422 protein-coding genes, 7 tRNA genes, 1 other RNA gene, 5 pseudogenes and 1 riboswitch (1 of these 436 running past the window's edge) are annotated in these 447,019 nt (G+C 69.2%); of the genes and pseudogenes, 153 read left to right on the top strand and 282 right to left on the bottom strand.

What is annotated here, in order from left to right:
• Position 1: 1 nt before the first annotated feature.
• Positions 2–397: a hypothetical protein gene (locus tag TSH58p_RS05355; protein WP_109070209.1), complete on the bottom strand. Its 396-nt coding sequence runs from the start codon at positions 395–397 to the stop codon at positions 2–4.
• A 233-nt stretch (positions 398–630) separates the two neighbouring features.
• On the opposite strand from TSH58p_RS05355, the gene TSH58p_RS05360 reads away from it, so the two are divergent.
• A complete protein-coding gene (locus tag TSH58p_RS05360; RefSeq protein ID WP_109070210.1) occupies positions 631–2,430 on the top strand; it encodes an alpha/beta hydrolase in 1,800 nt (599 codons plus the stop codon).
• Positions 2,431–2,592: 162 nt separating this feature from the next.
• On the opposite strand, the gene TSH58p_RS05365 is transcribed toward TSH58p_RS05360, so the two are convergent.
• The 6 genes from TSH58p_RS05365 to TSH58p_RS05390 form a co-directional block, all read right to left on the bottom strand.
• Positions 2,593–3,180, bottom strand: coding sequence for an OmpA family protein (locus TSH58p_RS05365; protein WP_014240251.1), 588 nt, complete (start codon positions 3,178–3,180; stop codon positions 2,593–2,595).
• 213 nt (positions 3,181–3,393) lie between these two features.
• Positions 3,394–3,912, bottom strand: coding sequence for a gamma carbonic anhydrase family protein (locus TSH58p_RS05370; RefSeq protein ID WP_094306453.1), 519 nt, complete (start codon positions 3,910–3,912; stop codon positions 3,394–3,396).
• Positions 3,913–3,932: 20 nt separating this feature from the next.
• Entirely contained in the window at positions 3,933–4,985 is a 1,053-nt protein-coding gene (gene argC / locus TSH58p_RS05375; RefSeq protein ID WP_109070211.1) for an N-acetyl-gamma-glutamyl-phosphate reductase, read from the bottom strand.
• A 135-nt stretch (positions 4,986–5,120) separates the two neighbouring features.
• Positions 5,121–5,603 (bottom strand): 30S ribosomal protein S9, encoded by a 483-nt coding sequence (gene rpsI / locus TSH58p_RS05380; protein WP_014240248.1) that lies wholly within the window; start codon positions 5,601–5,603, stop codon positions 5,121–5,123.
• A 4-nt stretch (positions 5,604–5,607) separates the two neighbouring features.
• Positions 5,608–6,072 (bottom strand): 50S ribosomal protein L13, encoded by a 465-nt coding sequence (gene rplM, locus TSH58p_RS05385; RefSeq protein WP_014240247.1) that lies wholly within the window; start codon positions 6,070–6,072, stop codon positions 5,608–5,610.
• 196 nt (positions 6,073–6,268) lie between these two features.
• A complete protein-coding gene (locus tag TSH58p_RS05390) occupies positions 6,269–6,739 on the bottom strand; it encodes a PaaI family thioesterase (RefSeq protein ID WP_109070212.1) in 471 nt (156 codons plus the stop codon).
• A 259-nt stretch (positions 6,740–6,998) separates the two neighbouring features.
• Here TSH58p_RS05390 and TSH58p_RS05395 point away from each other — a divergent pair, with 259 nt between their 5' ends.
• From TSH58p_RS05395 to TSH58p_RS05410, 4 genes are all read left to right on the top strand, one after another.
• The gene (locus TSH58p_RS05395) at positions 6,999–7,817 is read left to right on the top strand and encodes an enoyl-CoA hydratase (protein WP_109070213.1); all 819 of its coding nucleotides are present in this window, start codon (positions 6,999–7,001) and stop codon (positions 7,815–7,817) included.
• Complete coding sequence (locus TSH58p_RS05400; RefSeq protein ID WP_109070214.1) at positions 7,814–8,332, top strand: CoA-binding protein; 519 nt, start codon at positions 7,814–7,816, stop codon at positions 8,330–8,332. The genes TSH58p_RS05395 and TSH58p_RS05400 overlap by 4 nt, the downstream gene beginning before the upstream one ends.
• Positions 8,333–8,350: 18 nt before the next feature.
• Positions 8,351–9,640 carry an O-acetylhomoserine aminocarboxypropyltransferase gene (locus TSH58p_RS05405; protein ID WP_109070215.1) on the top strand — a complete coding sequence of 430 codons (1,290 nt, stop codon included), beginning with the start codon at positions 8,351–8,353 and terminating at the stop codon, positions 9,638–9,640.
• A 172-nt stretch (positions 9,641–9,812) separates the two neighbouring features.
• Positions 9,813–10,475 carry an SPOR domain-containing protein gene (locus tag TSH58p_RS05410; RefSeq protein ID WP_146205871.1) on the top strand — a complete coding sequence of 221 codons (663 nt, stop codon included), beginning with the start codon at positions 9,813–9,815 and terminating at the stop codon, positions 10,473–10,475.
• Between the two features lie 4 nt (positions 10,476–10,479).
• Here TSH58p_RS05410 and TSH58p_RS05415 read toward each other — a convergent pair whose 3' ends face one another.
• Both TSH58p_RS05415 and cutA read right to left on the bottom strand, forming a co-directional pair.
• A complete protein-coding gene (locus tag TSH58p_RS05415) occupies positions 10,480–11,691 on the bottom strand; it encodes an MFS transporter (protein ID WP_109070217.1) in 1,212 nt (403 codons plus the stop codon).
• A gap of 136 nt (positions 11,692–11,827) precedes the next feature.
• Positions 11,828–12,142, bottom strand: coding sequence for a divalent-cation tolerance protein CutA (cutA, locus tag TSH58p_RS05420; protein WP_109070218.1), 315 nt, complete (start codon positions 12,140–12,142; stop codon positions 11,828–11,830).
• 91 nt (positions 12,143–12,233) lie between these two features.
• Between cutA and TSH58p_RS05425 the strand changes: the two genes are divergently transcribed.
• Together TSH58p_RS05425 and TSH58p_RS05430 are read left to right on the top strand one after the other, a co-directional pair.
• Positions 12,234–12,518 (top strand): hypothetical protein, encoded by a 285-nt coding sequence (locus TSH58p_RS05425; RefSeq protein WP_109070219.1) that lies wholly within the window; start codon positions 12,234–12,236, stop codon positions 12,516–12,518.
• Between the two features lie 120 nt (positions 12,519–12,638).
• Positions 12,639–13,166, top strand: a complete 528-nt coding sequence (locus TSH58p_RS05430) for an isopentenyl transferase family protein (protein WP_109070220.1) — start codon at positions 12,639–12,641, stop codon at positions 13,164–13,166.
• 15 nt (positions 13,167–13,181) lie between these two features.
• Here TSH58p_RS05430 and TSH58p_RS05435 read toward each other — a convergent pair whose 3' ends face one another.
• Positions 13,182–16,547, bottom strand: a complete 3,366-nt coding sequence (locus tag TSH58p_RS05435) for a PAS domain-containing protein (protein WP_109070221.1) — start codon at positions 16,545–16,547, stop codon at positions 13,182–13,184.
• 58 nt (positions 16,548–16,605) lie between these two features.
• A complete protein-coding gene (locus TSH58p_RS05440) occupies positions 16,606–16,893 on the bottom strand; it encodes a hypothetical protein (protein ID WP_109070222.1) in 288 nt (95 codons plus the stop codon).
• A gap of 219 nt (positions 16,894–17,112) precedes the next feature.
• On the opposite strand from TSH58p_RS05440, the gene TSH58p_RS05445 reads away from it, so the two are divergent.
• Positions 17,113–18,594 (top strand): FAD/NAD(P)-binding protein, encoded by a 1,482-nt coding sequence (locus TSH58p_RS05445; protein WP_109070223.1) that lies wholly within the window; start codon positions 17,113–17,115, stop codon positions 18,592–18,594.
• Between the two features lie 22 nt (positions 18,595–18,616).
• On the opposite strand, the gene TSH58p_RS05450 is transcribed toward TSH58p_RS05445, so the two are convergent.
• Positions 18,617–19,129: a cupin domain-containing protein gene (locus tag TSH58p_RS05450; protein ID WP_109070224.1), complete on the bottom strand. Its 513-nt coding sequence runs from the start codon at positions 19,127–19,129 to the stop codon at positions 18,617–18,619.
• A gap of 155 nt (positions 19,130–19,284) precedes the next feature.
• Between TSH58p_RS05450 and TSH58p_RS05455 the strand changes: the two genes are divergently transcribed.
• Complete coding sequence (locus tag TSH58p_RS05455) at positions 19,285–19,929, top strand: dienelactone hydrolase family protein (RefSeq protein WP_109070225.1); 645 nt, start codon at positions 19,285–19,287, stop codon at positions 19,927–19,929.
• 77 nt (positions 19,930–20,006) lie between these two features.
• The gene (locus TSH58p_RS05460) at positions 20,007–20,879 is read left to right on the top strand and encodes an alpha/beta hydrolase (protein ID WP_109070226.1); all 873 of its coding nucleotides are present in this window, start codon (positions 20,007–20,009) and stop codon (positions 20,877–20,879) included.
• A gap of 28 nt (positions 20,880–20,907) precedes the next feature.
• On the opposite strand, the gene TSH58p_RS05465 is transcribed toward TSH58p_RS05460, so the two are convergent.
• The 10 genes from TSH58p_RS05465 to TSH58p_RS05510 all read right to left on the bottom strand — a co-directional run bounded on the left by TSH58p_RS05465 (position 20,908) and on the right by TSH58p_RS05510 (position 35,792).
• Entirely contained in the window at positions 20,908–22,593 is a 1,686-nt protein-coding gene (locus tag TSH58p_RS05465) for a methyl-accepting chemotaxis protein (RefSeq protein WP_109070227.1), read from the bottom strand.
• Positions 22,594–22,824: 231 nt separating this feature from the next.
• The gene (locus TSH58p_RS05470) at positions 22,825–24,714 is read right to left on the bottom strand and encodes a response regulator (RefSeq protein WP_109070228.1); all 1,890 of its coding nucleotides are present in this window, start codon (positions 24,712–24,714) and stop codon (positions 22,825–22,827) included.
• A 14-nt stretch (positions 24,715–24,728) separates the two neighbouring features.
• The gene (locus tag TSH58p_RS05475; RefSeq protein ID WP_247874049.1) at positions 24,729–27,353 is read right to left on the bottom strand and encodes a response regulator; all 2,625 of its coding nucleotides are present in this window, start codon (positions 27,351–27,353) and stop codon (positions 24,729–24,731) included.
• Positions 27,354–27,498: 145 nt separating this feature from the next.
• Positions 27,499–29,451 carry a response regulator gene (locus tag TSH58p_RS05480; protein WP_109070229.1) on the bottom strand — a complete coding sequence of 651 codons (1,953 nt, stop codon included), beginning with the start codon at positions 29,449–29,451 and terminating at the stop codon, positions 27,499–27,501.
• 13 nt (positions 29,452–29,464) lie between these two features.
• The gene (locus tag TSH58p_RS05485) at positions 29,465–31,555 is read right to left on the bottom strand and encodes an ATP-binding protein (RefSeq protein ID WP_158282608.1); all 2,091 of its coding nucleotides are present in this window, start codon (positions 31,553–31,555) and stop codon (positions 29,465–29,467) included.
• A gap of 50 nt (positions 31,556–31,605) precedes the next feature.
• Entirely contained in the window at positions 31,606–32,037 is a 432-nt protein-coding gene (locus tag TSH58p_RS05490; RefSeq protein ID WP_109070231.1) for an ArsC/Spx/MgsR family protein, read from the bottom strand.
• Positions 32,038–32,158: 121 nt separating this feature from the next.
• Complete coding sequence (locus TSH58p_RS05495; RefSeq protein WP_109070232.1) at positions 32,159–33,178, bottom strand: ABC transporter substrate-binding protein; 1,020 nt, start codon at positions 33,176–33,178, stop codon at positions 32,159–32,161.
• Between the two features lie 51 nt (positions 33,179–33,229).
• Entirely contained in the window at positions 33,230–34,039 is an 810-nt protein-coding gene (locus tag TSH58p_RS05500; RefSeq protein ID WP_109070233.1) for an ABC transporter permease, read from the bottom strand.
• Between the two features lie 7 nt (positions 34,040–34,046).
• Positions 34,047–34,901, bottom strand: a complete 855-nt coding sequence (locus TSH58p_RS05505) for an ABC transporter ATP-binding protein (RefSeq protein WP_109070234.1) — start codon at positions 34,899–34,901, stop codon at positions 34,047–34,049.
• A gap of 102 nt (positions 34,902–35,003) precedes the next feature.
• On the bottom strand, positions 35,004–35,792 hold the full coding sequence (locus TSH58p_RS05510; protein WP_146205873.1) for a PHB depolymerase family esterase: 789 nt from the start codon (positions 35,790–35,792) through the stop codon (positions 35,004–35,006).
• Positions 35,793–36,010: 218 nt separating this feature from the next.
• On the opposite strand from TSH58p_RS05510, the gene TSH58p_RS05515 reads away from it, so the two are divergent.
• Complete coding sequence (locus TSH58p_RS05515; RefSeq protein WP_109070236.1) at positions 36,011–36,676, top strand: ATP-dependent Clp protease proteolytic subunit; 666 nt, start codon at positions 36,011–36,013, stop codon at positions 36,674–36,676.
• A gap of 27 nt (positions 36,677–36,703) precedes the next feature.
• Here TSH58p_RS05515 and TSH58p_RS05520 read toward each other — a convergent pair whose 3' ends face one another.
• Both TSH58p_RS05520 and TSH58p_RS05525 read right to left on the bottom strand, forming a co-directional pair.
• Complete coding sequence (locus TSH58p_RS05520) at positions 36,704–37,885, bottom strand: aminotransferase (RefSeq protein ID WP_109070237.1); 1,182 nt, start codon at positions 37,883–37,885, stop codon at positions 36,704–36,706.
• Positions 37,886–38,011: 126 nt separating this feature from the next.
• Positions 38,012–39,244: a diaminopropionate ammonia-lyase gene (locus TSH58p_RS05525; RefSeq protein WP_109070238.1), complete on the bottom strand. Its 1,233-nt coding sequence runs from the start codon at positions 39,242–39,244 to the stop codon at positions 38,012–38,014.
• A 186-nt stretch (positions 39,245–39,430) separates the two neighbouring features.
• Between TSH58p_RS05525 and TSH58p_RS05530 the strand changes: the two genes are divergently transcribed.
• The gene (locus TSH58p_RS05530) at positions 39,431–39,712 is read left to right on the top strand and encodes a DUF2312 domain-containing protein (RefSeq protein WP_014240219.1); all 282 of its coding nucleotides are present in this window, start codon (positions 39,431–39,433) and stop codon (positions 39,710–39,712) included.
• A 120-nt stretch (positions 39,713–39,832) separates the two neighbouring features.
• Here the strand turns inward: TSH58p_RS05530 and fliN are convergent, their stop codons facing one another.
• A complete protein-coding gene (gene fliN, locus TSH58p_RS05535) occupies positions 39,833–40,135 on the bottom strand; it encodes a flagellar motor switch protein FliN (RefSeq protein WP_014240218.1) in 303 nt (100 codons plus the stop codon).
• A gap of 221 nt (positions 40,136–40,356) precedes the next feature.
• Between fliN and TSH58p_RS05540 the strand changes: the two genes are divergently transcribed.
• The gene (locus TSH58p_RS05540) at positions 40,357–41,199 is read left to right on the top strand and encodes a sulfurtransferase (RefSeq protein ID WP_109070239.1); all 843 of its coding nucleotides are present in this window, start codon (positions 40,357–40,359) and stop codon (positions 41,197–41,199) included.
• Between the two features lie 50 nt (positions 41,200–41,249).
• Positions 41,250–42,058: pseudogene (locus TSH58p_RS05545) on the top strand (IS5 family transposase).
• 16 nt (positions 42,059–42,074) lie between these two features.
• Here TSH58p_RS05545 and murJ read toward each other — a convergent pair.
• Positions 42,075–43,658, bottom strand: a complete 1,584-nt coding sequence (murJ, locus tag TSH58p_RS05550) for a murein biosynthesis integral membrane protein MurJ (RefSeq protein WP_247895517.1) — start codon at positions 43,656–43,658, stop codon at positions 42,075–42,077.
• Between the two features lie 139 nt (positions 43,659–43,797).
• Here murJ and TSH58p_RS05555 point away from each other — a divergent pair, with 139 nt between their 5' ends.
• Positions 43,798–44,577 carry an alpha/beta fold hydrolase gene (locus TSH58p_RS05555; protein WP_109070891.1) on the top strand — a complete coding sequence of 260 codons (780 nt, stop codon included), beginning with the start codon at positions 43,798–43,800 and terminating at the stop codon, positions 44,575–44,577.
• Between the two features lie 125 nt (positions 44,578–44,702).
• On the opposite strand, the gene TSH58p_RS05560 is transcribed toward TSH58p_RS05555, so the two are convergent.
• The gene (locus TSH58p_RS05560) at positions 44,703–46,088 is read right to left on the bottom strand and encodes a hypothetical protein (protein ID WP_247874114.1); all 1,386 of its coding nucleotides are present in this window, start codon (positions 46,086–46,088) and stop codon (positions 44,703–44,705) included.
• Positions 46,089–46,366: 278 nt separating this feature from the next.
• Between TSH58p_RS05560 and TSH58p_RS05565 the strand changes: the two genes are divergently transcribed.
• Both TSH58p_RS05565 and TSH58p_RS05570 read left to right on the top strand, forming a co-directional pair.
• Entirely contained in the window at positions 46,367–47,113 is a 747-nt protein-coding gene (locus tag TSH58p_RS05565; protein WP_371732439.1) for a hypothetical protein, read from the top strand.
• A gap of 172 nt (positions 47,114–47,285) precedes the next feature.
• Positions 47,286–47,792, top strand: coding sequence for a response regulator (locus TSH58p_RS05570; protein ID WP_109072568.1), 507 nt, complete (start codon positions 47,286–47,288; stop codon positions 47,790–47,792).
• A 103-nt stretch (positions 47,793–47,895) separates the two neighbouring features.
• Here the strand turns inward: TSH58p_RS05570 and TSH58p_RS05575 are convergent, their stop codons facing one another.
• Both TSH58p_RS05575 and TSH58p_RS05580 read right to left on the bottom strand, forming a co-directional pair.
• Entirely contained in the window at positions 47,896–49,257 is a 1,362-nt protein-coding gene (locus tag TSH58p_RS05575; RefSeq protein ID WP_109072565.1) for an HlyD family type I secretion periplasmic adaptor subunit, read from the bottom strand.
• Positions 49,258–49,325: 68 nt separating this feature from the next.
• A complete protein-coding gene (locus TSH58p_RS05580) occupies positions 49,326–51,062 on the bottom strand; it encodes a type I secretion system permease/ATPase (protein WP_371732431.1) in 1,737 nt (578 codons plus the stop codon).
• 198 nt (positions 51,063–51,260) lie between these two features.
• On the opposite strand from TSH58p_RS05580, the gene hutH reads away from it, so the two are divergent.
• A complete protein-coding gene (hutH, locus tag TSH58p_RS05585; protein ID WP_109072563.1) occupies positions 51,261–52,787 on the top strand; it encodes a histidine ammonia-lyase in 1,527 nt (508 codons plus the stop codon).
• Positions 52,788–52,908: 121 nt separating this feature from the next.
• Complete coding sequence (locus tag TSH58p_RS05590) at positions 52,909–53,439, top strand: peroxiredoxin (protein ID WP_109072562.1); 531 nt, start codon at positions 52,909–52,911, stop codon at positions 53,437–53,439.
• A 156-nt stretch (positions 53,440–53,595) separates the two neighbouring features.
• Here TSH58p_RS05590 and TSH58p_RS05595 read toward each other — a convergent pair whose 3' ends face one another.
• From TSH58p_RS05595 to eno, 6 genes are all read right to left on the bottom strand, one after another.
• Positions 53,596–53,820, bottom strand: a complete 225-nt coding sequence (locus TSH58p_RS05595) for a DUF2061 domain-containing protein (protein ID WP_109072561.1) — start codon at positions 53,818–53,820, stop codon at positions 53,596–53,598.
• A 107-nt stretch (positions 53,821–53,927) separates the two neighbouring features.
• The gene (locus TSH58p_RS05600) at positions 53,928–54,719 is read right to left on the bottom strand and encodes a rhomboid family intramembrane serine protease (protein ID WP_247874288.1); all 792 of its coding nucleotides are present in this window, start codon (positions 54,717–54,719) and stop codon (positions 53,928–53,930) included.
• A 186-nt stretch (positions 54,720–54,905) separates the two neighbouring features.
• On the bottom strand, positions 54,906–56,843 hold the full coding sequence (ftsH, locus tag TSH58p_RS05605; RefSeq protein ID WP_014240204.1) for an ATP-dependent zinc metalloprotease FtsH: 1,938 nt from the start codon (positions 56,841–56,843) through the stop codon (positions 54,906–54,908).
• Between the two features lie 84 nt (positions 56,844–56,927).
• Positions 56,928–58,220, bottom strand: a complete 1,293-nt coding sequence (gene tilS, locus TSH58p_RS34525; RefSeq protein WP_109072560.1) for a tRNA lysidine(34) synthetase TilS — start codon at positions 58,218–58,220, stop codon at positions 56,928–56,930.
• A 62-nt stretch (positions 58,221–58,282) separates the two neighbouring features.
• Positions 58,283–59,188: a tol-pal system protein YbgF gene (ybgF, locus tag TSH58p_RS05615; RefSeq protein WP_109072559.1), complete on the bottom strand. Its 906-nt coding sequence runs from the start codon at positions 59,186–59,188 to the stop codon at positions 58,283–58,285.
• Positions 59,189–59,412: 224 nt separating this feature from the next.
• A complete protein-coding gene (gene eno, locus TSH58p_RS05620) occupies positions 59,413–60,690 on the bottom strand; it encodes a phosphopyruvate hydratase (RefSeq protein ID WP_109469159.1) in 1,278 nt (425 codons plus the stop codon).
• Between the two features lie 324 nt (positions 60,691–61,014).
• On the opposite strand from eno, the gene pqqA reads away from it, so the two are divergent.
• The 5 genes from pqqA (at position 61,015) to pqqE (ending at position 64,268) form a co-directional block, all read left to right on the top strand.
• Positions 61,015–61,095, top strand: a complete 81-nt coding sequence (gene pqqA / locus TSH58p_RS05625) for a pyrroloquinoline quinone precursor peptide PqqA (protein ID WP_014240199.1) — start codon at positions 61,015–61,017, stop codon at positions 61,093–61,095.
• Positions 61,096–61,163: 68 nt separating this feature from the next.
• Positions 61,164–62,093, top strand: a complete 930-nt coding sequence (gene pqqB / locus TSH58p_RS05630) for a pyrroloquinoline quinone biosynthesis protein PqqB (protein WP_109071891.1) — start codon at positions 61,164–61,166, stop codon at positions 62,091–62,093.
• Complete coding sequence (pqqC, locus tag TSH58p_RS05635) at positions 62,090–62,866, top strand: pyrroloquinoline-quinone synthase PqqC (RefSeq protein WP_109071892.1); 777 nt, start codon at positions 62,090–62,092, stop codon at positions 62,864–62,866. The genes pqqB and pqqC overlap by 4 nt, the downstream gene beginning before the upstream one ends.
• Complete coding sequence (locus tag TSH58p_RS05640) at positions 62,863–63,165, top strand: PqqD family peptide modification chaperone (RefSeq protein WP_109071893.1); 303 nt, start codon at positions 62,863–62,865, stop codon at positions 63,163–63,165. The genes pqqC and TSH58p_RS05640 overlap by 4 nt, the downstream gene beginning before the upstream one ends.
• On the top strand, positions 63,162–64,268 hold the full coding sequence (pqqE, locus tag TSH58p_RS05645) for a pyrroloquinoline quinone biosynthesis protein PqqE (protein WP_109071894.1): 1,107 nt from the start codon (positions 63,162–63,164) through the stop codon (positions 64,266–64,268). Before TSH58p_RS05640 ends, pqqE begins: the two co-directional genes overlap by 4 nt.
• 45 nt (positions 64,269–64,313) lie before the next feature.
• On the opposite strand, the gene TSH58p_RS05650 is transcribed toward pqqE, so the two are convergent.
• On the bottom strand, positions 64,314–64,760 hold the full coding sequence (locus TSH58p_RS05650) for a helix-hairpin-helix domain-containing protein (RefSeq protein WP_109071895.1): 447 nt from the start codon (positions 64,758–64,760) through the stop codon (positions 64,314–64,316).
• 193 nt (positions 64,761–64,953) lie between these two features.
• On the opposite strand from TSH58p_RS05650, the gene TSH58p_RS05655 reads away from it, so the two are divergent.
• Positions 64,954–65,601 (top strand): DUF1194 domain-containing protein, encoded by a 648-nt coding sequence (locus TSH58p_RS05655; protein WP_247874238.1) that lies wholly within the window; start codon positions 64,954–64,956, stop codon positions 65,599–65,601.
• A gap of 6 nt (positions 65,602–65,607) precedes the next feature.
• Here TSH58p_RS05655 and kdsA read toward each other — a convergent pair whose 3' ends face one another.
• The 5 genes from kdsA to tpiA form a co-directional block, all read right to left on the bottom strand.
• Complete coding sequence (kdsA, locus tag TSH58p_RS05660; protein WP_109071897.1) at positions 65,608–66,438, bottom strand: 3-deoxy-8-phosphooctulonate synthase; 831 nt, start codon at positions 66,436–66,438, stop codon at positions 65,608–65,610.
• A gap of 103 nt (positions 66,439–66,541) precedes the next feature.
• Positions 66,542–67,240: a dienelactone hydrolase family protein gene (locus TSH58p_RS05665; protein WP_109071898.1), complete on the bottom strand. Its 699-nt coding sequence runs from the start codon at positions 67,238–67,240 to the stop codon at positions 66,542–66,544.
• Between the two features lie 141 nt (positions 67,241–67,381).
• Entirely contained in the window at positions 67,382–69,010 is a 1,629-nt protein-coding gene (locus TSH58p_RS05670; RefSeq protein ID WP_109071899.1) for a CTP synthase, read from the bottom strand.
• Between the two features lie 160 nt (positions 69,011–69,170).
• Positions 69,171–69,503: a preprotein translocase subunit SecG gene (gene secG, locus TSH58p_RS05675; RefSeq protein WP_038528272.1), complete on the bottom strand. Its 333-nt coding sequence runs from the start codon at positions 69,501–69,503 to the stop codon at positions 69,171–69,173.
• Positions 69,504–69,631: 128 nt separating this feature from the next.
• Positions 69,632–70,387, bottom strand: a complete 756-nt coding sequence (gene tpiA, locus TSH58p_RS05680; RefSeq protein ID WP_109071900.1) for a triose-phosphate isomerase — start codon at positions 70,385–70,387, stop codon at positions 69,632–69,634.
• A gap of 216 nt (positions 70,388–70,603) precedes the next feature.
• On the opposite strand from tpiA, the gene TSH58p_RS05685 reads away from it, so the two are divergent.
• The 3 genes from TSH58p_RS05685 to TSH58p_RS05695 are packed head-to-tail and all read left to right on the top strand — an operon-like array spanning position 70,604 to position 74,837.
• Entirely contained in the window at positions 70,604–72,490 is a 1,887-nt protein-coding gene (locus TSH58p_RS05685) for a SurA N-terminal domain-containing protein (protein ID WP_109071901.1), read from the top strand.
• A gap of 24 nt (positions 72,491–72,514) precedes the next feature.
• Positions 72,515–74,026, top strand: a complete 1,512-nt coding sequence (gene trpE / locus TSH58p_RS05690; protein WP_109071902.1) for an anthranilate synthase component I — start codon at positions 72,515–72,517, stop codon at positions 74,024–74,026.
• Between the two features lie 7 nt (positions 74,027–74,033).
• On the top strand, positions 74,034–74,837 hold the full coding sequence (locus TSH58p_RS05695; protein ID WP_109071903.1) for a hypothetical protein: 804 nt from the start codon (positions 74,034–74,036) through the stop codon (positions 74,835–74,837).
• A 7-nt stretch (positions 74,838–74,844) separates the two neighbouring features.
• Here the strand turns inward: TSH58p_RS05695 and TSH58p_RS05700 are convergent, their stop codons facing one another.
• Both TSH58p_RS05700 and TSH58p_RS05705 read right to left on the bottom strand, forming a co-directional pair.
• Positions 74,845–75,048 carry a heavy-metal-associated domain-containing protein gene (locus tag TSH58p_RS05700; protein ID WP_109071904.1) on the bottom strand — a complete coding sequence of 68 codons (204 nt, stop codon included), beginning with the start codon at positions 75,046–75,048 and terminating at the stop codon, positions 74,845–74,847.
• 27 nt (positions 75,049–75,075) lie between these two features.
• Positions 75,076–76,230, bottom strand: coding sequence for a divergent polysaccharide deacetylase family protein (locus tag TSH58p_RS05705; protein WP_109071905.1), 1,155 nt, complete (start codon positions 76,228–76,230; stop codon positions 75,076–75,078).
• Between the two features lie 179 nt (positions 76,231–76,409).
• On the opposite strand from TSH58p_RS05705, the gene TSH58p_RS05710 reads away from it, so the two are divergent.
• The 8 genes from TSH58p_RS05710 to lexA all read left to right on the top strand — a co-directional run bounded on the left by TSH58p_RS05710 (position 76,410) and on the right by lexA (position 82,541).
• Positions 76,410–76,868 (top strand): STY0301 family protein, encoded by a 459-nt coding sequence (locus TSH58p_RS05710; RefSeq protein ID WP_109071906.1) that lies wholly within the window; start codon positions 76,410–76,412, stop codon positions 76,866–76,868.
• 182 nt (positions 76,869–77,050) lie between these two features.
• Positions 77,051–77,641, top strand: coding sequence for an aminodeoxychorismate/anthranilate synthase component II (locus TSH58p_RS05715; RefSeq protein WP_035673146.1), 591 nt, complete (start codon positions 77,051–77,053; stop codon positions 77,639–77,641).
• Positions 77,638–78,696, top strand: a complete 1,059-nt coding sequence (gene trpD, locus TSH58p_RS05720) for an anthranilate phosphoribosyltransferase (RefSeq protein WP_109071907.1) — start codon at positions 77,638–77,640, stop codon at positions 78,694–78,696. Before TSH58p_RS05715 ends, trpD begins: the two co-directional genes overlap by 4 nt.
• The gene (trpC, locus tag TSH58p_RS05725) at positions 78,693–79,481 is read left to right on the top strand and encodes an indole-3-glycerol phosphate synthase TrpC (protein ID WP_109071908.1); all 789 of its coding nucleotides are present in this window, start codon (positions 78,693–78,695) and stop codon (positions 79,479–79,481) included. Before trpD ends, trpC begins: the two co-directional genes overlap by 4 nt.
• A gap of 35 nt (positions 79,482–79,516) precedes the next feature.
• Entirely contained in the window at positions 79,517–79,978 is a 462-nt protein-coding gene (locus TSH58p_RS05730) for a GNAT family N-acetyltransferase (RefSeq protein WP_109071909.1), read from the top strand.
• Positions 79,975–80,469, top strand: a complete 495-nt coding sequence (gene moaC, locus TSH58p_RS05735) for a cyclic pyranopterin monophosphate synthase MoaC (protein WP_109071910.1) — start codon at positions 79,975–79,977, stop codon at positions 80,467–80,469. Before TSH58p_RS05730 ends, moaC begins: the two co-directional genes overlap by 4 nt.
• Positions 80,469–81,686 carry a gephyrin-like molybdotransferase Glp gene (glp, locus tag TSH58p_RS05740; protein ID WP_109071952.1) on the top strand — a complete coding sequence of 406 codons (1,218 nt, stop codon included), beginning with the start codon at positions 80,469–80,471 and terminating at the stop codon, positions 81,684–81,686. The genes moaC and glp overlap by 1 nt, the downstream gene beginning before the upstream one ends.
• Positions 81,687–81,842: 156 nt before the next feature.
• Positions 81,843–82,541: a transcriptional repressor LexA gene (gene lexA / locus TSH58p_RS05745; RefSeq protein ID WP_014240174.1), complete on the top strand. Its 699-nt coding sequence runs from the start codon at positions 81,843–81,845 to the stop codon at positions 82,539–82,541.
• A 25-nt stretch (positions 82,542–82,566) separates the two neighbouring features.
• Here lexA and TSH58p_RS05750 read toward each other — a convergent pair whose 3' ends face one another.
• On the bottom strand, positions 82,567–84,747 hold the full coding sequence (locus TSH58p_RS05750; protein WP_109071911.1) for a ComEC/Rec2 family competence protein: 2,181 nt from the start codon (positions 84,745–84,747) through the stop codon (positions 82,567–82,569).
• A gap of 164 nt (positions 84,748–84,911) precedes the next feature.
• On the opposite strand from TSH58p_RS05750, the gene gltX reads away from it, so the two are divergent.
• The 3 genes from gltX (at position 84,912) to TSH58p_RS05765 (ending at position 87,931) form a co-directional block, all read left to right on the top strand.
• Positions 84,912–86,324: a glutamate--tRNA ligase gene (gene gltX / locus TSH58p_RS05755; protein WP_109071912.1), complete on the top strand. Its 1,413-nt coding sequence runs from the start codon at positions 84,912–84,914 to the stop codon at positions 86,322–86,324.
• Between the two features lie 94 nt (positions 86,325–86,418).
• Complete coding sequence (gltA, locus tag TSH58p_RS05760) at positions 86,419–87,732, top strand: citrate synthase (protein WP_038528311.1); 1,314 nt, start codon at positions 86,419–86,421, stop codon at positions 87,730–87,732.
• On the top strand, positions 87,725–87,931 hold the full coding sequence (locus TSH58p_RS05765) for a hypothetical protein (RefSeq protein WP_014240168.1): 207 nt from the start codon (positions 87,725–87,727) through the stop codon (positions 87,929–87,931). Before gltA ends, TSH58p_RS05765 begins: the two co-directional genes overlap by 8 nt.
• A gap of 3 nt (positions 87,932–87,934) precedes the next feature.
• On the opposite strand, the gene TSH58p_RS05770 is transcribed toward TSH58p_RS05765, so the two are convergent.
• Positions 87,935–88,543 carry a glutathione S-transferase family protein gene (locus TSH58p_RS05770; RefSeq protein WP_109071913.1) on the bottom strand — a complete coding sequence of 203 codons (609 nt, stop codon included), beginning with the start codon at positions 88,541–88,543 and terminating at the stop codon, positions 87,935–87,937.
• A 56-nt stretch (positions 88,544–88,599) separates the two neighbouring features.
• Positions 88,600–89,520: a LysR substrate-binding domain-containing protein gene (locus TSH58p_RS05775; protein WP_109071914.1), complete on the bottom strand. Its 921-nt coding sequence runs from the start codon at positions 89,518–89,520 to the stop codon at positions 88,600–88,602.
• A 122-nt stretch (positions 89,521–89,642) separates the two neighbouring features.
• Between TSH58p_RS05775 and TSH58p_RS05780 the strand changes: the two genes are divergently transcribed.
• Positions 89,643–90,170, top strand: coding sequence for a GNAT family N-acetyltransferase (locus TSH58p_RS05780; protein WP_109071915.1), 528 nt, complete (start codon positions 89,643–89,645; stop codon positions 90,168–90,170).
• Positions 90,171–90,176: 6 nt separating this feature from the next.
• On the opposite strand, the gene gloA is transcribed toward TSH58p_RS05780, so the two are convergent.
• The 16 genes from gloA to dnaE form a co-directional block, all read right to left on the bottom strand.
• On the bottom strand, positions 90,177–90,572 hold the full coding sequence (gene gloA, locus TSH58p_RS05785) for a lactoylglutathione lyase (protein WP_109071916.1): 396 nt from the start codon (positions 90,570–90,572) through the stop codon (positions 90,177–90,179).
• Between the two features lie 38 nt (positions 90,573–90,610).
• Entirely contained in the window at positions 90,611–91,804 is a 1,194-nt protein-coding gene (gene lpxB / locus TSH58p_RS05790) for a lipid-A-disaccharide synthase (RefSeq protein ID WP_109071917.1), read from the bottom strand.
• Positions 91,801–92,643 (bottom strand): LpxI family protein, encoded by an 843-nt coding sequence (locus TSH58p_RS05795; protein ID WP_109071918.1) that lies wholly within the window; start codon positions 92,641–92,643, stop codon positions 91,801–91,803. The genes lpxB and TSH58p_RS05795 overlap by 4 nt, the downstream gene beginning before the upstream one ends.
• Positions 92,644–92,700: 57 nt before the next feature.
• The gene (gene lpxA / locus TSH58p_RS05800; RefSeq protein ID WP_109071919.1) at positions 92,701–93,489 is read right to left on the bottom strand and encodes an acyl-ACP--UDP-N-acetylglucosamine O-acyltransferase; all 789 of its coding nucleotides are present in this window, start codon (positions 93,487–93,489) and stop codon (positions 92,701–92,703) included.
• The gene (gene fabZ, locus TSH58p_RS05805) at positions 93,486–93,956 is read right to left on the bottom strand and encodes a 3-hydroxyacyl-ACP dehydratase FabZ (protein ID WP_014240160.1); all 471 of its coding nucleotides are present in this window, start codon (positions 93,954–93,956) and stop codon (positions 93,486–93,488) included. Before fabZ ends, lpxA begins: the two co-directional genes overlap by 4 nt.
• A 220-nt stretch (positions 93,957–94,176) precedes the next feature.
• Positions 94,177–94,755 (bottom strand): OmpH family outer membrane protein, encoded by a 579-nt coding sequence (locus TSH58p_RS05810; RefSeq protein ID WP_109071920.1) that lies wholly within the window; start codon positions 94,753–94,755, stop codon positions 94,177–94,179.
• Position 94,756: 1 nt separating this feature from the next.
• A complete protein-coding gene (bamA, locus tag TSH58p_RS05815) occupies positions 94,757–97,123 on the bottom strand; it encodes an outer membrane protein assembly factor BamA (protein ID WP_109071921.1) in 2,367 nt (788 codons plus the stop codon).
• Positions 97,124–97,152: 29 nt separating this feature from the next.
• Positions 97,153–98,286 carry an RIP metalloprotease RseP gene (gene rseP, locus TSH58p_RS05820; RefSeq protein WP_014240157.1) on the bottom strand — a complete coding sequence of 378 codons (1,134 nt, stop codon included), beginning with the start codon at positions 98,284–98,286 and terminating at the stop codon, positions 97,153–97,155.
• 54 nt (positions 98,287–98,340) lie between these two features.
• Complete coding sequence (locus TSH58p_RS05825; RefSeq protein WP_109071922.1) at positions 98,341–99,531, bottom strand: 1-deoxy-D-xylulose-5-phosphate reductoisomerase; 1,191 nt, start codon at positions 99,529–99,531, stop codon at positions 98,341–98,343.
• A gap of 7 nt (positions 99,532–99,538) precedes the next feature.
• Positions 99,539–100,387, bottom strand: a complete 849-nt coding sequence (locus TSH58p_RS05830; RefSeq protein ID WP_109071923.1) for a phosphatidate cytidylyltransferase — start codon at positions 100,385–100,387, stop codon at positions 99,539–99,541.
• Entirely contained in the window at positions 100,332–101,069 is a 738-nt protein-coding gene (locus TSH58p_RS05835; protein WP_109071924.1) for an isoprenyl transferase, read from the bottom strand. Before TSH58p_RS05835 ends, TSH58p_RS05830 begins: the two co-directional genes overlap by 56 nt.
• 4 nt (positions 101,070–101,073) lie before the next feature.
• Positions 101,074–101,631: a ribosome recycling factor gene (gene frr, locus TSH58p_RS05840; protein ID WP_094306000.1), complete on the bottom strand. Its 558-nt coding sequence runs from the start codon at positions 101,629–101,631 to the stop codon at positions 101,074–101,076.
• Between the two features lie 4 nt (positions 101,632–101,635).
• Entirely contained in the window at positions 101,636–102,391 is a 756-nt protein-coding gene (pyrH, locus tag TSH58p_RS05845; protein WP_109071925.1) for a UMP kinase, read from the bottom strand.
• A gap of 54 nt (positions 102,392–102,445) precedes the next feature.
• Positions 102,446–103,375, bottom strand: a complete 930-nt coding sequence (gene tsf, locus TSH58p_RS05850) for a translation elongation factor Ts (protein WP_038528340.1) — start codon at positions 103,373–103,375, stop codon at positions 102,446–102,448.
• 115 nt (positions 103,376–103,490) lie between these two features.
• The gene (gene rpsB, locus TSH58p_RS05855; RefSeq protein WP_035673095.1) at positions 103,491–104,285 is read right to left on the bottom strand and encodes a 30S ribosomal protein S2; all 795 of its coding nucleotides are present in this window, start codon (positions 104,283–104,285) and stop codon (positions 103,491–103,493) included.
• Between the two features lie 222 nt (positions 104,286–104,507).
• A complete protein-coding gene (gene dnaE / locus TSH58p_RS05860; RefSeq protein ID WP_109071926.1) occupies positions 104,508–107,990 on the bottom strand; it encodes a DNA polymerase III subunit alpha in 3,483 nt (1,160 codons plus the stop codon).
• A gap of 189 nt (positions 107,991–108,179) precedes the next feature.
• On the opposite strand from dnaE, the gene TSH58p_RS05865 reads away from it, so the two are divergent.
• Together TSH58p_RS05865 and TSH58p_RS05870 are read left to right on the top strand one after the other, a co-directional pair.
• Positions 108,180–108,782 (top strand): hypothetical protein, encoded by a 603-nt coding sequence (locus tag TSH58p_RS05865; RefSeq protein ID WP_109071927.1) that lies wholly within the window; start codon positions 108,180–108,182, stop codon positions 108,780–108,782.
• An 84-nt stretch (positions 108,783–108,866) separates the two neighbouring features.
• Positions 108,867–109,754, top strand: a complete 888-nt coding sequence (locus tag TSH58p_RS05870) for an EamA family transporter (RefSeq protein WP_109071928.1) — start codon at positions 108,867–108,869, stop codon at positions 109,752–109,754.
• Positions 109,755–109,769: 15 nt separating this feature from the next.
• Here the strand turns inward: TSH58p_RS05870 and TSH58p_RS05875 are convergent, their stop codons facing one another.
• The 38 genes from TSH58p_RS05875 to TSH58p_RS06060 all read right to left on the bottom strand — a co-directional run bounded on the left by TSH58p_RS05875 (position 109,770) and on the right by TSH58p_RS06060 (position 146,544).
• A complete protein-coding gene (locus TSH58p_RS05875) occupies positions 109,770–110,627 on the bottom strand; it encodes a dienelactone hydrolase family protein (protein WP_109071929.1) in 858 nt (285 codons plus the stop codon).
• 127 nt (positions 110,628–110,754) lie between these two features.
• Positions 110,755–111,444 carry an ABC transporter ATP-binding protein gene (locus TSH58p_RS05880; protein WP_172428642.1) on the bottom strand — a complete coding sequence of 230 codons (690 nt, stop codon included), beginning with the start codon at positions 111,442–111,444 and terminating at the stop codon, positions 110,755–110,757.
• Positions 111,437–112,684 carry a lipoprotein-releasing ABC transporter permease subunit gene (locus tag TSH58p_RS05885; protein ID WP_109071930.1) on the bottom strand — a complete coding sequence of 416 codons (1,248 nt, stop codon included), beginning with the start codon at positions 112,682–112,684 and terminating at the stop codon, positions 111,437–111,439. Before TSH58p_RS05885 ends, TSH58p_RS05880 begins: the two co-directional genes overlap by 8 nt.
• 322 nt (positions 112,685–113,006) lie before the next feature.
• Positions 113,007–114,320 carry a proline--tRNA ligase gene (gene proS / locus TSH58p_RS05890; RefSeq protein WP_109071931.1) on the bottom strand — a complete coding sequence of 438 codons (1,314 nt, stop codon included), beginning with the start codon at positions 114,318–114,320 and terminating at the stop codon, positions 113,007–113,009.
• Positions 114,321–114,444: 124 nt separating this feature from the next.
• Positions 114,445–114,843, bottom strand: a complete 399-nt coding sequence (locus TSH58p_RS05895) for a hypothetical protein (protein ID WP_109071932.1) — start codon at positions 114,841–114,843, stop codon at positions 114,445–114,447.
• A 9-nt stretch (positions 114,844–114,852) separates the two neighbouring features.
• Positions 114,853–115,737 (bottom strand): hypothetical protein, encoded by an 885-nt coding sequence (locus tag TSH58p_RS05900; protein WP_109071953.1) that lies wholly within the window; start codon positions 115,735–115,737, stop codon positions 114,853–114,855.
• 415 nt (positions 115,738–116,152) lie between these two features.
• The gene (locus TSH58p_RS05905; protein ID WP_109071933.1) at positions 116,153–116,752 is read right to left on the bottom strand and encodes a DNA-3-methyladenine glycosylase I; all 600 of its coding nucleotides are present in this window, start codon (positions 116,750–116,752) and stop codon (positions 116,153–116,155) included.
• 25 nt (positions 116,753–116,777) lie between these two features.
• Entirely contained in the window at positions 116,778–117,026 is a 249-nt protein-coding gene (locus TSH58p_RS05910) for a DUF1467 family protein (protein WP_109071934.1), read from the bottom strand.
• 30 nt (positions 117,027–117,056) lie between these two features.
• Positions 117,057–117,461, bottom strand: coding sequence for a methylmalonyl-CoA epimerase (mce, locus tag TSH58p_RS05915; protein ID WP_109071935.1), 405 nt, complete (start codon positions 117,459–117,461; stop codon positions 117,057–117,059).
• Between the two features lie 33 nt (positions 117,462–117,494).
• On the bottom strand, positions 117,495–119,213 hold the full coding sequence (locus TSH58p_RS05920; RefSeq protein ID WP_199230215.1) for a ribonuclease J: 1,719 nt from the start codon (positions 119,211–119,213) through the stop codon (positions 117,495–117,497).
• Positions 119,210–119,983 carry a type III pantothenate kinase gene (locus tag TSH58p_RS05925; RefSeq protein WP_109071936.1) on the bottom strand — a complete coding sequence of 258 codons (774 nt, stop codon included), beginning with the start codon at positions 119,981–119,983 and terminating at the stop codon, positions 119,210–119,212. Before TSH58p_RS05925 ends, TSH58p_RS05920 begins: the two co-directional genes overlap by 4 nt.
• 3 nt (positions 119,984–119,986) lie before the next feature.
• Positions 119,987–120,781, bottom strand: coding sequence for a biotin--[acetyl-CoA-carboxylase] ligase (locus tag TSH58p_RS05930; RefSeq protein ID WP_109071937.1), 795 nt, complete (start codon positions 120,779–120,781; stop codon positions 119,987–119,989).
• Positions 120,778–122,226 (bottom strand): NADH-quinone oxidoreductase subunit NuoN, encoded by a 1,449-nt coding sequence (nuoN, locus tag TSH58p_RS05935; protein ID WP_109071938.1) that lies wholly within the window; start codon positions 122,224–122,226, stop codon positions 120,778–120,780. The genes TSH58p_RS05930 and nuoN overlap by 4 nt, the downstream gene beginning before the upstream one ends.
• Before the next feature lie 10 nt (positions 122,227–122,236).
• Entirely contained in the window at positions 122,237–123,763 is a 1,527-nt protein-coding gene (locus tag TSH58p_RS05940; protein WP_014240132.1) for an NADH-quinone oxidoreductase subunit M, read from the bottom strand.
• Positions 123,764–123,787: 24 nt separating this feature from the next.
• Positions 123,788–125,890: an NADH-quinone oxidoreductase subunit L gene (gene nuoL, locus TSH58p_RS05945; protein ID WP_109071939.1), complete on the bottom strand. Its 2,103-nt coding sequence runs from the start codon at positions 125,888–125,890 to the stop codon at positions 123,788–123,790.
• Between the two features lie 9 nt (positions 125,891–125,899).
• A complete protein-coding gene (gene nuoK / locus TSH58p_RS05950; protein ID WP_014240130.1) occupies positions 125,900–126,208 on the bottom strand; it encodes an NADH-quinone oxidoreductase subunit NuoK in 309 nt (102 codons plus the stop codon).
• Positions 126,209–126,210: 2 nt separating this feature from the next.
• Complete coding sequence (locus TSH58p_RS05955; RefSeq protein ID WP_094306020.1) at positions 126,211–126,825, bottom strand: NADH-quinone oxidoreductase subunit J; 615 nt, start codon at positions 126,823–126,825, stop codon at positions 126,211–126,213.
• 36 nt (positions 126,826–126,861) lie between these two features.
• Positions 126,862–127,350, bottom strand: a complete 489-nt coding sequence (gene nuoI, locus TSH58p_RS05960) for an NADH-quinone oxidoreductase subunit NuoI (protein WP_014240128.1) — start codon at positions 127,348–127,350, stop codon at positions 126,862–126,864.
• 94 nt (positions 127,351–127,444) lie between these two features.
• A complete protein-coding gene (gene nuoH, locus TSH58p_RS05965) occupies positions 127,445–128,455 on the bottom strand; it encodes an NADH-quinone oxidoreductase subunit NuoH (protein WP_109071940.1) in 1,011 nt (336 codons plus the stop codon).
• Entirely contained in the window at positions 128,448–130,520 is a 2,073-nt protein-coding gene (gene nuoG / locus TSH58p_RS05970; protein WP_109071941.1) for an NADH-quinone oxidoreductase subunit NuoG, read from the bottom strand. Before nuoG ends, nuoH begins: the two co-directional genes overlap by 8 nt.
• A gap of 15 nt (positions 130,521–130,535) precedes the next feature.
• Complete coding sequence (nuoF, locus tag TSH58p_RS05975) at positions 130,536–131,828, bottom strand: NADH-quinone oxidoreductase subunit NuoF (protein ID WP_014240125.1); 1,293 nt, start codon at positions 131,826–131,828, stop codon at positions 130,536–130,538.
• Between the two features lie 10 nt (positions 131,829–131,838).
• Positions 131,839–132,456, bottom strand: coding sequence for an NADH-quinone oxidoreductase subunit NuoE (nuoE, locus tag TSH58p_RS05980; protein ID WP_109071942.1), 618 nt, complete (start codon positions 132,454–132,456; stop codon positions 131,839–131,841).
• On the bottom strand, positions 132,453–133,601 hold the full coding sequence (locus TSH58p_RS05985; protein ID WP_247874240.1) for an NADH-quinone oxidoreductase subunit D: 1,149 nt from the start codon (positions 133,599–133,601) through the stop codon (positions 132,453–132,455). The genes nuoE and TSH58p_RS05985 overlap by 4 nt, the downstream gene beginning before the upstream one ends.
• 68 nt (positions 133,602–133,669) lie before the next feature.
• Complete coding sequence (locus tag TSH58p_RS05990; protein WP_109071944.1) at positions 133,670–134,299, bottom strand: NADH-quinone oxidoreductase subunit C; 630 nt, start codon at positions 134,297–134,299, stop codon at positions 133,670–133,672.
• A gap of 24 nt (positions 134,300–134,323) precedes the next feature.
• Positions 134,324–134,866 (bottom strand): NADH-quinone oxidoreductase subunit B family protein, encoded by a 543-nt coding sequence (locus TSH58p_RS05995; RefSeq protein WP_014240121.1) that lies wholly within the window; start codon positions 134,864–134,866, stop codon positions 134,324–134,326.
• Positions 134,857–135,225: an NADH-quinone oxidoreductase subunit A gene (locus tag TSH58p_RS06000; protein WP_014240120.1), complete on the bottom strand. Its 369-nt coding sequence runs from the start codon at positions 135,223–135,225 to the stop codon at positions 134,857–134,859. Before TSH58p_RS06000 ends, TSH58p_RS05995 begins: the two co-directional genes overlap by 10 nt.
• 346 nt (positions 135,226–135,571) lie before the next feature.
• A tRNA-Asp gene (locus tag TSH58p_RS06005) sits at positions 135,572–135,648 on the bottom strand.
• A gap of 165 nt (positions 135,649–135,813) precedes the next feature.
• Positions 135,814–135,888: transfer RNA gene (locus TSH58p_RS06010), tRNA-Val, on the bottom strand.
• Positions 135,889–136,010: 122 nt separating this feature from the next.
• Complete coding sequence (locus TSH58p_RS06015) at positions 136,011–136,283, bottom strand: HU family DNA-binding protein (RefSeq protein ID WP_109071945.1); 273 nt, start codon at positions 136,281–136,283, stop codon at positions 136,011–136,013.
• Between the two features lie 164 nt (positions 136,284–136,447).
• On the bottom strand, positions 136,448–138,862 hold the full coding sequence (lon, locus tag TSH58p_RS06020) for an endopeptidase La (RefSeq protein WP_109071946.1): 2,415 nt from the start codon (positions 138,860–138,862) through the stop codon (positions 136,448–136,450).
• 284 nt (positions 138,863–139,146) lie between these two features.
• A complete protein-coding gene (gene clpX / locus TSH58p_RS06025) occupies positions 139,147–140,415 on the bottom strand; it encodes an ATP-dependent Clp protease ATP-binding subunit ClpX (protein ID WP_109071947.1) in 1,269 nt (422 codons plus the stop codon).
• Between the two features lie 216 nt (positions 140,416–140,631).
• The gene (clpP, locus tag TSH58p_RS06030; RefSeq protein WP_109071948.1) at positions 140,632–141,267 is read right to left on the bottom strand and encodes an ATP-dependent Clp endopeptidase proteolytic subunit ClpP; all 636 of its coding nucleotides are present in this window, start codon (positions 141,265–141,267) and stop codon (positions 140,632–140,634) included.
• A gap of 101 nt (positions 141,268–141,368) precedes the next feature.
• A complete protein-coding gene (gene tig / locus TSH58p_RS06035; protein ID WP_109071949.1) occupies positions 141,369–142,703 on the bottom strand; it encodes a trigger factor in 1,335 nt (444 codons plus the stop codon).
• Positions 142,704–142,794: 91 nt separating this feature from the next.
• Positions 142,795–142,879 (bottom strand) — tRNA-Leu (locus TSH58p_RS06040).
• Positions 142,880–143,040: 161 nt separating this feature from the next.
• A complete protein-coding gene (locus tag TSH58p_RS06045) occupies positions 143,041–144,585 on the bottom strand; it encodes a malonyl-CoA decarboxylase (protein WP_109071950.1) in 1,545 nt (514 codons plus the stop codon).
• A gap of 105 nt (positions 144,586–144,690) precedes the next feature.
• A complete protein-coding gene (locus TSH58p_RS06050; protein ID WP_109071951.1) occupies positions 144,691–146,154 on the bottom strand; it encodes an NAD(P)H-hydrate dehydratase in 1,464 nt (487 codons plus the stop codon).
• A 129-nt stretch (positions 146,155–146,283) separates the two neighbouring features.
• A tRNA-His gene (locus TSH58p_RS06055) sits at positions 146,284–146,359 on the bottom strand.
• A 109-nt stretch (positions 146,360–146,468) separates the two neighbouring features.
• Positions 146,469–146,544 (bottom strand) — tRNA-His (locus TSH58p_RS06060).
• A gap of 326 nt (positions 146,545–146,870) precedes the next feature.
• Here TSH58p_RS06060 and TSH58p_RS06065 point away from each other — a divergent pair.
• Together TSH58p_RS06065 and glnA are read left to right on the top strand one after the other, a co-directional pair.
• On the top strand, positions 146,871–147,209 hold the full coding sequence (locus tag TSH58p_RS06065; protein ID WP_014240107.1) for a P-II family nitrogen regulator: 339 nt from the start codon (positions 146,871–146,873) through the stop codon (positions 147,207–147,209).
• Between the two features lie 272 nt (positions 147,210–147,481).
• Positions 147,482–148,891, top strand: coding sequence for a type I glutamate--ammonia ligase (gene glnA, locus TSH58p_RS06070; protein ID WP_014240105.1), 1,410 nt, complete (start codon positions 147,482–147,484; stop codon positions 148,889–148,891).
• Positions 148,892–149,045: 154 nt separating this feature from the next.
• Here glnA and TSH58p_RS06075 read toward each other — a convergent pair whose 3' ends face one another.
• The 6 genes from TSH58p_RS06075 to TSH58p_RS06100 all read right to left on the bottom strand — a co-directional run bounded on the left by TSH58p_RS06075 (position 149,046) and on the right by TSH58p_RS06100 (position 153,383).
• Positions 149,046–150,329, bottom strand: a complete 1,284-nt coding sequence (locus TSH58p_RS06075) for an Hsp70 family protein (RefSeq protein ID WP_109469161.1) — start codon at positions 150,327–150,329, stop codon at positions 149,046–149,048.
• A gap of 92 nt (positions 150,330–150,421) precedes the next feature.
• The gene (locus TSH58p_RS06080; RefSeq protein WP_109469162.1) at positions 150,422–150,877 is read right to left on the bottom strand and encodes a MaoC/PaaZ C-terminal domain-containing protein; all 456 of its coding nucleotides are present in this window, start codon (positions 150,875–150,877) and stop codon (positions 150,422–150,424) included.
• A 42-nt stretch (positions 150,878–150,919) separates the two neighbouring features.
• Complete coding sequence (locus TSH58p_RS06085) at positions 150,920–151,714, bottom strand: PhzF family phenazine biosynthesis protein (protein ID WP_109469163.1); 795 nt, start codon at positions 151,712–151,714, stop codon at positions 150,920–150,922.
• Positions 151,715–151,723: 9 nt separating this feature from the next.
• On the bottom strand, positions 151,724–152,140 hold the full coding sequence (locus TSH58p_RS06090; protein ID WP_109469164.1) for a GNAT family N-acetyltransferase: 417 nt from the start codon (positions 152,138–152,140) through the stop codon (positions 151,724–151,726).
• Between the two features lie 4 nt (positions 152,141–152,144).
• On the bottom strand, positions 152,145–152,393 hold the full coding sequence (locus tag TSH58p_RS06095; RefSeq protein WP_109469165.1) for a DUF1127 domain-containing protein: 249 nt from the start codon (positions 152,391–152,393) through the stop codon (positions 152,145–152,147).
• Between the two features lie 264 nt (positions 152,394–152,657).
• Positions 152,658–153,383 carry a Bax inhibitor-1/YccA family protein gene (locus TSH58p_RS06100; protein WP_109469166.1) on the bottom strand — a complete coding sequence of 242 codons (726 nt, stop codon included), beginning with the start codon at positions 153,381–153,383 and terminating at the stop codon, positions 152,658–152,660.
• Between the two features lie 424 nt (positions 153,384–153,807).
• Between TSH58p_RS06100 and TSH58p_RS06105 the strand changes: the two genes are divergently transcribed.
• A complete protein-coding gene (locus TSH58p_RS06105) occupies positions 153,808–154,137 on the top strand; it encodes a hypothetical protein (RefSeq protein ID WP_247874367.1) in 330 nt (109 codons plus the stop codon).
• Positions 154,138–154,164: 27 nt separating this feature from the next.
• Here the strand turns inward: TSH58p_RS06105 and TSH58p_RS06110 are convergent, their stop codons facing one another.
• The gene (locus tag TSH58p_RS06110; RefSeq protein WP_109469168.1) at positions 154,165–154,491 is read right to left on the bottom strand and encodes a DUF2892 domain-containing protein; all 327 of its coding nucleotides are present in this window, start codon (positions 154,489–154,491) and stop codon (positions 154,165–154,167) included.
• 180 nt (positions 154,492–154,671) lie between these two features.
• On the opposite strand from TSH58p_RS06110, the gene TSH58p_RS06115 reads away from it, so the two are divergent.
• Positions 154,672–156,066, top strand: a complete 1,395-nt coding sequence (locus tag TSH58p_RS06115; RefSeq protein ID WP_109469169.1) for a PLP-dependent aminotransferase family protein — start codon at positions 154,672–154,674, stop codon at positions 156,064–156,066.
• A gap of 27 nt (positions 156,067–156,093) precedes the next feature.
• On the opposite strand, the gene thiD is transcribed toward TSH58p_RS06115, so the two are convergent.
• From thiD to TSH58p_RS06165, 10 genes are all read right to left on the bottom strand, one after another.
• On the bottom strand, positions 156,094–156,909 hold the full coding sequence (gene thiD, locus TSH58p_RS06120; protein ID WP_174436453.1) for a bifunctional hydroxymethylpyrimidine kinase/phosphomethylpyrimidine kinase: 816 nt from the start codon (positions 156,907–156,909) through the stop codon (positions 156,094–156,096).
• 40 nt (positions 156,910–156,949) lie between these two features.
• Complete coding sequence (gene glmM, locus TSH58p_RS06125) at positions 156,950–158,317, bottom strand: phosphoglucosamine mutase (protein ID WP_109469170.1); 1,368 nt, start codon at positions 158,315–158,317, stop codon at positions 156,950–156,952.
• 130 nt (positions 158,318–158,447) lie between these two features.
• Positions 158,448–159,608: a dihydropteroate synthase gene (gene folP, locus TSH58p_RS06130; protein ID WP_109469171.1), complete on the bottom strand. Its 1,161-nt coding sequence runs from the start codon at positions 159,606–159,608 to the stop codon at positions 158,448–158,450.
• Positions 159,609–159,728: 120 nt separating this feature from the next.
• Entirely contained in the window at positions 159,729–160,187 is a 459-nt protein-coding gene (locus TSH58p_RS06135) for a hemerythrin domain-containing protein (protein ID WP_014240091.1), read from the bottom strand.
• A 79-nt stretch (positions 160,188–160,266) separates the two neighbouring features.
• Entirely contained in the window at positions 160,267–161,241 is a 975-nt protein-coding gene (gene egtD, locus TSH58p_RS06140; RefSeq protein ID WP_109469172.1) for an L-histidine N(alpha)-methyltransferase, read from the bottom strand.
• Complete coding sequence (egtB, locus tag TSH58p_RS06145; RefSeq protein WP_109469173.1) at positions 161,241–162,524, bottom strand: ergothioneine biosynthesis protein EgtB; 1,284 nt, start codon at positions 162,522–162,524, stop codon at positions 161,241–161,243. Before egtB ends, egtD begins: the two co-directional genes overlap by 1 nt.
• A 272-nt stretch (positions 162,525–162,796) precedes the next feature.
• Complete coding sequence (locus tag TSH58p_RS06150; protein ID WP_109469296.1) at positions 162,797–165,535, bottom strand: EAL domain-containing protein; 2,739 nt, start codon at positions 165,533–165,535, stop codon at positions 162,797–162,799.
• A 220-nt stretch (positions 165,536–165,755) separates the two neighbouring features.
• On the bottom strand, positions 165,756–166,262 hold the full coding sequence (locus TSH58p_RS06155) for a hypothetical protein (protein WP_109469174.1): 507 nt from the start codon (positions 166,260–166,262) through the stop codon (positions 165,756–165,758).
• Between the two features lie 72 nt (positions 166,263–166,334).
• Positions 166,335–167,930 (bottom strand): MBL fold metallo-hydrolase, encoded by a 1,596-nt coding sequence (locus TSH58p_RS06160; protein ID WP_109469175.1) that lies wholly within the window; start codon positions 167,928–167,930, stop codon positions 166,335–166,337.
• A gap of 77 nt (positions 167,931–168,007) precedes the next feature.
• Positions 168,008–168,901 carry a ribose-phosphate diphosphokinase gene (locus TSH58p_RS06165; RefSeq protein ID WP_109469176.1) on the bottom strand — a complete coding sequence of 298 codons (894 nt, stop codon included), beginning with the start codon at positions 168,899–168,901 and terminating at the stop codon, positions 168,008–168,010.
• Positions 168,902–169,105: 204 nt separating this feature from the next.
• On the opposite strand from TSH58p_RS06165, the gene TSH58p_RS06170 reads away from it, so the two are divergent.
• From TSH58p_RS06170 to TSH58p_RS06180, 3 genes and pseudogenes are all read left to right on the top strand, one after another.
• On the top strand, positions 169,106–169,990 hold the full coding sequence (locus TSH58p_RS06170) for a diguanylate cyclase (protein WP_162600029.1): 885 nt from the start codon (positions 169,106–169,108) through the stop codon (positions 169,988–169,990).
• Positions 169,991–170,040: 50 nt separating this feature from the next.
• Positions 170,041–170,849: pseudogene (locus tag TSH58p_RS06175) on the top strand (IS5 family transposase).
• Between the two features lie 80 nt (positions 170,850–170,929).
• Positions 170,930–171,481: an NUDIX domain-containing protein gene (locus TSH58p_RS06180; RefSeq protein WP_109072735.1), complete on the top strand. Its 552-nt coding sequence runs from the start codon at positions 170,930–170,932 to the stop codon at positions 171,479–171,481.
• 16 nt (positions 171,482–171,497) lie between these two features.
• On the opposite strand, the gene TSH58p_RS06185 is transcribed toward TSH58p_RS06180, so the two are convergent.
• Positions 171,498–172,094, bottom strand: coding sequence for a hypothetical protein (locus TSH58p_RS06185; protein WP_109072736.1), 597 nt, complete (start codon positions 172,092–172,094; stop codon positions 171,498–171,500).
• 69 nt (positions 172,095–172,163) lie between these two features.
• The gene (locus tag TSH58p_RS06190; protein WP_109072737.1) at positions 172,164–172,643 is read right to left on the bottom strand and encodes a hypothetical protein; all 480 of its coding nucleotides are present in this window, start codon (positions 172,641–172,643) and stop codon (positions 172,164–172,166) included.
• Positions 172,644–172,922: 279 nt separating this feature from the next.
• Here TSH58p_RS06190 and TSH58p_RS06195 point away from each other — a divergent pair, with 279 nt between their 5' ends.
• Positions 172,923–173,333, top strand: a complete 411-nt coding sequence (locus TSH58p_RS06195; RefSeq protein ID WP_109072738.1) for a hypothetical protein — start codon at positions 172,923–172,925, stop codon at positions 173,331–173,333.
• 93 nt (positions 173,334–173,426) lie between these two features.
• On the opposite strand, the gene TSH58p_RS06200 is transcribed toward TSH58p_RS06195, so the two are convergent.
• From TSH58p_RS06200 to TSH58p_RS06215, 4 genes are all read right to left on the bottom strand, one after another.
• Positions 173,427–174,503 (bottom strand): BMP family ABC transporter substrate-binding protein, encoded by a 1,077-nt coding sequence (locus tag TSH58p_RS06200; protein ID WP_014240078.1) that lies wholly within the window; start codon positions 174,501–174,503, stop codon positions 173,427–173,429.
• Positions 174,504–174,597: 94 nt separating this feature from the next.
• Positions 174,598–175,530: an ABC transporter permease gene (locus TSH58p_RS06205; protein ID WP_109072739.1), complete on the bottom strand. Its 933-nt coding sequence runs from the start codon at positions 175,528–175,530 to the stop codon at positions 174,598–174,600.
• Positions 175,527–176,618, bottom strand: coding sequence for an ABC transporter permease (locus TSH58p_RS06210; protein ID WP_109072740.1), 1,092 nt, complete (start codon positions 176,616–176,618; stop codon positions 175,527–175,529). Before TSH58p_RS06210 ends, TSH58p_RS06205 begins: the two co-directional genes overlap by 4 nt.
• A 148-nt stretch (positions 176,619–176,766) precedes the next feature.
• Positions 176,767–178,302, bottom strand: coding sequence for an ABC transporter ATP-binding protein (locus TSH58p_RS06215; protein WP_109072741.1), 1,536 nt, complete (start codon positions 178,300–178,302; stop codon positions 176,767–176,769).
• 317 nt (positions 178,303–178,619) lie between these two features.
• Here TSH58p_RS06215 and TSH58p_RS06220 point away from each other — a divergent pair, with 317 nt between their 5' ends.
• From TSH58p_RS06220 to TSH58p_RS06230, 3 genes are all read left to right on the top strand, one after another.
• On the top strand, positions 178,620–179,039 hold the full coding sequence (locus tag TSH58p_RS06220) for a GreA/GreB family elongation factor (RefSeq protein WP_109072742.1): 420 nt from the start codon (positions 178,620–178,622) through the stop codon (positions 179,037–179,039).
• Between the two features lie 169 nt (positions 179,040–179,208).
• A complete protein-coding gene (locus tag TSH58p_RS06225; RefSeq protein ID WP_109072743.1) occupies positions 179,209–180,114 on the top strand; it encodes a folate-binding protein YgfZ in 906 nt (301 codons plus the stop codon).
• Between the two features lie 160 nt (positions 180,115–180,274).
• Positions 180,275–180,886, top strand: coding sequence for a PRC-barrel domain-containing protein (locus tag TSH58p_RS06230; protein ID WP_109072744.1), 612 nt, complete (start codon positions 180,275–180,277; stop codon positions 180,884–180,886).
• 98 nt (positions 180,887–180,984) lie between these two features.
• Here the strand turns inward: TSH58p_RS06230 and TSH58p_RS06235 are convergent, their stop codons facing one another.
• From TSH58p_RS06235 to TSH58p_RS06250, 4 genes are all read right to left on the bottom strand, one after another.
• Positions 180,985–181,398: a hypothetical protein gene (locus TSH58p_RS06235; protein WP_199230251.1), complete on the bottom strand. Its 414-nt coding sequence runs from the start codon at positions 181,396–181,398 to the stop codon at positions 180,985–180,987.
• Positions 181,399–181,499: 101 nt separating this feature from the next.
• The gene (locus tag TSH58p_RS06240; protein ID WP_109072745.1) at positions 181,500–182,198 is read right to left on the bottom strand and encodes an ATP12 family chaperone protein; all 699 of its coding nucleotides are present in this window, start codon (positions 182,196–182,198) and stop codon (positions 181,500–181,502) included.
• A gap of 21 nt (positions 182,199–182,219) precedes the next feature.
• Positions 182,220–182,909, bottom strand: a complete 690-nt coding sequence (locus TSH58p_RS06245; protein WP_247874310.1) for an HAD-IA family hydrolase — start codon at positions 182,907–182,909, stop codon at positions 182,220–182,222.
• Between the two features lie 63 nt (positions 182,910–182,972).
• Positions 182,973–184,220, bottom strand: coding sequence for a benzoate/H(+) symporter BenE family transporter (locus tag TSH58p_RS06250; RefSeq protein ID WP_109469178.1), 1,248 nt, complete (start codon positions 184,218–184,220; stop codon positions 182,973–182,975).
• 83 nt (positions 184,221–184,303) lie between these two features.
• On the opposite strand from TSH58p_RS06250, the gene TSH58p_RS06255 reads away from it, so the two are divergent.
• Positions 184,304–184,993, top strand: a complete 690-nt coding sequence (locus tag TSH58p_RS06255) for a GntR family transcriptional regulator (RefSeq protein WP_109071703.1) — start codon at positions 184,304–184,306, stop codon at positions 184,991–184,993.
• Between the two features lie 7 nt (positions 184,994–185,000).
• Here TSH58p_RS06255 and TSH58p_RS06260 read toward each other — a convergent pair whose 3' ends face one another.
• From TSH58p_RS06260 to TSH58p_RS06270, 3 genes are all read right to left on the bottom strand, one after another.
• Complete coding sequence (locus TSH58p_RS06260) at positions 185,001–186,020, bottom strand: RluA family pseudouridine synthase (RefSeq protein WP_109071704.1); 1,020 nt, start codon at positions 186,018–186,020, stop codon at positions 185,001–185,003.
• Positions 186,020–186,421, bottom strand: a complete 402-nt coding sequence (gene crcB / locus TSH58p_RS06265) for a fluoride efflux transporter CrcB (RefSeq protein ID WP_103040720.1) — start codon at positions 186,419–186,421, stop codon at positions 186,020–186,022. The genes TSH58p_RS06260 and crcB overlap by 1 nt, the downstream gene beginning before the upstream one ends.
• Positions 186,422–186,488: 67 nt before the next feature.
• Positions 186,489–187,400 (bottom strand): hypothetical protein, encoded by a 912-nt coding sequence (locus tag TSH58p_RS06270; RefSeq protein ID WP_109071705.1) that lies wholly within the window; start codon positions 187,398–187,400, stop codon positions 186,489–186,491.
• Positions 187,401–187,682: 282 nt separating this feature from the next.
• On the opposite strand from TSH58p_RS06270, the gene TSH58p_RS06275 reads away from it, so the two are divergent.
• On the top strand, positions 187,683–187,961 hold the full coding sequence (locus tag TSH58p_RS06275) for a hypothetical protein (protein WP_146205926.1): 279 nt from the start codon (positions 187,683–187,685) through the stop codon (positions 187,959–187,961).
• A 7-nt stretch (positions 187,962–187,968) separates the two neighbouring features.
• On the opposite strand, the gene TSH58p_RS06280 is transcribed toward TSH58p_RS06275, so the two are convergent.
• Together TSH58p_RS06280 and TSH58p_RS06285 are read right to left on the bottom strand one after the other, a co-directional pair.
• Positions 187,969–189,318 carry a replication-associated recombination protein A gene (locus tag TSH58p_RS06280; RefSeq protein ID WP_109071707.1) on the bottom strand — a complete coding sequence of 450 codons (1,350 nt, stop codon included), beginning with the start codon at positions 189,316–189,318 and terminating at the stop codon, positions 187,969–187,971.
• Positions 189,319–189,346: 28 nt separating this feature from the next.
• On the bottom strand, positions 189,347–189,751 hold the full coding sequence (locus tag TSH58p_RS06285) for a hypothetical protein (RefSeq protein WP_109469179.1): 405 nt from the start codon (positions 189,749–189,751) through the stop codon (positions 189,347–189,349).
• 124 nt (positions 189,752–189,875) lie between these two features.
• Between TSH58p_RS06285 and TSH58p_RS06290 the strand changes: the two genes are divergently transcribed.
• A complete protein-coding gene (locus TSH58p_RS06290) occupies positions 189,876–190,139 on the top strand; it encodes a hypothetical protein (RefSeq protein WP_109071709.1) in 264 nt (87 codons plus the stop codon).
• Between the two features lie 60 nt (positions 190,140–190,199).
• Here TSH58p_RS06290 and TSH58p_RS06295 read toward each other — a convergent pair whose 3' ends face one another.
• The 5 genes from TSH58p_RS06295 to rpsM form a co-directional block, all read right to left on the bottom strand.
• A complete protein-coding gene (locus TSH58p_RS06295) occupies positions 190,200–190,778 on the bottom strand; it encodes a YqaA family protein (RefSeq protein ID WP_109071710.1) in 579 nt (192 codons plus the stop codon).
• Between the two features lie 161 nt (positions 190,779–190,939).
• Complete coding sequence (gene rplQ, locus TSH58p_RS06300) at positions 190,940–191,362, bottom strand: 50S ribosomal protein L17 (RefSeq protein WP_094304321.1); 423 nt, start codon at positions 191,360–191,362, stop codon at positions 190,940–190,942.
• 222 nt (positions 191,363–191,584) lie between these two features.
• The gene (locus tag TSH58p_RS06305; RefSeq protein ID WP_109071711.1) at positions 191,585–192,604 is read right to left on the bottom strand and encodes a DNA-directed RNA polymerase subunit alpha; all 1,020 of its coding nucleotides are present in this window, start codon (positions 192,602–192,604) and stop codon (positions 191,585–191,587) included.
• A gap of 131 nt (positions 192,605–192,735) precedes the next feature.
• Positions 192,736–193,134 (bottom strand): 30S ribosomal protein S11, encoded by a 399-nt coding sequence (rpsK, locus tag TSH58p_RS06310; protein WP_012974490.1) that lies wholly within the window; start codon positions 193,132–193,134, stop codon positions 192,736–192,738.
• 15 nt (positions 193,135–193,149) lie between these two features.
• Positions 193,150–193,518: a 30S ribosomal protein S13 gene (gene rpsM / locus TSH58p_RS06315; protein ID WP_014240054.1), complete on the bottom strand. Its 369-nt coding sequence runs from the start codon at positions 193,516–193,518 to the stop codon at positions 193,150–193,152.
• A gap of 334 nt (positions 193,519–193,852) precedes the next feature.
• On the opposite strand from rpsM, the gene pyk reads away from it, so the two are divergent.
• Positions 193,853–195,295, top strand: coding sequence for a pyruvate kinase (gene pyk, locus TSH58p_RS06320; RefSeq protein WP_109071712.1), 1,443 nt, complete (start codon positions 193,853–193,855; stop codon positions 195,293–195,295).
• A gap of 10 nt (positions 195,296–195,305) precedes the next feature.
• On the opposite strand, the gene TSH58p_RS06325 is transcribed toward pyk, so the two are convergent.
• A complete protein-coding gene (locus TSH58p_RS06325) occupies positions 195,306–197,651 on the bottom strand; it encodes a PAS domain S-box protein (protein WP_247895518.1) in 2,346 nt (781 codons plus the stop codon).
• 202 nt (positions 197,652–197,853) lie between these two features.
• On the opposite strand from TSH58p_RS06325, the gene TSH58p_RS06330 reads away from it, so the two are divergent.
• The 6 genes from TSH58p_RS06330 (at position 197,854) to TSH58p_RS06355 (ending at position 203,026) form a co-directional block, all read left to right on the top strand.
• The gene (locus TSH58p_RS06330) at positions 197,854–198,279 is read left to right on the top strand and encodes a YqaA family protein (RefSeq protein WP_109072121.1); all 426 of its coding nucleotides are present in this window, start codon (positions 197,854–197,856) and stop codon (positions 198,277–198,279) included.
• Between the two features lie 18 nt (positions 198,280–198,297).
• Positions 198,298–198,789, top strand: a complete 492-nt coding sequence (locus tag TSH58p_RS06335) for a YbaN family protein (RefSeq protein WP_109072122.1) — start codon at positions 198,298–198,300, stop codon at positions 198,787–198,789.
• Between the two features lie 184 nt (positions 198,790–198,973).
• Positions 198,974–200,437: a cytochrome c oxidase accessory protein CcoG gene (gene ccoG / locus TSH58p_RS06340; RefSeq protein WP_109072123.1), complete on the top strand. Its 1,464-nt coding sequence runs from the start codon at positions 198,974–198,976 to the stop codon at positions 200,435–200,437.
• Positions 200,438–200,469: 32 nt separating this feature from the next.
• Positions 200,470–201,009 carry a molybdopterin adenylyltransferase gene (gene mog / locus TSH58p_RS06345; RefSeq protein ID WP_109072124.1) on the top strand — a complete coding sequence of 180 codons (540 nt, stop codon included), beginning with the start codon at positions 200,470–200,472 and terminating at the stop codon, positions 201,007–201,009.
• A 129-nt stretch (positions 201,010–201,138) separates the two neighbouring features.
• Positions 201,139–201,705: a hypothetical protein gene (locus tag TSH58p_RS06350; protein ID WP_109072125.1), complete on the top strand. Its 567-nt coding sequence runs from the start codon at positions 201,139–201,141 to the stop codon at positions 201,703–201,705.
• Positions 201,706–201,817: 112 nt separating this feature from the next.
• Complete coding sequence (locus TSH58p_RS06355) at positions 201,818–203,026, top strand: NnrS family protein (RefSeq protein WP_109072126.1); 1,209 nt, start codon at positions 201,818–201,820, stop codon at positions 203,024–203,026.
• On the opposite strand, the gene TSH58p_RS06360 is transcribed toward TSH58p_RS06355, so the two are convergent.
• Positions 202,978–203,736 (bottom strand): HAD family hydrolase, encoded by a 759-nt coding sequence (locus tag TSH58p_RS06360; protein WP_109072127.1) that lies wholly within the window; start codon positions 203,734–203,736, stop codon positions 202,978–202,980. The genes TSH58p_RS06355 and TSH58p_RS06360 overlap by 49 nt on opposite strands.
• Positions 203,737–203,918: 182 nt before the next feature.
• Here TSH58p_RS06360 and TSH58p_RS33025 point away from each other — a divergent pair, with 182 nt between their 5' ends.
• Together TSH58p_RS33025 and TSH58p_RS06365 are read left to right on the top strand one after the other, a co-directional pair.
• Positions 203,919–204,059, top strand: a complete 141-nt coding sequence (locus TSH58p_RS33025) for a hypothetical protein (RefSeq protein WP_158282648.1) — start codon at positions 203,919–203,921, stop codon at positions 204,057–204,059.
• A gap of 167 nt (positions 204,060–204,226) precedes the next feature.
• Positions 204,227–205,105 carry a class I SAM-dependent methyltransferase gene (locus TSH58p_RS06365; protein WP_109072128.1) on the top strand — a complete coding sequence of 293 codons (879 nt, stop codon included), beginning with the start codon at positions 204,227–204,229 and terminating at the stop codon, positions 205,103–205,105.
• On the opposite strand, the gene TSH58p_RS06370 is transcribed toward TSH58p_RS06365, so the two are convergent.
• The 6 genes from TSH58p_RS06370 to TSH58p_RS06395 form a co-directional block, all read right to left on the bottom strand.
• On the bottom strand, positions 205,080–206,072 hold the full coding sequence (locus TSH58p_RS06370) for a threonine/serine dehydratase (RefSeq protein WP_109072129.1): 993 nt from the start codon (positions 206,070–206,072) through the stop codon (positions 205,080–205,082). The genes TSH58p_RS06365 and TSH58p_RS06370 overlap by 26 nt on opposite strands.
• 3 nt (positions 206,073–206,075) lie before the next feature.
• Positions 206,076–206,831 (bottom strand): SDR family oxidoreductase, encoded by a 756-nt coding sequence (locus TSH58p_RS06375; RefSeq protein WP_109072130.1) that lies wholly within the window; start codon positions 206,829–206,831, stop codon positions 206,076–206,078.
• A gap of 6 nt (positions 206,832–206,837) precedes the next feature.
• Positions 206,838–207,704 (bottom strand): NAD(P)-dependent oxidoreductase, encoded by an 867-nt coding sequence (locus tag TSH58p_RS06380; RefSeq protein ID WP_109072131.1) that lies wholly within the window; start codon positions 207,702–207,704, stop codon positions 206,838–206,840.
• Positions 207,705–207,855: 151 nt separating this feature from the next.
• The gene (locus TSH58p_RS06385) at positions 207,856–208,776 is read right to left on the bottom strand and encodes a hypothetical protein (protein ID WP_109072132.1); all 921 of its coding nucleotides are present in this window, start codon (positions 208,774–208,776) and stop codon (positions 207,856–207,858) included.
• 93 nt (positions 208,777–208,869) lie between these two features.
• Positions 208,870–209,988 carry an NnrS family protein gene (locus tag TSH58p_RS06390; protein ID WP_109072133.1) on the bottom strand — a complete coding sequence of 373 codons (1,119 nt, stop codon included), beginning with the start codon at positions 209,986–209,988 and terminating at the stop codon, positions 208,870–208,872.
• Complete coding sequence (locus tag TSH58p_RS06395; RefSeq protein ID WP_109072134.1) at positions 209,985–210,365, bottom strand: helix-turn-helix domain-containing protein; 381 nt, start codon at positions 210,363–210,365, stop codon at positions 209,985–209,987. The genes TSH58p_RS06390 and TSH58p_RS06395 overlap by 4 nt, the downstream gene beginning before the upstream one ends.
• A gap of 132 nt (positions 210,366–210,497) precedes the next feature.
• Between TSH58p_RS06395 and TSH58p_RS06400 the strand changes: the two genes are divergently transcribed.
• The 4 genes from TSH58p_RS06400 (at position 210,498) to TSH58p_RS06415 (ending at position 213,277) form a co-directional block, all read left to right on the top strand.
• Entirely contained in the window at positions 210,498–211,511 is a 1,014-nt protein-coding gene (locus TSH58p_RS06400; protein ID WP_109072135.1) for a zinc-binding alcohol dehydrogenase family protein, read from the top strand.
• Between the two features lie 93 nt (positions 211,512–211,604).
• A complete protein-coding gene (locus TSH58p_RS06405; protein WP_247874254.1) occupies positions 211,605–212,063 on the top strand; it encodes a winged helix-turn-helix domain-containing protein in 459 nt (152 codons plus the stop codon).
• A 155-nt stretch (positions 212,064–212,218) separates the two neighbouring features.
• Complete coding sequence (gene rpe / locus TSH58p_RS06410) at positions 212,219–212,875, top strand: ribulose-phosphate 3-epimerase (RefSeq protein ID WP_109072136.1); 657 nt, start codon at positions 212,219–212,221, stop codon at positions 212,873–212,875.
• Positions 212,876–213,019: 144 nt separating this feature from the next.
• Positions 213,020–213,277, top strand: coding sequence for a GlsB/YeaQ/YmgE family stress response membrane protein (locus TSH58p_RS06415; RefSeq protein WP_109072137.1), 258 nt, complete (start codon positions 213,020–213,022; stop codon positions 213,275–213,277).
• Positions 213,278–213,383: 106 nt separating this feature from the next.
• Here TSH58p_RS06415 and TSH58p_RS06420 read toward each other — a convergent pair whose 3' ends face one another.
• The 3 genes from TSH58p_RS06420 to TSH58p_RS06430 form a co-directional block, all read right to left on the bottom strand.
• Complete coding sequence (locus TSH58p_RS06420) at positions 213,384–214,163, bottom strand: response regulator (RefSeq protein WP_109072138.1); 780 nt, start codon at positions 214,161–214,163, stop codon at positions 213,384–213,386.
• A 194-nt stretch (positions 214,164–214,357) separates the two neighbouring features.
• Complete coding sequence (locus tag TSH58p_RS06425; RefSeq protein ID WP_014240031.1) at positions 214,358–214,759, bottom strand: thermonuclease family protein; 402 nt, start codon at positions 214,757–214,759, stop codon at positions 214,358–214,360.
• Positions 214,760–214,886: 127 nt separating this feature from the next.
• Positions 214,887–215,600 (bottom strand): SOS response-associated peptidase, encoded by a 714-nt coding sequence (locus tag TSH58p_RS06430; RefSeq protein WP_109072140.1) that lies wholly within the window; start codon positions 215,598–215,600, stop codon positions 214,887–214,889.
• A 154-nt stretch (positions 215,601–215,754) separates the two neighbouring features.
• Here TSH58p_RS06430 and TSH58p_RS06435 point away from each other — a divergent pair, with 154 nt between their 5' ends.
• Positions 215,755–218,073, top strand: coding sequence for a xanthine dehydrogenase family protein molybdopterin-binding subunit (locus tag TSH58p_RS06435; protein ID WP_109072141.1), 2,319 nt, complete (start codon positions 215,755–215,757; stop codon positions 218,071–218,073).
• 145 nt (positions 218,074–218,218) lie between these two features.
• Complete coding sequence (locus TSH58p_RS06440) at positions 218,219–219,001, top strand: EAL domain-containing protein (protein WP_109072142.1); 783 nt, start codon at positions 218,219–218,221, stop codon at positions 218,999–219,001.
• Between the two features lie 5 nt (positions 219,002–219,006).
• Here TSH58p_RS06440 and TSH58p_RS06445 read toward each other — a convergent pair whose 3' ends face one another.
• On the bottom strand, positions 219,007–219,303 hold the full coding sequence (locus tag TSH58p_RS06445; protein WP_109072143.1) for a hypothetical protein: 297 nt from the start codon (positions 219,301–219,303) through the stop codon (positions 219,007–219,009).
• A 201-nt stretch (positions 219,304–219,504) separates the two neighbouring features.
• Positions 219,505–222,852 carry a maltotransferase domain-containing protein gene (locus TSH58p_RS06450; RefSeq protein WP_109072144.1) on the bottom strand — a complete coding sequence of 1,116 codons (3,348 nt, stop codon included), beginning with the start codon at positions 222,850–222,852 and terminating at the stop codon, positions 219,505–219,507.
• 244 nt (positions 222,853–223,096) lie between these two features.
• Between TSH58p_RS06450 and TSH58p_RS06455 the strand changes: the two genes are divergently transcribed.
• Both TSH58p_RS06455 and ppk2 read left to right on the top strand, forming a co-directional pair.
• Positions 223,097–223,924: a polyphosphate kinase 2 family protein gene (locus TSH58p_RS06455; RefSeq protein WP_109072145.1), complete on the top strand. Its 828-nt coding sequence runs from the start codon at positions 223,097–223,099 to the stop codon at positions 223,922–223,924.
• Between the two features lie 126 nt (positions 223,925–224,050).
• On the top strand, positions 224,051–225,013 hold the full coding sequence (gene ppk2 / locus TSH58p_RS06460) for a polyphosphate kinase 2 (protein ID WP_199230220.1): 963 nt from the start codon (positions 224,051–224,053) through the stop codon (positions 225,011–225,013).
• Between the two features lie 21 nt (positions 225,014–225,034).
• Here ppk2 and TSH58p_RS06465 read toward each other — a convergent pair whose 3' ends face one another.
• The 6 genes from TSH58p_RS06465 to TSH58p_RS06490 form a co-directional block, all read right to left on the bottom strand.
• Positions 225,035–226,783, bottom strand: a complete 1,749-nt coding sequence (locus TSH58p_RS06465; RefSeq protein WP_247874255.1) for a chloride channel protein — start codon at positions 226,781–226,783, stop codon at positions 225,035–225,037.
• Positions 226,784–226,934: 151 nt separating this feature from the next.
• Positions 226,935–228,185 (bottom strand): hypothetical protein, encoded by a 1,251-nt coding sequence (locus TSH58p_RS06470; RefSeq protein WP_109072146.1) that lies wholly within the window; start codon positions 228,183–228,185, stop codon positions 226,935–226,937.
• Positions 228,186–228,333: 148 nt separating this feature from the next.
• The gene (locus TSH58p_RS06475; RefSeq protein ID WP_109072147.1) at positions 228,334–229,041 is read right to left on the bottom strand and encodes an ABC transporter ATP-binding protein; all 708 of its coding nucleotides are present in this window, start codon (positions 229,039–229,041) and stop codon (positions 228,334–228,336) included.
• On the bottom strand, positions 229,041–230,780 hold the full coding sequence (locus TSH58p_RS06480; RefSeq protein ID WP_247895519.1) for an ATP-binding cassette domain-containing protein: 1,740 nt from the start codon (positions 230,778–230,780) through the stop codon (positions 229,041–229,043). Before TSH58p_RS06480 ends, TSH58p_RS06475 begins: the two co-directional genes overlap by 1 nt.
• Entirely contained in the window at positions 230,773–231,657 is an 885-nt protein-coding gene (locus TSH58p_RS06485) for a branched-chain amino acid ABC transporter permease (protein ID WP_109071758.1), read from the bottom strand. The genes TSH58p_RS06480 and TSH58p_RS06485 overlap by 8 nt, the downstream gene beginning before the upstream one ends.
• A gap of 7 nt (positions 231,658–231,664) precedes the next feature.
• Entirely contained in the window at positions 231,665–232,807 is a 1,143-nt protein-coding gene (locus tag TSH58p_RS06490; RefSeq protein WP_109071759.1) for an ABC transporter substrate-binding protein, read from the bottom strand.
• Positions 232,808–232,876: 69 nt separating this feature from the next.
• Positions 232,877–232,974, bottom strand: a riboswitch (TPP riboswitch).
• 161 nt (positions 232,975–233,135) lie between these two features.
• Between TSH58p_RS06490 and TSH58p_RS06495 the strand changes: the two genes are divergently transcribed.
• Positions 233,136–233,513, top strand: coding sequence for an STAS domain-containing protein (locus tag TSH58p_RS06495; protein WP_109071760.1), 378 nt, complete (start codon positions 233,136–233,138; stop codon positions 233,511–233,513).
• Between the two features lie 7 nt (positions 233,514–233,520).
• Here TSH58p_RS06495 and TSH58p_RS06500 read toward each other — a convergent pair whose 3' ends face one another.
• The gene (locus TSH58p_RS06500) at positions 233,521–234,426 is read right to left on the bottom strand and encodes a DMT family transporter (protein ID WP_109071761.1); all 906 of its coding nucleotides are present in this window, start codon (positions 234,424–234,426) and stop codon (positions 233,521–233,523) included.
• A gap of 217 nt (positions 234,427–234,643) precedes the next feature.
• On the opposite strand from TSH58p_RS06500, the gene TSH58p_RS06505 reads away from it, so the two are divergent.
• On the top strand, positions 234,644–236,698 hold the full coding sequence (locus TSH58p_RS06505; RefSeq protein ID WP_109071762.1) for an NAD(P)/FAD-dependent oxidoreductase: 2,055 nt from the start codon (positions 234,644–234,646) through the stop codon (positions 236,696–236,698).
• A 12-nt stretch (positions 236,699–236,710) separates the two neighbouring features.
• On the opposite strand, the gene deoA is transcribed toward TSH58p_RS06505, so the two are convergent.
• The 8 genes from deoA to TSH58p_RS06545 all read right to left on the bottom strand — a co-directional run bounded on the left by deoA (position 236,711) and on the right by TSH58p_RS06545 (position 245,153).
• A complete protein-coding gene (gene deoA, locus TSH58p_RS06510) occupies positions 236,711–238,033 on the bottom strand; it encodes a thymidine phosphorylase (RefSeq protein WP_109071763.1) in 1,323 nt (440 codons plus the stop codon).
• A 36-nt stretch (positions 238,034–238,069) separates the two neighbouring features.
• Complete coding sequence (gene deoC / locus TSH58p_RS06515; RefSeq protein ID WP_109071764.1) at positions 238,070–238,963, bottom strand: deoxyribose-phosphate aldolase; 894 nt, start codon at positions 238,961–238,963, stop codon at positions 238,070–238,072.
• Complete coding sequence (locus tag TSH58p_RS06520; RefSeq protein WP_109071765.1) at positions 238,960–239,793, bottom strand: purine-nucleoside phosphorylase; 834 nt, start codon at positions 239,791–239,793, stop codon at positions 238,960–238,962. Before TSH58p_RS06520 ends, deoC begins: the two co-directional genes overlap by 4 nt.
• A 15-nt stretch (positions 239,794–239,808) precedes the next feature.
• The gene (gene cdd / locus TSH58p_RS06525; protein ID WP_256380058.1) at positions 239,809–240,225 is read right to left on the bottom strand and encodes a cytidine deaminase; all 417 of its coding nucleotides are present in this window, start codon (positions 240,223–240,225) and stop codon (positions 239,809–239,811) included.
• Between the two features lie 5 nt (positions 240,226–240,230).
• Positions 240,231–241,205, bottom strand: a complete 975-nt coding sequence (locus TSH58p_RS06530) for an ABC transporter permease (protein WP_109071767.1) — start codon at positions 241,203–241,205, stop codon at positions 240,231–240,233.
• Complete coding sequence (locus tag TSH58p_RS06535; RefSeq protein WP_109071768.1) at positions 241,198–242,346, bottom strand: ABC transporter permease; 1,149 nt, start codon at positions 242,344–242,346, stop codon at positions 241,198–241,200. The genes TSH58p_RS06530 and TSH58p_RS06535 overlap by 8 nt, the downstream gene beginning before the upstream one ends.
• A 115-nt stretch (positions 242,347–242,461) precedes the next feature.
• The gene (locus TSH58p_RS06540) at positions 242,462–243,997 is read right to left on the bottom strand and encodes an ABC transporter ATP-binding protein (protein WP_109071769.1); all 1,536 of its coding nucleotides are present in this window, start codon (positions 243,995–243,997) and stop codon (positions 242,462–242,464) included.
• A gap of 157 nt (positions 243,998–244,154) precedes the next feature.
• On the bottom strand, positions 244,155–245,153 hold the full coding sequence (locus TSH58p_RS06545; RefSeq protein ID WP_109071770.1) for a BMP family protein: 999 nt from the start codon (positions 245,151–245,153) through the stop codon (positions 244,155–244,157).
• A 229-nt stretch (positions 245,154–245,382) separates the two neighbouring features.
• On the opposite strand from TSH58p_RS06545, the gene TSH58p_RS06550 reads away from it, so the two are divergent.
• Entirely contained in the window at positions 245,383–246,045 is a 663-nt protein-coding gene (locus TSH58p_RS06550; protein ID WP_247874234.1) for a LysE family translocator, read from the top strand.
• Between the two features lie 4 nt (positions 246,046–246,049).
• Here the strand turns inward: TSH58p_RS06550 and TSH58p_RS06555 are convergent, their stop codons facing one another.
• Positions 246,050–246,718 (bottom strand): DedA family protein, encoded by a 669-nt coding sequence (locus TSH58p_RS06555; protein WP_109071772.1) that lies wholly within the window; start codon positions 246,716–246,718, stop codon positions 246,050–246,052.
• A 218-nt stretch (positions 246,719–246,936) separates the two neighbouring features.
• Here TSH58p_RS06555 and TSH58p_RS06560 point away from each other — a divergent pair, with 218 nt between their 5' ends.
• Positions 246,937–248,634: a methyl-accepting chemotaxis protein gene (locus tag TSH58p_RS06560; protein WP_158282642.1), complete on the top strand. Its 1,698-nt coding sequence runs from the start codon at positions 246,937–246,939 to the stop codon at positions 248,632–248,634.
• Between the two features lie 24 nt (positions 248,635–248,658).
• On the opposite strand, the gene mrdA is transcribed toward TSH58p_RS06560, so the two are convergent.
• The 5 genes from mrdA to TSH58p_RS06585 form a co-directional block, all read right to left on the bottom strand.
• Positions 248,659–250,536: a penicillin-binding protein 2 gene (gene mrdA / locus TSH58p_RS06565; RefSeq protein WP_109071774.1), complete on the bottom strand. Its 1,878-nt coding sequence runs from the start codon at positions 250,534–250,536 to the stop codon at positions 248,659–248,661.
• 56 nt (positions 250,537–250,592) lie between these two features.
• The gene (gene mreD, locus TSH58p_RS06570) at positions 250,593–251,105 is read right to left on the bottom strand and encodes a rod shape-determining protein MreD (protein ID WP_109071775.1); all 513 of its coding nucleotides are present in this window, start codon (positions 251,103–251,105) and stop codon (positions 250,593–250,595) included.
• Positions 251,102–251,971, bottom strand: coding sequence for a rod shape-determining protein MreC (mreC, locus tag TSH58p_RS06575; RefSeq protein ID WP_038528588.1), 870 nt, complete (start codon positions 251,969–251,971; stop codon positions 251,102–251,104). The genes mreD and mreC overlap by 4 nt, the downstream gene beginning before the upstream one ends.
• Positions 251,972–252,061: 90 nt before the next feature.
• Positions 252,062–253,102, bottom strand: a complete 1,041-nt coding sequence (locus TSH58p_RS06580; RefSeq protein WP_014240000.1) for a rod shape-determining protein — start codon at positions 253,100–253,102, stop codon at positions 252,062–252,064.
• Positions 253,103–253,565: 463 nt separating this feature from the next.
• Positions 253,566–254,105 (bottom strand): TIGR00645 family protein, encoded by a 540-nt coding sequence (locus TSH58p_RS06585; RefSeq protein ID WP_348981754.1) that lies wholly within the window; start codon positions 254,103–254,105, stop codon positions 253,566–253,568.
• A gap of 198 nt (positions 254,106–254,303) precedes the next feature.
• On the opposite strand from TSH58p_RS06585, the gene phoU reads away from it, so the two are divergent.
• Entirely contained in the window at positions 254,304–255,008 is a 705-nt protein-coding gene (gene phoU / locus TSH58p_RS06590) for a phosphate signaling complex protein PhoU (RefSeq protein ID WP_035672701.1), read from the top strand.
• A 200-nt stretch (positions 255,009–255,208) separates the two neighbouring features.
• On the opposite strand, the gene ilvC is transcribed toward phoU, so the two are convergent.
• The 6 genes from ilvC to TSH58p_RS06620 all read right to left on the bottom strand — a co-directional run bounded on the left by ilvC (position 255,209) and on the right by TSH58p_RS06620 (position 261,836).
• Positions 255,209–256,228, bottom strand: coding sequence for a ketol-acid reductoisomerase (gene ilvC, locus TSH58p_RS06595; RefSeq protein ID WP_109071777.1), 1,020 nt, complete (start codon positions 256,226–256,228; stop codon positions 255,209–255,211).
• A 163-nt stretch (positions 256,229–256,391) separates the two neighbouring features.
• Entirely contained in the window at positions 256,392–256,898 is a 507-nt protein-coding gene (ilvN, locus tag TSH58p_RS06600) for an acetolactate synthase small subunit (protein ID WP_014239995.1), read from the bottom strand.
• A 50-nt stretch (positions 256,899–256,948) separates the two neighbouring features.
• Positions 256,949–258,712 carry an acetolactate synthase 3 large subunit gene (locus tag TSH58p_RS06605; protein ID WP_014239994.1) on the bottom strand — a complete coding sequence of 588 codons (1,764 nt, stop codon included), beginning with the start codon at positions 258,710–258,712 and terminating at the stop codon, positions 256,949–256,951.
• 305 nt (positions 258,713–259,017) lie between these two features.
• Complete coding sequence (locus tag TSH58p_RS06610) at positions 259,018–260,244, bottom strand: PLP-dependent aminotransferase family protein (RefSeq protein ID WP_109071778.1); 1,227 nt, start codon at positions 260,242–260,244, stop codon at positions 259,018–259,020.
• An 18-nt stretch (positions 260,245–260,262) separates the two neighbouring features.
• A complete protein-coding gene (gene miaA / locus TSH58p_RS06615) occupies positions 260,263–261,255 on the bottom strand; it encodes a tRNA (adenosine(37)-N6)-dimethylallyltransferase MiaA (RefSeq protein WP_109071779.1) in 993 nt (330 codons plus the stop codon).
• 80 nt (positions 261,256–261,335) lie between these two features.
• Positions 261,336–261,836 carry a cupredoxin domain-containing protein gene (locus tag TSH58p_RS06620; RefSeq protein ID WP_109071780.1) on the bottom strand — a complete coding sequence of 167 codons (501 nt, stop codon included), beginning with the start codon at positions 261,834–261,836 and terminating at the stop codon, positions 261,336–261,338.
• A 161-nt stretch (positions 261,837–261,997) separates the two neighbouring features.
• On the opposite strand from TSH58p_RS06620, the gene serB reads away from it, so the two are divergent.
• Entirely contained in the window at positions 261,998–262,894 is an 897-nt protein-coding gene (gene serB / locus TSH58p_RS06625) for a phosphoserine phosphatase SerB (protein ID WP_109071781.1), read from the top strand.
• 93 nt (positions 262,895–262,987) lie between these two features.
• On the opposite strand, the gene TSH58p_RS06630 is transcribed toward serB, so the two are convergent.
• The 4 genes from TSH58p_RS06630 to hflK all read right to left on the bottom strand — a co-directional run bounded on the left by TSH58p_RS06630 (position 262,988) and on the right by hflK (position 267,267).
• Positions 262,988–264,544 carry a DegQ family serine endoprotease gene (locus TSH58p_RS06630; RefSeq protein ID WP_109071782.1) on the bottom strand — a complete coding sequence of 519 codons (1,557 nt, stop codon included), beginning with the start codon at positions 264,542–264,544 and terminating at the stop codon, positions 262,988–262,990.
• A 256-nt stretch (positions 264,545–264,800) separates the two neighbouring features.
• The gene (locus TSH58p_RS06635) at positions 264,801–264,989 is read right to left on the bottom strand and encodes a DUF2065 domain-containing protein (RefSeq protein WP_109071783.1); all 189 of its coding nucleotides are present in this window, start codon (positions 264,987–264,989) and stop codon (positions 264,801–264,803) included.
• Positions 264,990–265,117: 128 nt separating this feature from the next.
• A complete protein-coding gene (gene hflC / locus TSH58p_RS06640) occupies positions 265,118–266,065 on the bottom strand; it encodes a protease modulator HflC (RefSeq protein ID WP_109071784.1) in 948 nt (315 codons plus the stop codon).
• An 11-nt stretch (positions 266,066–266,076) separates the two neighbouring features.
• Positions 266,077–267,267, bottom strand: coding sequence for an FtsH protease activity modulator HflK (hflK, locus tag TSH58p_RS06645; protein WP_109071785.1), 1,191 nt, complete (start codon positions 267,265–267,267; stop codon positions 266,077–266,079).
• Between the two features lie 184 nt (positions 267,268–267,451).
• On the opposite strand from hflK, the gene apbC reads away from it, so the two are divergent.
• On the top strand, positions 267,452–268,606 hold the full coding sequence (gene apbC, locus TSH58p_RS06650) for an iron-sulfur cluster carrier protein ApbC (protein WP_109071786.1): 1,155 nt from the start codon (positions 267,452–267,454) through the stop codon (positions 268,604–268,606).
• Between the two features lie 155 nt (positions 268,607–268,761).
• Positions 268,762–270,570 (top strand): monovalent cation:proton antiporter-2 (CPA2) family protein, encoded by a 1,809-nt coding sequence (locus tag TSH58p_RS06655; RefSeq protein ID WP_109071787.1) that lies wholly within the window; start codon positions 268,762–268,764, stop codon positions 270,568–270,570.
• Between the two features lie 16 nt (positions 270,571–270,586).
• Here the strand turns inward: TSH58p_RS06655 and TSH58p_RS06660 are convergent, their stop codons facing one another.
• The 3 genes from TSH58p_RS06660 to TSH58p_RS06670 all read right to left on the bottom strand — a co-directional run bounded on the left by TSH58p_RS06660 (position 270,587) and on the right by TSH58p_RS06670 (position 273,392).
• Positions 270,587–271,384: an ABC transporter ATP-binding protein gene (locus TSH58p_RS06660; RefSeq protein WP_109071788.1), complete on the bottom strand. Its 798-nt coding sequence runs from the start codon at positions 271,382–271,384 to the stop codon at positions 270,587–270,589.
• Positions 271,381–272,280 carry an ABC transporter permease gene (locus tag TSH58p_RS06665; RefSeq protein ID WP_109071789.1) on the bottom strand — a complete coding sequence of 300 codons (900 nt, stop codon included), beginning with the start codon at positions 272,278–272,280 and terminating at the stop codon, positions 271,381–271,383. The genes TSH58p_RS06660 and TSH58p_RS06665 overlap by 4 nt, the downstream gene beginning before the upstream one ends.
• Before the next feature lie 143 nt (positions 272,281–272,423).
• The gene (locus TSH58p_RS06670; protein WP_109071790.1) at positions 272,424–273,392 is read right to left on the bottom strand and encodes an ABC transporter substrate-binding protein; all 969 of its coding nucleotides are present in this window, start codon (positions 273,390–273,392) and stop codon (positions 272,424–272,426) included.
• A gap of 80 nt (positions 273,393–273,472) precedes the next feature.
• On the opposite strand from TSH58p_RS06670, the gene TSH58p_RS06675 reads away from it, so the two are divergent.
• Complete coding sequence (locus TSH58p_RS06675; protein ID WP_109071791.1) at positions 273,473–273,676, top strand: hypothetical protein; 204 nt, start codon at positions 273,473–273,475, stop codon at positions 273,674–273,676.
• Between the two features lie 60 nt (positions 273,677–273,736).
• Entirely contained in the window at positions 273,737–274,141 is a 405-nt protein-coding gene (locus TSH58p_RS06680; RefSeq protein WP_109071792.1) for a DUF983 domain-containing protein, read from the top strand.
• 21 nt (positions 274,142–274,162) lie between these two features.
• Here the strand turns inward: TSH58p_RS06680 and TSH58p_RS06685 are convergent, their stop codons facing one another.
• A complete protein-coding gene (locus TSH58p_RS06685; protein WP_109071793.1) occupies positions 274,163–276,073 on the bottom strand; it encodes a glycosyltransferase family 41 protein in 1,911 nt (636 codons plus the stop codon).
• A 32-nt stretch (positions 276,074–276,105) separates the two neighbouring features.
• Positions 276,106–277,044: an FAD-dependent thymidylate synthase gene (gene thyX / locus TSH58p_RS06690; protein WP_109071794.1), complete on the bottom strand. Its 939-nt coding sequence runs from the start codon at positions 277,042–277,044 to the stop codon at positions 276,106–276,108.
• A 95-nt stretch (positions 277,045–277,139) separates the two neighbouring features.
• Between thyX and ssrA the strand changes: the two genes are divergently transcribed.
• The 3 genes from ssrA to TSH58p_RS06705 all read left to right on the top strand — a co-directional run bounded on the left by ssrA (position 277,140) and on the right by TSH58p_RS06705 (position 278,487).
• Positions 277,140–277,516, top strand: a transfer-messenger RNA (tmRNA) gene (gene ssrA, locus TSH58p_RS06695).
• A 31-nt stretch (positions 277,517–277,547) separates the two neighbouring features.
• A complete protein-coding gene (locus TSH58p_RS06700; protein WP_109071795.1) occupies positions 277,548–278,117 on the top strand; it encodes an SspB family protein in 570 nt (189 codons plus the stop codon).
• A gap of 7 nt (positions 278,118–278,124) precedes the next feature.
• The gene (locus tag TSH58p_RS06705; protein ID WP_247874232.1) at positions 278,125–278,487 is read left to right on the top strand and encodes a TfoX/Sxy family protein; all 363 of its coding nucleotides are present in this window, start codon (positions 278,125–278,127) and stop codon (positions 278,485–278,487) included.
• A gap of 4 nt (positions 278,488–278,491) precedes the next feature.
• On the opposite strand, the gene TSH58p_RS06710 is transcribed toward TSH58p_RS06705, so the two are convergent.
• Positions 278,492–279,199 carry a COQ9 family protein gene (locus TSH58p_RS06710; protein WP_109071797.1) on the bottom strand — a complete coding sequence of 236 codons (708 nt, stop codon included), beginning with the start codon at positions 279,197–279,199 and terminating at the stop codon, positions 278,492–278,494.
• Between the two features lies 1 nt (position 279,200).
• Positions 279,201–279,743, bottom strand: coding sequence for a peptide deformylase (gene def, locus TSH58p_RS06715; RefSeq protein WP_109071798.1), 543 nt, complete (start codon positions 279,741–279,743; stop codon positions 279,201–279,203).
• A 216-nt stretch (positions 279,744–279,959) separates the two neighbouring features.
• Between def and rpsU the strand changes: the two genes are divergently transcribed.
• Together rpsU and panB are read left to right on the top strand one after the other, a co-directional pair.
• The gene (gene rpsU / locus TSH58p_RS06720) at positions 279,960–280,163 is read left to right on the top strand and encodes a 30S ribosomal protein S21 (RefSeq protein ID WP_012974546.1); all 204 of its coding nucleotides are present in this window, start codon (positions 279,960–279,962) and stop codon (positions 280,161–280,163) included.
• A 196-nt stretch (positions 280,164–280,359) separates the two neighbouring features.
• Positions 280,360–281,184 carry a 3-methyl-2-oxobutanoate hydroxymethyltransferase gene (gene panB / locus TSH58p_RS06725; RefSeq protein WP_109071799.1) on the top strand — a complete coding sequence of 275 codons (825 nt, stop codon included), beginning with the start codon at positions 280,360–280,362 and terminating at the stop codon, positions 281,182–281,184.
• A gap of 69 nt (positions 281,185–281,253) precedes the next feature.
• Here the strand turns inward: panB and TSH58p_RS06730 are convergent, their stop codons facing one another.
• The 4 genes from TSH58p_RS06730 to TSH58p_RS06745 all read right to left on the bottom strand — a co-directional run bounded on the left by TSH58p_RS06730 (position 281,254) and on the right by TSH58p_RS06745 (position 284,643).
• Positions 281,254–281,541, bottom strand: coding sequence for a DUF1330 domain-containing protein (locus tag TSH58p_RS06730; RefSeq protein ID WP_109071800.1), 288 nt, complete (start codon positions 281,539–281,541; stop codon positions 281,254–281,256).
• A 97-nt stretch (positions 281,542–281,638) separates the two neighbouring features.
• Positions 281,639–283,033, bottom strand: coding sequence for an NAD(P)(+) transhydrogenase (Re/Si-specific) subunit beta (locus tag TSH58p_RS06735; RefSeq protein ID WP_109469181.1), 1,395 nt, complete (start codon positions 283,031–283,033; stop codon positions 281,639–281,641).
• A gap of 2 nt (positions 283,034–283,035) precedes the next feature.
• A complete protein-coding gene (locus TSH58p_RS06740) occupies positions 283,036–283,458 on the bottom strand; it encodes an NAD(P) transhydrogenase subunit alpha (RefSeq protein ID WP_109469182.1) in 423 nt (140 codons plus the stop codon).
• 27 nt (positions 283,459–283,485) lie between these two features.
• The gene (locus tag TSH58p_RS06745) at positions 283,486–284,643 is read right to left on the bottom strand and encodes a Re/Si-specific NAD(P)(+) transhydrogenase subunit alpha (RefSeq protein WP_109469183.1); all 1,158 of its coding nucleotides are present in this window, start codon (positions 284,641–284,643) and stop codon (positions 283,486–283,488) included.
• A gap of 423 nt (positions 284,644–285,066) precedes the next feature.
• Between TSH58p_RS06745 and TSH58p_RS34660 the strand changes: the two genes are divergently transcribed.
• Positions 285,067–285,315 (top strand): DUF2312 domain-containing protein, encoded by a 249-nt coding sequence (locus tag TSH58p_RS34660; RefSeq protein WP_012973951.1) that lies wholly within the window; start codon positions 285,067–285,069, stop codon positions 285,313–285,315.
• A 23-nt stretch (positions 285,316–285,338) separates the two neighbouring features.
• Here the strand turns inward: TSH58p_RS34660 and TSH58p_RS06755 are convergent, their stop codons facing one another.
• From TSH58p_RS06755 to TSH58p_RS06765, 3 genes are all read right to left on the bottom strand, one after another.
• A complete protein-coding gene (locus TSH58p_RS06755; RefSeq protein ID WP_109068007.1) occupies positions 285,339–287,567 on the bottom strand; it encodes an anthranilate synthase in 2,229 nt (742 codons plus the stop codon).
• A gap of 237 nt (positions 287,568–287,804) precedes the next feature.
• Positions 287,805–288,386, bottom strand: coding sequence for a cation transporter (locus tag TSH58p_RS06760; RefSeq protein WP_109068008.1), 582 nt, complete (start codon positions 288,384–288,386; stop codon positions 287,805–287,807).
• 180 nt (positions 288,387–288,566) lie between these two features.
• Positions 288,567–289,493, bottom strand: coding sequence for a cation diffusion facilitator family transporter (locus tag TSH58p_RS06765; protein ID WP_109068009.1), 927 nt, complete (start codon positions 289,491–289,493; stop codon positions 288,567–288,569).
• A gap of 185 nt (positions 289,494–289,678) precedes the next feature.
• Here TSH58p_RS06765 and TSH58p_RS06770 point away from each other — a divergent pair, with 185 nt between their 5' ends.
• The 3 genes and pseudogenes from TSH58p_RS06770 to TSH58p_RS06785 all read left to right on the top strand — a co-directional run.
• A complete protein-coding gene (locus TSH58p_RS06770) occupies positions 289,679–290,116 on the top strand; it encodes a CBS domain-containing protein (RefSeq protein ID WP_109068010.1) in 438 nt (145 codons plus the stop codon).
• 181 nt (positions 290,117–290,297) lie between these two features.
• Positions 290,298–291,317: a response regulator gene (locus tag TSH58p_RS06775; RefSeq protein WP_109068011.1), complete on the top strand. Its 1,020-nt coding sequence runs from the start codon at positions 290,298–290,300 to the stop codon at positions 291,315–291,317.
• A gap of 362 nt (positions 291,318–291,679) precedes the next feature.
• A pseudogene (locus TSH58p_RS06785) lies at positions 291,680–295,198 on the top strand (indolepyruvate ferredoxin oxidoreductase family protein); the annotation flags it as partial.
• Between the two features lie 72 nt (positions 295,199–295,270).
• Here the strand turns inward: TSH58p_RS06785 and TSH58p_RS06790 are convergent.
• From TSH58p_RS06790 to TSH58p_RS06810, 5 genes are all read right to left on the bottom strand, one after another.
• Positions 295,271–296,197, bottom strand: coding sequence for a hypothetical protein (locus tag TSH58p_RS06790; RefSeq protein ID WP_109068013.1), 927 nt, complete (start codon positions 296,195–296,197; stop codon positions 295,271–295,273).
• Complete coding sequence (locus TSH58p_RS06795) at positions 296,194–297,864, bottom strand: tetratricopeptide repeat protein (RefSeq protein ID WP_109068014.1); 1,671 nt, start codon at positions 297,862–297,864, stop codon at positions 296,194–296,196. Before TSH58p_RS06795 ends, TSH58p_RS06790 begins: the two co-directional genes overlap by 4 nt.
• Positions 297,861–298,526: an SGNH/GDSL hydrolase family protein gene (locus TSH58p_RS06800; protein ID WP_109068015.1), complete on the bottom strand. Its 666-nt coding sequence runs from the start codon at positions 298,524–298,526 to the stop codon at positions 297,861–297,863. The genes TSH58p_RS06795 and TSH58p_RS06800 overlap by 4 nt, the downstream gene beginning before the upstream one ends.
• Before the next feature lie 174 nt (positions 298,527–298,700).
• Positions 298,701–299,648, bottom strand: a complete 948-nt coding sequence (locus TSH58p_RS06805) for an anti-sigma factor (protein ID WP_109068016.1) — start codon at positions 299,646–299,648, stop codon at positions 298,701–298,703.
• Positions 299,648–300,157 (bottom strand): sigma-70 family RNA polymerase sigma factor, encoded by a 510-nt coding sequence (locus TSH58p_RS06810; RefSeq protein WP_014239953.1) that lies wholly within the window; start codon positions 300,155–300,157, stop codon positions 299,648–299,650. The genes TSH58p_RS06805 and TSH58p_RS06810 overlap by 1 nt, the downstream gene beginning before the upstream one ends.
• A 321-nt stretch (positions 300,158–300,478) precedes the next feature.
• Here TSH58p_RS06810 and TSH58p_RS06815 point away from each other — a divergent pair, with 321 nt between their 5' ends.
• The gene (locus tag TSH58p_RS06815; protein ID WP_158282549.1) at positions 300,479–300,775 is read left to right on the top strand and encodes a DNA-binding protein; all 297 of its coding nucleotides are present in this window, start codon (positions 300,479–300,481) and stop codon (positions 300,773–300,775) included.
• Between the two features lie 61 nt (positions 300,776–300,836).
• On the opposite strand, the gene TSH58p_RS06820 is transcribed toward TSH58p_RS06815, so the two are convergent.
• Together TSH58p_RS06820 and TSH58p_RS06825 are read right to left on the bottom strand one after the other, a co-directional pair.
• Entirely contained in the window at positions 300,837–302,759 is a 1,923-nt protein-coding gene (locus TSH58p_RS06820; RefSeq protein WP_109068018.1) for a propionyl-CoA synthetase, read from the bottom strand.
• A gap of 183 nt (positions 302,760–302,942) precedes the next feature.
• A complete protein-coding gene (locus TSH58p_RS06825) occupies positions 302,943–304,064 on the bottom strand; it encodes a PHB depolymerase family esterase (RefSeq protein ID WP_109068019.1) in 1,122 nt (373 codons plus the stop codon).
• A gap of 245 nt (positions 304,065–304,309) precedes the next feature.
• Here TSH58p_RS06825 and TSH58p_RS06830 point away from each other — a divergent pair, with 245 nt between their 5' ends.
• The 4 genes from TSH58p_RS06830 (at position 304,310) to TSH58p_RS06845 (ending at position 308,741) form a co-directional block, all read left to right on the top strand.
• Positions 304,310–304,666 carry a hypothetical protein gene (locus TSH58p_RS06830; RefSeq protein ID WP_109068020.1) on the top strand — a complete coding sequence of 119 codons (357 nt, stop codon included), beginning with the start codon at positions 304,310–304,312 and terminating at the stop codon, positions 304,664–304,666.
• A gap of 170 nt (positions 304,667–304,836) precedes the next feature.
• Positions 304,837–306,642: a M3 family oligoendopeptidase gene (locus TSH58p_RS06835; protein WP_109068078.1), complete on the top strand. Its 1,806-nt coding sequence runs from the start codon at positions 304,837–304,839 to the stop codon at positions 306,640–306,642.
• 94 nt (positions 306,643–306,736) lie between these two features.
• A complete protein-coding gene (locus tag TSH58p_RS06840; protein ID WP_158282550.1) occupies positions 306,737–307,138 on the top strand; it encodes a bacteriohemerythrin in 402 nt (133 codons plus the stop codon).
• A gap of 178 nt (positions 307,139–307,316) precedes the next feature.
• The gene (locus tag TSH58p_RS06845; RefSeq protein WP_109068022.1) at positions 307,317–308,741 is read left to right on the top strand and encodes an FAD-binding oxidoreductase; all 1,425 of its coding nucleotides are present in this window, start codon (positions 307,317–307,319) and stop codon (positions 308,739–308,741) included.
• 42 nt (positions 308,742–308,783) lie between these two features.
• Here TSH58p_RS06845 and TSH58p_RS06850 read toward each other — a convergent pair whose 3' ends face one another.
• Positions 308,784–310,466, bottom strand: a complete 1,683-nt coding sequence (locus TSH58p_RS06850) for a methyl-accepting chemotaxis protein (RefSeq protein WP_109068023.1) — start codon at positions 310,464–310,466, stop codon at positions 308,784–308,786.
• Positions 310,467–310,797: 331 nt separating this feature from the next.
• On the opposite strand from TSH58p_RS06850, the gene TSH58p_RS06855 reads away from it, so the two are divergent.
• From TSH58p_RS06855 to queG, 5 genes are all read left to right on the top strand, one after another.
• A complete protein-coding gene (locus TSH58p_RS06855; RefSeq protein WP_109068024.1) occupies positions 310,798–312,144 on the top strand; it encodes an AarF/ABC1/UbiB kinase family protein in 1,347 nt (448 codons plus the stop codon).
• Positions 312,145–312,201: 57 nt separating this feature from the next.
• A complete protein-coding gene (gene queA, locus TSH58p_RS06860; protein WP_109068025.1) occupies positions 312,202–313,221 on the top strand; it encodes a tRNA preQ1(34) S-adenosylmethionine ribosyltransferase-isomerase QueA in 1,020 nt (339 codons plus the stop codon).
• A complete protein-coding gene (gene tgt, locus TSH58p_RS06865) occupies positions 313,221–314,441 on the top strand; it encodes a tRNA guanosine(34) transglycosylase Tgt (RefSeq protein WP_109068026.1) in 1,221 nt (406 codons plus the stop codon). The genes queA and tgt overlap by 1 nt, the downstream gene beginning before the upstream one ends.
• Positions 314,434–314,898 (top strand): preQ(1) synthase, encoded by a 465-nt coding sequence (queF, locus tag TSH58p_RS06870; RefSeq protein ID WP_109068027.1) that lies wholly within the window; start codon positions 314,434–314,436, stop codon positions 314,896–314,898. The genes tgt and queF overlap by 8 nt, the downstream gene beginning before the upstream one ends.
• 83 nt (positions 314,899–314,981) lie before the next feature.
• Positions 314,982–316,052: a tRNA epoxyqueuosine(34) reductase QueG gene (gene queG / locus TSH58p_RS06875; RefSeq protein ID WP_109068028.1), complete on the top strand. Its 1,071-nt coding sequence runs from the start codon at positions 314,982–314,984 to the stop codon at positions 316,050–316,052.
• Here the strand turns inward: queG and TSH58p_RS06880 are convergent.
• The 11 genes from TSH58p_RS06880 to TSH58p_RS06930 all read right to left on the bottom strand — a co-directional run bounded on the left by TSH58p_RS06880 (position 316,015) and on the right by TSH58p_RS06930 (position 330,876).
• Entirely contained in the window at positions 316,015–317,019 is a 1,005-nt protein-coding gene (locus TSH58p_RS06880; RefSeq protein WP_109068029.1) for a lysylphosphatidylglycerol synthase transmembrane domain-containing protein, read from the bottom strand. The genes queG and TSH58p_RS06880 overlap by 38 nt on opposite strands.
• A gap of 27 nt (positions 317,020–317,046) precedes the next feature.
• Positions 317,047–318,003 (bottom strand): glycosyltransferase family 9 protein, encoded by a 957-nt coding sequence (locus TSH58p_RS06885; protein WP_109068030.1) that lies wholly within the window; start codon positions 318,001–318,003, stop codon positions 317,047–317,049.
• Entirely contained in the window at positions 318,000–319,235 is a 1,236-nt protein-coding gene (locus TSH58p_RS06890; protein WP_109068031.1) for an O-antigen ligase family protein, read from the bottom strand. Before TSH58p_RS06890 ends, TSH58p_RS06885 begins: the two co-directional genes overlap by 4 nt.
• A gap of 111 nt (positions 319,236–319,346) precedes the next feature.
• Positions 319,347–321,749, bottom strand: coding sequence for a methyl-accepting chemotaxis protein (locus tag TSH58p_RS06895; RefSeq protein WP_109068032.1), 2,403 nt, complete (start codon positions 321,747–321,749; stop codon positions 319,347–319,349).
• 121 nt (positions 321,750–321,870) lie between these two features.
• A complete protein-coding gene (gene eis / locus TSH58p_RS06900) occupies positions 321,871–323,091 on the bottom strand; it encodes an enhanced intracellular survival protein Eis (protein ID WP_247873822.1) in 1,221 nt (406 codons plus the stop codon).
• Positions 323,088–324,743 carry an acyl-CoA synthetase gene (locus TSH58p_RS06905; protein ID WP_109068033.1) on the bottom strand — a complete coding sequence of 552 codons (1,656 nt, stop codon included), beginning with the start codon at positions 324,741–324,743 and terminating at the stop codon, positions 323,088–323,090. Before TSH58p_RS06905 ends, eis begins: the two co-directional genes overlap by 4 nt.
• Positions 324,744–324,893: 150 nt before the next feature.
• Positions 324,894–325,376, bottom strand: coding sequence for a YbaK/EbsC family protein (locus TSH58p_RS06910; RefSeq protein ID WP_109068034.1), 483 nt, complete (start codon positions 325,374–325,376; stop codon positions 324,894–324,896).
• A gap of 6 nt (positions 325,377–325,382) precedes the next feature.
• Entirely contained in the window at positions 325,383–326,198 is an 816-nt protein-coding gene (gene proC, locus TSH58p_RS06915) for a pyrroline-5-carboxylate reductase (protein ID WP_109068035.1), read from the bottom strand.
• A gap of 5 nt (positions 326,199–326,203) precedes the next feature.
• Positions 326,204–326,707, bottom strand: a complete 504-nt coding sequence (locus TSH58p_RS06920) for a YbjN domain-containing protein (protein WP_109068036.1) — start codon at positions 326,705–326,707, stop codon at positions 326,204–326,206.
• A gap of 200 nt (positions 326,708–326,907) precedes the next feature.
• Positions 326,908–327,243: an accessory factor UbiK family protein gene (locus tag TSH58p_RS06925; RefSeq protein WP_109068037.1), complete on the bottom strand. Its 336-nt coding sequence runs from the start codon at positions 327,241–327,243 to the stop codon at positions 326,908–326,910.
• A gap of 120 nt (positions 327,244–327,363) precedes the next feature.
• On the bottom strand, positions 327,364–330,876 hold the full coding sequence (locus TSH58p_RS06930) for an AsmA family protein (protein WP_109068038.1): 3,513 nt from the start codon (positions 330,874–330,876) through the stop codon (positions 327,364–327,366).
• A gap of 205 nt (positions 330,877–331,081) precedes the next feature.
• Between TSH58p_RS06930 and TSH58p_RS06935 the strand changes: the two genes are divergently transcribed.
• Positions 331,082–331,303, top strand: a complete 222-nt coding sequence (locus tag TSH58p_RS06935; protein ID WP_109068079.1) for a DUF4169 family protein — start codon at positions 331,082–331,084, stop codon at positions 331,301–331,303.
• A gap of 144 nt (positions 331,304–331,447) precedes the next feature.
• Positions 331,448–332,287, top strand: a complete 840-nt coding sequence (locus TSH58p_RS06940) for a DUF2189 domain-containing protein (RefSeq protein ID WP_109068039.1) — start codon at positions 331,448–331,450, stop codon at positions 332,285–332,287.
• Between the two features lie 55 nt (positions 332,288–332,342).
• Here TSH58p_RS06940 and TSH58p_RS06945 read toward each other — a convergent pair whose 3' ends face one another.
• Positions 332,343–332,531 (bottom strand): DUF1192 family protein, encoded by a 189-nt coding sequence (locus tag TSH58p_RS06945; protein ID WP_109068040.1) that lies wholly within the window; start codon positions 332,529–332,531, stop codon positions 332,343–332,345.
• A 211-nt stretch (positions 332,532–332,742) separates the two neighbouring features.
• Between TSH58p_RS06945 and TSH58p_RS06950 the strand changes: the two genes are divergently transcribed.
• The 5 genes from TSH58p_RS06950 to TSH58p_RS06970 all read left to right on the top strand — a co-directional run bounded on the left by TSH58p_RS06950 (position 332,743) and on the right by TSH58p_RS06970 (position 337,780).
• Positions 332,743–333,750, top strand: coding sequence for an NAD(P)H-quinone oxidoreductase (locus TSH58p_RS06950; protein WP_109068041.1), 1,008 nt, complete (start codon positions 332,743–332,745; stop codon positions 333,748–333,750).
• 322 nt (positions 333,751–334,072) lie between these two features.
• Positions 334,073–334,690, top strand: coding sequence for a DUF1013 domain-containing protein (locus TSH58p_RS06955; RefSeq protein ID WP_109068042.1), 618 nt, complete (start codon positions 334,073–334,075; stop codon positions 334,688–334,690).
• Positions 334,691–334,847: 157 nt separating this feature from the next.
• Positions 334,848–335,441 carry a UbiX family flavin prenyltransferase gene (locus TSH58p_RS06960; RefSeq protein ID WP_041810970.1) on the top strand — a complete coding sequence of 198 codons (594 nt, stop codon included), beginning with the start codon at positions 334,848–334,850 and terminating at the stop codon, positions 335,439–335,441.
• Between the two features lie 57 nt (positions 335,442–335,498).
• A complete protein-coding gene (locus tag TSH58p_RS06965; RefSeq protein ID WP_014239916.1) occupies positions 335,499–336,191 on the top strand; it encodes a carbonic anhydrase in 693 nt (230 codons plus the stop codon).
• 218 nt (positions 336,192–336,409) lie between these two features.
• Positions 336,410–337,780, top strand: coding sequence for a flagellar hook protein FlgE (locus TSH58p_RS06970; RefSeq protein ID WP_109068043.1), 1,371 nt, complete (start codon positions 336,410–336,412; stop codon positions 337,778–337,780).
• On the opposite strand, the gene TSH58p_RS06975 is transcribed toward TSH58p_RS06970, so the two are convergent.
• Positions 337,770–339,536, bottom strand: coding sequence for a tetratricopeptide repeat protein (locus tag TSH58p_RS06975; protein WP_109068044.1), 1,767 nt, complete (start codon positions 339,534–339,536; stop codon positions 337,770–337,772). The two genes, TSH58p_RS06970 and TSH58p_RS06975, sit on opposite strands and share 11 nt — an antisense overlap.
• A gap of 215 nt (positions 339,537–339,751) precedes the next feature.
• On the opposite strand from TSH58p_RS06975, the gene TSH58p_RS06980 reads away from it, so the two are divergent.
• A complete protein-coding gene (locus tag TSH58p_RS06980) occupies positions 339,752–340,147 on the top strand; it encodes a hypothetical protein (RefSeq protein ID WP_109068045.1) in 396 nt (131 codons plus the stop codon).
• Here the strand turns inward: TSH58p_RS06980 and TSH58p_RS06985 are convergent.
• Genes TSH58p_RS06985 through TSH58p_RS06995 form a run of 3 tightly spaced genes read right to left on the bottom strand, consistent with a single transcriptional unit; the run spans position 340,131 to position 342,303 of the window.
• A complete protein-coding gene (locus TSH58p_RS06985; RefSeq protein WP_109068046.1) occupies positions 340,131–340,715 on the bottom strand; it encodes a GNAT family N-acetyltransferase in 585 nt (194 codons plus the stop codon). The genes TSH58p_RS06980 and TSH58p_RS06985 overlap by 17 nt on opposite strands.
• A gap of 13 nt (positions 340,716–340,728) precedes the next feature.
• Positions 340,729–341,187, bottom strand: a complete 459-nt coding sequence (locus tag TSH58p_RS06990; RefSeq protein ID WP_109068047.1) for a TIGR02444 family protein — start codon at positions 341,185–341,187, stop codon at positions 340,729–340,731.
• A 30-nt stretch (positions 341,188–341,217) separates the two neighbouring features.
• Complete coding sequence (locus tag TSH58p_RS06995) at positions 341,218–342,303, bottom strand: ATP-dependent 6-phosphofructokinase (RefSeq protein WP_109068048.1); 1,086 nt, start codon at positions 342,301–342,303, stop codon at positions 341,218–341,220.
• Positions 342,304–342,505: 202 nt separating this feature from the next.
• Here TSH58p_RS06995 and TSH58p_RS07000 point away from each other — a divergent pair, with 202 nt between their 5' ends.
• The 4 genes from TSH58p_RS07000 to TSH58p_RS07015 all read left to right on the top strand — a co-directional run bounded on the left by TSH58p_RS07000 (position 342,506) and on the right by TSH58p_RS07015 (position 346,432).
• The gene (locus tag TSH58p_RS07000) at positions 342,506–342,706 is read left to right on the top strand and encodes a YdcH family protein (protein WP_109068049.1); all 201 of its coding nucleotides are present in this window, start codon (positions 342,506–342,508) and stop codon (positions 342,704–342,706) included.
• Between the two features lie 182 nt (positions 342,707–342,888).
• Complete coding sequence (purE, locus tag TSH58p_RS07005; protein ID WP_109068080.1) at positions 342,889–343,356, top strand: 5-(carboxyamino)imidazole ribonucleotide mutase; 468 nt, start codon at positions 342,889–342,891, stop codon at positions 343,354–343,356.
• Between the two features lie 3 nt (positions 343,357–343,359).
• On the top strand, positions 343,360–344,442 hold the full coding sequence (locus TSH58p_RS07010) for a 5-(carboxyamino)imidazole ribonucleotide synthase (RefSeq protein WP_109068050.1): 1,083 nt from the start codon (positions 343,360–343,362) through the stop codon (positions 344,440–344,442).
• 274 nt (positions 344,443–344,716) lie between these two features.
• Positions 344,717–346,432, top strand: a complete 1,716-nt coding sequence (locus TSH58p_RS07015) for an EAL domain-containing protein (protein WP_247873823.1) — start codon at positions 344,717–344,719, stop codon at positions 346,430–346,432.
• Positions 346,433–346,476: 44 nt separating this feature from the next.
• Here TSH58p_RS07015 and TSH58p_RS33030 read toward each other — a convergent pair whose 3' ends face one another.
• From TSH58p_RS33030 to fumC, 4 genes are all read right to left on the bottom strand, one after another.
• Positions 346,477–346,653, bottom strand: coding sequence for a hypothetical protein (locus TSH58p_RS33030; RefSeq protein ID WP_155903422.1), 177 nt, complete (start codon positions 346,651–346,653; stop codon positions 346,477–346,479).
• 159 nt (positions 346,654–346,812) lie between these two features.
• On the bottom strand, positions 346,813–347,526 hold the full coding sequence (locus tag TSH58p_RS07020; protein WP_109068051.1) for a DUF599 domain-containing protein: 714 nt from the start codon (positions 347,524–347,526) through the stop codon (positions 346,813–346,815).
• Positions 347,527–347,628: 102 nt separating this feature from the next.
• A complete protein-coding gene (locus TSH58p_RS07025; protein WP_109068052.1) occupies positions 347,629–347,832 on the bottom strand; it encodes a ribbon-helix-helix domain-containing protein in 204 nt (67 codons plus the stop codon).
• Between the two features lie 19 nt (positions 347,833–347,851).
• Positions 347,852–349,252 (bottom strand): class II fumarate hydratase, encoded by a 1,401-nt coding sequence (gene fumC, locus TSH58p_RS07030; RefSeq protein WP_109068053.1) that lies wholly within the window; start codon positions 349,250–349,252, stop codon positions 347,852–347,854.
• A gap of 266 nt (positions 349,253–349,518) precedes the next feature.
• Between fumC and TSH58p_RS07035 the strand changes: the two genes are divergently transcribed.
• Complete coding sequence (locus TSH58p_RS07035) at positions 349,519–349,773, top strand: hypothetical protein (RefSeq protein ID WP_109068054.1); 255 nt, start codon at positions 349,519–349,521, stop codon at positions 349,771–349,773.
• Between the two features lie 368 nt (positions 349,774–350,141).
• Positions 350,142–350,357 (top strand): hypothetical protein, encoded by a 216-nt coding sequence (locus TSH58p_RS07040; protein WP_109068055.1) that lies wholly within the window; start codon positions 350,142–350,144, stop codon positions 350,355–350,357.
• Between the two features lie 121 nt (positions 350,358–350,478).
• Here the strand turns inward: TSH58p_RS07040 and TSH58p_RS07045 are convergent, their stop codons facing one another.
• Complete coding sequence (locus tag TSH58p_RS07045) at positions 350,479–350,970, bottom strand: GNAT family N-acetyltransferase (RefSeq protein ID WP_109068056.1); 492 nt, start codon at positions 350,968–350,970, stop codon at positions 350,479–350,481.
• A gap of 98 nt (positions 350,971–351,068) precedes the next feature.
• Here TSH58p_RS07045 and TSH58p_RS33035 point away from each other — a divergent pair, with 98 nt between their 5' ends.
• The gene (locus TSH58p_RS33035; RefSeq protein ID WP_158282551.1) at positions 351,069–352,193 is read left to right on the top strand and encodes a GNAT family N-acetyltransferase; all 1,125 of its coding nucleotides are present in this window, start codon (positions 351,069–351,071) and stop codon (positions 352,191–352,193) included.
• Between the two features lie 10 nt (positions 352,194–352,203).
• On the opposite strand, the gene TSH58p_RS07055 is transcribed toward TSH58p_RS33035, so the two are convergent.
• Positions 352,204–353,286, bottom strand: a complete 1,083-nt coding sequence (locus TSH58p_RS07055; RefSeq protein ID WP_109068057.1) for a glycosyltransferase — start codon at positions 353,284–353,286, stop codon at positions 352,204–352,206.
• 401 nt (positions 353,287–353,687) lie between these two features.
• Positions 353,688–354,764, bottom strand: coding sequence for a glycosyltransferase (locus TSH58p_RS07060; RefSeq protein WP_109068058.1), 1,077 nt, complete (start codon positions 354,762–354,764; stop codon positions 353,688–353,690).
• Between the two features lie 355 nt (positions 354,765–355,119).
• Between TSH58p_RS07060 and TSH58p_RS07065 the strand changes: the two genes are divergently transcribed.
• From TSH58p_RS07065 to TSH58p_RS07075, 3 genes are all read left to right on the top strand, one after another.
• Positions 355,120–355,887 carry a phage tail protein gene (locus TSH58p_RS07065; protein ID WP_109068059.1) on the top strand — a complete coding sequence of 256 codons (768 nt, stop codon included), beginning with the start codon at positions 355,120–355,122 and terminating at the stop codon, positions 355,885–355,887.
• A gap of 48 nt (positions 355,888–355,935) precedes the next feature.
• Positions 355,936–356,703 (top strand): phage tail protein, encoded by a 768-nt coding sequence (locus TSH58p_RS07070; RefSeq protein ID WP_109068060.1) that lies wholly within the window; start codon positions 355,936–355,938, stop codon positions 356,701–356,703.
• Between the two features lie 279 nt (positions 356,704–356,982).
• Positions 356,983–357,747 carry a phage tail protein gene (locus TSH58p_RS07075; RefSeq protein WP_162600030.1) on the top strand — a complete coding sequence of 255 codons (765 nt, stop codon included), beginning with the start codon at positions 356,983–356,985 and terminating at the stop codon, positions 357,745–357,747.
• A gap of 51 nt (positions 357,748–357,798) precedes the next feature.
• On the opposite strand, the gene TSH58p_RS07080 is transcribed toward TSH58p_RS07075, so the two are convergent.
• The 4 genes from TSH58p_RS07080 to TSH58p_RS07095 form a co-directional block, all read right to left on the bottom strand.
• A complete protein-coding gene (locus TSH58p_RS07080) occupies positions 357,799–359,118 on the bottom strand; it encodes a hydroxyacid-oxoacid transhydrogenase (RefSeq protein WP_109068062.1) in 1,320 nt (439 codons plus the stop codon).
• 87 nt (positions 359,119–359,205) lie between these two features.
• A complete protein-coding gene (locus TSH58p_RS07085; protein ID WP_109068063.1) occupies positions 359,206–361,872 on the bottom strand; it encodes a DUF2339 domain-containing protein in 2,667 nt (888 codons plus the stop codon).
• A gap of 44 nt (positions 361,873–361,916) precedes the next feature.
• On the bottom strand, positions 361,917–362,687 hold the full coding sequence (locus TSH58p_RS07090) for a DUF72 domain-containing protein (protein WP_109068064.1): 771 nt from the start codon (positions 362,685–362,687) through the stop codon (positions 361,917–361,919).
• Positions 362,688–362,721: 34 nt separating this feature from the next.
• Positions 362,722–363,084, bottom strand: coding sequence for a hypothetical protein (locus TSH58p_RS07095; protein ID WP_109068065.1), 363 nt, complete (start codon positions 363,082–363,084; stop codon positions 362,722–362,724).
• A gap of 231 nt (positions 363,085–363,315) precedes the next feature.
• Here TSH58p_RS07095 and TSH58p_RS07100 point away from each other — a divergent pair, with 231 nt between their 5' ends.
• Together TSH58p_RS07100 and TSH58p_RS07105 are read left to right on the top strand one after the other, a co-directional pair.
• Entirely contained in the window at positions 363,316–364,641 is a 1,326-nt protein-coding gene (locus tag TSH58p_RS07100) for a lytic murein transglycosylase (protein ID WP_109068066.1), read from the top strand.
• Between the two features lie 9 nt (positions 364,642–364,650).
• Positions 364,651–365,040: a YkvA family protein gene (locus tag TSH58p_RS07105; protein ID WP_109068067.1), complete on the top strand. Its 390-nt coding sequence runs from the start codon at positions 364,651–364,653 to the stop codon at positions 365,038–365,040.
• Between the two features lie 19 nt (positions 365,041–365,059).
• Here TSH58p_RS07105 and TSH58p_RS07110 read toward each other — a convergent pair whose 3' ends face one another.
• The gene (locus tag TSH58p_RS07110) at positions 365,060–365,479 is read right to left on the bottom strand and encodes a secondary thiamine-phosphate synthase enzyme YjbQ (protein ID WP_109068068.1); all 420 of its coding nucleotides are present in this window, start codon (positions 365,477–365,479) and stop codon (positions 365,060–365,062) included.
• A 92-nt stretch (positions 365,480–365,571) separates the two neighbouring features.
• Here TSH58p_RS07110 and TSH58p_RS07115 point away from each other — a divergent pair, with 92 nt between their 5' ends.
• The 3 genes from TSH58p_RS07115 (at position 365,572) to TSH58p_RS07125 (ending at position 367,021) form a co-directional block, all read left to right on the top strand.
• Positions 365,572–366,015: a CoxG family protein gene (locus TSH58p_RS07115; RefSeq protein ID WP_109068069.1), complete on the top strand. Its 444-nt coding sequence runs from the start codon at positions 365,572–365,574 to the stop codon at positions 366,013–366,015.
• Positions 366,016–366,134: 119 nt separating this feature from the next.
• A complete protein-coding gene (locus TSH58p_RS07120; RefSeq protein ID WP_109068070.1) occupies positions 366,135–366,800 on the top strand; it encodes a nitrogen fixation protein NifQ in 666 nt (221 codons plus the stop codon).
• A gap of 135 nt (positions 366,801–366,935) precedes the next feature.
• A tRNA-Tyr gene (locus TSH58p_RS07125) sits at positions 366,936–367,021 on the top strand.
• An 87-nt stretch (positions 367,022–367,108) separates the two neighbouring features.
• On the opposite strand, the gene TSH58p_RS07130 is transcribed toward TSH58p_RS07125, so the two are convergent.
• The 3 genes from TSH58p_RS07130 to TSH58p_RS07140 form a co-directional block, all read right to left on the bottom strand.
• Positions 367,109–367,471 carry a hypothetical protein gene (locus tag TSH58p_RS07130; protein ID WP_109068071.1) on the bottom strand — a complete coding sequence of 121 codons (363 nt, stop codon included), beginning with the start codon at positions 367,469–367,471 and terminating at the stop codon, positions 367,109–367,111.
• An 8-nt stretch (positions 367,472–367,479) separates the two neighbouring features.
• Positions 367,480–367,884 (bottom strand): response regulator transcription factor, encoded by a 405-nt coding sequence (locus TSH58p_RS07135; protein ID WP_109068072.1) that lies wholly within the window; start codon positions 367,882–367,884, stop codon positions 367,480–367,482.
• Positions 367,885–368,119: 235 nt separating this feature from the next.
• Entirely contained in the window at positions 368,120–368,500 is a 381-nt protein-coding gene (locus TSH58p_RS07140) for a hypothetical protein (RefSeq protein WP_146205811.1), read from the bottom strand.
• 542 nt (positions 368,501–369,042) lie between these two features.
• Between TSH58p_RS07140 and TSH58p_RS07145 the strand changes: the two genes are divergently transcribed.
• From TSH58p_RS07145 to TSH58p_RS07170, 6 genes are all read left to right on the top strand, one after another.
• Entirely contained in the window at positions 369,043–370,482 is a 1,440-nt protein-coding gene (locus tag TSH58p_RS07145) for a hybrid sensor histidine kinase/response regulator (RefSeq protein WP_247895521.1), read from the top strand.
• 79 nt (positions 370,483–370,561) lie between these two features.
• On the top strand, positions 370,562–371,977 hold the full coding sequence (locus TSH58p_RS07150; RefSeq protein WP_199230019.1) for a cytochrome c: 1,416 nt from the start codon (positions 370,562–370,564) through the stop codon (positions 371,975–371,977).
• A gap of 63 nt (positions 371,978–372,040) precedes the next feature.
• On the top strand, positions 372,041–372,538 hold the full coding sequence (locus TSH58p_RS07155; protein ID WP_109068075.1) for a (2Fe-2S)-binding protein: 498 nt from the start codon (positions 372,041–372,043) through the stop codon (positions 372,536–372,538).
• Complete coding sequence (locus TSH58p_RS07160; protein WP_109068076.1) at positions 372,538–374,769, top strand: molybdopterin cofactor-binding domain-containing protein; 2,232 nt, start codon at positions 372,538–372,540, stop codon at positions 374,767–374,769. Before TSH58p_RS07155 ends, TSH58p_RS07160 begins: the two co-directional genes overlap by 1 nt.
• A gap of 505 nt (positions 374,770–375,274) precedes the next feature.
• Positions 375,275–383,485 carry an Ig-like domain-containing protein gene (locus tag TSH58p_RS07165; protein ID WP_109469184.1) on the top strand — a complete coding sequence of 2,737 codons (8,211 nt, stop codon included), beginning with the start codon at positions 375,275–375,277 and terminating at the stop codon, positions 383,483–383,485.
• A gap of 307 nt (positions 383,486–383,792) precedes the next feature.
• Positions 383,793–384,539, top strand: coding sequence for a cyclopropane-fatty-acyl-phospholipid synthase family protein (locus TSH58p_RS07170; RefSeq protein ID WP_109469185.1), 747 nt, complete (start codon positions 383,793–383,795; stop codon positions 384,537–384,539).
• Positions 384,540–384,548: 9 nt separating this feature from the next.
• On the opposite strand, the gene TSH58p_RS07175 is transcribed toward TSH58p_RS07170, so the two are convergent.
• Complete coding sequence (locus TSH58p_RS07175) at positions 384,549–385,469, bottom strand: LysR family transcriptional regulator (protein ID WP_109469186.1); 921 nt, start codon at positions 385,467–385,469, stop codon at positions 384,549–384,551.
• 107 nt (positions 385,470–385,576) lie between these two features.
• Between TSH58p_RS07175 and TSH58p_RS07180 the strand changes: the two genes are divergently transcribed.
• The 8 genes and pseudogenes from TSH58p_RS07180 (at position 385,577) to TSH58p_RS07215 (ending at position 394,105) form a co-directional block, all read left to right on the top strand.
• A complete protein-coding gene (locus TSH58p_RS07180) occupies positions 385,577–386,308 on the top strand; it encodes an SDR family oxidoreductase (RefSeq protein ID WP_109469187.1) in 732 nt (243 codons plus the stop codon).
• Positions 386,309–386,333: 25 nt separating this feature from the next.
• Complete coding sequence (locus TSH58p_RS07185) at positions 386,334–386,843, top strand: carboxymuconolactone decarboxylase family protein (RefSeq protein ID WP_109469188.1); 510 nt, start codon at positions 386,334–386,336, stop codon at positions 386,841–386,843.
• Entirely contained in the window at positions 386,840–387,205 is a 366-nt protein-coding gene (locus TSH58p_RS07190; protein WP_109469189.1) for an Atu4866 domain-containing protein, read from the top strand. The genes TSH58p_RS07185 and TSH58p_RS07190 overlap by 4 nt, the downstream gene beginning before the upstream one ends.
• Positions 387,206–387,385: 180 nt before the next feature.
• Complete coding sequence (locus TSH58p_RS07195; RefSeq protein ID WP_199230274.1) at positions 387,386–388,015, top strand: calcium-binding protein; 630 nt, start codon at positions 387,386–387,388, stop codon at positions 388,013–388,015.
• 82 nt (positions 388,016–388,097) lie between these two features.
• Positions 388,098–389,843 (top strand): type I secretion system permease/ATPase, encoded by a 1,746-nt coding sequence (locus TSH58p_RS07200; protein WP_109469191.1) that lies wholly within the window; start codon positions 388,098–388,100, stop codon positions 389,841–389,843.
• A gap of 14 nt (positions 389,844–389,857) precedes the next feature.
• Positions 389,858–391,195, top strand: a complete 1,338-nt coding sequence (locus tag TSH58p_RS07205; protein ID WP_109469192.1) for an HlyD family type I secretion periplasmic adaptor subunit — start codon at positions 389,858–389,860, stop codon at positions 391,193–391,195.
• 271 nt (positions 391,196–391,466) lie between these two features.
• Positions 391,467–392,275 (top strand): annotated as a pseudogene (locus TSH58p_RS07210) (IS5 family transposase).
• A 282-nt stretch (positions 392,276–392,557) separates the two neighbouring features.
• Complete coding sequence (locus TSH58p_RS07215) at positions 392,558–394,105, top strand: ABC transporter ATP-binding protein (protein WP_109068646.1); 1,548 nt, start codon at positions 392,558–392,560, stop codon at positions 394,103–394,105.
• A 344-nt stretch (positions 394,106–394,449) separates the two neighbouring features.
• Here the strand turns inward: TSH58p_RS07215 and TSH58p_RS07220 are convergent, their stop codons facing one another.
• The 9 genes from TSH58p_RS07220 to TSH58p_RS07255 all read right to left on the bottom strand — a co-directional run bounded on the left by TSH58p_RS07220 (position 394,450) and on the right by TSH58p_RS07255 (position 408,743).
• The gene (locus TSH58p_RS07220) at positions 394,450–394,848 is read right to left on the bottom strand and encodes a 3TM-type holin (RefSeq protein WP_109068493.1); all 399 of its coding nucleotides are present in this window, start codon (positions 394,846–394,848) and stop codon (positions 394,450–394,452) included.
• Position 394,849: 1 nt separating this feature from the next.
• Positions 394,850–395,341, bottom strand: a complete 492-nt coding sequence (locus TSH58p_RS07225) for a structural protein (protein WP_199230038.1) — start codon at positions 395,339–395,341, stop codon at positions 394,850–394,852.
• Between the two features lie 29 nt (positions 395,342–395,370).
• A complete protein-coding gene (locus TSH58p_RS33040; protein ID WP_158282561.1) occupies positions 395,371–395,538 on the bottom strand; it encodes a hypothetical protein in 168 nt (55 codons plus the stop codon).
• Between the two features lies 1 nt (position 395,539).
• Positions 395,540–395,845: a hypothetical protein gene (locus tag TSH58p_RS07230; protein ID WP_109068494.1), complete on the bottom strand. Its 306-nt coding sequence runs from the start codon at positions 395,843–395,845 to the stop codon at positions 395,540–395,542.
• An 81-nt stretch (positions 395,846–395,926) separates the two neighbouring features.
• Positions 395,927–396,616 carry a hypothetical protein gene (locus TSH58p_RS07235; protein WP_109068495.1) on the bottom strand — a complete coding sequence of 230 codons (690 nt, stop codon included), beginning with the start codon at positions 396,614–396,616 and terminating at the stop codon, positions 395,927–395,929.
• Positions 396,606–399,203 (bottom strand): hypothetical protein, encoded by a 2,598-nt coding sequence (locus TSH58p_RS07240; RefSeq protein WP_109068496.1) that lies wholly within the window; start codon positions 399,201–399,203, stop codon positions 396,606–396,608. Before TSH58p_RS07240 ends, TSH58p_RS07235 begins: the two co-directional genes overlap by 11 nt.
• Positions 399,200–400,084, bottom strand: a complete 885-nt coding sequence (locus TSH58p_RS07245) for a hypothetical protein (RefSeq protein ID WP_109068497.1) — start codon at positions 400,082–400,084, stop codon at positions 399,200–399,202. Before TSH58p_RS07245 ends, TSH58p_RS07240 begins: the two co-directional genes overlap by 4 nt.
• A 2-nt stretch (positions 400,085–400,086) precedes the next feature.
• A complete protein-coding gene (locus TSH58p_RS07250; protein WP_146205826.1) occupies positions 400,087–401,670 on the bottom strand; it encodes a hypothetical protein in 1,584 nt (527 codons plus the stop codon).
• Positions 401,667–408,743 (bottom strand): tape measure protein, encoded by a 7,077-nt coding sequence (locus TSH58p_RS07255; protein ID WP_109068499.1) that lies wholly within the window; start codon positions 408,741–408,743, stop codon positions 401,667–401,669. The genes TSH58p_RS07250 and TSH58p_RS07255 overlap by 4 nt, the downstream gene beginning before the upstream one ends.
• Positions 408,744–408,867: 124 nt before the next feature.
• Here TSH58p_RS07255 and TSH58p_RS07260 point away from each other — a divergent pair, with 124 nt between their 5' ends.
• Positions 408,868–409,299 (top strand): hypothetical protein, encoded by a 432-nt coding sequence (locus tag TSH58p_RS07260; RefSeq protein WP_109068500.1) that lies wholly within the window; start codon positions 408,868–408,870, stop codon positions 409,297–409,299.
• Between the two features lie 11 nt (positions 409,300–409,310).
• Here TSH58p_RS07260 and TSH58p_RS07265 read toward each other — a convergent pair whose 3' ends face one another.
• The 28 genes from TSH58p_RS07265 to TSH58p_RS34665 form a co-directional block, all read right to left on the bottom strand.
• Positions 409,311–409,565 (bottom strand): hypothetical protein, encoded by a 255-nt coding sequence (locus tag TSH58p_RS07265; protein WP_109068501.1) that lies wholly within the window; start codon positions 409,563–409,565, stop codon positions 409,311–409,313.
• Positions 409,566–409,579: 14 nt separating this feature from the next.
• Complete coding sequence (locus tag TSH58p_RS07270) at positions 409,580–409,984, bottom strand: hypothetical protein (protein WP_109469193.1); 405 nt, start codon at positions 409,982–409,984, stop codon at positions 409,580–409,582.
• Between the two features lie 87 nt (positions 409,985–410,071).
• Positions 410,072–410,560: a hypothetical protein gene (locus TSH58p_RS07275; protein WP_109469194.1), complete on the bottom strand. Its 489-nt coding sequence runs from the start codon at positions 410,558–410,560 to the stop codon at positions 410,072–410,074.
• Between the two features lie 43 nt (positions 410,561–410,603).
• Positions 410,604–411,011, bottom strand: a complete 408-nt coding sequence (locus tag TSH58p_RS07280; RefSeq protein ID WP_109068504.1) for a DUF3168 domain-containing protein — start codon at positions 411,009–411,011, stop codon at positions 410,604–410,606.
• Complete coding sequence (locus TSH58p_RS07285; RefSeq protein WP_109068505.1) at positions 411,008–411,460, bottom strand: HK97-gp10 family putative phage morphogenesis protein; 453 nt, start codon at positions 411,458–411,460, stop codon at positions 411,008–411,010. Before TSH58p_RS07285 ends, TSH58p_RS07280 begins: the two co-directional genes overlap by 4 nt.
• Positions 411,457–411,795, bottom strand: coding sequence for a phage head closure protein (locus TSH58p_RS07290; protein ID WP_109068506.1), 339 nt, complete (start codon positions 411,793–411,795; stop codon positions 411,457–411,459). Before TSH58p_RS07290 ends, TSH58p_RS07285 begins: the two co-directional genes overlap by 4 nt.
• A gap of 3 nt (positions 411,796–411,798) precedes the next feature.
• The gene (locus TSH58p_RS07295) at positions 411,799–412,380 is read right to left on the bottom strand and encodes a head-tail connector protein (protein ID WP_109068507.1); all 582 of its coding nucleotides are present in this window, start codon (positions 412,378–412,380) and stop codon (positions 411,799–411,801) included.
• 46 nt (positions 412,381–412,426) lie between these two features.
• The gene (locus TSH58p_RS07300) at positions 412,427–412,876 is read right to left on the bottom strand and encodes a hypothetical protein (protein ID WP_109068508.1); all 450 of its coding nucleotides are present in this window, start codon (positions 412,874–412,876) and stop codon (positions 412,427–412,429) included.
• Positions 412,877–412,882: 6 nt separating this feature from the next.
• Positions 412,883–414,235: a phage major capsid protein gene (locus tag TSH58p_RS07305; protein ID WP_109068509.1), complete on the bottom strand. Its 1,353-nt coding sequence runs from the start codon at positions 414,233–414,235 to the stop codon at positions 412,883–412,885.
• A gap of 86 nt (positions 414,236–414,321) precedes the next feature.
• Positions 414,322–415,263, bottom strand: a complete 942-nt coding sequence (locus TSH58p_RS07310) for a S49 family peptidase (protein WP_109068510.1) — start codon at positions 415,261–415,263, stop codon at positions 414,322–414,324.
• Between the two features lie 13 nt (positions 415,264–415,276).
• Entirely contained in the window at positions 415,277–416,563 is a 1,287-nt protein-coding gene (locus TSH58p_RS07315; RefSeq protein ID WP_109068511.1) for a phage portal protein, read from the bottom strand.
• Positions 416,560–418,233 carry a terminase large subunit gene (locus TSH58p_RS07320; protein WP_247873869.1) on the bottom strand — a complete coding sequence of 558 codons (1,674 nt, stop codon included), beginning with the start codon at positions 418,231–418,233 and terminating at the stop codon, positions 416,560–416,562. Before TSH58p_RS07320 ends, TSH58p_RS07315 begins: the two co-directional genes overlap by 4 nt.
• A 1-nt stretch (position 418,234) precedes the next feature.
• Positions 418,235–418,804 carry a phage terminase small subunit P27 family gene (locus TSH58p_RS07325; RefSeq protein ID WP_109068512.1) on the bottom strand — a complete coding sequence of 190 codons (570 nt, stop codon included), beginning with the start codon at positions 418,802–418,804 and terminating at the stop codon, positions 418,235–418,237.
• A gap of 93 nt (positions 418,805–418,897) precedes the next feature.
• On the bottom strand, positions 418,898–419,293 hold the full coding sequence (locus TSH58p_RS07330; protein ID WP_109068513.1) for an HNH endonuclease: 396 nt from the start codon (positions 419,291–419,293) through the stop codon (positions 418,898–418,900).
• A gap of 102 nt (positions 419,294–419,395) precedes the next feature.
• On the bottom strand, positions 419,396–419,983 hold the full coding sequence (locus TSH58p_RS07335; protein WP_146205827.1) for a hypothetical protein: 588 nt from the start codon (positions 419,981–419,983) through the stop codon (positions 419,396–419,398).
• Between the two features lie 308 nt (positions 419,984–420,291).
• Positions 420,292–421,893: a phage/plasmid primase, P4 family gene (locus TSH58p_RS07340; RefSeq protein ID WP_109068515.1), complete on the bottom strand. Its 1,602-nt coding sequence runs from the start codon at positions 421,891–421,893 to the stop codon at positions 420,292–420,294.
• Positions 421,894–422,070: 177 nt separating this feature from the next.
• On the bottom strand, positions 422,071–422,271 hold the full coding sequence (locus TSH58p_RS07345) for a hypothetical protein (RefSeq protein WP_109068516.1): 201 nt from the start codon (positions 422,269–422,271) through the stop codon (positions 422,071–422,073).
• Entirely contained in the window at positions 422,268–422,987 is a 720-nt protein-coding gene (locus tag TSH58p_RS07350) for an MT-A70 family methyltransferase (protein WP_199230039.1), read from the bottom strand. Before TSH58p_RS07350 ends, TSH58p_RS07345 begins: the two co-directional genes overlap by 4 nt.
• Positions 422,984–423,253, bottom strand: a complete 270-nt coding sequence (locus TSH58p_RS07355) for a hypothetical protein (RefSeq protein WP_109068518.1) — start codon at positions 423,251–423,253, stop codon at positions 422,984–422,986. Before TSH58p_RS07355 ends, TSH58p_RS07350 begins: the two co-directional genes overlap by 4 nt.
• 17 nt (positions 423,254–423,270) lie before the next feature.
• Complete coding sequence (locus TSH58p_RS07360) at positions 423,271–424,968, bottom strand: bifunctional DNA primase/polymerase (protein ID WP_109068519.1); 1,698 nt, start codon at positions 424,966–424,968, stop codon at positions 423,271–423,273.
• Complete coding sequence (locus tag TSH58p_RS33045; RefSeq protein WP_146205829.1) at positions 424,965–425,552, bottom strand: hypothetical protein; 588 nt, start codon at positions 425,550–425,552, stop codon at positions 424,965–424,967. The genes TSH58p_RS07360 and TSH58p_RS33045 overlap by 4 nt, the downstream gene beginning before the upstream one ends.
• The gene (locus tag TSH58p_RS07370) at positions 425,549–425,992 is read right to left on the bottom strand and encodes a hypothetical protein (protein WP_109068521.1); all 444 of its coding nucleotides are present in this window, start codon (positions 425,990–425,992) and stop codon (positions 425,549–425,551) included. Before TSH58p_RS07370 ends, TSH58p_RS33045 begins: the two co-directional genes overlap by 4 nt.
• 1 nt (position 425,993) lies before the next feature.
• Entirely contained in the window at positions 425,994–426,530 is a 537-nt protein-coding gene (locus TSH58p_RS07375; protein WP_109068522.1) for a GNAT family N-acetyltransferase, read from the bottom strand.
• Entirely contained in the window at positions 426,523–426,852 is a 330-nt protein-coding gene (locus TSH58p_RS07380) for a hypothetical protein (RefSeq protein WP_109068523.1), read from the bottom strand. Before TSH58p_RS07380 ends, TSH58p_RS07375 begins: the two co-directional genes overlap by 8 nt.
• Before the next feature lie 4 nt (positions 426,853–426,856).
• Positions 426,857–427,297: a hypothetical protein gene (locus TSH58p_RS07385; protein ID WP_247873870.1), complete on the bottom strand. Its 441-nt coding sequence runs from the start codon at positions 427,295–427,297 to the stop codon at positions 426,857–426,859.
• Positions 427,294–427,668, bottom strand: a complete 375-nt coding sequence (locus TSH58p_RS07390; protein ID WP_109068524.1) for a hypothetical protein — start codon at positions 427,666–427,668, stop codon at positions 427,294–427,296. Before TSH58p_RS07390 ends, TSH58p_RS07385 begins: the two co-directional genes overlap by 4 nt.
• 2 nt (positions 427,669–427,670) lie before the next feature.
• Positions 427,671–428,159, bottom strand: coding sequence for a phage regulatory CII family protein (locus tag TSH58p_RS07395; protein ID WP_109068525.1), 489 nt, complete (start codon positions 428,157–428,159; stop codon positions 427,671–427,673).
• 114 nt (positions 428,160–428,273) lie between these two features.
• Positions 428,274–428,537 (bottom strand): carph-isopro domain-containing protein, encoded by a 264-nt coding sequence (locus tag TSH58p_RS34665; protein WP_371732433.1) that lies wholly within the window; start codon positions 428,535–428,537, stop codon positions 428,274–428,276.
• A 102-nt stretch (positions 428,538–428,639) separates the two neighbouring features.
• Between TSH58p_RS34665 and TSH58p_RS07400 the strand changes: the two genes are divergently transcribed.
• From TSH58p_RS07400 to TSH58p_RS33855, 9 genes and pseudogenes are all read left to right on the top strand, one after another.
• On the top strand, positions 428,640–429,110 hold the full coding sequence (locus tag TSH58p_RS07400) for a helix-turn-helix transcriptional regulator (protein WP_162600031.1): 471 nt from the start codon (positions 428,640–428,642) through the stop codon (positions 429,108–429,110).
• 744 nt (positions 429,111–429,854) lie between these two features.
• Positions 429,855–430,064 (top strand): hypothetical protein, encoded by a 210-nt coding sequence (locus TSH58p_RS07405; protein ID WP_109068527.1) that lies wholly within the window; start codon positions 429,855–429,857, stop codon positions 430,062–430,064.
• Positions 430,065–430,257: 193 nt separating this feature from the next.
• The gene (locus TSH58p_RS07410; protein ID WP_146205830.1) at positions 430,258–430,686 is read left to right on the top strand and encodes a hypothetical protein; all 429 of its coding nucleotides are present in this window, start codon (positions 430,258–430,260) and stop codon (positions 430,684–430,686) included.
• A 191-nt stretch (positions 430,687–430,877) separates the two neighbouring features.
• The gene (locus TSH58p_RS07415) at positions 430,878–431,063 is read left to right on the top strand and encodes a hypothetical protein (protein WP_146205831.1); all 186 of its coding nucleotides are present in this window, start codon (positions 430,878–430,880) and stop codon (positions 431,061–431,063) included.
• A 6-nt stretch (positions 431,064–431,069) separates the two neighbouring features.
• Positions 431,070–431,252 carry a hypothetical protein gene (locus tag TSH58p_RS07420; RefSeq protein WP_109068530.1) on the top strand — a complete coding sequence of 61 codons (183 nt, stop codon included), beginning with the start codon at positions 431,070–431,072 and terminating at the stop codon, positions 431,250–431,252.
• A 7-nt stretch (positions 431,253–431,259) separates the two neighbouring features.
• Positions 431,260–431,682, top strand: a complete 423-nt coding sequence (locus tag TSH58p_RS07425; RefSeq protein ID WP_109068531.1) for a hypothetical protein — start codon at positions 431,260–431,262, stop codon at positions 431,680–431,682.
• Complete coding sequence (locus tag TSH58p_RS33050; protein WP_158282562.1) at positions 431,679–431,855, top strand: hypothetical protein; 177 nt, start codon at positions 431,679–431,681, stop codon at positions 431,853–431,855. Before TSH58p_RS07425 ends, TSH58p_RS33050 begins: the two co-directional genes overlap by 4 nt.
• On the top strand, positions 431,845–432,747 hold the full coding sequence (locus TSH58p_RS33055; protein WP_158282563.1) for a hypothetical protein: 903 nt from the start codon (positions 431,845–431,847) through the stop codon (positions 432,745–432,747). The genes TSH58p_RS33050 and TSH58p_RS33055 overlap by 11 nt, the downstream gene beginning before the upstream one ends.
• Positions 432,748–432,985: 238 nt before the next feature.
• Positions 432,986–434,050 (top strand): annotated as a pseudogene (locus tag TSH58p_RS33855) (recombinase family protein); the annotation flags it as partial.
• Positions 434,051–434,143: 93 nt separating this feature from the next.
• Here TSH58p_RS33855 and TSH58p_RS33860 read toward each other — a convergent pair.
• The 8 genes from TSH58p_RS33860 to cysE all read right to left on the bottom strand — a co-directional run bounded on the left by TSH58p_RS33860 (position 434,144) and on the right by cysE (position 439,780).
• Positions 434,144–434,422, bottom strand: a complete 279-nt coding sequence (locus TSH58p_RS33860) for a hypothetical protein (RefSeq protein WP_247873871.1) — start codon at positions 434,420–434,422, stop codon at positions 434,144–434,146.
• Positions 434,423–434,588: 166 nt separating this feature from the next.
• Positions 434,589–434,663 (bottom strand) — tRNA-Met (locus TSH58p_RS07445).
• 132 nt (positions 434,664–434,795) lie between these two features.
• A complete protein-coding gene (gene mnmA / locus TSH58p_RS07450; protein WP_109068534.1) occupies positions 434,796–435,929 on the bottom strand; it encodes a tRNA 2-thiouridine(34) synthase MnmA in 1,134 nt (377 codons plus the stop codon).
• A gap of 138 nt (positions 435,930–436,067) precedes the next feature.
• Positions 436,068–436,397, bottom strand: a complete 330-nt coding sequence (locus TSH58p_RS07455; protein WP_035672428.1) for a ferredoxin family 2Fe-2S iron-sulfur cluster binding protein — start codon at positions 436,395–436,397, stop codon at positions 436,068–436,070.
• A 45-nt stretch (positions 436,398–436,442) separates the two neighbouring features.
• Positions 436,443–437,108, bottom strand: a complete 666-nt coding sequence (locus tag TSH58p_RS07460; RefSeq protein WP_109068535.1) for a molecular chaperone DnaJ — start codon at positions 437,106–437,108, stop codon at positions 436,443–436,445.
• A gap of 141 nt (positions 437,109–437,249) precedes the next feature.
• On the bottom strand, positions 437,250–438,362 hold the full coding sequence (locus TSH58p_RS07465) for a cysteine desulfurase family protein (protein WP_109068536.1): 1,113 nt from the start codon (positions 438,360–438,362) through the stop codon (positions 437,250–437,252).
• Positions 438,363–438,389: 27 nt separating this feature from the next.
• Positions 438,390–438,872 (bottom strand): Rrf2 family transcriptional regulator, encoded by a 483-nt coding sequence (locus tag TSH58p_RS07470; RefSeq protein ID WP_014239836.1) that lies wholly within the window; start codon positions 438,870–438,872, stop codon positions 438,390–438,392.
• A gap of 77 nt (positions 438,873–438,949) precedes the next feature.
• The gene (gene cysE / locus TSH58p_RS07475) at positions 438,950–439,780 is read right to left on the bottom strand and encodes a serine O-acetyltransferase (protein WP_109068537.1); all 831 of its coding nucleotides are present in this window, start codon (positions 439,778–439,780) and stop codon (positions 438,950–438,952) included.
• A gap of 208 nt (positions 439,781–439,988) precedes the next feature.
• On the opposite strand from cysE, the gene TSH58p_RS07480 reads away from it, so the two are divergent.
• Together TSH58p_RS07480 and TSH58p_RS33060 are read left to right on the top strand one after the other, a co-directional pair.
• Positions 439,989–440,651: an alpha/beta hydrolase gene (locus TSH58p_RS07480; protein ID WP_109068538.1), complete on the top strand. Its 663-nt coding sequence runs from the start codon at positions 439,989–439,991 to the stop codon at positions 440,649–440,651.
• A gap of 8 nt (positions 440,652–440,659) precedes the next feature.
• The gene (locus tag TSH58p_RS33060) at positions 440,660–440,824 is read left to right on the top strand and encodes a hypothetical protein (protein WP_158282564.1); all 165 of its coding nucleotides are present in this window, start codon (positions 440,660–440,662) and stop codon (positions 440,822–440,824) included.
• A 9-nt stretch (positions 440,825–440,833) separates the two neighbouring features.
• On the opposite strand, the gene TSH58p_RS07485 is transcribed toward TSH58p_RS33060, so the two are convergent.
• Positions 440,834–441,910, bottom strand: a complete 1,077-nt coding sequence (locus TSH58p_RS07485; protein ID WP_109068539.1) for an anhydro-N-acetylmuramic acid kinase — start codon at positions 441,908–441,910, stop codon at positions 440,834–440,836.
• A 106-nt stretch (positions 441,911–442,016) separates the two neighbouring features.
• Here TSH58p_RS07485 and tyrS point away from each other — a divergent pair, with 106 nt between their 5' ends.
• Both tyrS and TSH58p_RS34530 read left to right on the top strand, forming a co-directional pair.
• The gene (gene tyrS / locus TSH58p_RS07490; RefSeq protein ID WP_109068540.1) at positions 442,017–443,285 is read left to right on the top strand and encodes a tyrosine--tRNA ligase; all 1,269 of its coding nucleotides are present in this window, start codon (positions 442,017–442,019) and stop codon (positions 443,283–443,285) included.
• Positions 443,286–443,494: 209 nt separating this feature from the next.
• Positions 443,495–445,096: a Calx-beta domain-containing protein gene (locus TSH58p_RS34530; protein WP_109068541.1), complete on the top strand. Its 1,602-nt coding sequence runs from the start codon at positions 443,495–443,497 to the stop codon at positions 445,094–445,096.
• Positions 445,097–445,165: 69 nt separating this feature from the next.
• Here the strand turns inward: TSH58p_RS34530 and TSH58p_RS07500 are convergent, their stop codons facing one another.
• Positions 445,166–447,019, bottom strand: the 3' portion of a protein-coding gene (locus TSH58p_RS07500) for a DUF3971 domain-containing protein (protein ID WP_109068542.1). Its footprint extends 1,779 nt past the window's final position; the window shows 1,854 of its 3,633 coding nt (coding positions 1,780–3,633); the start codon falls outside the window, past its right edge; the stop codon is at positions 445,166–445,168.

Raw genomic sequence — 447,019 nt, forward strand, 5'->3', positions numbered from 1 at the left:
CTCAATTGGGCTTTCCGGGGGCGGGCTTCCCGGCGCTTGGCTGTCCAGGCGTGATGTCCGGCGGCGGGGGAACGTCCATGGGGGTCGGCAGCATTTTCTTGGCGGCCTCGCGGTCCTGGGCCAGACGGTCCAGGTCCTGCTGGCGCTGCGCGTCCGTCCGCAGGTCGGTGGGGCGCGGCGGAACGGTGCCGAGATTGGGGTATTCCCGGTTCTCGCCGGACATGCCGCGCACCGGCGCCTCCTGGCTGGGCACGTCGCGGCCGATCACGGCGCCGACCAGCCCGGTGTCGAGCACGTGGTTGCTGCAGGCGGACAATCCCAGGACAACCAGGACGGACAACGCCGGCCCCAGCGGACCCGCCTTCGCCACCATGCCGCGTCGGATACCCGTTTCCATTCTGCGAACCCCACATCCGAACCCATCCCGCCGCTTGAACGGTGGTGGGCGAAATGAAATCTTCATACGAGAAGTGTATGACGGACCCTGGCTCGAACGGACATGGCATAAGCTGTCCGGGATGCCAGGACCGGACCGCACTCCGACCGAACAGACTTCCGGCAGGCACTGTATAAACCGCACAACGTCCCTCCTGAAGCCTAAAACTCGCCTAAAGAAGAAGGACCGCACCAATGGCCGAAAACCAGGCCCCTGACGTCAAGCTTCCCGACCCGGTCGAGATGTCGCGGGCGATGACCCGCATCGCCGAGCAGAGCCAGCGGCTGGTCACCGAATTCCTGTCCCGTCAGGCCTCGGACGGCGTCGGCGCGAAGAACCCCGACCCGATGGGCGTCGGCCATGCGTTCCTGGAGATGACCACGCGCATGATGGCCGACCCGGCCAAGCTGATGAAGGCGCAGATGACGCTGTGGCAGGACTACCTGACCCTGTGGCAGCGCACCACCCAGCGCTTCTTCGGCCAGGACGCCCAGCCGGTCATCGCCCCGGCCAAGGACGACCGCCGCTTCAAGGATTCGGCCTGGGACGAGAACACCCTGTTCGACTTCATCAAGCAGTCCTACCTGCTGTCGGCCCGGTGGATGCAGTCGACGGTCAACGAGGTGGACGGGCTGGACGACCACACGGCCAAGAAGGTCGACTTCTACACCCGCCAGTTCGTCGACGCGATGGCGCCCTCCAACTTCGTCATGACGAACCCGGAGGTGCTGCGCACGACCATCGAGACGGGCGGCGAGAACCTTGTGAAGGGCCTGGAGCATCTGCTGAAGGACCTGGAGCGCGGCAAGGGCGAGCTGCGCATCTCCATGACCGATTACGACGCCTTCCAGGTCGGCAAGAACATCGCCGTCACGCCGGGCAAGGTCGTCTTCCAGACCGATCTGATGCAGCTCATCCAGTACACCCCGACCACGCCGGAGGTGAACAAGCGGCCGCTGATGATCGTGCCGCCCTGGATCAACAAGTACTACATCCTGGATCTGCGCGAGAAGAACAGCTTCATCAAGTGGGCGGTGGACCAGGGCCACAGCGTCTTCGTCCTGTCCTGGGTGAACCCGGATGAGAAGCTGGCCCAGAAGGGCTTCGAAGACTACATGGTCGAAGGCGTTCTGGCCGCGCTGGACGCCATCGAGAAGGTGACCGGCGAGAAGGACGTGAACGCCATCGGCTATTGCCTGGGCGGCACGCTGCTGGCCTCCACCCTGTCCTACATGGCCGCCAAGAAGGACGACCGCATCAAGTCGGCCACCTTCTTCACCACGATGCTGGACTTCACGGAAGCCGGCGAGCTGTCGGTCTTCATCGACGAGGAGCAGCTCACCATGATCGAGAGCCAGATGGCCCAGCAGGGCTACCTGGACGGCTCGAAGATGGCGACCACCTTCAACATGCTGCGCGCCAACGACCTGATCTGGTCGTTCGTGGTGAACAACTACCTGCTCGGCAAGGACCCGTTCCCGTTCGACCTGCTCTACTGGAACAGCGATTCGACCCGCATGCCGGCGGCGATGCACAGCTTCTACCTGCGCAACATGTACCAGAAGAACCTTCTGGCGCAGCCGGGCGGGGTGTCGCTGGGCGGCGTGCCGATCGACCTGCGCAACGTGAAGACCCCGTCCTTCTTCCTGTCGGCCCGCGAGGACCACATCGCGCCGTGGAAGTCCACCTACATGGGCGCCCACCTGTTCTCCGGCCCGGTGAAGTTCGTGCTGGCGGCCTCCGGCCACATCGCCGGCGTGGTGAACCCGCCCGCCGCCGGCAAGTACTGCTACTGGACCAACGCCAAGCTGCCGAAGGCGTCCGACGACTGGCTGGCCTCGTCGGAGCAGACCCCCGGCTCCTGGTGGCCGGAGTGGAACAACTGGGTCTCCACCTTCTCCGACGGCAAGGTCCCGGCGCGCGATCCGGCCAAGGGCGGCCTGCCCGTTCTGGAAGACGCCCCCGGCTCCTACGCCAAGGTGCGCATCGTCTGAGGTCCCGAATCTGGAGGGCGGTCCGCCGCCCTCCGGATGCCCGGACAGACAGGGACGGCCAAAAAGAAAAGGCCCCGGACCGAAGTCCGGGGCCTTTTCCTTTGTCGGCGAAAGCCCCGGACCGAGGTCCGGGGCTCCGTGTCCCGAAAGGGAACCAGCGCCTTACGACGACGGGGCGTTCGCACCGCGCGGCAGGATCTGCGCACGACGGTTGGACGGCTCGCGGACGTTCGGGCCGGTCTGCACCAGGAGCTGGCTCTCGCCCTTGCCCTCGGTGGTGATGGCGCCGGCGGCGATGCCCTTGGAAACGAGGGCCTGCTTCACCGCCTCGGCGCGACGCACCGACAGACGCTGGTTGTAGGCCGGCGAACCCGAGGTATCGGTGTGGCCGACGACATGGACGCGGGCGTTGGCGCCCTTGCCGATGGCGGCGGCCGCATCGCCGATCACGCGATCGGCGGCCGGGGTGACGTTGGCCTTATCCCAGTCGAAGAACACGAGGTATTCGGTCTGGGCGCGGGCGGCCGGGGCCGGGGCAACCGCCGGAGCGGCGGCCGGCGGGCACTTGAAGCTGCCCTGGTGGGTGGCGTAGCCGCCATCCGCCGTGCGGACCGGGGTGTCGTTCCAGCCGATGACCGGATTGCACCACTCGGCGGTGTCGGCGCTCTGGGCCTGAGCCCCGGCGGTCAGGCCGAAAGCGACGACGGCGGCCGGCACGACGGCCATGGTAGCGCGGAAGAAGCTGTTCATTTCTCCACTCCCTTAGAGACACTCTCCCTACCGCTTGGCTCGCGGAGGACGAATCGCACAAACGATAGGACATATCGCGTGCATGTAACGTGACAAAACGCGAAACATGTGGGGTTTGTCCACGTACAAACATACCCTCCGGAAGTCCTACACGTTTCGTGCCGGTGTCACTGTTGCTAGTATGCCACAGTGCTGCGACGCACTAAAGAGGTATTAGCCTTCTCTGTAGATTTGAGCAAGCCGCACGTAGTTCCGGACGTTTACCGGGAAGAAAGATGTGTCCTTTTCCGTAAGTGCACGCACGGGTCTTGCGGGACTTCCGGCCCAAAGTTGCCCGGCGGCCACACGCTTCCCCGGGGTCACCAGGGCCCCGGCGGCCACCATGGCCCCCGACTCGACGTAGGCCCCGTCCATCACGCAGGCCTGCATGCCGATGAAGCAGCCGCTCTCCAGCGTGCAGGCGTGCAGCAGGGCCATGTGGCCGATCGACACGTCGTCGCCGATGTAGGTCCCCTGCCCCGCCGAGGCGACGTGAATGACGGTGCCGTCCTGGATGTTGGTCCGGGCACCGATTCGGATCTCGTTGACGTCGCCGCGGATGGTGCAGCCGAACCAGACGCTGCTGCCCGGCCCGATCTCCACGTCGCCGATGACCGAGGCCGTGGGAGCCACATAGACGCTGGGGTCGATCTTCGGGTGCGTGCCCTGGAAGGGCAGGATCAGGCCGGACATGGCGGGCTGCCTCTCGTCGCTCACGGGAACAGCGGGGCCTGCTCCAGGCCGGTCGTCTCGCCCAGGCCGAACATGACGTTCATGTTCTGGATGGCCTGGCCGGAGGCGCCCTTCACCAGATTGTCGATGACCGACACGATGATGGCGCCGCGCGGGGTGCGGTCGGGGAACACGCCGATCAGCGCCTGGTTGGAGGCGCGGACGTGGCGGGTCGCCGGGGCGATGCCCGCCGCCGTGACGTTCACGAAGGGCTCCGATTCGTAGCGCGCGGTCAGGGTGGCGCGCAGGTCGTCGGCGGTGACCCCGTCGGCCATGCGGACGTAGATCGTCGCCATCATGCCGCGGTTCATCGGGACGAGGTGCGGCGTGAAGCTGACGGTCACCGGACGCCCGGCGGCCAGCCGCAGCTCCTGCTCGATCTCCGGCATGTGGCGGTGGTGGCCGACGCCGTAGGCGTTGAAGCCCTCCGACACCTCGGTGAAGAGGTTCTGCTGCTTGGCGTCGCGCCCGGCGCCGGAGACGCCCGACTTGGCGTCGATCACGATCCCGCCCGGCTCGATCATCTCGTCCATCAGCAGCGGCAGCAGGGCCAGCAGCGAGCAGGTGGGGTAGCAGCCGGGGTTGGCGACCACGCGCGCCTTGCGCACGCCCTGCCGGTTGAACTCGGTCAGGCCGTAGGCGACCTCCTTCTGAAGGTCCACGGCGCGGTGCTCATGCCCGTACCAGGTGGCGTATTCGGCGGGGTCGGACAGGCGGAAGTCGGCGGACAGGTCCACCACCTTGATGTGGCGCGGCAGGCCGGCGATGACCTCCTGCGTGGTGCCGTGCGGCAGGGCGCAGAAAACGGCGTCCAGCTTGTCCCAGGCGACCTCCTCGATCTTCACGAGACCGGGCAGGTTGAACTGGCCCAGATGCGGGAACACCTCCGCCATGGGCTTCCCCGCCTGTCGCTCGGCCGTCAGCGCGCAGATCTCCACGCCGGGATGGCGCAGAAGCATGCGCACCAGCTCGGCGCCGGTGTAACCGGACGCACCGAGAATGCCGACGCGGATGGGGGAAGTGCTGTTGGCCATGGACGCTGTTCCTTTTGACGCACGGGGATGGGCACGGAACGGTGAAGACGAGTGAAACAGACCTGAAACAAGAAAGGGGCGCCCCGTCGGGACGCCCCTCGCTTGTACAGCAGTAACGCGGGTCCGCGGTAGGCTTTAGCGCTTCGAGAACTGGAAGCTGCGGCGGGCCTTGGCCTTGCCGTACTTCTTACGCTCGACGACGCGGGCGTCGCGGGTCAGGAAGCCGGCGGCCTTCAGCGGCGGACGGAGCGCCGGCTCGAAGTAGGTCAGCGCCTTGGAGATGCCGTGACGGACCGCACCGGCCTGGCCGGACAGACCACCGCCGGCCACCGTGACCATCACGTCGAACTGGTCGGCGCGGTCGGTGATGCCGAAGGGCTGGGCAATCATCATGCGCAGCACCGGGCGGGCGAAGTAGACTTCCTGGTCGCGGCCGTTGATGACGATCTTGCCGGAGCCCGGCTTGATCCACACGCGGGCGACGGCGTCCTTGCGCTTGCCGGTGGCGTAGGCGCGGCCCTGGGCGTCCAGCTTCGGGGCGACCACTTCGGCGGAGGCGGCGGCCGGAGCGGCAGCGATGTCCTTCAGGCCGGAAAGGGTGGTGGTAACCTGAGCCATTGGATTACGCGCTCCGCTTATTCTTCGGGTTCATGGCCGCAACGTCGAGAGCGACCGGCTGCTGCGCCTCGTGCGGGTGGGCGGCGCCCTTGTAGACCTTCAGGTGGGTCATCACCTTGCGGCCGAGCGGACCGCGCGGAACCATGCGCTCCACGGCCTTCTCGATCACGCGCTCCGGGTACTTGCCGTCCAGGATCTGGCCCTTGGAACGGCCCTTGATGCCGCCCGGATAACCGGTGTGCCAGTAGAAGATGTCGTCCTGGCGCTTGTTGCCGGTCAGCTTGACCTTCTCCGCGTTGATCACGACGACATGGTCGCCGCAATCCATGTGCGGGGTGAAGGTCGGCTTGTTCTTGCCGCGCAGGATGTTCGCCAGGATGCTGGCAAGCCGGCCGAGAACGAGGCCGTCGGCATCGACGACGTACCACTTCTTCTCGATGTCGGTCGGCTTCAGATTGAAGGTCTTCATCGCCACACTCGTTGACTAAACGTGGATCGGCGGGCCACCGAAACTGGACGTTCAATCCCCGGGGCGCCGAAGCGGCCGGTTTTGTACGCAGGGCACGGGGTCCCTGTCAACGGAAAAATATCCGTTTCATATCAACGCCCTACGATCGCGGTATCATTTTACCGCGAAAGCAAAGCTGTTGATATCATTGACGTTTTCAGGCGCTCTCCGGATCATGGTATCCTGATACCGCGAGCGTTACGGGATCGTGCGGCGGAATCGAGTAGGTGCCGGTGGCGTGCGCCACGGGCTCCGGATCGCCCTCGGAGAACAGCAGGACCTCGCCGTAGGCCAGCCGCTTGCCCATCTTCAGGATCCGGCAATCCGCGGTGATGGCGACCGGCGCCGGGCGGCGCAGGAAGTTGATGGTCATGCTGGTGGTCACCGCCAGTTCCACCCGCCCGATCAGGCTGAGCACCGCCGCGTAGAGCGCCACATCGGCCAGCCCGAACATCGCCGGTCCGGTCACCGTGCCGCCGGGACGGACGAAGCTGTCGTTGTAGGGCAGCTTCATGCGCACGGTTCCGGCGCCGAGCTGTTCGATGGTGATCCCGTAATTGCCGACCAGCGGCACGCCCTCGCGAATCAGGGCTTCCAGTTCCTCGGCGGACACGACCGGCGCGCTCATTCCCTCACCCATGGTTTTTCTTATGGACGCCCAATCATGGCGAACATCGCCCGGCCCGCCAAGCGCGTCGCGCCGCCATGAATTTTACACAATCCCGCAAACCTATCGGGCGTTAAATCTACAATATCAATCAACAAACAGGTTGAGTTGTCCGCCGCCGCACCGTTAGATGGGCGGACCACACGCCCGGTTCCGTGGCGGGGGCGGTCGGGGTACTGTTCCCGCCAACGATCAAAACATCCGGGAGGATTGGACAGCGATGAACGACACCCCACCCGCCGCCGGGCCCCTCGCCAGCGACCACGCGCCGCTGGTTCTCCGCCAGGACCGCGACGGAGTCGCGACCCTGACGCTGAACCGCCCGCAGGCGCGCAACGCCCTGTCCGTCGGGCTGATGGGCGCGCTGCAAGCGGAGCTGGACGCCATCCACCAGGACTCCACGGTCCGCGTCGTCGTGCTGGCCGGGGCCGGACCGGCCTTCTGCGCCGGGCACGACCTGAAGGAGATGCGCGCCAACCCGGACCGCGCGGCCTATGAATCGCTGTTCGTCCAGTGCTCCAGGCTGATGCTGACGGTCAGCCGCATCCGCCAGCCGGTGATCGCCAAGGTGCACGGGATCGCCACGGCGGCGGGTTGCCAGCTCGTCGCCACCTGCGACCTTGCCTATTGCGCCGACACGGCGCGATTCGCCACGCCGGGCGTGAACATCGGCCTGTTCTGCTCCACCCCCATGGTGGCGCTGAGCCGCGCCGTCGGGCGCAAGGCGGCCATGGAAATGCTGCTGCTCGGCGATTTGATCGGCGCCGAGGAGGCGGAGCGCATCGGCCTCGTCAACCACGCGGTGCCGGCCGACCGGCTCGACGCCGTGGTGGCCGAGGCCGCCGGCAAGATCGCCGCGAAGTCGCCGCTGACCCTCGCCATCGGCAAGGAGGCCTTTTACCGCCAGATCGAGCTGGACGTGGAGGAGGCCTACGCCTACGCCGCCCGCGTGATGACCGAGAACATGCTGGCCCGCGACGCCGAGGAGGGCATCGACGCCTTCCTGCAGAAGCGCGCCCCGGTGTGGTGCGGCCAATGAGCGGCCCCGCCCCCTCGCACGACGGCTACAGCGACGACTTCATCCGCCAGCTCCTGGACCGGGTGAAGACCATCGCCCTGGTCGGCGCGTCGAACGACCCGGTGAAGGCCAGCTTCATCGTTCTGAAGTACCTGCGCGACAAGGGCTACCGGGTCATCCCCGTCAACCCGAAGCTGGCCGGCCAGACCATCCTCGGCGAGCGCGTCCACGCCAGCCTGTCGGAGCTGCCGGAGCCGCCGGACATGGTGGACGTCTTCCGCAACGCCGCCGCCGCCGCCGGCGTGACGGACGAGGCCATCGCCATCGGCGCCAAGGTGGTGTGGATGCAGCTCGGCGTGCGCAACGACGAGGCGGCGGCGCGGGCCGAGGCGGCCGGGCTGACCGTGGTCATGAACCGCTGCCCCAAGATCGAACTTCAGCGCCTGTTCCACGAGATCGGGCGCATCGGCGTCAACTCCAACATCCTGACGTCCAAGAAGGCCGCACCGGCCAAATCCTTCAAAAAACTGATGTGAAAAGCAGAGGAAGCCATCATGAGCGAGCAGAAGTCCTTCGGTTTCGAAACCCGCGCCATCCACGCGGGCGCCGCCCCCGACCCCGCCACCGGGGCGCGCCAGACGCCGATCTACCAGACCACCAGCTTCGTCTTCGACGACGTGGACGACGCCGCCTCGCTGTTCAACCTTCAGAAGGTCGGCTTCATCTACTCCCGCCTGACCAACCCGACCGTGTCGGTGCTGGAGGAGCGGCTCGCCAATCTGGAGGGCGGCGCCGGGGCCACGGCCACCTCGTCCGGCCACGCCGCGCAGCTGCTCGCCCTGTTCCCGCTGATGGAGCCGGGCGACGAGATCGTCGCCTCGCGCAAGCTCTACGGCGGCACGCTCAACCAGCTCGGCACCAGCTTCCCGCGCGCCTTCGGCTGGAAGTCCGTCTTCGTGGACACCGACCAGCCGGAGAACGTCCGCGCCGCCATCACCGCGAAGACCAAGGCGATCTTCGTGGAAAGCCTCGCCAACCCCGGCGGCGTGGTCACCGATCTGGAGGCCATCGCCAAGATCGCCGACGAGGCCGGCATTCCGCTGATCGTCGACAACACGCTGGCGACGCCGTACCTGATCAACCCGATCCAGTGGGGCGCCACGCTGGTCGTGCATTCGACCACGAAGTTCCTGTCGGGCAACGGCACCTCGGTCGGCGGCGTGGTCATCGACAGCGGCACCTTCGACTGGGGCAAGTCCGGCAAGTTCCCCGCCCTGTCGGAGCCGGACGCCGGCTATCACGGGCTGAAGTTCCAGGAGACCTTCGGTCATCTGGCCTTCACCATCCACGGCCACGCCGTCGGCCTGCGCGACCTCGGGCCGAGCCAGGCGCCGCTGAACGCCTTCCTGACGCTGAACGGCATCGAGACGCTGCCGCTGCGCATGCAGCGCCACAGCGACAGCGCCCTGAAGGTCGCGCAGTACCTGGAGAGCCATCCGGCGGTGGGCTGGGTCAGCTACGCCGGGCTGGAATCGTCCAAGTACAACACCCTGGCCAAGAAGTACCTGCCCAAGGGGGCCGGCGCCGTGCTGACCTTCGGCGTCAAGGGCGGCTTCGACGCCGGCGTGAAGGTGGTGGAGAACGTCCAGCTCCTCAGCCACCTCGCCAACATCGGCGACAGCCGGTCGCTGATCATCCACCCCTCCTCGACCACGCACCGCCAGCTGTCGCCGGAGGCCCAGGCCCAGGCGGGCGCCGGTCCGGACGTGCTGCGCCTGTCCATCGGGCTGGAGAGCGTCGAGGACATCATCGCCGACCTCGACCGCGCCCTATCGGCCGCCTGATTGGCCGCCGCCTGATGCCGGTTCCCCTCCGTCCGCCGCGGCGTCCGGCCCGGCGGGCGGGGGATACCCCGCAAGAGGTAGGCGTGACGCGAAGGGCTGAGCGCTGGCCGTTCCATTGACCTCCGCAGGTCATAGCACCGACCCTGAGGCGAACAGGGCGGGGAAGCGAGGCATGAGCGGACGGCTCAGGCGGGGAGTGACGGCGGTCGCGTTGCTGGGGCTGGGCGGCTGCGCGGGCGCGCCGGTGGCGATGACCGCCGCCTCCTTCGCCGTGGACGGGCTTCTCTATGTCGGAACCAGCAAGAGCAGCACCGACCATATGCTGTCGGCGATGCTGCAGCAGGATTGCGCGACCCTCCGCGTCCTGAGCCAAGGCTATGTCTGCAAGCCGGTGATCGTGCCGGTGGTCCGCAGCGCGGAGAGCGTGCCGGTCCCCCTTCCGGAGCCGGAACCGTCGCCGTCCCCCGCTCCGCCACCGCCCGCGCCGCTTCCCGTGACCGCGGAGGTGGAGATCGCCGCGCTGCCGCCGATGCCGCGTCCCGTCGAACGGCGCTTCCTCGTGGTGGCGGGCAGCTTTTCCAAGCGTGGACAGGCGGAAGCCCAGCGCGCGCGGCTGGGCCATCCGGAGGCCGACATCGTGACGGCCGACGTGCAGGGCCGGCGCATCCACCGGCTCGTCCTGCCGCCAGAGGACCGCCCGACCGCCTTGCGCCGCTTGGCGGAGATCCGCGCCGCCGGGGTCGGCGACGCGTGGCTCCTGACCTGGAAGGGGAGGACGGTGGTGGCCGACCTGCCCGGCGATGCGCCCTACCCGAGCCTTCCGGACCAAATGTAAGCCGTTACTCCGCCGCCATCGGGGCCGCCGCGGGCTTGGCCGGAGCGTCGCGGTCGCGCGGCAGCAGCAGCGCCGCCGCGAAGGCGACCAGCGCCAGCACCGACAGCGTGGCGTAGAGCATCACGAACTCGCCCGTCCGCTCATAGACCAGGGCGACGAGCTGCACCGCCAGCGGACCGGCGCCGAAGGACAGGATGAACTTGGCGCCGTAGGCCAGCCCGCGGTGCTTCTCCGGCGTGTAGCGGGCGAGCAGCAGGTTCTCCGCCGGGATCTGCACCTGGGAGGCGACGACGACCAGCGCCGCAGCGCCGACCAGCGGCAGGTCGGCGAGGACCGCCACCGCCGCCATCATCGGCACCTGGACCAGCAGGCACAGGGTGTAGATGCGCTTCAGCGGGTACTTGTCCGCCAGATGCCCGCCGATGAGCTGCGGCAGGGCGGCGAACAGATAGACCGCCGTCACCACGCCGCCGACGCCCAGCGTGCTGCCGCCCAGCAGGTCGCTCAGCCGCGCCTCGAACAGCTTGGGCAGCACCACCTGCATGGCGTTGAACATCAGCCCGGCGCAGACCATCGTCACCGACAGCACGAAGAAGGCGCGGATCACGTCGCCGCGCGACGCCTTGGGAATCGGCTTCACGTCGCCCTGGCGATCCTCCACCTTGCCCATGGCGATCAGCAGGGCCAGCACCACGCCCAGCCCCAGGCAGACCGCCCCCGGAATCAGGAAGGCCGAGCGCCAGCCCAGCCACTCGGTCAGGCCGCCGGCCACCACCGCCGCCGAGGCGATGCCGATGGTGCCGAAAATGCCCTGATAGCCCAGCGCCTTGCCGCGGTTGGTGGCGTTCTTGACCATCCAGGCCATGCCCACCGGGTGGTAGATGGAGGAGCCGAGCCCGAGCACCGCCAGCGCCCACAGCAGCGCCTCCGGACCGTCGGTCAGGCCGCAGGCGATGGTCCCCGCCCCGGTCAGCAGGAAGAAGACCGCCATCATCCGGCATTCGCTCCAGCGGTCGCCCAGCCAGCCGGCCAGCGGCGCGCCGACGCCGATCATCAGGGCGCCGAGCGTCCACAGCCGGATCAGCTCGTCGTAGGGCAGCTTCCATTCCCGTTCCAGCGCCAGGACGACCGTCAGGAACAGGGCCGACACGATGTGCATCAGCGCGTGGCCGATCCAGGAAAAGCCGATCGACAGCCGCGCCGATGTGTCGGTCATGGAAATTCTCCGCATCCGGATGATTTGCGCTTGAAAGCAACCCTTGCGAAACTGGCACGCGGGTCGGAGGCGGTCCAATGCGCCGCCGTCATGGCCGGCATGCGGTGGTTCGCCATGCGATGATCCGCATTGGGGGTCAGGCGGTCCCGTCGCGCAGCCAGTCCAGATAGGCCGGGTTGCCGCGCCCCACCGTCAGCTCGACCACGCAGGGCACCTCATAGCTGTGCAGCTCCCTCACCCGCGCGGCGAGCCGGTCGAACAGCTCCGCCCGCGTCTTGGCGATCAGCACGGTCTCGTCGGCCTCCTCGATGGCGTCCTGCCAACGATAGATGGAGGTCATGCCGTCGAAAATGTTGGCGCAGGCGGCCAGCCGTTCCTCGACCAGCGCGCGGCCGATGCGACGGGCCTCGTCCCGCGATCCGGCGGTGATGTAGGCGAAGACGAATTCCATGACCGGAGCCTTTCGATGTAGAGTGCCCGAATCTTGCCACAGGCCGCCAAGCCCCAACAGCCAGGCCGCAACATCTTCGAGGCGACGAACCATGGCCGCACCCCGACGCACCACGTCCCGACGCCGCCCCACCGAGGCGCAGGCGGCGTGGCTGCGCAACGGCCTGGACCAGCCCGGCGGCAAGCTGCCCCTGTTCGACGGCGACGGCCAGCGCGTCAAACGCCAGACCATCGAAAGCTGCCTGAAGTCCGGCTGGGCGGAACGCTGGTTCGACAACCCGCTGAAGCCCGACTGGCTGGTCTGCCGCCTGACCGACACCGGCCGCGCCGCCCTCGCCCCCCGCCCCGCCGCGAAGGAACTCGCCCAGGCGGACTGACCGCCGGACAACACCGACGGCGTACCGCATGGGTGGGGTGTCGCGGCGTGCCGATGCCCGCTAGGATCGCCGCGCTTTTCGCGGCCCAACCGGGCTTTGTTTCGTAACGGTATCAATCTCATGCAGCTTTCCGACCTCGGCCAACGCATTTGCATCCTCGGGCCGTCCAACAGCGGGAAATCCACGCTTGCCGAAGCGATCGCGCGGCAGCACGGTTTTCCAATCGTCCACCTCGACCGGCTGTATCACGCCCCAAACACGGATTGGCAGCCACGGCCGACCGAGGAGTTCATCGCCTTGCACGACGCGGCCATCGCCGGCGAGCGCTGGGTCATGGAGGGAAACTACTCGCGGTGCATTCCGCAGCGTTTCCAGCGGGCGACGGGGCTGATCTACCTGGATGTGCCCATGCCGCTCAGCCTGCTGCGCTATTTCCGCCGGACGCTGTTCGAGCGGGAGCGACGGGGCGCGCTGGAAGGCCGCCGTGACAGCATCAAATGGGACATGATCCGCCACATCGCCGTCGCCACCCCGAGAAACCGGGCGCGGAACCTGCGCACCTTCGATCAGGCCGACCTGCCGAAGATACGGATCAACTCCGCGCGGGACCTGAACGCGTGGTACCGGCGCTGGGGCCTCACGCGATAAGGCCGCAGCGCCGGTTCACGCCGGCACGGCCTTCAGCTGCTGGTCCACCGCCGCCGCCAGTTCACGGGGGGTGACCGGCTTGTGGATCACGGTCAGCCCGTGGGCGGTGGCGTCGAGCAGGCAGTCCGGCCCCGTCTCCCCGGTCAGGATCACCCCCGGCACCCCGGCGCCGTAGCGCTCGCGCACGCGCAGGATCACCTCGGTCCCGATCCGGCCCTCGCGCAGCCGGTAATCGGCGATCACGATGTCGGGGACGCGGGTCTGGGCGGACAGCCGCTCCATGGCCTGGTCCGCGCTGCCCGCCGCCAGCACGGCGTAGCCCCATTCCGTCAGGATCAGCTGAAGCCCCATCAGCACGATGGCGTCATCGTCCACCAGAACGGCGAGGCGGCCCTGCCCCATCCCCGGCGCCGCACTCCCCGCCCCCGCGGCGGCGGCGACCACCGACTCGCCCAGCGGCACCAGCACCCGGAAGGCCGAGCCCTTGCCCACCGCGGAACGCACCTCCACCGGATGGTTGAGCAGCCGCGACAGGCGCCGCACGATGGCGAGGCCGAGGCCGAGGCCCTGGTTGCGGTCCCGCTCCGGGTTGCCGACCTGATGGAACTCCTCGAAGATCCGCTCCAGATGATCGTCGGGAATGCCCATGCCGGTGTCCTGGATGACGATGGAAAGGAAGCGCCCGTCCGTCCGGCACTGCACCCGCACCAGCCCGCTTTCGGTGTAGCGGATGGCGTTCTCCACCAGATTGCGCACCAGCCGGCCCAGCAGCGTGCGGTCGCTGCGCACCCGCCCGGCGCCGACCTCCACCTGCCAGCCGATGCCCTTGCCCGCGGCGACCGGCGCGTAGGCGGCGCGGATCGGGTCCAGCACCTCCGCCACGTCGAAATCCTCGAACACCGGCGTCACCACCCCGGCGTCGAGGCGGGACACGTCGAGAAGGCTGTCCAGCAGCCCCTTCAGCGCGTCCAGTCCCTGCTCCAGATGGGTCAGGATCTTGGTGCCCGCGGCGGACCCGACATGGGCCGACAGGGCGGCGGTGAAGAAGAACAGCGACTGGAGCGGCTGGCGCAGATCGTGGCTGGCCGCGGCCAGGAACTTCGACTTGGCGAGGTTGGCGCGCTCCGCCTCGTCGCGGGCAGAACGCAGTTCGGCCTCCATCGCCTTGCGCTCGGTGATGTCCTCGGCGACGGTGATGCGGTAGGCCGGCTCCGTGCCGGTGATCCGGGCAAGCGAGGAGGTCACCCGCACCCACACCGCCCCGCCGTCCTTGCGGCGGTAGCGCTTCTCCAGGGCGTAACTGGCCAGTTCGCCGGACAGCAGCCGCTCGATCAGCCGTTCCTCCGTTGGCAGATCGGCCGGATCGGTGATGTCGCGGTAGGTCCGCTTCAGCAGCTCCTCGCGCGGGTAGCCGACGATGTCGCAGATCTTGGCGTTGACGTCGAGAATGCGGCCGTCCAACCCCACCCGCTCGATGCCCACCGCCGCCAGTTCGAAGACCGATCGGAAGCGTTCGTCGCTCTGGCGGCGCGCCGTCTCGGCCCGGCGCAGGTCGGAGACCTCCATCACGACGGCGCCGACCGCCGCGACCTCCATCCCCTCGTGGACGGGGAACAGGGCGATCAGCCAATGGCGCGTCACGCCCGGCTCCCTGGGCGTCTCGCCCATCACCTCCCGGTAGGGGATCGGCTCGCCGGTGTCGAACACCCGGTCGATCAGCGGCTCGACGCTGGCGCCGACGACGGGCATCAGGTCCGCCAGCTTGCGGCCCATATGAGCCTCGGCCAGGATGCCGTTGCACTCGGCCAACTGTTCGTTGATGCGGATGTAGCGGCGCTCGCGGTCGAAGAAGGCGAAGCCGACCGGCGCGCTCTGCAGCAGACTGTTCAGCTGCGCCAGCAGAGCGTTCTTTTCCCGGTTGGCGGAATTCAGCGCCGCTTCCCCCCACTTGCGGGCGGTGGTGTCCTGGAAGAAGACGGCCAGCCCGTCCGGCGACGGGAAGGCGCGCACGGCGAACCAGGATTCGAAGGCCGTGCAATAGTCCTCGAACTCGACGGGCGTCTGGTCCCGCATGGCGCGGCGGTAGTTCTCGCCGAAGGCGCTGGCGGCGGTCTCGGGGAAGACCTCCCACAGATCCTGGCCGATCAGGTCGCGCCCGCCGGCGATCAGCGTCCGGGCGCGCTCGTTCATGAAGGTGATGCGCCAGTGGCGGTCCACCTCGAACACGCCGTCGGTGATGCTGCCCAGAACGGCGGCCGTCTTGTGGGCCAGCGCGTTGGCCTGCTCCCGGACCTGCTGCTGGCGGGCCAGCTCCTCGGCCATGCCGTCGAAGGCGCGGGCCAGAGTGCCGAGTTCGGACGACTGGTCGGCCACGCCGCTGCGCGCCGTCAGGTCGCCGCCCTTCCAGCGCTCCGCCGTCGCGACCAGCGCCGCCACGGGCCGCCGCAGGAACCGGCTGGCGCCCCACCAGACGGCGAGCAGGGTCAGCAGCAGAACGGTGGCGATGCCCGTCATCGCCTGGATCATCGTGCCGCGGATCGGCCCCAGCGCCTCGCCCTTGTCCAGGCAGACGACGACCCCGATGCCGTCCACGCTTTGGCCGGTCGGCTGATAGGCGACGATGCGCGGCCGTCCGTCCAGCCCGGTCACCTCGGCGACGCCGGGCGCGTCGCGGGACAACAGCGCGATGACGGACGGGGACAGGGCGCCGCCACCGCCGGTCTGGTTCGGCGCCGTCTGGTTCGGCGCCGTCTGATTCGGCAGGGGCGGCACCTGGGCAACCACCCGGTCGCGGCGGTCCACCAGAGTGATCCGCGCATTGTCGGGCAGCGGCCGCTTCGAGAGGAAATCGGCGATCCAGGAGATGTCGGTCATCGCCGTCACCACGCCGGCCGCCCGGCCCTCGCCGTCCTGGAAGGCCAGCGCCACGGGCATGGCGGAACGCCCGTCGGTCCGCCGGAAGACATGCTCGCCCAGCGTCATCCGACCGCTGTCCAGCGCGTCGCGGAAATAGTCGCGGTCGGCGATGGACATCCCCAGCGCGACGCGGTCGGTCGCGCAACGCACCACCCCGTCCAGCCCGGCGATCACAATGCCGAGATGGCCGGGATACGACGCGCGCAGGTCGTCCATCAGCGCCTGGCAGGCGGGGGAGCCGGGGGCACGCGCCGGATCGGCCTTCACCAGCGTGTTCAGCACCTGCCGCAGCCCGTCGATCATGCGATGCTGCTCCGCCTCGAACAGGGCGGCGACATGCAGGGCGTCCCGCCCCACCTCCGCCTCCCGCGCGGCGCGCAGGGCCAGCTCGTTCTTCACCTCGATGACGGCCGCCGGAATCATCGCCACGAGGACGAGCAGCAACAGGCGGTGAAGAAGGCTCATGCAAGGCGGCTTTCGGAAAATGGTGCCGTGTGACGGTGCGCGAAGCCCGACCTTCCCGTCAACGGGTGCGCGTCGCCTTCCAGGCACCGGAGCGTTCGGCACCGGCGGCGATGCGGCGGTCGGCGATCTCCGATTCGTCCACCTCGGCGATCCCGGCGTGCTTCAGGGCGCGCAGGAGCACGCTGCGGACGGTCGTTCCCTCCTCCTCGGCGCGGCGGCGGACGGCGCGCTTGACGCTCTGCGGCACCATGGCGGCCAGCTGCACGTCGGGTTCGCGTCGGTCCGACGGAGCCGGATTGGCATTGGACGGGATGGTGTGGACGGGTCGGAGGGGGTGGTCGCGCATCGGTCCTGCCGTACATGGTTCGAACGTACGAAACCATCCCCGCTTATAGTTAATTTCTTGTTAACCATAAATCCCGCGGCGGTGCCAGGGGTTTATCCTACGCCGGAATAGCGGTTGACCTGCACAATCCTGCACCGAACAGTGGCCGGCCGGGCCTTCCGGCGCCAGGGCACCGGATCACCGCCCCTTTCGAACGGCCAGAGCAGAGGAGCGACGACGTTGTCAGCACGCCCTTCGAAACGCCGCATCGCCATCATCGGGGCCGGCTTCACCGGCAGCGTCCTCGCCGCGCACCTGATGCGCTGCGCCGATGAGCCGACCAGCCTGCACCTGATCGAACGCACGCCCAGCGTCGGCGCCGGGCTCGCCTACTCCACGCCCAACGCCGCGCATCTGCTGAACGTGCGCGCCTACAACATGAGCGCCTATCCCGACGACCCGCGGCACTTCCTGCGCTGGCTGTGGGCCCGGGACGACGGGGCACAAGAGGATGGGGCGCAAGACGGCGGGGCCGGAGCGGTGCCGCCCAGCGGCCACGCCTTCGTCTCCCGCGCCCGCTACGGCGCCTACATCCAGGACGTCCTGCGGGAGGCCGTGGCCGCCGCCCCGCCCCACGTCTCGCTCACCGTGTCGCAGGCGGAGGCGGTGGACATCGCGTCGGACGCGCGGGGCACCCGGCTGCGGCTGGGCACCGGGACCAGCCTGTCGGTGGACACCGCGGTTCTGTGCGTCGGCAACTTCGCCCCCTCGCCGCCGCCGGTCCCGGCGCCGGAGGTCTACGCCTCCAGCCGCTATGTGGCCTCGCCCTGGGATTGGCCGGCGCTGGCCACCATCGCCCCCGACGCCCCGGTGCTGATCCTGGGGACCGGGCTGACCATGGTCGACACCGTCCTGTCGCTGGAGGACCAGGGGCACCGCGGCCCCATCCTCGCTTTGTCGCGCCGCGGCCTGCTGCCCCAGACGCACCAGGAGGTGCGGCCCTTCAAGAGCTTCATCCACCCGCAGGTGATGCCGCGCACCGTGCTGGACGTGATGATCGCCCTGAAGGCCGATGTCCGCCGCGCGCGGGAGACGGGGTTCGACTGGCGGTCGGCCTTCGACGCGCTGCGCCCCTACCATCACCTGATCTGGAGCCACCTGCCGCTGGAGGAGCGGCGGCGCTTCCTGCGCCACGTCCGCCCCTATTGGGAGGTCCATCGCCACCGCATCGCGCCGGAGGTGGCGGCCCGCATCGCCGCCCTCTGCGCGAACGGCCGCCTGACCATCCGCGCCGGCCGCCTGCAGACGCTGACTCCCGTCCCGAACGGGGTGGAGGCGACGGTCCGCGCCCGCGGGGCGGAGGGAACCGTCTGGACCCGGACGGTGGGGGCCATCGTCAACGCCACCGGCACCGAATGCGATTTCAGCCGGATCGGCCATCCGCTGGTGAAGGCGCTGCTGACGCGCGGCCTGGCGCGGCCCGACCCGCTGCGGCTGGGGCTGGACGTCACGGTGGACGGCGCCCTGATCGGCGAGGACGGTCAGGCGTCGGACCGGCTGTTCGCGCTCGGCCCAATCAGCCGGCCGCCCTTCTGGGAGATGACCGCGGTGCCCGAACTGCGCAGCCAATGCGCCCAGGCCGCCCGGCACATCGCCCAGCTGCGGCGGCCCGCCTACCCTCTGGCGGAGCTGTCGCTGCTGCGCGCGCGGGCGGTGCCATGACCGGATGGGGCTCCCACCCCGCTCACCAGGGTGTGCCGTCGCGGTGCGTGAAGAGATCGGTGACGCTGTCGTAGCGCAGGTCCTCGTCCGGGTAGTGCGCCTCGTCCCCGGCGGTGCGGTCGCCGACCTCCAGATAGGTCGCCGGCTCGTCGGAGCGGTTGACGAGCTGGTGACCGTCCGGCCGTCCGGCCGGGAAGCCGGCGCACATGCCGGGACGCAGCACCGTCTCGCCGGCGTCGGTGACCAGGGTCAGCTCGCCGTCCAGCACATAGACGAACTCGTCCTGGCGGGTGTGCCAGTGCCGCAGGGCGGAGGCGGCGCCCGGCTCCAGCCGCGTCAGGTTGACGCCGAAGCTGGTGATTCCCAGCGGGTTGCCCAGCCGCTTGCGCAGGCGCCCGGCGACCGCCGCGCGGAACGGCTCCGGATAGTCGGTGGCGCCGAGCTTCGCCCCGATGGCGGCGGGGTCGAGCACCGGGGCCTCCGGCGGGACGGCGGATTCGGCGGGCGGAGCGCCGGCGGGGGCCTTGTCTGACAAAGGTGGGTCTCCCTTCACCGTGGATCGATACCGATCTCTGGAATCGGTCCGGAGCCGTCACTGTAGGCCATCGGGCACGGACCGGCCATCCGGCCTGTTAAGCCACCGGCCGGGGACCTCATCGAGGCAAGGCCCAACGAAAGGGGGAAAGGCGCATGGAGACGACGCTCTACATTCCACCGCTCGGCCTTGCGGGGCAATTCGGGGCTCCCGACGGTTTCGAGGCCGTGGTGATCTTCGCCCACGGCACCTCCAGCGGCCGGACGAGCCCGCGCAACGTCCGCGTCGCCGCGCGACTGCGCGAGGCGGGATTCGCCACGCTGCTGATGGACCTGATGACCGAGGGGGAGAAGGCCGACCCGGCCAACCAGTTCGACGTCCACCGCCAGTCCGAGCGCCTGCTGCTGGCCGTCCGCCACCTGCGCGCCACCACCGCGGTGGAGCGCAAGCCCATCGGCTTCTTCGGCGCCGGGTCCGGGGCGGCGTCGGCGCTGATCGCGGCGGGGCGCGCCGCGGAGCATGATGGCATCGGCGCCGTGGTCTGCCGCGGCGGGCGCCCCGATCTGGCGGAGGAGTGGCTGAACGCCGTCGCCGCCCCCACCCTGCTGGTGGTTGGCGGCAAGGACGCCCCGGCGCTGGACCTCAACACCGACGCCTTCGCCCGGCTGCACTGCACCAAGGCGCTGGAGGTGGTGCCGGGGGCCGGCCGCCTGTTCGAGGAGACGGGGAAACTGGATCAGGTGGCCGACTCCGCGCGCTCCTGGTTCACCACCCATCTGCTCAAGGCTGCCAACGGCTGAGCGCGGGTCGACAGCGGGAGCGATGCGGGCTACCTCTGGTTTCCCCACCGCATCGCAGCATCCGGATCGGACCGCCCATGCCCCAGCTCGAAATCCTCAGCCGCCTCCCCGCTGGACCGGCCAAGCCCGTGCCCCTGCTGTTCGTCCACGGCGCCTTCTGCGGCGGCTGGATCTGGGACGAGCATTTCCTGCCCTGGTTCGCCGAGCAGGGGTGGGAGGCCCACGCCGTGTCCCTGCGCGGCCATGGCGCCAGCGAGGGGCGGGAGCGGTTGAACAGCTTCGGCATCGTCGATTACATCGAGGATGTCCTGACCGCCGTGGACGCCTGTTCGGCCCCGCCGGTGCTGATCGGCCATTCCATGGGCGGCATGGTGGTCCAGCGGACGTTGATCCGCCGCCGCTTCCCCGGAGCGGTCCTGATGGCCTCCGCCCCGCCGCACGGCCTGCTGGAATCGACGTTGCGGCTGGCCTGGAGCGACCCCTATGTGTTCCAGCAGATGGGCATGCTGATGACCTTCGCCAACGGCATCGAACCGGAGGCGGTGCGCCGCGCCATGTTCTCCGACCAAGTGCCGCTGGAGCTGGCCAAGCGCTACGAACCGCTGATGCAGGAGGAATCGCAGCGCGTGCTTCTGGACATCGGCGGCTGGATCCCCTTCCCGCTGCTGCCGGCCCGCGGCGTTCCCGTGGCCGTGCTGGGCGCCGAGGAGGACCGGCTGATCCCCAGGGACCAGGTCGCGGCCACCGCCCGCGCCTTCCGGACGGAGCCGGTCTTCTACCCCGCGATGGGGCACTGCATGATGCTCGAACCCGGCTGGGAAGCGGTCGCCCGCCACATCGCGGACTGGGTGGAGACGACCGTGCCGAAGACGGCGGCGCCGAAGAGAACAGCGCCGGCAGCGGTCCCGGACACGGTGCCGGAGACCGGCACGCGCGCCGCCGCCGACTGACCGGCAGGGCGCGCGCCCGTCCCGCCGCTCACTGCGTGCGCAGGGTCCGCAGGAAGCCGCCGATCTCGCCGTTCAGGGCCTCCGACTGCTGGGCCAGTTGCCGGGACGCCTCCAGCACGGCGTAGGCCATCGTGCCGCACTGCCCGGCGGCGGCGGTGACGCCGGAAATGTCGCGCGCCACCTCGCGGGTGACCTCGGCGGCCTGCTGCACGTTGCGGCTGATCGCCTGGGTCGCCGCCCCCTGCTCCTCCACCGCCGACGCGATGATCGTGGCGATGCCGTTCACCTGCTCGATCACCCGCGCCACGCCGCCGATCTCGGCCACCGCCTCGCCGGTCGCGGACTGGACGCCGGCGACCTGGGCGGCGATCTCCTCGGTGGCGCGGGCGGTTTGGCTGGCGAGGCTCTTCACCTCGCCCGCGACCACCGCGAAGCCCTTGCCGGCCTCGCCCGCGCGCGCCGCCTCGATGGTGGCGTTGAGCGCCAGCAGGTTGGTCTGCGCCGCGATGTCGTTGATCAGGCTGACCACGGTGCCGATCCGTCCGACCGCCTCGGCCAGCCCGGTCACCTTGCCGGTCGCCCGCTCCGACGCGGTGGCGGCGTCCCGCGCGATGCGCGAGGCGTCGGCGACGCGGCGGCTGATCTCCCCCACCGAGCCGGACAGCTGCTCCGTCGCCACGGCGACCGTCTGCACGTTGACCGAGGTCTGCTCCGTCGCCGCCGCCACCGTGCCGGCCAGCCGGTCGGTCTGCCCGGCGGCCCGGGTCATCTCCTGGGCCTCGTGCTCCATCGCCTCGGTTTCGTGCGACACCGCCTTCATCACCTCGCCGACGCTCCGCTCGAACCGTTCGGCAAGGCCGGCGAGGGTGCGGCGCTTGTCCTCTTCCGAGCGGCGGAGCGCGGCGGCCTGATCGGCCTCCAGACGCTTCTTCTCCTCGGCGTTGCTCAGGAACACGCGGGCGGCGCTGGCCATCGCGCCGATCTCGTCGCGGCGGCTCGCCTCGGGAAAGGCGACGGAGTGGTCGCCGTCCGCCAAAGCGTGCATGCGGGTGCTGAGGCTGCGGATCGTGGCGCTGAGCCGCACCCCGACCAGCGCGATCAGGCAGACCGCCGGCACGGCCAGAAGACCCGCCACCGCCAGAACCGTCCACAGCGTGCCCAGGAAGGCGCTGCGGATGTCGTCGATGAAGACGCCCGTCCCGATGTAGATTCCCCAGGGCTGGAAAATCTTGATGTAGGACAGCTTCGCCGCCGTCTCGTCGCTGTTCGGGGCGACGTTCCAGAAGTAACCGTAGGTTCCCTCCCCCGTCGTCTTGGCGATCCGCGCCATGTCCATCAGGATCGGCGCGCCCTTGGTGTCCTTCACGCCGGACACGTCCTGCCCCATCAGCTTCGGGCTGGGGTGGGCGAAACCGAAGCCGTCCAGGGTGATCGCGAACAGATACTCCTGCCCGCCGTAGCGCATGCCGAGGAGCGAGCGTTTGAAGCGGGCCTGCGCCTCCTCCCGCGTGATCTGCCCGGCGGCGGCCTCCGCCTCGTAGGCGGCGGCCATGCTGTGGGCGGCCTCGACCATGAAGCGCAGGGACTGGATGCGGTCCGCGTGCATGCGCTGGTAGTTCAGCCAGAGGCCGGCGCCGACAATGGCGGCCGACGCGACGCTCGCCAGAGCCACCAACCCCCAAAGCTTCGAGCGGATGGACAAATTATCGAACATGACAACCCTTCCGACAAATCAGCGCCGATGAGCGGTGGCACGCGGGCCTTCCTCTGCCGGAATGCTATCGAAGCAATCGTGACTTATTTATTAATAGTTTTATTTAGATATTTATAAACAAGATCGAGTATCATTGCATCCACTGCCGAGGTTCTTTTGCCTTCTGCGACGAAAAATTGATGACCCGCAAGGGTTATAAAATAATTCGGGCGCCGGATTTTGATGTCCCGCTCAGGCGCCGGGCGCCGATTTCTGCGTCAGGACGAGGAAGACCTTCTCTTCGAGCTGCTCCGGGGTGAAGGGCTTGGCGATGTAGGCGCTGACATTGTGGGCCAGCGCCCGCTCCACCGCCTTCAGCGTGGCGAGCGCCGTCACCATCAGGAAAGGCAGATCGCGCCGCACCTCGCGCACGCGGCGCAGCACGTCGAGACCGCTGGCCTTCGGCATCATCCAGTCGCAGACGATCAGGTCGTAGGCCCCGTCCCCGGCCAGCCGGAGCAGCGCCTCCTGCCCGTCCGCCGCCGTGTCGATGTGGCCGATGCCGAGGTCGCGCAGCACCGATTCGACGAAGCGCCGCGGCCCCTCCTCGTCGTCGACGACCAGCACGCGGATGGCGCCGAGGTCGATGAAGGGCACGCCGATCACCCCCAGCGCCCCGCGCATCCAGGAGGCGCGGGCCGAACGTTCCTTGCCACCCGTGGCCCCCAGCAGGAAGGAGCGCACGAAGCGTGGCCGGTGCACCTGCCGGTACAGCGCCTTGGCGACCGCCGCCCGGCTCTTGCCGCGGCAGAAGGCGCCGTCGCCGGCCATCCGCACCATCTCCAGCACCGTGTCGGGGTTCGGCTCGTCCTTGCCCTGGAGGGGACTCAGCAGGCGCTGGGTGCGGATGAAGGCGTTCTGGATCTCGTCGATCTGCCCGGCCATGTGCTCGCGGGCGTCCTCGGCGAAGGCGCTGTCGAGCACGAGCTTCTGGACCTCCGCCAGCCCCTTCAGCTTCTCGGTCTTCTCCTTCCAGCAGTCGAGCAGGCGCCCGGCGAAATCCCGCCCGTCGAAGAACTGGGTCAGATAGCCGTTCACCGCCCGCTCGGCGCTGGGCGACAGCGGCATCCTCTGCAGGACGAACAGGATGCGGAGCTTCTGCATCAGCGTCCGCCCCTTGGTGATCTCGGGCAGCGTGTCCTCGTTGACGAGGAGCGCGCTGCGCCGCTGGAGCGCCGCCTCCGTCCGGGCGCCGCCGAAATAGCCCTCCCCCGTGCGCAGCCGCTGGGACACCTGGCTCAGCGCCATGATCTCCCGCTGCACCGCCTCCACCCCGAACAGGTCGCCGGCGCTGGTGATGGTGAAGCGGTCGGGCTTCGACAATTCACGGCGCAGCGCGAAGATCAGGCTGTCGCTCAGCACCGGCATGGCCGTGCGGCGCACCAGCGTCTCCAGACCCCGGAAGACGGGCGGCGCCTCGTCGGGCAGCGGCTTGTCCCCGGCGATCAGCGACACGATCATGTCCACCCGGTCCACGAAGGGCGCGTCCAGGGAACAGGACGCGGTGCCGGTGTCGCTGCGCAGGATCTCGCCGAGCAGCCGGTCGAGCGGCGCCAGCGCGTCGGCGTCCTCCAGACCGTCCGCCAGCTCCAGCAGGAGCCGCGCCTTTTCGGCGAAGCTGCGGCCCTGGTACAGATGCGTGGTCAGCGCCGCGTCGACCAGGAAGCGCCCGGTGAAGGCGTCGCGGGAGGCGATCAGCCGCTCCGCCGTGGCGGCGTAGGTGGCCGGCGTCAGGTCCGGCGGCTGGGCGTCCTTCAGCCGCTCGCGGGTCAGCCGGGCGACCTCGTTGACCAGGGCGGTCAGCGCGCCCTTGCGGTCCATCGCCCGTTCCGCCTGCTGGAGAATGGCGACGAAGGTCGGGATGTTGGACAGGCTCTGCTGGTGGCGGGGGGAGTGCAGAAGTTCGGTCGGGGTCAGCGCGTTCTCGTCGAAATAGCGCTGGCAATGCCGGCCGATGCTGTCGCGGCCCTGCGGGGTGTAGAAGTCCTCCGGGGTCCGGCAGACGGCGGTGTCGCCTCCGCCGTCCGTGTCCAGATCACGACCGCTATCCCGGCCGTCCGCGATGCTCTGGTCCGATGCCATGCCCTAACCCCGTCTCATTCGGCCAGCAGCCCGCGCACCGCCTCGATCAGGCGGTCCGGGGCCACGGGCTTCATGACGATCCGGCGGCCCGGCTGTGCCGTCATGTCCGCCGCCGTTTCATGGGACGCGTAGCCGGTCAGGAAGAGAATGCGCAGGTCGGGATTGCGCTCCGCCAGGGCGCGGGCCAGTTCCAACCCGTTCATGCGGGGCATGGACATGTCGGACACCACGGCGTCGAACAGCCCGCCGCACTCGTCCCAGCGCTCCAGCGCGTCCAGCCCGTCCACCGCCTCCGTCACCGTGCAACCGGCCTCCTCCAGCGCCAGACGGACATAGGTGCGCACGGATTCCTCGTCGTCCACCAGCAGGATGGCCGCCCCCTCGTCCTCGCCCAGCCCCAGCCCGTCGGCCAGAGAACCGGCCTTCACCGGCGCGGGCACCGTGGGCAGATGGATGGAGAAGACGCTGCCGCGCCCGTCCGGTCCGGCCTCCATCTCCACGGCGCCGCCGGCCTGCCGGGCGGTCCCGTAGACCATCCACAGGCCGAGGCCGGTGCCCTTGCCCGGCTCCTTGGTGGTGAAGAAGGGTTCCCAGATTCGGTCGCGCACCGCCTCCGGCACGCCGCAGCCCTCGTCGATGACGCGGATCACGGCGTAGCGCCCGTGCGCCAGCGCGCCGTGGCGCCCGAAGAACGCGCCGTCCGGCAGGGCGCTGTCCAACGCGATGGTCAGCCGTCCGCCGTCCGGCATCGCATCGCGCGCGTTGAGGGCGAGGTTCAGGATGGCCTGGTTCAGCATCACCGGGTTGGCGACGGCGTGGGCGTCCTCGTCGCCGATGCGGATGTCCAGATCGATGCCGGCGCTCATCAGCGGCTTCAGGAAAATCTTCAGGTCGCGCACCAGCGGCGCCAGCGCCACCACCTCCGTCTCGTCGGACGGACGGCGGCGCGAGAAGTCGAGAAGCTGCGCGGTCAGCGCGGCGGCCCGGTCGGACGCCTTGGCGATCTCCCGCACGCAGGTGGTGACGCGCGCCGGATCGTCCGGCGCCCGTTCGGCCAGCCGGGCGAATCCGCCGATGGCGGTCAGCATGTTGTTGAACTCGTGGGCGATGCCGCCGGCCATGCGGCCCACCGCCTCCATCTTCTGCGACTTCTGAAGCTCCGCCTCGGCGCGGCGGCGCTCGGTCACGTCGTTCAGCACCAGGAGAACCGCCGCCTCCCGCTGGTAGACCGCGGGAAAGGCGCCGATCTCCACATGGCGCTGCTCGCCGGACGGGCGGGCGATCGCGCACTCCACCCGTTGCTGCTCGCCCTCCGCGCCCAGCCCGAGCCGCGTGGTCACCGTTTCCGCCTCGACGATGAAGCGGTTGAGGTCCAGCCCCTCCAGCCCGCCGCTGCCGTCCACCCCCAGGATCGACGCCGCCGCGGCGTTGCCGAAGCGGATGGCCCGGCGGTCCCAGAGGACGATGCCGTAAGGCGCCAGCTCGACCAGCTGCCGATAGCGCTTCTCGCTCTCGCTGAGCGCGCTGACGGTGGCCTCCAGCCGCTCCGTCTGACCGGCCAGCTGCTCCTCGCGCCGCTTCAGCTCGGTGATGTCCATCAGGATCTTCACGATGCCGCCGGAGCCGGTGGCGTGCTCGCTGATGCGGTACCAGCGACCGTCGGACAGACGCCCGTCCACCGGATCGGTGTGCAGCAGATGGCGCTTCATCCGCTCGGCGATCCAGTTCGCCATCTCGCGGTCGTCGCCCTCGTAACCACCGCGTTCGGCGGCGGCGCGCAGGATGTCCTCGAAGGCGGTGCCGGGCACCAGCACGTCGGCAAGGTTCGGGTAGGCGCTGCGGTAGCGCTCGTTGCAGAAGATCAGCCGGTCGTCCGGGCTGAACAGAACGAAGCCTTCGGAGATGCTGGACAGCGCGTCGTGCACCACCGACTGCATGAAGCGCGCCTCGACCAGCGCCAGCGTCTCGGCGGTCGTCTCGATGCCGGTGCCCCGGTAGCCGGCGAACCGGCCGTCCGCGTCGGTGAAGGGCTGGGCGCTGATGCGGAAGACGCGGGTGTCGCCCGCCCCGTCGCGCAGCGTGACCTCCAGGTCGCGGAAGGCCCGCCCGGCCTCGATGTCGGCCAGATGGTCCAGCCAGGTGTCGGTGTCCTCGACCAGGGCGCCGAGGTCGAGCAGCGAATCGCCGAACACCGGCGCCGGATCGCCGCCGAGGATCTCCGGCAGGCGTTCGGACACGTAGGTGTAGCGGTGGTCGGGGGCGCTTTCCCAGAACCAGTCGGACGCGGCCTCGGCGAAGTCGCGGAAGCGCTGGCGGCTGGCGGCCAGTTCCTCGTTGGCGGCGCGCAGCAGGCGGGCGGAGCGGTCCAGGGCCGCCGCCGCCGCGCGGGCGCGGCGCACCGACAGCACGGCCAGCGCCGCCATCGCCAGCGTCATCACGCCGAGCGGCAGCATCAGCCGGTCGCGTCCCTCCTCCGGCATCATCACGGCCAGCAGGCCGGCGGCGCCGAGCATCAGGAACAGCAGGTCGGTCAACCCGCCCAGCCCGCGGCGCGGCGCCGCATCCCCGGCCGGCCGGGCGGCACGGACGTCAAGGTCGGTGTCGGTGGGGGGCAGCCCGCCCCGGCCGGAAAGATCCACGGAGCTCCGCTCCATCGTCATGGGTGTACCGCCGCGCAAGGCGCGCTGTGCATAGACCCGTAATAGGAGGGGAGCCGTTAACAGCGGGTTTCGCTGTTCGCCTTCGTACGATCGGATTCTACCGTGAGCATACGATTTCCACCGCTCAGCGCCGGTTCACCAGAACCAGGATCTTCTCTTCGAGCTGTTCTGGAGAAAAAGGCTTGGCGATGTAGGCTGTGACGTCGTGGGCCATGGCCTCCTCCACCGCGATGATGGTGGCGAGCGCGGTGACCATCAGGAAGGGCATGTCGGGCCGCACCGCGCGGACCAGCTTCAGGAACTCCAGCCCCGACAGGCGCGGCATCTTCCAGTCGCAGACGATGAGGTCGAAGGCGCCCTGCCCCTCCTCGAATCGGGTCAGCGCCTCGCGCCCGTCCTGGGCGATGGTCAGCTCGGTGATGCCGAGGTCGCGCAGGATCATCTCGACATAGCCGCGCGCGGCCGGCTCGTCGTCGGCCAGCAGGACGCGCAGCGTGTTCATGGCGCGCATCGGCAGGCCGGCGCCGGCCAGCGTGGCGAAGAAATGGGCGAAGCGCTCGGCCCGCTGCTCCGTCGCGTCCTTGCAGCGGGCGAGGTAGCCGCGCAGGAAGGCGGTGGAGCGGACATGATGCCCGACCAGCTCGCGCGCCGCCGCCACGCATTTCCCCTCGGTGAAGGCGCCCTCGGCGAGCAGGCTGGCGAACTCCATGACCTCGTCGACGTGGGGCGGACGGTCCTTGGCGATGCGGGCGAAGACCTTGTTGGTGCGCAGGAAGGTGTTTTGGATCTCGTCGAGCATGCGGACGTAGCGCTCGCGCAGGCCGTCCGGCAGGGTGGAGCGCTGCACCCGCCGTTGCAGGTCGGCCAGCGCCTTGATGCGGGCGCGCGGCGTGCGCGCCGTCTCGAACAGGCGCTGGGTGAAGTCGCGGGCCTCCAGATGGCGGCGCAGATGGGCGACGATCATGCGCCGGCTGCGCTCCCCCGACACCGCTCCTTCGAAGGCCAGAAGATCGACGATGCGGGCATAGTGGCTCTTGGCGTGCAGCACCGCCTCCAGCCGCGCGCCGGACAGCAGAAGCGCCACCCGCCGGTCGATCAGCCGGGTCGTGCGCTCCCCGCCGATCACCCCGCCCTTCACCGTCAGGCGGGCGGCGAGGAGGCTGATCGCCGACAGCTCGTCCAGCACCGCCGCCACGCTGTTCGGCTCCGCCTTGGTGCCGGACAGCGGCGCGTCGCCGAGCAGGGCGTGGTGAACCCCCGCCTCCAGCCCCAGCCGGGCGGCGCGCGCCTGATGGCGGGCGACGAAGGCGGACAGGCGGTGCAGGACCGCCGGGGCGTCGGGGTGGGACGGCGCCTCGCCCCGCCAGACCATCGCCATGGCGTCGAGCACGCCGCGCAGCCCGTCCGCCCAGCCGAACAGCGCCTCGACCACCAGCCCGTTGGCCAGCATCTCCCCGACGATCTGGTCGAGGATGGCGATGCCCTCGCCGGACAGCCCGTCACCGTCGAGCGACAGGATGCGCACCAGCCGAAGCTCGTGGTTGCGCCCTTCGCCCAACCAGGCGGACAGCCAGCAATCGATGGCGTGGCGCCCGGCGAAGCCCGGCGTCCGCGTCATGCTCTGCGCCACCGTGGCGGCGAACTGCTTGGCGTCGATGGACAGGGCCGCGCCGCTGTGGGCGCGCCGGGCGGTGAAGGCCAGCACCTCCTGCTCCAGCCGCTTCAGCTCCTCCAGCCGCATGGCGGGCGAGCGGCGTCCGGGACGGGCCTGCCGCTGCGCCACCCGCTCCAGCACCTGGGCGCGGCGCGGCCAGTCGAGGAAGGAACGCTGCGGCTCGACCTTGTGCAGGAATTCGGTGGGGGTGATGCCGCGCGCCTCCAGGAACTCCGCCAGTTCCTCCGCGATCAGGAATCGCGCGGCGGGGGCGAAGATCTCCTCGACCCGAACGCAGACGGCGGACTCCGGCGACTCCTCCGGCGCGTCGCCGCTCAGCTCGCCGAGGAGCGCGTCGACGTCGTAGACGCCGATGGGAATGCCGTCGGTCGGGAGCGGGGAAGGCGGCGGTGCGGCGTTCATCGATGCCCCGCCATCAGATCAGCAGCGCGTGGATCGTGTCGGCCAGCTCGTCCGGGTTGATCGGCTTGCGCAGGAAGACGATGCGGCGCCTGTCCGCAATTGGGTCCGCCGGCGGGTCGGCCAGCAGGTCGTCCAGGCTTTCCGTCTCCGGCGGGTAGCCGGACATCAGGACGGTCGGCAGGTCCGGATTCTCCCGGCGCAGCGCGCGCGCCACCGACGCCCCGCCGAGCTGCGGCATCACGAGGTCGGTCACCAGCAGGTCAAAGGCCCCGCCATGGTCGGCGTAGGCGCGCAGGGCCTCGGTGCCATCGGCGGCGCAGACCACCCGCATGCCCATGTCCTCCAGCGTCAGGCGGATGAAGTCGCGCACCTGCGCCTCGTCCTCGACCAGAAGGACGGTGGCGGCCATCGACAGCCCTTCCAATTCCCCGTCCTCCGCGTCGAGGAAGACGGCGTCATCCAAGCCGGGGGCGTCCGCGTCCTGCGGCTCCGCGGCGTCCTCCACCGGAAAGCGGAGCGTGAAGACGGTGCCGCGCCCCAGTTCCGTGTCCACCTCCACGCCTCCGCCGGCCCGCGCGACCGTGGAGTAGACCAGCGCCAGCCCCAGCCCGGTTCCCGCCCCCGGCTCCTTGGTGGTGAAGAAGGGCTCGAAGATGCGGTCGATCACCGCCGGATCGATGCCGCAACCGGTGTCGGCGACGGTGATGGTCACGCCGACATCGTCCGGCCGCTCCACCGCGATGGTGATCGGTCCGCCCTCCGGCATGGCGTCGCGGGCGTTGAGCACGAGGTTGAGCAGCGACTGGTGCAGCAGGGCCGGGTCGATGGTCACCACCGCCCCGCCGCCCGCACCGTCGATCCGCAGCGGGTGGCGTTCGCCCAGCGTGGGGCCGAGGAAGCGGCGCAGATCGTCGATCACCGCGCCGACGCGCACGGGGCGCGCCGCGTCGGTCTGGCCGGGCCGCCCGAAGCTGAGAAGCTGGGCGGTCAGGCCGGAGGCGCGGTCGGTCGCCTTGACGATCTCGGTCAGGCATTGCTCGACCCGCGGCCGGTCCTGCGGGGCGCGGCGGGCCATCTGGGCGAAGCCGCCGATGGCCGTCAGCATGTTGTTGAACTCGTGGGCGATGCCGCCGGCCAACTGGCCGATGGCCTGCATCTTCTGCGCCTGCTGGATCGCCCGCTCCGCCTGCTTGCGGCCGGTGATGTCGGTGAGGACGAGGAACCACGCCGCCTCCCCTTCCACCGCGAACGGGTGGATGCCGACCTCCAGCTCGCGAAGAGCGCCCTGCGCGGTGACGAAACGGGCCTCCACCGGTGGCGGGGCCTCCAGTCCGCCGTCGGGCGGGGGCAGCCAGTCGAACAGGCGCTGCATCCCGTCGAACTCGGTCGCCTCGACCAGGGGGATGCGCAGCATGGCCTCGGGATCGTCGCTGCCCAGGATCAGCGCGGCGGAGCGGTTGGCGAAGCGCACCCGCTGCCCGTCCCAGATCAGGATGCCGTAGGGCGCCATCTCCACGAGCCGGCGGTAGCGCGCCTCGCTGTCGGCCAGTGCCTTCTCGTGGCGCTTCAACTCGGTGATGTCGGTGAGGATCTTGACCACGCCGCCGAAGCGCGTGGCGTGCTCGCTGATGCGGTACCAGCGCCCGTCGCCGAGCCGGTGGTCGGTCGGCGGCCCGCTGCGGGTGTGGCGGTTCAGCCGCTCGGCGATCCAGTCGGACGGATCGCCCAGATCGTCGCCGGCCGCCCCCCGCTCCACCGCGACCCGCAGCAGGTCGGCGAAGCGGACGCCGGGGACCAGATGATCGGACAGCAACGGGTAGGCGGCGCGGTAGCGGTCGTTGCACAGCACCAGCCGCCCGTCGGCGCCGAACAGCACGAAGCCCTCGGACACGCAGCCGATGGCGTCGGACAGCAGGGCACGGAAATGCGCCTCGCCGCCGCCCATCGGCCGGTTTGGCTTCGGGTCGTCCAGGACGGCGTCCAGCCGGTCGCGCAGCGCCCGCAACGGCTCCCGCAGAGGGGCCAGCGCGCCGGGCGGCGCGGCGGACAGCCGCGCGCCCAGGGTGTCGAGGAGTTCCGCAAGCTCTTGGTCGGGCCGGTCCATAACCCGGCATTCAACCATTCCCCCCGGCCCCCCGCCAGTTGATTCCGCGCTCAGCCCTGCTTCGGGAAATGGTGATGGCCGTGGTCGCAGACGCCACGCGAATGCTTGTCGTCGCAGCTTTCGCCGGACGCGGTCAAGCCGATCCAGGCGTGCAGCGCGTTGGGGTCGAACCCGGCCTTGCGGTCCGCCCCGACCTGGAGCAGCGGGCGGCGGATCAGGTCGCGGTCGGCCAGAAGGGCGGCCAGCGCCGACTCCTCGTCCAGCTCGTCCGGCTTCACCGCGCCGGTCTTCACGGCGGCGGCGCGGCGGTTGAACCAGTCCTCGACCGGACGGTCCCCGAAGAAGGGGCGCAGGGTCTCGGCGGTGAGGGGCTCGGCGGCCAGATCGCGTTCCACCAGCGTGTGGCCGGCGGCCTGGAGCTGAAGCTTCTGCTTGGCGTTCGCCGTGCAGCCGGACAGACCGTAAAAGATCACTTCCGTCATGGGGTTGGTGCTCCGCATCGAAACAGGACGAATTAGGTCCAGTCTACCGGCGCAGAGACCGGGGGCGCCGGTGACGGAATGTCGCACCCCCGGATTGTCGAGCGGATCGGCTGTTCGCCAATCACTTGATGCGCTTGAGCGAGTCCTCGACGTAGGCGTTGGTGTAGGTCTTGGACAGGTCGATGTCCGTCGCGGCCACGGCCTTGTCGAAGGCCTTCAGCACCTTGTAGGCGGCCTCCGCCCCCTCCTGGGAGAAGCGGCCGTCGGGCGAGTAGGTCGGCTTCGAATGCTCGAACGCCTGGGCGTAGAGCGTCTGGTTGCCGAGGAAGTATTCCGGCGGCAGGACCTTCAGGACGTCCTCGGTCTTGGCCTGGTCCAGCCACTTCAGCGTCCGCACGAAGACGTCGACCAGCGCCTGGGTGGTCTTCGGATTCTCCTTGATGAAGTCGGGCGTGGTGTAGAGCACCGCCGCCGGGTACGGCCCGCCGTAGGTGTCCAGCGTCCCCTTCTCCGTCCGGGTGTCGGCGATGGTGGTGACGTCGCCGTCGGCCTCCAGCTGGCTGATGACCGGGTCGAGGTTGGCGATGGCGTCGATCTCGCCGCGCTTCACCGCGGCCACCGCGCTGGGGCCGCCGCCGACGCCGATGAAGGACACGTCCTCCGGCGTCATGCCGTGCTGGGTCAGCAGGTAGTTGACCATGAAGTTGGTCGAGGAGCCGGGGGCGGTCACGCCGATCTTCTTGCCCTTCAGCTCCTTGATCGACTTGATCGTGCCGGCCTTGTTGACCGCGGCAAGCACGATGCCCGGATAGCGGCCCAGCAGGGCGACGGCGGTGATCGGCTGGCCCTTGGCCTGCATCTGCACCGTGTGGTCGAAGGCGCCGGTCACGATGTCCGCCGAGCCGCCGACCAGCGCCTGGAGGCTCTTGGCCCCACCGCCGAAGTCGTTGATCTCGACGGTCAGCCCGGCCTCCTTGAAGTAGCCGAGCCGCTCCGCCACCGTCAGCGGCAGGTAATAGAGCAGCGGCTTGCCGCCGACCGCCAGCTTCAGGTCCTTCTTCTCGACCTGCTGGGCGTTCGCCCCGCCGATCCCGAAGGCCAGGACCACCGCCGCGGCGGCGATCACGCTTTTCATACGCATGGCTTCCCTCCCAAGTTTCTTTCCGTCCCAAATTTCTATGCTATGGCGCGGTCATCCCTGCGCGTTGGTCGTCTGCGCCTCCTGCGGGCGCCAGTGCAGAAGGCGTCTCTCGATGACGGTCACCACGGCGTCGATCACCACGACGAAGATCGTCAGAACCAGCATGCCGGAGAAGACGCCGACCGTGTCGAACACCCCTTCCGCCTGATGGATGCGGTAGCCGAGACCGGCGGCGGAGCCGAGATACTCGCCCACTACCGCGCCGACCATGGCGAAGCCGACCGCGGTGTGCAGACTTGAGAACACCCAGGACAGGGCGGACGGCAGATAGACGTGCCGGAACAGGTGCCGGTTGCTCGCCCCCAGCATCTTCGCGTTGGCCAGCACCACCGGGCTGACCTCCTTCACGCCCTGGTAGACGTTGAAGAAGACGATGAAGAAGACCAGCGTCACCCCCAGCGCCACCTTCGACCAGATGCCGAGGCCCAGCCACAGCGCGAAGATCGGCGCCAGCACCACGCGGGGCAGCGCGTTGACCGCCTTGATGTAGGGGTCGAAGACGATGGAGACCAAGGGCGCGCGGGCGAACCAGAAGCCGAAGGCGATGCCCGCGATGGTGCCGATGGCGAAGGCCAGCGCGGTCTCCAGCAGCGTGATCCCGAGATGGTACCAGATCACCCCGGACGCGAAGTCGCTCCAGGTGCGCTCCAGCACCGCCAGCGGCGTGCCGAAGAAGAAGGGGCTCAGGATCTTCGTCGCGGTCAGGACGTGCCAGAGCAGGAAGAATCCGACCAGCACGGCGACCTGCAGCAGCAGGATCACCGGGCGGCTCGGCAGGCGTTTCACACGGGCCACGGCCATGGCGTCCTCACGTCAGCTTGGTTTGGGCGTAGCCCTTCAGCACTTCCTCGCGGAGCTGCCCCCAGATCTCCCGGTGCAGGTCGAGGAAGCGAGGGGTCATGCGGATTTCCGCCACGTCGCGCGGGCGTTCCAAGTCCACCCGGTACTCGCCGATCAGCCGCGCGCCGGGGCCGGCCGACAGCACCAGCACCCGGTCGGACATGGAGATGGCCTCCTCCAGGTCGTGGGTGATGAAGACCACCGATTTGCGGTCCGCCGACCACAGGTCGAGCAGCTCGTTCTCCATCAGCTGACGCGTCTGGATGTCGAGCGCCGAGAAGGGCTCGTCCATCAGCACGATCTTCGGATCGACGATCAGCGTCTGGGCCAGCGCCACCCGCTTGCGCATGCCGCCGGAGAGCTGGTGGGGGTAGCGGTCGCCGAAGCGGTCGAGCCCGACGCGGGCCAGCCAGGGGCGCGCCCGCTCCTCCGCCTCGCGCCGCGGCACGCCGCGGAACTCCAGCCCGGCGGCCACATTCTCCAGCGCCGACTTCCAGGGCATCAGCGCGTCGGCCTGGAACATGTAGCCGGCGTGCGGATTGATGCCGTCAACCGGCTGACCGAAGGCCAGGGCGCGCCCGGCGCTGGGGGCGAGCAGGCCCGCCGCGACGTTCAGGATGGTGGATTTGCCGCTGCCGGTCGGCCCGACGATGGACACGAACTCCCCCGCGGCGACCGACAGGGTCACGCCCTGGACCGCCGTGTAGGTCTGCCCGCGTCCGTCGGGCGATGGAAAGGTGCAGGTCACGCCGTCCAGGCGGAGCGCGGCCTTGTCCGCCCCCTCCGTCCGCAGGGCGGCCGCCACGGCGGCGCTGTCTGACATCGATGCGTTCCATCCCTGATGTTCGTTTTCACGGCATCTTGGCGGAATGAGACGGTGGCGGCAATGGGCGTCGCCAACAATCGTTGTTGCGGACGATGATCCTCAATCCAGCCGCGCGAAGAAGTCCATGATCGCCGGCCCGACCCCTTGCGGCCATTGGTGCGGGTAAAAGCGGCCATTGCGCGTCCGGTCGTCGGCCAGCGGACACCACAGCACCGGATTCTCCTCGCCCTCGGGGCCGTAGCGGCGGCAGTTGAAGCGGTGCGGCTCGTCCGGCTCGCTGCCCGTCGGCAACCCGTCCTGTGCCAGCAGCGCGCGGCGCAGGCGCAGGGCTTCGGACAGCGGCACCTGCTCGTCGCGCGGGTTGTGCAGGACCATGGCGGCGACCGGCCCGCCGCAGTCCTTGGGCCGCGCGGAGCCGCCGCCAAGGCTGGCCAGCCCGCGGATCACCCCGCCCCGCGCACAGGCGAGGCTGTTGGCGAAGGAGCCGCCCAGCGAATGGCCGACCACGAAGACCCGGCCCATGTCCAGGCAGTAGGTCGCCGCCATGCTCTCCAGAACGGCGTCGAACAGCCGGAAATCGCGCAGCCGGTCCGGCGGGTCGCCGGGATCGGACCAGACGTTCAAGCCGCGCGCGTCCTTGAGGCTGGCGGGATAGACGACGATCGCCGGCTCCTCCGCATGCCCCTCCAGGCCGAAGTAGCGCCGCACCTCGGCGTTGCTGTTGGTCCGCCCATGGAAGGCGACGACGAGGCTGTGCGGACGGTCGGGGCGGTAGTCCGCGGGCACGGCCACGATCAGTCCGCGCGCCGCCCCATCCAGGGTCACATGGTCGGGCACCGATGCCGGGGCCGGCGCTCCGCAGCCGCGCGACTTTTGCTGCGGCGCCACATTATTAACCAATTCTGCCGATAAGCCCTGACAGGACCACAGAATCAGCATGGCCGCGGCGCAAAATGCGCAAAATTGTTTCACCATTCACAGCCCGATCGACCGACTCCCTCCATAAACAGCCTGTGGCAAAGGACGTTGCACGTTCGGACAGGCTCCGCGTTAACCATCACGCAAGCATTTCCCGGCACCCTCCTTCGCAGAGCAAGGAGGTTTCGATGCCGGTTCGCGCGACTGCACGCATGATGGTTCTGGGGCTTCTGCTGGCCGTCGGCTCGTCCGGGGCCGCGACCGCCGACAGCCTGTCGGTGAACCGTCCGAACCCGGCGCCGCCGCCCGTCGCCTCGGACTTCCCCGACGCCACGCTGGTCCGCGTCGATCAGCTGGACTCCACCACGCTGCGGCTGGACGGCATCATCACGCCGGGCGTGGAGCAGCGCTTCACCGACGCGCTGCGCAGCGTGCCGGCGGGTCAGCCGGTGGTGGTCGAGCTGTCCAGCCCCGGCGGCTTCACGACCGCGGGCTACCGCATGATCGACCTGATGCTGGCGGAACGGCAGGCCGGCCGCCAAGTCGCCACCCGGGTGGCCGGCGGGCAGTCCTGCGAGAGCATGTGCGTCGGCCTCTATCTGGCCGGCTACCCGCGCTACGCCGCGCCGACCGCGGAATTCATGGTGCACGCCCCGCGCCTGGCCGAGAACGGCCGCATGACGCTGCGCTCCACCGACCAGATGGTGAAGCGTCTGGTCGCGCTCGGCGCCGCCCCCGCCTGGATCGAGCGGGTGCGGGCCGCCGGCGGCTTCTCCGGCAGCCTCGACTACCGCGACAACGCCGATCATCTGGCGGCGGTGGGTGCCAACATCGTCACCCACCTGATCCGCTGACGGTCCTTACGCTTCGCTGTCCACGCTTTACGCTTCGCTTTCCTTGAGGCGCCGCGCGATCTCCGGCATGACCGCCGCGTCCACGTTGGCGAAGGCGAAGCGCAGGTAATCGTCCTGGCCCGGACCGAACATGGAACCGGGCAGGCACAGGATGTTGTGATCGCGCGCCAGCCCCTCGGCCACCTCGTGGGCGCGCCGGCCGGCGAAGGGATGCCGGACATAGGCGAAATAGGCCCCGATGCTGGCGATGCGGTAGCCGGTGCCGCTGGCCTCCATCGCCGACTGGAAGGCATGGACGCGGGCCAGGATGTCGCCGCGCTTCTCCGCCACCCAGCCGTCCAGATTCTCCAGCCCGAACAGCGCCGCCTTCTGCCCGACATGCGGGGCGCAGATGGCGAGGCAATCCATCACCTTGCGCGCCTGGGACAGCAGGCCGGCGTCGGCGATCACCGCGCCGACCCGGTAGCCGGCGAGGCTGTAGACCTTCGAGAAGCTGTAGAGCTGGACCAGCGTGCGCTGCCAGCCGGGCCGCTGGAACAGCCCGTGCGGCGCCCGCCCCTGCCAGTCCGGGAAGTCGCGGTAGGTCTCGTCGAGCAGCAGCTTGACGCCGCGCCGCTCGCACAGCTCGTACAGCGCCGCGATGGCGTCGGGCGAGGCGATGGCGCCGGTCGGGTTGTTGGGGGAAATCAGCACCAGCGCGCGGGTGCCGGCGTCGATCAGCCGTTCCGCCTCCGCCGGGTCGGGGATCAGCCCGTTCTCCTCGCTCAAGCCCAGCGGCCGGGCCTCGATGCCCAGCATGTCCAGCGTCATCTTGTGATTGAAGTACCAGGGGGCGGGCAGGATCACATTGTCGCCGGCCCGCGCCAGCCCCATCACCGCGACGGCGAAGGCCTGGTTGCAGCCGGCGGTGATCAGCACCTCGTTGGCCGCGACGTCCGAACCGTAAAGCGAGCCGGTGCGCCGGGCCAGCGCGGCGGTCAGCGGCGGGATGCCGTCGATGGGGGTGTAGCGCGCGGTGTCCGGCGCCCGCACCTGCTCGGCCAGATGGGCGGTCAGCGCGTCGGCGGGCGGATAGCCGGGCACCGCCTGACAGAGGTCGATCAGCGGCTTGTCCGCGGGAAAGCTGCGGCCTTCCACCCAGCGCCACGCCTCGGCGATGGGCGGGGCCTCCGTGGCGGCGACGAGCGGGTTGACGTCTCTGCGGTCCATTCCCTGATGTCCAGTCTGCGGGGTCCGATTTTTATGGGGCGCCATGGTGGACCGCCCCGCCGGGCTCGCGCAAGGGACCAGAACAGGGGAACGCGCATGGCAGGCCCCGCGGGAGGTCGTCGGGGGTCAGGCGCCGCCCAGCACCGCGTCCGGCTTGCGGCCCACCAGCGACTCATAGACCTCGGGGTCGGTCGCCCCTTCCGATCCGAAGACCAGCACGCGGGCGTCCGGGGCGAGGCCCAGGCTGGCGCGGGTCGCCGGGTCCGCCGCGGCGCAGAGCAGACCGGCCAGACCGGCCACGCCGGACTCCCCGCCCACGATGGGCCTTCCGCCATGCCGTCCCTCGGCCAGCAGGCGCATGGTCGCCACCGCCGCGTCGTCGGGGATGGTCAGGAAATCGTCGGCGCCGCGCTCCAGGATGGCCCAGGCCAGCAGGGACACCTCCCCGCAGGCGAGCCCGGCCATCAGCGTCTCCAGATCGCCCTTGGACGGCGTCGGGCGGCCGTTGACGGCGCTCTGGTAGAGGCAGTCGGCGGCGTGCGGCTCCACCACCACGAAGCGCGGGCGCTGGCGGCCCCAGCTTTCCCACAGATGGCCGCAGACGGCGGCGGGCAAGGCCCCCACCCCGCCCTGCACGAAGACGTGGGTCGGCCGCTCGCTGGCCGGAAGCTGGCCGATCGCCTCCTCCACCATCACGGTGTAGCCCTGCATCACGTCGCGGGGGATGTCCATGTAGCCGGTGTAGGAGGTGTCGGAGACGACGTGCCGGCCATGCTCCCGCGCGTCCACCGCGGCCTGACGCACCGCGTCGTCGTAGTTGCCGGCGACGCGGACGACGCGGGCGTCGAAGGACTCGATCGCCTGCTGCCGCCCCTGCGAGCAGTTTCCGGGAATGTAGATGACGCAGCCGCAGCCGAACACCTGCGCGCCCCAGGCGACGGAGCGGCCATGGTTGCCGTCGGTCGCCGTGGTCACCGTGATGCCGCGGGTCACCTTGGCGTAGCGACCGACCACCAGATCCAGCGCGGTCACCGGCACGCCGGGCACGCGGGCCTGCACCTCGCGCACCAGAAGGCGCAGCACGGCGTAGGCGCCGCCCAGCGCCTTGAAGCTGTGCAGGTTGAAGCGGCTGCTTTCGTCCTTGTACCAGATGCGGTCGATGCCGGCGGCGCGGGCCAGCCCGCCCAGCGAGCGCAGCGGAGTCGGCGCGTAGCCCGGCCAGGCGCCGATCTCGCTCATCGCGTCCTGGAAGGCGGCGCGGCTCAGGATCGCCCGTTCCGCGGACCCGTAGGGCTGGTCCGTGTCGGCGCGCGGATTCGAGAAGAGACGCGGGGTGCCAAGCGGCGGCAGGTCGGACATCGTGTTCGCTCTCCAGACCGCAAGGACGGCCGCAGCCACGAAAGCATTGCCGGCCACGCCGCGTCAAGCCACGCGCGTTGTCCCCGGACAAAGCGCCGCGAGCTGTGCTAACAGCGCCTCCCCCCGCGGTCCGGCCGGAGCGCCGAAGGCGGCGGGGTCCCCGTTCCTGAAGGAGATGGTTCCGTCGTGACGACCGGTTTCAACACCACCGCCGCCGACCAATTGAAGCAGTTCGCCGACCGCATGGAGCGGTTGATGGACGAGATCGACGGCCTGAAGGCCGACCTGAAGGACCTGCGCAGCGAGGTCAAATCCGCCGGCTTCAACATCAAGGCGCTCGACAAGCTGGTCGCCATCCGCCGCAAGGACGCCGGCGAGCAGGAGGCCGAGCTGCTGAACGACCTGATGCTCTACGCCCACGCCACCGGCACGCCGCTGGACATCGTGGTCCCCGAACCGGCGGAGTGACGCCGTAGAATCGTTACGAAGCCGCATCATGAATGTTCCGGGAGCGCAACGTGATGTTTCGCTTCCGGAACATCTCATTGCGCAAGCGGAACGCTTTCGTTGCGAAACCGCACCGAAGCTTTACCGCTTCCACTCGCGGCTGGATTTCACGAAGTCGGTCAGGGTGACGCCGATCTTGTCGTCCACGATGACCACCTCGCCGCGGGCGACGAGCACGCCCTCGACATAGACGTCGGTCGGGTCCTTCAGGTGCCGGTCCAGCTCGACGACGGCGCCGCGGCCCAGCTTCAGCAGATCGCGGACGCGCAGCATGGCGGTTCCGATGACCACCTTGATCTCGACCGGTGCGTCGCCGATGGCGAAGGCGTCGCTGCTCATGTCGTCGGACGAGCCGGCGCCCAGCAGATCGTCGATGTTGGCCATGCCGCACTCCTTCACCCCGGGTCACCGGACCCTTCAACCGACTAGAGTTACCCCACCAGGGGCGCCGGGGCAACGGCGTCCGTCGCGAGGGCCTGCGACAAGGATGGGAAACAACAGCGCAGATTTGGTTTTCCTGCGCCGCCTTGTGTTGATACCCTGCCAGCCCGACGTGAAAACCCGACTTGAAACCCCGACTTGAAACCAGCCGCGAAGGCAGAGCCATGACGACCGATTCACAACGCCCGCTGGTCGACAGCGCTTGGCTGAAAGGCGCCCTCGACCACCCCGACCTCGTGGTTCTGGATGTGCGCACGCCGCCGTCTGGCGGCTTCATCCCCGGTTCGATCCATTCCGACTACGCCAAGGCCGGCTGGCGGGCGACGGTGGACGGCGTTCCGGGGCTGCTGCCCGACGCCGCCTTTCTGGAAAAGTTGATCGGCGGGCTGGGCATCGGCAACGGGGACCACGTCGTGCTGGTCGCCAGCGGCCTGAGCGCCGCCGACATGGGGAACGCGACGCGCGTCTATTGGACCTTCAAGACGCTGGGCCACGACCGCGTGTCGGTGCTGGACGGCGGCTTCGCCGCCTGGAGCGAGGGCGGCAACCCCGTCGCCACGACGGCCGCCACCCGCCCCGCCACCACCTTCACCGCGGCGCCCCGCGAGGACTTGCGCGCGCCCCTGCCTGTGGTCGCGGCGGCGGTGACCGACGGCTCGGTCCCGTTGCTGGACTCCCGCTCCGCCGAGCAGTTCGAGGGCAAGGCCAAGAGCCCGCAGGCCCGCGTTCCGGGCACGCTGCCGGGGGCGGTGCTGATTGAGAATGGCGCCTTCTACTCCGCCGCCGGGAAGCGCTTCCTCTCCGCCGACGCGGTGAAGGCTCTGGCGGATCGGGCCGGGACCGGCGACGCGACGATCGCCTTCTGCAACACCGGCCACCTCGCCTCCGTGGCTTGGTTCGCGCTGAGCGAACTGGCGGGGATCGACGGGGTCCGCCTCTATGACGGGTCGATGTCGGAATGGACCGCCGACCCGGCCCGCCCGGTCAAGAACGGGCCGGCGGCCTAGGTTCTGTTCTCAAAGGCTGTGAGGGTTTGGCTGTGCCCTGTTGAAGGGGGATGGCACGATCTGAACTGAGCGATGAGCAGCTTCAGCATTTGCTGGAGTTGCTTCCGCCGGAACGCCCGTGGACGGGCCGGCCGGCGCGGGACCTGGAGCGCACCGTGCGGGCGATCCTGTGGGTGAACCGCACCGGCTCGCCCTGGCGCGATCTTCCGGCCGAGTACGGTCCCTGGCAGACGGCGGCCAACCGCTTCTACCGCTGGCGCAAGGCCGGGGTATGGGAGCGCGTGTTGGAACTGGTTCAGGCCGAGGCGGATGAGGCCGGCAAGTTGGACTGGAGCCTGCACCAAGTCGACAGCACAGTGGTCCGCGCCCACCAGCACGCCGCCGGCGCAAAAGGGGGCAGTTGAACCAAGCGCTTGGCCGCTCGCGCGGCGGCTTCTCAGCCAAGATCCACCTGCGCGCCGACCGCCACGGCCAACCGCTCGCTTTCGTGCTGAGCCCCGGTCAAGCCGCCGACCAGAGCGCGTTGACGGTGCTGATGGAGGCGGTCGCAGTGCGCCGAGTGGCAGGTGGACGACCGCGGGAAAGACCCGAGCGCGTGGTCGCTGACCGCGCCTACTCCAGCCAAGCCATCCGCCGCTACCTGCGTCGGCGCGGGATCGGGGCGGTGATCCCACAGCCCTCCAGCCAGAAGCCCTGTGCTCTGGTGGATTGGGCCGCCTATCGCTCCCGCAACGCCATCGAGCGCCTGATCAACCGCCTCAAACAGTTCCGTCGCATCGCCACCCGATACGAGAAACTCGCCGCCAACTACCTCGCCATGGTCCACATCGGGGCTATCCGACTATGGCTCAGGGTTTGAGAACAGGACCTAGTCTTCACACGCTCTTGCGGCGCCGGCGGAACCGCCCGAGGTCCGACCGGCGCAGCAAGCCCAGCGCGACCGCCAGAACCGCGTAGACCAGCAAACCGGCAAGGCCCAGCAGCACCAGCCCGCCCAGCCGCTCGAACAGGCCATGGGCGGTCAGCCAGGGCGAGAGCTGGGTCTGCACCAGCCACAGCGTGCCGCCCATGGCGAGCGCCGCGATGGCCATGCGCGGCAGATTGCGCAGCAGCCGGGCGTCGGCCTTGAACAGCCCGCGCCGGGTCAGCAGCCACGCCAGCAGACCGGCGTTGACCCAGGCGGCGACGGAGGTCGCCACCGCCAGCCCGACCTGGGCCAGCGGCCCCATCAGCGCCAGCTTCAGCGCCACGTTGACCGCCGTCGCGGCCAGCGCCACCCGCACCGGGGTCGCCGTGTCGTGGCGGGCGTAGAAGCCGTTGACGAGGCTGCGGATCACCACGAAGGCCGGCAGGCCCAGCGCGTAGGCCTGCAGGGTGGCGGCGGACTGCGCCGCGTCGGTCGGGCCGAAGGCGCCGTGCTGGAACAGCACCGACACGATGGGCAGGCCGGCGACCAGGAAGGCGGCGGCCGCCGGCAGGGTCAGCACCAGCGACAGCTCCACCGCCCGGTTCTGGCTCTCCACCGCGCCCGGCTCGTCCCCGCCCTTGATGCGCCGGGCCATTTCCGGAAGCAGAACGGTCCCCACCGCGATCCCGATGACGCCCAGCGGCAGCTGGTTCAGCCGGTCCGCGTAGTAGAGGTAGGACACCGCCCCGGTCGGCAGCAGCGAGGCGATCAGCGTGTCGACGAACAGGTTGATCTGCGTCAGGCCGGACCCCAGGGCCGCCGGCCCCAGCACGGTCAGGAACCGCTTCACGTCGGGCGTCAGGCGCGGCAGGGCCAGCCGCAACCCCATCCCGGCGCGGCTGGCCTCCCAGTACAGATAGAGGAACTGCGCCAACCCGGCGGCGAAGACGCCCCAGGACAGGGCGTGGCCGACCGTCGGCATCAGCGGGGCGGCCAGCACCATCGCCGCGATCAGGCACAAGTTCAGCAGGATCGGCGCCGCCGCCGCCGCCCCGAACCGCCCCATGCTGTTGAGCACGCCGGCCAGCAGCGATTCCAAGGAGATGAACAGCAGGTAGGGGAAGGTGATGCTGGTGAACAGGACGGCCAGCCGGAACTTCTCCGGCTCGTCGGAGAAGCCCGGCGCGAAGACCGTCATGAACTGCGGCATGATCGCCAGGATGCCGGCCAGGAACAGCAGCTGCACCGCCAGCAGCAGGCTCATCACCTCCTCGGCGAAGCGCTTGGCGGCGGCCTGCCCGTCCTGCACCAGCTTGGCGGAGAACAGCGGCACGAAGGCGGAGTTGAAGGCCCCCTCGGCGAACAGGGCGCGGAAATGGTTGGGCAGCCGGAACGCCACGAAGAAGGCGTCGGCCACCGGCCCGGCGCCGAGCAGCGCGGCGGTCAGAACGTCGCGCAGGAAGCCAAGGACGCGGCTGACCAGCGTCAGCCCGCCGACGGACAGGATGTTGCGGAGCACGGTGCGTACGGGTCCTCTGATGGGCGGCGCCATCCTAGCGTTTTCCCCGCCCGCGTCACGCCTTTCGGCATGCCAGCCCGTGTGGAATTTGAAGGCGGGCGGCGGAAACGGTCTGCTAGGATCGCCGCCCACCCATTGTCCCATCCCTCCACTTCAGACAATCGGAACGTCCATGGCCCAGGGTCTTCCCCTCACCTATCTGGAAGCCGGCGAAGCGAACGGCGGCACCCCCCTGCTGGTCCTGCACGGCCTGTTCGGGTCGGCGCGCAACTGGCAGACCCTGGCGAAGCGCTTCGCGGAGCGGCACCGGGTCTACGCACTGGACCTGCGCAACCACGGCGGCGCCCCCTGGTCGGACGAGATGACCTATCCGGCGATGGCCGCCGACGTGCTGCGCTTCCTCGACGACCGCGGCTTCGCGCGGGCCTCCGTGGTCGGCCATTCCATGGGCGGCAAGGTGGCGATGACTCTGGCGCTGAACCATCCCGACCGGGTGGAGCGTCTGGCCGTGGCCGACATCGCGCCGGTCGCCTACACCCACACCCACGCCCCCTTCGTGGCGGCGATGAAGCAGGCAAAACTGGAAGGCTGCACCCGCCGGTCGGAGGTCGAGGCGCAGCTGGTGGACGCGGTGCCGGAAGCCCCCCTGCGCTCCTTCCTGCTGCAGAATCTCGTTCTGGAACAGGGGACGTTCCACTGGCGGATCAATCTCGACGCCATCGGCGCCCGCATGGGTGACCTGATCGGCTTCCCGGATCTGGGCGACGCCCGGTACGACGGCCCCACCCTGTTCATCGGCGGCACCCGGTCCGACTATATCGTGCCGGAAAACCACGCCGCCATCCGCCGCCACTTCCCCAAGGCCGCCATCGAGATGATCGAGGGCGCCGGCCACTGGCTGCACGCCGAACGCCCGCAGGAGTTCGCCGCGCTGGTCGAAGACTTCGCGTAACTCCGTAAGGACAAAAAGAAACGGGGGCCGCGAAGGCCCCCGTTCCCGCATGCTGGCGATGAATCATCCGCTCAGAGCGCGTCCTGGCGGTGATTCTTTCAGAGCGCGCCCTGGCGGCGATTCTTTCAGAGCGCGCCCTGGCGGGCGCCGGTCTTGGCGGCCGGACCGGCGGACTGGTTGAAGGCGTCGCGCAGGTAGGGCGACAGCGCCTGACGCATCGTGCGCAGCCACTCGTGGATGATGATCAGCGAGCGGGACGCGACCGGCGGGGTCATGCCCAGCTTCACCAGATCCTCGCGGGTCATCTGGGCCACCTCGTCGATGCGATGGCCGGTCAGGCGCGCCCAGGCCGGGGCCGTGCAGGGGGCCATGGAGATGACCTCGACACCCTCGCGCTCCACCATCTCCGCCTTGCGGCGGGCGTATTGGCTGTCGTCGAGCTGCGAGAAGGGGCCGGAGAAGCCGTTCTCGACCAGGACGCGCTTGGCCTTCGGGGCGATGGTGGCAATGCGCTCCAGCGTGTTCATGCCGGTGGACAGCGATGCGAGATCGACGGTGACCGGCACCATGAAGGTCAGCCGCTCGCCCTCGCCGACGTAGTAGTCGAAGCCCGACACCTCGGCCCAGTTGAAGAACCACTGGGAGATGTTGCCGCCGAAGTCGAAGAGGCGGCCGCCGCGCTGCAGCTCCGGACCGATCTGGTCCCAGAATTCGTAGAAGCCGTCACCCGAGCCCATCATGTTCATGAAGTCCTGGGTGATGCGGCGGTGCTCGACCACCTCCGGGCCGAACAGGCGGTTCAGGCGCTCGTTGACCTCATACTCGACGACCTTGAGCTGAAGGCCTTCAAGCATGGCGGTCGCCATCAGGTGATGGGACAGCAGCGTCTTGCCGACGCCACCGCGGTCGTTGAGAACGAAGATGGTGCCCAGCATGCGATCGCCTTTCCAGGGTCTGTTCGTTGTCGAATCTTGAGGTGTTGAAACGTGAGGGGCCGGCGCCCGGAAGTTCTCTGCCTGGGGAGCCGGAGCCTGAATGGAAGGAGTTTCCGGAACCGGAACCGGCTCGACCGCTGGACCGCCGGGTTCGGTGGCCGCTGGGGCCGGTTCCGGAACGGGATCCGGCTCTGGAGCCGAAGGGAGTTCCGGTTCCGGCACGGCGGATTCCCGCGGGCCGTCGGTCGCGCCTTCCACCATGTCCGGTTCGGCCGGTTCCGGCGCAGGCGCCGCATCCTCGTCGTCGGCCGGCTGTCCGGCGGCGAGAGCGGCACGGTGCACCGCGTCCAGCGTTTCGCGCGGGGTCGTGCCGCCGGGATCCTCCCCGTCCACGCCGCCGTCGCGCCCTTCGTTCCCCACGAGGAAGAAGGCGGAGCGCAGGGTGACCGGCGAGATCGGCTGGTTGTCGCGGGCGGTGACGCCCAGCTTCGCCAGCACGTCGGAGATTTCCGCCCAGGACAGGCCGCGCTCGCGCATCAGGCCGATGTCGGCGTAGCTTTCGCGGACGGCCTGCATGGCCGAGCGGTTTCCAGTCGGACGATCGGCAAGGAGCCGTTCCAGTTCCGCGCGATCAATCGACACCGTGTGTACCCGGCTTTGCGTGGTTCTGGGGAGGGGGTGGGTAGGATTTGTGATACCGCAGGATTCCGTTCCCCCCGATGCGGAAAAAATAGTACAAGCGATTGGGGTGCGCAAACGGTTTCCAACCATGTTCAACCGCATTAAACCTGTGACACGGCAACCTTCCTTGGTCTCCGTCAGGATTGCAGGATAGGGCCCGGCGTTTGGCGAAGATGCCCTATGATTTCCGATCGCAGGATCAGCGGACCGCCGACTCCGGGCGGACGCCGGGGACGCCCATCGGCTTCCACGAGCTTCGCCAGGCCTGCGAGATTTCCGCTCTTCGAGAGGACCTGGAACGCGTCCTCCAGGACACCGGCGCCCTGCGCGACAGCATCGAGGACGCGGTGGAGCAGGTGCGCCAGCGCTTCGCCGCCCTGACGGCGGAGGAGCTGGCGAATTCCGAGACGATGGCGCCGCTGCTCCAGTTCGCGGTGTCGACCCTGCTGTCCATCCGCGACGAGGCGCGGCGCATCAACACCCGGACCGGCCCGGTCGACGATGACGACCGCCCCACGCGGACCGTCGCCGACCCGCGCCCCCAACCGGCTCCAGCGACACCGCAGAGCGCGCCGCAAGCGGCCCCGCCCCCCGCCCCCCAGACCGCTCCCCAGACCGCCCCCCAGACCTACGCGCCGCCGCCGTCCGACGAGCCGGCCCCTTCCTTCGCCGCCGAACCGTCGCACGACGATCCGCCCCAGCCGTCTTCGCCCCCGTCCCCGGCGCCGGTTCTGTCGCCCTTCGTCCCACGCTCGCCGGCCCCGGCGCCGCAGCGGCCGGCGGCTCCGGACCCTGCTCCCGACGCGCCTCCGGCTCCCTCCTGGCTTTCGCCCCTGTCCGGGCGCAAGGGCGGCCCAGGGGCCAACGGCACCGCCCCCCGCAGCGGCAATGTGGACTGGCTGAGCCGGCCCAAGCGCTGACCCGTTCCCCCCCTGATCTCGTCGAGCCACATTGTTGCGGGAAGGTCGCACCTCATCCGAACGCACCCACGTCACACCGATTTTCCTTGAACTCCGAAATGGGTGTGGCTACCACTTTATTTGGTAAATGAATCTTTACCAATAACACCTGCGGCGACGCATGGGGGTGGTCATGGCACGGGATGATGTGGACACGCTGGCACGACCGGCGTCCCGCCTGGAATGGCGGCACCGCTGCGGCCCGGCCGCCCAGGCCGACCGGAAAGATTCCACCCGGGGCGACGCTCCGGCGACGGTTCGTCCCCTGCGGTTGCTGATCGTGGAAGACGAATCCTTGGCCGCCGAGGCGGTGGGGATGGCCGCCATGGACCTCGGCCACATCGTCTGCGGCACCGCCCGCACCGAGGAGGAGGCGGTGGCGATCGCCGGTCGCGAGCGCCCCGACGTGGCGCTGATGGACGTCCGGCTGGCCGGCGGCGACGGGATCGAGGCGGCGCGGCGCCTGCGCGCCAACTACGGCATCCGCTCGATCTTCCTCTCCGGCTACGCCAACCACGCGATCATGGCGCGCATCACCGAGACCTATCCCCTGGGCGTGGTCAACAAACCCTATTCGCTCGCCCAATTGAAGCTGGCGCTGGACCTCGCCGCGCGGCGCCTGCACGGCCCGCGCGGCTGACACCCCGCGTCACCGAACAAGGAAAGGGCGGCCTCCCCCATGGGAAGCCGCCCTTTCCTTGTTCGGACGATCGCGGAGCGCGAAGCCCCTTAGGCTTGGCCACTCACTCCTGAATGAACGCCTTCACGTAGGAGTGCGACAGCGGCTGCACCAGATAGTCGAGCGGGGTGCGGGCGGACAGCAGGATGCGCGCCTCCACCGGCATGCCCGGCTTGATCGTCAGGTTGTGGACCTGATGGGAGTCGCTGTCCTTCAGCTTGATCCGCGCGATGTAGGATTCCTGCCGGGTGATCGGGTCCATCACGCGGTCGGCCGAGACGTAGGTCACGGTGCCGTCCAGCGAGCCGACGACGCGGCTGTCATAGGCGGTCAGCTGCACCTTCACCGGCAGATCGACGGTCAGCGACTTGATGTCCTTCGGCTGGACCTTCACCTCGGCCAGCAGGGCGCGGTCGTCCGGGATGATGTCCAGGATCGGCTCGTTGGCGGTGATCGTGCCGCCGGCGGCCCAATGGCTGTGCATCACGACGGTCCCGGCGTCCGGCGCCTTTATGGCGCGGGTCTCCAGCCGGTTGGCGGCGTCGCGGATCTGCTCGGCGAGGCGGATGACGTCGCCGCGGGACTTCTCCAGATCGACCAGAACCTTTTCGCGGAAGTCGTTGCGGCGGCGCAGAAGCTCGCCCTCGGCGTCCACGGCGGCCTGGTTGGCCTGGGCGATGCGGGCCTCAAGCTCGCGGTCGCGGCCCTTGAGCTGCGCCTCCTCCTTCTGCTGCTCGACCAGCTTGGTGCGGGTGGCGTTGCCGCGGGACAGCAGACCCTGGGTGATGCGCAGATCGTCCTCGATGAGCTGGATCTCGCGGGCCAGGAACTTGCGCTGCTCCTGAAGGCTCTTGCCCTCCTCGCGCAGCGTGGCAACGCGCTCCTTGGTCAGCTTGGCCTCGGTGTCGAGCTGGTTGCGGCGGACCTGGAACAGGGTTTCCTGGTTGCCCATCAGCTTCTCCACCGTGCGGTCGCTGCCGCGGCGCCGGATCAGCTCCTCCGGCCACTCGATGGCGGGCTGCTCGAACAGCTCGGCGGTCAGGCGCGCTTCGAGAGCCAGGGTTTCCAGCCAGGAGGTGCTCAGCACCTGGAGCCGGGTCGCCGCCTCCGTGCTGTCCAGGCGCATCAGAACCTGACCGGCCTTCACCTTGTCGCCCTCCTTGACGAGGATCTCCCCGATCTGGGCGGTCTCGGTGTGCTTCACGATCTTGCGGCCGGTCTCCGGGGCCAGCGCGCCGGAGGCCATGACGGCGCTGTGAAGCGGGGCGAGCGCGGCCCAGGCGGTCATCCCGCCGAAGCCCACCGCCAGCACCATGAAGCCGCCGGCCAGAAGCCCGCTGACCCGGGTGTCGGGAACCAGCGCGCGCAGCGCGCCGATCGACGTCATGGTCTTCGTCTTGTAGGTGTTCATGGTGGTGTCGGTCATAACAATCGGTCCTTGATCGCCGGAGGTGCCCCGGAATTGGGCTGGGGTCTGGTCTGGAGGTTCCGGCGTCAGCCGGCGGCGCTCTGCACCGGCGCCGGGCCGATGTTGCGCAGGCGGCTCCAGTTCGGGCCCTGCTGCTCCTGCTGGCGTTGCGGCAGTTCGACCGCCATGCCGTTCTTCAGTACGAAGGTCTTGTCGGAAATGTCGACGAAGGCCGGGGAATGGGTCAGCACGATGGTGGTGACGCCGCGGTTCTTCGCCTCGACGATGAACTCGCGCACCGCCTTGTGGCCGATCTCGTCCATGCCGGCGGACGGCTCGTCGAGAACCATCAGCGACGGGCGGCCGTAGCCGGCGCGGGCCAGGGCGATCAGGCGGGCCGAGGCGCCGGTGATCGGGAACAGCGGGTCGGTCACCTCGGTCTCATAGCCGCCGGGCAGGCTCTCGACCCAGGAGTGGATGCCGGCGCGCTTGGCCGCGTCCTCGACCTTCTCCCGCGTCGTCTCGGTGAAGCGGGCGATGTTCTCGGCGATGGTGCCGGGCAGCAGATCGGCGCCCTGCGCCATGTAGCCGATGCCCTGCTCCGGGGTTTCCGGGTTCAGCGAGGCGACGGCCAGACCGCCAAGCCGCACGGTGCCCGCCGACGGCATCGCCACACCGGCGAGCAGACGGGCCAGGACCGACTTGCCGGAGCGGTTGGGACCGGCGATGCACACCGTCTGGCCCGGCTCCACCGCCAGCGTGACGCTGCGCAGGATCGGCTTCTGGTCGCGGGGGGAGACGAACAGCAGGTTCTCGACGGTCAGGCGCTCGCGCTCCACCGGGATCGTCGGACGCTCCGGCTCCAGGGACAGGCGCTTCAGCAGCGGCAACAGACGGCGGAAAGCCTGGTAGGACTTCTGGATCTGGCCCCAGGCGCCGGCGCTCTGCTCCACCGGGGCGAGGGCGCGGCCGACCAGCATGGAGGTGGCGATCATGCCGCCGAAGGACAGGTGCTGCTCGATCACCAGCAAGGCGCCGACGCCGGTCACCGCGATCTGGATGACCATGCGGACCCACTTGGTGAAGGCACCGATGGCGGCGGCGCGCTCGGTCGAGCGGCCCTGCAGGGCGGAGGTGGTCATGGCGTCGCGGGCCACCGTGTCCAGCGCGCTCGGCCCCATGCGCAGGCCGCGCACCGTCTCCGACCGCGACAGCAGGGAGTCGAACAGGCGCTGCGAGCGGCTGGCCGGGGCCTTGCTGTCCTCGGCGAAGTGGCGCACCGCCCAGTTGCTCAGATAGCCCAGCGCCGTCATGATGACCATCGCGGCGACCAGGATCACGGCGAGCAGCGGGTGGATCAGGTAGATGCCGATGACGTACAGGGGCACCCAGGGCAGGTCCATCAGGGCCGGCAGCGAGGGGCGGCTCATCGCGCCCTTGACCTCCATGAGGTCGCTGACCGGGGCGGTGTCCGGGCGGCCTCGGCCTGAGGCGTCCAGCACGTCGGCGGTCAGCCGGCGGCGCCAGGCGACCTCCAGGGCGTTGCCGGCGCGGGCCAGGATGCGCGCCCGCACCGTTTCCATGGCGGCGCTCAGCGTCAGGGCCATCACGACGATGACCGTCAGCATGACCAGCGTATCGATGTTGCCGGACGGAATAGCGCGGCTAAAGACCTGAAGCGAATAAAGTGGCATCGCCAACATCAGAAGATTGATGGTGGCGCTGAAGACAAATGCACCAACGAGTACCCGGGTGAAATAACGTCCCCCGTGAGCCATTTCTTTTTTGGCCTTTTCAGACCCGCGAGAAAACAGGCGAGGCATTTACAGCCCTCCAATTGTCACCGTTTGAAGCAGTGCCCACTGGATGCAGGCGAGGTCAGTTGGCGCGTTTTTGGTAAATGAAATCTGAAGATTGAGGGACATCACAGGAATGCCACCGAAAACCACCCCCTTTGCGCAGACGACAACGGCTCCTCATGTGAAGGACTGCCGCACGTGCTCCGCCGTAAGGAACGCCGCATGACCGACACGCTGACCATCGACCCCGGCCATCTCGCCCTGCCCGACCTGCGCCGCATCCTGCGCGACCCGCCCGTTCTGGCCCTGGCGCCCGGCTGCCGCGCCGCCATCGACGCTTCGGCCCGCACGGTGGCCGAGGCGGCGGGCGGGGAGCGCGCGGTCTATGGCGTGAACACCGGCTTCGGCCTGCTGGCGAAGAAGCGCATTCCCCCGGAGCAGGTGCGGGAGCTGCAACGGCGGCTGGTGCTGTCGCACAGCGCCGGCACCGGGCCGGACCTGCCGCCGGGCGTGGTTCGGCTGATCCTGGCGCTGAAGGTCAACGCTCTGGCCCGCGGCCATTCCGGCGTGCGCATGGCGGTGATCGAGGCGCTGCTGGCGCTCTACAACCGCGGCGTCCTGCCGGTGGTGCCGGCCAAGGGGTCGGTCGGGGCGTCCGGCGATCTGGCGCCGCTGGCCCATCTGACCGGCGTGCTGATCGGCGAGGGTGAGGCCGATGTGGACGGCCAGCGGCTGCCCGCCGCCGAGGCGCTGGCCCGCGCCGGGCTGGCGCCGCTGGCGCTGGAGGCCAAGGAGGGGCTGGCCCTGCTGAACGGCACGCAGGTGTCCACCGCGCTGGGCCTCGCCGGGCTGGTCGCTGCCGAGGACGGCTTCGCCGCCGCCCTGGTCGCCGGCGCGCTCAGCGTCGATGCCGCGCTGGGCAGCGACGGCCCCTTCGACGCGCGCATCCACGATCTGCGCGGCCAGCCGGGCCAGCGCGACGTCGCCGCGGTCTACCGCTCGCTGCTCCAGGGCAGCGGCATCCGCGATTCCCACCGCGAGGGACACGAGACGGTTCAGGACCCCTACAGCCTGCGCTGCCAGCCGCAGGTGATGGGCGCGGTGCTCGACCATCTGCGCTTCGCCGCGGGCGTCCTGGAGCGCGAGGCCAACGCCGTCTCCGACAACCCGCTGGTCTTCCCGGACAGCGGCGACATCCTGTCGGGCGGCAACTTCCACGCCGAACCGGTGGCGATGGCCGCCGACGTGCTGGCCCTGTCCATCGCCGAGACGGGAGCCCTGTCGGAACGGCGGATCGCGCTGCTGATGGACACCCACCTGTCGGGCCTGCCGCCCTTCCTGGTGGCCGACGGCGGGCTGAACAGCGGCTTCATGATCGCCCAGGTCACCGCGGCGGCGCTGGCCAGCGAGAACAAGCAGATGGCCCACCCGGCCAGCGTGGACAGCCTGCCCACCTCCGCCAACCAGGAGGACCATGTGAGCATGGCGACCCACGCCGCCCGCCGCCTGTCGGACATGGCCGACAATCTGGCGGGGATCGTCGCCGTGGAGCTGCTGAGCGCCGCCCAGGGGATCGACCTGCGGGCGCCGCTGACCTCCTCCCCCGCGCTGGAGCGCGCCCGGGGGCTGCTGCGCGCCCGCGTGGCGGTGTGGACGGAGGACCGCGCGATGGCTCCGGACATCGCGGCGGCGAAACGGCTGGTGAGGGAGGGGGCCTTCCGTCCCTTCGCCGAGGCGCTTCTGCCCTGATCCGCGAGACCGGCTGAGACAAGACCGCGCAGGCGGCTCCGGCCGGTTTTCGTCAATCCGTTGAGGGGCTAAGCTTCAGGCCATCCCACACCAACCGCTTCACTTCGATCCGGAGACCATCATGGAAGGACGCAAAGTCCCCTCGGTCGTGTTCAAGACCCGCGTGCGCGACGAAAGCGTCGGCGGCCCCAACCCGTTCCGCTGGCAGGACGTCAGCAGCGACGCGCTGTTCGCCGGCAAGCGTGTGGTCGTCTTCTCGCTGCCCGGCGCCTTCACCCCGACCTGCTCCAACCAGCAGGTGCCGACCTACGACGCGCTCTATCCGGAGTTCCGCGACCTGGGCGTCGACGAGGTCTATTGCCTCAGCGTCAACGACGCCTTCGTGATGTTCCAGTGGGGCAAGCATCTCGGCGTGAAGAACGTCAAGCTGATCCCCGACGGCTCGGGCCACTTCACCCGCCGCATGGGCATGCTGATCAACAAGGACCATGTCGGCTTCGGCATGCGGAGCTGGCGCTACGCCATGGTGGTGACCGACGGCGTGATCGAGAAGCTGTTCGAGGAGCCGGGCATCAACGACGCCGGCGAGGGCGGCGATCCCTACGGCGAGTCCGCTCCGGAAGCGGTGCTGGCCTATCTGCGGTCGCGCTGAGCCGGTTTCCCGGTTCTTTAGCCCTCTCCCCTCTGGGGAGAGGGTGGCCCCGAGGGCCGGTGAGGGGGTTGCGCATAGCGGTACGTCCGGCACAAGCGCATCCCCCTCACCCTAACCCTCTCCCCAGGGGAAGAGGGGATATAACCACCGAACTCCTCAAGCCGGAACGGCGGTCCCTTCCGCCGGCTCCGCCTCGACGGCCTGCGCCTTGCGGCGCTCATGGGCCGCCCAGGCCCGCTCGTGCAGGTGATAGGCCACCGTGTTGCACAGCGGCTCCACCAGCGCCAGCGCGCCGCCCACCGCGATGCTGCCGGTCATCAGATAGCCGACCGTGAAGGCCACCGTGAAGTGGATGCAGGCAAAGCTGAAGGTCTTGGTCATCGCGGAACTCCCGAACGCCGCCGTTTCTGTTCAGCTTCAGCATGCCCGCCGGGCGGCGACAGGTCCAATCGAACGATTCAAACAGACCGATAGGCGCCCCCTATCGTTCAACGGAAAGGACGGCGGCGGTCGCCCGCCTCCGGCACGCTGCCGCGGCGCAGTCGGGTTCCCGGTGGAACAACCTCGAAGGGCCGGCTGTGCGGTGGCTCCAGCAGCCGCACCTCGGGCCGCTTGAAGAAGGGGATCAACGCCGCTCCCATGACGAACCCGCCGACATGCGCCCAGAAGGCCACCCCGCCGCTGTCGTCGGAGGTCGGGGTGGTGACCCCGCTCAGGATCTGTCCGAGGAACCAGAAGCCCAGCACCAGCACCGCCGGGACGCTGATGACGCGCACGATGATGATGAACCAGAAGAAGACGCCGACATTCGCCCGCGGGTGCAGCACCAGATAGGCGCCGAGCACCCCGCCGATCGCCCCGCTCGCCCCCACCATCGGGACCTCGGAGGTCGGGGCCGCGAAGCTCTGGGCCAGCGCCGCCGCCGTCCCGCACAGCAGGTAGAAGACCACGAAGCGGCCCCGCCCCATGCTGTCCTCGACGTTGTTGCCGAAGATCCAGAGGTACAGCATGTTGCCGGCGATGTGCAGGAAGCCGCCATGCATGAACATGGAGGTGACGACCGACATCCAGGGCGGGACGACCCGCAGCGGCTCCGGCAGTTCGGCGTGGCCGAACAGCACCGCCGGAACGAGGCCGAAGGAATAGACGGCGAGGTTCCCGGCGCGCGCCCCCAGCGAGAGCTGCCACAGGAACACCATCACGCACAGCGCGATCAGCGCCATGGTGACGACCGGCGTCCGCCGCGTCGGATTGTCGTCGTAGATGGGGAGGAACAGCATCGGCGGCGCTTTCGGTTGAGGCGACCCTGGTCTACACGATGGTCCCGCCCTCCGGTTCCGCCAAGACGTACGGGACACACGTACAGCCGGGAGTCGGCAAAGAAAAACCGGCGCCCCTTGCGGAGCGCCGGTTTCTCTGAACAAAGCGGCGATGCGGATCAGGTGCCGGCCATCAGGTGCGGACCATCAGGTACCCTGGGGCTCCGGGTCCATCCCGCCGCTTTCCTTGGTGGTCGGCACCGACGGGCGGCGGCCCGAGGTCGGGGTGGGCTGCTTCGGCGGGGCCGGGGAGAAGCCCTCCCGCTCGTCGTTGCGGATCAGCGGCTCGCCGCGCAGCAGGCGGGCGATGTCCTCACCGCTCAGGGTCTCGTACTCCAGCAGGCCCTTGGCGATGGTGTGGAGCTGGTCGATGTTCTCCGTGAGGATGCGGCGGGCCTCGCCGTACGCCTCGTCCACGATCCGGCGGATTTCCTCGTCCACCGTGCGGGCCGTGGCGTCGGACATGTTCTTGTGCTGGGTGACGGAGTGGCCGAGGAAGACCTCCTGCGTCGGCTCGCCGTAGAGCAGCGGGCCCAGCTTGTCGCTCATGCCCCATTCGGTGACCATGCGGCGCGACATGTCGGTCGCCATCTTGATGTCGCCCGACGCGCCCGTGGTCACGCGGTCCTTGCCGAAGATCAGCTCTTCCGCGATGCGGCCACCCATGGCGACGCGCAGGTCGGCGTGCAGCTTGGCCTGGGACAACGAGATGCGGTCGCCTTCCGGCAGGCGCATCACCATGCCCAGGGCGCGGCCGCGCGGGATGATGGTGGCCTTGTGCACCGGATCGCTGTCCGGCTGGTGGATGGCGACGATGGCGTGACCGGCCTCGTGATAGGCGGTCAGCTTCTTCTCGTCCTCGGTCATGACCATGGAGCGGCGTTCCGCGCCCATCATGACCTTGTCCTTGGCGGCCTCGAACTCGGCCATGCCGACGACGCGCTTGCCGATGCGGGCGGCGAGCAGCGCGGCCTCGTTGACGAGGTTGGCGAGATCGGCGCCCGAGAAGCCCGGCGTGCCGCGCGCGATGACCTTGGCATCGACGTCCGGGGACAGCGGCACCTTGCGCATGTGGACCTTGAGGATCTTCTCGCGGCCCAGCACGTCCGGGTTCGGCACGACGACCTGACGGTCGAAGCGGCCCGGACGCAGCAGTGCGGGGTCGAGCACGTCCGGACGGTTGGTCGCGGCGATGAGGATGACGCCCTCGTTCGCCTCGAAGCCGTCCATCTCGACCAGCAGCTGGTTCAGGGTCTGCTCGCGCTCGTCGTTGCCGCCGCCCAGGCCGGCGCCACGATGGCGGCCCACGGCGTCGATTTCGTCGATGAAGATGATGCAGGGGGCGTTCTTCTTGCCCTGCTCGAACATGTCGCGGACGCGGCTGGCGCCGACACCCACGAACATCTCGACGAAGTCGGAGCCCGAAATGGTGAAGAAGGGCACGTTGGCTTCACCCGCCACGGCGCGCGCGGTCAGGGTCTTGCCGGTGCCCGGCGGGCCGACGAGCAGCACGCCCTTCGGGATCTTGCCGCCCAGACGCTGGAACTTCTGCGGGTCCTTCAGGAACTCGACGATTTCCGCCAGCTCCTGCTTGGCCTCGTCGATGCCGGCGACGTCGTCGAAGGTGACCCGGCCGACCTTCTCCGTCAGCAGGCGCGCGCGGGACTTGCCAAAGCCCATGGCCTTGCCGCCGCCCGACTGCATCTGCCGCATGAAGAAGATCCAGACGCCGATCAGCAGCAGCATCGGGAACCAGGACAGCAGGACGGAGAACAGCGACGGCACGTTGCTGTCGTCCGGAACGGCGCTGATGCGCACGTTCTTCTGCGTCAGCCGCTCGACCAGCCCGGCTTCGGGCGGGACGTAGGTGCTGAAGGACCGGCCGTCGGTGAAGTGGCCGGAGACCTGGTTTCCTTTGATGGTGACGTCGGCCACTTGGCCGCGGTCCACTTCGGCGAGAAGCTCGCTGAACGGAACCGTCGTCTGCGGGCTGCGCGTGGAAGAGCTCTGGAACAGGTTGAACAGGGCCACCAGCAGCAGCCCTATGATGATCCAGAGCGCGAGATTCTTGCCGAAATTGTTCACGTCGAAAGCCTTTCTGCGAACCCTGCGCGGAAAGGTAGGCTGATGCGGGGCCACCCCTCCCGGGCTTACGGGCACGTTCCCAGATTAAATAATGCCGACACGGTCCGAAACAACCGGAAAAGCTGGGCCGGCCAACACCACCCCGGGCGCGTGCAAAGCGACCGCCGACAGGGGGAATCCGGGCCGGGAAAAGCCCAGATGCGGCACCGCCGCCAGCCCGTTTCCGTCCCACAGCGCCGGCAGCGTCTCGCGGACCGGCTCGGGCAGGCCGATGCGGCCCGAATCCGGGCCTGCGGACCCCGCCATTTGCCACCCCTCCCGCCCCAATTTTGCCACGGTGACCGGACCGATCTGCCCCGCGCCCAGCCGAACGGCGAATCGGCGATCCCACCAGACCTCTCCGCCCGGGGTAAGACTCAGCCGTTCGGTGACCCCGACCGGCTCCCGCGCGATCACCAAATGCCCCCGCCTCGGCAGGATGCGGCAGCCGCCCAGCGTCCGTCCCCGGAAGCCGCCACTCGCGATCTCGGCGAACAGACGCTCCGCCGCCTCGTCCTTCGGCGGGTAGGCAGCGCCTCCCGTCGCAGCGATGCAGCGGACCAGCGCGCGCAGGCCAAGCTCCTCCGGCGCCTCCAGCAGAGGCGTCGGGTCCAGCCGCAGCCAGCCCTCCGGATGAACCTCCACGGCCTTGGCCAGCAGAGCGGCGGTTCCCGCCTCCAGGGCGTTGCGGGCGCGGGCGGCCCGTCGGGCGAGGTCGGCCAGACGCGGCGGGTCCAGCCCCTCGGCGGCCAGCGCCTCCCCCGCCGCGCGCAGGCGGGCGCGGGCGAAGCGTGGGTTGCGGTTGGACGGGTCCTCGACCCACTCCTGGCCGAAGGCGCGGCAGGTCGCCACCAGCCGCTCGTGAGGCAGGTCGAGCAGCGGCCGGATCACCCGGACCGCCCCCGCCGCACGCACCGGCGCCATGCCGGCCAGCCCGTCGATGCCGGAGCCGCGGGCGAAGCGCAGAAGCACCGTCTCGGCCTGATCGTCGCGGTGATGGGCGAGCGCCAGATGAAGGATGCCCTCCTCCCGGCAGCGCTCGGCCAGCAGGCGATGGCGCGCCGCGCGGGCCGCCTCCTGGATGCCGGTTGCCGGTTTCTCGCCGTCCCAGCGCAGAACGGCGTGGGCAATGCCGCGGGCCTGGAGCCAACCGCCCACCCGGGCGGCCTCCGCCGCCGACTCCCCGCGCAGGCCATGGTCGACGATCAGCGCGAGGACATCCCCGGCCCGCTCCGCCGCCCAGCGCTGGACGAGCAAGGCCAGCCCGAGGCTGTCCGCCCCGCCGGACACACCGACAGCCACGCGCGGTTTCGCCTCGAAGCCGCCCAGCCGGTCCATGCGGGCCGCGAACTCACCCGCGGAAATTGGCCCAGCCGGGTCGGACGCGTTCACCGCGCCCGTCAGGCGCAGTTCAGGCGGCGGCGCTCGGTGTCGGCGCGGCGCTTCACGCTGGCCGAGGCTTCGGGGAACTTGGTGATCAGCTGGTTGAAGGCCGTGCAGGCGTCCTTCTTCTGGTTCAGCTGCTGCAGCGACATGCCGAGCTTCAGCAGGTTGTCCGCCGCCTTGTTGTTCTTCGGATACTTCTGCACGCCCTCGGCGAAGGCCACGGCGGCGTCCTGGAACTTGTTGCGGACATAATAAGTCTCACCCAGCCAGTACTGGGCGTTGCCGGCGAGCTGGTGGCCCTTGTTCTTCGCCAGGAAGTCGCTGAAGGCCTTTTCCGCCTTGTCGTAGTCGGACTGGCGCAGCAGTTCGAAGGCGTGCTCGTACTGCTTTTCCGGGGTCGAGTTGGCGGGCAGCGGCGCCAGGGCGGCGGTCTGCTTCTCAGCCGGCTTGTCGGCCGCCTTCTCGGGCGCCTTGGCGGCGCTGGGGGCCGCGGCCGGAGCCGCCGCGCTGGGCTTGGCCGGACCACCGAACGGATCGCTGGCCGCCCCGCCGCCCTTGCTCTCCAGCTCCTTCAGGCGGAAGTCGATGTCGCTGTTGACCCGCTCCAGCCGGTCCTTCATCTGCGAGATCTGATAGGTCGCCTCTTCATAGCGCCCGGTCAGCTCCGAGAGGGCGCGCTCCAGCTTCTGCAGCCGCACCTCGAAATCCGCGGCCAGCGAGGGCTGGATCTCGGCGGTCTGCCCCCGCGTGTAGGAATTGCCCGGATAGGCCTGCGCCACCTCGACGCGCCCGCCCAGCGCCTCCACCCCCGACTCCAGCCGGTCCAGACGGTCCTGCAGCGAAACCGTCTGCGCGAGGACGGAACCGCTGCACAGCAGGCCGCCAAGCAGCAGGGCGGCGAAAGAAGTGGTCTTGGTCATGCGTCGAGGGTCCTGTCCGGGCGGGAAAAGCCGTCGTTAAGAGGGTGCCGGTCCAAGCGGGCGAAACTATGGCGGCTGTTTACCAGAAGCGCGCGCCCCTTGCACGGTGGTGATTTGGAAATCTCCCGCGCACCGGGCGCAACCCCAAAAGAGAACACAGAAAAAAAGCCCCTTCCCGGTATCCCGGAAAGGGGCCTTTCCCAAAGGAGAACCCTAAGAGCGCCTTAGGCCTTGAGGATGCCGCGGCCGGCGAAGCGGGCGGCGGTGCCGAGCATCTCCTCGATGCGGATCAGCTGGTTGTACTTGGCCAGACGGTCGGAGCGCGACAGCGAGCCCGTCTTGATCTGGCCGCAGTTGGTGGCGACCGCCAGATCGGCGATGGTGCTGTCCTCGGTCTCGCCCGAACGGTGCGACAGGACCGCCGTGTAGCCGGCCTTGTGCGCCATGTCGACGGCTTCCAGCGTCTCCGACAGCGTGCCGATCTGGTTGACCTTGATCAGGATCGAGTTGCCGACGCCCTTCCTGATGCCGTCCGCCAGACGCGCCGGGTTGGTCACGAACAGGTCGTCGCCGACCAGCTGCACCTTGCCGCCGATGGCGTCGGTCAGCGCCTTCCAGCCCTCCCAGTCGTCCTCGGCCATGCCGTCCTCGATCGAGATGATCGGGTAGCGGCCGACCAGATCGGCCCAGTAGGAGACCATCTGCTCCGGCGCCAGCGACTTGCCCTCGCCGGCCAGCTCGTACTTGCCGTTCTTGAAGAACTCGGTCGAGGCGGCGTCGATGGCCAGCATGACGTCGTCGCCCGGCTTGTAGCCGGCGGCCTCGATCGCCTTCATCACGAAGCCCAGCGCGTCCTCGGTGGAGGCGAGGTTGGGGGCGAAGCCGCCCTCGTCGCCGACGTTGGTGTTGTGGCCGGCGTCCTTGAGCTTCTTCTTGAGCGCCTGGAAGATCTCCGCGCCCATGCGGATGGCCTCGGCGCCGTTCTCGGCGCCGACCGGCATGACCATGAACTCCTGGATGTCGATCGGGTTGTCGGCGTGGGCGCCGCCGTTGATGATGTTCATCATCGGCACCGGCAGCAGGTTGGCAAACGCGCCGCCGACGTAGCGGAACAGCGGCAGCGCCGCCTCTTCCGCCGAGGCCTTGGCGACGGCGAGCGAGACGCCGAGGATGGCGTTGGCGCCGAGCCGGCCCTTGTTGGGGGTGCCGTCCAGCTCGATCATGGCGAGGTCGAGGGCGCGCTGGTTGGAGCCGTCGAGGCCGGCGATGGCGTCGAAGATCTCGCCGTTGACCGACTCCACGGCCTTCAGCACGCCCTTGCCGCCGTAGCGGGACTTGTCGCCGTCGCGCAGCTCCACCGCCTCGTGCGCGCCGGTCGAGGCGCCCGACGGGACGGCGGCGCGGCCGAAGGCGCCGGATTCGAGCAGGACGTCCACCTCGACGGTCGGGTTCCCACGGCTGTCGAGGATCTCGCGGGCGTGGATTTCGGTAATGGCGCTCATGTTTGTCCTTCCTCCGCGTTGCGCGCGTCCACTGGATGATCTTTCCAGGCGGATGATCTTTCCAGGCGAAAAAGAAGCGCGCGGGCTTGATAGCCTTGCGTGCGGGGGGATGCAAGGCCGCTGGGACGCAAAGGCTCGCGGAAGAACGCCCGGACGGCGCAGCACCCTATCCGGTTGTGCAGCGCACCTGCTTCCAAAGTCGCATAGACCACCTTGTCCCGCACCCGTAGCGTTCTAACGTTCGCTAGCGGGGCCCGCCCGCGGCGGGCGGCAACAGCCCCTGGGAATCATCCCAAGGCCAATCCAAGCGCGGAGGACCCAACCATGAAGACCTGGCGCAAGCCCCAGATCGTCGAAATCGCCGTCGGAACCGAAATCAACGCCTACGCCTGCGCCCGTCTCTGAGCGCCGGACCGTTTCCATGCGTGACGACCGCCGCCTGATTCGGGCCGCCTGATTCGGAAGAGCATCCCATGCTGACGATCCTCGTCCTTGGCTCCGCCGCGGGCGGCGGTTTTCCCCAGTGGAACTGCAACTGCGCGGGCTGCCGCCGCGCCCGCTCCGGCGACCCGGCGGCCCGCCCACGCACCCAGTCCTCGCTCGCCGTCAGCGGCGGCGACGGGCGCTGGCTGCTGCTGAACGCCTCTCCGGACATCGGCCAGCAGATCCGCGCCAACCCGGCGCTGCACCCGCGGACCGGCCTGCGCCACAGCCCCATCGCGGCGGCGGTGCTGACCAACGCCGACATCGACCATGTGGCGGGCCTGCTGACTCTGCGCGAATCCCAGCCGCTGGCCGTCTACGCCACCGACCGGGTGCACGGCGTGCTGGAGGCGAACGCCGTCTTCCGCGTGGTCAATCCGGAGCTGGCCCCGCGCCGCGCCATGGCGCTGGACCGGCCCTGGGTTCCCGCCGACGCCGCCGGCATCCCCTTCCCCTTCGAGATCGAGGCCTTCGCCGTGCCCGGCAAGGTCGCGCTCTATCTGGAGGACCCGACCGCCGCCGGCTTCGGCTCGGTGGCGGAGGACACGGTGGCGCTGCGCGTCCGCGACCGAAACGGCGACGGGGAGTTCTTCTACATCCCCGGCTGCTCGTCCATGCCGGACTGGCTGGCCGACCGGCTGCGCGGGGCGCCGCTGGTGCTGTTCGACGGCACCACCTGGACCGACGACGAGATGATCCGCGCCGGCACCGGCAGCAAGACCGGCCAGCGCATGGGCCACATGGCGATGTCCGGCCCGGAGGGCTCCATCGCCGCCTTCGCGGGGCTGGGCGTGCGGCGCAAGGTCTTCGTCCACATCAACAACACCAACCCGGCCCTGCTGGACGACTCGCCCGAACGGGCCGCCGCCACCGCCGAAGGTTGGGAGATCGCCCACGACGGGATGGAGTTCACCCTATGACGTCACTGCTGTCGCGCGAAGGTCTTGAACGTGAGCTGCGCGCCATCGGCGAGCGCCAGTACCACGACCTCCACCCCTTCCACAAACTGCTGCATGGCGGAAAGCTGAAGCGCGGTCAGGTCCAGGCCTGGGCGCTGAACCGCTTCTACTATCAGGTCTGCATCCCCAAGAAGGATCTGGCCCTGATGGCGCGGATGGACGATCCGGCGCTGCGCCGCATCTGGATCCAGCGCGTGCTCGACCATGACGGCTTCGGCGAGAGCCGGCAGCGCGAGGAGGGCAAGGTCGGCGGGATCGAGCGCTGGCTTCGCCTGACCGACGGGCTGGGGCTGGACCGCGACTATGTGACCTCGCTGAGGGGCATCCTGCCGGCGACCCGCTACGCCGTCGATTCCTACGTCAATTTCGTGTCGGGCAAGTCGACGCTGGAGGCCGTCGCCTCCTCGCTGACCGAGCTGTTCGCCCCGGCCATCCACCGCGAGCGCATCGCCGGGTTCGAGGCCTATTACGCCTTCGCCAACGACGCGACCCTCTCCTACTTCCGCAAGCGGCTGGACGAGGCGCCGCGCGACGTCGAGTTCGGGCTCGAATACGTGCTCGACAACGCCCGCACGCCGGAGCAGCAGCAGCAGGTGATCGCCGCCCTGCGCCACAAGGCGGAACTGCTGTGGGCGCAGTTGGACGCGCTGCACCACGCCTATGTGTCCCCCGGCCTGATCCCGCCCGGCGCCTTCGTGCCGGACGACATGGAACCGACGGTCTACCAGCGATGACGGACGGCGTGACCGAGGAGGACCGGGTTCGGCTGGCCCCCGGCGTCATGCTCCGCCAGGACCGGGTGCGCGGCCACTGGCAGCTTCTGGGGCCGGAGCGCGTGCTGATCCTGGACGAGGTGGCGCTGGAGGTGGTGCGGGCCGTCACCACACCATCTCAGGCGGGCCAGCCTCCGGTGACGGTGGGTGCGGCCATCGCGACGCTGGCCGCACAATTCGACGCCCCGCGGGAGGAGATCGCCGCGGATGTGTTGGAAGTGTTGGGCGACATGATCACGAAGGGGTTCCTGACCCGATGACCTTCTGTGGCGCCACGACCGGACTCGAACCGCCGCTGGCCCTGCTGGCGGAACTGACGCACCGCTGCCCGCTGCGCTGCGCCTACTGCTCCAACCCGCTGGCGCTCGACCCGGCCAGCCGGGAGCTGGACACCGCCGCCTGGTGCCGCGTCCTCGACGAGGCGGCGGACCTCGGCATCATCCAAGTGCATTTCTCCGGCGGCGAGCCGACGGCGCGCAAGGACCTGGAGGCGCTGATCGCCCATGCCACCGCGGCCGGGCTCTACGCCAACCTCATCACCTCGGCGGTTCTGCTCGACCGGACACGGCTGGAGCGGCTGCGCGACGCCGGGCTGCAGCATGTGCAGATCGGCTTCCAGGATACGGTGCCGGCCAAGGCCGAGCTGATCAGCGGCTTTCCCGGCGGCCAGCCGAAGAAGCTGGAGGTGGCGCGGGCGGTGACCGACGCCGGCATGGCGCTGACCGTCAACGCCATCGTGCAGCGCCACAACATCGACCGGGTGGACGATTTCATCGACATGGCGCTGGAGCTGAAGGCCGGCCGGATCGAGATCGCCAACGTCCAGTATTACGGCTGGGCGCTGAAGAACCGCGCCGCCCTGATGCCGACCCGCGACCAGCTGATCCGCATGGACGAGCGGGTGCGCGCCCGCCTGCCGGAGCTGAAGGGCCGGCTGGTCGTCGATTACGTGGTGCCCGACTATTATGCCAAGCGCCCCAAGGCCTGCATGGGCGGCTGGGGCCGCAAGTTCCTCAACGTCACGCCCAGCGGCTCGGTCCTGCCCTGCCACGCCGCCGAGACGATCCCCGGCATGACCTTCGACCGGGTGACGGAGCGCCCGCTGGCCGACATCTGGGCCAACTCCGCGGCCTTCCAGCGCTACCGCGGCACCGACTGGATGCCGCAGCCCTGCCGGAGCTGCGATCAGAAGGAGATCGACTGGGGCGGCTGCCGCTGTCAGGCGCTTGCGCTGACGGGAAGCGCCGACAACACCGACCCGGTGTGCGACCTGTCGGAGCATCACGGCCTGTTGGGAGACATCGCCGCGACGGACGGCGGCACGGCCGAGGCCCCGATCATCTACCGCAGCTTCAGCCTGTAAGGGCGGCCCCCATTCCACAGTTTAGGAACGAGGGCCGCTTCCATCTCACTTCTTCGGGGCGGTGGTCGCCGACGCGCTGGTCTTGGAGCCGCCGACCGCGGCGATGCGGCCCTTGATGTCGTCGTAGACGCTCTGCGGGACGATCTTCTTGCTGACCAGCTCGTCCTTCGAGCGGTAGGGGCGGTTCTTCACGATGGCGTCGGACCGCGCCTCGCCGATTCCCGGCAGGGTCTGAAGCTCGTCCTTGCCGGCGGTGTTGAGGTCGATGACCTTGGCCTTCGCCGCCGACGATCCGCTGCTCATGGGCGGGGCCGTGGTGGAACCGCTGGTCCCCGGCGGCATGGCCGGCTTGGCCTGCGGAACAGGGGTGCCCATCGGGGCGGACTGGGTCTTGTTGGGTGTGGAGGGACTGGTCGTCGTCGATTGCGCCAACGCAGGGACTGCGATCAGCGCACCAATGGCGGCGATGGCGCACAGGCGGGGCAGCTTCATGGCTTTCCTCCATCTCTCAGCACGCGGACGCTCCAACCGTCGGCGCGGCGTCCACGATGCGATGGCAACGTCTCCGCCCGCCGGGCGTTCCCGTTCCATGGGCACGCGCATGCGCTGGGCGATTCTTGTCACCACCCTTTTCTGCGCGGGGAGCGCCCTGGCGCAGCACCCGCCTGGGTCGGAACGGGTGGACATGCAACTCGTGCTGGCCATCGACGGCTCCACGAGCATCGACGGTGGTCTGTTCGAATTCCAACTGCAAGGCCACGCCGCGGCCTTCCGCGACCTGAAGCTGGTGGAAGCCATCACGGCGGGCAGCGGTGGCATCGCGGTGACGGTCGCGCTGTGGTCCGACCCGGCGACCTTTCGGATTCTCGTGCCCTGGACGGTGGTGTCCGACCGGTCTTCCGCCACGGGCCTCGCGGCCGCCATCGACGCGGTGCCACGCCGGCCTTTGCAAGGCAGCACCGGAATCGGCGCGGCGCTGCTCAACGCCGCCGACCTCTTCCAGCGCGGCGGCAATGCGGCGCCGCACCGGGTCATCGACATCGTCAGCAACGGCTACAACAACATCGGCATCGCTCCCCAGGCGGCGCGCGAACGCGTGGTCGCCCAGGGGATCACGATCAACGGTCTCGTCATCCTGGACGAGGTGCCCTGGCTCGCGGAGTATTTCGCGACGCAGGTCATCGGCGGGCCGTCCGCCTTCGTCACGGTGGCCGACACGCCGGACGCCTTCCGCCGCGCCATCCTGGACAAGCTGGTCCAGGAGATCACCGACAATGGCAACGCGGGGAACCGCCCCGCGTCCGTCCGAACCGCGGAGGGCGTCCAGCGGTGAGCCGGCTCAGAGCCCCTTGGCCAGACGGTCGAACGCCTGGAGCCGCGCCAGCAGGGCCGGCATCTCCTTCAGCGGGACCATGTTCGGGCCGTCGCTGGGCGCGCAGTCCGGATTCTCGTGGGTTTCCATGAAGACGGCGGCAACCCCTACGGCGATGGCGGCGCGGGCCAGCACCGGAACGAACTCGCGCTGCCCGCCGGAGGTCGTGCCCTGCCCGCCCGGCTGCTGCACGGAATGGGTGGCGTCGAAGACCACCGGGAAGCCCGTCTCCGCCATGATCGGCAGAGCTCGCATGTCCGACACCAGCGTGTTGTAGCCGAAGCTGGCGCCGCGCTCGCACAGCAGGACCTTGTCGTTGCCCGAGGCCACCAGCTTCGCCGCGACGTTCTTCATGTCCCAGGGGGCGAGGAACTGGCCCTTCTTGACGTTGACCGCCCGGCCCGTCCTGGCGGCGGCGATCAGCAGGTCGGTCTGGCGGCACAGAAAGGCGGGGATCTGGAGGACGTCCATCACCTCGGCCACCGGGGCGCACTGGTCGGCCTCGTGCACGTCGGTGATCACCGGGCAGCCGAACCGCTCCTTGATCTCGGCGAAGATCGGCAGCGCCTTGTCCATGCCGAGGCCGCGCGCCGTGCTGATGGAGGTGCGGTTGGCCTTGTCGAAGGAGGATTTGTAGATCAGCCCGATGCCCAGCGCGCCGGTCATCTCCACCAGCGCCGCCGCCGTCTCCAGCGCGTGGTCGCGGCTTTCCATCTGGCACGGCCCGGCGATCAGGGTGAAGGGCCGGTCGTTGGCGATGGTCAGGTTGCCGATCTGGACGGTCTTGGCGGTGGTCATCCCGTGCTCTCCAAAAAGCAATGCGAGGGGACGCATGCCGAAGGCCCCCTCGCGCTGCCCATTCCTTCCCAGATATCGGCGATCCCGGTCAACCGGAATGGCGTCAACCCAGATGCTGCTTGAAGAAGGCTGCCGTGCGTCCGTTGGCAAGCTCCGCCGCCTCGGCGTCGAAATGGGCGCCGCCCGCGCGGGCGAAGGCGTGGTCCATGCCGGGGTAGACGTGGGCGGTGACGTTCGGGTTGCCCTTCACCGCGGCCAGCACCTTTTCCCGCGCCTCCGCCGGGACGAACTGGTCCTTCTCGGCGATGTGCATCAGCAGCGGCTTGGTGATGCTCGCCGCCTCGCCGACCAGACCGTCCAGACCGACGCCGTAATAGCTGACGTTGGCGTCGGAATCGGAGCGCGCCGCCATCATGAAGGCGAGCCGCCCGCCCAGGCAGTAGCCGACCGACCCGGCCTTCCCCGTGCAATCCGGATTCTGGCGCAGCCACGCCAGGGTGGCCTTGAGGTCGTCCACCGCCTTGTCCTGATCCATGCCGTTCATCAGGGCGAAGGCGCGGTTCCACTCCTCCTGGGTCTTGTCGGTGATCTGCACGCCCGGCTCCTGCCGCCAGAACAGGTCCGGGCAGACGGCCAGCCAGCCCTGGGCGGCGAAGCCGTCGCACAGGTCGCGCATGACCTGATTGACCCCGAATATCTCCTGGATGACGACGAGTCCCGGCGCCGGCCCGCCGCCCGCCGGCTTGGCCACATAGGCGGAAAAGCTGCCGCCGTCGCTGGCGGGGATGCTGATATCGGTCATGGTGTCTCCAGCCTCTTGGTTTTTTCCTGGCCCGTAACGCAAAAGCGGCGGCCGTTGGCTCGGCCGCCGCTTTCACTATACCCACGGGAAACCCGGAACCGGAACGCGCGGGGGAGGAAGCGCCTCCCCCGATCGGTCACATCAGACCAGCCGGCTCTGCTCGATCGCCGCCTTGATGAAGGAGGTGAAGAGCGGGTGCGGGTCGAAGGGCTTGGACTTCAGTTCCGGGTGGAACTGCACGCCGATGAACCAGGGATGGTCCGGGATCTCGACAATCTCAGGCAGCTCGCCGTCCGGCGACAGGCCGGAGAACAGCAGGCCGACCTTCTCCAGGCGGTCCTTGTAATAGACGTTCACCTCGTAGCGGTGGCGGTGCCGCTCGGTGATGTCAGTGGCGCCGTAGATCTCCGCGACCTTGCTGCCGGGGACCAGCTTCGCCGGGTAGGTGCCGAGCCGCATGGTGCCGCCGAGGTCGGTGCCCTCCGTGCGCTTCTCCAGGCTGTTGCCGCGCATCCACTCGGTCATCAGGCCGACGACCGGGTTGCCGGGCTTGCCCAGCTCGGTCGAGCCGGCATCGACGATGCCGGCCATGTTGCGGGCCGACTCGATCACCGCCATCTGCATGCCGAAGCAGATGCCGAAGTACGGCACCTTGCGCTCGCGGGCGAACTGGGCGGCGCGGATCTTGCCTTCCGTGCCGCGCGAGCCGAAGCCGCCCGGCACCAGGATGCCGTGGACGTTCTCCAGCCGCTGGACGGCGGTGTCGTCCTCGAAGATCTCCGAGTCGATCCAGTCCAGCTTGACCTTCACGTTGTTGGCGATGCCGCCGTGGGTCAGCGCCTCGGCCAGCGACTTGTAGCTGTCGAGCAGGCTCGTGTACTTGCCGACGACGGCGATGGTCACCTCGCCCTGCGGCTTGCGCACGCGCTCCATGATGCTGGTCCAGCGCGACAGGTCCGGCTTGCCCTCGGTCGGCAGGCCGAAATAGGCCAGCACCTGGGTGTCGAAGCCTTCCTCGTGGTAGCTGACCGGCACCTGATAGATCGAATCGACGTCCAGGGCGGCGATCACGCGCTCCGGCCGGATGTTGCAGAACAGCGCGATCTTGCGGCGCTCGTTGTCCGGGATCGGACGGTCGGCGCGGCAGAGCAGGATGTTGGCCTGGATGCCCATGCCCAGCAGCTCCTTCACGGAATGCTGGGTCGGCTTGGTCTTCAGCTCGCCCGCCGTCGGGATGTAGGGCAGCAGGGTCAGGTGGATGAACAGGGCGTTCTCCGGACCGACCTCATTGCCGAACTGGCGGATGGCCTCCAGGAAGGGGGTCGACTCGATGTCGCCCACCGTGCCGCCGATCTCGCAGAGGATGAAGTCCTCGTCGGTCGTGTCGGCGCGGATGAAGTCCTTGATCTGGTCGGTGACGTGCGGAATCACCTGCACGGTGGCGCCCAGATAGTCGCCGCGGCGCTCCTTGGCGATCACGGTCGAATAGATGCGGCCCGTGGTGATGTTGTCGCCACGGCGCGCGGCCACGCCGGTGAAGCGCTCGTAATGGCCGAGGTCGAGGTCGGTCTCAGCGCCGTCGTCGGTCACATAGACCTCGCCGTGCTGATACGGACTCATCGTGCCGGGGTCCACGTTCAGGTACGGGTCCAGCTTGCGAAGCCGCACCTTGTAGCCGCGCGCCTGGAGAAGCGCCCCAAGCGCCGCCGACGCCAGACCTTTGCCCAGCGAGGAAACGACGCCACCGGTGATGAAGATGTAGCGAGTCATGTCCGTCCGAAGACCTTCAGAGCCTGATCCGTTCCCCGAATTCGGACCGTCCGCCGGGCGCGGCCCGGATCGACGATCCTCAAAAGAAAGAGGCGGCTTCGGGGGAGGCCGCCTCGCGTCGGACGCGGCCGGAGCCGCGTCGCGTTTTGCCGGGCCGCTTTTACTGGGCGACCGGCGGAGCGGGCTGCGCCGGAGCGGCCGGCTGGGCGGGTGCCGCCGGGGCCACGGGCTGGGCCGGCATCGTGTCGATGATCGAGGTCGGCGCCCTGTGCGCGCCCGCCAGGACCGCCAGGACCAGGCTCGTCGCCATGAAGCAGCCCGCCAGGATGCCGGTGGTCCGCGTCAGCAGATTGGCGGTGCCGCGGGTGGACATCATGCCCCCCATATTGCCGCCGCCGATGCCGAGACCGCCGCCTTCCGACCGCTGGATCAGGATGACCCCGACGAGCGCCAGGGCGATCAGCAGGTGAATGACCAGAAGCACCGATTCCATGCAACCCGTTCCCTTGATCCCTTCCCGGAGCGATCCGCAGGGACCGCCCAAACCAACAGCGCGCCACGGACCTTGGCAAGGGCCCGTGGCGCGCGCCCACTGTTTTTAACGCGGTCCTGCGCGATATGCTAGCGGCAACTGGTGGCGATGGCCCAGAAATCGTCCGCCTTCAGCGCGGCCCCGCCGACCAGCGCGCCGTCCACATTCTCCACCGCCATCAGTTCCGCCGCGTTGCCCGGCTTGACCGAGCCGCCGTAGAGGACGCGCACCGCGTCGGGATCGGCGGTCTTGCCGGCCAGCTCCGCCCGGATGTGGGCGTGCATCGCCTTGACGTCGTCGGGCGTGGCGGTCTTGCCGGTGCCGATGGCCCAGACCGGCTCGTAGGCGATGACGGTGTTTGCCGCGGTGGCGCCCTCCGGAATCGAGCCCTTGAGCTGGCTGGCGACGACGGCGTTGGCCTGCCCGGCGTCGCGCTGGGCCTCCGTCTCGCCGACGCAGATGATGGCGATCAGGCCCGCCTTGTGGGCGGCGGCGGCCTTGGCGGCGACCTGCGCGTCGGATTCGGCGTGGTCGGCGCGGCGCTCCGAATGGCCGAGGATGACGTAGCGGCAGCCGGCGTCGGTCAGCATGGCCGGGCTGACGTCGCCGGTGTGCGCGCCGGAGGTCTTGGCGTGGCAGTCCTGCGCGCCCAGCGCCAGCGGGCTGCCGGAGATGGCGTCGCCCACCGGGAACAGCAGCGGGAAGGGCGGGCACACCAGCATGTCGAAGGCGACCGTCCCGGCCCCGGTCAGGCGTCCGGCGAGGTCCGAGGCCAGATCCAGCCCGTCGGCCTTCAGCCCGTTCATCTTCCAGTTCCCGGCAATCAGTTTGCGGCGTGCGGCCATGGCGTTTTCGTCCTCCGGCTCTCGTTTGTTGGTGCGGGTGTTCGTTTTCAAAGTGCGCCCCCTGTCTAGCAAGGAGTGCGGGGCATTTCCACCCGTCCAACGGGTTCTTTCCGATGGGGAATCGCGGGGGAAATGGGGTGTTGCCGGGCTTTCGCGGGGTGCCTATGATGCCGCCCCGGCCGCAGGGCCGCCCTTTGCGCACTCACTTCGGGTCCCATGCTTCAGTTCATCCGCACTTACGCCGGTTCGTGGGTCGTCAAGATCCTGTTCGTGCTCCTCATCGTCAGCTTCGCGGCCTGGGGCATCGGCGACATGATCCGCACAGGCGGGATCTCCAGCACCGTCGCGTCCGTCGGCAAGGTGGACATCGACCGGGCGGAGCTGGACCAGGAGTTCCGCCGCCAGATGGAGCGGCTGCGCCCGATGCTGGGCGGCAACCTGACGACCGAGCAGGCGCGCCAGTTCGGCCTTCTCGACCAGTCGCTGTCGGCGCTGGTGCAGCGCGCCCTCTATGATCAGGCGGCGCGCGACGCCGGGATCTCCGTCGGTCCGGACGTGGTGCGCCAGCGCATCGCCGAGGAGCCGGCCTTCCGCAACGCGCAGAACCAGTTCGACCCGAACCAGTTCCGCAGCGTGCTGCGCAACAACCAGCTCACCGAGGACGGCTACGTCGCCCTGCTGCGCCGCGAGACCGCGCGCGAGCTGGTGGCCGGGGCGGTCGGCGCCGGGGTGACCCCGCCGAAGCCGCTGGTCCAGGACCTCTACCGCTTCCGCGGGGAGCGCCGCGTGGCCGAGGTGGTCACCCTGCCCAACGCCGCCATCGGCGACGTCGGCGTGCCCGACGAGGCGGAGCTGACCCGCTATTACGAGGACCATCAGGTCCGCTTCACCGCGCCGGAATACCGCGCGCTGAGCATCGCCCAGCTCTCCGCCGACGAGATCGCCAAGGACATCCAGATCCCCGACAACGAACTCCGCGCCGCCTACGACGAGCGCGCCGACGAGCTCGGCACCCCGGAGCGCCGCACGGTGGGGATGGTCCTGGCCGACGACGAGGCGAAGGCCAAGCAGATCGCCGAGGCCGCCAAGACCAAGGGCCTGACCGCCGCCGCCAAGGACGCCGGGACCGACGTCATCACGCTCGACAACGTCACCCGCAACGAGCTGCCGGAGATCGGCGACGCCGCCTTCGCGCTGGCCCAGGGTGCGGTCAGCGACGCGGTGCGCAGCGGACTGGGCTGGCACGTCCTGACGGTCACCGCCATCCAGCCGGGCGCCACCAAGAGCTTCGAGGAGGCCCGCGACCAGCTCCTGGCCGAGCTTCGCAAGGAGAAGGCGATGGATTCGCTCTACTCCATCGCCAACCGGGTCGAGGACCAGCTGGCCAGCGGAGCCCCGCTGGAGGAGGTCGCCCAGGCCCAGTCGCTGCCCATCGCCAAGATCGCCGCGGTGGACAGCAGCGGCAAGGCGCCGGACGGCCAGGACGCCGCCCCGGGCCGCGCGAACTTCGCCGCCATGGTGCAGACCGCCTTCCAGCTCGCCTCCGGCGCCACCTCGAACCTGACCGAGGCGCCCAACAACGTCTTCTACGCCGTGCGCGTCGACGGCGTGACGCCCGCCGCCGCCAAGCCGCTGGCCGAGGTGCGCGATCAGGCCGTCGCCGGCTGGCAGGACGACAAGCGCGCCAAGCTGGCCGCCGAGAAGGCCCAGGACATCGCCGCCAAGCTGAAGCAGGGCTCGGAAGCGGCGGCGCAGGACGTCGCCAGCCAGTCCGGCGCCAGCTTCGCCATGACCACGCCCTTCACCCGCGACGCCCGCTCGGTCGAAGGGCTGCCGGGCGAGCTGGTGCGCAAGCTGTTCGAGGTGAAGCCCGGCGAGACGGTGACCGGCGCCACCGCCGACAGCCAGGTCGTCGCCCGCCTGAAGGAGGTCATCCCGGCGGACCCGGCGGCCTCCGACGCCACGCTGGCGACCGTGGAGAGCACCGTCGCCCAGGGGCTGGAAAGCGACATCATGGCCCAGTTCGGCAACGCGCTGCGCAACAGCTACCCGGTCGAGGTGCACCGCAACCGCATCGACCAGTTCTTCGCCAGCGGCAACTAACCACACTCAATCGAGGCCCGTCCCGTGAAGGTTCAGCCGGAATCCGCCGCCTTCCACACCGCTTATGAGGCCGGCAAGCCGCAGGTGGTGTGGACCACCCTGGTCAGCGATCTGGAGACCCCGGTCTCCGCCTACATGAAGCTGGCCGACGGGCGACCCTTCGGCTTCCTCTTCGAATCGGCGGAGCGCGGGGCGGGGTCGCGGCGCGACCGTTATTCGGTGATCGGCTTCAAGCCCGATCTGGTCTGGCGCTGCCGCCGCGACCGGGCGGAGGTGAACCGCAACGCCCTGCACGACCGCGACGCCTACGAGCCCATCGACGCGGCCCCGCTGGAGTCGCTGCGCGCCCTCATCAACGAGAGCCGCATCGACCTGCCGGACGCCCTGCCGCCGATGGCCGCCGGCCTGTTCGGCTACCTGACCTACGACATGGTCCGGCTGATGGAGCGTCTGCCGGACGACAACCCGGACGAGCTGGGCATCCCCGACGCCATCCTGTCGCGGCCGAGCATCGTCGCCATCTTCGACAGCCACACCGATTCGGTGACTCTGGTCACCCCGGTCTGGCCGAAGCCCGGCGTCGACGGCGCCGCCGCCTATGGCGACGCCCGCGAGCGGCTGATGGACGCGGTGGCCGACCTGGAGCGCCCCCTGCCCTACCGGCGGGAGCCGCGGACCAAGGACGGGCTGCCGCTCGCCTGGACCTCCAACACGACGCGCGAGGAGTATCACGCGATCGTGGAGCGGGCGAAGGAGTACATCCGGGCCGGCGACATCTTCCAGGTCGTGCCGTCCCAGCGCATCCGCTTCCCCTTCAAGCCGTCGCCGCTGGCGCTGTACCGCACGCTGCGCCGCCTGAACCCGTCGCCCTTCCTGTTCCACTGCGACTTCGGCGAGCTGTCGGTCGTCGGCTCCAGCCCGGAGATCCTGGTGCGCGTGCGCGACGGCAAGGTGACCGTCCGCCCCATCGCCGGCACCCGCAAGCGCGGCGCCACGGCGGCGGAGGACCAGGCGCTGGCCGAGGACCTGCTGAGCGACCCGAAGGAGCTGGCCGAGCATCTGATGCTGCTCGACCTCGGCCGCAACGACGTGGGCCGCGTGGCGCGCACCGGCACCGTCAAGGTGACGCAGAAGATGATCGTGGAGTTGTACAGCCACGTCATGCACATCGTCTCCAACGTCGAGGGTGACCTCGACCCGAAGCACGACGCGCTGGACGCGCTGATCGCCGGCTTCCCGGCCGGCACCGTGTCGGGGGCGCCGAAGGTCCGCGCCATGCAGATCATCGACGAGCTGGAGAAGGCCCGCCGCGGCGTCTACGCCGGCTGCGTGGGCTATTTCGGCGCGTCGGGCGCCATGGACACCTGCATCGCGCTGCGCACCGCCGTGCTGAAGGACGGCATGATGTATGTCCAGGCCGGCGGCGGCGTGGTCGCGGACAGCGATCCGGAGGCCGAGTATCAGGAGACCGTCAACAAGTCGATGGCCCTGATCCGCGCCGCGGAGGAAACCGTCCGCGAGACCTCCGCCCGGTAAGGACCGAATGCCCCTCGATGCGCTGCTGCTGCCGCTGATCATCAAGATCGCGGCGGCGGCCCTGGTGGTCGTCGCCGCCTCGCTGGCGGCGGAGAAGGCCGGTCCCTTCTACGGCGGCATGATCACCGCCCTGCCCGTCTCCACCGGACCGGCCTTCGTGATGCTCGCGATGGAGCATGGCGACCGCTTCGTCGCCGACGCGGCCCTGTCGGGAATGGTCGGGAACGCGACGATCGTCCTCTATCTGGCCCTTCTCGTGCGGATCGCCCCGCGCTGGGGCATGCCCGCGACCGTTCTCACCAGCTCCGTCTTCTGGATCGTCGTGGCGGCCAGCCTGCGCTCGGCCGTCGCCTGGACGCTGCCGCTGGCGCTGCTGCTGACCCTGGCCTGCTACGGCATCGCCGCCTGGGCGGTGTCCGCCCCGATCCCCCAGGACAGGGCGGTCCGGGTGGCGCGGTCGCGCTGGTACGACATCCCGGCCCGCGCCGGTCTCGTCGGCTTGCTGGTCGCCACGGTGACCACGCTCAGCCACAGCATCGGGCCGGCGGCCACCGGCATCGCCGCCGTGTTCCCCATCGCCCTGACCAGCCTGACGGTGATCCTGCACGGCCGCCTGGGCGGCGGCGTGGTCGCCGCGGCGATGCGCAGCGCGCTGCTGACCAACCCCGGCCTCGCCCTGGCGCTGACCACCGCCCATCTGCTGGCCGAACCCGCCGGACGGTTCGTGGCGCTCGGCGCCGCGCTGGCGGTCTCGCTGTCCTGGGCCGGCGGCCTGCTGGTGTGGCGGCTGCGCCGCCCTCAGCCGGTCTGAGTCGGTTTCAGGCCTGACCGCCGAAGTCGAATCCGGCGCCCTCCACGGCCTTCCTCACCGTTTCCGGGGCGACCCCGCCCTCCACCGCCACGGTGCCGGCGTCGAGGTCCACCGTCACGGCGGCGCCCGGCGCCAGCTTGCCGATGGCGTTGGTGACGGAGCGGGCGCAGCCGCCGCAGGTCATGCCGCCGACCTTGTAGGTGTCAGCCATGGAACTCTCCTCAAGCGGAACCGGCGGTCACCCGCCGGCGTGATGGGCGCGCACGACGGCGCTGACCGGAACCAGGACGAAGCCGCGTTTCTGCACGTCCGGCATCCAGGAGGCCAGTGCGTCGATTGTCGCATCGTGCGGGTGGCCGATGGCGATGGCGTAGCCCTGGCGGCGGGCCACCTGCTCCGTCCTGGCCAGCTGGGCGCGCACCGCCGGCACGGTCATCTCGTTGTCCAGGAAGATGTCGCGCCCGGCGAAGGGCATCTGAAGCTCCCGCGCGATGGTCAGGCCGGCGCTCTTCGCGGTGGTCCGGCTGTCCAGCCACAACAAGCCGCGCCGCGCGATCTCCCCCAGCACGGGCGCCATGGCCGCATGATCGGCGGTGAAGCGGCTGCCCATGTGGTTGTTCACCCCGACATAGCCGTCGAAGCTGTCCAGCGCCGTCTTGGTCCGGCGCAGGATCTCCCCCTTGTCCAGAGACACGCGCAGCGCCTGCGGCCCCGGATCGGCGGAGCCGCTGGGCTCCATGGGGAGATGCAGCATCAGCTCGTGCCCTGCGGCGCGGGCGGCGCGGGCCTGGGCCGGCAGCTCGTGGGCGTAGGGCAGCCACGCCAGCGTCAGCGGCGCCGGCAGCGACACCGCGCGGTTCGAGCGCTTGCGGTCCACGCCCATGTCGTCGATGACGATGGCGATGGCCGGCTTGCCCGGCGGCGCGCGGAAGGGCAGCGCGTTCTTCTTCCACAGCGGCGATCCGGGGGCCACCTTGGGCGGCTCCAGCGGGGCGACGGGGGGCGGCAGCATCGCCACCACCGGCTTCGGCGTCAGGGCCGGCGGCGGGGGCGGCGTGGGAACCGGAACGGGGGCCGGGGCTTCCGTCACCTGCGGAGCCGGAGCCGGCGCGGGCGCGGCGTCGGGCTCGCGCGGGGCCGGCGGCTCCGGCTGGGGCGGAGTCTCCGCGACCTTGGGCGGGGGCGGCTTGACCGGCGCTGCGGCGGGCGGGATGGCCGGGGCGATGACCGGCGCCTCGCGCTCCAGGACGGTCTCCGTCTCCGGCGCGTCGCGCCCGATGATGAAGCGCGCGCCGAGCGCCACCGCGAAGACCGCGATCACCCCGGCCAGCGCCAGCAGGATCGGGGAGACGGCGCGCCCCGGCGCCGCCCGCCCGGATGCGGCGGCCGGCACTTTCGGCGATGGCTTCCGTGCCGCCGCCTTCTGGGGCTTGCGCGGCGATTTTCTGGCCATGGGAAGGAATCTCGAACCCTGGTTTCCGGTTTGCGCGCAAGGTGGCACCCCCGCACCGTCCCTGCAACAGCGGAGCGGGGTGGAGGCGTCCGCCGGCTGGGACTATGCTGTGACCCGCCATGCTCCGCACCCTCATCCTCCTGACGTTTCTCGTCACCGCCGGCCCCGCCCTCGCCAACGAGGTCCGCTGCCCGCCCAGCCTGACCGTGCAGGCCCAGCCGGAGGCGCCCGGCGGCTGGTCGCCCTACCCGGCGAAGGACCAGCACGCCTTCGCGGGCGTCACGCTGGTCGAAGGCGACCGGGCGGCGCGGATGGCCGACCCCGCCCTGGCCGCCGCCCCGGCGGGACTGGAACCGGACCGCAGCCTGCGGCGGGGCCGATCGGAAACCCGGCAATGGGACTTCCCCGCCGCCCGTCGCGACAGCGTCTTCCTGATCTGCCGCTACGGCGGGACGCAGGCCACGCTGGCCATCGACCTGCCGCGCACCGTGCGGCGCTGCCAGATCACCGAGGAGACCGACGCGCGGGGCATCGTCCTGGCCAAGCCCGCGACGCCGCCGCAGTTCCTCTGCCGCTAACCCCTTACCACTGAGTCTCCGCCAGATCGAGGTTCGGACGGGCTGGAAATCCACGGCTCCAGCCGCTAGGGTACCCGCCTTGGAACAAGGCCGGAACGCTGGTCCGGGACGATCGGGCCGTGAACGGCGGGCCGGAAAAGACGGACCGGAAACGACAGGCCGGAAGGATGCCGGGGCGCCCCATGCTGCTGCTCATCGATAATTACGACAGCTTCACCTACAACCTCGTCCATTACCTGGGCGAACTGGGCGCCGAGCTGGACGTCCGCCGCAACGACAGCCTGACGGTGGAGGAGGCCATGGCGCTCCGCCCCGAAGGGATCGTGCTGTCGCCCGGCCCCTGCGACCCGGACAAGGCGGGCATCTGCCTGCCGCTGATCGACGCCGCCGCCAAGGCCGGCGTTCCGCTGATGGGCGTGTGCCTGGGCCATCAGGCCATCGGGCAGGCCTTCGGCGGCACGGTGCTGCGCGCCCCGGTGCCGATGCACGGCAAGGTCGACCGCATGTTCCACCAGGGTCGCGGCGTCCTGAAGGACCTGCCCTCGCCCTTCCGGGCCACCCGCTACCACTCGCTGATCGTCGAGCGCGCCACCCTGCCCGCCTGCCTGGAAGTCACCGGCGAGACGGAGGACGGCCTGATCATGGCGCTGTCCCACCGCGAGCTGCCGATCCACGGCGTGCAGTTCCACCCGGAGAGCATCGAGAGCGAGCACGGGCACAAGATCCTGGAGAATTTCCTGAACACGACCCGCCGGCTGGAGACCGCCGCATGAGCACGCCGTCCGCGCCGCACGGCGACCTGACCGACATGAAGGCCATCCTCGCCAAGGTCGCCGCCGGCAACGCCCTGAGCGAGCCGGAGGCCTCGCTGGCCTTCGACATCATCATGTCGGGCAACGCCACCCCGTCGCAGATGGGCGGCTTCCTGATGGCGCTGCGCGTGCGCGGCGAGACGGTGGACGAGATCACCGGGGCCGCCCGCGTCATGCGCGCCAAGGCCATCCCGGTGGAGGCGCCCGAGGGCACCATCGACACCTGCGGCACCGGCGGCGACGGGTCGGGCACCTACAACATCTCGACGGCGGCGGCGATCGTCATCGCGGCCTGCGGCGTTCCGGTCGCCAAGCACGGCAACCGCGCCATGTCCTCCAAGTCGGGCGCCGCCGACGTGCTGGGCGCGCTGGGCGTCAACCTGGACTGCGACATGGGTCTGGTGCGCAAGGCCCTGTGGGACGCCCGCATCGGCTTCCTGATGGCGCCGCGCCACCACCTCGCCATGCGCAACGTCGGCCCGACCCGCGTCGAGCTGGGCACCCGCACCATCTTCAACCTGCTGGGCCCGCTGTCCAACCCGGCCAGCGCCAAGCGCCAGCTTCTCGGCGTCTACGCGAAGCAGTGGGTGGAGCCGCTGGCCCATGTGCTGAAGCGGCTGGGGTCGGAGGCCGCCTGGATCGTCCATGGCTCCGACGGGCTGGACGAGATCACCACCACCGGCCCGACCACCGTCGCCCAGCTGAAGGACGGCGAGGTCACGGTGTTCGAGATCGAGCCCGAGCAGGCCGGAATCTTCCGCGCCCGGCCGGAGCTTCTGAAGGGCGGCGACTCCCATGTGAACGCCGAGGCCATCCGCGCGCTGTTCGACGGCGCCCAGGGCGCCTACCGCGACATCGTGCTGCTGAACGCCGCCGCCGCGCTGCATGTGGCGGGCAAGGCCGGCGACCTGAAGGAAGGCGTCGAGCAGGCCCGCCACGCCATCGACAGCGGCGCCGCCCGCGCCGTGCTCCAACACCTCGTGTCCATTACCAACGAACCGGTTGCCGCGCCATGAGCGACGTCCTGACCCGCATCTGCGACGACAAGCGCGCGCTGGTCCAAGCCCGCAAGTCCGCCCGCCCGCTGTCCGCGGTGGAGGACGCCGCCAGCAGCGCCGACCCGGCGCGCGGCTTCATCCGCGCCCTGCGCCGCACGGTGGACGGGGGCCGCTACGGCCTGATCGCCGAAATCAAGAAGGCCAGCCCGTCCAAGGGCCTAATCCGCCCGGACTTCGACCCGCCGTCGCTGGCCCGCGCCTACCGCGAGGGCGGCGCCACCTGCCTGTCGGTGCTGACCGACGAGCCCTATTTCCAGGGCTGCGACGACTATCTGCTGGCCGCCCGCGCCGCGGTGGACCTGCCGGTGCTGCGCAAGGACTTCATGGTCGATCCCTACCAGATCGCCGAATCCCGCGCGCTCGGCGCCGACTGCATCCTGATCATCATGGCGGCGCTGAGCGACGCGCAGGCCGCCGAGATCGAGGACGCCGCCATCGCCTGGGGCCTGGACGTGCTGGTCGAGGTGCACAACCGCGAGGAGCTGGACCGCGCGCTGGCGCTGAAGACCCCGCTTCTGGGGGTGAACAACCGGAACCTGAAGACGCTGGCGGTGGACATCGCCACGACGGAGGACCTGGCCGCCCATGTGCCCGCCGACCGGATGCTGGTGGCCGAAAGCGGCCTCTACAGCCCGGCGGACCTGTCGCGCATGGCGGCGGTCGGCGCGCGTTGTTTCCTGGTCGGTGAATCGCTGATGCGGCAGGAGGATGTGACCGCGGCCACCCGCGCCCTGCTCGCCTGACACCAAAGAACAAAGCAATGGGGAGGAGCGACGCCGTGCCGAACGTGACCATTGCCCGTGAAAGCCCGCTCCAGGACGAGGTGGTCCAGCTCATCGAGGAGTTGGACCGCTATCTGGGCGACCTGTACCCGGCCGAGAGCAACCATCTGCTCGACCTGCAGTCGCTGGCGAAGCCCGACATCCGCTTCCTGGTCGCCCGGCGGTCGGGGACCGTGGTCGGCTGCGGCGCCATGCGCATCGACACCGAGGACGGCTATGGCGAGGTCAAGCGGATGTTCGTCCAGCCGACCGCCCGCGGCGGCCAGATCGGGCGCCGCCTTCTGGAGCGCATCGAGGACGAGGCCCGCGCCGCCGGGCTGTCCCTGCTGCGGCTGGAGACCGGCGTCTATCAGGACGAAGCCATCGCGCTTTACCGCAAACAGGGCTTCACCGACCGCGGTCCGTTCGGCCCCTACGGGCCGGACCCGCTGAGCCTGTTCATGGAGAAACCTTTATGACCGACCAGCCCGCAAGCGGCTTCACCCATTTCGACGCCGAAGGCCGCGCGGTGATGGTGGACGTGTCCGGCAAGGCCGACACGGAACGCACGGCGACCGCCCGCGGCTCCGTTCTCATGCAGCCGGAAACGCTGGCCCTCATCCTCCAGGGCGGCGTCAAGAAGGGCGACGTGCTGTCGGTGGCCCGGCTGGCCGGCATCATGGGGGCCAAGCGCACGCCGGACCTGATCCCGCTGTGCCATCCGCTGATGCTGACCTCGGTCAAGGTGGACCTGACCTGCGACCCCGAGCGCAACGCCGTGGACATCACCGCCACCTGCAAGCTGAGGGGCCAGACCGGCGTGGAGATGGAGGCGTTGACCGCCGTGTCGGTGGCGGCGCTGACCGTCTACGACATGTGCAAGGCGGTGGACCGCGGCATGACCATCACCGAGGTGAAGCTGCTCCACAAGGCCGGCGGCAAGAGCGGCGAATGGGGGAGCGCCGCCTGATGCTGCAGGTCGGGGAGGCCCGCGCCCGCATCCTTGCCGCCTTCACCGCCCTGCCGGCGGAGGCGGTGCCGCTGCCCGACGCGCTGGGGCGCGTCCTGGCGGAGCCCGCCGTCGCCCGCCTGACCCAGCCGCCCTTCGCCGCCGCCGCCATGGACGGCTGGGCCGTCCGCGCCGCCGACATCGTCCAGGCGTCGGCGGAGGCGCCCGTCACTCTGCGCCGCATCGGCGAATCCGCCGCCGGCCACGCCTTCGCCGGATCGGTCGGCGCGGGCGAGGCCGTGCGCATCTTCACCGGCGCCCCCGTGCCCGCCGGGGCCGACGCCGTGGTGATGCAGGAGGATTGCGAGGATGCCGGCGACCGCGTGCGCGTCGGACGCGCCGTGCCCTCGGGCCGCTTCATCCGTCCTGCCGGCCTCGATTTCACCGCGGGAGAGGACCTGCTTCCCAAGGGACGCTTGCTGACCGCCCGCGACGTCGCCCTGGCCGCCGCCGCCAACCTGCCCTGGCTGCGCGTCCACCGCCGCCCGCGGGTCGCCGTGCTCGCCACCGGGGACGAGATCGCCCTGCCCGGCGATCCGCTGGGGCCGAGCCAGATCGTCAGCTCCAACGCGCTCGGCCTGTGCGCGCTGGTCGCCAGCCAGGGCGGCGTCGCCCACAATCTCGGCGTGGCGAAGGACGATCCGCAACATCTCGCCGCCATGGCCGCCGGGGCGGCCGGCTGCGACCTGCTGGTGACCACGGGCGGCGCCTCGCAAGGCGAGCACGACCATGTGCGCGACGTGCTGGGCGGGCTGTCGCTGGACTTCTACCGGGTCGCCATGAAGCCCGGTAAGCCGTTGATTTTCGGAACGGCGAACGGCGTGCCGCTGCTCGGCCTGCCCGGCAACCCGGTGTCCACCGGCGTGGCCGCCGTGCTGTTCCTGGTGCCCCTGCTGCGCCGTCTCCAAGGGTTGCCCGCTGAGAACGCGACGCTCACCGTCACGCTCGGCGCGCCGCTGAAGGCCAACGACGACCGCACCGACTTCCTGCGCGCCACCCTGTCCCCCGGACCGGACGGCGGGCCGGTCGCGACCCCCTTCCCGCGCCAGGACAGCGCGATGATGTCCCGGCTGGCCCAGGCCGATGCCCTGATCGTCCGCGAGCCTCACGCCGCCGCCGCCGCCATCGGCGACCGGGTGACGGTGATCCCGTTGAACGGTGGTGCCCTGTCGCTTTAATCCGTTCCGCACCGCGAATCCCTTTGGGAGTCCTGTCCGTCGATTTGCGATTGATTTCATCCGTAGGGCTTGACGGGGGTTAAGAACCAAACTAGAACATGATGGAACGTTTTGCTTTTGTTCCATATCTAGTGCGGAACCGGTCGGGAGGCACAAATGCTCACGCGCAAGCAGCATGAATTGCTGCTTTTCATCAACGAGCGGCTCGGGCAGGGCGGTGTGTCCCCTTCCTTCGACGAAATGAAGGACGCTCTCAACCTGAAGTCCAAGTCGGGCATCCACCGCCTGATCACGGGGCTGGAGGAGCGCGGCTTCATCCGCCGCCTGCCCCACCGCGCCCGCGCGCTTGAGGTGCTGCGCCTGCCGGAGGGGCTGGAGACCGCCCGCACCCGGCCGCCGCGCGCCAAGTTCCAGCCCAACGTCATCAAGGGCGACTTCAGCTTCGCGGGACGGGAGGCGAACCCGGCGTCCGAATCCGTGCAGCTTCCGCTCTACGGCCGGATCGCCGCGGGCACGCCCATCGAGGCGTTGCGCGACGGCTCCGCCTTCGTGGACATTCCCGCCGCCATGCTCGGCATGGGCGACCATTACGCGCTGGAAGTGGCCGGCGATTCCATGGTGGAAGCCGGAATCCTCGACCATGACACGGTGGTCATCCAGCGGTGCGACAGCGCGGAGAACGGCTCCATCGTGGTCGCCCTGGTCGACGACGCCGAGGTCACGCTGAAGCGCCTGCGCCGCAAGGGCAACACCGTGGCGCTTGAACCCGCGAACGCCGCCTACGAGACGCGCATCTTCGGCGCCGACCGGGTTCGGGTGCAGGGCCGCCTCGTCGGTCTGGTGCGGAAATACTGAGCGCAGGACGCACCGGGGCGGCGGTTCAGCGCGCCCCGGTCTTTCCATCGGGAAGCTTTCCGCCCATCGTCCACGGGCGGTCGCCACGCTGGCCGCGCACGCTCTCCACCCGGATCCCCTCGTCCGACAGGTAGAGCGCGTGGGCGCCCTCCCGCCGCAGGCGCCAGCGGTCGATCACCAGCGGCGCCCGGCAGCCGCGCGAGGGGGCAGCGATCACCACCGCATCGGCCAGCGCGCAATCCTCCGGCAATGCGTCCGGCTGGCGCAGCAGCGCCACGGTCTTTCCCTCCACCCGGTAAAGGCATCCCAGGGCGTCGCAGCGCAGCCGCCCGTCCAGGCTCACCCCGGCGAGCGGCCAGACATCCTGACCGGCTTTGCCCTCCGGCTTCTCCATGCCGTCGCGCCGCCTCCAGGTGTCGGCCACCCGCCCGTCGCTGGCGGCTGACAGGCTGAGCAGCCCTTCCGCGCCGCGCACGGCCATCAATTTCCCGTCCTCCGACACCAGAAGGTCGGGCCGCGGCGCGAAGACCGGGACGACCATCCCCCCGACCATCGCGGCCAGCCCCAGCCAGCGCCAGCGCCTTGTCCAGATGGCCAGCCACAGCCCTCCCAGAGTGACCGCCGCGATGGCGGCGTCCGGCATGGCCGGCAGGAACGCGGTGGCGCCGGGCAGCGCCGCGGTCCGCTCCGCCGTTTCGATGACCAGCCGGACGCCCCAGCTCATCGCCGTCACCGCCGGCCCCTCCAGCCCGAAGGGCAGCAGCAGGTAGGAGAGCAGGCTGAAGGGCATGATCCACACCGTCGTGATGGGGATCGCCACCATGTTGGACAGCACGCCGTAGAAGGCGACCTGCTGGAAATGGTAGAGCCCATAGGGAGTCGTCGCGACCGTCGCCACCACACTGGAAAAGGCGATGCCGCCCAGCGCCATCGCTCCCCGGCCGAACCAGCCCATCTCGCGCCGCCGCCGCACCGCCCAGGGCGTGAACCGCTCGAAGGCGGCGATCAGGGCGACGACCGCCGCGAAGGACATCTGGAAGCTCGGCCCCAGCATCCCCTCCGGGTCGTAGAGGACGGTGACGATGCCGGCGAAGGCGACCAGCCGCATGCTGATCGGCGACCGGTCGGCGATGACCGCTCCCATGACCAGCCCGGTCATCAGCACCGACCGCAGCGTCGGCAGGGGCGCTCCCACCAGCAGTGTGTAGAGGATGGCCGACAGGATGCCGGCCAACGCCGCGATCTTCTTGATCGGCCAGCGCAGCGCCACCCAGGGAACCAGCGCCAGCAGCGCCCGCACCACCCAAAAGACGATCCCCGCGGCGATGCCGACATGCAGGCCGGAAATGGACAGGAGATGCGCCAGTCCGCTGTCGCGGAAGGCGTCCATCATCGGCTCGGGAATCGCCGCCGCGTCGCCGTTCAGCAGGGCGGCGGTAACGCTGGCCTCCGCGGAGTCGGGCACGGTGGCGCGCACCCGCTCGGCGATGGCGGCGCGGGCCCGCTCGAAGGCCACGGTCACCCGGCGCCAGCCGCCGGGCGGTGGCGCCTCCTGCGCGACAGGAGCGCCCATGACGAAGCCGACCGCGCCGAATCCTTCGAAATAGGCGCGCCGCTGCAGGTCGAAGGCCCCCGGTTCGGCCGGCGCGGCCGGGGGGTGAAGCATGGCGCGCAGCCGGACCACCGTCCCGGCCTCCGGCGGCGTCACCTTGGCGGGCAGATGCAGGCGCGCCCGTGCCGGTGTCGCTTCGGGGGCCAGCCGCTCCACCGTCAATTCCCCAAGCATCAGCCGCGTGCCGGTGGGCTGCCGCTCGACCGCCAGCACCCGCCCGGTCAGCTGCACCGGCCCGAGTTCCCGGGTCAGCATCGGCGCGGCCACCGCGATGCTGTGGAGCTGCGCCGCGGCGAAGCCCAACGCGACGCTGAGCACCCCCAGCAGCAGGACGAGCGGCGCCAGACGCCGCCGCGCCAGCCACAGCAGAGGCAGACAGCCGGCCGCGGCGCCCGGCCCCAGCCAGAGCGGCGGCTCGGCCGGCAGGCCGAAATACAGCGCCACGCCGGCCCCGGTCCCCACGGGCAGCCACAGCGCCCAGCGCTCCCGCTCCGCGGCGAGACAGTCCACCGCGGCGGCGGAAAGGCGTGCAACGGCACCGCGGCGGACCGGACCGGTGTCGCCGTCCTCCTCGGCCGCCATACCCCCGGCCATGCCCTCTTCAACCCCGTGGGCCATACTGTCGCCTATGCGCGCAAGGCAAATGCCTCCGGCGCCGTTAATGTGTTACACCACCGCACCACCGCAGTCGCACCGCCGCTGCCGCAGCACGGCCGCCGCAGCACTGTAGCAGCGCCGAACCCGGAATTGAGCCACCCATGACCGTCGTCACCCGTTTCGCCCCGTCGCCCACCGGCTTTCTCCACATCGGCGGTGCCCGCACCGCGCTGTTCAACTGGCTGTACGCCCGCCGCAACGGCGGGACGTACCTGTTGCGCATCGAGGACACCGACCGCCAGCGCTCGACGGACGCCGCGGTGGACGCCATCCTCGACGGCCTGTCCTGGCTCGGCCTCGACTGGGACGGCGACGCGGTCAGCCAGTTCGCCCGCAAGGACCGCCACGCCGAAGTGGCGCAGCAGATGCTTGCCGCCGGCCGCGCCTATTACTGCTACGCGAGCCCCGAGGAACTGGAGGAGATGCGCGCCGCCCAGAAGGCCGCGGGCCAGCCGGTGCGCTACGACGGGCGCTGGCGCGACCGCGACCCGTCCGAGGCGCCGGCCGGCGTGAAGCCGGTGATCCGCCTGAAGGCCCCGCAGGAGGGCGAGACGGTCCTGAAGGACCGCGTCCAGGGCGAGGTGACGGTGCAGAACGCCCAGCTCGACGACCTGATCCTGCTGCGCGCCGACGGCACCCCGACCTATCTGCTGGCCGTGGTGGTGGACGACCATGACATGGGCGTCACCCACGTCATCCGCGGCGACGACCATCTGACCAACACCTTCCGCCAGATCCAGATCTACAACGCCATGGGCTGGGACCTGCCGGAATTCGGCCACATCCCGCTGATCCACGGGCCGGACGGCGCCAAGCTGTCGAAGCGCCACGGCGCGCTGGGCGTCGACGCCTACCGCGACATGGGCTACCTGCCCGAGGCGATCCGCAACTATCTGCTGCGGCTCGGCTGGGCGCACGGCGACGACGAGATCATCTCGACCGAACAGGCCGTGGAGTGGTTCAACCTGGAGGGCATCGGGCGCTCCCCCTCGCGCTTCGATTTCGCCAAGCTGGAGAACCTGAACGCCCACTACATGCGGCAGGCCGACGACGCCCGCCTCGTGGGTCTGGCCGCCCCGCGGCTGGAGGCCGAGCTCGGCCGCGCGCTGACCGAGTCGGAACGCGACCTGCTGACCCGCGCCATGAACGGGCTGAAGCAGCGCGCCCGCACCGTGGTCGATCTCGCCCAGAGCGCCCGTTTCTACCTCGCCGCCCGCCCGCTGGCGATGGACGAGAAGGCCGCCGCGCTGTTGGACGAGAAGGGCCGCGGCGTCCTGGCCGACCTCGCCGCCCGCTTCGAGACGGAAGCCGACTTCACCGCCGCCGCGCTGGAGGCCCTGGTGCGCGCCTTCGCCGAGGAGCGGGGCGAGAAGCTGGGCAAGATCGCCCAGCCGCTGCGCGCCGCGCTCACCGGTTCCACCGTGTCGCCGCCGATCTTCGAGGTGGCGGAGCTTCTCGGCCGGGCGGAAACGCTGGCCCGGATGAAGGATGCCGCAACTGCAGCACGGGGATAACTTCCGTGCGTTGATATCCGCCCGGCATAGAACTATGCTGCGCGCATTCGAAAAGGGCGTTAAGCCCCAACCCTAAAGATAAGGACGTGCCGAGATGACCCAAACCGCGGACAAGGCCGATACCTTCACCCTGATCGACAACCGGACTGGCAAGCAGGTCAGCCTGCCCGTGATGAAGGGAAGCACGGGTCCGGACGTGATCGACATCCGCAAGCTCTACGCCGAGACCGGTTGTTTCACCTACGATCCGGGTTTCACTTCGACGGGCAGCTGCGAGTCCAAGATCACCTACATCGACGGTGATGAGGGTGTTCTGCTGCACCGCGGTTATGCCATCGACGACCTTGCCGAGCACGCGACCTTCCCGGAGGTCTGCTTCCTCCTCCTCAACAACCACCTGCCGAACGCCGCCGAGAAGGAAGAGTTCGAGGGCATCCTGCGCGGCCACTCGATGGTCCATGAGCAGCTGACCCGCTTCTACAGCGGCTTCCGCCGCGACGCCCACCCGATGGCGGTTCTCTGCGGCGTCGTCGGCGCGCTGTCGGCCTTCTACCACGACTCGACGGACATCGAGGACCCGGTGCAGCGCAAGATCGCCGCGCACCGCCTGATCGCCAAGATCCCGGCGATCGCCGCGATGGCCTACAAGTACTCGGTCGGCCAGCCGTTCATGTACCCGCGCAACGACCTGTCGTATGCCGAGAACTTCCTCTACATGACCTTCGGCACGCCGTGCGAGCCGTACAAGGTCAATCCGGTCCTGTCCAAGGCCATGGACAAGATCTTCATCCTGCACGCCGACCACGAGCAGAACGCCTCGACCTCGACCGTCCGTCTGGCCGGCTCGTCGGGCGCCAACCCGTTCGCCTGCATCGCCGCCGGCATCGCCTCGCTGTGGGGTCCGGCCCATGGCGGCGCCAACGAGGCCGTGCTGAAGATGCTGGAGGAGATTGGCTCCGTCGATCGCATCCCGGAGATCGTCCGCCGCGCCAAGGACAAGAACGACAACTTCCGCCTGATGGGCTTCGGCCACCGGGTCTACAAGAACTACGACCCGCGCGCCCAGGTCATGCGCAAGACCTGCCATGAGGTTCTGGCCGAGCTGGGCATCAAGGACGAGCCGCTCCTCGACATCGCGATGGAGCTGGAGAAGATCGCCCTCGAGGACCCGTATTTCGTCGAGAAGAAGCTGTACCCGAACGTCGATTTCTACTCGGGCATCATCCTGAAGGCGATGGGCTTCCCGACCAGCATGTTCACCGTGCTGTTCGCCGTGGCGCGCACCGTCGGCTGGATCTCCCAGTGGAAGGAGATGATCGAGGACCCGGTCCAGAAGATCGGCCGTCCGCGTCAGCTCTACACCGGCGCGACCAAGCGGGACTTCATCCCGCTGGCCGAGCGTGGCTAACCGGCCAACAGCGCACATCGGGACGGGCGGCTCCGACGGAGCCGCCCGCAGCCCGGCCGCGTTCATCGTTCCGGCACGGCGGGTCCGTCAGGGCCAGCCGGCCGCGAACGACAACAAGCCGCCGCTCTCGCGGCGGCTTCGCCGCATCGTCTTTTATGCGGTGATTGTGGCGATGATCGCCGCGGTGGTGCTGATCTGACCTTCAGCCCTGGGTGATCGGGATGTGCGGCCCTTCCGCCGCCACGCGCTCCATCCATGCGCGCACCGCCGGATAGCCGGACAGGTCGAACCCGCCCTCCTCCGCGACGTGGCTGTAGGCGTAGAGCGCGATGTCGGCGATGCTGAAACGGTCGCCCACGAAGAACCGCCGCTCCGCCAGATGCCCTTCCATGACGCCCAGCGCGTCGTAGCCGAGCCGGCGCTTGGTCACCAGCCCCAGCTTGCGCTCCTCGGTCATCTCCACATGGTGGGTGATCCAGAAGCGCACGGTCGCGATGTTCGGTTCGTGGCTGTACTGCTCGAAGAACATCCATTGCAGGACGCGCGCGCGTCCCTCGCGGTCGTCGGGCAGATAGGGCGTGCCTTCCGCCAGATACCAGAGGATCGCGTTGGATTCCGGCAGATGCCCGCCGTCCTCCAGCTGCAGGGTCGGGATGCGCCCGTTCGGGTTTCGCGCCAGGAATTCCGGTGTGCGGGTTTCCGCCCGGTCGATGTCCAGCTCGATCCGCTCATAGGGGATGCCGAGCTTGTGCAGCAGCAGCCGGCATTTGTAGCCGTTTCCGGACGAGAGGTTGTCGTAAAGGCGCAGCATGGCGGCGTGTCTCCGCTCCAAATTCATCCGATGACGGATGTAACCACGAAACGGAATCAGCCGCCAGCACGGCCCTTCGGAAGCGGCACACCGAGCCGCTCCAGCCGCGTCCGATCCGCAGCGGCCTCCTCCACCAGCCAGTGCCGGAAGGCGCGAAGCACGCCGCGCCCCCGCCCTTCGGCCGGAGCCGTCAGCACATAACGGTCGCCGCAAGGCACCACGGGTCCGAAGGGGCAAACGAGGCGCCCGGCCTCCAGAGCGTCCAGCACCAGCGATGGGCGCCCCAGCGCGATCCCCTGCCCGGCCATGGCGGCCTGGATCACCATCACCGACTCCGAAAAGCTCAGGTTGCGCGCCCCGCCCAGGTCCACCCCGCTGGCCCCGCGCCACAGGCTCCAGTCCGGGGACGCCTGATAGTGCAGCAGCCTGTGGCGGGACAGGTCGGCCGGGCCGGACAGCCGCCCGGCGAGCGACGGCGCGCAGACCGGGATCAGCGGCTCCTCCGACAGCAGCGTGCCGTCGGGACCGGGATCGCCGCCGCGCACATAGCGGATCACCGCCCAGCCTGCCTCGGCCTCCGACGCGCGGTCGGTGTTGCCCCCCTCGATGTCCAGACGCAGGTCGGGGCGGCCGTCGAGGAAGCGCCCCAGACGCGGCACCAGCCACAGGGCCGCCCAGGTGCGCGGCGCGGCGATGCGCAGCCGGTCCGGTCCGCTGCCGGCGATGCGGTCCCAGCTTTCCTGAAGACGGCCCAGTCCGGCGGTGCAGGCCTGAGCGAGGTCGCGCCCGGCGTCGGTCAGGAGAAGCCCCTGCGGGCTGCGCTCGAACAGGCGGACCTTCAGCCGCTTTTCCAGATCGCCCACCTGACGGCTGATCGCCCCGTGGGTCAGCCCGAGTTCCTCGGCGGCGCGCGTCATGCTGCCGTGCCGGGACGCGGCTTCGAAGGCGGCCAGGGCGGTGAAGGGAAGACGCGGCATCGGCACGGCTGCTGGTTTTCACTGTGAGGATTCCTCACAGCCATGCCGGGGAAAGTCAATTGTGGAGCGCGGAGGCAGCGGGCAGGCTTGAGCGCAGAAACGGACTCAGCGCGGCGCCTTCCATGACGATGACCTTTTCCATCACCGACATTTCCACCCTTGATGACCGTCGTTTGCGAGCGGAACTGGAAGCCCTTCTGGAGGACGCCGTGAACAGCGGCGCCTCGGTCGGCTATCACGCGCCGCTGGCGCCCCACTGGAGGCGGGCCTTCTGGGACGGGGTGGCGGCCCAGCTGTCCGGCGGCGCGCACCGTCTGCTGATCGCGCGGGGACCGGAGGGAGAGTTGCTGGGCAGCGTGCAGTTGGCTCTCTGCACCAAGCCCAACGGCGCGCACCGCGCCGAGGTGCAGAAGCTGCTCGTCTTCACCCGCCATCGCCGGAATGGCGTCGCCCGGCGTCTGATGGCGGCGGTGGAGGACACAGCCCGCGGGCTGGGGCGGTCCCTGCTGGTGCTCGACACGCTGAAGGGGGACAGCGGCGAGCCCTTCTACGCGGCGACGGGCTGGCATCGCGCCGGGGTGATCCCCGGCTACACGGTGGAAGCGGACGGCGCCTACGGCGACACCGTCCTCTTCCACAAGACGCTGTGACGGCTGTTACTTCGTCTCGATCAGCTCGACCTTGTAACCGTCCGGGTCCTCGATGAAGGCGATCACGGTGGTGCCGTGCTTCATCGGACCGGGCGGACGCGGGATCTTGACGCCTTCCTTGGCAAGCTGTTCGCAGGTGGAGTAGATGTCCGGCACGCCCAGCGCGATGTGGCCGTAGGCGGTGCCGATGGCGTAAGGCTCCGCCTGGTCCCAGTTGTGGGTCAGTTCCAGGACGGCGGTGTCCTTCTCGTCGCCGTAGCCGACGAAGGCCAGGGTGAAGCGCCCGCCCTCATAGTCGTTGCGGCGCAGCAGCTTCATGCCGAGCAGCCGCGTGTAGAAGTCCAGCGACTTCTCCAGATCATAGACCCGGAGCATGGTGTGCAGCAGGCGGAATTGGCTCATGGTCTCTTCTCCCAAGCGGGTTCTTGCCAAGCGGATTTTTACGCTCGCGTCTTATCCGGCCTCGTCTTATCCAACCGGCCGGCAGCGACCTCCAACACGACCTGGGCGGCCCGTTCGCTGGGCGGCGTTCCGCCCTGCCCCAGCCAGCGCGCCACCTCCGCCACCCCGTCGATCTGCGTCGCGCGGGCGGCGGGATCGTCGAGCAGGCGGCCCAGCTCGGAGGCCAGCCGGTCGGGCCGGCAGTCCTCCTGAAGCAGTTCCGGCACCAGCATGCGGTCGAGCATCAGATTGACCAGATTGACGTATTTGACGCGGATCAGCCGCCGGTACAAGGCCACCGTCACCGGGTTGAGGCGGTAGGCGATCACCGTCGGCAGGCGGGCCAGCGCCAGCTCGAGCGCCACCGTGCCGGACGCCGCCAGCGCGGCCTCCGCCGCCGCGAAGGCATCGTATTTCGGGGCGTCGCCCTCGACGAGAATGGTGGGCATCGGCCAGCCCGCCACCTCCGCCGCGACGCGGTCGCGCACCGTCGCCACGGTCGGCACCACGGCGACCAGCCCCGGATGGGTCGGCAGCAAGCGCTCCAGCGTGGCGCGGAACTCGGGCAGCAGGCGCGACACCTCGCCCTTCCGGCTGCCCGGCAGGACGGCGACGATCCGCGCCTCCGGCGCCAGCCCGTGGGTGGCGCGGAAGCGCTGCGCGTCGCCATGCGCAGCGCCGCTCTCCACCACCGAGTGGCCGACGAAGGTGCAGGGAAGCCCCTCCTTCTCGAAATAGGGCGGCTCGAAGGGCAGGATGGCCAGCAGATGATCGTAGATCGCCGCGTATTTGGCGGCGCGCTTCGGCTTCCAGGCCCAGACGGTGGGCGCCACGTAATGGATCAGCGGGATGCCCGGCGCCTGCGCCTTGACCCGCTTGGACACCCGCACCGTGAAGCCCGGCGAATCGATGCCGACCACCGCGTCGGGCCGCAGCCGCAGGATCTCGGCGACCGTCTGGTCGATGCGGCGCAGCAGGTTCGGCAGATGGGGGAGCAGCTCGAACACGCCGAACAGCGTCAGCTCGCCCATCGGGAACAGGCTGTCCAGCCCTTCCGCGACCATCTTCTCGCCGCCGATGCCGGCGAAGCGCACCCGTCCGCCGGTCAGCCGCTTGCAGGCGGCCATCAGCCGAGCGCCCAGCGCGTCGCCGGAGGGTTCCCCGGCGATCAGGAAAATCAGCGGATCGCTCACGGCCGAGGCTCCGACGAAACGGTGATGCCGACGACGAACAGGCCCAGCCGGTCGGCGGTTTCCGCGACAGCGGCGCGGTCCACCAGAAGGCTGCCGCCCGCCTCCACCGCGATACCGCGCAGGCCGGCGCGGGCGGCGTTCTCCACGGTCGTCACCCCCATGGTGGGGAGGTCCAGGCGGCGGTCCTGCTGCGGCTTCTTGACCTTGACCAGCACCCCGCCCGGACCGGGCCGCGCGACGGCGGCGCAGCGGGACAGCATGGCGTCGGTGCCCTCGATGGCTTCGACGGCGAGCACGATTCCCTGCTGCACCACGGCGCCCTGCCCGACGTCCAGCGCGCCGAGCGCGCGGGCGACCTCGACGGCGCGGGCAATGTCTCGCTCCGCCTCGGGGTCCGGACGCAGCCGGCCCACCGGCCCCGCCGGCGTCAGAAGCTCGCCGAGGAGCTCGTGCAGCCCGACGACGCGGAACCCCTCCCCTTCGAGTTCCCGCGCGACGGAGCGCAGAAGCCCGTCGTCGCCCAAGGCGCGGGTGCCGACCTTGGCGAGGAACTTCGTGGTGTACCAGTCGGGAAGCAGCTCGGTGAAGGACGGCCGGCGCACCGGCCCGGCGAAGACCAGCTCCCCAACCTTTTCCTTCTTCAGCCGGTCGATGATGCTGCCGGCGGCGCCGAAGCGGCTCCACAGATGGGGAAGGCCCTCGACGGTGGCGGGGTCGGTGTGGCCGTCGAAGGCGACGACGAAGACCTCGCGACCCTGGCCGCGCACCGCGGCGGCGATGCGGGCCGGCAAGCTGCCGCCGCCCGCGAGGATGCCGAGCTTGGGAAGAGGCTGCGACATGGCCGGGACTCTCCCAGAGAACAGAACGGAAAGAAAACGGAGCGCGGCCGCCCCTTCTCAGCCCTCGCGCGGCTGGCAGAGCGACCGGGAGGCCCGCGCGAAGGTCAGCACGTCGGCGACCAGCGTCTGCTGCCCCATGTCGCGCCCGACCTCCTCCATGCGCTCGGCGAAAGTGCCCTCGTTGCCGAACAGCAGGCGGTAGGCGGCGCGCAGGGCGTGGATCTCGTCCTTCTGGAAGCCGCGGCGTTCCAGCCCGACGAGGTTCAGGCCGGCCAGCCGGGCGCGGTCGCCCATGACGAGACCATAGGGAATCACGTCCTTCTCCACGCCGGACATGCCGCCGATCATGGCGTGCGACCCGATGCGGACGAACTGGCGGACCGCCGACAACCCGCCGATGGTGACGAAATCGCCCAGCTCCACATGGCCGGCCAGCGTGGCGTTGTTCGCCAGAACCGCGTTGTTGCCGACCACGCAGTCGTGGGCGACGTGGACGCCGACCATGAACAGGCCGTTGTCACCGATCCGCGTGACCATGCCGCCACCCTCGGTGCCGGGGCTCATGGTGACATGCTCGCGGATCTGGTTGTTGCGTCCGATGATCAGCTCGGACGGCTCGCCCTTGAACTTCAGGTCCTGCGGGCGATGGCCGATGGACGCGAAGGGGTAGATGACCGAGTCCTCGCCGATGCGCGTGCGGCCCTCGACCACCACATGGGAGGTCAGCCGCACGCGGTCACCGAGTTGGACATCCGGCCCGACCACACAGAAGGGACCAATGGAAACGTCTTCGCCCAGCCTGGCGGCCGGATCGACGACCGCCGTCGGGTGAATGGAAACGCTCATTTCTCGTCCAGGATCATGGCGGAATAGACGGCTTCGGCGACCAGGACACCGTTGACCTTGGCCTCGCCCTTGAACTTCCACACGTTGGCGCGCTGGCGCTGCTTGCTCACATGGATGTGGATGGTGTCGCCGGGCGTGACCGGGCGGCGGAACCGCGCCTCGTCCACGGTCATGAAATAGACCAGCTTGCCCTCGGACTCCTTGCCCAGCGTGGCGACCACCAGCACGGCGGAGGTCTGGGCCATCGCCTCGATGATCATCACCCCCGGCATCACCGGGCGCGAGGGGAAGTGACCCTGGAAGAACGGCTCGTTGATGGTGACGTTCTTCACGCCGGTGGCGCTTTCGCCCAGCGTGATGTCGATCACCCGGTCGATCATCAGAATCGGATAGCGATGCGGGATCATTTCCATGATCCGCATGATGTCGAGGTCGGCTATCTTCTTGTTGTCCGCCGTCACATCCATGGTCCCGGCCGCCCGCCTTTCAAAATCCACGAAAACGCCCCGCGCCGCGCCTTCGGCGGCACGGGACGCTGCCCCTTGTGCCCCATTTCCGGGGATTTGGCAATGCCGACGCCGCCGGGTTTCCCGCCCCCCTTTGCGTCCGGCGCATACGAAAAAGCCGCCGCGCTCTCCTGGGAAAGCGTGGCGGCTCATCCGCTGATGCCTTGCGGCCGCTCGCGCCTTACGGCTTGGGAACGGTCAGCGCGACCTGGGGCAGCTTCTTGTTCACCCGCTCCAGCACCACGTCGGTGACGTCGAGCTGGGTGTCGACCAGGACGAACTGCTGGCGGGCGAGGACCAGGTTGGCGCCGCGCTCGCGCGCGACGTCGGCCACGATCTCGACCATGTTCTTGTGGACGACGGCCATCGCCTCGTTCAGCGCGTTCTCCAGGGCGCGCTTGCGGCTCTGCACCGTCTTCTGCACCTCGCCGACCTGCTTCTCGAAGTCGCGGCGCTTGTTGGCCAGGGCGTCGGGAGCCAGCACGGTCTGCTGCTTGCGCAGTTCCTCCTCGGACTTGCGCAGCTTGTCCTCCAGCGAGGCGATTTCCTTCTGGTAGGTCTCGCGCAGCGATTCGAAGGACTTCGACACGCCCTTGGAGGCGTTCGACTCCTGCATGATCTTCTGGACGTCGACCACGGCGATGACCGGCGCCTTGAGGTTGTCGGTCGGCTTGTCCTGGGCGAAGGACGGCGTCGCCATCGCGACGCCCGCCATCACCGCACCGGCGGCGACCAGCGCCCTGAGCTTGCTGAACTGCATGTTAGAACCTGGTTCCAAAGCTGAAGCGGAAGATCTCTTTCTTGTCGTAATCTTCCTTGATAATCGGGACCGCAAAGTCAAGTCGGATCGGCCCGAAGGGCGAGCGCCAGGACAAGCCGGTGCCGACCGACAGGCGGACCGATTCGTCGTCGGGGACGAGCGGGTCGTTGATGTCGACCTTGCCCAGCGTGCCGACGTCGGAGAAGGCGTGGCCCTTCAGCCCGAATTCCTCGGGCAGGCCGACCGGGAAGCTCATCTCCACCGAACCGCGGTAGTAGCGGGTGCCGCCCAGGGCGTCGCCGGTGCGCAGGTCGCGCGGGCCGATGCCGGCGGTGTTGAAGCCGCGCAGCGTGTCGCCACCCAGGAAGAAGCGGTCGGACAGGAAGACGTCCTTGCCGATGCCGACGATGTAGCCGACCTCGCCCGTGGTGCTGAGCACCCAGCTGTCGTCGAACAGCGGCAGGTAATAGCCGGCCCCGAGACGGTTGCGCAGGAAGCGGGCGTTGCCGCCCACGCCGGCGAAGTCGTTCGTCAGGCGGACGTAATAGCCTTCCGTCGGGTTCAGGCGGCTGTTGCGGCGGTCGTAGGTCAGCTCCTGTCCGATCAGCGACGTCGTGCGCGCGCCCTTCTGGTCCTGGATGTACCGGGACGCCGTGCTGGGAACGCTGGTGATGTCGGTGTTCTGGAGCTGGTAGTAGACGCGCTGGCGCAGGTTCTCCGTCAGCGGATAGCCCATGCGCAGGGCCATGCCGGTGCTCTTCTCGTCGAAGGAGCTTTCGTCCTGGTAGTCGCGGGTGATGCGGAACAGGTCGAAGCCGGCGGACAGGTCGCGGTCGAGGAAATAGGGTTCCGTGAAGGAGACGTCGTATTCCTGGCGGCTGCCCGACACGGTGGCGCCGAAGCGCAGGTCCTGGCCGCGGCCCAGCAGGTTGCGCTCGCGGATCGAGAAGTCGGCCAGCGGACCGTCCGAGGTCGAGTAACCGGCACCGATGGAGATTTCACCGGTGGACTGCTCGGTCACCTCGACGTTCATCACCGTGCGGTCGGGCGCCGTGCCTTCCGCGGTGGTGATGTTGACGCGCTCGAAATAGCCCAGATCCTTGATGCGCTGTTCGGAGCGGCGCAGCTTGGTCGTGCTGAACGGATCGCCTTCGGACAGCAGCATCTCGCGCCGGACCACCTTGTCCAGCGTGCGGACGTTGCCCGTCACGTCGATGCGCTCCACGAAGACGCGCGGTCCCTCGACGATGTCGTAGACGATGTCGATGGTCTGGTTCTCGCGGTTGCGCGAGATTCGCGGACGGACGTCCACGAAGGCGTATTGCAGGTCGCCGACCGCGTTGGACAGCTTGGTGATGGTGTTCTCCACCTCCTGCGCGTTGTACCAGTCGCCCTCGCGCGTGCTCAGCACGCTGCGCAGCTGCTCCGGGTCCAACGCCTTCAGCGAGGTGCTGATGTCCATCTTGCCGAACTTGTAGCGCTCGCCCTCGTCCACCGTGAAGGTGATGACGAAGTCCTCGCGGTCCGGCGTCAGTTCCGCCACGGCGGACACGACGCGGAAGTCGGCGTAGCCTTCCTTGAGGTAATAGCGGCGCAGCAGGTCGCGGTCGTAGTTCAGGCGGTCGGGGTCGTAGTTGTCGTCCGACGTCATGAAGCGCCACCAGGCGCTTTCCCGCGTCTGGATCGCCTCGCGCAGCGTCCCGTCGGAGAACTTCTCGTTGCCGATGAAGGTGATGCTGCGCACGCCGGTGCGCACACCCTCGTTGATCTCGAACACCAGATCGACGCGGTTCTGGTCGAGCTGGATGATCTTCGGCTCGACGGTCGCGGCGAAGCGGCCCTGGCGGCGGTAGATGTCCAGGATGCGCTGCACGTCGCTCTGAACGCGGGTGCGGGTGTAGACGACGCGGGGACGGAGCTGGATTTCCTTCTCCAGATTCTCCTTCTCGATGCGCCGGTTCCCCTCGAAGGCGATGCGGTTGATGATCGGGTTTTCCGCCACCTGCACCACCAGCGCATCGCCGTCGCGCTTCAGCACGACGTCGGCGAACAGACCCGTGTTGAACAGGGCCTTCAGCGACTGGTCGATGCGGTCGGGATCGAAGGGATCGCCGGGCGCCACCGCGAGGTAGGAGCGGACCGTCGTCGGCTCGATGCGCTGGACGCCTTCCACCCGGATATCCCGGATGGTGCCGCCCGAGAACATCTGCGCCACCAGCGTCCCGTCACCGAAGGCGGCGGATTTCGCCGCACCCGGTTTGGGCGCGCCCGCCTGGGCCCAGGCTGCGTGGGAAAGGGCAAGAGAAACCGTCGTCATGGCGCAACCGGCCATCAGGCCGAACGCCAGAACCCTGCTCGACACCCGCAAAGCTCGCTCCCTGGCTTTGGGGGCATCTCTCAGGAAATGAGCCCCCTAAAGAAATCCACCACGCGAAGCTGAACGAGATCGTTCCACGTGGCGAAAACCATGAGCGTTAATACCAAAGCAAGCCCGATGCGGAAACCGTATTCTTGCGCTTTAGGTCCGAGAGGACGCCCACGGAGTCCTTCAAGGGCGTAAAACATCAGATGGCCGCCGTCAAGCAGCGGAACCGGAAACAAATTGATCATGCCGAGGTTCACGGACAGGAAGGTCATGAACCAGATCAGCGGGTACCAGCCGGATTGCGCGACCTCGCCGGACATCTGGGCGATGCGCAGCGGCCCGCCCAGCTCCTCGGTGCCGCGCGAGCCCTCGATCATCTGGCCGAGCGCCACGAAGGTGCCGGACACCATGCCGACGACCTCGCGGCCCGCCTGCCACAGGGCGGTCAGCGGGTCGTGGCGCTTGGTCTCCGCCCCGCCGCGCATGATTCCGAGCTGGCCGATGCGGTGGGTGTTGCCGAGTCGGTCGGTGACCTCGCGCACGTCCGGAGTCGCCGTCAGATTGACCGAGCGTCCGTCGCGCTGCACCACCATCTCCAGCGGCGCGCCGGGCTGCATCGAGACGATCTGCCGGATTTCCTCGAATCGCTGGATGCCGCTGCCGTTGATCGAGACGATCAGGTCGCCCGGCTGAAGACCGGCGCGCTCCGCGGCGCTGCCCGGCTGCACGCCGCCGACGTCCGGCGGGGTGAAGGACTGGCCGGCGGTGGCGAAGAGGATGGTCAGGGCGACGATGGCGAACAGGAAATTCGCGATGGGTCCCGCCGCCACGATGGCCGCCCGCTGGCCGAGCCGCTTGTGGTGGAAGGACACCGCCTGCTCCTCGGCGCTCATGCTCTGCGTGTGGGCGCCGGGCGTGCTCGCCGGGTCGGCGTCGCCGAACATCTTCACATAGCCGCCGAGCGGGATGGCGCTGAACTTCCAGCGCGTTCCGGAGCGGTCGGTCCAGCCGAACAGCTCCGGGCCGAAGCCGATGGAGAACACCTCGATGCGCACGCCGTTGCGGCGCGCCACGAGGTAGTGACCGAGTTCGTGCACAAACACGAGCACGGTGAGGACCAGCAGAAAAGACAGAAGCGTGGTCCCGAAGCCGCCCATGACGTCCATCACATCCTTTGTGTCCCGGAGCGGCCCCTTCGTGGTCCGCGCCCGGAAAAAGACTCAGCGTGCCAGAGCCGCAACCCGGTCCGCCGCGGCGCGGCGCGCCTCGGCGTCGGTGTCGCGCACCGCGCCCAGGTCGCGGAGCGGCCGGTACGGCAGCGTGCCCAACACCCCCTCGACGATCCGTTCGATGTCGAGAAAGCCGATCCGGCGGTCGAGAAACGCCTGCACGGCCACCTCGTTGGCAGCACTGAGAATAGTAGGAGCGCCCCCACCGCTTTGCAAGGCGGCCCGGGCCAGCCGCAGGGCCGGGAAACGCTCGGGGTCCGGCGCCTCGAAGGTCAGGGTTGCGGCCTTGACGAGGTCCAGCCGTTCGGCGGGCGTGGAGATGCGCGCCGGCCAGCCGAGCGCGTAGGCGATCGGCGTGCGCATGTCCGGCGTGCCGAGCTGCGCCAGCACCGAACCGTCCACATACTCGACCAGCGAATGCACGACCGATTGCGGGTGGACCAGCACGTCGATCTTCCCTTCGGGGACGCCGAAGAGGAAATGCGCCTCGATGATCTCCAGCCCCTTGTTCATCATGGTGGCGCTGTCGATGGAGATCTTGGCGCCCATGTCCCAGGTCGGGTGGGCGACCGCCTGTTCGCGCGTCGCCGCCGCCATGAAGGCGCGGTCCTTCGTCCGGAAGGGTCCGCCGGAGGCCGTCAGGATCAGGCGCTGGACGCTGTCCAGCCGGTCGAAGTCGAAGACCTGGTAGATCGCCGAATGCTCGCTGTCCACCGGCAGCAGGTTGGCGCCGTGGCGGCGCACCTCCTCCATCATCAGGGCGCCGGCGCAGACCAGCACCTCCTTGTTGGCGAAGGCGACGCAGGCGCCGCGGCGGACGGCGGCCAGCGTGGGCTCCAGCCCGGCGGCGCCGACGATGGCGGCCATCACCCAGTCGGCGGGACGCTCCGCGGCCTCGGCCACGGCCTGCGGACCGGCGGCGGCCTCCACGCCGGTTCCGGCCAGGGCCTCCTTGAGGTCGGCGTAGGCGGCGGGGTCGGCGACCACGGCCAGTTTGGGGCGGAGCTGCCGCGCCTGCTCCGCGAGGAGGGCGACGTTGCGGTTGGCGGTCAGCGCCTCCACCGGGAAGCGCTCCGGATCGCGGGCGACGAGGTCCACCGTCTGCGTGCCGACCGATCCGGTCGAACCGAAGATCGTCACGCGGCGCGGCGCGTCCCCCGCCCCTTCAGCCTTCACAACCATAACCCCGTCACCACCATGCGATTGCCGTGCCGATGGTCGCGTGGAACAGGGCCAGCACCGGGGCAGCGGCGAGCAGCCCGTCGATGCGGTCCAGGATTCCCCCGTGACCAGGAATGAGATGGCCGCTGTCCTTCACGTTGTAACGGCGCTTGACCGCGGATTCGAAGAGGTCGCCCGCTTGCGCCACCACGGCCAGGACGGCGCCCACCGCAAGAGCCAGCAGCGGCCGCTGCGCGCCGGCCGCCAGAGCCACCCCCCACCCCACCAGGGCGGAGGAGGCCATGCCGCCGATCAGGCCGGCCCAGGTCTTCTTGGGGCTGATGCGCGGGGCGAGCTTCGGCCCGCCGATCGTGCGTCCGGCGGCGTAGGCGCCGATATCGGTCGCCCAGACGCCCAGCATGGTGAAGAGGAACAGCGCGAGGCCGGAGTCCGGATCGTCGCGCAGCCACATCAGCCCGGCCAGACCGGCCACGATGTAGAGGATGCCGCCACCGGACAGGCCGCGGTCCGGCCCGCCCGAGGCCACCGCGACGCCGGCCGTGGCCAGGATGGCGACGACGACGGCCGCCCACGGCCCGGCGGCGATCTGCGCGGCCAGCGCCAGCAGGACGCCGCCCACCGATAACGCGATGGCCGCGCCCTTGCGGCGGCAGGGAACGAGGTTGCCCCACTCCACGGCGGAGGCCACGGCGCCGAGCGCGATCAGGACATGGAACACCCATCCGCCCGCCCAGACGGCCGCCAGGACGAGCGGCGCGAGAACGAGCGCCGAAATGGCGCGCGTCTTCAGGTCGCCGGATTTAGCGGGTGCCGGTGGTTGCGCCGAAGCGACGTTCCCGTCGGTGGAACTCTTCAATCGCCGCCTCCAGGTCACGCTTGGAAAAATCGGGCCAGAGCGTGTCCACGAAGACCAGCTCGGCATACGCCGCCTGCCAGAGCAGGAAATTGCTGATGCGCTTCTCGCCGCTGGTGCGGACGATCAGGTCGGGGTCCGGGATGTCGGCGGTGAACAGGCGTTCGGACAGCCGGTCCTCGGTGATGTCCGCGGGGTCGAGCGTCCCCGCCTTCACCTCCTCGGCCAGACGCCGCGCCGCCAGCGTGATCTCCTGGCGGGAGCCGTAGCTCAACGCCACCACGAGGGTCAGCTTGCGGTTGTCGCGCGTGAGGTTCTCGGCGTTCTCGATCAGGCCGACGATGTCCTTGGACAGGCGGGCCCGGTCGCCGATGACGCGCAGGCGCACGCCGTTCCGGTGGAGGTCGGCAATCTCGCTGCGCAGGTAGAAGCGCAGGAGCTGCATGAGGTCGGACACCTCCTCCTCCGGCCGACGCCAGTTCTCGGACGAGAAGCTGAAGATCGTCAGATAGCCGATCCCCAGCTCGCCCGCGGCTTCGACCGTCCGGCGGACGGCGTCCACGCCCTTTTTATGGCCGGCGGTGCGGGGCAGCCCTCTGGACTTCGCCCAGCGCCCGTTGCCGTCCATGATCACGGCCACGTGCGCGGGCGGGCGCAGGGGGCGGCTGTCTTCCGCGTCGCGCATGCCGTCAGACCTGCATGATGTCCTTTTCTTTCGCCGCAAGCGCATCGTCGACCAGCTTGATGTACTGGTCGGTGAGCGCCTGGACCTTCTCGCCGAGCCCCTTGTGCTCGTCCTGCGAGATGTCGCCGGCCTTCTCGGCCTTCTTCAGGCCGTCCATGCCGTCGCGGCGCACGTTGCGCACGGCGACGCGCGCCTGCTCGGCGTATTTGTGGGCGACCTTGGCGAGTTCCTTGCGGCGCTCCTGCGTCAGGTCGGGCAGCGGCACGCGGATCGACTGGCCTTCCGTCTGCGGGTTCAGGCCGAGGCCCGAATCGCGGATGCCCTTCTCGACGGCCTTGACCATGCCGCGGTCCCACACCTGCACGACGATCAGGCGCGGCTCCGGCACGCTGACCGTGCCCACCTCCTTGAGGTGCATGCGGGCGCCGTAGGCCTCGACGGTCACGGGCTCAAGCAGGCTGGCGGAGGCGCGGCCGGTGCGCAGACCGCTCAACTCCTTGCGAAACGCCTCAAGCGCTCCTTCCATGCGGCGCTTGAGATCCGATGCGTCGGGCGCAGCCACGGGCTCACTCCGTTTCTTCGTTGATGATCGTAAACTTGCCCCGGCCCTGCATCACCTCGGCGAAGGCGCCGGGGGTGTGGATCGAGAACACGAGTATGGGGATGTGGCTCTCGCGCGCCAAGGAGATCGCGGAGGCGTCCATCACCTGAAGGTCCTTGGCCAGGACCTCCAGATAGCCGAGGCGCTCGTAACGCTCCGCGTCCTTCACCTTCTTCGGGTCGGCGGTGTAGACGCCGTCCACCTGCGTGCCCTTCAGCAGAGCGTCGCAGCCCATCTCCGATGCGCGCAGCGCGGCGGCGGTGTCGGTGGTGAAGAAGGGATTGCCGGTGCCGGCGGCGAAGATCACCACGCGGCCCTTTTCCATGTGCCGGATGGCGCGGCGCCGGATGTAGGGCTCGCACACCGACGACATGGGAATGGCCGACTGCACGCGGGTCACCACACCCATCCGCTCCAGAGCGCTCTGCATCGACAGGGCGTTCATCACGGTGGCGAGCATCCCGATGTAGTCGGCCGAGGCGCGCTCCATGCCGCTCGCCGCACCCTTCACGCCGCGGAAGATGTTGCCCCCGCCGATGACCAGGCTCACCTGGACGCCCAGCTCGATCACCGCCTTCACCTCGTTGGCGACGCGGTTGACGACGTCCGGGTCGAGGCCGTAGTCGCGCTGACCCATCAACGCCTCGCCCGACACCTTCAGCAGGACTCGTTTGAAGCGGATGCCGTCAGCCGGCTCGGTGGTCCCGGTGGTCTGGGCCATGGGGGGCTTTCTCCCGGTTGGTGTGAAGAGTGCGTGCGGCGGGCTGCCGGTTCCTTACTTCTGGCCGGCGGCGGCGGCGACTTCGGCGGCGAAATCGCTCTCCGCCTTCTCGATGCCCTCGCCCAGCGCGAAGCGGACGAAGCCCGTCACCTTGACCGGGGCGCCGACGTCCTTGGCGGCGTTCTCCACCACCTTGCGGACCTTGGTCTCGCCGTCGATCACGTAGGTCTGCTCCAGCAGCACCACTTCCTCGTAGTACTTGCGGATGCGGCCTTCGAGCATCTTCTCGACGATGTTCTCCGGCTTGCCCGAGGCGCGGGCCTGCTCGGCGAGCACGTTGCGCTCACGCTCCAGGGCGGAGGTGTCGACGTCGGCGATGTCCAGGGCGTCCGGACGGGCGGCGGCGATGTGCATGGCGATCTGCTTGCCCAGATCGTTCAGCTTCGCGGCGTCGCCGGTCGACTCCAGGGCGACCAGAACGCCGATCTTGCCGAGGCCCGGCGCGATGGCCGAGTGGACGTAGGACACGACGACGCCCGCCGGGACCGACAGCTTGGCCGAGCGGCGGATGTTCATGTTTTCGCCGATGGTGGCGATCAGGTTGGTCAGCTCTTCCTGGACCGTGCGGCCGGCGTCCGGATAGGCGGTGCCCTTCAGGCCCTCGACGTCGCCCGAACCCGACAGGGTCAGCTCGGCGGCCTTCAGGGAGAAGGCCTGGAACTTGTCGTTGCGCGCGACGAAGTCGGTCTCGGCGTTCACCTCGACGACGGCGCCCGCGGTGCCGGCGGTGGCGACGGCGACCAGACCCTCGGCGGCGACGCGGCCGGACTTCTTGGCGGCGGCGGCGAGGCCCTTCTTGCGCAGCCAGTCAACGGCGCCCTCGAGGTCGCCCTGGGTCTCGGCCAGCGCCTTCTTGCAGTCCATCATGCCCGCGCCGGTCTTCTCGCGCAGTTCCTTGACGAGCGCGGCGGTAATCTCGGCCATGGTATCGCCCTCTTCCTTCCGAACAGATCCAAGCGGATCGGGTTGATCCAAACAACTCATAAAAAAGGCAGCCGGGCCATAGGTCATAAGGCCCGGCTGCCCCGCATCACCGGGATCAGGCCTGGGCTTGCTCAGCCGGCGCGGCCTCTTCCGCTTCGGCTTCCGGCAGCTGCTCGGCCGGAGCCTCCTCGCTGGAGCCGACGTCGATGCCGGCGGCGCTCATCTCGGCCTGCAGGCCGTCGAGCACGGCGCCGTTCACCAGCTCGCAGTACAGGTCGATGGCGCGCAGCGCGTCGTCGTTGCCCGGGATCGGGAAGGCCACGCCGTCCGGATCGGAGTTGCTGTCGATCACCGCGATGACCGGGATGCCCAGCTTGTTGGCTTCCTTGACCGCGATCGACTCCTTGTTGGTGTCGATGATGAAGAGGACGTCCGGCAGGCCGCCCATCTCCTTGATGCCGCCCAGCGCGCGCTCCAGCTTGTCGCGCTCGCGGGTCAGCTCGAGGATTTCGCGCTTGGTCAGGCCCGAGGTGTCGCCGCCCAGACGCTCTTCCATCTCGCGCAGGCGCTTGATCGACTGGGAGATGGTCTTCCAGTTGGTCAGCATGCCGCCGAGCCAGCGGTGGTTGACGTAGTACTGGCCGCACTTCGACGCGGCCTCGGCCACCTTCTCCTGGGCCTGGCGCTTGGTGCCGACGAACAGGACGCGGCCGCCGCCGGCGACGACGTCACGGACGGCCTGCAGGGCGCGGTGCAGCGCCGGGACCGTCTGCTCCAGGTCGATGATGTGCACGCCGTTGCGCACGCCGAAGATGTACGGACCCATCTTCGGGTTCCAGCGGCGGGTGTGGTGACCGAAGTGGACGCCGGCTTCGAGCAGCTGGCGCATGGTGAAAGACGGAATAGCCATTTGGAAAAGTCCTTTTCCGGTTGCTCCGCCGCGGGCACTGTCCGTTTGACAGGACACCGGATCGGGCCATCGGGGTAAAGCCGAGGGACCGCCAGCCCGCGTGAGGTTTTGACGACGGCGCTTACATAGCCCGCCGCAACCGCTTTGGCAACACCGGTTTGCCAATTGGTTGGGGCCAATTGCGGAGCTGCGCGCCCCGCTTCGTCATGGCAAGCGCGGTCTCTACAGTTCCACCACCTCGACCACCCCCGGCACCGCCTTCAGGGCGGCGCGGCTCTGGTTGGTGATGTTGAAGGAGCCGGGGAGCTGGATCTCCACTTCCTTCAGCGGGTCGATCTCGACCAGCAGGTGGATCTTGCCCTTGCCGCGGGCCAGCCGCTCCAGCATGCCGCGGATGCTCTCCACCGGCGCGTTGTCGCGCACCACCACCTTCAGCCCGTCCGAGACCTGGGCGACGGCGTCCTCCAGCGGCTTCACCTCCTGGCAGGTCAGGCGGATGTCCTCGCCGTTCATCTGGACGTCCACGGTCATCAGCACCGGGCGCCCGGCCTCCAGCAGGTCGCGGTTGGTCGCCAGCACCTCGGAGAAGACCGTCACCTCATAGCCGCCGCTGGAGTCGGACAGTTCCACGAAGGCGAAGCGGTTGCCCGACTTCGCGGTCTTCTCCTTGCGGCTGACCACGATGCCGGCGACGCTGCGCCGGGTCGAGCCGCCGCCGGTCACCGCCGCGGCGAGGTCCGCCGACCGCACCACCCTCATGCGGGCCAGCGGCCCGGCGAAGGCGTCCAGCGGGTGGGCCGACAGGTAGAAGCCGATGGCGCCGAACTCGTGCTTCAGCTTCTCCAGCGGCTCCCACTCCTTCACCTTGGGCAGGTCCGGCTCCTTCAGCCCGCCGCCCGCGCCGCCGAACAGGTTGCCGATGCCGCTGTCGCGCTCCGCCGCCTCGGCCTGGGCGTAGCGGATCAGCGTCTCCAGCGCCGCGTGCACCTGAGCGCGGTTCGGGTTGATGCCGTCGAAGGCGCCGGCGCAGGTCAGGTTTTCGAGCTGGCGCTTGTTGATGGTCTTCAGGTCGAGGCGGCGGGCGAAGTCGAACAGGCTCTTGTAAGGGCCGTTCTTGCGCCGCTCCTCCACCACCGCCTTCATGGCGGGCAGGCCGACGCCCTTCACCGCGGCCAGCGCGTAGCGCACCGCCTTGCCGCCGTCGGGCAGCGCCTCCACCCCGAAGATGCTGTCGGACCTGTTGATGTCCGGAGTCAGCAGCTTGATCTTCAGCCGCACCAGCTCCTGCCGGAAGACGTTCAGCTTGTCGGTGTTGCCGAGGTCGAGCGTCATCGACGCCGCCATGAACTCCACCGGGTGGTTCGCCTTCAGATAGGCGGTGTGGTAGGCGACCAGGGCGTAGGCGGCGGCGTGGCTCTTGTTGAAGCCGTAGCCGGCGAACTTGGCCACCTGATCGAAGATCATGCTGGCCTGATCGGGGTCCACGCCCTTGTCCTTGGCGCCGACGACGAACTTGTCGCGCTCCTTGTCCATCTCCTCCTTGATCTTCTTGCCCATGGCGCGGCGCAGAAGATCGGCGCCGCCCAGCGAATAGCCGGACAGCACCTGGGCGATCTGCATGACCTGCTCCTGGTAGATCATGATCCCGAAGGTCTCCTTCAGGATCGGCTCCAGGGCCGGATTCATGTAGTCGGGCAGTTCCTCCCCGTTCTTCACCTTGATGTATTTGGGGATGTTGTCCATCGGGCCCGGACGGTAGAGCGACACCAGCGCGATGATGTCCTCCAGCCGGTTCGGCTTCAGCCGGCGCAGCACGTCGCGCATGCCCGAGCTTTCCAGCTGGAACACGCCGGTCGATTCGGCGCGCCCCAGAATCTCATAGCTTCGGGGATCGTCCAGCGTGACGGTGGTCAGGTCCGGCTTTTCCGGGATCAGGTCCACCGCCGTCTTCAGCACGGTCAGCGTCTTCAGGCCGAGGAAGTCAAACTTCACCAGCCCGGCCTGCTCGACGAACTTCATGTTGAACTGGGTGACCGGCATGTCCGACCGCGGATCGCGGTACAGCGGCACCAGATCGTGCAGCGGCCGGTCGCCGATCACCACGCCCGCCGCGTGGGTCGAGGCGTGGCGGTACAGCCCCTCCAGCTTCAGCGCGATGTTGACGAGGCGCGCCACCGTCTCGTCGCCGTCGCGGGCCTGGCGCAGCATCTCCTCGCTGTCCAGCGCCTGCTGGAGCGTCACCGGGTTGGCCGGGTTGTTCGGCACCAGCTTGCAGATCTTGTCCACCTGCCCGTAGGGCATCTGGAGCACGCGCCCGACGTCGCGCAGCACGGCGCGGGCCTGCAGCTTACCGAAGGTGATGATCTGGGCGACGCGGTCGTAGCCGTACTTGTCCTGGACGTAGCGGATCACCTCTTCGCGGCGGTCCTGGCAGAAGTCCACGTCGAAGTCGGGCATCGACACGCGTTCGGGATTCAGGAAGCGCTCGAACAGCAGGCCGAAGCGCAGCGGGTCCAGATCGGTGATGGTCAGCGCCCAGGCGACGACCGAGCCGGCGCCCGACCCGCGGCCTGGCCCCACCGGGATGTCGTGCGACTTGGCCCACTTGATGAAGTCCGACACAATCAGGAAGTAGCCGGGGAACTTCATCGACACGATGACGTCCAGCTCGAACTCCAGCCGCTCGAAATAGGTCTTGCGGGTCTCTTCGCGCTGCTCCGGCGTCATGTCCGGGGTGTAGACGACGCTGTTCAGCCGCATCTCCAGCCCCTCGCGGGACTGGGCGCGCAGTTCCTCCCCCTCGTCGCGGCCGCCCTCGCAGGGGAAGGGCGGCAGGATGGGCTTGATCGGCTTCAGCAGGAAGGAGCAGCGCCGGGCGATGGCGACCGTGTTGTCCACCGCCTCCGGCAGGTCCTTGAACAGCTCCCGCATCTCCTCGGCCGACTTGAAGCGGTGGTCGGGGGTGAGGCGGCGGCGCTCGGTCTGGCTGATGTAGGCGCCCTCGGCGATGCAGAGCAGCGCGTCGTGCGCCTCGTACATGTCCTCGGTCGCGAAATAGCAGTCGTTGGTGGCGACCAGCGGCAGGTCGTGAGCGTAGGCGAGGTCGATCAACGCCGGCTCGATGGCGTCCTCGATCACCGCGAAATGGTCGCGGTGGCGCTGAAGCTCGACGTAGAGCCGCCCGGGGAACAGCCGCTTCAGCCGCTCCAGCACGTCGAGCGCCAGATCCTTCTGCCCCTCGCCCAACAGCCGCCCGACCGAGCCGGCGGGACCGCCGGTCAGCGCGATCAGCCCGGCGGAATGGCCCTCCAGCGCGTCCAGCGGGATCTGCGGCCCGGCCATCGGGTCCGATTCCAGGAAGGCCCTGGAGACCAGCTTCATCAGGTTCCGGTAACCCTCGTCGGTCTGGCAGAGCAGCACGAGCTGGTCGGGGACCGACGCCGCCTTGCCCGGCAGGCCCGGCTTGCCGTTGGCCGGACCGACTCGGGTGATGCCCAGAACCGTGCCGATGATCGGCTGCACGCCCGAATCCGCGGCGGCCAGCGCGAACTCCAGCGCGCCGAACAGGTTGCCGGTGTCGGTCACGGCGACCGCCGGCATGTCCTTCTTCTGGCAGAGCTTGACCAGCTCCTTCACCTTGATGGCGCCCTCGGACAGGGAATAGGCGGAGTGGACGCGCAGATGGATGAAGTCGGCGTGAGGCATGGCGGAGACGGGCACCGGTTCCAGCGGAGGGGGACGTTACCCCTAGTCGTCGCGCATCCCGTCCCGCACTGCAAGGGACCAAGCGCGGGCCCGGCCATGCGGCGATGCGCCGGCCCGACCAAGGGTAAGGGAAGATTCCCCGATCGTGGGTGTTCGTGCTATCGAAAGAGGCAGAGCCACGATCCGAGAATGACCCGTTCCATGCGCCGAATCCGCTCCAGCGCCGTCCTGGCGGTGCTGGCGGCCACGCTCCTCACGGCTTGCCAGACCACCGGCGCCCCCGCACCGTCCGCGGAGCAGACCCACCGGCCGCCGCCGCCCGAAACGACGCCCTCCTCTCCCCTGTCCGACGCGCCGGGGCGCGTCGTCGCGCAGAACAAGGGCTGGGTCGTGCGGGCCCATCCGGCGACCAAGACCGGCTCGGCCTATTGCTACGCCACGCGGACCGACGATTCCTCACCCCTCTCCTTCCGGGCGACGGCGAAGGGGGCGGCCATGCTGGTCAACGCCGACCAGCACGCCCAGGCCAAGGGCGCGGAAAGCCGCCTGACCGCCATCTTCCCCGACGGCGAGACCATGGCGCTGGAGGCCAGCCCCCTTCCCGACGGCGGCGTGGTGGTGCCGGTCGAGCTGCCGAAATACGAGGATCTGTTCGAACCCTTCATGCGGTCGCGCGCGGTGACCCTGCAACGGGACGGCGGCGGGACGGACATCGGCGACGTCAATCTGGGCGGCTCCTCCTGGGCTCTGGCCGCCCTGGACGAGTGCCGCATCCTGCACACGGACAAGTAAGCGGATCCGTGGGGGTCTGACCCGCGATGGGCGCATCGGGCACCGCGTTGACCGACGGGGCGTGCGCCTCTAGCCTCCCTTTCCATGCGCACCGCTCACATTGGCCTTGCCGTCGCCGTCGCGGCGATCTGGGGCTTCAACTTCGTCGCCATCAAGGTCGGACTCGCGGATTTTCCGCCGATCCTGTTCTGCGCCCTGCGTTTCGCGCTGGCGGCGCTGCCGCTTGTGGTGCTGGGGGTTCGCGGCGGTCCGCCGGTGCCCTGGCGCTTCATCCTGGGCATCGGGATGGTGCTGGGGGTGGTGAAGTTCTCGCTGCTGTTCGTCGGGATGGACATCGGTATGCCGGCCGGGCTGTCGTCTCTGGTGTTGCAGTCGCAGGCCTTCTTCACCGCCCTGTTCGCCGCGCTGGTGCTGGGGGAGCGGCCCGGGCCGAAGCAGGTGCTGGGCATGGCCGTGGCCTTCGCCGGGATCGGCCTGATCGCGACGGAGATGCCGGCGGGCGCCTCGCTGCTCGGGCTTGCACTGGTCATGGCCGCCGCCGCGGCCTGGGGCGTGTCGAACCTGCTGATGAAGCAGGCCAAGGCGCCGGACCTGTTCCGCATGATGCTGTGGGTCAGCGTGGTGCCGCCGATCCCGCTGCTGCTGCTGTCTCTGGGGATGGAGGGGCCGGACCGGGCGTGGCAGGCCCTGACCCATCTGACTCCGCTGGGCGTCGGGGCGGTGGCCTACATCGCCTTCGGGGCGACGCTGTTCGGCTTCGCCGCCTGGGGCTTCCTGCTGCGGCATTATCCGGCGAGCCTGGTGGCGCCCTTCTCGCTGCTGGTGCCGATCTTCGGCATAAGTTCCAGCGCGCTGTTCCTGGGCGAGAGCTTCACGCCGCTGAAGATGGCCGGCGCGCTTCTCGTCCTCGCCGGGCTGGCGGTGGCCGTGCTGAAGCTGCCCTCCGCACGGCCCGCCACCCGCCGGCTCTGAGTTGGGCCTGAGGGGTCAGGTCAGGTTCTTCTTCAGGAACTCCACGGACCGCCCCCAGGCGAGGTCCGCCGCTTCCTTGTTGTAGCGCTCCGCCGACGTGTCGTTGTGGAAGGCGTGGTTCACGTTCTCATACATGAAGAGTTCGTAGGACTTGCCGCCCTTCTTCAGGGCCTCCTCATAGGCCGGGACCTTGGCGTTCACGTTGTTGTCCAGCCCGGCGTAATGGAGCTGGAGCGGCGCCTTGATCGTGGTGACCAGCGCCGGGTCGGGCGACGGACCGTAGAAGACGACGCCCGCCTTGAGATCCGGCGCCTTGATGGCCAGCCGGTTGATCATGCCGCCGCCCCAGCAGAAGCCGATGGCTCCCACCTTGGCGTTGGAGTAGCGGTAGGCCATGAGGTCGCTCATCGACGCGATCAGGTTGTTCACCGTCTTGTCGGGGTCGAGCTGGCCGATCATCTCGCGGGCACGGTCGGGGTCCTGGGGGGTGCCGCCGAGCGGGGACAGCAGGTCCGGAGCCATGGCGACGAAGCCGGCCACCGCCAGCCGCCGCGTCACGTCCTCAATGTAAGGGTTCAGCCCACGGTTCTCATGGACCACCACCACCGACGGCGCCTGCTCGGCCAGCTTCGGGCGGGCCCGGTAAGCCTGAACGTCGCCGGTCGCGCCCTGGAAGGTGACGCGGTCCGTGGCGATTCGGCTGTCGTCCTCCGGGACCTCGGCGGCCAGGGCGTAGTTCGGCTCGATCTGGGAGAGGATCGCCGGAATGGCCGCCGCGCTGCCCGCCAGCACCGCCAGCCGCTCCAGGAAGACGCGGCGCGGCAGCGGCCGGTGGGTGTACTCGTCGTACAGGTCGATGATCTTCTGATCCATGGACTCCGGTCCCTCCTTGTTGAGTTGCGCGAAGTCTGCCCCAGGACGCACCGATCACCAATCCGCCGAACGGCGATGCCACTCTTACGCGGTTTGGCCGAGCACGCGGCCGCGCCGGGAAATCCGATCAAACCCTCGCGTGTTCCACGAGGACACCGTCGCTCATTTCCAGCACCCGGTCCATGCGGTTGGCAAGCTCCAGGTTGTGGGTGGCGATCAGCGCGCCGACACGCGCCTGCCGGACGATCGAGGTCAGCATGGCGAAGACCCCCTCCGCCGTGTGCGGGTCGAGGTTGCCCGTCGGCTCGTCGGCGATCAGCAGGCCCGGCCCGTTGGCCAGCGCGCGGGCGATGGCGACCCGCTGCTGCTCGCCGCCCGAGAGGCGGGCCGGACGGTGCCCGGCGCGCGGCTCCAGCCCGACCATGCGCAGCAGTTCCAGGGCGCGCTCGCGGGCGGTGCGCTTCGGCACGCCGTTGATCATCTGCGGCAGCACGATGTTCTCCAGGGCGGAGAATTCCGGCAGCAGGTGATGGAACTGGTACACGAAGCCGACCGAGCGGCGGCGCACCTCGGTCCGCTTGCCGTCGTCCAGGGCGGACACGTCGGTCCCGGCGATCCGCACGGTGCCGGCCGTCGGCCGTTCCAGCAGGCCGGCGATGTGCAGCAGGGTCGATTTGCCGGCGCCCGACGGGCCGACCAGCGCGACCAGTTCGCCGGCATGGACGGTCAGCTCCGCCCCGCGCAGCACCTGAAGCTCCGTTCCCGCCTGCTCGAAGGTGCGGACGATACCCGACAGTTCCAGCATCGGCTCACTCATAGCGCAGGGCCTCCACCGGATCGAGACGGGCCGCCCGCCAGGACGGGTAGACGGTGGCGGCGAAGGACAGGCCCAGCGCCATCAGGGTGACCTGGACCACCTCCGACCAGTCGATCTTCGCCGGCAATTGCGACAGGAAGTAAATCTCGGCGTTGAACAGGTTGGTGCCGGTCAGCGCCTGGATGCCCTGCCGGATCGTTTCGATGTTCAGCGCGAAGGACACGCCCAGGGCCACGCCCAGCAGCGTCCCCGCCACGCCCACCGAGGCGCCGGACAGGAAGAAGATGCGCATGATCATGCCGCGGGTCGCGCCCATGGTGCGCAGGATGGCGATGTCCCGCCCCTTGTCCTTCACCAGCATGATCAGGCTGGAGATGATGTTGAAGGCCGCCACCGTGATGATCAGCGACAGGATCAGGAACATCACGTTGCGCTCGACTTGGAGCGCCGTGAAGAAGCTGGCGTTCGACTGCTGCCAGTCGACCACGCGCCCCACCCCGGCCACCGCCGACTGGATGGCGTCGCGCGCCGCGCGGATCTGCGTCGGGTCGCTGACGAAGACCTCCAGCGAGGTCACCGCCTCGCCGGTGCGGAAGAAGGCCTGCGCCTCCGGCAGGGGCAGGAAGATGAAGCTGTTGTCGTATTCGAACATGCCGACGTCGAACACGGCGCCGATGGTGAAGCTGCGCATCCGCGGCACGGTGCCGAAGGCGGTGACGTTGCCCTGCGGCGCGATCAGGGTGAGCTGGTCGCCGACCGCCAGCCCCAGCCGCTGCGCCATGCGGATGCCGATGGCGATGTTGTCGTCGCCGAAGGCCTCCGCGGTGCCGCGCACGATGTTGCGCGACAGCGTCGGGCGCACCCGGAAATCCTCCGGCCGCACGCCGCGCACCACCGCGCCGGAGGCGACGCCGCGCACCGACACCAGCGCCTGCCCTTCGACCGTCGGCGTCACCCCGACCACGCCGGGCACGCCCTGGAGCCGCTGCACCAGCGGGTCGTAGTCGGGCAGCGGCCCGCCGCGGCTGCTGTAGACGTTGAGATGGCCGTTCAGGCCGAGCACGCGGCCCAGAAGCTCCGCCCGGAAGCCATTCATCACCGACATCACGATGATCAGCGTCGCCACGCCGAGCGCGATGCCCAGCAGCGAGAAGCCCGCGATGACCGAAATGAACCCTTCCTGGCGGCGCGCCCGCAGATAGCGCATCGCGACCATGCGTTCGAAGGCGGAGAAGATCATGCGGCTCCCGATGAGCGAAGGGCGGGCGATGGAGGCCCGGCAAAAGCAAAGGCGGCGGACCGAAACCAGTCCGCCGCCCCGCAACATAAGTGCTTAACCGTGGCAGGAAAAGGGCGACCTTCCAAGGCGCCCGCTCCCCTTCCTAAATCCCCTCTCCCCTCCGGGGAGAGGGTTAGGGTGAGGGGGTTGTGCGTGTCGGTACGCTCGGCCAAAGTGCAACCCCCTCACCGGCCCTCCGGGCCACCCTCTCCCCAGAGGGGAGAGGGCTAAATGGCAAGACGCCGAACTTTGATTACAACGCCTACTCCCCCGCCCCACGGTGTTACGCCGAGAGCTTCTCCAGCGCGCTTTCCACCGACAGCTCCTGCTTCTCGCCGGTGGCGCGGCGCTTCAGCTCGACCACGCCGTTCTTCAGGCCGCGCGGCCCGACGACCAGCTGCCACGGCAGGCCGATCAGGTCCATGTCGGCGAACTTCACGCCCGGACGCTCGTCGCGGTCGTCGTACAGGACCTCCATCCCGTTGGCGCGGAGCTTGTAGTACAGCTCCTGGCAGACGCGGTCGGTCTCGGCGTCGCCGACCTTCAGGTTGACGAGGCCGACGTTGAAGGGCGCCACGGCGTCCGGCCAGATGATGCCGTTGTCGTCGTGGCTGGCCTCGATGATCGCGCCCATCAGGCGCGACACGCCGATGCCGTAGGAGCCCATCTCGACCGGGACCGGCTCGCCGCCCGGACCGGCGACGACGGCGTTCATCGGCTTGGAGTACTTGGTGCCGAAGTTGAAGATGTGGCCGACCTCGATGCCGCGGGCCGAGACCAGATCCGACTCCGGAACCGGGCAGTTGCCGGGCTCGTGCTTCTCGTCGGTCGCCGCGTAGATCGAGGTGTAGGTGTCGAAGAAGGGCTGCAGGTCCTCGTCGAAGCCCGGCGCGTTCTGCAGCACGTCCAGGGTCAGCCAGTCCTTGTGGCAGAAGACGCCGCTCTCGCCGGTCTCGGCCAGGATGATGAACTCGTGGCTGAGGTCGCCGCCGATGGGGCCGGTGTCGGCGCGCATCGGGATGGCCTTCAGCCCCATGCGGGCGAAGGTGCGCAGATAGGCCAGGAACATCTTCTGGTAGGAGCGGCGGGCGCTGGCCGCGTCGATGTCGAAGCTGTAGGCGTCCTTCATCAGGAACTCGCGCCCGCGCATCACGCCGAAGCGGGGGCGGATCTCGTCCCGGAACTTCCACTGGATGTGGTAGAGGTTCAGCGGAAGCTGGCGGTAGCTCCTCACGAAGGCGCGGAAGATGTCGGTGATCATCTCCTCGTTCGTCGGGCCGAACAGCATCTCGCGGTCGTGACGGTCGGTGATGCGCAGCATCTCCTTGCCGTAATCGTCGTAGCGGCCGCTTTCCTTCCACAGCTCCGCCGACTGGATGGTCGGCATCAGCAGTTCCTGGGCGCCGGCGGCGTCCTGCTCCTCGCGGACGATCTGCTCGATCTTCTTCAGGACCCGATGGCCCAGCGGCAGCCAGGCGTAGATGCCGGCGCTGGTCTGGCGGATCATCCCGGCCCGCAGCATCAGGCGGTGCGAGACGATCTGCGCCTCGGTCGGGGTCTCCTTGAGGGTCGGCAGGAAGAAGGTGGACAGCCGCATGGCTCTGCTCTCGGTTTCGAGGGGATTCGTCCGGCAATGCGCCGGGCCGCAACAGGGACAGGGACTTTAGGAAGCCACCGCGCGCTTGTCCATCGTCACGGCGCGCATCCGGGGGCGGATCGGCCTATCGGACGGTGCGGCAATAGGCGTAGACCTCGGCCTCGCTCGGCGCGCCGATGGGTTGGCCGTTGAAATAGAGCCGGTTGGCGTACCAGGTCAGGTAGCCGACCTCGACGCCCGGCGCCGCCGCGCCCTGCGGCACGGGGAAGCCCATGCGGCGGGCGAAGTCGACGGTCACCGGAATGTCGAACCGCTCCAGCGGCGGCGCGGCGCCGGCGGAGCCCGGCAGGTCGGCGGGGGCCACCGCCTTGCCGTTCACGTCCACGCCCGGCGTGTACTCCACCCCCGGCGCCGGTCGGTGGGCCGTCAGGAACTGGCAGGCGGACAGGTCGACCGGCTGCGCCGCCGCCCCACCGGACAGCGCCAGCAGAGCGGCGAGGGACAAGACGGAACGGCGGATCATGGCGGACCTTCAGCCTTGGGCGGCGGCGGATTGCTTCATGGATTTCCAGTAGGTGGCGAGATAGGGCATGCCCTTCTCGGCCTCCTCCTGGGTGCGGGCCGACTGCCGGATGTACTTGCCGAGGAAGGGCTTGTTCACGAACTCCATGTCGACGGCCGCCTTCAGCACCAGGAACTCACCGATCCGGTCCGGCAGGTTGTAGTGCCATTTCTGCAGACAGTCCGAGGTCACCCCCGGCTTGGCCTGATCCTGGCCCGACAGGTAGAATTCCTGGTGATGGTACTGGTTGATCTCCTTCCAGGCCTTGAAGATGCGCGCCGGCTTGACGCGGACCAGCCCCTTCAGCACCTTGATGTCGTCATGGAACAGCGGCAGGTAGCCGCGCCGCTCCGCCTGCTCGTTCAGCATGGTGTAGAGGCCGGCCATGACGTCGCCCTCCGCGCCCTGCTCGCTGGTCTTCCGTTCCGGCTTGTCCGCCTTGCGTCCGAACAGCGAGGCGAAGAAGCCCTTCTTCTTGGCCGGCGCCGAGGCACCGCTGTCCGCCCCCACCTTGCGTTCGTCCCACAGCGCGTCCCAGGCATAGTCCCAGGCGGTGAAGACGGCGTTGGAGCGGTCGTCGAGAACGGTCAGCAGATAATCGCGCCCGTCCCGCGGCCAATCGACGTCGCCGACGATGGCCCGCACCGGCCGGCGGCTCAGCAGCACCGGGAAAATGCCGACGCGCACCAGTTCGGCGTAGATTTCCTGAAAGGACGGGGTCAGGGCAAAGGGGAGCTTGGCCGCCGGCTGCTCTTCGGGGGTCAGCAGTTCAAGACTCTTGCGGGTGCGGTCAAGCAGTTCGGTGGTCAGAATGGCCGCGAACTGCTCGAACTTCTCGTTATCACCCGCGGTCATCGGCGCCTCGGCATCGTTCTCCCCGCTGACGGCCGCAAATTCCGGCTGCGAACGCCGCCGCATTTGAATCCAAAGCCGGAACGGACGCTCGCCCGCCTCCTGGACAGTTGGATGAGCTATACCCGTAAAGGGTTAATTCATTCTGTACCGAAGCACAACGTTCCGTCTGCCTACGGACGAAGGAGATCGTGGGCGCCGTGAACCGGACCGGGGCGAAAAAAGGACCGCGCGGCGATCGCGGCGCGGCCCGAGGTTTAGGGAGGAATCGCCACCAGGCGTCGGAAAAGAGGGAAGAACCCCTCTCGTCACACAAAGTACATTGAACCCGACCTTACCCGATGACAAGACGGAATTTGGACTAAACCAAGTCGTCACCGAAGAATTCGCAGTTTTCGCCCAAAACATAGGCGGTTGATTACGTCATAGGCTGCATTATGCCTGAATTATGAGCGTCGTATCCTGCAAACCCCTGCCGAACGGCGACCATCCAGGGCGGATCGAGCGTGGCGATCTGGGACCAGACCGGGCAGCGGGCCTGATGCGCACCCGGCAGATAGCCGAGACTCATCAGGAATTCGCCGGTGATCTCGCCGCCGGTGAAGCGGAAGGTGCGCTTGAACAGCCGGACCCAGTCCGCCTTGCTCAAGGGATGGTGGGCGCGCAACCAACCATCGAAGGACCCGTGGGAGGCGCGCAAGGCCACGATCCGCCGCGCGTTCTCGATGGCCGCGTCGATCTTCAGCCGGTTTCGGATGATCCCCGGATCGGCGAGCAGCCGTTCCCGCTCCGCCTCGCCATAGGCGGCGACGCGGTCGATGTCGAAGCCGTCGAAGGCGGCGCGGAAGGCCTCGCGCTTCTTCAGGATGGTCAGCCAGGACAGGCCCGCCTGGTTGATCTCCAGCACCAGCCTCTCGAACAGCGCCCGGTCATCGGCGGTGGGGAAGCCATACTCGGTGTCGTGGTAGGGGCCGTGATGCGCGTGGCCGGGCGCCGCGCCGCAATAGGTCAGGCTCACGCGAAGGCTCCTTCCGGAAAGGGGATCAGTGCGGCCTGGCCATCTCGCGGAAGGAAATCAGGTCCGACTGCACGATGCCGAAGATGACCAGCCACACCACCGCCGCGACCAGCGTCGTGGCGGCGAATTTCAGGAGGATGCGCGGGCGTTCGGGCGCGCTGCTCGCCATGCCCGGCTCGGGCTGGGCCGGGGTGCGCACGCCCCAGGGCAGCACCGCGAACAGCACCACCCACCAGACGACCACATAGACGCTGATGCCCGTCACCCAGCCCATCGCATGCCTCCGGTTCCAGCCTTTTGCGACTCAGGCCTGCTCCAGCTCGACCAGGGTCCCGCAGAAGTCCTTGGGGTGCAGGAACAGAACCGGCTTGTCATGGGCGCCGATCTTCGGCTCGCCGTCGCCCAGCACGCGGGCGCCCTGCGCCTTCAGCCGGTCGCGGGCGGCCAGGATGTCGTCCACCTCGTAGCAGATGTGGTGGATGCCCCCGGAAGGGTTCTTCTCCAGGAAGCCGGCGATCGGCGACTTCTCGCCGAAGGGATGGAGCAGCTCGATCTTCGTGTTGGGCAGCGTGACGAAGACGACGGTGACGCCGTGCGGCGGCAGGTCCACCGGCTGGGACACCGCGGCGCCCAGCGTGTCGCGGTAGAGCGCGGTCGCCGCCGTCAGATCCGGCACGACAATGGCGACGTGGTTCAGCTTCCCGATCATGGGTCCTCCCGAAAGGCGTAAAGTCGGAAACGCTTATACACGGACGAGATGCACGTCCGTCACCGGCTTCTTGCCGTGCGTCGCGTTGAAGCAGCGGCGGACGGCGATGCGGGCGGCGGCGCGCACCTGTTCGTCGTCGGCACGGGCCGACTTCGGCATCTCGGCGACGGCCTCGCGCACCGCGTCCACCACGTCGAGCAGCATGTCGCGGTCCGCCGAGTCGTCGAGCAGCCCCATCACCGCGATCTGCGGCGCGGTCACCAGCTCGCCCTTCCCGTTCATCACCAGCGTCACCACGGCGGCGCCGTTGTGGACCATCCGATGGCGCGCCCGCATGAGCCCGGTGTCGAGCGGGATCAACCGCTTGCCGTCCAGGGCCATGCGGCCGGAGCGGACCTGGGCCACCACCCGCGGCGGAGCGTCGGGCACCAGCCGGATCAGGTCGCCGTTGCCGGGGACCAGGGCCTCCGGCACCTGACAGGCGCGGGCCAGCTTGGCGTGCTCCAGCTGGTGGCGCTGCTCGCCATGGACCGGAACGGCGATGCGCGGGCGCACCCACTGGTACATGCGGACCAGCTCGTCCTGCGCCGGGTGGCCGGAGACATGGACCGGCGCCTCGTCGGCGGTGACGATGCGGATGCCCTGCCCGACCAGCAGGTTCTGCATGCGGCCGATGGCCCGCTCGTTGCCCGGAATCTCGCGAGAGGAGAAGATCACCACGTCACCGCGCTGCAGTGACACCTGGGGATGGTCGTCCGACGCGATGCGGGCGAGCGCAGAGCGCGGCTCCCCCTGGCTGCCGGTGCAGACCAGAACCAGCTTGTCGCGCGGCACGTAGTTGGCGTCATGCTCGGTCAGGAAGGCCGGCACGTCGGCGAGGTAGCCGTTGGAGCGCGCGGCCTCGTTGATCCGCCACATCGACCGCCCGACCAGCGCGACGTGGCGCCCGTGCGCCGCCGCGGCGTGGGCGATGCTCTCCAGCCGCGCGACGTTGGTGGCGAAGCAGCTCACCGCGACGCGCACGTCGGGAAACTGCCCGATCAGCTCGGTCAGCGTCTTGCGCACGCTCCCTTCCGATCCGGAACTGCCGGGCACCAGGGCGTTCGTGCTGTCGCCGACCAGCGCCAGCACGCCCTCGTCGCCGATGGCGCGCAGACGCTCCTCGTCGGCGGCCTGCCCCACCAGCGGTTCGGGGTCGAGCTTCCAGTCGCCGGTGTGCAGCACGGTGCCGGCGGCGGTGCGGATCGCCAGGGCGTTCGGCTCGGGAATGGAATGGGTGACCGTCACATACTCGACGGAGAAGGGGCCGACCTCGATGGTGCTGCCCAGCGCCACCTCATGCACCGGAACCACCCCGGCCAACCCGCGCTCGTGCAGCTTGGCGCGCAGGACGGCGGCGGTGAAGGGCGTGCAGTAGACGGGCACGCGGAGCTGCGGCCACAGATACTGGATGGCCCCCAGGTGATCCTCGTGCGCGTGCGTCACCACGATGCCCACGAGGTCGTGCCGGCGCTCCGCGATGAAGGCGGGGTCGGGCATGATGACGTCCAGCCCCGGCATCGTGTCGTCCGCGAAGGAGATGCCGAGATCCACCATCAACCACTTGCCGCGATGGCCGTAGAGGTTGAGGTTCATGCCGATCTCGCCCGAACCGCCCAGCGGCAGGAAGTAGAGCGCGTCGTCCTCGGGAGCGAACAGGTCGCCGTCTCCCTCGACCGGGTGGACGGAGGGAGCGGAGTCGGGTTGGGTCATTGGGCCGTGTTGCGCTTGTGGATCAGGAGGAGGCCGCGCAGCGTGAGTTCGCCGTCGGTGTGTTCGATTACATGGGTTGCCTTGGCGAAAAGCACACCCAACCCTCCGGTGGCGACGACCGTCATCGGCTCGCCGTACTCCGCCCGGATGCGGTTGACCAGCCCTTCGATCAGGCCGACATAGCCCCAGAAGACACCGGACTGCATGCACTCGACGGTGTTGGTGCCGATGACGTGGCCCGGCTGCTGGATCTCCACGCGGGGCAGCTTGCTCGCCGCCATCTGAAGCGCCTCCAGCGACAGGTTCAGGCCGGGCGCGATGACGCCGCCGCGGTAGTTGCCGTCGCGGTCGACCACGTCGAAGGTCGTCGCCGTGCCGAAGTCGATGACGATCAACGGCGTCTGGTAGGTGGCCGCCGCCGCCACCGTGTTGACCAGCCGGTCGGCGCCGACCTCGTCCGGCCGGTCCACCAGCGCGCGGGTGCCGAGATCGACCCCCGGCTGGCCGACCACCAGCGGCTCGCAGCCGAAATGGTCCTTGCACAGGCGCTTCAGGTTGAAGGTGGCGCCGGGCACCACGCTGGCGATGATGGTGCTGTCGACGTCCGCCGGGCCCATGCCCTTCAGCGCCATCAGGTGGGTCAGCCACACCATGTATTCGTCGGCGGTGCGCTTCTTGTCGGTCGCCGTGCGCCACAGGCCGCGCTGTTGGTCGCCCTCATAGATCGCGAACACCACGTTGGTGTTTCCGGCGTCGATGGCGAGCAGCATCTCTCAGGTCTCCACCGCGGGTGGGAAAAACACGTCTCCGGCGGCGATGCGCTGGCGCCCCGCCCCGTCATCCCGATCAAGCAACAGAACGCCGTCGCTGTCCAGATCGGCGAAGGTGCCGGTCAGCGTGCGGTCCGGCAGACGGACGACGATGGGCTCGCCCAGCCCCCGCGCCCGCTTCAGCCAGGCGTCGCGCACGGGGCCGAAACCATGCTCCGCCCACACCGTGTACCAGCGGGCCAGCTGCTCCGCGTAGATCTCCAGGAGCGCCGCTGGTTGGAGCGCCGGAGCCCCCTCCGCCGCCAGCGAGGTGGCCGCGTAGTCCGTGCCCTCGGGAAAATGCCGCAGGTTGATGCCGACGCCGAGCACCAGCCAGGAGATTCCTCCCCCGGCGGCGGCCTCCGACTCGAGCAGGATGCCGGACAGCTTGCGGCCATGCACCAGCACGTCGTTCGGCCATTTGCAGCGCACGCCCTCCGGATCGGGAAGAACGGCGGCGGCGGTGTCGGCGATGGCGAGCGCCGCCACGAACGAAATCTGCGCCGCCTCGGCCGGCGGGCGCGAGGGACGCAGAATGGTCGAACTGTAGAGATTGCCTTCCGGCGAGGTCCAGGCCCGGCCGCGGCGGCCGCGGCCCGAGTCCTGCCGCTTCGCCCAGACGATGGTGCCTTCGGCAGCCCCCGAACGCGCGAAGGCCTTCGCCTCGTCGTTCGTGCTGCCGACGGAGTCGAAGGCCATCACCCGGAAGCCCGGAGGCAGGCGCAAACGCGCCGCCTCCGCTTCGTACTCTGCCGTCATCCGGCGAACAGCGAGGCCGCCGCCGCCGCCGCGTAGTTCAGGATCGGCGCCGGAACCACGAAGAACAGCAGGGTGAACAGGCCGGTGGCGATCAGGATGCCGGTCATCCCGTCGTCGCCGATCTTGTCGAACGCCTCCACCGGCTCATCGAAGTACATGATCTTGATGATGCGCAGATAGTAGAAGGCGCCCACGACGCTGGTCAGCACGCCGATCACCGCCAGCGTGTAGAGCTGCGCCTCGATGGCGGCGAGGAAGACGTAGAGCTTGCTGAAGAAGCCGGCCATCGGCGGGATGCCCGCCATGGAGAACATGAACACCGCCATCGCGCCCGCCAGCAGCGGGTTGGTGCGCGACAGGCCGGCGAGGTCCTTGATCTCCTCGACCATGCGGCCCTGCTGCTTCATGCACAGGATGACCGCGAAGGTGCCGATGTTCATGACGATGTAGACCGCCATGTAGATCAGCACGCCGCGCACGCCTTCCTGGGTGCCGGAGGCGAGGCCGACCAGGGCGTAGCCGACGTGACCGATGGAGCTGTAGGCCATCAGCCGCTTGATGTTGCTCTGGGTGATCGCCGCGAAGGCGCCGAGCGACATCGAGAGGATCGAGCTGACGATGATGATCTGCTGCCACTGGTGCGCCAGATGGCCGAACGGCTCGATCAGCAGGCGGGTGAACAGCGCGATGGCGGCGACCTTCGGGGCGGCGGCGAAGAAGGCCGTGACCGGGGTCGGCGCGCCCTCGTAGACGTCCGGCGTCCACATGTGGAACGGAACGGCGGAAATCTTGAAGGCCAGGCCGGCGGTGACGAAGACCAGACCGATGATGACGCCCACCGACGGGTGCGCGCCGCCGGCGAACAGGGCGGCGATCTTGTCGAAGGAGGTCGTGCCGGCGAAGCCGTAGACCATCGAGGCGCCGTACAGCAGCATGCCCGAGGAGAGCGAGCCGAGCACGAAGTACTTCAGGCCCGCTTCCGACGACTTGGCGCTGTCGCGGCGGAAGGCGGCGATGACGTAGAGCGCGAGGCTCTGCGTCTCCAGCCCGACATAGAGCGAGATGAGGTCGTTGGCCGACACCATCATCAGCATGCCGAGCGTGGCGAAGAGCATCAGCACCGGGAACTCGAACCGGGCCATCTTCTCGCGCTCGTTGAAGCCGAGCGCGAGGAGGACCGACAGCGAGGCGGCGACGAGGATCAGCACCTTCATGAAGACGCCGAAGGCGTCCATCACGAAGAGGCCGTTGAAGGTGACGACCCGGCCGGTGCCGTAGCCCATGGTCAGGATGGCGGCCAGCAGCAGCGCGACCATCGTCATGTAGCCGATGGGGCGCGTGAAGCCGTCGCCGCGGAACACGCCGATCAGCAGCAGGGCCATGCCGGCGCAGGCGAGGAAGATTTCCGGCAGGGCCGGCCAGATGTCGGGAAACACAGCGGTCATGTCGGAACCTCTAGCGCGCGGCGACGGAGACGTCGGCCCCGCCCTGAGCGGCGGCCAGCTTGGTCTGGTAGGTCTGGATCAGCTGCCCGACCGACGCCGAGGTGACGTTCAGGAAGCTGTTCGGGTAGACGCCCATCCACAGCACCACGACGATCAGCGGCAGGAAGATGGCGACCTCGCGGGTGTTCAGGTCGAACATCGCGCGGACATCCGCCTTGACCAGCTTGCCGTACACGACGCGGCGGAACAGCCACAGCGCGTAGGCCGGGCCCAGGATCAGGCCGGTGGCGGCCAGGAAGGCGACCCAGGTGTTGTCGCGGAAGGCGCCGAGCAGGACCAGGAACTCGCCGACGAAACCGGAGGTGCCCGGCAGGCCGACCGAGGCCATGGTCATGAACAGGAACACCACCGCGTATTTCGGCATGTTCTTCACCAGACCGCCGTAGCGGGCGATCTCGCGGGTGTGCAGCCGGTCATAGACCACGCCGACGCAGAGGAAGAGCGCGCCCGAGACGATGCCGTGCGACAGCATCGTGAAGATCGAGCCCTCGATGCCCTGCTGGTTCAGCGCGAACATGCCGATGGTGACGAAGCCCATGTGGGCGACGGAGGAGTAGGCGATCAGCTTCTTCATGTCCTCCTGCGCCAGAGCGACGAGGGAGGTGTAGATCACCGCGACGATCGACAGGGCGTAGACCATCGGCGCGAAATACTCGGTCGCCTCGGGCAGCATCGGGATGTTGAAGCGCAGGAAGCCGTAGCCGCCCATCTTCAGCAGGACGCCGGCCAGGATGACCGACCCGGCGGTCGGCGCCTCGACGTGGGCGTCGGGGAGCCAGGTGTGCACCGGCCACATCGGCACCTTCACCGCGAAGGACGCGAAGAAGGCCAGCCACAGCCAGAGCTGCATGTTGCGCGGGAAGTGGGTCGCCGTGATCGTCGGGATGTCCGTCGTGCCGGCCGCGAAGTACATGGCCAGGATGGCCAGCAGCATCAGGACCGAGCCGAGCAGCGTGTAGAGGAAGAACTTGAACGCCGCGTAGACGCGCCGCGCACCGCCCCAGACACCGATGATCAGGAACATCGGGATCAGCACGCCCTCGAAGAACATGTAGAAGAGGACGAAATCCAGCGCGCAGAACATCCCCACCATGAGGGTTTCCAGCACGAGGAAGGCGATCATGTATTCCTTCACCCGGGTCTGCACCGCCTCCCAGGAGGAGAGGATGCAGAGCGGCATCAGGAAGGTGGAGAGGATGACGAACAGCATCGAGATGCCGTCCACACCCATGTGGTAGGAGATCCCGAACTCCGGGATCCACGCCGCCTTCTCCACGAGCTGGTAGCCCGGGTTGCGCGGGTCGAAGTTGAACCAGATGAACAGCGACAGGACGAAGGTGATGACCGTCGTCCAGAGCGCGACGTAACGGACGTTCCGAACCACATCCGGCGTGTTGCCCCTGCAGAACAGCAGGATCAGCGCCACACCGGCCAGCGGCAGGAAGGTCGTGAACGACAGGAGCGGCCAGCTAGCCATTGTTCTTGTTCCCCTTCAAACCGCTCAACCGAACACCGAGAGCCAGGCGACCAGCAGCACCACGCCGATCACCATCGCGAAGGCGTAGTGATAGACATAGCCGGACTGGAGGCGGCTGGCGCGCGCCGCGACGTCGCGGGTGACGGCGGCGATCCCGTCCGGACCGACACCGTCGATCACGGCGCCGTCGCCGGATTTCCAAAGGCCGTAGCCCAGATACTTGGCCGTACGCACGAACAGACGGTCGTACAGCTCGTCGAAGTACCACTTGTTGTACAGGAACTGGTGCACCCCACGGAACGTGGTGGCGACCTTCTCCGGCAGGCCCGGGATCGCCATGTACATGATGTAGGCGAGCGCGATGCCGATCAGGCCGACGACCAGCGGAGCCAGCTTGACCCAGCCCGGGGTGTGGTGGTGCGCCGCCTCGATGCTGTTGTTGTCCGCCAGCACCAGGATGGTCTTGCCCCAGAAATGCTCCATGCTGTGGCCGATGAACAGCTCGTGGAAGCCGAACCCGGCGAACAGGGCGCCCACCGCCAGGACGGCCAGCGGGATCAGCATGACGACCGGCGATTCATGGGCGTGGTCGAAGACCGACTTCTCCATCCGCGGCTTGCCGTGGAAGGTCATGAACAGCAGGCGCCAGGAGTAGAAGGCGGTCAGCAGGGCCGCGGCGATGCCGAGCGCGAAGGCGAACTTGCCGACCGGGCTGGCCGAGGCGAAGGCCGCCTCCAGGATCATGTCCTTGGAGTAGTAGCCGGCGAAGAAGGGCAGACCGGCCAGAGCGAGGTTGCCGATCCACATCACCGCGTAGGTGAAGGGGATCTTGCGCCAGACGCCGCCCATGTTGCGCATGTCCTGCTCATGGTGCAGGGCGTGGATCACCGAACCGGCGCCGAGGAACAGCAGGGCCTTGAAGAAGGCGTGCGTGAACAGGTGGAACATCGCGGCGCCGTAGGCGGAGACGCCGGCGGCGAAGAACATGTAGCCGAGCTGGCTCATGGTCGAATAGGCGATGACGCGCTTGATGTCGAACTGGGTGAAACCGATGGTCGCCGCGACGAAGGCCGTCAGGGCGCCGACCACGGCCACGATCTCCAGCGCCGTCGGGGCGTATTCGAAGACCGGGGAAAGGCGGCAGACCATGAACACGCCGGCGGTCACCATGGTGGCCGCGTGGATGAGCGCCGACACCGGGGTCGGGCCTTCCATGGCGTCCGGCAGCCAGGTGTGCAGGCCGAGCTGCGCCGACTTACCCATGGCGCCGATGAAGAGCAGCAGGCAGGTGACGGTCAGCGCGTCGAAGTTCCAGCTCAGGAAATGCAGCGTCTGGCCGGCCAGCTCCGGCGCCTTGGCGAAGATCGCGTCGAACTGGACGGAGCCCGTCAGCACGAAGATCGCGAAGATGCCGAGCACGAAGCCGAAGTCGCCGACGCGGTTGACCAGGAAGGCCTTGATCGCCGCGTTGTTGGCCGAGGGCTTCTCGTACCAGAAGTTGATGAGCAGGTAGGAGGCGAGACCCACGCCTTCCCAGCCGAAGAAGAGCTGCACGAGGTTGTCGGCCGTCACCAGCATCAGCATGGCGAAGGTGAACAGCGACAGGTAGCCCATGAAGCGCGGCTTCTGCGGGTCCTCGGCCATGTAGCCGATGGAATAGAGGTGGACCATCGACGACACGGTGTTGACCACCACCAGCATGACCGCGGTGAGCTGGTCGACGCGCAGCGCCCAGGACACGTCCAGGCTGCCGCTGCGCATCCAGCTCATCAGCTCGATCGTGCGGGGATGGCCGCCGACGGCGACGTCGAAGAACAGCACCCAGGACAGGATCGCGGAGAGCAGGACGGCACCGGTGGTGACGAACTGCGCGGCGCGGTCGCCCACGGTGGGCGGCCCGGCGACGACGTGATGGTCGTCGTGGCCGTCGTCGTGGTGGGCATCATCGTGATGCTCGTCGTGCGCGTGCGCGTCATGCGCATGGGCGTCGTGGCCATGACCGTGGTCATGGCCATGGTGATCGTGGCCGCCGGCGTGCGCCGGCTCCGCCTTCGGCCCGCCGAACAGGGCGATGGAACCCGCGACGAGGAACGCCAGGAGCGGGAGGAATACGACAAGGACTTCCATGGCGCTGCCTTAGCCCCTCATCAGATTGATGTCTTCGACCCGGATGGAGCCGCGGTTGCGGAAGTACACCACCAGGATGGCGAGACCGATGGCCGCCTCGGCGGCGGCGACGGTCAGGATGATCATGGAGAAGACCTGCCCGACCAGATCGTTCAGGAAGACCGAGAACGACACCAGATTCAGGTTCACGGCGAGCAGCATCATCTCGATCGACATCAGGATGATGATGACGTTCTTCCGGTTGAGGAAGATGCCGAGGACGCCGAGCGTGAAGATGATGGCCGAGACCGTCAGATAATGCCCGAGACCGATTTCCATGATCACACGCCCTCCCCGGTCGGCACCTTGCGGATGGCGACCACGTCCTCGCGCCGACGGGCGAGCTGGGAGCCGATGTTCTGCTTCCGGACACCCTCGCGCTGCCGCAGGGTCAGGACGATGGCGCCGATCATGGCGATCAGCAGCACGAGGCCCGACGCCTGGAACAGATAGACGTAGTGGGTGTAGATCAGCTGGCCGAGCTGCTCGGTGTTGGTCGCACCGCTCATCGCCGCGACCGGCGCCGAGGCGGCCTTCTCCGCCGCCGGCGCGATGATCCAGCCGCCGAGCACGGCGGCCAGCTCGGCCAGCAGGATGAGACCGATCAGCCCGCCGATCGGCAGATACTGCAAGGCGCCCGCCCGCAGCTCGCGGAAGTTGATGTCGAGCATCATCACCACGAACAGGAACAGCACCGCGACCGCGCCCACATAGACGATCACCAGGATCATCGCGATGAACTCGGCCCCGAGCAGCACGCACAGGCCGGCGGCCTGGAAAAAGGCCAGGACCAGATAAAGGACCGAATGAACCGGATTCCGCGCCGAGATGACCATCACACCGGAGGCCACCAGCAGCGCGGCAAAGACGTAGAAGGCGATGCCTTGAACAATCATCGTTATCCCCGTTTCCGCTTACCGCACTGCAACGACTTACCGGTACGGCGCCTCGGCCGCGAGGTTCTGGGCGATCTCCGCTTCCCAGCGGTCGCCGTTCGCCAGCAGCTTCTGCTTGTTGTAGAAAAGCTCTTCACGGTTCTCGGTGGAGAACTCGAAGTTCGGACCCATGACGATGGCGTCCACCGGGCAAGCCTCCTGGCAATAGCCGCAGTAGATACACTTCGTCATGTCGATGTCGTAGCGCGTGGTGCGGCGGCTGCCGTCCTCACGCGGTTCGGCCTCGATGGTGATGGCCAGGGCCGGACACACCGCCTCGCACAGCTTGCAGGCGATGCAGCGCTCCTCGCCGCCGGGATACCGGCGCAGGACGTGCTCGCCGCGGAAGCGGGGGCTGATGGGGCCCTTTTCGAACGGGTAGTTCAGGGTCACCTTGGGCTTGAACATGTAGCGCAGGGTGAGCCCGAGGCCGCCCAACAGTTCGGTCAGGAACAGGCTGCGCGCCGCACGATCGAGGAACGCCATGGCCTCTTCGTCTCCTTCCTAGCGGGCGCCCCGTTCCGGGTGACGCCCGCGCTTTCTCTTTGAAACTCGATCCGATGGTCCGTTCAGGCGCCGATCACTTCGGCAGCCAGCCGAACGTCACCAGCACGCCGGCCGTCAGCACGACCCACAGCAGCGAGAACGGCAGGAACACCTTCCAGCCCAGACGCATCAGCTGGTCGTAGCGGTAGCGCGGCATGGTCGCACGGACCCACACATAGACGAACAGGCAGAAGGCGATCTTCAGGGCGAACCAGATCGGACCGGGCACCCAGGTGAAGGGCGCGAACGGCAGCGGCGGCAGCCAGCCTCCCAGGAACAGGATGCTGGTCATCGCGCTCATCAGGATCATGTTGGCGTATTCGCCAAGGAAGAAGAGCGCGAAGGGGGCCGAGCTGTATTCCACCATGAAGCCGGCCACCAGCTCCGACTCGCCTTCCGGCAGGTCGAAGGGCGAACGGTTGGTTTCCGCCAGCGCCGAGATGAAGAAGATGACGAACATCGGCAGCAGCGGGATGGCGAACCAGATCGTCTCCTGCGCCTCCACGATCTTCGTCAGGTTCAGCGACCCGACGCAGAGCAGGACCGAGATGATGACGAGGCCCATCGAGACCTCGTAGGACACCATCTGCGCCGCCGAGCGCAGCGCGCCGAGGAAGGCGTAGCGCGAGTTCGACGCCCAGCCGGCCATCACGATGCCGTACACGCCCAGCGACGAGATCGCGAACAGGTACAGGATGCCGACGTTGATGTCGGCCAGCACCATGCCGTAGTCGAAGGGAATGACCGCCCAGGCGACCAGCGCCAGGAAGAAGGTCAGCATCGGCGCCAGATAGAAGACGAAGCGGTTCGCGCCGACCGGCAGGATCTGCTCCTTCGCGAACAGCTTCAGGCCGTCCGCGAAAGGCTGCAGAAGCCCGAACGGGCCGACGATGTTCGGACCCTGGCGGAGCTGCATGGCGCCCATGATCTTACGCTCGGCGTAGGTCATGAAGGCCACGGCCACCAGGAGCGGCACGACGATCGCCAGGATCTTGAGGACGATGATGATCAGCGGCAGAAGGAAGCCGCTCCAGAACTCAGCCATGGGTACCGGTCCTCTCCTGGGCGCTCTCGGCGGGCTTCACGAACGTCTCGGCGCAACGAGCCATGGTCACCGAGGCGCGGCTGATCGGGTCGGTCATGTAGTAGTTCGCGACCGTCGAGAAGAACGGCGAGTCATCGACCAGCCCCTCCGCACCGAACGGCGCCCACGGGGCCGGCGTGACGGTGCCGATCGCCGCGAAGACCGGGTTGACCTCCGCCAGACGGCGGCGCAGCTGGGCCAGGCTGTCGTAGGGCAGCTTGTGGCCGAGTTGTTCCGACAGGGCGCGCAGGATCTTCCAGTCCTCCCGAGCCTCGCCGGGCGGGAAGGTGGCGAGACGCGCCTGCTGCGGACGGCCCTCGGTGTTGACGTAGATGGCGTTCTTCTCGGTGTAGGCGGCACCCGGCAGGATGACGTCGGCGCGATGGGCGCCCTTGTCGCCGTGGTGGCCCTGGTAGACCACGAAGGCCTTGCCGAGCGCGGCGGTGTCGATCTCGTCGGCGCCCAGCAGGTACACCACGTCGATCTCGCCCTTCCCCGCCCCCTCCACGATGCCGGCGGTGCCGCGACCGCCCTCGCCCGGCAGGAAGCCGATGTCGAGGCCGCCAACGCGGGACGCCGCCGTGTGCAGCACGTTGAAGCCGTTCCAGCCGTCCTGAACCACGTTGAAGGTCTCGGCCAGCTTGCGCACCGCGGCCTGGACGGCGGCGCCGTCCTTGCGGCGGAAGGCGCCGGCGCCGAGGATGACCATCGGGTTCTTGGCGCCGCGCAGCACGTCCGCGAAGGCGTGCGTGCCGTCGACGAGCTGCTGCAGCGCGCCGGCACCCGTGCCGAGATGGCTGTACGGGTAGGTCAGCTCGCGGGCCTCGCCGACCACCGCCACCTTCAGGCCACCCATCAGGTAGCGCTTGCGGATGCGGGCGTTGACGATGGTGGCTTCCCAGCGCGGGTTGGTGCCGACGAGCAGGATGACGTCCGCCCGCTCGATCCCGGCGATGCCGCTGTTGAACAGGTAGCCCGCGCGGGACGACGTGTCGAACAGGGCACCGTCCTGGCGGCAGTCGATGTTGGCCGAGCCGAGGCCGGCCATCAGCTCCTTGAGCGCCAGCATGGACTCGGTGTCGGCCAGATCGCCCGCGATGGCGGCGATGCGGTTGCCCGGGACACCCTTGACCTTGGCGGCGATGGCCTGGAAGGCCTCTGCCCAGGTCGCCGGCTGGAGCTTGCCGTCCTTGCGGACGTAGGGGCGGTCGAGACGCTGGCGCTTCAGCCCGTCATAGGCGAAGCGGGTCTTGTCGGCGATCCACTCCTCGTTCACGTCCTCGTTGACGCGCGGCAGGACACGCATCACCTCGGGGCCGCGGGTGTCGACGCGGATGTTCGAGCCGACCGCGTCCAGCACGTCGACCGTCTCGGTCTTGCGCAGCTCCCACGGGCGGGCCGTGAAGGCATAGGGCTTGGACAGCAGGGCGCCCACCGGACAGACGTCGGCGAGATTGCCCGACAGCTCCGAGCCGATGGCCTTCTCGACGAAGGTGGTGATCTCCATATGCTCGCCGCGGTTCACCGCGCCGAGGTCGGGAACGCCGGCGATCTCGCTCACGAAGCGGATGCAGCGCGTGCAGTGGATGCAGCGCGTCATCTCGGTCCGGATCAGCGGCCCCATGTACTTGTCCTGGACGGCGCGCTTGTTCTCGCCATAGCGGCCACGGTCGAAGCCGTAGGCCATCGCCTGGTCCTGGAGATCGCACTCGCCGCCCTGGTCGCAGATCGGACAGTCCAGCGGGTGGTTGATCAGCAGGAATTCCATGACGCCCTTGCGGGCCTTGTGCACGAGCTCGGTGTTGGTCTTGACGACCATCCCGTCGCCGCAGGGCATGGCGCAGGCGGCCACCGGCTTCGGCGCGCGCTCCATCTCCACGAGGCACATGCGGCAGTTCGCCGGCACGCTCAGACGCTCGTGGTAGCAGAAGCGCGGGATCTCGATGCCCAGCTGTTCGCAGGCCTGCAGGATCGAAGTGCCCGGCTCGACTTCGATCTCGATCCCGTCGATGGTGAGTTTCGGCATGGGAAACCGGGCTCCTTACTCGGCCGCCAAGGACTTGGCGGCGTTGCGGTAGTCGAGGATGCGGCGCTCGACCTCCGGCCGGAAATGCCGGAACAGGCCCTGGATCGGCCAGGCCGCGGCATCGCCGAGCGCGCAGATGGTGTGCCCCTCGATCTGCTTGGTGACCTCCAGCAGCATGTCGATTTCCTCGACGCGCGCGTTGCCGGTCACCATGCGCTGCATGATGCGGTTCATCCAGCCGGTGCCCTCGCGGCACGGCGTGCACTGGCCGCAGCTCTCATGGGCGTAGAACTGGGAGAGGCGGGCGATGGCCTTCACCACGTCGGTGGACTTGTCCATCACGATGACCGCCGCGGTGCCCAGACCCGACCGCACGTCGCGCAGGCTGTCGAAGTCCATCAGCACCGTGTCGCAGATCGACTTCGGCAGCAGCGGCACCGACGAGCCGCCGGGGATGATCGCCAGCAGGTTGTCCCACCCGCCGCGCACGCCGCCGGCATGCTTCTCGATCAGCTCCTTCAGCGGGATGCCCATCTCCTCTTCCACGTTGCACGGCTTGTTGACGTGCCCGGAGATGCAGAAGAGCTTGGTGCCGGTGTTCTTCGGACGGCCGAGACCGGCGAACCACGCCGCGCCACGGCGCAGGATGGTCGGAACCACCGCGATGGATTCGACGTTGTTCACCGTGGTCGGGCAGGAATACAGACCGGCCTGGGCGGGGAACGGAGGCTTGTTGCGCGGCTGGCCCTTCTTGCCCTCGATGGACTCGATGAGCGCGGTCTCCTCGCCACAGATGTAAGCACCCGCGCCGCGGTGGATGTAGATGTCGTAATCGTAACCGGTGCCGCAGGCGTTCTTGCCGATCAGCCCCGCCTCGTACGCCTCGTCGATGGCGCGCTGGACGTTGGAGCCCTCGTTGTAGAACTCGCCGCGGATGTAGATGTAGCAGGCCGAGGCGCCGATGGCGAAACCGGCGATCAGGCAGCCTTCGATCAGCTTGTGCGGATCGTGGCGCAGGATGTCGCGGTCCTTGCAGGTGCCCGGCTCGCCTTCGTCGGCGTTGATGACGAGGTAGACCGGCTTGTCCGTCACGTTCTTCGGCATGAAGGACCACTTCATGCCCGTGGAGAAGCCGGCGCCGCCGCGCCCGCGCAGGCCGGATTCCTTGACCTGCTCGATGATCCATTCCTTGCCCTGGGCGATCAGGGCCTTGGTGTTGTCCCAGTCACCACGCTTCCGGGCGGCGTCCAGGCCGAAGCTCTGGTAGCCGTACAGGTTGGTGAAAATGCGGTCCTCGTCGCGAAGCATCGCATCCCCCTCAATCGGCCGTGGTGGTGAAGGCCTTCAGAGTCGTCGGGCCGCCCACCGGTTCGGAGGACTGCCGGCCGATCTGCGAGCCGTGCTTGGGGACCTCGCCGCCCTGGAGGGCGTCGATGATCTTTTCCATGTGTTCCGGGCTGACGTCTTCATAGTAGTCGTCGCCGATCTGGACCACCGGCGCGTTGACGCAGGCGCCCGAGCACTCGACCTCGCGCAGCGTGAACTGGCCATCCGCGGTCGTTTCGCCGACGCCGATGCCCAGCTTGCGCTCGCAGGTGTGCACGATGTCGTCGGACCCGCGCAGCCAGCACGGCGTGGTCGTGCAGACCTGGATGACGTGCTTGCCGACCGGGGTCTTGTTGAACATCGTGTAGAAGGTCGCGACCTCGTACACGCGGATGCGCGGCATGCCGAGCAGGTCGGCCACGGCGTCCATGGCGACGCGCGGCAGCCAGCCGTCGTGCTGGCGCTGGGCCAGATCGAGCAGCGGCATGCAGGCGCTGGCCTGCTTGCCCGCCGGGTACTTCGCGATGATGGCCTTCGCCCGTTCCAGATTTTCCGGAGTGAAGGCGAAGGAGGCCGGCTCCTTGGCCGGGTCGTGAGCCGGGGCGCTCATCGGTCAATTTCTCCGAACACGATGTCCATGGACGCGATGTTGGCGACCGCGTCGGCCAGCATGTAGCCCTTCGACATGAAGTCGAGGCCCTGCAGGTGGGCGAAGCCCGGCGCGCGGATCTTGCAGCGGTACGGCTTGTTCGTGCCGTCCGACACCAGATACACGCCGAACTCGCCCTTCGGCGCCTCGATGGCGGTGTAGGTTTCGCCCGCCGGGACGTGGAAGCCCTCGGTGAAGAGCTTGAAATGGTGGATCAGCGCTTCCATCGACCGCTTCATCTCGCCGCGCGGCGGCGGCGACACCTTGCGCTCCTCCGCGCGCACCGCGCCTTCGGGAAGCTCCTTCAGGCACTGGCGGATCATGCGGTTCGACTGGCGCATCTCCTCCATGCGGACGAGGTAGCGGGCCCAACAGTCGCCCGTCAGGCCGACCGGGACGTCGAAGTCCATGCGGTCGTAGACTTCGTAGGGCTGCGACTTGCGCAGGTCCCAGGCAACGCCCGAACCGCGCAGCATCGGGCCGGTGAAGCCCCAGCTGAACGCCTCTTCCTTGGTGACGACGCCGATGTCGACGGTCCGCTGCTTGAAAATGCGATTGTTCGTCAGCAGATTGTCAATGTCGTCAACAAACTTCGGGAAGCGCTCCGTGAACTCCCAGATGTCGTCGGTCAGGCCAGCGGGCAGATCCCAGGCGACGCCGCCGGGACGGAAGTAGTTCGCATGCAGCCGCGCGCCGCACACCCGCTCGTAGAACTCCATGAGGATCTCGCGTTCCTCGAAGCCCCACAGCGCCGGCGTGATCGCGCCGACGTCGAGCGCGCCGGTGGTGATCGACAGGATGTGGTTCAGGATGCGCGTGATCTCGGAGAAGAGGACGCGGATGTACTGGGCGCGCAGCGGCGCCTTGATCTGCAGCAGGTTCTCGATGCCGAGCACATAGGCGTGCTCCATGCACATCGGGCTGACGTAGTCCAGACGGTCGAAGTACGGAACGGCCTGCAGGTAGGTCTTGTACTCGATCAGCTTCTCGGTGCCGCGGTGCAGCAGGCCGATGTGCGGGTCGCAGCGCTCGACGACCTCGCCGTTCAGCTCCATCACAAGACGCAACACGCCGTGGGCCGCAGGGTGCTGCGGCCCGAAGTTCATGGTGTAGGGCTTGATCTGGGTCTTGCCGCCGGACTGGCCGGCGGAGGGGTGTGCGGACGTGGCGGTGGTCACGGCTTGCTCCCGGTGTCAGGGGCCTGGGCCTTCTCGTCGCCGGGCAGCATCACGTTCGTCATGCCTTCCCAGGGCGACAGGAAGTCGAAGCTGCGGAAATCCTGCGTCAGGCGGACGGGTTCGTAGACGACTCGCTTCTGGTCCTCGTCGTAGCGGCACTCGACATAGCCCGTCATCGGGAAGTCTTTGCGCAACGGATGACCTTCGAAACCATAGTCGGTCAGGATGCGGCGGAGGTCAGGATGGTCGGCGAAGAAGATCCCGAACATGTCCCAGGTTTCACGCTCGAACCAGCCGGCCGCGCTGTACACCGGCACCGCGGAGGCCACGGGCGTGTCCTCGTCGGTCGTCACCTTCACGCGAAGGCGCCGATTGTGCTTGTAGCTCAAAAGGATGTAGACGACCTCGAAGCGTTCCTCCCGCTCCGGCCAATCCACAGCGGTGACGTCCAGCAGCTGCTCGAACGAGCAGGTCGGATCGTCGCGCAGGAAGGTGAGCGACTTGATGAGCGAGGGCCGGCGGACGGTCACCATCAGCTCGCCAAGCTTCAGCTCGACCTTCAGGACGTCATCGCCGAGCGTCGCGGCGATATGGTCCCCAAGTTCCTTCAACGCCTGTTCGGACATGGCCAGGACCTGCCTTTTTCTTATTCAGCGAGCGATGCGGTTGCCGCGCCGGATCTTCTTCTGGAGTTGCAGAATGCCGTAGACCAGCGCTTCCGCGGTCGGAGGACAGCCCGGCACGTAAATATCGACCGGAACGATCCGGTCGCAGCCGCGCACCACCGAGTAGGAATAGTGATAGTAGCCGCCGCCGTTGGCGCAGGAGCCCATCGAGATGACCCAGCGCGGTTCCGGCATCTGGTCATAGACCTTGCGCAGCGCGGGGGCCATCTTGTTGGTCAGCGTGCCGGCCACGATCATGCAGTCGGACTGGCGCGGGCTGGGGCGCGGAATGACGCCGAAACGGTCCAGGTCGTACCGGCTCATGTAGGCGTGGATCATCTCCACCGCGCAGCAGGCCAGGCCGAAGGTCATCGGCCACAGCGATCCGGTGCGGGCCCAGGCGAGCACGTCCTCGTACTTCGCCGTGATGAAGCCCTTTTCCTGGATCTCCTCGGTGACCGCGCGGAGATAGGCGTCCTGTTCCGGTCCGGGCGGAATCGGCGCCAGCTTGGCAGCCTCTACTCCCATTCCAGAGCTCCTTTCTTCCACTCATAAATGAAGCCGATGGTCAGGATCCCAAGGAACACGATCATCGACCAGAAGCCGAAGAGGCCGATGTCCCCGAGCGCCACGGCCCACGGGAACAGGAAGGCGACCTCGAGGTCGAAGATGATGAACAGGATGGAGACCAGATAGAACCGCACGTCGAACTTCGTGCGGGCATCCTCGAACGGCTCGAAGCCGCACTCGTAGGGGGAGAGCTTCTCCGAATCCGGATTCTTCGGGCTGATGACGTAAGACGCGCCAACCATCACCACGGCCAGCGCGATACCGATCAACAGGAACACCAGGATCGGAAGGTACTCAATGATCAGCGGGTTGGTCACCGCGGTCCTCCCATAAGCCCACGCCACGATCGCCGGTACGGCCCGTAATCGGCCGACGCGCGGTGTCGTGGCTGGAATGCCTTGGATTAGCCCATCAGACGGGGCGGAATATATGACGAGAGCGTGATCAAGGAAAGCGCTTTGAATCGCTTTCGGCCAAGGAATCCACTCTGCGGAAATGAGCGGATGTCCTTGGTAATACCAAACTTTTTAAATGACCCTGTTCTCTATCCGGCTTATCGGATATGCGGGTCGAGCTTATCGGATATAGGGATCGCGAGCCTGCCGATAAAGCCGCGAACGCTTCGTTTTCATTGGGGAAAAGGAGAATGGGGAAAAAAGAGAATGGCGCGAGTGACGGGACTTGAACCCGCGGCCTCCGGCGTGACAGGCCGGCGCTCTAACCAACTGAGCTACACCCGCGCAACGCGGCGAAGTGAAACGCGCAAGAACAAGCGTCCGTGTCATAGGATCGCAGCGCGGTTTCCGGGGCCACGCCCCGTCGCCGATGGGCGGTTTCTAGCCGCCCGACGCATGACGTGTCAATCACGAATTTGAAAAACGGCGGGCGATAAGGATCGGGCGCGCTGGTGGGCGATGAGGGTTTCGAACCCCCGACCCTCTCGGTGTAAACGAGATGCTCTACCGCTGAGCTAATCGCCCGCGCCGCCTCGTCGCCCGGACATGTCATCCAGACAACGCAAAGCCGGCCGGACCATGCCGACCGACGCGCACTATGCCCGGAATGCCTTATCCGTTCAAGCCGTCATCTTGTCAGGCCGTCATCACTTCAGGCCGTCCTTCAGCGTCTTGCCCGGCTTGAACTTCGGCAGCTTCGATGCGGGGATGGCGATCTTCTCGCCGGTGCGCGGGTTGCGGCCCTCGCTGGCGGCGCGTTCGGACACCGCAAAGGTGCCAAAGCCGACCAGACGAACCTCCTCCCCATTTTTGAGCGAGTCGGCGATGCCGTCGAAAACGGCGTCGACCGCCTTGGTGGCATCGGTTTTGGACAAACCCACGGCGTCGGCGACGTGCGCCACCAGATCGTTCTTGTTCACTTACTTCCCCCCTTCTCAATCCGGCAAAGAAAATGGAAGCAAAGCCGCCCAATGACTTCACGCATTCAAACGATAAACGCGACATCGCCCGCCCGTCAATTGCAGACGGGCGGGCGATGCGAAGCATGGTAGCGCTTTAAGGGCGCTTTAAACGCCGGGCGTGATCAGTGACGCAGCACCTCGCCGCCGCCATCGGGCTGCGGCTTGGCGACCGCCGGCTCGACCGCCTCCGGCTCCTTCCACTCGATCGGCTCGAGCGCCCGAACCAGGGCGTGCTTGAGGACGTCGTCGACCGTGCTGACCGGGATGATCTCCAGGCCGCGCTTCACGTTGTCCGGAATGTCGGCGAGGTCCTTCTCGTTGTCGTTCGGGATCAGCACATGCTTGAGACCGCCGCGCAGGGCGGCCAGCAGCTTCTCCTTCAGACCGCCGATGGGCAGCACCCGGCCGCGCAGGGTGATCTCGCCGGTCATCGCCACGTCCTTGCGGACCGCGATGCCGGTGAGCACCGAGACGATCGAGGTGATCATCGCCACGCCCGCCGACGGGCCGTCCTTCGGGGTGGCGCCTTCGGGCACGTGGACGTGGATGTCCCGCTTCTCGAAGAGCGTCGGCTTGATGCCGAAGGCGGTGGCCCGCGACTTGACGTAGCTCTCCGCCGCCTGGACCGACTCCTTCATGACGTCGCCGAGCTTGCCGGTGGTGGTCACGCGCCCCTTGCCGGGCAGGCTGACCGCCTCGATGGACAGCAGCTCGCCGCCCACTTCCGTCCAGGCCAGACCGGTGGTGACGCCCACCAGATCCTCCAGTTCCGCCTCGCCGAAGTGGAAGCGGCGGACGCCGGCGTACTTGTCCAGGTTCCGGCGGGTGACCGAGACCTTGGCGCCGGGGGAGCCCTTCATCAGGATCTCCTTCACGGCCTTGCGGCAGAGGTTGGCGATCTCGCGCTCCAGGCTGCGGACGCCGGCCTCCCGCGTGTAGTAGCGGATCAGGTCGCGCAGCGCGTCGTCGGAGATGGCGAACTCGCCCTTCTTCAGGCCGTTGGCCTCCACCTGCTTTTCGATCAGGTGGCGCTTGGAGATCTCGACCTTCTCATCCTCGGTGTAGCCGGCGACGCGGATGATCTCCATGCGGTCCAGCAACGGCTGCGGCATGCGCATCGTGTTGGCCGTGCAGACGAACATCACGTCCGACAGGTCGTAGTCGACCTCCAGGTAATGGTCGTTGAAGGTGCCGTTCTGCTCGGGGTCGAGGACCTCCAGCAGAGCCGACGACGGGTCGCCGCGCCAGTCGGCGCCGAGCTTGTCGATCTCGTCCAGCAGGAACAGCGGGTTGGACGACTTCGCCTTCTTCATGCCCTGGATGACCTTGCCGGGCATGGAACCGATGTAGGTGCGGCGGTGGCCGCGGACCTCGGCCTCGTCCCGCACGCCGCCCAGCGACATGCGCACGAAGTTGCGGCCGGTGGACTTGGCGATCGACTTGCCGAGCGAGGTCTTGCCGACGCCGGGCGGGCCGACGAGGCAGAGGATCGGCCCCTTCACCTTGTTCATGCGGTTCTGCACCGCGAGATACTCGAGGATGCGTTCCTTGACCTTCTCCAGGCCGTAATGGTCGGCGTCGAGGATCTTCTGGGCGAGCTTCAGATCCTTCTTCACCTTGGTGCGCTTCTTCCACGGAATGGACAGCATCCAGTCCAGATAGTTGCGCACCACCGTCGCCTCGGCCGACATCGGGCTCATCGAGCGCAGCTTCTTCAGCTCGGCCAGGGCCTTGTCGCGGGCTTCCTTGGAGAAGCGGGTCTTGTTGATCTTCTCTTCCAGCTCGGCCGACTCGTCGCGGCCGTCCTCGGTCTCGCCGAGTTCCTTCTGGATCGCCTTGAGCTGTTCGTTGAGGTAGTACTCGCGCTGGGTCTTCTCCATCTGCCGCTTGACGCGGTTGCGGATGCGCTTTTCCACCTGGAGGACACCGATCTCGCCTTCCATGAAGGCGTAGACCCGTTCAAGCCGCTCCGACACCGTGGCGCATTCCAGGAGTTGCTGCTTCTCCGGAATCTTCAGCGCGAGGTGGGAGGCCACCGTGTCCGCCAGCTTGCCCGGCTCCTCGATCTGGTTGATCGAGACAAGGACCTCCGGCGGGATCTTCTTGTTCAGCTTGATGTACTGTTCGAACTGCGAGACGACGGCCCGGCCCAGCGCCTCAAGCTCCTGGCTTTCCCCGACCTTCTCCTCGACGAGGTCGGCGTGGGCCTGGAAGAAATCCTCGTTCTCGGCGAACTTGGTGATGGACGCGCGCTGGCCGCCCTCCACAAGCACCTTCACCGTTCCGTCGGGCAGCTTCAGCAGCTGCAACACGGTCCCAACGGTGCCGACGCTGTAGATATCGGCCGGCGTCGGATCGTCCTGCGCGGCGTTCTTCTGGGTGACGAGAAGGATCTGCTTGTCGTCCTTCATCACGTCTTCCAGGGCGCGCACGGATTTCTCGCGGCCGACGAAAAGAGGCACGATCATGTGGGGGAAAACCACGATGTCGCGGAGCGGCAGGACCGGATAGAGGGCACCACGAGGGATTTCGAACATTGATTGGGCCTCTTTCATTGGGACGCCGTCAGCCCGGGATGGGCCTGGGAGGAACCCCGCCTCGGGGATGAGCGCAGGGAACGCGAACCGGCACTTTTTCTAACGTGGCACAGCCATAGCCCCCCTTCAAGGGCCAGAACCCCAATTCCGTATGGCGGTGCGGCATGCCCGTCCGGCCGCTCCACAGCCCGGCCGGCGCCCTCGACGCGTGCGGACGCCGAAAACGACGAAGGGCGCCCAAAGGCGCCCTTCCCCGTATCCGATCCTGATCGAACGTGACGAAATCAGGCGCCCGGCGCCTGCTGCTCGCCGCGGCGTTCGGCATGGACATAGAGCGGCTTTGCCCGCCCTTCGACCACTTCCTTGTTGACCAGGATGCTTTCCACACCCGACAGGCCCGGCAGGTCGAACATCGGGTCGAGCAGGATCGACTCCATGATCGAACGCAGGCCGCGCGCGCCGGTCTTCCGCTGGATCGCCTTGTGGGCGATGTTGCGCAGGGCGTCGTCGGAGAACTCCAGACGGACGTCCTCCATCTCGAACAGACGCTGGTACTGCTTGACCAGGGCGTTCTTCGGCTTGGTGAGGATCTCGACCAGAGCCGCCTCGTCGAGGTCGGACAGGGTCGCGACCACCGGCAGACGGCCGATGAACTCCGGAATCAGGCCGAACTTCAGCAGATCCTCGGGCTCGACCTCGCGCAGGATGTCGCCGGTCGAGCGCTCGTCCGGGCCGCGCACGTCGGCGCCGAAGCCGATCGAGGTGCCCTTGCCGCGCTGGGCGATGATCTTGTCCAGCCCGGCGAAGGCGCCGCCGCAGATGAACAGGATGTTGCTGGTGTCGACCTGCAGGAATTCCTGCTGCGGATGCTTGCGGCCACCCTGCGGAGGCACAGAGGCGACGGTGCCCTCCATGATCTTCAGCAGGGCCTGCTGCACGCCCTCGCCCGACACGTCGCGCGTGATCGACGGGTTGTCGGACTTGCGGCTGATCTTGTCGACCTCGTCGATGTAGACGATGCCGCGCTGCGCCCGCTCGACGTTGTAGTCGGCGGCCTGGAGCAGCTTGAGGATGATGTTCTCGACGTCCTCGCCGACATAGCCCGCCTCGGTCAGGGTCGTGGCGTCGGCCATCGTGAAGGGAACGTCGATGATCCGGGCGAGCGTCTGGGCGAGCAGCGTCTTGCCGCAGCCGGTGGGGCCGACCAGCAGGATGTTGGACTTCGCCAGTTCGACGTCGTTGTGCTTCGTGCCGTGCGCCAACCGCTTGTAGTGATTGTGCACCGCAACAGAAAGGACACGTTTCGCGTGATGCTGGCCGATCACGTAATCGTCCAGCACCGCATGGATGTCGCGCGGGGTCGGCACGCCGTCGCGGGACTTCACGAGGGTCGTCTTGTTCTCCTCGCGAATGATGTCCATGCACAGCTCGACGCATTCATCGCAGATGAACACCGTCGGACCGGCAATCAGCTTGCGGACCTCGTGCTGGCTCTTGCCGCAAAAGGAGCAGTAGAGCGTGTTCTTCGAATCGCCGCTGCTGGACTTGCTCATCGGTACTCCGTCATCTCGCGGGGGACTGATCCGTATAACCTGTCAACCGCCTGCGGCGTCCCCCGACGCCGGTCCTTTCAAAGGTTGTCCCGGGGAAGGCCCAAGACAAGGTTAACGCATCCGCTCACTCATCCATCGAACCCGATCCATCGGACCGGTTCCCCATCATTCAACAACAGGGAACCGGCGCAATCAATCATTAGTTCGCGCGCCCCCTCAGGCGGCGCTGCCGTCGCCGATCGAGCCGGGGCGCTTTTCCACGACCTCGTCGATCAGGCCGAAGGCCTTGGCCTCCTCGGGCGACATGAACTTGTCACGCTCCATGGCCGCCTCGATGGTGTCGAGCGACTGGCCGGTGTGCTTGACGTAGATGTCGTTGAGGCGCGAGCGCAGCTTCAGGATCTCCTGGGCCTGGATCTCGATGTCCGAGGCCTGGCCCTGGGCGCCGCCCGACGGCTGGTGGATCATGATCCGGCTGTTGGGCAGCGAGAAGCGCTTGCCCGGCGCGCCGGCGGCGAGCAGGAGCGAGCCCATCGAGGCCGCCTGCCCCATGCACACCGTCGACACCTGCGGACGGATGTACTGCATGGTGTCGTAGATGGCGAGGCCGGCCGAGACGTAGCCGCCCGGCGAATTGATGTAGAGCGCGATGTCCTTGCTCGGGTTTTCCGATTCCAGGAACAGCAGCTGCGAGCAGATCAGGCTGGCGACGGCGTCGTTCACGCCACCGATCAAGAAGATGATCCGTTCCTTCAGCAGGCGCGAGTAAATATCGTACGCTCGTTCGCCCCGGTTGGTCTGCTCGATGACCATCGGGACCAGAGCATTCATCTTCGGTTCGAAGTCGTACATGGTGGTCTTCCCTGCTCCCGCAGCTCGGTTAGTCGTCTGAGCAGTCTACATATAGGAATGGAAAGGGGCGACCGGTAGGCCGCCCCTCAACCTTTCTGACGTCAGGCCGCCTCGGCCTCCTCGTCGGGGTCCTTCATCAGCTCTTCGGCGGACACCGGCTTCTCGCTCACCTTGGCCTGGTCCAGGATGTAGTCGACGACCTTGTCCTCGAAGATCGGGGCGCGGAGGTTTTCCAGCGCTTCCCGGTTCTGCTTGAAGAACTCGAACACCTGACGCTCCTGGCCGGGGAAGCGGCGGGCTTCCGCGATCAGGGCGCGGTTGATCTCGTCCTGGGTCACCTGGATGTCGTTGCGGCGGCCGATCTCCGACAGCAGCAGGCCCAGGCGCACGCGGCGCTCGGCGATGCCGCGGTACTCGGCCTTCAGCTCCTCTTCCGGCTTGCCGGCGTCCTCACCGGCGGTGCCGTTCTTCAGCTCCTGCTGAAGGCGCTGCCAGATGCCCTCGAACTCGACGTCCACCATGCCCGGCGGGACCTCGAAGGAGTGGGCCTCGGCCAGCTTGTCGAGGAGCTGGCGCTTGACGCGCAGGCGCGACACGTTGGCGTACTCGCTCTTGATGCGGTCGCCGACGGCCTCGCGCAGCTTCTCCAGGCTCTCCATGCCGAACTCCTTGGCGAGGTCGTCGTTGACCTCGGCCGGGACGTTCTTGCGGAGTTCCTTGACGTCCACCTCGAACACGGTGTCCGCGCCCTTCAGGCGGTCGTGCGGGTAGTCGGCCGGGAAGGTGACCTTCACCGTGCGGTGCTCGCCGGCCTTGGCGCCGACCAGCTGGTCCTCGAAGCCCGGAACGAACTGGTTGGCGCCCAGCTCCAGCGGGTAATCCTTGCCGTCCATGCCCGGCAGGGCCTCGCCATCGACCGAACCGGCGAAGTCGATCACGGCGATGTCGCCCTTCTCGGCCGCGCGGTCCTCGGTGACCGGGGCCTGCACCGAATGGGCGGAGGCCAGACGGGTCAGCGCCTCGTCGACGGCCGAATCCTCGACCGTGGCGACCGGCTTCTCAAGCTCCAGGCCGCTGAGGTCGCCCGGCTCGATGTCCGGCAGAAGCTCGACGCCCATGGTGTAGGACAGGTCGCCGCCGTCCTCGTACTTCTCGACGTTGATCTTCGGCTGCATGGCGATGCGCAGGCCGCGCTCGTTCAGCGCCTGGCGCGAGCTGTCGGCGATCGCATCCTCCAGAGCCTCGGCCAGCACGCTGCCGCCGTAGCGCTGCTTGATCACGGCAACCGGCACCTTGCCCGGACGGAAGCCGGGGAGCTGCACCGTCCGGCGCAGCTCTTCGAGCCGGCCCTGCACCTTCTGTTCGATATCCTGGGCGGAAATGACGACCTTGTACTCGCGCTTCAGGCCGTCGGCGCTGGTCTCGGTGATGTTCATCGGAACGAAAGCCTATCTCGTTGTCCGGCCCGGCGGCGCCCGTCCGGGCGGCCCGAAACCGTGTGTTCCCATGCGGTCCAAGCTGTTGCCATGGTGCGGGCGAAGGGACTCGAACCCCCACGACCGAAGTCACCGGAACCTAAATCCGGCGCGTCTACCAGTTCCGCCACGCCCGCAATGGCATAGACAGCCCGCGACGGGTGCGGAACACCCGACGGACTGCCGGCGAAGTCCGCTCTATAGCACAGGGTTCGCGCCGCAAACAGGCAAAATGGGCGCCGTTCCGCACGCCAATGGAGGGTGCCCCGGATCGGCCGGCGGGGAAGTGCGGACCGGCTCATGCTGCCCCCTTGCCCAGGGAGCGGATCGCAGAGGAGGCGTTGACCTTGCCCTCCCCCCGGTAAGCCTCGTGGTTGGCGTCGATTTCGCCCAGCTTGTACCGGTAGTTGATCATCATCCCGCAGGACTGGCGCACCCCCTTGGCCGACCGGTCGCCCAGCCAGTTCAGCCGCTCCATGCGGGCGCCGTTGCTGAGGTGGAAGTGCGCGACCGGGTCGAGCGCCCGCGCCGGGGCGGCGCCCGGCCGCTCGCTGCGGCGGTCCGACGCCCGCGCCGTCGTCAGGTAATGCGCGCACAGCCGCATCAGCGGACCGCGAAGCTGCTTCTGAAGCTCGTCCTGCGCGTGCCAGGAGGGCAGAGCCAGGGCGGCGGCCAGCACAGGGCGTTCGTCCGCTTCGCCCTCCCCGTCCGATTCGCCGCCATCCTGCAGGGCGGTCATGGCCTCCGCGATGCGTTCCGCCTCGGGCGGGCTGAGCAGCGAATCACCGCGCTCGGCCAGTTCCCGGTCCAGCCAGCGGCGGAAGCCGGGAATCGGCGACAGGGTGGCGAAGCATTTGATGTTGGGGAACTCCCCGGTCAGCCCGTCCACCACCCGCTTGATGAGGAAGTTGCCGAAGCTGATTCCCGCCAGCCCCACCTGGGCGTTGGAGATGGAGTAGAAGATGGCGCTGTCGGCGCTCTTCGGGTCGCAGACCGGCGCGGAGGGGTCGAGCAGCGCCTGGACATTGTCCGACATGCCCTGGACCAGCGCGACCTCGACGAAGATCAGCGGCTCGTTCGGCATGCGCGGGTGGAAGAAGGCGAAGCAGCGCCGGTCGGAATCGAGGCGGTCCTTGAGGTCCCGCCAGCCGCTGATCTCGTGCACCGCCTCGTACTTGATGAGCTTTTCCAGGAGCGAGGCCGGGCTGTCCCAGGTGATCCGGCGCATCTCCAGGAAGCCCACGTCGAACCAGTTGCGCAGCAGGCTCTTGAGATCGTCCTCCAGCGCCTGGAGCAGCGGTTCGCCGCGCGCCATCTCCATCAGTTCGGCGCGCAGATCGACCAGGAACTTCACCCCTTCGGGCAGGCCGTTGAACTGGGTCAGCAGCCGCAGCCGCGGCGGCTCCAGCGCGCGGCGCAGGGCGCGCTCGGCGTGGCCGCGCGACACCGGGTCGCCCGCCGTCTGGAAGGTCGCCATCGCCTGATCGACGGCGGCGCGGTCAACATCGAAGTCACGCGCCAGCATCATCAGGAAGTTGCGACGCCCCTGCCCGTCCAGCGCCAGATAGGTGCGGCCGAGCTGCGCCGCCCGCGCCCGCGCCGACACTTCGCCGCCGCGGCCTTCCAGACAGGCTTCGATCTGCTCCTTCAGCCGCTCGGCGTCTTCCTTGGGCAGATTGGCGCGCGGCGCCGCGCCGACCACACCGCGGGCGGAGGCGGCGATCTCGCGCCAGCCCGCCCGCAGCGTGTCCAGGGTGCGGTCGAGCAGGCCCGGCGGCGCCCCGGCGGCGGGAGGCTGGGCTGGACCGGATTCGGCGGATTTGGTCTCGGGCGTCTCGCTCATACCCAGAGTCTGGCGTGCGGGCGCGCTCTCGGCAAGCCATAGCTTGAGCCCGGCCTTAAGAGTAAACCCCCTGTCCAGGCGTATGTATGCCCTGGGGAAGCCGGGTCAGCGCCCCTCTGCCTTCAGGCGTTTCAGCACCCCCGGCAGCGCATCCGGCAAATCCTCGGCGATCAGACCCGGCCCGAACGCGTTCGCCGCCTCGCCATGCAGCCAGACCGCGGCGCAGGCGGCGTCGAATGCGTCCATCCCCTGAGCGATCAGCCCGAGCGCGATGCCCGCCAGCACGTCTCCCGACCCGGCGGTCGCCAGATCGGCCGGAGCGTTGGCGTTGACGACGGCCCGTCCATCCGGCGCCGCGACCACCGTGTCGGCGCCCTTCAGAAGGACGACGGCGCCGCAGCGCGCCGCAGCGGCGCGGGCGCGCGTCAGTTTGCCGCCCTCCGCCGCGAGATCCGGAAAGATCCGCGCGAACTCGCCCTCGTGCGGGGTCAGCAGGCAGCGTTCGTTCAACCGGCCGAGCAGGTCGGCGGGCGACTCGGTGAAGCTGGTCAGCGCGTCGGCGTCCAGCACGCAGGCCTTGCCGGCGCCGAGAGCGGCGAGAACGTGATCCCGCGTACCCTTCCCGACACCGGCACCCGGCCCCAGCAGCGCCGCGTTCTTGCGCGGATCCGCCAGCAGGGCCTCGAAGGCGGCAGCGTCCGCCACCTCGGTCACGATCAGGCTGGGCGAGCCGGCGGCGTAGATCGGCACCGAGTCGGGCGGGCAGGCCACCGTCACCAGCCCCGCCCCGGCGCGCAGGGCGCCCCGCGCCGACAGCCGCGCCGCGCCGGTCATCCGCGCCCCGCCCAGCACCACCGCATGCCCCCGCGCGTATTTGTGGGCGTCGAGCCGCGGCCAGGGATAGCGGCGACGCCACAGATCGGGGCCGTTCACCAGGGTCGGCGGCGCGATGGCGTCCAGCACGGTGTCGGGAATGCCGATGTCGGCGACCACCACCTCGCCGCACAGGACGCGCCCCGGCAGGAGCAGATGGCCGGGCTTGCGGCGGAAGAACGTGACGGTCAGCGCCGCCTGCGGGGCCACGCCCATCACCTGTCCGCTGTCGCCGTGCAGGCCGCTCGGCACGTCCACGGCGACGACGGTGCGCCCCGCCATCGCCTCGACCACCTCCTTGGCCATGCCGTCGAGCGGGCGGGCCAGCCCGGCTCCGAACAGCGCGTCGATGACCAGGGGGTTGCCTTCCAGCAGCCAGGGATCGGCGGCTTCAATCGGTCCGGTCCAGCGCCCGGCCGCCACCGCCGCGTCGCCGCGCAGGGCGGAGCGCGAGCCCAGCAGGGCCAGCCGCACCGGCCAGCCCGCTTCGAGAAGAAGACGCGCGATGACGAAGCCGTCGCCGCCGTTGTTGCCCGGTCCGCACAGGACGACGGTCGGGTGCGGCGCCCAGCGCTCGCAGACCGCGCGCACCACCGCGGCCCCCGCCGCTTCCATCAGCACCGGGCCCGGCACGCCGCCCGCCATGGTCAGCGCGTCGGCGCGATACATCTCCGCCACGGAAAGCAGTTCGTCCATCGCCTCCACCCGCCGCAATCCCGCATCACCGTCATCCGGCACAATAAGCGCCGTTGCGGCCGCAGCAAAGCCGGGCACAGGAGGAATGAGAGAAACGGCCCGTCTGGCACGGGAATTGGAAAGAAGGACTGGGGCGATGGATGGGACTCGAACCCACGACCGCTCGGACCACAACCGAGAGCTCTACCAACTGAGCTACCACCGCCACCAAAGAACGGAATGACCCGTCCGTCAAAACCCCGCCCGCCATGTCCGCCGATGCAATGTCAGCGAGAAACACCGACGAGACAAGCGCATCCGCCATCAAGGAGGACTGGGGCGATGGATGGGACTCGAACCCACGACCGCTCGGACCACAACCGAGAGCTCTACCAACTGAGCTACCACCGCCACCGGGGCCGCCTATTTGCCCCAAGGGAGGGGTCGGGTCAAGCTCTATTTTTCACCGCATTCATCAACGTGAAAAGCCGGCCCCACCCCCTCCGAACGGGCGAGGCTGCGCGGATTGCTTGCAGCTTGTGCACAAATATTGTTCACTTCGCCTCATCCGTTGGCAGCCACGTGCCGCCCCCGGTGGCATCGGTGCGCTGCGGCCCGGCATCCCACGCTGCCGAACCGCAACCGCTCCGATTGGCACGCAACGTGCTTTACATCGGACCGTCGGCAGAGCCGTGGACGGTGCCTGCCGGCGTTGGCACCTCGTACACGAGAGACCCATGAAGAAGATCGAAGCCATCATTAAGCCGTTCAAACTCGATGAAGTGAAGGAAGCCCTTCACGAAGTCGGCATCAAGGGCATCACCGTCACCGAGGCCAAGGGCTTCGGCCGTCAGAAAGGGCACACCGAGCTGTACCGCGGCGCGGAGTATGTGGTCGACTTCCTGCCGAAGGTGAAGATCGAGGTGGTGATGGAGGACTCCCTGGTGGAGCGGGCGATCGAGGCGATCCAGCAGGCCGCCCACACCGGCCGCATCGGCGACGGCAAGATCTTCGTCACCCCCGTGGAAGAAGTTGTCCGCATCCGGACCGGCGAGAAGGGAGGCGACGCGATCTGATCGCGTCCCGAGAACCCGACCACCGGCCAACATGAACCAGCCCCGCCCACAATCGACGCAGAGCCGGCCGACGCAGTGCCGGCCGACGCAGACCGTCGCAACCGCAAGCGGAACGATCCGTGCGCGGACGCCCCTCCGGGCGCGACTTTTTGTGCTGTCACGTTGTGTGCTTGGGAAAGGCATGACATAACGTCCGCCGCGAGCGCCGTCACCCGCCCCTCGGTCGGTTTGACGCAGCGGGACCCAAACCTCTTAAGCGTGGAAAAAGAGATATGTCCGACATCAGCAAGGTCTTCGACCTGATCAAGGAACACGACGTCAAGTACGTGGACCTCCGCTTCACCGACCCGCGCGGCAAGCTGCACCACACCGCCCAGCACGTCTCGACCATCGACGAGGACGTGTTCGAAGACGGCATCATGTTCGACGGTTCCTCGATCGCCGGCTGGAAGGCGATCAACGAGTCGGACATGATCCTCCAGCTCGACCCGACCACCGCCGTGATGGACCCGTTCTCGGCCCAGCCGACGCTGAACATCCTCTGCGACGTGTACGAGCCGTCGACCGGCCAGCCCTACGCGCGCTGCCCGCGCGGCATCGCGAAGGCCGCCGAGAAGTACATGGCGTCGGCCGGCATCGGCGATACCGCCTACTTCGGCCCGGAAGCCGAGTTCTTCGTCTTCGACGACGTCAAGTTCAAGGTCGAGATGAACAAGGTCTCCTACGAGTTCGACTCGGAGGAAGGCCCGTACACCTCGGACAAGGACTACGAGGACGGCAACCTGGGCCACCGCCCGGGCGTGAAGGGCGGCTACTTCCCGGTCGCTCCGGTCGACAGCGGCTCGGACCTGCGCGCCGAGATGCTGAGCGTGCTCGCCGAGATGGGCGTGCCGGTCGAGAAGCACCACCACGAGGTGGCCGCCTCGCAGCATGAGCTGGGCATCAAGTTCGACACGCTGGTCCGCACCGGCGACAACATGCAGTACTACAAGTACGTCGTGCACAACGTCGCCCACGCCTACGGCAAGACCGCGACCTTCATGCCGAAGCCCGTCTTCGGCGACAACGGCTCGGGCATGCACATGCACCAGTCGATCTGGAAGGAAGGCCAGCCGCTGTTCGCCGGCAACCAGTACGCCGACCTGTCGGAGCTGGCGCTGTACTACATCGGCGGCATCATCAAGCACGCCAAGGCGCTGAACGCCTTCACCAACCCGACGACCAACTCCTACAAGCGTCTGGTCCCGGGCTACGAGGCTCCGGTTCTGCTGGCCTACTCGGCCCGCAACCGCTCGGCGTCCTGCCGCATCCCGTACGTCGCCTCGCCGAAGGGCAAGCGCGTCGAGGTCCGCTTCCCGGATCCGTCGGCCAACCCGTACCTGGCCTTCGCCGCCCTGCTGATGGCCGGTCTGGACGGCATCCAGAACAAGATCCATCCGGGCGAGGCGATGGACAAGAACCTGTACGACCTGCCGGCCGAAGAGCTGGCCAAGGTTCCGACGGTTTGCGGCTCGCTGCGCGAAGCCCTGGATAGCCTGAAGGCCGACAGCGCCTTCCTGCAGAAGGGCGACGTGTTCACCAAGGACATGATCGAGTCCTACATCGACCTGCGCACCGAGGAGCTGCTGGCCTTCGAGACCATGCCGCACCCGATCGAGTACAAGATGTACTACTCGGTCTGATCCAACGGTCCCCGGTCCACCGGTTCACGGTGCCCGCCCCGCCCTCGCGGCGCGGTGGGCACCACCGGAGGGCCGGACCGCGGAGCAGAGTAAGAAAAAGCCCACCGACGGCAACGTCGGTGGGCTTTTTCTTGTGCGGAACGAGAGGGACGCCTCAGGCGGTGCCGCCGAAGCGCCGCGCCGCCTCGATGGTCAGTCCGGTGCCGACCGAGCCGAAAATGTTGCCTTCCACCACGCGGGCGCCGGGCAGTTCGGCCAGGATGGCCGCCCGCACCTGCGGCAGCAGCGTCGAGCCGCCGGTCAGGAACACCGCGTCGATCTCCGCCGGCAGCGTGCCGGCCTCGGCCAGACAGGCGCGCACCCGCCCGCCGATGCGGCCGGCCAGGATCGCCGTCGCCTGGTTCAGCTCGTCCACCGACACCGGGCGCGTCATGCCGCCACCGCCCCAGTCCAGCAGGAGGCCGGCCTCCGGCCCATCGGACAGGGCGATCTTGGCGCGCTCCACCGCCATGGCCAGCGCGTGGCCCAGCCGGTGCTCGACCACGCCGATCAGCCGCTCGATGCGGTCCGGGGTCGCGGAATCGCGCTGCAGGCGCTCCAGGTCGGCCATCGCCTTGGCGGTGTAAAGGAAGTTGATCTTCGACCAGGTCGCCAGATCGAAGAACAGATGCTTGGGCGCCAGCAGGCCGGGCCGCTTCATGGCGCTGCCATGGCCGAGCAGCGGCATCGCCGTCGCCAGCGACAGGTCGCGGTCGAAGTCGGTGCCGCCGACGCGGATGCCGTCGTTGGCCAGGATGTCGGCGCTGCGGTCGGCCCGCCCGCGCCGATCCGGCCCGATGCGGACGATGGAGAAGTCCGAGGTGCCGCCGCCGATGTCGGCGATCAGGGCCAGCTCCTCCCGGTCCACCTGCTGCTCGTAGTCGAGCGCGGCGGCGATGGGCTCATATTGAAAGGAGATGCCGCGGAAACCGACGGAGCGGGCGATCTCGCCCAGCACCTCCTCCGCCGCCGCGTCGCCCGCCGGGTCGCCGTCGACGAAATGCACCGGGCGCCCCAACACCACATCGGTCAGTTCGCCGCCCAGCGCGCTCTCCGCCCGCTCCTTCACCGCGGCCAGGAAGGTGGCGATGACCGCGCGGAAGGTGATGCGGCCCTTGCGCAGCGCGGTGTCGGCGTCGATCAGGTCGGTGCCCAGCATCGACTTGATGGAGCGCATCAGGCGCCCCTCGACGCCCGACGCATAGGCGTCGACGGCCGCTTGCCCGACCGTCACCGCGTCGGCTTCGAAATCGAAAAAGACGGCGCTGGGCAGGGTCGTCCGCGCGCCGTCCAGGGGAAGCAGGCCGTAACCGCCCTCCCCTCCGCCGGCACCCGCCGCCGCCATCCGCACGCCGAGAGTCGTGTTGGACGTGCCGAAATCGAGGCCGCAAGCCGTCATGGGAACCCCCGCCGTGATGGAAGGGGCGAGGCTATACAGGGGCCGGGCCCGCGGATCAAGACGCGCGACGGGACAGGCCGCGCTTGTCTTTCTTATTCGGCCGGAACGCTGCGGGTCGCCACGATGTGGTTCAGGGTGATGGTCATCACCGCCTCGCCATGCTGGTTCAGCGTGGTGTAGGCCAGCCGAACGGTGCCGCGGTCGCCGCGGCGGGACGGGACGGTCTCCACCACCTCCACCCGGACGCGCAGCGTGTCGCCGGGGCGCACCGGGCGCAGCCAGCGCAGTTCGTCGCCGCCCGAACCGCCCAGGCTGGTGCCGGTGATGGCTCCGGTGTCGCGGAACAGCCGGAAGGTCAGGGACAGGGTGTGGAAGCCGCTGGCGATCAGCCCGCCGAACGGCCCCTCCGCCGCGGCCACGGCGTCCATGTGGAAGGGCTGCGGGTCGAAGCGCTGGGCGAAATCCATGATCTGGCTGTCGGTGACCGTCGCCCCTTCGGTCTCGATCACGTCGCCGACGCGGAAATCCTCGAAATAGCGCCCCGCCATGCCCGCTGCCCTCCCGTTCCGTTGGTCCTCGTCCGGACGGTGCTAAATGTAGATGGCGCCGTCCATATAGAGAACCGCTTTCCCGGCGATCCTCACGCGGTCGCCGGCCAGTTCGCAGGACAGCGCGCCGCCCCGCGCCGAGACCTGCCGGGCCTTCAGCCGCTCCTTGCCCAGACGCCGCGCCCAATAGGGGATCAGCGTGCAATGGGCGGAGCCGGTCACCGGGTCCTCGGGAATCCCCTTGGCCGGCGCGAAGAAGCGCGACACGAAATCCACGCCGCCGCTGCCCGGCGCCGTCACGATGACCGCGTAATAGTCCTCAAGCCGGGCCAGGGCGCCCATGTCCGGCGTCAGCGCGCGCACTGTCGCCTCGTCGTCGTAGACGACGACGACGTCGCGGGCTTTCAGCACCGCCAGCGGCGACGGCCCGCCCAGCGCGTCGATCAGGCCGGCCGGCGGCCCGGCGAGCGGTTCCGGCGGACGGCTGGGGAAGTCCAGCGTGTAGAGGTCACCGTTGCGGGTGACGCTGAGGGTTCCGGCCTTGCGGGTGGTGAAGTCGATCCGCGGGCAGCCCCACTCCAGCATCGTCGCGATGACGAAGGCCGAGGCCAGCGTGGCGTGACCGCACAGGTCCACCTCGACCGCCGGTGTGAACCAGCGGATCTCGTAGCCATCGCCGCGTCGGACGATGAAGGCGGTCTCCGACAGGTTGTTTTCCGCCGCGATGGCCTGGAGCGTCGCGTCGGGAAGCCAGTCCTCCAGCGGCACGACCGCCGCCGGGTTGCCCGCGAACACCGCGTCCGCGAAGGCATCGACCTGATACAGGGGAAGGCGCAAGGTGCCTCCTTAGGGTTTCTCGGTGAACAGGAACGCCTGGGCGTGCCGCTCCATCCCCGCCGCCTCGTAGAAGGTGACGGCCTTGGGCGCCGACAGGAGAAGGCAGGTGACGCCCTCCCCCACCGCGGCGCGGGTGCGGCGCATCAACTCCTTGCCGATGCCGCGTCCCTGACAGGCGCGGTCGACGGCGAGGTCGGACAGGTAGCAGCAGAAGGCGAAATCGGTGACGGAGCGGGCGACGCCGATCAACGCCCCGTCCGCGTCGCGGGCGGTGACGATCAGGCCGGCGTTGCGCAGCATCGCCTCCACCCGCGGGCGGTCCGCCACGGGCCGGCGTTCGGCCAGCCCGGAGCGGTGGAGCACGTCGATGAAGGCGTCGGCGGTCAGGTCGGGCTCGACGGCGTAGAGGATCGCATCGGCGCTCATCGGGTCAACCCCGCCAGAAGGGCTTGTTGACCTCGCTGTCCACGTCGGCGCGGGACACGCCGATGTCCTTCAGCAGATGATCGTCCAGCCGCATCAGCGCCTGCCGCTGCCGCCACCGCTCATAGCCGTTGAGGCCGGCCTCCATCACGAACCAGACGGGGCGGATGCCGACGGTGAGGGCGCGCGCGATGACCTTGAAGACGGTCGTGAACGAGGACGATCCGGACGACCGGGTCGCTTCTGTGGTGCGCATGATGAGCCTCCTTCGTCAAAACATTCAGCCCCGAACAATCGAGACAATGGCGATTATGTCGACACAATCGCTTCGGTCAATGTCGTTATTGTCACCATTACATTTCCGATATCGGATGTATCCCGGTTGCCACACCCATCGGTTGGACAGTCCTTTGGACGAGCGCGGTCCCCGGCAACCTCACCATCCGGACATGAAAAAAGGCCGGCCGCGGAAAGCGGCCGGCCCGGCAGAGCGCCTTGGGTGGCGCCGGACGCGGTCCTGTTACTCGCGGTTGCCCATGAGCTGGAGGAGCATCTGGAAGAGGTTGATGAAGTTGAGGTAGAGCGAGAGGGCGCCCATGACGGCGAGCTTGGTGTTGGCCTCGTGCCCGTAGCCCTCGGCGTACTCCTCCTTGATGCGCTGGGTGTCGTAGGCGGTCAGGCCGGTGAAGATCACCACGCCGATCACCGAGACGGCGAACTGCAGCGCGCTGGAGCCGATGAAGATGTTGACCAGGCTGGCGATGACGATGCCGATCAGGCCCATCATCAGGAACGAGCCCATCTTCGACAGGTCGGCCTTGGTGGTGTAGCCCCACAGGCTCATCGCCGCGAACATCGCCGCGGTGATGAAGAACACCCGCGCCACGCTGGCCCCGGTGAAGACCAGGAAGATCGACGCCATCGACACGCCCATCACCGCGCAGAAGGCCCAGAACAGCCCCTGCAGCGCGCTCGCCGACATCGCGTGGAAGCGGAAGGACAGCACCATGATGAAGGCCAGCGGCGCCAGCATCACCACCCACTTCAGCGGGGTCGTGAAGATCGGAACGTACAGCGCCGGCGTGCTCGCCACGAACAGCGCCACAAGCCCCGTCACGCCCAGGCCGAGCATCATGAAGTTGTAGACCCGCAGCATGTGCTTGCGCAGGCCCTCGTCGAACGCCGCACGGTCCACGCCCGCGGCGCCGGCGCCCCAACGACTCTGGTTGGGATACTGGTCGAACATTGCGAAAACTCCCTCGTTCAAGCCTCTGACCGGCAAGCCTCTGACCGGCGGCGGGCGCATGGCGGCGGGTCGGCCGCGCAACAGCGGCGGAATGGGATGGCTGCGCCGTCCATCATGAAACCCTCCAGATGCGGTCACGCCCGTCGGCGCAAAAGCAGATGAAGAGATCCGACATCGCAGCCCCCGACCTCGTAACCAACGACTCGGCTGCCAGAGGGGCCCGGACCCTGGTTGTCCTAATAGTTGGCCGTGTGGCCGGCGCCTTTCAAGATACCCGTCCCCTCACAGGTTCCGCGCGAACGGGAGCTTGGAACGCGCCCGGCTGTTCCCATATGGCGGCTTGGGAGCGGCCGGCCCGGCAAGCCGGGCGCCGCTTCACCCGTCAACAACTCAGAGCCGGATCAACAAGATGGAGAGTGCCGCGTTGAGCGACCAGCACCACAGACGCCTCGAACGGCGGGTGGATCGCATCCAGGAGAAGCTTCCCGACTCCATGGCGCGGACGCTGGCTTGGCTCCGCGAGCCGCGTGCGACCTGGGTGCGTGTCCCCGCCGGGTTGCTGCTGATTCTCGGTGGCCTGTTCAGCTTCCTGCCCGTGCTGGGCATCTGGATGCTGCCTCTCGGCCTCGTTCTGCTCGCTTACGACGTGCCGTTCCTCCGCCCGCCGATCAATCGCGCGCTGGTGCGCGGCGAGCGGCGCTGGAAGGAGTGGAAGCGGCGGCGCCGCGCCGCTTCCTCGTCCTCGTCCTCGTGACCGGCATTCCCTGACGGGGCCGTCCCGTCAGGAATAGGACCCGGTGCGGGCCGGCGTCCGCTCCAGCGGCCCCTCTCCGGGGCTGTAGCGCTCGGCCCGCGGACCGGACAGGCGGTCGTGGTCCTCGTCCGCCACCATAGCCTTCAGCGGGCAATGGCCGCTCATGCCGCGGGCCACCAGGGCGGCGCCGGCCAGCCCCATGATGGCGCCCCGCACGTCGGCGCCGCGGCGCACGCCGCCCGCCGCCATGACGAGGCCGAGGCCGGTGGACACGGCGCGTTCCAGCGGCCCGAGATTCCGCGCGCCCCCAAAGAAGCGGTCGTAGGTGTGTCGGATGGCGTTTTCGGCGCTCATGCCTGAATTCTCCCGGCTGTGCCCGGCGCGAAGGGGATGCCGAAGCAGCGCCGGGCGGTCCTGACTGCAACGCCCGCCCGGCCATCCGGGTTCCCGAGGGCACGGCGCAAGCGGGACCGCACAATCGCGACAATGCGGTGACACTTGTCGATTGATCGGTACAATGTCATCATTGTCCCCATGACACATTGGGTTCCTGATCTGGAGGGGCGGCAAGGCCCCCGTTACCGCGCCATCGCCGACGCCCTGTCCGACGACATCGCCAACGGACGGCTCGCCCCCGGCACCCGGCTTCCGACCCACCGCGACCTCGCCTACCGCCTCGGCGTCACCGTCGGCACGATCACCCGCGCCTACACCGAGGCGGAGAAGCGCGGGCTGATCGGCGGCGAGGTCGGGCGCGGCACCTTCGTGCAGGGGCAGCGGCACATGCCCCCCTCCGACCCCTTCAGCTGGACGCCCCGGCCCGAACCCTCCGTCGTCAACATGACCGTCGTGACGCCGGAGCACCCGATGTCGGTGCCGATGATGGGCGCCACCCTGGCCGCCATCGGGGCGTCACCGAACCTCGGGGCGCTGCTGGAATACGCGCCGCACGCCGGCCTTCCCGCCCACCGCGCCGCCGGGGCGCAGTGGCTGACGCGGCAGCACCGCGTGGCCACCTCCGCCGACACGGTCCTGCTGACCACCGGCGCGCAGAACGCCATGGCGGTGGCGCTGGCCGCGGTGGCGCGCCCCGGCGACGTCGTGCTGACCGAGCGTCTGACCAACTACGGCATCAAGACGCTGAGCGCGGTCGAGGGCTATCACCTGGAGGGCATCGCCATCGACGAGCATGGCGTGGTCCCGGACAGTTTCGACAGCGCCTGCCGCCGTCTGGCGCCCAAGGCGCTGTATCTGGTGCCGACCATGCACACCCCCACCGCCTCCGTCATGCCGCAGGCCCGGCGCGTGGAGATCGCCGCCATCGCCCGCCGCTACGGGGTGATGCTGGTGGAGGACGACGTCTTCGGTTTCCTGGTCCATGACGCGAAGCCCATCCAGGCCATCGCCCCGGACGTCACGGTCTATGTGAACAGCCTGTCCAAGAGCGTGTCGGCCGGCCTGCGCGTCGGCTATGTGGTCGCTCCGCCGGCCCTGGTGCCGCGCGTCGAGGCGGTCATCCGCGCCCTGCAATACTCCTCCCCGCCCCTGCCGCCGGAGGTCGCGACGCGCTGGATCACCGATGGCAGCGCCGACCGCATCGCCGAGGCCCAGCGCGGGGAGGCCATGGCGCGCCAGCAGATCGCCCGCTCCATCCTGCCCGCCAGCGCCGTCTGCGGGCACGCGTCGGCGCAGCATCTCTGGCTGGTCCTGCCCGAGCCCTGGCGGCGCGACGACTTCATCGCGGAGGCGTTGCGACGCGGCGTGAAGGTGACGGGCGGCGACGTGTTCGCCGTGGGCCGGGCCAGCGCCCCCCACGCCGTGCGGCTGGGCCTCTGCCACCCGCACAGCCGGGACGAACTGGCGCGCGGCCTGCGCACGCTGGCGGACCTGCTGGAGAATCCACAGACCGCGATGCTGTCGATCGTGTGATTGGGGAACGGCGGACAGGCCGCGCCCTTACGGGAACGGCCGGACCGTGTGCAGGTGGTTCAGCGGGCCGTGACCATGCCCGAAGCCGGGGGCGGAGCGGATGGCCTCGTCCACATAGGCGCGGGCGCGGGCCACCGAATCGCGCACGCCCAGCCCCTGGGCGATGCCGGCGGCGATGGCCGAGGCCAGGGTGCAGCCGGTGCCGTGGGTGTGCGGGGTGTGGATGCGCCGCCCCTCGAACACCTCCTCGCCGTCCTCGGTGAGCAGCAGGTCGCACAGCCGCTCGTCCTCCAGATGGCCGCCCTTCAGCAGGACGGCCTTCGGCCCGAAGGTGCGGATCATCTCGGCGGCGCGGCGCATGTCGTCGAGGTTGCGCACCGGAATGTCGGTCAGCGCCTCCGCCTCCGGCAGGTTGGGGGTGACCAGCTCGGCGTGGGGCAGCAGGCGCTTGCGCAGGGTCTGCACGGCGTCCGGCTCCAGCAGGAAATGGCCGCTCTTCGAGACCATCACCGGATCGACGACCAGCGGAACGTTGATCGCCCGCGCCTCATACTCGCCGGCCACCGCCTCGATGACGGCGGCGTTGGCGAGCATGCCGATCTTGATGCTGTCGGCCCCCAGGTCCTCCAGCACCACCTTCATCTGCAGGGCGACGAAGGCCGGGTCCACGGGCAGCACACCATAGACCCCCGTCGTGTTCTGCGCGGTCAGCGCCGCGATGGCGGTCATGGCGAAGGCGTTCAGCGCGCTGACCGCCTTGATGTCCGCCTGGATGCCGGCACCGCCGCCGGAATCGGACCCGGCGACGATGAGAACACGGCCGTTGATCGGGTGGGCCTGCATCGGGATTGCTTCCGTCTGGTCGTCTGGTTGGAGGATGGGCCTAGGAAGCGGTCTCCAGCCGGGCGGCGTCCGTGATGGCGCCGGCAATGTCGGCCACCACCGCGTTCACCAGCCCTTCGTCGTCGCCTTCCGCCATGACGCGGATCACCGGCTCGGTCCCCGACTTGCGGATCAGGATGCGCCCCGACCCGTTCAGCCGCGCCTCGCCGTCGCGGATCGCCGCCTGGACGGAGGCAATCTCCAGCGGCTTCGACCCGGCGGCGAAGCGGACGTTGGTCAGCTTCTGCGGCACCGGAGCGAAGACCTGGCAGACCTCGCTGGCCGCCCGGCCGCCGGACTGGATCAGCACCGCCAGGACCTGGAGTGCGGCGATCAGCCCGTCGCCGGTCGTGGAATAATCGGACAGCACGACGTGCCCCGACTGCTCCCCACCGACGTTGTAGCCGTGCTCGCGCATATGTTCCACCACATAGCGGTCGCCGACCGGCGTGCGGACGAGCGCGATGCCCAGCCCCTGGAGGTGGCGCTCCATGCCCAGGTTGGACATCACCGTGGCGACCACGCCGCCGCCCTTCAGGGTCTGCGCCTGCGCCCAGGAGGAGGCGATCAGCGCCATGACCTGGTCGCCGTCGACGACGCGCCCGGCCTCGTCGACCATGATCAGGCGGTCGGCGTCGCCGTCCAGCGCGATGCCCAGATGGGCGCCATGGGCCACCACCTGCTCCTGCAGGGTCCGGGTGGCGGTGGCGCCGCAGTCCTTGTTGATGTTCAGGCCGTCCGGGCTGACCCCGACCGGGATCACGTCGGCCCCCAGCTCGTACAGCACCTTCGGGGCGACGCGGTAGGCGGCGCCGTTGGCGCAGTCCACGACGATCTTCAGCCCGTCCAGCCGCAGGCCGCGCGGGAAGGTGTTCTTCACATACTCGATGTAGCGGCCCGTCGAATCCTCCAGGCGGGAAGCGCGGCCGAGATCGGCGGAGCCGGCGAGATCCGGCGCGAAGGGCTGGCCCATGCGCGTCTCGATGGCGATCTCCACCGCGTCCGACAGCTTGTAGCCGTCCGGCCCGAACAGCTTGATCCCGTTGTCCTGATACGGGTTGTGCGAGGCGGAGATCATCACGCCGAGGTCGGCGCGCAGGCTGCGCGTCAGCATGGCGACGGCGGGCGTCGGCAGCGGGCCGAGCAGCACCACGTCCATCCCCATGGAGATGAAGCCCGCGGTCAGCGCCGGCTCCAGAAGATAACCGGACAGCCGGGTGTCCTTGCCGATCACCACGCGGTGCCGGTGGTCGCCCCGGCGGAACTGCAAAGCGGACGCCATCGCGACACGCAGGGCGGTTTCCGCCGTCATCGGGTCGATGTTGGCGGTGCCACGGATGCCGTCGGTGCCGAACAGGTGTCGCGTCATGAAATCCCTCAGGAATAGGCCAGTCACTGTACCGCAACTGCGGATGTGGTGAGAAGGTCATCGCTTGCCGCGGGGGGCAGGGTCAAGAACCCTTCCGCGCAGACGCCAAAGGGTTACGCGCGCACCGCGATCACGGCACCCTTGCGGGATGCAGCCCCTCCCAGACGGCGCGCGCCTGGACCGTTTGGGGCACGTCATGGACACGCAGGATCTGCGCGCCCTGGTTCAGCGTTTCCAGGCCGCCGGCCAGCGATCCGGCCAGCCGTTCCTTCGGCGGCTCGCTGCGCGACAGCTTGCCGATCAGGGTCTTGCGCGACAGACCGATCAGCAGGGCGCAGCCCAGCCCGTGATACAGGGCGGTGTGGCGCAGGATGTCGAGATTGTGCTCCACCGTCTTGCCGAAGCCGATCCCGGGATCGACGGCGATACGTTCCAGAGGCACCCCGGCGGCGAGGCAGGCCTCCACCCGCTCCTCCAGCCAGTCGAAGACGTCGAGCGCCGCGTCCTCATAGACCGGGTTCTGCTGCATGGTGCCGGGCTCGCCCCGCATGTGCATGACCACCACGGGGGCCGCCTTCTCCGCCACCAGCGGCAGCGCGCCGGGATCGCGCAGCCCGGCCACGTCGTTGATCAGCGCCGCGCCGGCGTCGAGCGCGGCGCGCATCACCCGCGCGTGCCGCGTGTCGACCGACACCACGGCGCCCTTGGCCGCGAAGTGGCGGACCACCGGCAGGACGCGGGCGGCCTCATCCTCGGGCGACACGGGGGCGGAACCGGGACGGGTGGATTCGCCGCCGACGTCCAGCAGGTCGGCCCCGGCCTCCAGCATCGCCTCGCCGTGGGCGATGGCCGCCCCGGCGTCGAAGAAATCACCGCCGTCGGAAAAGCTGTCCGGCGTCACGTTGACGATGGCCATGATGCGCGGGCGCCCGAGGTCCAGCCCGCCGAACGGCGCCCGCCCGCGGGTCAGCGCGCCCAGCCGCTTGTCCAGGCTCTGCGCGACGGCGGTCCCGCGCTCCCACCCCCAGGCCATGATCTCGGTCAGCGGCGCGAAGGCCCGCTCGATCCGCGCGCCCTGCCGGACGATCAGTTCGGCGGTTAAAAAGGAGAAACGCCCGCCGGCCAGCGGCACCGCCGCGCCGGCGCTCCAGGCGGCGATGGGCAGCAGCCCGACCGGCCTCAGATAGACGCGGACCCCGCCCTCCCCCGCCCAGGGCGCGAAGGAGGCGAGCGAGCCGGCGGCCGACTTCGGAGCGGGCTTGGCGATCGGGGTTTTGGCGATCGGGGGCATGGCGACGGTTCGTGCAGAGGAACGGAAGACCGCAGCCTGTCACGGCGGGAAGCCCCGACGCAAGAGACTGCGGTCCACCGTTTCACCGGAAGGCTATGCCTGTGGCGTTACGCGCTCTTGCTACGCGCTCTTGGGCAGCGGGGCCAGGGCGGCCAGCATCTGCTTCTTGCGCTCCCCGTAGATGCTGCCGAGTTCCTCGGCGCGCTTGTCGTCGAGCGCCTTCTTGGCCTCCTCGAACAGTTCCTCCTCCTCCTCGTCGAGGTGGTGGCGGGTCACCTCGCCCAGCACCTGGAGCTTGGCCTTCCAGGCGGTGCTGTCGGCGGGCATGGCGTTCAGCTCGTCGAGGAAGCCGTTGATGATGTGATGCTCGTTCAGGCCCTCGGTGGTCTCCTGCTTGGTGTTCTTGGCCTTGGACAGCGACTGGTAGAAAACGGCTTCCTCGATCTTGCCGTGCGCCCACAGCTCGCGCTGCAGGTCCTCGTAGGCGGCGCGCCCGTCGCCGTCCGCCTTCTCGGCCGCGTCGAGCAGGCGGCGGATGGTGTCGTGGTCCTGCTTGATCCGGTCGAAGATGCTGGTCATTGGTCCTGTCCCGTTGTTGCGGTGTCTCGACGGGAATCAACCACGGCCCCGATCCCGGTGTTCCCGGTGCCAAACGGGGTCAGCCATGCCGAACCATCCAGTGCAGGCTGAACAGCCGGTCCTCGTCGGTCCAGCTCCGCTCCGTGCGCCAGCCGGCGCGGGCGGCGAGGCGGCGGAAACCGGGCACCGAGTATTTGTAGGAATTCTCGGTGTGGATCGTCTCGCCGCGGGCGAAGCGGACGGGATGGCCGGCGATGTGGACGGTCTGGTCGTCCAGGCTGCGCAGATGCATCTCGATCCGCCCGCGCGCGGTGTCGTAGCGGGCGACATGGGCGAAGCGGTCCAGCTCGAAGGTGCCGTCCAGCTCGCGGTTGATGCGGGCCAGCAGGTTCAAGTTGAAGGCGGCGGTCACACCGCGCGCGTCGTCGTAGGCGGCCTCCAGCACCGCCGGATCCTTGCGCAGGTCCACCCCGATCAGCAGCCGCGCCCCGGCCCCGAGCCGCCGCCCGAGATTATCCAGGAAGGTCATCGCCTCGGCGGGCCGGAAATTGCCGATGGTGCTGCCGGGGAAGAAGGCCATCGTCCGCTCTGGCGCCACGCCCCGCGGCAGGGCGAAGCCGCGCACATAGTCGGCCGCCACCGGCACCACCGTCACCGCCGGATAGTCGCCGGCCAGCCGGGCGGCGGCGGCGATCAGATGGTCACGGCTGATGTCCACCGGCACATACATGGCCGGCGCGTCCAGCGCGTCGAGCAGGATGCGCACCTTGACGCTCGACCCGCTGCCCAGCTCCACCAGGGTGGCGCCGCGCCCGGCGAGGCCGGCGATCTCCTCGGCGCGGGCGTGCAGCAGGGCGGTCTCGGTCCGCGTCGGGTAATATTCGTCGAGCGTGCAGATGGCGTCGAACAGGGCCGAGCCCTCGGCGTCGTAGAAGTACTTGCAGGGGAGGCTCTTGTCCGGGCGGGACAGGCCCTCCAGCACGTCGGACAGGAACACGTCGTCCGGCACCGGCCCCTGCGCCGGAAGGGCGCGGGCGGCGGAAATTGCGGTCATCAGGCGTCCTCCGCGAGGCGCACGCCGCTGAACATCCAGCGTTGGTGCGGATAGAAGAAATTCCGGTAGGTGGCGCGGGCATGGCCGTCCGGCGTGGCGCAGCATCCGCCGCGCAGCACATACTGGTTGGCCATGAACTTGCCGTTGTATTCGCCGACCGCCCCGACGGCGGGGCGGAATCCCGGGTAGCCGCTGTAGGCGCTGGCCGTCCATTCCCAAACGTCGCCGAACAATTGGACGAGGCCATCGCCCCCCGCGGCGGCGACCGGGCGCAGCAGCCCGCTGCCCAGCGTGTTGCCGGTGGGGGAGAGCCCGCTGCCCAGCATTGTGCCGGCGGCGGTTTCCCACTCGGCCTCCGTCGGCAGGCGCTTGCCGGCCCAGCGGGCGAAGGCGTCGGCCTCGTAGAAGCCGACGTGGCAGACCGGGGCGTCCTCGTCCAACGGGTGCTCGCCGAGCAGGGTGAACTCCCGCCAGCCGCCGTCTTCGCCGCGCCGCCAGTAGGCCGGCGCCTCCCAGCCCTCGGCGTTGACCGTGGCCCAGCCGTCGGACAGCCAGAGCGCCGGGTTGCGGTAGCCGCCGTCCTCGACGAAGGCCCGCCACTCCCCGTTGGTCACCGCGCGGGAGAACAGCCGGAAGGGGCGCAGCAGCACCTCGTGCCGCGGACCCTCGTTGTCGAAGGCGAAGGCCTCGCCGCCGCCCTCACCACCGTGCCCCACGGAGACGATCCCGCCGTCCACCGCGATCCAGCGCCCCTCATGGGCGGGGCCGCGCAAGGCCGGGCGGTAGGGCCGGTAGGCCGGTGCGACCGGGTTGCAGGAGAACAGGTGCAGCAGGTCCATCAGGATCAGCTCCTGATGCTGCTCCTCATGGGCGAGACCGAGCGTCACCAGCGGGACCAGCCGCTCGGCGTCGGCACGCTCCAGCAGGGTCAGCATGGCGGCGTCCACATGGTCGCGGTAGGCCGCCACCCCGGCCACGCCGGGCCGTGTCAACAGGCCGCGCCGGGGCCGCGGATGGCGGGCGCCGACGGCCTCGTAATAGGAGTTGAAGAGATAGCCGAAGGCCGGATCGAAGGGCCGGTAGCCCGGCAGATTCGGGATCAGCAGAAAGGTTTCGAAGAACCACGTCGTGTGGGCCAGATGCCATTTGACCGGGCTGGCGTCCGGCATGGACTGCACCACCTGATCCTCCGGCGACAAACCGCCGGCCAGCTCCGCCGAGGTGGCACGCACCCGGCGAAAACGGTCGGCGATCCCGCCGGCTTTGGCGGCTGTTTTGAGCATGGGCGCTGTGTCCTCCCCCGCCTGACAGGTCCCGGTAAAGCTGTGCCGCTTCGCCGGGCCGCCAACCCTCCTTTCGGAGTGGCCCGGACGGACCAGCCGGCGGCAAGGCTCCGTCGGACTGCCCACTCACAGCGGGAGGCGGACGGGTTTGGACCTCGATGGGTGGGGAAAAATGCGCCCATCCGACGGGTCGCCGAACCGGTCCGGGAGGGGACGCGGGCGGCGGGAAGGCGGCGCAGGACGGGGTGGTGACCTTTTCGCGCCGGGCGCCGTCAAGCCGGCTCCGCCGCCGCCGGCTCCGCCTTCGGAACGTGATGGCGGCCGCGGGGTCCGCGCAGGGCCAGGATCGGTTCCAGCTCCTCCGCCAGGACCGGGCGGCTGAACAGATACCCCTGGAAGCTCTCGCATTTCAGGCTGCGCAGAAGCTGGAGCTGCGCCTCCGTCTCCACCCCCTCGGCGACCACCGACAGGCCCAGGCTGCGCCCCAGCCCGACGATGGCGCGCGGGATGGAATCGCCCGTCCCGTCCTGCTCCAGATCGTGGATGAAGGAGCGGTCGATCTTCAGCTTGTCGATCGGGAAGCGGTGCAGGTAGTTGAGCGACGAGTAGCCGGTGCCGAAATCGTCCAGCGCGATCAGGCACCCACGCTGCTTCAGCGCGCGCAGCGTCGCGATGGCCGACGGGATGTCGTCGATCAGGGTGCCCTCGGTCACCTCGATCTCCAGCTCCCAGCCCTGGAGGCCGTTGCGGTCGAGCGCGGCGGCCACCTTGGCGGGAAGCTGCCCGTCGCGGAACTGCTGGGCGGAGACGTTGACGGCGACCGGCACCGTCAGGCCGATCTGGTCGCGCCAGCGGCGGATCTGGGCGCACACCTCGTCCAGCACCCAATCGCCGATGGCCTGGATCAGGCCGGTTTCCTCGGCCACGGGCAGGAAGCGGTTGGGCATGATGAGGCCGGCTTCCGGATGGCGCCAGCGCAGCAGGGCCTCCACCCCGACCACGAGGTCGTCGGAAATGCGCAGCTGCGGCTGGTAGACCAGGAACAGCTCGCGGTTCTGCAAGGCACGGCGCAGCGCCGCCTCCAGGTCGAGACGCTCGCGGGACCGCGCGCCCATCTCGCGCGTCACGAAGCGGTAGGCGTTCCGCCCGGCGTCCTTGGCGTTGTACATCGCGATGTCGGCGCAGCGGATCAGCCCCTCCGCGTCCTCCGCGTCGTCGGGGAACAGGCTGATGCCGATGCTGGGCGACACCACGAAGTTCCGCCCGCCGATGGTGAAGGGAGCGGCGAGCTGCGCCATCACCTTTTCCGCCACCGCGGCGGCCACGCCCGGCGTCTCGATGTTGGGAACGACGATCAGGAATTCGTCGCCGCCCAGCCGCCCCACCGTGTCCGACGGACGCATCGCGCCGTGCAGCCGCCGCGCCACCGACCGCAGCACCTCGTCACCGAAGGAATGGCCAAGGCTGTCGTTGATGATCTTGAAGCGGTCGAGGTCGATGAACAGGACGGCCGCCCGCGCGCCGTCGCGCCGCGCGTCCCGGGCCGCCTGGGCGATGCGGTCGAACAGCAGGACGCGGTTGGGCAGGCCGGTCAGCGGGTCGTAATGGGCCAGATAGTGGACGTGCTGCTCGGCCCGCCGCTTGTCGCCGATGTCCTCGACGAAGGCCATGACGAAGGGCGGATCGCCGGGGGTGGACACCGGCTGGAGATGAAGGGAGAAGTGGCTGTGCCGCCCACCGGCCAGCAGCAGGCGGTCGACCTCCAGCCGCACGCTCTCCCCGGCGATGGCGGAGTCGATGGCGGCGCTCACCGCCGGGTCCGGCGCGCGCAGCCTGGCGTCGGTTCCGATCAACCCGTCGCGCCCCACCCCGACCGCGCGGGCGAAGGCGGGGTTGCAGTCGGTGATCCTGGCGTCCGGCCCGATGAGGGCGATGCCGAGCGGCGCCTGGTTGAACAGCAGGTCCAGCTCCGTCTCGCGCCGGCGCAGCGACGCGGTGATGCGCCCGGCGATCACCAGCGCCCGGTGGCGGGTCACGGCCAGCGCCCACAGCAGGACGGACAGCAGCAGGCTGAGCGACAGCCCCGTCGCCAGGACCAGCAGCGGCTTCCAGCTGCCCACGCCCTCCTCGAAACCCGGCCGGCTCTCGTACTGGACCGACCAGACGCGGTTGCCCAGGGCGATGTCCCGGCTCGCGGTCAGCAACGGCCGGTCCGACGACTCCGGGCGGCTGCGGTAGAGCGGGAACTCCCGGCGCCCCTCGAACACCGTCGCCGCGACGTCGCCCATCCGGCCGAACACGGCCTCGGCCAGGGGCGCGATCTGGATGGGGGTCATCACCAGACCGGCGAAGGCGGCCCGCCGCTGCTCCTGCGTGGCGGGGCTCTGCCCGTCGCGGTAGACGGCCTGGTAGACCATGACGGCCGGCGGCGAAGGCTCGCCGTCGTCGAGCCTCAGGGCTGCGGCGCGGATGACCGTCGGGTCGCCGCTGTCCCGCGCCTGCTCCGCGGCGGCGCGGCGCACCGGCTCCGCCAGCAGGTCGTAGCCGAGCGTGCGCAGGGTGCGTTCGTTGGCCGGGGCGGCGTACAGGGTGACGAGCCGCATCGGACCGGGCGCTTCCGGCCAGATCCGGAAGCCGCGCAGCCCGTCCATCCGGGCCTGCGTGACCAGCTCCGGGCCGGTCCATTGATCGGCGACCCGCGCGAAGGCGACGGCGGTGATCCCCGGATAGCGCTCGGCGAGGTGCAGCCCGTCCACGAACCGGTTCCATTCCGCACGCTTCACGTCGGGATATGCGGTGAACAGGGCGGCGGCGGAACGCGTCACCTGCACATAGACCTGGATCTGGCTCTCGAAACGGCGGTGCAGCTCCTCCACCCGCAGGGCGAACCGGCCCTCGGCATCCGCGGCGACGCGCTGGCGGGTGTCGTTCCAGACCAGCGCGGTCAGCACAAGCGCGGCCAGCAGGGCCAGGAGAGGGAGGCGCTTGGGGATGGCAACCGAATCGCTCATGGAATCGGCCATCGAATCGGTCGAGGGCTCGCCCGGCGCAAGGTCGATCGGATCGGGGTTGGAAGACCTCTGCATGGGGCCGTACCGAAGCTGACGGTGACGCCGCCCAACCGGATTTCCGCCCGTGGGGGACGACGCGCACCGGTAGACCTTAACCAGATTGGGCCCGTGCGAGAAGCGTATAAATATTTACGGAATCGCCCGTTGCGTGCGGCGGCGCTCAAAATTCCTGCAACACCTTGGGGCTGTTCTGCAAAAGCGTTTCGATCATGCCGAGGATCTGCTCGATCTTGGTGCGGGTGGCGTCCAGCTCGTCGGCGGTCTTGTCGTCGATGCCGGCTTCCATCAGCATCATGTCGAAGGCGTTCAAAGTCTCCGAGAAGGCCTTCTGCTCCGCCTGGAGCACGTCGAAGGCGCCGAGCGAGCTGGTCAGCGCCAAGGGCGGGTCGCTGACGAAGGCGTGGCTGATGTCGGTGAAGTGGGCGATGGCCGTCAGCTTCTGCCGGATCACCCATTGCGGAAAGTTCGGCGGCAGGTCGTTCCCCGTCTCGGGCAGGCGTTCCTGAATGGAGAAGACCAGCCCCTGGATGTCCAGATAGGCGTTCCGGATCTCGCGGAAATGGGGGAAGGTCTTGGGCTTGCCGGCGTTGCGGACACGGCCCAGCCGGGCGTTGTCGTCGGTCAGCTTGCGCGCCATCTGAACCACGATGTTCGCCACCTTCCCCATCGCCCCGTCATCCTTTTGCTTCGCGGCTGTCACGAATCTATAGCACGCACCGCCCGGCCGAGGGCAGGACGTTCACTTCGCCGCCCGGCCCTCCGCCTGCGGCAGGCGGTCGCCCACCCCGCGGAGCAGCGCCTCGCGCGCCGCGTCGTCGGGCGCCGCGTCCAGCGCCCGGTGCAGGTCCAGCAGGAAGGCGGCGTAGCGGTTGTGCCAGTCCCGGCCGGCGGCCACGGCCTCCGGCTCCAGCCGCGGCGGGCCATCCGGTGCCCGCGCCGGGGCGGCGGCGGTCAGGTCGGCCACCTCGTCCAGTTCGGGCAGGCGGATCAGCGCCGGGTCCCAGCCGCGGCGGACCAGGGCGTCGCGCAGGCCGGCGCGGGCTTCCTCCTCGCCATGCACCAGGAACAGGCCGCGCCCCACCCCCTGCCGCGCCGCCACCCAGGCCAGCAGACTGCTGCGGTCGGCGTGGCCGGAATACACGTCCAGCGACCGGACGCGGGCGCGCACCGCGATCTCCTCGCCATGGATGCGCACGCTCGCCGCCCCCTGCTGCAGCAGGTGGCCCAGCGTGCCCGGCGCCTGATAGCCGACCAGCAGGACCGTGGCCTCCGGGCGCCACAGATGGTTCTTCAGGTGATGGCGGATGCGCCCGGCGTCGCACATGCCGCTGGCCGCCATGATGATGGCGCCGCCCTTGATCGCGTTGAGCGTCTGGCTTTCCGCGACGGAGCGCACGCGGTGCAGGTTGGGCCGGGCGAAGGGATCGCCGTCGGTGCCGAGATCGGCCAGATGGCGGCGGAACACCCCGGTGACGGAGTCGGCCAACGGAGAGTCGAGGAACACGTCGACCAGCGGGATCTCGCCACGGTCGAACAGCCGGTTCAGATCGTAGAGAAGCTCCTGCGTGCGCTCCACCGCGAAGGCCGGGATCAGCAGCGGGCCTCCCGCGGCGAGCGCCGCCCGCACCTCGTCGCGCAGCAGGGCCTGCCGCTCAGCCTCGCCCACCTCGACCCGCTCGCGGTTGCCATAGGTGGTCTCCAGCACCATCCAGTCGGGCCGCGGCGGCCCCTCCGCGTCGGCGTGGAAGGCCTTGCCGCCCGGCCCGAGGTCGCCGGAGAACAGGATCGTCTCCGCCGTCCCGCCGCGCGTCACCTCCAATTCCACCGACGCCGAGCCGAGGATGTGCCCGGCCTGCCAGAAGCGGGCGCGGATGCCGGGCAGCACCTTCACCCACTCCCCGTAATCGACCGCGTGCAGATGGCGGATGGCCGCCTGGGCGTCGGCCTGGGTGTAGATCGGCTCCACCGCCGGGCGCCCGCGCTGGCGGTTGCGGCGGTTCAGCCGCTCCACCTCCGTCTCCTGGATGTAGCCGCTGTCGGGCAGCATGTAGGCCAGCAGGTCGGCGGTGCCGGCGGTGGTGTGCACCCGCCCCTTGAAGCCCTGGCGGACCAGCTTCGGCAGCAGGCCGGAATGGTCGATGTGGGCGTGGGTGAGCAGCACCGCCTTCACGGCGGACGGCTTGAAGGGGAAGGGCCGGTAGTTCAGCTCCTTGACCGTCTTGGTGCCCTGGAACAGGCCGCAGTCGATCAACAGGTCGCCGTCGCCGGTCCGGATGCGGAAGCAGGAGCCGGTGACCGTGCCGACGGCGCCGTGGAAGGTGAGGGACAGTGTCATGGCGAAACCCCGCCTTGTTGTGCCCTGTCCCCCTATCCTGCCTGACGAAGGGTTACCGGCCCGTCAACAGGGCGCCATCAACAGGAGGCTGCCAGCGCGTCGGCGATCAGCCGGGCGAGCGGCAGGGCGTTGCTGGGGTGCGGAACCCCGTCGCAGGACAACGGCGTTCCCAACCCTTCGGATTGGAAACGGGCGGCCACGGCGGCGTCGAACAGGGCGTGGACCCCGAACACCCGGACCGACGTTGCCCCCGCGGCCCGCGCCGCCCGCGCGCAGGAGAAGATGGTCTCGCCGGAGCTGATGACGTCGTCGACGATCACCACCGGCCGGCCGGCCAGGGGCGCGCCGTCGGGCAGGGTCACCGTCACGTCGCGGTCGCCGCGCCGCTCCTTGCGCCCGACCAGGGCGGTGAGGCCGAGCGGCCCGGCCACCGCCTCGACCAGCGGGGCGGCCTCCTCGTCCGGGCCGACGATCACGGTGTCGGGCGCGGCCCCGTCCTGGCGCAGCCGCTCGGCGATGGCCCCGGCGCCGCTGAGGCAGACGGAGGGGCGCCCGACGAACACCTCGTCCAGCGTATGGGTGCGGTGGAGGTGCGGCTCGACGCAGATGAAGCGGTCGAACAGCCGGCCCAGCCACTCCCCCACCACCGTCTGGCTCACCGGCTCGCCGGGGCGGAACACCGCGTCCTGGCGCATGTAGGCCATGTAGGGGGCGACGAGGCACAGCTCCGTGGCGCCCTGGCGGCGCAGGACGGAGGCGGCGAGCGTCAGTTCCACCAGCTTGTCGTTCGGACGGTCGAGCGAGCGGTAGACCACCGCCCGCTCCACGGGTTCGGGCAGGCGGACGAGGCTTTCGCCATCCGGAAAGCGGTGCAGTTCGGCGATGTGGCAGGGAACGTTCAGGGCTTCGGCCAGACGCCGCGCGCCGTCGGCCGATTCCGGAAATCCGTAGACGCCCGTATAGCGGGCCATGCTGTCCCCTCTGCGTTGCGCGCCCGGACATGGGCGCCCCGATCGGCCCGTACTATGCCGCAAGGGCCGCGGCGCGGCGACCACGACCTTAGGCGCAACGTTACCGTGAAGGCGATAGGACGGCCGGAACGGTGCGCCTGGAATTGTCCCCGCGGAGTCCGCCACTCATTGACCGCAGACAAAGGGATGAGGCAGTTTCCCGCGATGCGCGTGCTCATTGCCGACGATACGGTCCTGATGCGCACCATGCTCTCGGAGCAGGTGGTGTCCTACGGGCATGACGTGATCCTGGCCAGGGATGGCCGGGAAGCGCTGGATCTTGCCCAGAACGAACCCTTCGACATCGCCATCATCGATTGGGAGATGCCGCGGCTGTCGGGGCTGGAGGTGTGCTGGCTTCTGAAAGCCGATCCGCGCACCGCCTACAGCTACCTCATCCTGATGACGTCCCACGACGAACCCTTCTACGAGATGAAGGCGCTGGACGCCGGAGCGGACGACTTCATCCACAAGCCGGTCAACCGCGCCCACCTGAAGGCGCGGCTGAAGGCGGGCGGCCGCATCACCGAAATGCACCGGCTGCTGGCCGCGCAGGCGCAGACCGACCCGCTGACCGGCGTCGCCAACCGGCGCGCCCTTCTGGAGCGCGCGGACGAGGAGATCCGGCGGGCGCTGCGGTCGCGGCAGCCGCTGTCCCTGCTGATCGCCGACATCGACCATTTCAAGCGCATCAACGACAGCCGCGGCCACGCCGCCGGCGACGCGGCCTTGCAGCGATTCGTCCAGACGCTGGGCGACGCCCTGCGCCCCGGCGACCTGATCGGGCGCTATGGCGGGGAGGAGTTCGTGGTTCTGCTCCCCAACACCACGCTGGCCGATGCGTCGGTCGTGGCGGAGCGGTTGCGCCAGCGCGTCGCCGCGCAGGAGATGGGGCCGAACGGCGATCCGTTCCGCATGACCGCCAGCTTCGGCGTCGCCCCTGTGACGCCGGAGGCGCCCGGCGGCATCGACGACGCGCTCCGGGTGGCCGACGCCGCGCTCTATCGGGCGAAGGCCGAAGGGCGGAACCGCGTGGTCCCCTCGCCCTAGGTTCTGTTCTCAAAGGCTGTGAGGGTTTGGCTGTGCCCTGTTGAAGGGGGATGGCACGATCTGAACTGAGCGATGAGCAGCTTCAGCATTTGCTGGAGTTGCTTCCGCCGGAACGCCCGTGGACGGGCCGGCCGGCGCGGGACCTGGAGCGCACCGTGCGGGCGATCCTGTGGGTGAACCGCACCGGCTCGCCCTGGCGCGATCTTCCGGCCGAGTACGGTCCCTGGCAGACGGCGGCCAACCGCTTCTACCGCTGGCGCAAGGCCGGGGTATGGGAGCGCGTGTTGGAACTGGTTCAGGCCGAGGCGGATGAGGCCGGCAAGTTGGACTGGAGCCTGCACCAAGTCGACAGCACAGTGGTCCGCGCCCACCAGCACGCCGCCGGCGCAAAAGGGGGCAGTTGAACCAAGCGCTTGGCCGCTCGCGCGGCGGCTTCTCAACCAAGATCCACCTGCGCGCCGACCGCCACGGCCAACCGCTCGCTTTCGTGCTGAGCCCCGGTCAAGCCGCCGACCAGAGCGCGTTGACGGTGCTGATGGAGGCGGTCGCAGTGCGCCGAGTGGCAGGTGGACGACCGCGGGAAAGACCCGAGCGCGTGGTCGCTGACCGCGCCTACTCCAGCCAAGCCATCCGCCGCTACCTGCGTCGGCGCGGGATCGGGGCGGTGATCCCACAGCCCTCCAGCCAGAAGCCCTGTGCTCTGGTGGATTGGGCCGCCTATCGCTCCCGCAACGCCATCGAGCGCCTGATCAACCGCCTCAAACAGTTCCGTCGCATCGCCACCCGATACGAGAAACTCGCCGCCAACTACCTCGCCATGGTCCACATCGGGGCTATCCGACTATGGCTCAGGGTTTGAGAACAGGACCTAACCGTTCACGCCCCGCCTCGCCCACCCGTCTCCGGCAGCGATGGCAACCGGATGCGGGGGGAGAGGCGATGCGCCATGTCCATGTGGCGTTTCTGGAGGGAACGAAGGTCCTGATCGTCCGGCGGCGCGAGATCAGCACCTGGTGGGGCCGGGGTCCGGCGGAGCCGCGGATCGTCGATGCCGCGGGCCAGTGGGCGGTTCCCGGCGGCGGCTACGAAAGCGTCACCAGCCCCCTCACGGCGCTCCAGCGCCTGTTCCACGAACAGACCGGCCTCGCCTTCCCCGATTGCCGGGCGGCGGAGCCCTGGCGCCCCACCTCGCGGAGCTTCACGCTGTATTTCGTCCCGGTGACCGGGCTGGAGTCGCTGGCCTCTTCGATCACCCTGCGGGTGGCACCGTCCGCCATCACGCCCGGACGCCCGGCGGGCGGCGCCATCGTGAATTGGGAATTGTCCTCGGCCCATGTCGTGCCGCTCGCCAAGGTGGTCGCCCATCTGGGGGTGCGGCAGCCGGTCTCGCACGAGAACCAGCTTGCCATCACCCGGCAGGCGATGCGCTCGCCCTCCTCCCAGTCGATCGAGCGCTACGCGACCATGGCCGCGATCATCGCCTTGCAGTGAGCCCGTCCCGGTGGCCTCAGCCCTTGCCTTCGCCGGGCGGCGTGCGGACGGCGGTGGCGGCGAGATACTGGGCCGCCGTGCGCAGCAGGAACTCCGCCACGGCCATGTCGCCCAGGTCGCGGTCGGGGCCGCCCAAACGATGGCGGCGGTCGGCGTCGATCAGGCCGGTGGCGATCACCTGGGCGGTCAGCCACGCCCGCTGGTCCTCATCCGGCACGCCGGCCATGCGCTCCAGCATCTCGTTGCAGGCGTGGTCGATCGTCCCCAGGCCGGGCCGGTCGGACGACAGGTAGCTGGACTCGTTGCGCGGCGCCGGTTCCCCGACGTAGGAGCGGGCGAGCAGCGCCGTCTCCAGGGTCAGGCGGAAGGCGGTGCGGCGCGGCCGCCCCTTCCGCCGCAGGCGCAGCGCCATCATGGTGAAGAGCTGGGCCACCGCCTCCACCCGCTCCGCCGGCACCTCGTCGAGGATGTCGACGATCTCGGCGCTGACGGCGTTGCGCGGCGCCTTCTCGCCGGGCCGCACCACCGCGGTGGCGAAGACGGCGATCAGGGTGCGCAGGGCGTCGGCCTGCTCCACGGGAGAGATGCGGCCGATCTGGGCGGGATCGAACATGGGGGGCGCTCCGCTCTGGCTGAGAGGGATGGACAACTCCTCTCAACAATGTTGGGACGCTCGGGCCGGTCAGGAATCCCCCTCCTTCGGGTCGATGGTCTCCGCCCGCCGGCTGATCAGCTGGTAGAGCCCCAGCCCGAGCACCATGAAGACGATGACCATCAGGAGGATGGCCGGATACACCATGTCGCTCATGTCCGAGGTCCGCGCCTCGAACACCAGCACCAGCCCTTCCAGGCTGGCGGCGATGATGATGGTGGTCAGGAACTTGGTCAGGGTGCGCCGCGCCTCGTCGGCGTGCCGCAACTCGCGGTCGTGCTCCAGCTCCTCCTCGTAGAGATACTTGGCGATCTCGAAGACGGCGATGGCCAGCACGATCATGCCCACCCCGTTCAGCAGCCCGTGCGTCGTCGCCTCGATGTCGAGGAGCAGGAGGCTGTGAAACACCGAGTAGGCGGCCACGCCGATGAACACCAGGGCGAACAGCATCAACACGCCGGTCGCCAGGAAATACATGACGCGCGACGCCTTCTGAAATCCGTTCCCCACGATCCGTTTCCCTTTCCGACGCGAGAGCCTGTCCTGCGGCTGACAACGCATCGTCCCGGCTTTCGGACCGCCGCCTTGCGGGTCACCCCGGAAGGGAAGGTGGAACCGGCGGCCCCGTGCGCGTGTTTGGAGTCAGGCAGCACAGGGGATTGTGCCTCCTCGACAGGCTCCGCCGCGCTCCCTGAAGCGGCGGAGCCTTTCTTTTCCAACCCCTTGTCTTGTCCCACCCCTTGCGTTTATGGCTGCGGTGCCGGACCACGCCGACCACGGAACCGCCCCATGCCCGAGACCACGCTCCCCACCGCCGAGTCCCTGCACGCCCTGCTGGACCGCTTTCTGCGCTGCCCGTCGGAGCCGCTGCGCGGCGAATTGAACCAAGCGCTGACCGCCTTCCAGACGGCCTGGATCCATGCCCGCGCCGGACAGGATGCCCCGGCGGCGCCCCCGCCCGCTCCCGCAGCGCCCAACCGTGCACCGGCGAAGCCGAAATTCCCGATCGCCGCCGCCGATCTGGCGGTGCTGGAACGGATGGCCGAAGGCTGGGTCCCCACCGCGGCGGAGATTCCCCGCTGGGTCTGGTTCGAGAACCGGGAACTGGTGACGATGGAGCCCAACCCCGCCGGCAGCGGGCCGGAGGTGATGCGCCTCGCCCCCGCCGGCTGGGCCGCGCTGGGCCGCCAGCCGGGCTGAGAAGCGGCCGGCAAAGAAGCGGCCAACAAAAAAGGGGCCCAAAAAAAGGGGAGGCCGAAGCCTCCCCTTTCCCATTCGGCAACCGGTTCCGGCTTACTTCGGAACCTTGCCCTGCACGCCCTCGACGTACCAGTCCATCTTCAGGATCTGCTCGTCGGTGGCCTGCTTGCCTTCGGCGATCACGACCTTGCCGGACTGGTCCTTCACAGGCCCCTGGAAGGAGTGGCGCTTGCCTTCCATGATGTCGGTGCGGGTCTTCTCCGCCGCCGCGACGACGTCGGCCGGGAGCGCCGGGTTGTAGGGGGCCAGGAACAGCATGTGGTCCTTGAAGCCGCCCCAGGTGTCCTGCGACTTCCAGGAGCCGTCCAGCGCCGCCTTGACGCGGTTCACATAGTACTCGCGCCAATCGTCCACGATGGCGGTCAGATGCGCCTTCGGGCCGAAGCGGGTCATGTCGGACGACTGGCCGAACACCCACAGGCCGCGCTCCTGCGCGACCTGGATGGCCGCCGGGCTGTCGGTGTGCAGCGAGATCACGTCGGCGCCCTGGTCGATCAGCGCCTTGGCGGCCTCGGCTTCCTTGCCGGGGTCGTACCAGCTGTTCACCCAGACGACGCGGACCTCGGCCTTGGGGTTCACCTCGCGCATGGCGATGGTGAAGGCGTTGATGCCGCTGACCACCTCGGGGATCGGGAAGGATCCGATGTAGCCGATGATGTTCGACTTGGTCATCTTACCGGCGATCTGGCCGATGACCGTGCGGGCCTCGTAGAAGCGCGCGGAGTAGGTGGCGACGTTGGCCGAACGCTTGTAGCCGGTGGCGTGCTCGAACTTCACGTCGGGGTGGCGCTGCGCGACCTTCAGCGTCGGGTTCATGAAGCCGAAGGAGGTCGTGAAGATCAGCTTGTGGCCGGAGGAGGCGAGCTGCTCGATCACGCGCTCGGCGTCGGCGCCCTCGGGCACGTTCTCGACGAAGGTGGTGGTGACCTTGTCGCCCAGCTCCTTCTCCACGGCCAGACGGCCCTGGTCGTGCTGGTAGCTGTAGCCGTGGTCGCTGATCGGACCGACATAGACGAAGCCGACCTTCATCTTCTCCTGCGCGTCGGCCGCGCCGACGCCCAGCGCCAGCATGGCGGCGCCGGTGGCCAGACCCATCAGGGCCTTGCCCATGGTCCTTCTGTTCACGTGTTTGCTCCCTGATCCAATTGATTGAGCACGAACATAAGACTTGCAAACATCCCGGCGCCCGTCAGGCGTCGACCCGTCAGGCGTCGGGATGGAAAACCTTCCCGAGGCTGGCCGGCGCGTTCAGCCGGATTCGGGCGACATCGCGTGAAATCACCACCAGGACGATGACGGTAGCCAGATAAGGCAGCATCGACAAGAGTTGTGACGGAATGTCGATTCCCAGCCCCTGGACGTGGAGCTGCGCGATGGTCACCCCGCCGAACAGCCAGGCGCCGAGCAGCACGCGGCCCGGCTTCCAGGTCGCGAAGACCACCAGCGCCAGCGCGATCCAGCCGCGCCCCGAGGAGATGCCCTCCGCCCACATCGGCGTGTAGTCGAGCGACAGAAAGGCCCCGCCCATGCCGCTCATGGCGCCGCCGAACAGCACGGCGAGGAAGCGGATGCGGATGACCTTGTAGCCGAGCGCATGGGCCGCCGCGTGGTTCTCGCCGACGGCGCGCAGGATCAGCCCCTTGCGCGTGGCGTAGAGGAACCAGTGCACGGCCGGCACCGCCGCCAGCGCCAGATAGACCAGCGCGTCCTGCCCGAACAGCGCCTTGCCGATCACCGGCAGGTCGGTCAGGCCGGGGATGTAGAGTTCCGGCACGTCGGCGATGGGAATGCCGACGAAGCCCTGCCCGATCAGCGCCGACAGGCCGACACCGAACAGCGTCAGCGCGAGGCCGGTCGCCACCTGATTGGCGAGCAGGAGCAGGGTCAGCACGCCGAACAGCGCCGCCATGCCCGCCCCCGCCGCGGCCCCCGCGACGAAGCCGAGCGTGGAGCTGCCGGTCTGTACCGCCACGGCGAAGCCGCAGACGGCGCCCACCAGCATCATGCCCTCGACGCCCAGGTTCAGGACACCGGACTTCTCCACCACCAGCTCGCCGAGTGCGGCGAACAGCAGCGGCGTGGCGGCGGCCAGCATGGCCGCCAGGATCGGGCCGAGAAGGGCCAGTTCGGCGCTCATGCCGCGGCCCTCCCCACAACAGCCCGCTTCGCGCCGAAGCGCAGGCGGTATCGGATCAGCACGTCGGTCGCCAGCAGGAAGAACAGCAGCATGCCCTGGAACACGCCGGTGATGGCCTTCGGCAGGCCCAGCGCGATCTGCGCCGCCTCGCCGCCGATGAAGGACAGCGCCATCAAGAAGCCGGCCAGCAGGATGCCCACCGGGTGCAGCCGCCCCAGGAAGGCGACGATGATGGCGGTGTAGCCGTAGCCGGGGGAGATGGTCGGGTTCATCTGCCCGATCGGCCCGGCGACCTCACCCAGCCCGGCCAGACCGGCCAGCGCGCCGGACAGCAGCAGCGTCAGCCAGATGATCTTCTTCTGGTTGAAACCGGCGTAGCCCGCCGCCGTCGGGGTCAGGCCGATGACCTTGATCTGGAAGCCGATGAAGGTCCGCGCCATCAGGAACCAGCCCAACCCCACCGCCAGCAGGGCGAACAGCGAGCCCAGGTGCACGCGCGTCCCGGCGACCAGCAGCGGCAGCACCGCGTCGGCCTCGAACAGGCGGGACTCCGGGAAGGCGAAGCCGTCCGGGTCGCGGTAAGGGCCGTGCATCAGGTAGTTCAGCAGGTGCAGCGCCACGTAGTTCAGCATCAGGCTGGTCAGGATCTCGCTGGCGTTGAAGCGCACCCGCAGGAAGGCGGGGATCGCCGCCCACAGCGCGCCACCGGCCATGCCCGCGACGATCATCAGCGGCAGCAGCCACCAGCCGCCCTCGCCGTAGAAGGCCAGCGCCAGACCGCCGCCGGTGATGGCGCCGAGCGTGAGCTGCCCCTCGGCCCCGATGTTCCACACGTTGGCGCGGAAGCCGATGGCCAGCCCGATGGCGCAGAGCACCAGCGGGGTCGCCTTGACCGCCAGCTCGCCCAGGCCGCGCACCGACATCAGCGGCGCGATGAAGAAGGCGTGCAGCGCCTTCACCGGGTCGAAGCCCATGGCCCAGAACAGCAGGAAGCCGCTGACGAGCGTGAGCGCGACCGCCAGCAGCGGCGTCGCGTAGACCATCGCGCGCGACGCTTCGCCGCGGGGTTCGAGACGGAGGAGGGTCATGCCCGTGCCTTACCGAGGATTGCCCCCTCTCCCCCCTGGGGAGAGGGTTGGGGTGAGGGGGTTGCGCAGGGCGCGGCGTTCGGCAGAAGGGCATCCCCCTCACCCTCCCCTCTCCCCAGGGGGGAGAGGGTATGAAGCGTCGGTCCCATCACTCCTCATCCTCGTCGGGCGGGTGGTTGAACAGGCCGCCCATCAGCAGGCCGATCTCCTCCACGCTGGTGTGGTGGGTGGGGCGGCTTTCCGACAAATGGCCGTGGAACAGCACGGCGATGCGGTCGCTCAGCACGAACAGCTCGTCTAGATCCTGGCTGATGACCAGGACGGCGGCGCCGGAGCGCGCGAGGTCGATCAGCGCCCGGTGGATCGCCGCGGCGGCGCCCGCGTCCACGCCCCAGGTCGGCTGGCCAACCACCAGAAGGCGCGGCTTCTGCAGGATCTCGCGGCCGATGATGAACTTCTGGAGGTTGCCGCCCGACAGCGACCGCGCCTCCGCCCGGTGTCCATGGGTGACCACGTTGAAGGCGCCGATGATCCGCTCGGCGTAGGAGCGCGCGCGCCCGAAATGCACCAGTCCGCTGCGCACCAGCGGCTCGCGGGCGTAGCCGGAGAGCAGCGCGTTCTCCGACAGGCTCAGCTCCGGCACGGCGCCGCGGCCCAGCCGCTCCTCCGGCACGAAGGCGAGGCCGAGCAGGCGCCGTTCGCGCGGGCCGAGATGGCCGGAGGGCCGCCCCTCGATGGCGACCGACGCCGGGTCCGGCACCAGAGCCTCGCCGCTCAGCGCGGCCATCAGCTCCGCCTGCCCGTTGCCGGCCACCCCGGCGATGCCGAGGATCTCGCCGGCCCGCACCTCGAAGGACACGTCCTTCAGGTTGGTGGCGAAGGGGTTGTCGGAGGTGGTGGAGAGATGCCGCACCTGCAGCTTCGCCGCCCCGGCCTCGCCCTGCGGCAGCCGCTCCGGGGTCGACAGCTCGGTGCCGATCATCATCTCGGCGAGGCTGCGCGCGGTTTCCTTGCGCGGGTCGCAGCTCCCCACGACGCGCCCGCCGCGCAGCACCGTGGCGGTGTCGCAAAGCGCGCGGATCTCCTCCAGCTTGTGGCTGATGTAGAGGATCGTGCAGCCCTCCGCCGCCAGACGGCGCAGCGTCTCGAACAGGCGGGTCGCCTCCTGCGGCGTCAGGACCGAGGTCGGCTCGTCCATGATCAGCAGCTTGGGGTCCTGGAGCAGGCAGCGCACGATCTCCACCCGCTGCCGCTCGCCGACCGACAGGTTGTGGACGTGGCGGCGCGGGTCCAGCGACAGGCCGTAGCGCTCCGACACCTCGGCGATGCGCGCCGACAGCGCGTCCATCGGACCGGGCTGGTCGAGGCCGAGCGAGATGTTCTCGGCGACCGTCAGCGTGTCGAACAGGGAGAAATGCTGGAACACCATGCCGATGCCCAGGCGGCGGGCGCCCGCCGGGTCGGGGATGCGGGTGTCCTGCCCGTTCCACAAAATCTGGCCGGCGTCGGCGTGCAGCACGCCGTAGATGATCTTCACCAGCGTCGACTTGCCGGCGCCGTTCTCGCCCAGCAGCGCGTGGATCTCGCCCGGCCGGAGGACGAGATCGACCTGATCGTTCGCCAGGCAGCCCGGAAAGCGCTTGGTGATGCCGCGCAGTTCGAGCCGGTGCGGAGGGGATGACACGGATGGGGAATCCAAGGAGACGGACCGGGTAGGGGTGAAGTCGGCAGGGCATTGCCAAAGCCATGCCACTTTCGGAGAGTCTTGCCCGTCAAGGCTGTTCGCCGTCAACAGGGGAAGCGGTTGCCCAGCCTGCGGTCATTCGCCCCGTTCCGGGCGCCCGGGCAGCCCAACAAAGCGGCAGATGACCCAACAAATCAGCAGTTGCTTCGCACACGGACAGATGCCACGCCGCCGCACGGTTGACAAGAGGCCGCCGTCGTCATCAGCTATGGAAAGGGCCGCCATTTCCGGCGGCCTTTCCTTATGGAGCTTTTGGAATGAACCGCAAGTCGATGCTCGGCGATCCGCCGCCGATCCGAATCACCCCCCATGACCTTGGGCGTCTCGACGTCCTTCTCGCCCATCTCAGCCAGCCCGCCGGCGTCATCGACTTCCTCCAGCGCGAGGTCGACCGTGCCGATGTCGCGGATTCCCCCGACGGCGGCGGCACGCCCTTCGTCCGGCTCGGCAGCCGGGTCACCTTCGCGGACGACCGGGGCACGCGGCACACCGCCACACTCATCACACCGGACGAAGCGGCCCGGCGCCAGGACGGCATCTCGATCCTGACCCCGGTGGGCGCCGCCCTGCTCGGCCTGTCCGAGGGGCAATCCATCGCCTACGGCACGCTCGACGGCCGCACCAAGTCGGTGCAGGTCCTGCGGATCGAACCTCCGGCGGGCCCTCCGGCGGGCTGACGGCCCGCCTGAAGGACCGTCTGACGGTCCATCGACCACGGCTTGCACCGTGGCGCGTCCGCTGAAAAGGCGGACGCGCCATGCAAGGGCCCGCCCCTCGCCACCCTTGCCTCCCCTGCCCCCTTCGCCCAACTATCGGGGACTTGAACGGGACATTCGGAGCACGGGCATGACGGCGGAACAGGCGGGCTACGCGATCCTGGAGGACCGGGGCGTGATCGCGGTCGCAGGCGAGGACCGGGCGGCCTTCCTGCAAGGGCTGGTGTCCAACGACGTGCGCCGCGTCGCAGCGGACCGCGCCGTCTACGCCCTGTTCCTGACCCCGCAGGGCAAGTTCCTGCACGACTTCCGCATCGCCGAATCGGACGGCGCCCTTCTGCTCGACCCCGAGACGGACCGGCGGGAGGAATTCCTGCGCCGCCTGAAGATGTACAAGCTGCGCTCCAAGATCACGCTGGAGGACCGGGCCGGCGCCCTGGTGGCCGTCGCGCTGTTCGGCGGCGACGCCCTCGCCCGGCTGGGCCTGCCCGACGAGGCCGGTGCGGCGGTGCCCTTCGCCGGCGGCGTCGCCTTCACCGACCCCCGCCTGCCGGCGCTGGGCGCCCGCGCCTTCCTGCCGCGCGACGGCGTCACGGCGGCTTTGGAGGCGGCGGGCTTCGCGCCGCGCGGCGCGGAGGACTACGACCGGCTGCGCCTGTCGCTCGGCGTTCCGGAGGGCAGCCGCGACCTCACGCCCGACAAGGCGCTGCCCCTGGAGAACGATCTGGACGACCTCAACGCCATCTCCTGGGACAAGGGCTGCTACATGGGGCAGGAGCTGACCGCCCGCACCAAGTACCGCGCCCTGATCAGGAAGAAGCTGTTTCCGGTCACGCTGGACGGCCCTCTGCCCGCCCCCGGCACGCCGGTGACGCTCGACGGCAAGGAAGTCGGCGAGATTCGCAGCGGTCACGGTTCCTCCGCCCTGGCGTTGTTGCGGCTGGAAGACCTCACCCGTGCGGGGCAAGACGGATTGGTCTTGACAGCGGGAGAGGCCACAGTCACGCCGGCAAAGCCAGTCTGGGCAAGCTTTTGAGTTCTGCGTCAGTTTTATTCCCGAAACTTGCACGGACTAGCCGAAAGATTTTTTCGATTTTCCGCGTGACCATTCCCTCCAAACCCCTGTTGTCGATCTGCCTTACCGAGACAAACCAAGGCACTCAACCGACACGCCGAAACACGGAGAGGAGTGAGTTATGCGGAGGGAAATCATCGCGGCTGCGTCCGTCCTGGCGCTGATGACCGGCACGGCGATGGCGCAGACGACGTCGCCGACCACCGGCAGCCCCGCCACAGGCGCCCCGACCGCGACCGAGATGAACAACAGCGGCAGCACCATGCCGGGCGGCAGCGCCGCGACCGGCAGCGCCTCCGGCCTGACCGGCGGCACGCTGGCCAGCGCCGAGAACATGATGGGCAAGAACGTCTACGGCACCGACAACGAGAAGGTCGGCGAGGTCGAGGACATCATCCTCGACAGCAACGGCCAGGCCCAGCAGCTCGTGATCTCCTCGGGCGGCTTCCTCGGCATCGGCGAGAAGCAGATCGCCGTGGACATCAGCAACGCCAACTGGGACGCCCAGCAGGAGCGCGTTCAGCTCTCGGGGATGACTCGCGATCAGGTGAAGGCCATGCCGGAGTTCGAATACTCCGACACCACCACCTCGCTGAACCGGAACAAGGACAAGGCCGGCGACACGGTGAACGGCGCTGCCAGCCGTGACGCCACCGGCACCAGCGGCACCATGACCGCTCCGGGCGGCGCCACCGGCACCCCGCCGGCCGCCCCGACGGGCACCGGCCAGTAACAGCGGGCCAGTAACAGCCGGCCAATCGCCGACGTTACCGTCACGAAAAGCCCCCGCGGTCCAGCGCCGCGGGGGCTTTTCCCTGTTCAAAACCGCATTTACGGGCGTGCGACGTGCCAGACGTTGTTGACGCCGTCGCCGGTGGTGTCGCCCGGCTTGCCGTCCTTGGCCCAGCCGTAGAGAGGCTTGCCCTTGTAGGCCCACTGCATGGAGCCGTCGTCGCGGGTGACGACCGAATAGTCGCCCATCGCCTTGGCGCCCGCCGGGGCCATCAACGGCGGCCAGTTGGTGGCGCACTGCCCGTTGCAGGCGGACTTGCCGCCCGCATCGCGGTCGAAGACGTAGAGCGTCATCCCCTTGCTGTCGGTCAGCACGGGGCCGCCGGCCGACTGGCCGGTCTTGGCGGGCATGGCGCCCTGCGCGAAGGCGGCCGGCACGAAGATGGACGGCGCCACGAGGCCGAGCGCGGTCGCGGTCGCGGCAACGGCGGTAAAGCGGGTGAAGCGGTGCATGGACGGAACCTCCCTGTCGTGATGGGGCGGGTGATCGAACCCGGCCCTCACTGACAGGACGCCCGCCGCGGCGCTTTATTCCGTCCTCACCCGATCGATGATCAGGCCCGCAGCAGATCGACGAAGCGGCGGCAGGCGGCGATGTCGACGCGCAGGGCGGCGCGGCGCTTGGTTGCCTCCGGGTCCTCGCCCCAGGCCTCGATCTGGAAGGTCTCGTCGAGCTGCGACACCTCGAACGCCTCCTCGGCGTCGATGCGGCCCTCGACCAGCGCCAGCGCGACGATCAGCGAGCCGCAGGAGCCGGTGGCGGTCTGGAGCGCCGACAGCGTCCAATCGTCGTAGGCTTCCACCGCGTTGCGCAGGGCGCGCAGCGCCTCGGGCGGCTGCGGCTTGGGCATCAGCCCGGCGTTGACGTGCAGCGGCGCGTCGTAGCGCAGCGTCGCCCAGTCGAGCAGCGGCTGCCACCGCTGCGCCTGCCGCTCCACCAGCGTCCTGGGATGCTCCGCGCGGTAGCAGAGCAGGTCCGTCTCCGCATAGGCGGCCACGCCGTCCACGATGGCGGCGCGGCCCTTGCCGATCAGGTCCACCGCCGTGCTGGCGAGCTGCATCAGCGGCATGCTGTCCGGGGCGATGTCCTCGGGCTGCGCGTCCCATTCGGCGGCGACGGCCTGGGCCAGCGGCCAGCTCGCGAAGACCAGCGGCGCCTTGGCCGGGCTGCGGATCGGGCGGTTGTCCAGGCGCACCTCGAAGCCGCCGCCGGCGGCCTCGTCGACGGAGGCGGTCTTGTAGAAGCGCTTCATCAGGGTCCTTCGAATGCTCTCTTATCGGTGCAACAGGTCCAGCACGGCGCCGGCCACCGCCCGCCCGCGATGGACGATGCGGTCGGCCCCGGCGGCCTCCAGCTCGGCCACCGCGTGATAGCCCCAGGAGACGCCGACCGACGCGACCCGCGCGTTGCGGGCCATTTGGATGTCGTAGGTGGTGTCGCCGATCACAACCGTCCGCGCCGCCTCCACGCCGGTTTCGGCCAGGGCGCGGTAGACCATGTCGGGGTGCGGCTTGCCGGGGCCGATGTCGCTGGTCTGGAGCGTGACGAAACGCTCCGTCAGCCCGTGGTGGGCCAGCACGGCGTCCAGTCCGCGCCGCGACTTGCCGGTCGCCACGCCCAGCAGCACGCCTTCCGCCTCCAGCGCGTCCAGCGTGTCGCGCAGACCGGGGAACAGCGGCTCGTGCAGGTCGCCGCGGTGGCGCAGCGCGGCGAAGGCGTCCTTGTAGCTTTCCGCGACGGCCACATGGCGCTCGGTGTCCAGGTCCGGCAGCAGTTGCGACACCGCCTGCACCAGCGGCAGGCCGACCATGCGGCGCACCTCCAGCGGGTCCGGCTCGCCCAGACCGTGGGCGGCCCAGGCGGTGGTCATGGCGTCGATGATGGCGAACTGGCTGTCCACCAGCGTGCCGTCGCAATCGAACAGGGCCAGCCGCAGCGGACGGGCATTCTCTGAGCTGCTCACGGGCATCGCCTCCGGGACGCGGGTCGTACCGGTCTTATGCGGGCCGCGCTGCCAAAGCGCAACTCACTTTGCGGATTGCCTCGGCTCCGGGCGCCAGTGGAGCAGATGCACCGCCCCGCCCAGCAGCAGCCCCCAGAAGGCCGAGCCCACCCCGGCGAAGGACAGGCCGGAGGCGGTCACCAGCATCGTGACCAGGGCGGCGGTTCGGTTCGCCTCCACCTGCACGGCGCCCATCAGGGCGGACCCGAAGGCCCCGACCAGGGCCAGCCCGGCCACCGCCTCGATCAGGATCGGCGGGGAGCGGGTGACCATCACCGCCGTTACTCCGGCCAGCCCGGCGAACAGGATGTAGCCGATGCCGCTGACGAAGGCGGCCTGCCAGCGCCGCGCCGGGTTCGGGTCGGCGTCCGGGCTGGCGCAGAGCGCCGCGGTGATCGCCGCGAGGTTGACGGTCGGCGCGCCGCCCAGCGCCGTCAGGGCGGAAGCCGCCCCCGTCGCCAGGAAGATCGGGCGGGTCGGCGGCGTGTAGTTGTAGGTCGCCAGCACGGCAAGGCCGGGGATGTTCTGCGACGCCATGGTGACGACGAACAGCGGCAGCGCGATGCCGACCATCGCCTCCCAGGTGAAGACCGGCTGGACGAAGGTCACGCCCGGCCACAGCGCGCCGGACAGCGCCGCGCCGCCGGACAAACCGCCGGCCAAACCGCCGGCCAAACCACCGGAAGAGTCCAGCGCCATCGCCCCCAGCGCCACCGCCACCGCGGCGGGCACGGCGTAGAGCCGCGCCACCCGCCCCACCACCGCCCAGGTGGCCAGCACCAGGAGCGCCATCCCCGGCGCCTGCGACACCGCCAGGAAGGGGGCGAGGCACAGCTTCAGCAGGATGCCCGCCAGCATGCCGTTGGCCAGCGGCTTCGGGATCGTGGCGATCCAGCGGCCCAGCGGCGACCACAGCCCGGCCAGGACGATCAGCACCCCGGTCACCACGAAGGCGCCCACCGCGGCGGCGAACCCGCCCTCCACCGCCCCGGTGGCGGCGAGCAGGGCCATGCCCGGCGTCGTCCAGGCGATGCTGATCGGCTTGCGCCGGTGCAGGCTCAACCCCATCGCCGTCAGCCCCATGGCGAGACCGACCAGGACGAGGCCCGACACCACCTGCTCCGTGCTGGCGCCCACGGCGGTCAGGCCATGGATGACCACCGCCACCGAACTGGCGTAGCCGACCAGGGCCGCCAGCAGGCCGGCGCCGACCGCGCGCAGGGAGAGCCCCGTGGAAAGGCCCGTCGCCGGGACGGTGTCGGAAGAGGACATGGCGCGGAACCCTCCGTCAGGGATGCAGGACGATGAGAAGGGTGATAGATTGGATCCAATATCCTGACAAGGGGAGATCACGCATGGCGGTCAACGACGGGCTGTCGCGCCTCGTGGCGCGGGCACGGCCGCGCCATCGCACCACCACGGAGTTCGTGGAGGCGACGCTGCGCGAAGCGATCCTGACCGGGGTCATCGCGCCCGGCACGCCGTTGCGGCAGGAGGAACTGGCGGAGACCTTCGGAGTCAGCCGCATGCCGGTGCGCGAGGCGCTGCGCCAGCTGGAGGCGCGGGCGCTGGCCGAGTTCCACCCGCACCGCGGCGCGGTCGTCGCGGAAATCTCGGCGGCGGACGGCGCCGACATCGGGGCGATCCGCATGGCGCTGGAGCCGATGGCGCTGCGCCTGTCGCTGCCCGGCCTGACGGCGGCGGACCTCGATCAGGCGGAGGAGCTGATCGCCGAGATGGATGGGGAGGCCGATCCGGGCCGCATGGGAGAGCTGAACCGGCGCTTCCACATGACGCTCTACGCGCGGGCCGGACGCCCCCGGCTGCTGGCCCTGACGGAGCAGCATCTCTTGGCCGCCGACCGTTATCTGCGATTCCAGTTCGCGGCGCTGGGCTATCGGCCGCGGTCGCAGGACGAGCACCGCGCGCTGCTGGCCGCCTGCCGGGCGGGGGACGCGGACACGGCCTGCCGGCTGGTCACCGAGCATGTCGGGCAGGCGGCGGAGCAGCTCACGGCGTTTCTGGAGGGGCGCGAAGCGGGGTAACCCGCTTCTACTCGACGCCCTCGAACGGATCGCCCTTCAGGCTGGCGCTGAAGCCCAGATACTTCCAGGTCGTCAGCATGTGGTCGGGCAGCGGCGCCGTCACGTCGATCATCCGGCTGCCGCCGCGCGGGTGCGGCAGGATCAGGCGGCGGGCGTGGAGGTGGAGCTTCTTCTGGACCTCGGCGCCCGGAAGATAGGCCCCCTGCCCGGCGTACTTGCCGTCGCCCAGGATCGGCGTGCCGATGGCGTTCATATGGACGCGGAGCTGGTGGGTGCGGCCGGTGCGCGGCCACATGGCGACGAAGGCCGCCTGCTTGCCCAGATTCTCCAGCACCGTGTAGTAGGTGACGGCGCGCTTGCCGTCGTCCTCGTCGCCGGCCACCCGCTCGCCCTGCGGCCCGCCTTCCTTGGCCAGCGCGAGGTCGATCTTGCCCTGGTAGGGCTTCGGAACGCCGACCGTGGCGGCCCAGTAGATCTTGCGCACGTCGCGGCCGCGGAACTGCTCGGTCAGCTTGGACGCCGCGAAGGTGTTGCGCGCCAGCAGCAGGACGCCCGAAGTGTCCTTGTCCAGCCGGTGCACCAGCTTGGGCCGCTCCTTCGCGTCGAAGCGCAGGGCGTCCAGCATGGCGTCGAGATGCTTGGTGGTGTTGGTGCCGCCCTGCACGGCCAGTCCCGCCGGCTTGTTCAGCGCGATGACGTCGCCGTCCTTGAAGAGGACCAGCGCCTGGAGCGCGGCGACCTCCTTGTCCGACATGGCCGGCTTCTTCGGCGCGGGGGCCGGGGCGGCGCCGTCCGGCTTTGCCCAGTCGGCCAGCGGCGGGATGCGGATGGACTGGCCGGCGGCGAGCCGCGTCGAGGTCTCCGCCCGCTTGCCGTCCACGCGGATCTGGCCGGTGCGCAGCAGCTTCTGCAGATAGCCGTGCCCCACGTCGGGGAAATGGCGCTTGAACCAGCGGTCGAGGCGGACGTCGGCCTCGTCGGACGTCACGGTCCGGGTTTCCACGCTGGGGGCTTTGTTCTCACTCATCAAACGGGCACCGAAACAAGAGAACGCACGACCGCGAGGCCGGCAAAGAAACCCGCGATGGTCAGCACCATCGAGGCCAGGATGTAACCCGCCGCCGCCGGCAGGGCGTTCCGCTCCACCAGCAGCCCGACGTCGAGCGTGAAGGAGGAGAAGGTCGTGAATCCCCCCAGCACCCCGACCATCAGCAGCGCGCGCAGCTCCGGCGAGGGCGACCACACCAGCGCGGCCAGCTCCGCCAGCACGCCCATGGTGAAGCAGCCGACGGCGTTCACGATCAGCGTCCCATAGGGAAACTGCGTGCCCAGCCAGTGGCCGACCGCCGTCATCAGCAGATAGCGCGCCATGGAACCGACGGCTCCACCGACGGCGACCGCGGCGAGCGTGGACGGTGATGCGATCACGGAACCTCCGGAACGGACGGGACGACGGGCATCCCGCGCGGATTAGAGCCAGAATTGCGGCGGCTTGTCACGCGCCGGGCGCAGGAAACGCCGCGCTCCGGTCGCCCACGCCGAAAATCCAGCCCTCCTGCCGCCGCGCCCGCGCGTCCATGGCCGGTGGACTCCACACCGCCTCCCGCCCGGCCAGCCAGCGCAGACCCGCCGCCGAGACCAGCGCGTCCGCGTCGTGGTCGGTCAGCGTCCCCGACAAGCCGGCGGGCGGCGCGCCGAGGGCGGCGAGGGCGGCATCGACCGCCGCCCCGTCCCGGATCTTGCGCAGGCCGAAGCCGGCGCGGATCAGGAACAGGCGCGGGTAGATCTCGCAGACGACGGTGCGCCCCGGCCCCGGCGCGTCGAAGGGCCAGACGGCCACCCGGTCCGGCGCCGCTTGCTTCAGCGCGCGCAGCATCCGCATCCCGGCCAGCCCGCCCTTCCCCACCTGCTTGGCGCCGATCAGCTTGTAGGGGCTCTGCGGGCTGCCGTAGCCGTCGGCGCGGCACACCCGCTCGGTCAGCCGGTGCGGGTCGCGGTACCAGTCCGGCTGCGTCCCGGCGCGCCAGAAATCGGCGCCATAGTCGGGGTGTGCCGCGAAGCCGCCCCCGGCGAAGTCCGGCTCCGCCCCGGCCACCGCCTCCACCCGGTCCCACAGGTCGAAGGCCGTCGCGGCGTCGGGGTCGGGGAAGTAACGCCCGGCCACCGCGAAGGGCAGCGAGAAGGCGCAGTCGATCCCGACCAGCGCCGGTCCGCGCTCCAACCCGTCCAGCAGCCAGTCGTGGACGGCGGAGCGCGACCACAGCCGGTCGGCGGGCGCGACGATCCGGGGCGGTCCCTCCGCGCCGCATTCGGCCACCGCGACGCCGGCGTAACGCTTGCCCGCGGCGCCCGACCAGTCGATGGCGACGAAGCGTGAGAAAGCCGGAACCGCGTCACCCGCCGTCATCCCCGCACTGCTCCTCTCATTTCACGAACCCCGACACCATGCGTCGATGGTCTGACACGCAGGAATTGCAGCCGGACGGTCCCAATGCCCATTCGCTCAATCACTGGTCTCTTCGCCGCGCTCATGGTTGTCACCTCCGTCCCGGCCAGGAGTGAACCATGCCTGGACATCCCCAGCGTTCAACGCTCCGCCGATCCCGCCGTCAACAGAGCCAATGGCGGACGCCTCACCCGGCACGTCTTCGGCGCGTTGCCGCCGCCGAACGCCGCGCAGGAGGTCGGCTTGCCCCTGTTCGCCGACCTCTGGTCCTGGCATGCCGCCTGGAGCGCGGTGACCGGCTATCCGGGCGAGCTGCTGTGCGGCGAGGAGCTTGGCGGAACCCAGTTCGGCAAGACGCTGAGCGTGCAGGTCCCCGCGCTGTGGTGCGGGGACACGGACGACCTGGGCCGCTGCACCGATGCCACCCCCTTCACCAGCGCCACCGTGACCTACGTGTTCGAGCAGGCCGGGCCGCCGGAGGCTCCGGTGTGGATTTTGGGGGTCGCCTACCCGAAGCCGTGAAACGCGCCTATTCGTCCTCGTCCGCGGCGCCACCCGCGGCCTTGCGCTCGCGCAGGCGCGCCCAGTAGTCCTGGCGCTTCTTGATCTCGCGCTCGAATCCGCGCTCCACCGGCTGATAGAAGGCCCGCCGCGCCATGCCCTCCGGAAAGTAGTTCTGGCCGGAGAAGCCGTCCGCCGTGTCATGGTCGTAGGCGTAGCCCTTGCCGTAGCCGATCTGTTTCATCAGCTTGGTCGGGGCGTTCAGGATGTGCTTGGGCGGCATCAGGCTGCCGGTTTCCTTGGCGGCGCGCACCGCGCTCTTGTAGGCGGTGTAGCCGGCGTTCGACTTCGGCGCCGTCCCCAGATAGATGACCAATTGGGCGATGGCGAGTTCGCCCTCCGGGCTGCCCAACCGTTCGTAGGCCTCCCAGGCGGCGGTCGCCTGGGCCAGCGCGTTGGGATCGGCCATGCCGATGTCCTCCACGGCGAAGCGGGTCAGCCGGCGGGCGATGTAGCGCGGGTCCTCCCCGCCCTCCAGCATGCGGGCGTACCAGTAGAGCGCCGCGTCGGTGTCCGAGCCGCGCAACGACTTGTGCAGCGCGCTGATGAGGTTGTAGTGCCCCTCCTGCGCCTTGTCGTAGAGCGGGGCGCGGCGCTGGATGGCGGTGGCGAGCGCGTTGTTGTCGAGCAGCGCGCCGTCCTCCGGCACCGGCAGGGCGAACAGCTCCTCGCAGAGGTTCAGGCAGAAGCGCCCGTCGCCGTCGGCCATCGCCTTCAGAGCGGACCGGGCGTCCGGCGTCAGCGGCAGCGGGCGGCCCATCTCCGCCTCCGCCCGCGACAGCAGCTTTTCCAGCGCCGCGTCGTCGAGCCGGTTCAGCACGAAGACCTGGGCGCGCGACAGCAGCGCCGCGTTCAGCTCGAAGGACGGATTCTCGGTCGTGGCGCCGACCAGCGTGACGGTGCCGTCCTCGACATAGGGCAGGAAGCCGTCCTGCTGGGAGCGGTTGAAGCGGTGGATCTCGTCGATGAACAGCAGCGTGCCCTGCCCGGCCGCGCGCCGCGCCCGGGCGGCGTCGAACACCTTGCGCAGGTCGGCCACGCCGGAGAAGACCGCCGACAGCGGTTCGAAATGCAGGTCGGTGGACAGGGCCAGCAGCCGCGCGATGGTCGTCTTGCCGCAGCCGGGCGGCCCCCACAGGATCATGGAGGCCAGCCGGCGCGCGGCGACCATGCGGCCCAGCGGCCCGTCGGGCTTCAGCAGATGCTCCTGCCCGACGACCTCGCCCAGGCTGCGCGGGCGCAGCCGGTCGGCCAGCGGACGGGGGGCGCCCGCCTCGAACAGGCCGCCGGTGGCGCCGGAGTCGCCGCGCTTGCTCATCGGTCAGCCATGAACCTTGCGGAAACGGTCACTGGTTGGTGGGCGCGCCGCAGCGCTGGTAGCACATGCGCAGCGAATGCTGGCAATTGTCGGTCGGCGAGAAGATGCCGCCGCGGTCCGGACGGTCGAGCCCGCTCTGCGCGCGCGCGGCCACCGAGTCCATGCAGGAGTTGTTGCTGCGCTCGCACTGGGCGCGGCAGGAATCGTCGCTGCCGACACCGCCGTCCAGGCGGAGCGACGGGTCCTCGACCCCGCGGGCCGGCCCCTGGGTCGGACGCGGCGTGGACGGGGCTCCCGTGGAGGTCGTGGTGGAGGCCGCCGGAGCACCGCCCACGGCGGCGCCGGATGAACGCCCCGGCGCGTCCGCGCAGGCGGCGAGCGCAACCAGAGCGAGGGCCAGCACCGGCCCCAGAATGAGTTTCGGACGGAACATCTCGGCTTTGACTCCCATTGTTCTTGCGTGACCCCGGACGTTGGCGGATGGTCCCCCGCATGGACCATGCCGCGGGCTCGGCGCCCACTATGCCGGGAACGCAAGCGATAAGGGAATGCCTCAAATGAGTCCCAACAATCCCGGCCCGTCTCCGCGCCGCCGGACATCGACCACCATCTTCGTGGCGCTGCTGATCGGCGGCCTGCTGCTGCTCGTCGTGCGCATGCTCGCCATGCCCACCGTCAGCGCCGGCGAGGTCGTGCTGCCCCTGCTGGCCGGCATCGGCATGGCGCTGGCCATCGGCGTGATGGTCATGCGCGACCGCCGCGAGCGCAACGCCCTGCCCCCGTCGGAACGCAACCGCCAGGACCGCGGCATGCCCGATTGAGTTTTGCCGGATTGATTTGGCCGGAGAAGAGGGTGACGCGCGGGGCATGCCCCGCGCCGCTCACACGAATTTGAAGCTGAGCAATCCGCCGATGATGATGACCAGAAGCACGGTCGTCACCAGCATCAGCCGCTTCTCGATGATGTCGCGCACCTGCGGCCCGTAGAAATGCAGCAGGATCGCGATCATGTAGAATCGCGAGAATCGTGCAACGATCGAGCACAGGATGAACACCGTCAGGTCGAGGTGCGCGAATCCCGCGGTGATCGTCAGCAATTTGTAGGGTATGGGCGTGATGCCCTTGAGAATCAGGAACCAGGGGCCGAATTCGGCGAACATGTCCTGGAAGCGCTGGAACGACTCCTGCGCGTTGTAGAGGTCGATGATCAGCCGTCCGATGCTCTCGAACAGGTAGAACCCGACCGCGTAGCCGAACATCCCGCCGATCAGCGAGGCCAGTGCGCAGATGTTGGTGTAGCGCCAGAGCTTCTTGGGCTCCGCCAGACACATCGGAACCAGCATGATGTCGGGCGGCAGAGGGAAGAAGGAGCTTTCCGCGAAGGAGACGGCGGACATCCACCAGACGGCGTCCTTGCGGGCGGAGAGCTTGAGAATCCGGTTGTAGAGAGGTTTCAGCATACCGCGCGCGCGGCGCCCTCCCGAAGTGACGGAACCCGAAAACCGGAAACCCTCCCTCCGGGGGTGAACCCGAAGGGAGGGCCGGTCGGTCACCTATATCGTCGTCCGCAACCCGACGGGCAACGGCGGCGATAAGATTTCACGAAAGCTCAACCGAAGGCTCAGCCCTCGGCCTCGACCTCGTCCTTGATCTCCACCGGGCCCGAATCCTGGCCCTTGGCGGCGACGTCGCGGTCGACCAGCTCGATCACGCCCATGGCGGCGGCGTCGCCGTAGCGGAAGCCGGCCTTCAGGACGCGGCTGTAGCCACCCTGGCGGTCCTTGTAGCGGTCGGCCAGAACGGTGAACAGCTTGGTCACCATCGCGTCGTCGCGCAGCTGCGCGAAGGCGAGACGGCGGTTGGCGAGGCCACCCTTCTTGCCGAGCGTGATCAGGCGCTCGACGATCGGGCGCAGATCCTTGGCCTTCGGCAGGGTCGTCTTGATCTGCTCGTGCTTGATCAGGGCGTTCGCCATGTTCGAGAACATGGCCTTGCGGTGGCTGGTGGTCTTGCTGAACTTACGTCCGGAAACGCCGTGACGCATGACGGTCCTCCTTCATGGCGTGGCCCCCCTCGGGGAGCCGGTGGTGAACCCGACCGCCCAGTTTTCGGCTGGTACGGCGCGGGGCGGGCCGGTTATTGCCCTGGGAACTCAGGCCCCCACCCCGGCCCTCCCCCGCTCTCGCGGGAGAGGGAGCTTGTCCCCTCCCTCGCCGAAGGCGGGGGAGGGTCAGGGAAGGGGCAAAAACTTTTGTACGCGCGAGACTTAGTACGGCTCTTCCAGACGCTTGGCCAGCTCTTCGATGTTCTCGGGCGGCCAGTTCGGGATTTCCATACCGAGGTGCAGACCCATCTGGGCCAGCACTTCCTTGATCTCGTTCAGCGACTTGCGGCCGAAGTTCGGGGTGCGGAGCATCTCCGCCTCCGTCTTCTGCACCAGATCGCCGATGTAGACGATGTTGTCGTTCTTGAGGCAGTTGGCCGAACGGACCGACAGTTCCAGCTCGTCCACCTTGCGGAGCAGGTTCTTGTTGAACGGAACCTCCTCGTGCTTCTCCTCGGCGACCGCGTGGGTCGGCTCCTCGAAGTTGATGAACAGCTGCAGTTGGTCCTGGAGGATGCGGGCGGCGAGCGCCACCGCGTCGTCCGGCTTCACGGCGCCGTTGGTCTCGACGACCATCGACAGGCGGTCATAGTCGGTGACCTGCCCGACGCGGGCGTTGTCGACCTTGTAGGAGATCTTGCGGACCGGCGAGAACAGCGCGTCGACCGGGATCAGGCCGATCGGGGCGTCCTCCGGACGGTTCTGGCTGGCCGGGACGTAGCCCTTGCCGGTCTCGACCGTCAGTTCCATGTTCAGACGGGCGCCGGAATCCAGCGTGCAGATCACGAGGTCCGGGTCCATCACCTGGATGTCCGCGCCGGTCTCGATCATGCCGGCCTTCACCTCGCCGGGGCCTTCGGCGCGCAGGCGCATGCGCTTCGGGCCGTCACCGCCCATGCGCAGACCCATCGACTTGATGTTGAGGACGATGTCGGTCACATCCTCGCGCACGCCGGGGATCGAGGAGAACTCGTGCAGCACGCCGTCGATGTGGATCGCCGTCACGGCCGCACCCTGCAGCGAGGAGAGCAGCACGCGGCGCAGCGCGTTGCCGAGCGTCAGACCGAAGCCACGCTCCAGCGGCTCGGCCACGACGGTCGCCACGCGGTCGGCGTCGTCACCGGGCTGGATGTCCAGCTTGTTCGGCTTGATCAGTTCCTGCCAGTTCTTCTGAAGAGCCACGGTATTACCTCATGCCATCGGGGTGGACACACGTCCGCGGGGACCAGCCGTTCCCATCCGATGGCGCCGCGATGGCTGCGGCGCCTGTCCCGGAACGGCGGATCCCCGCGGGTGCGGAGTAGCGATGCTTCTTAGACGCGACGCTTCTTCGGCGGACGGACGCCGTTGTGCGGAATCGGCGTGACGTCGCGGATCGAGGTGATCTGGAAGCCGATCGACTGCAGAGCGCGCAGCGCCGACTCACGCCCCGAACCCGGGCCCTTCACCTCGACCTCGAGGGTCTTCATGCCGTGTTCCTGGGCCTTGCGGCCCGCGTCCTCGGCGGCGACCTGGGCGGCGTAGGGGGTCGACTTGCGCGAACCCTTGAAGCCCATCGTGCCCGACGACGACCAGGCGATGGTGTTGCCCTGCGCGTCGGTGATGGTGATCATCGTGTTGTTGAAGGAGGCGTTCACGTGAGCGACGCCGGCGGTGATGTTCTTACGCTCGCGACGACGAAGACGCTGCGAAGCGGCTGAGGGCTTGGCCATGGTCCGTGCGTCCTCTTACTTCTTCTTGCCGGCGATCGGCTTGGCCGGACCCTTGCGGGTGCGGGCGTTCGTGTGGGTGCGCTGGCCGCGGACCGGCAGGCCCTTGCGGTGACGCAGGCCACGGTAGCAGGCCATGTCCATCAGACGCTTGATGTTCATGGCGACCGAACGGCGCAGGTCGCCCTCGACGCGGTAGTCGGCGTCGATGGTCTCGCGGATCTTGAGGATCTCGTCGTCCGTGAGCTGGTTCACACGGCGCTCCGCCGGGATCTCCAGCTTCGTGCAGATTTCCTTGGCCTTGAAGGGGCCGATGCCATGAATGTAGGTCAACGCGATCTCCACGCGCTTCTGCGCGGGGATGTTGACGCCAGCGATACGCGCCACGCCTGCTCTCCTCGATATCTCAACGGCAGCCCTCATGGGCCGCCTACACACCGATTGATCCCCGATCCGGACGCCCAGGCCCGAAGGCCGGAAGGCAAAACACGGATACGGGACGCACAATGTCTCCCGCCGGGCCGGTTGGGCCGCGGGAGGGTGCGACTATAGAAAAAGCCGGAAATCTGTCAAGGCCGTTCTGCGGCGTTACCGTGCTTTTCCCGGTGCCAGCCCATTGTGGGGAGCATGCCCGCGGTTGACAAGCCGGACGGCAGAACTTGAGATGAACGGCCCGCCCCGAACGGAACAATCCGAACGGCACATATCAGAAGGCAGACCCATGACCCGCAAAGTCATCCCCTTCCGGCGCTTCCGCCTGACCAAGATCGTCGCCACGCTGGGGCCGGCCACCGCCACGCCGGAGAAGATCCGCGCGCTGTTCGAGGCGGGCGTGGACGTCTTCCGCCTGAACTTCAGCCACGGCACGCACGAGGACCATGGGCAGCGCCTCGCCACGCTGCGCGCGCTGGAGGCGGAACTCGACCACCCCATCGCGGTGATGGCCGACCTGCAGGGGCCGAAGCTGCGGCTCGGCACCTTCGCCGATGGTCCGGTCACCGTCGGGCCGGGGCACCGCATCCGGCTCGACCTCTCCACCGAGCCGGGCGACGCGACCCGCGTCGGCCTGCCCCATCCGGAGATCTTCGCCGCGCTGGAACCGGAGGCGGAGTTGCTGGTGGACGACGGCAAGGTGCGCCTGCGCGTCGTCGGTTGCAGCCCGGACCACGCCGACTGCGTCGTGCTGTCCGGCAGCCGCCTGTCCGACCGCAAGGGCGTGAACGTGCCGGGCGTCGTCCTGCCGCTGTCGCCGCTGACCCCGAAGGATCACGAGGATCTGGCCTTCGCGCTCGACCAGGGTGTGGACTGGGTGGCCCTGTCCTTCGTGCAGCGGCCGGAGGACGTGGCGGAGGCCCGCAAGCTGGTCGCCGGGCGGGCCGCCCTGCTGTCGAAGATGGAGAAGCCGCAGGCCATCCAGCATCTGGAGCGGATCGTCGAGCTGTCGGACGGCGTCATGGTCGCCCGCGGCGACCTCGGCGTGGAGATGCCGGCGGAGGATGTGCCGAGCATCCAGAAGCGCATCATCCGCGAATCGCGCAAGGCCGGAAAGCCGGTGATCGTCGCCACCCAGATGCTGGAGTCGATGATCGGCGCCCCCGCCCCGACCCGCGCCGAGGCGTCGGACGTGGCGACCGCGGTCTATGACGGGGCGGACGCGGTGATGCTGTCGGCGGAGACCGCGGCGGGCACCTATCCCATCGAGGCGGTGTCGATGATGGACCGCATCGCCCGCCGGGTCGAGCAGGACCCGCTCTACCGCACCATCACCGACGCCCAGCATCCCGACCCGCAGCAGACCTCCACCGACGCCGTCACCGCGGCGGCGCGGCAGGTCGCCCACACCATCCAGGCGGCGGCCATCGTCACCTACACCACCAGCGGCTCCACCACCCTGCGCGCCGCCCGCGAGCGGCCGGAGGTGCCGATCATGTGCCTGACCTCCAGCCTGGAGACGGCGCGGCGGCTCCAGCTCGCCTACGGGGTGCACAGCGTGCATTCCGCCGACGTGGCCGACTTCAACGAGATGGTCCAGAAGGCGGCCCGCTGCGCCTTCGAAGATGGGCTGGCGGTGGAGGGCCAGCGGCTGGTCATCACCGCCGGCGTGCCCTTCGGCACCCCCGGCAACACCAACACCCTGCGCATCGCCTGGGTGGACGCGCAGTAGGGGGAAACCCTCAGGCCGGGGGGCGCTCCTTCGGTGCGACGCGGGGGAAGCGCAGGGTGAAGGCGGTGCCGCGGCCCGGCGCGCTGTCCAGCGCGATGCGGCCCTTCAGCCTGCGGGTGGCGATGTTGTAGACGATGTTCAGTCCCAACCCGCTGCCCCCGGCGCCGCGGCTGGTGGTGAAGAAGGGTTCGAACACCTTGCCGTGCAATTCGGGCGGGATGCCGCGCCCGTCATCGGCGTAGACCAGCTCCACCTCGTCGGCGCCCACCGCACGCACGGCGACGCGCAGCGTCCCGTGCTGCCCCGGCGGGTACCCGTGGATGATCGAGTTCATCACGAGGTTGGTCAGAACCTGGCTGAGCGCCCCCGGATAGCCGTCGATCAGCAGATCCGCCGGGCATTCCACCTCCACGCCGTGGGCTGCCCGCTTGATGCGGACGCCCAGGCTGCGCAGGACCTCGTCGATGTAGTCGCGCAGATCGAAGACGCGGCGCTCCTCGCTCGCCTGGTCCACGGCGATCTGCTTGAAGCTCTGGATGAGCTGGGCGGCGCGGTCGATGTTCAGCAGCATCAGCTGCGCCGCCTCCCCCGCCGTGTCGAGGAAGTCGGCGAAATCGGGCCGGCGCAGCGTTCCCGCCTCGAAATCACGCCGGATGAGGCGGGTGCGCTCCGCCATCAGCGAGGCCCCGGTCAGGGCGATGCCGATGGGGGTGTTGATCTCGTGCGCCACCCCCGCGACCAGCGACCCCAGCGCCGCCATCTTCTCCGACTGGATCAGATGGGCCTGCGCCTCCTTCAGATCGCGCAGGGCCCGCTCGGCCTCCTCCCGCGCGGCGTGGGCGCGCTCCTCCGCATAGACCCGCTCCGACACGTCGGTGTGCGAGCCGACGAGGCGGAACAGCTCGCCGTCCGGCCCCAGCACGCGGATGGCGCGGGTCAGCATATGGACCACCGTCCCGCGCTTGTGGCGGAAGCGCTGGATGAACTGGCACTCGTTCACCGCCCCGTTGATCAGGTCGCGGGCCATCCGCACCGACAGCTCGCGGTCCTCGGGCAGGATCAGTTCGGTCCAGCGGACGGCGGTGTTGACCATCTCGTCCTCGCCGTAGCCGAGCATCCCCCACCAGTAGGGCGACAGCCACAGCTCCCCCGTGCGCAGGTCCCATTGCGAGATGCCCTCGCGCGCCGCCCGGATCGCCAGCTCGAACAGTTCGCGGCTGGCGAAGATCTCCCGCTCGGCGTTCCGCCGCTCGGTCACGTCGGTGTAGGTGACGACGAAGCCGCCGTCGGGCAGGGGCCGGATCAGGCATTCCAACACCTGCCCGTCGGAGCGGGTGCATTCCCATGACCGCTCGTCCGGCGCGGGCCGGGTGGGAAGCGGCGCCCCCAGGGCCGCGGGCTCACCACGGTCGGAGGAGGCGTCGGAGGAGGCGTCGGGACCCACGCTCCCCGACCCGAAGGCCAACCCCTCCCCGACCCGCCGGGCGATGGCTCCGTAGGGGGTATGGTAGCCGAGAAACTCCGGCTCCAGCCCGAGAAGCTCCGCGGCCCGCCCGTTCCAGGCGACGAGGCGGAGCCCGCGGTCGAAGGCCATCACTCCTTGGCCCAGCCCGTTCAGAACGGCCCTGGTCTGGTCCCACTGGGCTTCGAGGGCCTGTTCGGTGCGCTTGCGGGCGGAGATGTCGCTGATGCAGGCGAGCATGGCGTCCTCGCCCCGGAACCGGAACCGCCGGGCGGAGACCATCGCCCAGAGGTCGCTGCCGTCGGGCCGGCACAACCGCGTCTCGAAGCCGTCGACGCCGCCCGCCCCGTCGCGCAGGGCGGCGAGCAGCCGCTCCCGCTCCGCCGGATCGGTGTAGTAGGCCTTGGCGAAGCTGCGTCCGACCACCTCGTCGAGCGGCACCCCGAACAGCAGGCCGGCGGGCTGGTTGACCGCCATCACCAGACCGTCGGACAGCCGCGTCACCACCAGGGGCACGGCGATGGCCTGCATGATCGCCCGCTCCGCCTCGCCGGCCCGGTCGCCCAGCAGATCCTCCAGGCCGATGAAGCCGGTCTCGTCCGGCGGACCCGCCAAGGCGCCGCCCCCGTCGGTGAGTGTCAGCACCAGTTCGCCGCCCTCGCCCTCGGCGGGGATCAGCGTCGGATGCCCGCCACCGGACGGAGTCGCGAGAGCCACCGGCTGTCCGGCGCGCAGCCGGTCCGCCGCCGCAGCACCATCCTCAGGCAACGGAACCGCCGCCAGAAGGGAATCGAGGTGGTCCCCCGGACAACCGCCCAGCGACGCCCGGAACACAGCATTGGCCCAGATCAGGCGCCCGTCGGCATCGAAGCGGGCAAGGCCGGCAGCGGCCATCCGCGAACACTCCCCTTCATTCCCCAAGACGGCGCCCGCCGGACGGGACGGGTCGGGCGTCCCGAATCCATCCGCTGCGAATTCATACAAAATGAATCTACACCAGTTTATCGCAGCTGCACCATGGCGCCTCCCGCATTCCTGTATGCGCACCTATGTTCTAGCCTCCGCCACCGCCCCGCCCGGAAGGACCGACCGCCGCATGCCCGAGTTTGCCGCCTATGGCGGGCTGTTCCTGACCGCGTTCCTGGCCGCGACCATCTTCCCGGCCCAATCGGAAATCCTGCTCGTCGGCATGCACGCCACCGGCAACTACGACCATCTGGCGCTGCTGCTGTTCGCCACGGCGGGCAATGTGCTGGGGTCGGTGGTCAACTGGGCGCTGGGGCGCTACCTGATGCATTTCCAGGACCGCCGCTGGTTCCCGGTCCCCGCTTCCATGGTCGCGCGGGCCACCCGCTGGTACCAGCGCTTCGGGGTGTGGTCGCTGCTGCTGGCCTGGATGCCCGTCATCGGCGATCCGCTGACGCTGGTGGCCGGCATCCTGCGGGTGGACATCCGGCTGTTCCTGCTTCTGGTCACGGCGGGCAAGGCCGCCCGCTACGCGGTGCTGGTCCTGGCCGTGTGAGCGTCCTATCTTCACCCTATGGATGACCCGACCGCCCTTCCCGAGGACGCCGCCGTCTGCGCCTCCCCCCTGCGGCGCCGGCTGTGGCTGGCGCTGGGCTACGCCGCGTTCGGGCTGGGCATCGCGGGCACCGTGCTGCCCCTTCTGCCGACCACCCCCTTCCTGCTGCTGGCCGCCGGGGCCTTCGCCAAGAGCAGCCCGGCGCTCCGCGACCGGCTGTACCGCGACCCGCGCTTCGGCCCGCTGCTGCGCGACTGGCAGGCCGAAGGGGCGATCCCCCGCAAGGCCAAGGCGGCGGCGCTGATCGGCATGAGCGTGAGCTGGGTGATCGTGGCGCTGACCGCCAGCCGCCCGCTGGTTCCCGTCCTGGCCGGGACCTGCATGGCGGCGGTGGCCGTCTACATCGTCACGCGCCCCTCCCCGTCCCGGCCGGGGCCGGAGGACGCGGCTTCCGACGGCGCGGCGGCGGTGGAGGACGGAAACGTTTCCGCATTGCGAAACGAAGCTTGAGCCAATCGGCCGATGGACGTATTACAGCCGCTAATCCCGGCCGGTCACCAGCGCCGCTGAAAAATCCTTATAATCTCTAGGGATTTTTCGAATCCGTTCTCGTCTTGATCCCGATCAAGAGGCGCTCGGGTCCTGTCCGCTATTGTCCGGTCTTGCGTCCCTATCCGGAGCCAAGGCAGACGATATGCCAGACGGAAGCGCTGTCACGCCGGCGAAAATCCAGTTCTTCGAAAGCCAGAAGAAGATCCACCCGAAGGCCGTCTCCGGACGCTACCGGCGCTGGAAGACCATCCTGACCTGGGTGCTTCTGGCGGTCTTCTTCATCGCCCCGTGGATTCGCTGGGAACGCGGCCCCGACGCGCCGGCCCAGGCGGTGCTGTTCGACCTGACGACGCCGCGCTTCTTCATCTTCTGGATCGAGATCTGGCCGCAGGAGATCTATTACCTGACCGGCGTGCTGATCGTGGCGGCGCTGGGGCTGTTCCTGGCCACGGCGCTGGCCGGGCGCGTCTGGTGCGGCTTCACCTGCCCGCAGACGGTCTGGACCGACCTGTTCGTCTGGATCGAGCGCGCCTTCGAGGGCGACCGGGCGGAGCGCATCCGCATGGACAAGGCCCCCTGGTCCGCGAGGAAGCTCCTGCGCAAGACCGGGAAGCACGCCGGCTGGCTGGCCCTGTCCGTCATCACCGGCTTCGGCTTCGTCGCCTTCTTCACCGACGCGCCGCGGCTCGCCGTCGATCTGCTGACCTTCAACGCGACCTACGAGGCGGCGGGCTTCTTCGCGCTGTTCGCGGGCATGACCTACGTGATGGCCGGCTGGACGCGCGAGCAGATGTGCTACTACATGTGCCCGTGGCCGCGCATCCAGACCGCGATGCTGGACGAGCACAGCCTCGTCGTCACCTACGACACGCTGCGCGGCGACACCCGCGGCCCGAAGCGCAAGTCGCAGAGCTGGGACGAGCGCCGCTCCAAGGGCTTCGGCGACTGCATCGACTGCGGCCAGTGCGTGCAGGTCTGCCCGGTGGGCGTGGACATCCGCACCGGCGAGCAGGCGGACTGCATCAATTGCGGCCTGTGCGCCGACGCCTGCGACAGCATCATGGTGTCGCAGGACCTGCCGAAGGGCCTGATCCGCTTCGACAGCCTCGCCGCCCAGGACACCCGCGCCCAGGGCAAGCCCTACCAGTGGCGGCTGATCCGCCCGCGCACCATCGTCTACGGCCTGCTGATGCTGGTGATCACCGGCGCCATGGCCTGGAGCTACGCGCTGCGCCCGCGGCTGGACATCGCCGTGCAGCGCGACCGCGCCCCGCTGTTCGTCACGCTCCAGGACGGCACCATCCGCAACGCATACACCTTCAAGGTCTCCAACAAGACCCGGCAGGACCGCTCCTACACGCTGGCCGCCGCCGGCATCGCCGGCGCCGAGGTGAAGGTGGTGGGCGAGAGCGACGCGGACAGCGGCAGCGCGGTCAGCCACATCTCCGCCTCCCCGGACAGCGTGGCGACCTACCGCGTCTACGTCACGGCGCCGCGCGACTCCGTGCCGGACGCCTCCACCCCGGTCACCTTCCAGCTGATCGACACCAACAACGGCGACCGGGACAGCTACAAGAGCGTGTTCCTGGCGCCGGGCAGCAAGTAAGCCCGCCGGACATTCCATAAGGACCGCCGCCCATGACCTCCGCAAAGCCCGCCCGCATCGGCATCGTCACCGTGTCCGACCGGGCCAGCCAGGGCATCTACGAGGACAAGGGCGGCCCGGCCATCCGGGCGGAGCTGGACCGCTTCGTCGCCTCCCCCTGGGAGCCGGTGGCCCGCGTCATCCCCGACGACCGCGACGGCATCGCCGCCACTCTGATCGAGCTGGCCGACCGCGAGCGGTGCGACCTGATCGTCACCACCGGCGGCACCGGCCCCGCCCCGCGCGACGTGACGCCGGAGGCGACGGAGCAGGTCTGCGAAAAGATGATGCCCGGTTTCGGCGAGCTGATGCGGTCGGTCAGCCTGACCGTGGTGCCGACCGCCATCCTGTCGCGCCAGACCGCGGGAATCCGCGGCGCCAGCCTGATCGTGAATCTTCCGGGCAAGCCTTCGGCCATTCACGACTGCCTGATGGCGGTCTTCCCGGCAATTCCGTACTGCCTCGATCTGATCGGCGCGGCGCGCATCGACACTGACCCATTGGTCTGCAAGGCGTTCCGCCCGAAGTCCTGAGCTTTTGCCTATACCCTTTTTGCGCGTGCGGAGAGGAATACCATACGCATGGCCATGTTGCCTTGCGGGAACCCGTGCTCACCTTTTTCGTTCGAGGGGAGCGGGGTCCCCGATCAAGGTGAGCCAGCCATGCTGTTCGATTTCGAGCCTTCGGGCATCAACGACACCTATCTGCGCCTGACCCGGCGCGGTGTTTCCTGCATCGTCGCTCCGGCCGGGGCGTGGAACGGGTTGCTTCGGGTCAACTACATCGTCGCCGGGTCGCCCGGCGGCGCCGATCCGCACATGATCTACCGATGCCTGGACATCGGGTGGGACGACGGGCGCTTCTGCTGGAAGGGCCGCGCCGCGCCGGTGATGACCACCTCGGCCATGGTCGACATCCTGCTGGAACGCGGGCTCGTCACCAACGGCGAGGCCGAGCGGCTGCTGTTCGGCATCAACAGCCCGGCGTCGGGCGGCTCGTCGGACGAGACGCTGATCGCCCGCGCCATGCTTCTGGGCTGCACCTTCTCGCCGATCTACGAGGACGTCCCGCTGAGCAGCGGCCCGCCGCGCGTGGCCGGTTTCGCCCTGCGCACCCTGGCCGATCCCGGCGCCTTCGTTCTGACCGCCCGCGACGGGCTTCCGGTGCTGGACGCGCCCGCCCGCGACGCTCTGAAACGCCTGATGGCCGAAAACGGCATCACGCTCTGACGGCGGATTTTCTCCAACCGGACCGATTCTGTTTGACCGCGGTCAAAGAAGGGTGACCGCCCCCGGCGCAGTGTGACGGCATGACCGATGCCTCCAACGCGCGGGGAACGCCATGACCAGTTCCGTTGCCGACCAGCCGGACCGCCCTCCGGTCCCCCTGATCTTCGCCTATGGGTTCCGGCCCTTCTTCCTGCTGTCCGGTCTCGCCGCCCCCGTGCTGCTGGCCGCCTGGATCGCCGTTCTGGCGACCGGGTCCTGGCCGGACGGCGCCGTCCCGGCGGCCTCCTGGCACGCGCACGAGATGCTGTTCGCCTTCGTGGTCGCCGCCGTGGCCGGCTTCCTGCTGACCGCGGTGCCGAGCTGGACGGGCACCAGGGCGCTGTCCGGCCTGCCGCTCGCCGGTTTGACCGGGCTGTGGCTGGCCGGGCGGGTGGCGCTGCTGCCGTTCGTGGGCGTGCCGCTGCCGGTCGCGGCCATCCTCGACCTCGCCTTCCTGCCGGCGCTCGGCGTCGCGCTGGCCGGGCCGCTGGTCGCGGCGGGCAAGATCCGCAACACCGCCTTCCTCGTACTGCTGGGCCTGCTGACCGCCGCCAACCTGCTGTTCCACCTGGACTGGCTGGGCGTGCTGGCGGGCGGCACGGCGCTGGGCGAGACGCTGGCCATCGGCGTGGTGCTGATGATGGTGGCGGTGATCGGCGGGCGCATCGTCCCGGCCTTCACCCGCAACGCCCTGCGGCTGCGCGGGCTGGACGGCACCGTCGTCTCCCGTCCCTGGGTGGAGAAGGCGACGCTCGTCTCGACCCTGCTGATGATCCCCGCCGACCTCGCTCTGCCCGGCACCGCCGTCGCCGGCCTGCTGGCGCTCGTCGCGGCGGTCGCCCACGCCCTGCGGCTGGCGGGCTGGCAGCCGGCCAGGACGCTGGACCAGCCGATCCTGTGGGTGCTGCATCTCGGCTACGCCTGGGTGCCGGCGGCGCTGGCGCTGAAGGCCGCGCATCTGCTGGGGGCGGGCGTGGACAGCTCCGCCTGGGTCCATGCCCTGACGGCGGGAGCCTTCGCCACGATGATCGTGGCGGTGATGACGCGGGCCTCGCTCGGCCACACCGGGCGGATGCTGGTGGTGACCCGCCCGACGGTGGCCGCCTACATCCTGCTGACCGCCGCAGCACTGCTGCGGGTGCTGGCGCCCGAGCTGCCGGGCGGCCTCTACTGGACCGCCCTGGAGGGCGCCGGTGCTGCCTGGATCGCGGCCTTCGCCTGCTACCTGTACGTCTACGCGCCCATCCTGCTCGCCCCGCGGGCCGACGGCCGCCCGGGCTGAGGTCCACCGGGCTGAAGAAGGCCCATCGCGCGTGGGCTGCGTTTCCCGATGAGGCTGGTGGCGAAGCGGCGCTGGAGGTCTTCCGGATCACGGAAGATCTCCGCGCAGCCGGCCTTGCGCAGATCCTGCTCGGCGAAGCCGCCGCACAGAACCCCCACCACGGTCAGCCCGGCCCGCCCCGCGGCCTTGGCATCCCAGGGGCTGTCACCGACCACCACCGCCTCCTCCGCCGGCAGGCCCAGCCTCTTCAGCGCCGCCTCGAAGATGTCCGGATGCGGCTTCGACCGCTCGGCGTCGTCGGACGAGGTCTCCACGTCCACCAGATCGCCGATCTCCGCCGCGCGCTTGTAACGCTCCAGCTCGTCCCCCTTGGCGGAGGAGGCGAGCGCGATGCGCAGTCCCTCGGCGTGGAGATGCTGGAACAGGCCGCGCACCCGGCGGAAGCCGCGGACCTTCGGCATGTATTTGCGGGCGAACAGCTCGTGCCGGAAATGGTCCAGCTCGTCCCCGATGCGGGCCAGATCCTTCTCCGGCACGAAGACCGGCATCAGCTGGTCGCCGCCCTTGCCGATCTGGGAGCGCACCGCGTCGAACTCCGCGTGGTAGCCGAAATGCCGGATCGCCTCCACCCAGGCGTGGGCGTGCAGATCCACCGAGTCGACCAACGTGCCGTCCACGTCGAAAATGACGGCCTTCAGAACGCCGCTCATCGCCGCCTCCTCACCAAGGTTTGCCCGTGTCTTTGGGGGTATTCCCTCTCGAACAGGCGCCGCGGCGCGGCGTTCCTCGGCGTGGTGTGCGGTGCGATAGAAATTGTCACATGGACCCGTCATAGCTGTGATCCGTTCACTCCTCACACAGGTTGGCCTCACACAGTTTGGGAAGAACGGACATGCCCAAGACGTTGAAGAGCTATGCCGCCCTCATCGGTCGCGCCCGCCACGCCGTGCAACGCCTCAGCCGCCGCCGCGCACGCCGCGTGCCGATGGAGCATCTCGACCTCGGCCTGTTCCAGAGCGACATCCGGCTGTGACTCCCACTTAAGGGTGGGGGCCTCATCAACCGGTGACGCTCCCTTCACGCCCGGCGACCCCACTCCGCCATAGGACTCCCCCTCCGTCCTAGGCGGGCAAGCTGAATGTTTCCGCCGGAAGCGGCGCGGTATCGTCGCGCGGTTCATCCAGCGGAGCGCCAGCCCCCATGACCGCCAGTTTCGAATCCGCCAGCTTCGAGTCCGCCAGTTTCGAAGACCAGTATTTCTCCGGCGCCGCCCTTTACGGCGACGACTTCGACACGGCCAGGATCGCCCGTTGGTACGGCGTCGAGGCGCGGGACGCGGCGGAGGAGTTCGCGCGCACGGCGCCCGTCCGGCCCGGCTACCGCTACGAATACCATGCGCTGAACCACCGCCACGCCTTCCGCTTCCTGGCCGGACGGCGCTTCCGGCAGGCGCTGGCCTTCGGCTGCGCCGCGGGGGACGACGTGGCGCCGATCGCCGGACAGGTGGACCGCTTCCTGGCCGTGGAACCCATCGAGGCCTTCTGGAAATCCGACATCGCCGGCACGCCCGCCGAGTATCGCCGGCCCACGCTGGGCGGGCGGATCGACTGCGCGGACGGGGCGAACGACCTGACCGTCTGCCTTCACACGCTGCACCACATCCCGAACGCCGGCGCGCTGCTGGCGGAGTTCGCCCGCGTCACCGCTCCCGGCGGGCTGTTCATCCTGCGCGAGCCGATCAGCACCATGGGCGACTGGCGCCAGCCCCGCCGCGGCCTGACCGCCAACGAGCGCGGATTCCCGGTGGAGTGGCTGGAAGAGCGCTTCGCCCGGCTGGGCTTCACGGTGCGGCAGCGCCGCTTCTGCTCCTTCCCGCTGACCGAGCGGCTGGGGCCGCTGCTGGGCGTTCCCCTGCCCTACGGCAACCCGCTGCTGGTGCGGCTGGACGAGGCGGCCTGCGCGCTGACGCGGTGGAACATCGCCTACCACCGCGACTCGCTCCGCAAGAAGTTCGCCCCCGGCGCCGTCTATTACGTGCTGGAGCGCAACGCCACTACGACGACGCCAGCGCGTCCGTGAAGGTCGCCGCGTCGACGTTGCCGCCGCTCAGCACCACGGCGACGGTGCGGCCCGCCGCCGGCAGCTTGCCGGTCAGCACGGCGGCCAGCCCGACGGCCCCGCCCGGCTCGACCACCAGCTTGAGCACGGTGAAGGCGTAGGCCATGGCGGCCTTCACCTCGGCGTCGGTGACGGCGTGGCTGCCGGACAGCAGGTCCTTCATCACCGGGAAGGTCAGGGCCCCCGGCGTCGGGGTCAGCAGCGCGTCGCAGATGGAGCGCTGCCCGGCGGCGTTCTCCACCCGCTCCCCGGCGGCCAGCGAGCGCGCCACGTCGTCGAAGCCCGCCGGCTCCGCCGCCCACAGGCGGGCGTCGGGGAAGGTGTGGCGGACCGCCGTGGCGACCCCGGACATCAGCCCGCCGCCGCTGCACGGCGCGATCACGTCGTCGGGAACCGCGCCGATGGCCTGCGCCTGGGCGGCGATCTCCAGTCCGACCGTGCCCTGCCCGGCCATGATCTGCGGGTGGTCGTAGGGCGGCACGGTGGCGGCCCCCCGCTCCTCGGCGATGCGCCGGGCGATGTCCTCGCGGCTTTCGGTCCAGCGGTCGTAGAGCACCACCTCGGCGCCGTAGCCGCGGGTGTTGGCGATCTTCAGGGCCGGGGCGTCGCTGGGCATGACGATGACCGCCGGCATGCCGAGCAGCGCCGCCGCCGCCGCGACGCCCTGGGCGTGGTTGCCCGACGACCAGGCGACCACCCCGCCCCGGCGCTCCTCCGGCGTCAGTTGCGAGAGGCGGTTGAAGGCGCCGCGGAACTTGAAGGAGCCGCTGCGCTGCAGGACCTCCGGCTTCAGCAGGACGCGCCCGCCGACCCGCTCGTTCAGCAGGGGGTTCTCCAGCAGCGGCGTGCGCACGGCGAAGCCGTCCAGCCGCGCCGCGGCCTCCACGATGTCCTGGTGGCCGATGGCGAAGGAACTCGAAGCGGGCATGGCTCAGCGGCCTCCGGAGACGTTGAGAAGGGCGCCGGTCACGTAGGACGCGGCGTCGGACAGCAGCCACAGCACGGTCTCGGCGACCTCGTCCGCGGTCCCGGCGCGCCCGGCGGGCGGGATCAGGGCGGGGTTGTCGAGCCGGTTGCCGATGCCGGGGATGATCTGGATGTCGGTGTCGATCAGGCCGGGCCGCACGCAGTTCACGCGGATGCCCTCCCTCGCCACCTCGCGGGCGAGACCGATGGTCAGGCTGTCCACCGCGCCCTTGCTGGCCGCGTAGCCCACATACTCGTTGGGCGAGCCCAGCACGGCGGCGATGGAGCCGATGTTGACGATGCCGCCGCCTTTCCCGCCGTGGCGGGTGGACATGCGGCGCACCGCCTCCCGCGCGCCGAGGACGGCGCCGGTCACGTTGATGTCCAGCAGGCGGCGCAGCTCGTCCGGCGCGGCCTCGTCGAGCCGCCCGTAGGGACCGATGATGCCGGCGTTGTTGACCAGCCCGGCGGTGGCGCCGAAGCGGTCCTCCGCCGCGTCGAACAGGGCGCGGATGTCCGCCTCGCGCGCCGCGTCGCCCTGCACCGCCTGGGCCTGCCCCCCGGCGTCGCGGATCGCCGCCAGCGTGGCCTCCGCCGCCGCGGCGTTGCCGATGTAGGAGAAGGTCACGGCGTAGCCGCGCTGCGCGGCCATGCGGGCGACCGCCGCCCCGATGCCCCGGCCGCCACCGGTGACGACCAGCGATTTGAGCGCGATGGACATGATTCCTCAGCCCTCCTGGGGGTTGCCGGCGAGCCGGTCGAAGATCCGGACGAGCGCGCCGTCGCCCTCGCGCCCAAGCCCGACCGCAGCGGCCATGGTGAAAAGTTGCAGGGCGGAGGCGGCCAGCGGCGTCGGCACGGTCAGCCGCCGCGCGGCGTCCATCACACTGCCCAGGTCCGTCCCGACGATGCCCAGCGGCCGTTGCGACGGGATGTGGAAGGGACCGGCGGCAAGGATCTCGGCCAGCCGCTGCGGGTCGACTCCGGCGCGGACGCCGAAGGCCGTGGCCTCCGCCACCGCGGCGGCGTGGATGCCGGTCAGCATCTGCTCCACCGCCTTCACGGCGGAGCCCTGGCCGTGCTCCGTGCCGACGCGGTGCAGCGTGCCCGACGCGGCGGCGATCAGGTCCTCCGCCCGCGCGAAAGCGTCCTCGGGGCCGGAGGCCATGACCACCATGCGCCCCTCCGCCGCCCGCACCGGGCCGCCGCCGACCGGCGCGTCGAGCATCAGCAGGTCCCGCTCGGCGAGACGGCGCCCGACGGCGGCGGCCATGTCCGGCGGGACGCTGGTCGACAGGACGACCACGCCGCCCTTCGCCAGCGTGCCGGCCACGCCCTCGGCGCCGAACAGCACCTCCTCCGCCTGCTCCGCCGTGGCGACCAGGACGATGACGCGGTCCACCCGGCGGCCGACGTCGGCGGGCGACCCCGCGGCCTCCCCGCCATGGGTGACGAGGCTCATGCATTTGGCGGCGTCGAGGTCGCAGCCGACGACCCGGAAGCCGGCGCGGAGCAGCGACAGCGCCACCCCCATGCCCATGGAGCCGAGCCCGACGACGCCCGCGCTGCGGACCGGTCCCAATGCGTCGCTCATGATCCCCCCTGCGGACGCGCCCGCGTCTCTCCGTGGCCCATTGCCGAGGCCATTGCGTCGGAGTGTCGGGGGAGAGAGGAGGACCGTCAAGCCGTTGCGGAAGGGCCGCCTGGATCGGCGCGCGTCGGGCCGTGGCCGGAGCCGGCCGCGGTCAGCCGACCTGGGCGTGGGGAGCCGCCAGATGGGCGATGCCCTCCAGGTAGCGCCCCCCGTCGTAGAGCAGCCCCAGCGGGCGGTAGCGTTCCAGCTTGTCCGTGCCGGTCAGGTGCAGCAGATCGATCGGCGTGTGGGGATAGACGGGCGAGCGCCACAGCCCGTCCGCCCCGCGCACGGGCACGGCCATGCTGCACATCCAGTTGGCCGTCGCCGGCAGAAGCAGCGTGTCCTTCACCTGGAACATCACGATGTTGAGGACGATCTGCTCGCACAGGAAGTGGAAGGTGGTCCGCGTCGCGTCGCGCAGGCTGTCACGGAACAGGTCCCAATGGGGCGCGTCGTGGCGAAGCCCGTAGAAGCCCAGATTGTAATAGGGCAGCGAACCGGCCAGCGCGGCGACCTCCTCCCCGAAGAAGCGCGTGATGAGCTTGGCGCGCTCCGCCACGGCATGGGCGTTGGCGGTGTGCGACGCCAGGAAGGGATAGGCCGCGTCGGCCTCCGGGACGATCACGGCGCGCCCGCCGCGCACGCCCGCGACGGCGGCGTCCAAGGCGGCGGCGTTCTGAACCCAGATGTCGGCGTCCAGGTGCAGGTAGCACTGGAAACCGGGAAAATAATCGCGCAGGAACGGGCGGCAGAGCATCGCCTTCCAGAAAGGAATTTGCCGGTCCAGCTGCGCCACGAGCTGCGGGTGCGGCCACACCACCAGATCGTCCCGCACCGGCGCGATGCGGTCGCAGAGCGGCGCCACATGCTCGCGCTGCGCGGCGGTCAGCCCGACATCGATCAGGCAGACCCGGTAGCGGCGGCGGTCCAGCGGGCGCAACGACAGCAGAAGCCCGACCAGAAGCTCGAACACCCCGCGATCGGCGCAGACGACGACGGCGGTTTCAACCTCGAACGGCAAAGTCTCCATGGAACGCGCCGACCTCCGTTGCCTTCGGCGCACCATAGCGGCCGCGATGCGCGAAGACCAGAATCGGAGCACCAAAAAATCAGAGCGCGGACGTCACGCCCGAATACGCTTCGGCACGCGCAGCAGCACCCACAACACCAGCAGATGCGCTGCCATCCAGGCCAGCGCCGCCGCGGGCATCAGCAGGTCCGGCGCCGTGCTCGCCGCGGCGACGCGCAGCGCGGCGGCCAGCCCGACCAGAGCGATGGCGGCGGTGGCGGGCCGGGAGAAGTCCGGCGGCAGCGCCTCCCGCTGCAAGGTCGCGCGCACCATCATCGAGGCGGCCAGCGTGCCCAGCGCGCCCGCCCCGATCACGTGCCACCCCGCCCCGCCGGTCAGCGGGGCCAGCCGCTCGACCCCAAGGAACAGCCAGCCGAGTCCGAGCCAGCCATAGCCCAGATGCAGGCTCCACAGGTCCGGACGCTTCAGCACCGCACCCGTCCGCCAGCGCGCCAGACGCGCCCAGGCGGTCACCCCGGCCAGCGCGGCGCCCGCCGCCCCGATCCAGGCGAGCGAGCCGGTCGTCACCCCGGCGGCCACGGTCAGGGCGGCCAGCACCGCCCCGGCGACGCCCGCCCACTCCAAGCGCGGCTGCACCCGCTCCACCAGCGCCCCGCCCTGCTTGCGCAGCTCGCCCGCCGTGGCCGACGGGATGATTCGCCCGCCCATCACCAGCATCAGGATGCCGACGAGATGCAGCGCGAACAGCGCGCCCATCCGGCCGCCGTCGCCGCCCCACCAGACCAGCGCCTCGGCCAGCGCGAAGGCGCCGATCACCGGGCCGAACAGGATGTTGTGGCCGCTCTTGGCGGCGCGCAGGAAGGGCACGCCGGCGATCACGAACAGCGCCACCGGATAGGCCAGCGCCAGCGGCGCCGCGATCTCCGGCGGAAGGCCGCCCAGCACCGCCAGCCGTCCGGCCAGCCACGCGGCGAAGGCGACGGTCAGCGCCAGCCCGGACGGGCGCGTCAGCAGGAAGCCGCCGACCACCGCCAGCGCGTAGCCCATCAGCATCTCGTGCGCGTGCAGCGCCGGGGTCCAGCCGATGCCCAGCCAGCCGAAATAGCCGGCCACCCACAGCGGCACGCTGAGCGCCCCGTAGAGCGCGGCGGCGGGAAAGAACAGGCGGTGCCCCCAGGGACGCTGCGGCGGGGGCGGCACGAAGGCGCTCATGCGGCGGCGGCGGCAGCTGGAGAGGAGGCGGGAGAGGAGGCGGCGGGACGCAGATGCTCCTCGCCCCAGGCCTTCAGCGCCAGGATGATCGGCTCCAGGCTGCGCCCGCGCGGCGAGAGGCTGTACTCCACGCGCGGCGGCACCTCCGCATAGACGGTGCGGACCAGCAGCCCGTCCGCCTCCAGCTCGCGGAGCTGGGTGGTCAGCATGCGCTGGGTGACGTTCGGCACGCGGCGGCGGATCTCGTTGAAGCGCAGCGTGCCGGCCAGCAGATGGTAGAGGATCAGCCCCTTCCACTTGCCGCCGATGATGGCGAGGACGCCCTCCACCGGGCAGCCCGGCGAGCAGTCCAGGTTGGCGTGGGGGACGCGGGCCATGACGGTATCCTTTTCGACACTATGTGCGTTTCATGTGCATTCTTGCGCGTCCGTGCTGCAAGGCGCAAGTCTGTCGGCAGAGCACAACACGCCGCAACAAGCACGCAACAACAAGCACAAGGACTTGAAGCCATGCGCGCCGTCGCCTTCACCCAATCCCTGCCCATCGACGCCCCCGACGCCCTGATCGACGTGGAGCGTCCCCGCCCCGAGCCCCAGGGCCGCGACCTGCTGGTCGAGATCAAGGCCGTCTCGGTCAACCCCGTGGACACCAAGGTCCGCCGCAACATGCCCCCCGCTCCGGGCGCCATGAAGGTGCTGGGCTGGGACGCCGCCGGCACCGTGGTCGCCGCCGGGCCGCAGGCCACGCTGTTCAAGCCGGGCGACGCCGTCTTCTACGCCGGGGCCATCGACCGCGACGGCACCAACGCCGAGTTCCATCTGGTGGACGAGCGCATCGTCGGGCCGAAGCCGGCCAGCCTCGACTTCGCCCAGGCCGCCGCCCTGCCGCTGACCAGCATCACCGCGTGGGAGGCGATGTTCGACCGGCTGGACGTGCGGCGCCCGGTGCCGGGGGCGGCGAACGCCATCCTGATTGTCGGCGGGGCCGGCGGCGTCGGTTCCATCGCCATCCAGCTCGCCCGGCAGCTGACCGACCTGACGGTCATCGCCACCGCGTCCCGCGAGGAGACGCAGGCCTGGTGCCGCGATCTGGGCGCCCATCACGTCATCGACCACCGCAAGCCGCTGGCCGCGCAGGTGGAAGCGCTGGGCATCGGCGCCCCGGCCTTCGTCTTCTCGACCAACGACACCGGCGCCCATCTGCCGGAGATCGCCGCCCTGATCGCCCCGCAGGGCCGCGTCGCGCTGATCGACGATCCGGCCGGGCTGGACGTCATGGTGCTGAAGCGCAAGAGCGTGTCGCTGCACTGGGAGTTCATGTTCACCCGGCCCGTGTTCGGCACCGCCGACATCACCGCCCAGCATGACCTGCTGAGCGAGCTGTCGCGCCTCGTCGACGCCGGCACGGTCCGCACGACGCTGGCCGAGACGTTCGGCACCATCAACGCCGCCAACCTGACGCGCGCCCACGCCCTGCTCGAAAGCGGGCGGGCCAAGGGCAAGATCGTGCTGGCCGGCTTCTGAACCGCGCCTTGCCTTTTCGGCGGGGGACGGTCAGTCTCCCGCCCCGAAGGCGCGGAGCGGAGGAACGGGGATGGCCGGGGTGAAGGAGCGCGGATGCCGGGCGCGGGCCGGCGCAGCAGCAGTGTCCTGGGCGGCGCCATGACCCGCCTGCGCATCCGCATCGACTTCGACACCGGCGGCTCCGTCGGGCCGGGTAAGATCATGCTGCTGGAGCGGATCCGCGAGACCGGCTCCATCTCCGCCGCGGCGCGGACGCTGGACATGTCCTACCGCCGCGCCTGGCTGCTGGTGGACGACCTGAACCGCATCTTCGCCGAACCGGTGGTCTCCGCCGCGGTGGGCGGCAAGCATGGCGGCGGAACCGCGCTGACCGCCTTCGGCGAACGGGTGATCGAGCACTACCGCGCCGTCGAGCGCGACGCCTTCGCCGCCACCACCCCCCGGCTGGAAGCGCTGGAAGGGATGCTCAACGCCGAGTACGGCGCGGGAAGCGACCCGGCGGACGACGGCAGCTTTTCCGGCGATCCGGTGCTGAAACCCGGCTGCAAATAATATCCCCTCTCCCCGGAGGGGAGAGGGCTATGCTGCCATGAGCGATCGCCTTGTTGCGGATGGCGAGAGGGGTTGGGGCGGCGAAGGAGGCGTGTTATGGGAAGGCGGATTTTCCACCGCCCTTCCCCGCATCGCTCACGCCAAGGATTTCCGCCATGCGCCCGGTCAAGATCGCCCCGTCCATCCTCTCCGCCGATTTCGCCCGGCTGGGCGAGGAAGTGCGCGCCGTCGATGCGGCGGGCGCCGACTACATCCACATCGACGTGATGGACGGCCATTTCGTCCCCAACATCACCATCGGCCCGGCGGTGGTGAAGGCGCTGCGCCCGCACACGGCGAAGCCCTTCGACGTGCATCTGATGATCTCCCCGGTGGACCCCTACATCGCCGCCTTCGCCGACGCCGGGGCCGACATCATCACCGTCCACCCGGAGGCCGGCGCGCACGTCCACCGCACCATCCAGCTCATCAAGTCGCTGGGCAAGAAGGCCGGCCTGTCGCTCAACCCGGCCACCCCGCTGGAGGCCGTGGACTATCTGCTGGAGGACCTCGACCTGGTTCTGGTCATGACGGTCAACCCCGGCTTCGGCGGGCAGAGCTTCATCGCCAGCCAGCTTCCCAAGATCCATGAGCTGCGCCGCCGCATCGACGCGCTGGGCAAGCCCATCGACCTCCAGGTGGACGGCGGCATCAACGGCGAGACCGCCCGCATCGCCATCGAGGCGGGGGCCGACGTGCTGGTCGCCGGAACCGCCACCTTCACCGGCGGGCCGGACCGCTACGCCGCCAACATCCGCGCCCTGCGGAGCTGAGTTCCGGCCCTAACCCTCTCCCTCCCGGCCATGCTCCAGGTGGGTTTATCCGCAAGGGGGTCCTCCTTCGGGCAGAACCAAACGCCGTTTTGGGCGTTATGGCTGCGTGGGATCGAGGACATCGATACTGGAGGGAGAGAGGTTATGGGTATTCTGTGGACGATCATCATCGGCTTTCTGGCCGGCATCGTCGCCAAGTTCCTGATGCCGGGCCGCGATCCGGGCGGCTTCATCATCACCACGCTGCTCGGCATCGCGGGCGCCTTCGTCGCCACCTATCTGGGCGAGGCCGTTGGCTGGTACCGGGCGGGTGAAGGGGCCGGCTTCATCGGCGCCATCGTCGGCGCCATCGTCATCCTGGCCATCTACCGCATGATCGCCGGGCGCCGCACCACCGTCTGAGGCGGCTGCACACCACAGCGCACACGCAAAGGGCGGCCCGACGGGGCCGCCCTTTCGCTTTTGCATCCGGACCGCAACTGCCGGACCGCAGCTGCCGGACTGCGGCTTACGCCAGAGCCACCGGGCTCGGCATGAAGACCGCGCGGGAGATCGCGGCCTGGATCGCCTCGTTGGTGAAGGGCTTGCGGACGATCTGACCGAGATGGCGGGCGTCCGCCTCCTCCAGATCGCCGTCGAAGGCCGTGACAAAAATGGTCCGCATGGCCCGCTTCTGGCGCAGCCGGCGGGCGACCTCCACCCCGCTGCCGCCATCGGCCAGCCGGACGTCCAGCAGAGCCAGCGTCGGCTTCTCGGCTTCCAGCAGTTCCAGTGCCTCCTGCTCGTTGTTGGCGGTGCCGCAGACGACGTGGCCCATGTCGGTGACCAGCGAGCCGATCTCCATCGCCAGGATCGGGTTGTCCTCCACCACCAGCACCCGCTGGGTCAGGGCGTTGCGCACCTTGTCGCGGGCAATGGTCAGCCGCTCCTGGGCCTCGGGCGCGGGGACCTGAAGCACCTGGGCGGCCTCGGGAACCGTCAGCCCCTCCAGCGTGATCAGCAGATACATGCGCCGCTCGCCCTCCGGCAGGGAGGCCAGCGCCCGTTCGATGGGGTGCGGCGACGGCGAGGGCCGCCCGTCACCGTCCTCGTCGAACAGCAGATTCAACAGGGCGTAGAGCGGCACCCGCGCGCCCGCTTCCAGCCCGAAGCGGGAGGGGGCCATCACGGCGACCTCGACGCAGCGCGTCACAAGGTCGTCACCGCGTTCGGTCGCTCCGGTCAGCGCGCGCGCGTAGCGGCGCAGGTAGGGGAGATGATCGTAAAGCTGGCGTGCGTAGACTCGCATGACCCGTTCTTCCGCGCCGGTGGGTGGGTCCGTCCGGCCTTCGGCACCGAGGGGCGCTGGCCGGTCGGCTTGTTTAATAACTTGTTAACACTCTGAAACACTATCACGCCCCCCAAGGAGGGCGAACCGAAAAAAAGGCCGAGTCCTCCTTCCTCCGTTGGCAGAGGCCACATGGCCGAGCCGGACCGCAGGACCTACCGCGCCTGCTCCCGCTGCTGGCGCGACCGCCATTGCCAGGGCTTCTCCACCTGACCGGCCCACAGGCCCAGCCGGCGGCTCTGCGCGAAGGCCTCGCTGGAGGCGTAGGCCGGCGACAGGCTGCGGTAGGCGAAGGCCCAGCCGCGCGCCACCATGGCCGCCCCCAGATCGACGCCGAGTACCCGGCATTCGCCCAGCTGCTGCCCGTTGCGGTCCCGCTCGGCGATGGTGCAGGTCACCTCCTGGTCCTTGATCAGGCTCGCCAGCACCGCGGTGGCGATGCGGAAGCAGTCCAGCTCGTGCCCGTAACGGTTCCGGCATTTCTGCCCGACGTCGGGGGCGTCGATGCCCATCAGGCGAACCGGCGTCCCCTTGATGGACAGCGTATCGCCCTCCATGGCGACACCCTGCCCTTTTAGCGTTTCGTTGGGGGTGTTGGCGACCTTGCCTTTGGTCGTCCCTCCCTGGGCATACGCCGTTCCGGTTGAGAAAATCACGAGAAGCGCCACCAAAGGGCCGCGCCAGTCAGAACAGCGTCGGCGCGTCATCGGGCGGTGCGTCATCGGGCGGTGCGTCTTCCAGCGGAGCGGCGCACGCCTCGTCGTCGTTGCGCACGTTGTTGACGCGCGGTCCCACCGGATAGGCCTCCAGCAGCGCGTCGGGCGCCGGCTTCAGAAGCCCTTCCAGCACCGGCAGCGGGGCGGCGGGGTCCAGCCAGAGTTCCCAGTCCGTTTCGTCCAGGACCACCGGCATGCGGTCGTGCAGCGGCTTCAATACCGCATTCGCCGTGGTGGTGACGATGGTCAGCGTCTCCAGGGGTTCCGCGGGGGCCGGCCCGCCCTTCGGGCCGGTCCAGCGCTCCCACAGGCCGGCGAAGGCGAAGGGCGCGCGGTCGCGGCGGCGGATGGCGTAGCCCTGCTTGCGCTTGCCCACGGCCTTCCACTCATAGAAGCCGTCCACGGGGACGAGGCAGCGCCGCTTGCGGAAGGCCTCCCGGAAGGACGGCTTCCCGGCCAGCGTCTCCCCGCGCGCGTTGATCAGCCGGGCGCCGATGGACGGGTCGTCCGCCCAGAAGGGCACGAGGCCCCAGCGCAGGGTCACCAGATGGCGCCCATCCTCCTCCCGCCGCACGGCGGGCACCGGCTGGGTGGGGGCCACGTTCCAGCGGGGCTGGAGGTTCGGCAGTTCGGGGAAGCCGAACAGCCGCTGAACCTCCGCGGCTGGCGTGGCGAGTATCATGCGTCCGCACATGGCCTAAGAATAGGTGGTCCGGTGCCCCCACGCCACCGCCGGCTTATGCCCTACCGAGGGTTTTCGCCGGCCGAGGCTCAGCCTATCTTCTCCGGGTGTCTCCCCGCGCCATAGGCCCGCGTAACAGGAAAGACCCCGCCCCATGATGAAGTTCGGCATCGGCCAGCCGGTTCCCCGCACCGAAGACGCGCGCCTGCTGACCGGCGGCGGGCGCTACACCGACGACGTGTCGCTTCCCGGCCAGACTTACGCCGTCTTCGTGCGCTCCCCCCACGCCCACGCCGACATCCGCGGCATCGACACGGCGGAGGCGGCGGCGCAGCCTGGGGTGCTCGGCGTCTTCACCGTCGCCGACCTGGAGACGGACGGCGTCCAGCCGATCCCCTGCGCCGCGGCGCTGACCCAGCGCGACGGCTCCCCCTACGTCGCCCCGCCCCGCCCGGCGCTGGCCAAGGGACGGGCGCGCCACGTCGGCGATCCGGTCGCCGTGGTCGTGGCCGAGACGCTGGAGGCCGCCCGCGACGCGGCGGAGCTGGTGATGGTCGAGTACGACGACCGCCCCTCCGTCACCGGCACGGCGGAGGCGCTGGAGCCCGACCGCCCGCGGGTGTGGGACGAGGCGCCGGGCAATCTCTGCTTCGACTGGGAGCAGGGCGACGAAGCGGCGGTGGATGCGGCGCTCGCCGGGGCCGCCCGCGTGGTGGAGCTGGAGATCGTCAACAACCGCGTCGTCGCCAACCCGATGGAGGGCCGCGCCTGCCTCGCCGCGGTGGAGGCGGAGACCGGACGGCTGGTCATTTACGTCACCAGCCAGGGCGTGCACGGGCTGCGCAAGCAGTTCGCCCAGCTGTTCGGCCTGCCGGAATCCAAATTCCGCGTCGTCACCACCGACGTCGGCGGCGGCTTCGGCATGAAGCTGTTCAACTACCCGGAATACATGGTCTGCCTGTTCGCCGCGCACCGCCTGAACCGGCCGGTGAAGTGGGCGGCGGAGCGGACGGAGGGATTCCTCAGCGACGACCACGGGCGCGACCATGTCAGCCGCGCCCGGCTGGCGCTGGACGGCGACGGCCGCTTCCTGGGTCTGCGCGTGGACACGGTCGCCAATCTCGGAGCCTACCTGTCGAACTATGGCCCCTTCATCCCGACCGACGCCGGGTCGGCGATGCTCGTCGGCTCCTACACCACGCCCGCGGTCCATGTGCGGGTCAAGGGCGTCTTCACCAACACCCAGCCGGTGGACGCCTACCGCGGCGCCGGCCGGCCGGAGGCGGCCTATCTGCTGGAGCGGCTGATCGACCACGCCGGGCGCGTCACCGGCCTCGGCCCGGCGGAGATCCGGCGCCGCAACTTCATCCCGCCCGCCGCCATGCCCTACGCCACGCCGATGGGCCAGACCTACGACACCGGCGAGTTCGAGCAGAACCTGCGCGACGGGCTGGAACTGGCCGACCACGCCGGCCTGCCCGCCCGCAAGGCGGCGGCGAAGGCGCGCGGGAAGCTGCGCGGGGCGGGCATCGCCACCTACATCGAGGCCTGCGCGGGCGGCGGCGCCGAGCAGGCGACGGTGCAGGTCAACGGCGACGGGCGCATCGTCCTGATGATCGGCACCCAGACCAACGGCCAGGGCCACGAGACCGCCTACAAGCAGATCATCGCCGACCGGCTGGGCGTCCCGCCGGAGGATGTCGAGGTCGTGCAGGGCGACACCGACCGCGTGTCCTGGGGGGCCGGCACCGGCGGCTCCCGCTCCGTCCCGGTGGGCGGGGCGGCGCTGGCCGAGGGTGCCGCGCGGGTGGTGACCAAGGCGACCGAGGTCGCCGCCGACCTGCTGGAGACCGCCACGGTGGACGTGGAGTTCGTCGAGGGTCGCTTCAGCGTCATCGGCACCGACCGCAGCGTCTCCTTCAAGGAGGTGGCCGCCAAAGCGGCTGCGCAAGGCCCCGTCGCCTTCACCGAGGTGGCCCGCTGGACCCCGCCGGCCAACACCTTCCCCAACGGCTGCCACGTGGCGGAGGTGGAGGTCGATCCCGACACCGGGGTGGTGGAGGTCGTCGGCTACACCGTCGTGGACGATTTCGGCACGGTGGTGAACCCGCTGCTGGTCATGGGGCAGGTCTATGGCGGCGTCGCCCAGGGCATCGGGCAGGCGCTTCAGGAACGGGTGGTCTTCGATCCGGACAGCGGCCAGCTGCTCAGCGGGTCCTTCATGGACTACCAGATGCCGCGCGCGGTGGACGTGCCGGACATCCGCATCAAGCTGAACTGCGTGCCGAGCACCACCAACGCGCTGGGCATGAAGGGCGCCGGCGAGGCGGGGGCCATCGGCGCGCCGCCCGCGGTCATCAACGCCCTGGTGGACGCGCTGTCGGACTACGGCATCGACCACATCGACATGCCGGCGACTCCGCTCTCCGTATGGTCCGCCATCCAGGCCCGCAGCAAAGCCGCCGCGGAGTGACGAAGACCCGAACAATGAAAAACGGAGTAATGACGTCATAGGCCCTATTTCCAGACCCGATGTCACACCTTGCGTTGAATAAATTTGAGACAACATACGTACTATAAAGAGTTAAACACAGAATAACCCCAAGAGAGAAACGGGCATGACGGCGGAGCGGATCAGGGGCGGCGGGTGCGGCGGGTTGTGCACCGAGGGTTTGGGGTTCGACTTCACCATGGCTTTCCAGCCGATCGTCGATGTCGGCGGCGGGCGGCCCTGGGCGCACGAGGCGCTGGTGCGCGGCCTCGACGGCCAGGGGGCCGGCTGGGTGCTGGGCCAGGTGACCGAGGCCAACCGCTACGCCTTCGACCAGGCCTGCCGGGTCAAGGCCATCGAGCTGGCCGCCAGCCTCGGCATGGGCCAGCAGCCCGACACCCGGCTGTCGATCAACTTCCTGCCCAACGCCGTCTACCAGCCCGAAGCCTGCATCCGCGCCACGCTGGCCGCCGCCAATCGCACCGGTTTCCCGCCCGACCGCATCATCTTCGAGGTGACGGAGAACGAGCGTGTGGTGGACGGCGCCCACCTGAAGTCCATCTTCACCGAATACAAGCGCCAGGGCTTCCACACCGCCATCGACGATTTCGGGTCGGGCTATTCCGGCCTGAACCTGCTCGCCGAATTCCAGCCGGACATCATCAAGCTGGACATGGAGCTGACCCGCTCGATCGACACCGACCGCGCCCGCCGCAGCATCGTCAGCGCGATCCTCACCGTGTGCCGCGATCTGGGCATCACCCCGGTGGCGGAAGGCATCGAGACGCCCGGCGAGGCGACGGCGCTGCGCGATCTGGGGATCACGCTGATGCAGGGCTATCTGTTCGCCCGGCCGGCGGTGGAACGTCTGGTGACGCCCACCATGGATTTCGCGCCGGCGGTGGCCTGAGCGAGCTACGGCATCCGCGGGCGGCGCACCGCCCGCGGCCGGGGAGCGGCGTAGCGCCCCCGCTGCTCGGTGGCGAGGGTCAACGCCTCGTGCGCGATCAGACGGCGGTAGTCGCCGTCCACCCGCGAGAACATGGCGAAGGCGAACTTGACCGCGTCGGGGGTGGGGCTGGTGGCGGCCTCGCGAAGCGCGTTGCGCAGCATGCGCAGCTCCAGCACGCCTTTGACGCAGATGCGCTCGACCGCCTGAGCCAGGATGTCGATCGAACACAGGGACGCCTCGTCGTCGAGTCGGTACTGCACCCGTCCCCCGCAAGGAAGAACCGCCACGGACCGGCCGGGTTCTAGCTTGGGTTGGGCGCGAACGCCAGCGTTTCGGTGAGATGGCGGTGGGGCGAGGCGGGCCCCCCTCCCGACCTCCCCCCGCTGCGCAAGGGGAGGAGAAAAGCCCTCCCCTGCAAAGCGGGGGAGGGTTGGGTGGGGGCTCTACGCTCCCCCGTCCCGTCACCGCCCCGGCGGACGAATGCGCCAGATCGCTGCCGGGTTCTGCTGCGGGTCCAGCCAGACATGCTGGAACTTGCCGATCCAGGTGAAGCGCTGGCCGGTGAACAGGTCCTCCACCTGCACATGGGCGCCGTCGTCCAGCCCCAGCTCCCACAGCGGAACCTCGATGGTGCCGCCATGGCCGTTGTGCGGATCGAGGTTCACCGCGATCAGGATGACGTTGTCCTTGCTCTCCGTCATCTTGCCGTAGAGCAGGATGTTGTCGTCGTAGGCGTTGTAGAATTTCAGGTTCGTGAATTTGTGGAGCGCCGGGTTCTCCGCGCGGATCTTGTTCAGCCGCGTGACGTAATCGACGATGTTGCCGGGCTTGTTCCAGTCCCAGTGCCGGATCTCGTACTTTTCGGAGTGGTTGTACTCCTCCTTGCCCGGATAGGGGTCGGCCTCGCAGACGAAGTACGGGGTGTAGAGGCCGTAGACGCCCGACAGGGTGCCCGCCAGCACGGCGCGCATCATGTGGGCGGGCCGCCCGCCATGGACCAGGATCGGCGGCAGGATGTCCGGCGTGTTGGCGAAGAAGTTGGGCTGCATGTAGTCCTTGGACTCGCCCTGGGTCAGCTCCGTCAGATACTCGGTCAGCTCCGCCTTGGTGTTGCGCCAGGTGAAATAGCTGTAGGACTGGGTGAAGCCGATCTTCGCCAGCCGGCGCATCAGCTTGGGCCGGGTGAAGGCCTCGGCCAGGAACAGCGCGTCGGGGAAACGGTCCTGAACCTCGCGGATCATCCATTCCCAGAAGGGGAAGGGCTTGGTGTGCGGGTTGTCGACGCGGAAGATGCGCACCCCCTCGTCGCACCAGAACAGCACCACGTCGCGCAGCGCGTACCACAGGTCCGGGTAGGCCTCGCGGTAGAAGCTGACGTTGACGATGTCCTGGTACTTCTTCGGCGGGTTCTCGGCGTAGCGGATCGTGCCGTCGGGACGCCAGTAGAACCACTGCGGGTGCGACTTGATCCAGGGATGGTCGGGGGAGCACTGGACGGCGAAGTCCAGCGCGATCTCGATGCCGTGCCGCCGCGCCTCCTTGACCAGCCGGCGGAAGCCCTCGAAGTCGCCGATCATCGGGTCGATGTCGGCGTGCCCGCCCTCCGTCGCGCCGATGGCGTAGGGCACGCCGGGATCGTTCGGGCCGGGGTTCAGCGTGTTGTTGCGCCCCTTGCGGAAGCTGCGGCCGATCGGGTGGATCGGCGGGAAATACAGCACGTCGAAGCCCATGCCCCGGATGAAGGGCAGCATGTTCGACACGTCGTCGAAGGTGCCGGGCCGCGACGGGTCCGGCGAGGCCGAGCGCGGGAAGATCTCGAACCACGCGGAGTAGCGGGCCGCGGTGCGGTCCACATAGACCTCCAGGTCGCAGCCGTAGCGGGACAGATACTGCCGCTCCCCGTAGGTCGCCATGGCTTGGCGCGGCTCGTCCGACAGGGCGTAGGCGGTCAGCTCCGCGCCCTGCAGGCTGCTCATCCGCTCGACCACCCGCTCCAGCGCGGCCCTGCCCTCGCCCTCGTTCAGCCCCACGGCGTGCTCGACGAAGCGGCGGCCCTCGATCAGCTCAAGCCCGACGTCCAGCCCGGCGTCGTGCTTCTTCTTGAAGTCGGCGCGCCAGCTCTCCCACACGTCGCGCCACGCCAGGATGCTGTACTGGTAGCGCGTGTTGCGGGTCAGCGGCAGCTTGCCCACCCAGCGGTCGTTGTCGAAGAAGGTCATGGGCACCTCGCGCCATTCCTCCTCGTCGACCGGGCGGTAGGTGACGGCGGCGCCGAGGACGAAGGTGCCGTCGGTGTAGATGTCGGCCCACACCTCCATCACGTCGCCGACCACCCGCTTGACCGGGAAGCGCCCGCCGTCCAGCTCCGGATAAACGTTCTCGATGGTGACGCGCCGCGCCGCCAGCTCGTCCATCCAGGCGCGGGTGCCGGCGTCGTGCTCCGCCCCGCGCTCGCCCAGATGGTTCAGTTCGATGGGGCGGCTCTGCGCCGGGCGGGCGCGGAAGACGCGCATCTCCAGCGGGCGCAGGCGCAGGTCGCGGCCCGGCTCGAAGGGCAGCGGCGCCGCCTCCGGGGTCACGTCCTCGAAGTCGGCGAAGCCGCCGCCGCTGCTGGCCAGCAGCGGGCCGGGGTCGATGGCGTGGGGCTGGTTCTCGTCGGGGTTGATGAGCAGGACGGAACAGCCCTCCCCGCTCCCGTTGGCCCAGCCACTGGTCTCGCGGATCAGCCCGATCACCGGGTTGTGCGGCGAGGTCACCCGGCGCTGCGGCCCTTCGACGTTCAGCGCCGGGCTGTCCGCCTTCATGGCGTTGACCGCCCCGATGAAGCCGGTCAGGTCGAGCTTCGGCTGCTCCCAGTCGTCGGGCGTCGTGTTCACCACGTCCAGCTTGCGGGTGAAGCCGTACTCGAACCCCACCGGCATCATCACGCCGGTCGAGAAGGAGGCGGCGAACAGGTAGTGCATCTTCAGCTGGGCGGCCAGCCGCTCGGTGTCCTGGCTGCCGACCTCCGCCGCGAGACGGTCGGTGTCGTGGCTTTCCGGGAAGGTGATGGAGGGGGCGATCCAGCGGAACTCGTCATACTGGTCGAGCAGCCAGTCGGACTTGAAGTCCCACCATTTGGCGCTGTTGAACAGGAAGTCGAAGCCCGCCCCGCAGAGGTCGCGCACCTGCTCCACCGTGCAGCCCAGCGTCTCGGCGAAGAACGTCACCTCCGGATCGGCCTCGCGGGAGCGGTCGATCAGCGTCTTCCACACATCCGCCGGGATCTGATAGGCGGCGTCGCAGCGGAAGCCCTTCACCCCGAGCCCGATGTAATGGCGCAGATAACGGGTCCAGTAGTCGGTCAGCCCCGCCCGCACATCGGCCCGCTCGTAATCGAGCATGGCGAGATCGCCCCAGATGGTCACCCGCGACGGGTCCACCGGATCGACGGCCCGCGGGCTGTAGAGGTCGCCGTTGGCGTCGCGCCGGTACCAGTCCGGATGCTCGCCGACCAGGATCGCGTCCTTGGCGGTGTGGTTGATGACGAGGTCGAGCATGACCGACTGGCCGTGCCGCCCCGCCTCCGCGATGAAGCCGCGCAGCAGCTCGTCCGGATGCTCCGGCGCGCCGCCCTGGATGCGGTCGTGCAGCCGGTAATAGTCCTTCACGGCGTAGAGGCTGCCGGAGAAGCCCGGATAATGGATCGGGTTCAGGAACAGCCAGTCGAAGCCCATCCCCTGGATGCGGGGCAGATGCCCGGCCCAGTCGCGCATCGGGCCGACGAGCGTGGGAAACAGGTTGTAGATGCGCGGTCCGGCGGTGGCCATCGGGGAAATCCTCCTGGTCGGCAGCGGCACGCCAGCCGGTCGCCGCTGGTTGACAAGCGTGGCGCCTCCCGTGGATCGTCCGGACGACCGTCACCGGCCAAGGGACCATCACCGGAAGGACCATCGCGAGGTTGCAACGCGCGCCCTGCGGGGCGCACGCGCTCAACCCCTGCGAAGCGCGAAGGTTCCGAATCCTGACACTTGGGCCAAAACACTTGGGCCAGACATTTCGAAAGGTGCGTGCATGGGCAACGGAAACGGCAAGATCCGGCTCGACAAGCTCGATATGACGGCGGAGGGCATCGGCAGCAAGGACGACTACGAACGCCGCCTCGCCAAGCTGCAGAAGGACCTGCTGCACATCCAGCAGACCTATTGGCACGAGAAGCGCCGCGCCATCCTGGTGTTCGAGGGCTGGGACGCCGCCGGCAAGGGCGGCTGCATCCGCCGCCTGACCGAACCGCTCGACCCCCGCGGCTTCCACGTCTGGCCGATCGGCACCCCGACGGCGGAGGAGCAGGGCAAGCACTACCTCTACCGCTTCTGGACCAAGCTGCCCGCCCCCGGCACCTTCGCCATCTTCGACCGCTCCTGGTACGGCCGCGTGCTGGTGGAGCGGGTGGAGGGCTTCGCCGAGAAGGAACAGTGGAAGCGCGCCTACGACGAGATCAACCAGTTCGAGAAGATGCTGACCGACGACGGGGTCCGCATCATCAAGCTCTTCATGCACATCACGCCGGATGAACAGCTCAACCGCTTCCGCGAGCGGCTGAGCAACCCCTACAAGCGCTGGAAGCTGACCGAGGAGGACCTGCGCAACCGCGCCCGCTGGGACGACTACACCAAGGCCATCGAGGCGATGTTCGAGAAGACCTCGACCGAGACGGCCCCCTGGCAGGCGGTTCCCGCCAACTCCAAATGGCACGCCCGCCTGAAGGTCATGGAGATCGTGACCGAGGCGCTGAGCCGGGGCGTCAACGTCGCGCCGCCGCCCATCGACCTGACCGTCGCCCGGATCGCCGCGGAGGTGCTGGGCGTCCACCTGACCTTCGACACCAAGGAGAAGGACTGACCGTCTCCTCGCCCTGGCGCCCTTGGCCTCGGTCACTTCGTCGCGGTGGGCGCGCGGGCGGTTGCCTGACGCGCCGGCATCTCCTAGCGTTGGTTGGTGGAGACAACAATAAGCAGGGTGCGTTCGATGGACGAGGTCAAGGCGGGTTCCGGGGCCGGGGCGGAGGAGAAGCCGCGGAAGAAGCGCAAGGCGCTGAAGCTGAAGGATCTCGGCCTCGGCGTTCCGGCCACCGGCGGCGAGGTGCTGCGCGACGCCAAGGAGGTCGCGGCCATCGAATCCCACTGGCGCGACCTGGGCGGCGGCAAGCCGGCGAAGGGCGGCAAGAAGGTCAAGTACATCGACGAACTGGCCCGCCTGCAGTTCGAGCTGATCAAGCTGCAGGAATGGGTGCGGGTCAACGGGCTGAAGGTCTGCGTGCTGTTCGAGGGGCGGGACGCCGCCGGCAAGGGCGGCGTCATCAAGCGCATCACCGAAAGCCTCAACCCCCGCGTCTGCCGGATCGTGGCGCTCGGCACGCCGACCGAGAAGGAGCGCGGCCAGTGGTACTTCCAGCGCTACGTGGCGCAGCTTCCCGCCAAGGGTGAGATCGTCCTGTTCGACCGCAGCTGGTACAACCGCGCCGGCGTCGAGCATGTCATGGGCTTCTGCACCGACGCGGAGTACCAGGAGTTCCTGCGCGCCTGCCCGCTGTTCGAGGAGATGCTGGTCCAGTCCGGGATCATCCTGGTCAAGTATTGGTTCTCGGTCAGCGACGAGGAGCAGGAGAAGCGCTTCACCGAGCGGATGCGCAACCCGATCAAGCGCTGGAAGCTCAGCCCGATGGACCTCGAATCGCGCAAGCACTGGGTCGAGTACTCCAAGGCCAAGGACGCCATGCTGGAGCACACCGACAAGAAGCTGACGCCCTGGTACATCGTCGACGCCGACGACAAGAAGAAGGCGCGGCTGAACTGCATCCACCATCTGCTCCAGCAGATCCCCTACCAGGACATCGCCCCGGTCGAGTTGGACCTGCCGCCGCGGCAGAGCGACGACGGTTACAAGCGGCCGAAGAAGTCGAAGCAGAACTGGGTGCCGGAGGTGTACTGAGCGCCGACCTCGGACGGGCGGTCAGTCCCGCCCGTAGAGGCTGCGTTCGCCCAGCTCCTCGCCGCGCTGCCGCTCCAGCTCCTGGCTGTAGCGGCGCAGGGCGTAGGCCTCGGTGACGTAGCCGACGATCCGCCGGTCGGTGGGCGAGGCCAGGACCGGCAGCGCCTCCACCTCGGCGCTGCAGAAGCGCTGGAGCACGCTGCGCACGTCCTCGCCGGGCCGCAGGAAGTCGTCGGCGTGCTTGGCCAGTTCGCCGACCGGCGTCTTCGCGTCCTCCTCGCCCAGCGACGGGTCGTGCACGGCGCCCATGTCGATGATGCCGGCGTAGGACCCGTCCGGCTCCACCGCGAAGACGGTCTTGGCGGCGCCCAGCGGATGCAGGCGGCGCAGCGTGTCCAGCGTCTGGGTGGTCAGGATCGTTTTCACGTCGCCGCGCATCAGCCGCATCGCCGTCAGCTCTGACACCCAGCCGACGTCGTAGGCGCCGCGGATCGGCACGCCGCGCAGGTGGAAGCGCCACGTCGCGAAGGAATAGCCGAAGGCCTGCCGGACCACGGTGGTCGACACCACGACGCCGATCAGCACGCCGGACGCCGCCCAGAAATCCTGCGTCGCCTCCAGCACCAGGAGCACCATGGTGACCGGCGCGCCGATGATGCCGGCGGCCACCGCGCCCATGCCGGCCAGCACCAGCAGCATCCGGTCGAGCCCCAGCCCCGGCACCAGCAGCTCGATCACCCCATAGGCCAGCCCGCCGAACAGCCCGCCGAGCAGCAGCGAGGCGCTGAACAGCCCGCCGCGGAATCCAGAGCCGAGCGACAGGGCCGACGCGACGATCTTGGCGACCAGCAGGACCGCCATGGCCTCCAACCCGCGGGCCAGCTGCGAGGGGTCGGCGCCGGGTCCGGCCCCCAGCACCTGCGGCACCGCCAGAGCCAGCGCGCCCAGGGCAAGCCCGCCGAGCGCCGGGCGCCCCCAGACGGGAATGGGCAGCGCGCGGAAGCCGCGCTCGGCCACCGTCACCGCCTGCATGGCGAGGATGCTGAGCCAGCCGGCCAGGAAACCGAGGACCCCGCAGGCCACATAGTCCCAACCCTCCACCGCCACCGGACGGCCGAAGAACAGGACCGGGGACGGGTCGGTCAGCCAGTGCGCCACCGCCACCGCGGCGACCGACGCCGCCCCGATCGGGGCCAGCGTGGCGATGGTGTAGCCGCCCATGACCAGCTCGAAGGCGTAGAAGGCGCCGGCCAGCGGCGCGCCGTAGGCGGCGGAGATGGCCGCCGCCGCCCCACAGCCGACCAGCGTGCGCAAATCCGCCCGCCGCAGATGGAGCTTCTGACCGAGAGTCGAGGCGATGCCCGCCCCCGCCTGGGTGTAGGCCGCCTCCATCCCCACCGACGCGCCGGAGCCGTTGGACAGCAGGGTCGCCAGGGTCAAGCGCAGGCTGTCGATCAGGGACATCTTGCCGCCGTAGAGCGCGTTCGCCTCGACCGGATCGACGATGTCGTTGGACCGCCAGCGCCGCACCAGCTTCACCATCACGCCGAGCAGCAGGCCGCCGATGGCCGGAACCAGCAGGGTCCGCCAGGGGTCGGCCAGGGCGGCCTCGCCCAGATCCTGCCCGTGGGCCACCGAGAAGACGAAGGACTGCGTCCAGACCACGGCCTCGTGCAGCATGGCCACGGCCAGCCCGACCCCGGCGCCGATCGCCCCGGCGAGCATCAGGACGCCCAGCACGCTGTCGCGCAGGCTCCGCCGTGTCAGCACCCTGAGGAACCGCCGGCCGGGGTTGCGTGCTCTTGTCAGGGCGCCGGCCGCGTCCCCCGCGGCGCCCCGGATTCCCGTCATGTCGTCCGGCATGCCGGTCAATGTGTGCCCTGCCTCCGCGCCGTCAACCGCGGAGCGCGGACCTACCCCCTTAGGGCTTGCCCGTCTGCGCCGGCGCCGGAGAGGCGGGCGCCTGGGCGGACGGCTGGGCGGCAGACGGCTGGGCGGCAGACGGCTGGGCGGCAGACGGCTGGGCGGAGGGCGGGTTGACGGCGAGGCGCCGCAGCACCTCCGCCAGATTGTCGCGCACCTTGTCGGCCAGCCCGATGTCGGCCTCCTGCGCCTCGTGGAACAGGATCGTGAACAGGCGGCCCGGCGACAGGAAGAAGGTCAGCGAGACGTGCATCTTGCCCTCCTTCAGCGCGCAATCCACCGATCCGGTGCGCAGCATCAGGCCGGGCAGGTCCTCGACGGCGCTCAGCGACGCGGTCGGCGTGCCGCCCTCGCAACGCTTCTTCATCGCGTCGACGTAGCCGGCGGACAGATCCTCCAGCTTGGAGCCCTCCTCGACCATCCGCTCGCGGATGCCGCCGACGATCGGGCCGATGCGCCAGGCCATGTCGGCGGGCCGCTCGCCCTTCGGCACATTCTCCAGCGACACGCGCTTGACGTCGCGCACGCCGGCCGCCTTCAGCAGGTCGGCCAGCCCTTCCGGCAGCTCGTCGGGGCGGGTCGCGACCTTCTTGGTGCGGGTGTCGATGGGCGGAACGGCGCCGGCCTTGTCCACGCAGGTCTTCAGGTCGGTGAGCACCTTCTTGGTGCCCTTCAGCGCGAAGGCCATGCGGTCGGCGTCGGAGGCGAAGACCACCTCCTTGCCGTTCATCAGGGCGGTGTAGAGTTCCTCGTCCTTGCCGTTGGGGATGACCAGCATGTCCGGCTTGGGCGCCAGCGCGCGGCGCTCGCGCGTCAGCTTGCCGTCCACCACGACCTTGACCTTCCACTGCTCGCCGCCCGGCAGCTCGGCACCCGGGATGCCCATGCCGAGGTTGACCTCGCCCTTGACGTTGCGCGCGATCATCAGGACATGGCCGGTGTCGAAGCGGCCCTCGATGGCGCAATAGGCGAACTTGCCGTCGCGGTCGCGCGACGGGCCGCCCTCCCATCCGTCCTCAAGCTCGGCCGGGCCGGTCTTCTCGGTCGGATCGGCGGCGGCCGGAGCCGACGGCGCCGACGGAGCGACGGTGCGGGGCGCCGGCGCCGGTCCGGAGGATGGGGCGGGGTAATACATGGTCGGCGGGTTGACGGGGACCAGCTCCGCCACCTGCGCCCCATCGGCATGGGCGGCGGCGGCGCCCAGCAGAAGAAGGGAGGAGAGTGCAGCAGCGACGGCTTTGTCCAACATGGCAGAGGTAATCCTTACGGGCAGGGCGACGCCGGAAGCTAGCCCCGCCATTTGGGATCGGCAAGCGCAAGACGAGAAAGTCACGACAAAGATCCCGGCCTGTTGCCGCAATGCCGAATTGCGTCCGGCGCCACCCTGCGACCGCGGATCAGCCCCCCAGAAAGGCGTCGCGCAGCGCGTCGGCGGGAAGGCTTTCCACCGGCCCGTCATGCACCGCCCGGCCAAGATGCAGCAGGACGACGCGCCCGGCGGCGGACAGGGCGCGGGCGGCGCTCTGCTCGGCGACCAGCACCGTGGTTCCCGCGGCGGCGATGGCGCGGACGGCGGCGAAGACCTCCCCGGCCAGCTTGGGCGACAGGCCGAGCGACGGCTCGTCGAGCAGCAGGACGCGCGGGCGGCCCATCAGCGCGCGGCCCACCGCCAGCATCTGCTGCTGTCCGCCGGACAGCCGCCACGCCCGCTCCCCGGCCTTCCCCTCCAGCGCCGGGAACAGGGCGAAGACGCGCTCCAGGTCACTGGCGCGCTCGGTGCGGCCAAGCCAGCTCGCCACCTCCAGATTGTCGCGCACGCTCATGCCGGGGAAGACGCGCCGGCCTTCCGGCACATAGCCCAGGCCGCGGCGCACCCGCCGTTCCGGGGCCAGGGCGCCGATCTCCTCCCCGGCCAGCCAGACCCGCCCGCCGGTCGCCGGGACGAGGCCGAGGATGGCCTTCAGCAGCGTCGACTTGCCCGCCCCGTTGGCGCCGAGCAGGGCCACCGCTTCCCCCGCCGCCACGGACAGCGACAGGCGGTCCACCGCCACCGCCCCGCCATAGCCGGCGGTCAGCCCCTCGACCCGCAGCAGGGGCTCTCCCATCACGCCCCCTCCCCCAGATAGGCGGCGACCACGGCGGGGTCGGTGCGCACGCCCTCCGGCGGGCCGGCGTAGAGCGGACGCCCCTGGTCCAGGCACAGCACATGGCCGGCGAGCGGCAGCAGGAAGCCCATGTCGTGCTCCACCACCAGCAGCGCGGTGCCGGTGGCGGCGATGGCGCGCAGGTGACCGGCCAGTTCCGCCTTCTCCCCGTCGGTCAGCCCCGCCGCCGGTTCGTCGAGCAGCAGGACGGCCGGCTGGCGGGCCAGCGCGCGGGCCAGCTCCACCCGGCGGCGCAGCGCCGCCGGCAGGCCGGCGCAGGGCCTTGCAGCCAAGTCCGCCGCGCCCAGCCGCTCCAGCGCCCACAGGGCGTGGGCCTCGGCCTGGGCGATCGAGCCGTCGCGCTCCAGCCGCGCTGCGGCCACGGCGGCCAGGACGCTGGCGCCCTCCGGCAGGCTGACCGCCTGGAAGGTGCGGGCGATCCCGGCGCGGGCGATGCGGTCGGGCCTTTTCCCCGCCAGATCCGTCCCGCCCATCAGCACGCGCCCGCCGTCCGGCGCCTCAACGCCGGAGATCAGGTTGACCAACGTCGTCTTGCCGGAGCCGTTGGGGCCGATCAGCCCGGTGATGGTCCCGGCCTCCAGCGTCAGCGACACGCCGTCCACCGCCCGCACCCCGCCGAAGCCCTTGGTCAGCCCCTCCACCCGCAGCAGAGGACCCGTCGGGATGGCCGTTTCCGGCGGCGCTGCGGGCGTCGGCAAGGGGACTGGACGGGCCGGGAACAGCCGGTCGAGCAGCCCGGTCAGCCCATGCGGCGCCAACACGATGGTGGCGAGCAGAGCCACGCCGTAGACGATCAGATAGCTGCGCTCCAGGAAGCGGAACCACTCCGGCAGGTGGAGCAGCAGCACCGCCCCCAGGATCGCCCCGGCCACCCGCCCCCGCCCGCCGACCACGGCGATGGTCAGCACGGAGACCATGATCGGGAATTCCAGCACCTCCGGCGAGACGACGCGCTGGGTGTGCACGGCCAGCGCCCCGGCCGCCCCGGCATAGACGGCGCTCAGCGCGAAGGCGGCCAGCCGCAGCCCGCCGACGTCCAGACCCAGCGTGCCGGCGGCCAGCGGGTCGTCGCGCACCAGCGTCAGCGCCCGCCCCCAGCGCCCGCGTGCCAGCCTCCAGGCCAGCAGCCCGCCCAGCGCCACGAAGCCCCAGACCACCGCCGCCAGCGGCAGGCCGCGCGGCACCGCCCAGCCGAACAGGACGATTCCCGGCACCCCCGGCAGGCCGTTGGCGCCGCCGGTCAGACCGGGGCTGTTGACCGCCAGCAGATGGACGACCTGCGCGATGCCCAGCGTCGCCAGGGCGAAATAGTGTGACTCCAGCCTCAGCACCGGCAGCCCGACCAGCAGGGCCAGCAGCAGCGGCACCAGCAGCGACACCGGGAAGGTCGCCGCGAAGCCGAACCCCCACTGGCTGCCCAGGATGCCGGTGGCGTAGGCCCCGATCCCGAAGAAGGCGCCATGGGCCAGCGACAGCGCACCCCCCAGCCCGAACACGATCTGGAAGCCGATGGCGGCCAGCGCGTACACCCCCGCCACGGTCAGCACGCGCAGCCCGTACGGCGACGCGTACAGCAGAGCGTACGCCACCAGAACCGCAACCCCGATCCCCTCCCCCGCCCAGCGGGGGAGGGTCAGGGTGGGGGCCAGCGCCCGCCACTTGCGCACGCCCCTAAGCACGGCGCCGCGCCGCCTCGCCAAACAGCCCCTGCGGGCGGGCGACCAGGATGACCAGCAGCGTCGCATAGAGCAGCCCCAGCGCCACCGGATAGGACAGCACCGACGACACCCCCACCTCGAACAGAGCGATCAGCAGCGCGCCGGCCACTGCTCCGGGAACCGAGCCCCAGCCGCCGATGGTCACGGCGATGTAGGCCTTGAGGATCAGGTCGCCGCCCGCCGTGGGCGTGACGAAGTAGCGGTTGGCGAGCAGCAGCCCCGCCGCCCCGGCGAAGGCGGTGCCCAGCGCGAAGGTGACCAGGATCATCGCCGTCACCGGCACGCCGCAGGCCCGCGCCATCTCCGGGTCCTGGGCCGTGGCGCGCAGGCGGCGGCCAAGCTGGGTCCGCCCGAACAGCCACTGCTGCCCGGCGATCAGCAGCGCCGCCACGGCGATGATGGCCAGCGACTGCTCCGCCACCACCAGCCCGCCGATGTCGAGCGTCCCCCCGCTCAGCAGCGGCGGTGCCGCCCGCGGCTCCGGCCCGAACAGGACGGAAGCGCCGTTCTGCAGGATGATTCCCGCCGCGATGGTGCTGATGAAGACCGCCACCGGCGGGCGGCGGCGCAGCGGCAGATAGGCCGCCGCCGCCAGCAGAAGCCCCAGCCCGGCCATCAGCACCAGCACCACCGGCAGCAGGAGCAGCCCGGGCAGCGGCAGATAAGCCGGCAGATGCGGTGCCAGCGCCACGGCGAGCAGCCCGCCGGCCATCACGAGGTCGCCCTGCGCGAAATTCACCGCCGCGGTGGCGTTCAGCACCAGCACGAAGCCGAGCGCGACCAGCGCATAGGCCGCGCCCAGAGCCAGGCCGTTGACGAGGAGCTGCAGGGTGATCAAGACCCCCTCACCTCACCACGCCGGTCACGTTGTCGTACCGCTTGGCGATCGCCGGCACGCGCGAGGCGCCGTCGTAGCAGACGATCACGGCGGAATGCGCCATGTTGCCCTTGCCGTCCGACCGGTAGGTCATGGCGAGCCCCTGGTGGGTCCCGGCGGACAGCGCCTTGCGCACCGCCTCCGCGTTCCCCGCGCCGTCCTGCACCGCCGCCAGCACCATGCGGATGCCGTCATACTGGCCGAGCGCGAAGGCATCCGGCTCCGCGTTGAAGGCGGCGCGGTAGGCGGCGGTGAAGGCCTCCACCTCCGGGCTGCCGCCGGAGATCGGCGAGGCCGCCGTCTCGGCGCAGACGCCCTTCAGTTCGGCCGGTTCCAGAAGCGCCGCGGTGCTCGGCTGGTGCATGGCGGAGCCGGCGACGATCGGCACGGCCACCCCGTTGGCCGCCGCCTGCCGGATGAACAGGGCGGTCGGGCCGGAATGCAGGTGCAGCACCAGCACATCGGGCTTGGCCGCCAGCGCCTTGGTCAGGACGGGCAGCAGATCCTTGGCGGCGGGGTCCACCCCCTCCTCGAACACCGGCTCGACGCCGAGCTTTTTGAAGGCCTGCTCCAGATGGGCCTTGCCGCTCTGCCCGTAGGCGGTCGTCTGGTAGATCACCGCCGGACGCTTCTTGCCAAGCTCCTCCGCCACATAGCGGGCATGGGCCTCCTTGGTCACGGCGTCGCCGGGGAAGAAGCGGAAGACCCACGGGTTGCCCTGCTCGGTGATGCTCGCCGTGCCCGACACGGTGACCAGCGGAATGCCGTAGTCCTGGGCCAGCGGCAGCATCGCCAGCATCTGCGTGCCCAGCATGCTGGCCGCCACCGCCGTGACCTTGCCGCCCGCCGCGCGCTCCAGCGCCGTGACCGCGGCCTCCGGCGAGGTGCCGGTGTCGATGACCTCCGACCGCACCGCCACACCCGCGGGCGCGTCCTTCAGCGCCAGGACGGCGCCGTTGCGCTGGCTCGTGCCCTCCAGCGACAGGAAGCCGGTCAGCGGCACCAGCACCGGAATCGAGGCCTCGCCGGCCCGCGCCGCGCCCGGCGGGAGCGACGCCGCGAAGACCGCCGAAATAGCCGTTGCCGAGAGGATGGAAAGGAAGCGCCGCATCAATGTGTCTCCTCCTGCCCGGCGGGGAACCGCGCGAGGACGAGGAGGCCAGGGGAATGGCGGCGGCACAGCCTCGAACGCTTGGCTCCCTTCGCTGGCATGACCCAGATCAGGTTCGATGGGTGTGGTCTCAGCCCGCCTTGCGGCAGGCACCCCAGCCGTTCGTGTGCACAGTGTGAGCCCGGCGCCCGGCTGTCAAGCGGCGGCCCGGCGCCTTTTCACAATTTTGCAACGCAGCAGACACGAGAGAGTCGCGCTTCCCGTGGTTCCTTCCGCCGCTCCCGGCCCGCGCCGGACCGTCGCCCCACCAGGAAAGTCGTCACGAAGGATGCGGCCCACTCCGTCGCACAGCACTGTCACCCTGCACCCCTTCGCCACGCCGCAGGGCGGATGCGGGCTGCGCGCCGTCCTGTCGGGGCGGATCGACCACGCCGCCCTGCCCGGCCTGACGCCCCTGCTCCGCCGCGTCGCGGACGCGCGGGCCGTGACCCTGCGCGTCGATCTGGGGCGGGTGGAGTTCCTCGATTCCTGCGGCATCGGCATTCTGCTGGCGCTCCGCAACGCCGTGCTCGACCGCGGCGGCGCCATCGCCTTCGACAATCACCCGCCGCGGATCCGGCGCGTGCTGGAGCGCAGCCGGATCGTCGTCCTGACGGACGCTCCGCGCGTCATGGATGGTTGCCCGGCGCTTCCCGCCGCCGCCTGACCCGTCGTCAGCCGCCGCGGCGCCGCGTTTCCCGATAGAGGATGTAGAGCCCGCTGGCGATGATGATCCCCGCGCCCGCCAGCACGGTGGGGGTCGGCACGTCGCCGAAGACCAGGAAGCCGAGCAGGGTCGCCCAGATCATCCCCGTGTATTCGAAGGGCGCCACCACCGCGGCGCGGCCGAGGCGGAAGGCCTGGGTCATCAGCACCTGCGCCGCCCCGCCCAGCGTGCCGACCAGAAGCATCAGCCCGAGGTCGAACCCGCCCGGCTGCACCCAGTCGGGAATCGCCGCCACCCCGCTCACCACCGTCGTGGTCAGCAACAGATAGACGACGATGGCCGTGTTGCTCTCCGTCCGCGACAGGCCGCGCACCGCGATCATCGCCAGCGCGTAGAAGAAGGCCGCGGCCACGCCGACGACGATCGGCAGGAGCGGCGCGTCGGCCTCCGGTCGGGCCATCACCACCACCCCGCCGAAGCCGACCAGCACCGCCGCCCAGCGCCGCCAGCCCACCGGCTCGCCGAGCAGCGGCATCGACAGCGCCGTGATGAACAGCGGCCCGGCGAAGCTCAGCACATAGACCTCGGCCAGCGGCAGATGCTTGAAGGCGTAGAAGAAGCAGCCCATCGACAGCAGCCCGGCCAGCGAGCGGAAGACGTGGGCGAAGGGCCGCCGGGTGCGCATCCCGCCCCAGCCGCCGCGCGCCACCGAAATGCCGCCGACCAGGACAACCGCCACCACCGACCGCGCGAACATGAGCTGCGCCACCGGATACCCACCGCTCAGATACTTGATGAGCGTGTCCATGCCCGCGAACAGGAAGATGGCCAGCAGGAAGCAGCCGATGGCACGGCGGGTGTCATCCTTGCTTTCGGCGGGGGCAACGGCGGGCAGGGCGGCGGCTTGGGTCATGATTGCACAGTATATGAGCAACCCGAACCCTGCCCAATGCCGCAACCGCAGGTCTGGCCCGCGCCGCACCGCCCGGACGGGAGGCCGGCGTTTCACGCTTCGTGAATCGCCGGGCGGGCGTTTGGCGAAGCGAATCCGGCCTTTCGCGGATCGGCGCTGGCCCCGTCCGATGCTTTGGACAGTCTGGCGGGCGTCCCCATCACCGCAAGGGTCCGCCATGCTCCTGTCAAAGCCGATGCCCCAATCGCTCCGCATCCTCGTCGGCGTCTCGCCCTGGATCGCCTTCGGCGCTCTGCAGCCGGCGGGCCATCCGGCGGCCGCGCTGGCGGCGCTGCTGCTCAGCCTGACGCTCTGCGCGCACGACTGGCGAGGCGGTTCGCTGAAGGCGCCGGAACTGGTCGCCGCCGCGTTCTTCGCCGCGCTGCTCCTCAGCGGGCCGCTGGAACATATGGGGGTGGTCGTCCATCTCGCGCTGGCCGGCATGGCCTTCGCCTCGCTCGCGCTGGGCCGCCCCTTCACCCTGCCCTACGCCCGCGAGACGACGCCTCCCGGCCTGTGGCACCTGCCGCAGTTCGTCGCCGTCAACAAGGCGGTCACCGCGTTGTGGGGGATGGTCTTCCTGGCCGGGGCCGCCGGCTTCGCCGTCGCCACCGAGGTCGGCGTCGCCGCCTCCGCGCTCGCCACGCTGGCCGGTCTGCTGGCGAACCGCCGTCTGCCGGACTGGCTGGTCAACCGGGCCGTCGCCCACCGGCTGGCCGAGCGGGAGCCTCACCGCTGGCCGGCGCCCGCCGTCCTTGGACACAAGGATGGTGTCGTCGTCGTGGGCGCCGGCATCGGCGGGCTGACCGCGGCGGCCCTGCTGGCGGAGGCCGGAGTCCGCGTCACCGTCCTGGAGGCGCACGACCGTCCGGGCGGCTTTTGCTCCTCCTGGGACCGCAAGGTGCGGATGCGCGACGGGACCTTCGGGCGCTTCACCTTCGACGCCGGGGTGCACGACGTCAGCGGCACCCGTGCGGACGGTCCGGTCGGGCATCTGCTGCGCACGGTCGGCGTGGCGGACCGCGTGCGCTGGCAGCCGGTGAACCGCGGCATCGTCCGGGGCGGTGTTCTTCAGCCGCTGCCCGGCGACGCCGCGGGGCTGGGCGCCCTGATCGCGCGCGAGCATCCGGACAGCGCCGCAGGGGCCGCCGCCTTTCTGGAGGAGATGCGCGGGGTCTACCGCGACCTCTACCGCGGCTGCGCCGAGACCGGCCTGCCCCACATCCCGCGCAGCGTCGCGGCCATGCGCGCCTATCCGCTGGAGTGCCCGCAGGCCTTCCGCTGGCAGGACCGCGGCTTTCTGGAGATGCTGGAGCGTTACGTGCCCGACGCCGGGGCCCGCGCCCTGCTGTCCAGCCTGACCGGCTATCTGTCCGACCGGCCGGAACGGCTGGGCGTCACCCGGATGGCGCCGATCTTCGGTTATGTCTTCGACGGCGGCGCCTATCCGGAGGGCGGATCGCAGCGGCTGGCCGACGCGCTGGTCGAGTCCATCCGGGCAAAGGGCGGCGAGGTCCGGCTGCGCACCCCCGTCCGCCGCATCCTGGTCGAGGGTGGCAAGGCCGCCGGGGTCGAGACCATGGAGGGGGAGCGAATCGCCGCCGCCGCGGTGGTTTCCAACGCCGACGCCCGGCGGACCCTGCTGGAACTGGTGGGGGCGGAACACCTGCCCGCCGGTTGCGTGGAGCAAGGCCGGGCGCTGCGCCCTTCGACCTCCGCCTTCATGGTCACGTTGGCGCTGGACATCCGTCCGGACCTGCCGGCGATGACCTTTCTGCAAGAATCCGGTCTGGCGCTGGCCCTGCCCTCCGCCCATGACGCCACCTTGGCGCCGCCGGGCTGCGCGGCGCTGACGCTGATGCGGCTGGACCCGGTGGGCGATGCCTGGGACCGCTCCGCCCCTGACTACCGCGCCCGGAAAACGCGGGAGGGCGATGCCATGATCGCCGCGGCTGCGGCCGTGATCCCGGATCTGGAGCGCCACATCCTGCACCGGCAGGAGGCCAGCGCCGCCACCTTCGCCCGCTACGCCCACACGACGGACGGCGCGATCTACGGCACCGACCCGGCGCTTCCCGCCAAGTCGCCGCTGCCCGGCCTGCTGCTCGCCGGCGGCGGGGTCTTCCCCGGTCCGGGGGTGGAGGCCTGCGTCATCTCGGGCCGCCTCGCCGCGGAGGCGCTGGTCGGGCCGGTGCGGGCGCGGCGGGCCGAGGACGGGCGCCGCGCCGCGTGACGCACCCCTCCCTTACAGACGGATGCGGTCGGCGATCAGCGGTCCGGCCGGCGGCGCGGTGTCGGCCACGGTGAAGGCGCGGCGGAGCAGCGCGGCCGCCTCCTCGGCCTTCGCCTCGCTGCGGGCGTGGATGACGGCGAGCGGACGCCCGGACGGCCCCACCGACGCGCCCAGCCCGGCGACGTCGGCCAGTCCGACCGCGAAATCGATGGGATCGCTCGTCTTGGTCCGCCCGCCGCCCAAGGCCACCACGGCGATGCCGACCGCCCGCACATCGATGGCCGCCACCACGCCCGCCCGCTCGGCGAAGACCGGACGGACGACGGGAGCGGCGTCCAGATAGCGGTCCGGCGCGTCCAGCAGGTCCGCCGGGCCGCCCAGCGCATGAACCATGCGGGCGAAACGCTCGGCGGCCTGCCCGCTGCCCATTGCCTGATCGAACCGGGCGCGCCCCGTCGCGACGTCCGGCGCCAGCCCGGCCAGCACCAGAAGCTCGGCGGCCTGGGCGGCGGTGACCTCGTAGAGCCGGGAGTCGGCCCTGCCGCCGCGTAGGATGTCGATGCACTCCCGCATCTCCAGCGCGTTGCCGGCGGTCAGGCCCAGCACCTCGTTCATGTCGGTCAGCAGGGCGACGGTGGGCAGCCCGGCGCCCTCGGCCACGGTGACGAGGCTGTCGGCCAGGTCCCGCGCCTTGGCGATGTCGGGCAGGAAGGCGCCGGAGCCGAACTTCACGTCCATCACCAGCGCCTGCAACCCGGCCGCCAGCTTCTTCGACAGGATCGAGGAGGTCAGCAGGTCGATGGTTTCCACCGTCGCCGTCACGTCGCGGATGGCGTAGAGCCGGCGGTCGGCGGGTGCGATGTCGTCGGTGGCGCCGATCACCGCGCAGCCGACCTCCTTCACCACCCGCTCCAGCGTCGCCCGGTCGGGCTTGGCGCGATAGCCGGGGATGCTCTCGAACTTGTCCAGCGTGCCGCCGGTGTGGCCCAGCCCGCGGCCCGAGACCATCGGCACGAAGCCGCCGCAGGCGGCCAGCGCCGGGGCGAGGATCAGACTGACCTTGTCGCCGACGCCGCCGGTCGAATGCTTGTCGACCACCGGACCGGGCAGGTCGAGGTGGTCCCAGCGCATCACCGTCCCGGAATCCCGCATGGCCAGGGTCAGGGCCACCCGCTCATCCAGCGTCATGCCGCGGAAGAAGACGGCCATGGCGAAGGCCGCCGCCTGCCCTTCGCTGACGGAGCCATCGGTGATGCCGCGCACGAAGGCGCCGATCTCCGCCGCGTCGAGGCGTGCGCCGTCGCGCTTCTTGCGAATCAGTTCCTGGGGAAGCATCCGTGCGTCCGTTCCATGGTCAAACCGTCGCGCGGATCAATAGCCGGCGGTGGCCGGCTGGGCAACCGCGCCGCCCCCCTTGCCGTCCCCTTTGCCCTCCTTGCCCTCCTTGCCCTCTCCCTTGCCGCCCTCTCCCTTGCCGCCCCCGCCATGGCCGGCGGTGGCGAGCAGCGAGTCCAGCAGCGCCGACGCGCCGAAGCGGAAGGTGTCCGGCTTGGCCCAGCCCTTGCCCTGGATCGCGGTGGCGAGCGCCAGGAAGGCCGCCGCCCCGTCGGCGTCGCGGATGCCGCCCGCCGCCTTGAAGCCCACCGGCTTGCCCGATTCATGGATGACGTGCAGCAGCAGCGCCGCCGCCTCCAGCGTCGCCGCGGGCTGCACCTTGCCGGTGGAGGTCTTCAGGAAATCCGCCCCGGCGGCGATGGCGTCGCGGGCGGCCCAGGCCAGCAGGTCCGGCTCGGGGAAGCAGCCGGATTCCAGGATGACCTTCATCGTCACGTCGGCCCCGCAGGCCTCGCGGCAGGCGCGGATCACGTTCATCGGCTGGGTGCGGGCGCCGTCGATGAAGGCGCGGTAGGGGAGCACCACGTCGATCTCGTTCGCGCCGTCCTTGATGGCCGCCCTGGTCTCCGCCGCCACCGCCGCCGCGTCGGCCTCCCCCGTGGGGAAATTGACGACGGTGGCGATCTTCACGCCGCTGCCCTTCAGCGCCTTGCGCGCGGTCTTGACGAAGCGCGGCCAGACGCACACCGCGGCGACCTTGCCGGCGGGGGTGACGGCGCGCTTGCACAGCGCCTCCACCGTCTGGTCGGTGTCGTCGTCGTTCAGACTGGTCAGGTCGAGCAGACCAATGGCCCGGCCGGCCCCCTTGGAGTCGGCCTTGACGGTGGTTGCGGTGTCGAGCGCCCGTTGCAGATCAGCGGGAAGTTTCATGACCGGCGTCCTTCGTGTACGTTCAGCCCGTCGAGAAAGCCGGTCAGCAGCCGCTCCAGGTCGGAGGCGGCGGCCGAGGCGGCGCGCAGGGTCTGGTCATGGTCCACCGGCCCGTCGCCGAGTCCCACCCCCAGGTTGGTGATGACCGCGCAGCCCACGACCCGCAGGCCGCAATGCCGCGCGACGATGCATTCGGGCACCGTGGACATGCCGACCGCGTCCGCCCCCAGGACCTTCAACATCCGGACCTCGGCCGGCGTCTCGAAGGAGGGGCCGGGATAGGCGGCGTACACGCCCTCGACCAGATCGATGTTCAACTCCAGCGCCCGGCGCCGCATCAACGCGCGCAGGGCGGGGTCCCAGGCGTCGGTCATGCTGGGGAAGCGCGGGCCGAAGCTGTCCTCGTTGGGGCCGGTCAGCGGGTTGGCGCCCAGCATGTTGATGTGGTCGGAAATCGCCATCAGCCGCCCCGGCCCGACCTCCACCCGCAGCGAGCCGGCGGCGCAGGTCAGCACCAGCGTGTCGCAGCCGGCCAGCTTCAGCGCGCGGATCGCCGTCTTCAGCGCGTCGAAGCCGTTGCCCTCATAGGCGTGGACGCGGCCCTGCATGCAGGCGACGGGCTGGCCGCCGAGATGGCCCAGCACCAAGCGGCCCATGTGCCCCTCGACGCTGGGCAGCGGGAAGCCAGGCAGGTCGCCGTAGGGCATGGCGGTCGCTCCCTCGACCCGGTCGGCGACGCCGCCCAGGCCGGAGCCGAGCACGATCCCCACCCGCGGGCGGAAGCCGGGGACCCGGTGCAGGATTTCCGCGGCGGCGCGTGCGGCGGTCATGACGGTCAGTTCCCCTCAGAAGTCGAGATTGTCGGGACCGAAGGAGTGCGGCAGCAGTTCCTCCAACGTAAACGTGCGACGAAGCCCTTCCGGTCCACAGACATGAATCGGCGTGTCGGGTTTGGCGAATTCGCGCAGGCGCTGGCGGCACCCGCCGCAAGGCGTGCACAACCGCCCGTCGCCGGACTGGCCGCCCATCACCACGATCGCCCGGATGCTCCGGTCCCCGGCCAGGATCATCGCCCCGATGGCCGAGGCCTCGGCGCACTGGCCCTGCGGGTAGGCGGCGTTCTCCACATTCGCCCCGGCGTGGATGCGCCCGGATTCGCCCAGAATGGCCGCGCCCACGGAAAAATGCGAATAGGGCGCGTAGGCCTGCGCCATCGCGTCGCGGGCGGCGGCGATCAAAGCGCCGTGGGATTCGTTCGGCACGCCCATCACCGCTCCTTCACGTAGGGGACGCCGCTGGCCCTGGGCGCCACCGCCCGCCCGACGAATCCGGCGAGGAGGAGCACGGTCAGCACATAGGGCAGCATCTGGATGAACTGCACCGGGATCACCCCCACCACCGGCAGCGGCACGCCCTGCAGGCGGACCTGCACGGCGTCGGTGAAGGCGAACAGCAGGCAGGCGAACAGCGTCGGCCAGGGCCGCCATTTCCCGAAGATCAGCGCGGCCAGCGCCAGATAGCCCTTGCCCGCCGTCATGTCGCGCACGAAGCCGGCGCCATGGGCGGTGGACAGATAGGCGCCGGCGATACCGGTCAGCACCCCGGTGATGATCACCGCCTGATAGCGCAGCCGCGTGACCGACAGGCCCGCCGTGTCGACCGCCGAAGGGTTCTCCCCCACCGCGCGCAGCCGCAGCCCGAAGCGGGAGCGGGTGAACACCCAATGGGTCGCCACCACCAGCAGGACGGTCAGCCAGATCAGCACGTTGGCGTCGTCGATCAGTTCCCGGTAGACGGGACCGAGGACCGGGATGGCGGACAGCGCCTCCACGCCCGGCAGACGGACCTGCGGCAACCGCGCCTCTCCCGGCAGCAGCGGGGTCTGCCCGCCCTGGCGGAACCAGGCGTAGGCCAGGGTCGGCGCTAGCCCGGCGACCAGGATGTTGATCGCCATGCCCGACACCACCTGGTTGCCCTTGTGGGTGATGCAGGCGAAACCATGGACCAGCGCCAGCGCCACCGAGGCCGCGACGGCGGCGCCCAGGCCCAGCCAGGGGTTGCCGGTGGATGAGGCGACTGCGGCGGCGAAGAAGGCGCCGGCCAGCATCTTGCCCTCCAGCCCGATGTCCACCACCCCCGCCCGCTCGCTGTAGAGCGCCGCGAAGGCGGCCAGCACCAGCGGGGTCGCCACGCGGATGGTGGCGTCGGTCAGCAGCAGGGCGACGAGCAGGGCGTCATCCATGCGCCGCTCCTCCGCCGCGGCGGCGGAACAGCGCCTCCACCTGCGGCTTGAACAGGTTCTCCAGCGCCCCGGCGAAGAGGATGACGAGGCCCTGGATGACCATCACCAGCTCCCGGTTCACGGTGGGGTATTCGAAGGACACCTGACCGCCCCCCTGCGCCAGCACGCCGAACAGCAGCGCCGCCAGGACGATCCCCACCGGATGGTTGCGCCCCATCAGCGCCACGGCGATGCCGACGAAGCCCACCCCGCCCGTGAAGTTCAGCAGGATGCGGTGCTGCACCCCCATGATCTCGTTCACGCCGACGAAGCCGGCAAGCGCCCCGGAGATCGCCATGGCGAGGATGATGTTCCGCGCCGGGGAGATGCCGGCATAGACCGCCGCCCGCTCGTTCCGCCCCACCGTGCGGATCTCGTAGCCCCAGCGGGTCCGCCACAGGAACAGGTAAAACAGCGCGCAGCAGGCCAGCGCCCACAGGAAGGACAGGTTCAGCGGCGAGGCCGGGATGGCGACGCCGAGCCAGCCGAGCGCCCGGTCCATGGTCGGCAGCCAGACGCCGGGATCGAACTCGCGCGTTTCCGGCGACTGCGAACCGGGGCGGATCAGCACGTCGACCAGCAGGTAGGTCATGATCGCGGCGGCGATGAAGTTGAACATGATCGTCGTGATGACGATGTGGCTGCCGCGCTTGGCCTGGAGCCAGCCGGGAACCGCCGCCCACGCCGCCCCGAACAGCGCCGACAGGGCCACCGCGCCCAGCGCCGCCACCGGCCAGGGCCAGCCGGTCAGCGCCAGCCCGACCAGCCCGGCTCCCAGCCCGCCGAGATAGGCCTGCCCTTCGCCGCCGATGTTGAACAGCCCGCAGTGGAAGGCGATGGCGACCGCCAGCCCGGTGAAGATGTAGCTGGTCGTGTAGTAGAGGGTGTAGCCGATGGCCTCGGGATAACCAACCGCCTCGGTCACCAGCAGCGCCAGCACGTCCAGCGGGTTCTCGCCGATCACCAGGATGACCAGCCCGGACAGGACGAGGGCGGCCAGCAGGTTCAGCAGCGGCAGAAGCGCATAGCCGACCCAGCCGGGCACCTCGCCCGGCCGGTCGAAGCCCCGGCCCGTCACCCCCTGCGCCGCGTCCTGCGCCATCCCGGCTCCATCCGTGGTGATTCCCGTTCACAAGCCGGAGGGTTCGAGCGTCCCGGCGTCAAGGAAAGTGCCCCGCGCACCGGGCCAGCGCAAGCGGGAGCGTTCGGGGTCAGCCTTACGCAGCCTCCGCCACCCCGGCCATCATCAGGCCGAGGCGCCGCTCGTCCGCCTCGTCCGGGGCGACCTCGCCCACCAGACGGCCGTCGAACATGACCAGGATGCGGTCGGAGAGCGCGCGGATCTCGTCCAGCTCCACCGACACCAGCAGAATCGCCTTGCCCTGGTCGCGCAGGGCCACCAGACGGCGGTGGATGAACTCGATGGCGCCGATGTCCACGCCGCGGGTGGGCTGGCCGACCAGCAGCAGGTCGGGGTTCCGCTCGATCTCGCGGGCCAGCACGATCTTCTGCTGGTTGCCGCCGGAGAAGTTGGCGGCGGGCAGGCGCGGGTCGCGCGGGCGCACGTCGTAGGCGTCCATCTCCGCCGCGCAGCGGTCGAACACGGCGCGGCGGTCCATCAGGAGCCGCCCGTTGAAGGCCGGTTCGCCCTGATGGCCGAGGATCGCGCATTCCTGCGCCTCGAAGCCGGTGACGAGGCCGACCCTCTGCCGGTCCTCCGGCACATGGCCGACGCCGAGCGCGCGCAAGCCCCGCGCGGTGAAACGGTCGGGCCGGTCGGCCAGCTCCTCCCCGCGCAGGCGGACGGACCCGCCGGCCAGCGGGCGCATGCCGGCCAGCGCCTCCAGCAGTTCGGACTGGCCGTTGCCCGACACGCCGGCGATGCCGACGATCTCCCCGGCGCGCACGGTCAGCCCGACGCCCTTCACCCGCTCCACCCCGGCGCCGTCGCGCACGCGCAGGCCGGAGACCTCCAGCACCGCGGGGCCGGGCGTTACGGGCGCCTTCTCCACCCGCAGCAGCACCTTGCGCCCCACCATCAGCTCGGCCAGCTCCTCGCGGCTGGTCCGGGCGGTGGCGACGTTCGCCACCACCTGCCCGCGGCGCATGACCGTCACGTTGTCGGTCAGTTCCATGATCTCGCGCAGCTTGTGGGTGATGATGACGACCGTCTTCCCCTGCTCGCGCAGCGCGCGGAGGATGCGGAAGAGATGGTCGGTCTCCTGCGGGGTCAGGACGCCGGTGGGTTCGTCGAGGATCAGGATCTCGGCGCCGCGGTAGAGCGCCTTCAGGATCTCCACCCGCTGCTGCGCGCCCACCGGCAACGCGCCGACCGGGCGGTCGAGGTCCACCTCCAGCCCGTAGTCGCGGGCGAGCCGGGTCAGCTCGGTCCGCGCCCGCGCCATCCCGGCGGCCAGGGTGACGCCGCCCTCCGCCCCCAGCAGCACGTTCTCCAGCACCGTAAAGGGATCGACGAGCATGAAATGCTGGTGGACCATGCCGATCCCGGCGGCCAGGGCGTCGCGCGGGCTGCGCACCGCCACCGGGCGCCCGTCCACCAGGATCGTGCCGCCATCGGCGGGCAGATAGCCGTAGACGATGCTCATGATCGTCGATTTGCCGGCGCCGTTCTCGCCGATCACGCCGTGGATGGTGCCCTTCGGCACGGCCAGCGACACGTCGCGGTTGGCGTGGTTGGCACCGAACCACTTGTTGACGCCGCGGGTTTCCAGGGCGGGGGGAAGTTGGGGCATGGGGACTTTCATGATTGGAAGGTCCTTGCCCCCACCCTTCCCACGGCTTCGCCGCGGGCCCCTTCCCTCCCCCGCTTCGCAGGAGAGGGGGCTATATCCCCTCTCCTGCGAAGCGGGGGAGGGTTAGGGAGGGGGCAACCGTTCGCCGATCAACCACTCACGGCTGATACGGTTTCACCACCAGCTCGCCCGCGATGATCTTCCGCTTGGCCTCCTCGACGGCCTTTTCCATCTCCGCCGTGACCAGCTTGCGGTTGTTCTCGTCGAGCGCGTAGCCGACGCCCTCCTCCTTCAGACCGACGACGCGATGCCCGGCCGTCCAGTTGCCGTCCTTGGCCGACTTCATGCAGTCGTAGACGGTCACGTCCACCCGCTTGACCATCGAGGTCAGGATCTTGCCCGGATGAATCCAGTTCTGGTTGCTGTCCACCCCGACGCCCAGCTTGCCGCCGTCCGCCGCGGCCTGGAGAACGCCGAGCCCGGTCGCGCCGGCCGCCGCGAAGACCACGTCGGCGCCGCGCCCGAACTGGCTCTTGGCCAGCTCCGCCCCGCGGGTGGGGTCGTTCCAGGCGGCGGGGGTCGTGCCGGTCATGTTGGTGAAGACCTCCCCATCCGCCTTCACATGGCGAACGCCCTGCTCGTAGCCGGTCAGGAAGTTGCGGATCAGCGGGATGTCCATGCCGCCGATGAAGCCGACCTTGCCGCTCTGCGAGGCCAGCGCCGCCAGCATGCCGACGAGGAAGGAGCCCTCATGCTCCTTGAAGGTCACCGACTGGACGTTGGGCAGGTCCAGCTTGTCGTCGATCAGGCAGAACTTCGTGTTCGGATATTCGCGCGACACCTTGTCCACGGCGGCGGACTGGGAGAAGCCGACCGCCGTGATGACGGTGGCGCCGCGCCGCGCCATGTTGCGCAGCGCCTGCTCGCGCTGGCTCTCGCTGGTGATCTCGAACTCGCGGTAGACGATCCCGGTCTCCTTCTTGAAGCGCTCCGCCCCGTTGTAGGCCGCCTCGTTGAAGGACTTGTCGAACTTGCCGCCCTGGTCGAACACCACCGCCGGCATGAACTCGTCCGCCGCCAGGGCGGGGCCCGCGGCGGGAACGGTCGCCGCCGTCAGCGACAGGGCCAGAATGGTCAGAATGCGCGTCATCGTCATCGTTCCGCTTCCCCGTTCCGGTTCGCCCGCTTGCCGGGTCGTGGCGGCCAGGATAGCCGCTCCTCCCGCCCCGTGACAGGGGGCACATGGCAGGGGGAATTCCGCCGCAGGTCACAGCCCGTATGTGACCTCCGCCCGCGACGCCGGTTGACGGAAGGGCGGTGGCCCGCTATCACGCCCGCCATTGCCCGGAGGAGGGGCCGGAGAGGGGAATCGCATATTGGACGAGGTGATCGGCGTGCATGGTCTGGTGGTGCTGCTGCAGGGCATCGTCCTGGGAATCGCCATCGCCGCCCCCGTCGGTCCGATCGGCCTGCTCTGCATCCGGCGCACGCTCCAGCACGGGCCGCTGATGGGCTTCTTCACCGGCTTCGGCGCCGCCGTGGCCGACACCATCTACGGCGCCATCGCCGCCTTCGGCGTCTCCGCCGCGCTGGACTTCCTGCAGGGGCATGAGATCGCCTTCCAGCTGGTCGGCGGCATCTTCCTGATCGTCGTCGCCATCCGCACCTTCCGCCAGAAGCCGGAGGACGAGGAGCGCGAGGCCGCGAGCGCGCCCGACACGCCCTCCTTCCTCGGCGGGTTCATGACCGGCCTGTCGCTGACCCTGACCAACCCGGCGACGATCATGGCCTTCATCGCCATCTTCGCCGGCTTCGGGCTGGGCGGCAATCTGGGTCGGGTGGACGCCTCCACGCTGGTGGCCGGCGTCTTCATCGGCGCGTCCTTGTGGTGGTTCACCTTGTCCATGGGCGTCGCCGCCGTGCGCCACCGCATCTCCGACCGCGGGCTGACCCGGCTGAACCATTGCACGGGCGTGGCGCTGGCGGCCTTCGGCCTCTGGGCGCTCGGCATGGCCTTCACCGGCATGGCCGGCTGGGCCATGGGGTGAGCCCTCAAGGGCTGAGCGGCGCCCCCGCCACCGGCGGATCGCCTCCGGAGGACTTCTGGGCGCGGCGGATGCCATGGAAATGGCTGACCAGCCGGTACAGGTACAGCCCGACCAGGACCACCAGCAGCCCCACGGTGAAGTAGCCCACCAGGCTGTGCGCGAAGGGCCAGCGGGACAGCATGTAGCCGGTCCAGGCGAGCAGCAGCGTCCACAGGATCGACCCGGCCCCCGAATAGAGGCAGTAGAGCGGGATCGACATCCGGCAGGCCCCCGCCGGGATCGAGATCAACGTCCGCACCCCCGGCACCGGCTGGGTCAGGAAGACGGCGATCCCGCCATGCTTTCCGAACCACTCCGTGCTTCGTCGGACCTTTTTGGGGTGGATGGTCAGCCAGTGGCCGTAGCGTTTCAGAAAGGCTTCCAGCCGGTCGCGGCCCATCAGCCGACTGGGCAGAAACCAGACCAGCTGCCCGACCAGCGAGCCCAACCCACCGGCCAAGGCGACGCCGAGCAGATTGTACTCGCCCTGCGCCGCTGCGATTCCGGCCAATGGAATAACCGATTCCGCCGGAACCGGCGGGATGACCCGCGCCAGGACCAGCAGCAGGAAAATGCCCACGTAATTCATCGTGTGCATCACATCGACCAGCCAATTGGTCAGTCCGCCAGCCATTTCTGCCCACTCTGATTTTAATCCTTCAAAAAACAGGCCGGCGGGCCGTCGGTTCCTGAACGATGTCGCGGCGTGAAACCGCATGTCACATTCAGATGATAAATGTTTAGATATGAAATAGGTAAGAGACGTACACACGTATGTGTGCAGCCAGACGTCTCCGTTCGATACCTGTCATGGCGCGTCCGCTCGGCCATGGCAAAAAAGAGAGAACCGCCATGCTTCTAAGCAACCTCAAGATCTCAACGAAAATCCTGTCCATCATCATCATGCTGGGGGCCATCTGCGCGGGCATCACCGCCACATCGGTCTCCGGATTGGACGCGCTGAGCCGCGCCACCGACGAGATCAAGGCTTCCGGCGACGAGATGAGGCTCGGCGCACGGCTTAATCGCCTGGTGGTTGAACTGCTCCGCGACGAATACCGTCTTGCCGCCAACCCCGCCGACCTGCCGGAGGTCCTGCCCTCCATCGCGACGAGCCGCGACGCGCTGTCCACCAACCTCACCAGGGTCAAGGAGACCGCCGACCCCGAGCAGAAGCGCTTGCTGGCCGATTTCGAAGCGGCGTTGGCGCTTTACAAGAATCAATTGGAACAGACACTTGCCACCGCCCGCCAGATCAACGCGAAGGGCGCCGTCGGGTTTCACCAGGACATTCTCGCCTCGGTCGAAAGCAGCGCCGTCGCCGCGCGGAAGCTCCAGGATCTGAGTGTCAACTACACCTCCTACACCGACAACAAGGCCTCGCGGCTGTCCGACGATGCCTCCCAACTGGCGGAGCGGCGGATCGTCCAGCTCATCGCCGCCGCGGCGATCGGCATTCTCGTCGGCCTGCTGCTGGGCTGGCTCATGGCGCAGTTCGGCATCGTCCGGCCGGTGGCCGCCATCGTCGCCTGCCTGCGCGGGCTGGCCGACGGCAAGCTCGACACCGTGGTGTACGGCACCGACCGCAAGGACGAGGTCGGCGCCATCGCCGCCACCGCGGACGTGTTCAAGCGCAACCTGCTGCACAGCCGGGACATGGAGCGTGAGGCCAAGGAGGCCGAGGCCCGGTCCCAGGCGGAGAAGCGCGCGTCGATGCTCGCCCTCGCCGGCCGCTTCGAGTCGCAGGTGGGGGGCATCGTGAACGACGTCGGCGGCGCCGCGACGGAGCTTCAGGCCACCGCGGCGCAGCTCGCCTCGGCAGTCGAGGAGGTCGGCGCCCAATGCAGCGCCGTGGCCGGCGCGTCGGAGGAAGCCAGCGCCAACGTCCAGACCGTCGCCTCGGCGTCGGAGGAGATGTCGGCCTCCATCCATGAGTTGGCCGAGCGCGTGACCCGCTCCGCCGCGCGCTCCAAGGCCGCGGCCGAGGGGGCCAACCAGGCCCAGGCCCAGCTCGACGCCCTGGCCGCCGCCATCGAGCAGGTGGACCAGATCGTCGCCTCGATCAACGCCGTCGCCTCCCAGACCAACCTGCTGGCCCTGAACGCGACCATCGAGGCCGCCCGCGCCGGCGAGGCCGGCAAGGGCTTCGCCGTGGTCGCCAGCGAGGTGAAGAACCTCGCCAACCAGACCCACGCGATGACCGAGCAGATCGGCAACCAGATCGCCGCGGTGAAGAGCGCCTCCGACCGGACGGTGGAGGCCATGCGCGCCATCATCACCCAGGTCGAGGACATCGACCGCTCCACCGCGGAGATGGCCGCCTCCGTCGAGCAGCAGAGCGCCGCGACCGGCGAGATCAGCCGCAACGCCCAGCAGGCCGCCAACGGCACCGCCGAGGTCTCCAGCAACGTCGCCGGCATCCAGCAGGCGGAGTCGGAAACCAGCGCCGCCACCCACAGCGTGAAGAGCGCGGCCGACCAGCTGGCCGAGCGCGCCTCCAGCCTGAAGCGCGAGGTGGACCAGTTCCTGGCCGAGGTGCGCGCGGCCTGATCCGCCGCGCGGCCCCCTAAGCCCTCAGCCCCGGGTGCCCCCCGGCGGCGGGGGCGGCGGGGCGCTTTCTGCCACGGAGGCGCGGCCCGGATCGCGTTTCTGGCACTCCAGAAGGATGTCGCGCGCGATCGGCGCCGCCGCGGTGGACCCGCCGCCGCCATGCTCCACGAACACCGCGCAGGCGTAGCGCGGGGAACTGACCGGCGCGTAGGAGATGAACAGCGCGTGGTCGCGCTCCCGCCAGGGCAGGTCCTCGTTCTTCTTCACGCCGGTGCTGCGCTCCGCCATGGTGATGCGGCGGACCTGGGCGGAGCCGGTCTTGCCGGCCATCTCATAGCCGGGTTCGGTGATGCGCGACTTGTAGGCGGTGCCGTTCGGCGCGTTGGTCACCTCGTACAGGCCGCGCAGGACGAGGTCGAGGTTCTCCTTCTTCACCCCGATCGGCGGCCAGCTCGTCTGCTCGCCCGACAGCGCCTTGATCTGCTTGGTCAGGTGGGGCTTGACCGCGAAGCCGCCGTTGGCCAGCCGCGCCGTCATGGCGACGAGCTGCATCGGGGTGGACAGCACATAGCCCTGCCCGATCGCCGCGATCAGCGTTTCGCCCTGCGCCCAGGGCTTGCCAAGCGCGCCCTTCTTCCAATCGATGGAGGGGATCAGGCCCGGCCGCTCGTGCGGCAGGTCCAGCCCGGTCAGCTGGCCCATGTCGAAGCGGTTGGCCATCTCGGCGATGCGGTCGATGCCGATGCGCCGCGACACGTCGTAGAACCACACGTCGCAGGAATGGCGCAGCGCGCCGACAACGTCCACCGTGCCGTGGCCGCCCTTCTTCCAGCAGTGGAAGCGATGGTCGCCGAGGTCCATGTGACCCGGACAGAAGACCGAGTGGTTGCGGCTGATCAGCCCCGACTCCAGAGCCGCCAGGGCCACCACCGGCTTGAAGGTGGAGCCCGGCGGGTACTGCCCGGCCACCGCCTTGTTGTTCAGCGGGGTCGCCTGGTTGGACAGCAGCTCCTCCCACAGTTCGGCGCTGATGCCCATGGTGAACTGGTTGGGGTCGTAGCTGGGGTGGGAGCACAGGGCGTAGATGCCGCCGGTGTGCACGTCCATCACCACGGCCGACGCGCTGACCTCCTGCGACAGCCGCTGCTGGACGAATTTCTGCAGGCCGATGTCGATGGTCAGCTGGACCTCGCGCCCCGGCTGACCCTCGTCGCGCGACAGCTCGCGGATGACGCGCCCGACCGCGTTGACCTCGAGCTGGCTGGTGCCCGCCGTGCCGCGCAGCGCCTTCTCGTGATACTTCTCCATGCCGGCCTTGCCGATGCGGAAGCCGGGCAGCGACAGAACGGGGTCGCCGTTCAGCTCCGCCTCCGACACGGCGCCGACATAGCCCAGGATGTGGGCGGTCGCCTCCGCCTCCGGGTAGTGGCGGATCTCGCCGACCTCGATGGCGACGCCGGGCAGATCCGGCGTGTTCATCTCGATGGTGGCGACCTGCTCCCAGGTCAGGTTCTCGCGCACGGTGACCGGCACGAAGCGGCGCTTGCGGTGCAGCTCGCGCATCACGCGGCGGCGGTCGCCGTCGGTCAGCGGGACGATCTTGGAGATCTTGTCGAGCGTGTCCTGGATGTTGCGCGTGCGCTCCGACACCACGACGACGCGGTAGTTCTGCTGGTTCACCGCCAGCGGCGCGCCGAAGCGGTCGACGATGGTGCCGCGCGACGGGGCGACCAGACGCAGGCTGATGCGGTTCTCCTCCGCCAGCATGGTGTAGCGCGCGGATTCCACCACCTGCAGGTAATAGAGCCGCCCGACCAGAGCGGACAGACCGGCGAGCTTCAACCCGCCCAGCACGGCGGCGCGGCGGGTCAGCAGGCGGTAGCGGTCGGTGTCGCGGTCCATCGCAGTCAAAGGCTCACATCCCCTGCCAGATCATCCCTGCCGGCCATTCCCGCCCGTCACCCTTGAAGAAACGCGCGGTGGACGCGGATCAACATCCAGGCAATCGCCGGAAAGAACGCCATGGTCAGCAGCGCCTGGAACAGCGCCGGCCGGAAGGGCAGCACCGTCGCCTGGAGCGCCGAGAAGGCCAGCCACTGGATGCAGGCCACGCCCATCATGATCAGCCCGAAGCCGAACCACATCAGGGCGAAGGTGCTGGACACCAGCACGCGCCGCTGGCTGGACACCGCCGAATGGACCAGCACCAGCACCAGCGCGTTCACCCCCAGCGGCCCGCCGGTCAGCAGGTCCTGCAGAAGCCCGATCAGGAAGGCGGTGCCCGGCCCCATCAGGTCGGGCCGGTGGATCGCCCAATAATAGACGGCGATGGCGGTCAGGAAAGGCGCAACCGACGCATAGCCGGGCAGCGGCACCGGGATCATCCCGACCAGCGCCAGCATGACCGTCACCGCGAAGGGGGCGAGATTCCGCCCCGTCTTGTCCAGCCGCTGCCACAAGGTCAGCGTCATTTCGACTCGGATGACGGTTCCGCCTCGCTTCCCGGCAGGCTGAACTCGACCAGCTGCAGGTGCTCGACCCGCGACAGATCGACGTTCGGCTGCACCCGGACGCCACGTTCACCAGCCGAGGACACCACGCCCACCGGCAGGCCCGGCGGGAACTGCCCGCCGTGACCGGAGGTCACCACCCGCTCGCCCACCTGCACCGGCGCTTCCGGCGGCAGGTAGAGAAGCCGGGTCTGGTCGGAATTGTCGCCCGCCATCACCGCCCGCTGGCGCGAGCGCTCCAGAACCACGGGGATGCGCGTGTTGATGTCGGTCAGCAGGAGGACGCGGGCCGACCATTCCCCGACTTCGATCACCCGGCCCACCAGCCCGCTGCCGGCGATGGCCGCCTGCCCCTTGCGCACCCCGTCGCGGCGGCCCGCGGTGACCACCAGCGTGCGCAGGAAGGAGCTGCCCGGAGCGGCGATGACCCGCGCCGTGATGAAGGAGGATGACGGCTCCGGCGTCGCCTTGAGCAGGGAGCGCAGGCTGATGTTCTCCGCCTCCAGCCGCAGCGCCGCCTGCTTCCATTGCAGAAGCCGCGCGTTCTCCGCCTTCAGCCGCTGGTTCTCCTCGAAGGCGTTCTGCACCTCGACCACCGACTCCACGACATGGGCGGCGGTGGCGGCGGGGCGGGAAATCGCGTCGAGGATCGGAGCGAAGGCGTCGGTCACCCGGGCGCGGGCGCTGTCCACCGACAGCGCGTCGATCCGTCCCACCATCATCAGGGCGACGGAGGCGAGCACCAGCAAAAGGAAGGAAAAGCGCTGGGCGAGCGCCCGCAGCGGGGCGGCAAGGCGCACGACGGAACCGGAATTGCGAGGCTTCACAGGATCATCCCGTCCAGGTACGCGATCCGCCCCCGGCTACGCCGGCGAATGGACGAACCACCGGGGGAACCCAACCGAGCAATACACCAATCAGTAGGCGCTGACCAAGACGTTTCGCAGCGTCTTCATCTCTTCCAGCGCCCGCCCGGTGCCCAGCGCGACGCAGGACAGCGGGTCGTCGGCGATCGACACCGGCAGGCCGGTGGCGTGGCGCAGGACGAAGTCCAGGTTGCCCAGCAGGGCGCCGCCGCCGGTCAGCACGATGCCCTTGTCCACGATGTCCGCGGCCAGTTCCGGCGCCGTGTGCTCCAGCGCGACCTTCACCGCCTCGACGATGGCCGACACCGGCTCCGCCAGGGACTCGGCGATCTGCCGCTCGGAGATGATGAGTTCCTTGGGCACGCCGTTCATCAGGTCGCGGCCCTTGATCTCCAGGATGCGGCCCTCGCCGTCTTCCGGCGGGCAGGCCGAGCCGATTTCCTTCTTGATCCGCTCCGCCGAGCCTTCGCCGACCAGCAGATTGTGGGTGCGGCGGATGTAGCCGATGATGGCCTCGTCCATCTTGTCGCCGCCCACGCGGACCGAGCGGGAATAGACGATGCCGCCCAGCGACAGGACGGCGACCTCGGTGGTGCCGCCGCCGATGTCGACGACCATGGAGCCGGTCGGCTCCGTCACCGGGAGCCCGGCGCCGATCGCGGCGGCCATCGGCTCCTCGATCAGGAAGACGCGGCGGGCACCGGCGGCCTCCGCCGATTCCTGGATCGCGCGGCGCTCCACGGCGGTGGAGCCCGACGGCACGCAGATGATGACCTGCGGGCTGGCGAAGCTGCGCCGGTTGTGCACCTTGCGGATGAAGTGCTTGATCATCTCCTCGGCGACTTCGAAGTCGGCGATGACGCCGTCGCGGAGGGGGCGGATGGCCTGGATGTTGCCGGGCGTGCGGCCCAGCATCATCTTCGCCTCGTCGCCGACGGCCAGCACCTGCTTCTTGCCGCGGACGTTGGCGATGGCCACGACCGAGGGTTCGTTCAGAACGATGCCGCGGCCCTTGACGTAGACCAGGGTGTTGGCCGTCCCCAAATCGATCGCCATGTCGGCGGAAAGCACGCCGAGGAGTTTGGAAAGCATGGACCCGACTAACTCTTCAATGCGGTTGAGACGGCCTTGCCGGCGATGTGCCCGCTCCGGTGCGGAGGGCCACGCCCGCCAACGGTTCCATAGACGAATGCCCCTTCGCGCTCAAGCGGAGAGTGCAACCGGCACGCCTTGCCGAGCCCTGTTGCCGGCGCCCGTGGGGCGGTCGCCGGCGCCGGTCCGGCGCTCTGGTCGATGGGAGGCGGTCCTTGAGGCAAGGCCGGTCCCGGCGGAATGTCCAGTCCCCGAAGTCGTGGCGGAACGCCGTCCTTCGGTGCCCGCCACACTGCCGCGTCAGGGTTAATTTTCCGTCAACGGGAGGCGGAAACCTCCGGCGTCCGGCCAACCGCCCCGCTCGCGTCGGGGGTATCCTTAGGCTGATTCCCAACCCGCCGCAACGGCTTTGTGTCGGGTTTGAAACCGCTCCGGCACCCCGGCCCCGGCCCCGGCGGATGCCTCAAGGATGATCGGATTTCACGGCGGCCTCGGCCTTCATCTTCGCGCCGTGATGATCCCCTTCCAGACGGTCCATCAGGGCCAGCAGCACGCCGGACAGCACGAACGTCATGTGGACGATGACCATCCACATCAGGTTCTCCTTGCTGGTGTTGTCGATGTTCATGAAGGCCTTCAGCAGATGGATGCCGGAGATCGCCACGATGGAGGCGATCAGCTTCAGCTTCAGCCCGCCGAAATCGACCTTGCCCATCCAGTCCGGACGGTCCTTGTGGTCGGCCACGTCGATCTTGGACACGAAGTTCTCGTATCCCGAAAAGATCACCATCAGCAGCAGGTTGCCGGCCAGCGACAGGTCGATCAGCGTCAGCACGGCCAGCAGCACGTCCTTTTCCTGCATCTCCAGCACATGCGGGACGATGTGGAAAATCTCCTGCGTGAACTTGGTCAGCAGGAGCAGCAGCGAGATGACGAGCCCCAGATAGAAGGGGGCGAGCAGCCAGCGGCTGGCGAAGATGATCTGTTCGAAACGGCGTTCGATCATGACGGTCGGCGTCCGTGCTTGGTCATAGGGGGTAGGAGGGCCGGACTCTTGCCATTTCGCACATGCGAAATCAACCGTTCCCATGCCGCTCCCATGCCGCGCCCGCCGCGTCGCCCCGCGGCAACAGCACTGGCCTGCGGGGCCGCGAAATTGTAACGTTCCCGGCCGTCCGCCGCACCGATAAGGCCCGTCCCCATGAAGCACCCCGCCCCGCACATCGTCACCGCGTTCGAAGACGCCATGAAGCGGCTGAAGGCCAGCATCGTGCAGATGGCGGGCGCCGCGGAAACCCAGCTCGACGGCGCGCTGACCTGCCTGACCCAGCGCAACCCGGAGCAGGCCCGCGCCATCGTCGAGTCCGACGCGCGGCTCGACAGCTACGAGCACGAGATCGAGGCCAATTGCATGCGCATGCTGGTGCTGCGCCAGCCGGTGGCCGACGACCTGCGCGAGGTGATCGCCGCCCTGAAGATCGCCGGCAATCTGGAGCGCGTCGGCGACCACGCCGCCAACACCGCCCGCCGCGCCGTCTCCGTGGCCGAGTTCCCCGAATCCCCGGCGATGAGCACCCTGCCCAACCTGGGCCGCCTGGTGCGCCAGCGCCTGACCACGGCGGTGGACGCCTATGTGGACGGCGACGTCGAGCTGGCGCTGCGCGTCTGGCGCACCGACGACGAGGTCGACGCGCTCTACACCAGCCTGTGCGAGAGCATCAACCAGTCGGCCGCCCGCCTGCCGGAGATGTTCACCGCCCACATGCACCTGCTGTTCATCGCCAAGAGCCTGGAGCGCATCGGCGACCACGCGACCAACATCGCGGAGGTGGTGCATTTCGTGCACACCGGCCGGCCGCTGCTCGACGAGCGCCCGAAGGCGGACCGGTCGCGGGGGGATGTGTGAGCTTTCCCAGGCGGTTGCACTTGCCCCCACCCTAACCCTCCCCCGCTTCGCAGGGGAGGGAACTGCCGCCGCTTCGCATAATCCCCCTCCCCTGCGCAGCGGGGGAGGGCCGGGGTGGGGGCAATGGAATGAAGACTGCTCCCAAAAACGAAAAAGCGCGCCTCGCGGCGCGCTTTCCCGTTTCCAGGCCCAGGAACCGATCAGTTCTTGGTCTTGTCGACCAGACGGCGCTCGGCGATCCACGGCATCATGGCGCGCAGCTTCTCGCCAACCTGCTCGATCGAATGCTCGGCGTTGCGGCGGCGGGTCGCCTTGAAGGACGGCTGGCCGGCCTTGCACTCCAGCATCCAGTCGCGGACGAAGCGGCCGGTCTGGATGTCCTCCAGGACGCGCTTCATCTCCGCCTTGGTCTCCGGGGTGATGATGCGCGGGCCGGTCTTGTAGTCGCCGTATTCGGCGGTGTTGGAGATCGAGTAGCGCATGTTGGCCATGCCGCCCTCATACATGAGGTCGACGATCAGCTTCACCTCGTGCAGGCACTCGAAATAGGCCATCTCCGGGGCATAGCCGGCCTCGGTCAGCGTCTCGTAGCCGGCCTTGATCAGCTCGGTCAGGCCGCCGCAGAGCACGGCCTGCTCGCCGAACAGGTCGGTCTCGCACTCTTCCTTGAAGGTCGTCTCGATGATGCCGGCGCGGCCGCCGCCGATGGCCGAGGCGTAGGACAGGGCGATGTCCAGCCCGTTGCCCGAGGCGTTCTGGTGCACGGCCACGAGGCAGGGCACGCCGCCGCCACGCTGGTACTCGCCGCGGACGGTGTGGCCGGGGCCCTTCGGCGCGATCATGAACACGTCGAGGTCGGCGCGCGGCTCGATCAGGTTGAAGTGCACGTTCAGGCCGTGCGCGAAGGCGAGCGCGGCGCCTTCCTTCAAGTTCTTGGCGAGGTCGTCGCGGTACAGGTCGGCCTGCAGCTCGTCCGGGGTGAGGATCATCACCACGTCGGCCCAGGCGGCGGCCTCGCCCGGAGCCATGACCGTGAAGCCGGCGGCCTCAGCCTTCTTGATGGTGGCCGAACCCGGGCGGAGGGCGATGCGCACGTCCTTCACACCGCTGTCACGCAGGTTGTTGGCGTGGGCGTGGCCCTGGCTGCCGTAGCCGACGATGACGACCTTCTTCCCCTTGATCAGGTTCACGTCGGCATCACGATCATAATAGACGCGCATGGTGGTCTTCCTTGGATTTTTCGATCTGGTGGTGCGAGTTTTGCGCAGCGGAATTACTCCACCGGCGAAAGGGCCGCGTCAAGCACAAGACTGTTCGGCAGACCTGCAAAAGGACGGCGGGCTGGGTCGCCTGAGCGTCATAGCCCGCCGCACGGGGCCGGGATCAGAACCCGGTGGCTCCCTTGGACATGGCGACGACGCCGGTCCGGCTGGCCTCGACGAGGCCGAGCTGGGCCATCAGCCCGACGAAGTCGTCGACCTCCGCCGTCGTGCCGGTCAGTTCGAACACGAAGGAGGTCAGGGTGGCGTCCACCACCTTCGCCTTGAAGATGTCGGCCAGCCGCAGCGCCTCGATGCGGCGCTCGCCGGTGCCGGCCACCTTGACCAGCGCCAGCTCGCGCTCGACCGACGGCCCCTCGTCCGTCAGGTCGTGCACCTTGTGCACCGGGACGAGGCGGTCGAGCTGGGCCTTGATCTGCTCCACCACCATGCGGGTGCCGGAGGTGACCAGGGTGATGCGCGACAGGTGGTCGGCGTTGTTCACCTCCGCCACCGTCAGGCTTTCGATGTTGTAGCCGCGGCCCGAGAACAGGCCGATGACGCGGGCCAGCACGCCCGGCTCGTTGTCCACCAGCACGGCGATGGTGTGCTTCTCGATCTTCTCTTCCACGATCCGTACTCCGCCAGAGGGCCTTCAACCGTTCGTCTTGGTCGCCGCGATCAGACCAGCACCATGCCGTCTTCCGGCGTGGCGTCGGACGGGCTGTCCTCCGGACCGAACAGGATTTCGTTGTGGGCCTTGCCGCCGGGGATCATCGGGAAGCAGTTCTCCTTCGGGTCCACGGCGATGTCGATGATGCAGGGGCGGTCGGTGACGGCGAGCATCTTCTCGATGACCTCGTCCACCTCGGCCACCGTGGTCGCGCGCAGGCCGACGCAGCCCCAGCTTTCCGCCAGCTTCACGAAGTCGGGCAGCGCCTCGGAGTAGCTGTTGGAGTAGCGGGAGCCATGCAGCAGCTCCTGCCACTGGCGCACCATGCCCATGTACTTGTTGTTCAGGATGAAGATCTTGACCGGGGCGCGGTACTGCACCGCCGTGCCGATCTCCTGCATGTTCATCAGGAAGGAGGCCTCGCCCGACACGTCCACCACGATGGCGTCGGGGTGGGCGAGCTGGGCGCCGATGGCCGCCGGCAGGCCGTAGCCCATGGTGCCCAGGCCGCCGGAGGTCATCCAGCGGTTCGGCTCGTCGAAGGGCAGGAACTGGGCGGCCCACATCTGGTGCTGGCCGACCTCGGTCGTCACGTAATGGTTCTTGCCGCGCAGCGCCTCGCGCAGCCGCTCCAGGGCGTACTGCGGCTTGATGACCGCCTCGGTGCGGTTGTAGTTCAGGCAGTTGCGGGCGCGCCAGCCCTCCACCTGCCCCCACCACTCCTTCAGGGCGGTCTGGTCGGCGCGCTTCTGGCGGGCCTTCCAGATGCGGATCATGTCCTCCAGAACGGCGCCGGCGTCACCGACGATGGGGATGTCCACCGCGACGTTCTTGTTGATCGAGCTGGGGTCGATGTCGACGTGGATCTTCTTCGAGCCCGGCGCGAACTCCGACAGCTTGCCGGTCACGCGGTCGTCGAAGCGGGCGCCGATGTTGATCATGACGTCGCAGTTGTACATGGCGAGGTTCGCCTCGTACGTCCCATGCATGCCCAGCATGCCCAGCCACTGCGGGTCCGACGCCGGGAAGGCGCCCAGCCCCATCAGGGTCGAGGTGATCGGGAAGCCGGTCATCTTCACGAACTGGGTCAGCAGCTTGGCCGCGATCGGGCCGGCGTTCACCACGCCGCCGCCGGTGTAGAAGATCGGGCGCTTGGCGGTGGCGATCAGCTCAATGGCCTCCTCCACGCGGGCGATCTCGGGCTTCACCTGCGGGCGGTAGGTCTTGTGCTTCACCTCGGTCGGCGGGATGTAGGTGCCGTCGGCGAACTGCACGTCCTTCGGGATGTCGACCAGCACCGGGCCGGGACGGCCGCTGCGCGCCACGTAGAAGGCCTCGTGCATGGTGCGGGCCAGCTGGTTGACGTCCTTCACCAGATAATTGTGCTTGGTGCAGGGGCGCGTGATGCCGGTGGTGTCGGCCTCCTGGAAGGCGTCGTTGCCGATCAGGTGGGTCGGCACCTGCCCCGACAGGCAGACCAGCGGAATGCTGTCGCACAGCGCGTCCAGCAGGCCCGTCACGGCGTTGGTGGCGCCGGGGCCGGAGGTCACCAGCACGCAGCCCACCTTGCCGGTGGAGCGGGCGTAGCCTTCCGCGGCGTGCACGGCGGCCTGCTCATGCCGGACGAGGATGTGCTTGATGTCGTTCTGCTGGAAGATGGCGTCGTAGATCGGAAGTACCGCGCCGCCCGGATAACCGAAGATGATGTCGACGCCCTGGTCCTTCAGGGCCTTGATGACGATCTGCGCGCCGGTCAGCTTCTGTTCGGGCATAGCTCACGACCTTCCAATGGGGGCCCCTCATTTCACGGGCGGCCCTGTTCCTTCTCAAACCCCGGCGATGGCCTGCTGGGAAAACAAGGGGTTATCCCCAAAGGCGAAGGCCGGGACCGGCAAACTAGACAATCCGCCGGTCGTCGGTCAACCCATTTTGCGAATGATCGAAAAGATTTTTTGCCGCAGTTTTTCCAAATATTTCGCAAGCTGGAAAGACCGTCCTCCCCGCAAAGCCGCCCGCAAACGCGAACGGCCTGCCCCGCGGGTGCGGAGGCAGGCCGTTGCGCGGAACGCGGCGGAGGTTACGCCGCGACGGTCTGGAGCAGGCCGCAGAGGCGGCGGATGCCTTCGCGGATGCGCTCCGGGTTGTTGTTGGAGAAGCTGAGACGCAGCGTGTTCTTGCCCGAGCGGTCGGCGTGGAAGGCCGAGCCGGGGACGAAGGCGACGTTGGCGTCCTTGATGGCGCGGGCCAGCAGATCCACCCCGTCGGCGCCCTCCGGCAGCTCGATCCAGACGAACATGCCGCCTTCCGGCTTGGTCCAGGTCACCCCCGCCGGGGCGAACTCGGCCAGCGCGGTCAGCATGGCGTCGCGGCGCTCCTTGTAGCCGGCGCGCAGGCGGCGGATGTGGCTGTCGAAGCTCTGCGACACCACGTCGTGCAGCACGATCTGGTTGATGGTGCTGGTGTGCAGGTCGCCGGCCTGCTTCATCAGGACCAGCCGGTTGATCACCTCGGCCGGGCCGTTGATCCAGCCCACGCGCAGCGCCGGCACCATCGTCTTGGAGAAGGAGCCGCAGAAGAGCACGTTGGTGATCTTGCCGCCGTTGCGCGCGGCGTCCAGCGCCACGATGGACGGGATCGGCTCGCCCTCGTAGCGCAGTTCGGTGTAGGCGGCGTCCTCGACGATCGGCACGCCGTGCTTGGCGCAGAGGTCGAGCAGCGCCTCGCGGCGGGCCAGCGAGATCGTCGTGCCGTTGGGGTTCTGGAAGTCGGGGACGAGGTAGAAGAACTTCGGCTTCTGCTCCAGCGCCGCCTCCACCGCGGCGAGGTCCGGACCCTCGGCGTCGCCGGGGACGGAGAGGTATTGCGGCTCGTAGGGCGAGAAGGCCTGGAGCGCGCCGAGATAGGTCGGGCGGGTCACCAGGATCTTTTCGCCCGGCCCGATCAGCAGTTTGCCGACGAACTCCAGCGCCTGCTGCGAGCCGCTGGTCACCAGCACCTCGTCCAGCCCGGCCTGGATGCCGCGGCGGCCCAGGTAGGCGCAGATCCACTCGCGCAGGGGCGTATAGCCCTCGCTGATGGTGTACTGGAGGGCGCCGCCGGCCCCGCCGTTGGACTGGCCGTTGGACTGGAAGATCTTCTCATAGGCGCGGGCGATGGCCGCGGTCGGGAAGAAATCGGGGTCCGGGATGCCTCCGGCGAAGGAGATGATTTCCGGCCGTTCGAGCAGCTTCAGCAGCTCCCGGATTTCCGAAGCGCCCATACCGGCGACGCGACCGGCAAACACGTTTCCCCAATCGACCGTCACTTTCAATCCTCCTGAGGGTCAACGACGCAACGTCGTTTCAAGATAGGTCAGTATTGCTTCACTAAGCGGTCTTGCGTAGAGCGAATTGATCGTATGGCAGCCATGCAGCGCGGAGGCGGGCGGCCGGGCCGCGAGCTGGTGGCGGAACCAGGTGACCTGCCGCTTCGCGTAGCGGCGGGTGGATTGCTGAGCCAGCGCAATGGCTTCGTCGAGCGTCAGGGCGCCGCGCAGATGGTCGCGCAGCTCCGGCACGCCCAGCGCCTTCATCGCCGGCAGGTCGGGATCGAGGCCGAGCGCGTCCAGGCGCCGCACCTCCTCAAGCGCCCCCTGCCCCATCATCACGTGGAAGCGACGGTCGCAGTTGGCGTAGAGCGCGTCGCGCGGCGGGTCGATCACCAGAACGGAAAAGGCCAGCCCCTCCGGCGCGCCCTCGGCGCGCTGGGTCTGCCAGTGGGACAGCGGGTGGCCGGTGGCCTCCAGCACCTCCCAGGCGCGGGTCAGGCGGGTGGTGTCGCCGGGGCTCAGCTTGACCGAGGCCGGGTCGCGACGCACCAGCTCCGCGCGGAACGCCTCGCCCCCCAGGTCCCGCAAGCGGGCGTGGGCGGCCTTTCGGACCTCGTCGGGGACGGCGGGAACGGCGCTCAAGCCCTCCATGAGGGTGCGCAGGTAGAGGCCGGTGCCGCCGACGACGATGGGCAGCCGCCCGGCGGCGTGCGCCTCGGCGATCTCGGCCAGCGCCATGTCGCGCCAGCGCGCCGCGGAGCCACGCTCCGCCGCCGGCAGCACGCCGTAGAGGCGGTGCGGGGCCTGCGCCAGATCCTCCGCCCCCGGACGGGCGGTCAGCACGTCCAGTTCGGCGTAGAGCTGCATGCTGTCGGCGTTGATCACCGTGCCGTTGCGCGCCAGGGCGATGTCGAGCGCCATGCCCGACTTGCCCGACGCCGTCGGGCCGCCGATCACCACCACGTGCCGGTGCCGCACATCCCGGTTCCGCGGGCTGTCCTCCGCCATGTCGCCTTGCCTGACGTTCCTCCGGCTACAGCGTATGGCAGGGGAAGGCGCGGCTTGGCAAGGCCGACCGGTGCGGGGCCTCAGCGAACCGTGATCGTCCCGGTCATCCCGAAGCTACTGTGCAGCGGTTCGTGGCAGGCCAGATCATAAGTGCCGGCCTCGACCGGGATGAACTCCACCACATCGGTCTGGCCGGCGGGGATCTCCAGATTCACCAGGGCCGGCGTCTCGACGGCGCCTTGCGCGGTGGTGACCCGCCGCACCGCGATGGCCTTGAAGAAGCCCTCCGACGTGAAGGTGTGCGCGACGCTCCCGCGGTTCTCCAGCGTCAGGCGGTAGGGAGCTCCCCGCTCGAAGGCCAGACGGTCGGGCTGGAACCGGAACTCGTCCAACTGCACGGTCACGGGGCGGGCCTGCGCCCAATCCATCGCCGAGACGCGCGCCCCCACGTCGCCGACATAGCCGGGCGGCGGGCGCTGCGCCAGATCGGTCCCGGCGCCGCATCCGGCCAGGAACAAGGCAGGCGCCAGGGTGAAGGCGAGAATGGACAGGGTATGAAGGGTGGCAGGCCGCTGGATCATGGACGAACCCTCCCGCGATTTGAGCGGAAACACGGCGGGAGGCGCCCGGGTCCCCGGCGCGGAATGTCTACGACGCTTGGCGGAGTGGGTTGGCGGAGGGTCCCGGCTGTGCTAGGGAGCGCGCGCGCCCTTCCCCACGGCTCTTCCAGGATCGCCCCGCCATGAGCGCTGTCGTTACGCTGATCGCCGCCGCCTCCGCCGTTCTCGACGAGCAGGCCGTGCAGGCCGCCCGCGCGTCCCTGACCGCGCTGGGCGCCGACACCGCCAAGCCGGACTGGCTGGCGCCGGACCGCGCCTGCGACATCGCCGAGGAAGGTCTGGTGCCCGAGCAGGCCGAAGCCGCCGTCCGCCGCGCGCTTGGTGGACTCGCCGTGGACGTCATCGCCCAGAAGCCGGGCAACCGGAAGAAGCGCCTGCTGGTCGCCGACATGGAATCGACGATCATCGAGCAGGAGATGCTGGACGAGCTGGGCGATTACGTCGGGCTGAAGGATCACATCGCCGCGATCACCGCCCGCGCCATGAACGGCGAGATCGACTTCAAGGGCGCGGTGCGCGAGCGGGTCGCCCTGCTCAAGGGCCTGAACGAGAGCGTTGTCGACGAGGTGTGGCAGCGCGCCACCCTGATGCCCGGCGCCAGGACGCTGGTCTCCACCATGCGCGCCAACGGGGCGACCTGCGTGCTGGTCTCCGGCGGCTTCCGCTGCTTCACGGAGCGGGTGCGCCAGTGGGTCGGCTTCGACGACGACCGCGGCAACGTGCTGGAGGTGGTGGACGGCGTCATGACCGGCGCGGTCGTCGAGCCGATCCTCGACAAGGACAGCAAGCTGGAGGCCCTGCTCGCCTACGCCGGGGAGCGCCACGTCCCGACCGTCGAGACCATGGCCGTCGGCGACGGCGCCAACGACCTGCCGATGCTGCTGGCCGCCGGGCTGGGCGTCGCCTTCCACGCCAAGCCGACGGTGGCCGCCCAGGCCCGCGCCCGCGTCGATCACGGCGACCTCACCGCCCTGCTGTTCGCCCAGGGCTACCGGATCGGCGAGTTCGTGGAGGGCTGACCGCCCGCCACCGCAAGCCCGCAAAGCGAAAGGGCACCGGCGGTCTCCCGCCGGTGCCCTTTTCGTTTGGGGTCAGCCCCCGATCGCCCCCGATCAGCCCTGGCTGAGCGGGATGGCGACGAAGCGCAGGTCGCCGTGACGGTCGACCAGCAGCAGGATGGACTTCTTGCCCTGCTCCTTGGCCTTCTGGATCTTGGACGTCACGTCCTCCGGCTTGCGGACCTCCTCCTGGCCGACCTCGATGATGACGTCGCCGGCGCGGATGCCCTTCTCCGACGCGGTGGAGTTGCCGGCCACCTCGGTCACCACGACGCCCTTCAGCTCGGGCTTGATCTCGAACTGCTGGCGCAGCTCCGGCGTGATGTTGGTCAGCTTCAGGCCCAGCGTCTCGGTCGGCTTCTGGGCCGGGGCCTGCTGCGGCTGGCGGCGCTGCTCCTCCGGATTGGCGGCGAGAAGGCCCGATTCCTCGGCGGCCTCAAGCTCGCCCACCTTCACCTGAAGCTGCTGCGACTTGCCCTTGCGCCACACCTCGATCGGGACGGCCTTGTCGATCGGCGTCTCGGCGACGACGCGCGGCAGGCGGCGCATCTCGTTGATTTCCTTGCCGTCGAACTTGGTCACCACGTCGCCCGCCTGGATGCCGGCCTTGGCCGCCGGGCCGTTCGGGGTGACGGAGGCGACCAGCGCGCCCTTGTGGCCCTGCAGGCCCAGGCTCTCGGCGATCTCCGGGGTCACGCCCTGGATGCGCACGCCCAGCCAGCCGCGGCGGGTCTTGCCGTACTCGCGGAGCTGCGCGACCACCTGCTTGGCGAGGTTGGACGGGATGGCGAAGCCGATGCCGACCGAACCGCCCGACGGCGAGAAGATCGCCGTGTTGATGCCGATGACCTCGCCGTTCAGGTTGAACATCGGGCCGCCGGAGTTGCCGCGGTTGATCGAGGCGTCGGTCTGCAGGAAATCGTCGTAGGGGCCGGCGTTGATGTCGCGCTGGCGGGCCGAGATGATGCCGGCGGTGACCGAGCCGCCCAGGCCGAACGGGTTGCCGATGGCCAGCACCCAGTCGCCCACGCGCATGGCGTCGGAATCGCCGAAGGGAACGGCGACCAGCGGGTGGTTGGTGGTGATCTTCAGCAGGGCGACGTCGGTCTTCGGGTCCTTGCCGATCAGCTCCGCCTTGATGTTGGTGTCGTCCTGCAGGATGACGGTGATCTCGTCGGCGTCCTGGATGACGTGGTTGTTGGTGACCACGTAGCCGTTCTTGGCGTCGATGATGAAGCCGGAACCGAGCGAGGTCGACTTGCGCGGCTGCTGCGGCTGGTCCTGCTGCTGGCGGTCGAAGAAGTCGCGGAAGAACTCCTCGAACGGCGAGCCCGGCGGGAACTGCGGCATCTCGGGGCGGGCGCCCTGCTGGCGCTGCGGCACCGCCTGGCTGGTCGAGATGTTGACCACGGCGGGCAGCAGCTTCTCCGACAGGTCGGCGAAGCTGGTCGGCGCCGGGCGCGACTGGGCCATGGCGGGGGTGCCGACGGCGGCGGACAGCCCCAACAGGAGAGCGGCGATCAGCGGCACGACGCGCAGCCGGCGGCCCAGCGACCGGTTGCCCGCTTCGCGGCCGGGCTCGGCGCGGTGGATGGGGTGGTTCGGGTTCAACTCAGCTCTCCCTGCCGGACATCCGGCACCTTCTTGTTCCAATCGGCCATCTGTTCCAATCGGCCCGCGGTTTCATGCGAATCGCGGTCCGAGGGGGCGCTTCACCGATCCGTGTGCCGGATGTAATCCCCGCGCGTCACCGCTTCAAGCAAAGGCGCACGGGTCCCATCCGCCACGGAGGACGCGCGAGTATAGAAGTCGGAGTATGGCCGGAAAATGGCGGCGCGGTCCAGCGACGCGCGCGCGGCAAAGGGCGTCAGGCGCCCCGCAGAAGCCAGACGAATCCGACGCCGGCCATCGCCGTAACCAGCCCGACAACGCGCAGCCGGTTTTCCGGCATCGTCAGGGCCTCGACGATCAGGCGCCGCATGGCGGACGGGAACAGCGCGTAGAGCACGCCCTCGATCACCAGGACCAGGGCCAGCGCGGTGAGGAAATCCGTCATCGGGAGGGCGGCACTTCCGGCTTGAAGACGCGGGTGGAGGCGGGAAGACAAAATCGGGGTGGGAGAACGGCAGCCCCCACCCCGCCCCCTCCCCGGGATCCGGGGAAGGGGAATCGAGCGCGACGATCCTACTGCTGCTGGGCGGTCGCCGGGGCCGGAGCCCGCTGCGGCGCCGGGGCGCTGCCCGAGGCCGGGGCCGGCTGGCCGTTGCCGCCGCCGGTGATGTCGCCGAAGTAGCGGAAGAACTCGCCGGTCGGGGACAGCACCATGGTGGTGTCGTCCTTGTTCAGCGACTTCCGGTAGGCTTCGAGCGTCCGGTAGAAGCTGTAGAACTGCGGGTCCTGCGACGTCGCCTCGGCGATCAGCTTCAGCGCCTGGTTGTCGCCTTCACCGCGCAGGATCTGCGAATCGCGCTGCGCTTCGGCCAGGATGACGGTGCGCTCGCGGTCCGCGCGGGAGCGGATCTGCTGCGACTGCTCCTGACCCTGGGCGCGGGCCTCGGCGGCTTCGCGCTCACGCTCCGACCGCATGCGGGCGAAGATCGACTGGCTGGTCTCCTCCGGCAGGTCGGCGCGGCGGATGCGGACATCGACGATCTCGATGCCGAATCGCTTGGCCTCGTCGTTCACCTGCCCGCGGATGTCGTTCATCACCCGCGGACGCTCGTCCGACAGGATAGCGAGCAGCGTCACGCTGCCGAGAACGCGGCGGAGTGCCGAGTTCACGATGGCGTTCATCCGCGTCTCGGCCACCGCCTCGTTGCCGGCGGTCTGGTAGAAGCGCAGCGGGTCCAGGATGCGGTAGCGCGCGAAGGCGTCCACGTCCAGGCGCTTCTGGTCGGCCAGGATGACCTGCTCCACCGGCGGGTCGAGGTCGAGCACGCGGCGGTCGAGGATGCGGACTTCCTGGATGAAGGGGACCTTGGCCTTCAGGCCGGGATCGCGGATGACGCGCATCGGCTCGCCGAACTGGAGGACGAGCGCCTGCTGCGCCTCGTTCACCGTGAAGAGCGAGGCCGAGGCGAGCACGCCCGCGGCGAGGATGCCGATGCCGGCAACCAACAATGTGCGGTTCATGGCATCCCTCCTCAACGGGCCGGCGGCTGGCCGGCGGGCCGCGCCGCGCCGTTCGGCGACTGCGCGCCAGCCGGGGCCGGCTGGAGCTGGTTGAGCGGCAGATAGGGAACCACGCCCTGCGCGCCCTGCGCGTTGCCGTCGATGATGACCTTGTTGGCGCCGCGCAGGATCTCTTCCATGGTCTCGAGATACATGCGCTTGGCGGTCACATCCTTGGCGGTCGAGTAGGCGTCGAAGACCTTGCGGAAGCGGTCGGCGTCACCCTGGGCCAGGTTCACGACCTGCTCGCGATAGGCGGAGGCTTCCTGGATCAGCCGTTCCGCGTCGCCTCGGGCGCGCGGGATGACGTCGTTCCGGTAGGCTTCGGCCTCGTTGCGGGCGCGTTCGCGGTCGGCGCGGGCGCGCTGCACGTCGTTGAAGGCGTCGATGACGGGCGACGGCGGGTCGGCCTTCTGCAGCTGCACCTGCGTCACCTCGATGCCCGCCTCATAGTCGTCCAGCATGGCCTGGAGGAGCTGGCGGGTGGAGGTTTCGATCTGCTGGCGGGCCTCGGTCAGGGCCGGCTGCAGGTCGGTGCGGCCGATGACCTCGCGCATCGCGCTTTCCGCCGCCTTCTTCACGGTGGCCTCGGGGTCGCGGATCTTGAACAGATACTCGCCCGCGTCCTTGATGACCCAGAAGACGGTGAAGTCGATGTCGATGATGTTCTCGTCGCCGGTCAGCATCAGCGACTCGTCGGGAACGTCGCGGTCGCCGCGGCGCCCGTCGCCGGCCGAACGGTAGCCGACCTCGATCCGGTTGACGCGCGTCACCTTGGGCATCAGCACCGTTTCGATGGGCGACGGCAGGTGATAGCGCAGACCGGGCTGCTCGGTGCGCACCCACTGGCCGAAGCGCAGCACGACGCCCTGCTCGTCCGCCTCGACGCGGTAGATGCCGCTGGCCAGCCAGACGACGGCCAGCAGGCCGACGACGAGCGCGATGCCCCGGCCGCTGCCGACGCCGCCCGGCATCACCCGCTTCAGGCGGTCCTGGCCGCGGCGCAGCAGATCCTCCAGGTCCGGCGGCTGCGGCCCTCCGCCGCCGCTACCACCGCCGCCACCGCCACCCGGCGGACGGCCCCACGGATTCTGACCGCCACCACCCGGCGGAGGACCCCAGGGGCCGCCACCGCCGCCCCCTCCCTGATTGCTCCACGGCATTCCGTTCGTTCCCCTTCGCGCTCTCTCAATTCTTGGGACGGAAATTCCGGAAAACAAATCGTTTCCGGACCGTCCGATCCCTTTACCATTATTGTCCGCCGGCCCTATAGTGCCCATCCCATTCGGGGAAGGATTTCACCGACGGATATCCGCCAATATCGGGAAGGAAGCGGAGTTTTCAACCATGGCGCAGGTCAGCGAAGCTCAAGTCCTTGACGCTCTGAGGACGGTTGTCGATCCGGAACGGGGCAAGGACGTCGTCAGCCTCGGCATGCTTTCCGGCCTTGTCGTGCGTGACGGGCACGTCGCCTTTTCGATCGAGGTGGACCCCAAGCGCGGCGCCCAGGCCGAGCCGGTGCGCCACGCCGCCGAGAAAGCGGTGGAGGCCCTGCCGGGCGTCCTGTCGGTCACCGCGGTGCTGACGGCGCACCGCCCCGCCGGGCAGGGTGCCGCCCCGCAGCAGGGCCACGGCCATGCTCACGGGCATTCTCATGGACATTCCCATGGGCAGCAGCAGCCGGCCGAGCAGAAGCCGCTGGTGCCGGGCGTGAAGGCCATCGTCGCCGTCGCGTCGGGCAAGGGCGGCGTCGGCAAGTCCACCACGGCCAGCAACCTCGCGCTCGCCATGGCGGCGAACGGGCTGAAGGTCGGGCTTCTGGACGCCGACATCTACGGCCCCTCCATGCCGCGCATGCTGGGCATCTCCGGCCGCCCGACCAGCCGCGACGGCCGCATCCTGGAGCCAATGGAGAACTACGGCATCAAGGTGATGTCGATGGGCTTCCTGGTCGCCGAGGACACGCCGATGATCTGGCGCGGCCCGATGGTGATGAGCGCCCTGCAGCAGATGCTGCGCGACGTGAACTGGGGCACGCTCGACGTCCTGGTGGTGGACATGCCGCCGGGCACCGGCGACGCCCAGCTCACCATGGCGCAGCAGGTGCCGCTGGCCGGGGCGATCATCGTCTCCACCCCGCAGGACATCGCCCTGCTCGACGCCCGCAAGGGGCTGAACATGTTCCGCCGCGTGGACGTGCCCGTCCTCGGCATCATCGAGAACATGAGCTACTTCTGCTGCCCCAACTGCGGCCACCGCACGGACATCTTCAGCCACGGCGGCGCCCGCAAGGAGGCCTCCGACCTGGGCATGGAGTTCCTCGGCGAGATCCCGCTGCACCTCGACATCCGCGAGACCTCCGACCAGGGCCAGCCCATCGTGGTGTCGCAGCCCGAGTCGGAACACGCGAAGGCCTACCGCGGAATTGCCAAGCGCGTGTGGGAGAAGATCGCCGGCGAGCAGGGTCCGGCGCGGGCGGCGCCGCGGATCGTGGTGTCGTAAGGTCCTGGTGTCGTAAGGGGGCGTACGGCCCCCACCCTCCCCACTTCGTGGGTCCCCTCCCTCCCCCGCTGACGCAGGGGAGGGCCTAATGTTCCCTCCCCTGCGTCAGCGGGGGAGGGTTAGGGTGGGGGCAAAGCCTTTAGAGGGTGGGCCCCATGCCGGATTTCGTGACGTTGGTGGTGCTGCTGGCCGCCGTGGTCCTGGCGGTCCCGGTGGCCAAGCGGATCGGCTTCGGCGGGCCGCTCGGCTATCTCGCGGCGGGGCTGGCCATCGGGCCGGGCGGGCTCGGGCTGGTGACGGACGTCGAGGCGATCCGGCACGTCTCCGAACTCGGCGTCATCATGCTGCTGTTCCTGATCGGGCTGGAGCTGCGCCCCGCCCGCCTCTGGGTGATGCGCCGGTCGGTGCTGGGACTCGGCGGCGCCCAGGTCGCGGTGACCGCCATCGTGATCGGCGCCGCCGCCTTCCTCCTGCTGGGATTCACCCCCGCCGCCGCCGCGGTGACCGGATTCGGCCTGTCGCTGTCCTCCACCGCCATGGTGCTGCCCATGCTGGCGGAGCGGGAGCTGCTGACCACCAACGCCGGGCGCAGCGCCTTCTCCATCCTGCTCTTCCAGGACCTCGCCATCATCCCGGCGGTGGCGCTGCTGCCGCTGCTCGGCCATGGCGCCGGGGAGGTGCCAGACGCGGGGACGGCGTGGCTGGCCGTCCTGAAGGCCGGCGGCGCGGTCGCGGCGATCCTGGCCGGCGGGCGCTATTTGCTGCGCCCGGTTCTGCGCGCCGTGGACGGCGCCCGGACGCCGGAGATCTTCACCGCCGCCGCCCTGCTGATCGTGCTGGGCACCGCCCTGTTCGCCGCGTGGGCGGGGCTGTCCATGTCGCTCGGCGCCTTCATGGCCGGGGTGCTGCTGTCCGATTCGGAGTACCGGCACGAGGTGCAGGCGGACATCGCGCCGTTCGAGGGGCTGCTGCTCGGCCTGTTCTTCGTCTCGGTGGGCATGGGGGCCGATGTGGCGGCGCTGATGGCCGAGCCGGTGCGCTACCTGTCGCTGGCGCTCGGGCTGATGGCGCTGAAGGCGGCGGTCCTGTTCGGGCTGGCCCGCCTGTCCGGCCTGCGTCCCGGCGGCTCGACGCGGCTGTCCACCGTGCTGAGCCAAGGCGGCGAGTTCGGCTTCGTGCTGTTCGGGCTCGCCGTCGGCGTCGGGGCGATGAGCGGCGGACAGGCGGCGACGGCCATGCTGGTGGTCACGCTGTCGATGATCGCCACCCCCTTCGTCTTCGCGGCGGAGGAGCGCTGGCTGGCGCCGCGCCTGATCGTGAAGCCCGTGCGCCCCTACGACACCATCGCGCCGGACGGCGAGCCGCCGGTGCTGATCTGCGGCTTCGGCCGGGTCGGGCAGATCGTCGGGCGCGTGCTGCGGCTGCGCGGCATCCCCTTCACGGCGCTGGAGCAGAGCGCCGAGCAGGTCGACGTCGTGCGGCGCTTCGGCAACAAGGTCTATTACGGCGACCCGTCGCGGCTCGACCTGCTGCGCGCCGCCGGGGCCGACAAGGCCAAGGTGCTGGTGGTGGCGCTGGAGGACATGGAGCAGTCGCTGCGCGTGGTCGAGCTGGCGACGCGCCACTTCCCGCACCTCGTCATCCACGCCCGCGCCCGCAACCGCCGCCACGCCCATTTCCTGATGGACCGCGGCGTCACGCATTTCGTGCGCGAGACCTACGATTCCAGCCTGCGGCTGACCGGCGGCGTGCTGCAATCGCTGGGCCTGCCGCCGGAGGAGACCCGCCACACGCTGGAGACCTTCCGCGAGCATGACGAGCGCACGCTGATCCGCCAGCACGCCGTGCATCACGACGAGAACCGCCTGATCCAAACCTCCCGCCAGGCCGCCGCCGAGCTTCAGGCGCTGTTCGAGGCCGACCGCGAGGAACGGGAGGAGGAGCGGGACCGCAAGACCGTCTGACGCCCCTCCCCCGGCCTCAGCCGATCAGCAGGCTGTCGTCGGTGATGTCCTCGCCGCCGCGCTGCTTGGCGAACAGCGCCAGCAGGTGCGGCACGTCCAGCCCGGCGCGCTGCTCCCCCGACACGTCGAGCACGATCCGACCCTCGTGCAGCATAACCGTGCGGTCGCCGTAGTCCAGCGCCTGCCTCATGGAGTGGGTGACCATCAGCGTGGTCAGCCGGTTCTCCTCGACGATGCGGCGGGTCAGGCCGAGCACGAACTCCGCCGTTCCGGGGTCGAGCGCCGCCGTGTGCTCGTCGAGCAGCAGGATCTTCGACCCGGCGAGCGTCGCCATCAGCAGGCTGACCGCCTGCCGCTGCCCGCCGGACAGCAGGCCCATGCGGTCGTGCAGCCGGTTCTCCAGCCCCAGCCCCAGCTCCGCGATGCGCTCGCGGAAGTGCCGGCGGCGGTCGCCGCGCAGGGCGGAGCCCAGGCCGCGGCGGCGCCCGCGGGCGGCGGCCAGCGCCATGTTCTCCTCGATGGTGAGCGCGGTGCAGCTTCCGACCATCGGGTCCTGGAAGACGCGGGCGACCAGCGAGGCGCGCTTCGGCGTCGCCCAGCGGGTGACGTCCACCCCGTCGATGGCGATGCTGCCCTCCTCGGCGATCACGTCACCGGCCAGCGCGCCCAGGAAGGTGGACTTGCCGGCGCCGTTGGAGCCGATGACGGTGACGAACTGCCCTTCCGGGATCGTCAGGTCGACGCCGCGCAGGGCGTGCTTCTCCAGCGGGGTGCCGCGCCCGAAGGTGACGTGGATGCCGTTGACCGTGATCATCGGACGGCCTCCCTCTTCTTCGACGCGGCCTTCAGCCGCATCCGCGGCAGGATCAGCGCCACCGCGACCAGGACGGCGGTGACGAGGTTGAGATCGGAGGCCTGGAGCCCGATGGCGTCCGCCGACAGGGCCAGCTGGACCGCCAGACGGTAGAGGATGGAGCCGACGACGCAGCCGACCAGCGCCCACAGCATCGCGCGGGCCGGCAGCACCGTCTCGCCGACGATCACCGCGGCCAGACCTACCACGATGGTGCCGATGCCGGTGGTCACGTCGGCGAAGCCGTTGGTCTGGGCGAACAGCGCGCCGGCCAGGGCGCACAGCCCGTTCGACAGGGCCATGCCGGCGTAGATGTGGAAGTCCGTCTGCACCCCCTGCGCGCGGGCCATCCGGGCGTTGACGCCGGTCGCCCGCATGGCGAGACCGAACTCGCTGTTCAGGAAGCGGGACAGCAGCAGAACGACCAGGACGACCACGACCAGCACGACCAGCGGCCGCACCACATGGTCGGGCAGCCCCAGCCCGTAGAAGGGCGTCAGCACCGTGTCCTGCATCAGCAGCGCCACGTTCGGGCGGCCCATCACGCGCAGGTTCACCGAGAACAGCGCGATCATGGTCAGGATGCTGGCCAGCAGGTGCAGGATCTTGAAGCGGACGTTCAGCGTCGCCGTCACCAGCCCGGCCATCGAGCCGGCCAGCGCCGCGACGAGGCTGGCGATCCACGGATTGACCCCGGCGACCAGCAGCGTGGCGCAGACCGCCGCGCCCAGCGGGAAGCTGCCGTCCACCGTCAGGTCCGGGAAATCGAGCACCCGGAAGGACAGGTACACGCCAAGGGCGACCAGCGCGTACACCAGCCCGATCTCGACGGCCCCGAAGAAGGCGATTTCACTCATGATTGGTCCTTGGGGCGCGGTTGCGCCGGGCCCCCCTCCCGACCTCACCCCGCTTTGCAGGGGGAGGAGAAAAGCCCTCCCCCTGCAAAGCGGGGGAGGGTTGGGTGGGGGCCCGTCTCAACCACTCCCCTCAACGAAACAACTTACTGCCCGACCACCTTGGTCGCGCGCTGGATCACCGCCTCGGGGATGGTCACGCCCATCGCCGCGGCGGACTTGGGATTCACGAACAGGTCGGTGCCCTTGGCGAAGGTCACCGGAACGTCGCCCGGCTTCTCGCCCTTCAGGATGCGGACCACGGCCTCGCCGGTCTGGCGGCCGACCTGCCGGTAGTCGAAGCCGATGGAGGCCACCGTGCCGCGCGCCACGCTGTCGGTGTCGGCGGAGAAGACCGGCAGCTTGGCCTGCTGGCCGACCGCGACGACGCTCTCCAGCGCCGAGACGACCGTGTTGTCCAGCGGCACATAGACCGCGTCGACCTTGCCGACGAGGCTGCGGGCGGCGGGCTGGGCGTCGGCGGACTTGGTGGCGGTGGCCTCCACCACGGTCAGCCCGGCCTTCTGCGCCTCGTCCTTCAACGCCTTGACCAGCGAGACGGAGTTCGGCTCGCCGGCGTTGTAGAGGACACCCAGACGCTTGACCGACGGCACGATCTCGCGGATCAGCGCGACATGCTCGGCCACCGGAGCCATGTCCGACACGCCGGTGACGTTGGCGCCCGGCTTGTCCAGGCTGCGGACGAGTTGCGCGCCGACCGGATCGGTCACGGCGGTGAAGACCACCGGAATGTCGCGGGTCGCGGCGACGACGGCCTGGGCCGAGGGGGTGGAGATCGGAACGATCACGTCCGGACGGGCGCCGGCGAACTGGCGCGCGATCTGCGCGGCGGTCGCGGGGTTGCCCTGGGCGCTCTGATACTCGACCTTCAGGGTGTCACCCGGCGTGTAGCCCGCGGCCTTCAGCGCCTCGACCACGCCGTCGCGCGTGGCGTCCAGCGCCGGATGCTCGACGATGGCGGTGATGGCGACGGTCTTGGTCTGGGCGAAGGCGGCGGCGCTGGTCAGCGCGACGGCGGCCGTGGCGGCGGCGAGAAACAGGCGGGTGATCGTCATGGCTCCAGGCTCCCGGAGGGGGTTTGTGCATCCCGTAGACGCCCAGGGGCCGGTCCGTCAACTGCCGGAGCAGGAATCCGATGAGCGAAGACCCGCGCGACGCCCGACGCCAAGCCCGACTCCAAGCCCTGGAATCCGCCATCGCCGACATCGAGGCGGAAGCCCGCGCCGCCGCGCACGCCCTGTGCGCCCATGAGCTTCAGATGCGGCTGGAGAACATCGTCCGCCGCGTGGAGGCCCTGCGCGCGGCGCAACCCCGGGGTGCGGAGGATGGAACGGCGTGACGATCGGTCGCTCCCTCCCCATATGAGGCCCTTCGGGGAGCGGCATGCAGGGGAACGGTCATGACGGCGGAAGACAGGGCGGCGGCAGTCGAAGCGGAAGACGGAACGCGGTCGAAGACGACGGCGGCGTTGCGCGGGCTGATGGGGCAATGCCCGGCCTGCGGGCGCGGGCGCCTGCTGCGGAACTACCTGAAGCCGGTCGACCATTGCGCCCATTGCGGCGAGGCGTTCGGCCATCTGCGCGCCGACGACGCCCCGCCCTGGATGACCATCCTGATCGTCGGCCACATCATCATCCCGGCCGTCCTGTCGGTCGAGCAGCGCTACGAGCCGGCGACCTGGGTGCATCTCACCATCTGGCCGCTGCTGACGCTGCTGCTGACCGGCCTGCTGCTGCCGCGCTGCAAGGGCGTGGTGCTGGGGCTGCTGTGGAGCACCGGCGCGCCGGGGTCCGAGCGCGCCTGATCCCTCTCAGTCAAAGCTGGCCTAATCGAAACTCAGGGAAAAGCTCGCCCGCCCCTGCCCGGCCTGGAAGCGCTGCCACATCACGCCGAAGGCGGCCTCCAGCGCGCGGGTGAAGCGCACGCCGTCCAGCGCCGGGGAGACCGCCAGCCGGTCCCGCAACCCGCCGCGCAGAGCCGCCAGCCCCGCCGGGTCGGCGACCAGCGCCGCCGCCCTGGCGACGTAGGCGTCCGGCCCGTCGGTCACCAGATCGGACAGCCCCGCCGAGGCGAGGTGGGTCACCGAATGGCGGGCGCAGAAGCGGTCGCCGCCCAGCGTCACCACCGGCACGCCCATCCACAGCGCCTCCAGAGTCGTCAGCCCGCCGGAATAGGGGAAGGGGTCGAGCGCCACGTCGACCTCGCCGTAACCGGCCAGGAACTCCCGGTGCGGCGCCCCGCCCCGCAGGTCCACCCGCGCCGGGTCCAACCCCGCCCGCTCGAACAGGGCCAGCGTGCGGGCCGCGGTGCCGGCGTCGTCCAGCCCCGGCGTGCGCAGCAGCAGGCGGGAGCCGGGGACGGCGCCCAGCACGCGCGCCCACAGGGCCGCGACCTCCGCGTTCAGCTTGGGCAGCGCGTTGAAGGACCCGAAGGTGGCGTGACCGCGCGTTGCCAGCGGCAGCGGGGCCACGGCCGGCGCGTCCTCGGGCGGCGCCCAGGGGACGTAGGCGTCGGGCATGCGCACGACGCCCTCGATGCACCAGCCGTCCGATCCCGGCGGGCTCTGCCGCGAGTCGGAGATCAGGTAATCCATGGCCGGCAGGCCGGTGGTGCCGACATAGCCGGCCCAGGTCGCCTGCACCGGCGCCGCGCGCCGCGCGAAGACCGGCAGGCGGTTGCCGAAGGTCTGGCCCGCCAGATCGACCAGGATGTGGATGCCGTCCGCCTGGATGCGCTGGGCCAGCGCCTCGTCGTCCAGGCCGGTGGTCCAGACCCAATGGTCGGCGTGGGCCATCAGCCGCTCCGTCTTCCAGTCCGGGTTGGCGGTGTTGGCGTAGCAGACGACCTCGAAGGCCGTGCGGTCATGGTTCGCCAGCACCGGTTCCAGGAAGAAGCCCACGGGATGGGCGCGGAAATCCGGCGAGACATAGCCGATGCGGATCTTCGGCGCCGGAGCGGCCACCGCGGGCGCCGGACGGTCGGGGTGGCGGGCGCCCCAGTCCGCGTGGGCCTGGGCGATCGCCGGCATGGTCAGCCCCGGCACGAACTGCATCAGGTAGAGGCGCGAGGCGTGCAGCGAATCGATGGTGCCGTGCTGCGCCACCACGGCTTCGATCTCCGCCAGGGCCTCCTCCGCCCGCCCCTGCATGGCGAGCACGCGGGTGGCGCGATTCGCCCGCACCTCCGCCCGGCCCGGCGCGAGGGCGAGCGCCGCGCCATAGGCGTCGTCGGCCTCGCCCAGCCTGTTCATTTCGGCCAGCGCGTTGCCGAGGTTGTAGGGATGCGCCCAGTTGGCCGGGTCGAGCCGCCCCGCCCGTTCATAGAGCGTCACCGCCTCCGCCCGCCGCGCCCGGGCGCGCAGCAGCACGCCCAGATTGGCGACGGCGGCCAGGGTCTTCGGGTTCAGCGCGATGGCGCGGCGGAAGAAGGCCTCCGCGCGGGCCGAATCGCCGGCCCGGCGCACCGCCTCCGCCATGGTGAGCAGCCCGTCCATCGCCATCTCCAGCGACGGATCGAGGTTCAGCGCCCCGGCGTAGGCGTTGGCCGCCCCGGCGACGTCGCCCAGGCTTTCCATCACCAGCCCATAGTTGGCCCACCAGACGGGGACCGTGGGATAGGCGGCGATGGCCCGCCCGATCAGCTCCAAGGCCTCGTCGAACCGCCCGGCCTGCGCCGCGACGAGGCCCTGGCGGTGAAGTCCATCGGCCTCGTGCGGCGTCATCTTGGGCGGCGTCATGACGGTTGGTCCTTACTATGTTGGAGCGGGCGTTACTCGGCGCGGCCGAGCTGGTCCATCAGCTCCCGCCACTCGCGCTTGGACAGGCCGCTGGCCTCCTGGGTCACCGCCTCGCCGGACAGCAGGCGCTTCACCACCTCCAGGCCGGTCTTCGACATGTGGGTGCCGCCCAGCCGGTACTCGCTGAAGGCGTCGAACACGGCGGGGACCCAGCGCTTCACCACGTCCAGCATGGCCTCCGCATAGACGCGGATCTCGTACTGGGCGTGCGGGTCGGCGCGCAGGCTGAGGAAATGCAGGAGGTTGTGGAGATCGACCTTCCAGTACCACTGCGTGTAGTAGTTCAGCGTCAGGTTCATGCGCGCCAGCTCGCGCGCCAGACCCTGGCGGCCCTCCTCGATGGTGGTGCCGTCCTCGCGCTGGTTCAGCATCTCCTCGTAATGGGCGTAGACCGCCTCCGAATCGTCGCGCAGCAGCTTCATCACCGCCGCCGCCTCGTCGCCCTGGAGAACGTCGCCGCGGCCCTGCCGGTTGACGACGGCCTGGGCGCCCAGGTTCTCGGGCGTCGGGATGTAGAACTCGCGGTCGAGGATGGAGTAGCGCGCGGAGTATTCGTTGACGTTCGCCGTGCGGTGGCGAATCCACTGGCGGGCGACGAAGATCGGCAGCTTGACGTGGAACTTGATCTCGCACATCTCGAACGGGGTCGAGTGGCGGTGGCGCATCAGATACTTGATGAGGCCGGCGTCCTCGGTGACCTTCTTGGTGCCCTTGCCGTAGGACACGCGCGCCGCCTGGACGACGGCCGAATCGTCGCCCATGTAGTCGACGACGCGCACGAAGCCGTGGTCCAGGACCTCGATCGGCTCGTAGAGGATCTCCTCCAGGGCCGGAACGGTGGCGCGGCGGGTGGTGGCGGTGACGGCGCGCAGGCGGTCGATCTCGGCGCGCTGCTCGGGCGTGATCGGCATGGGTACTCCGGGGACTGAATTCGGGCGGCACTCTACGTCCGCGAACCCGGACAGTCACCCCCTTCGCAAGGGCCTCCGGTCAGAATCCGCCGCACCCCCTTTCCATATCCGGATGAAGGGCCTATATTGGGTCCGTCGGCAGCAGCCGACTATGGCGATAAACGCCTTGCGGAATAAGCGTTGTGGACCCGGGGGCGGTACCCGGCGCCTCCACCAAACAAACCACCGGTCTCTCGGGCGTTGCCGTAGGGAGCGGGTTCGTTGGGGGCGAAATAGGATCGACACGCGTGGTAAAGGCATGGTCTTCGCCCGGCATGGTTCCGCCGTTATCGGGCCATTGCAATAGTTGCCAACGACAACGTTGCTCCGGTCGCCGTTGCCGCCTAACAGCGGTAACTGACCGAAATCAATCCCCGATGGGTAGCACCTGAGGGTGGGGCCGTGGGCCGCCTAGCAACAGAAGGCCCACACTTACCTGTCTGGCGTTAAGGACCCGCCCAAGAATGCCGAGAGAGCAGTTGCGTTATGACCGCATGGTCGAGGCCGCCCTGCGCGGTGTCGTCCGTGACGCGCTCCGCCAGGTGACGGACCGCGGGCTCCCCGGCGATCATCACTTCTACCTGACCTTCCGGACGGGTTACCCGGGCGTCGACATCCCCGAATATCTGTCGTCCCAGTATCCCAACGAGATGACCATCGTCATCCAGTACCAGTTCTATGGGCTGGAGGCGCTGGACGATCATTTCGAGGTGACGCTGAGCTTCAACAACGTGCATGAGCGGCTGGTCATCCCCTACGCCGCCATCACCACCTTCGCCGATCCGTCGGAGAATTTCGCCCTCCAGTTCCAGCCCGTGGAGCCCGCCGAATCGGCGGAGATCGCCACCATCCCCGCGCGCGAAGCGTCGGAGAAGAAGGCTGCGGACGGTCGGGACGGGGCGAAGCCGTCCATCGCGAAGCTTGCCAAATCCGACTCGGCCAAGACCGATGTCGGCAAGCCCGACTCCGACCGTTCCGGCGAGGAGCCGAAGCGCGGCGAGGTCGTGGCGCTCGACGCCTTCCGCAAAAAGTAAGCCCTCGGTGGCCAGGGTCAGCGAACTCGTCCGTTTCCTGTGCGAGTCGCTGACACCGTTGGGGGACATCACCGCCCGCCGCATGTTCGGCGGCTATGCGGTCTATTGCGACGGCGTCGTCTTCGCGCTGGTCGCCCACGACATCCTGTATTTCAAGGCCGACGACGGCAACCGCCCGGATTACGAGGCGCTGGGCCTGCGCCCCTTCAAGCCCTTCGACGACAAGCCGACGGTCCTGCCCTACTTCCCGCCCCCCGACTCGGCGCTGGACGATCCGGACGAGTTGCTGCTGTGGGCCCGCCCGGCCCTGGCGGCGGCGATCCGCACCGCCGCCATCAGGAAGCCCGCTCGCAAGAACGTGAAGGCCTGAGCCGTCAGATGTTCTCCGCCATGTGGGCGGAGGCGGTTTCCACCGGAGGGGCCCCAGCGCGCTGGCGGATCTGACGGGCGAAGCGCGCAGGGCTCGGCAGATGGCTGAGCAGGCGCCCGGCGCGGCCCATGGCGGACATCGCCTTGCCCATGCTCATCACATCGCCCAGCCGGCGGTCCACGAAGGCCCAGGTCTCCGCATGGCCCTCCGACCGGTCGTCCAGCCAATAGAAGGTCGCGGAGCTGAGCACCGCGGCCAGCGTGGCGCGCTTGGTGTAGTGGTTGAAGTCGGTGGCCGTGTCGCCCGCCGCGAACCACATGGCATCCACCGTGCGGTAGAGCATGGTCAGCCCCATGCCGATGTTCTGCGGCATGGCGAGATAGGCGAGCAGGCGGCGCTTGGCCTCCATGTGCGGCTCCAGCACCTCGAAATGGGTGCGGATGGCCAGGGCGATCTTCTCGCCCACCCTCATCTCGTCGAGCGGGTGCTTGTCCAGCTCGGCCAGCATACGGCGGTCGGTCCAGGCGCCGAAATGCTCGACCAGTTCCGGCACGCCGCCGGGAAAGGCGCGGTGCATGGTCGCCGTGTCGTAGCCGGCCATCTGGGCGCCGTCGCGCAGCGCCTGGAGGCTCCAGCCGTCGAACACGATGTTGGGAAGGGTGGACAGCAGGATGTCGTCCCGCACCGCGTCCATGTCGAGGGCAGCGTCCATGTCAGTCTCTCCCGTCCTGCTGTTCCAGCGCCTCGGTCACGTGATGCGCCTCGTCGGTGAAGGCCAGATAGCGCAGATCGGCCATCCGGTCGATGTAAAGCACGCCGTCCAGGTGATCGCACTCGTGCTGGATGACGCGGGCGTGGAAACCCGACGCCTCGCGCTCGATGGGTTCGCCGTCCAGCCCGACGCCCCGGTAGCGGATGCGCGCGAATCGCGGAACGATGCCGCGCAGCTCGGGAATCGACAGGCAGCCCTCCATCCCGTGCTCCATCCCATCGTCCAGCGGCTCGATCACCGGGTTGATGAGCACGGTCGGCTCCACCGATTCGCCGCCGGAGCGCATGGCCGGAACGCGGAACACGATCATGCGCAGCGATTCGTGCACCTGCGGCGCCGCCAGCCCGACTCCGGGCGCGTCCAGCATGGTGTCGATCATGTCGGAAGCCAGCCTCCGGATCTCCGGGGCCGTCGGGTCGGGCACGGGGGATGCGACCTTGCGCAGCACCGGGTGCCCCATGCGGGCGATCTTCAACAGGGCCATGCCCTATTATCTGGGCGCCACGGGCCGCCGGGCAACCGTTTTGCCCGCGCATTGCCCCCACAGGACGCGCATGATCGGAAGACTCCGCTTCACAGGCGGCCCCGTCCGTGCTACATAAAGGTCCACACAAGGGGTGCGCCCGAAAGCGCATGCCTGTCGCATGCCTGTTTGTTGCTTCATGGCAACTCGGCTCACTTGATAAAGGTGACGGTTAACGTGCAAGTTCTGGTCCGAGACAACAACGTCGATCAGGCCCTCCGCGCGCTGAAGAAGAAGATGCAGCGCGAGGGCATTTTCCGGGAAATGAAGCTGCGCCGGAACTACGAGAAGCCCTCGGAGAAGCGCGCGCGTGAGAAGGCTGAGGCGGTGCGTCGCACCCGCAAGCTGCTCCGCAAGCGCATGGAGCGCGAGGGCTATTAATCCTCAGGCGCGCTTCGGCGCGCCGGATTGACAGGCGCGCTTCGGTGCGCCGGGCATCCATGCGCGTTCGCGCGCTTGCCCCTCTTGTGTCTTGCACCTGCCGCCCCGCGCCTGCGCGTGGGCGGTTTTGGTGCATCTGCGGTCCGCTTCGCCGCTCACGAACGTCTGCCAAGAAAATATAAGGGGAGGGTCGCCAATGAGCGCATCCAAGGACACTCCGCGCGTCTCCGTGCCGGCGCTGCGCGTGCGCAAGGGCGGGGAGCCGATCGTCTGCCTGACCGCCTACACGACTCCGGTCGCCCGGCTGCTGGACCCGCATGTCGACCTGCTGCTGGTCGGCGACTCGCTGGGCATGGTGGTCTACGGCTTCGACAGCACGCTTCCCGTCACGCTGGACATGATGATCGCCCACGGCGCCGCCGTGGTGCGCGGCTCGCGCCACGCCTGCGTGGTGGTGGACCTGCCCTTCGGCAGCTATCAGGAAAGCCCCCAGGTGGCCTTCCGCAACGCCGCCCGCGTCATGGCGGAGAGCGGCGCCCAGGCGGTCAAGGTGGAAGGCGGGCTGGAGATGGCCGAGACGGTGGCCTACCTGACCACCCGCGGCGTGCCGGTGATGGGCCATGTCGGGCTGCTGCCGCAGTCGGTCAACGCGCTCGGCGGCTACAAGGCGGTGGGCCGCGATCCGGAGGCGGCGGAGCGCATCCGCGCCGACGCCCGCGCCATCGCCGAGGCCGGCGCCTTCTCGCTGGTCATCGAGGGCACGATGGAGTCGCTGGCCCGCCAGATCACCGAGGATGTGACCATCCCGACCATCGGCATCGGCGCCTCCCCCGCCTGCGACGGGCAGGTTCTGGTGTCCGACGACATGTTCGGCCTGTTCGGCGAGTTCCAGCCCAAGTTCGTGAAGCGCTACGCCCAGCTCGGCACCGCCATCGGCGAGGCCGCCGCGACCTACGCCGCCGAGGTGAAAGCCCGCAGCTTCCCCGGTCCGGAGCATTGCTTCGGCATCAAGAAGGCGTAAGGGCTCCCTTCCCTCCTTAAGAGAAAAAGCCGTGCGGCCCCGCACGGCTTTTTCTTTTTCCGGGGCGCGTCAGGCGCCGTCCACCACGATCATCCGGAAGTCGGCGGCGCCTTTCCGGGCCTCGCGCGCCTCGCGGTATTCGGGGCTGTCGTAGAAGGCCTTGGCCGTGGCGTAGTCCGGGAATTCCAGGATGACGACGCGGTTGGGCTGCCAGCCGCCCTCCAGCTCCTCCGCCTGCCCGCCGCGGGCGATGAAGCGCCCTCCATTCCTGGCGACGGCATCCGGGGTCAGCGTCTTGTAGGTCTCGTAGGCCACCGGATTCGTCACGTTCACGTCGGCGATGATATAGGCGGGCATGGCGTCCTCTCTCCGTTTCTTGTGATGGCAAAAAAGAAACCCCCGGAGCGAGCCGGCCCCGGGGGTTCATTCTACTCCACAGCCGTGACGCCGCGGATTACTCCATCGACTTCACGACCTCTTCGGTGACCTTCTTGGCGTCGCCGAACAGCATCATGGTGTTGGGGCGGAAGAACAGCTCGTTCTCGACGCCGGCGTAGCCGGCGGCCATGCCGCGCTTGATGAAGAACACCGTCTTGGCCTTCTCGACGTCGAGGATCGGCATGCCGTAGATCGGCGACTGCGGATCGGTCTTGGCCGCCGGGTTGGTCACGTCGTTGGCGCCGATCACGAAGGCGACGTCCGCGGTGCTGAAGTCGCGGTTGATGTCCTCCAGCTCGAACACCTCGTCGTAGGGCACGTTGGCCTCGGCCAGCAGCACGTTCATGTGCCCCGGCATGCGCCCCGCCACCGGATGGATGGCGTATTTGACCTCGACGCCCTCCTTCTTCAGCAGGTCGGCCATCTCGCGCAGCGCGTGCTGGGCCTGGGCCACCGCCATGCCGTAGCCCGGGACGATGATCACCGACTGGGCGTTCTTCATGATGTAGGCCGCGTCCTCCGGCGAGCCGGCCTTGACCGTGCCGCGCTCGCCGCCGCCGGCCGCCGCCGAGGCCGCCCCGCTGTCGCCGCCGAAGCCGCCCAGGATCACGTTGAAGATCGAGCGGTTCATGCCCTTGCACATGATGTAGGACAGGATGGCGCCCGACGAGCCGACCAGCGCGCCCGTGACGATCAGCAGGTTGTTCTGCAGCGTGAAGCCGATGCCCGCCGCCGCCCAGCCGGAGTAGCTGTTCAGCATCGAGATCACCACCGGCATGTCGGCGCCGCCGATCGGCAGGATCAACAGGAAGCCGAGCGCCAGCGCGACCAGAACGATGATCCACATCGCCACGCTGGAGTTGCTCTGCACCAGCCAGACGATGAGCAGGATGGTCAGCACGCCGAGGGCGGCGTTGAGGTGGTGCTGGAAGGGGAAGACCAGCGGCTTGCCGGTGACCAGACCCTGGAGCTTGGCGAAGGCAACGATCGAGCCGGTGAAGGTGATGGCGCCGATGGCGGTGCCGAGCGCCATCTCGACCAGCGAGCCCTTGGCGATGGCGCCGGGCACGCCGATGCCGTAGGCCTCGGGCGAGTAGAAGGCCGACAGCGCCACGAACACCGCGGCCAGACCGACCAGCGAGTGGAAGGCGGCGACGAGCTGCGGCAGAGCCGTCATCTCGATCTTCTTGGCGATGACGTAGCCGATGCCGCCGCCAATCGCGATGCCCAGCACGATCATCCAGTAGGACTGGACGATGGGCAGGGCCAGCGTGGTCAGCACGGCGATGGTCATGCCGGCCATGCCGAAGAAGTTGCCCTGGCGGGAGGTCTCCGGGCTGGACAGGCCGCGCAGGGCCATGATGAAGCAGACCGAGGCGACCAGATAGAGAAGGGCGGACAGGGTTTCCATGGTTACTTGCCCTTCTTCTTGAACATCGACAGCATGCGCTGGGTGACCAGGAAGCCGCCGAAGATGTTGACGCTGGCCAGGATGACGGCGAGGAAGCCCATGATCTTGGAGAAGCCGAACCCAGCGGGGCCGGCGGCGATCAGGGCGCCGACGATGATCACCGAGGACACCGCGTTGGTCACCGCCATCAGCGGCGAGTGCAGCGCCGGCGTCACCCGCCACACCACGTAGTAGCCGACGAAGCAGGCCAGCACGAACACCGTCAGGCCGGTGATGAAGAAGTTGCCGTGGCCCGCCGCGTCCGCGACGGGAGTGGCGTGGCCGAGCGCCGCGGCCTGGGCGGCGAGCGCGTCGATCTGCTGGCTGGCCGCCGCGAGCTGGGCCTTCAGCTCGACGACGCGGTTGGACAATTGAGTCTGATCCATGTGTCTCTCCCTAAATCCGTCCGGCCTTTAGACCGTCTGGCCGGCGAAGGCGGGATGAACGACCTGCCCATCGCGGGTGAGCGCGATGGCCTTCACGATCTCGTCGTCCCAGTTGAGCGTGACGCCCTTTTCCTTGTCGTGCAGCGACTGCAGCAGCGCCAGCAGGTTCTTGGCGTAGAGCAGCGAGGCGCTCTCGGCGATGCGGCTGGGGTAGTTGGCGTGGCCGACGATCTTCACCCCGTTGTCGGTGACGACCACCTTGCCCAGCTCCGAGCCCTCGACGTTGCCGCCCTGCTCCACCGCCAGATCGATGATCACCGAGCCCGGCTTCATCGAGGCGACATGCTCGCGCGTCACCAGGATCGGCGCCTTGCGCCCGGGGATCAGCGCCGTGGTGATGACGATGTCCTGCTTCTTGATGTGCTCGGCCACCAGCGCCGCCTGCTGGCGCTTGTAGTCGTCCGACATCTCCTTGGCGTAGCCGCCGGAGGTCTCGGCCTGTTTGAACTCCTCGTTCTCCACCGCGACGAAGCTGCCGCCCAGCGACTGCACCTGCTCCTTCACCGCCGGGCGCACGTCGGTCGCCGAGACGATGGCACCCAGCCGCTTGGCCGTGGCGATGGCCTGCAGACCGGCGACGCCGACGCCCATGATGAAGGCGCGGGCCGGCGGCACCGTGCCCGCCGCGGTCATCATCATCGGGTAGGCCCGGCCATACTCGCTGGCGGCGTCGACCACCGCCTTGTAGCCGGCGAGGTTGGCCTGCGAGGACAGCACGTCCATGACCTGGGCGCGGGTGATGCGCGGCATGAACTCCATGGCGAAGGCGTTCACCCCGGCCGCCGCGTAGGCCGCCACGTGGTCGCGGCTGTTGTAGGGGTTGAGGATGGCGAACAGCAGCGCGCCGCGCTTGATCAGCGCCAGCTCGTCGAGGTCCCCCTCCCCGGCCAGCAGCGGTCGCTGCACCTTCAGCACGATGTCGGCGTCGGCCAGCGCCGACGCGGCGTCCGGCGCGATCGTCGCGCCGGCGTCCTGATACACCCGGTCCGGCAGGTTCGAGCCCAGACCGGCGCCGGTCTCCACGACCACTTCCAGGCTGAGGGCTTTGAGTTTCTTGACCGTCTCCGGAGAAGCCGCGACGCGATTCTCCCCCGCGCGCCGTTCCCTGGGTATGGCGATTTTCATGGTTCTTTATCTCCCCTGCCGCAAGTGGCCGATTTGCGTGCAATCGGCCTAGACCGTCGGCATCAATGCCGGATTTATGTGACTTTGTGAAGCTCTTGAGCGTCGATGGTATTACCAGCGGTGATGGGTGCGGCGCAACAGCCCGGAGAGGGATGGCACGCCCGCGTGCAACGGAAAGTGCAAGGTCGCCGCTTTCGCAAGGTCTCGCCATCGGTCTTTCGCATCAGGCGTCGGTCCGGGACGGCGCTTGTCGCCGCGGGCGTATCCCACTATCCGGGCACACCCGACCGAGGCGTGCCGCCGATGGAGATGGCCTGTGGCATCCGTGCCGACGATGCCGGGAGTCCCTTGCCATCGACGGCGCCCGCCGATATCGTCCGCGCCGGATTCCCCGGAAGCACCCAATTTGAGGTTACCCTTATCATGTCCGACGTCGGCGGCATTGCGGCGGATCGCCTGAAATCCTTCGTCGAGCGCATCGAGCGCCTGGAAGAGGAGAAGCGCGGCCTGCAGGAGGACATCAAGGAAGTCTATGCCGAAGCCAAGGGCACCGGCTTCGACACCAAGATCATCCGCCAGATCATCCGGCTGCGCAAAATGGACAAGGCCGACCGCCAGGAGCAGGAAGCCATCCTGGAACTCTACAAGGAAGCGCTGGGGATGGTGGAGTAACCACCCCCGGCCCCCTTCCCTCCTTACGCCGCCGCGTCCGCAAGGGCGCCGGCGGCCAGCCGGTCCATCACGTTGCCCAGCAGGGCGAGACCGGCCCCACCGTCGAGCGACAGGATCGACTCGGGGTGGAACTGCACGGCGGCGAGCGGAAGCCGCCGGTGCTCCACAGCCATCACCAGACCGTCGGCGGTCTCCGCGGTCACCGTGAGGTCCGCCGGCAGCCGGTCGCGCCGCGCCACCAGCGAGTGGTAGCGCCCGACCGTCAGCCGTTCCGGCAGGCCGGCGAACAGCCCGCCGCCGAGCACCCGGACCTCCGCGGCCTTGCCGTGGACCGGTTCCGGCAGCACGTCCAGCGCGCCGCCGAACCGCTCCACCATGCCCTGCAGCCCCAGGCAAACGCCGAACACCGGCAGGCCGAGCGCCAGCGCCGCGTCGATGGTGCCCGCCACGTCGAAATCCGCCGGACGGCCCGGACCGGGGGACAGCACGACCAGATCCGGCTTCCGCTCAGCGATCGCCGCCCGTGCGTGACTGTGACGCAGCGTCGTCACCGACGCGCCGGTCTGGCGCAGGTAGTCGGCCAGCGTGTGGACGAAGCTGTCGTCGTGATCCACCAGCAGCACCCGCTTGCCCCGCCCGCCGCCGGGAGCCGCCGGAAGCGCGGGCACCAAGCCCATGGCCGTTCCACGGATGGCGTCGCGGAAGGCGGCGGCCTTCAGGCGGCACTCCGCGTCCTCGGCGTCCGGGTCGCTGTCGGACAGCAGGGTCGCCCCGGCCCGCACATGGGCGACGCCCTCGGCCATGCGGATCGTCCGCAGGGTCAGGCCGGTGTCCATCCCGCCGTCGAAGCCCAGCCGGCCGAAGGCCCCGCCGTACCAGCGGCGCGGCGACCTCTCGGTGTCCTCCAGGAACTGCATGGCCCAGCGCTTGGGCGCCCCGGTCACCGTCACCGCCCAGGTGTGGGTGAGGAAGGCGTCCAGCGCGTCCATTCCGGGCCGCAGCCGCCCCTCCACATGGTCCACCGTGTGGATCAGGCGGGAGTACAGTTCGATCATCCGCCGCCCGATCACCCGGACGGACCCCGGCTCGCACACCCGCGCCTTGTCGTTGCGGTCCACGTCGGTGCACATGGTCAGTTCCGCCGCGTCCTTGGCCGAACCCAGCAGGCGCAGGATCTGCGCGGAGTCGCTCAGCGCGTCGGTGCCGCGCGCCACAGTGCCGGAGATCGGGCAGGTCTCCACGCGTCCACCCATTGGACCGCCCGCCACCCGCACATACATTTCCGGGCTGGCGGCGACGAGGAACTCCCCGCCCCCCAGATTGACGAAGGCCTCATAGGGCGCCGGGTTGGCGGCGCGCAGCCGCCGGAACACCGCCGAAGGGGCGTCGGCGCAGGGCTCGGAGAAGGTCTGGCCGGGCACCACCTCGAACAGGTCGCCGCGGCGGAAGGCGGCCTTGGCGGCCTCGACGACACCTTGATACTCGCCGGGCGCGTGGTCGCAGCCGGTTTCGGCGTTGGTGTCGGGGCCGTTGGTGTCCGGGCGGTAGGGATGGTCGCGCCCGCCGCGCTCCAGCCCCTCGGTGCCGCCCGCCGCCGTGGCGAACTCATACTCGACGAGCCGCGCGAGGCCCGTCATGGGGTCCAGAACGACCAGCCGGTCCGGCAGGTAGAGCACCAGATCGCGCTGGTCGTCGGGCCGCTCCAGCCGCAGGCGGATCGGCTCGAACTGGAAGGCGAGGTCGTAGGCGAAGGCCCCGTAAAGGCCGAGCAGCGGGTCGTCGGGGGCGGCGAACAGCTCCAGCACCGCGCGCAGCACCGAGAAGACGGAGGGCTGGCGGCTCCGCTCCTCCTCCGGGAAGGGGTGCTGGGGCTTGCGGACCAGGGCGGTGACCCGCGACGGCGCCTCCTCCAGACCGACCAGCGCCTCCAGGCCGCGCAGAGCCTCGGCCACCGCCGGCAGCAGCACCCGCCCCCGCGCGTTCAGCGCGTCGAGGCGCAGCGTCCGCCCGCGTGCCGTGAGCGCCAGCGGCGGGTCGGTGAAGCCCAGCGCGTGGCGGCGGTAGCGGCCCGGCGCCTCCACCCCGCTCGACAGCAGCAGGCCGCGGCGGCGGTCGAGCGCGTCGATCACCGGATCGAGGGCGGTCCGCGGGTCGAGCGCCGTGGCGCGCCGGGTCACGGTAACGCCGCCACGCGTTTGGAAACGCAGCGGTTCGAGGAGGTGGAGCGAAGCGAGGAGGTCGGCGGGGTACATGGCGGGGTCTCCGATGGTCGATCCGTTGACGGACGGACACCCGGAGTTCCCTTGCTCGACACCCGCATTCCCTGGTCAGGAAAAAGGCCGCCCGGAAGCTCCGGGCGGCCTTTCGATGCTGTGTGCGCTCACGCGCGTCGGCTGGCCGGCCCGGTCAGACGGGCCACCACCAACGACGCGACAGGGAGGGCGCAGCGAAAATCATGACACCGAGTTCGCCACAGGGATGCGGCCCTGTCAAGCCCCCTTCCCCAACCCGCTCGGGTCGGCGGGGGCGTGCCACGCGCGCCGTTCCCCCACCGCCTGCCGCAGCGCCGTCACCGCGCCGGACAAGACCGTGGCGGCGATGACCGCGGCGACCAGATGGTCCGGCCACCCCTGCCCCATCACCCACACGCCCGCCGCCGCCATCATCACCGCGGCGTTGGTCAGCACGCCGTTGCGGGCGCACAGCCAGACCGCGCGCAGCGTCAACCCGGCGCGCCGTCCGGCGAACAGCAGGACCGCCACCGACAGGGCCGCCCCCATCCCGAGAAGCGCGACGAGGCTCATCACCGGCGCGTCGGGAACGGTGCCGGCATAGGCGCTCCAGGCCGTGGCGGCCACCAGCCCCAGACCGAGGACGGACAGCACCAGCCCCCGCGCCAGCGCGGCCCAGCCCCGCGCCTCCAGCCCGCGCCCCATCATCCACAGGCCGACGCCGTGGGTCATCGCGATCGCCAGGGATTCCAGCGCGCTCGCCCGCAAGCCCATGGACTGCGTCTCCAGCCCGGCGGCCAGGGCGACCGCGGCCATCAGCCCGTTGACGAGCAGCGCCATGCGCAGGGTCCGGCGGTAGTCGGCCTGCCGCCCGGCGTTTGGGCGCCCGTTTCCTCCGCCGCTCCCGCAAGAACCGCCACAGCACTTGCCCGCCATCCCGTCACCCTCCGCCCGCGCCACGCGCTTCGTGTCTCATGGAAATCCAATATACGCGATCCGGCCCGTCCATGGGACAGGCCGTCATTCCGCCCATTCCGGATCGCTGGTGAAGACGATGGTGAGCCACCGGTCGGGGCCTTCGCCGCCGATGGCCGCGCCGACCTCGTCCCGGATCCGGTCCCACTCCTCCAACTGGCGCGGCGGCCAGCCGCGCGGGGCGATGAAGAACAGCTCGATCTGCCGCCCCCGGCCCACCCGCGCGACATAGGCGCGGTAGGAGGAGAAGCCGTGCCGCCGCACGATGTCCGACGCGACGGCGTCGACGTGCCGCTTGAGGTCGGCGGGCGTGACCAGAAAGACGTCGGCCAGCGCCTGCCGCATCGTGCCGACCGGGATCGGGATGACCACCAGACAGACCAGGGCCAGCACCGCCGGGTCGATGTAGGGCGACATCCATTGAAGCCGGGTGCCCTGGATCAGATACCCGAAGACGAAGGCGACGAGCAGGGCCGCGGTGAGCGCCGCCGACATGATCCAGGCCTTCGCGTCGAGCGCCAGGAAGTCGGAGCGGACCGTCCGGTTCGCCCGCGTCGCGAAGACCGCCATGCCGGCCGCGACGAGAACGGTCACCGCCGCATAGACGATCGCGTGGTCGAAGGCGAGATCGCGGCCGCCGGTCATCAGGCTGCCCACGGCGTTGATGAGCGCGTAGATCGCCGCCCCCATCAGCAGGGTGGCGTTCAGCCCGAGCACCATCGGTTCGAGGTGCCAGAAGCCCATGGTGAAACGCTCGGCCAGCTTGCCACGGCGTGGGCCGCTCGCGGTGGAGGCGGCGATCAGGTTGGACACCAGCAGCGTCACCATCGTCATGCTGGCGTCCACCAGCGAGTAGATGCCGTCGAAGACGATGGCGAAGGAGCCCGACAGCAGGCCGAACAGGATGCCGGCGCCCGCCAGCAGCACCGTGACGGCGATGGACAGGCGAAGAACCTTCTGCTCGGTGGTCATGTGCGCGCTCCCTTCCCGTCCACAATCCAGCGGTCGCCGTGCGTTCATGCATAGCGGCCCCGGCGAGGCGGCAAAACCGATTTTCCGATCCGCACCGTCCTGCCCTTGCCGGAACCGCCGGCCGCTCCAGGCTCATTCCGAATCGGACCCCACCGATTCGCCAACCCCAAAGAGGGAGGGTGGACATGACCGTCGTTGCCGAGGTTCTGAACCGCAAAGGCCATACCGTCGCCTCGATCCTGCCGTCCGAAACCATCCGGACCGCCGCCCGCACGCTGACCGACCGGCGCATCGGCGCCCTGGTGGTGTGCGACCGCCGCGGCCGGCTGGCCGGCATCCTGTCGGAGCGTGACATCGTCCGCGCCGTGGCGATGCATGGCGCCGACGCGCTGGATCTCCCGGTGGAGGATCTGATGACCCGTCAGGTCAAGACCTGCCGGCCGGAGGACACGATCAAGGACCTGATGCAGATGATGACCCTGCGCCGCCACCGCCATGTGCCGGTCTGCAACGAGGCGGGCGACCTCGCCGGCGTGATCTCCATCGGCGACGCCGTGAAGGCCCGCCTGGACGAACAGGCCCACGAGGTGGCCGTCCTGAAGGATCTCGCCCTGGTCCGCTAGAGGCACCCCGGACCTCGACCAAGTCCCCGGACGGGGGAGCCGAAGACCAAGCGCACTCCATGAGGCGAAGAGGCTCCCCCGGTCGCGCGCCGATTGGCGCTAACACGTCTCCGCGTCCTGAAATCCCAGGCCGGCGTTCGGATATTCGGTAACGCTTCGTTCCCGAACCTTCGGACCCGACATGCCACGCCGCTACCCGACCCACCTGAAGATCCTGGTCGTCGAGAACAACCCGCTGCTGCTGCGGGCGCTGCGGGACATGCTGGAGCATTGGGGCGTCGGCCAGGTCGCCCCCGCCGCCAACGGGCAGGAGGCGATGGAACTGCTGCGCCGGGAGCCCTACGACCTGATGGTCACCGACTGGGTGATGGAACCGGTGGGCGGCGGACAGCTCGTCCGCTGGGTGCGCGGCTCGGTCAGCTGCCTCAGCCCCGATCTGCCGATCATCGTCCTGACCGCCAACGCCGACGTCGCCACCGTGCGCGCCGCCTGGGACGCCGGGGCGGACACCGTCCTCGCCAAGCCGGCCTCCGCCGCCACCATCGCCCGGCGGATCGAAACCGTGCTGAACAACCCCCGCAAGGGCGGCCGCTCCCAAACCGAGGCGGCCACGGCGAAGCCGACGAACAACAACACGCCGCCCCCCTCCCACCCGGCTCCGCCCCGGCCGGCGATCTCCTCCGCCCCGCCGCCGCTGCGCCTGCCGCCCCCGCCGCCGCGCCTGTCCGGCCCCTCCGGGTCAGGGTCAGGTCCGCTGCGCTCGACCGACCCGAAGATGGTCCGGCTGGTGCTGGCGCTCGACCGGCTGGAAAGGGCGCTGGCCTGCCCCGACGCGCTGGGCACGCGGCTGCGCCACGCGGTGTCCGACCTGCAACTGGCCGCCGCCGGCAACGCCGCGGCCACCGCCATCGCCGCGTCGCTGTCCACCTGCGTCACCTGGGTGGACCATGACGGGGAAAGCTTCCAGGAGGCGGTGCAGGCCCATATGGACGCCCTGCGCTGGACCATCAGCATCGGCGGCGGGGCGGACTCCTCCGCCGCCCTGCGGGTCATGGTCGGCGCCCTGCGCGCGATGGTGCGCAGCCTCAGCCTGCGCGACGGCAACGGTCCCAGCCTGTGGCCGGACGGCGCCTTCGGCGCGCCGGACCACGGGGGCGAGGCGGGTCATTCCCCCGGTCATTCCCCCCTGCCGCCCGCCTGAAGACTCCCCATATCGGGTAGGGAGCCCCCACCCCAGCCCTCCCCCGCTTTGCGGGAGAAGGTGCCTTCTGCGAAGCGGCGGCAGTCCCCTCCCCTGCGATAGCGGGGGAGGGCTGGGGTGGAGGCAAGGTTGCTGCACCCATGGACGCGAGCGGGAATGTCCCGCCGGAGGGCGATTCCCGCCCGTCCGTTTCACAGCGCTGCGAGCGCCGGACCGTTCCTTGCTTTTTACGGACGGAGGCCCGGCGCCGGTTGCCGAATAAGACAGCCTTCGTTACCTTTTTGCTTGTCGAACAAACACAAGAAGCGGCGCGGCGAACGCGCTCCGAACAGCGCTTTTCAGGGCGCCACAAAGGGGATGGAACAATGGCTCTCGCAACCGTGACCCTGGACGACAAGTACGCGCTTGAACAAGGGCGCGTGTACCTGACGGGAACCCAGGCGCTGGTGCGCCTTCCGATGATGCAGCGCCAGCGCGACCTTGCCGCCGGGCTGAACACCGCCTGTTTCATTTCGGGTTACCGCGGATCGCCATTGGGCGGCTTCGACCAGAATTTGTGGAACGCGCGCAAGTTCCTGGAGAAGAACCACATCCGCTTCCAGCCCGGCGTGAACGAGGAGCTGGGCGCCACCGCGGTCTGGGGCAGCCAGCAGGTCGGCATGTTCCCCGGCGCCAAGTATGACGGCGTCTATTCCATGTGGTACGGCAAGGGGCCGGGCGTCGACCGCTCGGGCGACGTGTTCAAGCACGCCAACGCCGCCGGCACGTCGCGCAACGGCGGCGTGCTGGTGCTGACCGGCGACGACCACAACGCCAAGTCCTCCACCTTCCCGCACCAGTCCGAACACGCCTTCATGCACGCGATGATCCCCGTGCTGAACCCGTCGGGCGTGCAGGAGATCCTGGATTACGGCCTGATCGGCTGGGCGATGAGCCGGTATTCCGGCTGCTGGATCGCCATGAAGACGATCGCCGAGACGGTGGACACCTCGGCGTCCGTATACATCGACCCGCACCGCGTCAGCCCGATCATCCCCGCCGATTTCCCGATGCCGCCGGGCGGGCTGAACATCCGCTGGCCCGACCCGCCGCTGGAGCAGGAATACCGGTTGATGAAGCACAAGCTGTACGCCGCCCTGGCGTTCGCGCGTGCCAACCGGCTGGACAAGGTGATGGTGTCCTCGCCCCGCCCGCGCTTCGGCATCGTCACCACCGGCAAGAGCTATCTGGACGTCCGGCAGGCCTTCGACGAGCTGGGCATCACCGAGGAGATGGCCGCCGACTGGGGCCTGACCGTCTACAAGGTCGGCATGCCCTGGCCGCTGGAGCGCGACGGCGTGCGCCACTTCGCCGAGGGGCTCGACGAGATCGTCGTGGTCGAGGAGAAGCGCGCGGTCATCGAGAACCAGCTCAAGGAGCAGCTCTACAACTGGCACCCCGACGTCCGCCCGAAGGTGGTCGGCAAATTCGACGAGCATGGCGAGTGGATTCTCCCATCCGCCGGTGAACTCTCGCCCGCCCAGATCGCCGTGGTCATCGGCCGCCGCCTGGAGCGCTTCGTCGACAACGAGAACCTGAAGCGCCGCGTCGCCTTCCTCGACGCCCAGGAGAAGCAGAAGGCCCATCAGGCCCGCGTCATCCGCAAGCCGACCTTCTGCTCCGGCTGCCCGCACAACACCTCCACCCATGTGCCGGAGGGCAGCCGCGCGCTGGGCGGCATCGGCTGCCACTACATGGCGACCTGGCTGGACCGCAAGACCGACACCTTCACCCAGATGGGCGGCGAGGGCGTGCCCTGGGTGGGCCAGGCGCCCTTCACCGAGGAGAAGCACATCTTCGCCAACCTCGGCGACGGCACCTACTACCATTCCGGCATCCTGGCGATCCGGCAGGCCATCGCGGCGAAGGCCACCATCACCTACAAGATCCTGTTCAACGACGCCGTGGCGATGACCGGCGGCCAGCCGGTGGACGGCACGCTGACCGTCCAGTCGCTCGCCAACCAGCTCCGCGCCGAGGGCGTGGGCCGCATCGTGGTGGTGTCCGACGAGCCGGAGAAGTACGGCATCGGCGACGGCCTGCCGCAATACACCAGCGTCGAGCACCGCGACGACCTGGAGCGCGTGCAGAAGGAGATGCGCGAGATTTCCGGCGTCAGCGTCCTGATCTACGACCAGACCTGCGCCACCGAGAAGCGCCGCCGCCGCAAGCGCGGCAAGATGGTCGATCCGGCCAAGCGCGTGATCATCAACGAGCTGGTCTGCGAGGGCTGCGGCGACTGCTCCGCCAAATCCTCCTGCGTGTCGGTGGTGCCGCTGGAGACCGAGTTCGGGCGCAAGCGCCAGATCGACCAGTCGAGCTGCAACAAGGACTATTCCTGCACCAAGGGCTTCTGTCCCAGCTTCGTGACGGTGGAGGGCGGGCAGCTCCGCAAGCCGAAACCCGCAGCGGCCAAGGCCGGTGCCGATCCGTCGGACCTGCGCACCCCCACCCTGCCCACGCTCGACCGGCCCTGGGGCATCTACGTCACCGGCGTCGGCGGCACCGGCGTGGTGACCATCGGCGCCCTGCTCGGCATGGCAGCCCACATCGAGGGCAAGGGCGTCGGCGTGCTCGACATGACCGGCCTCGCCCAGAAGGGCGGCGCGGTGACCAGCCACATCCGCATCGCCGCCACGCCGGAGGACATCCATTCCGTCCGCATCGCGGCGGGCGGGGCCGACGCGGTGGTCGGCTGCGACCTGATCGTCGCCGGGGCGGGCGACGCCCTGTCGAAGATGGCGCACGGCCACACCCGCGCGGTCATCAACACCCACGACACCATCACCGTGGACTTCCTGAAGAAGCCGGACTTCACGGTGCCGGTCCGCGATCTGGTGGCCGACATCCGCAAGGCCTGCGGCGAGGGGGCGGTGAACGCCTTCGACGCCACCAAGCTGGCCACCGCGCTGATGGGCGACAGCATCGCCACCAACCCCTTCCTGATGGGCTACGCGTGGCAGAAGGGGCTGATCCCGATCACGGCGGAGGCCATCCTGAAGGCCATCGAGCTGAACGGCGTGGCGGTGAAGATGAACACCGACGCCTTCAACTGGGGCCGCCGCGCCGCCGTCGATCTGGCCGCGGTGGAGGCCGCCGCCAACCCGCCGCAGGAGCAGGCGGCATCCCAAGCCAATGGCCACGACCTGTTCATCCTCGACCAGCGCCGCCCCTCGGCCAGCCTGGACGAGGCCATCGCCCGCCGCACCGCCTTCCTGACCGACTATCAGGACGCGGCCTACGCCAGCCGCTACCACGCGCTGGTCGACTGGACGCGGCGCGTCGAGGGGCAGAGGCTTCCCGGCTCCACCGCCCTGACCGAGGCCGTCGCCAAGGGCTATTTCAAGCTGCTCGCCTACAAGGACGAGTATGAGGTGGCCCGGCTCTACACCGACACCGGCTTCGTCGAGCAGGTCGGCCGGATGTTCGAGGGCGACTACAAGCTGGTCTTCCACATGGCCCCGCCGGTGATGGGCGAGAGCGGCGAGGACGGTGGCGAGCCGAAGAAGAAGCGCTTCGGCCCGTGGATGCTCAAGGCCCTGCGCCTGCTCGCCAAGGGCAAGCGCCTGCGCGGCAGCCCGCTCGACCCGTTCGGCTGGCTGGCCGAGCGCCGCATGGAGCGCCGCCTGATCGCCGACTACGAGGCCATCATGGGCGAGATCCTGCACGGCCTGACCCGCGACAACCACGCCACCGCGGTGGAGATCGCCCGCCTGCCGCAGGAGATGCGCGGCTATGGACCGGTGAAGGCCCGCAACGTCGAAGCGGCCAAGGCGAAGGAGGCCGCCCTGCTCGACGGCTTCCGCCAGCCCGCCGCGCCGCAGCCGATGGCCGCGGAGTGACCAATGGGGTTGCGACCGGAAAGGTTGTGACCGAAGCGACCGGGTGCGGGGTGCGGACGGCCTTCCGCACCCTCACCGCGGCTGCAGGACGCCGATCTCGGCCAGCGCGGCGCGGTTGCGGGTGACGGCGGCGGCCAGATGGCGCAAGTGCTGCTGCTGAAGGACCGGATTGGCGAAGGTGCGCAGATGGCCCTTCAACACATGCTCCCCGAAATTGAGGGAGAGGTCGGCGTCCAGGTGATGCCCCTTCCGGGATGTGGCGTGAACGACCATCAGAGGGTGCCCGTCGAGCATGAAGCCATGGCGGTTCCGCGGGTCGGGCATGGTCACATCGGCCAGAGGCGCGTCGTAGACCTGCCACAGGCGCGCGTCGAGCACCTCCACGCAGGCGGGATCGGGCAGGACCAGCGCGTTCAGCACATTCTGCTCCCACAGCGCGTGCTGGGCCACCCCCCGGCAGGTCACGGCCCATTGCGCCAGCAGGCCGCGCGACACCCACAGCATCAGGGCCGACATCAGGTAGGGGCGTTCCGGATCGATCCCCCGGTCCCGGAACAGGCGCTCCGCCGGTATGACGTAGTGGCCGCCACCGTGCAGTTCGTCCATCATCCCGCCGACGGTCATCCGGTCCACCGTGTCGGTGGTGGCGAGCGCCTTGCCGGAGCGCCGGAGGTCCTCCGCCAGCCCTTCGGCCGCGGCGAGGTCGAGGGCGCCCGCCATCATGTCGGCGTCCAGCCACAGCAGGCTGTCCCAAGCCTCGCCCGAGCAGTATTCCGACAGGTGGCCCTTGCACAGGTAGGGGTGCGCGTCCGCCGGCAGGATCTTCGGCCGGTCGAGCAGCAGGCCGGCGGCGCGCAGGTAATCGCGTTGTCCATCGGTCAGGCCGAAATCGCAGACGCGCACCCGCTCCAGCGGGAAGCGGCCCGTCAGCCCCTCCAGGAAGGCCAGCGTGGTGATGAAGTAGCGCGCGTTGGCGCCGGTCACGCACAGTGTGGTCATGATCGATCCTGCAAGGGTCCGTTCAGCGCCGCCAGATCGCGGCGCAGCCGCTCCACCGGCTCCGTCCAGTCGCCGAACACGGATTGCCGGTAGAGGCGCGCGGTCGGATACCAGGGCGAATCTGTCCTGCCGCACATCCAGCGCCATTCCGCCCCCTGATCGAGCAGCACCGCCACCGGCTTCCCCAGCGCTCCGGCGAGGTGGGCCACGGCGGTGCAGGGGCTGATCACGATGTCCAGCGCCTGGATCGCCGCGGCGGAGTCCGCGAAATCGCGAAGCTCCGCCCCGAGGTCGAGGACCGGGCCGAGCGGGGCGAGGCGGTCCAGGTCCGACCGCCCGTGGGCGACCTGGAGCAGAACCGCCGTCACGCCGGGGACGCCGGTCAGAGGCAGCACCGCCTCGAACCCCGGCGAGCGCTGGCGGTGGTAGGGAAAGGCGACCGAGCCGTGCCAGACCAGCCCGGCCTTCACCCCCGGCAGGCCGGCCAAGCGGTCCGCCCAGCGCCGCGCCGCCGCGTCGGGCGCCCGCAGATAGGGAACGGCCGCGGGCACGCTGTCCAGATCGGTGCCCATGCGATGGATCAGGCTCATGATGGGGATTTGCACGTCGTGGGCTGGCGGCGGTCCGTCGAGCCCGGACAGGTCGTCCAGCAGCTCCGACGCGCGGAACAGGGCGAGCAGCCCCTCCGGCCCGTGGAAGACCACGCGCATGCCCTGGGCCCGCAGCAGCGGGGCGTAGCGGATGAACTGGATGGCGTCGCCATGGCCGCGGTCGGCGTGGATCAGCAGCGTCTTGCCCGGCCGGACCCGACCGTCCCACACCGGCCGGCTGTAGGAGCGCGGCGGCCGGAAGGTGGGCAGGCTCAGCCGCGCCTCGTAATCCGCCGCCCCCTCGCGCAGGCGCCCGGTGAGCATCCGCAGCGTCCCCCGCCCCGCCCGCGCCGCGTCCATCCCCGGCGACAGGCGCAAGGCGCGGTCGAAGGCGGTTTCCGCCGGGATGACCGCGTGTCGTCCCAGCCCGGCGAAGCCCAGGTTGGCCCAATGCTCGGCCACGGCCGGGTCGAGCGCTGCGGCCCGGCGCAGGGCGGTGCGCGCCTCGTCCTGCCGCCACGCCGCCAGCGCCGCCGCCCCCGCCGCCCCCCAGGCGGCCGCCGTGCCGCGCAGCAGCGCCAACCGGGCGAAGGCGTCGGCCGCCGCGTCCGGCCGTTCCGCCGTGCCCAGCGCCTCCGCCAGATTGTTCAGGCTGCGGGCGTGGCCGGGGGCCAGCGCCAGCGCCAGACGGTAGAGCGCCACCGCCGCCGCGCCGTCCCGCGCGCCCAGCCGCAGGTCGCCGAGATCGCAGGCGAGATCGGGCGACCACACGCCGCGGCGCACGGCGCCGGCCAGCAGGGCCGCCGCCCGGTCCGGCCGTCCCTGGCGTTTCAGGCATTCCGCTTGGCTGCGCGCGTAGGCGGGGTTCTCCGGCGCGCAGGCGGAGGCCCGGCGGAAGCGCGCCTCGCCTCTCGCGGGATCGCCCGCGGAGACGGCCAGCACGCCCAGGATGTTCCAGGCTTCGCCGTGGCCGGGGGCCAGCGCCAGGGCGCGGACGACCCGTCGCTCCGCCCCCGCCCGGTCGCCCCGCTGGAGCGCGGCGGCGCCTGCGCGGAGAAAGTCCATCGCGTCGGTCATGGCGGCAGGTCCAGCGCGTTCAGGGCCTCCGCCCAGACCTCCGCGGCGCGGATGGGGTGGAGGTGGTGGTCACCGGGATTGGGGCTGCGGAACGCCTCGGCGACCAGCCCGCTCTCCGGGTCGGTGATGCGCGGCGTGATGTCGACGAAGGGCAGCCCGCGCGCCACCGCCGCGTCGCGCAGGCGGGCGTTGTAGCGGTGGGTCAGCTCGGTGCGCTGGCGCAGGGTGGCGGTGACCTCGTGCCGGGCGCGGGCGACCTTGCCGCGGGTCTCACCGTCGCGGATGGTCGGCAGCACCGCCCCGGTCAGCACCAGCGTGGGATAGCCGCCCGCCAGCAGGTCGTCCACGAAAGCGGCGCAGGCGGCCACCGACTCCTCCAATTGCCGCTCGACGCCGTCGCCGTGCTTCTGCGCCCGCCACCAGATGACGAAGCCGCAATCGACCTCGCCGAGCTGGATCACCGGGATGGCGTCCGGATCGGCGGGCAGCAGCGCCTCCTTGAACAGAGCGACCGCGTGGGTTTGACTCTCCGGGTTGCGCAGCCCGACCGCGGTCGCGCCGGGAACCAGCAGACAGCGCGCCGGCCTTTCGAGCAGGCGGATCGTCGCGGCGACCTCGAAGGATTGCGCATGGCTGTCGCCGATGAAGTACCAGTCCCGCATGCCCCACGACCCACGCCGCCATTGGCGCATTGTGGAGCGGCGGCGGGGTGGGAGTAAACCGGGAAACGAAAAGGGGGCCGTTGTCTCAACTCGACCGCCTCAAGTCCACTCCAATCCCTTGGCGGGAAGCGCGAGGGGCGGAAGGAGCCCCTCGCAAGGCCCCCCCACTCCGCCTCAGCTGTCCTTCGGCTTGTGCGTGTCGCTGATCGGCTGGACGCCGGCGGGCGGCTGGTCCTGCTGCTGCTGGGGCTGCTGCTCCTGCTGCGGCTGGGGCTGCTGGTTCTGCTGGGGCTGCGGCTCGGGGCGGCGCGGGCCGGCCTTGACGTCGTTGTAGACGGCCTCGGCGACGCGCAGCAGGTCCTCCTTGGACATCCGGCCGGCCAGCGCGTAGGCCAGCGGGCCCTCCACCCAGTAGATGGTCGCCACGTCGCCGTTCTGCGAGAAGCCGAACTTCGCCGGGTTGCCGGAGCGCGGGGCGCCGACGAACAGGGTGACGCGCTTGTTCGCCTCGTTCACGTACATGTACTGGGCGCCGGCCCCCAGCTCGGTGGGCAGCGACCGGCCGCCGATCAGCCGCAGCCCGACCTTGTCGAGGTCCGGGCCGAAGACGTCGCGGCCGACGCGCTTGGACAGCCAGCTGTTCAGCTCGTCTTGGTTGTCAGCGCCGAGCTCGACCTGGAAGCGCTCGTCGGAGGTGTAGAAGCGGTGGGCCTGGGTGGCCTCCTCGGCGAAGGTCTGGAGCGTCTGGCGCTGCTGGACGACCGGCGACTGGTCCACCGCGCCACGCCCCAGCCAGCCGCCACTGGCGCCGGCCACGATCAGCATCACCGCCGCGGCCATGCGCACCCAGGAACGGGCGTGCCAGGGGGCGGCGTTGTCGTTGCCGGGCATGCGCCCGCGCAGCCTGCCTGTCAGCTCCTCGACCGGGCCGCTGGCCGGCTCGCGCAGCACGGGGTCGAAGAGTTCGTGCAGCAGCGCGGCCTGGGCGCGGTAGTCCTCGGCCCGGCGGGCGGCATCGGGGTCGTCGGCCAGCCATCGCTCCACGAAGAGCCGGCGTTCCGGAGCCAGGTGCCCATCCACGTAGGCATGCAGTTCGTCGTCCGTTACGCAATGCGCGTTCATCACTTCACCCGCCTGAGGGCCACCGAGCCCTCGTTCGCCAGCTTCGCCCTGACCGCCTCGCGCGCCCGCGAAAGGCGCGACATGACGGTCCCGATCGGCACGCCGAGCGTCTCGGCGACCTCCTCGTATTTCAGGCCCTCCAGCGCGACGAGGAGCAGCACCTTGCGCTGTTCCTCCGGCAGATCGTCGAGAGCGCGCATCATCTCGCGCAACTCCACACGTTCCTCCTGCCGGGCCGGCGTCACCAGCTTCGACTCGACGCTGTCCACATCGACCTCGTCGGGCCGCGACGCTTTGGAGCGGACCTGATTGACATGGACGTTGTGCAGGATGGTGAAAAGCCACGCCCGCAGGTTCGTCCCCGCCTTGAAGGTGTCGGCGCGCGCCACCGCCCGCGTCAACGCCTCCTGCACCAGATCCTCGGCATCCGAACGGTTGCGCAGCAACGCGCGCGCGTAGCGGCGCAGCGACGCAATGTGGACTTCCAGCTCGACCCCGAACGTGCTCAAACGCGCACCCGATTGTTGCCTCGAAGGCTCCACGGACCGCCGGGCGGCGGATCATGGCACTCCTTCAGGTAGGAACGGGTGGCGCGCCCTCCCAGGGCCGAGCCCCATGCAGGACCCGGTACGCCAGGATGAACGCCCCCCGCTCATCGTTTATTCCAGACTTTGATGCCCGTGCAGCAAAAATTCGGCGAAATCGCGGCGGGCCCGAAAAGCGCCACCGAAGCTCGGCCTTGTGGCATATCGCCGCTGCGCGCGGATAAGCGCCCGAATCCGCCGAGCGGCTTGGCACAATCCACCGCACTGCGTCATAAGGGCGGGGCCATGGCACGCCATCACGACACCATCGAGATCCTGGTCACCGCCCGCCATCTGGAGGCTCAGGGCATCCGCCCGAGCGCGCGCATGGTGCGGCTGGCGTTGGGCGGCGGCAGCAACGCGGCCATCGCCCAGGCGCTGGCCATGGCGGAGCTGACCCCGCTGGAGGAGCTGATCCGGCGACGGCGCGACCAGCTCGACCTCGACATCGCCAACGCCCGCCGCGCGCTGGCGGAGCTGGAAGCCGAACAGGCCCGGCTGGACGAGCTGGACGATTCCCTGACCGCGCTCGACAAGGTGTAGCCGCGACGGAAAACCCCTCCCCCGGACCATGCCGGAGGAGGGGTTTCGAACGCGGGGCCGGTCAGCCGGCCTGATGCGTTTTGGCGTAGCCCAGCGACTGCAGCGCCTCGGCGATCTCCGGCAGGATGCCCGGATCGTCGATGGTCGCCGGGGTCTTGTAGTCCTGGTTGTCGGCGATCTTCTGCATGGTGCCGCGCAGGATCTTGCCGGAGCGGGTCTTCGGCAGACGCTCCACCACCACGGCGCGCTTGAAGTCGGCGACCGGCCCGATCTGCTCGCGGACGAGCTGGACCACTTCCTTCACGATCTCCTCGTGCGGGCGGGTCACGCCGGCCTTCAGGCAGAGGAAGCCCAGCGGCACCTGCCCCTTCAGGTCGTCGGCCACGCCGATCACCGCGCATTCCGCCACGTCCTTGTGGCTGGCCAGCACCTCCTCCATGCCGCCGGTGGACAGGCGGTGGCCGGCGACGTTGATGATGTCGTCGGTGCGGGCCATGATGTAGACGTAGCCGTCGTCGTCGATGAAGCCCGCGTCACCGGTCTGGTAGTAGCCGGGATAATCGGACAGGTACGACTTCTTGTAGCGGTCGTCGGCGTTCCACAGCGTCGGCAGCGTGCCCGGAGGCAGCGGCAGCTTCACGCAGATGGCGCCGATGTCGCCGCGCGGCACCTCCTTGTTCTCGGCGTTCAGGATCTGCACGTCCCAGCCCGGCATCGGGCGGGTGGCGGAGCCGTACTTGATCGGGAACAGATGCACGCCCAGCGGGTTGCCGGAGATCGCCCAGCCGGTCTCGGTCTGCCACCAGTGGTCGATGACCGGAACGTTCAGATTGTCCTCGGCCCAATGCAGCGTGTCGGGGTCCGACCGCTCGCCGGCCAGGAACAGGGCGCGGAAGTGCGACAGGTCGTATTTCTTCAGCAGTTCGGCGTTGGGGTCCTCGCGCTTGATGGCGCGGAAGGCGGTCGGGGCAGTGAACAGCGTGCCGATCTTGTGCTGCTCGATCACCCGCCAGAAGGTGCCGGCGTCCGGCGTGCCCACCGGCTTGCCCTCGAACACCACCGTGGTACAGCCGTGCAGCAGCGGGCCGTAGACGATGTAGGAATGGCCGACCACCCAGCCCACGTCCGACGCCGCCCAGTACACCTCGCCCGGCTCGACGTTGTAGATGTTCTTCATCGTCCACTTCAGCGCCACGGCGTGGCCGCCGTTGTCGCGGATGACGCCCTTCGGCTGGCCCGTGGTGCCGGAGGTGTAGAGGATGTAGAGCGGGTCGGTCGCGGCCACCGGCACGCACTCCGCCGGTTCGGCCTTGGCGACGGCCTCCGCCCAGTCCACGTCGCGGCCCTCGACCAGGGTCGCGGTCTCCTGCGGGCGCTGGAAGACGATCACGCTCGACGGCTTGTGCTCCGCCTGCTCGATGGCGGCGTCGAGCATCGGCTTGTACTTGACGATGCGGTTCGGCTCGATGCCGCAGGAGGCGGAGACGATGGCCTTCGGCCGGGAGTCGTTGATGCGGGTCGCCAGCTCGTGCGGGGCGAAGCCGCCGAACACCACGGAATGCACCGCACCGAGACGCGCGCAGGCCAGCATGGCGACCAGCGACTGCGGGATCATCGGCATGTAGAGGATGACGCGATCGCCCTTCTCCACGCCCTGGGCGCGCAGCGCGCCGGCGAAGCGGGCCACCTGATCCTGAAGCTCGGCGTAGGTGATGGTCTGCACGGTCTTGGTGACCGGGCTGTCGTAGATGATCGCCGCCTGGGCGCCGCGTCCGGCCTCCACATGGCGGTCGACGGCGTTGTAGCAGGTGTTCAGGACGCCGCCGGTGAACCAGCGGTAGAAGGGCGCGTTGCTGTCGTCCAGCACCTTGTCCCAGCGCTTGATCCAGGTGATGTCTTCCGCCGCCTCGCCCCAGAATCCGTCGGGATCGGACAGGGAACGGGCGTGGATCTGGTTGTAGCGATCGGCCGAGCTTTGGCTCATGGGGGGCGTCCCTTATATTTTGTTTGGTTCGCGTTTCTCCGCAGCCGCGCAATGAACGTTCACGCAGCGGCCCCAATCTGCGTCAAATCTGCACCGTTTGGCAAACGGCATTCCGGAAGGTGCGGCGGGCTGTCGCACCACTTTGGTGAGTGCTGAACCCGCCCGCCGCGCCTAAGGCGGGTGCTACGGCTCCAGTTGCAGGAAACCGGCGGCCAGCGCCGCGCCGCAGAATCCGACATCCTCGATGTAGGTCTTCGTCTCCGACACCCGCACCCGCCCGCAGGGACGCTGCGGATTGCCGGTGTCGATGGGCATGACGTGGCCGACGTCCTTCAGCAGCACCGTCTCCACCCACAGCGCGTTGGCGCCCTGCGGCGCGTAGCCCTGCCGCACGGCGCGGTCAGGCCAGGACGGTTCCTGCCCGATGACCACGGGGGCATCCACCTTCAGCCCGTGGAAGGCCGTCCACTGGTTCGTCAGGTAGAGGGCGTTCTGCGGGTCCACGGTGCAGTCCGCCGTCCCCTGGACGATCAGCACCCGCGGGCGCCCGGCGGGATGCTGGGCGCGCTGGACCGCCTTTTTCCATTCGCTGTTGTCGTAGCCGCCGGAGCGCGCCTTCACCTCGGCGCAGCCGCGCGACACGGAGATGCCGCAGAGCGACGCGGCCGACTGCATGCTCTGCGCGCACATCACCGGCACGCCCGCGAACAAGGCCCCACCCGCGAAAAGCTGCGAATAGTCGGCCAGCAGAGCCGCCGCCATGCCCGCCCCCGCCGACAGGCCGGTGACCGAGACCCGTTCCGCGTCCACCGCCGGGCCGTTGGTGCCCAGCCCCTTGCCGGAGACGACGGCGCCGACCATCGAGGCGATGGCCGCCGCCTCGCGCGGGACGAAGCCCTTCAGCGGGCTGTTCAGGCGGTCGGCGAAGTTGAAGCAGCCGAGCGGGTTGCCGTAACGCCCGAACCCTCCCGTCCCCACCATGGAGAACAGGTTGTGCTTTTGCGCCGGCAGCAGGGCGACGAAGCCATGGGCGTCGGCCATGTCCTTCCAGCCCGAATCCTCGAAGAAGGTCCGGGCGTCCTGCTCGCAGCCGTGCAGCAGGACCAGCAGCGGCGCCTTGCCGCGCGCCCGCGCGCCGTCCGGCACATAGACCAGGGCCGACAGGGCAGTGCCCTGCGCGTCGTAGCTGCCGGCCGGCAATTCGACGGGGGCCGGTTGAGCCGGCGCCGCAGCGACGGGCAGAAGCCACGACAGAAGAAAGAACGCCGCCAGCACCGGCTTTCGTAAGCGCACCAACAATGTCATCGCCGCCTTCTCCTTCGCCTACCCGGAGATCCGATTCACGGGAAAGCAAATCATCTCACCGTTCCTATAGAAAGCGCGCAACAATCACTTGTGAACCGCTAATTTTTATACACGCCGACCCAGGACATACTTGCGTATGGCTGCGTTCATTTTTCGCAGGCCGCGACCTCCTGTCCGTCGTCCGTCGCCCTTTCCGACGGCCTTGTCTCTGGCCTAATGCCGACCGGAACGCTATGCATGTCCCCATGAGCAGCGACCCGCCCGTCTTCGGCATCCGCCCGATCCTGACCGTCGTCCACCCGAACGGCGAGCGGCTGATCGTGGCCCGGCTGACCAGTCTCGGCGGGTCCAGCCAGTCCAACCGCTTCGTCCTGCGCCGCGCCGACTTCCGCGCCCCGTGGGAGCAGCCGGACAAGGGCTATTTCGGCTATGCGGAGGTCGCCCGCGCGCTGGACGCCAACGGCTGGCGCGGCTGCGCCATCGAGGCGATGCCCGCCACCGACCTGGAGGAGCGGCGGACCCGCCAGCTCGCCCGCAAGAAGCTGCACCTGCAATGCGTGGAGGCGGCGATCCGCCGCGCGCAGGAAAGCCAGGCTCCCTGAGCCGATACCGCAACGCATCCTTCCCCCGGTCGCGCGCGACGCTTATATCCGGTTCCAAAGCTCAGGACGGCCTAAGCCCAGAATAGGCAAAGCCCAGAACGGAGGGACAGATGACCCGCAGCGCCACCCGGCACCCGATTGGCAATTTCCACGGCGCTCCCCAGACCACCATGCCCGACACCGCCCTGGCCGCCACGGGGGGCGGGCCGGACCTCGGCGCCCTGCCCTCCTGGGACCTGACGGACCTCTATCCGGGCATGGAGTCGGCGGAACTGAAGGCCGACCTGGAGCGGATGGAGCGCGCGTCCAAGGACTTCTATGAACAATACGCGACCAAGCTCGCCGGGCTGGACGGCAACGCCTTCGCCGCCGCCATCCGCGAGTACGAACACATCGACGAGGTGCTGTCGCGGGTGATGTCCTACGCCGGGCTGGTCTACAACGGCAACATGACCGACCCGGCCATCGCCAAGTTCTACCAGTCGGCGCAGGAGCGGGTGAACGGCATCTCCACCCACCTCGTCTTCTTCACGCTGGAGATCAACCGGCTGGAGGACAAGGTCCTGGACGCCAAGGTGAAGGCGTCGAAGGAGCTTGCCCGCTACGCCCCCTGGCTGCGCGACGTCCGCCTGTTCCGCGAGCACCAGCTCTCCGACGAGGTCGAACGGCTGCTCCATGAGAAGCATGTGGTCGGGCGCGCCGCCTGGAACCGCCTGTTCGACGAGACGATCGCGTCCTTGCGCTTCCCCATCGGCGGGAAGGAACTGACCTGCGCGGAGGCGCTGAACCGCCTGTCCGACCGCCGCCCGGAGGTCCGCAAGGAGGCCGGGGCGGTGATCGGCCGGGTGATGGGCGACAACATCCGCCTGTTCGCCCTGGTCACCAACACGCTGGCCAAGGACAAGGAGATCGACGACAAGTGGCGCAACTACAAGGCGCCGACGTCGGCCCGCAACCTGTCCAACCGCGTCGAGGACGAGGTGGTCGACGCGCTGGCCGCGGCGGTGAAGGACGCCTACCCGGCGCTGTCCCACCGCTACTACGCGATGAAGGCCAAGTGGTTCGGGCAGGACCATCTGGATTACTGGGACCGCAACGCGCCGCTTCCCGACGACGCCGACCGCAGCATCCGCTGGGACGAGGCGCGCGATCTGGTGCTGGGCGCCTACGGCCGCTTCTCGCCGGATCTGGCCGCCCTGGGCAAGCGCTTCTTCGACAACGCCTGGATCGACGCGCCGGTCCGCCCCGGCAAGGCGCCGGGCGCCTTCGCCCACCCGACGGTGCCCAGCGTCCACCCCTACCTGCTGGTCAACTACCAGGGCAAGACGCGCGACGTGATGACGCTCGCCCATGAGCTGGGCCACGGCGTGCACCAGATCCTGGCCGGCGGCCAGGGCCATCTTCTGTCCGACACGCCGCTGACCCTAGCGGAGACCGCGTCGGTGTTCGGCGAGATGCTGACCTTCCGCGCCCTGCTCGACCGCGAGACCGACCCGAAGCGCCGCAAGATCATGCTGGCCTCCAAGGTCGAGGACATGCTGAACACGGTGGTCCGCCAGATCGCCTTCTTCGACTTCGAGCGCCGCGTCCACACCGAGCGCCGCGAGGGCGAACTGACGGCGGAGCGGCTGGGCGAGATCTGGATGGCGGTGCAGACCGAAAGCCTCGGCCCGGCGCTGCGCTTCGACGAGGGCTACCGGAACTACTGGTCCTACATCCCGCACTTCATCCATTCGCCCTTCTACGTCTACGCCTACGCGTTCGGCGACTGCCTCGTGAACTCGCTCTACGCGGTCTACCAGGAGTCGGAGACGGGCTTCGCGGAGAAGTATCTGGCGATGCTGTCGGCGGGCGGCACGCTGCGCCATCAGGAGCTCCTGGCCCCCTTCGGGCTGGACGCCAGCGACCCGGCCTTCTGGCAGAAGGGGCTGAACGTCATCCGCGGCTTTGTTGACGAGCTGGAAAATCAGCCCTGACCAGAGTTTCCCACCGGGTTTTCTTGACGGACGTCAAGAATCCCCAATCGCGGGATGGGTATGGTGGCTTCCAATGATCCATTCGGAGAGCACCATGCCCACCCTTTCGATCCCCGCCTGGAGCCCGTCCCTGGAAGTCGGCAACGCCATCATCGACGCCGACCACAAGGAGACCGTCGAGCTTCTCGCCGAGGCCGCCACGGCGTCGGACGCCGACCTGCCCGCCCATTTCACCGCCTTCGCCCAGCATCTCCGCGACCATCTGGCCCGCGAGGAGGAGCTGATGCACCAGTACGGCTTCCCGCCGACTCCCATCCATGTGCACGAGCACAACCGCGTCCGTCTGGAGCTGGAAGGCATCGCCAAGCGCATGGCCGCCGGCAATCTGGCCCTGGTCCGCGGCTACCTGACCGAGGTGGTGCCGGAGTGGTTCATCAACCACAAGAACACCATGGACAGCGCCACCGCCGCCTGGATCCGCAGCCAGGGCGGCTGATCCACCGCCTCCCACCGTCAAAGCCGCGCAAACACCGAATTGAGGGGTGGCTCCGTCCGGAAGAACACCGGCGGGAGTCCTTTCCCGAATGGCCTGCACCGGGGCACCGCTTTACCCTTGTTGCGCCATAACGGCCCGATTATTCGCGGAAGTTGCCGCTTTGACGGGGAGATGCCCGATGGGTGACGTCACGCTGCGCACCGCCGACCGGCGGGAGACGATCCTTTCCCAGCAGGCCGTCGACGATCTTGCCGCCCGTCTGCGCGGTCCGCTGCTGACCCCGCAGTCGCTGGGCTATGACGAGGCCCGGACGATCTGGAACGCCATGATCGACCGCCGGCCCGGCCTGATCGCCCGCTGCGCCGGCGCCGCCGACGTCATGCAGGCGGTGCGCTTCGCGCGGGAGAACGGGCTTCTGGTCTCGGTGCGCGGCGGCGGCCACAACATCGCCGGCAATTCCCTGTGCGACGGCGGCCTGCTGATCGACCTCGGCGCCCTGCGCTTCGTCCATGTCGATCCGGTGAGCCGGACGGCGCGGGTGGCCCCCGGCGCCACGCTGGGCGATCTCGACCGGGAGACGCAGGCCTTCGGGCTGGCCGTTCCGGTCGGCATCAACTCCACCACCGGCATCGCCGGGCTGACGCTGGGCGGCGGGTTCGGCTGGCTGACCCGCAAGTATGGCCTGACGGTGGACAATCTGCTGGGCGCCGACGTGGTCACCGCCGACGGGAGGTTCCTACGGGCCAGCGCCGACGAGAACGCCGACCTCTTCTGGGCCATCCGCGGCGGCGGCGGCAACTTCGGCGTCGTCACCTCCTTCACCTTCCGCCTGCACCCCGTGGGGCCGATGGTGTTTGCCGGGCTGGTCGTCCACCCCTTCGCGGGGGCGGGCGACCTGATGCGCCGCTACCGCGACGCCACGGCGGCCCTGCCCGACGAGGCCACCGCGTGGGCCGTGCTGCGCAAGGCGCCGCCCCTGCCCTTCCTGCCGCCGGACGTGCACGGCAAGGAGGTGGTGGTCATGCCCGTCATCTGCGCCGGCGACGACGAGGCGGCGGCCCGCAAGGCGCTGGAGCCGGTGCTGTCGCTGGGCACGCCGGTCGGGGAGCATGTCGGTCTCATGCCCTACGCGGCGTGGCAGGCGGCCTTCGACCCGCTTCTGGTGCCGGGCGCACGGAACTACTGGAAATCGCAGAACTTCACCGGATTGGAGGACGGGCTGATCGACGTGCTGGTCGAGGAGGCCGCGAGGCTGCCCTCCGACCAGTGCGAGATCTTCGTCGGCCTGCTCGGTGCGGCGGCCAACCGCGTCCCGGCGGACGCCACCGCCTACCCGCACCGCGACGCCCTGTTCGTGATGAACGTGCACGCGCGCTGGAACACCCCGCAGGAGGACAGCGCCTGCATCCAATGGGCGCGCGGCGTTTCCGACCGGACCGCCGCCTATGCCACGGGCGGGGTCTACGTGAATTTCGTCACCGACGACGAACAGCGCGTCCAGGCCGCCTACGGGCCGAACTACGAACGCCTGCGGGCGCTGAAGGCGACGTACGACCCGACCAACCTGTTCTGCGTGAACCAGAACATCGCGCCGGGCGGGTGAGCGCGGCGCTTCCTGCGGAACGGTGGCGCCGGCTTGCCGGCGTCACGCCGCGTGCACCTGCTGCAGGAAGCGCTCGATCTCCACCCGCAGCGTTTCGCTCTCCTCCTGCACCTCGCTGGCGGCCTTGAAGACGTCGCCGGCCATGCGCCCGGTGTCGGAGGCCGCCCGGGCGACGTCGATGATGTTGTCGGCCACGACGCGCGTCCCCTGCGCGGCCTCGTCGACGTTGCGGACGATCTCGGTCGTGGCCGCTCCCTGCTGTTCGACGGCGCCGGCGATGCTCGTGGTCAGCTCCCTCATCCGCACGGTGGTCGCGGAGATGCCGCGGATGGCCGCCACCGCCACGGCGGTTTCGGTCTGGATGGCGGTGATCTGGGCGGCGATCTCCTCGGTCGCCTTGGCCGTCTGGTTGGCGAGGCTCTTCACTTCGGAGGCGACGACGGCGAAGCCCTTGCCGGCCTCTCCGGCCCTGGCCGCCTCGATGGTCGCGTTCAGCGCCAGCAGGTTGGTCTGCGAGGCGATGTTCTGGATGAGGCTCGTCACCTCACCGATCCTCGCCACCGCGTCGGCGAGGCTGCCGACTTTGTGATTCGCCGCGGCGGCGTCACGGTCGGCGGTCGTGGCTATGGCGCTGCCGTCGGAGACCTGCCGGGCGATCTCGTGGATCGACGCGGTCAGTTCGTTGCCGGCCGCCGCCACGGTTTCAACGTTGGCCGTCGCCTGTTCGGCGGCCGACGAGACGGTGGCGCTCTGCCGCTGGGTTTCCTCGGCGGTGGCGGACAGGCTGTCCGACGACGTGTGCAGGGTTCGCACGGAGGCCGTGACCCGGTCGAGCAATCCGGTGACGATCCCATCGAAGCGGCGGGTGAACTCCTCGATCCGGCGCTGGCGTTCGCCGCGGCGGGCGGTTTCCTCCTTCTCCGCGGCTTCCAGACGGCGCTTTTCGATGGCGGAGTCCTTGAACACCTGGAGAGCCCTCGACATGCCGCCGATTTCGTCGCCGCGGCCCTGTCCCTCGACGATCGTGTCGAGATTGCCGTCCGCAAGCGCCCGCATCGCACCCGTAAGCCGCTCGATGGGGCCGGCGATGGTGCGGCGGGTCAGCAGGACCGCCAGCCCAAGGCAGACGACGATGCCCACGGCGCCGGCGATCATCGTCCACAGGCGCGAGTCCTGATAGCCGGCCGTTGCCATGTCGGCAGCGTTGTCGAGATCCTTGTCCGCCCTTTCCAGAAGTGCGCGCATGCGGGACAGAAGATCGAGGAAAGCGGGTTCATACCGCTTTCCCATCACGGCCATCGCCTCCTGGTCCTTGCCCCCCAGGGTCAGAGAGCGGACCTCTTCCGCGATCTTGGACATGGCACCGGTTTGCTGATGCGCGGCGGCGATGTCGGCGGCCAGCGACGGGAGCGTCTTGCCGGCCATGTCCAGCCGTTGGTCGAGCAGTTTTTCCTGCCGGACGATCTCCTCGGCCAGGTTGCGCATGCGCGCCGGGTCCGCTTCGGAGATCATGGTGTAGAGCAGCCGCCCGGTCTCGTTGAGCGTCGAGGTGCCGCGGGCGAGCCACAGGCTCGCCTTGGCCTCGCCGTTGATCAGGTTGGTGTAGCTCTGATCGAGGCTTCCCATCCGGACCAGCCCGTTGGTGCTCAACGCAACCGCAAGCATGGCCATCAGGCCGATCACCAGAAGCACCTTGTTGACGATCCGGAAGTCCTGAAACCGCATCTGTTCCCCCGTTGCACCGGGCTTCGCGCCACATACTCCGGTATGCGGCCCGATTGATTATGAAAGAATTAAAACACATTCTCTGTCGCCTGAATTTAATGAAAAGAAGGACAAAACGCTGAAAAAGGAAATATTCAATCTTTGATGGCGTACTTTTATGATTCCGGTCCATTTGAGCACAAAGGAAACCGGAGGCCAGAAGACACCGCCGCGTTTCCGAGATTCGGCGCGACGAGCGCCGGGTGCCGATGGCGATGACCGGACCGGTCCGCGGCGCCGGAACGTCGCCGGGGGACTCGCCTTTCGGCCTCCACGCCCCCACCTATTCGGCATGCCGAACACGGATGAGAACAGGCTTGGCGGCCGGATCGCGCGGTATGCGCGGGTCGGGACCGCCGTGGGGGGCCTTGCGGCCCGTTTCGCCGGAGAACGGGTGCTGGGCATCCCCCTGGAGCGGGATCGCCACGCCGCCGAACTGCGCGCCGCGCTGGGCGGGCTGAAGGGGCCGTTGATGAAGGTGGCGCAACTGCTGTCCACCATCCCCGACGCCCTGCCCCGCGAGTATGTGCAGGAGCTGTCGCAGCTCCAGGCCGACGCGCCGTCGATGGGCTGGCCCTTCGTCAAGCGCCGGATGGCCAGCGAGCTTGGCCCCGCCTGGCACAAGCGCTTCCGGCACTTCGAGCAGACCGCCGCCGCCGCCGCTTCGCTGGGGCAGGTGCACCGGGCCGTCGGGCTGGACGGGCAGAACCTCGCCTGCAAGCTCCAGTACCCCGACATGGCCTCCGCCGTGGAGGCGGACCTGCGCCAGCTGGGGCTGATCTTCGCCATCTTCGAGCGCACCGACAGCGCCATCTCCACCAAGCAGATCCAGGCCGAGATCGGCGCCCGGCTGCGCGAGGAGCTGGATTACGAGCGCGAGGCCAAGCACGCCCGCCTCTACCGCGCCATGCTGGCCGACACCTCCGGTGTTCATGTGCCGGCGGTGGTGCCCGACCTGTCCACCCGGCGCCTGCTGACGCTGGAATGGGTGGAGGGGCGCAAGATCCTCGACTTCGTCAAGGACCAGCCGGACGCCCGCGACGAGCTGGCGATGAACATGTTCCGCGCCTGGTACGTGCCCTTCTACGGCTACGGCATCATCCATGGCGACCCGCATCTGGGGAACTACACGGTGCGGCCCGACCGAGGGATCAACCTGCTGGATTTCGGCTGCGTCCGCGTCTTCCCGGCCCGCTTCGTGAAGGGGGTGATCGACCTCTACGACGCGCTGCAGACCGGCAACCAGGACAAGGCGGTGGAGGCCTACCGCACCTGGGGCTTCGCCAACCCGACCAAGGAACTGGTGGATGTGCTCAACATCTGGGCACGCTTCGTCTACGCCCCGATCATGGACGACCGCAGCCGCCGCATCGAGGAGACCAACTCCGGCCATTACGGCCGCGAGACCGCCGCCAAGGTCCATGCGGAGCTGCGCCGCGTCGGCGGGGTGGAGGTGCCGCGGGAGTTCGTCTTCATGGACCGCGCGGCGATCGGGCTGGGCTCCGTCTTCCTGCATCTCCAGGCCGAGGTGAACTGGTACCGGCTGTTCCAGGAGATGATCCAGGGCTTCGACGTCGACGTCCTGCACGCCCGCCAGACCGCCGCCCTGACCGCCCAGGCCCTCCCCCTACCCGAATGATCCCCGACTCGTAATGCTTCCCCCGTCCCACCGCTTTGGTCTATACGAGCGGCTCCCATGAAGACCGCCGATTTCGACTTCGACCTTCCGCCGGACCGCATCGCCGAGCATCCGGCCAAGCCGCGTGACGCCGCCCGTCTGCTCGACGTGGCGGAGCGTCTGCACGACCGCATCGTGCGCGACCTGCCCGCCCTGCTGGAGCCGGGCGACCTGATGGTCGTCAACGACACCCGCGTCATCCCCGCCCGGCTGGACGGCCGGCGCGGCGAGGTGCGGGTGGAGATCACGCTCCACAAACGCGAGGGGGAACGGGAATGGGCGACCTTCGCCCGCCCCGGCAAGCGGCTGAAGCCCGGCGACGTGATCGCCATCGCCGAGGACTTTTCGGCGGAAGTCGTCGCCAAGGACGGGATGGAGGTGCGGCTGCGCTTCTCCAAGGGCGGGCCGGAGCTGATGGAGGCGCTGCACCGCCATGGCCGGATGCCCCTGCCCCCCTACATCCGGCGCGAGGCGGACGAACAGGACGCGGCGGACTACCAGACCGTCTTCGCCGCGCGGGAGGGTGCCGTGGCCGCCCCCACCGCCGGTCTGCACTTCACGCCGGAGCTTCTGGCGGCGCTCGACGCCCGCGGCGTCCGCCGCGTGCCGGTGACGCTGCATGTCGGGGCCGGCACCTTCCTGCCGGTCAAGGTGGACGACATCGCCGAGCACCGCATGCACAGCGAGTGGGGCGAAATCTCCCCCGAGACCGCCGAGGCCATCAACACCACCCGCGCCGCCGGCGGGCGGATCGTCTCGGTCGGCACCACCGCGCTGCGCATCCTGGAGACGGCGGGTCTGGACGACCGCAGCATCCGGGCCTTCAGCGGCGACACCGACATCTTCATCACCCCCGGCTACCGCTTCAAGATCGTGGACCTTCTGGTGACCAACTTCCACCTGCCCCGCTCCACCCTGTTCATGCTGGTCTGCGCCTTCGCGGGCATGGACACGATGAAGGCGGCCTACGCGCACGCCATCGGCCAGGGCTACCGTTTCTTCAGCTACGGCGACGCGTCGCTGCTCCGGAGGGTGTGATGACCGGCATCGGGTTCGAGCTTCTGAAGACCGACGGGCGCGCCCGGCGCGGCCGGGTCTCCACCGCGCACGGCGTCATCAACACGCCCGCCTTCATGCCCGTGGGCACCGCCGCCACCGTCAAGGCGATGACCAGCGACGCCGTGAAGTCCACCGGCGCGGAAATCCTGCTGGGCAACACCTACCACCTGATGCTGCGCCCCACGGCGGAGCGCGTCGGGCAGCTGGGCGGCCTGCACCGCTTCATGAACTGGGACAAGCCGATCCTGACGGACAGCGGCGGTTTCCAGGTCATGTCCCTGTCCGACCTGCGCACCATGACCGAGGAGGGGGTGACCTTCAAATCCCACCTCGACGGCAGCAAGCACCATCTGACGCCGGAACGCTCGATCCAGATCCAGCATCTGCTGGACAGCAACATCACCATGTGCCTGGACGAGTGCACCCCCTTCCCGGCGACGGAGGCCCAGGCGGCTTCGTCCATGCGCCTGTCGATGCGCTGGGCGAAGCGCAGCAAGGACGCCTTCGTCGAGCGGCCCGGCTACGGCCTGTTCGGCATCGTGCAGGGCGGCGTCTACGCGGACCTGCGGGCGGAGAGCGTGGCGGCCCTGAGCGACATCGGCTTCGACGGCTACGCCATCGGCGGGCTGGCCGTGGGCGAGGGCCAGGAGACGATGTTCACCGTGCTCGACTTCACCGAGCCGCTGATGGTCAAGGAGCGCCCGCGCTACCTGATGGGGGTGGGGCGCCCCAGCGACCTGATCGGCGCGGTGCGGCGCGGCGTGGACATGTTCGACTGCGTGATGCCCACCCGCTCGGGCCGCACCGGTCAGGCCTTCGTGCGGCGCGGCACCATCAACATCCGCAACGCCCGCCACGCCCATGACGAGCGCCCGCTCGACGAGGAATGCGGCTGCCCGGCGTGCCGCAACCACAGCCGGGCCTATCTGCACCACCTGTTCAAGGCGGGCGAGATGCTGGGGCCGATGCTGCTGACCTGGCACAACCTGCACTATTACCAGGACCTGATGGCCGAGCTTCGTCAGGCCATCGAGGACGGCCGCTTCGACGAGGTCGCGGGCGCGCTGGAGGCCCGCCTGAACGAAGGCGACGTCCCGGCCACCGAGGACCCGCTGGCCGCCCTGAGGGCGAAGCCGGCAAAGCCCGTGAAGCCCGTGAAGCCCGTGAAGCCCGTGAAGAAGGAATCCGCCGATGTCTGAAAGCATCTATTCCGGCCTGACGCAGCTCGGCGGCGCGACCGTCCAGCCGAAGACGCCGGAAGAGGCGGTGCTGGAGCGCGTGCCGAACCCGAACCCCGGTGAGAACTACGTCGTCCGCTTCACCGCACCGGAATTCACCTCGCTCTGCCCGATCACCGGCCAGCCGGACTTCGCCCATCTGGTCATCGACTATGTGCCGGGCGAGTGGCTGGTGGAGTCGAAGTCGCTGAAGCTGTTCCTGACCAGCTTCCGCAACCACGGCGCCTTCCACGAGGCCTGCACCGTCGGCATCGGCAAGCGTCTGGTGGACGAGCTGAAGCCGGTGTGGCTGCGCATCGGCGGCTACTGGTACCCGCGCGGCGGCATTCCCATCGACGTCTTCTACGCCACCGGCGAGCCGCCGAAGGGCGTGTGGATTCCACCGCAGGACGTCCAGACCTACCGCGGCCGCGGCTGATCCAAGGATGCCCCCCGATTTCCCTCTCCCCTCCGGGGAGAGGGTCAGGGTGAGGGGGGTGCGCTTTTGCCGAACGTACCACCATGCCCGACCCAGCCACCTCCACCCGCGAAGCCATCCGCGACCGCGCCCTGTCGCTGGGCTTCGACGCGGTCGGCTTCGCGCGGGCGGAACTGGGCGCCGAGGCCAGGGAGCGGCTGGCCGAGTTCCTGCGCCAGGGCCGGCACGGCGACATGGGCTGGATGGACGACCGGGCCGACCAGCGTGCCCACCCCCAATCCCTCTGGCCGGAGGCGCGCACCGTCATCGCGCTCGGCACCAGCTACGCCCCGGCTGAGGACCCGCGCGCCCTGCTGGCGCATCCCGAGCGCGGCATCGTGTCGGTCTACGCGAAGAACCGCGATTACCACGACCTCATCAAGGGCCGCCTGAAGACGCTGGGCCAATGGATCGCCCACCGCTTCAAGGCCGAACTGAAGGTCTTCGTGGACACCGCCCCGGTGATGGAGAAGCCGCTGGCCGAGAAGGCCGGGCTGGGCTGGCAGGGCAAGCACACCAACCTCGTGTCGCGCACCCACGGCTCCTGGCTGTTCCTGGGCGAGGTCTACACGACGCTGGAGCTGCCGCCCGACCCGCCGGGGGTGGACCGCTGCGGCCAGTGCCGGCGCTGCCTGGATGCCTGCCCCACCGCCGCCTTCCCCGCCCCCGGCCAGTTGGACGCGCGGCGCTGCATCTCCTACCTGACCATCGAACACAAGGGGCCGATCCCCGAGGAGTTGCGCCCGCTGATGGGCAACCGCGTCTACGGCTGCGACGATTGCCTGGCCGCCTGCCCCTGGAACAAGTTCGCCAAACGCTCCCGCGAGGCGGCCTTCCTGCCGCGGGCGGAGTTGACGGCGCCGCGGCTGGCCGATCTGGCGCAGCTGGACGATGCCGGCTTCCGGCAGGTGTTCAGCGGCTCGCCCATCAAGCGGATCGGGCGCGACCGCTTCGTGCGCAACGTCCTGGTGGCCTTGGGCAACAGCGGCGACGCCCGCCTCGCCCCGGTGGCCGAACGCCTCCTGGAGGACCCGAGCGACGTGGTGCGGGACGCCGCGGGCTGGGCGCTGGCCCGGCTCAGGGCCGCCCAAGCTCCTTCCGCCCCTTCAGACTAAACCAAAGCAGGCCGCCCGGCAGCGACGACAGGGTGACCGACAGGCCGATCATCAGCGACAGGGCGAGCGCGTCGGTGGCGCCGAGGCCGTAAAGCGCGAAGCCGGCGACGAAGGCCCCCTCCCGCACGCCCCAGCCGTTCAGAGAGATCGGCAGCGCCGCCGCGAAGATGGTCATCGGCACGACGGCCAGCGCGTCCAGGACCCGCACGGGAATGCCCAGCGCCTGGGCGTAGGCGATCACCGCGAAGACCGTGCAGGCGTGAACCGCCGCGCTGTGCAGCAACCCGGCGAACGCCGCCCGGCTGAGCAGCGCCACGCGCAGGCGCGCCACCTGGGCCTGCACCGCCTGGACCGGCGGGCGCCGCAGGACGCCGGGCAATGGAAGGCGGTCCGCCTGGAGCCCCGCGACCATGGCGAGGGCGAGCAACGCCACCGCCACCGGCCCGGCCCAGGCGACGGAGGGCGGAGCCGTCGCCACCAGATGCGGCAGGCCGAGGAACAAAAGCGCCACGCAGCCGACCAGGGCCAGCAACCGGTCGAGCACCAGGGCCAGCATCACGGCGGTGGAGGACGCCCCGCCCCGGTAGGTCAGCCAGCCGCGGACCACGTCGCCGCCCAACGCCCCCGGCAGCACCTGCCCGAAGAACAGGCCGGTGAACATCAGCCGCATCGCCAGCCCGTGCGAGACCCGCTCGCCCGCGGCGCGCAGGGCATCGCGCCAGCGCTCCCCGGCGCAGACCACGGCGAGCAGCTTCGCCGCAAAGCCGGCGGCCAGCCAGACGGGGTCCGCTCCGGCGAGGCGCGCCAGCAGAGCCGGCCAGTCGGCCTTGGCGCCCAGCACGCCGAGAACCGCCAGGGTCACCGCCAGCTTGGCGAGCAGCATCAGGCGCCCGCCCGGCTTTCCGGCGGGCAGGGTGACCGCTTCGGCGGGCGTGGCGCTGGCGTCCTGGCTGCTCAAATCCTTCATGACTCCTGCCAAACGATCAGCTCCACTCTACCGGCTCGGCGGGAGCGCGCCCATGGCCGCCAGCACGCCGGCCACGTCCATCTCGGCGAAGGACGGCCGGTGGTGGACGGACATGCGCGGCCCGTTGGCCTGGATGGGGACGGACGCGTCGCAGAAAAGCCCCAGCGTCGGACAGCCGACGGATGCCACCAGATGGGTGGGGCCGGTGTCGTTGCCGACCGCCGCCCAGGCCCGGCGGGCCAGCCCGGCAATCTCCGGCACGCTGGTGCGGCTGGTCAGGTCCACCGCCTGCGGACAGGCGGCGGCGATGGCCCGGGCGAGATCCGCCTCGATGGCCGTGCCCAGCACCACCGGGGTGATCCCGCGCGCCGCCAGCGCCTGTGCCAGTTCGCCATAGCGCTCGACCGGCCAGCGCTTGTCGGGCCGTCCGGGGGACGAGCCGGGGATCAGCAGGGCATAGGGCGCGGCAAGACCGAACCCGCCGGTGTCGGCGTCGAGCCAGGACAGGTCCGGCACCGCGTCCGGCACGATGCCGAAGGGCGCCAGCTGACGGGTGTAGCGCTCGATCACCGGCACCTTGCGCCGCCCCGGATACTGGTCGCGGTGCGAGGCGCCCCAGGCGGTGCCCGACCATTCCGGCCAGGGGCCGGGGGCGAGCAGCCAGAAATAGCGGTCGGTGCGCGGCTGCGCCTGAAGGTCGTAGACCCGATCGAAGCGCCCGGCGCGCAAAAGGCGGCGAACGCGCCCATACGCCGCAAGGGACCGCTTGCGCGGGTCCTCCAGAACCTCGTCGAACAGGCCGCTGAGACGGGCGAGCGGGGCCAGGGACGGCAGGGTCAGCAGCGTCAGATGGTCGGCGGCGTGGTGCCGCCGGATGGCCGAGAAGGCGGTCTGGGCCAGGAAGAAGTCGCCGAAGGCGCCCAGCTTGATGACCAGGACGCGGCGGCGCGCACTACGTCCATCGGGGCCGCTCTCCGCCGTCATTCGCCCCCCGCCGGGGTGCGGGCGGCCAGCCGGAGCATCAGGCCGGCGGCCAGCATGCCGCCCATCCACCACGCCTGCCAGATCCCATAGGCCGTGCTGGCCATCGCCAGCGCCGACGCAAACAGGGCCAGCGCGAAGGGTTGCAGCCGCCGCTCCATCCGCCCCGTGCCGAACAGAAGAAGCAACGCGGCCATCAGGGCCAGCGCGGCGCCGAGGGCGCCAAGCTCCAGCCAGACTTGCAGGAAGGCGTTGTGGGGGTGCAGCGGCAGCAGGCTGTCGGTCAACGTGCCGAAGCGCGACACCGCACCGTCCGGCTCCAAGGCGCGGGACGCGTCGATGCCCTGCCCGAGGAAGGGAGTCTCCAGCGCCCGGCCGGCCGCCATGCCCCAGATCTCCACCCGGTGCTGGGCGGATCGGAACAGCCAGTCGGCACCATCCAGGTTCAGCACGCGGTCGAACAGCAGCACCAGCGGCAGCACGAAGGTGAAGGCGATCCCCAGCACCGCCGCCAACAGCCCGCGGACGAGCCCCGGCGACCAGACGGCCAACGCGAAGGCCGCTCCCCCGGCGGCGATGCCCAGCATGGCCGAGCGGCTGGTCAGCAGCAGGCAGGCCGCCGCGAAGACCGTGGGAAGGACGACGGCCATCCCCCGCCGCCCGGCCCGGTCGAGCGCCATCGCCGCCGGCCAGACCAGCAGGCAGAGCAGAACCGCCGTGCGCTTGGGCACGTTGGTCTCCGCGATCTCGATGCCCGCGGGCACATGGTTCCACCAACGGTGCAGCGGGAAATCCAGCGCGGCCTCCACGGCGAACAGCAGGACGCCGGCGAACACGCCCACCAGGAAGAGGCCGGTCAGCCGCCGCGCCTCCACCCCCGGCAAGGAGGACAGCCACGCTCCGCCGGCCAGCGCGCCGAGGCCGATGTAGCCGATCTCCACGACCGTCAGTCCGGCGCGCGGCGACGGGCTCCACAGGATGGAGAGGGAGGCCAGCGCCAGGAACGCCAGGACCACCACCGTGCCGGGCATCGCCCGTTGCAGCCGCCCCAAGGCGCCGCGGCGGGCGAGACCGACCAGCCCGATCAGCGCGATCAGGATGGCCCAGACCGGCAAACCGCGCGGCGCCATCGAGGCCAGCGGGCCGAGCGCCGCCGCCGCGACGCCGGCGAGACCGGCCAGCACCGCGTCGGGAATTCCCCGTGTGGAATCGCGCTGTGACAAGGGGAAGTCCATGGGATCTCGCGTCCGTGAGGCTGGGCGCGGCTTAACAGATGCCCCGTGCGAAAGCAACGGGGACGGGCCGGGGGATTTTTCAGCCCCCGGCCCGTCCCCATCGCACCGCGATCAGGCGGTCCGCACCTTGTTGAGGAAGCCCTGCACCTCGGACCGCAGATGCTCGGCCTGCCGGGCCAGGGTGCGGCTGGCGCTCAGCACCGCGTCGGCGGCGCCGCCGGTCTTGGTGGCGGCGTTGGTCACCTCGGCGATGTGGTGCATCACCTCCTGCGTGCCCTCGGCGGCCTGATTGACGTTCTGGGCGATCTCGCGGGTGGCGAGACCCTGCTGCTCCATGGCGCGGGCGATCTCGGTGACCGTGCTGCTGATGGTGCCGACCGCGTCGGAAATGGTGCGGATGGCGCCCACCGCCCCGCCGGTCGCCGCCTGCATCTGGGCCACCTGGCTGGAGATCTCCTCGGTGGCGCGGGCGGTCTGGCCGGCGAGGTTCTTGACCTCCGTGGCCACGACGGCGAAGCCCTTGCCGGCTTCCCCGGCGCGGGCCGCCTCGATGGTCGCGTTCAGGGCCAGCAGGTTGGTCTGCTCGGCGATCTCGCCGATCAGGTCCACCACCTGCCCGATGCGCTGCGCCGCCTCGGCCAGACCCTCGACGATGCCGTTGGTCTCGGTCGCCTTGGCCGCCGCACCGACCGCCACCTGGGAGCTGCTGTTGAGCTGGCGGGAAATCTCGGCGATGGAGGAGGACAGCTCCTCGGCCGCCGCGGCGACGGTCTGCACGTTGCTCGACGCCTGCTCCGACGCCGCGGCGACGGCGCTCGACTTGGCGGTGGTCAGGGCGGCGTCCGACGACATCTCCTGCGCGTCGCGGCCCAGGTTGCCGGCGGACTCGGTCAGCGACAGGACGACGCCCGACACCGCCTGTTCGAAGCCGTTGGCGAATTCGTTCATGGTGCGGCGGCGGTCGGCGTCGATCTGCCGGCGCATCTCCTCCCGCTCGCCCTCCATGCGCTGCATCTCCAGGGCGTTCTCCTTGAAGACGCTGAGCGCCTCGGCCATGGCGCGCAGCTCGTCCTTGCGGTCGCCGGCGGGGATGTCCACCGTCAGGTCGCCTTCGGCCAGCCGGCCCATCGCCTTGGTCATGGCGTGCATCGGGTGGGTGATGGCGCGGTCGATGATCCAGGCCATGAGCATGCCGAGCGCCAGCGCCACCGCGGCGCCGACGATGATGATCAGCTCCGCCCCGCTGCGCCCGTTCTCGCGGTCGTCGCGCTGGATGGAGACGAGACGGGCCACCTGCTCGCTGACGTCGCCGGCGGCCTTGGCCATGGTCTTGGAGGCGGTGCGCTGGTTCTCGCTGGTGCTGACCAGGGCGGCGAATTCCCGGTCGAAGGCCTGGGCCGCCTCGGTGATGGCGGCGATCAGCGCGCGGCCCTCCGAATCGACCAGCACGGCCCCGGCCTGGGTGGCGAGCGCCAGCGTCTCCTTCACCGCGCCGTGCACCCGCGCGCGGGCCTCCTCGCCGTTCATCAGGATGAAGTCGCGCTGCCCCAGCATCGCGGACTGCGCGCCCTGGATCAGGCGCATGGCGATGCCGCGCAGCTGGACGGCCTCGTTGACCTCGCTCTGGGCGAAGTTCGCGGCCTCCTGGAGGGCGCTGGAGACCATCGCCTGGTTCTCCTGCATCTCGTGAGCGAGATTCTGGATTTCCTGGGCATGGCGATCCAGCGCCTGGATGCGGCCGCTGGCCGGTTCGCCGGCGCCCTCGGCGCGGGCCTGCTCGAACACCATCCGATAGGCGCCGGCGATGGTGACGATCCGCTGGGCCAGTTCCTCGTCGTTGGTGCCGACGAGATCCTTCTCGATGGCCTCGGCGTTGGCCTGCAGCGCCGCGATGGCCTCCCCGGCGGCGACCATCGTGGCCGGATTGCGGGTGTGCGCGAAGTCGGACTGCAGGCGCCGCGCCTCCAGCACCATCTCGATCAGCCGGTCGGCGCGATCGGAGGTGTCGCGGCTCTGCCGCACGGCGTGCTCGGCGTCCTTCAGGCTGACCATGTTCTGGTCGTAGCGGTCGGACTGCTGCTTGCCGATCTTCTCCGCGATCTCCCGCAGGGCCTGGGCGCGCGTCTCCATGCTCTGGGTGCGGGCGCGGGCCTCCTTGTCCTGGGCGACGAAGTTGCCGAAGGCGCTGCGGTAGCCGGCGATTCCCGCCAGGATCTCGTCCACCAGCCGGACGCTGCCGGCGTCCTCCAGCGCGGACCGCGTGCCCTGCGCCTCGTCGCGCAGCCGGTCCAGCATGCCGGGCACATTGTCGGCGGCCTTGGAGTCGCGCTCGGTGACGAAGCGGGCTTCCTCGATCCGCACGGTTTTCAGCCGGGCGTCCAGTTCGGCGGTGTGGGCCGCCAGATCGACGCGTCCGGCGTAGGTGCGCAGGCTGTTCCAACCAACGAACGCCACCGCAACCGTCATCAGAAGGACCGCCGCAAAACCGAGCGCAATCCGCGTTCCAATCGTCATGAAATCGGGCTCCCCCGGATCGTACGGCCTTGTGGGTTGGCCGTCGTCATGCCTTTGTCACTAAGGGATACAGCAGAAAGGGTTAATTTCTGGTTTGATAAACGCGACTGGTAACACCGCTTCAGAAACGGTCCGGCATCCAGGGCGCCGGTCCCGAGAAAAACAGCGCCGCGAGCGCCAGAGCATCCTCGCCGCCACGCAGAAGACCAACCTGACGGAGAGTGTGCGGACCCTTGTGCCCACTGTAGAGGGTGGCGAAAGCCGCGATGGACAGGGAAAGCACCGCCCCCTCCGCCTTTCCGCCGCCGCCCGTCCTTTCCGAAACCCGGTTCACGACGGCCTTTCCATCGGACAGGCACAACCGAAAACTGCCGGAATTCTCCGGAATCACCGCATCGGAGACATCCAGCGTCAATTCGCCGGCAACTCCAGATGGATATCCGCGGGTTTCCAAGGCGCGCCGAAGGTCAAGAATGCGCAACAGCCATTCATCCCGCGCGTCGGCACGCGGGCCGCTGTCCGGCGCCATCAGAACCAGCGGGTCGTCGGGACCGCCGCGCCAGGAGACACGGTCGACCTGCGCCCGGTAGCCGGCCAGGAAGCTCTGCGCCAGCCGCACCGAACGCGGGCTGATCAGGCACAGATCCGCCACCGTGAGTTTTCGATCGGCGGGTGGCGCCACCGCGACGTATCCCTCAAGGCCGCCAGGACCACCGAAAGTGTAAACATCGGACGGAGCGCCGTCCGGGCAGAGGGCGAAACTCCACAGACCCTCATTGCGCTCCACCAGGCCGTTGGCGGTGGTGAGCAGGCTGCGGCGTAGCGCCGCAAGCTGGCTGGCGTCGCTGGCGTCGGTCCGGCGAATCCACCCGTCCCCCGGCATCGGCCCGGCGGACAGGGCGGCCGGCGGCGCGCTCCAGTCGAAGGACACCCCGCCCCGCCCGTAGCCCAGGCGGGTGTAGAGCGGGAGAGTCGCCGGGTAGAGCACCGACAGCGCGGCGCCCCCGGCCCGCGCCTCCTCCAGCAGGCCGCGCATCAGCGCGGTGCCGTAGCCGCGCCCGCGCTCCGCCGGATCGACGGCGACCGCCGCCACGCCGCAGGACGGCACCGGGCGCCCGCCGAACCATTGGTCCATCGGCCAGACCGCGGCGCAGGCGACGAGCTGGCCCGCGCGGCCCGCCTCCGGCCCGGCGCGCAGGCCGCGCATCACACCCGGCCCGAACAGCTCCACAGACCGGTCGAAATACTCGCGGGGAATGCCGAAACCCTGGCGCACCAGGGTCGCGGCGTCCGCCCGTTCCTCGGGCAGAAGGGGGCCGAAGCCCCCGTTCACAACAGTCACACCTTCGCTCCGTTCAGCGCGCGGGCCTGATCGCGCAGCACATATTTCTGGATCTTGCCGGTCGAGGTCTTCGGCAGGGCGGTGAAGACGACCGTGCGCGGGCACTTGAAGTGGGCCAGATGCTCACGGCAATAGGCGATCACCTCGGCTTCCGTCAGCCGCTTGCCCTCCTTCACGGTGACGAAGGCGCAGGGCGTCTCGCCCCACTTCTCGTCCGGGCGGGCGACGACGGCGGCCTCGACGATGTCCGGATGCTTGTAGAGGACGGATTCAACCTCGATGGTCGAGATGTTCTCGCCGCCGGAGATGATGATGTCCTTCGACCGGTCCTTCAGCTCGATGTAGCCGTCCGGATGCCAGACGCCGAGGTCGCCGGTGTGGAACCAGCCGCCGGAGAAGGCCTCCTGCGTCGCCCGCGGGTTCTTCAGATAGCCCTTCATGACGGTGTTGCCGCGCATGAAGATCTCGCCCATCGTCACGCCGTCCTTGCGGGTCGGCTGGAGCGTGTTGGGGTCGGCGACCATCAGCCCTTCCAGCGTGGCGTAGTTCACGCCCTGGCGCGCCTTCAGCGCCGCGCGCTCCTCCAGCGGCAGGTCGTTCCAGTGCTCGTGCCAGGCGCAGATGGTGACCGGGCCGTAGACCTCGGTCAGGCCATAGACGTGGGTGACGTCGAAGCCCATCCGCTCGATCTTCTCGATCACCGCGGCGGGCGGGGCGGCGCCCGCGGTCATCATCTTCACGCCGCGCGGGATCTCGCGCTTCTGGTCCTCCGGCGCGTTGACGATCAGGCCCATGATGATCGGGGCGCCGCACATGTGGGTGACGCCGAGATCGGCCAGAGCGTCGTAGATGCCCTTGGCGGTGATGGTGCGGACGCAGACGTTGGTGCCGGCCATGGCGGTGACCGTCCAGGGGAAGCACCAGCCGTTGCAGTGGAACATCGGCAGGGTCCACAGATAGACGGGATGGTGCGGCATCGCCCAGGTCAGCACGTTGCCCATGGCGTTCAGATAGGCGCCGCGGTGATGGTAGACGACGCCCTTCGGGTTGCCGGTGGTGCCGCTGGTGTAGTTGAGCGCGATGGCCTGCCACTCGTCGGCCGGCATCGGCCATTCATAGGCCGGGTCGCCGGTCTCCAGGAACTGCTCGTAGGTCTGCTCGCCGATCAGTTCGCCGCCCTTGGCCTGCGGGTCGTCGATGTCGATGACGATGGGGCGGCGCTTCGGCTCCAGCATGTGGACGGCCTTGGAGATGACGCTGGAGAATTCCCGGTCGGTCAGCAGGACCTTCGCCTCGCCATGCTCCAGGATGAAGGCCAGCGCCTCGGCGTCCAGGCGGATGTTCAGGGCGTTGAGGACCGCGCCGGTCATCGGCACGCCGAAATGCGCCTCGAAGGATTCCGGGGTGTTGGGGGCCATCACCGCGACCGTGTCGCCCAGCCCGATGCCGCGCTTGGACAGGGCCGAGGCGAGGCGCACGCAGCGCTCGTAGGTTTCCGCCCAGGTGCGGCGGACCGGGCCGTGGATCACGGCGATGCGCTGCGGATAGACGGCGGCGGTGCGGCGCAGGAAGGAGAGCGGCGACAACGGCACCGTGTTGGCGGCGTTCTGGTCGAGGTCGGTCTCGTACGGGTTGTGCCGGGCGTCGGTCACGGATGCCTCCCTGATGCGTCTCTGTTCAAGAACTCGTTGGGAAGAGTCTTGCCAGAGAATCCAGAGGCTTGGAAGAGGGGTGGCCGGGCGATGCGCGCTCATGCCGCGCTGCGGCATCCTGCCCGGTTGACCGTATCGCTTGTCGGGCGGTCAGCCCTTGCGGACGGTTTCGACCCGCCCGCCGGTCATGGCGACAAGCTGCGCCGGGGTCAGGCGGAAGACCGCGTTGGGGGTGCCGGCGGCGGCCCAGATGGTGTCGAGGGCCATCAGGTCGGCGTCGATCAGGACCAGCGGCGGCACGGCGTGGCCGATGGGCGGCACCCCGCCGATGGCGAAGCCGGTGGCCTCGCGGACGAAGTCCGGATCGGCCCGCCCGATCTTCTCGCCGATCAGCCGGCCGACCGCCTTCTCGTCCACCCGGTTGGCCCCGCTGGCCACCACCAGCACTGGACGGCCGCTGTCTTTCGCACGGAAGATCAGGGACTTGGCGATCTGCGCCACGGCGCAGCCGACGGCGTTGGCCGCGTCTTCCGAGGTGCGGGTGCTGCCCTCATGCTCCACCACCGCGTGGCCATGGCCGAAGCCGTCCAGCAGGGCCTGGACGCGTTGGGCGGAGGGGCTGAGGGCCGCCATGGCGCCTTACTTCGCCAGTTCGCGGGAGCGGTTCGCGGCGGCGGCGACGGCGCGGTCTAGCAGCGGCTGAATCCCGTCACCGGCCATCAGCACATCGAGCGCCGCCTGGGTGGTGCCGTTGGGGCTGGTCACCGCCTTGCGCAGGTCGGCGGCCGCGATCGGGGACTGGTGGAGCAGCTCGCCCGCCCCCGCAACGGTGGCCCGCGCCAGACGCATGGCAAGATCGGCGGGCAGCCCGGCGGCCTCGCCGGCCTTCGCCATCGCCTCGACCATCAGGAAGACGTAGGCCGGGCCGCTGCCCGAGACGGCGGTCACCGGATCGAGAAGCGACTCGTCCTCCACCCAGGCCACGTCGCCGACGGCGCGCAGCAGCGAATCGCACAGCGTCCTCTGCGCCTCGGTCACCACCGGGTTGCCGACGGCGACGGTCATGCCGCGGCCGATGGCGGCGGGCGTGTTGGGCATGGAGCGGACAATGGCGGCCCCCTCCCCCAGCGCCGATTCGAAGGAGGCGATGGTCTTGCCGGCGGCGACGGACAGGAACACCGTGCCGGGACGGACCAGCGCCCGGTAGGCCGGAAGAGCCGAGTCCATCACCTGCGGCTTCACCGCAAGAACGACAACATCGGGCACGAAGCCGGCAGGCACGGCATCCGGCCCGCCCGCCAGGACGACGGCGGGGTTGCCGCGCAGGGATTCCGGCAGGCCGGACGGCTCGACCACGGCGACGCTGGACGCGATGCCGGCCTTCAGCCAGCCGTCGAGCATCGCGCCGCCCATCTTGCCGCAGCCGGCCAGAAGCAACGTGCACCCCTGCGTCATGACGCTCACGCCTCCCCGGCGGTGTCGAGGATGGCGGCGGACACCGCCTCCGACGCCGACTTGCCGCCCCAGATCACGAACTGGAAGGCGGGGTAGAAGCGCTCGCACTCCGACAGGGCGATCTCGACGAGGTCCTCAAGCTGCTCCACCGTCGCGCCGCGCGAGCCGCGCAGCAGCATGGTCTGGCGGAACATAGGCGTGTGCTCCTCGGAGCAGACGTCGAAATGGCCCAGCCACATGCGCGCGTTCACCTCCGCCAGCAGGTCGTTGACGGACGACCGGCGTGCCGCCGGGACCTTCATGTCGAACTGGCAGGAGAACTGCATCGCGCTGACGTCGGACTGCCAGACGAAGTAGAGACGGTAATCGCACCAGCGCCCGCCGATCTCGACGATCAGCTCGTCCTCGCCGGCCCGCTCGAAGGGCCATTCGTTGGCGGTGACGATCTCCTCGACGATGTCCAGGGGATTGTGCGCGGATGAGGGGGTGTCGACGGCAACAGCCGACATGTCGGCGTCCTCCTGTAAAGGCGCGGTGGACGGAACCGCCCCGGGGCCGGTCCGCCTTCGCGCATGAAGGGGAAGCCCCGAGATGTTGTGGCTGGCAGACGGATGGATACCACCCAATGCACCGTGCCAAAAGGGTCTGGCCGGCGCAACTGGTTTTCGGCGGTGCATCCGTGAAGGACTGGTGTCGTGGCGGGGCCGGATCAGACCGGCCCGCCGCCCCCTCCGGCGATGGGGCCGACCGCGGGGGCGGCGGCGCCCGCGTCCGGCTTCGAGTCGCGGCCGGCCTGGAGGGCCGCGACCGTGGCCTCCAGAGCGGCCAGCCGCTCGGTCATGGCCTCCTGCTCCTCGCGGGCCTTGGCGGCCATGGCGCGGACGGCCTCGTGCTCCTCGCGGCTCACCACGTCCATGCGCGACAGGACGCGCTCGAACTGCTGGCGCATCTGCGCCTCGGCTTCCTCACGCAGGGACGACAGCGCGCCGAGCGCGCCGCCCGCAACGCGGGCCAGATCGTCCAGAATCTTATTGTCCACCTGCATCGACTCAAAATCCGCTTCTTGTCTGCCGCATTATGGGACCCGCCCCACGGAACTTCAACGGGCTTGGACGCAAAGCGTCACGGGGCTTGGACGCAAAGCCTCGCGCGCTCCCCCTGACCCTCAACGCCGCAGCCCGTCGATCAGCCCCTTCAGCAGCGCGTCGGGTTTCGGGGCGTTGCCGCCGCCGGGAACCGGCAGATCCTTCGGCACCACCTTGTTCAGCAGCCCCTCGGCGGCGCGGCGGGCGAAATACTCCTGCACCTCCTGCATCTCGAAGGAGCGGGTGGGCTTGTCGAGCGCGCCGGTCATGCGGACGGTCAGGGGCGGCAACGACTGGTCGGACTGCACGGTCAGGCGGACGCGCATGTCGATGGTCTGCGCCGGCAGGTTGACCTGCCCCGCCGCCACCGCCTCGCCCAGGTCGGAGGTCAGGCGGGTGTCCTCGGTGCGGGCCACGCCCTTGTCGATGGCGAAGCTGCCGTCCAGCCGGGCGAAGCGGGTCTCCCCACCCTGAAGGCCGCCCATCACCGCGCCCAGCAGCTCCTGCGGACGCTCCAGCCTGGTCAGCCGGTCGCGCAGGGCGCCGAGGTCGAAGCCGCGCAGCAGCCCGTCGCGGGCGCTGATCCGGCCCTGGCCGGCCAGCGCCCTGAGCATGGCGTCGCCGCCGGCCCCGCTGGTCGTCAGGTTGGCTTCGGCGTCCAGCACGCCCCCGGCGATCTCCAGCGCTCCGCCGCCCAGACCGCCGCCCACCGCCTCGGCCAGCTTGGCCTTGGACAGGGTGATGGTGGCCTCGGCGGTCGGCGTCTGGTTGCCCGGCGCGGCGAGCCGGCCGGTGGCGCCGAGCTGACCGCCCATCAGGGTGCCGTCGAAGCGTTCCACCGTCAGCACGCCGTTCGTCACGGTGGCGCGCAGGGCCGGCTTCTCGATCCGCGTCCCGCCCTTGACGAGCGCCGAGGAAGTCAGCACGAAGCGTCCGTCGAAACGGCGCAGCCCGCTGAAATCTCCCGTGTTGGCCCCCGTGTTGGCCCCCGTGTTGGCCCCCGTATCGGCGGCTGTGGGCGCGCCCGGCGACGCCTCGGCCGCCGGGGCGGCGGCGCCCGTGGGGCGCGATGCCGCCGCGGGGAGCGCCGCCAGCCGGTCCAGCTCCAGGTCGCCGGTCTGCAGTTCGGCCTCCACCCGCGGCTTGCTGCCGTTCAGGTCGGCGCTGGCCTTCCCCTTGAGGGTGACGCCGGCCAGCACGCCCTGGATGTTGCCGAGCGTGAAGGCCTTCCGCGTCCCCGCCAGCTCCGTGTAGAGGTCCATCGCCCCATAGGAGCCCGACACCGCGCCACCGGCGGACGGGGTGTCGGCGAACAGGCTGGCCAGCCGGGCGATCTCCGGATGCTTGGCGCGCAGCTTGAGGTCGGCGATGGGGTCCTTCTCGACGTTCGACAGCGTGCCGCCCGCCTCCAGCGAGCCTTCGGCCGCGTCCACGCCCAGCTCGACCGCCAGACGCTCGGCGTCGCCCGAGAGGCGGGCCTGCGCCTTCACCGCGCCCAACCGCTCCGGCGCGGGGGCGCCCTCCGGCCAAGCGACCACGCGTGCGACCCCTTCCAGGCTGGGAGCCTCGGCGTTCAGCGTCAGATGCGCGCCACGCAGCGGCTCCAGCCCGGCGACCTGCCCGTCCAGGCGGAGCTTCACCCCGGCGGCGTCCTGCACCGTCGCTTCCTTGATCGACAGGGCACCGCCCGCGGCGGTGGCGTCGAGCCGCAGCCCCTGCACCGGCGTTTTGCGCACGGTCAGCTGCCCGACCGAGAGTTCCAGATTCGCGTCCACGCCGGCCAGCAGCCGGGCCGGGGTCATCGACGACCCCGCGGACGAACCCGCGGACGAACTCCCAGGCGAACTTCCGTTGCGCGTAGGCGCCGGTGCGGCCGTTCCGTTGGCGGCCGTTCCGTTGGCCGTTGGGGCGGCCTGGGCCGCGCCGCCGCCCGGCGGGGGCAGATAGGCGTCGAGATTCAGCCGGTCGAGGTCGAGCCGCGCCCCGAAGGCGGGCCGGCCGCGGTCCACATAGGCGACGGCGCCGGTCAGGCGGCTGGCGTCCACCCGCAGATCCAGCCCGCTGACGTCGAGCCGCCCCGGCTTTCCCTGCACCTGCGCGGCGACGGACGCCCGGCGCAGGCGGTCCGCCGGAACGGCGCGGACGTCCACCCGCAGCCATTCCAGCAGGGCGCGCAGGTTGTCGGCGTTCGCCTCCATCCGCAGGTTGATGTTCGGCTGGCCGTTGGCCGCCGCCAGCTCCCCCGCCGCCACGATGTCGGACCCGCCGGGCAGGAGCGCGCTGACGCGGTCGATGTTCAGCGTGCCGCCGGCCAGGCTGGCCTCCACCCGCCCCTGGCGGATCACCCCGCCGTTGTAGGTGATGCCATCCACCGCGAGGTCGAGCTTGGCGTCCAGCGCCTCCGGCAGGGCGAACCCGCCCGGCTGGCCAGTGCCACCGGATGGAGCGCCACCGGATGGAGCGCCCGTCGATGGAGCGTTGGACGGCGCGCTCTTGCCCCCGTTTCCATTGCGGGCGGCGGGCTGGCCGGTCGGCGAGACGCCGCCCGAGCCGGCGCGGTCCAGCCAGGCGTCGAGGTCGAGCCGGTTCAACGCCAGGGTCAGCTCCGCCCTTGCGGGCGCGCCGCTGCGCAGGGTCGCCGTGCCGGTGGCGCGCGTGTCGCCGAGCTGCGCCTCCAGATTGGTGAAGCTGGCCCCGGTCGGGGACGCCTCGACCGCCGTTCGGATGCCGAAGGACTGGGCGAGCAGCGCGTTCGCCTTCCTGTCCTCGCCGGCCGCCGCGCCGTTGCGGACCAGGGCCAGCGCGCGGGACAGATCGCTGCCCTCGGCGCGCAGATCGCCCTGCGCGCGCGACCCGCCGCTGCCCGGCGGGTTGGTCACGATGCCGGCGAAGCGCAGCGTGGCGTCGGTGTCGGCCATGGACAGCGTGGCGCGGACCTGGACGGCGGCGCCGTCGATCAGGCGGCTGACGAACATCTCCCCGCGCAGCGGCACGCCGCGCGCCCGGAAGCTGCCCTGCCCCTGAAACGGCCCGGTGAAGCTGCCGGCGACGATCCGCGCGTCGATCTGGTCGATCACCTCGGACTGACCGGTGCGGGCGTCGCGGTACTGGATGGTGCCGTTCTGCACCGTCACCTGATCGAAGCTGACCGCCGAGGCCAACCCGTCGCCGGACGGAGGCCGCCCGCCGCCGGCCGCCCGCCCGGCGCCGGACAAATCCCAGTTGAAGCGGCCGTCGGGCAGCGTTTCGAAGAGGAAGGTCGGGTCGATCAGCTTGATGCTCTGCACCTGGATGTGGCCGCTGAGCAGCGGGCCGAGCGCCACGCGGACGTCCAGCTCCTTCAGGCGGGCCATGTCCTGCTCCGACCCGCCGGGCGCGTTGGCCAGACGCGCGTCGCGCACCGTCAGCGCCGGGGCCGGCAGCAGCGACAGGCCGATGTCGCCCCTCAACTCCACCTCGCGCCCCGTCGCGGCGGAGACCCGCTCCGCGATCTGGGCCTTGTAGGCGTTCCAATCGACGACGCTGGGCACGATCAGCACCGCGGCCACCAGCAGACCGAGGAGTATCAGAGCAGCGATCAGGAATCTCTTCACCGGTTGACCCGCCTTCCCCACCGTTCGGCTGTTGAGTCGCCGTGTTTCCGCCACAAGCCGCGAGAACCGCCGGCGCCCGCTCCGGTCTTCCGGGTGGCGCGGGGTTCCGCTAAACTATCGCCCCGAAAGAAAACAAGCAATTTGGGCATTCCAACGGCCGAGTTGTCCAAAAGACGATATGCCCCGCCCGCAGGAGACGCGCCTCATGGCCGATGTCGTGAACCTGAACCGCTTCCGAAAGATGCGCCAGAAGGAAGAGCGCGAAAAGACCGCCGAGGAGAACCGCATCCGCTTCGGGCGCACCAAGGCCGAAAAGCTGCGCGACCGTCAGGACGCCGAACGCCGCGAGGCGGATCTCGACGGGAAAAGGGTCGAAGGAAAGGCGGCCGAAGGTATGGCTGGCGACGGCGAGGCGCCCGGAGGGTGACGGCCAAGGCCGTGCTTTGGTATCGCTTTTGTGACAATTTGGTATTCGAACAATTCGTCCATAAGACAATCTGGTACACCGCGGACCGCTTTGCTACAGTTGCCCTGACGAGAGGCGCAATGGACAAAGGGGAGGACCATCATCATGGTCGACATGTCGTCTCACCGCGGTGCGTCCCAGCTTCATCGACCGGTCCGGCGCAAGGAACCCTCCGAATTCCACAAGCCGGCGCCCTATCTTCCGCGAATCCGCAGCGTCGACGTCGACCGCCCCTGGGTGTGGCTGAGCGCCGGCTGGCGCGACATGTGCGCCAGCCCCATGATCAGCGCCGCCTACGGCCTGCTGGCGGTCCTGTCCAGTTTCGCGCTGGTGGCGGTCCTGTCGATGCAGGACATGCAGTATCTGGTCCTGCCGATGGCGGCCGGCTTCATGCTGCTGGGGCCGGTGTTCGCCGTCGGTCTCTACGAGACCAGCCGCCTGCTGGAGCGGGGCGAGACTCCGACCCTGCTGAAGGTCGCCGGGGCCTACCGCCGCAACGGCGTGCAGATCGCCGGGATCGGGCTGGCGCTGACGCTCGCCATGCTGGCCTGGATCCGCATCGCCTTCCTGCTGTTCGCGCTGTTCTTCGCGACGGAGCCGCCGGCCTTCGACCAGCTCGTCGACCGCATCTTCTTCTCGTCCCAGACGATCCCGTTCCTGCTGACCGGCACCATCGTCGGCGGCGTCATCGCCACGGCGGTCTTCGCCATCAGCGTGGTGTCGATCCCGATGCTGCTGGACCGCGAGACCGACAGCTTCACCGCCATGGCGACCAGCGTCGCGGTGCTGCGCGAAAATCTGCGGACCATGGCCGGCTGGGCCTTCCTGATCGTGCTGTTCACCGCGGCCGGAATGGTCACCGGCTTCCTGGGTCTGGCTCTGGCCCTGCCGCTGATCGGCCACGCCTCCTGGCACTGCTACCGCGATCTGGTCGGCGCGGACTGAGGTTTTGCAGCCTGCGGCCCCTCTCCCGTCGCAAGGGAGAGGGGCTTTCCCATTCTCAGGACGGCTTCCGGAAGAAGGCCTCCGCGGCGTTCTTCTGCGCCTCCTTGGCGGCGATGGCGGCGCGGGCGCGGGCGATCTCGGCCTCCAGCCCGGCGATGTAGTCCCTCAGCTCCGCCACGCCCAGCGCGGTCAGGTCCTTCAGCGCCGGCTTGGCCTTGCGCGGCTCCAGATCGTCGATGTCCATAGGGCTCCTCCTCCCGCATCCGCGCATCCCTGCCCCGCGCCGTCCGCTTCCCGCCCGTCGGAAAGGCCGGCGGGGCGTGCTTGTCAGCGCCGGTGCGGAATTCTAACTTTGGACGCCTGCGGACACAAACGGCCCGGCCGCCCGGATCGGGGACGACCGGACCGGCGCCGGACCGGTGGACGCCGCGTCAACGAGGAATGGGGAAGACACCATGGGCATCGCCCTGCCGGACAGCATGACCTGCGTGGAGATTTCGCAACCCGGCGGCCCGGAGGTCCTGCGCACCGTGCAGCGCCCCGCCCCGGTGCCCGGCCCCGGCGAGGTGCTGGTGGCGGTGGAGGCCGCGGGCGTCAACCGTCCGGACATGCTGCAGCGCCAGGGCCGCTACGACCCGCCGCCGGGCGCCTCCGACCTGCCCGGCCTGGAGATCGCCGGGCGCGTCGTCGCCCTGGGCGAGGGCGTGACGGAGTGGGCCGCCGACGACGCGGTCTGCGCCCTGATCGCCGGCGGCGGCTATGCCCAGTATTGCGTGGTTCCGGCGCCGCAGCTCCTGCCCGTGCCCAAGGGCTACGGCATGGTCGAGGCCGCCGCCGTTCCGGAGACCTTCTTCACCGTCTGGACCAACGTGTTCGAGCGCGGCGCGCTGAAGCCCGGCGAGACGCTGCTGGTCCATGGCGGCTCCAGCGGCATCGGCACCACGGCCATCCAGCTCGCCAAGGCCTTTGGCGCCGAGGTGTTCACCACCGCCGGCAGCGCCGAGAAGTGCCGCGCCTGCGAGGAGCTGGGCGCCGACCGCGCCATCGACTACAAGACCGAGGACTTCGCCGCCGTCATCCAGAAGGAGACGGGCGGGCGCGGCGTCGACGTGGTGCTGGACATGGTCGGCGGCGACTACATCGCCCGCGACATCGGCATCATGGCCCCGGACGGGCGGCACGTCTCCATCGCCTTCCTGCAGGGGCCGAAGGTCTCCATCAACATGTTCCCGGTGATGACCAAGCGCCTGACCCTCACCGGCTCCACCCTGCGCGCGCGCTCGGTCGAGGAGAAGGGCCGCATCGCCGCCGCGCTGCGCGAGAAGGTGTGGCCGCTGCTGGAAGGCGGCACGGTCAAGCCGGTGATCCACAAGGTGTTCACGCTGGAGCAGGCGACCGAGGCGCACGCCCTGATGGAATCCAGCGCGCACATCGGCAAGATCGTCATGACGGTTGGCGGCTGACCGCCGCCGCGACGGTCACCGCCACCGCGAACCGTTGGATTGCGAAGGGAATTCCGCGGCTTTACAGCTGGGAATTCCCCTTTCAAGCATTTTTTTCGCTTCATTCTTGTTTGCGAACCGCGGGGTGGGCTTGCTAAAGCGCGCCAAGACGGTTAGCAGAAGGGTCGGTGTCCGGGTTTTCCCGGCCGCCTGCCCGAGCACGCTTACATCGACCGGTTCCGGCCCTATATGGAGGGCGAAGCTCGGGATCATCCGGTATAGTTATGGCCGATCGCGCCACCCGCCAGCGGGTGCGGTCGGGTTGGAGTTGTCAGGAGGGACGATGGCACTGCCCTTGATGCCGAAAGCGACGGCCGTCTGGCTGGTCGAGAACACATCCTTGACCTTCGAGCAGATCGCCGCCTTCTGCGGCCTGCATTCCCTGGAGGTCCAGGCCATCGCCGATGGCGAGGTGGCGGTCGGCATGGTCGGGCTGGACCCGGTGGCCAACGGTCAGTTGACCAAGGGCGAGATCGAACGCTGCGAGCGCAACCAGGACCTGCGCTTGAAGCTGCTGGTCCCCGACCTGCCGCTGCCGGCCGCCCGGTCCAAGGGGCCGCGCTACACCCCGATCACCAAGCGCGGCGACAAGCCGGACGCCATCGCCTGGCTGCTGAAGCACCATCCGGAGCTGTCGGACGCCCAGCTCTGCCGCCTGATCGGCACGACCAAGCCGACCATCGCGGCGGTGCGCGACCGCACGCACTGGAACGCCCCGAACATCAAGCCGCGCAACCCCGTGCTGCTCGGCCTGTGCACCCAGCGTGAGCTGGAGGAGGCCCTGGCCCTGGCCGTCCGCCGCGGCGGCGTCCCGCTCTCGCAGGAGGAGCGCGAGGCCCAGGACGGCGAGGAAGGCTACGGCGACGAGTCGCCCTATTCGGAGCGGGAAGAGGCGCGCTGACGCCGTTTCCCCGGCCCCTCTCCCCCGGCGGGAGGGGGGCTTTTTGCTTTCAGGCCCCGGGGGCGGCCCGTCCCTCCGCCCCCGGCGCCGGGCCTGTGAAGATATCCGTGAAGACCGCGCTCTGGACGGCGCCCGGCCCGCGCGCTACTTCTTCGGCATGACTGCACCCTCCCGTCTTGTCGTCGGAATCAGCGGAGCCTCGGGCGTGATCCTGGGCATCCGGCTGCTGTCCGTGCTGCGCCGGATCGGCGTCGAATCGCACCTCGTCGTCAGCCGGTCGGCCGAGGTCACCCTGGCCCATGAGACCGACATGAAGGTGGCGGAGCTGCGGGCTCTGGCCGACGTGTCCTACGCCGCCGCCGACATCGGCGCGGCCATCGCCAGCGGCAGCTTCCGCGCCATGGGCATGATCGTCGCCCCCTGCTCCGTCCGCACGATGAGCGAGATCGCCACGGGCGTGACCTCCACCCTGCTGACCCGCGCCGCCGACGTCACGTTGAAGGAACGGCGCCCGCTGGTGCTGATGGTGCGCGAGACGCCGCTGCATCTCGGGCACCTGCGCACGATGACCCAGCTGGCCGAGATGGGGGCGGTGATCGCCCCGCCGGTCCCCGCCTTCTACAGCCGCCCGCAGACCATCGACGATCTGGTGGACCACGCCGTGGGGCGGGCGCTCGACCTGTTCGGGCTGGACGCCGGCATCGTCCGCCGCTGGGGTGAACCGGCGCCTGCGGAGGTTCTGGAAACATGATCCGGCCTGGGCTATACCGCATCCGCTAAATCCCGACCGTAGAGGGGTATCAGAACGATGCCACACACCCGCGACCAGGACGTTCCGATTCGTCAGCTTCTCGCCGGGATGAAAGGCTTCCGAGCGCGCTACTACGAGCGCCGGCCCGACAGCATGCGCCAGCTCGTCGAGGAGGGGCAGAAGCCGAAGATCCTGATGATCGGCTGCTCCGACAGCCGCGTCGATCCGGCGCTGCTCACCCAGGCGGAGCCCGGCGAGATGTTCGTCGTCCGCAACGTCGCCAACCTCGTCCCGCCCTACCAGCCGGACGGCAGCTACCACGGCACCTCGGCGGCCATCGAGTACGCGGTGCGGGTGCTTCAGGTCAGCCACGTCATCGTCCTGGGCCATGCCCTGTGCGGCGGCATCCAGGGGCTGATCCGCCTGCGCAAGGGGGAGCCGGACCAGAACGACTTCGTGTCGCCCTGGGTGTCCATCGCCAGCGCCGCGCTCGACCCCTACATCCCGCCCGCCCAGGGCGACACCGACGAGGAGCGGCGCAAGGCCGAGTTCGAGCGTCTCCAACAGAAGCCCGACGTGATCGAGCGCGCCGCCGTCCGCACCTCGGTCGACAACCTGATGACCTTCCCCTTCGTCCGCGAGCGGGTGGAGGCCGGGACGCTGGAGCTGCACGGCTGGTGGTTCGACCTGGACAGCGGCGACCTGTGGGCCATCAACTCCCAGACCAAGATGTTCGAGCCGGTCGATTGAGGATGCGGGGTGGGCGAAAGCTGCCCAGCGGAGGGTGAGGAGCCGCTTCCGCCGGGAAATTTCTGCCCATCCCTGGTTTCCGGGGTCCGCGCAAAATCCCTCCCCCGCCAAGGGAGAGGGTTGTTTCAGCGGCTCACCGCCTTCTGGCACGACGGTTGCACTTTCCTTTTCGGCGCGTTCCGGCGGACGCGTGTCGACGGGAATGAGGCGGCCGGACCATGGGCATCACCACGATCTTCAACAATGGCGTTCTCGGGCTGACGGCGCAGAACCGGGCCCTGGGCACCATTTCGAACAACATCGCGAACGCCTCCACGTCCGGCTTCAAGGCGTCGGAAACCCAGTTCTCCGACTTCGTGCTGAGCGACCGCACCGGCAACAAGGACCCCGGCAACGGTGTGCGCGCCTTCGAGCGGTTGGACCACAGCGGCGGCACCGTCACCCGGACCGACGTCACCACGAACGCGGCCATCGTCGGCAACGGCTTCTTCCTCGTCCAGGACCTGGATGCCCAGACCGGCACGACCGCGACCACCGCCCGGACGAGCGACGATTCGGTTTTCCTGACGCGGTCGGGCGACTTCTCCCCCGACAAGGAAGGCCGTCTGGTGAACGGCGCCGGCAAGGCGCTGATGGGCTTCAAGCTCGACCCCGCCAATGGCTCCGGCTCTTTCGGCAGCCTCAGCAGCATGACCCCGGTTTCGCTGAGCGGCTTGCAGGACTACCGCGAAGCCTCGACCCAGGCGTCGCTGAACCTCAACCTGCCGTACGACCAGGCCCCGGTGACCGGCGAGATCACCACGGCGAACACGACCGGCGTCGTTCTGAACATGGTCGACAAGAACGGCGCCGATGGGGCGATGGCCCTGCGCTTCCTGAAGACCGGGCAGGCGGAGGACGGCACCTCGACGTGGCAGGTCTTCAACGCCGGGGTCGTCGGCGCGGACGGCAAGCCGGTGGGCAACGGCAACGTGAACGACCCCACCACCTGGCAACCGCTCGGCACGCTGAACTTCGCCCGCAACGGCACGCTGACCGGCGGCCCCACCGGCGCCCCGGTGACCCTGACCCTGAATCCCGGCGGCGACTTCGCCCAGACGACGCTGGATCTCGGGTCCTATGGGAAGATGACCAACTCCATCACCACCATCGCCGGCATGGATCTGGGCATCGTCCAGGGCAACAACGGCATCCGCGCCGGCACCTACCAGGGGGCGGAACTGACCGCGGACGGCTTCGTCGCCGCGAACTTCCAGGGCGGGAAGCAGCGCTACATCTACCGCATCCCCGACGCGACGGTGATCAACCCGACCGACCTGGAGAGCGTGTCCGGCACCATGTTCCGGACCACCGCCAATTCCGGCGCCATCCGCCTGAACTCCTTCGGCAACCTGACCAACGAGACCGGCACCAACGCGCCGAAGACCGTCGGGGCGTCGCTGAACACGGCCAGCGTCGAGGGCTCCAACGTCAAGATCGAGGAGCAGTTCACCACGCTGATCCAGGCGCAGCGCACCTACTCCGCCGCCTCCAAGCTGGTGTCCACCGCCGACGAGATGACCCAGACGACGATCACTCTCAAGTCGTAAGAGCCGCGGCACGCAACGCGTCGGCGACCCGCCCGGCCACCTCCGTCCAGTCGCCGACGCGCGCCTGACGGAACAGGCGGGCGGTCGGGTACCAGGGGCTGTCCTCCCGTCCCAGCAGCCAGCGCCAGTCCGGCGAGAGCGGCAACACCACCCAGACCGGCACCCCCAGCGCCCCAGCCAGATGCGCCGGACCGGTGCAGGAGGAGATGACGAGGTCGAGGTTGGCCATGATCGCCGCGGTGTCGGCGAAATCGGCGATGTACGGCCCGAGGTCGGTGAAGGACGCCGGCATCGCCACCCGCTCCAGATCCTCCCGCCCCGGCCCTTTCTGAAGACCGAAGAATCGCACCCCCGGCACGTCCAGCACCGGCCGCAGCCCGGCCAGCCGGGGCGAGCGCAGAGCGTCGCCGGGAAAGCGCGGGTTGCCCGCCCAGACCAGCCCCACCCGCAGCCCCTGCCCGTCCGCCAGCCGCTCGCTCCAGGCGGCGGCGCGTTGCGGGTCGGGATGCAGATAGGGGACGGCGGCGGGCACGTCGTCCAGCCCGGTGCCGACGGCGCGCGGCAGGCTCATCAGCGGGCATTCCAGATCGAAGTCCGGAAGCGGATCGCCGCGGGCGATCAACTGCTCCACCCCCGGCAGGCCCGACAGGACGCTCAGAAGAGGCCGCTGCACCTCAAGGATCACCCGCGCCCCGCGCTCCGCCACCAACGGGACGTAGCGGACGAACTGGAGGGTGTCGCCCAACCCCTGCTCGGCGTAGAGCAGGATGGTGCGCCCGGCGATGTCGCCGCCGGTCCAGGTGGGCTGGGCGAAGCGGCGCCAGGGCGGTTCCGCCCGCGCGTCGTGGCGGCGCCAGTCGAACTCCGGCCAGCCGTTCTCATAGTCGCCGGCCAGCAGCCGGGCGAAGCCGCGGTTCCAGCGCATCCCGGCGTCGCCGGGGCGGGCCTCCAGCACCCGGTCGAAGTCGGCGAGCGCCTCCACCGGCCGGGCCATGGCGAGCAGCGCGCCGCCGCGCGCCGACCACAGGGACGGGCCGGAGAAGCCGCGCTCCTCCGCCGTGGCGAAGGCCGCCAGCGCCTCGTCGAAGCGGCCCAGCCCGGCGAGCAGCGATCCGAGATTTCCCCACGCGGCGGCGTAGCCGGGGGCGCGGTCCAGCGCCGCGCGGTAGGCGGCCTCCGCCTCGTCCCAGCGCTTGAGCGCCGCGCAGGCGGAACCGAGCATCATCCAGGCCGCCGGCAACCCCGGCGCCAGCGCGGCGGCGCGGCGGGCCGCCCGCTCCGCTTCCTCTCCCCGCCGTCCGGCCAGCGCCGTTTCGGCGAGGTTCACCAAGGCATCCGTCGAGGCCGGGAGCAGCGCCAAGGCCCTTTGCGCCGAACGGGCGGCCTCCGGCACCCGGTTCAGGTCGCGCAGGGCGCCAGCCCGGCTGGCGTGGGCGTCGGCGAGCCGCGGGTCGAGCCGCAGGGCGCGGGCGTAGCCGGCCTCCGCCCCCGCCGGGTCGCCCATGGTCTGAAGGGCGCCGGCCAGATTGGATTGACCGCCCGCCGAGTCGGGGCGCAACGCCAGCGCCCGGCGCAGCAGGCGCGCCCCATCCGCCGGACGTCCCGCCTGCGCGTGGAGCACGCCCAGAAACTGGGTGGCGTCGGACTGTTCGGGGTCGGCGTCCAGAATGCGCCCATAAAGCGTCGCCGCCTCGGCCAGACGGCCCGCCTGGTGATGGTCGATGGCGGCCAGAAGGGCCTCGATGATCGTCGCCATGGGAAGTGCCCGGTGGTGGGAGGGGTACCGGAAGCCGGTGGATCACGCGGGTCCGCTGCCGGATTTGTCACAAGGCCTGCCGTTCCCGCAACCCACCCACGAGAAGCCCCGCGTTGCATTTCACTTTTGCAAAACTTATGCTGCACCCATGCCCTGGAGCATACCGGGGTATTCAGCGCGAGGGCCGCGTTCCGTCTATGAAAAGCACATTGCCGATGAAAAGCACGTTGAACATCTGCGCGCTCGCCCTGACCTGCGCCATCGTCCCGGCGGTTCTGACCGTCGAGCCCGCCGCGGCCAGCGACAAGCCCGCCGGTGGCGGCGGCTGCCCGTGGGCGCAGGACGTCAAGCTCGACCTCAACGGCAAGACCCTCACGCTGAACCAGGACGCCTTCTCCGCGAAGGGGGAGCCGCTGGCCCTCGAGGGCTATCAGATCTACCCGCTGCTCGACCAGTTGAAACTGCGCATCCTCGGCCCGCGCGGGCAGGAGTGGGAAGCTGGACTGACCCGCCTGTCCGGCGGCAAGCGCTGCCAAGCCTTCTATGTCGGCAAGCCCTTCCAGGTGTCCGACGAGACGGGCGACCACAACAGCCTCATCCTGGTCCGCTGATCCCGGCCTTTATCCCGCCCTGCCAGCGGTCGCGCCCAATCCGGTAGAGGACGTGCCGCTTGAGGCGATGCCCGTCGGGAACCCGCGGATGGTCGAAGTCGCCCGCCGCGTCGCGCTCCATGCCCAGCCGCTCCATGACCCGCTGCGACCGCCGGTTCGCCGGCACGGTGAAGGCAACGATCTCGTCCAGCCCGGCGGCGCCGAACCCGTGGTCCAGCGCCAGCCCGGCCGCCTCGGTCGCCAGCCCCTGCCCCCAATGGGCGGGGTCGAGCCGCCACCCCACCTCGACGGCGGGGGCGAAGGGCGCCTCCCACGTCACGCGGGCCAACCCGACGAAGCCGATGAAGGGGCTGTGGCCGGGCCGCTCCACCGCCCAGAAGCCGAAGCCGTGCCGGTCGAAATGCTCGCCGATGCGTTGGATCACCGCGTCGCTGGCCGCCCGGTCGGGAAGCGGCAGCAGATGCTCCATCACCGCGGGATTTTGCGACAGCGCGTAAAAGGCGTCGCCGTCCCCGTCGCGCCAGGGACGCAGGATGAGCCGGGGCGAGGCGAGGATGGCGTGAGGCATGACACCGCTTCCGTCAGGGCTCGGGCGGCGTGCCGAGCGCCGCCAGCAGCGCCATCACCGCCGGGTCCCCCTCCGGCACCAGCCGGTAGAGGTTGGCCGCGGCCAGGGTGGCGCCGCCCCCCGGCGCGGGGGTGAGCCCGGAGAGGGCGAAGAGACGGTCCTGCTGGACGCGCTCCGCCTCCAGCTCCGCGGCCTTCAGGCGCCGGTAGAGGGCGTCGTCCTCCCCCTTCGCCCGGCGTCGGACGGCGCGCAGCGGGCGGACCACCTCGGCCCGCCAGGAAGCGACCGCGGAGTCGATCCGCGCCAACTCCTCCGCCGGCAGGTCGGCGTTGCAGGCCATGCCCGCCCAGGCGGCGAACAGCAGGACGTTCACGTCCTGGCCGAGCCGGTCCTGGAGGTCGAGGCAGGCGGCGGGCACGCCGGGCCGCCCATAGACGGCGAGCGAGAAGTCCCAGAGCGGGTTGTCCGACATCGCCGTGCCTGCCTTCCTGCGAACCGCCGCTCAGTCGCCCAGGCTGATGCCCAGGCCGCGGGCGGTCTTGACCATGGCGCCGTCCAACTCCACGCAGGCGTATTTGGCGATGGCCTCGGTGATCGGCACGTCGATGACGCCGCGGTCCGACCAGGCGACCATGCGGTCGAACTTGCCCTCCGCGATCAGGTCCACGGCGTGTACGCCGAAGGCCGAGGCGACCAGACGGTCGCGCGGGCTGGGCATGCTGCCGCGCTGGACGTGGCCCAGGACGGTGACGCGGGTTTCCGCCCCCGTCGCCTCGGCGATCTTCTCGCCGATGTAGTCGCCGATGCCGCCGTAGCGCTTCTGGCCGCCCTGGAACAGCTTCTGCACGCCGGTGCCGTCCGCGGTCTTCACCGCCTCCGACACCACGACCAGGGCGAAGTTGCGGCCCGTCGAGCGCACCTGCTTGATCTTCCGGGCGATGCTCTCGATGGAATAGGGGATCTCGGGGATCAGCACCACGTCGGCGCCGCCGGCGATGCCCGCGGCCAGGGCGATGTGGCCGGCGTCGCGGCCCATCACCTCCAGCACCATGACGCGGGCGTGGCTGGCCGCGGTCGGCTGGAGCCGGTCGAGCGCCTCGACCGCCACGCCGACGGCGGTGTCGTAGCCCACCGAGACCTCGGTCAGGCCGAGATCGTTGTCGATGGTCTTGGGGATGCCGACCATCTGGAAGCCGCCCTTGTCGGCCAGCTTCTTCAGGATGGCGAAGCTGCCGTCGCCGCCGATGCCGATCAGCGCGTCCAGCCCCAGCTCGCGGTAGCCGCCGATGATCTCGTCCGACCGGTCCTTCTGCGTGCCGTCGGCCATCGGGTAGGCGAAGGGGTCGCCGCGATTGGTCGTGCCGAGGATCGTCCCGCCCATGCGCATCATGTTGCCGTCAACCTGCGGGAGGTCGAGCACCTGATACTGCACCGGACGCTGCAGCAACCCCTGGGTGCCTTCCTTGATGCCCAGGACCTGCCAGCCGTAGGTCAGGACGGCCCGGTGGACCACCGCGCGGATGACCGCGTTCAGCCCGGCGCAGTCGCCGCCGCTGGTGAGAATGCCGATGCGCTTGCCTGCTGTCATGGATGACTGTCCCGTGTCGTCTGGAACCGCTGCGAAAGGTAGTCATACCAGAACGTTGCTCCACCGCAATGGTTCTGGTCCTCCGAGTATATTACATTCCGGCGACCGGATTATAACCCTGCGAAGAATGCGTGGTTTCGCACTGCCGTTGCGCCGGAAATCTGGTATAGTCCCCGCCGCTCAGCCAGCGGGCCCCGCGCGTATGAACGAACAAGAGATGCTGAAGGAAAAACTGGCCACGCTTCGCAGCGAGCATCGCGACCTCGACGACGTGATCGCCCGACTGCACGAACGTGCGCCGTTCGACCAGCTTCAGATGCAACGTCTGAAGAAGCGCAAACTCGCGCTCAAGGACCAGATCGCGGTTCTGGAAAGCCGGATGCTGCCCGACATCATCGCCTGACGCCGCTTTTTCGCCTGACACCGCGTTTTTCCGGAGGGAAGACGGCCCGGCGCATCGCGTCGCGCTGGACTCCGTGCGCGCGCTTTCTATAATGCGCCGCTTTCCGGACCTAGAGGAAAGCGCGCGCCGTGTCCGCATCCATCGCCGCCACCACCGACCGCAAGCCGCTGGTCGGCATCATCATGGGCAGCCAGTCGGACTGGACCACCATGAAGCACGCCGCCGAGACGCTGACCGCGCTCGGCGTCCCGCACGAGGTCCGGATCGTCTCCGCCCACCGCACCCCGCAGCGCCTCGTCGAGTACGCCACCACCGCCCGCGACCGCGGCCTGAAGGTGGTCATCGCCGGGGCCGGCGGCGCCGCCCACCTGCCGGGCATGGCCGCCTCGATGACCCCCCTGCCCGTCTTCGGCGTCCCGGTGGAAAGCCACGCGCTGAAGGGCATGGACAGCCTGCTGTCGATCGTCCAGATGCCCGGCGGCGTTCCGGTTGGCACGCTGGCCATCGGCAAGGCCGGCGCCATCAACGCTGCCTTGCTCGCCGGTTCGGTCATCGCCCTGATGGACCCGGCGGTCGCCGAGGCGCTGGACGCCTGGCGCGCCCGCCAGACCGCCGCCGTCGCCGAAGCCCCCGTCGACGAGCCCGCCTGAACCATGGCCCACCGCATCCTTCCGCCCGGCTCGACCATCGGCATGCTCGGCGACGGCCAGCTCGGCCGCATGACTGCGCTCGCCGCCGCCCGCCTGGGCTACAAGACGCACGTCTACGCGCCGGGATCGGAGGGCAGCCCCTGCGCCCAGGTCGCGGCGGCCGTCACCTCCGCCGGTTGGGACGACCTCGACGCGCTGGAGGCCTTCGCCCGCTCCGTCGACGTGGTGACGCTGGAATGGGAGAACGTCCCGGTCGCCGTGGTCGAGCATCTCGGCCGCTTCACCCCCGTCCATCCCGGCGGCCAGGTGCTGTCGGTCGCCCAGGACCGGGTGGAGGAGAAGTCCTTCGTCAACGCGCTGGGCATCGGCACCGCCCCCTGGCGCGCCGCCCGCAGCGCCGACGAGGTGGCGAAGGCGGTGGCGGAGATCGGCCCGCGCTGCATCCTGAAATCCACCCGCCTCGGCTATGACGGCAAGGGGCAGGCCCGCATCGAGCCGGGCAGCGACCCGGCGGAGGCCTGGGCGGCCATCCGCTCCGACGCCGGCATCGTGGAAGGCTTCGTCTCCTTCACCTGCGAGGTGTCGGTGATCGTCGCCCGCGGGCTGGACGGCAGCATGGCCGCCTACCCCGCCGTGGAGAACCGGCACAAGGACGGCATCCTCGACACGACCATCGCCCCGGCCCGCGTTCCGGCGGAGACCGCGGCGGAGGCCGAGCGGGTCGCCCGCCGCATCGCCGAGGCGCTGGACCTCGTCGGCGTGCTGGCGGTCGAGATGTTCGTGACCCCGGACGGCGGCGTGCTGGTCAACGAGATGGCCCCGCGCCCGCACAATTCCGGCCACTGGACCATGGACGCCTGCCATTCCTGCCAGTTCGAGCAGCTCGTCCGGGCCGTCTGCGGCCTGCCGCTGGGCTCCGTGGAGCGGGTGGCCGACGCCGAGATGGAGAACCTGATCGGCGCCGACGCGGACCGCTGGCCGGACCTGATGGCGGAATCCGGCGCCCGCCTGCACCTCTACGGCAAGGCGGAGTCCCGTCCCGGACGCAAGATGGGCCATGTGACCCGGCTCCGTCCCCGCTCCTGATCCCTCCGGTCGATTCTCCGCTTTCGATCGTCACAGCGGGCCGTTTCCTGTTCGGGAACGGCCCGCAATCGTTTTTTTCTCGCGCCGGGTGCGATAATCCGGCGCGGCTCAAAACCATATTTCTCTTTAAATCATTGAAAATTATACGTTCCAAAATTTTGTTCGGAACGACGGGGCGAATCTTGCCGCTTTTTTCAAAACGGGAACACGGCTAGTCTCCATTCAATGAATGACGCAATTCGATAAACTTTTTCTCAATTTCGGGCTATTGCCGATGCAGCTTGCGCACGACTCGATCAGACGCCCGGTGCCGCAGACCAACACGCAGGTCCGACGCCCGTCGCACCGCGAGCGGGATCGCTTCGTCGGCTTCGCCTTCGCCGCGGCGGACCTGCTGATCGAGACCGACGCACGGGGCACGATCCTGTTCAGCGCGGGCGCGCGCTGCCGCCTGACCGAAGGCGACGTGGCGGGTCTGGTCGGCACCAGCCTGCTCGACGTCGTCGCGCCGAACGACCGCAAGTATGTCACCGTCCTGTTCAAGCGCATCCAGGACAAGGGCCGCATCAAGCCAGCGCGCGTCGTCTTCCAGGGCTGCGACGGCAACCGCTTTCCGGCGCTGCTCGGCGGCTGCCGGCTCGACTCCTGCCCCGGATCGCTGTTCCTGACCGTCCTGCTGGCCTCCGGCCCGCGCAACACGAACGAGGCGCTGGCCGCGGCCGGCCAGCTTCTCGACGGCAACGCCTTCAGCCACATCCTGGAGGACCGCATCCTCAAGGCGCGGGAGAAGGGGCTGGACAACGCCCTGACCCTGCTGCTGATCGACGGGCTCCAGTCGATGGTGGACGCCCTGCCGGAAGGCGCGGCGAGCGAGGTGATGCAGGGGATCGAGGCCTATCTGCGGGCGATCTCCGCCAACGGCGACAGCGCCGGGCAACTGGCCACCGACCGCTACGGCATCGTCCACGCCTCCGACATCGACGGGCAGGAGGTGCAGGACCACATCACCCAGATCATCCAGAGCGTCGGCGGCGAACTGCCCGGCGGCATCCGCACCTGGTCGCTGGACGTGTCGGACGAGCGGCTGGACCCCGCCGACGCGGCGCGCGCGCTGGTCTACACGGTGCAGGCCTTCGCCTCCGCCCAGGGCGGCGAGTTCACCATCTCCAGCCTGGAGGACGGCGCCAAGCGCATGCTGTCCGACGCGGTGGACCGCATCGGCCGGCTGCGCGCGACCATCGAGAAGCGCGACTTCTTCGTGGTCTACCAGCCCATCGTCGACATCGGGACCCGGACCGTCCACCATCTCGAGGCGCTGACGCGGGTGGAGGGCATGCCGTCCCCGGCGGACTTCATCACCTTCGCCGAGGATGTCGGGCTGATCTACGACTTCGACCTGCTGCTGACGCAGTCGGTGCTGGACACCATGCACGCCCACCGCAAGGAGCCGACCCTGCCGGACGTGGCGATCAACCTGTCCGCCAAGACGCTGATGAGCCCGATCTTCCTGCGCCAGTTCCTGGCGGTGACCGAGCCCTATGGCGAGCTTGCCCGCAAGCTGCTGGTCGAGGTGACGGAGACCGTCGTCGTCACCGACATCGCCAAGCTGAACGAGGTCCTGCAGAAGCTGCGCGCCGCCGGGTTCCGCATCTGCCTGGACGATGTCGGGGCCGGATCGACCTCCTTCCAGTCGCTCTACGGCCTCCAGGCGGACTTCGCCAAGATCGACGGGCATTTCGTCCGCGGCGCCGTGCAAAGCGGACGCGACATGGCGATGCTGCGCTCCATCGTCGACGTCTGCGGCCAGCTCGGCCTCGGGCTGATCGGGGAGCAGGTGGAAGGGCCGGAGCACGCGCAGCTTCTGACGGAGCTCGGGGTGCCGCTGGCCCAGGGCTACCTCTACAGCCGCCCGTCCCGCGACTTCGCCTATTTCGCGAAGGATTGGGCGAAGATGGCCGGCACGGGCGGCAAGGTTCTCAGGAAGGGCTGACGCCCGGCGGGAACCGGCCGCTCCCGTCCGGCATCAGGCCGGCGTCAGGCCAGTTCGTGGGCGGCGTCGATGCAGTGGCGCGCCTGATCGAGAAGCTCGCGGTTGCGGTCCATGAACTCCTTGGCGGCGCCGCAGGCCCCCGGATGCAGCCGGACCTCGGCCAGAAGCCGTTCCGCCTCGTCCAGCGAGTTCAAGACCGATACCGCCGTGTCGATGTCCATGGCCAAACCCCCTCAAGCGTGGCGTGCTGCAGTGCACGCGTTCATCAGGCGGCTATGACAAAAGCATTAATTTGCACCGCAGCGTATTGGCCATAACGTCGCAGATTTAGAACATTTTAACATATTTCTCGCCAAAAACGTGCGTCTTGGCCACGCGCATCATGACCGTTTGCGTTTCTCCAGCGCATCCACCTGCACGCGGATGACCTTCTCCGTCGCGGAAAAGCCCTGCCGGCGGGTCAGGACGATGATGACCGCCGCGGTGGACACCATGAAGAACCAGGGGCCGAGCATCCAGGCCAGCGCCGCCATGGCGAAGTAATAGGCGCGCATGCCGCCGTTCAGCGCCTTGACGGCCAGCGTCATGGCGGCGGCGATGCTGTCGGCCATGGCCGTCTTCTCCTCCGCCGGCACCGGGGGCAGCGGGGCGGAGCCGATCAGGGCGCAGCAGTAATTGTACTGGCGCAGCGCCCAGGTGAACTTGAAGAAGCCGAAGGTGAAGATCGCCACGAGCAGCAGCATCTTCAGCTCGAAGAACTCCCTCGTGGTCTGCACCGTGAAGGACAGCGTGCCGACCAGCTTGTGGGCGTTCTCCACCGCGCCGAAGGCGCCGACCAGACCGGCCAGCACCAGCATGTTCGTGCTGGCGAAGAAGGTGCAGCTCTGCATCGTGTGGCCGACGAGCTGCGAGTCCATGATGCGGTTGTCGCGCTCCAGCATCCGCTCCATCCAATGGCGGCGCGCCTTCTTCAGATGCTGGTTGACGACCATGCGCCCGCCCAGCATGTGGTCCTGGATCAGCGTGAAGCCCGCCCAGCAGGCCAGGAACCACAGGAAGGCGACGATATCGAGGATGGTGATGTCGGGCGTCACGGGCGGACACTCTGGCGCGAGGGGAAGGGGACGGTCCGGCGCAAGGGTGTAGCCGTCCCCCCGCCCCCTGTCCAGGGGCGCCCCGGCGGGGGCAGGAGGCCCCTACCCCCGCCCCTGCACCGCGTTCAGCACAAAGACCCGGATCGCGCTTGACAGGTTGCCGCTGCGGGTCGAATCGATCTCTTCGATCAGCGCGTTGACCGACATCCCCCGCGCCTGCGCGAGGCCCTTCAGCGCCTCCCAGAATTCCTCTTCCAGGGAGACGCTGGTCGGGTGCCCGGCGATGAGGACGGAGCGCTTCTTCATGAACGGCGCATGGCCCCGGTCACCGGGGCTTCACCATGGTTTCCGGCTTGACCCACTGATCGAACTGCTCCTCGGTCAGCAGACCCAGCGCCACGCCGGCCTGTTTCAGGGTCGTTCCCTCCTTGTGGGCCTTCTTGGCGATCTTCGCCGCGTTGTCGTAGCCGATGTGCGGGTTCAGCGCGGTGACCAGCATCAGGCTTTCGTTCAGCAACTGGCCGATGCGCTCGCGGTTGGCCTCGATCCCGACCACGGCGTTGTCGGTGAAGCTGTTGCAGGCGTCGGCCAGCAACCGGATCGACTGCAGCACGTTGTAGGCGATCACCGGCTTGAAGACGTTCAGCTCGAAATGGCCGGTGGCGCCGGCGATGCTGACGGTGGTCTGGTTGCCCATCACCTGGGCGCAGACCATGGTCATCGCCTCCGACTGGGTGGGGTTCACCTTGCCGGGCATGATGGAGGAGCCGGGCTCGTTCTCGGGCAGGGAAATCTCGCCGATGCCGCAGCGCGGGCCGGAGCCGAGCAGACGGATGTCGTTGGCGATCTTCATCAGCGACACCGCCAGCGTGTTCAGGCTGCCGTGGGCGTCCACCAGCGCGTCGTGGGTGGCCAGCGCCTCGAACTTGTTCTCCGCCGTGACGAAGGGCAGCCCGGTGATGGCGGCCACCTCCTCGGCGAAGGCCTCGGCGAAGCCGGTCTTGGCGTTCAGCCCGGTGCCGACCGCCGTGCCGCCCTGGGCCAGCCGGTAGAGCTGCGGCAGCGACGCCTTCACCCGTTCGATCCCGTAGGCGATCTGGGTGGCGTAGCCGGAGAACTCCTGCCCCAGGGTCAGCGGCGTGGCGTCCTGGAGATGGGTGCGCCCGATCTTCACGATGTCGGCGAACTCCGCCGCCTTCGCCGCGAGCGCCGCGTGCAGGTGCTCCAGCGCCGGCAAAAGCTCGTGGTGGATCTGCTCGGCCGCGGCGATGTGCATGGCGGTGGGGAAGCTGTCGTTGGACGACTGACCCATGTTGACGTGGTCGTTGGGGTGGACCGGCTTCTTCGACCCCATCTCGCCGCCCAGCGCCTCGATGGCGCGGTTGGAGATGACCTCGTTCGCGTTCATGTTCGTCTGGGTGCCGGAGCCGGTCTGCCAGACCACCAGAGGGAAATGATCGGCGAGCGTGCCGTCGATCACCTCCTCCGCCGCCTCGACGATGGCGCGGCCCAGCCGGGGGTCGAGCACCTCCAGCGCCATGTTGGCGAGCGCCGACGCCTTCTTCTGGATGCCCAGGGCGCGCACCAGCGCCGGCGGCATGCGCTCCCCGCCGATGCGGAAGTTGCGCAGCGAGCGCTGCGTCTGGGCGCCCCAGTAACGGTCGGCGGCAACCTCGATCGGTCCGAAGCTGTCGGTCTCGGTGCGCATCCCGGTCTTGCCGGTCATGGTCAGGTCCTCGTCGGTTCGAACATTCTTCCGGTCAGCGAATTTTTTCCCGAATCGCCCGCCTAGCAAGGGGAATCAACGCGCAATGCCCTTTGGGCGAGGCTCCGGCCGAATTTGTTCTTGTTGCGTTCCGTTTCCTGCGTTACCGTTTCTGAGTGTGCGGCCCTGCCGCACCCGTTTCGCCAATACCGTTTCGCCAATACAGTTTCGCTGGCACCGTTTCGCTGCCCCGCCCAGCCAACCTCCTCAAGCCCTGGGAGATTCGAATGAGCGACTTCGCCATGGACCATGTCCGCGCTCTCGTTGCCAAGACCCGCGTCGCCGAGATGACGGCGAAGGGCTGGCGCGTGGTCGGCCCCGGCGAGGAAGGCTCCCTGCTGATGGAAGGGCCGCAGCTTGGCGGCGCGCCGGTGCGTCTGTCGGCGTTGGTCAACGACCTGTTCGACGATCTGGTCGCCCAGGCGCTGGATCGCGCCGATCGCATGGACCGCGCCGCGGGCCGGCTGCCGCGCGCCGCGTAAGGGGCTACACCCGGCGCACCGGTCCCTGCAAAGGATGTACTACGCCCGGCGGGACGGCCTGTTAACGCCTCCCCGCCGCGGCTTAAGGCTTGCGGACGCCGCCGCTGAGGCTTCGCCCCCTCCCGCCTATGACGGTCCGGTCGCTACGACCTTCGCCGGAAGTCCTTGAAAAGGCTCGAAGCGCCCGAAACGCGCCCGTTTTCCTAAAGAAAAGTGGTAATCCTTACGGGTAAAACTCCCCTATATTTGTCGGTTGCGGGGTTACCCCTCAAGACACCAGCCCGGCGGAGACCCTGTTAGTAAGTCGTTAACCGGGACATGGCCAAATAGAGACATCACGAACACACAAGACCAAACGGAGTTTTAAAATGCTGATCGCCACCACCGCCGAACAGATTACCTCGTCCTCTCGCGTTCACATCGCCCTGGTCGATGAGTTCATCCAGCTGGCGCAGAACCGGATCGACGGCCAGAACGACCCCTTCGTCCGTGAGAGCCTCGCCGACCTGCTGTCCACCCTGCGCGAAGAGCGGTCCGGCTACCTGGATCTGCTGAACGCCGCGATGCCGGTCAAGGCCGCCTGAGGGTCCCGGACGACCTGGGCATAAGCACCCGGGCATAAGTACCGCGTGGTGGCGATGAGGTCGGGGCCATCGACAAGCCCCGACCGTCAGCCCACCGAAACAGTCAGATGCCCAAGTTCCCTCACGCCTCATCCGCCTGCGCGGCCAGCGCGGCGATGGCATCGCCGGTGAGACGGTAGGGAAGCCACTCCTCCATCTGTTTGAAGCCGATGCGCAGATAGAAATCGCGCGCCGGGTTCCAGTGCAGCACATTCAGGTCGACACGGCGGCAGCCCCGCTCGGCCGCCAGTTTCGCCACCGTCGCCAGCAGCTTGCGGCCCACGCCGTAGCGCCGCGCCTCCGGGGTTACATAGAGATCCTCGACGAACAGGCCGGCCCGCCCTTCCCAGGTCGAATAATTGCGGAAGCACAGCGCGAAGCCGACGGGCTCCCCGTCCAGTTCGGCGATCAGCGCCTCGAACACCGGACGCTCGCCCCAGCCGTCGCGCCGGAAGTCCGCCTCGCTCGCCTTCACGGCGTGAGGTTCGTTTTCGAACTCGGCCAGTTCCCGGACGAAGCGGAGGATGGTCGGGCAATCGGCCTCGACGGCCGGACGGACGGTCACGGTGGGCATGGGAACTCCAGATATCACGATGGCGCGACGATAGCCGCGCCGGCCGCCACGCAACAACCGCTTTGCCATCCGCCGCGGGCGGGCCTAGGCTGCGCGCCATGCGGGACACCCAGACCATCGGCGGCTTTTCCGTACGCGAAGCCCGGCCCGGCGAGCGCCTCGCCCTGCTGGCCCTGGTCGCGCGGATCGACGCGGAAAGCGATTTCCTCCTGCGCGAGCCCGGCGAGCGGCCTTTCTGGGCGCGCGATCTCGCCGCCTTCCAGGCGTCCGGCAACTCGACCATCTTCGTCGCCGAGGCTGCCGGGAACCACCCGCCGGACCTCATCGGCTATCTCAGCGCCAATGGCGGGCGGTTCCGCAAAAATCGTGGCACCGTGACCCTGGCGGTCGGGGTGCGGCGCGCCTGGAACGGACGCGGCGTCGCCACCGGGCTGTTCGCCGCGGCGGAGGCCTGGGCGCGGCGCAACGGCGCGCACCGGCTGGAACTGACCGTGGCCGAGAGCAACCGCCGCGCCCTCTCCCTCTATGACCGGCTCGGCTTTCGCGACGAGGGGCTGATGCGCGACGTCCTGCGCGTCAACGGCGCGTGGCGCAGCGAGCGGCTGATGGGCAAGGCCATCGGGGCGGACGGCGTTCCCGAATGGCCCGCCCCCTCACCCAAACCGGCGGCCGATCCGGCGGCTGTGGCGCCGCCCCAAGCACGGATCGGGCGGCTGGAGATCCGCCCCGCCCTGCCGGCGGACGCCGCCGCCTACCTCGCCTACGACCACGCGGTGCGGAGCGAAACCCACTTCCTGATGCGTAGCGCCGCCGAATCCCTGCCGGACGTCGCGGCGGCCCGGCGCTTCCTGGCCGAACAGCGGATCGGCGACCGGACGGCCACCCTGCTGGCGCTCGCGGACGGGACCATCGCCGGGTCGCTGTCGCTGTGGACCGGCGCCTACGCCCGCACCGCGCACGAGGCCGCACTTGGACTGGCGGTGCGCCGGGATTTCTGGGCGCTGGGCGTCGGCGGGCACCTGATCGCCGCGGCGGATCTCTGGGTGCGGGCGCGGCGGCTGCACCGGCTGTCGCTCTGGGTGTTCGGCCACAACGGCCGCGCCCGGCGCTTCTACGCCAAGCACGGCTTCCAGGAGGAGGCGGTGGCCCGCCGCCACAGCCTGATCGACGGGCGGCTGGCCGACCAGCTGTCGATGGCCAAGCTCTATGGAACCAAGCCGTGAGGGTGTGGACCTACGCCACCCCCGCCTCCGCCGCCGCCTGTCCGGAGACCAGCTCCTCGAACCGCGCCAGATAGCGCTCCGTCATGCCGTCCAGCGAATAGCGGGCGCGGGCGACGGCGCGGCAGGCGTCGGGGTCCAGCGTCTCGCAGTCCTCGATGGCGCGGGCCATCTCGTCGGCGTCCTTGACCAGGAAGCCGGTGACGCCCGGCTCCACGAGGTCGGCCAGCGCACCGGTCGGGAAGGCCACCACCGGCGTACCGCAGGCCAACGCCTCCAGCGCCGCGACGGGCGTCGGCTCCGACATCAGGCTGGGCGCCAGCAGGCAGCGGGCCGCCCCCAGCATCCAGCGCTTGCGCCCGAAACCGATCCGCCCGAGGAAGCGGCGCTTGGGGTCCAGCCGCGGCCGAATCTCCTCCTGAAGGTAGCGCTGCTCCTCCACGCCGCGGGACAGGCCGCCGCAGAGGAGAAGCTGCATGTCGATCTGCCGCGCCGCGTCCAGGGCGATGTGGAAGCCCATCTCCGGTTCGATGTCGCCCAGGCAGACGGCGAAGCGGCGCTTCGGCACGCGGATGTGCAGGCGGTCCACCGCCACCCCGATCTCCAGCGGAGGCAGGAACGTCAGCCCCGGCGAAGCCCCGCGCACCTGCGCGGCGGACACCGGCTGGAGATGCAGCTTCGCCCGCGGGGACAGCAGCGCCTCGGGCCGGTAGCGGTCCAGCGGCTGGTAGAGCGTCGCCAGGACCGGCACGTCCTGCGGCGGCAGCAGCGCGTCGAAGTCCCGGACATGGATGTGGACGAGATCGGGCGCGTGGTCCTCCACCGCCCCGGCCACCACGGTGGCGACGCGCCTCAGGACGGCGGCCTGCGCCCGCTCGTCCGGCGCTTGGCCATGGGCGCCGCCATGGACGCGCGCCAGCGGGATCAGCGTTCCCGCCACCGCCGAATCCTCCGGCGCGATGACGACCGAGCGGTGCCCGGCGCGGACCAGGGCGGCGTCGATGGCGCCGGCCACCTGCTCCGCCGTGCCTTCATTCTCCGGATCGGCGCCGACCGGGGCGAAGGGCGACGCCACGGTGAGAATGGTCAATGCCATCGCGCCGCCTCCGGAAAAGGAAGGGCCGGAGGGGCGCCGTCGCTTGGGTGAGGTCTTCCCGCCGGCCTGTTCCTACGCATCACCGCTTCGTTCATCCCTTGTCCCTGTGGTGTTATTCATTGGAACTTATTGTCTGACGCACGCTCTTCTTTCTCTCCGACATCTTGGCGGCCCGGAGAAAAGCCGGAATCGGGACAGTCCTGTTGCCATTGCCCCCTCTTTGTTTTCTACGAAAACGGGCTTTCGGTAACCAGGGTATTGGAAGTGGATCGACTCGCGGAAGGGATAGCCGTCCTGCACCGGGCTGCCGACCTCGGAACCGGGAACCCGACCGGACGGTCAGGACGCCAAGGGCGGCTTACTTCCAACAGCGGCAAACCGGGCAACCGGGGAACGCCGGATCAATCATCGCCGCCCCCCTTGATGTCGAGGATGGAGCGCAACTCCCGCACGCGCCGTTCCGCCGTGTGCTCCTCCAGAACGCGCGACCGCGCGCGCTGGGCCAGCGTGGCCAGGTGCCCGCGCGGCAGCATCATCGCCGTGGTCACATCGTCGGTCTCCCGCGCGACGAGGATGTCGCGCCCCGGCTCGAAGAAGGCGCCGATCCCCTCCCACTCGTCGGAGATCACCGGGACGCCGCAGGCCGCCGCCTCGAACAGCCGGACGGACGGGCACCAGCCCATCGCCTTCAGAGGCTGGCGCGTCACGTTCAGCGTCAGGGTGGAGGAGCAGAAGAAAGCCGCATGCTCCGCCGGAGGCAGATGCCGGATGCGGTGGACGTTGGCGCCCCAGGAGGCGTCGTCCGGATAGCCGCCGCCGGCCAGGACGAACCGCCGCCGCCCCAGCCGCCGGGCCGGCTCGAAGAACAGCGCCTCCAGCGCCGCCCGCCGGTCCTCGACCCAGGCGCCGAGGTGGCAGAGGTCGCCGAGATAGTGCCGCACCGGTTCGGCGGACCGATGGAGGTCGGGGTCGACCCAGGCGTAGAGCGGCGCCACGAACCGCGCGCCCAATTGCGTCTTCAGCGCCTCCAGCGCCCGCCCGCCGGTGCTGCTCAGCACGGTGTCGAATCCGCCCAAGCCCTCCGGCGGCAGGTAGGCCGGCCGCTCCCCCGTTTCGGAGCGGGACAGGGTGATGTGCGTGTCGAGGTCGTAATAGACCGTCCGTTGCGCCTTCGACCCCAGCACGAGACGGGAGGCCGCCGCCCCATCCGGACAACCGGAGGTTACCATCGCGACGTCCGCCTCGTCGGCGTGGCGCTGCGCCGCCGCCGCCACCTGCTCCCACCGGCCGTAGAGCAGAAGCTCCCCGCCGGGAATGTCCCTCAGATCGCGGTGCTCCGCCCGCTCGGGCGTGTCGCGCTCCAGGAAGACGACGCGGTTGCCCCGCCGCGCCAGGGCCTTGACCAGCCCCCGCCACAGGGTGGCGTGCCCGTTGCCCCAGGAGGAGCTGATGGATTGTCCGAAGATGATGATTTTCATGATGTTGGCGCCATGCCTCCGCCCCGGGCCCCGTCCCGCCGGTCCCTCCCGAACCCTTCTCGAACCTCACTCGAACAACGGACCCCGCCCGATCCGGTTCCGGATGCCGGAACCGCGCGTAGGGGGTGCCTCAAGGATCCGCCGGGCCGGCTGCGACGCCACCCCTTGCCGGCGCCGCACGCTCTGCGTGCAGAGATCGGAAGAAACGCGACAATGAACAAATTTGTATAAAAATGTCGTTTAACCACTATAGAGGGTTGTGAGATGATAAATTCGTGAAAAAAGAAAATCATTCACTTGTGTGACAACCCGCCGTCAAAACTCAAAAAAACAATCCCAACGCGAAGGACACATCATGCGCAAGGCTCTTTTCACCGCCGCGCTTGCGATGGCAAGCGGGATGGCTCTGTTCAGCACCCCCGCCGCCGCCTGCAACGACGAGGCGTACATCGGCACCGTCTGCACATTCGCGTTCGATTGGTGCCCCCGCAACTACATCCCGGCCGATGGCCGGACGTTGGCGATCCGCGAGTATCAGGCGCTGTTCGCCCTGGTCGGCTTCCGCTACGGCGGCGACAACGCGAACACTTTCGGCATCTCCGATCTGCGCGGCCGCGCCGCCATCGGCACCGGGACGGGTCCGGGCCTGACGAACATCGCCATCGGCGCCAAGGTCGGCCAGCAGGAGCTTCTGCTGTCGGCCGCCCAGGTCCCGCTGCAGCCGCACACCCACACCGCCACCTTCACCGGCACCGGCGGCGGTTCGGGCGGCTCGACCACCGTTCCCTTCACCGGCACCGTCAGCGTTCCGATCACCAACGGCGGCACCCCGGTGTCGGCCCCGACCTCGGGCACCGTCTATCTCGGCGACACCTCGATCGACGACGGCGGCGCCGGCATGACCCTGAAGGGCCCGTACAACACCAGTGGTCCGGGCACGGGCGCCAAGGTCGCCGGCACGGCCAGCGGCTCCATCACGGTTCCCAACACCGGCATCACCGGTGGGACCGTGGCGGTCGCCCCCGCGTCGGCCGGCGCCACCCAGAAGGTCTCCACCCAGTCCCCGGCGATCGGACAGACCGTCTGCATCGTCGCCAACGGCCTCTACCCGAACCGTCCGTAACGGATCCCCCAAAAAAAAGCCGAACACTCCCAACGCCGAGGACACATCATGCGCAAGACCCTCCTTTCCGCCGCCTTTGCCATGGCGAGCGGCATGGCCCTGTTGAGCACCCCCGCCGCCGCCTGCAACGTGGAGCCGTACATCGGCACCATCTGCACCTATTCGTTCGACTGGTGCCCCCAGGGCTACGTGGTGGCCGACGGCCGCACGCTGGCGGTCCGCGAGAACCAGGCCCTGTTCGCCCTGATCGGCTACCGCTACGGCGGCAACAACAACGATCTCTTCGCCGTCCCCGACCTGCGCGGCCGCGCCGCCATCGGGTCCGGCACCGGCCCCGGGCTGGCGAACATCGCCATCGGCGCCAAGGTCGGCCAGCAAGAGCTTCTGCTCTCGGCCGCCCAGGTGCCGCTGCAGCCGCACACTCACACCGCCACCTTCACCGGCACCGGCGGCGGCTCGGGCGGCTCGACCACCGTTCCCTTCACCGGCACCGTCAACGTGCCCATCACCAACGGCGGCAACCCGGTGTCCGCCCCGACCTCGGGCACCGTCTATCTCGGCGACACTTCGATCGACGACGGCGGCGCCGGCGTCTTCCTGAAGGGGCCGTACAACACCAGCGGCCCTGGCACCGGCGCCAAGGTCGCCGGCACGACCAGCGGCACCGTCACGGTTCCGAACACCGGCATCACCGGCGGGACCGTGGCGATCGCCCCCGCGTCGGCCGGCGCCACCCAGAAGGTGTCCACCCAGTCCCCGGCGATCGGGCAGACCGTCTGCATCGCGACCGTCGGCCTCTACCCGAACCGTCCGTAACGGCGCGGGCCTGCCCCCTCCGGATGCGCGGAGGGGGCAGGCCATCCCCTGTTCCAGCGTTCATCGACAGGCTTTGGCGCCGACACGGCGCCCTTTCCGCCGGCCACGACGCCTCCTCTCGCCGTCGATCCGTGAAAAAATTTAATAAAAAATAGTCCTCATTCAAAATGATCGCGTATGAGAAATTATCTCAACAATAAAAACAACGCCGATCACTTTTAAAAAATCCTACGATATCCCCCAATACCATCCCAAAATCAAGGACACACCATGTTCAGGATGTCCCTCCCGATCGCCGCCGCGATGGCCGGCGGCATGGCTTTGTTCAGCGTGCCAGCGGCGGCCTGCACGTCCTACCAATACACCGGCACCTTGTGCACCGTCCCGTTCGACTGGTGCCCGGAGGGGTTCGCCATGGCCGATGGCCAGTCTCTGCCGATCCAACAATACCAGCCTCTGTACGCGCTGCTCGGCACCCGCTACGGCGGCGACGGCAAGACCAGCTTCAACCTCCCCGACCTGCGCGGACGCGCTGTCATCGGCGCCGGCACCGGCATCGGACTGATAAGAACCCCTCTGGGCCAAGCCCTCGGCCAACAGGCTGTCACGCTGACCCAGGATCAGGTGCCGCTGAAATCGCACAACCACAGCGCCAGCTTCGCCGGCACCGGCGCCCAGGGCGGCACCGGGACCATCGTCCCCTTCACCGGCACCGTCAGCGTTCCCATCACCAACGGCGGCAATCCAGTGTCGGCCCCGACCTCGGGCACCGTCTATCTCAGCACCACCTCGATCGACGACGGCGGCTCCGGTGCCACCATCAAGGGGCCGTACAACACCAACGCCCCCTCGACGAGCACCGGCGCCAAGGTCACCGGCACGACCAACGGCACCATCAACGTCCCGTTCACCGGCTTCACCGGCGGCAATGTGTCGGTCGCCGCGGCGGGCGCGTTGGCTTCGAAGAGCGTCCCCACCCAGCCGCCCTCGCTCGCGCTGAACGTCTGCATCGCGCTCAAGGGGGAATGGCCGGACCGCCAATAGCGTGTCCGTCCCGCGACCGGGCGGTCACCACCAGGGGGCACCAGTAGAGGATCACCAGTAGGTCATGGCGTCGGCGTAGAGCCCGCGCAGGTCCTCCTCCGTCACCGGGCGGGGCGCGATGGTCAGCAGCCGTTGCTGGGCCATCGCGCCGCGCACCAGGTCCGGGATGTCCGCCGCGCCGTAGCCGAGCGCCGACAGGCCGTTGGGCAGATGGGTCGCCCGCATCATGGCGATCAGCCGGGCGGCCAGAACCGCACCGCCGTCCGCCGGGGAGACGTCGCGGACCTCCGCCCCCAGCGCCTCGGCGGCGCGCCGATGGCGTTCGGGCTCGGCGGAGCCGGTGAAGCGGAAGGCGGCCGGCGCGTTCAGCACCACCGAGATGCCGTGCGGCACCATCGGGTTGGCCTTCTCATAGCCGCGCGCCGTGAAGCGGTGGTTCATCCCGGCGACGGAGTAGGACATGGCGTGCGGGATGTGCACCCCCGCGTTGCCGAAGGCCAGACCGGCCAGAGTCGCCGCGAACATCAGGGCGTCGCGCGCCTCCTCGTCCGCCGGGTCGTTTACGGCGCGCTCCAGATACTGCCCGCCGAGCCGGATGGCCTGGAGGCTGCCGATGTCGGACCAGGGGTTGGCGCCCTGGTAGGGCGGGCGCGGGTTGGCCGCGTCGGGCTTCGGGCGGGAGCGGTAGGACCGCGCGGTGTGGCTCTCGATGGCGTGGGTCAGCACGTCGAAGCCGGTGGAGGCGATGATGCCCGGCGGCAGGCTGTCGATGGTCGCCGGATCGACCAGCGCCAGATTCGGCCGCAGGTAGCGGGAGGAGATGCCGGTCTTCACCCGCATCTCGACATGGTCGAAGATGGCGACGCCCGTCGTCTCGCTGCCGGTGCCGCAGGTCGTCGGGCAGGCGATGTGCGGCTTCACCGGACCGGGCACCGGGCGCCCCTCGCCCAGCGGCTTGTTGACGTAGACGAGGAAGTCCGCCGGGTGGGTGGCGTAGAGGTTCGCCGCCTTGGCCGTGTCGATCACCGACCCGCCGCCGATGGAGACATAGCCGTCGAACCGGCCGTCGCGGGCGAAGTCCGCCGCCTCCAGGAAGGACGCGCTGGTCGGCTCCACCGCGCAGCGGTCGTAGACGGCGACGTCCAGCCCCGCCCCCTTCAGCGAGTCCAGCGCCGCCGCGAAGGGCGCGATCCCGGCCACATGGGGGTCGGTGAACAGGGCCACCCGGCGCATGCCCATGGCCTTGGCGTCGTTCCCCGCCTCCGCCAGCATGCCGCGGCCGAACTTCATCGACGCGGCCTCCACCGTGAAGCCGCTGTCGCCGTTCGGCAGGATGGGATGGGCGATGGGGTTGGTCAGGCGGTCGGTCATGGGCGTGGTCCTCCCGATCGTTGTTTTATGCGTTCGTTGCCGTCATCGGAGCGCGAGAGGGGGGCGGCTGTCAACCCGACCGTTCGCTCAGGCGACTGTTCGCCCTCCCTGCGGCGCGCTGCCCTGGAGCCGCCGGTAGAGGTAGCCGACGCCGATCAGGCTCAGCCCGAGCCCGAGGAAGGAGGCGACGCGGTACAGCCCGCCCAGCTCGGCCATGTCGCTGAGGAAGACCTTGGCGACCACCGTCAGGATCAGCGCCATCGCGGCGTGGCGCAGCCAGCCCAGCCGGTACCGCAGGGCGGCGACCAGCATCAGCACCGCCGCCGCCAGGAAGCCGGCGGAATAGCCGTACCATTCGGCGTCCGGCAGCTCCGGCCCGGAGAGGACCGGTCCCTGGAAGGCGTGGCGGATCTCCAGCGCCAGATTCATGCCGAGCAGGGCCAGCGGCAACAGGGCCGCCCAGGGGCGCAGACGGGCCGGCAGCGGCTCCACCCACAGGAACAGCAGCCCGAGCAGGGCGGGAAGCCCGTAGGCGAGCAGCAGCGTGTTCGCCACCGGCCACGCGCCCACCGCCTCCCCGCTCCACAGCGGGTTCAGGACGACGAGATGCAGCGCCGCCGCCTGGATCGCCGCCAGCCCGGCCAGGATGCGCCGCCCCCACACCGCCACCGGCCGCGTCCGCCAGCGCCGCCCCGTCGCCAGCAGCAGGGCCAGCGCCAGCCAGACCAGCGTGTGCAGCGCCACCTCGCGCAGGGTATCGGGCGGCTCGTCCAGCGTGCCGCGGGTCAGCGCCTGGATGCCGAGCGACAGCAGCAGCGTGAGGAAGGCCAGCCCGCCGGCCTCCAGCAGCGCCACAACCCCGTCATCACCCTTGCCGTCCGGAGCGGAGCGCAGCCAGTGGGCGGCCAGGAAGAAGCCGGCCGCGGGCAGGCCGTAGCCGTAGACGATCCAGCCGAGCCCGTCCTCCCCATACTCCAGAACGGAGGGGTTCAGCGCCAGCCGGACCAGGACGGCGCCCGCCACCAGCAGGATCACCGCGCGCAGCGAGCGCAGGCCCAGGTGCCGCTCCAGCCACGCCAGCACCGGCACCTGGGCGGCCAGCGCCACGGTCAGCCACGCCTCGCGCAGCATCATGACGGCGCCGAGGCTGAGCGCCCCGGCGGCCCCGGCGGCGAAGGCGGCGAGCCCGAGACTGACGCCCGGCTGGTGCCGGTGCCGGGCCAGCGGGCCGCTTCCGGCGACCAGCAGCGCCGCCAGCGCCAGGCTGGCCATCGGCCACAGCGTGTCGCCCTGCGGCGGGTCCAGCCGCCAGTAGGCGAGCGCCAGAAGCACCACCGGCATCCAGGCCGCCAGCGACGACCACAGCGCCGCCCGCGCCGACCGCCACAGGGCCATGAAGCCGCACATCCCGTACAGCAGGGCGAAGCCGGCGACCGCCCACAGGAAGCGCCCGGACTGGAGCGGCAACCCCGACCCCGGAGGGGGCACGATGGGGTGCCCGTCGGCGGTGACGGCGGGCGGCGGCAGCGGCCAGCGCGGCACAGTCCAGCCGGCGAAGGCGAGCAGAACCGCCAGCGCGCCGATCCAGGCGACACCGGCGATCCGCTCGATCCGCCGCCCTGCCGCGACGCAGAGCAGCCCGAACAGGGCGAGCATCACCAGCGATCCGGTGCGGTGCCCGTCCACGGTGACGAGCATCGCCATCAGGAGGCCCAGAACCGCCACCGCGGCGACGGCCAGCCGGTCGGCGCGCGGACGCCCCTTCCAGCGCAGCAGGTCGAACAGGCTGGTCCGCGCCACCGCCTCGACCGGCCCGGCCAACAGGGCGGGCATCAGGAACAGCCCGGCGGTCAGCAGCAGGTAGATGCCGACCGGCAGGGCGTCGCCGGGATTCCAGCCGCCGACGTACCAGACCGGCACCCAGCCCGACGCCCCGACCAGCGTGCCCAGACCCAGCCAGCGCCAGCCGCGCCACAGCACCACCGTCATGCCGGCGCCCGACAGGGCCAGCAGATAGGCGAACAGCCCCCAGGCCGATCCCCCGATGGACGAGACCAGCAGCGGCGTCGCGAAGCCGCCCAGCAGCCCGAGCGCCGCGATGTAGGGTCCCTGGAGCAGCGACAGCGCCATCCCCAGCGCCGCCAGCCCGCCGAGCAGCGCGAAGGCCAGCGGAGGGGCGAACAGATCGTAGAGAACGTAGCCGCCATAGACGCTGGCGAAGCCGGTGAACAGCCCCGCCGCGGTCAGGGCTGGCGGCACCGGATCGCGGCCCCCCGGCTCCGCCCGCCCGCCGCGCTGCCGCAGCCATTCCCCGCCGACCATCAGCGCCGCCGCAGAGAGCAGGCCGAGCGTGACGCGCACGCCGGGGCCGAGCCAGCCCTGCTCGATCGACATCTTGATGAAGAAGGCCGCCGCCAGGGCGACCGTGGCCCCGCCCAGCCAGATCAGCCAGCGCCCGGCCAGCGCGTCCTCCAGCCGGCTCCACACGGACAGCGGAGGTGGCGAGGGCTCCGGGGGCGGTTGGGTCGGCGGCGGCTCCGGCGGAGCCTCCACCATGACGGCAGCGTCCGCGGCCGGAGCATCGACCGGCGCGGCGTCAACCGTCACCGGCCCCTGCACCGGCCCCTGCACCGGCCCCTGCAAGCGCTCCAGCGCTTGCCGCAGCCGGGCGATCTCGCGTTCCTGCGCCGTCAGCCGGCGGTTGAACCGGTGGGCGACGATGGCCCCGATCAGCACCAGAAGAATGACGTCCATGCCCGACCGCCCCGGCTGCGCTTGCTGTCGCGCAACGATAGCGGTCAGCCGCCGGGCTTGTCTCTCTGACCTGTGGAGGCACCCAAACGGCTCATCAGCGTCAGCGCGTCGTCGACCGCGTGGAAGTCCGCCGTGTTGTCGAAGACGCACCAGGCCGGGCGCTCCCGCGCCTCCTCCCGGAAGCGCCGCGCCAGCCGGTCCAGGACGTCCAGCGGGTAGGCGCTGCGGTACATCACCGGCGATCCGTGCAGCCGCCAGTAGCGGAAACCGTCCCAGCCCGCCGGCTCCGCCGCCGCGGGCACCGGCGCCGGGTCGGCGGCGGCGCGGGCGACGGCGTGGTCGATCAGCAGGCGGTCCGGCTCCGCCGCGAACCAGCTCGGGTGGCGCGGTTCGCAGACGACGAGGCCGGCGAACCGCTCGCGCAGGGCCGCGAAGAAGGGACCGGCCACCGCCGGGTCGAAGCGCAGCGTCGGCGGCAACTGCACCAGCAGCGGTCCCAGCCGGTCGCCAAGATGGCCGACCTCGTACAGGTAATGCTCCAGCGGGGCGGCGCAGTCCTTCAGGCGCTGCTCGTGCGTGATGGCGCGCGGCAGCTTGACCGCGAAGCGGAAGTCCGGCGGCGTCGAGGCCGCCCAGCGCTCCCAGGTCTCCGGTTTGTGCGGGCGGTAGAAGCGGCTGTTGACCTCCGTCATCGGGAAGACGCGGGCGTAGCGCTCCAGATGCGTGCCCTCCGCCGGGAAGGCCGGGGCGGAGGGTTTCGGGATGCTCCAGCCGGCGCAGCCGATGCGGATGGCGTTGATGGTCCCTTCGGCCAAGCCTCTGCTCTCCATGGGCGCGTGCGTTCCCGCCTTAGAACAGCGTCGGCTGCCGCTCGTCCCGCCGCCGGGCGCCACCGGCGTGGTCGGCCGCATGATTGGAGTCCGCGATCAGGCGGGCCATCTCCCGCCGCGCCTTCTCCGCTTCGTAGCCGCCGCGGTAGCGCCCGACGAAGCCCTTTTGGCAAGCCCGGCTGAATCGCTGCGACGCGGTTTCCCAATCGTCGCCGGGGCGCAGCCAACTCACATAGCTGATGCCGGTCCGCGGGTCGGTGCGCAGGTAGCGGCCATGCCCCTTCGGACCCCGCACCCACTGGCCGGGATTCAGGCGCAGAGCCCCCCGCGCAAGCAGCAGGGACACCTGCGGGGTGAGGTCGATGGTCGGAAAATACGGCATGACGAACCCTCTCGGCGGCGCGCCGGGGGGCGGGCCGCGAACGTCTCTTCTCTGGCTTCGGAATGCCCTGGATATGGGGATTTCAGCCCGTTTGTTCAAGTTTTGTTCACGGTCAAGCCCTGGCTGCTTTGACGGTTATTCGGGCCGTGTCCCCTGAACTTGTCCGTTGAGTGAACGGGCCGTCCGTCCTAGGCTCCGGCTCAGCTTTTTCCCTGATGGTCACGAGAGCGCATGCGCCCCCTGCTGTCCCTTCCCGTCCGCCTCCTGCTCGCCACCACGATCCTGGCCGGCTGCCAGACGACGGGCGCCCCGCCCGTGTCGGCCACCACCACTTCGGCCACCACCACGTCCGGAACCGCGAAGGCGATGGCCGCCGCCCCGGCCAGCGTGGCTCCGGTCCAGCCCGCCGTCAGCTTCCCCGACTGGCTGAAGGCGCTGCGCGCCGAGGCGCTCGGCCAGGGCATCCGCGCCCAGACCTTCGACCGTGCCTTCGCCAACGTGAAGCTGTCGGACCGGGTGGTCGAACTGGATTCCTCCCAGCCGGAGTTCAACCGCCAGCCCTGGCAGTATCTGGACAGCGCGGTCAACGACCGCCGCGTCCAGGCCGGGCGCCAGCGCATCCAGGACAACGGCGCCCTGCTGCGCCGCATCAGCCAGCGCTCCGGCGTCCCGGCGGAAATCCTGGTGGCCTTCTGGGGCGTGGAGACCGATTTCGGCAATTTCACCGGCGGCTTCTCGGTCGTCGACGCGCTGACCACGCTGGCCTACGAGGGCCGCCGCGCCAGCTATTTCCGGACGGAGCTGCTGGCCGCCCTGCGCATCCTCGACAGCGGCGACATCCCGCCGGAGCGGATGAGCGGTTCCTGGGCCGGCGCCATGGGCCAGACCCAGTTCATGCCGACCATCTTCCTGAAGCACGCCACCGACGAGGACGGCGACGGGCGGCGCGACATCTGGGGCAGCCTGCCCGACGTCTTCGCTTCCACCGCCAAGTTCGTGCAGGCCAACGGCTGGCGCACCGGGGAGCGCTGGGGCGAGGAGGTCACGCTGCCCGCCGGCTTCCCCTACGAGCAGGCCGAGTACAACATCAGCAAGCCGGTGTCCGAATGGCGCCGCCTCGGCGTGCGTCCGGTCAACGGCGGCGATCTGGGCGGCGGCGAGGAGGAGCGGGCCGCCGTCCTGATGCTCGCCGGGGCGCAGGGACCGGCCTTCCTGGTCCGGGAGAATTTCCGGGCGATCATGAAGTACAACCCCTCGACCAGCTACGCGCTGGCGGTGGCGCTGCTGTCCGACCGTCTGGCGGGCCGGGCCGGCGTGCAGGGAAGCTGGCCGCGCCACGAGCCGGCGCTGAGCCGCGACGAACGGATCGAGCTTCAGGAGCGGCTGGCCGCGCTGGGCATGGAGCCGGGGACGGCGGACGGCATCGTCGGCGCCAACACCCGCAACGCCGTGCGCCGCTTCCAGCAGTCGATCGGCGCCGTGCCGGACGGCTTCGCCACCAAGTCCCTGCTGGAGCGGCTGCGCCAGTCCGCCGCCCCCGTCCCGGCGGCGGGCTGACAGGCCGCGATGCTGGCGGCGGCGAAGGGTTGGGCGCGGCGGATCAAGCGCGACGTGATCGCGCTCTATCTGGCGGCGCGCGACCCGCGGACGCCGTGGTACGCCCGTGTGGCCGCCGCCGCGGTGGCGGCCTACGCGCTCAGCCCCATCGATCTGATCCCCGACTTCGTGCCGGTCCTGGGTTATCTGGACGACCTGCTGATCGTGCCGCTCGGCATCCTGCTGGTCATCCGACTGATCCCGGCGGCGGTGCTGGAGGACCATCGCGCCACCGCCGCCCGGCTGGTCGCCCGGCCGGTCAGCTACGCCGCCGCCGCGCTGATGGTCGGGATCTGGCTGGTCGCCGCCGTCGCGCTGTTCCGGTGGCTCGAACCCTATGCCGCGGGCTGGCTGGGGTAGACGCGCGGGCGCTTGCCCCTCATTCGCCCAGCAGATGCAGCGCCAGGGTCCGCTCGTGGGGCCGGGCGCGGTGTTCGAACAAGTAAATCCCCTGCCAGGTGCCCAGCGCCATCCGTCCCTCCAGCACGGGGATGGACAGCTGCACCGTGGTCAGCGCGCTGCGGATGTGGGCGGGCATGTCGTCCGGCCCTTCCATCGTGTGGTCGTAGAGCGCGGGGTCTTCCGGCACCAGCCGCTTGAAGAAGCGCTCCAGGTCGCCGCGCACGTCGGGGTCGGCGTTCTCCTGGATCACCAGCGAGGCCGAGGTGTGCCGGCAGAAGACGGTCAGCAGACCGGTCTCCATGCCCTGGGCGGCGACCCAGCGGGCCACCGGCTCCGTCACCTCGAACAGGCCCTGGCCGCGGGTCCGGGTGGTCAGCGTCGTGACGGCCTGCCGCATGTTTGTCGCCCTCCATACTCAATTGCGCGCCTTGGAAGCGGGTCATCCATACACCAAATCGCTTGGCATTCCCGGCCTACAACAGGTGATCCATGGAACTGAACGGCCAGTACCGGATTCCGGCGGCGCGCGAGCGGGTCTTCACGGCGCTCTGCGACCCCGCCGTGCTGCAACGCTGCATCCCGGTGCTGGAGGATATGGACCGGCTGTCGCCCACCGAATACACCGCCCGCGTGCGCGCCACGGTCGGGCCGCTGAACGCGCGTTTCGCCGGGAAGGTCCGGGTGGCGCCGGAGGACGCGCCGCGCTTCTACATTCTCTACGCCGAAGGCAAGGGCGGCCTTGCCGGAGCGGTCAAGGGCGAGGCCCGCATCACGCTGGAGGAGGTGGACGGCCACACCCACCTGTCCTTCACCCTCGCGGCGGCGCTGGGCGGGGCCGTCGGGCGGCTGGCGGTCAAGCTGGTCAAGGCCAAGGCCGACCGCGTCATCGACGGCTTTTTCGAGCGCTTCACGGCGGAAGTCCTGAACGGCTGAACCGGGCATCGGCCGGGCAGCGACAACGCACCTGCAAAAAACCACTTCGCAGTTGCGGGAATTTGGTCCACCATCACGGTCATGACCGAACAACCCCCCGGTGCGGGAGTTCGCCGACCATGATTGCCGACATCGCCGATCCGGCCCTGGCCTTCTCCATCCATTCGCCTGCCCATTCGCCTGCCCATCCGCCCGCCCATCCGCCTGCCGACGCCCTGGACAGCGCACCGGACGGCCCGGCCCTCGACCGGTTGCTGTTCGCCCGCATCCTTGGGCTGGCCGCGCAGCGTGCGGACGGCGTCACCGCCTCCCTGGGACTGACGCGCGACGCGCTGGCCGAACTCATCCGGCGGCACGCGGCGGGCTTCGCCCATCTCCTCCCCCTTCTGCCGGACGACAGCGGCGAGGACGCCATCGAGGAGGAGGATCTGCGGGCCTTCCTGCTCGACCACCGCGCCGCCGGGACGGTCGAGGAGGAGTGGCTGGCGGCCATCGTCGCCCGCCGCGCGCTGGGGCCGAACCATCTCTGGCAGGACATGGGCTTCGCCAACCGGCGGGAGCTGAACGCCATGTTCCGCCGCCACTTCCCGTCCCTGGTCGCGCTGAACAGCGGCGACATGAAATGGAAGAAGTTCTTCTACCGCCAGCTGTGCGAGCGCGAGGGGCTGATGCTCTGCAAATCGCCGAACTGCGAGGTGTGCGACGACTTCAGCGCCTGCTTCAGCGCCGAGGACGGCGATCCGCTGAGCAGCCTAGCCCGCGCGGCCCGTGGCGAAGGGGCCTGAACAAAGTTGCACCGTGGGTGAAGAAAGCCGCTTGACCGGAGCGCCGCCACCCGTTAGATAACGCCACCCGCCGGACGGAAGGCCAAGCAAGGCCCGATGAACGGCAGGTCTCCGATGGTCGCGTCAAGCATCAGCGGAAGGGTGGCCGAGTGGTTAAAGGCAGCAGACTGTAAATCTGCCCGCGTAAGCGTACGCTGGTTCAAATCCAGCCCCTTCCACCATCTGACGCGGCCGGTTCATGACAGGGTCATGGCCGGCCGTTTCCTTTTCCAGCTGCTGTTGAATTGTTGACCCGCCAGCACGCCATGTCAGCGTGGCTGGGCGCCGAGATCCTCGAAGGTCAGGCCCTTGTCGGTGCGGGTGAAGCGGCCCTTGCCGTTCACGGTCATCGCCGGCACGCCCGGCTGCGGCGCGAAGGTCGCCGCGTAATAACAATCATACTGCTTGTCGTCCGGCTTCGGGGCGCCGTTCCGGTATTTGGTGTCGACGCAGCCCTGCTTGCGGAAGCCCTCGAAGCCGCGGAAGCCGCCCTGCCCCTGGCCGTCCAGCGCCCGCCTCGTGTGCGATTCCACCAGCTTGCGCATGTCGGACTCACCCGGCTCCCCCGAACAGGCGGCCAGCGGCAGCACCGCCAGACCGCACAGCACCGCACGCCGCACCACGCCCCCCATCGTCCCCCTCACTTGCCGGCCAGCAGACGGTCCACCCGCTCCTTCAGGGCACCGAAGGACGGCGGCTTCACGACGAAGCCGTTGACGCCCAGGGCCATGGCCTTCTTCACGATCTCGGATTCCGTGTGGTTGGTCAGGAAGACCACCGGCGTGCGGCGGTTCCGCACCTCCGCGCTGGCCCGCAGCTCGGCCAGGAACTGCAGGCCGGACACCGGCTTCATGTCGATGTCGCAGACGATCACGTCGGGGGTGGCGCGGATGCATTCCCGCATGCCGGTCTCCCCGTTGTCGGCCTCGGCGATCGAGCGGAAGCCGATCTGCGAGAGGATCTGCATGATGGTCCGGCGCACGAAGGGCTGATCTTCGATGACCAGGATGCTGTACTGCCCGTAATCGACCGGCTTCCGGTCCATCGCCGCACCCTCCTTCGCCCGAGCCCGGGGAACTGACCAAGGCACTGGTCGGACCAGCCCATGGTCATACAGTCGAACACTGATAAAGCGAGTCCGCCGGACGGGCAACCAAAGGACGGTTACAACTTTTAAAGAATGGAGGATTCCCTGGTGCGGGGCACGGCGACGGACCGCGCGAAGCCGCGCGGCCCTTGTCTCTCCGCATGGATCGAGGCATGTCCGTCCCCGCCGGATGCTAGCGCCGGCTGGGTCCTTGCAACCCCAGGAGGGTGGAAATCACACCGGCGACGAACCGGCGCTCCGGGTGCAGTTCATGCACCGCCACGGCGCGCCCGGCGAAGGACAGCGCCGCCTTCGCCATGCCCGCCGGGTCCGGGCAGGCTTCGCCGTCGATCCGGAAGCGCGTGACGGTCTTGGTCAGTTCGTGCATCGCGGTCAATGGCGGGATGCACATCAGGAAACGGGCGCTGGCGATCGGCGTGAAGCCGCAGCGCTCGAACATGGTCTGCACGGTCACCGGATCGCCCTCCGGCCCTTCGGTCCCGACCTGATAGCGGAGCAACCGCTGCGCCCGCTCCTCCACCGCCTCGGACCAGCCGGCGGTGGCCGTAATCATGGGGTTGATCAAACCTGCCTCCAAATGCACCAGCCAAGGCCGCGCAGGTGCCAGGGATGTTAGATTGTTCGCCAAACGAACAAGGTCAAGAAACATCCCGTATGGTGGAAACCCGCATCCGTTTGAGTACGAAGCAACCGTCGTGCCAGCGGAGAGGAGCGCCCGTGCAGGGCCGCCCCGCCTCACCGCCGTCTTCCCGCATCACCTTGAAACTCCACCTGATTAACCCATGGCGCCCGCATCGACGCCGGACCGGCGCCTTGGGAGTCAACAGCCCAACGGCCGTCCCGGTGCCGTCGGCTGAGCGTTCCATCGCACACAGGACACGTCACATGTGCGGCAATCCGCCGCTGTTTTGGGCACCGCGTGTCGCCGCTTCGCAACCGACACCCTGAGGGTGATCATCATATTCGCGGCACGCGCGCGAATCGTCGTCCGCCCGAAAACATTTCCTGTCCTGCGCTGTTGTGACCTGACGTACGTGGATTCATGAGCCGAACGTTGTTTTGCGGCGGTGAGCGGGGGCCATCGTGGAGACATCCATGCCGAAGGAAAAAGCGGATCCGGACAAACCGGACAAAACTCAGCCGACCAGCGGAGAGGCGTTCCGGGAATGCCTGGAGGCCTTGAACCGCAACCTCGCCGAAGGGCTCCGGACCGCGGACCGCCTCCAGCGCGACGCCAGCCGTCTGGTCCAGGAAAGCGCGCGTCTGGCCGCCGAAATGGCCGAGCAACGCCGCGAAATGGGTCGGCTTCGCGACCGGCTGCACCGCGCCGAGGACAGCCGCGCCGCCCGGGAGGAGGAGCTGCGCTGCGCCCATGAGATGGCGGAGCGTGCCGACCGCGCCAAGGCGCGCTTCCTGACGGCGGCCAGCCACGACCTGCGCCAGCCGATCCAGGCGGCGGCGCTCTACGCCCACATCCTGCGCGGCGCGGTCGGCACGAACCCGGCGGCCAGGGAGGCGGCGGACCTGCTCCAGGCCTCCATCGACAGCCTGAGCGGCATGCTGAGCGGCCTTCTGGACCTTGCCCGGCTGGAGGCCGGCGCGGTGGACGTCGCGGTCACGGAGTTCCGCCCCGACACGCTGATGCGCCGCTTGGCCCAGGAGTTCCGGGCGAGCGCGACGACCGAGGGAACGAGCCTGCACGTCCACCCCTGCGGCGTGGCGGTGAGGACCGACGCGCGGCTGCTGGAACGGATCCTGACCCACCTGCTGTCCAACGCCATCCGGCATGGCGGGGGGGACGGCCGGCGTGTCCTTCTGGGCTGCCGACGGCGCCCCGGCGCGGTGGAGTTCCAGGTGTGGGACGACGGGCGGGGCATTCCCCCCGACGCCCGCGCCGCGATCTTCGAGGAGTTCCACCAGCTCGACAATCCGGAGCGCAGCGCGGCCAAGGGCTTCGGCCTCGGCCTGCCGCTGGTGGCCCGCACGGCGCGGCTGCTCGGCCTGACGCTGGACCTGCGGTCCCAGGTTGGGCAGGGCACCGTCTTCACGGTGACCGTGCCGCGCGCCGACCTTCCCCCCGAACCCGACCGCCGCCTGACCGCCGCCGCCCGCGCCATCGCCGCGGCCGCCACCAGCGCGGCGGTGGCGGCATCCCCGACCGACCGGATGAGGGGCCGGCGGGTGCTGCTGGTGGAGGACGACGAGCGGGTGCGCCACGCCATGACCATGCTGCTGAAACGCTGGGGCGTCCGGGTGACCGCCGTCGGCTCGGCCGAGGAGCTGGCCGACCGCCTGCCCCGGCTGCGCAGCCGCCCGCACGTCGTGCTGGCCGATCACCGGCTCCCACGCGGACAGACCGGCCGCACGGTGGCGGAGCTGGTGCGCCGCCGCTGGGACGTGCCGGTCGTTATCATCACCGGCGACACGGCGCCGGAACGTCTGCGCGAGGCCCGCTCCATCGGCTGCCGCCTGCTGCACAAGCCGGTGGAGCCCGGCGACCTCGCCGCCACGCTCGACGACGTCATGGAGGGGTGAGGGTCCAGAACAATCGCCCGCTCCGCCTGTTCGCATCAGGGGAGGAGCGCGCATGGGGCGACGGAAGACACGGCGTGGAGTGATCGCAGGGGTCGCCGTTCTGCTGGCGCTCGGCGCCGGGGCGGCCGCCTGGGCATGGGAGTCGGCGATCCCGCCGCAGCCGCGCCCGGCGGCGGACGGCTTCGCGCCGGAGCTGGTGGCGGAAGGGGCACGGCTGGCGGCGGTGGGGAATTGCATCGCCTGCCACACGGTGCCGGGCGGACGGTCCTTCGCCGGGGGGCTGGCCCTGCCGACCCCCTTCGGCACCATCCATTCGACCAACATCACGCCCGACGAAGAGACCGGCATCGGCCGCTGGAGCGAGGCGGCCTTCAACCGCGCCATGCGGCGCGGGGTGGACCGCGAAGGCCGGCATCTCTATCCCGCCTTCCCCTACGACCACTACACGCGGGTCAGCGACGCCGACAACCGGGCGCTCTACGCCTATCTGATGACCCGCACTCCGGTGCGGGCGGAGGCGCCGGCCAACGATCTGCCCTTCCCGCTGAACATCCGCATGACGGTCGCCGGGTGGAAATTGCTCCACTTCCGCGAGGGCGCCTTCACCCCCGACCCGGCCAAGCCGGAGGTCTGGAACCGCGGCGCCTATCTGGCGGAGGGGCTGGGCCATTGCGGCGCCTGCCACAGCCCGCGCAACGCGCTGGGCGCGGTGGAGAAGGACCGCGCCTGGGCCGGCGGCGAGGCGGAGGGCTGGACCGCCTACCCCATCAACCACGACTCCCCGGCGCCCGTCCCCTGGACGGCGGACAGCCTGACCTTCTACCTGCGGCACGGCTGGCACCCGGCGCACGGCGTGTCGCGCGGACCGATGGCGGAGGTCACCGGCAACCTCGCCGGGCTGCCCGACGCCGACGTGGCCGCCATCGCCGCCTATGTCGCCGACCGCATGGGTCCCCCCGGCGCCGAGCGCCAGCGCCGCGGCGAGGCCCTGCAAGCCCTGGTCCCGCGCCTCAGCGCCGATGCGGGGGCGCCGCCGGGCTCCGGCCTTTCCGCCGCCGGCAGCCTGACCCGGCCGCCCGCCGCGGGCTCCGCGGGGGCCGCATCCGGGGTGGACGAGCGGGGCGAGGCGATCTACCGCACGGCCTGCGCCACCTGCCACGACTCCGGACGGCCGCAGCCCTTCGGCGGGCTGCCCTTCGCGCTCAGCGCGGCGGTGAACGCGTCCACCCCCCAGAACATCGTCAACGTCACGCTGTTCGGCCTGCCGCCCGGCGACGGCACCGTCAGCGCGGTGATGCCGGCCTTCGGCGGCGCGCTGTCCGACGCCGACATGGTGGCCCTGCTGCGCTATCTGCGCGGTCGCTTCAGCGAGCAGCCGCCGTGGGACGGCCTGGATCGGCTGGTGGCCGACACGCGCAGCGGTGCGCACCATGTGGCCGTCCGCCCCGCCGACGGCATCGAACGGGCGCCCCGGAACGTCGGCGCCGCGGACTGAACGCATGCCCGCTGAACGCATGCCCGCTGAACGCATGCCCGGACGGAATGAAGGGAGCCCATCATGGCGATCGACCTCACGGTGAACGGCACCCCGCAGCGGGTGGAGGCGGACCCGGACACGCCGCTGCTCTACGTGCTGCGCGACGACCTGGGGCTGAACGGGGCGAAGTTCGGCTGCGGGCTTGGCCAGTGCGGCTCCTGCACAGTGATGGTGGACGGGCGCGCCGTGCTGTCCTGCGTCACGCCGATCCTGCTGATGCAGGGGCGCGCCGTCACCACGGTGGAGGGGCTGGGCACCGCCGAGGCTCCCGGCCCCATGCAGCGCGCCTTCATCGAGGAGCAGGCGGCCCAGTGCGGCTACTGCATCCCCGGCATGATGATGCGGGCGCAGGCCCTGCTTCAGGAGCGGCCGGACGCCGACGACGCCGCGATCCGCCGCGCGCTGGAGTTCAACCTGTGCCGCTGCGGCACCCACATGCGCATCCTGCGGGCGATCCGCCGCGCCGCCGACACCATGCGGCACGCGGAGACCGGCGCTCCGTCCGGGAGGGCCGGCTGATGAACGACCACACCCCGTTCCCCCTGACCCGCCGCGGCCTGCTGGCCGGAGGCGGCGCCCTGGTCGTCACCGTGTCGCTGGCCCGCCCCCTGTTCGCCCAGACCGGCGGCGGCGGAGCCCGGCCCGGCAGCCTCGCCCAGACGCCCCGGCTCGACGCCTGGGTCCGCATCGGCGCGGACGGCGCCATCACCGTCTTCACCGGCAAGGCGGAACTCGGCCAGGGCATCCGCACCGCCCTGCTCCAGGTCGCGGCGGAGGAGTTGCGAGTCCCGCCCGCCGCCATCACCCTGGTCACCGCCGACACCGCCCGCACCCCGGACGAGGGCTACACCGCCGGCAGCCAGTCCATGCAGAACAGCGGCACCGCCATCCGCGCCGCCGCCGCCCAAGCCCGCGCCCTGCTGGCGCAGGAAGCGGCGCGGCGCCTCGGCGCGCCGGCCGACGCGCTGGGCTTCGCCGACCAGCGGGTGACGGGGCCGGACGGACGCTCGCTCGGTTATGGAGAACTGGCCGCGTCGCTCGACCTGACCGAGGAGGTGCCGCCGGACGCCCCGCTGACCGCGCCGGACCGTCTGTCGGTGATGGGCCGGCCGCTGCCCCGCGTGGACATCCCGGCCAAGGTGACCGGCGGCGCGGCCTATGTGCAGGATCTGCGGCTGGAGGGCATGCTGCACGCCCGCGTCGTCCGCCCGCCCAGCCCCGCCGCCCGGCTGGCCGCGCTCGACAGCGCCGCCGTGGAGGCGATGCCGGGCATCGTCGCCGTGCTGCGCGACGGCGATTTCCTCGCCGTGGTGGCCGACAAGGAGTACCGGGCGGTCAAGGCGATGCGCGCCCTCGCCGCCGCCGCCCGCTGGGAGGAAACGGCGACCCTGCCCGGCGTTACCCCCCTCCCCGACCTGCTGCGCGGGCTGGAGCGGGAGGTCGGCACGGTGGACGCGAAGGGCGAGGCCGGCGCCGTCGCGGACGGGCCGCGCAGCCTGCGCGCCCGCTTCACCCGGCCCTACCAGCTTCACGGCTCGATCGGGCCGTCCTGCGGCGTGGCGGTGATGGGAGAGGACGGGCTGACCGTCTGGTCGCACACCCAGGGCGTCTATCCCGACCGCAAGGCCATCGCCGAGATGCTGCGCCTGCCCGTGGAGCGGGTGCGGGTGATCCACAGCGAGGGCTCCGGCTGCTACGGCCACAACGGCGCCGACGACGCGGCGGCGGACGCCGCCCTGATCGCCAGCAAGCTGCCCGGCCGCCCGGTGCGCGTGCAGTGGATGCGCGAGCAGGAGCATGCCGGGGAGCCCTACGGCCCGGCCATGATGATCGAGGCCGCGGCCTCCCTGGACGGGAACGGGCGGATCGACCGCTGGACCTTCGACGTCTGGTCCAACACCCACACCACGCGCCCCGGCGGGGCCGGCGCCCTGCTGGCCGCCCGCCATCTGGCCGAACCGTTCCCGGCGGAACCGGCCGCCATGCAGATCACCCCCGCCGGCAACGGCGACCGCAACGCCATCCCGCTCTATGCCATCCCGAACACCCGCGTCCTCTGGCATTTCCTGCCCGACATGCCGCTGCGGGTGTCGGCGCTGCGGTCGCTCGGCGCCTACGCCAACGTCTTCGCGCTGGAAAGCATGATGGACGATCTCGCGCTGCTGGCCGGGGCCGATCCCGTGGAGTTCCGCCTGCGCCATCTGGAGGACCCGCGCGCCCGCCGGGTGGTGGAGCTGGCGGCGGAGCGCTTCGGCTGGGCGGGCGCCGCGCCGGCGCCGGGCTTCGGCCACGGCTTCGCCTTCGCCCGCTACAAGAACCACGCCGCCTATCTGGCGCTGGCGGTGGAGCTGTCGGTGGACCGCGGCAGCGGGCGGGTGCGGATGACCCGCGCCACCGCCGCCATCGACAGCGGCGAGATCGTCAACCCGGACGGCATCCGCAACCAGACGGAAGGCGGCATCATCCAGGCGATGAGCTGGACCCTGTTCGAGCGCGTCGCCTACGACGACACCCGCGTCACCTCGGTGGATTGGGCCAGCTACCCCATCCTGCGCTTCGCCAGCGTTCCCGACCGCATCGACGTCCACATCGTCGAGCGGCCCGGCGATCCCTTCCTCGGCACCGGCGAGGCGGCGCAGGGTCCGACCGCCGCGGCCATCGGCAACGCCATCCGCTCGGCGACCGGCCGGCGCCTGCGCGACCTGCCCTTCACCCCCGACCGGATGCGGGAGTCGACCGCCACCGGATAGCGTTGCCCCGGAGAGGATTTCCACAACGCCCCTGGTGAACAGAACAGACGGCTCGGCACCTTCGGAGCAAGAAGGGGGAAGGCCCGACCGAGGATGGGCAGCCTCACCGCCGCCCGCCGTTGCACCATGCCAAGACGCGACGGGTAGAATTCCAGGTGCAGTGCTTGCTGGCGCAATTTCCCCGCGCACCACCTTTATTTGTCAAAAACGCGGCCCTTCGCACCGCATCGGAATAATAAACCGAATCAATTCACAAATCCATAAGCACTCCACACGCATTAACAATGTATTAAAGCGTCAAATAATGCAATTTGCTGCAATATGAAACATTCCAATGAGCCTTTTTGCTTGTAGGTGACAAGAAATCAGCTGTGGCAAATGCAGCGTCCGTGCGTTGCCTTTATTGACCCGGGCATCCGGTTGTGGGTATGTGAAATCAAAAGGGGTAATCATTTCCTTCAGGGAATGGGGCCCCGGATTGCATCCCACTCAGGAAACGCCCGCCATGACCGAAGCGTCCGCCGCCGACACCACGCACGCCACCACCTCTGGTCGCTTCCCGCGCACGGCAACCGAGATTGCCGTCATCGACACCGCGCTTCCCGGTTGGCGGGACCTTCAGGCGGGGCTTCCGCCCGGCGTGGAAGCGGTGCTGATCGGCGAGGGCCGCGACGGCGTGGCGGCGATGGCGCAGGCGTTGGCCGGGCGTCACGGCGTCCGGGCGCTCCATGTGCTGTGCCACGGCTTCGAAGGCGGGTTGCAGCTCGGCACGGCGCGGCTCGACGAAGCGGCGCTGTCGGCGCGCGCGGCGGAGCTGGCGGCCATCGGCGCCTGCCTTGCCGATGACGGCGACATCCTGCTGTACGGCTGCAACGTGGCGGGCGGCCACGGCGAATCGTTCCTCGACGCTCTGGCCGACCTCACCGGAGCGAGCATGGCGGCGTCGCGGACTCCGACGGGCGCCGCGGATCTCGGCGGCGACTGGGATCTCGCCTGGACGCATGGCGATGTGCGGACCGAAACCCTGCGGATCGACCGTTACGCGGGCGTCCTGATGGCCGCCCCGGAACCCATGGACACCGTCGCCTATGTCGGTGAATCCACCATCACCATCACCTTCGACGGCAACCTCGACAACGCCAGCCAGCCGGCCTTGTCCACCTTCGACGCGATTTCGCCCGGCGACATGTCCTGGGGCACCAGCGCCGTGCTGATCAACGGGACAAAGGTCAACGTGACCGCCGCCGTGGTGTCGGGCAAGACCGTGACGCTGACCGTCAGCAGCACCCTCACGGCCGGCGACTACATCGAGTTCCGCTACGTCGATCCGGCGGGCGACAACAGCAGCGGTGTCATTCAGGCCACCAACGGGCTCGACGTCGCCTCCGTGTTCATCGTGACCACGGTCATGGGCCCACGGCCCGCGGTGGCGCCGGTCCTGCAGAACGCGGCGGTGAACGGCACCTCGATGGTGCTGACCTACGACGTGGCGCTCGACTCCGCCAACCCGCCGGCAACGGGCGCCTTCACCGTCATGGCCGGCACAACCCCGGTCACCGTCACCAACGTCGCCGTGGACGGCTCGAACAAGACCGTCACGCTGACGCTGGCCCAGGCCGTCACCCCCACCGACGCGGTCACGGTCGCCTACATCGACCCGACGGCGGGCAACGACGCCAACGCCGTCCAAGGCACCACGGGCGTCGACGCCGCGTCCTTCGCCGCCCGGCCGGTCACCAACAACACGCTCGACCCGAACGGCACCCCGCCCACGCTGACGCTCACGACGAACGACAGCTATGCCCAGCTCGTGATGGGCAACCCGACCTTCGACCTGTTCAACGCCGTCACCGCCTCGACGGTCGACAGCGGGCAGACCTTCACCGGGATGGTGCTGACCGTCCACCACGTCGCCGGCACCGGCAGCAACGAGTTCCTGAGGATCGCCGGCACCGACATCACGCTGAGCAACGGGACCTCGGGCAGCTTCACCGGCGGCAACTACGCGGTGACGCTGGTGAATGGCGTCGCCACGGTGGCGATCAGCGGCATGGCGCTGAGCAACAGCGCGATGAGCACGCTGATCGACGGCATCACCTACAAGACCACGGCGGCCACGGTCTCCAGCCTCAGCCAGACCAATTTCGGGTTCAGCGAAACGCGCCCCATCGTCCTGCGCTCGATCACCGACAGCGGCGCCACCAACAACACGACCGAGGTCAACAAGCTCGTCACCGCATCGTTCGGGATGCAGACCGGCAGCCTCTCCCCCATCACCATCACGCCGGACAACCCGACCGCCACCTTCACCAGCGGCACCCCGACCCAGCTTTCCTTCTCGGTGAACATCAGCACGCCGCTGACCATGGTGGGAAGCACCATTCAATTCGACGTGGCCGCCCCCAGCGGCTGGACGATCGCGAACCTGAAGCTCGACGGGGCCACGAACAACACCCTGAGCGGCATTGTTTTGATAGGGGTCCAAACGCTGACCTTCGATGTGACGGCGTCCGGCACGGACACGTTCGGCCACTTCCCCATCAGCATATTCACCTCCACCAACGGCCTGTTTCCCCAGGCGTCGGTTTCGTCCGGTTCCGTCCTGGTGACGCTCGCCCCGCCGGCTCCGGTGCTGCAGAGCGCCACGGTGGACGGCACGTCGCTGGTCCTGACCTACGACGTCGCGCTGGATGCGGTGAACGGCCCGGCGGCGAGCGCCTTCGAGGTCAAGGTCGGCGGCAGCACGGTCACCGTCTCCAGCGTCGCCGTGAACAGCGCCAACAAGACGGTCACGCTCACTCTGGCCCAGGCGGTCCAGCACGGGCAGACGGTCACCGTCAGCTACACCGACCCCACCAGCGGCAACGACGCGGCGGCGATCCAGAACGCCACCGGCGGCACGGACGCGGCCACCGTCACCAACCAGCCGGTGACGAACAGCACCCCCGACACGACGCCGCCGTCGATCACCAACGTCACCATCCCCAACCAGCCGGCCAAGGTCGGCGACACGGTGACGGTGACGATCACCGTGGCGTCGGACAGCGACACCTACACGCTGGGCACCGGCAGCACGGTCAACGGCTTCGCGCTCGGCAACCTGACCAAGGTCAGCGCGACCACCTACACCGCCACCTTCACCGTCACCGCCGACGGCCAGCGCACCGGCGACCTTGCGGCCAACCAGGACATCCCGGTCAACATCGTCCTGGTCGACAGCGCCAGCAACGCCAACACCCCCTACACCACCCCGATCAGCCAGAACAACGACCGCATCGACACCAACGCCGCGCCGGTCCTGGCCGTCCCGACCACCCCGCCGACCCTCGTCGACACCGCCGCCAACGACACCTTCCCGCTGATCGACGGCCAGCTCTCCGCGACCGACCTGGAAGGCGACACGCTGACCTTCTCCATCGCCGGCTCGCAGGCCTCCCCGGTCCAGCACGGCAGCGTCACGCTGAGCAACGGCGTCACCTACGACACCTGGTCCACCGGGCCGGGCGGCACCTCCTACGTCAACAGCCAGACCGGCCACTACGCCTACGTGTTCGACGCCGCCTTCCTCAACGGCGTCCCCGCCGGGCCGATGCAGGGCACCAGCACCTTCACCGTCTCCGACGGCAACCGCACCGTCGAGCAGCAGCTCACCCTCAACTTCTCCGGCGCCAACGACAGCCCGGTCCTGTCCGGCGACGTCCGCAGCCTGGCCGCCATCGACCAGGGCGTCGCCGACGCCGCCAACACCGGGACCACCGTCACCGCCCTGCTGGCCTCCGCCGGCACCGCCACCGACGCCGAGTACGACAGCCCCTTCCCGCTGGTCACCGTCCTCCCGCTGGGCATCGCCGTCACCGGCGTGACCAACACCAACGGCACCTGGCAGTACAAGGTCGGCAACGGCGCCTGGACCGACATTCCCACGGGCTCGTCCAACGGCGCGGCGCTGCTGCTCGCCGGGTCGGACCGCGTGCGCTTCGTGCCGAGCGGGTCGGGCTTCACCAACACCGACACCGGCGGCCTGACCTTCAAGGCGTGGGACCGGACCAGCGGCACCGCGGGCAGCACCGCCGACACCACCACCGCCGACGCCTACAGCGCGGGCAGCGCCACCGCGACGATCACCGTCGACGCCGTGCCGACCCTGAGCGCGACCGGCGGCAGCAAGACCTTCGGCGTCGGGGTGGACAGCGCCACCACCAGCCTGTTCAGCGGCGTGGCGGCCTCCACGGTGGAGGCCGGGCAGAGCTTCCGCGGCGCGGTGTTCACCGTCAGCGGCGTGGTCGACGCCAGCGAGGTCCTGACCATCGGCGGCACCGACGTCGCCCTGACCAACGGCGCCACCGCCACCCTGACCGGGCTGGGCGCCGCGGGCGGCAACGCCAGCGTCACCGTGTCGGTGGTCGGCGGCGTCGCCACGGTGACCGTCACCGGCCTGGAGCGCAGCGACGCGCAGATGAGCGCGCTTCTGGGCGGCGTCACCTACAAGAACAGCAGCGGGACGGCGACGCTGGGCGACCGCACGGTGGCCATCGCCAGCCTGACCGACAGCGGCGGCGACACCGGCAGCGCGGCCATCTCCGGCGTCAGCACGGTGGTGAGCGTGGCCGACGTGACGCCGCCGGCGGTTCCGGTCATCACCAGCGCGGCGCTGACCAACAGCGCGACCCCGACCCTGGCCGGCACGGCCGAGGCCGGCAGCACGGTCACCGTCACGGTGGGCGGGGCGACCTACACCACGACGGCGACGGGCGGAAACTGGTCGATCGACCTCGCCACGGCGACGCCGACCACCGGTTCGCTCAGCCTGAACGCCAACGGCACGAACGCCGTCTCGGTGACCGCCAAGGACGCGTCCAACAACACGTCGACCCCCGGCACGCAGACGCTGACCATCGACACCACCGCCCCGACCGCCCCGGCGGTGACCTCGGCGACGCTGACCAACAGCGCGACGCCGACCATCGGCGGCACGGCGGAAGCCGGCAGCACGGTGACGGTCACGGTGGGCGGCGCCACTTACACCACCACCGCGACCGGCGGAAACTGGTCGATCGACCTTGCCACGGCGACGCCGACCACCGGCTCGCTCAGCTTGAACGCCAACGGGGCCAACCCGGTCTCGGCCACCGCCACCGACGCGGCGGGCAACACCTCCACCGCCGGCACGCAGTCGCTGACCATCGACACCACCGCTCCGACCACTCCGGCGGTGACCTCGGCCGCCCTGACCAACAGCGCGACGCCGACCATCGGCGGCACGGCGGAGGCCGGCAGCACGGTCACCGTCACGGTCGGCGGCGCCACCTACACGACGACGGCGGCGGGCGGAAACTGGTCGATCGACCTCGCCACGGCGACGCCGACCAGCGGCTCGCTCAGCCTCAACGCCAACGGCGCCAACCCGGTCTCGGCGACGGCGACCGACGCGGCGGGCAACACGTCCTCGGCCGGCACCCAGTCGTTGACCATCGACACGACGGCGCCCAACGCTCCGACCGTGACCACGGCGCTGAGCAACAGCACCACCCCGACCCTGGCCGGCACGGCGGAGGCCGGCAGCACCGTCACCGTCACGGTGGGCGGGGCGACCTACACCACCACCGCCACCGGCGGAAACTGGTCGATCGACCTCGCCACCGCGACGCCGACCGCCGGCTCGCTCAGCCTGAACGCCAACGGCGCCAACCCCGTCTCGGCCACCGCCACGGATGCGGCGGGCAACACGTCCTCGGCCGGCACCCAGTCGCTGACCATCGACACCACCCTGCCCAACGCCCCGGCGGTGACCTCGGCGGCGCTGACCAACAGCGCGACGCCGACCATCGGCGGCACGGCCGAGGCGGGCAGCACGGTGACGGTCACCATCGGCGGGGCGACCTACACGACCACCGCCACCGGCGGAAACTGGTCGATCGATCTCGCCACGGCGACGCCGACCAACGGTTCGTTGAGCCTGAACGCCAACGGCGCCAACCCCGTCTCGGCCACCGCCACCGACGCGGCGGGCAACGTCTCGGCCCCCGGCACACAGTCGCTGACCATCGACACCACCGCCCCGAACGCTCCGGCGGTGACTTCGGCGACGCTGACCAACAGCGCGACGCCGACTGTTGCCGGCACGGCGGAAGCCGGCAGCACCGTCACCGTCACCATCGGCGGCGCCACCTACACGACCACCGCCACCGGCGGGGCCTGGTCCATCGACCTCGCCACCGCGACCCCGACCGCCGGCTCGCTCAGCCTGAACACCAACGGCACCAACCCGGTGTCGGCGACGGCGACCGACGCGGCCGGCAACACGTCCTCGGCCGGCACACAATCGCTGACCATCGACACCACGCTGCCCGACGCTCCGGTGGTGACCAGCGCCGCGCTGAGCAACAGCACCACCCCGACTGTTGCCGGCACGGCGGAAGCGGGTAGTGTGGTGACCGTCACGGTCGGCGGCGCCACCTACACCACCACCGCCACCGGCGGAAACTGGTCGATCGACCTCGCCACGGCGACGCCGACCGCCGGCTCGCTCAGCCTCAACGCCAACGGCGCCAACCCGGTGTCGGCGACGGCGACCGACGCCTCGGGCAACGTCTCGGCCCCGGCCACCCAGACGCTGACCATCGACACCACGCTGCCCGACGCCCCGACCGTCACCACGGCGCTGAGCAACAGCACCACCCCGACCCTCACCGGCACGGCCGAGGCCGGCAGCACCGTCACCGTCACGGTGGGCGGCGCCACCTACACCACCACCGCCACCAACGGCGGCGCCTGGAGCCTCAACCTCGCCACCGCGACCGCCGTCAGCGGCACGCTCAGCCTGAACGCCAACGGCGCCAACCCCGTCCTGGCCACCGCCACCGACGCCGCCGGCAACGTCTCGGCCTCCGGCACCCAGACGCTGACCATCGACACCACCGCCCCCACCGCCACCGTGCTGTTCGAGGACGACAGCATCGACGCCATCGAGCAGACCAGCGCCGCCTTCACCATCAGCGGCGGCGAGGCCGGGACCAGCTTCACCTGGACGATCACCTCGGCCGGCGGCGGCCAGGTGACGGGCAGCGGCGTGATGAGCGGACCGACCACCCAGGTGACCGGGCTGGACCTCTCCAGCCTGGGCGACGGCACCCTCACCCTCACGCTCGGCCTGACCGACCCGGCGGGCAACGCGTCGGTCCCCTTCACCGCGACGACGCAGAAGCTCACCGCCACGGTGGAGAAGCCCGCTCCCGTCGCCCCGCCGCCGGTGGCCACGGTGGACGGCGCCACCGTCAGCGGTTCGGTCACCACCGGCAGCGACGGCAGCCGCACCACCACGGTGACCATCGCGGCCAGCAACAGCACCCGCGTCGAGGACAGCAGCACCGCCAACGCCGATCTGGCCGACGTGCCGGTGGTGCGCGAGCAGGTGGTCGATGCCCAGACCGGGCAGGTCTCCACGCTGACCACCCTGACGGTCAGCGTCTCCACCGGCGTGGCGGTGACCACCACGGGCAACGCCGAGCGGCAGACCGCCTCCCAGGCGCTGACCGGGGTGACCGGGCTGATCGCCGCCATCGAGGCGCGCACCGACGAGGGCACGGCCTCGCGCGGCAACCTGACCGGCGGCGGCTCGGGCTTCCTGTCGGTGCTGTCCACCCAGGCCCAGCTGCTGGTGCGCACCATCGACTTCAGCGCGCCGGGGGTGGCCGCCGGGCAGGCGGTGCAGACCAAGGTGACCGGCAACACGCTGGGCGGCACCGGCGTCGCCAGCACGGCGCCGACCGCGGTGGTGCTGAACACCACGGCGTTGGCCGGGCCGGTGACCATCCAGCTCGACAACGTCGAGTTCGCGGCGGTGGTCGGCAACGCCACGCTGGTCGGCGGCGACGGCGAGCAGATCGTCTACGGCGACGACCACGAGCAGTACATGTATCTGGGGGCCGGCGACGACATCCTGCACGGCGGCGGCGGCAACGACACGATCGCCAGCGCCGGCGGCAACGACACGCTGTACGGCGACGAGGGCGACGACCTGGTGATGGGCGGCGAGGGCGACGACTGGCTGTTCGGCGGGTCGGGCAACGATCTGCTCGGCGGCGGCGTCGGCAACGACGCGCTGTTCGGCGGGACGGGCGCGGACATCCTGTTCGGCGAGGAGGGCGACGACACGCTGACCGGCGAGGAGGGCGACGACACGCTGGCCGGCGGGGCGGGCAACGACCTGCTGTTCGGCGGGGAGGGCAACGACTTCCTGATCGGCGACGACGGCGACGACACGATCAGCGGCGGGTCGGGCAACGACGTGGCGCTGGGCGGGGCGGGCCGCGACCTGATCGGTCTGGGCGCGGGCGACGACCTGGCCAGCGGCGGCGACGGCGACGACACGCTGTTCGGCGAGGACGGCAACGACACGCTGTTCGGCGGGGCGGGCAACGACCTGCTGAACGGCGGGGCGGGCAACGACGTGCTGTTCGCCGACGGCGGGGCGGACACGCTGTGGGGCGGCGCCGGGGCGGACGTCTTCGCCTTCGGGCGGGCCTCGGGCGGGTCGGTGGTGATGGACTTCCAGGTCGGGGTCGACCGTCTGGCCTTCTACGACGCCAGCATCGACCTCGGCGCGGTGATCCGCTCGGCGCGGGTGGAGGGCGGCAACACCACCCTCGACATCGGGGCGGGCAACCGCATCACCATCCTCGGCCAGACCGGAAACGTCGCCGCCTGGTTCGGCTGAGAAGGCACAGGCGCCAACCGAAACGGCGGGTGCGGGGGCCTTCGGGCTCCGGCACCCGCCGTTGCCGTTTCAGACCGCCGAATGGCGGGCGGCAAGATGCGGGCCGCAAGGTGGATCCAGGTCACGGGGACCGGTCCAGGCACAGAACCCTGAACAACTTTTATGAGAACTTGTTGAGACGCAACCGCGCAGGTTATCCTGCCTCCGCGCGCGATCATCGCTCCACCATCCTCGCCCGCCGGACGGCCACATTCGCGCCGACGCGAGACCGCCCATTCTTCGCATTCGTTCAAGGACGTCTTCCACCGTGGACATCCCCCGAATATTCACCATCAGTGAAAGCGCCCACCGCATCCACAACCCGATCACGCCGGAAAAGCTCGCCACCCTCGGCGCGGCGCTGCGTCTGGAAGCGGGGACCCGGCTGCTCGACCTCGGCAGCGGTTCGGGGGAGATGCTGTGCAGCTGGGCACGCGATCACGGCATCACCGGCACCGGCATCGACATGAGCCGGCTATTCACCGAGCAGGCGAAGCTCCGTGCTATCGAACTCGGCGTCGCCGATCGGGTCGCGTTCATTCATGGCGATGCGGCCGGATATGTCTCCGACGAGAGGGTCGATGTGGCCGCCTGTGTCGGTGCCACCTGGATCGCCGGAGGAGTCGCCGGCACGGTCGAGCTTCTGGGGCGGAGCCTGCGCGACGGAGGGATCATCCTCATCGGTGAGCCCTATTGGCGGCGGATGCCGCCGACCGAAGAGGTTGCCAAGGGCTGCCTCGCCAACGCCATCGCCGACTTCCTCACGCTCCCGGAGCTTCTCGCGTCCTTCGGCCGCCTCGGCTGCGACGTCGTCGAGATGGTTCTGGCCGACCAGGACGGCTGGGACCGCTACGAGGCGGCCAAATGGCTGACCATGCGCCGCTGGCTTGACGCCAATCCCGGCGACGGCTTCGCGCAGGACGTTCGAGCCAAGCTGACCTCGGAACCGATGCGCTACGCCACCTACACGCGGGACTATCTGGGCTGGGGGGTGTTCGCGCTGATGCCGCGTTAACGCCTTGGCTCACCCTTGGCGTGACGCTCCCGGCGACGCGCCGCTCCGCGCCCGCAGATGGTCGATGAGGGCGCGCAGCCGCGGCGGCACCGTCCGGCGGCTGGGATAGTAGAGGTGGAAGCCGGCGAAGGGCGGGCAGAAATCCTCCAGGACGGCCTCCAGCGCGCCGCGCTCCAGATGGGGCCGGAAGGTTTCCTCCATGCCGCAGGTGAGCCCGGCGCCGGCCATGGCCAGCCGGACCATCATCCCCATGTCGTTGGTCGCGACCCGCGGATTCACCGCGATGTCGAAGTCGCGGCCGTCCTCGGTGAACTCCCAGCGGTAGGGCGCCACGTCCGGCGCCGGGCGCCAGCCGATGCAGCGGTGGGCGAGCAGGTCGCGCGGATGGGCCGGCCGGCCGGCCCGCGCCAGATAGGCCGGTGAGGCCACCACCAGCTGCCGCTGCGGGGCGGAGACCGGCACCGCGATCATGTCCTGTTCGATGGCCTCGCCCAGCCGGACGCCCGCGTCGAAGCCCGCCGCGACGATGTCGAACTCCTCGTCCGTCACCAGGATGTCGACGCCGACCGATGGGTAGGCGGCCAGGAAGCCGGCCAGCGCTTCCCCCTCCAGGATGCTTTCCGCGATGGACGAGACGGCCAGCCGCAGCGTCCCGCCGGGCGCCCCGTGCGCCGAGGCGATGACCTCCAGCGCCGTGCCGATCTCCGCAAGCGCCGGGCGCGTCGCGGCGAGCAGGTGCGCGCCCGCGTCGGTCAGCCGGACGCTGCGCGTCGTCCTCTGGAGAAGCGGCACGCCGATGCGGTCCTCCAGCCGGCGGACGGCCTGGCTGACGGCGGAGCGGGTGACACCCAGGCGCTCGGACGCCCGGCGGAAATTGAGCGTCTCGGCCACCGCCAGAAACGCCGCCATGCCTTCGAAGGGATCGCTCATTGGTTAGAGAACCTAACCAGCCCGTTCATGATTGGCAACTCGAACGAACGACCGGCGCATCATAGCTTTTCTCCGTCACCGCAACGATCGACGGAAGGGAGCACGACATGACCGCGATCACCGACAAGACGATTCTCATCACCGGCGCCTCCAGCGGCATCGGCGAGGGCACCGCCCGCGTCCTCGGCGCCGCCGGGGCGAAGCTGGTGCTCGGCGCCCGCCGGACGGACCGGCTGGAGGCCCTGGCCGCCGACATCCGGGCCGGCGGCGGCACGGCGGAGGTCCGCGCGCTGGACGTGACGAGCCGCGAGGACATGGCCGCCTTCGCCGCCTTCGCGCAGGAGCGGTTCGGGCGCATCGACGTGCTGGTCAACAACGCCGGGGTCATGCCGCTGTCCCCCATGGCCTCGCTGAAGGTCGAGGAATGGGACCGCATGATCGACGTGAACATCCGCGGCGTCCTCTACGGCATCGCCGCGGTGCTGCCGGTGATGAACGGCCAGGGCTTCGGCCAGATCATCAACATCGCCTCCATCGGGGCGCTCGCCGTGTCGCCGACCGCCGCCGTCTACTGCGCGACGAAGTACGCGGTGCGGGCCATCTCCGACGGGCTGCGCCAGGAGAACGAGCGGCTGCGCGTCACCTGCGTCTGCCCCGGCGTCGTGGAATCGGAACTGGCCCACACCATCACCGACCCGGAGGCCGAGGAGCTGATGCGGAGCTACCGCGCCGTCTCCATCAAGCCGGACGCCATCGGGCGGGCCATCCTGCACGCCATCGAGCAGCCGGACGACGTGGACACCAACGAGATCGTCGTCCGCCCCACGGCCAGCCATTGAGCCAGTCACTGAGGAGGATGTGAGCATGACCCACGGCACCGACACCCTCAGCCGTCCCCCCGCGCGCCTGCGCACCCTCGTCGCGGCGGGGCTGCTCGCCGCGGTTCCGGCGATGCCCGCCCCTGCCCTAGCCAGCGCCCTGACCACGGAGGAGCGCGCCAAGCGCGGCGGCGAAGTGATCCGCAGCCTGAACAACGGCCAGCCCCAGCCCACGCTGGAGCGGATGCGCGAGGAGTTCCCCTTCCTGGCGGAGGCCACCGAGGCCTACGCGCTGGGCGACGTCTGGTCGCGGCCGGGGCTGGACACGCGGACCCGCCAACTGGCCGCGGTCGCCGCCTTCGCCGCCATCGGCGAGACGGCCTTCATGAAGATCCACGCCGGCTACGCGCTCAACGCCGGCGTCTCCGAGGACGAGTTGAAGGAGATCATCTACATGGTGACCGTCCCGGCGGGCTTCCCCCGCGCGATCTCCGCCGCCCGCACCCTCTCGGAGCTGTTCGCCGAGCGCCGCCCATCGGAAGGAGGCACGCCATGAAACGCGCACTCGCCCGGACCGCCACCCTGACCGCCGCCCTGCTCGCCTCCGGTGCCGAGGCCCTGCCCGACCGGAAGGCGCTGGCCCAGACCACCGACCGGCCCGGGGTGGAGAACCCGCCGCAAGCGGATCACCCCTATGTCGGCCTGTGGGTGACGCAGGACGGCCGCGTCCGTCACGAGCTTCTTCCCAACAACCGCTACGTCGAGGCGCGGGGCAACCGGGAGAAGGCGTATCAGGGCCGCTACAAAGTCACCGGCGACCACATCGACTATTGGGACGACACCGGCTTCACCGCCGACGGCGACTTCGTCGACGGGGTGCTGCACCATGGCGGGATGATCCTGCACCGGCGGCGCTGACCGCCGGGTCTTTTTCTCTCCTTTTCAAAACTGTGAAGTGGACAACAGTGCCGGATGCCCGATCCGGGAAGAATGGCTGTGCAAGGGCGAGGCCTTCAGAGAGAACCGGAAATAAAAAATCCGGAGAAGAATACGCCTCCCCCTGCACGGCACAATCCCCTGATCCGAAGGAAACGCATCATGGCAAACGTCTATGGCACGAACAACGCCGACTATCTCGACATGATCAAGTACGGCGTCAGCAATGACTACGTGCAAGGCTATGACGGCAACGACACCATCCTCGGCTGGTCCGGCAACGACACGCTGGACGGCTGGAACGGAAACGACGTGCTCTACGGCGAGTCGGGCAACGACCTGCTGATGGGCTACAACGGCACCGACACGCTCTATGGCGGCAGCGGCAACGACCAGCTCTATGGCGAGAGCGGGTACGACAAGCTGTACGGCGGCGACGGCGACGACACGCTGAGCGGCGGCGATACCTTCGACGACCTCTACGGCGGCGCGGGCAAGGACCAGATGACCGGCGGGGCCGGAGCGGACTGGTTCTTCTTCGAGACGAAGGACAGCGGCGACATCTACGCCGGCAAGGCCGACACCATCACCGACTTCAAGGACGAGGACCAGATCTGGCTGAAGGGCAGCTACAGCTACGCCGGCTCGACCAGCGCGCCCGCCGACGGCCAATACAGCATCTGGCAGAAGGACGGCAATTACGTCGTCACCTGGAACGCGGCCAACGACACCGGCTTCCACGACCTGATCGTGAAGGGCGACAACCCGATGGGCGACATCTCCTTCTACTGATCCGCCTGACCGAGGTCCCGGGCGCGCCGTCCTTCCCGGCGCGCCCCTTTTCCCTTCTCCAGACGACAGGAGCGCCCTTCCCATGGCCGCACGGGAAACCCGCCATACGTCTCCGGCAGGCCCACCAGCGCTGCGCACGATCCGGCGGCGCATCGCCTCCGGCCTCGCCGCCGCGGGCGGGTTCAGCGTCTTTCTCGCCCTGATCCAACTGGCGATGCCGCTCTACACGATGCAGGTCTACGACCGCGTGCTGGGCAGCCGCAGCGTGGAGACTCTGGTGGCCCTGTCGCTGCTGGCGCTGGGCTGCTTCACCGTGTTCGGGCTGGTCGAGGCGATCCGCGGGCGCCTGACCCAGGCCATGGGCCATCTGGCGGCGCGCAGCCTGACCATGGACGCGCTGGAGGCGTCGATGGGCGGCCTGCTGCGCGGCGGCGCCAGCCGCCCGGCCCAGGTGCTGCGCGACGTGAACGAACTGCGCCAGTTCCTGTCCGGGCCGAGCCTCACCGCACCGCTCGACGCCGCGCTCAGCCTCGTCTTCCTGCTCTTCCTGACGCTGATCCACCCGCTCTACGGGCTTGTCTGCGGGGGGAGCATCCTCTGTCTGGTCGGGGTGAGCCTGCTCGGCCGGATGCTGACCATGCCGGGCGCGGCGGAGGCCAACCGCGCCCTGTGCCGCCACGGCGCCGACGTCGAGGCGGCGTCCCTCGGCGTGGAGGCCGTCGCCGCCATGGGCATGATGGGCACCCTGCGCCGCCGCTGGCAGGCGGTCCAGGACGACCATCTGCAACTGGTCAACCAGACCGCGGGACGGGCGCAGGCCGTCGCCTCGCTCGCCAAGGTCTGCCGGATGACCGCCCAGGTGGCGATCCTCGCCGCCGGCACGATGCTGGTGCTGGACCGGCAGGTGTCGCCGGGCAGCATGCTGGCCGCCTCCATCCTGATGGGCCGGGCGCTGGCGCCCTTCGAACAGCTGATCGACTCCTGGCGGAACTGGTCCTCGGCCCGCGAGAGCCTGCGCCGCCTGCGCGTCCTGTTCACCGCGGACGCGGCACCCGCGCCGGGCGCCCCCCTGCCCTGCCCCAGCGGTTCCCTGCTGCTGGACCGCGTGACCTACGTCCCGCCGGGGTCGGACCGTCCGACGCTGCGCGGCCTCTCCTTCTCGGTCGAGCCGGGGGAGGCGGTGGGAATCGTCGGCCCCTCGGCGGCGGGCAAGTCCACGCTGGCCCGGCTGCTGGTCGGCGTGCTGGAGCCGACCCAGGGCGGCGTCTACCTCGACGGCCACAATGTGTGGCGCTGGCACCGCGACGACTGCGGGCGGCATGTCGGCTATCTGCCGCAGGGCGTCGGCCTGCTCGGCGACACCGTGGAGGACGCCATCGCCCGGCTGGGCGAGCCCGAGCCGGCGCTGGTCACCGCGGCGGCGCGGCGGGCCGGCGTGCATGAGATGATCGGCCGCCTCCCCGACGGCTACCAAACGGCGATCGGCGAGGGCGGCGCCCGGCTCTCCGGCGGGCAGCGGCAGCGCATCGCGCTCGCCCGCGCCCTCTATGGCGACCCCCGCCTGCTCGTTCTCGACGAGCCCAACGCGAACCTGGACCAGGCCGGCGAGGCGGCCCTGCTGCGCGCCATCGCCGAGGCCAAGGCCGGCGGCGCCGCGGTGGTGGTGATCGCCCACCGCCGCTGTGTCCTCGACGCCGTGGACCGCATCGTCGTGCTGCGCGACGGCATGATCGACCAGACCGCGACACGGGCGGAGATGGTCCGGCGGCTCGGGACCACCAATGGCGCCACCGCGCCGCAGCCGGTTGCCGCCACCGCCACCCCCTGATTGGAGACATCGAGATGACGACGACCGACACGCTGCTGGACCGAAGCGCCATCCCGGCGGAGCCGCGCCGCGCCGAGCCCTCCATCGGCGGTGCGGTGCGGGCGGGCTGCGCGGTGATCGCCCTGGCGCTGGGCGCCGGGCTCGGCTGGGGGTTCCTGGCTCCGCTGGACAGCGCCGCCCACGCGCCGGGCACCGTGGTGGTGGACGGCAACCGCAAGACCATCCAGCATCTGGAAGGCGGCATCGTCGCCGAATTGGCGGTGCGCGACGGCGACACGGTGGCCGCCGGCCAGACCCTGCTCCGCCTGGAAGGGACGCAGAGCCGCGCCACGCTGGAGGAGCTGTCCACCGAACAGGCCGCCGCCCTGGTCCGCATGGCCCGCCTGCGCGCCGAATACGCCGGCCAGCGCGCCTTCTCCGTCCCGGCGGAACTGGTGGATGGGAGCGCCGCCGCCCGGCGCGCCCTGGCCGTCCAGCAGCAGCTGTTCGCCGCCCGCTGGACCCGCCATGACGGCGACATGGCCGTGCTGCGCGAGCAGCGCCTGCAGGCCGAGCGCGAGGTGACCGCCCACCGTGCCCAGGAACGCGCGGCCGCCGAGCAGATCGTCTACATCGAGGAGGAACTGGCCGGCGTGCTCGACCTCTTCAACAAGGGGCTGGAGCGCAAGCTGCGGGTCCTGTCATTGAAGCGCGCCATGGCCGACCTCGCCGGCACCCGCGATCAATCCCGCGCCCGCGCCCTGCTGGCCGAGCAGGCGGTGACGGTCGCCGACACCCAGCTCCATGCCAAGGAGACGGCCCGCCGCTCCGACATCGCCGCGGAGATGGAAGAGGCGCAGAACGCCCTGGACCAGACCGCCGCCCGCCTGAAGGCCGCCCGCGACGCGGTGGAGCGCACGGAGATCCGCGCGCCCGTTCCGGGCCGTGTGGTCGGGCTGACCGTCTTCACCGTGGGCGGCGTCGTGAAGCCGGGCGAGCCGCTGATGGACGTCGTTCCCGACAGCGGCCCGCCGACCATCGAGGCGCGCATCGACCCGCTAGACATCGACGTGGTGAAGGCCGGCCAGACCGCGCAGGTGCGCCTCAGCGCCTTCAAGCCGCGCCGCACCCCGCCGATCGACGCCACCGTTGTCGACGTCTCCGCCGACCGCCTGACCGACCCGACGACCCACGCCCCCTACTTCGTGGCCCGCCTCCGTCCCCTGCCCGGCGCGCTGGAGCGCCTCGGCCCGGCGGCCCTGCATCCGGGCATGCCCGCGGACGTGCTGATCGCGACCGGCCAGCGCCGGGCCATCGATTACGTGCTGGCGCCGTTGCAGGATGCCATGGCACACGCGCTGACGGAGGATTGAGGAACGCGTCTTGGTCTCACGTCGGACAAAGAAAAAGCCCGCCAAGTCCAAGACTTGGCGGGCTTTCGTGATGGTAGAGGCGGAGAGCTACCACCAATACAGTCCTACCGTTGGATTCGGATGCTGATCCTTCCACCCTGTGTTCAAATAGTAGTCGAGGTGAGTACCGGCACATTGCCGCCGTATCCCTACCTATATGAGGCCGGCAGCACCGACGCTAGGTTCTGTTCTCAAAGGCTGTGAGGGTTTGGCTGTGCCCTGTTGAAGGGGGATGGCACGATCTGAACTGAGCGATGAGCAGCTTCAGCATTTGCTGGAGTTGCTTCCGCCGGAACGCCCGTGGACGGGCCGGCCGGCGCGGGACCTGGAGCGCACCGTGCGGGCGATCCTGTGGGTGAACCGCACCGGCTCGCCCTGGCGCGATCTTCCGGCCGAGTACGGTCCCTGGCAGACGGCGGCCAACCGCTTCTACCGCTGGCGCAAGGCCGGGGTATGGGAGCGCGTGTTGGAACTGGTTCAGGCCGAGGCGGATGAGGCCGGCAAGTTGGACTGGAGCCTGCACCAAGTCGACAGCACAGTGGTCCGCGCCCACCAGCACGCCGCCGGCGCAAAAGGGGGCAGTTGAACCAAGCGCTTGGCCGCTCGCGCGGCGGCTTCTCAACCAAGATCCACCTGCGCGCCGACCGCCACGGCCAACCGCTCGCTTTCGTGCTGAGCCCCGGTCAAGCCGCCGACCAGAGCGCGTTGACGGTGCTGATGGAGGCGGTCGCAGTGCGCCGAGTGGCAGGTGGACGACCGCGGGAAAGACCCGAGCGCGTGGTCGCTGACCGCGCCTACTCCAGCCAAGCCATCCGCCGCTACCTGCGTCGGCGCGGGATCGGGGCGGTGATCCCACAGCCCTCCAGCCAGAAGCCCTGTGCTCTGGTGGATTGGGCCGCCTATCGCTCCCGCAACGCCATCGAGCGCCTGATCAACCGCCTCAAACAGTTCCGTCGCATCGCCACCCGATACGAGAAACTCGCCGCCAACTACCTCGCCATGGTCCACATCGGGGCTATCCGACTATGGCTCAGGGTTTGAGAACAGGACCTAAGAGTGCCGATCAAAACCTCGTTCAGTCCGGGCGAAATCAATGGCTTGGGGTCATGAAGGCATGGTTTTGATCCGTACTCTAAACCCTCATGTCAGAACCGATAGATCGCCAAATCTCAATTCGCTATTATCTCACATCGATGGTGAGCTTACATACGTCCGTATGCTTCCGTTGGGTCACGTTACAAGAACAAAAGAGAGTCAAGACAACTTCTTATCTTGCAACGTCTTCTACTACTAACCAAACGCAAAAGCCACAGGAGGACATGAATGAGCCTGCCCCTAAATCTAAGTGATATACATTTTGGTGAACGTGATGCACTTCACGAGTTTACGAAGCAAGATCGCCAAAATATTACGATACTTGATAATTCTTTTGTTGTTCCTCCGAGGGTCAAAATGTCTGACCTTGAGTCAGGAGCACGTTTTCTTATAGTGGGACCGAAAGGAAGCGGCAAAACGACTTTGCTTTGGCACTTAAAGAGAAAAATGGGTGATCATAGGTCAAAAATAATACTTTTTAAATCAGATATCAGGAAAGAAGATAGGGATAGACTTGATAGAATGACAGATATTGTGATAGTCGAGGATCAAAATAGATTCTCTGTTGAAGCTGATTACAAAACTATCTGGGAGTGGTACCTCCTTAAAAACATATTTACTATAGTTCATCCGGATGATGTATGCCAAGGCATCGACATTTACGAAGACATCAGAAAACTTCTTGATATCAAAGAAAATAGATTAAACACAATATATGATAACTTCCATGTTCAAACAGTTAAAGGAAAAATTCTACTATCGGCAGGAAGCAAAAACCTTCGATCTGAACTTAGTGCTGAGGTGGAGGCCCGCCGTAGTGATAAGGAAATGGAGTTTCTTGACCTCATACGCCTTATACAGGACTCCATTGGGAAAATTAAGCTTAAGGACTCGTCAATCGTAAGGCTATTTGTAGATGAGCTTGAGTTCTTTATGAGCGAATATGGAGACGGCGAGAGAGACAGAAGACTAGTAAGAGATCTTGTTTTCTCAATAGATTACATAAATTCCCTATTTGGTCGCGCTGGAATGGATGTCGTAATATTAGCTAGTATCAGGTCGGAAATATTGAACTCATTTACATCCAACAGCCAGGAAGTCGATAAGATCGTCGACGCCTATGGAGTAAAGCTTAACTGGTACCATGATAATTTAGAAAACCATAGAGTTCTGAACATATTCGAAAACAAAATAAAATATTCTGAAATTGATATGGCGGGAGAATACTCTTCAGATGTCTGGGATGCGTATTTCCCGAAAAATGTGAAAGGACAAAACGTAAGGAGCTATTTGCTAGACCAAGGCCTTCATCGCCCTCGCGGAGTTCTTCTTAGAATAAAAGCTGCCCTAGAACTAGAGGATGAGTCAAATCATTTTACCGAAGATAGTTTCCTAAAATCTGAAGATATTTTCGGCGGGTATATGCTCCAAGAGTTCAGCGAAGAAATATCAGCATCATATAATGAGACAGAGAAAGATGAAATACTATCTATATTCCGCGGCTTTAGTTATGCTTTTGATAAAAAAGAAATTGAGAGAAGAATAAATTTAATGACTCAGAGAAATAAGAAAGCTATTATTGGAAAAATAAAAACTGAACAGCTGATTAGATATATGTACCGGATAGGAATGATTGGAAATCAATTTGACTTGAAAACAGAAGATGGGAAAATTCTGAAGAGAAACCTTTGGTCATTCCGAGGTGAGCCAAACCCAGCAATAGACAAAAGGTTTATTCTTCACAAATCTGTAAGAAAAGTAATGCAAACCGTCTGAATATTGACAGTTATGGCCCAAATTACTTATCTCTAAAAAGAGAATTTGGGCCTATCTATGTATAAATAATCTTATGAAGCTGAACAATACGAAATATTGAAAGGAGCCTCCACTTTCAGAGCCTCCTATGATCGCTGCCCTGGACGCGTTGATATGGTCGCCGAGTACGGCGGCCGTGACATTGCTGCCGTCGCAGCAGGCGAAAAACGTGTGTTTCTGCGAGATTTCAGGCCACGGTTTGCACAGGTTGTTGCAAACCGTGGCACTGAGTTCAAGGTCAAGGGCCTTCTCAGCCCATGAGACGAAAGTCTCACACGGCCAAGTCACCGGCAGTCAACCGCCGATCACCTCGCAGCCCCCTTTAGCTTCTCGACGGTCCGCAGGGTGCCGATGCCCAGCATCGGCACCAGCAGCCCCAGCAGCGTTTCGGTGTCGATCTGCGGCAGGCTGGTGCCCGGCGCATAGATCGTCAACGCCCACCCGGCCAGAGGGTACACGACCGTCTGCACGCCCAGGCCCAGCACGCACAGCCACCCCACCGCCGGACGCCAGCCGGCAACGAACAGGGATGGGTGCGCGGCCTCCGCGGCGTTGACCTGGAGCTGTGCCGAATCGGACGCGGACAGCACGTCGATGACCTTGGCCTGCATCTCCGCCGCCGCCTTGGCTTGGGCCTGCGGATCGGGGATGCGTCCCACCAGCTCGGTGATGATCGGCATCAGCAGGGGAAGAAGCTGGAGCATGTCACACCTCCGTCAGGCCAAGGGCCATCATCGCGGCCCGGTGATAGTGTTCGGGGCTGTACCAGTCCGCCGGGAAGTCCCGCGGCGCCCGGCCATTCTCATGGGTGACGATGGCGCGGGCCATGCCGGTCAGCGTCTCGGCATAGCCCCAATCCAGCGGAGCGTCGGGATCGACGCCCAGGCGGCGGGCCACCGTGTTCACATAGGCGGTGGTGTCGTTCTCGGACGGCGGCGCCCATCGGCTGATCGCCTGCCGGATGGTGACGATGCGCCGGCCCTGCGGGTCCGTCTTGCGCCGGTAGTTCAACAACACGCGCATCAGCGCCCGCAGCCCGTAAAGCGGGCTGTCGAACTGGCAGAACGCCGTGTCGGTCTGAATGGCGGACAGGCCCAGCCAATCGTCGCCGTGGCGCAGATTGCCGGGGTTGTTGTTGCGAACCCCACGCGGCAGCGTGGGGGCGCGCGGGATCGCCGCGCCGATTGGCGTGGTCATCAGGACAGCACTCCTTTGTGGGATGGTGGTTAGCGGTTGCGCTCCGGCGGCTGCCGGAGCATGCCGGAGCTGGTGTTGACCAGGGCCGCTTCGAGCAGCAGGGCCAGCAGCAGAATGGCCGCATCCTTGTTTCCGCCGCAGTCGGTCATGACCAGATCACGGCGGGCTTCAGCGGCGGGCAGCAGATCGCGCACCATGTCAGTGACCGGGCGTGGGGCCGCCGACCATGGCGAGCAGCTTGGCCGCGACCGCCCCGACGCCGCCACCGGCCAGGGTCAGCGCGGTCATGAAGCCGACGCCACGGTCGCGGGCACGGCGCAGCTCCGCCACCTCCATCCGCAGATCGCGGGTGGCCTCCGCCAACTGCTCGACCGTCGCCGCCACGGTGTGCAGTTGGGCGGTCGACTCGTCGCTCTTGGCGAACAGCGCCCGGCACTGCCGGGTCAGTTCCTCGACGCTGGCCTCCAGCCGGCCCAGCGTCTTGCTCGATTCTTCCACGGCCATGGTGCGCCCTCCTTCAGGGCATGAAAAAGGCGCCTCGCGGGCGCCGGGTGGTGAACGGGTTGGGAGTCTTGTCGCGGGCGGTCAGGCCCGGAGGTGGGTGCAGGCTTGGTAGACCTGGACGGCGGTCTCGGCAGCTTTGACGGCCTCCACCGCGGCGCGGCGCTTCCCCTCCAAGGCGGCGTTGACCGCGGTCCAGGCCGTTGCCGTGGCGCCGACCAGGGCGGCCACGGCGCCCAGGGTGAGACCGGTGGCGTCGGCTTCCGCCTCCAAGTAGGGGAACGGACCGGCGTCGCCAGCCGCGTGTCGCGCCGCCTCGTCCTGCTTGACCAGATAGGTGGCCGACTGCCCGGTGGTGACGGTGATGTGGTCCGCGCGCAGCTCGCCGACGCGCCGGTTGATGAGGTCCACCGCGGCGGCCTTCAGATCCGCGAGCGGCACCGCCGGGATGCCGGGCGGCTCGGGGATGACTTCGCGCTCCCCGATCAGGTTGCCCTCGGTGTCGAACTCTGTGACGACGATGGGCTTGGGCGGCGGCAGGGCCGCAGCCACCAGCGCCCGGACCTCGGCATTCGCCAGCAGCGTCGTCTCGATCTCCTCCGGCGTGGCGTCGAAGACATCGAGCGGCGCGTCCGGGCAGCGCGGCCCGTAGACGGCGGGCATCAGCTCGTCACCGGTCAGCGGGTCCAGCACCGCCGGCACGATCTGCACCCACCGCCACCGGTACAGCAGGCGCCCGCCCTTGTAGCTGTCGGGCATCTGGTCAGGCTGCATAGCTGGTCTCCTCGCTGATGCGGGTGATGGTGAAGGTGGCGCTCCAGACGATGCGCTTGCTCGCCACGCCGGTCACGCGGGCGGCCACCCAATCGCCGACAATCGCCAGAGTGGCGTCAGCTGTGCCGGTGACCTCCGTGTCGCTGCCGACTGTCTGGACGGCTCCCTGGAGCGTGATGGCGCCGCCCGCGTCCCGGTAGTAGGTCGCCCGCCGCCCATAGGTCAGGCGCTCCGTGTCTGCCGCCCCGGTGACCCGGCCCACAAAGCGGGCCTCGATCATGACGGTTTCCCGCTCGCCGACCGGGACTCGGGGCGCCAGATCAAGGGCCATCCCATCGGTGGTGACGCCGCGGGCGGTGAAGCCATTTCCCACAGGGCGCGGTCCACCCACCGCGATGGCCTCCTTGCCGCCGGTGGCGTCCAGCACCACGCCGACCTCCGACGCCGTGCCGATCAGCAGCGAGCCGCCGCGCAATGCGACCGACCGCACGGCGTCGGACGAGGTGGCAGCCAAGACGGCTTCGTCGTAGTAGGACACCCTGCGCAGCCTTGAAAAGACCGACACACCGTCGCCAGTACCGACAGCCAGCCGGCCCGTCAGCGGGTCGCGATCCAGCGAGGACACGGCGGAGCTTGCGCCGCCCAGCAGCGCCTTTGCGTCGGGCTGAAAAAGCGGCGCCTCGTCGGCGTACATCTTGCGGATTAAAGCCGGAGTCGGAGCGTAGGCCCCAGACCGCCACATCGTCAGGGCCGTGCCGCTGTGCATGGCGCCCGTGCCATCTTGGGCGATGCCGTAGCGCAGAGTTGCAGCCGCATTCGTGATCGACCCGACGCTCGCGGCGGACGCAGTTGCCTCCAGAACGCCATTCACCCAGACCTCAATAATTGCCCCCCGCCGAATGATCCACACCATTACGAATAGGATGGAAGTCGCCGCTGACGTTGAAACCGCTGTTGCGGTGTTGGTTGCATCGCTCACGTCGAACTGAAACCGCCCCGAACCATTATAGACCAGCCGATACCAGGGGGATGAGGTGGAGGCCGTCCCTCGCCGCAGGACATACCCCGTCGTCAGATTGGCGAGCCAACCGCAGTGGTAAAAATCACCAGCACCAACATCGAGGTCGGTATTGGGCGGCTGCTCCACGTAGTTCGCAGCGCCAAAGCCGGACCACGCCACCACGTCCGCGCCGGCCGCCACCGGGTTGCGCTGGAGCGTGCCTATGATGTTAAGTGGCTTGGCTTTGTAACTACGATCTGCGACCACCCCACCCGTAATGCTGCCCGTGGCGGCGTCGCAGAGAGTGGCAAGGCGGGTGTCGCCCGGCATCCAGCCGGTGGCGTAAGTGGTCGTAGTGTAGGCCACCATACCCGCGGCATCGTTGCCGTAGTCGCGGGCAAGAAAAGTCAACCCGCCGCCATTCCGACCACCGATGGTATCATGGCCCATGATGTAGGCCGCGTTGGCGCTGAAGTTGACCGGCAGGCCGCCATACGTTGTGCGATACGCTCCGAAGCGCTGCACGACGGTCGGAGTGCCCGTCGCGTACGGCAGAGCAATTTCGACGGCGTCGAAGCCGAGTTGCTCACACATCACGGTCGCGCGGTCGGTGAGGTAGACGCTGGCGCAGTTGCTCAACCCCGTCGCCACCGCCACCGTGCCATTCGGGTGGATGACCGCAACCGCGCCGCCCACCCCGCATGCCACAGCCACGGTCGGGATGGGCATTCCAGCCGCGTCCAGAGGCGCGCCGGGGTACACGCGGGCGTGCACGCTGTTGATCGCGGTCGCCGGCAGGGCGCCGGAGGCAATGACGCCGCCCTCGGCCAGTACCGTGTTGCGCTGCGCAAAGGTACCGAGCCTTCGCCGCCGCCCTCCGTTGTCGTACCGCTCGCACCAGTCGCTGGTCAGGCTGACCACATGCAGACCCATGCCGGTACCGAAATACACATAGCCATTGAGTGCAAAGACGCAGGTGATCGGCGAGGTGGGACCGCACAACACCAAGCCGTTGCCGGTCGGGTTGGAAGCTCTCCAGAGCCTGGGCACGCCGGTCACCGGATCAAGGTCCAGCGCGTCGTGCAGATACCACTGCTCCTTCAGCGCAGAGATTGCCACCACCGCAGGAACGTCGCGCTTCACCCCAGTATAAGCGCCCAGCGCCTCGGACCAGTAGGACAGACCCGAGCAACGCCCCGCCTCATTCCAGCGCGATCCATCGGGCAACCGATCGTCAAGGCGGGTGTCGTAGACGAAGGTCGCCGCGATGCTTGCAGACGAAAAAAGCACCTTGTCCACCGCCGGGAAGGCGAGCGCGCTGGTGCTGCCCATGGTGATCTGCGCCACCAAGTCTTGGCAGCGCTGGAGAAGGGTCGCCACCGCCGCCCGTTCGGTGACGAAGTTGATGTTGTTGCCAATCGACGCCAGATATCCGGCCACCGTGACCACATCACGCCACAGAAGATCAAAATTGGCATCCGTGCCACCTTCCCCGGTCAAACCGTACTGGTTCCCGGTCGGGCTGTATTCTCCGGTGTTGTACTGCGCCAGCCGCGCAAGAGCGGCCTGCTGCTCTGCGGTAATCATTCGGTCCACTCCAACAGATTGATGGTCGTGCTCGCCATGCGGCGCGGCAGATGTTGCTGTTCGTGATCCCCCACGCGGCGGAACAGCCCGCCGTAGCGCCAGCAATCGGCCGCACTGGTGGTGTTGGGCAGCCAGACCAGCGGCAAATCCAGGCGCACGCGCTGGGCAAGATCGGCCAAGCCATCGCGGTCCCAGGACCGCACCACCTGCTGATCGATCACCGCGCGCCGCTTCACCGTGCCGGGTTCCACCCACACGTCGCCGGACGCCGTCGTGATCGTCTGGCCGCCGAAGGTCTTGCCGTCCGAGCTGCCGGCGTGACGCGACAGGGTGATGCCGTCCCCGGCCCAGGCATGGGCGATGCGGTAGCGCGAATCGTCCGCGCCATCGGGGCGGTACGCCTGCCCCCAGATCGTCCACCGGACGGCGGCGGCCCGGCACACCGGCCAGACGACATGGACGTTCGTCGCGTAAAGCCGGAAGTCCCGAGCCGGCAAGCTGCCCAGCAGCCAGTTCGACGCCCCGAACCGGATGGACCGGGGGTTGAGCGGCGGCGGGATCACGCGCCGGTCACGCCCATCCGCGCGCACCGTCGTCCGCAGACGCTGCGTCAGGGCATGGTCGGCGAACGCCTCGCACCGCACATAGCCGGTCTGCCGCAGATTGGTGTCGAGCAGCCCGGCATAGGACACGAACCGCTTGGTCGGAAAGCGCAGCACGATTTCCAGCGGCGCTTCCGCCGTCGCGGTCGCCGCCGTCACCGCCGCATCGGCCAGAGGCAGCGTGGCAAGCGCGGACAGCGGCGCCGTGGATGTCCACGGGCGGTTGCTGGTGATCGCCGCATCGATCACGTCGTTCGAATCGCAAATCAGACCCGGCATCGTCACCTCACCACAAAGAGCTTGAGCGTTCCGGCGGCGCCTTCGCCGATGTCCCGCCCGTAGACCACGGCCCGCGCGCCGTCCCCGAACTCCGCCACGGTGTCGATCACCAGGACGCGGTCGCACAGCGTCACGCCGGGAGCGCCGTCATGAACCGGCAGGACATAGCCGCGGGATGGGACGGCCAGCTCGTCCGCCCACAGCGGGACCTCCGCCGCTGCGTCAGCCGCATAGGCCAGTTCGGAATCGAGCGTGACGATGCGGCTGCCCTGCTGGCCGTAGATCGCCACCACCTGCGCATCGACGGTGGAGGGCGCCTCCCGCCAATCACGGGTCCACAGGGCCACCGTGCCGGCTTCGGCATCCGATGCCGTCGTGCTGTCCGGCCGCATATTTCGGCCCCAGCGCAGCACGACTTGCCGGGCGGGCAGTTCATCGGACCCAAGGTCTTCCGGCTCCAGCCCGGAGGTCGAGCCGGTGGCCGCGCGGTAGGTCCGCACGGCCTCGCCGTCATCCGCGCGCGGCAGGCGCCCGACGATCAGGGTTTCGCCCAGCAGGTCCACCAGCCAATAGCCGCGCGCCACGGACCCGGCCAAGCGGTCGTAGAGCTGGGCATGGGTGGTCGTGTCGCCCGGCGGCAGCACCACGTTCACGGTGCGGGGCGTGGCGTCCATGCCGGAGGGATCGGCAGCCCCGATCAGCCCCGCGGACGTGCCAAGGTGACCGATCACCTGCCCGATGTGCCGCAGCCAGACGCCACCGGGCTTCCAGCCCTTGACCTCGCACCGTGGCGTTGTCGGCTTCACGCTGGTGTAGACCATGCCGTCGCTGGTGGAGACGAAGTATTTCGACGCGGCGACCGGCAGAGCGGTCACGGGATTGTAGTCCACGCCACGATCCCAGAATCGCGGCACACCCTCTATCGGGAGACCGCCGCAGGTTGACCAGCGGTGGAGCCCGGCATAGGTCCCGCTCGGCACGATGCCGAGATAGGTGGGTTCCATGATCGGGGCATGTCCGATCACCAGTTCCTTGGTCAGTCCGCGAAGGGATTCCGGTGCCGTCTCGTCGTAACGGTCGGTCAGAACCGGCTGATCGAAATCGCCCATGCGGTCGGCGACAGGCAGACGCAGGGCGGCCCGTTCCGGCTGCCAGCGACGGCAACGGCCACGCCAGTGCAAAACCGCAGCCGCATAGGGCCGGTCGGACTCCACCAGCCGCATGATGATGGTCAACGGCTCGTAATCCGTCAGCAGGATGTTCAACGGACGCTCCGCCAGCGGCAGGCGCAGCCATGCTCCGGCGGTCACATCGTAGACTGTTGCTTCCGCCGGAACGGCCCGGTCCCGCTGCGGGTTCAGCAGGCGGATGGGAGCGACTTCCACCCGCGAGCCCCCGCGTGTCCGGCCCCAGGAGGACACCGACACGGTGACGCGCGGCGGCGCCTCCACCAGCGGCAAAAACGCCAGATCGCGCGGCGTATCGGTCGCCCAGGTGACGTATCTGCCGGTGGAGAGAAACCAGCGGTGGACATGACCGCTCGCCCGATGGTGGCAGTCGAGTTCGAACAGAGCGACACGCATCATCGTCCTCCGACCCGACGCGCCACGGTGTCCAGCACATCCGCCATCGCCACCAGACGGCGGTCCACGGCCCCCGACAGCGCGGCCCGCTGCTCGTGATCCGCCCGCCCCAGGTCCACCACGTCTTCGCGCAGCCGCCCCACCACCACGGTCAGGGCGTTGATGGCACCGACCACCGGCTGCACATCCAGGCGGGCCGCCACGGCAGCCGGCGCCTCGATCAGCCTGCGCGGCACCGGCACGCGGGAATCGAGGTCGGCGAACCCCCGCGGTGGCGCGACGATACCCCCGGCCTCATAGCCGGACGCCGGAGGCGGCAGGGCATGGTGTTGCCGGATGTACTCCAGCACCGGATACGTCTCAGGGGTGACCGCCGGTTCCGGCGTGACGAACTCCCCACCGGCCAGCCAGATGGGGCGCCCGTCCGGGTAGCGCGCCAGCACGCTGTCTTTTCCGCGGACACCGTTGGCGACCGTTCCACCGCCCGCGTATCCGGGGATGACGCCGCCCTGTTCGAAGGCCACCCAGCTCCGTGGGTCGCTGGTGGGCCGGGTCCTGACCATGAGGCCATCGCCATCCACCGCCCGCTCAACCAACGACCGGACCGACTCCAGCAGCTTGCTGCTCGCCTCCGTCGCGACCTTGATCGCGGTCAGGATGCCCGACAGCTTGTCGTCCATGCTGCGCGAGATTTGGACAGTCTCCGTCGTCTCGACGCTTTGCTTGACCGTCTTGGTTTCCGTGCCGGAGGTGATCAGGGTGGAGCCCGTCGCCGGGGTCACCGTCTGGCCGATGGTGCGCGTCACCGAAGCCGGCAGGATGATGGCCGCCTGTTCGGCATCGGTCAGAGGGCGGCCAAGCTGCTGCTCGACGGTGCGGATCACGCGGGCTGCCGCCACCAGCCCGGCCCGCTCCTCCACCGTCAGGTCGCGCCCCAGATACTGCCCGACCGTGCGGACAACAGCACCCCCGACCACAAGGGCGTCGGCCTCGCTGAAGGAAAGGTCCCGGCCCAGAAACTGGCTGATGCTGCGGATGACCTCGCCGGACTGCACCAGGGCGGCGGTCTCGGCTGTGGTCAGGGTACGGCCCATGGCCTGCACGATGGTTCGATCCACCGTGCCGCCCTGGATGAGCGTCGCCACCTCCGCCGCCGTCAGGGCGCGGCCTATGGCCTGCTCCACCGAACGGATGACCGCACCGCCCGCCACCAGGGCGTCACGCTCCACCGACGACAGGTCCCGCCCCAGCACCTGTTGCACGTCACGGGTGACCAACTCGGCATCCACCAGCCGCGCAAGGTCGGCGGGGGACAGAAGCTGCCCCAATCGCTCCTCAACCGTGCGCAGGATGACCGCCGTCTGCGTCAGGCGATTCCGCTCTTCCTCCGACAGGGCGTTCAGGCTTTCGGTGATCGTCCTGACCGTCGTCAGCTCCACCTGCACATTGACGGAGCCGCCCAGCTCGCGCAGAGCAGCCAGAATCTGTTGGTCATAGCTGACGGTCGCCGGCAGGCCCGCGATGCTGGAGGTCACCCACCGTTCCATCGCCTGATATTCAGCTCCGGAGGCGTGCACGGCATCGGTGGCGGCCAGCAGGCGGTCGGCGGTGTCGGTGATCCGGCGGGAGGCGTCGGCGTCGCCGCCGCGGGCCAGCGACAGGTCGCGCGCGAATTGAGCCTGCGCGGCCTGCAACGCCTCTTCCGGGGATACGGAGGTGCTGGCGGTGCCGGCCCGCTGGTCCAGCCACTTCCGGGTGTCGCCGCCCGCCGATATCAGGGCCTGCTGCTTTGCCGTCAGCTCGGCAGTCGCCTGCGCCGCCGCCTTCGCGACCGCCGCCGCCTTTTCGGTCGCCTGCACTTCGATCAGCCGCGCCCGCACCGCGGCGTCGGTCACGTCGGCCAGTTCCTGCCGCTGGCGGATTTCCAGTTCCGCCATGTCGTAGGCGGCCTGCGACGCCTGCCCCAGCGCGACCTTTGCCGCCAGCTCGCGCATGGACAGGTCTTGGTTGACCGCCGCCCTGACCTGTTCGGCGCGCGTGGTCGCCCACAGCGCGCCCGTGTCTTCGCCCATGTCGCGCAGAATCGCGGCGGTCTCGATCAGCTTCTGCAAGCCGTCGATACCGGCCCCGGCACTCACAAGGATCGATTCGAGCTGCTGCCCCAGCAGCCGCATGGCCGGCGCGGGGTCCAGCCCGGCCCCCATCAAGGCGACGGCGTTCTTGCGCCACGACTCCATCGCCGCGTTGATCGCGTCCACCGGCAGCCCCTTCAGCGCCCGGCTGGCCGCATCGATCATGCGGTTGGTGGCCTTCTCGAAGGAGTCCGACATGCCGGTGGTGGTCAGCCCCAGCTTGGCGGCCCGGTCGCGCGCTTCCTGGAACCCCACAGAGAGGGTGGTCAGTTGCTCGCTGAACTGGTCACCCGCCGCCTTGCCGACGCTGTCATAGGCATGGGCGAAATCGGTGGCGGCAAAGGTCAGGTTGCTGATGACTTCTTCCACCGGCTTGCCGATGGAAGCGTTCAGCGCGGCCCGAACATTCTCCGCTATGACCTTGTTGTCTTTGTTCGCGAACTCGGTTGCCCCGTCCTCCATGACCATCTGGAGAACGTCGGAAAACAGGCTCGTCAGCGCGGACGCCTGATCCGAGAAATCCTTCTTCTTGCCGCGCATCTCCGTGGTGAAGCGGCCATCCTTCTCCATCAGCGAGATAGCGGCCACATTCTCCATGAGCGTGGCGTTCTTGATCCCCACCGCCGACATGAGGGCGTTAAGCGACGCCGCGATGGCGTCCGTGACCCCGCGCGTCTTCGCCAGATCACCGCCATTGTCCGCAGCGGCGTCCCCCGTTTTCCAGACACCGCCGTCCAGCGTGAGATTCGCCCGGCTGTTCGGCCCGACGCTGGCCTTTTGGGTGCCCAGCATCCCCATGATGCCGCCCACCACGGCACCGATGGCAAGCCCCACCGGCCCACCCATCGCGCCAAGGCCCATGTAGGCCGCGAGAGCCGATGCACCGGCCCCGAGCGCCGCGCCCGACACTCCGCCAACGGCCTTCGAGTTGGTGGCGGTGCCCAGAAGGCCGCCCAGGTAGCCGCCCGCCGCACCGGCTCCAGCAGCGCCCAGATAGCCGCCCAGAGCGGACCCCGCGGAGGTTAGACCGCCACCGGAGGCCATGGCCGCATCGCCGGCCCCCACCGCCATGGTCTGCGCGGCAGCGCCGGCCCCTTCCATGGCAGCGGTCGTGCCGCCCCCGCCCCAGGCGGCCATGACTGCATCGCCGGCAGCAACGGCGGTAAGGTCGGCGGCCCCGGTGACGGCTGCCGACGACGTGCCAAGCCCCAGCGCGCCACCGGCCCAATTCAGCGCTCCGTTGTAGAGGCTGCCCACCCCGATCTGATCACCAGCCCAGGACAGCGCCTTGCCGCTTGCCCAGTTCATCCCGGCGTTGCCGGCCTGCCCCAGCAGGCCGGAAGTCCCGGCGCCGGTCGCCGGGGCGGAGATGCCGAACAGGCCGGACGCCGACCCAACCACTTGGGTCACGACCGGCAGGACGATCCGAGTTTTCAGGAACTCCAGCGCGATCCGGCGCAACAGGGCCTTGATCGCGTCGAGGATGCTGGTGGACTTGTCCTGCAACGTCATCGCGTCGAAGAGCGTTTCCGCCCAATCGGTCGCGATGGTGTCGGCGGTCTGCCGTACCGCGTCGGCATACGCCTTCAGCGCGTGGGTGTCCGCGATCTGCTCTTGCGTCGCAAGCCACCGCTGGGCGGCCTCCACCCCGATCTCACCGGCCAGCCGGGCGGCCTGCTGTTGATTGCGCAGGCTGACCAGGGCGCGGTCGCGGGCCTGTTCCGTCTGCCCCATCAGCGCCAGTTCGGCCCGCGCATAGGACAGATCGTCGTCCGCCGACCGCAGTTCGGCGGCGGCCCGCCGCGCCCGGTTCTCCCCCTCCAGCGCGCGAATCTTCGCCTCGATGACACCGGCTTCCTTCGTCCCGGTGCCGATCCGTTGGCGGGCCAGATCCTCCGCGATCTTGTTCTGGATGTTGGCTTCGGCGACGGCTTCGCCGCCCTTCGCTTCGGCATCGGCCAGCCGGCGGGCGGCGGCCATCTGCGCGTCGGTTTCGGCCACCCACTTCGCCATGTCCAAGCGCTGCCGGGCGTCGGCTTCGGCGTTGACCATCGCCGTCACTTGCCCACGCGCACCCTCCCCCAGCTTCAGCAGCCGGGTTTCGATTTCGATCTGCCGGTTCGCCGCCTCGACGGCTGCGGCGCCCTGCCCATAGGCGTCGGCCAGCCGGATCGTGGAGGCCGTCTCCAGATTGGTTTGCGCGACGAGCTGGGCAAACTCACCGGAGAGCTGCGCCGTGGAGCTGGCCCCCATCTGCGTCCACAGGGCTTGCAGTTCCGGCGGCAGCGTCGCCAGCGTCGCCCCGAAATCCTTCGTGGTCAGAATCGTCTTGGCCGTCTCGGCCCCCAGGCCAGGATATTCCAGCGCGGCTTTCGACAGCTCGACACGGTTCTGCGCTTCGGCCTTGGCCGTGTCGGTCAGGGCGCCGGCCAGCAGGCGGTTCGCGGTGGCCCGGCGCTGTTCCTCCGCCGTCCTCTCCTTCAGTTCGGCAGTCGAGGTCCGGGCAAGACCGATCCCGACAACCGCCGTTGCCGTCTGGTGCTGCTGATAGGCGGTGTCGCTGGAGTTGGTGCGGCGGTCCTGCAAGCCCGTCACCACGGGCGTCTTGACCTCCGGTTCCGGCCCGACGATTTCGGCCACGCGCCGGGCGAAGCCGGCGGGCAGGGCCAGCAGCTTCGCCTTGGCCGACAGGTCAGCGACCTTCGACACCGCGGCATCGACCGCGCCGGCCATCTGGTTGAAGCCGGTGGACGCGGACGCAGCGTTCCTGCCCGCGTCCAGCACCGCCCGCGCCGCCGCGTCCGCCGGGTTCTTCAGCAGGGCAAGACGCGCCTCCAGCTCCTTCGCAGCCTGCGCCGCCTCCCCGGCCTTCGTGGCGGGGTCGGCCAGTTTCCGCGCGAGGTCGAGCAGCGGGCCACCGGCCGCACCAGCCTCCCGCCCGATGGAATCGAGCGTCTGCACCAGGGACGCGATGGCCTGAGGATCGTCCTTCGCCGCCGTCCGGAACGCCTCGAAAGCCGCGCGCAGGCGGTCCACCTGCTGCGCGGCCAGCCCCATCCGCTCGAAGGCGCGCACCTCCGTCAGGTTGTCCGACCCGTGGTTGCCTTCCACGATGGCGAAGGGCGAGGCCCCGGACACGACCACATCCTGCTGCGCGGCCCGCCGGAGTGCGGCGATGGCGTCACGCTGCTTCTGCAACGCCTCCTCTAGCTTCAGGCCGGTGACGGTCTTCATGCTGTCGGACAGGCGCTCATAGCCACGGGCAAGCGCGTCCACGTCCGTGGACGATTCCTGCATCGCGTTCCGGGCGGCCTCTTGCGCCGCGGTGAACGCTTCCGTTGCGCGCTCCGCCTCCGTCGAGCGGGTGGCGACGAAGGCGATGGCTCCGGCCAAGCCGAGAATCGCGGCCCCCACCGGACCGCCGACAAGGTCCAGAGCCCCATTCAATGTGGCCATGGCGGCAGCGCTCACACGGGCGGACAGGGACGCCTTCTGCATCGCCACATCATGCGCGACCGTTGCCAGGGCCGCCCGCTCGTCCGCCGCCGTCTTCGCGGCGGTGGCGACCGCCAGTTCGCCTTCGACAGCACGGAGCTGCCGGGTGTGAGCGATCATGGCGGCGGTGGCGGTGTTCTGTTCCGACAGTGCCTTCGCCGCGACCTGTCGCCGTCCCGTGGCGGTGACGATGCCCTGCGCCATTTCGTACCGGGCCGCCGCCTCGGCACGCTGGGCGGTCGCCGCAGCGGCGAGCTGGGCGGCCTCCGCCCGCGCCGTCTCCAAGCCCTGCACACGGGCCGCCGCCGCCGCCTGTTCGGCGCGGGCCATGGACAGGGTTTCCACGGCCATCATCTGGCTGGAGCGCGCCGCCCCAGGCATCACGCTGGAATAAGCGGTCACCGCGTCGGCGCCGCGCAGGATCGCCGCTTCCGCCCCGACGATCTGCCCGGCGAGGTTTGCAAAGGCCGCCGTGCCCTGCACCAAGGCCGGCAGCATGGGACCAAGGCCACGCGCGACAAGCACGGTCGCGAGCGCGCCGCCGGCCATGACGGCGACCGACGCGGCGTGGTCCAGGTCGGCGGAAAAGTCGATGATGGCGCGGGCCATCATCGTGGTTGCCCCAACCGATTCGTCGGAACGACCGATCAGCCGGCCAAGGGCGTTGTCGAAGACCGTCCCGGCCTCCGCCATGGTCGGCGTGAGCTTGGAGAACTCCGCCTCGATCTTCGGCACCTGCGACAGGAAGGCTGCGAAGAATTCGCGGTTGCTGACCTTGCCGTCATCGATCAGCCGCTTCAGCCGTCCGACGCTGCCGCCCGCCGCCTCCAACCCATCGGCGACCGCCTGCGCGATCCGGGGCGCCCCGTCCAAGACGGAATTGTATTCCTCCGCCTGCACACGGACGGAGTTGAGCAGTTGCCCGAGCTGCTGGATGGCCCCCGCCTGTTCCTGCGCGCTCTTCCCACCAAGGGAGGTGGCGAGCGCCGCACCTTCGGCGAAGCGGCGCAGTTGATCCTGACTGGCCCCCAGCTCCGACGCGGCCTTGGCCCCGCGCGTGTAAAGATCGACCACGGAGCCATAGGCTTGCCGGCTCTTCTGCGCCGTGGCGAACAGGGCATCCTGCGCGCCGCGCAGCTCCGCCGTGCCCTGCGTGACCAGCGCAAGCTGATTGCCCGTCTGCTTCCAGGCGTCGGCCTGCCGAATGATCCGATCAACGGTCAGGGCGCCGCCGGCCACCAGACCGCCGATGCCGGCGATCTGCGAGGCCACCGACCGCAGGGCCGACACCGCAGTGGTGTTCAACCGGCTGCACACGTCATCGATTCGCCGCGTCCGGGATTCGATGACCCTCGTCATCTGATCCGCAGCATCGGAGGCGCGCTTGAACCCGCGCTCCATCGGCGCGGAATCGGCGCGCAGGTCTACGAACAGACCTTCCTGTTCCATCTGTCGATTACCTCGGTATGCGGCGGGAAGCGGTCAGCGCACGGCGCGGGGGAAGGAAGCGGTTGACTTGACGCCAGCGGGGGCTATGGAATGCAGGGCGATGCAACCTGAGGGAGCCACCTGAATGGTGGTGTTTCTGCTCTTCCTGATCCTGTGTGCCCTGCTGTTCGGCGCGGGCCCGGTGGTCGGCGCCATCGGAACGGTGCTCGGGTTCATCGGGCTGTTCATCGCGATCACGGTCGGGATCGTGGTGATCGAAGCCTTCTGGTTCACCATTCTGAAGATCGTGGGCGGCTTGGTGGCGCTGGTGGCGGTGGCGTTCATCGCCCTCCTGCTCATCGACCGAAAGCCGAAGGCCAGCGTCCAGGTGGCGACGGGGCTGCCCCCCGAACCGCCGCCCCGCGAGCTGGAGTTTTCCGAACGGGTCGCCCTGCTGAACGAAGACACCGCCTTGCGGCGTGAGCTGGAGAGCCTGGAGCGGAGCGTGGGGATCACCGACCGCGTTCTGGCGATCCGCAAGCGCCGGCAGGAAATCACTGCACGCCTGAATGCTTGAGGGGGCGTTCATCACGCCCCTTCCCCGCCGGCAGCCCGCGTCTCCAGCATCTGCATGAACGCCGCCAGCCCATCGTCTTCCGACCGGGGCGTGCGCGGCATCGCCGGACCATTCTTGGCCCGGTTCCGCGCCCACATTTCGTTGGTCATTTCCAGGTGCTCGATGCGGGCGCGGTACAGATGCTCGATGACGTGGATGGAGGCGTCCAGCGTGTCGGCCAGCGACCATTCCAGCCAGACGCAGCCCCATTCCAACAGCCGCTCCACATACTCGCCCGGCGTCAGGCGTGCGGAGGGTTTTCCTCGTCCTCCGCGTCGCCGGCCTCCTCCGCTTCGGCCTTCGCGGCGGCCTTGGCCTGCTGCTCCGCCTGCACCTCCTCCATCGACTTGCCGGCGTTGAACAGGCGGTAGACGTAGTCGGAGCAGGGGTTGGACGCAGCGAACACACCGGTCAGCATGATCTTGCCGGACAGCTCCTTCGCCTGCGCGTCGTTGAGGCCCAGGCCGGCGCGGAGCACGGTCTTGATGGTGTCCACATGCCCCACCGCCAGACGCTGAAGATGGACAGAATAGCTGTCCACCGTGCTGGACAGCAGGTTGAACGCCTTGACGGTGGGCACCAGCGTGACGGACTCGCCCGCCAGATCGAAGGTGACGCTGCCCTTGGTGAGAACGGTTTCGGCCATGGCCGCAGATTCCTTCTGGAAACGATGATGGCCGGCGGAGGCGCCGGCCATTCAGGGTGGATGATGGAAGGGGAAAGGGCTGACCGATCAGGGCGTGCCCGGAGCGCGGTCGCCCTTCATGATGCGGCCGTTGATGCGGCAGGAGTAGGTGAGGCCGATCACGCGCTTGCCGTCGCCCAGGACGTGCTTCCAGGACATCACCGCCGCGGGGAAGAACAGGCGCGTCGGCTTGCTGTTGGTGCCGCCGGGATCGTCGTTGTAGGCGACTTTGACGTTGATGTCGTTCAGGGCCTCGAACGCCGCCTGCATGGCGGTCTGTCCCGGATCGGACGGGTCCCAGTTCAGTTCGATCTGGAACTCGCCACGGTTCACGGGGCCCTTCAGGACGTGGTCTTCGCCCTCGTCCACGTCCGTGTATTCGATGGCCGCCGCGGTTTCGCCGATTTCGCCGTAGCTGCTGAAGCGCTTCACGCGCACCCAGGTCAGCGCGTCATACGCGGCGACATTGGCGCACGCCGTGCCGGCGGCCTCCATGAAGACTTTCGCTTTGGTCGAGGCAATGGGTCCGGACACCATGGCCGGGGCTCCTTCTCTTCAGGTGGTGGAGGGTTGGGTGGGATCAGTCCGGGTCGCTGGCGATCAGCGCCCGGAATCGGATGACGCCGTGACGGGTCTTCCCGTCCGGCTCGGTGAACGACCGTTCCGACGTGCAGCGGAACGAGACCAGGGAGAGGCCCGCGCTTAGCGGCAGGGCGCGGTTGTGCAGGGCCGCCCGCACCTTGCCCATCAGTTCCTTCACCTCTTTGTGGCCGTCGTAGCGGCTCCAGAGGTGGATCGTCACGTCGATGTCTTCGCCGTCCGCGTCCAGGGCGACGGGCCAATCCACAGAGCTGTCATCACCAACGACCACGTACGGAAACGCGGCGTCGGCGGGCACTCCGTCATAGACGGGCACCGGCTGGACCGCAGCCCGCAGGGCCGCGAAGACAGCCACTTGCAGCGGCCAGGAGGCGGCAACAGCCGTCATGACGCATCACCTCCGGATTCTCTGGCGAGCGCCCTGCCGACCGCCTGCCGCAGTTCGACGCGGAAGCGGGCGCGGGCCTTCTGCCACGCCGGCAGCAGGAAGGGCTGTGCCGGGGCGCCGGGGTGGTGGATCACGCCACCGTCCGGCATGGGGATGTCGTGCGGGGCGGTCCCGAACTCGACAAGGTGGATGTGCCGCGACCGGCGCTTGCCCCAGCTCCCGACGCGGGCCTGCAAGCCGTCCTTCGACACGAACAGGCGGAACTTCCGCTGAAGTTCACCCGTCGCATAGGGATGCGAGCCAGGGACCGGCATGTTCCGGGATGCTTCCGCGTGGACCTCCGCCGCCGCCTTGGCGATCACGTCGGTGACGGCGGCGGTGATGACCGCGGGCAGGCGCCGCAGCTTGCGCCGCAGCCGGTTACCCCCGCGCACGGTCGACCGGCTCATTGCGCCACTCCCGTTTCGGCGTCGATGGTCAGGAAGGGTTCGCGCCGCCCAGCATCGGCGATGGCCCGGATGTTGTGGGCCTTGCCCTGCCAGATCACGCGCATGGTGGTGTCGAGACCGAAGAGACGGCGAATCTTGAATCGGACCATGGTGGCGGCTTCGACCTGCTGGGCGGCGGCGCGTTCCTGCCCGCCGACCGGCCAAGCGTCGGCCCACACCCACGCGAAGTCGGTCCACCCCTGCGACCGTCCGCCGCCCTCGTCCTCGACCACGTCCGGACGCTGAATCGCGATGCGCTGATCCAGGTCCCCCGCGCCGGTCTTGCGTCCGGTCATCGGTCAGCCCTTGAACACATGCGGCGCCAGCAGGGCCGACACGCCCAGCGGAAGATCGGAAGCGATGGTTCCGACGATTACTCCTTCGCGGTTCGCGTAGAGATGGCCGACGAGCAGCAGCACCGCCGCGATGATGTCGCCCGGCACATCGTCCGCCGATGCATAGCCGGCGGTGAAGGCCACCTTCACCCGCCCCACCCGGCTGGCTTCCGGCCACTCCCAGCGGGACACCGGGAGCACCAGCGCCATGTCGCCATCCAGGATGGAGCGATAGGACGCCGCAGGGATCACCGTCTCTTCACCGTCCGCCGCCTCGTAAACGACGCTGCCCACCGCCTGCACGGGCGCGGTGGGCAGGTCGATGCCGGTCGCCGGCAGGTGGCCGAAGACCGACAGCAGCATGGGGCGCGGCAGGAAGCACCGCCGCGTGTGGTTCTCGGCCAGCCCGACCGCCGCCAGCAGATAGCCCCCGATCAGACCGTCTTCGTCGGGTCCATCGACGCGCAGGTGGGCCTTGACCCGGTCGAGCGGCACCAGCTCGCCGACCGGGCGCGACACCTGCGTCAGTGCGGACAACATCATCATAATTGCCCTTCCGGCGGGGCGGTCCGGGGACCGCCCCGCTCCGCCGTCAGCCGGGGACGATTTCCACGACGGCTTCCGCCGCGTGGTCGCTGGCCTTGCCGTACCGCGGCGACAGGCCGAGCAGGACGGCGGACAGACCCGCGTCGGCGCCGGCCACGGTGAGGGTCAGGCGGACGAAGGCATAGCCGCCGTTCACGTCCAGATCGCTCGCCCGGAAGTCGAGGACGGCCGCCTTGTCCGAGACGGCCAGGGGCGTGATGGCCTTGCCGTCCACGTCCTTCGCCGCGCCCCCGGAATCGGTCTTGGCCTGCACCAGCTTGGCCGCGACGCTGGCGCCGCTGGCGAGCGTGCCAGCCTGAACGATGGCCTGACCGACGGCGAGCTGCGCCATGCTGATCCAGCCGGTGGAGACCGAACCGGGGGCCTGCGTCTTCGGGGGGATGACGCCGACCGGCGCGACGTGCGCGGACGGCGAAACGGTGCTGTTCACGGTCATGGTGGGTTACCCGCGGGTCTGGAGGGTGACGAAGTGCGACTTCGACGTGGTGCCCTTGGCGGGCTGCACCGGCTTGGACAGGTAGGGCTGCCCACCGACGCGGAAGGTCCAGCGGAACGCCTGGATGCCGTAGTCGAAGTACAGATGGATGGAGGTATCCATGCGGATGCCGCTGGCCCGCTTGGCGAGGTAGTAGCCCTTGGGCGAGACGAGCTGAAGGTCACCTTCGGTGCCCAGCGTCTCCGCGTGTTCGCTCCAGCGGATCGGCATGCCGAGCAGAAAGCCGCCGGGCGCCTCCTTCAGACCGGCCACCGGGGGCGTCCACATCAGGGTGTCGCCGATGCGAAGCGTGACGAGCTGGGGCACGATGTCCCGGTTCGCCATCCAGAACGGCGTGTCGTTCGGCTGCACCAGAAAGCGGGTGTACATGTCCAGCACGTTGTCCACCGTGATGGTCTTGGCGGCCTGCCCCGACTTTTTATCAACGGTGATCTTGGCCGGGCTCTTCATCCAGCCCAGCGGCTTCTGCACGCCGTCGCCATAGATCACCGTGTCGCCCATCTTCCAGGAGATGGCGAGCGCGGCCTTGGTGGTCAGCCGGTTGGCGAGGCGCGGCGCGTCCTCCAGCAGGTCTTCGTCGGCCAGGACGAAGGCATACAGCGGCTCCAGCGGGACGGAACGGGGGGCCGGCGGCGGCGCCTTGCTCTCCTCCATCTTCTTGCCTTCCGACCGCCAGCGGACCTGGATGCCGCCCGCGCCCCAGGGCGTGGATTCGTCGGCCAGCATCTTCACCTCACGGGCGGAGGTCGGTTCGGAATCCACCAGCGACGGAATGTCGTCCAGCTCGAAGACCATGTCCCAAATGCTGTCGCGGTAGGCCGGGGGGACCTGGAACCCTTCGTCGCTGCCGGACGCCCGCATGACGTTGGCCGGGTCCGACGCGGACGGCCCGAGCAGGCGGGGATCGACCACGACGTTGCCGCCGCCCGGCGTCGCGGCGCGGACGGCCAGGGCGAAGTCGGCCAGATCGGCGAAGCCGTTGGTCCGGGCCGGGTCCGGCTCCGTGCTGCCGTAACTGCCGGCGGGGCTCGGCTGCGGCGTGCCGGAGCTGGTGGCGCCGGGCAGCGGGGCGAAGGACCGCTCGCGGTCGAGCCGCTGTTCCTCGGCCTCGACAGCGGCCTGCGCCTCCGACACCTTGGCTTCCAGCGCGTCGATGTCGGCGTTCAGCTTCTTCAGCTCCGCCTCTTCGGCCTCCGTGCGTCCGGCCTTGGCCGCCAAGGCGTTGTAGGCGGACAGCTTCTGCCGGCCTTCGGCCTTGAGGTCCGAAACGGCCTGTCGCAGTTCCTTGATGTTGGGCATTCGAGGGATCTCCCGATGGCAAAGCGGTGGGGATCGCCGCCCCTGGATGGGACGGCGCCGGGCCGCGTGGTTGATGGGCGTGTGGGTTACGCGAAGGCGAGCGAGCGCCGGGATTGGCCGGACGGGCGGGCGTTGCGCATCCGGGCCAGGGTGTCTTCGAAGGTGGCGACGCGGTCGGCCATGCCCAGCCGCACCGCTTCCGCCGCGCCGACCACGCGGCCTTCGCCGAAGCCGTTGCGCACGTCCGCCGGCTTCACGCCCCGGCCACGCGCCACGGCCTTCACGAACATGCCGTAGTAGTCGTTGACGCGGGCCTGCATGGCGGCCTGCGCCTCTTCGGTCAGGGGTTCATAGGGGTTGCCCTCGGCCTTGAACTTGCCGGCCTTGACCAGCGTCGCCTTGACCCCAGCGGCTTCCATCGCCTTCGAATACTCGACGTGCGCCGCATAGACGCCGATGGAACCGACCTCCCCGGAGGGCGTGACCACCAGTTCATCCACCTGCGCCCCGATCCAGTAGGCCGCCGACGCGCACACCGTGTCGGCAATTCCAACCAGGCGCTTTTGACCGCGGGCATCGAACAGCTCGCGCGCGGCCTCCTCCACAAGGTCCACGCTGCCGCCGGGTGAATCGATGTGAACGAGGATCGAGCCGACCTGTTCGTTCGACAGGGCTTCGCGGACGCGGGCGCGGAAGCGGTCCAAGGCGGCCATGCCGGACACGTCGGCGAACATGCCGGCGCGCGGCGTGATCACGCCTTGGAGCGGGATCACCGCCACGTCGCCGCTGCGGGCAGCCCCGACGCGGGCGGTTTCGGCGCTGATCTTGCCTTCGACCTCCGCCGCGATGCGGTCGCGGATTTCCGCTTTGGTCAGGCGGTTCCCGGCGGCGCGGAAGGCCACAAGGTCGGTGATCACGGCCAGCATGCGCGGCGTGATCGCCCACGGCGTGTCGGCCACGGCGCGGACGATGTGGGCATAGTGAAGCTCCATCGCGTCGGGCGCGATGGGGACGGAGCGTTCGGGCATGGGGACGGGGCTCCTACTGCGGCAGCGAAACGGTAAGGCCCAGGTCTTCGGGCAGGACGGCCCGCGGCGCGTGGGCCGCGGGGGGCTTGGACCCGGCCGGCGCCATGTTGAGCGGCTGGAGGTAATCGTCACCGTTCGGGATCGGGTTCATGTTCTCCATCCGCCGAATGTCGTTGATGGACAACCACCCGCCCTGCCGCCCCTGGAAGAACGCCTTGTAGCGGGATTCCAGATCGCCGCGCAGCAGGCCGGCGACGTTGAATTCCGCGAAGTAGACGTCCGGCCGCAGGATCAGGTCGGCGTTGATCTTGCGTTCCCACAGCACCAGAATCGGCAGGATGGTGTCGGTAACGAACTCGATGGCCTGTTGCTCGATGTTGTTGTTCGTCGCCTTGCCGAGAATGCCGACCTTGTGCTGCGGCACGCGCCAGATGCGGGCCAGTTCCTCGTTCAGGGCGTTGCGGGTTTCCAGAAACTGGCCCTTCTGGTTGTCGAGCTGGGCGCGGTTGTACTTGATGCCGTGTTCCAGCATCGCGTCCTTGTGCTGGTTCGATCCCGTCCGCGCCCGCCGCCACGCCGACAGCCAGTTGTCACGGTCCACCGTGGCCTTGAAGGTGCCGGGCGGCGCCTCCAGCAGGCCGCCGGACTGGCCGTCGTTCTTGAAGAATCGAGCCCCGTAGGCATGCACGGCCAGGGCCGCGCCGATGATGTTGCCGCTGGTCTTGGTGACCGGCACCCCGGTCAGGCCATCGGCGGAGAAGGGCAGCGCCCGCAGGTGCAGCATCTCGGACGCGTGAAGGGTTTTCCGCTGGCCGGTGCGAAGGTCGATGACATCGTACCAGACCTCTCCGGTGCTGCGGTTCCAGCGCGGCGTGACGCAGCTCGGATGATGCGGCACGAGCTGATCGACCGCGCCGCGGGGGCCGGGTACGATTTCCGCATAGGCGTTGCGGTACCACGCCAGCCACCACGTCATCTGGCCGAAGAACTCCCAGGAGGTCTGGAACCCGTTGGGGCGGAAGGCGAACAGATCGGCCAGGGGATGCCCGTCCGCCTCCTCCCGCCCACCGTTCGGCAGGCGCCGGAAGACCTTGATCGGCAGCGAGCAGACCGTTTCCGACAGCACCTTTTCGCAGTCGAGAACGACGGGCAGTTGCAGCGCCGCGTCGGTGGTGACCAGCATGCCGGAGGTCGCCGTAACGGCGCCGTCCAACGACGAATACCAATAGTCGTCCGCCGGGTCGCGCGGGCGTTCTTCCTGCTGCCCGTCCTGCCCGAACATGCGTTGCAGCCAGCTCATGCCGTGGGCACCTCATAGTCTTCGGGGACTTCGATCCCGCCGCCGCCCGGCTCCGCCACCATCGCGCGGCCAACGGCCATGGTGCCGGCCACGATGCCGTCGATGCGCTTGGGCGTTCCCCGGCGGTCGGGCTTCACAGGAGCGATGTTGTCGCGCCCATCGGTGTCGTAGGCGACGCACGTCGCCATCCAGCGGGCCACCGGGTTGCCGCCGTGGTTGAGGTCGCCCGCGATGATCAGGCGTTCGAACTCCTTCGACGGGGCAGACATGGAGGCGTAGCCCTGCCCGAAGGGCACCATGGTCACGCCGTCGTTGGTCAGTTGGGTGGTGATCTGGCTGGAGTTCCAGCGGTCAATCGCCAACTCCTTCAGGTCCACCATCTCGGTGATCGGCGTCCAGGCGCCGAGCTGCGCGGCGCCTTCGCCCTGCCCGGTGATTTCCGCCCGGATCACGTCGTAATCGACCGTGTTTCCTTCGGTCTGGCAAATCCAGCCCTCCGTGATCCACTTGGCGAAGTCTACGCGGTCGCGCTTGCACCGCTCCCGCAGGTCCCGGTCGGACGACACCGGCAGCCAGAAGCGCCACCACACGTCATAGCCGGCCCCGTCCAGCTTGGGCGAGACGAGGCACAGGGCGGTCAGGTCGGTGGTGGTGGACAGGTCGAGGCCACCCCAGCACGGACGGCCCGCCAGATCGGCCAGCGTCACGGGCGTGACGCGGCAGGCATCCCACTTGTCCATCGGCAGGCCGGTGGTGATGACCTGATCGACCCACAGGTTCAGATGGAAGCGCTTGAAGTCGGCTTCCTTGCGCAGCTTGCCCTGTGCGTTGGCGCATTCCGTCGTCAGGAAGTCGGCCTTGACCGACACGCCATAGCCGGGGTTCGCCTTCGCCCAGGTGGCCGGGTCGGTCCAATCGTCCTCCGGATCGGCAGCGAAGATGACCGGCAGGAAGGTGGGGTCGATCACCTCGCCCTTGAGGATCGCCACCGCCCGTTCGTGCACTTCCCAGCCGTAGCCCTTGCCATACTCCCCGGCGGTCGTGGTGTAGACCTCCAACGGTTGGCGGCGGGCGATGGCGCCCTTGTGCACCACATCCTGAAGGTCGCCGGACGGCCATTCGTGGATTTCATCGTAGATGCCGCCGGACGGGCTGAACCCGTGCTTGCTCCCCGGCTTCGCCGACAGCGGCTTGAAGCTGGCGGCCAGCTCGGGGCAGTACAGGGACGTCTTGTAGACCTCCACCGCCTGCATCAGCTCCTCACACAGGCCGACCATGACGCTGGCCTTGTTGAAGACGATCTTGGCCTGATCCTTGTCCACCGCGGCGGAATAAACCTGACCGCCGAACTCGCCATCCCCGATCAGCATCAGGATGGACAGGCCGGCGGCAAACTCCGTCTTGCCGTTCTTGCGGGGCACTTCCAGGTACAGTTCCCGGATCAGCCGCGTTCCGTCCGCCCGCTTCCAGCCGAACACGGTGCGGACGATCTTCGCCTGCCACGGCGCGAGGTGGAACGGCTGGCCCCACCACTGCGCTTCCGTGTGGCGCAGATAGGTGGGGAAGAACGCCACCGCGGCTTCCGCCGCCGCATGGTCGTACCAAGCGCCATACTGCTCCCCGCCGACCGGCATCGGGGGAGCGTCGATGGGCAGACCGGTGTCGGTCACGTCAGTTCAGGTGCCGGCGGTTCAGCAGGCCCACCGGAGACGCGGCGGGGGCTGGCGGGATGGTCGGCGCGTCGGGCGACGGGGCGGACTGCTGCGCCGCGTCGTCACCGAACAGGCCGGGCTGCTGCGGCAGCGGCGGCGCCATGGACAGGCGCTGCAAGAGCTGCTGGCGCGCGGACGGCGACAAGCCGAAGCGGTCCTCCAGCGATTCCAGGCGGGATTCGAGACGGTCACGGACGAGGAAGGCGGGCCGCACGCGCTCCAGCTCGCCGTGTGCGCTTTTGCTGGTGTAGGTTTCGCCGTTCTTGCGCAGGTCTTTGGTCAGCGCTCCCCAACGGGCCAGATGCTCGCAGTAGCGGGAGAACGCGCCGAAATCGGTGCTTCGCAGCAGCTTCATGCGGGCGAGCTCGGGCGCCAGTTCCTCCCAGATGCGGCGCGCGGCGACAGGCAGACCCTTCGGGGCTGACGCCTTCAGACCCGGCACATCGTGCGCGGCGGTGGACAAGGGGCGGTGCCCAGGGTTGCCCTGCGCCTCCCTCACCTCCGCCGGTTTCGGCTTGCGGCCCTTCATCGTCTAACCTCTTGGCTAAAAAAAGTTTTGCCAATTTCGCGCGCACAAAAATTCGTCTGAGGCACCGGTCCCAGGGGCGAAAGGCCCCAGGGATCAGACACCCCCTACCCCTCGGCTGGACCGGGCGGCGGCGCGGCGTTCCTCGCTCTGCTTCCGGCCGTCGTGGCAGGGCTTGCAGAGGCTTTGCGTGTTCGCACCGTCGAAGAACAGCGCCCGGTCGCCACGGTGCGGCACGACGTGGTCGCAGATCGTGGCCGCCTCAACCCGCCCGTCTGCCGCGCACATGCGGCACAGCGGCTCGACCGACAGGCGCCACGCGCGCAGCTTCAGCCACGCCGCCGTCTTGTACCAAGCGCGCCACGGCTGAGAGGCCCGGCGGGCATGGTCGTGCTGCTGGCGGTGCTGCTGGGCGTGGGCGTCGCAGAACCGGCCATCGGTCAGGTGACCGCAGCCGACAGCGGCGCAGGGTTTCTTGGGTTTCCAGGGCATGGCAGAGAAGGGGCCGGAAAGCGAAGCGCCCGGTCGGAGTTACCTCCGCCGGGCGCATTCATCCAACCTAGGTAATATTGGTCGCAAACCCCCCCGCGTCCGTCAAGAGGGAATTTTCAGAACACCAAGACAGAATGTTTCAGCATAGGCGCGAAGCTGGCGCAGCACCTCGTCACGGACCCGGTCATTCCGAAGCCCAAGACGCTGATCCAACGCCGTCGCCGACACCTCGCCCATGATCACCCGCACCACGACAAGGTCCACGAACATGGAGCCCCGACGCCCATGCAGCGTTCCAGCAGCCTTGTCCGCCCGCAGGGTCCGCCGCCACTGCTCAACCCGCACGGCAGCCGGCGCACAGACCACACCACCGACCGGGGCGAGCGGCGGAGAGGTGCGGTTTCCACCGTCCACCACCAAGGCCGAAGGATCGACCGCCCGCAGACCCGACGCCGACGCCACGACCTCCAGCGACAGCCCACGGGCGATGTCCACCGCCGCCATCACCTGCGCCGTGGTCATCCGCCCGCGGGCATACATCAGCGCCACCCACCCCTTGCCGTGCAGCACCCCCGGCACCGCCGGGTCGCCGCGGTCGGGCAGGGTCAGCCACCGCCCCGTGACCAGCGCATCGTCGGTATCGTCCGCGCCACGCCCCAACACCACCGATCCACCATCCATCGTCGCCACCCCGTTCACATCAAGACCCGACCGACCGGCACCACGCCCTAGAGTGCTCCCTGACACCTCAGAGCCCTCCCTACCTAACTCATTGAAAATACTTATGAAGGAGAGGATAGGGAGAAGAGGGAAGACAAATGGGCCGTCATGCGCACGCCCGCACATGGCCGCGCGCCCGCCCGCACGCGCACATGAGGCCAACCCCGAAAAAGCGCTCCCTGTCCTCCAAGTCCTCTCTAAGCCCAGCATTTCCGCCCCTTTCCCCCAGGGAGGGGGTACGAACCACCGCTCCCTGATGGCCCGACTTCTCCCTGCGGCTACATCACTGGCACGGGCTCGACGCCCTCCAAGAGTTGCAACCCAAGATAGTGATTTACCCCGCTCGACTTGACGACGCGATGACCACGATCCCGCATCTTCTTGCCGAAGCTGTTTGGCTTCACCGCTTCCCGCGCATTTCGCTCGCACCATTTCGTGTACGCCTCATAAAGGGCAGTAGCAGTCACCCGCTTCCCCAGAACAGCAGCGACTTCAGCTTCCAAAAACTCACCGATTGGGTCGCTTTCCTTCTTCCACTCATCCACCGCCGCGGTGATGATTTCCGGCGGGTTCAGGCCCTCTTCCCACCACATGGCAAGCCCATCCAGCAGCCAGTTGAAGACGCCCGCTTTTTCCTCCCGTAGGCGGTCCGGCAGGCCGCGGTCGCGCTCCGCCTCCGGAATGACCACCTCGAACGGCACCAGCTTCACGCGGCGCCAGATGCCCGTGTCCTGCCCGACGATGCCGGGCTTGTGGTTGGTGGACATGATCGGCTTGAACACCGGACGCAGATCGAATTCTTTCTCGTGCAAGTTGCGCGTCGGCAGGGGTTCCATGCCGGTCACGGCCTTGACCAGACTTTCGTCCAGCATCGCCCCGCCCTTCGGCTCCGACATGAGCAGCAGCCGCACACCGGGCAGCTTCGCCAGCGACGGGCGGGCCTTGTCCGGATCGTCGTTGTGCTTCGACATGAAGACGCCAGCCGGCACGGTGGCGGCATAGTCGCCGAAGACCTCCCGCATCAGGTCGGTCAAGGTCGATTTGCCGTTGGCGCCCTCCCCGTGGAAGATCACGAACACCTGTTCGGTCACGTCCCCGGTGAGGCAGTAGCCGAACAGCCGTTGGAGGAAACCCCGCACCGCCGCGTCGGGCTGAATGCGGGCCAGGAAGGCGTCGAAGGCCGGGCACTTGGCTTCCGGGTCGAACCCCACGGGCGCCAGCTTGGTCAACAGGTCGTCACGGCTATGCCGCCGCACCGTCGTCCCGGCGGTGGTCTCCGGCCTCTCCCGAAGGTCCAACGTCCCATTGTCGATGTTCAGCAGCCACGGGTTCGCGTCCATGACGCTGGCCGGCTTGGTCACCCGCGGGGCGACGATCTCCAACATACCGTTGATCTTTCCGGCGTTGCCGGTCTGCACCGCCCACTTCTCCCCTTCGTCAATGCTCTTGCGCCATTCCTTCATCCGGGCCGCCGCCATGCGGGCGCGCTCCTTGTCGTCCTCGCACTCCCGCTCTTCGTCCGAAGGCGGCGGCGGACCGAGACGGCGCAACGCCTCCACCTCGCGGTAGAGCAGCGCCCCCGTCTTCTGCGCGAGCAGCTTGGCCATCGCTTCGCCCAGCTCCAGGCGGTAGCGCTTGCCGTCCCAGGTGTGCTGGCCCACCCGGTCCACATACAGAAGCGCCGTGCCGAAGCGCGCCAGCAGGCGCGCGGCGTTGCCGCTGTCGTTGTAGGCGTACCGGGCCAGTTCCAGATCGTCCGCCGGATCACCTTCGACGGGCGGTTCATCACCCCCGCCGAAGCCGTCGAGCGGGGCCTGTTCCGCACCGTCGATGGCGGCGCGCAGGGCATCGACAGGCGTCTGATCGTCAAGCGGCGCCATCGCCCCTCCAGCACAAAGCGTCTAGACGGATTGCGAGACATGGGCCGCCCCGCGTCACCGCGCCCGGCGCGCCTCCATTCCGCCATCCCCGTCCCCGTGCCACTAACGGGCAGCCCCCAAAGGGAGGGGTGCGGGGAGGGGAACAGAGGGGTGATGACGGCCATACAGTCGCCGTCATCATTCCAGCGGCTCCGCATAGCCGGTTGCGTCGCGCACACGGGACTGAAGGTCGGGAGGCAGCACCAGATAGGCTTCTTGCCAGAAACCGAAGGCGTCAACGTCCGGCGCGGCCTTGGCTGCCTCATACCCTTCGATCAGGCGGCCAGCCACTTCCACGGGAGGCACGACGAACACGGTCGGAAAATGAACTACGGTCATGGCCGAACCTCTGGTGTGAACTTGTTGGTTTCGTTGCCCCAGACCTCGAATCCCGGCCATGGCTGCCGGGCGAACAGTTCGCAGGCCGGGCCGTGGGGGATCAGACGTCGGGCTTTCTCGTATTGCTCGTCGGGCTTGCGCGAGTGCTCCCGCACCAGCGCTTCGATGGCGAGCGGTTCGCCATCCTCGAATTCCATGGTCTCGATCAGGCCGCGTTCCGAGCGGCAGCCCGGCCCATAAGGGGGAGCGCCGAAGGCCGCCAGCAGGAACAGTTCGGTGCATTCGCGCAGGACGTAGCCCGGCCCGAAGCTGCGCTTGCCGTTCTTCGTGACCTTCACCCACGGGGCGCCCGTCACGTAACGCGCGCCCCAAGCGTCTATGCACTCGAACGCCAAACGGAGCATTGCCCAGGTCGCCCACAGCCAAAGCAGGCACCCGTCAGGATGGGCGAGCTGGCGCACGGGAAGGGCTTTGATCTGCGCCAGCGGCATGCACCGATAGTGCTTCTGGGGCGCCTTGCCTTCGCCCTTCGGGCTGCGCAGGGTGAATTCCCATGCAGGGTCCGCCATGATCAACCGGTAACGCTGCGGCACCAGCGGAGCGAACTCCCATTCCGCCGGACGCCACGCTTCGGTAAGAGGCGCACCCGCCGGAGCGGCCTTCATGGTCGGCAGATCATCGAACAGGAGGGGTGCGGGGAGGGGACGAGCCTTCATGCGGCAACCCTCCGGACATCCCGCGCCGCGCTCCGGCGGTCCGCCGCCAGCACCGCCCGCCGGATGCGCCCGGCATAGGTCGGGGAATCGAGCAGCATCGGCCACATCAGGTCGTAGGCATCATCCCACCGCCAGCGGCGCCGGGCGGCGCCCTTGGTGGCCCGGTGGCCGTAGAGGCGCAGCAGTTCCGCCACCACCTCCGCCGGGCGCCGGGCCGTCCCGCATATCCAGGCGATGGCGAGCTTGCGCGCCTCACCTTCGGTCATGGCCGAACTTCTGGCGGTCATGACACCCTCGCCTTCTGCGCGGTCGTCCGCGCCACCCGCACCGTGCGGCCCTCGCCATTGCCCAACGCCGCCGCGATGGAGGCCGCGCGCTCCCGCGACAGGTCCCCGGCGCCCAGCAGCAGCACGTCGGTGACGGCGTCCGGCAGCAGCACGTCGGCCATGGCGACGGCGCCGCCAACGGCCCACACCGCTTTGTCGGGACAGGTCATGGCGCACAGCAGCCCCAGCGGCAGATCGGCGGCCAGATAGACCATGCTGGCATCGCCCAGCGGCGACAGCCGCACCGCGCCGCCGCGCCGTCCGAACATGCGCCGGGCCGGAACCGGGCGCCCGATGCTGGCGTGTTCCACCTCCACCGTCCGCCCGTCCGCATCGATCCAAGTTGCCAGCACGCCGGACACCTCCGGCCCGGTCGCTTCCGGGTTCCACACCTGCATGGCGGCCAGCACCGCCGGCCCACGGTGCAGCAGGACGCGCCCTTGCCCCGGCACCACATGCGTCAGGTCGAGACGATCCACCGCCCGCAGCATCGACCATGACCGAACCGCATTCGCCGCCCGCAGGAAGGCCAAGGCGCCGGGCACGTCATCCACCCGTCGCCCATCGGCCCACAGGGCACGGGCCGACGCCACGGCGGCGGCAACCGCCTGCGGGTCCTCCGCCGCCGTCCGGAGTGGACGGCGCGGCGCGGGCCTTCCGCTCCGCCCACGGCGTTGCGGCACCAGAGGCGCCGGCAGTTCGCGGGGGTGCTGCATGCCGCCGTCGAGCCCGGACTTGATCGTCTTCTGCGCCGCGATCAGCTCGCGCTGGTCACTGCCGAAGCACGCCAGGGCGGCCACGGACAGGTGCTGTTCGATCAGGGAACGCGGCAGGTAGCCGCCGGGGATGAACTGCCCCAGATTGAAGGCCGCTTCGTTCAGCGTCGAATTCCGACTGCCAGGCACAGCGGTGCGGACCTTCTGCGCCTCTTCCTCCAGCGCCTTGCGGGCATAGGGGTGGACGCTGCCCGGTGGCGGCCCGGCCCGTTCGGCGTCCGCTGGGGCCTTCGGCACCGACAGCCGCTTCGCCAGCCACGCCGGCAGGGCCTTGCCGTCCAGCGCCCGGCGGAGCCATTCCAGATCGTCCGGCGCCCCGATCACCAGCCGCACCAGCCACTCCGGCGCCGGAGCGATGGCCGTCGAATCGGGATCGGCGGTCCAGACGTAGCGCTTGCCGTTCGGGTGGACGCTGGGCGCGACGAGGATGTACCCGCCTTCGCCGCGGGTATCGAGGCCGGGGCCACACTTGGCCCGGCTGCTGTTCGGAATGGCCCGCTCCGGCCAGCGGAACAGCCAGTGCCGACCACCCGACGGTGTGATCTGGCCCAGCGTGTCCGGCAGGGGTTCGCCGAACAGGTCCTCCAGCTCGCGCAGGGTGCGGAAACCGTCTTCGTCGGTCTCCGGCTTCAAGTCGGCGTCGAGAACCCAAAAGCCGCTGTCCTCCCCTGCCGCCGTGGCGACGTTGGCCGCCGGCCAGCGGCGCCAGAGCTGCGTCACCCAGAAGCGGGACGAGGCCGCTTCCTTCACGCCGTGTTCGAACAGCCCGACTTCCTTGCAGGGGACCTTGCCGCGGGGGACACAGGGGAACACCTTCCACCCGCGCCCCGCATGGGCTAAGGCCGCCTCCTTCAGTTCCGGTCCGGGTGTTTCGGTCATGACCGCACCTCGCCGACCCGACGTTCATTGATGGCCATGGTCCGTTCGGGCGCCCCAGCGAGGCGGGCGCGCCAATCGTCAGACCAAAGCGGGGCGAAACCACGCTCAATCAGCGCCGCATGAGTGCGGGGCCGCAGCCCGCGCAGCAGATCGGGATTGGTGACGAACAACCGGAACATCTCTGCGAACCACTCGCCATCGTCCGGACAGTAGTTGGTCAGCTTCGGTTCGCCGGACTGACGACGCAGTTCCGCGCTGAAGTTGCCGCGGTAACGGTCTACGGTCGTGCTGCGCAGCACATCGACGTGGTGCCCCAGCTCGTGCGCAAGCACGCCATAGGGGGTTCGGTCAACCGCATGTCCCGGATACGACCACGCCCGACCGGCAGTCCCGATGGATGCACACTTCGGATCGCAGATATTGATTATGGTCGGACGATAGTAGGCGCAGGCATCGAACGGCCAATCGACCTTCGCCCAGCGCTTCACGGGCGGGCAGTCAATTCCGTTCAGTTCGCACCATTGCTGAATCAGCCGCTGCCCGCGCAGGGAGAGCTGAAACTTGGTCGGATGCGGCGCGGTCATGGCCGAACCTCCGCACCGGCAAGCGGCTCCCACCGGATCAACACCCCCTCGAACCGGGTCAGGCCGGGATGTTCCGCCGCCCAGAAGGCGACAAGGTCCGGCCAGTCGCGGAAGCCGTCATAGATGGCGAAGGCGTCGAGCTGCCGGGCGGCCTCGTGTTCGTCCGCGGGCGTCATCGCATCGCCGATGATCACGAGGCCCGGCTTTTCGAGCAGCAGGGTCACCGGTTCAGCGGCCACGCACCGGCCCTCGCCCAGCTTGCGGCACTGCCGCGTCCGCATGCCGGTGTAGAGCTGCACCAGCTCGCCGGGGCGCGCGTGGCGCTTGCCGCCGCTGGCGCCCCGGATCGTCTGCCGCTTCATGCCCGGCAGCAGAGGAGCGTGTTCCAGCCCGGCCAGGATGGGGTCGATGAAGCGGGGGCGGAAGGAATAGGCGACCATCTTAGACGCCCTCCCCCAACGCACCGACCTTCCCGACGAGAAGGTTCGGATCACCCATGCAGGGCGAGAACCCCATGCGGCGATAGGTTTCGGGGCGGGCGGCGCGGACGATGACGAAGTCACCATCGCTGCCTTCGAGCCGGATACCGGAAAGGCGGATGCGGATCAGGGCTTGCCCGATCCCGCGGCCCTGCCAATCGGGATGGACGCCCGCATAGGACAGCTCCCACCCGAAGGCCGAACACCACGCCTGCCGATAGCCGGCCACGCCGACCACCCGCCCGCCCTCCGCAGTTTGGGCGACGTAGAATCGCGCCTGCCCCGCCGTCCGTGCATGAACGGAATCGTAGAGTTCATCGAACAGCCGCCCCTGCTCGTACCGCCGCGCGAGGCTCCCGTCCGGACGGATGTGCGACGCCTGCAACACGGCCACGGCCTGCCCGATGGCGGACGGTCCGGCATCCCGCAACCGGCGGAGCGTGATGGGAACTGGCCCTGCCACCTGCTCCAAGAAGGGATTGGCGATGCCGTCAAGCATGGCCCACCTCCGCCGTCTCCACCGCGGTCAGGCGACGCCGCGACTCCGCAGCAGCCGCGTCATAGATCGACCATGCCAACTTCTTGATGGCATCCAGACCGCGCATGTCGTGCTTTTTGCGGAGGTGCCCGTTGATGGCCTGCCACGCCTGAACATCGTCCGCCCGGAAAGCAGCGATGCACAGCGCGTACAAGGCGGCCAGAGACCGGCGCGTGCTTTTAGGGTCGTCAGCCTCCACCTGGATCAGGACGATCAGCGCGAACTGACCGGCCTCCGGTCCGGACGTACCGCCAGTGTAGACCTTGCGTTGATCGGTGGTCATGGCTTCAGCCCTCCACCGGCTCGCCACGGCGCAGACGCGCCGCGATGCCAGCCACACCAAGGGCACAGCCCTTCACACCGTCCCGGACGCGGGTGGTGGGCTTCCAGTGATGATTGTCCCACGGCCAGATATCCGCCGGCCTGCCCGGCGGAAACTGCGCGCGATGCCCGTCGCCGCTGCCCGCATGCAGCAGATATTCGCCGCCGGCCAGCTCCAATTCGCCGTGGGTTTCGTGCCGGTCGTCATGCTCGGGCGTGAAGCCCTCCCCCGTGATCTGCCGCGCCCGCTCCGCCGCGATCATCGACAGGACGACGATGTCTTCCGCCGTCAGCCCTTCCGGCAGCACCAGCATGGGGCGCTTGCCCTGCAACCCCTCGATTTCCTGGAAGAACGCCACGTCGTCAGCCGACGCGGGGGTATTCTGCACATCCTTCGGTTCGTTCATCGGTCGGACTCCATGGCAGCCGCGACGCGCGCGGCGTGTGAAAGCAGCGGCACGTCGCTTTCGACGAGGCCGCAATGGTCAGGCTCCGCGGGGCGGACGGGCCGCGACACGCGGGTGGCATAGGGGGTGGCGAAGTCGGTCAGCGCCTCTTGCAGCGCTTCGGTGCCCACGGTGCCGGACAGCCACGCGGCGGCGGCATCGGCCAGAGCGGCGGCGGCGCCGCTCACACCGGCATCGCGGGCGGCCTCAACCGCCGCCGTCAGCTTGGCCCGGTCCTCATCGGCAGGCCGCCGGGTCAGCAGCACGCCATTGACGGCCAGCATGAGCGCGAAATCGGGGGACAGGATGCGGTCTGCTCCGGCGGTCGCCATGGTCAGACCTCCACCGGAGCGGGCACCGGCAGCAGCGCGGTCACGTCGTGTTCGAGAGCGTCCAACACCGCGCGCAGCTCGGCGGCCTGCGTCAGGATCGCCCGCGCCTCCTCCGGCAGAATGGACTTGCCGCCGGGGCCGCAGACCGCACGGGCGCTGCGCAGCTCCTCCGCCAGATCACCCATTTCGGCCATGGCCTCGGCCAGACGCGCCATGGGGTCGCCCGGTTCCCGGACCTCTGCCGCCGACCGCCGAAGCTCCGCCCGGTAGGCGGTCAGGATGGGCGGGGCCTCGCCCAGCAGCATGCAGGCCCGGTCCAGACGCAGGGCCTGATAGACCGGAATGTGGTGGGCGTCGTCGTCCGGATCGGACCACGCGCGGATCAGGCGAGCGCTCTTCCGCGTCGCCCCCTCCGCCTGTTCGTCGCCGAGGATGGCAAGGGCGACGGTAACGCCGTCCTCCACCGACAGAGGCTTGCGGCGCTTAGCCATGCCCGAATCCCTTCTTGAGATTGCACAAGACGAACGCCATTCGCGTGGCGATATTCACGTCATGCTTGAAGCGGGATGTGATCGATGTGGTTGGGAGCGGCTTCGCCATATCGGCTACTCCCCAGCGACGCAGGCAACGGGCCGGATATGCTCAGAACGCAGCTCGAAAAAATCGGACGGCGCTAACGCGATGCCTAGCGCAAGCGCTGCATCAAGCACCGCCTGTTGTTGGCGTGCAGGAATCCAGCCGCGCGCTAGCCAGCCCTGCACGGTGGTACGGTTACGGTGCCCCAGCGTCTCCGCCAGTTGCGTGACGCCAGATTGCACATCGGTCGTCGCAAACTTCGCGATGATCCGTTCGGCTTGGGTAGGTTTCATATCGAAAGAGGTAACGCATTTTGCGTTTGTCGGTCAACGTGGATTGAGTTGGCTGGAGCGTGCGAACCATTCGGCGGGCATCGGGAGGGCCGGTCAATGCACGTGAGCGAGCGCCTGCGGGAATTACGCCAGCGCGCAGGCATTAGCCTCGACGAGCTGGCGAAAGAGGCAGGTTTTAAGGGCCAATCCAGCCTTCAGCGCTATGAAGACCCAGAAGCTTATAAGCGCCCTTATTTCCGGGTGGACTTCGTAGATCGGATCATTGGGCCACTAACAAAGCGCGGCATTCCCAAAGCGGAGGTGCTGGCCTTAGCGGGTATCAATGTCACCGAAGAACCAGCTATGCCACCCGATGCCCTGCACGCGCATATTGTGCAGGTAGCTGTTGAAGCATTGGCGGTCTTCTTAGAAGAAACTAAGCTAGCTCTACCACCAGCAAAGCAAGCATCACTGATCGTTGATTTCTGCCGCGCCTACGGGGACGAGGTTGCTGCCGGAACTCAACCGGCCACCCCTGATGTCGCTCACGCCATTTCCTTGCTGCGGCTGTTCCATCGTGGCCGTGCCGGCTGACCGCCTCCGCTCGGCTTCAGCCAGCACCGCCACGATACGCGCAACACAATCCGCCTTCGTTTCCATCGCGACCTTCCCGGTACGTTCCTGTACGCCTGCGCAACCGCTAAGGGCGGCAGCTTGTATTGTCTGCGACATCATACCTTTGCGTGGGTTTATGTTCCCACAGTCGAAAGATCGAGCGCAAGGCGTAAAATCTTCGGCCCGACGAAGCGTAAGGTAAACGGTGCGTTTACCGATTCATTAGATTTCAAAGGAAGTTTGGATATTAGGCTTTTCATCCGCTCAAATCCGCGCCATGTGTTGTCTGCCTGCACAGGTGGGTGAGGCGGACGTAATATCAGCGTTCCCGGCGCGTACGGCCGGGTTCGAAGGTTTCACGGCGCGGGCGGACCGCGTGCTCTGGGGGCGTCCCTTCCCCCATCTCCGCCGAGTCCCTGCGAGAGAACTGGCGGAAGCCACAAAACTATACACGTACTCCACTATTCCGATACGCTATTTTGCCGCACCCATACCTGTAGGTGCATATTTGGGTATGGGACTCATGAAACACCCACACCTGCACGTCTACCCGCTCCCAGCTAATAACGCATTTTGCGTTGACAGATGAGCCGTGCTTCGCATATCGGTGATTAGCCGATGCGCGGAAGTGGTAGCCCCTTTTTAGGCCGCGCCCGGTTTCCTCCCAACTGCCCGCCGGGCCGGGCCGCGCATGGCCCGGCGGGACTTTCTTGGAGACATGGCATGCGTCACCCCTCGTCCGCCCGCACCAAAGCCCCCGCCATCGTCCGCCGCATGGCGGGCCACATCGTGCGACTGACCGAAGGCAACGGCACCTGCACCAGCGACGATCTGCGTAACGCCGGTTTCACCGCCGGGGAAATCGCGGCCCATGGGCACGCCGCCCGCGATCTGGCCGCCGAACGGCTCCGCCACCTGGATGTCGCCGCGTAGTTCCTGCCGCCGGGACCTCAAACCCAGCGGCGGCTACCCAAGCGGGCCAGCAAGTCCGTTTCGGTAGCCGCCGCTGCTGGTGGTGAGCGCACCGGGCGCATCCCCGGCTCACCCATTGTTTTTTCACGGTTCGCAGAAACTCCCGGCCTTCGGGCCGGGCCTTTTCCAGACCGCCCCATTCCGAGATTCCGCCATGACCGCACCAGCCAACCACGGCCCGGTGAACGGCGAAGCTATGCCCGCCGGTCGCCGCCGCGCCGCCATCATCGATCCCGAGACGCAGGCCACCTATCGCCTGTGGATGGAGCTGGTGCGCGTCGCCCGCGACATCGGCGGGCGCGATGCCGCGCGCCGGGTGTGGGAGCAATCGCCCCTGCCCCGGCTGGACCGCTGCCCCGCTGAACGGGACTGGATCGGCTCGTTCCTCGCGGAAGTGACCGAGCCATCGCCGGGCAGCCGCCTCCAGGCGGAAGCCCTGTGGCAAGCCTACCTCGACTGGTGCAGCCCCCGCGGCGTGGACCCGTTCACCCGCAAGCGCTTCCTCCAGCTCGTCGCCGAACGGCTGCGCCGCCAGAAGGCTAGCACGATCCACTTCCTGAACATCCGGCTGAGGGTGCGATGAACGCCGACAAAGCGTCTAGTCGCTCTTCGCTGGAAGGCCAAGGAGAGGCCGGGACGCCCACGCGGGCACGGACGGTGCGGACAACCTATTCACCGTGCCCCTGCCGCGAATGCGGGACGGCCTACACGCCCCGGCACATGCAGCAGGAATTCTGCTCTGAACCCTGCAAGAAGGCTTGGACCAACCGCGCCATGACGCGCGGCATGGTCGCCTATGAACTCCTGATGGAGTGGCGGAGCCTCCGGCGCTGGAACCTGATCAGCGCCCTGTCCGCCCTCGTCCGCGACTGGCGCCACGACGACCGCACCGCTGGCCGCACCTACCGCCCCCGCATCTACAACCCCAACAAAGGCCGGCGCGAGACGCCGCCGAAGTGAGGCCCCATGTCTGCACCCGTCACCAAGTCCGAAGTCCTTTCCGCCCTGAAAGCCGCCGGCAAGGACATCACCGATCCGCGCCGCATCGCCGAAGCCGAGTATCAGGCCGCCGCGACCGAGCACAGCGAGGAAGCCCGCGTCTCCCTCCGCCGGGACCTCGCCGAAATCCGCAAGATGGGCCGGAGGTAAGGCAGCCATGGCGACCAAACAGCAACGCCTGCACCGGGAAGCCCTGCGGGCCATCGCCAGACTGGAAACCCTGATCGACGAACTGAAGAGCGCCGGACCGTGCCCGCTGGACAGGCGGAATGCACTGCTGAACACGCACGAACAGATTAAGGGCCTGCTCAATCGCTTCCCGCCTAATCCGCAGACGGGCGAACCGGTCAATACCTGCATGCTCGGGCAGGCCATCAAGCCCAGCTTCCCACAGGATGACAACTCCATCTGGCGCCGTGTGGCCTTAACGCCGCTCGACATGCCGCCCCTCGCGAAGCTGCCCGGAACTCGCCTGATGTTCATGGACGAGCCGAACGCGGGCGCCGCGATGGACGAAGGTCTGGTCAAAGCGCTGACCAACGAACAGGCCAACGGCACGACACCGGAGGCTGAATCATGATGGTCAACGGAACCTGCGTCATGTGCGGCGACATCGACCGCATCGACCACCGCACCGGCCTTTGCGAGTGCTGCGAGGCCGACGCCGACCTTTTCCGCGACCCGCTGTGGGACGGCGACCCAATCAGCTTCTTCGCCGGCATCCAGGCGACGGGAGACGACCATGCCTTATGAGTGCTTCGTGCCTAAGCGCTTCATCGGTCGCAACGGCGAGCTGATCGAGCAGGCCAACAGCATCATCGCCGAATACCAGGATCAGGGCTTCGTGCTGACCCTGCGCCAGCTCTACTACCAGTTCGTGGCGCGGGCGCTGATCCCCAACACCATGCAGTCGTACAAGCGCCTTGGGCAGGTGATCAACGACGCCCGCCTTGCTGGCCTTGTCGATTGGGACGCGCTGGAGGATCGCACCCGCAACGTCAGGGCGAAGCCGTCCTGGAGCAGCCCGGAAGACATTCTGGGCGCCTGCGCCAGCCAGTTCCGAATCAAGCGTTGGGCTGACCAGCCCTGCCACGTCGAAGTCTGGATTGAGAAAGACGCCTTGGTCGGCGTGATCGAACGTGTCTGCAACGAACACCTCGTGCCGTTCTTCGCCTGCCGTGGCTACACCAGCCAATCGGAGCAATGGCGGGCGGGCAGACGCTTTGCCCGGCTGGCGGAGGAGGGAAAGCGCGTGGTCGTCCTCCACCTTGGCGACCATGACCCGTCCGGGATCGACATGACGCGGGACAACATCGACCGGCTGTCGATGTTCGCGGGCGAAGAGGTGGAGGTGCGCCGGCTGGCGCTGAACATCGAACAGGTCAAGAAGTACCGCCCGCCGCCCAACCCCGCCAAGGAGTCGGACAGCCGGTGCAACGGCTACAAGCTCCGCTTCGGCGACAAGAGTTGGGAGTTGGACGCGCTGGACCCCCGCGTGATCGACGGCCTGATCCGTGACCAGCTCCAAGAGCTGATCGACCAGGACCGTTGGCGCGACGCCATAGCCCGCGAAGAAAAAAGCCGCCGGCTCCTCAGCGAGGCAGCCACCCGCTGGGACGAGGTCGCTGAGCTGCTCGACTACTAGGCCCGGCAGCAACCGCCCATTGGGGCCGCGTTGTAGCGGCCTCCCCCCCTCCCGCTGATCGACCCCAGGACGAAACCCCCACCACCATGTCCAGCCGCCGCCCCATAGCGCCTCCAGCGCCACGGCAGGAGCCTACAGCAGAAGAACTGCTGGAGGACTTCGTGCGCGCTCTTGCGCGGGCGGCGGCGCGCGAGGATCATCGGGCCGAACAGGAAGCCAGGAAGGCCCGGAGGGCGTAATGCGCGCTGCGATCTACGCGCGGTTCTCGTCAGACAACCAGCACGAACGGTCCATTGACGATCAGGTGCGCCTATGCCGCGACTTTGTCGCGCGGCACGGCGGTACGGTCGTGACCGTGTATGCCGATTACGCCATGTCTGGCGCGCACCTACGGAACCGCCCCCAGGCCCTGCGCCTGCTGGACGATGCCAAGGCGGGCCAGTTCGACACAGTCGTGGCGGAGGGTCTGGACCGGCTTTCCCGCGATCAGGAAGACACCGCCGCCATCCATAAGCGGCTCGGGTTCGCCGGCATCCGGCTCGCCACCGTCCAGGAAGGCGACATTTCGGAACTGCACGTCGGCCTCAAGGGCACGATGAACGCCCTGTTCCTGCGTGATCTGGCGCAGAAGGTGCGCCGCGGGCAGACGGGCCGCGCCATGGCCGGCAGCGTCCCCGCCGGCCTGTCCTACGGATACGATGTGGTTCGGGAGTTCGACGCGCGGGGCGAGCTGGTGCGCGGGAAGCGCCGGATCAACCCTGAACAGGCCGACGCGATTCGCCGCATCTATCGGGAGTTCGTCGCCGGCATCAGCCCGCGCGCCATTGCGGACGCTCTGAACCGGGATGGCATCCCCTCCCCAGCCGGCGGGCACTGGAACGCCAGCACGATCAACGGGAACCCAGCCCGCAAGAACGGCATCCTCTACAACGAGGCTTATATCGGCTTCGTGATCTACAACCGCCTGCACATGGTCAAAGACCCGGAGACGGGCAAGCGGCTCCCCCGCCTCAACCCGCCATCGGATTGGGTCGTGACCGAAGTTCCCGAACTGCGGATCGTTGAAGACGAATTGTGGGAGCGGGCGCAGGCCATCAAGGCGGGCTTTGCCCACCTCCGCGTCGATAAGACCCGGCGGCCCAAGCACCTGTTCTCGGGCCTGCTGCGCTGCGGCTGCTGCGGTGGAGCCTACACGGTCAAGTCCAAGGATCAGCTCGCCTGCTCGACCTACCGCGAATCGGGGCCGTCCGTTTGCTCGAACAACCGGACGATTCGGCTGCCCGATCTGCAAGAGCGGGTGTTGGACGGCATCCGGACGCAACTGCTGTCGCCCAAGCTGCTCGCCCTTTATGTGAAGACCTACGGGGAAGAGCGCCGCCGGCTCCGGTCCGAAGCGTCAGCGAAGCGCGAAGACGTGGCGGCCCGTGTCGCCAAGCTCGGACGACAGATCGACAACATCGTGGACGCAATCGCCGAAGGCACCGCCGGCCCTGCCCTGCGCGGGAAGCTCATGGACCTGGAACGGCAGAAGGCGGAAGCCGACGCGGAGCTGGCGGCTATCATGGAGGCCGAAAGCGATTCGGTCGTGGAGCTGCACCCCCAGGCCGCGGAACGATACCGTGACCAGCTCGACGCGCTGGACAAGGCGCTTGCCGGCGGGGACGAGGCACGCCAAAACGCAGCGAACACCCTACGGGCGTTACTGGCGCGAATTGAGGTTCATCCCGGCGAGCGCCGTGGCGAAACTCATTTGATGGTGCATGGGAGGATTGAAGAGTTGCTGTCCCTCACCCGGAGCAAGCCGGGTGAGGGAAACAGCACAGTCGCTAGGACTGCAATGATGGTAGCAGCGGAGGGATTTGAACCCCCGACCAAGGGATTATGATTCCCCTGCTCTACCACTGAGCTACGCTGCCATCGTGCTTACCATCATCTCCCGGCGCGGTCCGTTTCGGTGTTGGCCGCCGCGGTTCGTGCCGGGGCCGCTTATGTATTCCAGCGGGACCGGGGTGTCAACGCTGAAATTTCACTTTTCTGCGAAGTTTTCGTCAGGCTCCCGTTCCGGCGATCCAGCCGCCGCCCAGCACCCGGTCGCCCTGGTAAACGACGCAGGCTTGGCCGGGGGCAACGCCGTATTGCGGCTCGTGCAGTTCGGCCTGCGCCGTGCCGTCCGCGCCCAGGCGCCACACCGCCGGAGCCGGCGGCTGGGCGGAGCGGAGCTTCACCTCCACCTCAATCCCCTCGCCGGGAGCCAGGGCGGGGCCGAGCCAGTTGACCTCGCGGATCATCACCACGCGGCGCGCCAGCTCGCGGCGCGGGCCGACGACGACGCGGCGCTGACCGGGCTCCAGGCGCACCACGAACAGCGGCTCCTCCTCGCCCCGGATGCCGCCGATGCCCAGCCCCTTGCGCTGGCCCACCGTGTAATGGACCACGCCGCGGTGGCGGCCCAGGACGCGCCCGTCGACATGGACAATGTCGCCGGGCTCGACCGAGCCGGGGCGCAGCTTCGCCACCACGTCGGCGTAGGAACCGTTGGGCACGAAGCAGATGTCCTGGCTGTCCGGCTTGGCCGCCACCTCCAGCCCGTGGCGCTCGGCCAGGGCGCGGGTCTCCGGCTTGGTCAGGCCGCCCAGCGGGAAGCGCAGGAACTCCAACTGCTCGCGCGTCGTGGCGAACAGGAAGTAGCTCTGGTCGCGGCCGGGATCGATGGCGCGGTGAAGCTCCGCCCCGCCCGCCCCCTGGACGCGGCGTACGTAATGGCCGGTCGCCAAGGCATCGGCGCCGAGGTCGCGCGCGGTGTTCAGCAGGTCGCGGAACTTGACCCGCTGGTTGCAGCGCACGCAGGGGATCGGCGTCTCGCCGCGCAGATAGGTGTCGGCGAAGTCGTCGATCACGTCCTGGGAGAACTTGCCCTCGTAATCCAGCACATAGTGCGGGATGCCGATGCGGTCGGCCACCTGGCGGGCGTCGTAGATGTCCTGCCCGGCGCAGCAGGCGCCCGGCTTCTGCAGGGCGATGCCGTGGTCGTAGAGCTGGAGCGTGATGCCGACCACGTCGTAGCCCTCCTCCCGCAGAACGGCGGCGGTGACGGAGGAATCGACGCCGCCGGACATGGCGACGACCACGCGGGTGTCCTGGGGACGCTTGGCGATGCCGAGAGAGTTGGCGTAGGAGATCATGGCGCCCTATATGGGCCGGTTCCCAAAAAATTCACCACCGGAGAACCGGGGCGCTCCGCCCGCGAACGGGGCTGGCGCACCGGTTTCCCGGTGGCGGGTGCGGACCGCGGCGGCCCCGCAAGGCGCCGCGGCGGTGGGTCAGCGCATGGCGTTGTTGGTGCCGCCGGGCAGGCGCACGGCCAGCCCGTCCAGTTCCTCGCTGATGATGATCTGGCAGCCCAGGCGCGAGGTCTTGGTCAGGCCGAAGGCGAGGTCGAGCATGTCCTCCTCGTCCTCCGAGGCCTCGTTCAGCACGTCGAACCACTCCGGCTCCACGATGACGTGGCAGGTCGAGCAGGCGAGCGAGCCCTCGCAGGCGCCTTCCAGGTCCAGGCCGTGCTTATGCGCGACCTCGAGCACGGACAGGCCGAGCGGGGCGTCCACCTCGTGGCGGGTGCCGTTCGGCTCGATGAAGGTCATCTTGGGCATTGGGGTGCTCTCCTGAACAAAGGCGTCGATGTGCGGTGGCGGTGATTATGGTGTCTTCGGAGCAATAGCGGAGCGCCGCGTCCGGGATTCGGCCGCCAGCGCCTCCAACCGCTCCAGCCGCGCGAGGATGCGCGCGGCGTTGTCGGTCTGCCCGTTGCGGAAGGCAATGGCAAGATACTTGATGCAACTTTCCACGCGTTGCCCGATATCCTGGGCCAGCCGGTCCACCGCGGCCACCTCCGTGGCGCCGTCCAAGCGATCGGCGAGCGCCGTCACCTCCTCGTCCTCCTCGGTGGACAGGACGGCGGCGGGAGCATTCAGCAATTCCAGCAGATAGCGGGCGCGGCGCACCGGATCGCGCAGCGTCTCGTGGGCCTCGCCCAGCGCGTCGGCCTGGGCGCGGGCGTTGGCCTGCTGCCGCGCGCCGCGCGCCGCGAAACGCTCCGGGTCCATGGCGCGGGAGAAGCCGGCGTGCTGCCGGGCCAGCGCCTCCGGCTCGATGTCGAAGCGGCGCTCCAGGCCCAGCCGGGTGAAATGGTCGAGCGGGCGCGGCCCCTGCACCGCCCCGCAGGAATGGCAGAACATCGCGCGCGCCGCGACCGAACGGCCACACAGCCAGCACGGCTCCAGATCGCCGTCGATGGTCCCGGCGATCCCCTTGGGAGTCTCCCCCTTGGGAAACCGCGGCGGGCCGGAATCGGATGTCGTCATGCTTGCCGTCCGTTGAAACGCTGCACAGGTCGGCCGCGAGACCGGCGGATCGCCGTCCCTTCGGCCGGGTGATACCCAGAAGCGGGGCGCCGCGCAACCTTACACGGCCCTCGGCGGGAGGAGGAGGTCATGGAAAGGCGATTACGCCGCAGGGGCACGGGCGAGCCTCGCCGCCATCGCGGCGTAGGCGGCGGCGAAACGCTCCACCGCCGCGTCGTCGCTGTCCCAGCCCAGGCTGACCCGGATGGCGCAGGCGGCGTCCCCGGCGCTCTCGCCCATGGCGGCAAGGACATGGGACGGCTTCACCTTGCCGCTCGAGCAGGCAGACCCGGCGCTGACCGCGACCCCGGCGAGGTCCAGCGCCATCACCTGCGTCTCCCCGGCCACGCCGGGCAGCAGCAGGTTGCTGGTGTTGCCGACCCGCGCCGCGCCGGCCCCCATCACCCGCGCCGCCGGAACGGCGGCGAGCGCGAGCGCCTCCAGAGCGTCGCGCAGGGCGGTCAGGCGGGCGCTGTCGGGAAGCTCCTCCCGCGCAAGGCGCGCGGCGGCACCGAAGCCGGCGATGCCGACGACGTTCTCGGTCCCGGCCCGGCGGCGCTTCTCCTGCCCGCCGCCGCGGATCAGCGCCTCCGGCTCCAGCCCGTCGGCGAGGATCAGGGCGCCCACGCCGGCGGGGCCGCCGATCTTGTGAGCCGACAGGGTCAGCAGATCGGCGCCGAGCGTCGCGAGGTCGAGCGGCAGCCGCCCGGCGGCCTGCACCGCGTCGCAATGGATCAGCGCGCCACGGGCGTGGGCGATCCGCGCCGCCCCGGCCACCGGCTGGATCACGCCGGTCTCGTTGTTGGCGAGCATCAGGGAAACCAGCACGGGACCGTCTGCGTCGGCAAGCAGGCGGTCGAGCGCGGCAAGGTCCAAAACACCGTCGCGGTCCACCGGGACGCGGGCGGCGCCGGGCACCGCCTCCAGCACCGAGTCATGCTCGATGGCGGAGGTGACGACCGTCCGGCCGGGAAAGCCGCGCAGCGCCAGATTGTTGGCTTCCGTCCCGCTGCCGGTGAAGAAGACCTGGGCCGGCCGCACCCCGGCCAGGGCGGCGACCTGGGCGCGCGCCTCCTCCACCGCGCGGCGGACCGCGCGGCCGAAACCGTGCACCGACGACGGGTTGCCGGCGAGGTCCATGGCCTGGACCATCGCCGCCTTCACCGCCGGCTTCAGCGGCGCCGAGGCGTTGTGGTCGAGATAGACGCGGGTCATCGGATCGAGGCGCCGGAGGGCGCTCCCTTACTCCGCCGCGACCGCCGCGCCCTCGTCCGCCGGCTGCGGGCCGCGGATGGTCAGGCTGCTGGTGCCGATGATCCGCCGCTCCACCACGTCGGCCACGGTGACCGAGCTGAGATACATGTGGATCTGGTTGCCCAGCTCCTCCCAGAGGTCGTGGGTCAGGCAGCGCGAGCGGTTGGTGCGGCAGCCCTGCGGCGTGCCGTTGGCGCAGCGGGTCGTGCGGATCGGCTCGTCCACCGCCAGGATGATGTCGGACACGCGGGTCGCGTCCGCCGGATGCGCCAGCAGATAGCCGCCGCCGGGACCGCGCACGCTCTTCACGAGGCCGCCCTTGCGCAGCTTGGCGAACAGCTGCTCCAGATATGAGAGCGAAATCTCCTGCCGGTCGGCGATGTCGGCAAGGGCGACGGGGCTCCCCTGGCTGGTGGCAGCAAGATCGACCATGGCCATGACGGCATAGCGTCCCTTGGTGCTGAGTCTCATTTTACCCTCCTTACCCTTCCTTCACCCCGGCCCGACCGTCCAGCGGATCGGCGCCAAGCCTCGTGTTTGTGTTTGGTTCAACAGGACGCCGCCGGACCGCCGTCGGCGGACACCGGCTCGCGCACCCCATTGTCGGGCCGGGCGCTCCCGTTGGAAACGCCCGATGTTTCGTACACGGATGAATTATGCGCGTCGCCGCGCTCCGATTCCAGTTCCTCGACGCGGCGGCGCAGGGTCGACACCTGATCGAGCAGGCCGTTCAGCGCGCGCGCCACCGGATCGGGGATGTCGCCGCAAGGCGTGCCGTAGGGCATGAACTTCTGCGTCTCGACACGGTCGCGCGTCACCACCGCTTTGGCCGGGATGCCGACCACGGCGATGCCCGGAGCCACGTCCGCCACCACGACGGCGTTGGCGCCGACGCGGGCGCCGCGCCCGATGGTGATCGCGCCCAGCACCTTGGCCCCCGCGCCGACGATCACGCCGCTTTCCAGCGTGGGGTGGCGCTTGCCCTGGTTCAGCGAGGTCCCGCCCAGCGTAACCCCATGATAGAGCATCACATCGTCACCGATCTCGGCGGTCTCGCCGATGACGACGCCCATGCCGTGGTCGATGAAGAAACGGCGCCCGATGGTGGCGCCCGGATGGATCTCGATGCCGGTCAGCGCGCGGGCGATCTGCGAGACGGCGCGCGCCATCAGGTGCCAGCGGCGATCCCAGCAATAGCGCGCGACGCGGTGCATGACGATGGCGTGGAAGCCCGGGTAGCACAGCGCGACCTCGGCCCGTGACCGCGCGGCGGGGTCGCGCGCCATGATACCGTCGATCTCTTCGCGAAGATGCTTGAACACCGGAACACCCGCCGTGGTATAGTCCGCCCTCTTGCCGGAAGAGGTGATCTTTCGCAAGAGCCCTCGACCCGTGCCTCGCCGGTCGCGCGGGTTGCCCTGGAAGGACGCATCGACGCATATATGATGACCAAGCAAAACGGTCAAGAATTGTGTGCGAAAAATCCATGCTTGTCCATGGGCAACCACGTCCGCTTGCCGTGGCGTCCGCCCGCCGCTCCGCCGGTGGTCCGGATCACCTTATATTCGCGTCAGGATCGCCGTTCCCATGCCTGAAGTGATGATCAACGGCCCGGCCGGACGGCTGGAAGGGCGCTACACACACGGCACGATCCCCAACGCGCCGATGGCTTTGCTGCTGCATCCGCACCCGCATCACAACGGGACCATGAACAACAAGGTGGTCTTCACCCTGTTCCAGTCCTTCACGAAGCGCGGCTATTCGGCCCTTCGCTTCAATTTCCGGGGGGTCGGCCGCAGCCAGGGCGCCTACGACAAGGGCGAGGGGGAACTGGCCGACGCGGCGGCGGCGCTGGACTGGCTGCAGACCCACAACCCCAACGCTCCGGTGTGCTGGATCGCCGGGGTGTCCTTCGGGGCGTGGATCGGCATGCAGCTTCTGATGCGCCGCCCGGAGATCGACGGCTTCGTGTCCGTCTCCCCGCCGGCCAACCTGTTCGACTTCTCCTTCCTGGCGCCCTGCCCCTCCTCCGGCCTGATCATCCACGGCGACAAGGACGAGCTGGTTCCGGGGGCGGCGGTGAACAAGCTGGTCACCAAGCTGTCGCACCAGAAGGACATCCGCATCGACCACCGCGTGGTGCCGGGCGCCAACCATTTCTTCGCCAACCGCAGCGACGATCTGGCGGTGCAGGTGGACGACTATCTGGACCGCGCGATGGGCAACCCCGTCGCCGCCGTGGCCGAATGAGGGGCGGAATGACCAGCGGAGTGACCGCCGTGAAGACCTGTCGCCTCACCGCCCTCGCCGGCCTCGCGGCGCTCCTGCTGGCCGGCTGCAGCAACGCCCAGATCGCCAGCACCTTCGGCAACTGGTGCAAGCACGCCGACAACTGCACCGACAACAGCCGGCCGCGCCCGTAACCTCCGGCGTCACACCGGGTGGAAGCGCCCGCCGGTCATCGGCCGGGGCACGCCGGTCGTGGCCGGCAGGCTGAGCGGCAGGCCCTTGCGGCTGCGCACCGCCAGATAGGCGAAGGCCTCGGCCTCCAGCCCATCGCCGTTCCAGCCCACCGCCTCCACCGGATCGACCGGCACGCCCAGCCGGTCGGCCAGCATCGCCATCAGCGTCGCGTTGTGCCGCCCGCCGCCGCAGACCAGCCAGCGCAGCGGCGCCTTGGGCAGGTGCGGGACGATGCGGGCGACCGACGCGGCGGTGAAGGCGGTCAGGGTCGCCGCGCCGTCCTCCACCGACAGGCCGCGGACGGGCGCCGGGTCGAAGGCGTCGCGGTCCAGCGACTTCGGCGCCGGCTGGTCGAAATAGGGATGGGCGAGCAAGGCCGCCATAGCATCCTCGTCCACCGTGCCCCGCGCCGCCAGCGACCCGCCGGAATCGTAGCGGGCGCCCTGGCCGGACAGCACCCAATCGTCGACCAGCGCGTTGCCCGGCCCGGTGTCGCAGGCGATCACGTCGTCCTCGCCGGCGTCCTCGCCCGCGCCGATCCAGGTGACGTTCGCCACACCGCCGATGTTCAGCACGGCCAGCGGGCGCGGCAGGGCGTCGGCCAGCGCGCGGTGGAACAGCGGCACCAGCGGGGCGCCCTGCCCGCCCGCCGCCACGTCCGCCGTGCGGAAATCGTTGACCACGGCGATGCCGGTCGCCCGCGCCAGCCGCGCGCCGTCGCCGATCTGCCAGGTCCGGCGCTGCGCCGGGTCGTGGAAAATCGTCTGGCCGTGGAAGCCGATCAGGTCCACCGCCGCGGCCTCCGTCCCGGCCTCCGCCAGCAGGCGGCGCACGGCGTCGGCGTGGGCATCGGTCAGGGCGCGCTCGACCGCCCCCACCGGCCCCTTGCCGCCCAGGCAGGAGCGCAGGTCGGCGCGGAAGCCGTCCTCGTAGGGGATGGTCACGAAGGCCAGCGGCTCCACCCGGCGTTCGCCGTCGGTGCGGACCAGCGCCGCGTCGATCCCGTCCATGGAGGTGCCGCTCATCAGCCCGACGACCGTCTGCATTCCTTACCTCAATCCCGTGTCGAGTCAGCCCCGAGAATTGTGGGGCCGCGCGTTCCATGCTAACAGACGCGACCCTGGACCCTACCACGACAGCCGGATCGCGGCCATGACGACGCTGACATCGGATTTCCTCCGCACGCTGCAGGAACGCGGCTTCATCCACCAGTGCACCGACCTCGCCGGGCTCGACGAGCGCGCGGCGAAGGGGCCGATCATCGCCTACATCGGCTTCGACTGCACGGCGGACAGCCTGCATGTGGGCAGCCTGCTGCCGATCATGATGCTGCGCTGGCTGCAGAAGACCGGCCACAAGCCGATCGTCCTGATGGGCGGCGGGACGACCAAGATCGGCGACCCCTCCGGCAAGGACGAGGCGCGCCAGCTCCTCACCGACGAGGCCATCAACGCCAACATGGCGGGCATCAAGCGCATCTTCGGGCGCTACCTGTCCTTCGCCCCAGAAAATACAATGGGTGGCCCCACGGACGCGGTGATGGTCAACAACGCCGACTGGCTGGACGAGCTGAAATACATCCCGCTGCTCCGCGACATCGGCCGGCACTTCACGATCAACCGCATGATGACCTTCGAATCGGTCAAGCTGCGGTTGGACCGTGAGCAGCCGCTGACCTTCCTGGAATTCAACTACATGATTCTCCAGGCCTATGATTTCGTGGAGTTGTTCCGGCGCGAGAAGTGCATGCTCCAGATGGGCGGGTCGGACCAGTGGGGCAACATCATCAACGGCGTGGAGCTGGGCCGCCGCACCGACGGGGCGGAGCTGTTCGGCCTGACCACCCCGCTGCTAACCACCTCGTCGGGCGCCAAGATGGGCAAGACCGCCGCCGGCGCGGTGTGGCTGACCGCCGACAAGCTCAGCGCCTATGATTTCTGGCAGTACTGGCGCAACACCGAGGACGCCGACGTCGGCCGCTTCCTGCGCCTCTACACCGAGCTGCCGCTGGACGAGGTGGCACGGCTGGAGGCCCTTGAAGGCGCCGGCATCAACGAGGCCAAGAAGATCCTCGCCCACGAGGTGACCAAGCTCGCCCACGGCGAGGCGGCCGCCCTGGAAGCCGCCGAGACCGCCCGCCGCACCTTCGAGCAGGGCGCCGCCGCCGAGGGCCTGCCGAGCATCGACGTGCCCCGCGCCGAGCTTGAGGCCGGGGTCGCGCTGGTGGACCTGCTGGTCTCCGCCGGTCTGGCCGCGTCGAAGGGCGAGGCGCGCCGCCTCATCAAGGGCGCCGGCGCCAAGATGAACGACGCCGCCATCCCCGACGAGACCGCCAAGGCCACTGCCGCCGACCTGAACGCCGACGGCGTCATCAAGCTGAGCGCCGGCAAGAAGCGTCACGCACTGGTTAAGGCGGTGTGAAGCCCCGCATCCGCCACGTGACGCCCCCTCTTCTCTCAAAGCGGGACGTTGCGTGGCGGATGCCGCCGCCGGAGTCATGGAGGCTTCTTTCGCATCCACATCCAGGGCAGAGGCCCGCCCTCCATCTCGCCCCAAAGAAGATCGCCGTATATAATTGACAACTTCAAATTGCCGATGTTCTATTTCTAGAACTTCGAATTGAGGGCGTCATGGCGATTTGGATCAGTTATACGCAGGGCGGTTACGAGGGAGGTGGGCAGGGTCAGTCCACCAAATCCCGCCTCATCCTCAGCCGCGACGGCAATGCATCCTCCCCCGCCTCCGTAAAGTGGAGGATCGAGGGCACTGGCAGCAATCCAGCTGATGCCAATGATTTTGGCGGAACATTTCCAAGCGGCACGCTTGAGTTCGCCCCGTTTCAAAGCGCAATTCTCGAAATTCCAATTCATGATGACGACATCATTGAACCATCTGAGGAATTTAACGTCATATTTTACGATCCGATCGGAGATACACTAGCCGATTATTTAATAAACAGCCCCGTCAGGATGACGATTGGCAACGACGATGCATCGGCATCGATCAAGTTGCTGAGCAATGATTTCATGGAAGGCGATACCGGCAAGAAGTATATTTACTGCTATGTAGAATTGTCAACCAGCACAGGAAAACCCGTTTCGGTTGACTGGGCGCTAACCGGGACCGGCGCGAATCCGGTGGACGCCGCCGACTTTGGCGGCACGCTGCCGTCCGGCACCGTCACCCTCGTGGGCTGGGAGACGTCGCGGATGTTCATGGTGGAGGTTTCCAGCGACACCACGGTGGAGCCGGACGAAACCTTCACGATCACCCTGTCCAACCCGAACGGCGTTGCTCTCGGCACCACCACGGCAACCGGGACCATCCGCAACGACGACACCACGCTGTCCATCGCCGCGCTGGATGCGACGAAGGCGGAAGGCAGCAGCGGCTCGACCGCCTACACCTTCGAGGTCACCCGCGCCGGAAACATCGAGGGCAATTCGACCGCCAGCTATGCGGTGACCGGGACCGGGGCGAATCCGGCGGATGCCGCCGACTTCGGCGGCGCGCTGCCATCCGATACGGTCAGTTTCGCACCCGGCGAAACCCGCAAGGTCATCACCATCAACGTTTCCGGCGATTCCACCCTCGAGGGCAACGAGACCTTCGCCGTCACGCTGACGAACCTGCGATACGCGCCCATCGCGACCGCGACCGCCACCGGCACGATCGTCAACGACGACATCGAGCCGACACGCCGCCTCGCCATCACCTCCGGCGGCACAAGCCGCGAAGTCGAGATGCAGGCCTACTCCGGACCGGTGTCCTGGCTTCAGAACATGCACATCGGGGCCGACGTCAGCGAGGCCATGCATGGCACCGATCTCGCCGATTTCATCAACACCCTGGGCGGTGACGACGCGATCGACGGCGGCAAGGGCGACGATGTGCTGGACGGGGGGCTCGGCTCCAACTTCCTGACCGGCGGTTCGGGCATGGACACCTTCTTCGTGGACGGGCGTGGCAACGGCGTCACCTGGTCCACGGTGACGGACCTCGAGAAAGGGGAATGGGTCACCTGCTGGGGCTGGAAGGAGGGAACGTCCAAGCTGACCTGGGTTGAGATGGCCGGTGCGGATGGATACAAGGGGGCTACGGCTCACATCGACCTGGATGCCAATGGCAGCATCGATATGAGCATGACCATCTCCTCCAAGCACTCGACCGCGGTCCTCGCCATGCCCGGGCAGGTCGGTGACGCAAGCTATCTTGCCTTCACCCTCGCCTGATCCATTCCCCAAAGCCCTCGACCGGTCAAGGCCGGCCGAGGGGATGGTGCCGCCCTCGACCCTGCCTCCTTACTTCTCGAAGGTCCCCGGCGACGGCGCTTCCTTGCCGTCGCCACCCTCGCCCAGGAAGAACAGGTTGCGCAGGAAGCCCGGCGCCAGCATGGCGAGCGGGTTCACCGTCACGTCCGGGTCGGCGAGCGGGCCGCGGACGTGCCAGGTGGCGCTGAAGATGCCCTGCCCCTCGCCGCCGCTCAGCGCGTCGCCCAGCAGCGGAATCTGGCCGATCAGACGGTTCAGCCCGTAGATGGGCACGATGGTGCCGCGCAGGTTGGCGGTGTCCGTCTCGATGTCCACCTCCCCCGACAGGGTCAGGCCGAGCGCGGAGCCGGAGGTGCGCAGGTCCTTCACGGTCAGCAGGCGCCCGTCCTTGCGGTAGTCGCTCACCGCCCGCCCGAACCGGATGCCCTTGCCGCCGCCCATCAGTTCGGCGAAGCCGGAGGGAGAGATGGAATTCAGGATACGGGCAAGGACCGGCGGATCGACCAGCGCGTAGTCGGTCAGCTCCATCCGGCCTTCGATGGCGGCGTCGGCCCGCGGCTCCACCGTGCGGCCGGTGATCGCCAGCGCACCGCCCTGCACCCGGTCGTTGATGTCGAGCGCGCGGAAGGTCGCTCCCGCATCGCTGGCCGAGATGGCCACGTCGTAAAAGCCCTGGGCGCCCGGCAGGTACCGCAGGGACACCGCCCCGTCGCGCCCCGCCCGCGCCGTCACGTCCAGCGCCGTCCAGGACAGGCGGTCGCGCTTGATCCGCCCGGCCACGTCGGACAGGTGGCGGCCGTCCCCGAAGACGACGCGGTTCAGCTTCAGATCAAAGTCGAGCGGCAGCGGCTTCTCGTCGCTCGGCCCCTGCTTCTTGCCGCCGGGCGGGTCGGCCTTGCCGGCCAGGACGCGGGCGTCGAGGCTCTGGCCGGTGATGGTCCCGGAATAGCCGCTCTTGCCGCCGTCATGCACCGTCACGTCGGCCTTCAGGTCGGTCTGGCCGACGGACATCTGGCTGACCGCCACCTTGGTGACCGCCATGGTCTGCGGCGCGAGATCGACGACCGCCTGGGCGCGCAGCCCCCCGGCATCGACGGACAGGCCGGTGATTCGGGTCACCCGGTCCTTCTGGAACTCCAGCGCCAGCTTGCCGGTGCCGGGGACGCCGGGCCGCTTCTCCCAGCCCAGCTCGTCGATGCGCAGATGGGTCTTCTCCAGGTTCAGCCCGGCGGTCAGGCCGAAGCGGCGGCGCTGGTCCACGGTGAACAGCACGTCCGCCCCCAGCGGCCCCGCGACATGCTCGCCGAGGTCGATGCCGTGGCTGCGCAGGTCCTGGGCGTCCACGTCGCCCTTCACGGCGATGCGGGTGCGCGGCCCCTTGGCGGTGGAGGTGAACTGCTCCTTCCAGTCGATGGTGACGGGGATGCCGTCCAGCTTGGTGTTGCCCTTCACCGTCATGGCGTTCATGTCGAGCGCCAGCGTCAGGTCGCCCTCCGTCGCGGTCAGCCCGGCGGCCACCTTCTCCACCCCGACGCCGCGCAGCTTGGCCGCGACGTCCAGGTTCAGCTGCTCCACCTTCAGATCAACCAGCAGCGGGAACTGGAAATGGAGTTGCGCGTCGGCCTGCCCCTGCGTGCGCTTAGGGTCGAGGTCGAGGCGGCTGGGATAGCCCAGCGGCGGGCTGTCCAGAACGGTCAGGATGGTGCGCACCGGCCCGCGGACCGGGACGCGGATGTCCATGGTCTCCTTGCCGGTGTCCAGACCGCCGATGACGATCGTGCCCTCGCCGAGTTGGACGTCGTCGATCCGTCCGCCCTTGGTGTGGATGGTGAAGGTCTTGCCGTCGGTGGTCACCTCCGCCCCCACCCCGGCGACCTTGGGCAA

This window comes from Azospirillum sp. TSH58, from assembly GCF_003119115.1.
Lineage (GTDB): Bacteria > Pseudomonadota > Alphaproteobacteria > Azospirillales > Azospirillaceae > Azospirillum.

Coding starts and splice junctions, on each gene's coding strand:
- apbC (WP_109071786.1), top strand. CDS start 267,452: ATGGCGCAGGTCAGCGAAGCTCAAGTCCTTGACGCTCTGAGGACGGTT.
- TSH58p_RS07180 (WP_109469187.1), top strand. CDS start 385,577: ATGACCGCGATCACCGACAAGACGATTCTCATCACCGGCGCCTCCAGC.
- TSH58p_RS06080 (WP_109469162.1), bottom strand. CDS start 150,877: ATGGCGGGGCGCTATTTCGAGGATTTCCGCGTCGGCGACGTGATCGAG.
- TSH58p_RS05575 (WP_109072565.1), bottom strand. CDS start 49,257: ATGACCGACACCACCATGAACACCTACAAGACGAAGACCATGACGTCG.
- deoC (WP_109071764.1), bottom strand. CDS start 238,963: ATGAAACTTCCCGCTGATCTGCAACGGGCGCTCGACACCGCAACCACC.
- TSH58p_RS06735 (WP_109469181.1), bottom strand. CDS start 283,033: ATGGAAACCCTGTCCGCCCTTCTCTATCTGGTCGCCTCGGTCTGCTTC.
- TSH58p_RS06050 (WP_109071951.1), bottom strand. CDS start 146,154: ATGGACGAACTGCTTTCCGTGGCGGAGATGTATCGCGCCGACGCGCTG.
- TSH58p_RS07165 (WP_109469184.1), top strand. CDS start 375,275: ATGACCGAAGCGTCCGCCGCCGACACCACGCACGCCACCACCTCTGGT.
- TSH58p_RS33060 (WP_158282564.1), top strand. CDS start 440,660: ATGACCAGCGGAGTGACCGCCGTGAAGACCTGTCGCCTCACCGCCCTC.
- TSH58p_RS05780 (WP_109071915.1), top strand. CDS start 89,643: ATGACGATGACCTTTTCCATCACCGACATTTCCACCCTTGATGACCGT.
- TSH58p_RS05770 (WP_109071913.1), bottom strand. CDS start 88,543: ATGCTGCGCCTTTACGACAACCTCTCGTCCGGAAACGGCTACAAATGC.
- TSH58p_RS05940 (WP_014240132.1), bottom strand. CDS start 123,763: ATGGCTAGCTGGCCGCTCCTGTCGTTCACGACCTTCCTGCCGCTGGCC.
- TSH58p_RS07075 (WP_162600030.1), top strand. CDS start 356,983: ATGTCCCTCCCGATCGCCGCCGCGATGGCCGGCGGCATGGCTTTGTTC.
- TSH58p_RS06235 (WP_199230251.1), bottom strand. CDS start 181,398: ATGCACCGCTTCACCCGCTTTACCGCCGTTGCCGCGACCGCGACCGCG.
- TSH58p_RS06995 (WP_109068048.1), bottom strand. CDS start 342,303: ATGACAGCAGGCAAGCGCATCGGCATTCTCACCAGCGGCGGCGACTGC.
- TSH58p_RS07175 (WP_109469186.1), bottom strand. CDS start 385,469: ATGAGCGATCCCTTCGAAGGCATGGCGGCGTTTCTGGCGGTGGCCGAG.
- TSH58p_RS07380 (WP_109068523.1), bottom strand. CDS start 426,852: ATGACCACCGATCAACGCAAGGTCTACACTGGCGGTACGTCCGGACCG.
- TSH58p_RS06075 (WP_109469161.1), bottom strand. CDS start 150,329: ATGACGGCTTGCGGCCTCGATTTCGGCACGTCCAACACGACTCTCGGC.
- TSH58p_RS06350 (WP_109072125.1), top strand. CDS start 201,139: ATGCTGTTCGATTTCGAGCCTTCGGGCATCAACGACACCTATCTGCGC.
- TSH58p_RS07300 (WP_109068508.1), bottom strand. CDS start 412,876: ATGACCGTGAACAGCACCGTTTCGCCGTCCGCGCACGTCGCGCCGGTC.
- TSH58p_RS06355 (WP_109072126.1), top strand. CDS start 201,818: ATGACCAGTTCCGTTGCCGACCAGCCGGACCGCCCTCCGGTCCCCCTG.
- TSH58p_RS06380 (WP_109072131.1), bottom strand. CDS start 207,704: ATGAGCGACGCATTGGGACCGGTCCGCAGCGCGGGCGTCGTCGGGCTC.
- TSH58p_RS05775 (WP_109071914.1), bottom strand. CDS start 89,520: ATGCCGCGTCTTCCCTTCACCGCCCTGGCCGCCTTCGAAGCCGCGTCC.
- glmM (WP_109469170.1), bottom strand. CDS start 158,317: ATGACGCGACACCTGTTCGGCACCGACGGCATCCGTGGCACCGCCAAC.
- TSH58p_RS06450 (WP_109072144.1), bottom strand. CDS start 222,852: ATGGCCACCGCCGGACCGCGCATCTACAACCTGTTTCCCACGCTCGTC.
- TSH58p_RS07190 (WP_109469189.1), top strand. CDS start 386,840: ATGAAACGCGCACTCGCCCGGACCGCCACCCTGACCGCCGCCCTGCTC.
- TSH58p_RS05480 (WP_109070229.1), bottom strand. CDS start 29,451: ATGAACGCCGCACCGCCGCCTTCCCCGCTCCCGACCGACGGCATTCCC.
- TSH58p_RS06490 (WP_109071759.1), bottom strand. CDS start 232,807: ATGCGGCGCTTCCTTTCCATCCTCTCGGCAACGGCTATTTCGGCGGTC.
- TSH58p_RS07305 (WP_109068509.1), bottom strand. CDS start 414,235: ATGCCCAACATCAAGGAACTGCGACAGGCCGTTTCGGACCTCAAGGCC.
- TSH58p_RS07055 (WP_109068057.1), bottom strand. CDS start 353,286: ATGGCATTGACCATTCTCACCGTGGCGTCGCCCTTCGCCCCGGTCGGC.
- TSH58p_RS07040 (WP_109068055.1), top strand. CDS start 350,142: ATGCTGATCGCCACCACCGCCGAACAGATTACCTCGTCCTCTCGCGTT.
- TSH58p_RS06155 (WP_109469174.1), bottom strand. CDS start 166,262: ATGGGGAAGGTGGCGAACATCGTGGTTCAGATGGCGCGCAAGCTGACC.
- TSH58p_RS06620 (WP_109071780.1), bottom strand. CDS start 261,836: ATGATCCAGCGGCCTGCCACCCTTCATACCCTGTCCATTCTCGCCTTC.
- TSH58p_RS06710 (WP_109071797.1), bottom strand. CDS start 279,199: ATGGACGCTGCCCTCGACATGGACGCGGTGCGGGACGACATCCTGCTG.
- TSH58p_RS06495 (WP_109071760.1), top strand. CDS start 233,136: ATGCGGCCCACTCCGTCGCACAGCACTGTCACCCTGCACCCCTTCGCC.
- TSH58p_RS05525 (WP_109070238.1), bottom strand. CDS start 39,244: ATGTCCGACCTGCCGCCGCTTGGCACCCCGCGTCTCTTCTCGAATCCG.
- ccoG (WP_109072123.1), top strand. CDS start 198,974: ATGCCAGACGGAAGCGCTGTCACGCCGGCGAAAATCCAGTTCTTCGAA.
- TSH58p_RS06955 (WP_109068042.1), top strand. CDS start 334,073: ATGGCACTGCCCTTGATGCCGAAAGCGACGGCCGTCTGGCTGGTCGAG.
- TSH58p_RS07100 (WP_109068066.1), top strand. CDS start 363,316: ATGCGCCCCCTGCTGTCCCTTCCCGTCCGCCTCCTGCTCGCCACCACG.
- proC (WP_109068035.1), bottom strand. CDS start 326,198: ATGACGCAGGGGTGCACGTTGCTTCTGGCCGGCTGCGGCAAGATGGGC.
- TSH58p_RS06325 (WP_247895518.1), bottom strand. CDS start 197,651: ATGGCCGCTGCCGGCCTTGCCCGCTTCGATGCCGACGGGCGCCTGATC.
- TSH58p_RS06045 (WP_109071950.1), bottom strand. CDS start 144,585: ATGAGCGAGACGCCCGAGACCAAATCCGCCGAATCCGGTCCAGCCCAG.
- hflK (WP_109071785.1), bottom strand. CDS start 267,267: ATGCCGTGGAGCAATCAGGGAGGGGGCGGCGGTGGCGGCCCCTGGGGT.
- ybgF (WP_109072559.1), bottom strand. CDS start 59,188: ATGACCAAGACCACTTCTTTCGCCGCCCTGCTGCTTGGCGGCCTGCTG.
- TSH58p_RS07045 (WP_109068056.1), bottom strand. CDS start 350,970: ATGCCCACCGTGACCGTCCGTCCGGCCGTCGAGGCCGATTGCCCGACC.
- TSH58p_RS06230 (WP_109072744.1), top strand. CDS start 180,275: ATGCGGAGGGAAATCATCGCGGCTGCGTCCGTCCTGGCGCTGATGACC.
- TSH58p_RS05595 (WP_109072561.1), bottom strand. CDS start 53,820: ATGACCAAGACCTTCAGCTTTGCCTGCATCCACTTCACGGTGGCCTTC.
- TSH58p_RS05410 (WP_146205871.1), top strand. CDS start 9,813: ATGAGCGGACGGCTCAGGCGGGGAGTGACGGCGGTCGCGTTGCTGGGG.
- TSH58p_RS06935 (WP_109068079.1), top strand. CDS start 331,082: ATGGCCGATGTCGTGAACCTGAACCGCTTCCGAAAGATGCGCCAGAAG.
- TSH58p_RS06255 (WP_109071703.1), top strand. CDS start 184,304: ATGGCGGTCAACGACGGGCTGTCGCGCCTCGTGGCGCGGGCACGGCCG.
- TSH58p_RS05390 (WP_109070212.1), bottom strand. CDS start 6,739: ATGAGCGCGCCGGTCGTGTCCGCCGAGGAACTGGAAGCCCTGATTCGC.
- queF (WP_109068027.1), top strand. CDS start 314,434: ATGTCTGAAAGCATCTATTCCGGCCTGACGCAGCTCGGCGGCGCGACC.
- TSH58p_RS06430 (WP_109072140.1), bottom strand. CDS start 215,600: ATGATACTCGCCACGCCAGCCGCGGAGGTTCAGCGGCTGTTCGGCTTC.
- TSH58p_RS06470 (WP_109072146.1), bottom strand. CDS start 228,185: ATGTTGGACAAAGCCGTCGCTGCTGCACTCTCCTCCCTTCTTCTGCTG.
- TSH58p_RS06975 (WP_109068044.1), bottom strand. CDS start 339,536: ATGGCGACGATCATCGAGGCCCTTCTGGCCGCCATCGACCATCACCAG.
- TSH58p_RS06440 (WP_109072142.1), top strand. CDS start 218,219: ATGACGGCGGAGCGGATCAGGGGCGGCGGGTGCGGCGGGTTGTGCACC.
- TSH58p_RS06295 (WP_109071710.1), bottom strand. CDS start 190,778: ATGCTGAAACCTCTCTACAACCGGATTCTCAAGCTCTCCGCCCGCAAG.
- TSH58p_RS05880 (WP_172428642.1), bottom strand. CDS start 111,444: ATGAGTGAGCCGATGCTGGAACTGTCGGGTATCGTCCGCACCTTCGAG.
- TSH58p_RS05710 (WP_109071906.1), top strand. CDS start 76,410: ATGCTCCGCACCCTCATCCTCCTGACGTTTCTCGTCACCGCCGGCCCC.
- TSH58p_RS06455 (WP_109072145.1), top strand. CDS start 223,097: ATGGGCAACGGAAACGGCAAGATCCGGCTCGACAAGCTCGATATGACG.
- trpC (WP_109071908.1), top strand. CDS start 78,693: ATGAGCGACGTCCTGACCCGCATCTGCGACGACAAGCGCGCGCTGGTC.
- nuoF (WP_014240125.1), bottom strand. CDS start 131,828: ATGCTTCGCGACGAGGACCGCATTTTCACCAACCTGTACGGCTACCAG.
- TSH58p_RS07070 (WP_109068060.1), top strand. CDS start 355,936: ATGCGCAAGACCCTCCTTTCCGCCGCCTTTGCCATGGCGAGCGGCATG.
- TSH58p_RS05930 (WP_109071937.1), bottom strand. CDS start 120,781: ATGACGGCAGAGTACGAAGCGGAGGCGGCGCGTTTGCGCCTGCCTCCG.
- TSH58p_RS05465 (WP_109070227.1), bottom strand. CDS start 22,593: ATGTTCGATAATTTGTCCATCCGCTCGAAGCTTTGGGGGTTGGTGGCT.
- TSH58p_RS05570 (WP_109072568.1), top strand. CDS start 47,286: ATGGCACGGGATGATGTGGACACGCTGGCACGACCGGCGTCCCGCCTG.
- TSH58p_RS07345 (WP_109068516.1), bottom strand. CDS start 422,271: ATGACCGTAGTTCATTTTCCGACCGTGTTCGTCGTGCCTCCCGTGGAA.
- TSH58p_RS07455 (WP_035672428.1), bottom strand. CDS start 436,397: ATGCCCAAGATGACCTTCATCGAGCCGAACGGCACCCGCCACGAGGTG.
- TSH58p_RS06665 (WP_109071789.1), bottom strand. CDS start 272,280: ATGAGTGAAATCGCCTTCTTCGGGGCCGTCGAGATCGGGCTGGTGTAC.
- TSH58p_RS07245 (WP_109068497.1), bottom strand. CDS start 400,084: ATGCCGGGTCTGATTTGCGATTCGAACGACGTGATCGATGCGGCGATC.
- TSH58p_RS05495 (WP_109070232.1), bottom strand. CDS start 33,178: ATGCGTATGAAAAGCGTGATCGCCGCCGCGGCGGTGGTCCTGGCCTTC.
- pqqE (WP_109071894.1), top strand. CDS start 63,162: ATGACCTTCTGTGGCGCCACGACCGGACTCGAACCGCCGCTGGCCCTG.
- TSH58p_RS06225 (WP_109072743.1), top strand. CDS start 179,209: ATGACGGCGGAACAGGCGGGCTACGCGATCCTGGAGGACCGGGGCGTG.
- mnmA (WP_109068534.1), bottom strand. CDS start 435,929: ATGATCTCCTACGCCAACTCTCTCGGCATCGCCAAGCGTCCCCAGGAC.
- TSH58p_RS07205 (WP_109469192.1), top strand. CDS start 389,858: ATGACGACGACCGACACGCTGCTGGACCGAAGCGCCATCCCGGCGGAG.
- deoA (WP_109071763.1), bottom strand. CDS start 238,033: ATGCTTCCCCAGGAACTGATTCGCAAGAAGCGCGACGGCGCACGCCTC.
- TSH58p_RS05560 (WP_247874114.1), bottom strand. CDS start 46,088: ATGCAGGCCGTCCGCGAAAGCTACGCCGACATCGGCCTGATGCGCGAG.
- gltX (WP_109071912.1), top strand. CDS start 84,912: ATGACCGTCGTCACCCGTTTCGCCCCGTCGCCCACCGGCTTTCTCCAC.
- TSH58p_RS07280 (WP_109068504.1), bottom strand. CDS start 411,011: ATGACGGCTGTTGCCGCCTCCTGGCCGCTGCAAGTGGCTGTCTTCGCG.
- TSH58p_RS06170 (WP_162600029.1), top strand. CDS start 169,106: ATGCGCGTGCTCATTGCCGACGATACGGTCCTGATGCGCACCATGCTC.
- dnaE (WP_109071926.1), bottom strand. CDS start 107,990: ATGCCTCACGCCGACTTCATCCATCTGCGCGTCCACTCCGCCTATTCC.
- TSH58p_RS07185 (WP_109469188.1), top strand. CDS start 386,334: ATGACCCACGGCACCGACACCCTCAGCCGTCCCCCCGCGCGCCTGCGC.
- hflC (WP_109071784.1), bottom strand. CDS start 266,065: ATGAACCGCACATTGTTGGTTGCCGGCATCGGCATCCTCGCCGCGGGC.
- TSH58p_RS06740 (WP_109469182.1), bottom strand. CDS start 283,458: ATGGATCAGACTCAATTGTCCAACCGCGTCGTCGAGCTGAAGGCCCAG.
- TSH58p_RS07410 (WP_146205830.1), top strand. CDS start 430,258: ATGACCGCACCAGCCAACCACGGCCCGGTGAACGGCGAAGCTATGCCC.
- TSH58p_RS07215 (WP_109068646.1), top strand. CDS start 392,558: ATGAGCCTGCCCCTAAATCTAAGTGATATACATTTTGGTGAACGTGAT.
- pyrH (WP_109071925.1), bottom strand. CDS start 102,391: ATGGCCCAGACCACCGGGACCACCGAGCCGGCTGACGGCATCCGCTTC.
- TSH58p_RS06560 (WP_158282642.1), top strand. CDS start 246,937: ATGCTTCTAAGCAACCTCAAGATCTCAACGAAAATCCTGTCCATCATC.
- clpX (WP_109071947.1), bottom strand. CDS start 140,415: ATGAGCAAGTCCAGCAGCGGCGATTCGAAGAACACGCTCTACTGCTCC.
- TSH58p_RS05885 (WP_109071930.1), bottom strand. CDS start 112,684: ATGATCTTCTCCGCCTTCGAACGCATGGTCGCGATGCGCTATCTGCGG.
- TSH58p_RS06675 (WP_109071791.1), top strand. CDS start 273,473: ATGAGCGAAGACCCGCGCGACGCCCGACGCCAAGCCCGACTCCAAGCC.
- TSH58p_RS06680 (WP_109071792.1), top strand. CDS start 273,737: ATGACGGCGGAAGACAGGGCGGCGGCAGTCGAAGCGGAAGACGGAACG.
- TSH58p_RS06180 (WP_109072735.1), top strand. CDS start 170,930: ATGCGCCATGTCCATGTGGCGTTTCTGGAGGGAACGAAGGTCCTGATC.
- TSH58p_RS06580 (WP_014240000.1), bottom strand. CDS start 253,102: ATGCTTTCCAAACTCCTCGGCGTGCTTTCCGCCGACATGGCGATCGAT.
- TSH58p_RS07140 (WP_146205811.1), bottom strand. CDS start 368,500: ATGATTACGGCCACCGCCGGCTGGTCCGAGGCGGTGGAGGAGCGGGCG.
- TSH58p_RS33055 (WP_158282563.1), top strand. CDS start 431,845: ATGCCTTATGAGTGCTTCGTGCCTAAGCGCTTCATCGGTCGCAACGGC.
- TSH58p_RS05590 (WP_109072562.1), top strand. CDS start 52,909: ATGGAAGGACGCAAAGTCCCCTCGGTCGTGTTCAAGACCCGCGTGCGC.
- TSH58p_RS05810 (WP_109071920.1), bottom strand. CDS start 94,755: ATGCAGTTCAGCAAGCTCAGGGCGCTGGTCGCCGCCGGTGCGGTGATG.
- TSH58p_RS06475 (WP_109072147.1), bottom strand. CDS start 229,041: ATGGGAGAGCCCCTGCTGCGGGTCGAGGGGCTGACCGCCGGCTATGGC.
- ppk2 (WP_199230220.1), top strand. CDS start 224,051: ATGGACGAGGTCAAGGCGGGTTCCGGGGCCGGGGCGGAGGAGAAGCCG.
- pqqB (WP_109071891.1), top strand. CDS start 61,164: ATGCTGACGATCCTCGTCCTTGGCTCCGCCGCGGGCGGCGGTTTTCCC.
- TSH58p_RS05485 (WP_158282608.1), bottom strand. CDS start 31,555: ATGGACCGGCCCGACCAAGAGCTTGCGGAACTCCTCGACACCCTGGGC.
- TSH58p_RS05955 (WP_094306020.1), bottom strand. CDS start 126,825: ATGATTGTTCAAGGCATCGCCTTCTACGTCTTTGCCGCGCTGCTGGTG.
- TSH58p_RS06205 (WP_109072739.1), bottom strand. CDS start 175,530: ATGAGCGCCGAACTGGCCCTTCTCGGCCCGATCCTGGCGGCCATGCTG.
- TSH58p_RS07375 (WP_109068522.1), bottom strand. CDS start 426,530: ATGCTTGACGGCATCGCCAATCCCTTCTTGGAGCAGGTGGCAGGGCCA.
- TSH58p_RS07275 (WP_109469194.1), bottom strand. CDS start 410,560: ATGGTGTCCGGACCCATTGCCTCGACCAAAGCGAAAGTCTTCATGGAG.
- TSH58p_RS07480 (WP_109068538.1), top strand. CDS start 439,989: ATGCCTGAAGTGATGATCAACGGCCCGGCCGGACGGCTGGAAGGGCGC.
- miaA (WP_109071779.1), bottom strand. CDS start 261,255: ATGGCGGAGGACAGCCCGCGGAACCGGGATGTGCGGCACCGGCACGTG.
- TSH58p_RS05455 (WP_109070225.1), top strand. CDS start 19,285: ATGGAGACGACGCTCTACATTCCACCGCTCGGCCTTGCGGGGCAATTC.
- TSH58p_RS06535 (WP_109071768.1), bottom strand. CDS start 242,346: ATGGCGCAGGACGCGGCGCAGGGGGTGACGGGCCGGGGCTTCGACCGG.
- TSH58p_RS06845 (WP_109068022.1), top strand. CDS start 307,317: ATGGGTGACGTCACGCTGCGCACCGCCGACCGGCGGGAGACGATCCTT.
- pyk (WP_109071712.1), top strand. CDS start 193,853: ATGACCCGCAAAGTCATCCCCTTCCGGCGCTTCCGCCTGACCAAGATC.
- TSH58p_RS06200 (WP_014240078.1), bottom strand. CDS start 174,503: ATGGGCAAGGCCCTGATGGGTCTGGCCACCGGCGCCGCCATGCTGGCG.
- TSH58p_RS06775 (WP_109068011.1), top strand. CDS start 290,298: ATGCCACGCCGCTACCCGACCCACCTGAAGATCCTGGTCGTCGAGAAC.
- TSH58p_RS33050 (WP_158282562.1), top strand. CDS start 431,679: ATGATGGTCAACGGAACCTGCGTCATGTGCGGCGACATCGACCGCATC.
- TSH58p_RS07315 (WP_109068511.1), bottom strand. CDS start 416,563: ATGAGCTGGCTGCAACGCATGTTCGGGCAGGACGGGCAGCAGGAAGAA.
- TSH58p_RS07405 (WP_109068527.1), top strand. CDS start 429,855: ATGCGTCACCCCTCGTCCGCCCGCACCAAAGCCCCCGCCATCGTCCGC.
- TSH58p_RS05990 (WP_109071944.1), bottom strand. CDS start 134,299: ATGTCCGAACAGGCGTTGAAGGAACTTGGGGACCATATCGCCGCGACG.
- mce (WP_109071935.1), bottom strand. CDS start 117,461: ATGATCGGGAAGCTGAACCACGTCGCCATTGTCGTGCCGGATCTGACG.
- TSH58p_RS06950 (WP_109068041.1), top strand. CDS start 332,743: ATGGGCATCGCCCTGCCGGACAGCATGACCTGCGTGGAGATTTCGCAA.
- TSH58p_RS06895 (WP_109068032.1), bottom strand. CDS start 321,749: ATGACGATTGGAACGCGGATTGCGCTCGGTTTTGCGGCGGTCCTTCTG.
- TSH58p_RS06960 (WP_041810970.1), top strand. CDS start 334,848: ATGACTGCACCCTCCCGTCTTGTCGTCGGAATCAGCGGAGCCTCGGGC.
- TSH58p_RS06820 (WP_109068018.1), bottom strand. CDS start 302,759: ATGAGCCAAAGCTCGGCCGATCGCTACAACCAGATCCACGCCCGTTCC.
- TSH58p_RS06925 (WP_109068037.1), bottom strand. CDS start 327,243: ATGCAGGTGGACAATAAGATTCTGGACGATCTGGCCCGCGTTGCGGGC.
- TSH58p_RS06555 (WP_109071772.1), bottom strand. CDS start 246,718: ATGGCTGGCGGACTGACCAATTGGCTGGTCGATGTGATGCACACGATG.
- TSH58p_RS06115 (WP_109469169.1), top strand. CDS start 154,672: ATGACACATTGGGTTCCTGATCTGGAGGGGCGGCAAGGCCCCCGTTAC.
- TSH58p_RS05985 (WP_247874240.1), bottom strand. CDS start 133,601: ATGAACTTCGGGCCGCAGCACCCTGCGGCCCACGGCGTGTTGCGTCTT.
- TSH58p_RS07195 (WP_199230274.1), top strand. CDS start 387,386: ATGGCAAACGTCTATGGCACGAACAACGCCGACTATCTCGACATGATC.
- TSH58p_RS06135 (WP_014240091.1), bottom strand. CDS start 160,187: ATGACCAGCATCTTCGACCGGATCAAGCAGGACCACGACACCATCCGC.
- tgt (WP_109068026.1), top strand. CDS start 313,221: ATGACCGGCATCGGGTTCGAGCTTCTGAAGACCGACGGGCGCGCCCGG.
- TSH58p_RS05875 (WP_109071929.1), bottom strand. CDS start 110,627: ATGGATCAGAAGATCATCGACCTGTACGACGAGTACACCCACCGGCCG.
- TSH58p_RS05835 (WP_109071924.1), bottom strand. CDS start 101,069: ATGCGCGACGCGGAAGACAGCCGCCCCCTGCGCCCGCCCGCGCACGTG.
- TSH58p_RS06545 (WP_109071770.1), bottom strand. CDS start 245,153: ATGACGATGACGCGCATTCTGACCATTCTGGCCCTGTCGCTGACGGCG.
- mrdA (WP_109071774.1), bottom strand. CDS start 250,536: ATGGACCGCGACACCGACCGCTACCGCCTGCTGACCCGCCGCGCCGCC.
- TSH58p_RS06730 (WP_109071800.1), bottom strand. CDS start 281,541: ATGCCCGCCTATATCATCGCCGACGTGAACGTGACGAATCCGGTGGCC.
- TSH58p_RS05700 (WP_109071904.1), bottom strand. CDS start 75,048: ATGGCTGACACCTACAAGGTCGGCGGCATGACCTGCGGCGGCTGCGCC.
- TSH58p_RS07465 (WP_109068536.1), bottom strand. CDS start 438,362: ATGACCCGCGTCTATCTCGACCACAACGCCTCGGCGCCGCTGAAGCCG.
- nuoE (WP_109071942.1), bottom strand. CDS start 132,456: ATGAGCGCCCCGGCTCACGACCCGGCCAAGGAGCCGGCCTCCTTCGCC.
- TSH58p_RS06655 (WP_109071787.1), top strand. CDS start 268,762: ATGCCGGATTTCGTGACGTTGGTGGTGCTGCTGGCCGCCGTGGTCCTG.
- TSH58p_RS07060 (WP_109068058.1), bottom strand. CDS start 354,764: ATGAAAATCATCATCTTCGGACAATCCATCAGCTCCTCCTGGGGCAAC.
- TSH58p_RS34660 (WP_012973951.1), top strand. CDS start 285,067: ATGTCCGACGTCGGCGGCATTGCGGCGGATCGCCTGAAATCCTTCGTC.
- tilS (WP_109072560.1), bottom strand. CDS start 58,220: ATGGACCGGCTGGGCGGCTTCGAGGCGAAACCGCGCGTGGCTGTCGGT.
- TSH58p_RS06370 (WP_109072129.1), bottom strand. CDS start 206,072: ATGCCCGCTTCGAGTTCCTTCGCCATCGGCCACCAGGACATCGTGGAG.
- trpD (WP_109071907.1), top strand. CDS start 77,638: ATGAGCACGCCGTCCGCGCCGCACGGCGACCTGACCGACATGAAGGCC.
- fabZ (WP_014240160.1), bottom strand. CDS start 93,956: ATGGATGTGACGGCGGACAACAAGAAGATAGCCGACCTCGACATCATG.
- TSH58p_RS06210 (WP_109072740.1), bottom strand. CDS start 176,618: ATGACCCTCCTCCGTCTCGAACCCCGCGGCGAAGCGTCGCGCGCGATG.
- TSH58p_RS05920 (WP_199230215.1), bottom strand. CDS start 119,213: ATGACCCAACCCGACTCCGCTCCCTCCGTCCACCCGGTCGAGGGAGAC.
- TSH58p_RS06855 (WP_109068024.1), top strand. CDS start 310,798: ATGCCGAACACGGATGAGAACAGGCTTGGCGGCCGGATCGCGCGGTAT.
- TSH58p_RS06540 (WP_109071769.1), bottom strand. CDS start 243,997: ATGCCCCAACTTCCCCCCGCCCTGGAAACCCGCGGCGTCAACAAGTGG.
- TSH58p_RS07025 (WP_109068052.1), bottom strand. CDS start 347,832: ATGAAGAAGCGCTCCGTCCTCATCGCCGGGCACCCGACCAGCGTCTCC.
- TSH58p_RS06500 (WP_109071761.1), bottom strand. CDS start 234,426: ATGACCCAAGCCGCCGCCCTGCCCGCCGTTGCCCCCGCCGAAAGCAAG.
- nuoI (WP_014240128.1), bottom strand. CDS start 127,350: ATGGCGTTCCTCGATCGTGCGGCGCGCAGCCTGTTCCTGACCGAACTG.
- TSH58p_RS33035 (WP_158282551.1), top strand. CDS start 351,069: ATGCGGGACACCCAGACCATCGGCGGCTTTTCCGTACGCGAAGCCCGG.
- TSH58p_RS34530 (WP_109068541.1), top strand. CDS start 443,495: ATGGCGATTTGGATCAGTTATACGCAGGGCGGTTACGAGGGAGGTGGG.
- TSH58p_RS05515 (WP_109070236.1), top strand. CDS start 36,011: ATGCCGGTTCGCGCGACTGCACGCATGATGGTTCTGGGGCTTCTGCTG.
- TSH58p_RS06745 (WP_109469183.1), bottom strand. CDS start 284,643: ATGAAAATCGCCATACCCAGGGAACGGCGCGCGGGGGAGAATCGCGTC.
- rplM (WP_014240247.1), bottom strand. CDS start 6,072: ATGAAGACCTTCAATCTGAAGCCGACCGACATCGAGAAGAAGTGGTAC.
- TSH58p_RS05600 (WP_247874288.1), bottom strand. CDS start 54,719: ATGCTGTTCCTCCCCATCTACGACGACAATCCGACGCGGCGGACGCCG.
- kdsA (WP_109071897.1), bottom strand. CDS start 66,438: ATGACCACCGCCAAGACCGTCCAGATCGGCAACCTGACCATCGCCAAC.
- TSH58p_RS06890 (WP_109068031.1), bottom strand. CDS start 319,235: ATGGACTTCCCCTTGTCACAGCGCGATTCCACACGGGGAATTCCCGAC.
- serB (WP_109071781.1), top strand. CDS start 261,998: ATGAGCGCTGTCGTTACGCTGATCGCCGCCGCCTCCGCCGTTCTCGAC.
- TSH58p_RS06280 (WP_109071707.1), bottom strand. CDS start 189,318: ATGAGCAAGCGCGGCGACTCCGGCGCCACCGGCGGCCTGTTCGAGGCG.
- TSH58p_RS07115 (WP_109068069.1), top strand. CDS start 365,572: ATGGAACTGAACGGCCAGTACCGGATTCCGGCGGCGCGCGAGCGGGTC.
- TSH58p_RS06090 (WP_109469164.1), bottom strand. CDS start 152,140: ATGAGCGCCGATGCGATCCTCTACGCCGTCGAGCCCGACCTGACCGCC.
- TSH58p_RS06880 (WP_109068029.1), bottom strand. CDS start 317,019: ATGAAGGATTTGAGCAGCCAGGACGCCAGCGCCACGCCCGCCGAAGCG.
- TSH58p_RS05565 (WP_371732439.1), top strand. CDS start 46,367: ATGCCCTATGATTTCCGATCGCAGGATCAGCGGACCGCCGACTCCGGG.
- hutH (WP_109072563.1), top strand. CDS start 51,261: ATGACCGACACGCTGACCATCGACCCCGGCCATCTCGCCCTGCCCGAC.
- mreD (WP_109071775.1), bottom strand. CDS start 251,105: ATGACGCTGACCTTGTGGCAGCGGCTGGACAAGACGGGGCGGAATCTC.
- TSH58p_RS06830 (WP_109068020.1), top strand. CDS start 304,310: ATGAGCAGCGACCCGCCCGTCTTCGGCATCCGCCCGATCCTGACCGTC.
- TSH58p_RS07290 (WP_109068506.1), bottom strand. CDS start 411,795: ATGACCGGACGCAAGACCGGCGCGGGGGACCTGGATCAGCGCATCGCG.
- murJ (WP_247895517.1), bottom strand. CDS start 43,658: ATGGCGCCGCCCATCAGAGGACCCGTACGCACCGTGCTCCGCAACATC.
- TSH58p_RS07120 (WP_109068070.1), top strand. CDS start 366,135: ATGATTGCCGACATCGCCGATCCGGCCCTGGCCTTCTCCATCCATTCG.
- TSH58p_RS06940 (WP_109068039.1), top strand. CDS start 331,448: ATGGTCGACATGTCGTCTCACCGCGGTGCGTCCCAGCTTCATCGACCG.
- TSH58p_RS05405 (WP_109070215.1), top strand. CDS start 8,351: ATGAGCGAGCAGAAGTCCTTCGGTTTCGAAACCCGCGCCATCCACGCG.
- gltA (WP_038528311.1), top strand. CDS start 86,419: ATGACCCAAACCGCGGACAAGGCCGATACCTTCACCCTGATCGACAAC.
- TSH58p_RS06095 (WP_109469165.1), bottom strand. CDS start 152,393: ATGCGCACCACAGAAGCGACCCGGTCGTCCGGATCGTCCTCGTTCACG.
- TSH58p_RS05695 (WP_109071903.1), top strand. CDS start 74,034: ATGCCCCTCGATGCGCTGCTGCTGCCGCTGATCATCAAGATCGCGGCG.
- TSH58p_RS07420 (WP_109068530.1), top strand. CDS start 431,070: ATGTCTGCACCCGTCACCAAGTCCGAAGTCCTTTCCGCCCTGAAAGCC.
- TSH58p_RS05640 (WP_109071893.1), top strand. CDS start 62,863: ATGACGGACGGCGTGACCGAGGAGGACCGGGTTCGGCTGGCCCCCGGC.
- TSH58p_RS06685 (WP_109071793.1), bottom strand. CDS start 276,073: ATGACGCCGCCCAAGATGACGCCGCACGAGGCCGATGGACTTCACCGC.
- TSH58p_RS07285 (WP_109068505.1), bottom strand. CDS start 411,460: ATGAGCCGGTCGACCGTGCGCGGGGGTAACCGGCTGCGGCGCAAGCTG.
- proS (WP_109071931.1), bottom strand. CDS start 114,320: ATGCGGCTGTCCACCTTCTTCCTGCCGACCCTCAAGGAGACCCCGACC.
- argC (WP_109070211.1), bottom strand. CDS start 4,985: ATGGCCAACAGCACTTCCCCCATCCGCGTCGGCATTCTCGGTGCGTCC.
- TSH58p_RS05715 (WP_035673146.1), top strand. CDS start 77,051: ATGCTGCTGCTCATCGATAATTACGACAGCTTCACCTACAACCTCGTC.
- TSH58p_RS05440 (WP_109070222.1), bottom strand. CDS start 16,893: ATGCGCGACCACCCCCTCCGACCCGTCCACACCATCCCGTCCAATGCC.
- TSH58p_RS06530 (WP_109071767.1), bottom strand. CDS start 241,205: ATGGATGACGCCCTGCTCGTCGCCCTGCTGCTGACCGACGCCACCATC.
- TSH58p_RS06835 (WP_109068078.1), top strand. CDS start 304,837: ATGCCCGACACCGCCCTGGCCGCCACGGGGGGCGGGCCGGACCTCGGC.
- TSH58p_RS07250 (WP_146205826.1), bottom strand. CDS start 401,670: ATGATGCGTGTCGCTCTGTTCGAACTCGACTGCCACCATCGGGCGAGC.
- TSH58p_RS06150 (WP_109469296.1), bottom strand. CDS start 165,535: ATGAGCGATTCGGTTGCCATCCCCAAGCGCCTCCCTCTCCTGGCCCTG.
- TSH58p_RS07085 (WP_109068063.1), bottom strand. CDS start 361,872: ATGGACGTCATTCTTCTGGTGCTGATCGGGGCCATCGTCGCCCACCGG.
- TSH58p_RS06765 (WP_109068009.1), bottom strand. CDS start 289,493: ATGACCACCGAGCAGAAGGTTCTTCGCCTGTCCATCGCCGTCACGGTG.
- egtB (WP_109469173.1), bottom strand. CDS start 162,524: ATGCTCAAAACAGCCGCCAAAGCCGGCGGGATCGCCGACCGTTTTCGC.
- TSH58p_RS07340 (WP_109068515.1), bottom strand. CDS start 421,893: ATGGCGCCGCTTGACGATCAGACGCCTGTCGATGCCCTGCGCGCCGCC.
- TSH58p_RS07130 (WP_109068071.1), bottom strand. CDS start 367,471: ATGGGGGGCGTGGTGCGGCGTGCGGTGCTGTGCGGTCTGGCGGTGCTG.
- TSH58p_RS05685 (WP_109071901.1), top strand. CDS start 70,604: ATGCTTCAGTTCATCCGCACTTACGCCGGTTCGTGGGTCGTCAAGATC.
- moaC (WP_109071910.1), top strand. CDS start 79,975: ATGACCGACCAGCCCGCAAGCGGCTTCACCCATTTCGACGCCGAAGGC.
- tig (WP_109071949.1), bottom strand. CDS start 142,703: ATGAACATCACCGAGACCAGCGCCGACGGCCTGAAGCGCGAGTACAAG.
- TSH58p_RS07065 (WP_109068059.1), top strand. CDS start 355,120: ATGCGCAAGGCTCTTTTCACCGCCGCGCTTGCGATGGCAAGCGGGATG.
- queG (WP_109068028.1), top strand. CDS start 314,982: ATGCCCGACCCAGCCACCTCCACCCGCGAAGCCATCCGCGACCGCGCC.
- TSH58p_RS06330 (WP_109072121.1), top strand. CDS start 197,854: ATGCCCGAGTTTGCCGCCTATGGCGGGCTGTTCCTGACCGCGTTCCTG.
- TSH58p_RS05415 (WP_109070217.1), bottom strand. CDS start 11,691: ATGACCGACACATCGGCGCGGCTGTCGATCGGCTTTTCCTGGATCGGC.
- TSH58p_RS05505 (WP_109070234.1), bottom strand. CDS start 34,901: ATGTCAGACAGCGCCGCCGTGGCGGCCGCCCTGCGGACGGAGGGGGCG.
- TSH58p_RS05795 (WP_109071918.1), bottom strand. CDS start 92,643: ATGTCGCAGCCTCTTCCCAAGCTCGGCATCCTCGCGGGCGGCGGCAGC.
- TSH58p_RS07080 (WP_109068062.1), bottom strand. CDS start 359,118: ATGACCGACCGCCTGACCAACCCCATCGCCCATCCCATCCTGCCGAAC.
- TSH58p_RS07035 (WP_109068054.1), top strand. CDS start 349,519: ATGAGCGACTTCGCCATGGACCATGTCCGCGCTCTCGTTGCCAAGACC.
- TSH58p_RS07325 (WP_109068512.1), bottom strand. CDS start 418,804: ATGAAGGGCCGCAAGCCGAAACCGGCGGAGGTGAGGGAGGCGCAGGGC.
- fliN (WP_014240218.1), bottom strand. CDS start 40,135: ATGGCCAACATCGACGATCTGCTGGGCGCCGGCTCGTCCGACGACATG.
- TSH58p_RS06400 (WP_109072135.1), top strand. CDS start 210,498: ATGCGCGCCGTCGCCTTCACCCAATCCCTGCCCATCGACGCCCCCGAC.
- TSH58p_RS07235 (WP_109068495.1), bottom strand. CDS start 396,616: ATGCAGCCTGACCAGATGCCCGACAGCTACAAGGGCGGGCGCCTGCTG.
- pqqA (WP_014240199.1), top strand. CDS start 61,015: ATGAAGACCTGGCGCAAGCCCCAGATCGTCGAAATCGCCGTCGGAACC.
- TSH58p_RS07390 (WP_109068524.1), bottom strand. CDS start 427,668: ATGGCGACCGCCGGAGCAGACCGCATCCTGTCCCCCGATTTCGCGCTC.
- nuoN (WP_109071938.1), bottom strand. CDS start 122,226: ATGACCGCTGTGTTTCCCGACATCTGGCCGGCCCTGCCGGAAATCTTC.
- TSH58p_RS33030 (WP_155903422.1), bottom strand. CDS start 346,653: ATGGACATCGACACGGCGGTATCGGTCTTGAACTCGCTGGACGAGGCG.
- TSH58p_RS07425 (WP_109068531.1), top strand. CDS start 431,260: ATGGCGACCAAACAGCAACGCCTGCACCGGGAAGCCCTGCGGGCCATC.
- TSH58p_RS06990 (WP_109068047.1), bottom strand. CDS start 341,187: ATGTCGGACAACCCGCTCTGGGACTTCTCGCTCGCCGTCTATGGGCGG.
- TSH58p_RS05395 (WP_109070213.1), top strand. CDS start 6,999: ATGAACGACACCCCACCCGCCGCCGGGCCCCTCGCCAGCGACCACGCG.
- TSH58p_RS05470 (WP_109070228.1), bottom strand. CDS start 24,714: ATGGCATCGGACCAGAGCATCGCGGACGGCCGGGATAGCGGTCGTGAT.
- TSH58p_RS06660 (WP_109071788.1), bottom strand. CDS start 271,384: ATGATCACGGTCAACGGCATCCACGTCACCTTCGGGCGCGGCACCCCG.
- TSH58p_RS06335 (WP_109072122.1), top strand. CDS start 198,298: ATGGATGACCCGACCGCCCTTCCCGAGGACGCCGCCGTCTGCGCCTCC.
- TSH58p_RS07395 (WP_109068525.1), bottom strand. CDS start 428,159: ATGGCTAAGCGCCGCAAGCCTCTGTCGGTGGAGGACGGCGTTACCGTC.
- TSH58p_RS06250 (WP_109469178.1), bottom strand. CDS start 184,220: ATGTCCTCTTCCGACACCGTCCCGGCGACGGGCCTTTCCACGGGGCTC.
- TSH58p_RS06160 (WP_109469175.1), bottom strand. CDS start 167,930: ATGACACTGTCCCTCACCTTCCACGGCGCCGTCGGCACGGTCACCGGC.
- TSH58p_RS06700 (WP_109071795.1), top strand. CDS start 277,548: ATGCCGAGAGAGCAGTTGCGTTATGACCGCATGGTCGAGGCCGCCCTG.
- lpxA (WP_109071919.1), bottom strand. CDS start 93,489: ATGAGCGTTTCCATTCACCCGACGGCGGTCGTCGATCCGGCCGCCAGG.
- TSH58p_RS05825 (WP_109071922.1), bottom strand. CDS start 99,531: ATGGTTGTGAAGGCTGAAGGGGCGGGGGACGCGCCGCGCCGCGTGACG.
- phoU (WP_035672701.1), top strand. CDS start 254,304: ATGAAGCACCCCGCCCCGCACATCGTCACCGCGTTCGAAGACGCCATG.
- TSH58p_RS06985 (WP_109068046.1), bottom strand. CDS start 340,715: ATGCCTCACGCCATCCTCGCCTCGCCCCGGCTCATCCTGCGTCCCTGG.
- TSH58p_RS06435 (WP_109072141.1), top strand. CDS start 215,755: ATGATGAAGTTCGGCATCGGCCAGCCGGTTCCCCGCACCGAAGACGCG.
- ilvC (WP_109071777.1), bottom strand. CDS start 256,228: ATGCGCGTCTATTATGATCGTGATGCCGACGTGAACCTGATCAAGGGG.
- def (WP_109071798.1), bottom strand. CDS start 279,743: ATGGCCCTGTTGAAGATCGCCCGCATGGGGCACCCGGTGCTGCGCAAG.
- clpP (WP_109071948.1), bottom strand. CDS start 141,267: ATGTACGACTTCGAACCGAAGATGAATGCTCTGGTCCCGATGGTCATC.
- tyrS (WP_109068540.1), top strand. CDS start 442,017: ATGACGACGCTGACATCGGATTTCCTCCGCACGCTGCAGGAACGCGGC.
- cutA (WP_109070218.1), bottom strand. CDS start 12,142: ATGGAATTCGTCTTCGCCTACATCACCGCCGGATCGCGGGACGAGGCC.
- rpsI (WP_014240248.1), bottom strand. CDS start 5,603: ATGGCTCAGGTTACCACCACCCTTTCCGGCCTGAAGGACATCGCTGCC.
- TSH58p_RS06970 (WP_109068043.1), top strand. CDS start 336,410: ATGGGCATCACCACGATCTTCAACAATGGCGTTCTCGGGCTGACGGCG.
- TSH58p_RS05655 (WP_247874238.1), top strand. CDS start 64,954: ATGCAACTCGTGCTGGCCATCGACGGCTCCACGAGCATCGACGGTGGT.
- TSH58p_RS07350 (WP_199230039.1), bottom strand. CDS start 422,987: ATGAAGGCTCGTCCCCTCCCCGCACCCCTCCTGTTCGATGATCTGCCG.
- TSH58p_RS05580 (WP_371732431.1), bottom strand. CDS start 51,062: ATGCCTCGCCTGTTTTCTCGCGGGTCTGAAAAGGCCAAAAAAGAAATG.
- TSH58p_RS07000 (WP_109068049.1), top strand. CDS start 342,506: ATGAACGAACAAGAGATGCTGAAGGAAAAACTGGCCACGCTTCGCAGC.
- rpsB (WP_035673095.1), bottom strand. CDS start 104,285: ATGGCTATTCCGTCTTTCACCATGCGCCAGCTGCTCGAAGCCGGCGTC.
- TSH58p_RS06945 (WP_109068040.1), bottom strand. CDS start 332,531: ATGGACATCGACGATCTGGAGCCGCGCAAGGCCAAGCCGGCGCTGAAG.
- folP (WP_109469171.1), bottom strand. CDS start 159,608: ATGCCCCCGATCGCCAAAACCCCGATCGCCAAGCCCGCTCCGAAGTCG.
- rplQ (WP_094304321.1), bottom strand. CDS start 191,362: ATGCGTCACGGCGTTTCCGGACGTAAGTTCAGCAAGACCACCAGCCAC.
- TSH58p_RS07485 (WP_109068539.1), bottom strand. CDS start 441,910: ATGCAGACGGTCGTCGGGCTGATGAGCGGCACCTCCATGGACGGGATC.
- TSH58p_RS07200 (WP_109469191.1), top strand. CDS start 388,098: ATGGCCGCACGGGAAACCCGCCATACGTCTCCGGCAGGCCCACCAGCG.
- TSH58p_RS06420 (WP_109072138.1), bottom strand. CDS start 214,163: ATGCGAGTCTACGCACGCCAGCTTTACGATCATCTCCCCTACCTGCGC.
- TSH58p_RS07230 (WP_109068494.1), bottom strand. CDS start 395,845: ATGGCCGTGGAAGAATCGAGCAAGACGCTGGGCCGGCTGGAGGCCAGC.
- TSH58p_RS06755 (WP_109068007.1), bottom strand. CDS start 287,567: ATGTACCCCGCCGACCTCCTCGCTTCGCTCCACCTCCTCGAACCGCTG.
- TSH58p_RS06815 (WP_158282549.1), top strand. CDS start 300,479: ATGGCACGCCATCACGACACCATCGAGATCCTGGTCACCGCCCGCCAT.
- TSH58p_RS05925 (WP_109071936.1), bottom strand. CDS start 119,983: ATGCTGCTCGCCATCGACGCCGGAAACACCAACGTGGTGTTCGCGATC.
- TSH58p_RS07295 (WP_109068507.1), bottom strand. CDS start 412,380: ATGATGATGTTGTCCGCACTGACGCAGGTGTCGCGCCCGGTCGGCGAG.
- TSH58p_RS06805 (WP_109068016.1), bottom strand. CDS start 299,648: ATGAACGCGCATTGCGTAACGGACGACGAACTGCATGCCTACGTGGAT.
- TSH58p_RS06520 (WP_109071765.1), bottom strand. CDS start 239,793: ATGACCGCCGCACGCGCCGCCGCGGAAATCCTGCACCGGGTCCCCGGC.
- TSH58p_RS07160 (WP_109068076.1), top strand. CDS start 372,538: ATGAACGACCACACCCCGTTCCCCCTGACCCGCCGCGGCCTGCTGGCC.
- pqqC (WP_109071892.1), top strand. CDS start 62,090: ATGACGTCACTGCTGTCGCGCGAAGGTCTTGAACGTGAGCTGCGCGCC.
- TSH58p_RS05520 (WP_109070237.1), bottom strand. CDS start 37,885: ATGGACCGCAGAGACGTCAACCCGCTCGTCGCCGCCACGGAGGCCCCG.
- TSH58p_RS06195 (WP_109072738.1), top strand. CDS start 172,923: ATGCCCGAGACCACGCTCCCCACCGCCGAGTCCCTGCACGCCCTGCTG.
- TSH58p_RS34665 (WP_371732433.1), bottom strand. CDS start 428,537: ATGAAACCTACCCAAGCCGAACGGATCATCGCGAAGTTTGCGACGACC.
- TSH58p_RS05425 (WP_109070219.1), top strand. CDS start 12,234: ATGGCCGCACCCCGACGCACCACGTCCCGACGCCGCCCCACCGAGGCG.
- panB (WP_109071799.1), top strand. CDS start 280,360: ATGAGCGCATCCAAGGACACTCCGCGCGTCTCCGTGCCGGCGCTGCGC.
- TSH58p_RS06165 (WP_109469176.1), bottom strand. CDS start 168,901: ATGGCCCGCTATACGGGCGTCTACGGATTTCCGGAATCGGCCGACGGC.
- TSH58p_RS06375 (WP_109072130.1), bottom strand. CDS start 206,831: ATGTCCATCGCGCTCAAATCGCTGGTCGTCACCGGTGGCGGCCGGGGC.
- TSH58p_RS06920 (WP_109068036.1), bottom strand. CDS start 326,707: ATGTCGGCTGTTGCCGTCGACACCCCCTCATCCGCGCACAATCCCCTG.
- TSH58p_RS07385 (WP_247873870.1), bottom strand. CDS start 427,297: ATGAACGAACCGAAGGATGTGCAGAATACCCCCGCGTCGGCTGACGAC.
- TSH58p_RS06800 (WP_109068015.1), bottom strand. CDS start 298,526: ATGCGGGACTGGTACTTCATCGGCGACAGCCATGCGCAATCCTTCGAG.
- TSH58p_RS07145 (WP_247895521.1), top strand. CDS start 369,043: ATGCCGAAGGAAAAAGCGGATCCGGACAAACCGGACAAAACTCAGCCG.
- lexA (WP_014240174.1), top strand. CDS start 81,843: ATGCTCACGCGCAAGCAGCATGAATTGCTGCTTTTCATCAACGAGCGG.
- TSH58p_RS05435 (WP_109070221.1), bottom strand. CDS start 16,547: ATGAGCCTTCTTCACCGCCTGTTGCTGCTCGTCCTCGTGGCGATGATT.
- TSH58p_RS06980 (WP_109068045.1), top strand. CDS start 339,752: ATGAAAAGCACGTTGAACATCTGCGCGCTCGCCCTGACCTGCGCCATC.
- TSH58p_RS07360 (WP_109068519.1), bottom strand. CDS start 424,968: ATGACCGAAACACCCGGACCGGAACTGAAGGAGGCGGCCTTAGCCCAT.
- TSH58p_RS07310 (WP_109068510.1), bottom strand. CDS start 415,263: ATGCCCGAACGCTCCGTCCCCATCGCGCCCGACGCGATGGAGCTTCAC.
- TSH58p_RS05555 (WP_109070891.1), top strand. CDS start 43,798: ATGGCCCAGGGTCTTCCCCTCACCTATCTGGAAGCCGGCGAAGCGAAC.
- TSH58p_RS07240 (WP_109068496.1), bottom strand. CDS start 399,203: ATGATTACCGCAGAGCAGCAGGCCGCTCTTGCGCGGCTGGCGCAGTAC.
- TSH58p_RS05750 (WP_109071911.1), bottom strand. CDS start 84,747: ATGGCCGGGGGTATGGCGGCCGAGGAGGACGGCGACACCGGTCCGGTC.
- TSH58p_RS06605 (WP_014239994.1), bottom strand. CDS start 258,712: ATGCCCGAACAGAAGCTGACCGGCGCGCAGATCGTCATCAAGGCCCTG.
- secG (WP_038528272.1), bottom strand. CDS start 69,503: ATGGAATCGGTGCTTCTGGTCATTCACCTGCTGATCGCCCTGGCGCTC.
- fumC (WP_109068053.1), bottom strand. CDS start 349,252: ATGACCGGCAAGACCGGGATGCGCACCGAGACCGACAGCTTCGGACCG.
- TSH58p_RS33025 (WP_158282648.1), top strand. CDS start 203,919: ATGCCCAAGACGTTGAAGAGCTATGCCGCCCTCATCGGTCGCGCCCGC.
- TSH58p_RS06185 (WP_109072736.1), bottom strand. CDS start 172,094: ATGTTCGATCCCGCCCAGATCGGCCGCATCTCTCCCGTGGAGCAGGCC.
- lon (WP_109071946.1), bottom strand. CDS start 138,862: ATGTTCGAAATCCCTCGTGGTGCCCTCTATCCGGTCCTGCCGCTCCGC.
- TSH58p_RS06760 (WP_109068008.1), bottom strand. CDS start 288,386: ATGGCGCTGCTCGTCAACGGGCTGATGGCCGCGGTCGCCCTGGCCGCC.
- TSH58p_RS07105 (WP_109068067.1), top strand. CDS start 364,651: ATGCTGGCGGCGGCGAAGGGTTGGGCGCGGCGGATCAAGCGCGACGTG.
- TSH58p_RS06260 (WP_109071704.1), bottom strand. CDS start 186,020: ATGAGTGAGAACAAAGCCCCCAGCGTGGAAACCCGGACCGTGACGTCC.
- TSH58p_RS07330 (WP_109068513.1), bottom strand. CDS start 419,293: ATGCCCTGGAAACCCAAGAAACCCTGCGCCGCTGTCGGCTGCGGTCAC.
- TSH58p_RS06885 (WP_109068030.1), bottom strand. CDS start 318,003: ATGACGGCGGAGAGCGGCCCCGATGGACGTAGTGCGCGCCGCCGCGTC.
- mog (WP_109072124.1), top strand. CDS start 200,470: ATGACCTCCGCAAAGCCCGCCCGCATCGGCATCGTCACCGTGTCCGAC.
- TSH58p_RS07355 (WP_109068518.1), bottom strand. CDS start 423,253: ATGACCGAAGGTGAGGCGCGCAAGCTCGCCATCGCCTGGATATGCGGG.
- TSH58p_RS05895 (WP_109071932.1), bottom strand. CDS start 114,843: ATGATCCGCCGTTCCGTCTTGTCCCTCGCCGCTCTGCTGGCGCTGTCC.
- TSH58p_RS06360 (WP_109072127.1), bottom strand. CDS start 203,736: ATGAGCGGCGTTCTGAAGGCCGTCATTTTCGACGTGGACGGCACGTTG.
- TSH58p_RS07470 (WP_014239836.1), bottom strand. CDS start 438,872: ATGAGACTCAGCACCAAGGGACGCTATGCCGTCATGGCCATGGTCGAT.
- TSH58p_RS06670 (WP_109071790.1), bottom strand. CDS start 273,392: ATGACGATCACCCGCCTGTTTCTCGCCGCCGCCACGGCCGCCGTCGCG.
- TSH58p_RS33040 (WP_158282561.1), bottom strand. CDS start 395,538: ATGGTGCGCGATCTGCTGCCCGCCGCTGAAGCCCGCCGTGATCTGGTC.
- nuoK (WP_014240130.1), bottom strand. CDS start 126,208: ATGGAAATCGGTCTCGGGCATTATCTGACGGTCTCGGCCATCATCTTC.
- TSH58p_RS05865 (WP_109071927.1), top strand. CDS start 108,180: ATGACCCGTTCCATGCGCCGAATCCGCTCCAGCGCCGTCCTGGCGGTG.
- TSH58p_RS06220 (WP_109072742.1), top strand. CDS start 178,620: ATGAACCGCAAGTCGATGCTCGGCGATCCGCCGCCGATCCGAATCACC.
- TSH58p_RS06425 (WP_014240031.1), bottom strand. CDS start 214,759: ATGGAGGGCGATACGCTGTCCATCAAGGGGACGCCGGTTCGCCTGATG.
- nuoH (WP_109071940.1), bottom strand. CDS start 128,455: ATGGCTGAGTTCTGGAGCGGCTTCCTTCTGCCGCTGATCATCATCGTC.
- TSH58p_RS05370 (WP_094306453.1), bottom strand. CDS start 3,912: ATGTCCGGCCTGATCCTGCCCTTCCAGGGCACGCACCCGAAGATCGAC.
- gloA (WP_109071916.1), bottom strand. CDS start 90,572: ATGAGCCAATTCCGCCTGCTGCACACCATGCTCCGGGTCTATGATCTG.
- TSH58p_RS06240 (WP_109072745.1), bottom strand. CDS start 182,198: ATGAAGCGCTTCTACAAGACCGCCTCCGTCGACGAGGCCGCCGGCGGC.
- TSH58p_RS05355 (WP_109070209.1), bottom strand. CDS start 397: ATGGAAACGGGTATCCGACGCGGCATGGTGGCGAAGGCGGGTCCGCTG.
- TSH58p_RS06505 (WP_109071762.1), top strand. CDS start 234,644: ATGCTCCTGTCAAAGCCGATGCCCCAATCGCTCCGCATCCTCGTCGGC.
- TSH58p_RS06795 (WP_109068014.1), bottom strand. CDS start 297,864: ATGACCGACGCGATGGACTTTCTCCGCGCAGGCGCCGCCGCGCTCCAG.
- eno (WP_109469159.1), bottom strand. CDS start 60,690: ATGAGCGCCATTACCGAAATCCACGCCCGCGAGATCCTCGACAGCCGT.
- TSH58p_RS07255 (WP_109068499.1), bottom strand. CDS start 408,743: ATGGAACAGGAAGGTCTGTTCGTAGACCTGCGCGCCGATTCCGCGCCG.
- TSH58p_RS05540 (WP_109070239.1), top strand. CDS start 40,357: ATGACGACCGATTCACAACGCCCGCTGGTCGACAGCGCTTGGCTGAAA.
- TSH58p_RS06840 (WP_158282550.1), top strand. CDS start 306,737: ATGCCCACCCTTTCGATCCCCGCCTGGAGCCCGTCCCTGGAAGTCGGC.
- TSH58p_RS06965 (WP_014239916.1), top strand. CDS start 335,499: ATGCCACACACCCGCGACCAGGACGTTCCGATTCGTCAGCTTCTCGCC.
- TSH58p_RS06270 (WP_109071705.1), bottom strand. CDS start 187,400: ATGACGGCGGGTGACGCGGTTCCGGCTTTCTCACGCTTCGTCGCCATC.
- TSH58p_RS07135 (WP_109068072.1), bottom strand. CDS start 367,884: ATGGACCGGAAGCCGGTCGATTACGGGCAGTACAGCATCCTGGTCATC.
- TSH58p_RS06825 (WP_109068019.1), bottom strand. CDS start 304,064: ATGACATTGTTGGTGCGCTTACGAAAGCCGGTGCTGGCGGCGTTCTTT.
- TSH58p_RS05910 (WP_109071934.1), bottom strand. CDS start 117,026: ATGGGCTGGGTGACGGGCATCAGCGTCTATGTGGTCGTCTGGTGGGTG.
- TSH58p_RS05650 (WP_109071895.1), bottom strand. CDS start 64,760: ATGAAGCTGCCCCGCCTGTGCGCCATCGCCGCCATTGGTGCGCTGATC.
- TSH58p_RS05430 (WP_109070220.1), top strand. CDS start 12,639: ATGCAGCTTTCCGACCTCGGCCAACGCATTTGCATCCTCGGGCCGTCC.
- TSH58p_RS06770 (WP_109068010.1), top strand. CDS start 289,679: ATGACCGTCGTTGCCGAGGTTCTGAACCGCAAAGGCCATACCGTCGCC.
- TSH58p_RS07110 (WP_109068068.1), bottom strand. CDS start 365,479: ATGCGGCAGGCCGTCACGACGCTGACCACCCGGACCCGCGGCCAGGGC.
- TSH58p_RS05500 (WP_109070233.1), bottom strand. CDS start 34,039: ATGGCCGTGGCCCGTGTGAAACGCCTGCCGAGCCGCCCGGTGATCCTG.
- glnA (WP_014240105.1), top strand. CDS start 147,482: ATGTCCGACATCAGCAAGGTCTTCGACCTGATCAAGGAACACGACGTC.
- TSH58p_RS07260 (WP_109068500.1), top strand. CDS start 408,868: ATGGTGGTGTTTCTGCTCTTCCTGATCCTGTGTGCCCTGCTGTTCGGC.
- TSH58p_RS05870 (WP_109071928.1), top strand. CDS start 108,867: ATGCGCACCGCTCACATTGGCCTTGCCGTCGCCGTCGCGGCGATCTGG.
- TSH58p_RS05365 (WP_014240251.1), bottom strand. CDS start 3,180: ATGAACAGCTTCTTCCGCGCTACCATGGCCGTCGTGCCGGCCGCCGTC.
- TSH58p_RS05995 (WP_014240121.1), bottom strand. CDS start 134,866: ATGGGAGTAGAGGCTGCCAAGCTGGCGCCGATTCCGCCCGGACCGGAA.
- glp (WP_109071952.1), top strand. CDS start 80,469: ATGCTGCAGGTCGGGGAGGCCCGCGCCCGCATCCTTGCCGCCTTCACC.
- rpe (WP_109072136.1), top strand. CDS start 212,219: ATGCGCCCGGTCAAGATCGCCCCGTCCATCCTCTCCGCCGATTTCGCC.
- TSH58p_RS07460 (WP_109068535.1), bottom strand. CDS start 437,108: ATGACGACATCCGATTCCGGCCCGCCGCGGTTTCCCAAGGGGGAGACT.
- TSH58p_RS06850 (WP_109068023.1), bottom strand. CDS start 310,466: ATGCGGTTTCAGGACTTCCGGATCGTCAACAAGGTGCTTCTGGTGATC.
- TSH58p_RS06405 (WP_247874254.1), top strand. CDS start 211,605: ATGCCGGGCGCGGGCCGGCGCAGCAGCAGTGTCCTGGGCGGCGCCATG.
- purE (WP_109068080.1), top strand. CDS start 342,889: ATGGGCAGCCAGTCGGACTGGACCACCATGAAGCACGCCGCCGAGACG.
- TSH58p_RS05400 (WP_109070214.1), top strand. CDS start 7,814: ATGAGCGGCCCCGCCCCCTCGCACGACGGCTACAGCGACGACTTCATC.
- TSH58p_RS07270 (WP_109469193.1), bottom strand. CDS start 409,984: ATGGCCGAAACCGTTCTCACCAAGGGCAGCGTCACCTTCGATCTGGCG.
- TSH58p_RS07010 (WP_109068050.1), top strand. CDS start 343,360: ATGGCCCACCGCATCCTTCCGCCCGGCTCGACCATCGGCATGCTCGGC.
- TSH58p_RS05460 (WP_109070226.1), top strand. CDS start 20,007: ATGCCCCAGCTCGAAATCCTCAGCCGCCTCCCCGCTGGACCGGCCAAG.
- TSH58p_RS07370 (WP_109068521.1), bottom strand. CDS start 425,992: ATGGTCGCCTATTCCTTCCGCCCCCGCTTCATCGACCCCATCCTGGCC.
- TSH58p_RS05665 (WP_109071898.1), bottom strand. CDS start 67,240: ATGACCGATATCAGCATCCCCGCCAGCGACGGCGGCAGCTTTTCCGCC.
- nuoL (WP_109071939.1), bottom strand. CDS start 125,890: ATGGAAGTCCTTGTCGTATTCCTCCCGCTCCTGGCGTTCCTCGTCGCG.
- egtD (WP_109469172.1), bottom strand. CDS start 161,241: ATGACCGCAATTTCCGCCGCCCGCGCCCTTCCGGCGCAGGGGCCGGTG.
- TSH58p_RS06285 (WP_109469179.1), bottom strand. CDS start 189,751: ATGTTCCGTCCGAAACTCATTCTGGGGCCGGTGCTGGCCCTCGCTCTG.
- thyX (WP_109071794.1), bottom strand. CDS start 277,044: ATGCCGATCACGCCCGAGCAGCGCGCCGAGATCGACCGCCTGCGCGCC.
- TSH58p_RS06290 (WP_109071709.1), top strand. CDS start 189,876: ATGAGTCCCAACAATCCCGGCCCGTCTCCGCGCCGCCGGACATCGACC.
- tsf (WP_038528340.1), bottom strand. CDS start 103,375: ATGGCCGAGATTACCGCCGCGCTCGTCAAGGAACTGCGCGAGAAGACC.
- TSH58p_RS06065 (WP_014240107.1), top strand. CDS start 146,871: ATGAAGAAGATCGAAGCCATCATTAAGCCGTTCAAACTCGATGAAGTG.
- TSH58p_RS07095 (WP_109068065.1), bottom strand. CDS start 363,084: ATGCCGTATTTTCCGACCATCGACCTCACCCCGCAGGTGTCCCTGCTG.
- queA (WP_109068025.1), top strand. CDS start 312,202: ATGAAGACCGCCGATTTCGACTTCGACCTTCCGCCGGACCGCATCGCC.
- TSH58p_RS07220 (WP_109068493.1), bottom strand. CDS start 394,848: ATGCTCCAGCTTCTTCCCCTGCTGATGCCGATCATCACCGAGCTGGTG.
- TSH58p_RS05900 (WP_109071953.1), bottom strand. CDS start 115,737: ATGACCGCGGGTGATAACGAGAAGTTCGAGCAGTTCGCGGCCATTCTG.
- TSH58p_RS06395 (WP_109072134.1), bottom strand. CDS start 210,365: ATGGCCCGCGTCCCCCACGCCAACCTGGACTGCTCGCCGGGCTGCCCG.
- rpsK (WP_012974490.1), bottom strand. CDS start 193,134: ATGGCCAAGCCCTCAGCCGCTTCGCAGCGTCTTCGTCGTCGCGAGCGT.
- TSH58p_RS06365 (WP_109072128.1), top strand. CDS start 204,227: ATGACCGCCAGTTTCGAATCCGCCAGCTTCGAGTCCGCCAGTTTCGAA.
- TSH58p_RS06910 (WP_109068034.1), bottom strand. CDS start 325,376: ATGGCGGCCCTCAGCCCCTCCGCCCAACGCGTCCAGGCCCTGCTGGAC.
- tpiA (WP_109071900.1), bottom strand. CDS start 70,387: ATGGCCGCACGCCGCAAACTGATTGCCGGGAACTGGAAGATGAACGGG.
- TSH58p_RS06790 (WP_109068013.1), bottom strand. CDS start 296,197: ATGACCACACTGTGCGTGACCGGCGCCAACGCGCGCTACTTCATCACC.
- TSH58p_RS06385 (WP_109072132.1), bottom strand. CDS start 208,776: ATGGAGACTTTGCCGTTCGAGGTTGAAACCGCCGTCGTCGTCTGCGCC.
- TSH58p_RS07415 (WP_146205831.1), top strand. CDS start 430,878: ATGACGCGCGGCATGGTCGCCTATGAACTCCTGATGGAGTGGCGGAGC.
- TSH58p_RS05360 (WP_109070210.1), top strand. CDS start 631: ATGGCCGAAAACCAGGCCCCTGACGTCAAGCTTCCCGACCCGGTCGAG.
- TSH58p_RS06110 (WP_109469168.1), bottom strand. CDS start 154,491: ATGAGCGCCGAAAACGCCATCCGACACACCTACGACCGCTTCTTTGGG.
- TSH58p_RS06100 (WP_109469166.1), bottom strand. CDS start 153,383: ATGTTCGACCAGTATCCCAACCAGAGTCGTTGGGGCGCCGGCGCCGCG.
- TSH58p_RS05670 (WP_109071899.1), bottom strand. CDS start 69,010: ATGACTCGCTACATCTTCATCACCGGTGGCGTCGTTTCCTCGCTGGGC.
- TSH58p_RS07225 (WP_199230038.1), bottom strand. CDS start 395,341: ATGACCACGCCAATCGGCGCGGCGATCCCGCGCGCCCCCACGCTGCCG.
- nuoG (WP_109071941.1), bottom strand. CDS start 130,520: ATGCCGAAACTCACCATCGACGGGATCGAGATCGAAGTCGAGCCGGGC.
- TSH58p_RS07155 (WP_109068075.1), top strand. CDS start 372,041: ATGGCGATCGACCTCACGGTGAACGGCACCCCGCAGCGGGTGGAGGCG.
- TSH58p_RS06390 (WP_109072133.1), bottom strand. CDS start 209,988: ATGAGCGCCTTCGTGCCGCCCCCGCCGCAGCGTCCCTGGGGGCACCGC.
- TSH58p_RS07015 (WP_247873823.1), top strand. CDS start 344,717: ATGCAGCTTGCGCACGACTCGATCAGACGCCCGGTGCCGCAGACCAAC.
- TSH58p_RS33045 (WP_146205829.1), bottom strand. CDS start 425,552: ATGACCGCGCCGCATCCGACCAAGTTTCAGCTCTCCCTGCGCGGGCAG.
- rseP (WP_014240157.1), bottom strand. CDS start 98,286: ATGGACGTCATGGGCGGCTTCGGGACCACGCTTCTGTCTTTTCTGCTG.
- TSH58p_RS06635 (WP_109071783.1), bottom strand. CDS start 264,989: ATGACGGATTTCCTCACCGCGCTGGCCCTGGTCCTGGTGATCGAGGGC.
- thiD (WP_174436453.1), bottom strand. CDS start 156,909: ATGCAGGCCCACCCGATCAACGGCCGTGTTCTCATCGTCGCCGGGTCC.
- TSH58p_RS06415 (WP_109072137.1), top strand. CDS start 213,020: ATGGGTATTCTGTGGACGATCATCATCGGCTTTCTGGCCGGCATCGTC.
- TSH58p_RS05490 (WP_109070231.1), bottom strand. CDS start 32,037: ATGACGGAAGTGATCTTTTACGGTCTGTCCGGCTGCACGGCGAACGCC.